The sequence below is a fragment of the Streptomyces sp. NPDC049541 genome, assembly GCF_044465725.1.
GTDB lineage: Bacteria > Actinomycetota > Actinomycetes > Streptomycetales > Streptomycetaceae > Streptomyces.
This window is the reverse complement of record NZ_JBITLY010000002.1, coordinates 55,892-517,264: the sequence shown is the minus strand read 5'-3', so window position 1 is coordinate 517,264 and position 461,373 is coordinate 55,892. Positions and strand designations below refer to the sequence as shown.

Sequence of the window (461,373 nt, the reverse complement as noted above, 5' to 3'; positions counted from 1 at the left end):
GGTGGAGTTCTGGGACCGGGTCTCGATCACCGAGCAGGAGCGGATGTTCGGCCGCGCCCGGGACACCGGCGCACCCCTGGACGGACGCCACGAGACCGACGCCCCCGACTACCCGCAGGATCCCCAGGGCGATGTGATCCCCCTGGACAGCCACATCAGGCGGGCCAATCCGCGCACCAGTGCCACCGACGACCAGCGCATCCTGCGCCGGGGTTACAACTACGACCGCGGTACGGACAGCAACGGCAACCTCGACATGGGCCTGCTGTTCTGCTGCTACCAGCAGGACCTCGCCCGTCAGTTCGAGACGGTGCAGAAGCGGCTGGCCGGGGAGCCGCTGGTCGACTACATCAACCCGTTCGGCGGCGGCTACTTCTTCGCCCTGCCCGGCGTCCGGGACGGCTCCGACTGGCTGGGACGCGCGCTGCTGACCTGATCCCGCCCTGCCGATGTCGGTCAAGGGCATGCCAAAAGTCAATGAGCATTTCCTGACCGAACATTCGCTGACGCGTCATTGCCACTCCCCCGCCCCGCCGCCACCATTGCCCAGGATCCAGCCGTAGATGTCATGGCCACGGATTGCGTGGCAGTGGATTCGGTGGAATTGCAGTGGAATTCCGTGCTCCCGGAAGGCGAGACAGCATGATCGGCACAGGTAGAACTCCAAGGGGGCGGCGCCGGTTGACGCGCGTAGGTGCCCTGCTCGGTGCGGCCGCCCTGGCGAGCGCGGGCGGTGCCGTCCCCGCCTCGGCGGCCTCCGGCGTTCAGGCCGCCTCGGGCGTGCACACCGCGACACCGATCAAGCACCTGGTGGTGATCTACGACGAGAACATCTCGTTCGACCACTACTTCGCCACGTATCCGAAGGCCGCGAACACCGACGGCACCAAGTTCAAGGCGGCGGCGCACACACCGAAGGCCGACAACCTCCTCAACGCCGGGCTGCTGAAGAACAACCCGAACCTCTACAAGCCCAAGCGGCTGGCCAGTTCGCAGGCCATGACCTGCGACCAGAACCATTCCTACGGCCCCGAGCAGTACGCGGCCGACGGCGGCAAGGCCGACAAGTACGTCGAGAACACCGAGGTCAACAAGTGCAGCGGGCTCTTCGGCGAGCCCGGCCTGGTGATGGACTACTACGACGGCAACACCGTCACGGCGCTGTGGAACTACGCCCAGCACTACGCGCTGAACGACAAGTCGTTCAGCTCGGTCTACGGTCCTTCCACCCCTGGTGCGCTCAACCTGATCTCCGGCCAGACGCACGGCGTGATCTCCGTCGACCCGGCCTCCGGCACCGAGAACCCGAAGCAGACCTCGAAGCCGGACCCGTACACGGTCCTCTCCCCCGACGCCAAGGGTGTCGGCACGCTGGTCAACGACCCGGACCCCGCCTTCGACGACTGCTCGGACAAGGACCACACGTCGACCAACGCACTGGCGGTCATGCAGGGCAAGAACATCGGTGACCTGCTCAACTCCAGGGGCGTGAGCTGGGGCTGGTTCCAGGGCGGCTTCCGGCCCAGCACCGCCTGGGACGGCAAGCAGGGCGACTACGCCAAGTGCGGCGGCACCACCCACGCCAACATCGGCGGTGCGGCCTCCGTGGACTACAGCCCGCACCACTCGCCGTTCGAGTACTACAAGTCGACGTCCAACCCGCACCACCTGGCCCCCAAGAGCATCGCCGAGATCGGACACAACGGCCGGGCCAACCACAACTACGACCTGACGGACTTCGACGCCGCCCTCCGGGCCGGCAACCTGCCCGCGGTCAGCTTCCTGAAGGCGGCCGAGTACCAGGACGGTCACGCCGGCTACTCGGACCCGATCGACGAGCAGCACTTCCTGGTCAAGGAGATCAACGCGCTGCAGCAGTCGCCGCAGTGGAAGTCCACCGCGGTCGTCGTCGCCTACGACGACTCCGACGGCTGGTACGACCACGTTGCCGCCAAGGTGCTGAACGGCTCCAAGGACTCCACGATGGGCTCCAACGGCAAGGCCCTGGACAGCCCGGCCTGCCAGTCCGGCCCCGCCGCGGCCGGCGGCTACGCGGACCGCTGCGGCCCCGGCACCCGTCAGCCGCTGCTGGTCATCTCCCCGTACAGCAGGGTCAACTCGGTCGATCACACCGCCACCGAGCAGGCGTCGATCACCAGGTTCATCGAGAACAACTGGCACACCGGCCGCATCGGTGACGCCTCCTTCGACCGGCGCTCCGGCACCCTGAGCGGCCTGTTCGACTTCAAGCACCCCAACAACAAGCAGGTGCTGCTGAACTCGGACGGCTCGGTCAAGTCCGTGAAGGGCATCCCGCACCACAGCGGCACGGTCACCGCCGTCTCCGCGCAGGGCGCCTACCCGCCCTACGTCCAGGACCTCAAGGCGCAGAACGTCGCCGACACCGGTTCGGCCTCCCCGGTGCTCCCGACAGCCCTGGCCGCGGGTCTGCTCACCGCGGGTGCCACGGGCACCGCGTTCGCCCTGCACCGCCGCAAGCGGCGCATCGGGCACGCCGCGAGCTAGGAGAGTCCGCACCGGACGGTCCGCTGGGCGCTCGCCCCGCGGACCGTCCGCGCGTTTCAGGACGTACGCCCCGGCTGGGTGACGGCGAGCAGGACGAGCGCCAGGGCCTGGACCGGCCAGGGTGACGATGATCAGCGCCGGGACCGAGCGGGAGTACGGGGCTCCCGCAAGGATGCCGCCGATCAGCGTGGCCGCGCCCATGAGGGCGGCGAACAGACCGTACGCGGTGGCGCGGCGACCGGTCGGCACGAGGTCGGCGACGGGTGGCCCGCAGGGTCGACTCCTGTACGCCCATGGCGACGCCCCGCAGCAGCGTGCCGGCCACGGTCAGGCCGACGGTTTCGGTGAAGGCGAGCAGCGGCACACCGGCCGCGGACGGGCAGTACGGCAGGCGTCCCGGCGCCGTACCGGTCGTAGGCCCTGCCGGTGGCCGGCGCGGCGAGCGCGTCGACGGCCATGGCGGCGGCGTACAGCACCGGCACCGCGGCGGTGGGCGGCAGCTGCCGCTCGACCAGGTGGTAGGAGAGCACACCGAAGGTCGCGAACCCGGCAGGCGTCGCCGCCGTGAAGGCGGGCGTACACCCAGAAGGTGCGCGGCAACCGCGCCCTGCCCGGCTGTTCCGCGGCCTCCGCGGGTTCCGGCTCGGGTTCGTGGCCCGCCGGTTCCGGCACCCGATGACGCAGCCACACCAGCAGGGCCAGTACGGCGGCGCCGGGGGGCGGCCAGGACGCCCAGCGCGGGCGCATAGCTCGATCTGGTCCATCGCCTCGTGGACGGCGAAGCCGCGACCGCACCCCGTGGCGTGCGACAGCAGCGTGTCCTTGGCCGGTGAACGCACCGCCTTGCCCACCCGTCCGACGATCACCAGCGCGCTCGCCGGCCAGAGCACCCCCGGCCAGACCGAGCACCAGCACGGAGGCCACCGTGAGCGTGTATCCAGTGATCGTCACCGCCCAGAAGCGGCGGGTGCGGTCGGTCAGCGGCCCGGAGGCCAGCCGCCGCACCAGCGCAGCGGCCTCGCCGACGCCGGTGACGGAACGGGCGCCCTCGTAGACGAAGTCGGCCAGCAGGCTGACCGTGCCGAACGTGACGACGAGCCGCCACGGCCGCATCCCCGGCCCGGCGGCCCGGCCGGCGTAGCCCCGCTGTCCCGCCCGGCCATGCCGTGGCGCTCCTCGCCCGCCGTGCGCCCTGCGCGAACGGGCGCACACCAGTGCGTACGGCGGTAACCGTACTCGGCCGGCCGGACGGTGCCGGGCCCTGCTGGTGCAGGCCGCCTCCCGCCCGGCTCGATGCGGGCGGTGCCCGCTAGTCCATCTGTTCGCCGTCCGGTGTCGGGATGCGGCCCGGCTCCTGCTCCTCCTCACCGGTCAGGAACGGCGAGATGAAGAACTTGTAGATGGCGGCACCGACCACGCCGCCGACCAGCGGCCCGACGATCGGCACCCAGAAGTAGATGTTGCCGTACTGGTCCCGCCAGGCGGTCCCGTACCCGGTGATGAAGCTGGCGAGCCGCGGCCCGAAGTCACGGGCCGGGTTGATGGCGTAGCCGGCGTCCGTGCCCCAGGCCATGCCGATGGCCACCACCAGGAGACCGATGATGAACGGGGCCAGGTTGGCGCCGGGCGGGGTGTTGAGCAGGTCGGTGACGGCGAAGATGACCAGCACCAGGATGGCGGTGCCGATCACCTGGTCGCGCAGGGCGCCGAGTTCGCTCACGGGCAGGGCGCCGTTGCCCGGAAGGGTGGAGAAGACGCCCTGTGTCTTGATCGTGTGGCCGGGGTCGGCCTTGGCGAGGACCTCGGTGTAGTTCCAGCGCACCAGCAGCGCGGCGACGAAAGCGCCCGCCGTCTGCGCCACGACGTAGGGCCCGACCTTCTTCCACTCGAAGCCCTTGAAGCAGGCCAGGGCCACGGTGACGGCGGGGTTGATGTGGGCGCCGCTGAGCCGGGCGGCGACGTAGACGCCCATGGTGACGCCGAGGCCCCAGGCCCAGGCGATGCTGTCGTGATCGCCGATCCCGGCGGCCACGACCTGGGCGACCACACCGCAGCCGAAGAGGATCAGGATCATGGTGCCCAGGAACTCCGCCGACAGTTCGCCGACCAGTCCCCTTCTGGAAGTCTGCTCCGCCATGAGGCACCGCCTTCCGCCAGAAATGGTTGTGTCCGCGAGGGTAGTTGTCCGACGCGAGGCGTCCAGGGGCCCAGCATCAACTGGAGTAACCGCCACCACTTCCACCCGGACGCAGCACCTGTGTGTGCTGCCCCGAGGGTGTCACTTACGACGATGGCACAGGGACCCGGAACCCGCAGCGCGACGACCCCCGGCGGCTCTGCCGGCAGGCGTCCTCGTCAGCTCGTCTTGCGCCCCCACAGGGGTCCGAAGCGGGCCCACTCCGTGTCCCACTGCGACATGCGGCGGCGTTCCAGGCGGCCGCACAGGACACGCCCGCCGACGAAGGGCACCGCAGCCGCGGCCATGCCCACCAGGGCGCCGATCAGGGCGGACCGCAGCTGGGCCTGGGCGGCGGTGGCGGGCCGGGAGACCAGGTGGCCCTGCAGGTCGGTCCACACGGTGACCGCCGTGCCGGCGCTGCTGCCGGGGCCGACCCGGACCTGACCGGTGTGCGTGGTGCCGTCCGGGGCGGTCCAGCGCACGTTTCCCCACACCCGGTCGCCGCTGAACGTGGCGGGGTGGTCGGAGGCCGAACCGGGCGCCTTCTCCGTCAGCCGCGCCGCGACCTGCCGCCACTCGACGCGCTCGCGGGCCAGACCGTCCTCGACGGACCTGGTGGTCGCCAGACCCGCGAGCACGCCGACCAGAACGGTGACCAGCCAGGTACCGAGAACGACCCACGCCTCCACCGCGTCGGCGCGACGCCTCAGCGGATTGCGCCGCCAGCGCCACAGCCACACCTTCGGACCACGGAACGCCATCGAAGGCATCCTCCTCATGAGCGCACGATCATCCGGAACCTCCCTCCCATACGGGCGAAGGCCGCCCGATGCTCAGGTCGACTCCACCGACTCGACGGTCGCATGCGTCACCCCGCTCGCGCAGGCGTCTTCGCAAACCGATCCGGTCATCGCCTCTTGATCCGCCGACACCGCTTTGACCTGCGGCGATGCCGATCCCAGAGGTGGCTGTCAGTGGTGGGGTGCAGACTGGCCGATGTCTGGGACAGAGACGTCACAGACACAGCGGAGGTGATTCGGCATGACCGAGGTACTGCTCGCCGTGGGCACGCGCAAAGGCCTGTTCATCGGGCGCCGGCGAGGTGGTGCATGGGAGTTCGACGAGACTCCCTACTTCAACGCGCAGGCCGTGTACTCGGTCGCGATCGACACCCGCGGCGACCGTCCGCGTCTGCTGGCCGGCGGCGACAGCGCCCACTGGGGCCCGTCCGTGTTCCACTCCGACGACCTGGGCCGCACCTGGACGGAACCGGCCGAGCCGGCCGTCAAGTTCCCCAAGGACACCGGGGCTTCGCTGGAGCGGGTGTGGCAGCTGCATCCGGCGGCCGCGGAACAGGACGTGGTGTACGCGGGCACGGAGCCGGCCGCCCTGTACCGTTCGGAGGACCGCGGGGAGACGTTCGAGCTGGTGCGCCCTTTGTGGGAGCACCCGACCCGCTCGAAGTGGGTGCCGGGCGGCGGTGGTGAGGGGCTGCACACCGTGCTCACCGACCAGCGCGACCCGCGGGCGGTGACGGTCGCCGTCTCGACGGCCGGGGTGTTCAGGACCACGGACGGCGGAGCGAGTTGGGCCCCGTCGAACTCCGGTGTCTCCGCGGTGTTCCTGCCGGATCCGAACCCGGAGTTCGGGCAGTGCGTGCACAAGGTCGCGCGGGACGCGGCCAACCCGGACCGGCTGTATCTGCAGAACCACTGGGGCGTGTACCGGAGCGACGACGCGGGCGGGCACTGGAGCGACATCGGCGAAGGGCTGCCGTCCACCTTCGGCTTCGCCGTGGCCGCCCACCCGCACCGCGGCGACACGGCGTACGTGTTCCCCATCAACGCGGACGCGGACCGGGTGCCCGCCGGCCATCGCTGCCGGGTGTTCCGCACGGCCGACGCGGGCAAGAGCTGGGAGCCGCTGTCGGCAGGCCTGCCGCAGGAGGACCACTACGGCACCGTGCTGCGCGACGCGCTGTGCACGGACGGCGCGGACCCTGCCGGGGTGTACTTCGGCAACCGCAACGGCGAGGTGTACGCGTCCGCCGACGACGGCGACAGCTGGCGGCAGTTGGCCCAGCATCTGCCGGATGTGCTGTGCGTGCGGGCCGCGGTGATCGGATGAGTGCTGCGGGGGGAGCGCACGGCCTTGGCCACCGGTTGATCCCTGCTGCCCGTACGGCAGTAGGGTGACGCCCGTGGCACCACGACCGTTGCAAGAAATCGTCGAAGCGGGCTGGGCGAAGGCCCTGGAACCGGTGGCCGGACGGATCGCCGAGATGGGGGACTTCCTGCGCGCGGAGATCTCCGCGGGGCGCACCTATCTTCCGGCCGGAGCGAATGTTCTGCGGGCCTTCCAGCAACCCTTCGACGAGGTACGGGTCCTGATCGTCGGCCAGGACCCGTATCCCACGCCGGGGCACGCCGTGGGGCTGTCGTTCTCGGTGGCGCCCGAGGTGCGCCCGCTGCCCGGCAGCCTCATCAACATCTACCGGGAGTTGACCACCGACCTGGGCCTGCCCCAGCCGTCCAACGGTGATCTGACGCCGTGGACGCAGCAGGGGGTGCTGCTGCTGAACAGGGCGCTCACCACCGCCCCGCGCAAGCCGGGCGCGCACCGCGGCAAGGGCTGGGAGGAGGTCACCGAGCAGGCCATTCGGGCCCTGGCCGGGCGCGGCAAGCCGCTGGTGTCCATCCTCTGGGGACGGGACGCCCGCAATCTGCGTCCGCTGCTCGGCAGCCTCCCCTCGGTGGAGTCCGCCCATCCGTCCCCGATGTCGGCCGACCGCGGCTTCTTCGGCTCGCGTCCCTTCAGCCGGGCCAACGACCTGCTGATCAGACAGGGCGGACAGCCGGTGGACTGGCGCCTGCCGTGAGCGGTGCGGGGGACGAGGCGCGGGCGGGCGCGACCGGAATCCTCGCGGTCGACTCGGGGGGTTCGGGACTGCGGGTCGTCGTCAGGCGCACGGACGGCGGTCCGCCGGCCCAGCGGGAGTCCCGGGAACCGGTGCGCACCGGAGCCCGGGGGATCGATCCGGGGCATCTCATGGCTCAACTCGTGCCGATGGTGCGGGAGTTGACCGCCGAGACCGGTGTCTCCGCACTGAGCGCGGCTGCGGTGGGCGCCGCCGGGCTCGCCTCCCTGGGCGATGCCCTGCGTGCCGAACTCCCTGGTGCGCTGGGGCGGGAGTTCCGCATCCGCTCCGTCGCCCTCGTCGCCGACGCCGTCACCGCCTATGTCGGCGCCCTCGGGCCATGCGCAGGCGCCGTGGTCGCGGCCGGGACGGGCCTGATCGCCGTCGGTACGGACCTGACGCGCTGGCGCCGCGCGGACGGCTGGGGGCATCTGCTGGGCGACTGCGGCAGCGGCGCCTGGATCGGGCGGGCCGGGCTGGAGGCGGCCCTGCGCGCGTTCGACGGAAGGCCCGGCGGTTCGACCGGACTGCTGGCCCGCGCCGAGGAGATGTTCGGTCCGATGCCGGGGCTGCCGGGCAGGCTCTACCCGCGCCAGGACCGGCCCGCCGTGCTCGCCTCCTTCGCACCCGAGGTGGCCGCCTGCGCCGGCGGCGACCCGGTTGCCGCGGGCATCCTGCGCGCTGCGGCCCGACACATGGCGGAGTCCGCGGCAGCGGTCTGTCCGCCCGCGGGAGACGCTCAAGTGGCCGTCACGGGCGGCCTGTTCAAGATGGGCGACCTCCTGCTCGGCCCCCTCGCGCAAGAGCTGTCGCAGCGGCTGCCGCACGCACCGCTGGTGCCGGCCGTGGGCGACCCGCTGGCCGGTGCGGTGCGTATCGCCGACGATCTCGCGGCGGGAACGCTCACTCTCCCGAGTGATGCAGCGATGCTGAGCGTGATGACCGGCGACGACGGCTGATCCCCGTACGCCCCTAGCTTCTGATCCGCATGTAACTCATCAGACAAAATGGGACAGAAACCGCTCACCTGCACCCTCCCCGAACAGGGGAGCCCAGGAAGCCAGTAACATGCGTCGCCATGAGCTCCCCCACTGGGCCCGCGTCCGGCCTGCCAGTACGAATGCCGCGACCTCGCCAGCCCGGGCGGCACCGCCGACCCGAGCCGCTGGCGGCTCCTGAGGGCGCGCCTGCGCTCGTCCTCGCGGTGCCGGGCGCTCCCGGCGCCGTCACGCGCAGCCTCGCCGAGGAGGTCGTGAGCATCGCCCGCTCCGAGCTGCCCGGCCTCGATGCGCGGATCGGGTACCTGGACGGGGACGAGGCGGAGTTCCCCACGCTGCAGGCCGTGCTCGCGCACGCCTCCGAGGAGCGTGCCGCCCGCTTCGAGCACGCCCGCGCCGCCGGCCTGGACGTCAAGGAGCCGGACGGCCCCGTCGCCGTCGTCGTGCCGCTGCTGGCCGGCCCCGACGGCGCCCTGCTGCGCCGGATCCGCCAGGCCGTGATGGACAGCCGCGTTGCGGCCGACCTCACCGACGTGCTGGGCCCGCACCCGCTGCTCGCCGAGGCGCTGCACGTGCGCCTGTCGGAGGCCGGGCTGGCCCGTGCGGACCGCGCCCGTCTGTTCACCGTGGCGACGGCGGCGGACGGCATCATCCTGGCCTCGGTGGGCGGTGACGAGGCCGTTCAGGCGGCCGGGATCACCGGCATGCTGCTCGCCGCACGTCTCGCCGTGCCGGTGATGGCGGCGGCGCTGGACCAGGACGGCTCGATCGCGGCTGTCGCCGAGCAGCTGCGCGGCTCGGGTTCGCAGCAGCTGGCGCTCGCGCCGTACCTGATAGGGCCGGAGATCGACCCGGGCCTGGTCGAGGAGGCTGCCAAGGAGGCGGGCTGCTCCGCCGCCGAGGCGCTCGGCCCGTACCCGGCGATCGGCAAGCTCGCGCTGGCCAAGTACACGACGGCCCTGGGCATCGCTCCGCCGCAGCCGCAGGGGGCGCCGGTGCGCTGAGGCGTGCGCGGCGCCGCTGCACACATACACGAAGGGCCCGCTCCATGCACCGGAGCGGGCCCTTCGGCGTGCGCCGGACTGCCAGGCGCTCCCGGGAGTAGCCGGTCTGCGTCACCGCCGCGGGGCGATATGCCGTCGATCGTCTGCGTCGCCGTCGTGGCCGGTCGCGCCCACGCGGCGGAGCCGCAGATCGATACAGCCCCGCGCCCCTTCGGGGCGCGGCCACACCGACCGACCTGCTTGCGCTCGCCGCATCGCCTCTGTTCTCAGCCGAACACCACGCAGGACGCCGCAGGGACCGCCAGGGAACCCTCGTAGCGTGGCAGGCCCGTGGCGGGGTCGAGGGCGAACCAGGTCACCTCGCCGGAGCGTTCGTTGGCGACGTAGAGGAATCCGTCCGACTCGGCGATCGCGCGGGGCCAGTGGCCGCCGCAGGGGACCGTGCCGATCAGGCGGAGCTCGTCGCCCTCGACGGCGAACGTGGACAGGACGTCCTCGCCGCGGGTGGCGGTCCACACGAAGCGGCCGTCGGGGGAGGCGACGATGCCGGACGGGTAGGCGTCGCCGGTCGGGGCGCCGGGGAGGACGTGCCGCTCGGTCAGCGGTTCCAGGGAACCGGTCACGGCGTCCCAGTGGCAGACGGTGAGCGTCGGCGTCAGTTCGTTGAGGACGTACGCGCGCGTGCCGTCCGGGTGGAAGGCCAGGTGGCGCGGCCCGGAGCCGGGCCGCAGGGCGATCTCCCGGTGCACTTCGAGATGGCCGCCGGTCAGCGTGCAGACTCGGACCGAGTCCGTGCCGAGGTCGACGCTGACGGCCCACCGCCCGCTCGGGTCGGGCTGCACCTGGTGCGCGTGCGGCCCCTGCTGGCGCAGGGTGTGCGGGCCCGAGCCCTTGTGCTGAAGGACATCGGAGGCGACGTCGGCGAGGGCGCCGTCGGAGCGGACGGGCACGGCAGTGACGCTGCCGGAGCCGTAGTTGGCGGTCAGGACGTGCCCGTCGAAGACGCTGAGGTGAGTGGGGGTGTTGCCGCCGACCGGGACCGGCGCGCCTGTCTTCTCCGGCCGGTCTGCCGTCACCCGGTACGCGGCCACCGCGCCCTCGGCGGTCTCGCTGACCGCGTAGAGGGTCCGCCCGTCGGGTGCCGGAGCCAGGTAGGAGGGGTCGGGCACGCCGTCCACGCTGCTCAGCACGGTCAGCGCACCGCGGTCCGGGGCTACGGCCACCGTCACGATCCCAGGACCTCCCGCCGCCGTGAACGACCCGATGAAGGCCCGCCGTCGCCGCCCGCCGCCGTCTGTCACCGCTGTCCCCTCTCGGTCCTGTGCCGTCGGGGCGACGTTAGCAGTCGATCACCGGCGGTCTAGACCATATGCGGGCCATTTGACCAGGCCGCAACCGAGACTCCTGCCCCGCCACGGGCCCGGTGTCGCAGGTGCGGCACGATCCGCCACCAGTCGGCGCCTACCCAGCGGCCTAGGGCTCCTCGTGGCCGAGGTGGTCGAGGAAGCGGCGGGACTCAGCCGCCGAGGCGGAGAGGGGGGTGATGCCGGCATTGCGCGGGTCGCCGGCGTAGCGGACGAGCTGTTCGTGAGATGACGGCGGGGGCTCACGCCCCCACGAGCGGCGAACCCGACGGTGTCCGCAGTGGTGTGGCCAGTTCCGCGAGGGCCCGTTCCAGGCCGTGCAGGTGGGCCAGCGCGGGTTCCGCCGCGGGGGCCTCGGCGGCGATGTCGAGGCGGGCGCGTTCGCCACCGGTGAGCGCCTCCACCGCCGCCTCCACGCGCCAGCAGGCGGCTGCCAGCCGGGCGTCGTGGGAGGCCTCCGGGTCGGCGGCGACGGCGACCAGGCCGCGGGTCTCGCGGGCGCAGTCGTCGAGCAGGTCCAGCACCCGGCGGGCGCGTCGTTTGCGGCCGAGCATCGGGTTGAGCGGGTGGACGAGGGGGGCGACGGCCAGTCGTACGCGGCCGAGGAGTTGCTCCAGTTCCGCGATCCTGCGCGCCGGGTCGGCGTCCGTGGAGCCGGCGAGGCGGGCGGCTGCCTCTGCCGTGCACGCGTGGACGCAGCGCAGGGCGCGCTGGATCCAGGCGTCGGTGATGGTGTGCGTGGTGACGGGCAGGACGAAGAGCACGGCGAGTACGGCGCCGAGCGCGCCGACGCCGGTCTCCGCGAGGCGCAGGGCGAGCAGGCCCGGGGTCAGCACGCCCAGCAGGCCGTAGAGGAGTTCGGCAAGGAGCGTGACCCAGAGCATCATCCAGGTGTACGACACCGCGGCCGTGTAGAAGATGCCGAAGACACAGCCGGCGAGCAGCGCCGCCGTGGGAAGGGCGGCTCCGTGCAGGGGGACCGCGATCAGCGGGCCGAGGCCGATGCCGATCACCGTGCCGAGGACCCGGCGGAAGCCGCGGACCAGGGTCTCGCCGCGCGAGGCGGTGTTGACGAAGATCCACCAGGTGGCGCCGACGGCCCAGTACCAGCGCTGCCCGGACACCAGCTGGCCCACGACCAGAGCGAAGCCCGCGCCCGCGGTGGCCTGGACGGCCTGGCGGGTGGTCACACGGGCCAGGCCAGTGCCGGCGGGAGGAGCGGGCACGGGTGCCGGGGGCAGCTTGCCCTCGTAGCACCACAGGCCGAAGCGGATCGCGGAGGCGCTGAGCACGGACAGCAGGACGGCGGCGTACAGCTCGGGCAGCCGGTCCGTGGTGGCGTGCAGGAACTGCGCCACGAAGAAGGTCATGAACGCGAAGACACCGAGGCTGTGCCCGCGCGGCCCGAAGCGGCGCGCGTACACGCCCGCGCCGATGACGGCGAGGAAGGTGAGGTCGCGAGCCACGGGATGGTCGTGCAGCTGGGCCGCGGCGGCGAGCACCGGCAGTCCGACGGCGGGCAGCAGCGCGGTGGTGACGGCCTGCCCGCGGACCGTGGCGTCCGTGACGGTGAACAGGGCGAGCAACGCGGCGAGCCCACCGGTGACGGCACCGACGAGGGAGAGCCCGGCCAGGGAGCAGACGACCACCGCGAGCGCGATGCCGAGGACGGCCCGCGCGGCGAAGCGCAACCGCATCCGGCCCGGATCCGGCGCCACGAACACCCTCTTCAGCACTGCTCCCCACCCCTCGACGTCACTGGCATGAAAAAGGCGCCGCGGGGTCCGCAGCGCCATCGACGCGAACATTGCAGCATCAAGGCGTCGGCTGGCTCAAGCGGCATCGAATAAGCTGGACCATTGGCACAGACATATCGGTCCGTCGGCGGCCAGGAGCGAGCCAACGGACCATGCACGAGGAGACCGGGCACCATGGCCGTCGACGAGCTCGACACCCGCATCCTGCGGCTGCTGATGGAGCAGCCGCGCACGAGCGTGCGCGAGTACGCCCGGATTCTGGGCGTCGCCCGCGGCACCCTGCAGGCCCGCCTCGACCGGCTGGAACGCGACGGCGTGATCACCGGAACGGGTCCGACCCTCTCCCCCGCCGCGCTCGGCCACCCGGTGCTCGCCTTCGTGCACATCGAGGTCACGCAGGGGCATCTGGACGACGTGGGTGAGGCGCTGGCCTCCGTGCCGGAGATCGTCGAGGCCTTCTCGATCACGGGCGGCGGCGATCTGCTGACCCGGGTCGTGGCGCGGGACAACGCCCATCTGGAGGACGTGATCCAGAAGCTGATCAGCCTGCCCGGCGTCGTCCGCACCCGCACCGAGGTGGCGCTGCGCGAGCGCGTCCCGCAGCGGCTGCTGCCACTGGTCGAGTCGATCGGCCGAGCGGCCCGCAAATGAGCCGCCCTGGTGCTGGGCGTACGGCAGTACGGGGCTACTCCTGACGTGGCCGGTCGGCTCCGAGCAGGTGCAGATACATGGCGGTGACGTCGCGTACGGCGTCCTCGTAGGTGCCGGGGTGGGTGGCGACGCGGCGGGCGAACTCGACGCACATGCCGCCCACCGCGCGTGCCAGTGCCAGGGGTTCGGCGGCCGGTGCGGCAAGGCCGGCTTCGGAGAGGCGGCGGATGTAGCGGGCGTGGCGGTGGACGGGCCGTTCGCGGATCTCGTCCCACAGTTGCGCCATGGTGGGGTCGGTGCGGGCCTGCTGCTCCAGCAGGCCCAGCAGCGGCTGGTGTCGGGCGTAGGCGGCGATGAAGGCGCCGATGGACGCCTCGGCGACGGCGTGCGGGTCGTCCGTGTCGACGCCCGGGACCTCCTGAGCGGCGAGGAACGCGTCCCGTACCCGTACCGCCAGGACGCGGAAGATCTCCTCCTTGGAGGCGAAGTACACGTAGAAGCCCGCCCGGGAGACCTCCGCCTCCGCCGTGATGTCGGCGACGGTGGCCGGGCCGAGGCCGAGCCGTTCGAAGACGGCCTCGGCGGCGTCCAGGAGCCGGGCACGGGCCGGTGCCTCGGTGCGGTCGCGGGCGGTGCGGACCGCCCAGGCCTTGCGTGTGCGTGCCACACCGTGAGCGTATTGACGTTGACGTCAATGTCAATGAGCATGGCGGAGCCGGTCGATGAGGACCGCCGAGGTCCGGGGAGGGCTCCCATGGGTACTGCCGCCGTGCTCGTCGCCAACCGCGGGGAGATCGCCGTACGCGTCCTGCGGGCCGCCTCGGAGGCCGGGCTGCGCTCGGTCGCGGTGTACGCCGAGGGCGACGACGCACACGCTCGACTGGCCGACGAGGCCGTCCCGTTGGGCGACTATCTCGACGGCGGCGCACTGCTCGCCGCCGCCCGCGGCACCGGCTGCGACTTCCTGCACCCCGGATACGGCTTTCTGAGCGAGGACGCGGACTTCGCCCGCCGCTGCGCCGACGCGGGGGTCACGTTCGTCGGACCCTCGCCCGAGGTGCTGGCGGTCTTCGGGGACAAGGCGCGGGCGCGGGCGTTCGCCGCCGCGTCGGGGGTTCCCGTGCTCGACGGGGCCGACGGCCCGGACGGGGCGCGGGAGCTGCTGGCCGCCGGGCCCGTGATGATCAAGGCGGTGGGCGGAGGCGGCGGACGCGGCATGCGGGTGGTGCGGCGGGCCGAGGAGCTGGACGAGGCCTGGGAGCGATGCGCCTCGGAGGCCCGACAGGGCTTCGGGCGGGGCGAGTTGTATGCGGAACGGCTGCTGGAGGGCGCCCGGCACATCGAAGTCCAGGTCGTCGGGGACACGGCCGGCGCCGTCACACATCTGTGGGACCGGGACTGCAGTGCGCAGCGCCGCCACCAGAAGGTGATCGAGATCGCGCCCGCGCCCGACCTCTCCGAGGACACCAGGGAGCAGATTCTCGGCGCCGCACTGCGGATGGCCCGCGCCGCGCGCTGCTCGAGCCTGGTCACCTTTGAATTCATGCTCGGGGGCGGGGAGTTCTGGTTCATCGAGGCCAATCCGCGGCTTCAGGTGGAGCACACGGTCACCGAGGAGGTGACGGGGGTGGACCTGGTCGCCGTGCAGCTGCGCCTGGCGGCCGGGGCCACGCTGGAGGAGCTGGGGCTCACGGGGCCGCCGGCCGCGCCGGGCGGGTTCGCCGTGCAGGCGCGGGTCACGGCCGAGGGGGCGGGGCGGATCACGCGGTTCGACCTGCCCTCGGGGCCCGGTGTGCGCGTTGACACGGCGATCCGCGTCGGGGCCGAAGTCGGGGTCCGTTACGACCCGTTGCTCGCCAAGGTGGTCGCGCATGTCCCGGCGGGCGATGCGGAGGCGGCTTGTGCGCGGGCGCGGCGGGCGCTGGGCGAGTTCGCGGTGGAGGGGGTACGGACGGGGATCCCGCTGCTGCGGGAGGTGCTGGCGCTGTCGCGGTTCTGGGCGCACACGGGGGTGGTGGCGGAGCTTGCGCAGGCCCACGTCGTTCCCGAGGAGGCGCCGGGCGACGGCACGGTCGTCGCGCCGCTCAGCGGCACTGTGGTTTCCGTCGACGTCTCCCCCGGTGAACCGGTGCGGGCAGGGCAGCAGTTGCTGGTGCTGGAGGCGATGAAGATGGAGCACGTGGTGCGGGCTCCCGGGGCCGGCGTGGTACGGCTGGTGCACGCGCGCGTGGGTGAAACGGTCGGCGCGGGCTCCCCGTTGGCCGGCCTGGACGACCTCACCGGCGCACAGGGCGAGGGGCCAGCGGCGGAGCCGGTTGATCCGGATGCCGTGCGTGCGGACCTCGCCGAGGTCGTACGGCGGCACTCCTTCGGTCTCGACGAGAACCGGCCGGAGGCGGTCGCGGGGCGGCATGCCCTGGGCAGGCGCACCGCCCGCGAGAACATCGAGGACCTGTGCGACACGGGCACCTTCACCGAGTTCGGCGCCCTCGCGATCGCCGCCCAGCGCGCCCGCCGCTCTCTGGAGGACCTGATCCGGTCGACGCCGGCCGACGGCATGGTCACCGGCACCGGGCGGGTCAACGGCCTGCCGTGCGTGGCGATGTCGTACGACTACACGGTTCTCGCCGGCACCCAGGGGCTGCAGAACCATCGCAAGACGGATCGGATGCTGGAGCTCGCCGAGGAGCGGCGGCTGCCCGTGGTGCTGTTCGCGGAGGGCGGCGGCGGGCGGCCCGGGGACACCGACACCACGGCCGTGGCGGGCCTCGACGTGACCACCTTCCAGCGCATGGGGCGGCTCAGCGGGCTGGTGCCGCTGGTCGGCATCGTCTCGGGGCGGTGTTTCGCCGGTAACGCGGCGCTGCTGGGCTGCTGCGACGTCGTGATCGCCACGCCCGACGCGACGATCGGGATGGGCGGGCCCGCCATGATCGAGGGCGGCGGGCTCGGCGTGTTCCGGCCGGAGGAGGTGGGGCCGCTGTCGGTGCAGGTGCCGAACGGTGTGGTGGACCTCGCGGTCGCCGACGAGGCGGAGGCCGTGCGGGTGGCGCGGCGCTATCTGTCGTACTTCCAAGGGGTGCAGGGCAGTTGGGAGGCGCCGGATCAGCGGCTGCTGCGGCAGGTGGTGCCGGAGAACCGGCGGCGGGCCTACGACGTGCGGGCGGCCGTCACCGGGCTCGCGGACACGGACTCGGTGCTGGAGCTGCGGCCCGAGTTCGGCGTGGGTGTGCTGACCTGTCTCGTACGGATCGAGGGGCGGCCGCTGGGGCTCCTGGCCAGCAACCCGGCGCATCTGGGCGGGGCGATCGACCGGGACGCGGCGGACAAGGCGGCACGGTTCCTGCAGTTGTGCGACGCGTTCGGGCTGCCGGTGGTCTCGCTGTGCGACACACCGGGGTTCATGGTCGGCCCGGACGCCGAACGGACCGCCACCGTACGGCACTTCGCGCGGCTGTTCGTGACGGGTGCCAATCTGCGGGTGCCGCTGGTGAGTCTGGTGCTGCGCAAGGCGTACGGGCTCGGGGCGATGGCCATGATGGGCGGCTCGACGCGGGTGCCGCTGGCCACGGCGGCCTGGCCGAGCGGCGAGTTCGGCGGGATGGGTCTTGAGGGTGCCGTGCGGCTCGGCTACCGCAGGGAGCTGGCCGCGATCGCCGACCCGGCCGAGCGTACGCGTGTCTTCGAGGAGCGGGTCGCCGAGTTGTACGAACGCGGGAAGGCGGTCAACGCGGCGGCCGCGCTGGAGATCGACGCGGTGATCGACCCGGCCGGGTCGCGGGCCTGGATCCTTGCGGCGCTGGAGCGGTGCCCTGTCCCGGAGGCGGGGCACCGCCCGTTCGTCGACACCTGGTGATCCGGGCCCGGTTCAGCTGGGCCGGATGTTCTGGTTCAGGCGGAACACGTTGTCCGGGTCGCGGTCGGCCTTGATACGGGCCAGGCGGTCGTAGTTTCCGCGGTAGCCGGCGCGGACGCGGTCCTGGCCCTCGTCCATCATCATGTTCACGTAGGCGCCGCCCGCCGAGTACGGGTGCAGGGCCTCGAAGTAGTCGACGGTCCAGCGCCTGACGAGGTCCGCGTTGGCGGGGTCGGGGTCGACTCCGGCGTAGACGGTGGACCACTGGGCGCCTCGGTAGGCCCATGGGGTCTCGTCGGGGCCGACGTCGTGGGCGGCGCCGTCGATCGGGTACAGGTGCATGGTCGACTGGACCGTCGGCACCTCGGCACCGAACTTGGCGTGGAGTTCGACGGCCTCGTCGGGGATCTCGTCGACGAAGTCGGCCCGCCAGTACCACTGGTGGCCGGGCGGGTAGAGCGCGTCGAACATGGACTGCAGGTCGGGGTGGGGCATCGGTCCGACGGCGTGCAGCATCGGCGTCGGCAGGGCGTCCAGCAGCGGGGCCATCTCACGTGCGGCGGCCTCGGGGTCGTCGCCCGCGTAGCACCAGACGACGCCGGCCGTCTTGCGCAGGTGGAGGTCCTCGGGGAACGGCGGGGCGGGTGGGACGGTGCCGTACAGGAAGAAGGCGTTGAGGTCGCGTGGTGCGTTCGGGAGGAAGTCCCGGTAGGCGGAGAGGACTTCGGGGCTGATCTCGACGGGCCAGAAGGTCGGGCCGCCGACGACGGTGCCGACCTCGTGCAGCCGGAACAGGAAGGAGGTGACGACGCCGAAGTTGCCGCCGCCCCCGCGGACGGCCCAGAACAGGTCGGTGTTCTCGTCGGCGCTCGCACGCGCCTGCCGGCCGTCGGCCAGGACGATGTCGGCGGCGAGGAGGTTGTCGATGGTCAGGCCGCACTTGCGGGTCAGATGGCCGAGTCCGCCGCCGAGCGTGAGCCCGCCGACGCCGGTGGTGGAGACGATGCCGCTGGGCGTGGCGAGGCCGTGCGGGTGGGTGGCGCGGTCCACCTCGCCCCAGACGCAGCCGCCGCCGACCCGGACGGTGCGGGCCGCGGGGTCCACCTGGATGTCCTTCATGAGGGACAGGTCGGCCACCACTCCTGCGTCGACGGTGCCCAGGCCGGCACCGTGGTGGCCGCCGCCGCGGACGGCGAGGGGCAGGTCGTGCGTGCGGGCGAAGCCGATCACGCGGGCCACGGCGTTCGCGTCGGCGCAGCGTGCGACGAGGGCCGGGCGCCGGTCGATCATCGCGTTGTAGACGGTGCGGGCCTGTTCGTAGCCGGAGTCCTCGGGTCCGATCAACTCGCCGGTGAAGTCGGCCAGTTCCCTGCGTGCCGCCTGGATGGGTGTGCTGGACATGCGGATATCCCCCGTTTTTTCGGAGTCGGGTCGATCCGCACGTTCTACTCGGGTTGCGCCCGCCCGGGCATCCGCGGGCATCACCCAGCTCGGGCCCGCGGGATACCTACGTTTCGCCCTCGGTGAGCAGTCCGAGCTCCGCGGCGCGGGCGGCGGCGTGCCGCCGGGTGGGGGCGCCCAGTTTGTCGAGGACCGCCCGGACGTGGTTGTCGACGGTGCGGACGGAGACGACGAGCCGGGCGGCGATCTCGGAGTTGGTCAGGCCCTCGGCGAGCAGCCGGATGACCTGCAGCTGGCGTTCGGTGAGGCCGGCCGGGTTGCCGCGGGTGGCGGCGAGCGGGCCGCGCGGGATGCGGGGCACGCCGAGGCCGCGCAGTTCGGTGCGGACCAGCCGGGCCAGCGGCTCGGCGCCCAGCGCGTCGAGCCGGGCGAGGGCGGTGAGCTTGTCGGCGGGCTCCGGGCTCTCGGCGAGCGCGGCGGCGTATTCGTAGGGGCAGCCCGCCGTGTGCCACAGGGCCGCGGCACGCCGCCACTGCCCGCGGGACTGCAGCGCATACGGATGTCCCGAGTCGTCCGCCGGGACCGGGTGTCCGGCCTTGGTGAGCCAGTAGCCGAGTTCGGCGCCGTAGGGGACACCGGCCAGATGGCGGGCCTGGGCGTACACGGGGGCGACGGCCTCGACGACGGCGGCGTGATCGCCGCGCAGCCAGGCGGCCTCGGCGAGCGCGGCGGCGACGGGCCCGGTGCGCTGGAGTTCCCGCGTGCGTACGGCGATCTCCTGGGCCTCGGTGAGGAGTTCATCGGCGCCGGGACGGCCGCAGCGGGTGCGCACCCGGGCCAGGACGGTCAGGGCCGGGCAGCGCGCGGGCAGGAAGTCGTGGATGCCGAACTCCGCATGCCGCTCGGCCTCGTCCCAGTCGGCGGCGGCCAGCCGGCGTATGGCCAGCTCTACATGGAGATAGGTGAGGAAGCCGAGATGTTCGGCCCGGTCGGCCAGGTCCATGGCCGGGGGCAGGAAACGGTCCGCCTCCGCGTACTGCAGGTGGTCGAGCAGGGTCCAGATGAGATTGGCGTAGGCGCGGCAGGCGTGCTCGACCTCCCCGGCGTCCAGGGCGACCTCGAGGCTCTCCTCCAGCTGGCGGCGCCCGCCGGGGTCTCCGCCGCGCCAGCGGGCCGTGCCCATGTTGTTGAGGGCGTGCGAGAGGATCGCAGCGTCCTGGGTCTTCTGCGCTAGCACGATGGCCCGTTCGGCGTGTTCGACGGCCTCGGGATAGCGATCGGACAGCATCCGCAGCTGGGCGATGTTGCTGACCGCAAGGGCCAGCAGCCGGTCGTCGCCCGCGTGTTCCAGGACGGCGACGGCCTCACGGGCGGCCTCCTGCGCCTCGTCGGCGTCCCCGGCCCACCAGTGGATACGGGAGAGCCAGCGCAGGTCGGCGCCGAGGGCGAAGGTGTCGCCGAGGGAGCGGCGCAGGGCGACCGCCTCGCGCTGGGCGGTCACGGCGGCGGCCGAGTCGGCGATGGTGTAGCTCTCCACAGCATGGCGTTCGAGCAGGTCGGCGAGGTCGGGCGGAGGGTAGCGGTGCCGTTGCTGCAGGACGAGGCGCAGTTGGGCGGCGGCCTCGCGGTGCGCGCCGGCTCCCGCGGCGTCGCGGGCGGCGTCGGGTCCGTAGCGGGCGATGGCGTCCTGGTCGCCGGCCTGGGCGGCGTGGTGGACGATGCGGGCGGCGTCGGAACCTGGCCGGGCCACCAGGGCCGCGAGGACGTTGCGGTCGAGGTCGATGCGCCGGGCGGTGGGCACGGAGTCGGCGACCGCCCGCCGGATCAGCTCGTGCCGGAAGGCCACCCGGTCCGGGCTCACGGCCAGCAGCCCGCGCTGCTCGGCCGCCGCAAGGACGGTCACCCCGCCTTTGAGCAGCGCGTCGACCAGTGGGCGTTCGACCGCCGAGGGGACGACGGCGAGCTGCTCCAGTGCGTCGACGACGGCGGGTTCCAGTCCGCGCAGCCGGGCGAGCACGGCGTCGACGACGGTCGGGGGCACTCCCCCGGTGCCGCCGGAGGCGAGGACCTCGGCGACGAAGAAGGGGTTCCCGGAGGTGACTTCGTAGACCTGGGCCGGGTCGAGCCGGCCGGCCGCGCTGAGCGTGCGGACGGCGTCGAGTGACAGCCTGGCCAGGGGCAGGCGGTGCACGCGGGGTGCGCGGGAGACCTGGCCGAGGAGGTGGCGCAGGGGGTGTCCGCGGCTCAGCTCGTCGTCGCGGTAGGTGAGGACGAGCAGGGCGGGCAGCCGCTCCATGCGCCGGACGAGGAAACGCAGGGCGTCCAGGGAGGCCTCGTCGGCCCAGTGCACGTCCTCGACGACGAGTACCGCAGGGTGCGGGGTCACGGCCAGCTCTCCGTGCAGGGCCTCGTAGACGCGGTGGCGGTCGCCGCCCTCGGTGACCGCGCGGGCGAGTTCGGCGCCGACGCTGCCGACGAGGTCGCGGAACGGCCCGAGGGGGCGCCGGGTGGCGAGGTCGTCGCACTGTCCGACTAGCACGCGGGCCTGCCCTGGGAGCCGGTCGGGCATGGCTCTGACCAGGCTGGACTTGCCTATTCCGGCCTCACCGAAGACGAGCAGCACCGAACCGGCCCCGTCGGCCGCCTCCCGTGCGGCCGTGGCCAGCCGTGCCAGCTCGGGCTCGCGCTCGAGGATCCCCCGGTCCACGCGGCCGATTCTGCCACCGGAGCGGGACGGGATGACGGGCCCTGCCGGTCATGTGTTGCCGGTAGAGTCAGGTCCGGCCGCGACTGGCGAGGGTGGACGACCACCGGGGAGCGGCCGTGGTTCAGCGTGAGCGTCGACCGCCTGGGCGCCTCCGTCAGTGATGTTCCCGCTGAGGAGGCCATGACGTGGATCTGCGGTACGGAATGAACCCGCAGCAGCAGGCGGATGCCACTCCGGTGCGGCCCGGCCGGTGGCCGGTTCGGGTGGTGCATGGAAGCCCGTCGTACATCAACCTGCTCGACGCCCTGAACGGCTGGCAGCTGGTACGGGAGGCGAGCCGCTCCCTCGGCCGGCCGGCGGCCGCTTCCTTCAAGCACGTCTCACCCGCCGGTGCGGCCGTGGCCGGGCCCGTCGACGAGGTGACGGCACGGCTCCACGGTGTCGACCAGGCCGAGGTCGGTGCCCTGACCAGTGCGTATCTGCGCGCGCGGGACGCGGACCCGAAGTCGTCCTACGGGGACTTCGCCGCCGTGTCGCACCCGGTCGACGAGGAGCTCGCCGAACTGCTGGCCCCCGTCGTGTGCGACGGCATCGTCGCGCCCGGCTATGCGCCGGGCACCGTCGGCGGACTCGGCAGGAAGAAGAACGGCCGCTTCCTCGTCCTGGAGGCGGATCCGGCCTTTGTGCCGCCGGAGCGGGAGACGCGCGAGGTCTTCGGTCTGCGGCTGAGTCAGCAGCGGGACGAAGTGCCGTGTGCGGAAACGCTGTTGGAGAACGTCGTGTGCGGCACACTTCCCGCGACGGCCGTGGAAGACCTTCTGCTGGGCCTGGTGGTGCTGCGCCACACGCAGTCGAACTCGGTGTGCTTCGTGCGTGACGGGGCGACACTGGGCATCGGCGCGGGACAGCAGTCCCGTGTCGACTGCACACGGCTTGCGGGGGCGAAGGCCGACACCTGGTGGCTGCGGCGCCATCCGGTGGTGCGCGCGCTCGCCTTCCGGCCGGGCGTCCGGCGCCAGGACCGGGTCAACTGGCAGATCCGCTTCATCGAGGGTGACCTCACGGCGGACGAGAGGGCCAGGTTGTCCGCCGCACTGTCGCAGCCGGTGCCGGAGTTCACGGCCGGCAGCCGCGCCGAGTGGACGGCACGCCTGAAAGGGGTCGCGTTCGTCTCGGACGGTGCTCTGCCGTTCCGCGACAACGTCGACCACGCACAGCGGCACGGTGTCGACCACATCGCCGAGCCGGGCGGATCGATCCGCTCCGCGGAGGTCGAGGACGCCTGCCGCGAGCACGGGATCGCCCTGGTCCGGACCGGCCTCAGGCTCTTCCACCACTGAGCGACGCCTTGCCGGCCCCTCCCCCCGACCAGAAAGCGCATCAGCATGCCAACCCTTCATGACCTGTTGTCCGCCAACCCCTACCCCGGCCGCGGAGTCCTGTGCGCCCGCACCCGCTCCGGGGCCGTGCTGGGCGGCTACTTCCTCACCGGCCGCAGCCCGGCCTCACGCGAGCGCGCGCTCCGGCTGATCGACGACGACCTCGTGGTGGGGCCGCTCATCCCCAAAGTGCGCGATCCCCTGCGTCACTACGCCGCCGCCACGACCACGCGAGACTGGCTGGTGCTGGGCAACGGAGAGCAGGTGTCCCAGGCCGCGGAACGGCTCAGGGCGGGAGCCTCGCCGACCGAGGCGGTCAGCGGCTTCGAGTACGAACCCGACCCCCCGATCCGCACCTCCCGCCTCACGGCGCTGATCAGCCGCGACGGCGGACGCACCACCGTCTTCGGGGCCGCCCGTCCCAGCCGCGCCGCACGCCCGACCAGCAACGTGATGACCCTCGCCGTACAGGATCTGCAACCGGGCGAGGCGGTCCTGCTGACCACCTACGACTCCGACGGCGAACAGGTCTTGGTTGCCGCTCCTTTCACCGAGGTCACGGTCGACGCCGGGAACGGGCCGGGCCTGTTGGACGAGATCTGGTGGGCGCTCGACGAACGGTTCAGGATCGCTGCCGCCGTCGTCGACCCTGTTCGAGGAGCTGGATCCGCCCTCACGAAGGCGTGAGCGGAAGGTCGTCCGTGTAGGCGTTGACCGGCGGGGAGACGCGCTCGGCGCGGTGGACGTCGAGGGCCGCCGTCGCGGACTTCGTGCCGAGCGTGCCCTTGGGGTGCCAGGTCCCGGTGACGGCCACCCAGGTGTTGGCCGGCAGTGCGGCGGTCCCGTACATGCGGACCTTGACCGACTGGGAGTCCGCCGCGCAGCAGGTGAAGATGATCCGGGTGAGATACCAGCCGCCGCCCTGCCCCGTCGGGGTGACGAATCCGGTCATCTGGATGCTGCGGCCCCTGACGGCCTGCTCCCGGTCCTGCTGGACCCGGGCGATGAAGTCGGTGAGGGTCATCGGCAGCGGACCGGTCGCGGGCAGTGGATCGAACCGCTGCGCCTTCGGCACGGCCTTGTTGCTCGCGTGCGAGGCCGTGTACGCACCGAGGGCGGGCGGGGCGTAGAGGAGCAGGCTGAGCGCGGGCAGGAAGAGCAGCCAGGCGATGCGGGGTGCGGTGGAGTGGTCGTGGCCGTGTGCATGCGCGTCGGCTTCGGTGGCCGCGCGGTCCAGCGCTGCTGCCGCCAGGCCCAGCAGCAGGAGCAGTACCCCGGAGGCGATCAGCGGAGGGCGCAGGCCTTCCTTGACGTAGCGCAGACAGAGGTCGCTGAACAGGGAGGCGTGCAGCAGCCCCAGGCCGGTGAGGACCAGCAGCAGGATTTGGGCGTGGCGCTTCACAGCAGTGCTCCTCCGATCAGGACCCCGGCGGCCACGGCCACCACCGTGGTCGCGGTCGAGAAGCGCAAGGCGAAGGACCGGCCGAACGTGCCCGCCTGAAGGGCGATCAGCTTCAGGTCGACCATCGGGCCGACCACCATGAACACCAGCCGGGCGGTGGGCGAGAAGCCGGTGAGCGAGGCGGCGACGAACGCGTCGGCCTCCGAGCAGACGGCGAGCAGGACGGCGAGCGCGGCCAGGAAGAGCACCGACAGCCAGGGCGAGCCGGAGAAGGTGTCGAGGACCGAGCGCGGCACGGCCACGTTGAAGGTGGCCGCGGCCATGGCGCCCAGCACCAGGAAGCCGCCGGCGTGCAGGAAGTCGTGCTGGAAGCCGAGGCGGAACTCCCGCAGACGACTGTGTCCCGACCGGTGGCCGCTGTGGCGGACTGCCGGCCGCAGCCACTCCTCGCGTCCCAGCCAGAGCCACAGCCAGCCCATCGCGGCCGCGGTGACCAGGGAGGCCAGCAGTCGGGCCGCGACCATGGCGGGGTTTCCCGGGAAGGCGACGGCCGTGGCGGTGAGCACGATCGGGTTGATCGCGGGCGCGGAGAGGAGGAAGGCGAAGGCCGCGGACGGGGTGACACCACGGCGGATCAGGCTGTTCGCGACCGGCACCGAGGCGCACTCGCAGCCCGGCAGGACGACCCCCGCGACGCCGGCCACCGGGACGGCGAGTGCGGGCCTGCGGGGCAGGATCCGGGTGAACAGGTCGGCCGGTACGAACGCATTGATCGCCCCCGACAGGACCGTGCCCAGCAGCAGGAAGGGCAGCGCCTGGACGGTGATGGCCAGACAGACCGTGCGCCAGGCCGCGACGGCGGGCCGGCTCAGCCACCCGACGCCGGTGAGCGAGAGGACCGCCACCGAGCCGGCTGCGATGAGGACGACGAGGGGCAGGGGGCGTCCGGTGACGCGGCGCCCCTGATGGCCGGCCGGCGCGACGAGCGCCGCTTCTTCCGCCACACCAACCAGTTCATCCGTTTTATTCATATTTACTCCGGATGTCGGATTCGTGGCGAAGATAAGCCAGGATCACTCCCCTCACGGTGCGCACACGCCGCCGCGGGCGGATGAATGAACGGGACCGGGAACATACTTGACCTTGCGGGGGGACTGCCCCGCGGTGCCCGATTCGAGAGGGGCGGCGTCCGGATGAGCGGCGGCGACACGGCACGGGGAAAGATCGAAGTGCGGCTCAAGTGGGACCCCAGCCTCTGGGACCGGCCGCCCCACCATCTGGACATCATGGCGACGACCTACTCGGCGGACGCCCCGCACGGACGGCCGGTGTACGTCGTGCACACCGAGAGCCGCTCGCCGGACGGCACCATCAACATGAGCCGTCACAGCGAGACCGGCCTGGGCCTCGGCTTCGTCGAGGTGATGGTCCTGGAGCTCGATCGCCTGGCGCCCTCCTTCACGCGGGTGGTCGTGGGTGTGGCGATCCATCAGAGCGGCGGCCCCAAGTTCTTCGGCGACATATCGAACACGGGTGTGCTGGTCGTCGACGGACACAGGGAGCTGCTCAAGGACGACTTCGGGCAGGTCGCCGACGCCACCGCGGCGACGGTCGCCGAGTTCACCCGGGATGCCTCCGGTGCCTGGGAGTTCCACCCGATGGTCCGCGGTTTCGACAGCGACCCGGCAGTGTTCACGGTGGAGATGGGCGGTGCCCGACAGCCCTGACCGGCATCCGACGCGTCGCGACCGCGCTCATCCGACCGCGACGTGATCGTCCGGACGCGGGCGCTCGGCCCCCGCCCCCGGCGTCTCCGGCCGGTGTACCGGAACGAGGGGCCGGGCGGGCGCCCGTCTGCGGCCGCGTTCGTGGAACAGGGCCAGGACGATCGCGGTGCCGACCGCTATCAGATGCTCACGGCCGGCCAGATTGGGGACGGCGATCGACTCCCACACCATCGACCCGCCGGTGAGGGCGAACACGATGGGAGCGCGCTGGACGATGGCGACGTAGGTGAAGAGGCCCACGACGGCCGCGGACGGGCCGGTGTCCAGCACCTGCCCGACCTCGCGCGGCAGTCCCAGGCCGCCCCAGCCCGGGCCGAGCGCGATCATCACCCGCACCATGAGGGTGCCGGCGAGGGTGGTCGCGTACGAGATGACGAGCGTTCTGGCCCGGCCGAGGATCAGTTCGGCGAGGGCGAACGCGAGGAACAGGCTCGTGATCCCCGCCCACACGGGCAGGTCCAGGGCCGGGACATAAAGTGACACCGGCGTCCGCAGCAGGGCCAGCCACAGAGGCAGGTCGCCCTTGACGCCGCCGAGCAGCCGCACCAGTACCGCACCGGCCGGCCGCTGCGCCAGCGCGTGGAAGAAGATGACACCGAAGGCGGCCAGGAACGCCAGGAACAGTGCGGGCAGCCCACGGCGTCTGAGTTGCCGCACCGGATCGACGACGATCCCCTGCCACTCGCCTCGCAGCGTGCGCACGACGAACGCCGCCACCCGCCACAGCGCGCCGCGCGGCCGCCGGTACTCACGGTCGACCGGATCGCCCCACAGTCCGTGGGCTCGCAGCCGATCCGCGGCGCCGCCCGCGCACCGCACCCCCTTGCGTAGCAAAACTCCCCCGCCTCCCGTCCATCGCCCCACCGGATGGTCGGAACGGGGCGAGGCCACCCCGTGGGAGGCTAGGCCCGGCGGCGGGGCTTCCTTCGCTTGGCGCCCTTGGAGACGTCGGATCCGGTCCTCGGGTTGCGCCCCGCCGACTTCCCAGCCGTTTTTCCGGTCACCTTCGCCGCGGCGGACTTGCGCCGGGCGCCGGTCGTGTCGCCCGCCCTGCCCTTCGTTTCCGGTGTCGCCGTCTTACGCCCGCGGGAGCTGTTGACCGTGCGCCCGCGGACGATTCCGATGAAATCCTCGACCAGGTCCGTGGTGGCCTCCTCGGGCCACGCCAGGGCGACGCTCGACTCGGGCCCGTCCACCAGCGGCCGGTATGTGAGGTCCTTGCGGTGGTACAGACGGGCCAGGGACTGGGGGACGACCAGGAGGCCGACGCCCGCAGCGACCAGTTCCACGGCGTCCTCGGTGGTGGCGGGGCGCTCGAAGGCGGGCTCTCCCGGCGGCCGGTCCCAGTCGAAGACGTCGTCGAGGGGGTGGAAGAGGACCTCGTCCGCGAGGTCCGCCACGGTCACCTCGTCCGCCGCCGTGATCACATGGTCCTTGGGGACGACGACGACCGTCGTCTCGGTGTAGAGGGGGATCGCGCTGAAGAACGTACGGTCGACCGGCAGCCGTACGAGCCCCGCGTCGGCCCCGCCGGCGCGCAGCACGTCGGATGCCTCGGCAGCCGGTACGGCGAGGAGGTTGAGCGGGATGTCGGGCAGGCGCTCGTTCCAGATCCGCACCCACTTGGCGGGCGTCGCTCCCGGGACGTACGCAAGCCGGAACGCCTGGGATTCTTCCGAGCCTGTCACCAGGCCAGGCTACCGGCCGTGGTCGGAGGGCTCGAACATGCTCGATACCCTGGACGGCATGAAGTCGCACCAGAGCACCCAGACGATGAAGCCCGCGACCGCGGCGAAGAAGCTGGGTGTGTACCTCGATGCCACCCCCGCCGAGTTCCGGGAGGGTGTCGTCTCACGAGCCGAGCTCGACCGGCTCCAGTCCGAGCCGCCCGAGTGGCTGCGCGAGCTGCGGGCGAACGGTCCGCACCCCCGTCCGGTGGTCGCGGCGAAGCTGGGCGTCTCCATCGCGGGTCTCGCCCGCGGCGGGATCACCGAGGCGCTCACCACCGAGCAGATCGAGGCCTTGAAGCAGGAACAGCCCGAGTGGCTGCAGAAGGAGCGCGCCACCCAGGCCGAGGTCCGCAAGGAGACGGCGCGCATCAAGAAGCGCAACGCCGAGCGTGAGGCTCGCAGCGAGGGCCCGCGGGCCTGACGGGGACCGTTCGCGACGGACGGTTGCCGTCCGGATCCACTCCGTGCACAACGCACGGATCTGACGGCGCGTCACGACGAAGGTCACAAAAGCGTATCGGACATTCCGGCCTTCAACCTTCACACGAGCCGCACAAGTTGGCTAGCGTGGCTCCAGGCCGCACGAGTTCCTCCGGCGAACCCCGCCGGGACGCGCGGCCTCCGCCGAATCCGGTGCGCCCTCGTGGCAGCCGGAACCGGGGACCCAACCGAACGACGGGGTGAATCGGCCCAACTGCCCGCCAGGCAGGGGCCGTAGGGCATGCCTTCCGGAACCGACCGCCCGAACCCGACAGCTAACTCGGTAGGCGGAGTACGGAAGGAGTACGGCTCCCATGGCGCCGGATCGACCATCGCGCACCGGAGGCTTCGGCCTTCCCGGTATGCGCAATTCCGCTCTCGCGACCGCGGCCCTCACCTCGGTGGCCCTGTTCTCGCAGACCGCCGACGCCGCACCGACCACCGGTGACGAGGGCCCCAGCCGTGAAGCCGTCCGGGAGCGCGTGAGCAGCCTCTACGACCAGGCCGAGTCCGACACCGGGAACTACAACTTCACCCGGGCTCAGCTGCTGGGAGCGCGGCCGCCCGCCGCCCCGCCCCGCGAGCGCGGCCGCTCGGATCCGGCACTGGACTCGGTGTCCCGGCGGTGGTTCGACGGAGCGCGTGCCTCGCTGGGGCCGACGGTTCCCGCGGCGCTGCCGGCCGACCGCAGGCCGGCTCGCCAGGCCGAGCCCCGGCGCCCGGCGGACAGCCGCAGCACCGCCGTGGAGCCGGCGGCGACCGCCCGGCCCGTGGCCGAACTGCCCTCCGCGGAGTCCCGCCGTCCGGTCGCCGAGCTGACCGCCGGCCCCACGGCCACGCTCCCCGCCGTCCCGCAGCCCCGCCAGGAGGCCGCCCCCGCGCTGCCCGCGGCGGCCCCCGAGTCCAGGCAGACCTCCCTGCGCAAGTCCAAGGAGCGGAACCAGCGCAAGATCGCGGCGGCCAGCGAGCTGCTGTACCGGTACACCGCCCGGCAGACCTCCGCGCCACGCCCGGCCGTTGAGACCGTGCCGGCCCAGCTGCCCTGGCAGGACCAGGCTCAGCAGACCCGCCCGGCGGCCGAGGAGGCGTGGCGCATGCAGCCCTCCGTCCTCGACACGGGCCTGCCCCCGGCCGGGGACCGGCTCATGCAGCCCTCCGTCCTCGACACGGGCGTACCCGCGGTCGAGCCGTGGCGCATGCAGCCTTCCGCGCCGGACACGGGTGCACCCGCGACGCAGGAGTGGCGCACGCAGCCTTCCCTGCCGGACACCGGCGTACCCGCGGTGGAGGAATGGCGCGCCCAGCCGTCCATGCCCGACACCGGCATACCCCAGGCCGGGGGTTGGACCGTGCAGGCGTCCGTCCTCGACACGGGTGTGCCCGCCGCCGGTACGCCCACCGCCACCAAGGCCGACAGGGCCATCGACTTCGCCCGTGCACAGATCGGCAGGCCGTGTCTGTGGGGTGCGGTCGGGCCGGAGTCGTACGACAACGCCGGGCTCACCCAGGCCGCCTGGCGGGCCGCCGGGGTCACCCTGCCACGGACCACGTACGAGCAGGCGGGCGCCGGCACGGTGATTCCCCTGTCAGAGAGCCGCCCCGGCGACCTGATCTTCTTCAACGACAACTTCAGCCATGTCGGCCTCTGCACCGGCAACGGCTTGATGATTCACGCGCCTGGCCCGGGCGCCGTCATACGCGAGGACCCGGTCCACTACGCAGGCGAAGCCGCGGTGCGTATCGCCGTACGCCCTGCGTGAGATCAGGAACGCCGGCAGAGGCGTGACACCGACAGCGCGATGAACCACGGGGCCGCCGACGGAAGCCGGCGGCCCCGGCGCTCGTCGGGGATGCGCAGCCGCGACGACACCGGGTACTTGCGGCGGATCCACCCGGAGTACGAGCTCAGGCTGCCTCGGTGGTGAAGGATGGCCCCGTGAGCAACGAGAACATGCAGCGCCTGGCCGGGAAGGTCGTGGTCGTCACCGGGGCCGCCCGGGGCCAGGGGGCCGCCGAGGCGGAGGCGTTGATCCGGGCCGGCGCACGGGTGGTCGCCACCGACGTGCGGCCCGAGGGCGACGTACGCCGCCTGGACGTCAGCAGCGAGAGCGACTGGGCGGCGCTGGCCGGCGAGTTGAAGGAGTCGTACGGCGAGATCCACGGACTGGTCAACAACGCGGGCGTCATCCGGCGCGAGCGGCTGGGTGAGGTGCGACCCGAGGACTTCGCGCAGGTCCAGGCGGTGAACACGACCGGACCACTGCTCGGCATCCAGCACCTGGCCCCGCTGATGCCGCCCGGCTCGTCGATCGTCAACGTCGGCTCGTCCGCCGCGCTCACCGGCTACTACCCGGTGGCGTACACGGCCAGCAAATGGGCCCTGCGCGGGGTGTCGAAGATCGCCGCCATGGAGCTGGGACCGCGGGGCATCCGCGTGAACACCGTCCATCCCGGCTATATCGAGACCGAGATGACGGCCGCCGCCACTCCCGCCTTCCGGGAGGCGACCATCCGCGAGACCCCCCTCGGCCGTAGCGGAAGCGTCGACGACATCGCACCGCTCGTGGTCTTCCTGCTGTCCGACGAGTCGTCGTTCATCACCGGGGCGGAGATCCCGGTGGACGGGGGCCTCACCGCGCACGGTGGCGTCAAGTCGATCTCGGATGCGATGCGTACGAACCCGCCCGTTCCGGAGTGAGCCGTGCCGGGGCCGCCGGTCCCCCGCGCCGGCGGCCCCGGCACGGCGTGGGGGTCCAGGCGTCCCCCCGGCGCCGGGGCTCCCCCTGCTGCGGCTGCCGTGGCGCCGACGTGCTGGAGTATCCGAGAATGTTGTTGTTTCTCGAGGGTGCTCGCATGCAGTCTCGGGCAGTGGACGGCGTCGCCGGTATGGGTACAACTGCGTACGCGGCGGACGAGCGGAGAAGAGGTGGCACAGGTGCCGGGCGGGGCCCACGAACGCATGCTGTCGGTGGCCGTCGCCGCCCTCAACGAGCGTGAGCCGGAGCGGCTGTGGCCGCTGCTGGCGTCCGCCCTGCCCGGCCTGTGCGGCGGCGAGACGCTGATCTACAAGCTCGACGACTGGAACGAGGCCCAGGGCACGGTCGGCCTGCCCTCCGAGGTGGCCGTCGAGTTCGAGAGGCTCGGGGAGGAGGACCTGGGCCTGCTGCGGGCGGGGTTTCCGTTCGCGGACCACTATGCGGGCGGGCCGGACCGGACTCCCCTCACGGCACGCGCGGCGGCCGGCGCCGCATGGTCCGTGAGCCCGACCGCGCGGCTGATCGGCGACATCATGGACGCGGACCACGTACTGGCCGTACCGCTGCCCGAGACGACGACGCCGATCACCGGATGCATGATCTACCGCTCGGGTACGGACTTCACCGACGATCACGTCCGCGTGGCCCGGCAGCTGCAGCCGCTGCTGGCGGCCGTCGAGCAGCAACGGCAGCTCCTGGAGCGCTGGAAGCGGACGGCCGCCCCGGACACCGCCGACGGACCGGCCGCGGACTGTCCTCTCACACCGCGGGAGACGACCGTCCTGCTCCTGCTCTCGGACGCCCTGACGGCGGCCGCGATCGGCCGACGGCTCGGCATCTCGGACCGTACGGTCCACAAGCACATCGAGAAGATCTACCGCAAACTCGGCACCCGCGACCGCATCAGCACGGTCCTGAGGGCCCAGCAGCTGGGGCTGATCCCCATGCCGTGACCCGTGGCGGCCGGTCAGGTCCGGCGCGCGCGGTACAGGTCGCGCAGCAGGGCGATCTCGGCCCCGTGGTGCAGGACTTCCTGGTTGACCCACCACACGATGTCGACGAAAGGGTCTTCCGGGTCGCTGCCGTGCGGATACGTACAGTGGCCGACCTTGTCGAGCGCCGCGTCGCCGCTGCTCAGCAGAGCCCCCCGCCAGGACGTGACACCGGCGTCGAAGGCGGCGACGGCCGCTGCCACGTCCCCGCTGACGAGGTAGTCGTCCCGGGTGAGGCTGTGGGTGCCTGCCGTGTGATCGGCGCGGAGGGTGAGCATCTCGCTGAGGTGGCTCAGCCGCCAGGCGATGGTGGTGAAGGGCGGCGGCCAGGGGTGCGGGTAGGACGCCGCGTCACGTCCCCAGTCCCCGTCCGCGGCGCCGGCCAGCAGGGTGGCGCGAGGCCCGGGCCCGACCGCCCGTCGCCGCACCGACCAGCAGTCCGCCACGGGCTCCCAGAGGTACTCCTCGTCGGTCATGGGGCCGACCTCGGTCTCCGAGCCGTCGCCGCTGTCCATCACCGGCCCGGTCAGCCTGGCGGCCAGACGCTCACAGGCGAAGTCGAACTGCTCGAGCAACGGACCCAGACGAGATGCGGTCACCGACACTCCCATGGCGGACTCGTGGACGTACGGCGCAGTCATGAACCGACCGGCCAGCCTGGCACAACCGGCGAACAGCCGCCTCTCCTTTTCTGAGGCCGGGACTCCGGGGACAGTTGCCAGTACACGGCCGTGGACCTCGCGGGCCATCAGTGGACGGTCTCGGTCGGCTGAGGAGTGTCAGCCCGGCGGGGGTCCCATCCCGCCCTTGAGCCGTTCCAGGTCGGAGGGGCGGACCTGGATGACGAGCAGGGCGATCAGGGCGGCGAGGACAGCGAAGATCGCTGCCATGATGAAGGCCGCCGAGATCCCGGACGTGAGCACGTGGTCGGACCAGGGGCTCGGGAGCTGCCCGGTGTGCTTGAAGCGCAGGCGTTCGGCCGGGGTGGCCCGCGCCAGGAAGCGCGGGATCTGCTTGTGGGCCTCGTTGGTGCTGGCCGTGCCGAACATGGTGACCAGGATGGACAGACCGAGAGAACCGCCCACCTGCTGCGTGGCGTTGAGCAGCCCGGAGGCCGCTCCGGTCTCCTCGACGGAGACGTTCGACAGTGCCATGAGGGTGAGCGAGACGAACTCCATGCCCATGCCCAGGCTGAAGACGAGGATCGGGCCGAGAATGCTGCCCGCATAGGTGGAGTGGACGTCGGTCAGGGTCAGCCAGGCCAGGCCGGCCGCCGCGAGGATCGCTCCCACCACCATGAACGGCTTGGGGCCGAAGGTGGGCAGGAACCGCGAGGCCAGCCCGGCACCGAAGGCGATGACCGCACTGACCGGAAGGAAGGCGAACCCGGTGGCCAGTGGGCTGAAGCCCAGCACGTTCTGCACGAAGAGCGTGAGGAAGAAGAACATGCCGAAGATCGCGGCGGCGAGGCTGAGCATGATGCCGTAGGTGCCGGCGCGATTGCGGTCGGCGAACATGTGCAGCGGTGTGATCGGCTGACTGGAACGCCGCTCGATCAGGATGAACGCCGTGAGGACGACGACGGCCGCACAGAACGAGGCCAGCGTGAGCGCGTCCCGCCAGCCGTCCTGCGCCGCTCTGATGAAGCCGTACACCAGCAGCACCATGCCCAGCGTGGACGTCAGCGCGCCGGCGAGATCGAAGTGGCCCGGGTGGCGTTCGGACTCCTTGATCCAGCGTGGCGTGGCGAGGGCAATGAGCACCGCGATGGGGACGTTCACGAAGAGCACCCAGCGCCAGTTCAGCCACTCGACGATGACCCCGCCCGCGAGCAGCCCGATGGCACCGCCGCCCGCCGAGACCCCGGCGAACACCCCGAAGGCCCGGTTGCGTTCCGGGCCCTCGCGGAAGGTCGTGCTGATCAGGGCGAGGGCCGTCGGGGACGCGATGGCACCGCCGACACCCTGGAGTGCGCGTGCGGCGAGGAGCTGGCCGGAGTTCTGGGCGAGCCCGCCCAGCAGGGAGGCGAGCGCGAACAGCAGCACCCCGAAGACGAACATGCGCCGCCTGCCGAGGATGTCGCCGGTGCGGCCGCCGAGCAGCAGCAGGCCGCCGAAGGTCAGGGTGTAGGCGTTGACCACCCAGGACAGGCTGGTGGTGGAGAAGTCCAGCGCGGTCTGGATGTGCGGCAGCGCGATGTTCACGATGGTGATGTCCAGGACCACCATCAGCTGGCAGGACGCGATGACCAGCAGCGCCATGCCGTTTCCGCCGCCGCCCGGTTCGCGGGTGGCGGCCTGTGATGCGGAGGTCGGCTGGGGGCTGCTGCTCATGGCGTGTCGCACTCGGCGTCAGTGAACGGTTCCGTCCACTGGGGCGTCTACCGTTCGACCGTACGCCCCTGTCGTGACCGTCACCACTTGATTGACTCGGTGACGGTTTACACCGGTTCACCAGGAGTCGAGCGACTCACGGGCGGGTTTTGTGGGTCATGGCGAACTCGTCGGCCTCCGGCAGGTCGAACTCCCCGTGGTCGCTGCCCAGCCCCTGCGCCACCAGTGCGGCCGCGGCGCTGCCCAGCACGGCGGCCTCGCGCGGGGTGCGGCCGAGGCCGATGCCCCGCAGGAAACCGGCCGAGAACGCGTCGCCGCAGCCGGTGGTGTCGACGACGTCGACCTCGAAGGCGGGGACCCTTTCCGTGCCCTCCGCGGTCACCAGGAGCGCGCCGTCGCCGCCGCGGGTGACGGCGACGAGACCGGCCCCGGCGGCGAGGAGTTTCTTCGCGCCGGTCACGAGGTCCTGCTCCTCGCTGAAGCCGAGGACCTGGTCGTCGTTGGGGAGCAGATGGTCGACGTGCGGGAGCAGCGGTTCGATCTGGTCGAAGGTGCCCAGCTCGCCGGGGGCGAGGAGGTCCACCGAGGTGACCACGCCGTGCTCCTTGGCGTGCGCCAGGATGCGCGCGGCGACGTCGGCGCCGATCAGCTCGGGGCCGCCCAGGTGGAGGTGGGTCGCCTCGGCCACCGCGTCCCAGGGCACGTCGTCGAGGCCGTAGGTGATGTTGGCGCCGAGCAGATGGAGTGAGGGGCGGTCGCCGTTCGGGCGGATGGGCAGGACACTCGCGGAGGTCGAGGTGTCGGTGCGGCGTACGAGCAGCCCGGTGTCGATGCCCGCCCTGTCGAGGAGTTGCACGAGCATGTCGCCGGTCGGGTCGTTGCCGATCGCACCGGCGGTGCGGACCTCGGCGCCCAGCTTGGCGAGCGTGAGGGCGGTGCCGCCGGCCGTACCGGCGGCGGTCATCCGGATGTCGTCGACGAGGGTCGCGCCCTGGCCCTCGGGTATCTCCTCCACCGGCCGTACCAGTACGTCCAGCACGTGCACGCCCATCGTGACGACCTTCATCGCTCTTCCTCCTGCGCGGGTGGTACGGGGTGGGTGGTGCCGTAGTTGCGGGCGATGGCAGCCTCGATGACCGCGAGCTGCTGCTGTTCGTCGAGGACGCGCGGTGGTCCGAGCGCGGCCGCGTGCTGGTAGACACCGCAGGCCCACTCCAGCAGCAGGGCGTGCTCGACAGCCTTGTCGAGGGTGGGCGCGTGGGTGAGTGCACCGTGGTTGGCCATCAGGGCGGCGCTGCGGCCCTCCAGCGCGGCGAGCACCGACCCGGCCAGCTCGGGGGTGCCGAAGGTGGCGTACGGCGCGACCCGGACGGTGCCGCCGAGAGCCAGCAACTGGTAGTGGACACAGGGCAGTTCGTCGAGGACCAGGGAGAGGGCGGTGGCCATCGGGGCGTGGGTGTGGACGACCGCGCCGGACCCATAGCGCCGGTAGACGCCGAGGTGGAGGTCGAGTTCCGAGGTGGGCTCCAGGGTTCCGGACACGATCCTGCCGTCCAGGTCGACCACCGTCACCTGGTCCGCGGTGAGTCGGGCGAGCACCGCCCCCGTCGCGGTGATCGCGACCTGCTCCCCCACCCGCACGCTCACGTTCCCGGCCGTACCGATGAGCAGGCCCTCGGCCCCCAGCCGGCGGCAGGCGTCCGCCACGGCGGCCCGCTCCCGCCCGAGCGCCGCGCTTGAGTCGGTCATGTGCGGGACCGTAACCTAAACATGAAACAAAGTCACGTTCAGGTTCGGAGGTTGTTCGTGGGTGAGCCGACCACGCAGGTCAGCGGGGCCGCTTCCCTGCGCCGTACCCCTCAACAGGCGCGCAGCAAGGCACGGTTGGCGCGGGTCCTGGAGGCCGCCGAGCGTGTCCTGATCGGTGAGGGGGTCGAGGAGCTGACGACAACCCGGGTCGCCGCGGAGGCCAAGGTGTCGGTCGGCTCGCTGTATCAGTACCTGCCCGACCGCGACGCGATCATCGACGCCCTGGCGGCCGGATACTTCGCGAAACTGGAGGCCGCCATGGACGGCCTCGCGCAGGCCGCGGCGGCGGAGCGCTGGGAGGACCCGGTGGGCGTGCTGATCGACGCGTTCGCCGCGATCTACCGCACCGAGCACGGCTTCCGGGCCCTGTGGTTCGGCAGCGGCCTGACCGAGCGGACCCGCGCCGCGGACCGCGCGCACAAATCCCGTATGGCCGACGGAATCCGCCGCGTCCTGCTCGCGCTCGACCTGGCCCACGACCACGAGACGCTCGCCCGCGCCTGCCACGCCGCGGTCCTCACGGCCGACGCGCTGGCGCAGGAGGCGTTCCGGCGGGACGCCGAGGGGGACGCGGAACTCCTCGACGAGGCCAAGGTCATGCTGCGCGGCTATCTGGCGGACGTCACCGCGCGCCCTCGGCCCCGATGACCGCGTGGGACTGTGCCCGCCAACCGGCCCCTAGAGGAAGCTGACGTTCTGGGCCAGGGCGAGTCGGCCGGAGTAGTTGATGGTGTTGGTGGCCGGGCGCATGTACGCGCGCCAGGCGTCGGAGCCCGACTCGCGGCCACCGCCCGTCTCCTTCTCCCCGCCGAACGCGCCGCCGATCTCGGCGCCGGAGGTGCCGATGTTGACGTTGGCGATGCCGCAGTCGGAGCCCTCGGCGGAGAGGAAAAGCTCTGCTTCCTGCTGGTCGCGGGTGAAGATGCTGGAGGACAGGCCCTGCGGGACGTCGTTGTGCAGGGCGATGGCCTCCTCCAGCGTGTCGTAGGTCAGGACGTAGAGGATCGGCGCGAAGGTCTCCTCCCGTACGACGTCGGTCTGTTCGTCGACGCGGACGATGACCGGTTCGACGTAGGCGGCGCGGGGCGCGGCGTCGGCCAGGCGGCGCTCACCGCCGGCCAGGAGCTTGCCGCCCTGGGCCTGGGCGCGGGTGACGGCGTCCTGCATGCCGTCGAGGGCCCTGGTGGAGATGAGCGGTCCGACGAGGGTGTCCTCGTCGAAGGGGTTCCCGATGGGGAGCCTGGCGTAGGCGGCCGTGAGCCGTGCGACGAGCGTGTCGGCGATGTCGCGGTGCACGATCAGGCGGCGCAGCGTCGTACAGCGCTGTCCCGCGGTGCCGGCCGCGGCGAAGACGATGCCCTGCACGGCGAGGTCGAGGTCGGCCGAGGGAGCGACGATCGCCGCGTTGTTGCCGCCGAGCTCCAGCAGGCTGCGGCCGAAGCGGGCAGCGACACGGGGGCCGACCTCGCGGCCCATGCGGGTGGAGCCGGTGGCGCTGACGAGGGCGACGCGCGGGTCGTCGACGAGCCGTTCGCCGACGGTGCGGTCGCCGAGCAGGAGGCGGTGTACGTCCGCGGGCGCGCCGGTGTCCTCGGCGGCCTGGGCCAGCAGCCGGTCGCAGGCGAGGGAGATCAGCGGGGTGAGCTCGGACGGCTTCCAGATCACCGTGTCGCCGCAGGCCAGGGCCACGGCGGTGTTCCAGGACCACACGGCGGCCGGGAAGTTGAACGCGGAGATCACGCCGACGACACCCAGCGGGTGCCAGGTCTCGGCCAGGCGGTGGCCGGGGCGCTCGGAGGCGATCGTGCGGCCGTAGAGCTGGCGGGAGAGGCCGACGGCGAAGTCGCAGATGTCGATCATCTCCTGGACCTCGCCGAGCGCCTCGGAGCGGATCTTGCCTGCCTCGATGGTGATGAGGTCCGCCAGGTCGCTCTTGTGCGCGCGCAGCAACTCGCCCAGTCGGCGCACCAGTTCACCGCGGCGCGGAGCCGGGGTGGTTCGCCAGGCGAGGAAGGCCTCCCGGGTGGCCTTGACGGCCTCCTCGGTGTCGGCGGCGGTGGCGGCCGTGAGGCCGAAGAGGTCCTCGCCGGTGATCGGCGTACGTGCCGGGAAGTCGGCGCCTTCGGGGACGGCGACGCCGATGCGCTCCAGGCTCGTACGGGCGCGGGTGCGCAGGTCCTCGGTGCTGGGCAGGGTCGTGCTCGTCATGGTGCTTCCTCCGGGTTCGGCAGGCGGGAAAAGGGGCGGTCGGGGCCGACAGGCACGCACCGCACGGGCTTCGGCAGGTTCACACCACGTGGGCTTCCGGGCGGATCTCGGCCCCCGAGCGGAAGCGGTCGGCGCTGAGCGGGGAGATGTCGACGAAGGGTTCACGGTCGAGGTGGAGGTCGCGCAGGACCTCTCCGACGGCGGGCGCCTGGAGGAAGCCATGCCCCGAAAACCCGGTGGCGTAGAGGAAGTTGACGAGTTCGCCGGAGCGTCCGATGAGAGCGTTGTGGTCGGGGGTGACCTCGTAGAGGCCGGCCCAGCCGCCGACCGTCCTCATGCCGGCCAGTTCGGGGGCCCGCGTGCGTACGGCGTCCCGGAACAGTTCGAGCCACTCCGGGGTCCAGGTGGTGTCGAAGCCGTCGGGCTGGCGGGGGTCGGCGAGGCCGAACAGCAGGCCGTCGTCGCTGTTGTGGAAGTAGGCCGACGAGGCGAAGTCGATGGTGAAGGGGATGCGCGGCGGCGCAGGCACGAGCGGTTCGGTGAAGGCGAGTTGGCGGCGCACCGGCCGGACCGGGAGGTCGATGCCGACCATGTCGCCGATCAGACCGGACCAGGCGCCCGCCGTACAGATGACGGTGTTGCAGTCGATGCTGCCGTGGTCGGTGTGGACCGCGGTGACGCGCTCCCCCGCGGTGTCGATGCCGGTCACGGTGGTGCGGGTGGCGAAGGTGGCGCCGGCCCGGGCGGCGGCGTCGGCGTATCCCTTCACGACCAGCACGGGGCGGGCATGGCCGTCGGCGGGCGAGTAGGCGGCGGCCACCAGCCCCTCGGTGCTGACGTAGGGGCAGAGGCGTCGGGCCTCGTCCGGGGTGATCATGCGGGTGGGGACGCCGAGGGCGTTCTGGGTCCTGACGCCGGCTTCGAAGTCCGTGGTCTGTTGGTCGGTGGTGAGCAGGAAGAGGTAGCCGACGGTGTCCAGGCGGATGTCGGCGCCGGGGCGGTGCGGGAAGTCCGCGTAGGCGCGCAGGCTCCGGCTGCCCAGCTCGATGTTGAGCGGGTCGGAGAACTGGGCGCGCACGCCACCGATCGGCTTGCCCGAGCTGCCGCACGCCAGGTCGCCGCGCTCGAGGACGACGATGTCGGTCACCCCTGCTTCGGCGAGGTGGAAGGCGGCGCTGGCACCCATCACGCCCCCGCCGATGATCACGACGTCGGCTGACGGCGGAACGGAGCGGAAGGCGGATGTGGAGGACAAGGGGCCGTCCCTTCCGGAGGCCGCGCCGGGCCGGGGCATCGGGCTTTCTGGCCGTCATCGTGACGCACCCCGACCTTTGACGTCCATGAACAGTTACTGCGCCCGATCTATTAGTGTTCCTATATGGACTGGACGAGCTCCCAGCTGCGTTCGCTCGTGGAGCTGACCAGGCGCGGAACGATCACCGCGGTGGCTCGGGCGCTGGGGTACACGCCCGGCGGGGTCTCGCAGCAGATCGCCGCGCTGGAGAAGGCCACCGGCATGGAGCTGCTGCAGCGGGTGGGGCGGCGGGTGGAGCTGACCGACGCCGGGATGACGCTGGCCCGGCATGCCGAGCGGATCCTGTCCACGGAGGCCGAGGCGGTCGAGGCGCTGGAGCGCAGCCGGGGCGAGGTCTCCGGGGTGCTGGTGGTGGGGCTGTTCGCCACGGCCGCCGCCGAGATCCTGCCGCCGGCGCTGCTGCGGGTGCGCGAGGCGCATCCCGGGCTCGCCGTGCACAGCTGCGACATGGACGTGGACGAGGTGTACGACGCCGTCGCCTCCGGTGCGGTGGACCTGGCGCTCGGCCTGGACTACCCGGACGTGCCCATCCCGCGCGATCCGGCGCTGCGGGTGATGCAGCTGGACCGGGAGCGGTTCTCCCTGGCGGTGCCCACCGGGTGGCTGGCGGGCCGCGAGGAGATCGCCCTCGCCGAGACGCAGAACCTGGGCTGGATCCTGCCGTCCCCCGACAGCTACTACGGCCGGGCCGTGCGCACCGTCTGCCGGCGGGCCGGCATCGAACCCGACGTCCAGCACGAGGTGACCGACACGGCGGCCACGCTGGCGCTGGTCGAGGCGGGCATCGGGATCAGCACGGTGACGGAGCTGATGCTCAGGCTGCGCGCCTCCCGCTTCGATGTGGTGCGGCTGCGTGAGAGGGTCGAGCGGCACATCGTCGTGGTGTTCCGCTCCGCCGCCGAGCACCGCCCGACGGTGGCCGCACTGGTCGACGTGCTGCGGGTGGTGGCGGGGACGCGGCGCGGTGCGACGACGTAGCACGGGCAGCAGCGACGGCGCGTGCCGGGGCCGGCGTCGGATGATCTTCTGGCCCTTGTGGGTGCGCCTGTCCGGCCCGCATCGTGGCAGGAACCGGTCGGAGTTGACCGGTGGGCGAGGAGGGGCTCGAGCCGTGATCACCGTTCTGGAGGGTGCGCCGCCCATGGAGGCGGCCATCGGCGCGCTGCGTGCAAGCCTGCTCGGCGGGCTCGATCCGGAGGCCGGTCCGCCGCGTTCGGGCGTCCCGTTGCCACACGGTGAGCTGCTGCTCATGCCCGCGCACTGGGGCTCGTACGCAGGAGTCAAGGTGGTGACCGTGGCACCGGACAACCCGGCGCGCGAACTGCCGCGGATCCAGGGCAACTACCTGCTCCTGGACAGCGAGACCCTCACCCCGCTGGCCCTGCTGGACGGCATCGCGCTCACCGACGTACGGACCGCCGCGGTGTCCGCCCTCGCCGCCGACGTGCTCGCCGAGCCGGACGCGAGCCGACTGGTGCTGTTCGGGACGGGGCCGCAGGCACGGTCGCATGTCGAGGCCCTGCGGTGCGTCCGGCCGGTCCGGGACGTCGTGGTCATCGGTCGCGACGCCGAGCGCACCCGCGCGTTCGCCGACGACATCAAGGCGCGAGTCGGCAGTGCGGACGATGTCGCGGACGCGGACGTCGTGGCCTGCTGCACCACCGCGCGCACCCCGCTGTTCGACGGCTCGCTGCTGCCGCCGCACGCGACCGTGGTGGCCGTCGGATCGCACGAGCCGGACGCCCGGGAGGTCGACGAGACCGCTGTCGGGCGTTCGACGGTGGTGGTGGAGGCGGTCTCGGCGGCGCTGCGTGAGGCGGGCGACATCGTGCTGGCCGTGCAGGCAGGGACGCTCGATCCCGGCACGCTGGTCGGTCTGGCCGATCTCGTTCGGGGCACGGCTCAACTCCCTTCCGACCGCCCGCGGTTCTTCAAGAGCGTGGGCATGGCCTGGCAGGACCTGGTGGTCGCGGCGGCCCACTTCGAGGCGGGGCGGGCCTGACGGCGACGGTCCGGTGCCGTGGCCCGCGGAGACTGCGGCGAAGTCACCGGTGACACCGGGCGCAGAGCGAGCGCGCGAGGCGGGCGGTCGGCGCCGGTGCGAGCTCGGCGTCGCGGGCAGCGAGGCCGCCCGGCGCTTCACGGAGTCGGCGCCACCGTTGTCGCGCACCCACCGCGAACGGCGCCCTGTCCGACCCGAACGGTCTCGACGTCGAGGACCTCCTGGCCGCGACCGAGCAGCGCGGCACCCCCTCTCGCCGCCCGCGCCGTCCGGTGCTGAACTCACTGTGGGCTGCGAGGTGCTGAGGCCTGCCGCATCGCGGGACGCCATCGACGGCACCACGGCGCACGAGATCAAGGCGAGCTCACCGTGGAGGGCGCCGAGCTGCCTACTGCTCCGGCGGCCCAGGCGTCCTCGCCGTCTTCTCCGTCTTCGCCGTCTTCTCCGTCTTCGCCGTCTTCGAGGCGATTTCCCCGCCCGCCGCGGACCGCGCCCCGGCCCAGGAGCGCGTCCGTACGGCGATGCGGAGCGAAAGGCACCTGTCCAGGACAGGACTCAGCTCCCTACAGGGCGTAGATCTGCCCGGTCTGCGCGCCCTCGACGGACCGGACGTACGCCTGCGTGACGTCGGCGAGATCGACCGGTGGCATGCCCGGGAAGTAGTCGCCGTACTTGGCGAGGCTCTCGGTGAAGACCGTCGGGCTGATCGCGTTGATGCGCTGCGGGGCGATCTCGATGGCGGCGGCCCGGACGAACGCCTCCAGCGCCCCGTTGGCCATGGAGGCCGCGCTGCCCGTGGGGATGGGCTCGCGGGCCAGCACGCCGGTGATGAGGGTGAAGGAGCCGCGCTCGGCGATCCTGGGGATGCCCTGGCGCACCAGGTCGATCTGGCTGAGCACCTTGCCGTGGAAGGCGGCCAGATAGTCCTCGGGGGTCAGCTCGGTGACCGGCTTGTACGGCACGTGTCCGGCGGCGCTGACCACGGCGTCCACCCGTCCGGCACGGTCGTAGACCTCGGTGACCTGCGCGGGGTCGGTGATGTCGTGACGCAGATCGCCGCCGCTGCGTCCCACGGTGAGGACTTCGTGGCCGCGGGCGTCGAGTGTCTTGTGGAGGGCCGCGCCGAGCGTGCCGGTGGCGCCGATGAGCAGAATCTTCATGCCTGCGACGTTAGGCCCGGCTCCCCGCGGGAGGGAAATAGCTTCTGGGGAGCACTTATGCTTCAGAGTTATGAATGTGGAGCTACGGCATCTGCGGGCGCTCACCGCGATCGGCGACGAGGGCACCATCACCGGCGCGGCGGCCGTGCTCCACATCAGCCAGCCCGCGCTCTCGCGCACCCTTGAGCAACTGGAGAGCCGGGTCGGCGTGCGGCTGGTGGCACGCACCACCCGTACCCTTTCCCTCACGGACGCCGGTCAACAGCTGTACGGCAGAGCTCATGTGATCCTTCGTCAGCTGGACGACGCGCTGACGGAGGCCGCGGCCGGGGTGCGGCCGCTGCGGATCGGTTTCGCATGGGCGGCGCTCGGCGACCTGACCGTGCCGCTGCTGCGCACCTGGCGGGAGGCGCATCCCGCAACCCCGGTGCAGGTGTACCGGCGCGACGATCCGGAGGTGGCGCTGCGCCGCGGGGAGATCGACGCGGCACTGGTGCGCACCGCGCCCGCGCCCGGCGCCGGGCTGGAGGTCCGGTCGCTGTACCGGGAGCGGCGCATGGCCGCCGTACCCGACGGCGACCCGCTGGCCACGCGTCCGTCGGTGCGGCTGACGGATCTCGCCGACCGGGCAGTGGTGCTGTGCGCGACCGCCGCGACCACCGCCGAGCTGTGGCCCGAGGGGCGGCGGCCCCGGACGTTCGAGGTGGCCAACGTCGACGAGTGGCTCACCGTGATCGCAACCGGGGAGGCGGTCGGCGTCACCGCGGAGGCCACCGAGCAGAGCCATCCGCACCCAGGGGTCCGCTATCTCCCCCTGGCGGACGTACCGCCCGTGACGGTCCGCATGGCCTGGCCGCGCACGCCGACACACCCGGCAACGCTCGCCCTTCTCGGCCATGTGCAGTCCATGACTTCGGAGCTGTGCATGACCTGTACATGACCTGTGTGTCGTGCGATGTTTGCCCAGCGAGGTCCGACGTTCGTCTGGGCTTCACGCAGTACCGGCCTGAGGCTCCTATGGTTGCGGCGCCGCCTCCCCCCGCACGTGCCCGTCACTTCTGTCCGGAGGACAGTCATGACCGCCGTAAAGGCTTCCAAGCGCACCAGACGCCCCCTCACCGCACTCGCCGGGGCCGTCGCCCTCACCGCCACGTCGATCGGCGTGTGGGCCGCGACGACCTCGGCGGCCCAGGCAGCCGCTCTCCCCGCCCCCGACCACGTGGTGGTCGTGGTGATGGAGAACCACGCCTACTCGCAGGTGATCGGAAGCTCCAGCGCCCCGTACATCAACAACACCCTCAAGGCGGGTGGCGCCAACCTCACCCAGTCATACGGCCTCACGCACCCCAGTGAGCCGAACTACTACATGCTCTTCTCGGGCTCCAACCAGGGCCGCACCGACGACAGTTGTGTGAGCGTCGGGTCCATCTCCGCGCCGAACCTCGCCTCCGAGCTGATAGCGGCGGGCAAGACCTGGAAGAGCTACAACGAGTCGCTGCCCAGCCAGGGTTCGACGACATGCAGCAGCGGCAACTACGCGCAGAAGCACAACCCGTGGTTCGGCTTCTCCAACGTGCCGACGAACACCGCGATGACCTTCGCGCAGTTCCCGACCGACTACACGACCCTGCCGAAGGTGTCCTTCGTCGTGCCGAACCTGTGCAGCGACATGCACGACTGCTCGGTCTCCACGGGCGACACCTGGATCAAGAACAACCTGGGCGCGTACGCCACTTGGGCGCAGACGCACAACAGCATCCTCGCCGTCACCTTCGACGAGGACAACAAGCTCTCCGGCAACCGCATCCCCACCCTCTTCTACGGGCAGCACGTGGCTCCCGGCAGCTCCGACTCGACCACGTACAACCACTACAACGTCCTGCGCACCCTGGAGGACCTGGCCGGTCTGAGCGCCCACGCGGGCAACGCCGCCTCGGCGTCCGACATCACCGGCATCTGGAACTGACGCCCGTGTATCTCGCGGACTCCCGCAGCACCAAGGCCGCCGTCGCCCCGGACACCCGTCCGGGGCGGCGGCCGGCCGCTGTCCCCGGTACCGTGCTGGCCCTGGGTGCGGTCAGCCTGATCACCGACGTCTCCTCGGAGATGGTCACCGCCGTGCTGCCGCTCTACGTGGTCGCCGGCCTCGGCCTGTCCCCGCTCGGCTTCGGTCTCCTCGACGGCATCAACAACGGCGTGGGGGCGCTGGTCCGGCTGGCCGGCGGTCATCTCGCCGACCGCGGCGGCCGCCGGCACAAGGTCGTGGCGGGCCTCGGCTACGGCCTGTCGGCGCTGTGCAAGCCGCTGCTGCTGCTCGCCCACACCCTCCCCGTCATCAGCGCCGTGCTCGCGGCCGACCGCACCGGCAAGGGGCTGCGCACCGCCCCACGGGACGCGATGATCTCGCTGGCCACCGAACCCGAGCACCGGGGGCGGGCGTTCGGGGTGCACCGTGCGATGGACACCACCGGGGCACTGCTCGGCCCGCTGGTCGCCTTCGCCGTGCTGCGGGCCACCGTGGACGGCTACGACGCGGTCTTCACGGTCAGCGGCTGCGTCGCGGCGCTCGGGGTGCTGGTGCTGGTGCTCTTCGTGCCCGGCCGCATCACTCCCGCCGGTGCCGCGCCACCGCCCGTATCGGCCCGGCCTGCCCTGCGCGATTCGCTGGGCCTGCTGCGCCGCCCGGAGCTGCGCCGACTCACTCTCTGCGCGGCCCTGCTGGGTCTCACCACCGTCAGCGACTCCTTCCTGTATCTGCTGCTGCAGCGCGAGGGCGACCTGTCCGCCGACCTGTTCCCGCTGCTGCCCCTGGGCACCGCTGCCGTCTTCCTGCTGCTCGCCGTCCCGCTCGGCGCGCTCGCCGACCGCCTCGACCGCCGCCGGCTGTTCCTGGCCGGTCACGGCGTCCTGCTGCTCGGCTACGGCCTGGTGCTCTCGCCCTGGCACGGCGTTCCCGCCGTGGTCGCGGTCCTCGTCCTGCACGGCACCTTCTACGCGGCCACCGACGGGGTCCTCGCGGCCGCCACCGCAGGAGCCGTGCCGGCACAGCATCAGGGCGCCGGGCAGGCACTGGTGGGCACCGGCCAGGCGCTGGCCCGGTTCGCCTGCTCGCTCGCCTTCGGCGCGGCCTGGAGCCTGTGGGGCGGTCGCACCGCGCTGGCCGTCACCGCCGCAGCGCTCGCCGTCAGCGCCGTAGTGGCCTCGTTCGTGCTCCGCCAGGCCGCCGACGTGTCCCCCGCCGAGGTGTCCGCATGACCCGAGCCACCCGTCTGGTGATCCTGCTGGCCGCCGTCCTGCTGCTCGGCGGGGTCGGCACCGGGGCGGTACTGTACGCCGCCCACCGCTCGGGCATGCGCGACGAACAGCAGGCGAACGGTCCGACCGTGCACAGCGGCACCGTCTCGCTCCGGCCGACGGCCGGACGCCGGCTGCTGGTGCGCAACCTGGCGTGGGGCCCGCACCGTGACGAGATCGCCACCGTGCCCGCCGACGATCCGCAGGGGCCGCGCACCGCCTCGGGCGTCAAGTGCCTGCGCTTCCACGCGGCGGCGGGCACCGGCATCTGCCTGCAGGCCGTGCAGGGCACGCTCAGGGACACCTACCGGGCGGTGGTCCTCGACGCGCACCTGCACGAGTTGCACCGCTTCCCGGCCGCAGGCATCCCCACCCGAGCCCGTGTCTCGCCCTCCGGCCACCTGGTGGCCTGGACGGTCTTCGTCAGCGGAGACTCCTACGCCGGTACGAACTTCTCCACCCGCACGGCCGTCGTCGACACCCGCACGTGGGAGATCGACGACAACCTGGAGACCTTCCACATCGTCAAGGACGGCCGGACCTACCGAGCCGCCGACACCAACATCTGGGGCGTCACCTTCGCCGACGACAACCGCTTCTACGCCACACTGGCGACCGGCGGCAAGACCTACCTCGTACGAGGAGACGTCGCGGCGCGCACCCTCACCACCCTGCACCGCAACGTCGAATGCCCCTCCCTCTCCCCCGACGGCACCCGCGTCGCCTACAAGAAACGCGTCAAGGGAGCCTCCCCCGACGCCCCTTGGCGGCTGTACGTCCTGAACCTGCGCACCATGAAGGAGACCGCGACCGCCGAGCGGCGCAACATCGACGACCAGGCCCTGTGGACCGACGACTCCACCCTCGTCTACGCCCTCCCCGGCGACTACGGCTCGGACCTGTGGACCGTCCCGTCCGACGGCACCGGCACGGCCCGCCGGCTGATGACCTCGGCGGTGGCTCCCGCCTACCTGGGCTGACGGGTCCTCCCAGGTCCCGTATCCACGGGCGCACAGTTGAACATGTTCAATTCATCGGCGATGATACGTGTGGCCATCGAGGGTGCCGCAGAGAGGACCACGGTCATGACGAGCTCGCTTCTCACGCCACGAGGCCGTACTCGCGCCGGCACGACGAACGCTGGAACGGCTTCCGGGAGCACCGCCCCGACGCGGATCCTCGACTGGCGGCACCCGCAGGTCACTTCCCTGCTTCGGCAGATCGACACGACGGCCGACACGGGGACGGCCGCGGGACCCGACCGCCGGACAGCGGACCTGCGCCGGGCCCACCGGGTCATTGCCGCGACCGTGCGGCCGGTGTACTCGGTGCAGGACGAGCGGCCCGTGTCCGAGGTGCTGCGCCGTGGCCGTGGTTCGTGCAGCCAGCGGCTGGCCGTGCTGGAGGCGGTGGCGCGGGCGTCCGGGGTGGCCACGCGGGTGCGCGGGCTGCTGGTCGACGGGGCGTTCTGGTATCCGCGCTTCCCGCGGCTGCGCCGGATCGTCCCGGACCAGGTTCTCCTGGCATGGCCGGAATTCCGCCTCGACGCGGGGCCGCCCGCCCACGCCGCCGGTCCCTGGCTGCCGGTCTCGGAACTCTACGGCAGTCTTGACGAGTTGAGCGACGGCCGGGGTGGCGGCTTCACCAACGCCGGTGCGGAGACGCTGTTCGAGGCGCTGTCCAGGACGGCGGTCGACTGGGACGGGGTGACGCTCTGCCCGGCCGACGGTGCCTCGTGCGATCTCTCGGCCCATGTCCTGGCGGACCTGGGCCACTTCGACTCGCGCGACCAACTCTTCGCCCGGCACGGCCAGACCCTGTGCCGGACGGCGAGAGTGCTGGCCGAGCCGGTCCTGGGCCGTCGTCGCGCGGAGGGCGCCTGAGAGCACCGTCAGCGGATCACTGAGTCCAGGGCGGCCTCGAAGGTCGGGTGCTCGAAGGTGAAGCCCGAGTCGAGAAGGCGGCCGGGCACCACCCGCTGGCTCATCAGGATGCCGTCGGCGAACTCCCCGAGCACCAGCCGCAGGGCGAAGCCGGGCACGGGCAGCACCATGGGGCGGTGCAGGGCCCTGCCGATGGCAGCGGTGATGTCCCGGTTGGTCGCGGGGTGCGGGGTGGTCATGTTGACCGGGCCGCTGACCGATTCGGCGTCGATGAGGTGGTGCAGGGCGCGGACCGTGTCGGGCAGGGAGATGTAGCTCCAGTACTGGCGGCCGTGACCCAGCCGCCCGCCGAGCCCCGCCCGGGCCGGCGGCAGCAGGCGGCCCAGGGCCCCGCCCGCGCCGGACACGACGATGCCGAAGCGGGTGGTGACGACCCGCGTCCCGGCCGCCCGGGCGCCGTCGGCGGCGGCTTCCCACTCCTGGCAGACGCCGGCCAGGAAGTCCTGGCCCGGCCTGCCGGACTCGTCCACCTCGGCCTGCCCGGTCTCGCCGTAGTAGCCGACGGCGGACCCCGACACGAACACCCGCGGCGGCTTCCCGCAGCCACGGATCGCCTCAGCGAGGGCGCCGGTGCCGCGCACCCGGCTCTCGCGGATCTCCTTCTTGTACGCGGCGGTCCACCGGCGGTCGCCGACTCCTGCGCCGGCCAGCCCGACCACCGCGTCCGCGCCGTCGAGCACCGCCGGATCGACCCCGTCCGCGTCCGCCCGCGGGTCCCACCGTGCCTCGACGCTTCCGTCGGCCCTGGTCTGCGGCTCACGCCGGACCAACCGGGTCACACGGTGACCGTCGGCCAGCAGCGACGCGGCGAGTGCACCGCCGATCAATCCTGAGGAACCGCTGATGACGACGTGCATGAGAACCGGCCTCGATCCGGGAGCGGACAACCGAACGATAAGTTTGACTCTTCAAACATACACCCGCCCGTGCGCCCCCCTCGCGCTGGTTCCCGGCTCCGCTGCTCAGGGGCTGAGGAACTCCGACAGCCCGCCCAGCAGCCGGTCGACGTCCTCCGCGCTGTTGTAGGGCGCGAGGCCCATGCGGAGGCCGCCGGTGTCACCGAGGCCGAGCCGGCGGGAGGCCTCGATGGCGTAGAAGGATCCCGAGGGGGCGTGGACGCCGCGCTCGGCGAGGAAGCGGTAGGCGTCCGTGGTGGAGCGGTCCTCGAACGTCAGCAGCAGGGTGGGCGTGCGGTCGGCCGCCCTGGAGTGGACCGTGATGCCTTCGAGCGAGGACAGTCCCTTGTCGAGCTGTGTGCGCAGGCTGTGCTCGTGTGCCTCGAGCGCCGCGAACGCGGCGGCCAGGCGCTGTCGGCGGGTTCCCGTGGCGCTCGGGTCGAGCCGGGTGAGGAAGTCGACCGCGGCGGTGGTGCCGGCGAGGAACTCATAGGGCAGCGTGCCCAGTTCGAAGCGCTCGGGAACCGCGTCGGTGGAGGGCAGGAGCTTGTCCGGTCGCAGGGTCTCCAGCAGCTCCGGCCGGGCGGCGAGGACTCCGTGGTGCGGGCCCAGGAACTTGTACGGGGAGCAGACGAAGAAGTCCGCGCCGAGCGCCTCCAGGTCGACCAGGGTGTGGGCGGCGTAGTGGACGCCGTCGACGTAGCTGAGCGCTCCCGCCTCGTGCGCCAGGCGGGAGATCTCGGCGATCGCGGGACGGGTGCCGATCAGGTTGGAGGCGGCGGTGACGGCGACCAGCCGGGTGCGACCGGTGAGGACGGCGCGGATGTCGTCGAGCGTCAACTCCCCGGTGGCGGGGTCGAAGTCGGCCCAGCGCACGGTGGCGCCGGCCGCCGCCGCGGCCTGGACCCAGGGGCGGATGTTGGCGTCGTGGTCGAGGCGGGTGACGACCACCTCGTCCCCGGGCTGCCAGGTCTTGGCGAGGGTGCGGGAGAACTCGTAGGTGAGCTGGGTGGCGCTGCGGCCGAAGACGATCCCCGACGGATCCGCTCCGAGCAGGTCGGCCACGGCCCTGCGGGCCCCGGTGACGATGGCGTCGGCGTTGCGCTCCCCCTGCGCCACCTGGCCCCGGTTCGACAGGGGGTTGGACAGCGCGTCCGCGATGGCCTGGATGACGGGCTGCGGGGTCTGGGTGCCGCCCGGGCCGTCGAAGTGCGCCGTTCCGGCCGCCAGGGCGGGGAACTGGGAGCGGATGGCGGTGATGTCGTACGTCACGGGAAGCTCCTGCCGGTACCGGGCCTGGGCACAAGATCCTCCGCGATCGTCGGCGCCCTGGCAACACGCGGGTCAGCCGCCTGTGCGCGGCACACGGGACAGACCCAGCGCCGCCGTCCCCACGGCGGGGGCCGGCTGGGCGGGGCTGAAGCGGCTGCGGGGTACGGCCATCGACAGGGCGGCGACCGTGGTGCGGGCCGCGAGACCAAAAATCCTTGGCGGTTCGAGTACGGCGACGGTTACGATCCCCGCGATGACTACTCACTCTGCTGTCAGATTGGGGGTCCCGTCCGCGCAAGGTGAGTGCTGATGCCCACTCACACCGCGAACGGGGACTCCTCCCTCTCCTTCTGGCTGCGCGTGCGCGAGTTCGCCGTGCCGCCCTCCATGATCGAGACCGCGACCGCCAGGCGCCGCGTCGGCGACTGGGCCGGAGCGTGCGCTGCCGCAGGCGTCGATGTCGACCTGAGTCTGCGCTCCGCGGCCCGCACTCACGGCCGGGCGCTCGCGGACCAAGTCCGTGCGGATCTACGGCAGTTGGCTCCGGACCTGCTGCGCTGGCACATGCCGAGGATCGCTCCCGACGGGCTGCTGCGCCCGGGGCTGACCATCTCCCTGGCCCGCTACGACGCCGCCGAGCGCGACGGACCGGATCCGGTGCACCTCGTGGTCCGCACTCCGCCGGCCTGGGCGGACGCCGGGCAGCGGATCAGCCTCGGGCTGTGGGACGGATCCCACGCCGAGGCCGCCTCCCGCCGTCATCCGCATCCTCGTCCCAGCCGGCGCTTCCGTCTGGACCTGCACCGGCATCTGTGGGATGCGAGCCGGGCCGGGGAGCTGCGGAGCAGGTCCGGTGCCGATCGACCGGCCGGCCCCGAACACCTCGTACTGGGACCGGAGTTGCGGCAGACGGTGCCGCACTGGCAGCGCTGTGCCCTCGGCCGGTGGGCAGCCGAGGCGGGGATCGTGCTTCGCGCCGAACGGCCGGAAGCAGCCACCGGGGCCGTTCTCGTGCGGCTCGGGGGCCGACATCGACTGGTCCTGGACGTGAACCTCGACGGCGGGTTGTCAGCGACGCGGTTCGCGGACCGTGGCAGGACCACACGTGCGGACGGCCGCGCGCTTCCGGTCCTCCCTGACGCGGGGACCTGGGTGCCGCCCGACCTGGAGCTGCTGCGCACCGGTTCGATCGGGGCCGATCGGCTGCACCCGCTGGTCGCCGCCGCGCTCGTACCGGACCACTCGCCCGGTCCGGCAGGCGGTGCGGACCCGCCTGGGCATCCCCGTCTTGTGGAATGCCGTGGTTCCCGGCACCGGATCGGTCTGGTCGACGGAGTGCTGGTACCGCTGGACCACGACCCTGCCGAGGTCCGGCGGGAGGAGCTGCTGGTCGCGCTGACCGGCACTCCCCTGCCCTGCCTGCGGGCGATCGATGAGGCGCACCGCCGTCCGGACTGTCTCACGGGAGTCCGTGAACGCCTGGACCACGGTGACATCGCCGGCGCGCTGGCCGTCGTGGAGGGCCTGCTCGGTCCCGACGCGGTGCTGCGTGACGGCCCGTTGCGGGACGAACTCGAGGCGGCCGCGGAGCGGCGGATCACCTACGGCCTGTTCAGGGCGGGCCTGATCGGGCCCGGGGACCCGCCTGCTCGCTCCCACCCCCGAGAAAACCGCCGTCGCCCCCTTGCCCGCCGCATGCGCCTGCGCCGAGCGACCTTCTACTGACCCGCGCCCCCTGTTCCCGCGCCTGCTCCGTCGGCTCATCACGAACCCAAAAGGTGATCAAACATGTCTGCATCCGTTCCGTTCGCTTCCCCTTCTCAACTCGACGTCGCCGACGAACTGCTGACCCTGCTGCGCGACGCCACCACCGAACCCCGTCCCGACATGCAGCTCGAAGCCCTGACGCTGACCGTGGCCGCCGATCTGCCCGTGCTGCTGTGGGGTGAGCCGGGGATCGGCAAGACCGCGGCCCTCACCCAGCTCGCCGAGGCCCTCGACCTGCCGCTGACCACGGTGATCGCCAGCGTGCACGAGCCGTCCGACTTCTCTGGGCTGCCCGTCCTCGGGGACGATCCCGCGGAGCAGGGGGTCCCGATGGCCCCGCCGGACTGGGCGGTACGCCTGGTGCGGGCCGGGCGTGGGCTGCTGTTCCTGGACGAGCTGTCCACCGCGCCGCCCGCCGTGCAGGCCGCGCTGCTGCGCCTGGTGCTGGAGCGGCGGATCGGCGCCCTCCAACTGCCCCCCGGGGTCCGGATCGTGGCCGCCGCCAATCCGCGGTCCTCGGCGGCCGACGGCTGGGAGCTGAGCCCGCCGCTGGCCAACCGTTTCGTGCACCTGCAGTGGACCCACGATCACGAGGTCGTCGTACGCGGCCTCGGCGGGACCTGGCCGCGGGCCACGCTGCCGCGGCTCTCAGCGGAGAAGCTGTCGGAGGCGGTGGACTTCGCCCGCCGTGCGGTGTGCGGGCTGCTCACGGCACGGCCCAAACTCGTGCACCAGCTTCCCGGCAACGAGATGCGGCGGGGCGGCGCCTGGCCGTCGCCCCGGAGCTGGGAGATGACGCTGCGCCTGATCGCCTTCGCGACCGCGGCCGGCTCCTCCCGCGACGTGCTCTCGCTGCTGGTCCGGGGCACGGTGGGCGACGGCCCGGGCCTCGAACTGCTGGCGAGCCTGGACCGGTTGGACCTGCCGGACCCCGAGGTGCTCCTGGCCGACCCCGCGAACGCGGAGCTGCCCGAGCGGGGTGATCTGCGCCAGGCCGTGCTCGACGGCGTGGTGACGGCGGTCCGCGGCCGCCCCGAGAAGTCCCGCTGGGACGCGGCCTGGACGCTCCTGGTCCGCGCGCTGGAGACCGGAGCGCCGGACCTGGTGGTGGTGCCCGCGACCACGCTCGCCACGCTGCGCCGCGAGGACTGGGACGTACCGGCGGCGATCGAGAAGCTCGCCGGAGCGGTCTCCGTGTCCCGGCGCGCGGACCGGGCCGCTCTCGCGTCGAAGGCCGGCCGATGAATACGGACGCGCCCGGGGCGCTGGACCGCGACAAGCTCTTCGCCGCCCGCCTGCATGCCGCCCGGGCCCGCCCCTACCTGGCGACCGCGCTGTTCGCCCTGCACACCGTGGAGTCACGGCAGGTGCCGACGATGGGCGTCGACCGGCACTGGCGGTGCTATGTCTCGCCGGGGTTCGTGGACCGGATGCCGGTGGAGGACCTGGCGGCCGTATGGGTGCACGAGGTGTCGCATCTGCTGCGCGACCACCACGGGCGCAGTGACCGGGTCGCCCGGGAGCGGGGGCTGACCGGCCCCGGCGAACGCCTGCGGATGAACATCGCGGCGGACTGCGAGATCAACGACGACATCTACGGCGACGGGCTGGTCTCGCCCCTGGGTGCGGTGCGGCCGGCGGCCTTGGGGCTGTCCGAGGGGCAGCTGATGGAGGACTACCTGCGCCAGTTCACGCTCGGCGCGCGCACGCAGGGCATGGCCTGGCTGGACTGCGGCAGCGGCGCCGACGGGCTGGCACGGGAGTGGGAGCTGGGTCCGGACGGCGCGCACGGCCTGAGCGCACAGGAACAGGACGCCGTGCGGTTCCGGGTGGCGGAGGGACTCAAGGGCCGTCCGGGAAGCGCCCCGGAGGGGTGGCGGCGGTGGGCGGAGAAGGCGTTCCATCCGCCGCAGCCCTGGCGGGAGCTGCTGGGCGCGGCGGTCCGCTCGGCGGCCTCTGGGTCGGGCGCGGGCGAGGACTACAGCTACGGCCGGCCCGCGCGGCGCTCGGCGTCACTGCGCGGTGTCGTACTGCCGAGCCTGCGGCGCAGCCCGCCGCGGGTCTCGGTGATCATCGACACGTCCGGGTCGGTCAGTGACGCCGAACTGGGCAGCGCGCTCCTGGAGGTGGCAGCGATCTCCCGTGCCGTGGGCGGCCGCCGTGACCTGGTGACCGTGGTGCCGTGCGACGCGGCGGCCCGGATCGCGCACCCGCTGTGCAGGGCCGAGGGCATCCCGCTGCTGGGCGGCGGCGGCACGGATCTGCGCACGGGCTTCGCCAGGGCGCTGCGCACGCGCCCCGACGTCGTAGTGGTGCTGACCGACGGTCAGACCCCCTGGCCCGACTCGCGGCCGGCGTGCCGGACGGTGGTGGGCCTGTTTCCCCGGCACGGCGCGAGCTGGGACGAGGAGGATCCCGACCATGTGCCGGACGCGCCGCCCGCCTGGGCCCGGGTGGTCGACATCGGGTAGCGGAGCGGCACGAGATGGAGATCTTCTCTGTGCTGCGGCAAACCGGACCAATCGATTTCGCTACAAGTTCCGAAATTATTCGTGATGGCTCGGCCACGCCGCCGCAACACCGCGTTCGTAGCTTCGCTTGCAGCCAATAATGCTGGTTCTTCGCGAAATCCCCCAGGAGCCCCCGAGTGTCCAACCCCTCCAGACGCGGTGCCCTGAAACTGACCGCCGGCCTGGCGCTGCTCGGCGCCTCGGCCCTGACCGGCTGCGGCCGCGGCACTCAGACCGCGGCCGCCAAGACCTCCGCCACGCCCGTCGGCAACGGCCCGGCCACCGGAATCCTGAACGTGTGGGCCGCACAGGGCGACGCCGACGTCCTGAACAAGGTCATCAAGCCGTTCGAGGCCGCGAACCCCAAGCTCAGCGTGAAGTTCACGCTGATCCCGAACGCCGAGTACTACACCAAGCTCCAGTCGGCGATCGCGGCGGGCAAGGGACCGGACGTCGCGCAGTTCTTCCCGGAGTCGCAGGCCCAGTTCCTTGACCCGTCGATCCTGCGGGCCGTACCGGACGGTCTCGTCGACCCGGACAGCTTCTTCAAAAGCCTGTGGGACGCCGGTGTCACCGGGGGCGTGGCCTACACGGTGCCCTGGTACGCGTACACCTACGCGCTCGTCTACCGCTCCGACCTCGCGAAGAAGGCCGGTGTCGAAGCGCCGACGACGTGGGACGGGATGGTGCCCTTCCTCAAGGCGCTCCAGAAAGCGGGTGCCGGACACGGGCTCGGGGCCGACATCGGCTGGGACGTCTTCAACGGCCAGGACGTCGCGATGTACGCCTGGCAGGCGGGCGGCTCCCTGCTGTCGGGCGGCAAGTGGACGCTCGACACACCGGCGATGGTCGACGCGCTGAAGTACAACGCGTCGTTCTTCACCTCCGGGACGGCTGACACCAGCGGGCCGACCTTCCTCGACGCGCAGCCGTACTTCGTCTCCGGCAGGACGGCGACGATGATCACGGGCCCGTGGGTGATCGGCCAGCTCGACACCGCCGCGAAGAAGGACGGCTGGACGGCGTCCCACGTCGCCACCGCGCCGCTGCCGGCCGGTTCGTCGAGCGGTGTCTCCTTCTCCGCGGGCGGCAGTTGGGGGGTGCTCGCCGACAGCGGGAACGCGGACGCGGCCTGGAAGTTCGTCCGGTACCTCGCCGAGCCGAGCACTCAGATCGCGCAGTACAAGGCGTACAGTTCGCTGCCGGCCGTCGTCTCCGCCTGGGGCGACCGGGCCATCAAGGGGCAGCCGCTGCTCGGCGCCTTCCTCACCCAGCTCAAGAACACGCGGGCGTTCCCGCAGGTGACCACCTGGCAGCAGGTCGCCACCCGTCTCGGCAAGGAGACGGAGGCCGTCGCCAAGGGCACGCAGAGCGCCGCGAAAGCCGCCGCGAACGTGCAGGCGTACGCCGAGAGCCTCGGCACGGGAGCGAAGTGAGGACCCGTCGGACGGCCGTCGCCTGGCTGTTCCTCGCGCCGTTCACGGTGGTGTTCCTGCTCCTGACGGCGATCCCGACCGTCTCGGCGCTCGGTTTCAGCCTCACCGATCTGCGGGGCGCCGACCTGCGGCATCCGCTCGCCGTGAACTTCACCGGGCTGGACAACTACCTGCGCCTGTTCCAGGACGACAGCTTCCTGCGGGACATCTTCAACACGGCGGTCTTCGTGGCCGTCGGTGTGCCGTTGACCATGGGCATCGGATTCACGCTGGCCCTGGCGCTGAACTCCGGCATCCGGCGGCTGCGTGGCGCCTTGCGTACCGTCTTCTTCGCGCCGGTCGTCACGAACATCGTCGCGGTCGCCCTGATCTGGCGGTACGCCTTCAACGAGAACGGCACCGTCAACAAGGTGCTCGGCGCCGTCGGCCTCGCCGGACCGAACTGGCTGGACGACACACACCTCGCCATGCCCGTGGTGATCGCACTCGGCGTATGGCGCAACTTCGGCACCGCGATGGTGCTGTTCCTCGCCGGTCTGCAGGCCGTCCCGCAGGACGTGTACGAGGCCGCCTCGCTCGACGGGGCGGGGAAATGGCGGCAGTTGAGGCACATCACGCTGCCGATGCTGATGCCGACCACCTTGATGGTCTCCGTATTGCTGACCGTCTTCTATCTCCAGGTGTTCGACGAGCCGTATCTGCTCACCGACGGCGGCCCGCTCGGCTCCACCGAGTCGGTGGCGTTGTACACCTACCACCAGTTCGGGGTGGGCGAGTTGGGCGTGTCCTCGGCCGCGTCCTTCGTGATGCTCGTCCTCGTCGCGCTGGTGAGTGTCGTCCAGTTCCGACTGCTGAGGCCCCGCTCATGACCGCTGTCGCCACGCTGCACAAGGCCGAACCGGCCAGCGAGCGGATCACCGTACGCCGCCGCTCCCTCTCCCAGCCCGTCCTGTACGGCGCTTTGTTGCTGTGCGCGCTGCTCACGCTGCTGCCGTTCGTGTGGGTGCTCGGCGGCTCGCTGCGCAGCCTCGACGAGATCCGCTCCGACCCCGGTGCCTGGCTGCCGCACCACGTCACCTTCGACAACTTCGTCCGGCTGTTCCGGACGCAGGGTTTCGGCCGGTTCCTGGTCAACAGCGTCGTCGTGGCGGTGATGGTCGTGGTCGGCAATGCGGTGGCCGCGTCGGCGGCCGGATACGCCCTCGCCAAGCTGGAGTTCGCGGGCAGGCGGCTGGCGTTCGGCGCGGTCATGGCGGCGATGATGGTGCCGGTCACCACGGTGTTCATCACCCAGTTCGTCATCACCGTCGACATGGGTCTTGCGGACACCCTGACCGGAATCGCACTGCCCTCGGTGGCGCTTCCGCTGTCGGTGTTCATCATGCGGCAGTACGCGCTGTCGATCCCCGACGAGCTGCTGGAGGCTGCCCGGATCGACGGGGCCGGCGAGTTCAGGATCTTCTTCCGGATCTTCCTGCCGCTGGCCGGGCCGGCGGTCGCGACGATCACGATCATGTCGTTCCTGACGTCGTGGAACAACTTCATCTGGCCGCTCATCGTGGCCCAGAGCATGTCGAGTTACACGCTCCCGGTGGGGCTCGCCGCCACCAGTCAGGCAGCGGCCCATGTCACCGACTACGGTCTGATGCTCGCCGGCGCGATCGTCGTGATGCTGCCGGTGCTGGTGCTCTTCCTGTTCCTGCAGCGGTACTTCGTGCAGGGCGTCGCCGGGACGGGGATGCGCTGACGGTGACGACCACAGACAGGGTGCAGGCCCCCGCGGGCACGATCGTCGGCCGCCGTGACGGCCGGGTGAGGCGCTTCCTCGGCATCCCGTACGCCGAACCGCCCGTCGGGGAAAGGCGGTTCGTGGCACCGATCCGCCGCGGCCGGTTCCCGCGGCCGTACGACGCGACAGGGCACGGCGCCACGGCTCAGGTCGTGCCGCTGTTCGACACGACCACGATCCCGGAACCGTCCGTGCCGGGCGACGACGTGCTGAACCTGAGCGTCGTCGCCCCGGTCGACGGGGAGGACTGCCCGGTCCTGGTGTGGGTCCACGGCGGCGGCTTCCTGGCGGGCAGCCCGGCGAGCCCCTGGTACGACGGCCGTTCCTTCGCACGCGACGGCGTGGTCACGGTGACGGTCGGACACCGCCTGGGCGTCGAGGGGTTCGCCCCGCTGGACGACGTACCGGCCAATCGAGGGTTGCGCGATCTGCTGCTCGCTCTCGACTGGGTGCGGGACAACATCGCCGCGTTCGGCGGCGATCCGGGCCGGGTCACCCTCGCCGGACAGTCGGCCGGGGGCGCGGCGGTGCTGGCGCTGCTGTCGTCACCGGCGACGGCAGGCCGTTTCCAGCGGGCGGTCAGCCTGTCCGGGGGGTTCTTCGAGGTGGCCGAGGACACCGCCCGTGGCTTCCTCGAACGGCTCGGGGACCGGCTCGCCGTGCCCCCGACGCGGGACGGGTTCGCCCGCTGCACCAGGGGTCGACTGCAGTGGCACGTACGGGAGTTGCGGGCGGACGAGGCACTCGTACTCGGCCCGTACGTCGGCGACGACGTCCTGCCGGTACCGGTCGCCGACGGACTCGCGGCGCACGGACACGCCGTGCCCCTGCTGCTCGGCGCGACGGGCGACGAGTTCGACGGCCCCGCCACACTCGAAGGCGCCCGCACCGCGGGCACCCGCCGCACCGACACCCTCTTCCGCGCCGCCTGCCCACGCACGGCCGCAGCCCGCCGGCACTCCCCGGCCGGCACCTGGCTGTACTCCTTCGAATGGCCCTCCCCGGCCACCTCAGGCGCCACGCACTGCATCGACATCCCGTTCTTCTACGACGTCCTCGACGCACCCGGGGTCACGGAGGCGCTCGGCGCCGACCCGCCCGCGGCACTGGCCGCGTCGATGCACGCCGACCTGGTCGGCTTCGTCCGCGGCGAGGAGCCGGCCTGGGCGAGGGCGACCGGCACGCTCGGGGACCCGGCGCGCACGTACGGTCGGCCCGGCGCCCCCTTCGCGGCCGACACCACCGGGGTGTTCGATCCCGTCGTGGGCGGGGCGGTGGAGGCGTGCTGATGTCCGGGATGAACCAGAGCGCGGTCCGACGGGTCAACACCTCCGTCGTCCTGCGGGCGTTGGCGGTGTCCGCCGGGCCGACGACGCTGACCGCGCTGTCCGAGCAGACCGGCCTGTCCCGCCGCACGATCGAGCTCATCCTGGACTCGCTCGTCGAGGCGGGCTGGGTCAGCGAGTTGGACCGGGTGCCGACCGTCGGCTGTGCCGGGCGTCCGGCCCGCCGCTACGAACTGCGGGCCGAGCACGCCCTGTTGGCGGCCGTGCAGATCACCACCGGGGACGTGTCGGCGGTCGTGGCCGACGTGCGCGGCCGTATCGTCGGCCGCGCGCACCGGCCGCTGCGCGCCTACCTGGATCCGCGGCTCACGCTCGACGACGCTGCGGCCCTGGTGCTGACGGCGCTCGACGACGCGGGCGGGTCGCCGGAGCGGCTGCGTGCCGGGGCGGTCGCGAGCGGCGGCGCGATCGACGACGAGGGAGTGGTCCGGCGGCTGGTGCACACGACGCGCTGGCAGGGAGTGCACCTGCCCGAGGAGCTCGGGCGGCGCATCCGGGTTCCGTGGTTCGCGGACAACGACACCAACCTGGGTGCGCTCGGGGAGCGTTGGCGGGGCGTGGCCGGCGGTCACGACACCGTCGTATGGGCGATTCTCGGCAACCGGACCGGTCTCGGCATCCTCATCCGGGGCGCGGTGCACCGCGGTCTCGACGGTGCCGCGGGCGAGATCGTCGAGGCGGCGTCGATACCGAAGAGATCGGTCGAGGAGCGTCCGGTGGCCTGGCTCACCTCACCGGAACCGACGCAGCGACGTGTCGCACTCGACCTGTTCGACGCGGCCCGGGCCGGCGACGGGAAGGCGCTCGCCGAGGTCGGGGAGCTCGTGGAGAGCATCGCGTCGATCCTCACCACCCTGTCGTGGACGGTCGCGCCCTCGCTGATCGTGCTCGGCGGCGGTCTGGAGGACGCGGCCGATGTGCTGCTGCCCCGGGTGCGGGACGCGCTGCGCGCCGCCCGCACCCCCGCGGTCGAGTTGCGCGCCACCGGTCTGGGCCGCGACGCCGCGCTCGTCGGCGCCGTCAAGCTGGCGCTCGACCGTATGGACACCGAGCTGTTCGGCCCGCTCGTCACCGCCGAGTGATCTCCCCCATTCCCCCACGCCATCAGATCCACCATGGAGTCTCACTGTGACCCGTACACCCCGTGCCGACGTCCTCATCGTGGGCAGCGGCATCATGGGATCCGTCGTGGCCCGGCTGCTGCGCGAGACCGACCCGGCGCTGGAGATCACCATGGTCGACGGCGGCAGCCCGATCGGCGAGGCGCCCGGCCTGCATCTGCACGACCTCGACGACCCGGCCTTGTGGACCCGTTACAACGAGCAGGTCGCCACCGGAATCCAGGGCATGTACACGGGCGCCGAGGTGGTGCGGGAGGTCGCGGACAGCCTCCCCGGTCTGCCGCCGGGCATGTACCACGCGCTCGCCCTCGGTGCGGACGCCGAGGCGATGCCTCAGGTCGCGCTGGCGTGGAACGCGGGGGGCATGGGAGTGCACTGGACCGCAGCGACGCCGTGGCCGGCCGGGGACGAGGTCTTCGACTTCGGCGACCCGGCACGCTGGGCGGCGGACCTGGCGACCGCGCGCCGGGTGCTCGCGGTCACGCCCGCCGCGATCGGGCCGACCGGGGTCGGCCGGCTGGTCCTCGACGTACTGCGGCGCCGCTACGACGGCGTCGGACCGGGCGAGCGGCGCCCGCAGCCGATGCCCATGGCGGTCGCCGCGAGGGCCTCGGGGCCCATGCCGCGCACGGCGCCGGGGACTGTCTTCCCCGCGATCGCGACGGGCAAGGACCCCGCGTTCACGCTGGTGACCGGGACGCTCGTGACACGGCTGCTCGTGTCCGACGACGGCCGGGTCGCCGGTGCCCGGCTGCGGCGTGTCGCCGACGGCGCCACCTCGGAACTCCGCGCCGCCGCCGTGGTGGTGTGCGCCGACGCACTGCGCACACCCCAGCTGCTGTTCGCCTCGGGCATCAGACCGGCGGCGCTGGGCCGGCACCTCAACGAGCACGCGTTCATCACCGCCCGGGTGCTGCTCGACCTCGACCGGTTCGGCCTCGACCTGGGCGCGCTGCCGCTGCCCCGTCCCGGCGAGTTCAGCACCGACTCGCTGTGGCTGCCGCAGAACGGAGCGGCACAGCCGTTCCACGGCCAGATCATGAACCGCACCTACGTCGACGAGGACGGCCGCCCTCTCGCGCACTCCGTGGGCCTCTCGCTGTACGCCCCGGTCGAGTCGCGGCCCGAGAACCGCCTCGTCTTCTCGACGACCGGGACCGACCTCGCCGGAATGCCGCGGATCGGCATCGAGTTCGCCTACTCCGACGCCGACCGTGCACTGATCCGGCGGGGACTGGCCGAAGTCCGTTCGCTGGCCGAGGAGTTCGGCCCCTTCGACCCCGCGACCGAGAGCGCGCTGCTGCCGCCCGGCTCGTCGCTGCACCTGACCGGCACCGTCCGGGCCTGCGTCGCCGACGACGGCACCGGCGTGTGCGACCCGGACGGCAGGGTGTGGGGCCACGACAATCTGTATCTCGCCGGCAACGGCGTGATCCCCACCGCGATGGCCGCCAACGTCACCCTGACCGGCGCGGTGACCGCCGTACGGGCCGCGCGTGCCGTCGCCGCACACATCAGAACAACTGCCGTACGTCCTACGTCACTTGAAGAGGAAGGCCGATCGTGATCGACATCGCCAGGGAATACCGCGTGGCACTGCCGGCGTGGATCGACGACGAGCTGGCCGACGTGCCGGCCGTGATCCCTGACCGCGAGGACCGGATGCGTCTGGTGCACCGTCTCGCCGACCGCAACTGGCGCGAGGGCAACGGCGGCCCGTTCGCGGCGCTCGTCGCCGAGCAGGACACCGGCCGGATCGTCTCCGTCGGCGTGAACGTCGTCCTCCTCTCGGGTGTCTCCAGCGCCCACGCCGAGGTCCTCGCGCTCGGCCTGGCGCAGAAGGCGACCGGCGGCTGGGACCTCGGCGCAGAGGGGCTGCCGGCGCACGAGCTGGTCGTCAACTGGCGTCCCTGCGTGCAGTGTTACGGCGCCACCATGTGGTCCGGGGTGCGCGGACTCGTGGTCGCCGGCGAGGGCCCGGAGCTGGAGGAGATCACCACGTTCGACGAGGGCCCGCTCGGCTCGGACTGGGCCGAGCAGTTCGAGGCGCGCGGTATCAAGGTCACGGGGGACGTGCTGCGGGACGAGGCCCTCGCCGTGTTCCGCGGCTACCGGGAGGCCGTCGACTCCGACGACGTCACCGTCTACAACGCCCGCGGCGGTGACGAGTGACACCGCGGTTCGCGACCGACGTCGTCACCTTCTACCACCCGGCCTTCTGGGGACTGGACTCCGCCGACGCCCTGCGGGACTGGGCCCACGACAACCCCGAGGCCTTCTGGGTACGGGTGATGGACGTGCTGACCGAGACAGGCGTCACGGGTGTCGAGCTGACCTTCGCGCCCGGCGGCATCGACTCGGTGCTGCGGGCCTTCGGCAGCGCGGCCTCCTTCCGCCGTGAACTCGCCGCCCGCGGCCTGTCCGTGGTCAGTGCCTTCGTCGCCGACGCGGAGGCCCCCGACTGGCGGCACTCCCACGATCTGCCCGCGATCGTCGCCGACGCCGAGCGGCGCGCTGCCTTCCTCGCCGAAGCGGGCGCGGAGATCCTGGTGACCGGGCTGCCCATGCGGACGACGTTCGGGACACGCCCGCCCTTCTTCGTCGACGCCGCCTACATGACGCGGATGGCCGACGTCGCGCACGCGGTCGGCGAGGCCGTCTCCCGGCACGGCGTGAAGCTCGCCCTCCACACGGAGTCGCACAGCACGCTCTGGTACGAGCGGGACATCGACCTGTTCATGGCACTGACCGACCCGCGCTATGTGTGGCTGTGCCCCGACTCCTGCCACATCGCGCTCGGCGGGGGCGACCCCGTCGCGGTGGCGCGCCGCCACGCGCCGCGCATCGCCCTGGCACACTGGAAGGACGCGGTCGGACCGATCGACGTCCACCTCACCATCGACGAAACGATCTACGCCCAGCAGCAGCCGTACATGACCGCACCAGGCACGGGCATCGTCGACTGGCGGGGCTGGGCCGACGCGATGTCCCGTACCCCGGGTGCCGGCATCGTGCTCATCGAGCTGGACGAGGCGGCCGATCCCGTTGCCGCACTGCGGGCGGGGACGGCGGCCGCTGCCGCGGCCCGGGACTGATCGGCCCGTTCAGCGGATCTACCCTTGCGGCGTGACCAGCTTCGATCCGCCGGACCAGGCGGGCAGCGCGCCCCGGCCGCAGTCGCTGATGCTGACCTTCTTCGGCATTCACGCCCTGGGCCGGGACGTCGCCGTGTCGGCGAGCGGTCTGATCGACGTGTTCGGGCAGGCCGGGATCACCGAGGACGCCGTACGGTCGACGCTGACCCGCATGGTCAAGCGCGGCCTGCTGGAACGCCACCGGCGCGGGCGTAAGACGTACTTCGGCCCGACGCCCCGCGCCAGCCGCGTGCTGCAGGACGGCCACGACCGGATCTGGCGCACCGGTGCGGTCAACCGCACCTGGGACGGCACCTGGACCCTGGTCGGCTTCTCCCTCCCGGAGGCGTGGCGGCGCGAGCGGCACGACCTGCGTTCCCGGCTGCTGTGGAGCGGTTTCGGGCCGCTGCAGAACGGCCTGTGGGTGGCGCCCGGCACGGTGGACGTGCCCGAGATCGTCGCCGGGCTGGACCTCGACCCGTGTCTGCGCGTCTTCCAGGGCGCGACGGCCGTCGCCCCGACCGACGCCCGGACGGTCCTGCACACGGCGTTCGACGTGGAGTCCGTCGCCAAGGGATACGAGGCGTTCCTGGCCCGCTGGAGCACGGACGCCGACGCGCCGGCGGACGCCCTCGTACGGCAGCTGCTGCTGCACACCGACTGGCTGGACCAGGTCCGCCAGGATCCGCATCTGCCCGCCGAGCACCTGCCCGAGGACTGGCCCGCGGCCCGCGCGGAGGAGCGGTTCCACGAGCTGGCGCGCCGCTGCGAGGAGCCGGCCCGTCAGGCGGCCGCGAGCACGCTCGACGTGATCCGGGTGGCCGTTCCGTAACACCGCCCGGACCTCCGGTGGCACCCGCCGGGCACAGCCATGCCCATCGTTACTGGGCAATCTATTGACCGCCGTCGAAAAACTGCCCTACATTCATCGCGTTCCTGGCGTCCCCCCATCGCTCGAAGCCGCCCAGCCGCTCAAAGGGGAGCACTCGTGTCCACCGAAACGCGCACTCAAACCGGCGCCACCGCCGCCTCGCAACCATCCGGCGGTCTGCCCGTCGGCACCCTGATCGCCGGCTGCTTCGCGGTCTGTCTGGCACAGATCGCCCTGGCCATGCCGGCCACGCTGAACGGGCTCTTCCAGGAGGACCTGCATCCCGTCGGTTCGCAGCTGACCTGGATCTCGGACGCCTTCCTGCTGCCCGTGTCCGTACTGGAGCTGACCTTCGGCGTCCTCGGCGACCTCTTCGGCCGCAAGCGGCTGCTGGTCGGCGGCGGTGCGCTGCTGGTGGCCGGCGAGGCGCTGGCCGCCGCCAGCACCGGCATCCACATGCTCTGGGTGGGCCAGGCCATCGCCGGTCTGGGTGCGGCGGCGCTGTTCCCGACCTCGCTCGCGATGATCGCCGCGGGCACCCACTCGGCCAAGGACCGTGCCCGCACCATCACGATCTGGGCGGCGGCCCTGTCCAGCGGCGGGTTCGTCGCCCCCGTCCTGGGCGGCATCACCGGCAACTACGGCTCCTGGCGGTGGGCGTTCATCGTCGTCACGGGCCTCGCCCTGATCAGCACCGTGCTCAGCCAGCTGCTGGCACACAACTCCAGCGCCCCGGAAGGCCGTTCACTCGACCTGGCCGGCCAGATCACCATCGGCATCGGCATGTTCGCCCTGCTCTACGCGGTGATCCAGGGCCCGGCGGACGGCTGGACCGCGACGCCGGTGGTGATCGCGTACGTGGTCGCCGCGGTGTTCATCGGCCTGTTCGTCGTGGCCGAAAGCCGGGCCGCCTCCCCGCTCCTCCGGCTCGACCTGTTCAAGAACCGGGCGTTCGCGGTGGCGTCGTTCGTCGCCGTGGTCGGCATGTTCAGCTACCTCGGCACCGCCTACGCGACCAGCATCCGGCTCGGCCCGATCCAGCACCAGAGCCCGCTGCGCGGCTCGTTCGCGTTCATTCTCCTCAACGCCTGGACGCTGCTGCTGATGCCGCTGATCTCCCGGCTCCTGGAGAAGGTCAGCCCGCGCTGGGTGCTCGGCGCCGGTCTCGGGCTGATGGCGACGGGAGACTTCATCGCCGCCACCCTCTCGGTCCACGACCGTGCCCTGACCTCTCTCATCCTCCCCATCGGCCTGGTCGGCATCGGCTTCGCGCTCACGGTCTCCTCGATCACGGCGACGGCCGTCAACACGGTGGAGGTCCACTACGCGGGCATGGCCAGCGCATCGACCAGCCTGCTGCGCGACTTCGGCTTCACCCTCGGCCCGGCGGTCATCGGCGCGATCGCGCTGAGCCGTGCGGCGGACGAGTTCACCTCGAAGCTGGCCGCCTCGCACCTGTCCGCCGAGGTCAAGGCCGCCGCCGGGCAGGTGGCGGCGGAGGGCGGACCGCTCGCCTCCAACTCCGTTCCGCCGTCCTCCCCGCCGGGCGGCGCGGTCCCCCTCGCCCTGGAAGCCCTCGGCAACGGGTACGCCGTCGGCTATGTGATCTGCGGTCTCTCGGCCCTGGCCTGCTGCCTCCTCAGTGTGATCGCGCTGCGCGGGAAGGCGGACAAGGATGCGACCGTGGGCATCGCGGAGGAGGCGCCCGCGGCCGCCTGACCCCCGCGACACCCCGTGCGAGAGGGCGCCGGCCAATCGGACCGGCGCCCTTCGTCACCGCACTGTCACAGAAGATCCACACGTGTCACAGCTGATCCACAGGCGAAACCCCCGGTGAGGCAGTCATGTCTCCATGGCCGGGCGCCGGCGAAGGACCGGCCCCGCACCATCCGAACTCGGGGGACTCCATGCAGTACATGAACGGCATCCGCAAGGCCGCGCCGGCGATCGCCGCACTTGTGGCCGCCCTGTCGGTGACCGCGTGTCAGGCCGACGGCTCCAAGGCGACGGCCGAGACGGCGTCGAAGGCGCCGAGCAGCGCGCCGTCCGCTCCCACCACCACCCCGGGCACGACGACCCAGGAAACCTCCCACGCGCCGACCTCCAAGGCTCCGACCGCGAAGGCATCCCCCATATCCGGGTCCGGTTCCACGGGTACGGCCGTGAAGACGTGCGCGGTGACCGCCCTGAAGGTGACGGCGCACCAGGCCGCCGACCGCCCGGAGGGCACCGGAACCGGAGCGGCGGTGGTCGAGTTCACCAATGTCTCCGCCAAGCCGTGCATCCTGCAGGGCCACCCCACCGTGGCCGGCGCGGGCAACGGTTCCCCGGAGCACAACGTCCCGCTGAAGGTGACGCCGTCCGGCTCCGCCGCTCCGGTCAAGCTGGCACCGGGCGCCAAGGCCCGGCTGAAGCTGACCTTCGTCCAGGTGCAGGGCGAGGCGGACGGCTACTGCAAGTCCGGCGCGACGCCGGTCGCCTACCCGACGCTGGTGGTCGGCCTGCCGGGCTCCGGGGCACACCAGGTCGCCCTGGACGACGGCGTCTTCGCGGAGTGCGACAACACGGTCACCGCCACGGCCGTGACAGCCGCGTAGTCCTGAGCCCACAGGACATTTTCATCATGGACACCGAAGGCGTTCTCCTTCTCCTCGATTCGGTCCGCCTGCCCTGATTTATTGGCTGGTCGGTCACGGCATCCGTGACCGGCCGGCCCGCACGACCAGCTCACCACGGAGAAGGACCAGACTGTGATATCCAACCCGAGCGGAAACGATCATCTACCGGTGTACGAGAGCCTGCTGCGTGAGCGCGGTGACGTCGTGGCCGAAGCCCGTGTGGCCGCGGAGCAGATGCAGGACCAGGCACCGCAGCCGTCGAGCAGCCACGACTGGGATCCGTCGGACTTCAACCCGCAGTGAGGGCAGGGGCCCCGCCACAGAGGCAAGGGGCTCCTCCTTTGCGCCACCCCGCCGGAATGTTCGATCACCCGGCCCTTTGCCCCGTAGGCTCAACGTCATTGACCTGCAAGGGGATTGACGGCTGCCGTGCCGAGCACGCGCCGGAGGGGCAGGAACATGACGCACGACGGGCTGATCCGGCCGCTGCCGGAACTGCTGAAAGCGCACGCCGGGGAGGCACCGTCACGTGTGGCGTTCGCCGACGACGTACGCGCCGTCACCTACGCGGAGTTGGAGGAGCGCACCGGACGACTTGCCGCGTACCTCGCCCGGACCGGGCTACGGCGGGGCGAGCGGGTCGCGATCTGCCTGGGCAACTGTGTCGAGACCGTGGAGAGTGTGCTGGCCGTCGTCAGGGCCGGTGCGGTCGGGGTACCGCTCAATCCCCGGTCCTCCGACGCGGAACTCGCCCATTTCCTCGAGGACAGCGGCGCCTCGGTCCTCGTCACCGACCCCGGGCACCTGGCCCGGCTGCACCGCCCGGCCCCCGGAAGGCGCCGTCCCCGCATCCTGCTGACCGGCCCGGGACCGCTCCCCGAGGACGCCCCGGACGGCACGGTCCTCTTCGACGCCATCGCCGCCGATCCCTCGCCCACCGGGCCGCCCCGGGACGATCTCGGCCTGGACGAACCCGCCTGGATGCTCTACACGTCCGGCACCACCCACCGCCCCAAGGGCGTGCTGTCCACGCAGCGCGCAGCCCTGTGGTCGGCGGCGGCCTGTTACGCCCCGCTGTTCGGGCTCTCCTGCACCGACCGGCTGCTGTGGCCGCTGCCGCTGTTCCACAGCTTCGGGCACTCCCTTGCCGTCCTGGGTGTCACCGCGGTCGGCGCGAGCACCCGGATCACCGCCGAACTCCTCCCGCCCGACGGCCTGTTGCGGGAGCTGCGCGCACCGCGCGAAGACCTGGGCGGCCCCTACACCGTCCTGGCCGGGGTGCCCGCCACGTACCACCAGCTGCTGGCCTCCGCCCAGGGACAGCCCTCCCCGGCCCCGCCGGGACTGCGGACCTGCATCGTGGCGGGCGCCCCGAGCGCACCCGCGCTGCGCCGGGCGGTGGAGGACCTGCTGGGGGCTCCGCTCCTCGACGCGTACGGCAGCACGGAGACCTGCGGCATGATCGCGGTGAACCGTCCGGACGGGCCGCGGGTCGACGGGTCCTGCGGTCCGCCGGTGCCGGGCATGGAGGTGCGTGTCGTCGATCCCGGCTCCGGCAACGATGTCGCGGACGGCGACGAGGGCGAGCTCTGGGTGCGCGGTCCGAGCCTGATGAGCGGCTACCACAACCGTCCCGAGGAGACCGAGGCCGCGCTGCGGGACGGCTGGTACCGCACCGGGGACCTCGGCCGGCGCGTCGCTCACGGTCATCTCACCCTCACCGGCCGGGTCAGCGAGCTGATCATCCGCGGTGGGGAGAACATCCACCCCACGGAGATCGAACAGGCCCTGCTGCGCTGTCCCGGTGTGCGGGACGCGGTCGTGGTGGGCGTCCCGCACGACGTTCTCGGCGAGGTCCCGGTGGCCTACGTCGTCCCGGGACCGGAGGGGTTCGAGCCACGGCAGGTCCTGGAAGCGTGCCGTTCGCGGCTGGCCGCGTACAAACTGCCCGTCGAGATCCGCGAGATCGCGGCGGTACCGCGCACGGCGTCCGGCAAGATCGCCCGCCATGCGGTCGTGACGGGAGCGGCCCGTCCGGCCCCGTCCTCCCTCACGGCCGCCACGGGAGCGCTGCGACAGCGGCTGCTGTCCCTGCCGCCCGAGGGGCGGGAGCGCGCGCTGCGCGAGGCGGTGCTCGCGGAGACCGCCGCGGTCTGCGACGGCGGGCTCTACGAACGGCTCGACGCCGACGGCCCGTTCACGGACCTCGGCCTGACCTCCGTGGGCGCCGTCACGCTCGTCGACCGGCTCGGCGAGGCGACCGGACTGCGGCTGCCCTCGACGCTGGTCTTCGACCACCCCACACCGGCCGCGCTGGCCCGGCACCTGCACCACATCCTCTTCACCCCGGCGGCCGCGGCCCAGGAGCCCTCCGCCGCGGACGCGAGCACGGACGATCCGGTGGTGATCGTCGCGATGGGCTGCCGGCTGCCCGGTGACGTCGAATCGCCCGAGGACCTGTGGCGCCTGGTGGCGGAGGGCAGGGACGCGACCTCCGACTTCCCGACCGACCGGGGCTGGGACCTGGCTGCCCTCTACGATCCCGACCCGGAACGAATCGGCACCTCATACACCCGGCGGGGCGGATTCCTGCACCGGGCCGCGGAGTTCGACGCGGGACTGTTCGGCATCTCGCCGCGCGAGGCACTGGCCATGGACCCGCAGCAGCGGCTGCTGCTGGAGACCTCGTGGGAGGTCTGGGAGCGGGCGGGCATCGACCCGGCCACGATCCGCGAGAGCGACACCGGCGTGTTCGTGGGCGTGATGCACGGCGACTACTCCGCCCGCTTCACCACCCACGAACTGGAGGCCCACCTGGGCCTGGGCTCGGCCGGCAGCGTGGCCTCGGGCCGCATCTCGTACGTCTACGGCCTGCGCGGGCCCTCGATCACCGTCGACACCGCCTGCTCCTCCTCGCTGGTGGCGCTGCACTGGGCGGCGAAGGCGCTGCGCTCCGGGGAGTGTTCCCTTGCGCTGGCGGGCGGGGTCACGGTGATGGCGACGCCCAAGCCGTTCACGGCGTTCAGCCGCCAGCGCGGTCTGGCGCCCGACGGCCGCTGCAAGTCGTTCTCGGCCGCGGCGGACGGCACCGCCTGGGCCGAGGGCGCGGGCCTGGTGCTGCTGGAGCGCCTGTCCGACGCCCGCCGCCACGGCCACCCGGTGCTGGCCGTGCTGCGCGGCTCCGCGGTCAACTCCGACGGCGCGTCCAACGGGCTGACGGCCCCCAACGGCCAGGCCCAACAGCGGCTGATCGCCCAAGCATTGGCCGATGCCGGGCTCCGTGCGCAGGACGTGGACGCGGTGGAGGCGCACGGCACGGGCACCACGCTCGGCGATCCTCTGGAGGCGCGGGCGCTGCTGGCCACCTACGGTCAGGGGCGGCCCGAGGACCGGCCACCGCTGTGGCTCGGCTCGGTCAAATCCAACCTCGGCCACACCCAGGCGGCCGCCGGAGTCGCCGGAGTCATCAAGATGGTGCAGGCCCTGCACCACGAGGAACTCCCCCGGACCCTGCACGCGCAGGCTCCCACACCGCACGCCGACTGGTCCGCCGGACGGGTGCAGTTGCTGACCGAGGCCCGCCCGTGGCCGGCGACGGACGCCGGGCCGCGCCGGGCCGGTGTGTCGGCCTTCGGCATCGGAGGCACCAATGCGCATGTGATCCTGGAGGAGCCTGGGGAGCAAGCTGGAGTGCCCCAGAAGGGCGCGGGGCTGTATCGACATGCGGCTCCGCCGCGGGAGCGCTTGGTGCCCTGGCTGCTCTCCGGCGCCGACGAGACGGCCCTGCGGGCCCAGGCCCGTAAGCTCGCCGACCACCTGACGGCCCGCCCCGACCTGTCAGCGGCGGACATCGGCTTCTCCCTGGCCGTGTCCCGGTCCGCGCTCGCCCACCGGGCGATGGTGCCGGCCGACGACCCGGCGCACATGCTGACAGCCCTGGAGGCACTCGCCTCGGGCGGCGACGGCCGCGGTTCGATGCGGGCCGTCGCCGACCCGGGCCTGCGCACGGCCTTCCTGTTCACCGGGCAGGGAGCCCAACGCGTCCGGATGGGCGCCGAGTTGCGCGCCGCGTTCCCCGTCTTCGCCTCCGCTTTCGACGAGGTCTGCCGGGAGCTCGACGGCCGTCTCGAACTGCCGCTGGGCCAGGTGCTGTCCGCCGAGCGCGGTTCACCCGAGGCCGCCCTGCTCGACCGTACGGACTTCACGCAGGCCGGTCTGTTCGCCTTCGAGGTGGCGCTGTTCCGGCTCCTGGAGTCCTGGGGCGTGCGGGCCGACTTCCTGACCGGCCACTCCGTGGGGGAACTGGCGGCGGCCCATGTCGCCGGAGTACTGGAGCTGCCCGACGCGGCCGAACTGGTCGCGGCCCGCGGCCGCTTGATGCAGGCCCTGCCCACCGGCGGCGCGATGATGTCCCTGCATGCGACGGAGGAAGAGGTCCTCGCCGCGCTCGAGCACGCCGGCGACCGGGTGGCGATCGCCTCCCTCAACGGGCCGCGCTCGGTGGTGATCTCCGGCGTACGGGAGACGGTGCTCGCCGTCGCGGCCGGGTTCGAGGCGCGCGGCCGCAGGACCGTCCGCCTGCGGGTCGCCCACGCCTTCCACTCGCCGTTGGTGGAGCCGATGCTCGACGACTTCCGCCGGGTCGCCGAGGGCCTGGTCTTCCGGCCGCCACGGATGCCCGTGGTCTCGGCGGTGACGGGCCGCCCGGCCGAGGCCGCGGAGCTGTGTTCCCCGGAGTACTGGGTACGGCACGCCCGCCGGCCGGTGCGGTTCGCCGACGCCCTGCACTGGCTCGGGGACCACGGCGTCTCGGCGTTCCTGGAGATCGGCCCCGGCCCCGCGCTCACGGCGGCGGTCGAGGAATGCCTGACCGGCCCGGACGACGACGGGCCCGTGTGCATCACCGCCACCCGCGGCGGCGAACACGAGCCGCAGACCCTCCTGACCGCCGTCGCCCGCCTCCATGTGCACGGGGCGCAGGTCGACTGGCCCGCGGTGTTCGCGGACAGCGGGGCCAGGAGGGTGGACCTGCCGACGTACGCCTTCCAGCGGCGCCGCTACTGGCTGGACGCGCCGCGCACCCCGACCCCGGTGGCGGACACCCGCGAACACCCGCTGCTGGGACCGGCGTTCACCGTGCCGGACACCGACCGCACGGTGTTCTCCGGACGGCTCTCCCCGGCCACGCACCCATGGCTCAGCGACCATGTGATCGCCGGGGCGGTCCTCGTCCCCGCGACGGCGTTTGTGGAACTGGCCGTACAGGCGGGCCACGAGGTCGGCTGCGGCGCCCTCGACGAACTCGTCGTCGTGGCCCCGCTCGTCCTCACCCCGGACGCCGGGGTGCGCGTCCACCTCGTCGCAGGAAAGCCGGACGAGTCCGGCCGACGGCCGTTCGACGTCTACGCCCACCCCGACGGGGACGAAGAGCCCGCCTGGACCCGACACGCCACCGGTCTGCTCGGCCCGGCCCCCGGCCAGACTCCGCCCCCGGACCCGGAGCTCACGGCATGGCCCCCGCAAGGAGCCGTCGAGATCGACCTCGCGGACGCCTACGAAGGTCTCGCCGAGGGCGGCCTCGCGTACGGGCCGGCCTTCCGGGGCGTACGGTCGGCGTGGCGGCGCGGGGATGTTCTCTTCGCGGAAGTGCAGCTGCCCGAAGGGGAGTTGACGGACGCCGAGCGCTTCGGCATTCATCCAGCGCTGCTGGACGCGGCGCTGCACGCACCGTTGCTGACAGGATCCGCGACGGAGGCCCTCCGGGTGCCGTTCGCGTGGACCGGTGTGCGGCTGTACGCGGTGGGGGCGTCAGAGGTACGCGTACGGGTCGTCCCGAACGGAGCGGACTCGCTCTCGGTGACCATCACCGACCCGGCGGGTCGCCCGGTGGCGCGTGTGGATTCCCTCGTCACCCGGGAGCTACCCGTCCCGACAGCCGGACCCGACGTGGTGCGGCAGGGCTTGTGGCGCCCCGACTGGACGCCCGCGGAACCGTCCGGCGGTGAACGGGCCATCACCACACGCTGGGCGCTCCTGGGCCCGGACGAGCTGGACCTGTGCGGGTTGCTCCCGGACGTCGTGGCCGCCGCCGTGGCCGAACCGGACACCCTCGTGATCACGGCCGTCGGGGCGACGGAGCCGGACCCGCTGCCCGCCGTTCACACGCTGACGGCCAGAGTGCTGCGCGCGCTGCAGGACTGGCAGGACGACCCGCGCACGGCGGGCTCGCGCCTGGTGGTGCTGACGCGCAACGCCACCGCGCCGGACCCGGACCTGGCCGGTGCCGCCGTGTGGGGGCTGGTGCGCACGGCCCAGTCCGAGGTACCCGGGCGTGTCGTCCTCGTCGACGTGGACGGACGCCCCGAGTCACTACGGCTCCTGCCGGCAGCCGTGGCCACCGGACAGCCCCAACTGTCCATCAGTTCCGGCCAGGTGAACGTGCCGCGACTGGTTCGTGCCGAGGACACCGCAGCCGCGGACGCCTGTCTCGGGGCGGGCACCGTCCTGATCACCGGCGGCACCGGCGCTCTGGGCGCGGAGCTCGCCCGCCATCTCATCACCTCGTACGGCGTACGACACCTGCTGCTCACCGGGCGCCGCGGCCCGCAGGCGCCGGGCGCCGGGGAACTGCGCACGGCGCTGGAGGAGTTGGGCGCCGGGGTGCGGATCGTGGCCTGCGACGCCGCCGACCGTGCCGCGCTGGCCGAGGTGATCGGCAGCTGTGTGCCCGCGCCGACCGCCGTGGTGCATGCCGCCGGGGTGCTGGACGACGGGGTGCTGACCGCGCTGACCCCCGAGCGGATGGCCGCGGTGCTGCGGCCGAAGGCGGATGCGGCCTGGCATCTGCACGAACTGACGCGCGACCTGGACCTGTCGGCGTTCGTCCTGTTCTCATCGGTTTCCGGTCTGCTGGGGCGCGCGGGCCAGGGCAACTACGCGGCGGCCAACTCCTTCCTGGACGCCCTGGCAGCCCACCGCACTCGGCTCGGCCTGCCGGCCGTGTCCTTGGCGTGGGGGCCGTGGGAGGCCGCAGGAGGTATGGCCGGGGCACAGCGGCGGGAAGGCGATGCGCTCCGGCCGCTGTCCACGGCGCAGGGGCTGGCCCTGTTCGACGCGGCGCTCCGCGACGGCGGGCCCGTGCTGGCGCCGGTTCTGCTGGACCGGGCGGGCCTGCGCTCCGCCGAAGGGCCGCTGCCGCCGCTGCTGCGCGGGCTGGTGCGCCCTCGTACGGCTGCTGCCGAGAAGGCCCGGTCTCCCGAGCAGGCGTGGGAGCCGGGAGCCTGGCGCCAGGTGCTGGCCGGGCTTCCCGCCGAGCAACGGGAGAGCAGGCTCACGGAGTTGATGAACGCCGACGTCGCCGCGGTGCTCGGCTACCCGGACGCCGAGGCGCTCCCGGCCGGCAGGTCATTCGCCGAGCTGGGCTTCGACTCGCTGATGGCGGTGCAGGTCCGCAACCGGCTGAGCATGGCGCTGCGGCTGCGCCTTTCGGCCGCCGTGGTGTTCGAGCACCCGACGGCTCAGGGGCTGGCCCGGCACATCCTCGGCCTGCTGGAGGACGACCTGCCTGCGGCGGCGGGCACCGCGGGTCCGCGGCCCGCGCAGACGCTGTCCTCGCTCTACCGGCGGGTCTGCGAGGCGGGTCAGGTAGTCGCCGCGATGCAGATGCTGGTCACGTCGTCCTGGGCGGTTCCGACGTTCGACGCGAGCGAGAGTCGTCGGCACGCGATCCCGCCGGTGCCGCGCGCCACCGGTGCCGGCGGCCCGGTGCTCGTGTTCTTCACCGGCACCCATCCGACGTTCGGCGCGCCGGGCGGGGAGTTCGCTCGCTTCCACGGTTGCTTCCAGGGGGAGTCGGACGTCCTCGAGTTCCCGCATCCGGGCATCGGTGCGGGCGATGCGGTGCCGGCCGACCGGGAGACCCTGGCCCTCACCCACGCCGAGTCGGTGCTGCGGCACGTGGGCGACAGGCCTTTCGTGGTCGTCGGCGTCAGCACCGGGGGCGCCGTGGCACACGCCGTGACCCGGCGGCTCGAAGCGCTGGGGGCCGCCCCCCTCGGGCAGGTGCTGCTGGACACGTATCTCGTCAACGACGGCAACAGCGACAAGGACTGGCTGCTGGCGCTGCCCGCGGTGATCGCGCCGCGGTTGGACGGCACCGAGTTCGCCGGGGACGAGGACGCGGGCGTTGCCGCCCTGGGGGCGTACACCCGTATGTTCCTCGGCTGGGATCCGGAACCTGTCGACGCTCCCACCCTGCTGGTGCGGGCGACGGGGCCCACGCCGGAGATGGCGGCGAGCGCGGGCCCGGACGAGTGGCGGACGTCCTGGCCGCTGCCGCACACCGAGGTCGACGTCCCGGGCGACCACTTCTCGTTCATGCAGGAACACGCCCCGACCACCGTGGCGGCCCTCCGCGCATGGCTCGACTCCCTAGGAGAGGCACAGTGACCGTTGCCCAACACCCCACTGAACGCGGGACGGTTGAGGAGTTCGACGTGATCGTCGTGGGCGGTGGTCCGGCCGGGTCCACCGCCGCCACCGCTGTCGCCCTGCGCGGGCATCGCGTCCTGCTCCTGGAACAACAGTCGTTCCCCCGCTACCAGATCGGGGAGTCGCTGCTGCCGTCCACCGTGCACGGTGTGTGCCGCATCCTGGGCGTCGAGGACCAGGTCGCGCGGGCGGGCTTCAAGCTGAAGCGCGGCGGGACGTTCCGGTGGGGCCGCAACCGGGATCCATGGCAGTTCTCCTTCGCCCTGTCTCCCCGGCTGGCCGACCCGACCTCGTTCGCCTACCAGGTGGAGCGGTCCCGGTTCGACGCGATCCTGCTGGACAACGCCCGCCGGGTCGGCGTCGAGGTACGGGAGAACTGCCGCGTCAAAGGCGTGCTCGGCGACGAGGAGCGGGTGCGGGGCGTCAGCTGGAGCGGCCCCGGCGGCGAACACCGCGAGGCCCGGGCCCGCTATGTCGTGGACGCGTCCGGCAACGGCAGCCGCATCCACACCGAGGTCGGCGGCAGCCGCACGTACTCCGACTTCTTCCGCAACATCGCGGTGTTCGGCTACTTCGCCGGCGGCAAACGGCTCCCGAAGCCCAACGACGGCAACATCTTCTGCGCCGCCTTCGACGAGGGCTGGATCTGGTACATCCCGCTCCGCGACGACCTCACCAGCGTGGGGGCGGTGGTGAGCCGGGAGAACGCCACCGGGATACAGCGGGACCCGGCCGCGGCCTGGCGCCGGCTGATCCACTCCTGCTCCGAGGTCCGCGACCTCCTCCAGGGGGTTCCACGGGCCACCGAGGTGCCCTACGACCAGGTCCGCGTCCGCAAGGACTGGTCGTACTGGAAGTCCCGGCTGTGGCGGCCCGGCATGGTGCTGGCCGGGGACGCGGCGTGCTTCGTCGACCCGGTGCTCTCCTCCGGCGTGCACCTCGCCACGTACGGTGCCCTGCTCGCGGCCCGCTCCATCAACGCGGGCCTCGGCGGGACGTTGGACGAGGGGCGTCTGTTCGACGAGTTCGAGGCCCGCTACCGGCACGAGTACCGCCTGTTCTACGAGTTCCTGGTCTCCTTCTACGACATGCACCAGGACGAGCGCTCCTACTTCTGGAAGGCCCGCAAGGTCACCAACGTGGGCGCGACGGAACTGGAGGCGTTCGTGGAACTGGTGGGCGGTCTGGCCTCCGGCGACGCCGGCTTCGGCGGGCTCGGGCAGGCGGAAGCCCGGCTGACGACGGCCTCCTCGGAACTCGGCACGGCGGTGGGCCGGCTGCCCGACTCCGACGGCCTGCGCAACCCGCTCTTCGAGTCCGCCGCCATCCGCGAGGTGTTCCAGGAGGGTGCGGTTCTGCAGGAACGAGGCGTGTTCGGCGGGCCGTTGGAGGAGGAGACACCGGTGCGGCCGGACGGGCTGGTGGCTTCGGAGGACGGGCTCACCTGGGTGGATCCTGCTCGGCCACGGCCCTGAGGCGCCGCGGTGCGCTGCGATGACGGCCGCAACCGCCGCTCAGCGAGAGCTGTCCCACTGCACATGCAGGGCAGGCGGCTTGCGGAAGACCAGGCCCTGCGGGGCGGCGGGGCGGTCCGGGGCGAGGCGGAGGGCGGGGAGTCGTTCGAGCAGGCACTGGAGGGCGATGCGGGTCTCCAGGCGGGCCAGGTGGGCGGCGATGCAGTGGTGCGGGCCGTGGGCGAAGGCCAGTTGGAGGCGGGCGTTCTCCCGGCGGACGTCGAAGCGGTCGGGCTCGGGGAAGACGGCAGGGTCGCGGTTGGCGCCGGCCAGGGAGACGGTGACCAGATCGCCCCGGCGGATGGTGGCGGGGCCCAGTTCTGTGTCACACACCGCGTAGCGGTCCACGACGGCCGCGCCCGGTTCCAGGCGCAGCGACTCCTCGATCGCACCGTCCAGCAGCTCGAAGTCGGCGAGCACGAGGGCCAGTTGGTCGGGGTGGCTCAGCAGATGCAGCAGCGCATTGGTGATCATCGCCTCGGTGGTCTCGATGCCCCCGAACATCAGGACCGCGGCATTGGACGCCACCTCGGGCAGCGTCAGCCGCCCGGCGGCGGAGACCAGCAGCGAGGAACTGCCCCCGTCGGCAACGGTGTTCTCCACGGCGGCCCGCAGCTCCGTGTACGCGGCGGTTCCGTCGGGTCCCGCCGCGTGTCCGGCGGTGATGTCCGAGACGGCGCGCACGATGGAGTCGTACCAGGAGAGCACCGTGTCCGTGCCGGCCCCGGCCAGCCCGAGTGCCTCGGTCACGACGGCGACCGCGAGCGGTCCGGCGAAGGCACGTCTCAGTTCGGCGGCGCCCGCCGGCTCCAGAGCGCTGATGAGCCGGCCGGTCTCCTGCTCGATGAACGAGGCGAAGCCGTCGCGCACCTGCCGTGGACGGAAGGGGGCGTTGAACGGCTCACGGTGGCGGGTGTGCTGCTCCCCGTCCAGCGACAGCATGCTCGGCCCGACGACCTGCGCGGTGGAGAACCGGGGGTCGTCGACGGTGAAGGTCGCGGCGTCCCGCATCACGTGCAGCGCCAGGTCACGGCGGGTCACCAGCCAGCCACCCAGCTCCGGCACCCAGGACACGGGCTCGTACGCCCGCAGCAGCGCCAGTCGGGCATGGGGGTCCCGGGCGAGTTCGTCGAGCGTGGTGGCGGCACCCAGCGGGAAGGAGTCGCTGACGCTCATCGTGCGGAACCGTTGCGCATGCCGGGAAACACACACCCTTTCGGGGGGCTCGAATACTCCTGCGGTCGTGATTATCCACCTCCCGGACTGTGCGTTTCGCACAGAGGAGCCGGGTGAATCCCACGCTCGTCAGATGACAGACGCACGATGTCCCCGCCTGCGTCTTCTGCCATCGTGGGAGGTGAGAGGCACCAGGGAGGCGGACTGAACCCTTGGAGACTCCGTGGACAAGCGGTACGAGGTCTACTGCCTCACAGACCCCCACTTCTACGACGCACCGCATCAAGGCCGGACGCGTGGCCGCTTCCGGCAGGCCGGCCGCCGGCTCCCCGATTCGTGGACACGTGAAGAACTCGGCGACTGGGTGGTGTGCCGTCCGACCGGCGGCACGTTCCCCCGGCAGGGCTGGAAGATCCATGTCTCGGCCTGTCCGGACAACGCACAGTCGATCCTCGACGAGGTGTGGGACTACTGCGTCCCGCGCCGCATCGCGTTCAAGTTCCTGCCCGGCATGGACGCCCTCTTCCTCGCGAACGCGAAGTACGCGCACCGCGGCTCCAGCGGCAAGTTCATCACCGTCTACCCCGTGGACGAGGCCGAGTGCGAGCGCATCCTCACCGAGCTGGGCGGCCTCCTCGACGGCCGGACGGGCCCGTACATCCTCAGCGATCTGCGTTGGGGGGACGGTCCGCTCTACGTCAGGTACGGGGGCTTCGCCGACCGGTACTGCGTGTCCGACGACGGCGTGGTGGAGCAGGCCGTGGAGGATCCCTCCGGCCGTCTGGTACCCGATGTGCGCGGCCCCACCTTCCGGGTGCCCGAGTGGGTGCAGTTGCCCGGCTTCCTCGAACCGCACCTCGCCGAGAGCCGGCGCACCACCGTCGCCGACCTGCCCTACCGGATCGAGAAGGCGCTGCACTTCTCCAACGGCGGAGGACTGTACTCGGGGGTCGATACGCGGACACAGGAGCGCGTCGTCCTGAAAGAGGGACGGCCGCACGCGGGCCTCACGCCGGACGGCGCGGACGCCGTCACCCGGCTGCAACGCGAGCGAGAAGCCCTGGAACGGCTGGCCGGCCTGCCGTTCGTCCCCGCGCTCCGTGACCACTTCGAGCTGGGCGGCCACCACTTCCTCGTCGAGGAGTTCGTCGAGGCCACGGTTCTGTACCACGAGTTCGTGAAGCGCAGTCCGCTTGCCGCGCTGGCCCCGAACGCGGCCGCCTTCGCCGACTACACCGACTGGGCGCTCGACGTCCTCGGGCAGGTGGAGGACGCGGTCGCCGCGGTCCATGAGCGGGGCGTCGTCATGGGCGACGTGCACACGGACAACATCCTGGTCCGTCCCGACGGCAGGGTGGTGCTGATCGACTTCGAGGGCGCGTCGGACGTGACTCAGGCGCGGCGCCAGGTCCTCGCCGCGCCGGGCTTCATCGCCCCGCGCGGCGCCACCGGCTTCGACATCGACCGGTATGCGCTGGCCTGCCTGCGGCTCTTCCTGTTCCTGCCGCTGACCAGCCTGATCGAACTGGACGTCGGCAAGGCGGGACAGCTCGCCCGGGAGGCCGCTCGGCTGTTCCCGGTCCCCCGCCGGTTCCTCGACGAGGCCGTACGCACCGTCACCGGCGACAGCGGCATCGACTCCGGGGCGAGCGACGAGCCCCGGCTGGAGCCCGACCGACCAGGCTGGCTGCGCGCCCGGGACTCGATCGCCTCCGCGATCCTGGCCGCCGCCACACCGGACCGCCACGACCGGCTCTTCCCGGGCGACATCGAGCAGTTCCTGCTCCCGGGCAGCGGTCTCGGCATAGCTCACGGCGCGGCAGGCGTACTGTACGCACTGGACGTGACGGGCGCCGGACGCCGCCGCGACCATGAGGACTGGCTGATCCGGCACGCACTCGCCCCGGCACCCGGCACCCGTATCGGCCTCTACGACGGCCTGCACGGCGTCGCGTACGTCCTCGAACACCTAGGACACCACGAGGAGGCCGTCAAAGTCCTCGACATGTGTCTGAGCGAACGGTGGGAGCCCCTGCCCCTCGACCTCAAGGGCGGCCTGTCCGGCATCGGACTCAACTTGCTGCACTTCGCGGCCACCACCGGCGACGCAACCTGCCGTGATACCGCATGCCGGGCGGCGGAAATCGTCGCCGACCGCCTGGGCCCGGCCGACGGCGTAGCCGAGACCAGCGGCGGTGCCCACCCGAGGGCGGGGCTGATGTTCGGGTCGTCCGGGCCCGCGCTGCTGTTCCTGCGCCTGTACGAGCGCAGCAAGGACCCGGCCCTTCTCGACCTGGCCGCCACCGCGCTGCGCCAGGACTTGCGCCGCTGCGTCGTGCGCGAGGAGGGTTCGATGGAGGTGAACGAGGTCTCCCGCACCATGCCCTATCTCGCGGACGGCAGCGTGGGCATCGGAATGGTGCTCGAGGACTATCTGGCCCACCGCGCGGAGGAGGAGTTCCTGGATGCCGCCGCGGCGATCCGCAAGGCGGCCAGGGCGTCCTTCTACATCGAGCCCGGGCTCTTCGACGGCCTCGCCGGGATGATCCTTCACCTCAGCCGCCCGCACCCGCCCGGCACGGCCGCCACACGGGACCCCCAGATCGCCGACCACGTACGCCACCTGGCCCGCCACGCCTGTCTCCTGAACGGTCAACTGGCCTTCCCCGGCGAGCAGTTGCTGCGGCTGTCCATGGACCTGGCGACCGGGGGCGCAGGCGTCCTGCTCGCCCTCGGTGCCGCCTTCCACTCCCGGCCGGCCGGACTGCCGTTCCTGACACCTGGCCTGCCCGCTCATGGCTTCCCCGTCCCCACACCAGTACAAGAGAGGAGGTGAGGACGTGATGTCGCTCCTCGAATTGCAGGGTCTCATCATCGAGACGGAATCCGGCTACCGCCCGCCGCCGGGCAGCCGGGCAAGCAAGGGCTGCTTCAGCCTGCTCAGCGCGTTGGGCTGCGGCTGACCCGACCACAACGGCGGGGGCACTTCGGGTGTCCCCGCCCCTTTCGCTGGAACCATCCGATGTCCGGAGACGGGAGCGGCCGGTGGACCGACGTGCGGCGGACCGACTGCTGCTGACGGTGGTCCGGCGGGGCGGCACCTGGGGCGGCGTCCTGGCCGCCACTTCTCTTGTGCTCGCCGGGGTCTACCTCGTCCTGCCCGCCCTCATGGGCCGCACCGTCGACGCCGTACTCGGGCGCGGTGACGCCGCCCTGTGGCTGACCCTGTCCGCCCTCGCCGTCACGCTCCTCGTGGTGTGCGACGCCGCGGACGACTATGCGGGCGCCGTCGCCAACTCGCGCTCCACGGCATGGCTGCGGCACACCCTGCTGGGGCACGTCCTCGACATGGGCGCCCGTGCCACCCGCCGCCACACTCCCGGCGATCTGGTGACGCGCCTGGTGAGCAACACCGCCCGGACCGGCAGTGCACCTTCGGGCCTGGTGTGGGCGGTGACCGAAGTGCTGCCGCCGGTCGGGGCGGTGGTGGCCCTGGCCCTGATCGACCCCTGGCTGTGCCTGACGTTCCTCGCCGGGCTGCCGCTGGTCGTCCTGGTGGTGCGCGCCTTCGTCCGTGACGTCTCCGACGTCAACGACCGCTACTTCGCCACCCAGGGCCGTATCGCCGCCCGGCTCGTCGACGCCCTCACCGGCATCCGCTCCATCACCGCCGCCGGGACCACGGCCCGGGAGGCCGAGCGGATCCTGCGGCCGCTGCCGGAGCTGCACCGCCACGGCATGGGGATGTGGCGGGCGTACGCCCGGGTCTCCGCGCGGGACGCGGCGCTCGTCCCCCTGCTGGAGGTGGCCGTGCTGGCGGTGGCCGGCCTGGAACTCGCCCGGGGCCGCATCACACCGGGTCAGACGCTCGCCGCGAGCGAGTACGTGCTGCTCGCCACGGGGGTGAGTTCGCTGGTGGCCTCGGCGCACCGGCTCGCCTTCGCGCGCGCCACGGCGGGGCGGGTCGCCGAGGTGCTGGCGGAACCCGCGGCGGTGTACGGCGACGCGCCACTGCCGGGCGGGGGCGGCGGCCGGCTGGAGTTCCGCCGGGTGACCGTCCGCACGCCGGAGGGCGGCACGGTGCTGGACGAGGTCGACCTGGCCCCGCCGCCCGGCCTGCTGACGGCCGTCGTGGGGCGTTCGGGATCCGGCAAGTCGCTGCTCGCCGCGCTGGCCGGACGGCTGGCCGACCCGGACGAGGGCGAGGTGCTGCTCGACGGGGTGCTTTTGCGTGAGGTGGACCGCGCGGCGCTGCGGCGGGCCGTGGCGTACGGCTTCGACCGGCCGGTGCTGCTGGGCGAGACGTACGCCGACGCGATCGCCTTCGGGGCCCGCGCCCCCGCCCAGGCCGAGGTGCTGGCGGGGGCGATCGCCGCGCACGCCGACGCCTTCCTCCAGACCCTGCCCGACGGGTACGCCACCCGGCCGGCCACCGCCCCGCTGTCCGGCGGGGAGACCCAACGGGTCGGCCTCGCACGCGCGTTCGTCCAGGCCGGCCCGGCCGGCCGGGTCCTGGTGCTCGACGACGTGACGGCCGGCCTCGACACCGTCACCGAGCACCACATCGGCAAGGTGCTCACCGGGTCCGGGCGGTTCGCCCGCCGTACCCGGCTCGTGGTGACCCACCGGGCGTCCACCGCGGCCCGCGCGGACCACGTCGTCTGGCTGGAGGCGGGCCGCGTCCGCGGCCAGGGCACCCACAGGGCGCTCTGGGCGGACCCGGAGTACCGAGCCGTGTTCCGGCCGGCCGACGGGGGGCCGCGATGAACCGGGCGGCCCACGACCTGCTTCGCTCCGCCCTCCGCGCCCGGCGCCCGGAGTTCGCACGGCTCACCGCCTGGTCGCTGGTCCAGGCGGTGCCCACGCTGCTGTCCGGCTGGCTGGTCGCCCGGGCCGTCGACGACGGCTTCCTCGCGGGCCGCAGCGCCGAGGGGCTCGGCTGGCTGGCGCTGCTGGCCTGCACCGTCCTGCTCGGCGCCTGGGGCACCCGGCAGGCGACACTCCGACTCGCCGATGTCATCGAACCGTTCCGCGACGACCTGGTCACCCTCGTCACCACGGGCACGCTGCAGCGCTCCGCCCGCCTCACGGGGCCGGCCGACACGGCGGGCGTCGCGCGGCTGACCGAGCAGGTCGAGATCGCCCGTGAGTCGTACGGGGCGATCGTGATGTTCGTGCAGACCTTCTCGGTCACCGCGGTGAGCGTGCTGCTGGGGCTGGTCGTACTCGATCCCGCCCTCCTGCTGTTCGTGCTGCCGCCCCTCGCGGCCGGGCTCGCGCTGTTCCTGCTGGCCCTGCGCGCGATGGCCGCCCGGCAACGGGCTGTCGTGCTGGCCGACGAGGCCATCGCCGAGCAGGTGGGCGCGGTGGCCGACGGACTGCGGGACGTCACGGCCTGCGGTGCCGAGGACGTCGTACGCGCCCGGGTCGGCGCCCGCATCGACGCGGCGGCGGACGCGGCCCGCGCCCTGGCCCGGCTCACCGCCGTGCGCACCGCCGCCTTGGGCGTTGGCGGCTGGCTCCCGATCGTGCTGATCCTCGCCGGAACCCCCTGGCTGGTCCGCGGCGGCATGACGACCGGCGCCGTCCTGGGCGCCCTGACCTACGTCTCCCAGTCCCTGCAACCGGCCCTACGGGGCTTCGTCCAGGGCCTGGGCGGCAGCGGCCTGTGGCTCCTGGTCACCCTCACCCGAATCCTGGAAGCCTCCACCCCGACGGCAACAGCACCCTCTTCCGGTCCTACCGACACCGAGCAGGGCAACACCCCGCCCACTACCAGCGCTTCAGGCAGCCGCAGCCCCACCGACGCCTCCCCAAGGCCGCTCAGGGCCGCCGGGCTCTCCTCCAGGACCGTGGTGGGCGGGCCCGAAGGGCCGCAGCCCCTCGACGGCCGGGTCGAGTTGTGCGGGGTCACCTTTGGATACGCCCGTTCCGCCGAGCCGGTCGTCCGGGATCTCGACCTTGTCCTCGCGCCTGGCACGCATCTGGCCGTCGTGGGGCCCAGCGGGGCGGGCAAGTCGACGCTGGCCTCCCTGATCGCCGGGGTGCTCGAACCGCGGGCCGGCCTGATCCGGCTGGGGGGTGTGCCGGTGCGGGAGCTGGATCGGGGACGGCTGTCCCGGTGCCGTGTGCTGATCCCGCAGGAGGCCTATGTGTTCGCCGGCACGCTGCGCGAGAATCTCGCCTATCTCGAGCCCGCGGCCACCGGGTCCGAGCTGGACGCGGCGGTCGGTGCCATCGGTGCGCAGGCCCTGGTCCGGCGTCTCGGCGGCTATGGCGCGACCGTGGATCCTGCCGCGCTCTCGGCGGGTGAGCGGCAGCTGATCGCCCTGGTCCGGGCCCTGCTGCCGCCGGCCCGGCTGGTCCTGCTGGACGAGGCCACCTGCCATCTCGACCCGGCGGCGGAGGCGGTCGCCGAACGGGCCTTCGCCGGCCGCCCGGCCACGCTGGTCGTCTGCGCCCACCGGATCAGTTCCGCGCTCCGCGCCGACCTCGTCCTCGTCATGGACGGCTCGCACTGCCGCCTCGGCACGCACGACCGGCTGATGGCCGACTGCGCCCTCTACCGCGACCTGATCGGCCACTGGGACGAGCGAGAGGATGAGGCGCGACCGGCCGGCGCCGGCGAACTCACCCGCCGTAAAGCGATGTGAGCCGGTCGGTCCGCCGTGAACCCGGTTACAGCCAGCCCGACTGCCTGGCGATGCGGATCGCGTCGATGCGGTTGCGTGCACCGGTCTTCCTGGAGACCGCGTTCAGATGGTTGCGGACCGTGCCCACCGACAGCGACAGCCGCTCGGCGATCTCACGCGTCGGAGTGCCGTCCGCCGCCAGCCGCAGCACCTCGAGCTCCCTGGGCGTCAGCGGGCTCCGGGCCGAGGAGAGCGCCAGCAGCGCCAGCTCCGGGTCGATGAACCGCCCGCCCGCCGCCACCTTGCGTACGCCCTCCGTCAGAAAGTTGCTGGGGCTGTTCCTGCCGATGAGTCCCGCGACGGGCTGGGCCAGCGCCTGGCGCAGATATTCGGGCGTGGCCGTACCGGCCACCAGCAGGATCCGGCACTCGGGAAGCCGCTCGCTGAGCTCCTGGGAGGTACCGAGCGCCCCGTCCTCGACGGCATCGCCGTCACAGTCGATGACGACGACATCGGGCCGGTAGGACAGCGCCCGCGTGAGGGCCTGTCCGCACCCCCGTGCCGCTGCGACCACCTCGATGTCCTCCTCACGTGTCAGCAGAGCAGCCAGTGCCCCGCGCACCAGATCGGTCTCCTCGACGAGAAGAACACGGATCAACATCGCTCCCGCCCGGCCCGCAGCGGCCTGCTCACGCGACACGCCCCGGACACTCCGCAGGCGCCGTAGGAAGTATCTCCGGTTATCGCCCTATTTGATGGGCGCCGCCCCGCCCTGGGCCCACGCCGGGCGCAGGCTGCCCGCAGGACACGCCGCCGAATGGCCCATTCGGCAGGTAAACGGTCTATCTGGTCATAGCGTTCGCTACATGAAGAAATACCGCATTACGTACATGATGTGCACCGCCGTGGTGGTCGGGACCGGGCTGGGTGCCGCTCCGCCGGCCGCCCGTCATGCGTTCCATGTGGTCATGCCGGGCCAGTCGATCCAGAAGGCGGTGGACGCCTCGAAGCCCGGAGACACCGTTCTCGTGGCGCCCGGCACGTTCCACGAGAGCATCAAGGTGACCACGCCCGGGCTCACCCTGCGTGGCATGGGGAGAGCCACAGTGATCCAGCCGAGCCGGAAGAAGGCCGCCAACAGCTGTGCCGAGGGCGGCAACGGCATCTGCGTCCTGGGCACGAAGGACCGTGACGTCAAGGGCGTCACCATCGCCTCGCTGACCGTCACGGGCTTTGCCAGGACCGGGGTGTTCGCCATGGCGACCGACGGGCTGACCGTGCGGAACGTGACCACGGCGCGCAACGGCGTGTGGGGCATCGCCCAGGAGCGCTCGGTCCGCTCGCTGATCCAGGACAACAGCGCGCTGAACAACGGCGACGCGGGTGTCTTCCTCGCCAACACGATCAATGAGGAGGCGGGCGCCACGGACACCGGAGGAACACTGATCGACCACAACCGGCTGGAGGGCAACCGGATCGGCCTGACGGTCCGACGCCTGCGCAACCTCACCGTCGCCCGCAACCGCGCGACCGCCAACTGCGTGGCGGTGTTCGTCGTCGGCGACGAGAACAAGCCGAAGGCCGGCGCGCTGACCGTGCGCGACAACCTCCTCGTACGCAACAACAAGTCGTGCCCGAAGACGACACGGCTGGACGCCCTGCAGGGCTCCGGCATCGTCCTGACCGGCGCCGAGGACACCCTGGTGACCCGGAACGTGGTCAGGGACAACGTGGGCAACTCGCCGCTGTCGGGCGGCATCGTCCTGTTCAAGAGCTTTGTGGGCGTCACCAGCGACCGCAACCGGATCACCGACAACGTGGCCGAGGGCAACTCCCCGGCGGACCTCATCAACACCGACCACGGCACGGGCAACACCTTCGAACACAACTCCTGCCGGGCCTCCCAGCCCGCGGGAATGTGCTGACCGCAGGTCATGGCCCGCCTGCGGGCCCAGAAGGAAGGAAGCGGCACATGACGACCGCACAGACAGCCCCACCGCCGTCCATGCGGCTGAGGGAGCTAGCGTTCGCGGCGGCATGTGCCGCCGCCCTCCGGGCGGCCGCCCGGCTGGGAGTCCCCGACGCCCTCGGTGATCACCCCATGACCGCGGAGGACCTGGCGGCCGCCGTGAAGGCCGAGGCCCGGCCGCTACGACGGCTGCTGCGCACCCTTTCCTGCTACGGCGTCTTCGCCGAACTGCCGGACGGGACCTTCGCCCACACCGATGTCTCCCGGCTGCTGCGCGAGGACGATCCGAACAGTCTGCGGGCCATCTCACTGTGGTGCACCGAGCCATGGACCTGGGACGCCTGGCCGAGGCTCGACGAGGCGGTGCGCACCGGGCGCAATGTCATCGAGGACCTGTACGGCAAGGAGTTCTTCCCTTACCTGAACGAGGACGCCCCGGAGTCCGCCGACGTCTTCAACCGGGCGATGACGACGTCCAGCGTGCAGTCGGCGCGGGACGTCGCCGACTTCCTCGACCTTTCCGGGAGTTCGTCGGTCGCCGATCTCGGCGGCGGGCAGGGCCATGTGCTGGCGAGCCTGCTGGACAAGTACCCCTCGCTGCACGGCACTCTGCTCGACCTTCCGCGGGTGGTGGACAACGCACTGCCGAGGCTGCGGCCGGGCGGCGACCTCGCGGACCGCGCCTGCGTGGTGCCAGGCGACGTGAGGGTGTCCGTGCCGGTCGCGGCGGACGTCTACATCATCAAGAACATCCTGGAGTGGGACGACGACAGCACCGCACGGACGCTGCGCAACGTCCGTGCCGCGGGTGGCCCGGGGGCCCGGGTCGTGGTCATCGAGAACCTCGTCGACGACTCGCCCTCGATGCGGTTCAGCACCGCGATGGACCTGCTGCTGCTCCTCAACGTCGGCGGGGCGAAGCACACCACCGACAGCATGGTCGGGCGGCTGACCGAGGCGGGGCTGGTCATCGACGACATCCGCCCGGTCAACCCCTATCTGCACGCCTTCGACTGTCACGTCCCGGGCTGAACGGCGCCCTGAAGACCACCCCGGTCGCCGGGCCCGCAGCGTCGCGGGCCCGGCGACCGGTGAGTTCGCGGCGGGTTCAGCCGGCCGAGTCACGCTCCCAGAGGTAGAAGCGCTGCGCCATGGCGTCCTTCGGGGAGCGCCAGGTCTGGGGGTCGTACGCGCTGACGTACGCGGACAACCGCTCGCTGACGTACCGGAACTCGGGGTGTTCGGTCACCTTGGCGATGGCGGGGCCGGGTTCCCGCTCGGACTCGATGAGGTGCATGTACACGTCGCCGAACTGGAAGAGGCTGCGCCGGACCACCCCGACGAGGTGCGGCAGCTCTCCCCGGTCGGACTCCGCGAACACCTTGGCGATGTCCGGGGCCGAGCCCGGGGCCATGCGGGCGACGATCAGTGCTTGGTGCATGGGGGCTGGTTCTCCGTCCGGTTCAGTCGGTCAGACCCGGGGTGGCACCGCGCTCGGCGGCGACCTTCTCGATGCGGTCCCGGATCAGCCCCATCTGGACCTTGGAGTTCCGGTTGATGTTGTCGGTCATCCAGGCGTCGTCGACCGGTGCTTCCGGTTTCATCGCGAAGTCCTGCGTCCACACCATGCGGGTGCCGCCCGGCACTTCCTCGTACCGCCAGAGGATGTTCATGTGGTCGAAGGGTCCCGTCTCGACCCGGCGGGCCCTGACGGTGAGCGTGTCGCGGTCCGGTTCGCGTTCGGAGACCCAGCTCCACACGGTGCCGTTCTCGTCGGGGTGCATGGTCAGCCGGAAGGTGGTCTTGCGCCCCTCCCGGGCCAGGACTTCGACGGAGGCGTACTCGGTGAACAGCCGCGGCCAGTTCTCCAGGTCGTTGGTCATCTCCCAGACCAGGTCCAGCGGCGCCGCGATGGTGATCTCGTTCTGCGTGTGTCCGGTCATGTCACGCTCCTGTCATGAGGGCACTGTTGACGAGGTCGAGGAACTGCCGGGGGGTCTTGGAGCGTTCGGCGTCGGCCGGCATCGGTGTGCCGTAGCGGTTCTCCAGTTCGCCCACGATGCCCAGCAGGCCCAGCGAGTCGACGCCCAGGGTGTCGAAACCGGGGTTGTGCAGCCCGAGTTCCTCGGGGGTGACGGTGACACCGGCGGACTTCTTCATGAGTTCGGCCAGCTCTTCGACGGTTATTCGGTCGGACATTGCGGTTCTCCTCTACTGCTCCGCGGCACCTCAGGACGAGGCGCCGGTGGCGCCGTGCCGCAGCACCAGCGCCGAGTTCGACCCCATGAGGCCCCGGCTGAGGACCAGCGCCGTGCGCGGCCGGGCGGCACGGCCCCGGCCGGTCACGAGGTCGAGTTCGTGGCAGATGTCGTAGACGTTGGGGGTGGGCGGGATCAGCCCGTGCTCCATCGCGAGCACCGCCGCCGCCACGTCGAGCACCGCCGCCGCGCCGTACCCGCGGCCGATGCCGGTCTTGGGTGCGGTGACGGGCACACGGGTGCCGTGCGCGCCGAGCGCGTCGACGATCGCGAGGGCCTCGGCGCGGTCCGCCTCCGGCACGCCCAGGGCGTCGGCGAAGACGACGTCGATCTCCTCGGGGGCGCAGCCCGCTTCGGCCAGGGCGCCCCGCACGGCATGGGCGAGGCCTTCCCGGGACTGCTCCCAGCGGGAGGCGCCGGTGAAGGTGGCCGCGTGTCCGGCGAGCACCGCCTGCACGCGCGCGCCCCGCGCCAGGGCCGTCTCCTCGTCCTCCACGACGAACATGGCGCCGCCCTCGGCGGGGACGAATCCGCAGGCCGCGGAGGTGAAGGGGCGGTAGGCGCGGGCCGGGTCGGCCTCGGTGCTGAGCTCCGGGTAGCCGAGCTGGCAGACGACGGAGTACGGGGCGAGCGGCGCCTCGGTCGATCCGGCCACGATCACCTCGGTGCCGCGCCGCACCGCCCGCGCCGCGTGTGCGAGGGCGTCCAGGCCGCCGGCCTCGTCGCCGGCGACGACCGAGCAGGGGCCCTTGAACCCGTGGCGGATCGAGATCTGGCCGGTGCTGGCGGCGTAGAACCAGGCGATGGACTGGTAGGGGCCGACGAACCGGCTGCCCTTTCCCCACAGCTGCTGAAGCTCCCGCTGCCCGAACTCGCCGCCGCCGGAACCGGCCGCGGTGACCACGCCGACGGAGAACGGGGAGCCGTCGGTCGCGGGCTTCCCGAGCCGGGCGTCGTCCAGCGCGAGGTCGGCCGCGGCCATGGCGAAGTGGGTGAACCGGTCGGTCTGGACGAGGAAGCGTTCCTCGACGGCGGTGGACGGGTCGAAGTCACGGACCTCGCCCGCCACCCGCAGCGGCAGGTGCGTGCAGCCCTCGCGGGTGACCCGGTCGAGGACGCTGATGCCCTCCTTGACGGACTTCCAGAAGGTTTCGGTGCTTGATCCGTTGGGCGCGACGACGCCGATTCCGGTGATGGCCGCCCGCCGTATGTGCGGTTCGCTCATCGTGTCTTCTCCCTCGGCCGGGTCAGGACCACCGCGGACTGGAAGCCGCCGAACCCGCTGCCCACCGAGAGCACACTGTCCAGTTTCCGCTCGCGTGCGATGCGCGGGACGTAGTCCAGGTCGCACTCGGGGTCCGGGGTCTCGTAGTTGGCGGTCGGCGGTACGACCTGGTGGGCCAGCGCCAGGACGCAGGCGACGAGTTCGATGGCGCCGATCGCGCCGAGGGAGTGGCCCACCATGGACTTGATGGAGCTCATCGGGGTGTCGTAGGCGTGCGGGCCCAGGGCCCGTTTCACCGCCGCGGTCTCGTGGCGGTCGTTCTGCTGGGTGCCGGAGCCGTGCGCGTTCACGTAGTCGATCGCCGTGGGGTCCAGCCGGGCGTGGTCGAGGGCGGCCTCGATGGCCTTCGCCATCTCCACGCCCTCACGGGTCAGTCCGGTCATGTGGTAGGCGTTGCCGAAGGTGGCGTAGCCGGCGAGTTCGCAGTACACGTGCGCGCCGCGGGCCCGGGCGTGGTCGAGTTCCTCCAGGACGAGCACCGCGCCGCCCTCGCCCATGACGAACCCGTCGCGGTCGGCGTCGAAGGGGCGCGAGGCGTGCGCGGGGTCGTCGTTGTTCGGGGACGTGGCCTTGATCGCGTCGAAGCAGGCCATGGTGATCGGGGAGATCGGCGAGTCCGAGGCGCCTGCGATGCAGACGTCGGCGCGGCCCTCCTCGACGGTGTGGAAGGCGTATCCGACGGCGTCGAGCCCCGAGGTGCAGCCCGTGGAGACGGTCTGCACCGGGCCGCGCGCCCCGAACCGCTCGGCCACCGTGGAGGCCAGGGTGCTGGGCGCGAACGCGCGGTGCAGATACGGGCCGGCCTGTTGCGGGTCCACGTCCCAGCGCTGCCCGTGACGGCTGACCAGTACGTAGTCGTGCTCCAGCCGGGTGGTGCCGCCGACCGCGGTGCCCAGCGAGACCCCCGTCCGCCAGGGGTTCTCCCGCTCGGGCTCGAGGCCGGCGTCGCGTATCGCCTCCGCCGCGGCGGCCAGGGCGAACTGTATGTAGCGGTCGCACCGTGCGGTCTGCTCCGCGTCGAGGCCGTGCGCCGCCGGGTCGAAGTCGCACTCGGCGGCTATCCGGGAGCGCAGGCCCGCCGGGTCGAAGAAGGTGATGCCCCGCGTCGCCGTCCGCCCGGCGGCCAGGAGGTCCCAGAACGCCGGTATGCCGGTGCCGCCGGGTGCGACGACGCCTATGCCGGTGACCGCCACCCGGCGTGTCATGACGGGACCTCCGCGGCGTCGCTCTCCTCGGTGTCGACGTGGCCGAGCGGCGGGCTCGGGGCCAGCGGGCCGAGGTGGAAGACGATGCGGGCCTCGACGTTGCCCACGTTGCGGAAGCGGTGCCGCATGTGCATGGGGATCATGAGGCCCTGTTCGGGCCGCAGCGGCTGGGGGACGCCGTCGAGGTCCACCTCCAGGTCCCCGCACACGACGTACACGAACTCCTCGGAGTACGGGTGGTAGTGCTCCCCGATGCGCTCGCCGGGCTGCACGATGGCGACGCCCATGAAACCGCTGGTGGCGCCGACCGTGGCGGGCGTGAGCATGGCGCGCAGGTCGCCTCCGCGCCGACGGTTGGGCTCGACCTCGCTGAGATCCACGATTCTGGGACGGGATGTGATCACGGCGTTCCTCCGATCAGGTCCTGCATCGACGTGGGGCGGTGGCCGCCACGGCCGGCTGAGGGCGGCTCAGGCCTCGGGCGAGCGACGGTCGGTGACGAGGTCCATGCGGGCGAGCCCGATGCAGCGTTCGAGTTCGCCGTGCCGGGGCGCGGACGCGTCGATGCGGAAGGTCGTCAGCTCGGCCAGCTGACCGGGGTCCTGGAGGCCGAGGACGAGAGCAGGGTCGGCGGCCGCCAGTCCGCCGCGTACGTCGATCAGCCGTACGACGACGTCGTCGCGCTGGAAGATGGTGCTGCGCAGGATCGGGCTGCGCGGGTCGTCCGCCGCGCTCTCGTCCTGCCGGGCCAGCGCCTCGGCCAGGCGCATGCCGCAGCCGGGCCGGACCGGATAGGACAGGGCGTGCCGCTCCTCCTGCGGGTCCTGCTGCGCCAGCGTCACATGGTGGACGGCGGGCAGCGCGGCCCGGGTGAAGAAGACACGGGCGGACTCGGGGTCGTCGAGGTCCCGGTCCTGCTCCAGGTACGGGTTGATGGCCTCCTCGACGGCGCGCACCTCGGGCTGCCGGGCGACATGGCGCAGTGCGGCGAGCAGGTCACCGCGCACCTCGATGGCCCGTACCACCCGGTTGCCGTGCAGGAACAGCGAGGTGCGGCACAGCCGGGTGGAGTCGTCGACCTTCGGCTCGGGGGAGGCGTAGTCGGCGAGGATCTTCGCCACCTTTTCCTCGCTGCCCGGTGTGACGGTGAAGGTGAGGGCGTGCCGGATCAGGCCGTCGCCGATCCTGGGCGCCGCCTGGAGCCGGCGCTTGCCGTGCTCGGCGTCGGGGGCCGGGCTGCCGGTCTCGCGGACGATGTGGAAGCGCAGCGACCTGGTGTCGCGGACACAGCTGTGCAGCGGCTCCACCATCCGCACGTGTTCCTCGCTGTTGACCCAGGCGAGGAACGGCGGGGCGCTCTCCCACTCGCTGGTGATGAGCCACTGCGAGGGGTTCTCGATGGACTGGCACAGCTGGTCGCTGACATGTCCGGGGACGGAGGCGACCTGGTTGCACAGGAGCTCGTACGCCTCCAGGAACTGCTGCTGGGCTCCGTCGTAGACGTCCACCAGCAGGACGACCCGGAGTCTGGAGCCGTCGAACACGGACTGGGAGACCCGGGGCGACACCTGTCGGGCCGGCGGACCGGAAACACGTTCGGACGTGGTCGTCATCCTGCGCACATCTCCTTCGCGGGGCGGAAGCGACGTCGGCCGCGTTCGGCGGCGTCGGCGTTCCTCGATCGTGTGCCCGTGGCCCGCAGCGCGCGACTCGTATGGCCTACGCGGGTGATGCTCAGACGAGGTGGGCGAAGACCACCAGGTTGTCCGTGTAGTCCATGACCGACCGGTCGTAGTTGCCCGCGCAGGTGATCAGCCGCACCTGGGCCTGGGGGGTGTCGTCGTACACGCGGTCGCTGGGGAAGTCGTCCTTCTCGAAGGTCTCCACGCTGTCGACCCGGAAGGTCGCCGTGCGCCCGTCGGCGCGCTGGACGTAGAAGACGTCGCCCTTGGTCAGCTGGCCGAGGTTGGCGAAGACGGCCGCGGACGTCTTGGTGTCGACGTGCCCGGCGATGACCGCGGTCCCCGTCTCTCCGGGGGAGGCTCCCTTGGTGTGCCAGCCGACGAGGTTGGTGTCGTTGGCGGGGGGAGGCTGCAGCTGTCCGTTGGGGCCGAGGGACAGGCCCGTGAAGGGGGCGTCGACCCAGATCTTGGGGATCCGCAGGCGCACGGGCCGCGACCGGGGCAGGTGCTTGCCCACCGGCTGCCCGGGGGACATCGTCGCCGCGGCGGAGTGCCGGACGGACGCGGCGGACTGCGAGTGGGAGGCGTCAGTCGAGGTGTCCTGGCCGCTGATCATGCTCGCTGCGAGCACCAGGCAGGCGGCGGCGCAGATCATCATCACGCCCGCGCGCGGCATTCCAGGTTCGGTGGGCGCCGGTTGGTCGTCGGAGGGGGGAGAGGGAGGAACTGCCATGGGAGAGCACCTCATTCGGGCACGACGGCGGGGGCGCTGAGCAGGCCGGGCGCGACGCTGCGGTGCGGCAGCGCCCTGAAGGGGCGCGGGGCCGCAGACAGTCGACGGCCCGCGCGGCCCTTCCAGCGCGGCCCCCAGCGGAGCGCTACGCCGCGGCCGCCGCACGGGGCTCGGGTGACGGCCGCGGCTGCGCTATGGCACCGGGCACGGGTCAGGCCGCGCCCACGGCCGACTTCTTGCGGCGCGCCGCATACAGCCCGGTGGCGACAACCCCCAGCACGGCCAGCCCGCCCGCGGTCGCGGTCGGCGCCGCGAGCGCCCCGCCGCCGGTGTGCATGCCGCCGTGGGGCTTCTCGTGGTCGCCGCCGCCCCAGGAGTCACTGCCGCGGCCGCCGCCGTCCTCGTCACGGCCCCCGCGGTCGTGATCGCTGCCCCACGAGTCGTCCCGGTAGGAGTCCGGGTCCGTCTTGGGGTCCCGCGAGCCGCCCCAGCCGTCGTCGTTCACCGCGGTCAGCGCACCACCACCGGCGTGCACGCCACCGCGCGGCTCCTCGTGCCTGGACTCCCTGCCGTGCTCCTTCCCGTGTTCCTTGCCGTGCTCCTTGCCGTGTTCCTTCCCGTGCTCCTTGCCGTGCGAAGAACCGTCGTGATTCCCGTCGCCACCACTTGCGAACGCGCCGGGTGCCCCGATGGCGAGGACGGCGGAAGCCGCCGCTGTGGCCAGAAAAATGCGAGCAGAACGCATAGGAACGTCCTTCCGCCAAGGCCCGGCAGCTGGTACGTCATCAGCTGACTTGACCGGACCCCGACGTGAACCACCGTCAGTCAGTCGTCACCTCACCACCAGTCGGGACGATCACCTGGGTGACAGGACCAAGGGGTGAGACAGGGGTTCCACCGCGAGTGATCAGGTCAGGGACAGCACGGTTCTCAGGACCTTCCGCAGTACCGGTTCGGCGGCCTCCTCCGGGCCGGGCGACCGCCATGCGACGAACCCGTCGGGCCGCACGAGCACGGCTCCCCCGGCCGTGATGCCATGCCGCTCCGTCCACTCGGCACCCCCTTCCGGTACGAGTTCGGCCCCGGGTCCGCTGCCCACGCGATACGCCCGGATGGGCACCGACAGCTCCTCGGCGAGGCGGCCGGCGGCCCGGTGCCATCCGCTCGGGTCGCCGGCGTCGCTGAGCAGGACCAGGGACCGTTCGTAGAGGTCGAGGGTGGAGATCCGTTCGGCTCCGTGCCGCACCCACAGATGGGGCGCCCTGCTGCCGGGCTCGCCGGTCAGCTCCAGGTTCTCCGGAACGACCGCGGCCGCCGGGCCGGTGCCGACGACGGCGCCCTGCCGGTAGCGGTAGCCGAGGGCGACGTTGAGGATGCCGCGCCGGGGTCCGCCGCCGGCGTCGGGCGGCGGGGTGAACCCGGGGTGGCTGTGCTCGGCCGACCGGTCGGCGGCCCGGGCGCTGGTCGCCTCCGCCACCGGGCGGCGCTCGGCGTCGTAGGAGTCCAGCAGGCCCTCCCCGGCCCAGCCGCCGAGCACCGCTGCCAGCTTCCAGGCGAGGTTGTGCGCGTCCTGGATGCCGGTGTTGGACCCGAAGGCCCCGGTGGGCGACATCTCGTGGGCCGAGTCCCCGGCCAGGAAGACCCGCCCTGAGCGGTAGCTGCGGGCGACGCGCTGGGCGGCGTGCCAGGGGGCGCGGCCGGTGATCTCCACGTCGAGGTCCGGGACGCCGACCGCGCGGCGGATGTGCTCGATGCACCGCTGGTCGGTGAACTCCTCCAGCGTTTCGCCGTGTTCGGGGTGCCAGGGGGCGTGGAAGACCCAGTGCTCGCGGTTGTCCACCGGGAGCAGGGCGCCGTCGGCGTCCGGGGCGGTGAGGTAGCAGACGATGAAACGGCGGTCGCCGACGACGTCCGCGAGGCGGCGGGAGCGGAAGGTGATGCTGACGTTGTGGAACAGGTCGCCGGGGCCGCTGTGGCCGATGCCGAGCTGCTCGCGGACGGGGCTGCGGGGGCCGTCCGCGGCGACGAGGTAGTCCGCGCGGACGGTGGTGTGCTCGCCCGTCTCCCGGCTCTTGACCACCGCGGTGACACCGGTGGGGTCGCTCTCGAACGACATCAGTTCGGTGGCGAAGCGCAGGTCGCCGCCGAGCGCCCGGGCCTGTTCGAGCAGGACCGGCTCCAGGTCGTTCTGGCTGCACAGACACCAGGCGCCGGGGCTGAAGCGGGCCACTCCGCCGCCGGGGTCGATCTCCCGGAACAGCCACTCCCCCGCGTCGCCGACCAGGGTGGGGGTCTGCAGGATGCCGTGGTTGTCGGCCAGGGTGGCGGCGGCCTCATGGATCGCCGGCTCGATTCCCGCGACCCGGAACAGTTCCATGGTGCGGATGTTGTTGCCGCGGCCGCGCGGGTGGATGGAGGTGCCGGTGTGACGCTCCACCAGCAGATGGCGCACGCCCAGCCGCCCGAGGAACAACGAGGTCGACAGGCCGACCAGGGAGCCCCCGACGATCAGCACCGGGACCCTGTGGGTGTGCCCTCCGGCCAGATCGGCTCGTTCGTTCTTCACTCTCGCCTCCCGCGCATGGAGCCCCGCCGTCCGGCCGGGGATCCTCATGCATGCCCCGGGAGACGGACGTCACCTCAGGCTTGGCCCGGCTGTCACCCGGTGGGCAGGCCAACGGGTGCGGAAGGCGGGGAGTGAGTACGACGAGCGGCGATCGGGCAAGGACGACACGCCGGATCGGGCCGATGACCGATGGCTCGAACGAGCGAATTGTGTGGTGAGCGCTGCAGGTGAGCCCGCACATGATCCACCGGGTGTTCGGCCGGGCTGCTCTTCCCCTAGGGGGTCTCGGCCGTTGCGGTGGTCGGGACGTGCGTACCGGTGCTGCCGAACCGGATGCCCTTGGCCTCCTTGCCGACGGCGCTCAGGACGATCACCACCGCCAGGGCGGGCACCACGGTCCACGACAGCGCCGCCGGATAGCCGTGCCGCTCGGCGATGGCCTCCTGGATGGGGAGGTTGAGGGCGGCGATCAGGTTCCCCAACTGGTAGGTGACACCCGGGTAGAAGCCCCGGACGGCGTCCGGGCTCATCTCGGTCAGATGTGCGGGAATGACACCCCAGGCGCCCTGTACGCACACCTGCATCAGGAAGGAGGAGAGCATCAGCCAGCCCACGGCGGTGGACAGCACGAAGAAGGGCACCACGGCCAGGCCCGCGGCGGCCGCGACCATGATGGTGCGACGGCGGCCCAGCCTCTCGGAGTAGGCGCCGAGCACCATGCCTCCGATGATGGCGCCGATGTTGTAGACCACGGCGATGGCGATCGCGGTGTCCGGGGACAGGCCGAGGCCCTTCTTGACGAAGGTCGGATAGACGTCCTGGGTGCCGTGCGACATCCAGTTGAAAGCGGTCATGAGCGCGACCAGATAGACGAAGCGCTGGAGCACCGCCGGGTTCTTGAACACCTGGTGGGCGGGGGTGCGGTTGAGCGCCACGCTCTTCTCCCACACCTCGCTCTCCTCCACCCGGGTACGCACCCACAGGGCGACCAGGGCGGGCACCAGGCTGAAGGCGAACAACCCCCGCCAGCCGAAGGCGGGTTCGATGCCGAAGAACGCCACGGCGGCGAGCAGATACCCCAGTGAGTAACCGCTCTGCAGCAGCCCCGACCAGAAACCGCGCCGCTCGGCCGGGATCTTCTCCATGGCCAGCGCCGCGCCCAGGCCCCACTCGCCGCCCATGCCGATGCCGTAGAGCAGACGCAGCACCAGCAGCACGGCGTAGTTGGGCGCGAAGGCGCAGGCGAACCCGACGACCGAGTAGAAGCAGACGTCGACCATCAGCGGGAGCCGTCGGCCCTTGCGGTCCGCCCACATGCCGAAGAGCAGGGCACCCACCGGACGCATCACCAGGGTGGCGGTGGTGAGGAAGGCCATGTCGGTGAGGGAGACATGGAAGTCGTCGGCGATCTCGCTGTAGACGAGGACCACCAGGAAGTAGTCGAAGGCGTCCATCGCCCAGCCCAGGTAGGCGGCGACAAAAGCATTGCGCTGATCCTTGGTGAAACCCGATGCCTGCTCGCGGACGGTCTTCAGCATGCCTGCCCTTCCCACGGCTTCGCAGGTGAGGCTAGGTCCGGGTGGCGCAGCGGGCAACGCAAGCACAGGCAAAGCGCAAACCACAATTCCCCAAAAGCGCCAGGCAGTTCACAGGGGACCGCCGGGCGTCAGCAGGTCTGGTGTACGTAGCCGCTGTCACCCTTGGGCACGACCGACGCGTCACGGCGGACGATGCTCAGGGTGCCGCCCCAGTCGGTGCACGCTTTCGCCATGCCCTTCGCCGTGTACTCGACCACCAGCACGTTGTTGCCGTATGCCTCTGCGAACTCTCCGCATTCGTTCCACTCGGCGCACTCCTCGGCCACGGCGAAGTCCAGGCCCACGGACGCACGGTCGGACAGCAGCTCGGCGGCGTTCTTCTGGGCGATGGCCAGGCCCTTGTCATGGGCGTGGGCGGACAGCAGCTTCATCAGGGCCTCGGCCTGGCCGGCCCTGAGGTACTTCGGGAAGCGCGTGAAGACGTCGTAGTTGTCGGGCTCCACGGCCTTGTACCCCTTGGCCGCGCACTCGTCGATCCAGCTGTTCAGCTTGGCGGCGATCCGTTGCCGTTTGGCGGCCGTGCGGATGTCCAGGATCGCCTCACCCCAGTCCTTGTCGTAGAGGACGTCGGCCTTGGCGTCGCGCAGCAGCAGGTCGGAGTCCCAGTCGCGCTCCTCGTCCTTCTGTGCCTGGAAGGCGTTGATGTTGCAGATGTTGTAGACACCCGGCGCGGGCTCGCTGTCGTGGTCACGGCTCACGACCCGAGCACCGGCCGCCAGGGGGTACGCACCGCCGATCTGGTAGTCCCACTGCACATGCTTCGGCGGCAGCGTCACCGTTGCGGCTCCAGGCGAGGCGGACGCGGATCCGGTCGGCGACGGGGAGGCGTCGTCGTGGTGCGATCCGAATCTCACCGCGGCAATCACTCCGGTGAGCGCCAGGGCAGCGGCGATGCCGAGGAGGACGCGCCGCCGCCGGGGCCCGTGGCCGGTCCGGGTTCCGACCGCTTCCGTCCTGCCCGCGTCCGCGGCCGGGCCCGGAGCGAAGGGGTGGGTGTGGGAGGTCCGGCGGTCGGCTTCCGCGGAGCCGGGCACTGCGGGTGCGACCGGCACGCCGGAGGCAACTGCCGGCCGGTCGGAATCCGGCAACTCCCGGAACATACGGCGGAGTTCGTCGAGGTCCGGCCGGGCGGCCGGGTTCTTGTCCAGGCAGCGCTCGGCGATGCTCCGGAGCGGTTCGGCGACGCCGTCGAGGTTCGGCGCCTCGTACATCACCTGATAGCCCGTCAAGTACGGGCTGCTGCCGACGAACGGGCGGTTGCCGGTGGCCGCGTACACCAGCACCGAGCCCAGCGAGAAGACGTCCGAGGCCCCGGTGACCTCGCGCGGCGCGGCGAACTGCTCCGGAGACATGAAGGGCGGGGTGCCGATCAGCCGACCGGTCATGGTGAGGGCCTCGTTGTCGACGGCGTACGAGATGCCGAAGTCGATGACGCGGGGGCCGTCCTCGGCCATCAGGACGTTGCTCGGCTTCAGATCGCGGTGCACCATGCCCACCCGGTGGATGTCCCGCAAGGCCTCGACCAGCCCCAGCGCCAGCACGCGCAACGCGCGTCCGCGCAGCGGTCCGTCCTTGGCCACGGTGTCCGACAGCGTGCGGCCAGGGACGTAGAGCGTCGCCATCCACGGCTGTTCGGCGTCCGGATCGGCGTCCACCACCGGCGCGGTGAACGCGCCGCTCACCCGGCGGGCCGCCGCGACCTCCTGCCGGAAGCGCGTCCGGAACTCCTCGTCCTGCGCGTAGGGCGCGTGCACGACCTTGACCGCGACCTGCCGTCCCGACTCCGAACGCCCCAGATAGACGATCCCCATGCCGCCGCTACCGAGCCGGTCGACCAGCGCGTAGCCGCCGATGGACTCCGGATCGCCGAGGCTCAGCGACATCGCGGGTCACCTTTCCCCTGTGCCGTGCTTCGAAAAGCTGTTCACCTGCATTCGAAGATCAGACTAGTACTGAGACGTGTGAGTCCGGTGCGCAACCTCGATGCAGGGGAGCAGCGACCTCGCGATCCGCCGCGGAAGCGCGCCAGGGCTCCTGGAATGCTGGACGAACTACGGCCGGACATCGTGTCCCGGCAGGACACATGGCATCGCAAGGCGCCGGCCAGGCCGAGGAGTTGGCCGCGCGGCTCGCTCTGCACGCGGACTTCGGCCGAAGTCGCCCACCGCAGCCGCCACCCGCCACGGACGCCGTCGAGTTCGGCCCGGGGCCGGGAACGCCGGGCGGCGCCGCGGTCGGCTTACCAGTCGGGACAGGCCGTCACCACATGGCCCCTGCCCGTCATCATCGCCGCCCGGCTCAGCTCGCCTCGGCGATGCCTGAGCGTGCAGCCGCCCGGGACGGCCCGGGGCACGTCTTCACCACCCGGCCCCCTCGGTCAGCCCTCGACGGCGCTGCCCCGGTTCAACGGACCCCAGGAGCCCTGCTGCCGTATGACGATCGTGTCGGCCTCGGTGATCACCTGCGGACTGATCCATCCCAGCGGGCGCACATCCGTCACCAGCGGCTCGTTGTCGGGCCCGCGACCGGCCTCCTTGGCCGCCAGCACCCAGGGGCGGATACGGGCGCCCTTGACCCGCGGCAGGTGGGAGTAGTCGTACAGGCGGCGGGCGACCCAGATGTGCGTCGGCCGATCGCCCCACCAGTCCTCGATGTCGAGCGGGTTCGCGGACAGCCCGGGCAGCGGCACGCCGGTGAGGTCGTCCGTGCTGGACGAGGCGGCCAGGTCCGCCTCGGGCCCCACTGACCAGCGGATGTACAGTCCCCGCTGGACAGCGACCAGAGCGGCCAGCTCGTGCAGGGACGAGAACGTGGACATTCCAGAGCGGCCGGTTGCCGGCGAGGGATGTGCCATGCCGACCAAGTGCCCCGTACGGGATGGTTCACCCGTATTGCCCGGTCACTCTGGAACACCAAGTCACACGGGTCACGCTGCCACGGTCAGCGCGGTGGCCGTCGCGATCGCCGTGTCGGCGCGGGCATGGATGACCAGTCGGATGTCGTCCTCCGCGTCGGCCCCGGCGGCCAGGAGGCGTCGTACGGGGGCGCTGCGCGTGGCCACGGACATCACCAGATCGAGGCTGCTGCACAGCCACCCACTGGGTGCGGGCGGGGCACGAGGTGACCATCGGGGGACGGGACGCACATAAGGCGGAGCGGCTGGCGGCGCGCATCGGAGGCGGCGTGAAGCCGGGCAGTCTGCGTTCGGCCGCCGAGTCAGGTCAGGTGGTATTGGCCGCGCTGCCCTTCGGGGCGGGAACGGCCGTGGTACGGGAACTGCGCACGTCCCTGGAGGGCAAGGCACTGCTCGACTGCTCCAACCCGGTCGGGCCGGGCTTCCGGCTGCTGACGGAAGGAGGCCCGTCAGCCGCGCGGCAACTGGCTGCGGCGGCACCGGGAGCCCAGGTGATCAAGGCTTTCAACCTCTGTCACGAGGACGTGTGGCGCATGCGGCCACCCGTCTTCGACGGGCGGCCACTGGCCGTGCCGGTCTGCGGGGACGACGAGAGTGCCCTCGCGCGGGTACGCGAGTTGGTACGGGACGTGCGTTGCGAACCCGTGGCCGGCGGGGGTCTCGAACGGGCGGGACTCCTGGAAGCGACCGCCGCGCTGTTCATCGCCCTGTGGGCCGGCGAGGGGGCGGATGCGCAAGCGATCGCACCTCCGTTGGCCTACGCGGCCGGACCGGGCCACCAGGAGACGGAAGGCGGCACGGAGGCTTTCCGTCAGGAGTTCAAGGGTTGTGTGGAGTTCAAGGGTGCTGACCCGGCCAACTCCTCGAGCCGGTTGTGCAGGTGCTCGACGTGGTGTTCGGACTCCGGCTTCATCAGGACGCTGCGGAGGATCCGGGCGCCGTCGGCGTCTGCTGTGATCTTGGGGTGGCGGGCGGCGAACGCCTCGTGGCCAGCCTTCAGGGTGCTGACGTACACGGGATCGGGGGCCGCCATGCCGTCCCCCAGGATGCGTGCGGAGGCCGCGTCGATGCCGCTGAGGGTCGCGGGATCGACCGCGGGGAAGTAGGTGACGATGTCCAACTGGGGCTGCTGATAGAGCTCCAGGAAGTCTGAGGTCTCGATCAGGTCCGCCCACTTCAGGGCCGCTCGGCGGCCGGCCGCCAGGACCTGGCCGAGACCTTCCGGGGTGGGCGGCAGGAGCTGGAAGGTCAGCCAGAGGGCCGCCGCGGAGGCGCCGGCGCGGGAGCATTCCAGACTGATCTCGCCGAGGTGCAGCTCGGCGGAGGTGAAGTAGGTGTACGGCGAGTCGTGGAGGTAGAAGCGGCCCACGTCCGGGTCGCGGAAGAGGACGGCTCCGCAGCCGTAGGGCTGCAGGCCGTGCTTGTGGGGGTCGACCACCACCGAGTCGGCCCCTGCGACGGCCCGCCAGGGCTCGGGCGGCAGCCCCTCGATGCCACCTGCTCCGGCCAGGATCGTGAAGAAGCCGCCGTACGCGGCGTCGACGTGGACGCGGACGCCGTACCGCTCAGCCAGGGGCAGGATCTCGTGGACGGGGTCGACGGCGCCCAGGCCGGTGCTGCCGGTGGTGAGGACGACGGTGCCCACCTGCCCGGTGCGCAGTACGTCCTGCAGCGCTTCGAGGTCCATCCGTCCCTGGCTGTCGGTGCGGACGGGGTGGCTCGTCATGCCCAGGACGTGACACATGCGGCCATGGGTGTAGTGGGCGTCGGCACTGTGGGCGATGCCACGGCCGGGGTGCAGCTCGCGGGCGACGAAGAGGGCTTCGAGGTTGGCGATCGTGCCACTGGTGGTGAGGTGGCCGAGATGGGTGCTGTAACCGAACATCGCGGCGAGCTGCGCGACGACCTCCCGTTCCATCGCGGCGGTGGCGGGGCCGCCGTCCAGGGCGTGGTTGTTGGGGTTGATCAGCATGGCGGTGAGGTAGCCGACCACCGCTGCGGGGTGCGGGGGCTTGAGCATCTGCCCCGCGTAGTGGGGGTGGAAGAAGGGGTAGTTGTCCTTCAGTCTCTCGGTGAACCCCGCGAAGACGGACGCGAAGCGGTCGTCGTCCACCTGGAGGGACGGGTGGGGTTCGTGGGGACCGAAGGTGTCGGCCCAGTCCTGTATCGCGTGGGTGGCTCGGCCGAGCCAGTACTGCAGGTCCATATGGATCTCCCTCTCGCTCGCGGTGTGATCCCGCCCCAGGAATTTAGCTGAGCAGTCAGCAATTGACTAGTCAGCGATTGAGGCTACAGTAGGTGAGGAGACAGTAAAGTCGGCGGTGATGAATCCGACGCCGCACCCCAGCGACGAAGTCGCCGCCCGCGCCGCCAACAGCCGGCTCGTGCGGGACTTCGGCCTGCTGATCAGATCTGCCACCCGCCTGGAACAGCGCATCGACAGCGCGCTGCGGCAGGAGTGCGGGATCAGCCACACCATGCTGGAGGTGCTGATACGCCTGTGCCGCCGCCCCGGCGAAGAGGTCTCCCAGCGGCAGCTGGCCGACGACCTCACGCTCACCAGCAGCGGCACCACCCGTCTGATCGACCGCATGGAGGACGCCGGCCTGGTCCGCCGCGTACCGTCCGCCGAGGACCGGCGGGTGGCCCTGGTGGAACCGACCCCCGACGGACGTACGGCGTTCCTGCGGGCGGCGGCCGTCCACGCGCAGGTGGTGGAGAAGTACTTCGTCAGGCCGCTGACGGCCGACGACTACACCCAGCTGACCGGAGCACTGGGCGAGATCGACAAGGCACTTCGCAACGACACCCGGTGAGACGACCCTCCAGGCAGGCTCCGGACGCCCCGCCGGCCTGGAACGGGGTTCGTGTCCGCCGAACTCCGTGAGACAACCCGAGCTTCGCCGCATTGCACACATGCCCCGGCGCCGGTGCCGCGGTCTTCCCGTCATGGGCGGACCGCGGCGGCAGGAACTGCAGCGAGGTGCACAGCGCGTGGGGCCGCGTCGGACTGTCGAGCGGCTTGCCCGACGTCCTCTCCGGACTCCCGATCAGGAGTCGTAGCGCTTGGTCACCTCGATCGTCGTCCCCGCGAGCGCCGCCCCCACCAGCATCTCGGCCCACTCGCCAAGCAGCAGCGGCTTCTCCTCCACAGACTTCAGCAAGTGGTGGCACCATTCCAGCCAGTACCGGCTGGTAATCGATCATATTCGGTCGGAAAGCGGGGGTGGCTGTAAAGGACTGGTGACAGTGTGTCGAACGCTGTTCGGTCCTCACTAGGGTCCCGGAGCCATGGCACCCGTCTTCGAGCACGCGGACAAACTCTTCGCGCTGCTGCACAGCCTTGTCCGCCGGCCCAAGAAGGGGGAGTTCCCCGAGGCGACCGAGGGCCAGGACGGCCTGCCCGTCGTCATGCTGGTGGGCTACGAGGCGAGTGAACTCGCCGAGCTGGCCGACACCATCGACAAGAGGTCCTGCAAAGAGGCCCAACCGCCGCGTATCCCGCACAAGTTGATCGACGTGTCCGGGGTGCTCGCGACGATGAACAGGGAGCGCCCCGATCTGGAGGGCGACTGGCGGCGAGCCGAGCTGTACCGCCGGGTGCTGGTCGAACTGGCCATGGAGTTCGCCTCGCCCAGCAACAGCCCGGACGCCCGCGTCCAGTTCCGCCGCTTCGGGCTCGTCAACTGGCTGTTGGAGACCAACAACACGGCCGATCCGCTGCGGGGGCAGCCCGACCACGAGCTGCTGATGCGGCTGCAGACCCGGGAGCTCCAGCGCCGGGGCTTCTTCCGGGTACTGCGCAACCCGACCACCGAAGTCGCCCTGGAGGGCCGGGCGCCGTGGTGGGCCTGGATCCTGGGCCTGCATGTGCTGCCGGTGCTGTGGTTCAGGGCCTGGCGGGCGGTGGGCCCGGAGTACCGCTGGCTGCTGCGCCAGCCCTACATGGCGCCCCGTGACCCCGGCACGTTCGCGGGCTTCGCCCTGCGCCTGACCCAGCCGCGCTTCGAGCACGAGAACCCCGAGCAGGTCGGCAAGCTGCTCGTCAACGCCTTCCTGGAGGACCTGAGGGTGGCCTACCGGCGCCGCATCTGGCGGCGGCGGGCCTGGCGTCGTACGACCTACTGCGTGGCCTTGCTGAAGGGGGTCAGGGAGGACAACTTCGGTCAGCAGCTGATCCGTTCGCTGATCGAGGTGCGCATCGAGACCGGCGACTTCGACCCGCTGCTGGTCATCGGCACCAGCCGGACCCATGACTACGCGGGGCCTCAGTGGGGGCAGCTGGAGGACGACCTGGTGATGAACTGGGGGGCGCAGTTCGTCGCGGCCAGGCGTGGGCGCAGTGCCGAGGACTGGTATCTGCCCGTGCGGATACCTGCCACGCTGGACCCGGGGACCGACGCCTACACCCGGCACTCCAAGAACCTGCTGCCGAAACTGCAGTTCAGGCCCGAGCCATCCCCGCGCTGGGCCCGTCGCCGAGTCACCGCGCTGGCCGTGGTCCTGGCGGTTGCGCTGGTGGCCGGTGCGGTCGGCTGGCGGCTCGACCCGGCACGGGAGGAGCGGTGGGAGCAGCAGCACTGCAAGTTGCCCCGGACCGATCCGGATGCCGCCACCGTGGAGACACGGGGGGCCGAGTGCGTCGGCGTCGCCCCGCACGGCTTCGCCTTCGGCTCCCAGGACGAGAGCCTGCAGAAGACGCTCAAGAAGATCGACGAGCAGAACAGGGCGGCCGAGGAGATACATCGCGACGCCCCCGACAGGCCGATCGTCACGCTGGTCCACCTCTCGGCGCTGCTCAGCAGCCCTGGCACGGGCAAGGCGGCCGGGCTGCTGTCGTATGCGCGGGAGGCGCTTCAGGGGGTGGCCAGCGCGCAGAAGCGGCAGCTGAACAGGACCGGCAGCGACGATCCGCTGCTGCGAGTCCTCCCGGCGAGCGCGGGCCTGAACATGCAGTACGGGCCCGAAGTGGTCGGCATGATCGCGAAGATGATGCGCACCGACCCGACCATCGTCGGTGTCACCGGCCTCGACCAGAGCCGCAAGGCGACCATCACCACCATCCACCGGCTCACCCGGATCGGCCTGCCGATGGTGGCCACCACGCTGTCCGCGGACACGCTTCCCGAGGCCTCGCCGCTGTACTACCAGGTCTCCCCGCAGAACCGCCGGGAGGCCGCGGTCGCCGCCGCCTACAGCAAGCACCTGGTTGCGGACAGCGGCGGCAGGCTGAAGCCCAGGGTGCGTGTCATCTACTCCGCCGACCCGACCGACGAGTACAGCAGCAACCTGCGGGCCGACGCCGCAACGTCCTTCCACGACGCGGGCTTCGACGTCGAGCAGCAGGCCTACAAGCCCGCCTCCCCGTCCTCCGGAACTCCCAACGCCCCCGAAGTCAGCGAGGTCGGCGCGGGCACCTGTCACTACCCGGGCCTTGTCTTCTTCGCCGGGCGCTCCGAGGACTTCGACACCGTCCTGTCCGCCGCCAACGACTCCTGCGGCAGATCCGACCCGCCCACCCTCCTCGCCGGCGACGACATCGCGCGGCTTGCAGCCAACCCGGACCGGCGAGGCGCCTACCCGCGCATCCCGTACGACTTCCTGGACTTCACCCAGGGCGTCGGGTCCTGCGACGAGCCAAGCGACCTCTACACCATCATGCAAACGCTGTTCCCGGACGAGTGCAACCGTGTGGAGAACTCCTCTCTCGACGGCCACGCCGCGCTTGCCTTCGACGCGGTCAACCTCTACCTCAAGGCCGTCACCACGCTTCCGGGCTCCCCGAACCGGATGCCGATCACACCCGGTGCGGTGTGGAAGGCGCTGGGCAGCATCCACGGGGACAGCGCATTCGACGGGGAGAGCGGGAGCATCGACTTCGGCGGGGTGGTGGACCGCCAGGTGCCGCTCGACAAGCTGATCTCCGTGCAGCGGGTGCAGGGGCCGAAGAGACCGAAGCAGATGGGGTTCTGCGGGGTGGCGGGCAGACAGCACCAGAACACCTGGTGTCCGGAGTCAGAAGCGGTCCAGGCGCAGGCGGACGCGCTGACGGCGGGGTGAGCACAAGCGGAGCCGTGGGCCTCCCATATCCATGGCGTCCACGGAGTGGACTTCCCGCCCGGGAACAACTGAAGGCCGGACACGATGTCGTCGTGGACCTCGGCTTTTGGACCCCGGATCGAGCCAGCTGGCGAGCCATCGCCACCAACGCCGGCGCCACCCCTGTACTGGTCTGGCAAGCGAAACGGCTTCCACGCGAACGATCCGATTCGACCTACTCGTCAGAGAGCGACCTTCAGCAGTACCGGACCAGGTTCATCCCCTGAGGCAGGCGAACCGCACCTCCTTCCTCTACCAGGGCGACGCTGGAGATGTGATCGCAGCCATGGAAGCTTCTCGCCCCTGAGACGCTATCGGCGCGCGCCGCCCGCGTCCGTACGTCGAGGACTGCTGGAACGCGGGCGAGCGGAGCCGGGGCGTCGGTCGCCGTCAGACCTCACACGCGCCCGCCACCTGGGGCACGGCGTACCGGCAGCGTTGGCCCGATACGGCCTGGAGGGAATTGCCACCAACCCCGCTTGACTGACACCCATGCCATGTGGCGGCCACGCCCAGGGCGGTTTTGCTCAGCCCAGGAAGCTCAGCCGGACTTCGCGGTTGGGATTGTCCCTATTGGTGTCCACCAGGCACACCGACTGCCAAGTTCCCAACTCCAGCCGCCCGCCCACCACAGGCAGCGTCGCGTGCGGCGGTACGAGTGCCGGGAGGACGTGGTCGCGGCCGTGGCCGGGGCTGCCGTGGCGGTGCTGCCAGCGGTCGTCGGCGGGGAGGAGGGTGTGCAGGGTGGCGAGGAGGTCGTCGTCGCTGCCGGAGCCCGTTTCGAGGATCGCGATTCCGGCGGTTGCATGGGGGACGAAGACGTTGAGGAGGCCGTCTCGGCCGGCGGCCGCCTCCCGCAGGAAGGCCTCGCAGTCTCGGGTCAGGTCGACGACCCGCTCCGTCGAACCGGTGGCGACGTTCAGGACTCGGGTGGTGAAGGCATCTGACATGACCCCATCCTGACCCATTCGCCAGGTTTCACTGGTCAACGGCGGTTCGCTGGTTGATATGGGTGGTCCAGTCCGCGAGACGCCATTGACCGTGCACGGACGACCTGGCTACTTTCGCCGCATGTTGCGTTCAGCCATGCTCACCACGCGCGGTCACATCGACCTGCTGCGGGTGGCCTCCGCCGCGTGTCGCCGCGGCTGCTGACGCCTTCTCCCCTTTCCACACCCTCCTTGCCTGTACTCCGCCGTACCCGCACGCTCCGCGTGACGTGGCGGCACTGAGGCGCGCACCCCCTCCCTCACCGGACGCTCTCCTCCCATGGAGCACCCATGAGCATCAGCCATGCCCCGCCCGGCTCCTCTGAACCTGATATTTCCCCTGTATCCGCATCGAAGCGGGCAGATGTCGACTCCCACGACCCGGCATCCCCCGAGCTCACCCCCATCGTCCCCGTCTCCTCCCGCCGCACCCGCATCCCGCGCTGGCTGCGCCGCACCGCGGGCCCCCTCCTGCTGCTGGCCCTCTGGCAACTGCTCAGCGCCACCGGCGTGTTGGCGTCGGACGTCCTGGCCTCGCCCGGCCGGATCGCCCGGGTCGCCGGGGATCTGACCGGTGACGGTTCGCTGGCTTCCGCCATGGGCACCTCGCTGCAGCGCGTGGCGTTCGGGCTGCTCCTCGGCATCGTCATCGGCACCGGACTCGCCCTGGTCTCGGGCCTGTTCAGGATCGGCGAGGATCTGGTGGACGCGCCGGTGCAGATGCTGCGGACCGTGCCGTTCGTGGGGCTGATCCCGCTGTTCATCATCTGGTTCGGCATAGGTGAGGCCCCGAAGGTCGCCATCATCACACTCGGTGTGACCTTCCCGCTCTACTTGAATGTGTACGCCGGAATCCGCGGCGTGGACGCCCAGTTGATCGAGGCCGGGGAGTCGCTCGGCCTCTCCCGTTGGGGGCTCGTACGGCATGTCGTGCTGCCGGGGGCCCTGCCCGGCGCGCTGACCGGGCTGCGCTACTCCCTCGGCATCGCCTGGCTGGCGCTGGTCTTCGCGGAGCAGGTCAACGCCGACTCCGGCATCGGATTCCTGATGGTGCAGGCACGGGACTTCCTGCGCACCGACGTGATCGTGGTCTGCCTGATCGTCTACGCCTTCCTCGGCCTGCTGGCCGACTTCATCGTCCGCTCCCTCGAAAGGCTGCTGCTGCAATGGCGACCGACGTTCACCGGCCGGTGACCCCGCGGACCGCGGTACGGGTCGAGGGGCTGACCCGCTCCTTCGACGGCCGTGCCGTCATCGACGACCTCCAACTCGACGTGCGGCCGGGTGAGTTCGTCGCCCTGCTCGGTCGCAGCGGCTGCGGCAAGTCCACCCTGCTGCGCATCCTGGCGGGCCTCGACCGCGAGATCGAGGGCACGGTCCTGGTGCCGCGCCGCAAGGCCGTCGCCTTCCAGGCGCCGCGGCTGATGCCGTGGAAGAAGGTGTGGCGCAACGTGCTGCTCGGCCTGCCCGGAAAGCCCGCACGGGCCGTCGCCGAACAGGCCCTGGACGAGGTGGGGCTCGGCCACCGCTCCGACGCCTGGCCCAAGACCCTCTCCGGCGGCGAGGCCCAGCGCGCCTCCCTCGCCCGGGCGTTGGTCCGCGAGCCCGATCTGCTGCTGCTCGACGAGCCGTTCGGTGCGCTCGACGCGCTCACCCGCATCAAGGCGCAGCGCCTGGTGGGCGAGTTGTGGCAGCGCCGGGGCTGCGCGGTGCTGCTGGTCACCCACGACGTCGAGGAGGCGGTCCTGCTCGCCGACCGTGTCCTGGTGATGGACGACGGCGTCATCGCGCACGAGCAGGAGATCGATCTCGACCGGCCGCGCGACATCACCGATCCCCGGTTCGCCGAGCTGCGCGCCGGACTGCTGGAACGGCTCGGCGTCCACACCGCCGCCGAAGCCGCCTGAACTACCCCTCTCCCAGCCTCAGTTGAACAGAACGGATCCACCCATGCGACGACGTCTCGTCCCTGCCGCACTGCTCCTCCCCTTCGCTCTCCTGCTCACCGCCTGCGGCGGGAACTCGTCCGCGAGTACGGGAACCGGCACCGACGGCAAGGGGTCGCTCACCCTCAACGTCGGCGACCAGAAGGGCGGCTCCGAGGCCATCCTGCGGGCCGCCGGAGAGCTGAAGAACCTCGACTACAAGATCAAGTGGTCCACCTTCACCTCCGGCCCGCCGCTGCTGGAGGCCGTCAACGCCAAGGCCGTCGACATCGGCGGCGTGGGCAACACCCCGCCGGTGTTCGCCGCCGGCGCGGGCTCGAAGATCGCGGTCGTGGCCGCCTTCCACGGCACCTCCAAGGGCGACGCCATCCTCGTACCGAACGACTCGAAGCTGTCGAAGCCGGAGGACCTCAAGGGCAAGTCGGTCGCCGTGGCGCAGGGTTCCTCCGCCAACTACCAGTTGGTCGCCTCCCTCAAGGCGGCCGGGCTGAGCCTGAGCGACGTCAAGGTGAAGTATCTGCAGCCGGCCGACGCGCTGGCCGCGTTCACCTCCGGCAAGGTGGACGCATGGGCGGTGTGGGACCCGTACACCTCGCAGATCCTGCAGGGCAAGCAGGGCCGCGTCCTCACCACCGGCGAGGGCATCACCAACGGCCTGACCTTCCAGGTGGCGGCGCCGAGCGCGCTGCAGGACACGAAGAAGGCCGCTGCCATCAAGGACTATCTGGAGCGGCTGCGGCGGGCCACGGCGTGGGTCTACGGCCACCAGGAGGAGTGGGCGAAGGTCTGGGCGAAGGACACCGGTCTGCCGTACGAGGTGGCGCTGGCCTCGGTGCGGCGCACCAACGCCACCCGGGTCTCGGTCGCCGTCGACAAGCCGCTCATCACCTCCGAGCAGCAGATCGCGGACACCTTCACCGACTTGAAGCTCATCCCGAAGAAGGTCGACTTCGGCGCCTTCGTGGACACCCGCTACAACGGCAAGCTGCCGGCCTCGACCACGCCCGCCCGGGCGTCCCAGGGCTGAGCACCTCGCACTGTTCGGCACATCACGGCTCCACCGCGGGAAGATCCACGACCTCCGCACAGTTAGTAGAAACGTGAACAACACGCGCGAGGTCGAGGTAGTCGTCGTGGGCGCTGGGCAGGCGGGTCTGTCCAGCGCCTATCACCTGCGGCGCACCGGTTTCGAGCCGGGGCGTGACTTCGTGGTGCTCGACCACTCCCCCGGGCCGGGCGGCGCCTGGCAGTTCCGGTGGCCCTCGCTGACCTACGGCAAGGTGCACGGCATGCATGCGCTGCCGGGCATGGAGCTGACCGACGCCGATCCGGCGCGGGCCTCGTCCGAGGTGATCGCCGAGTACTTCGCCGCGTACGAGCGCACCTTCGATCTGCGGGTCCGGCGGCCCGTCGATGTGCGTGCCGTGCGGGAGGGAGTGGGCGGGCGGTTGCTCGTCGAGACCTCGGACGGCGACTGGTCCACGCGGGCGCTGATCAACGCGACCGGCACCTGGGACCGGCCGTTCTGGCCGCGCTACCCCGGTCAGGAGAGCTTCCGGGGGCGGCAGGTGCACACGGCGCAGTACCCCGGGCCCGAGGCGTTCGCCGGGCAGCGGGTGGTCGTGGTGGGCGGGGGCGCCTCGGGTACGCAGCATCTGCTGGAGATCGCCCCGTACGCGGCTGCCACCACATGGGTGACCAGGCGGCCGCCGGTCTTCCGTGAGGGCCCCTTCACCGAGGACGTGGGGCGGGCGGCCGTCGCGCTCGTCGAGGAGCGGGTGCGGCAGGGGCTGCCGCCGAAGAGTGTCGTCTCGGTCACCGGGCTGCCGCTGAACGACGCGGTCCGGCAGGGCATCGCGGACGGGGTTCTCGACCGTCGGCCCATGTTCGACCGGATCACCCCGGACGGGGTGGAGTGGAACGACGGACAGCGAGTGGAGGCCGACGTCATCCTCTGGGCCACCGGGTTCCGGGCGGCCATCGACCATCTGCGGCCGCTGCGGCTGCGCGAGCCGGGCGGCGGGATCCGCGTCGAGGGCACGCGCGCGGTCACCGATCCGCGGGTCCATCTCGTCGGCTACGGACCCTCGGCCAGCACCATCGGCGCCAACCGGGCGGGCCGGGCCGCCGTACGGGACATCCGGCGGCTGCCGGCCGGGCAGCCGACCGAGCCCGTCGCCGCCTGACGGCCGCCCCGCGGGCTACTTCGTGGCCTGCGGAGCGGAGCTGTTCTGCGCGGCCTGCGGGACGGAGCTGTTCTGCGCGGTCTGCGGGGCGGAACCACGCTGTGTGGCCTGCGGAGCGGAGCTGCTCTGCGCGGCCTGCGGGGCGGAGCTGCTCTGGGTGGCCTGCGGAGCGGAGCTGCTCTGGGTGGCCTGTGGGGCGGAGCCGTTCTGCCGGGCGTTGAACTCCGCCACATTGCGCTGGTGCTCGGCGAAGTCGGCGGTGAAACGGGTGTCGCCCGGCTTGACCGTGACGAAGTACAGCCAGTCGCCTGCGGGCGGATTGACCGCGGCGCGCATCGCCTCCTCGCCCGGGTTGTCGATCGGGGTGGGCGGCAGGCCCATGCGCTGGTAGGAGTTGTAGGGACTGGCGAGCTTCGTGTCGTCGGCGCTGGTCTTCAGCGTGGCGCGCTTGAGGGCGTAGTTGAGGGTGGAGTCCATCTGCAGCGGCATCCCGCGCTCCAGCCGGTTGAAGACGACCCGCGCCACCTTGCCCATGTCGGCCTTCGAGGCGGCCTCGGCCTGCACGATGCTCGCGACGGTGACCGCCTGGTAGACGTTCATGGCGTTGCGCTGAGCGCCGGCCGCGATCGGGGCGCCGTTGAACTTCTTGTTGGCGGTGTTGACCATGAACGACAGCAGGGACTCGGGCGTCGTCTTCTTCGTGACGGGATAGGTCGCGGGGAAGAGATAGCCCTCCGGGTTGCCCGCCGCGTCCGTCGGCAGCTTCAGATGGGCCTTGGGGAGTGCCTTCTCGGTGCTGCCGGCGGGCAGGTGCAGGGCCTTGTCCACGGCGCCGTAGACCTGACTCGCACGCCAGCCCTCCGGGATCACCAGCGAGGCGGGCTCGGCCTCCTGCACGCCGTGCCGCACCGTCACCAGCGGCACCACCACCGCGGCGCCGGCCACCACGACTCCGGTCGCGAGGAGGATGAGGACGAGTCGGCCCCGGCGCGTCAGTCGGATCGTGCCCCGTGGCGGAATGTTCTGTTGCATGCGGGCACGGTAACCCGCATATCACCATAAACCCGACAGATCTTCAGCCTGTCGGTTCCAGTTGGGCATCCCGGCGTACGAGGGCCGCGTACCGCCCGTCCTGATCCAGCAGCTCCTCGTGTGTGCCCCGTTCGGCGACGCGGCCGGAGTCGAGGACCACGATCTGGTCGGCGCCGCGGATGGTGGACAGGCGGTGCGCGATGGTGAGCGTGGTGCGGTTGGCCGAGAGGGCGTCGATGGCCTCCTGGACGGCTGCCTCGGTGCGGTTGTCCAGGGCGCTGGTCGCCTCGTCGAGGATCAGCACCGGCGGGTCGCGCAGGATGGTGCGGGCTAGCGCCAGGCGCTGCTTCTCGCCACCGGAGAAGCGGTGGCCGCGCTCGCCGACGACGGTGTCGTACCCGTCGGGCAGCGAGGCTATGTGGTCGTGGATCTGGGCCGCCCTGGCCGCCGTGTGCAGTTCCTCGTCGGTCGCGTCCGGCTTGGCGAAGCGCAGGTTCTCGGCGACCGAGGCGTGGAAGAGATACGTCTCCTGGGAGACCACGCCGACCGCACGCGCGAGGGTGTCGAAGTCGAGGTCGCGGACGTCGACGCCGTCGAGGGTGACGCGGCCGCCGGTGACGTCGTAGAGCCGCGGGACGAGATAGCCGAGGGTCGATTTTCCTGCGCCGGTGGGGCCGACGACCGCGAGACTGCTGCCGGCGGGGACGGTGACGTCGATGCCGTCGAGGGTGGGGCCCCGCTGGTTGTCGTTGCTGTCGTAGCGGAACGAAACGTCCTCGAAGCGGACCTCGCCCTTGACCCGGTCGAGGTGGACCGGGTCCTCCCGCTCGGTGATGTCGATCGGCAGGTCGAGGTATTCGAAGATGCGCTGGAAGAGCGCGAGCGAGCTCTGGATCTGCACGCCGGTCGACAGCAGGCTGACCGCCGGGCGGAACAGGCCCTGCTGGAGCGAGACGAAGGCGACGATGGTGCCGATGGAGATGCCGGGGCCGCCCGTCTGGAGGGCGATGCCCGCGGTCCAGTAGATGACGGCCGGCATGGCGGCCATGACGATCGTGATGACGGCCATGCGCCAGCGCCCGGCCATGTTGGACCTCACCTCGAGGTCGACGAGTCCCTCGGACTCCTCCTCGAAGGACCTGGTCAGCGAGTCGGAGCGGCCCATGGTGCGGCCCAGCAGGATGCCGCTGACGGAGAGCGACTCGGTGACCGTGGCGGCCATGGCGGCCATCTGCTTCTGGCGCTCGGTGGTGATCTTCTTGCGCTCCCTGCCGACACGCCGGCTGATCCACACGAAGACCGGGAGCAGCAGCAGCGAGACGACGGTCAGCCGCCAGTCGAGGGCGATCATCGCGACGATCGTGGCGACCACGCTGGTCAGGTTGGAGACCAGGGAGGTGGCGGTGGAGGTGACGGTGGCCTGCATGCCGCCGATGTCGTTGGCTATGCGGGACTGGACCTCGCCGGTACGTGTGCGGGTGAAGAACGCGAGCGACATGCGCTGCAGCCGGCCGTAGACGGCGGTGCGCAGGTCGTGCATGACGCGCTGGCCGACCGTCGTGGAGATCAGCGTCTGCAGCACGCCGAAGACGCTGGTGAGTACGGCGCTGAGGATCATGCCGAGCGCGAGCAGGCTGAGCAGGCCGGTGCGGCCCTGGGGGATCGCGACGTCGAGGGTCGCCTTCAGCAGGAAGGGCGTGGCGACGGAGACCAGCGAGGCGGCGCCGACCAGCAGGCCGACCACGGCCAGACGGGCGCGGTAGGGGCGGAAGAGTCGCAGGATGCGGCGCACCTGCCGGGGCTGCTCCTTGGCATCGGCCGGCGGTGTCCAACGGGGTTCTCGATCGGGGTGCAATGGACTCCTAGGGAGTGAGGTGGCGAAGACGGGCGGAGCCTAGCTCATTGTTACCTATGCTCACAATGAATGAGATCCTGATATTGTTCCCGTATGGCCACCCCCGATTCCGACAGCCTGCTCGCCGAGCAGCTGCTGCGGTTCACCCGCCGTGTGCACCGCATCCAGAAGCGGCACATCGAGCAGTGCGGCCTGGGCGTCACCCCGGCCCAGTCCCGGCTGCTGCGCACCCTGGCGCACTGGAGCTCACCACCGCGGATGGCCGACCTGGCCGAGCGCCTCGAGGTGGTACCGCGGGCGGTGACCACCCTGGTCGACGGGCTGGAGGCGAGCGGCAAGGTGCGCCGGGTGCCGGATCCGACGAACCGCCGGGTGATCCGGATCGAGCTCACGGACGACGGCCGTAAGGCGCTGAGCCAATTGCGCGGCGCACGTCGCTCGGCCGCCGAGGAGATCCTCGCCCCGCTGAGCGACGACGAGCGCGAGGTGCTGGGCACCTTGTTGGACACCTTGGTGGACGGAGATCCGGAGAGGCGCTGCAGGTAGGGGGCAAAACGGTTCGTGGGCGGCTGCGGGTGGTGGCTGGTTGCGCGGTTCCCCGCGCCCCTGAAGGGGCGCGGGGAACCGCGCGAGCAACCCCACTCACCCGCAGCCGCCCACGAAACAAAGCCCCGAGCTACTGGGCGACCGGCACCGCAGCCTCCGGCACATCCTCCGCTTCGGCTACGGCCTCGCCGTCCAGCACCCTCTTCGCCTGCTCCACGTCCAGCGCGCCTTCCCAGCGGGAGACGGCGAACACGGCGACGCAGTTGCCGAGCAGGTTCGTCACCACCCGCATCGAGTCCATGATCCGGTCCACGCCCAGCAGCAGCGCCACCGCTCCGGCGGGGATGGCCCCCAGCGAGGAGGCGGTCGCGGACAGGGCGAGGAAGGCGGAGCCGGGGATGCCCGCCATGCCCTTGCTGGTCAGCATCAGCACCAGGACGACGGTGATCTGCTGGCTCAGGCTGAGGTCGACGCCCACGGCCTGGGCGATGAACAGCGTGCCGATGGAGAGGTAGAGCGAGGCGCCGTCGAGGTTGAAGGAGTAGCCGGTGGGCAGGACCAGGCCCACCGCGTCGTCGCGGGCGCCGGCCCTTCGCAGCTTCTGCATCACCCGCGGCATGACGGACTCGGTGGACGCGGTGCCGAGCGCAAGGAGCATCTCCTCGCGGATGTAGCGCAGGAACTTCCACAGGCTCAGCCCGGTGACCATGCGCAGGGCGACCGCCAGCAGCGCGACGAACAGGACCGCGGCGACATAGCACAGGATGATCAGCTTGGCGTAGGTCTCGATCACCCCGAGTCCGTACTGGCCGATCAGGACGGCCATCGCGCCGAACACCGCGATCGGGGCCAGCCGCATCACGAAGCCGACGATCGCGAAGATGATCTCCTGGGCCTGCTCGACGGCGGGCAGCACCTGGGGCACCTTGGTGTGGCCGAGGTGCAGCAGCGCGGCGCCCACCAGGCAGGCCAGGATGAGGACTTGGAGCAGGGAGTTCTCGGCGAAGGCGCCGATGAAACTGGTGGGCAGCGCGTTGACGATGAACTCGGTCGTCGAGGGCAGCGCACCGCCGCCCGTCTTCGCGTCGACGGCCTTGGTGCTCAGCGTGGACGGGTCGACATGCATGCCCGAGCCGGGCTGGACAACGTTGGCGGCGATCAGGCCGATGATCAGCGCCGCGGTGCTGGCGACCTCGAACCAGATCAGGGCCTTGAGCCCGATCCGGCCGAAGGCCTTGAGGTCACCGGCCTTGGCGATGCCGACGACGACCACGCAGAACACCAGCGGCGAGATGATCGTCTTGATGAGCCGGGTGAAACCGTCGCCGAGCGGCTGGAGATCCGCGGCGAAGCCGGGCCACAGCTTCCCGACGACGATTCCGAGGACGAGCGCGCAGAGGACCTGCACGAACAGAGAGGTACGCAGTATGCGTGCGACGCGTCGCGGGGCGGACGGGACGGACGGCGGCACGGGCACTCCTAGTGGGGACGTCAACTCACAGAAGCCGGGGAGACTTCTGCGATACGGAAAGCGGCTTCCGTGACGATCACTTTCGCGCTCCGGATGATCCAACCCGCAACCTCCGTGTTGCCGACATGTAAATCACGCACCGTGTGACGCATCGCACACAACTGGCCTCAGCAGCCGTCCCGTTCCTCCGTGAGCACCCCCTGGACGGTCGTCAGCGAGCGGTCGTAGCAGCCCGCCGAGCCGTACAGCCGATAGCGCTCGCTCGTCGTGCCGACCGCATGCCGCTGATCGCGCGGGACGCCCGTCGTGTAGGTGGCGTCGCCGTTGACCGTGTCGTCCAGCCGCGACCAGCCCGTGCGCCGCCCGCCGCGCGACTCGACGACGGCGGCACGGTCGCCGAGCGTCAGCACGGTGCGCAGCCGTGCGTCGTCGCCGATCGTGGTCGAGCCGTTCATCGTGTACGTGCGGTGGGTGAGCGTCGTGCGGGCCGGTCCGCGCCCGTCGACGGTGACCGACTGGTCGTCGCTCCAGGTGGCGTCGAGGCCGTCCATGTTCTCTCCGTCGGTCCACCGGTGCGTGGAGGTGTTGGCGAGCGTGCGGCTGACCGTGGTGGTCACGCGCCCGTGCGAGGTGTCGACGTAGCCGGAGACGGTCAGCCGGTGACCGGCCTTCGTGTCCACCGACTCCGGTGAACCGGCCGTGTACGTCGAGGAGTTCGCGAGGTCGCCCGCCCGGTCCACGGTGAGCTTCCCGGGCACGTGCGTCCGCCCGGCGTCCTGCCACACCAGTACGTCGACCGGCGCACTCCAGCCGCTCTGCCCCTCGGGCACGCCCACCACCGAGACGTCGACCTTGTGCGGGCGGCCGTCGTTGAGCAGCCCCGCGAAGGGTGTCAGGTCGTATTCGATCGGCTTGACGTCGAAGGCGCGCGGTGCCGGAATGACGTACCAGAGGAAGGGGTTGGACCAGCCCCCGGTCCACACGTGCGGGAACGGTGCGGCGATTCCGGCCAGTCGGCCGTCGACCTTGATCTGCACCTCGCGGTACGGGCCGCCGTCGGCCTGGCAGGAATACGGCGCCTTGCCGGGCACCGCCAGATACCAGAACTCCTCGCAGCCGCCGCCGGATCCGGTGGCGTACACCTCGGCGAGGATGCGTTCGCTGTTGCGCGGGGTGGTGAGGGTGTTGCCGTCGCCGAGAGTGAGGACCTTGTCGGCGGGTGCCGCGGCCGGTTCGCCCGGGTAGAAGGTGAGCGTGACCTTGACGTCGAGTACGCCGGTGTAGGTGTCGTCGACGACGTTCCCGATGAGCATCTCGACGTCCTGGCCGCTGCGGAAGGTGTCGCTGTAGCGCGTGACGTCCTTCTCGACGGACCATGCGATGCCGTCGGGCGAGGGCTCGGGGGTGGAGGTGCGCAGGATCTCGACCCCGCCGACGTGCAGATAGCCGAGCCGGTCGAACTGCCGCCCCTTGACCTTGCCGTCAAGGCGCAGCACCACCTTGCTCCAGCGGTCGCCACAGCCCTTGGGCGGTGTGTACGTTCCCCTGTAGGGGGTGAAGTCCTTGAACTGCGCCTCGGCGAGCGTGACTTGGCAGGACTTGCCGGCCGGTCTGTCGACGGGCGGAGCCGCCGTCACCGGGTCGTGCCAGTCGGTGCCGAACTCGGCGGGCGCGTCGGCGGCGCCGGCCGGCCCCGCCCCGAGGAGGGTGCTCGCGAGGAGGGTCGCTCCGGCGAGCATGGACATGACGATCCGTCTCTTCATGGCCCGTGTTCTACGGGGAGTTGACGCCTCGTGGCAATGAGGCCTCCGACAGAAGTGCTAGGCCTTCAGGTCCGCCCTGTCCCCCATCACCACCACGGGATGCCGATCCGGGTCGAGCGTGCGCAGCAGGTACTCCATCGCTGCCCTGGACAGGCTGATGCAGGCCGACGTACCGCTGCCGTGGTCCATGTGCAGCCAGATGCTGCCGCCCTTCGCGTCGCCCTCGGGGCGGGTCGGGTCGTTGGGCGCGGTGCCCTTGACGCGGTTGTAGTCGATGGCGATGACGTAGTCGAAGTCGTGCCAGTGCGAGGCGGCCCACTCGCGCGGGGCCGCGAAGGACGCGTCGCGCGTGTACGGGAGCCGGGCGCCGGGGTCGGGCAGGACACCGCCCGCGTCGGTGAGGGTGAACACGCCGACGGGACTGCGCCGGTCGCCCTCGTGGTGGTCGGCGGTCCAGCCCTTCTTGCCGTTGTGCGCCGGCCAGCCACGGGTCCGCTGCCAGCTCGAACCGTGCTTCGTGTACAGCACGACCGTGGAGTCCGCGGAGTCCCTGCCCGTCCCGTAGACCGCCACGACCTGACGGGAGTTCGCTGGAATCCGCTGTCTCATGCGCTCGCCGATGCCGGGGATGCGGGTGCCCTGGGCGGCACGCGTGCGCGTGGCGGCCGTGTTGCCAGCGGCCCCTGTCCGTGCGGTACTGCTGTCCTGCACACCGCCGCAGGCGGTCAAGGCCGTCAACAGGGTTCCCAGGGCCGCCGCCGTAAGCGGTGCACCGATCTTTCGCATCGCCCCATTTTGTACGCCGCCACGGAAAACCGTTTGCTTCCGACCACGCTGCGACGCGAACCTGTCACGGTTTGCTGCCGCCGTTCGCGGCTCCCCCCACCCCTGACACGAGCCACTGGGACGTCAGTCGTCATGCAGATTCAAGACCTTCCGTATCCCGACCCGGGTGTGCCGGACGCACGCTCCGGTCCCCGATTCCTGTGGTGGCTGGGCCGCAATCAACTGGGCGGTCAGTTCAAGTCACTGGCCTGGGGCCTGCTGCACTTCGCGTCGGTCTCCGCGCTGCCGTTCTGCGTCGGCATGGCCATCCAGGCCGTCGTCGAACGCTCGGGCGCCGGGCTGGGCCTGGCGGGCGCCCTGTTGGCGCTGGCGGGCCTCGGCACCGCGCTCGGCGACACGTTCCTGCACCGGGCCGCGGTCACCAACTGGATCACGGCCGCCGCCCGCGTCCAGCAGTTGCTCGCCCGCAAGGCGGCGATGCTGGGTTCGGCGCTGACGCGGCGCGTCGCGGCCGGCGAGGTGGTGGCCGTCTCCACCGGTGACGTCGAGAAGATCGGCTGGTTCGTGGAGGCCGTCTCCCGGTTCACCGCGGCGGCCCTCACCGTCGTGCTGGTCTGCGTCGCCCTGGTCGTCTACCAGCCGGCGCTCGGCGTGGTCGTCGCCGCGGGTCTGCCCCTGCTGGCGGTCGCGGTGCTGCCGCTGCTGCCGCGGGCGACGCGACGGGCCGACTTCCAGCGCGAGAAGGCGGGTCGGGCCACCGAACTGGCCTCGGACACCGTCGCCGGACTGCGTGTGCTGCGCGGCATCGGCGGCGAGGAGCTGTTCCTCGACCGCTACCGCCGAGCCTCCCAGGAGGTCCGGCACGCGGCCGTGCGCAGCGCCCGTATGTGGTCCCTGATCTCCGCGATCCAGGTGCTGCTGCCGGGCCTGCTGATGGTCGTGGTCGTCTGGTACGGCGTCCACCTGGCCGGGCAGGGCCGCATCACCGTCGGCGAACTGGTCACCGTCTACAGCTCGGTGATGGTCCTGACGTACCCCTTGCGGCACTTCGAAGAGATCGCGATGGCCTACTCCTTCTCGCGGCCCTCCGCCAAGCGGGCGGCGCGGGTGCTGTCGCTGGAACGGGCCACGGACACCGAGGGCTCACGCACGGCCGACATCCCCTCGGGGGACCTGTACGACCCGGCGACCGGTCTGCTCGCCCCCGCGGGCCGGCTGACGGCGGTGGTGTGCGGCGACCCGGACGCGGCGGGCCTGCTCGCCGAACGGCTGGGCGGACACCCCGCCCAGCAGGGCACCTCCGTCCTGCTGGGCGGCGTGCCCCTCGACGAGCTGCCGCTGAAGACCGCGCGTGAAGCGGTCCTCGTCCAGGACAAGGACCCGGTGCTGCTGTCCGGTTCGCTGCGCGAGCTGCTGGACGTGCCCGCCTCGGACCATGTCGGCGCACGCGAGGCGCTGGCGGCCGCGCAGTGCGGGGACGTCCTGGAGGCGCTCGCCCAGGGGTCGTTGGACGCCGCGGACCCGATGGACACGCGGATCACCGAACGCGGGCGGTCGCTGTCCGGCGGGCAGCGACAGCGGCTCGCGCTGGCCCGCTCGCTGATCACGGACCCGGAGGTGCTCGTCCTGGACGAGCCGACCTCGGCGGTCGACTCGCACACCGAGGCACGGATCGCTGAGGGGTTGCGCGCGCTTCGGGAGGGGCGCACGACAGTGGTGTTCACCTCCTCGCCGCTACTGCTGGACCACGCGGACCGGGTCGTACTGGTCCACGAGGGCGAGGTCGCCGCCGTCGGCGTGCACCGCGAACTGCTGCACTCCGAGCCCCGCTACCGGGCCGTGGTGACCCGGGAGACCGAGGAGGAGGCCGCCCTGAGCGGCGTGCTCGGAGACGGCGGCGTTCTGAAGGAACTGGAAGAGATCGAGGAGACAGCATGATCGGCGTAGCGCCACCGGCGTACGACCCGGCGGCTCCGACGACGGCGCACACGCTGCCCGTCGGCGCCCCCGCGACCGTACGCGCCTATGTGGCCGAGCTGTTCCGCCGGCACCGCCGTGCCTTCCTGGTCCTGATCGCCGTCAACACCGCGGCCGTGCTCGCCTCGATGACGGGCCCATGGCTGCTGGGCGACCTGGTCCAGCGGGTGTCGGACGGTGCACGGGAGCTTCATCTGCCGCTCACCGTCTCCCTGTTCGTGCTCGCGCTGCTCGTCCAGGCCGTTTTCGTACGGCAGGTGCGGCTGCGCGGAGCGATGCTCGGCGAGCGGATGCTGGCCGATCTGCGCGAGGACTTCCTCGTACGGTCGGTCGGGCTGCCGCCGGGCGTCCTGGAACGGGCCGGCACGGGCGACCTGCTGTCCCGGATCACCACGGACATCGACCGGCTCGCCAACGCGATGCGTGAGGCGGTGCCGCAGCTGGCGATCGGCGTGGTGTGGGCGGTGCTGCTGCTCGGCGGTCTCGTCGTGACGGTGCCGCCGCTGGCGCCTGCCGTGCTGGTCGCGGTGCCACTGCTGGTGGCCGGCTGCCGCTGGTACTTCAAGCGGGCGCCGTCCGGCTACCGCTCGGAGGCCGCCGGATACGCGGCCGTGGCCGCCGCTCTGGCGGAGACGGTCGACGCCGGGCGCACCGTGGAGGCCCACCGCCTCGGCGAGCGCCGGATCGAACTGTCCGAGCGCCGAGTGAAGGAATGGACCGCTTGGGAGAACTACACGCTCTGGCTGCGGTCCGTGCTCTTCCCCGTCATCAACCTCACCCATGTGACCGTGCTCGCCTCGGTGTTGATGATCGGCGGCGTGTTCGTCCTGCAGGGCTGGATCGGGGTGGGCCAGCTGACGACGGGTGCGCTGATCGCGCAGATGCTCGTCGACCCGGTGAACCTGATCCTGCGCTGGTACGACGAGCTGCAAGTGGCCCAGGTGTCGCTGGCCCGGCTGGTCGGCGTGCGGGACATCGAGCCCGATGCCGGTGAGGACTCGCTGGCCCCCGACGGGCGCGACGTGCACGCGGACCGGGTGCACTTCGGCTACCGCGAGGGCGTGGACGTGCTGCGCAAGGTGTCCCTCCAGGTCGCGCCCGGCACCCGGCTGGCGCTGGTCGGCCCCTCGGGCGCGGGCAAGTCGACGCTGGGCAGGCTGCTCGCCGGTATCTACGCGCCGCGGGAGGGCCGCATCACCCTCGGCGGCGCCGAGCTGTCCCGGATGCCCGCCGAACGCGTCCGCTCCCATGTGGCCCTCGTCAACCAGGAACACCACGTCTTCGTGGGCTCCCTGCGCGACAACCTGCTGCTGGCCCGGACGAGCGCGGTGGACGCCGAGCTGTGGGCGGCGCTGGGCGCGGTCGACGCCGAGGGGTGGGCGCGTGCGCTGGACGACGGTCTGGACACCGAGGTCGGCTCGGGCGGGCTGGCGCTCACCCCGGCGCAGGCCCAGCAGATCGCGCTGGCCCGGCTGGTGCTGGCGGACCCGCACACGCTGGTTCTGGACGAGGCGACCTCGCTGCTTGACCCGCGTGCGGCACGGCACCTGGAGCGCTCCCTCGCCCGCGTTCTCGACGGCCGCACGGTGGTCGCCATCGCCCACCGGCTGCACACCGCACACGACGCCGATGTGATCGCCGTGGTCGAGGACGGCCGCATCAGCGAGCTCGGCAGCCACGACGAGCTGGTCGCGGCGCAGGGCGCGTATGCGGCGCTGTGGCGGTCCTGGCACGGGTGAGCCTTCCCGGCCCGGTCGGGGGGTGCCGCAGGGCGGCCCCCGACCGGGTCAGTACCCGTATCCACCACCACCGCTGCTGTTCGACGCCGGAACCGCCTTCTTGATCGCGGTGCCCTTGGCGTTCAGGACGTACCAGACCTTGTCGATGCCCTGGCCCTTCAGATCGCCGGCCTTCCGGTCCTTGGCGTAGTAGTACAACGGGTGCCCGGCGTAGGTGACCTGGACCTTTCCCGAGCCCTTCGTGTGGCCGACGAGGTTCGCCTCGACGCCTGCGCCGGCATGCGGCTTGCCCTCCATGTGCGGCCACAGCTTCATGCACGCGGCGTCACAGTTCATCGAATTGGTGTTCTTGCCGTCCTCGGTGAACAGATACAGCGTGCGCCCGCGGCCGTCGACGAGGATGTCACCGACCGGTGAGTGGCTCGCCTTGATGACCGAGGTGTCCGTGGTGGCCGCTGCCGGGCGGGCACTGTGGACGCTGCCGCCCCCGCCGCCGCAGCCGGCGAGCGCCAGACCCGCGAGTGCGATGCCCGCCACGGTGATCCTGCTTCGCCTCATGATCTCTCCGTCCCTTCATGACAGAGGTTGTACGGGCGAGCGATGGGGTCGGATTGAGGTGGATTGCGGTCAATCCGTTCGGTGCTTCCGTGCGTACATTTGAACGTGGAGCTGTTCCCGCGTGCCGACCGGGTCGACGACGCCTCGCTCGTCGCCGGATTCGCGCTGGGCGACGAGCAGGCGGCGGTCGCCTTCGTGCGCCGCTTCCAGGACGCGGTGTACGGGCTGGCGCTGTCGGTGACCCGTGATCCGGTCCTCGCCGAGGACGTGAGCCAGGAGGTGTTCGTACGGGCCTGGCGGGCCGCTGGGAACTACGACCCCCGGCGGGCCTCGGCACTCACCTGGCTGCTGACCATCACCCGCAACGCCGCGATCGACGCCGTGCGGGCGCGGCGCTCCACCCCCGTCCTCGCCGAAACCCTGGAACGGCTCCTGGATGTGACCCTGCGGGCCGAGAACGACTGCGCCGACACGGAACGGCTGGCCCTGACCGCCCTGGAGAGCGAGCGGGCCCTCGACCGGCTGCGGGCCCTGCCGCTCGAGCAGGCCCGGGCGGTCGCGCTCGCCGTGCTCGGCGGCTGCACCGCCGCCGAGGTGGGCCGGCACGAGCACATCCCCCTGGGCACCGCCAAGACCCGCATCCGCACCGGCCTGCGCAGGCTGCGCGACATGCTGAAGGAGGGAAGCCGCGATGGAGCACCCTGACGAGGACGACCTGACCGCCCTGGCCCTCGGCGCCCTCCCCGGCACACCGGCGCAGCTGCTGCGCCACCTCACCGTCTGCGCCACCTGCCGCAGGGCCTACGACGACCTGTCGGCGGCCGTCGACGCGGTGCTGCCCGCGGCTCCTGCGGTCGCGGTCCCGCCGGGCTTCGATGCCCGGGTCCTCGACCGCCTGGCACTGCCCCGCCCCTCCCCCGCCCGCCGGCGCCGCCGCACCCCGCTGCTGCTCGCCGCGGCCGCCGCGGCCGGGCTGTGCCTGGGCACGGCCGGCACCGCGCTCCTGCACCACGAGTCGGCCCCGGCCCAGGTGACCGCGAGCGACCACGGAGGCCTGCTGCTCACCGGCTCGGGGGCGCGGGTGGGCACCGTCGAACCGAGCCGGGCCGGGACCGAGCACGTCCTGGTCATGCAGATCACGGCCGGCCGACCCGGCGCCCACTACACCTGCCGGCTCCTCCTCAAGGACGGCTCCACCCGCGACGCCGGCCAGTGGTGGATGCCGTCCTCCGGCCGGGCCACCTGGATCGCCTACGGGTCGGCCCCCGCCGTCGACCGCGTCGATCTGGTGACGGACGACGGCCACGTCTGGTCGTCTGCGGTGCTGCGCGGCTGACGCCGGCCCCGCCCCCTCTGCACACGGACCTGCCCCGCGGGACCGCTGCCCCCCTGCGCCGCGTACCTCCTGCTGCCGTGCCGTTGCGCAGTCCCGAAAAGGGGTGGAAGGCTGGATATTGGCACCGGCTCGGGGAGCGCCCTGGGACCGCTGGTTCCTCCCGGGCGCAGCCTGTGCTCCGCGTCATGGCGCACCGACGCCCCGCGCGGTGAGCAACGGGCCCGTCCCCACCACCTGGAGGTACCCGTGAACAGCGCCGACGGATGGGGAGACGACGTCTACCAGCCCGACGGATCCGAGATCCAGGAGGACTCCGGGCTGCTCGACGCGGAGGACACCCTGGTCGACGACGGCGTCGACGACCCCCTCGACCGGGGCTGGTCCCCTCCGGACCGGCCATGGGCGGTGGAACGCCCCGATGTGACGGCGGCGGAGCGGCAGCACGGGGAGACCCTGGACCAGCGGCTCGCCGAGGAGCTGCCGGACCTCGTGATGCCCGACACCGACGGCATCGGCGACTGCGCGGGCACCGACGGCGAACTCCTGGACAACGAGGTCGGCGCCGTACGCTCCGGCCGTCTCGTGGCACCGGACGAGGGCGCGCACGAGGACGAGGAGAGCGCCCTGGTCGCCCGGGACGTCGGCATCGACGGCGCGGCGGCCTCCGCCGAGGAGGCGGCCATGCACATCGTCGACGAGGACGCCCTGTCCGGCTGACCAGCCGCCGACCCGCCAAGGAGCACCGCATGCAGCAGGACAAGCACCCCGACTACCACCAGGTCGTCTTCCGCGACCGCGCCGCAGGCTACGCCTTCCTGACGCGGTCCACCGCGACCAGCGACCAGACCATCGAGTGGGACGACGGCGAGACCTATCCGGTGGTGGACGTGGAGATCTCCTCCGAGAGCCACCCGTTCTACACCGGCAAGGCACGGACCGTGGACACGGAGGGACGCATCGCCCAGTTCGAGCGGCGCTACGGCGGCGGGAAGGACGCCTGAGGTCCGCGCGGACATTCATGACGCCGGGCGGTCACATCCGCCCTTCGGGATCCGTCAGTACGACGGAAGCATCTCGAAGATTCCGGAAGGAAACGTCATGACCACGCAGCCGCGCCTGTCCAACCCCGTCAAGCTCGTGCCCGAGTTCGGTCCGGTCGCCGGGGCGCTGTTCAAGGCCACCGGCAACGGCTCGGTACCGCAGACCACCATCAGCCTGGTGCAGCTGCGCGCCGGCCAGCTGGTCGGCAACACGTATCTGACCGTGATGCACAGCGGCAACCTGCGCAAGGCCGGCGAGTCCGAGGAGCGGATCACGGGTGTGGCGACCTGGATGGACGCCCCCTGTTTCACGGATGCCGAGCGGGTTGCGCTGGCGCTGGTGGAGGCCGTTCTCACGCCGAATCCGCACGGGGAGCGGGTCTCGGACGACCTGTATGCCGAGGCGGCCAAGCACTATGACGAGACGGCGCTCACCACGCTGACGATCGCCATCGGCCAGGTCTGCTTCTTCATCCCGCTGGCTGTGATCGGCAGGCCGCTGCCGGGGGTCTCCCCCGCGCAGCAGTGGAGGGACTGACTCCGAGCGCTCGCGGAGGTGGGGCGACGGCGGGCACGCCCCACTCCTGCGGGCCGGTTTCCTCAGATGAAGTTCAGCGCCGCCGCGCAGCCCACCCCGCCCAGCAGCATGAACACCGGCATCAGCACCTTGAGCTCGACCCAGCTGCCGGCCCGGAAACGCATGACCTTCGGCGGGCCGACCGGGTACCAGCGCTTGCGGCCCACCGGTATCGGCCACAGGATCGGGCAGCCGGAGACCGTCAGGGCGTCCCCGATGTCGTGGACGATCGCGCCCAGCACGATCGGCAGCCCCAGCCACAGGTACTGCTGACCGGGCTGGGTGAACAGCCAGTCCGAGCCATTGCCCGGCTTGTCGAGGATGCCGGCGAGGATCCAGGCGCTGGTCGCGGCCAGCAGCCACACCAGCACGTCGGCGCTGGAGCCCCGGGTCGCCCGCCACAGCAGGCCCTCGATGGCCAGCACCACGTGGACGAAGAGAATGGCCAGCACCGCCCAGCGGCCACCGGTGATGGCGGCGACCGACGAACCCGCACCGATCAGGACCGCCCACAGCCAGGTGTGGGTGAGCGTGCGGTGCCCGCCGGAGCGGCGCGGGTCGCCCTGCTTCTTCGTCGCCTTGTAGACGGCGTAGGACAACTTGTCGACGATCTCGCACAGGCCGCGCGAGAGAGGGCCGAAGGCCCTGGAGATGGTGGCGGCCTTGTGGTCCAGGTCCGGGGCGAGAGCGGCTCCGGCGCAGATCAGAGCGCCGACCAGAAGAACCGGCCAGGGCATCGGGTGCCCGGCCGCCGCGGCCGCCGCACCGACGCCGAGCCAGGCGGCGGCGCCCGACAGTGAGTGTGCTGGTCCCATCATGGCCGTTGCCCGCCCCATTCCTCTTGTGCCGCTGTCCAGTTGACCGGGTGCGCTGACGCTCCGTCGGTGACACAGCGTACTGGTCGTGATCTTCCTGCCGGCAACCGATTCCCCTCTGGGGGAGGACGCCAGGCAAGATGGGTGCGTGACCCTCATCGATCAGCTGCCGCCGACCGCCGACCCCGACGCCCTCTACGAAGCCTTCGAGTCGTGGGCCCAGGAGCGAGGTCTCACCCTCTATCCCCATCAGGAGGAGGCGCTGATCGAGGTGGTCTCCGGTGCGAACGTGATCGTTTCGACGCCCACCGGCTCCGGCAAGAGCATGATCGCCGCGGGGGCGCACTTCGCCGCGCTGGCCCGGGACGAGGTCACGTTCTACACCGCTCCGATCAAGGCGCTCGTCTCGGAGAAGTTCTTCGAACTGTGCAAGATCTTCGGCACCGAGAACGTCGGCATGCTCACCGGCGACGCGTCCGTCAACTCGGACGCGCCCGTCATCTGCTGCACCGCCGAGGTCCTCGCCTCGATCGCGCTGCGCGACGGCAAGGACGCGGACGTCGGCCAGGTCGTCATGGACGAGTTCCACTTCTATGCGGAGGGGGACCGCGGCTGGGCCTGGCAGATCCCGATCCTGGAGCTGCCCCAGGCACAGTTCGTCCTGATGTCGGCCACGCTCGGCGACGTCTCGATGTTCGAGAAGGACCTCACCCGGCGCACCGGCCGCCCCACGTCGGTGGTCCGCTCGGCGACCCGCCCGGTCCCGCTGTCCTACGAATACCGGCTCACCCCGCTCACGGAGACGCTGACGGAGCTGCTGGAGACTCGGCAGGCTCCGGTCTACATCGTGCACTTCACACAGGCGCAGGCCGTGGAGCGGGCTCAGGCCCTGATGAGCATCAACATGTGCTCGAAGGAGGAGAAGGAGCAGATCGCCGAGCTGATCGGCAACTTCCGCTTCACCACCAAGTTCGGCCGCAACCTCTCGCGGTACGTGCGGCACGGCATCGGCGTCCACCACGCCGGCATGCTGCCCAAGTACCGGCGCCTGGTGGAGAAGCTCGCACAAGCCGGTCTGCTGAAGGTGATCTGCGGTACCGACACGCTCGGTGTCGGCGTCAACGTGCCCATCCGCACGGTGCTGTTCACGGCGCTGACCAAGTACGACGGCAACCGTGTGCGCACGCTGCGCGCCCGTGAGTTCCACCAGATCGCCGGCCGTGCCGGACGGGCCGGTTTCGACACCGCGGGCTTTGTCGTCGCGCAGGCCCCCGAGCATGTCGTGGAGAACGAGAAGGCGCTCGCCAAGGCGGGCGACGACCCGAAGAAGCGCCGCAAGGTCGTCCGCAAGAAGGCGCCGGAGGGCTTCGTCGGGTGGACGGAGAACACCTTCGAGAAGCTCATCGCCTCCGATCCGGAGCCGCTGACCTCCCGGTTCCGGGTGACGCACACGATGCTGCTGTCGGTGATCGCCCGTCCGGGCAACGCCTTCGAGGCGATGCGGCATCTGCTGGAGGACAACCACGAGCCGCGCAAGCAGCAACTGCGGCACATCCGGCGGGCCATCGCCATCTACCGCTCGCTGCTGGACGGCGGCATCGTCGAGAAGCTCGACGAGCCGGACGCCACCGGCCGCATCGTCCGCCTCACCGTGGACCTGCAGCAGGACTTCGCGCTCAACCAGCCGCTGTCCACGTTCGCCCTCGCCGCTTTTGAACTCCTCGACCCGGACTCGCCGTCCTACGCCCTGGACATGGTGTCCGTCGTCGAGTCGACGCTGGACGATCCGCGGCAGATCCTCGTCGCCCAGCAGAACAAGGCCAAGGGTGAGGCCGTGGCCGCGATGAAGGCGGACGGCGTCGAGTACGAGGAGCGCATGGAGCGCCTCCAGGACATCAGCTATCCCAAGCCCCTGGAGGAACTGCTCTTCCACGCCTACAACACCTACCGCAAGAGCCACCCCTGGGTGGGCGACCATCCGCTGTCGCCGAAGTCCGTGATCCGGGACATGTACGAACGGGCCATGTCCTTCACGGAGTTGGTGTCCTTCTACGAGCTGGCCCGCACCGAGGGCATCGTGCTGCGCTACCTCGCCAGCGCCTACAAGGCCCTCGACCACAACATCCCCGACGATCTCAAGTCCGAGGACCTGCAGGACCTCATCGAGTGGCTCGGCGAGATGGTCCGCCAGGTCGACTCCAGCCTGCTGGACGAGTGGGAGCAGCTCGCCAACCCGGAGGAGATGACCGCCGAGGAGGCCCAGGAGAAGGCCGACGAGGTCAAGCCGGTCACCTCCAATGCCCGCGCCTTCCGGGTCCTGGTCCGCAACGCCATGTTCCGCCGCGTCGAGCTCGCCGCTCTCGACCAGGTCGAGGAGCTGGGCGAGCTGGATGCCGACTCCGGTTGGGACGCCGACGCATGGGGCGAGGCGATGGACGAGTACTGGGACGAGTACGAGGACCTGGGTACCGGCCCGGACGCCCGCGGCCCCAAGCTGCTGCTCATCGAGGAGGAGCCGGAGCACGGGCTGTGGCGCGTTCGCCAGATCTTCGCCGACCCGAACGGCGATCATGACTGGGGCATCAGCGCGGAGGTCGACCTCGCGGCCTCCGACGCCGAGGGCCGTGCGGTCGTCCGTGTCACCGACGTCGGACAGCTGTGAGCCAGGTCGTGAGCCAAGGAGAATCCCACGCATGACGAACCCGGCCGAGAGACTGGTCGACCTGCTCGACCTGGAGCAGATCGAGGTCAACATCTTCCGTGGCCGGAGCCCGCAGGAGTCCCTGCAGCGGGTCTTCGGCGGCCAGGTGGCGGGCCAGGCACTGGTCGCGGCCGCCCGCACCACGGACGGCGAGCGTCCGGTGCACTCGTTGCACGCGTATTTCCTGCGCCCGGGCCGGCCCGGTGTGCCGATCGTGTACCAGGTCGAACGGGTGCGGGACGGCAGGTCGTTCACCACCCGCCGGGTCACCGCGGTGCAGCAGGGCCGCACGATCTTCAATCTCACCGCCTCCTTTCACAAGCCTGAGGAAGGGTCCTTCGAGCACCAGCTGCCGCCGGCCCGCAAGGTCCCGGACCCGGAGTCCCTGCCGACGGTCGTGCAGGAGATCCAGGAGCATCACGGTGCGCTGCCCGAACAGTTGGAGCGCATGGCGCGCCGTCAGCCCTTCGACATCCGCTACGTGGACCGTCTGCGCTGGACCCCGGAGGAGATCAAGGACGCCGAGCCGCGCAGCGCGGTGTGGATGCGCGCGGTCGGGCCGCTGGGCGACGACCCGGTCGTGCACACCTGCGCGCTGACCTACGCCAGCGACATGACCCTCCTGGACGCCGTCCGCATCCCGGTCGAACCCCTGTGGGGTCCGCGGAGCTTCGACATCGCCTCGCTGGATCACGCCATGTGGTTCCACCGTCCGTTCCGCGCGGACGAGTGGTTCCTCTACGACCAGGAGTCGCCGATCGCGACGGGCGGCCGCGGCCTGGCACGCGGGCGGATCTACGACGCCGAGGGCCGGCTGCTGGTGTCGGTGGTCCAGGAAGGTCTGTTCCGGGCGCTGTAGCTCACACGGTTCTGCGGCGCAGCCAGCCCAGCAGACCGTGTGAGCGTCCCGGTTCCTCGGGAACGGGCGCGTCTTGCTCCGCGGCGGGTGGCCGACTGGCGCCCCGGGCATCCCGGCGTCGAGGTCGTGTCGAGGGCATGGGCGGGTCCTGAGCTGCGGCCGGCGACGCCACGGGCGGGTCCTGTGCCACAACCGACGACGGCACGGGCGAGTCGTGTGCCACAGGCGTGCAAGGCCTGCGCGCGTCGTGTGCCACAGCCCTCCACGGCACAGGCCGGTCCTCTGCCACAGCCATGGAAGGCACAGGCGCGCTGTGTGCCGCAGCCGCCGACGGCACAGGCGGCCCCTGCGCCATGGCCCCCGACGGCACGGGCGACTCGTGTGCCGTCGCCGGCAGTGCGGAGCGTTCCTGGTCCCCTGCTACCGCCGGCCTCGGCCGGGCAGTCGGGCGGGGCGCCGGCTGAAGGGCGCGTGCATGGCTGACTGCCTGTGCGAGATCGGCCCGCAACCAGTCGATCTCGTCCGGGTCCTCCGCCATGGTGAGGCTCTCGGCCAGGTGCGCGGCGGGCGAACCCGGTGCGCCGTGCACCTGTGGCCTGGGCCGGAACCGGTTCAAGTGGACGCGCTCGTAGGGGTCCTGGACGATTTCCGCGATCTGGACGGCGTCGAGGAGGGAGGCCACGGCCGCGGCACACGCCCAGGGATGGTTGTCGGCCCGCCGCAGCAGGAATCCGAGGTGTCGCGAGCGCCAGTTGCGGGGTCGCAGATCAAGCCCCTCCATCAGCTGCTCCCGCGCGCCGGAGGGCGTTCGCCCCTGCAACAGCGGCGCGTTGTTCTCCTCGGCCGCGAACTGCCGTAGCTCTTCGGTCAGATAGAGCCAGACCACGGCCCGGTACCGATTGAGATAGAACCTGACGGGCTTGACCACGCCGAGCCGGGCCAGGCGCGTGAACTTGCCGGGCGTCACCTGCAGAAGGGCCGCTCCCTCCTTCGTGCCCACCGTTGCGACGCGTTGCCTCAGGGACTCAGGGAAGCCGTCCTCTGCGTGCAGTCGGTCGATCTCGGTGTGGGGGACACGCCGGCCCCCGCCCCCTTCGTCGGGCACGGTGCGGATGCATCCGAGGTCCACGGCGAGCTCGAACTCGCCTCGCCTGAGCCCCAGTTCGCGTGCCGCGCGGCTCGGTGTGCAGGAGGTGCTGTGCGGTTGTGTGACGGTGTTGCCTGACATGGCCCATCTCCCCCGTGGAGTCCGTGGCCCGCGCCGTTCGCGCGGCCTCGGAAAAAACCGTAGCCGCTTCGGCGGATCTCGTGGCGAGCCTGTGGATAACTCCACGGGAGAGGAGAACGTGCAGGTCAGGCCTCTGTGGTCGGGGTCCGCTCGGGCTGCCTGGCCTCCACGCCGAGGTGTTCGCCGACTCGGTTGACGAGCAGGGTCATCTCGTAGGCGATCTGGCCTATGTCCGCCTCCGCACCGCTGAGCACGCACAGACAGCTGCTGGCGCCGGCAGCGGTCACGAACAGCACCGCGTCGTCGAACTCGACCATCGTCTGGCGCACTCTGCCCGCGCCGAAGTGGCGTCCCGAGCCCTTGGCCAGGCTGTGCAGTCCGGACGAGACGGCGGCAAGATGCTCGGCGTCCTCGCGCCGCAGCCCTGTACTCGCTCCCGTCACCAGGCCGTCGTTGGACAGGACCAGTGCGTGCCGTACGTGTTCGACGCGCTCGGTCAGGTCGTCCAACAGCCAGCCAAGTCCCTGGTTCTGCACCATGATCCGGTCTCCCCGCGTGATGACTCCCCCTGGCCGGAGGATCTCCACGCCAGCCTTCACCACGACCGCGGCGCGGGCAAGGAGGATAGGGGCATGGCGCAGAAGATGACCGACAAGGAATGGCGGGACTTCGTCTCGCACGGCACCCGCACCGGAAAGCTGGCGACCGTCCGGGCCGACGGCAGTCCGCACGTGACCCCGATCTGGTTCGTGCTCGACGGAGACGACGTGGTGTTCAACACCGCGAGCACGAGCGTGAAGGGACGCAATGTCGTGCGTGACGGCCGGGTCGCGCTGTGCGTGGACGACGACCGGCCGCCCTTCGACTTCGTCGTCCTGCAGGGCCGGGCCCGGGTTTCGGAGGACCTCGACGAGCTCAGGCAGTGGGCCGCCCGCGTCGGGGCGCGCTACATGGGCGAGGAGCGTGCCGAGGAGTTCGGGGCCCGCAACGGGGTGCCGGGGGAACTCCTCGTCCGGGTCACGATCGACAAGGTACTGGCGGAGAAGGCGGTCGCGAGCTGAGTGGGGCGCCCGCCCGGGGGCGTCCGTCAGCCGACCGAGTCGAGGAGCCGGGCGGTGTGCATCCGCCCGGCGTACTCGACGAGCCGGATGAGCACTTCCTTGCCCGAGTCGCGGTCCCGGGCGTCGCACAGCACCACCGGTGTCCCCCGGTCGAGATCGAGGGCGCGTGAGACGTCCTGGGCGCCGTAGGTGCGGGCGCCCGTGAAACAGTTGACGGCGACCACGAACGGGATGTGCCGGTGCTCGAAGTAGTCCACCGCCGGGAAGCAGTCCTCCAGGCGCCGGGTGTCGGCGAGGACCACGGCGCCCAGGGCTCCTTGCGACAGTTCGTCCCACAGGAACCAGAAGCGGTCCTGGCCCGGTGTGCCGAAGAGGTACAGGGACAGGCCGGACCTGATGGTGATGCGTCCGAAGTCCATGGCGACGGTCGTGGTGACCTTCTGGTCCACGCCGTCGGTGTCGTCCACCAACTGGCCTGCCTCGCTGAGCAGTTCCTCGGTGCGCAGCGGCCTGATCTCGCTGACCGCGCCCACCAGGGTGGTCTTGCCCACGCCGAATCCGCCGGCGACCAGGATCTTCAACGCCAGCGCGGCCGTCTCGCCGTCCTGCGCGTCGGAGTGCTCGGAGACCATCGATCACTTCTCTCGGGAGTACCGGGTTGCCCCGTACGGGACCGGGTGGTGGTGAACTGACATCTACAAGGCCCGTAGCCCTGCGATCACCTCGCGCAGAATCCGTTCGTCAGGAAGCTGCGCGGGCGGTACGGGACGGCTTACGGTGACGCAGCCGAGTTCCAACAGGTCGCCCAGGAGCACCCGGACCACGCCCACGGGCAGGTCGGCGCCCGCGGCGAGTTCGGCGACCGACTGGGTCTCGGTGCGGCACAGGTCGATCAGGGCCCGGTGTTCCGGTCCGAGCCCGGTGTCTTCGTCGACGCCGGGTGCGCCCGAGGCCAGGGTGACCAGGGCGATCAGGTCGAAGCGGACCCCGGTGGGGCCGGGCCTGGTGCGGCCGCCCGTCATGGCGTACGGGCGGACGAGGGGCCCGGCCTCGCCGTCGTACCACTGGCTGCCCGGCTCGGGAGGGATGCCGGTGCTGTCCGCGTTCATGTGCGCGCGCCACCCTCGCGTCTCATCGGGCGGCCGGCGGCCGCGCAGTGACACGGGCCGGCGTGTACAGGTGCTCGCCGACGCGTTTGACCAGCCGTGCCATCTCATAGGCGACCAGGCCCACGTCGGCGCTGACGGCGGTGAGTACGGCGAGGCAGGAGCCGTCGCCCGCGGCGGCCACGAACAGGAAGCCGTCGTCCATCTCCACCATGGTCTGGCGCACCCCGCCGGCGCCGAAGTGCCGTCCCGCGCCCTTGGCCAGGCTGTGGAAGCCGGAGGCCACGGCGGCCAGGTGTTCCGCGTCCTCGCGACGCAGGTCGGACGAGGCGCCCACGGCGAGTCCGTCGTTGGAGAGCACCACCGCGTGCCGTACTTCGCTCACGCGCAGCACCAAGTCGTCCAGCAGCCAGTCGAGTTCCCCGGATCGCCGGTCGGCCCCGGTGCTCGGGTCCTGGATCATGCGCGGTCTCCTTCGCTGCTGTCGCTGCGCGGTGTGGGGTCCGGTCCCACGCCGCGGCCTGGTTGCCTGCCGCCGCCGCGTTTCCAGCCCTCGCGGTAGGCAGCCATGCGGTCCCGCACGATCTCGGGCGTACGCCGGTCGTCGTGGGCGGAGGCCTGCGGGTGAGCGGGCTCCTCGGGGCGCTGTTCGCGCAGTTGGGGGGCGAGACTTGCCTGGCGTACGCGGCGGGGCAGGTCGTCGGACTCTTCGGTGTCCTCCGGGGGACGGTGCAGGCGCAAGGCGGTGACTCCGGGGGGTGGGGTGTCGGACGTCGTGTCCACCGCGGCCGGTGCGTGGGCGACCAGCGCGGGCCGCTCGGTCGTCGCCGGGACGGAGTCCTGGTGCGGGGCGCCGCCGGGCACGCGCGCGTACTCGCGTTCCGCCGCCCGCTGTGGATCCGCCGCCTTGCCGGGGGAACGTTCCGCCGCGCCGCCGTGCAGCAGGGCGGTGGGCAGCAGGACGACCGCCGTGGTACCACCGTAGGGAGAGGTGCGCAGGTGCACCCTGATGCCGTGGCGGGCCGCGAGCCTGCTGACCACGAAGAGACCGAGCCGGTCGCTGTCGAAGAGGTCGAGCGCCTCGGACTGTTCGATGCGGCGGTTGGCCTCGGTGAGGGTCTCCGCACCCATGCCCAGGCCGCGGTCCTCGACCTCGATCACATAGCCGTTGCCGACGGGTTCGCCGCTGATGCGCACGCGCGTGTGGGGCGGCGAGAACTGGGCCGCGTTCTCGACGACCTCGGCCAGGAGGTGGGTGAGGTCGGCGACGGCCGAGCCGATGACGGCCGCCTCGGGGAGCTGCCGCACCTCCACGCGCGCGTAGTCCTCGACTTCGGACACGGCCGCGCGCACCACGTTGGTCAGCGAGACCGGCATGCGCCAGGCCCGGCCGGGTGCCGCTCCGGAGAGGATGATCAGGCTCTCGGCGTGGCGCCGCATGCGGGTGGTGAGGTGGTCGAGGCGGAAGAGGTCGCTGAGCTCGTTCGGGTCGTCGGAGCGGCGCTCCATGCTGTCGAGAAGGCTCAGTTGGCGGTGGACGAGGACCTGGCTGCGGCGGGCGAGGTTGACGAAGACCCCGGAGATGCCGCTGGCGAGTTCGGCGCGCTCCACGGCGGCCCTGAGGGCGGCGCGGTGGACCGTGGTGAGGGCCTCGGCGACCTGTCCGGTCTCGTCCTCGGCGGGCGGTCCCGGTGGGGCCGCGGCCTGGATGTCGATCTCCTCGCCGGCCCGCAGCTTCCGCATGGCCTCGGGGAGGTTGCGGCGGGCGATCTCCAGGGCGCTGTTGCGCAGGCTGACCAGCTCGACGACGAGGCCGCGTCCGATGCGGACGGAGATGACGAGCGAGGCGGCCACCGCGGCGAGGCCGAGGAGCACGGCGGCGCCGGCCGGGGTGAGCAGGCCGCGGGTGAACGGGTCGGCGCGGTGCGCGACACTGCTCCCGGCGTCCTGCTCGATGGTCCGCATGCCGCCCTGCACGCGCGCGTGCGCAGTGTTCCAGGCGGCTTCGGGTGCGGCGGCGATCGCGCGTCCGCCCGGGGCGGCGGTGAGGATACGGTCCTCCGTGCGGCCCAGGGCGGCGTAGTCACTGCCCCCGGCGAGGGTGCGCCAGGCGGTGCTCTCGGGGCCGCTCAGGTCGGCGACGGCTGCCTCGGTGAGCGTGCGGCGGGTGTCGACGGCGCCGGTGAACAGCCGTAGCCGCTCGCCGCTGAGTCCACGGGTCAGGCGGGCGCCCGAGAGCACCGCGTCCTCCTGGGCCAACGCCTCGCCCGCGCGGGAGAATTCGAGCAGCACGCGCGCGTCGGAGCCCAGATCGGCGTCCTGGATGCCGGTGAGCGCGCCGCCCACCGCGAAGGCGCTGTCGATGGTCTTGGTGTACTGCCCGTACGTCATGGCCCAGTCGGCGCGGCGGTCGAGCACCGCGGTGCGCAAGGACCGCAGTTGTTCGGCGCCGGCGACGAAGGCCTTGAGCCGCCGGGACACGCCGGAGGGCAGTTCCTGGCTGTCGGCCACGGTGTTGTGGCCTCCGAGCCGGAGCCCTGCCACGGCCCGGTCGGTGCGGTCCGCGAGCCTCTCGTAGTCGTCGATCCGTCCGGCCGAGGGTGCGGTCGCGGCGCGCACCGCGGCGGAGCGCTCGGCCTGCAGTGCGGCGACTGCCGTGGCGACCGGGGTGCGGATCTGGGAGTCGACGCGCTGCAACTGCCGTAGCCGGGCGACGTCCTGGGCGGTGCTGACGGTGGCGTAGGCCCACAGGGCCAGCAGCGAGACGACCGGAACCATCAGCAGGCACACGATCTTGGCGCGGACGGTGCGCGGTCGTATCCGCCAGCGGCTCCCGGGCGCGGGTGCATCGGCCGGGGCCGCGCCCGTGGGCTCGTCCGGGACCTCGTCGGCGGGCGGGCCGGCGTGGGCGCGACGGCCGCGTACGGGAGGCGGGGGCGGCGCCTGTGGGCTGGGGTTGGGGGTCCTACGGGGTGTACGCATGGCCTCCTCGCTCGGGAGTGGTACGGGGGCGGGCCGGGCCGTCGCTAGCGGGCGACGGCGCTCTCGACCGGCCGCTGGGCCGAGGCGGATGCCTCGCGCTCCCCGGTCGTCGGCGACAGCGCGACGAAGGCCGAGGTCAGGAACAGGTAGGAGCCGAGGCCGACGGCGAGGGGGAAGATGAACTGCATCGCCGTGGCCCCGGGCAGCGTGTGGCCGGACGGTGTGACATGGACGCGTACCGCGAACATCGCGGTGTAGTGCATGCTGGTCACCGCGGCGCCCATGATCAGGGAGGCCACGGTGACGGCGATGGGGGACTTGATGTTGAGCCCCGCCCACAGGGCCGCTGTCGCCGCAACCACGGCGATCAGGACGGAGAGTGCGACGAGCGCCGGGTCGTAGCTGACGTGCCCGTGCAGCCGCACGGCGGCCATGCCCAGATAGTGCATGCTCGCGACGCCGACCCCGGTGGTGAGTCCGCCGAGGAAGAGCGCGCGGGTGCGGTCACGGCTGTAGCCGACGGCGAAGACGCCGGCCCAGACCACGATCATGGCGACGAGCAGGCTCACGATGGTGAGCGGCACGTCGTAGCGGATGTCGGTGCCGCTGACGCCGAAGCCGAGCATGGCCACGAAGTGCATGGTCCAGATGCCGGTGCCGATGGCGGAGGCCGCGGTGATCAGCCAGTTGCGGCGCGAGCGCCCGGTGGCGCCCAGCGCACGGACCGTGCACCGCAGTCCCAGCGCGGCGCCTATACAGGCCATCACATACGACAGCACGGGGGTAAGCCAGCCGAAGGTGGCGTGGTCCAGGTGTCCCATGGCCCCGGGACGCTAGTCCTGGCAGGGGCGCACGAAGGGCGCGCATTTCGAAAGCTGTTGGAATATGACGCAGAGAGGTACCTGAACGATCGCGCCCCGCTCGAACGTGTGCACAGCGGCGCTCATCCGTTTCGGTGAGGGATCATGCGGAACATGAGCGACGACCACACACATGTCCAGGAATTCTTCGGCGCCCGCGCCGCCGACTGGGACAGCCGGTTCCCCGACGACGGCCCCGCCTATGCCGCCGCGGTCGCCGAAATGGGGCTGCGCGAGGGCGACCGGGTGCTCGACGCAGGCTGCGGCACGGGACGGGCCCTGACGCCGCTGCGGGCCGCCGTGGGGACTTCCGGAGTGGTCGTCGGGGCCGATCTGACCCCCGCCATGCTCCAGGCCGCCGTACGGGCAGGAAGGGGCCGCGACGGGCAGTTGCTGCTCGCCGACGTCGCCGCACTGCCGCTGCGGTCCGAGGCGCTGGACGCCGTGTTCGCCGCCGGGTTGATCGCACATCTGCCCCAGCCGTCCGAGAACCTCCGGGAGCTGGCGCGCGTGGTCCGCCCCGGTGGCACGCTGGCGCTGTTCCACCCCATCGGCCGGGCGGCACTGGCGGCACGCCAAGGCCGCCGGATCACTCCGGACGACCTGCGCGCGGAGCCCAACCTCCGTCCGCTGCTGGCGGGTTCGGGCTGGCGGATGACCTCGTACGTCGACGAGGACGCCCGCTTTCTGGCGCTGGCCGAGCGGGAGCGCTGAGTCTCAGCGGCGGCCCGCGACGGCCGCTGCGAAGGCGTCGGGGTTGTCGAACATGACGTTGTGGCCCGCACCGGCCACCGTCACCACCCGCACCCCCGCCGCCTCCAGGGACTGCCTGCCCGCGAGTTCACCGCTCAGTTCGCCCTGCAGGTAGACGCGCTCGATCGGCAGTTGTTCGAGGATGCCGCGCATGACGGGCTCGGAGCCGCGCCGCAGGCCGACGGCCGAGCGGTGCAGGGCGCGCGGATCCGCCAGCCGCATGGTCGCCGCCCACAGGGGGCCGACCTCTTCCAGCACGCGCGCGTGGGTGCCGTCGACGAACGCGTCCTCCTCGTGGGCGGCGATGCCGCTGCTGCCCGCGGTGGGCGGCGGGAAGGCGTCGAGGTTGGCCTCCGTGAGGACCAGCCGGGAGACCAGGTCGGGCCGCCGGTGGGCGAGCACGATCGCGACGGCACCGCCCATGCTGTGCGCCACCAGTTCGGCTTGCGTCAGACCGCTCGCGTCCAGGGCGGCGGCGAGTGCGTCGGCGTGCTCCCGGAGGGTGTAGCCGAAGTGTTCCGGTCGGTCGCTGATGCCGTGCCCGGGCAGGTCGACGAACAGGCTGCGCCGGCCGGCGAGCTCGGGGCGGGCCGCGATGTGCGCGTGGTACACGGCCGACATCGCGCCCAAGCCGTGCACAAACACGCGTGCGGGCTCCTCGCCGGGCGTCTCCGTCCAGCGGATGCAGCTTCCCTTGCCGTCGAACTCGGCCTGCTTCATTGCGTCCTCCTTCATGCACCACGGTCACTCTCGACTCGCCAAGAAGATACATCGTCACCGAGGTATAGTGAAGTCGATGTATGCAGTTGGCGATGTACAGCGCCCGTACGCGAGAATGCGGGCATGCTGGAGCTCGCCATCCTCGGATTCCTCTACGACGCCCCGCTGCACGGCTACGAGCTGCGCAAACGCATCACCGCGCTGACGGGCCATGTGAAACCCGTCGCCGAGAGCACGCTGTACCCGGCGATCAAACGCATGGAGAAGGCGGGTCTGCTGGCGCGCGCCACGGAACCCGGCGCCGTGGCCGCCCCGCGTCATGTCCTGACACTCACCGAGGACGGCCGAGGTGAGTTGCGCCGGCGGCTGGCCGAACCCGACCGGCGCGACATCACCGACGAGAACCGTTGGTTCACCGTGCTCGCCTTCCTGCGCCACCTCGACGACCCGGCGGCACAGGCGGACGTGCTCCGGCGCAGGCTGGCCTTCCTGGAGGAACCGGCGAGCTTCTTCTACGAGGGTGACCGGCCGCTGCGCGCCGAGGAACTGGACGATCCCTTCCGCCGCGGGCTGCTGACCATCGCGCGGGCCACGTCCCGGGCCGAACTCACCTGGCTGCGGGAGACGATCCGGTCACTCGACGGCTGATCCGTTCGCACGCCGCAAGGGACATCCTCGGAGGCCGGGAACCGGACGGGTGCCCAGTTCGTTCAGCTCGTAGCCGTCGGGGTAGCTCTTGACCTCCCAGTTCTGCCGCGCGTAGTGGGGCGTGCGCCGGGGCGGAAGGAGCCGCACGACGCGTCCGCGCGCCCGTACCGCGCGGCGCACCAGGGCGCGGGTGGCAGCGTTCGGGGGCGGGTAGCGGAAGGCGCTCAGGAGGTGGTCGTCGAGCAGGCCGAGGATCGACGTGCGCAGGAGGGGGGCGAGCGGGCGCGGGTACCAGGAGGCCATCAGCGCGAGGGTGGCGTCGGAGACGCGGCGCGCGTCCTCGTCCCAGCCGAAGTGGGCCTCTTCGTAGCTGTCGAGGCAGGCCTCGTACTCCTCGTAGGACTCGGGAATGTCCCTGATGCCCATGTACCGGCCCAGGGTGCGGTAGTGGACAGCGGAGGCGACGGTCTCATGGCGCGACAGCCGGCGCCATCCGTATGCGTCGATCCAGCGCTTGGGCATCACGACGAAGGTGCACAGCACGTAGCGCATGTCGTCGTTGGCGATGTCGTAGCTGCGGTGCATCTGGTTGATGCGGCGGATCGCCGTGTCGGCCTGTGGGCTGCCGAAGCCGTGCTCCACGACGGCGTCGAGGAGCAGGGTGGTGTCGTCGTAGCGCTTCTGGGTCCGCCGGGTGAGTTCCGACGTCTCGGCGAGCAGCCGCCCGATGCTGGGTACGGCGTAGGTGCGGTACAGGGCCAGTTCGAGGGACCGGGTGAAGTCCCAGGGGAACTCGTAGGCCGCGCTGAGCCGGTAGATCTCGGAGGCGTCCTTGTGGGGGTCCATCCGCCGGATCTGTTCGAGCCGCTGGAAGCGCTTCACCGTCGCGTCCCCCTTCTGCCGCAGCAGGTCCAACTCTACGTTGAACAGCAGGAGATGAACGATCGGCCAGGGCAACCACGCAGGGGGAAGGTGGTCAGCATGTTGGGCAGGGTGCGCAAGTCCTGTGCGAGATTCCTCAACGCCGTTCGCGCGGACATCGGCAACGGCCGGGACAAACGTACACACAATCTTTTCGAAGCCGCGGCCGCGTATGTCTCGGCGTGCGCGGAGGACGACCAGGACCGGATCGAGGAGGCGGCGGGCTGGGTGTCCCCGGAGGCGCTGTCCTTCGGGGTCAGCGAGCTGGCGTGCCGGGCTGTCATCGCGCTTGCGCGGGAGCGTGACGAGTCGCCGGGGACGGTGGCCCGCGCGCTTCTGGGCCTCCCGGCGGCCTGACGCGTCGGTCAGGTCTGGTCGATTCGCCCCGTCCAGCCGGAAAACTGCAGCTCCGGGTGCGCTTGTGAGTCGTGACAAGCGGCTTCCGCTCGCACTAGGGTGCGCGCGATCGGATGTATCGATGGGGAGGCTGGGATGGCCGGGACGGACGAGGACGCCGTCGCCGCCGCGGACGATGCGCTTTATGTGCTCACGGCGGTGCTTCTGACGCCGGCGAAGTTCCCGAGCGTGCTGGGCGACGACTATCCGGAAGCCTGCGCGGCGCTCGGCCTCGCGCCGCTCGCCGACGGATACGGCCTGGTGCTCGGCCAGGACGGTGACGGCGCCCGGTGGACGGTCGTGGTCGACGACGTGTCGCTGGTCGCCGTCGCGATCGCGTCCTGGGACTGCGGGATGGAGTACGACCTGTCGCCGGACGAGCGCTCGGTCGTCGCCGCGCTGCCGGGCTGGCCCCTGGCGGTCGCGGTGGCGGCTCCCGGTGTGCCCGCGCCGCACGATCCCGACCCCGAGGTGGCGGACGGCCCGCCGTTGACGCCGCCTGACACCAGCAGGTGGGGGCCGGCTCAGCGGCGCCTGGGCGCCGACGAGATAGCGCTGCAGTGGGCGGTGTGGCGGGAGCAGATCGACGACTCCGCCTTCCCGAGTGCGGACCGGGCCTCCGAGGACGCGGAGAAGGAGGAGGCTCCGGCCGCGGCAAGCGGTCAGCCGGGGCACGGCGGGGTCCGGCGGGTGCTCGCCGAGGCCCGCGCGTACGTGGACACTCCGCCGCCCCTCGGCCGCGTCCGGTCGTCCTTCGCCCCGGGCGACGCGCGGACCCTGCGTGCCGACGGTCCGGGCTGGTCGCTCGTCGCCCGCACCGACGACATCGCGTTCGTACTGCTCGACGCGGAGCCCGGCGAGGTGCTGCCGGTCGGTCGCGGACCGGAGCTGCCGGGTCTGCTGGAGGCGCTCGACAAGATGGCCGTGCGGCCCATCTGAGTCAGCGGACCGGCGCCCCGCACGCTGGTGCGGTGGGGCGCGGGGCCCGTTTTTTCGGGCTACTGCCTGGCGCGTTGGCGTGGGTGCCTCACACGGCAGGGCAACCCGGTCCTTCGGCTGTGCGGACGAGTTCCGCAGTGTCGGCCGGGCGAGACGCAGTCGGGGCGGACTCGGTGACGGCACGGGCGCGGTCGTCGGCGCGCACGGTGAGGCGGGCGCCGGGCCGCATTGCATCGATCTCCTTCCCTCGTACGGCACTTCACCCACGGCCCCTGTACTGAGCCGCCATGTGGCGGGCGCGTTCCATGTGGTTCCAGCCCATGGATGCGATGGAGGCCTGACCGCACGATGGGGCAGCCGTCGGCGCCCGCTCCCCAGTGGGCGTCGTTCCCTGCCGACCTGCCCCGGAGGTCCGTCATGCGTCCGTCCCGCGGTGTTCCGCTCGCTGCCGCCGCTCTGGTGGCAGCGGCCCTCACCTGGCCGGCTCCTGCCCGGGCCACGGCCGTGGGCGGGGACCACTGTGCCCACCAGGAGCGGGTGCACGTACCGGGCGCCGCCTTCCAGCAGAACGCCTGTCTGCCCGACCTGACCACGACCGGGCTCGCCGGCACTCCGTACACCGACATGGCTGATCAGGCGGGGCTGACGGCCAAGGCGACCCGGACCCCGTCCGGGGTGCCGGGGGTGCAGATCGACGGCTACTTCCCGGACTCCTCGCACTTCAACACCACCCACGGCTGGCGGCACGACGCGCAGTTCGTGATCCGGTTGCCCGACCACTGGAACGGCGGCCTGGTGGTCACCGGCGCCCCTGGCACACGCAGGCAGTACTCGACGGACACGGCAATCTCCGACCAGGTGATCGCCCAGGGGTACGCGTACGCGGCGACCGACAAGGGCAACAGCGGTGCCGACTTCTACCGCGACGGTTCCCGGCCCGGTGACGCGGTCGCCGAGTGGAACATGCGGACCAGTCAGCTCACCCGGGCCGCCAAGCGGGCGGTGGCCCAGCGGTACGGGCACGCCCCGCGCCGCACATACATGACCGGCATCTCCAACGGCGGCTATCTCACTCGCTGGCAGCTGGAGAACCACCCGGAGCTGTACGACGGCGGCGTGGACTGGGAGGGCGCGCTGTGGACCGCGCAGGGCCCGAGCCTGCTCACCTCGCTGCCGACGGCGGTGGCACGGATGCTGGGCTCGGCGCGGGACGAGGACCTGTACGCGGTGGGCTTCGCGCGCGGCTCGGAGTTTCTGTGGCCGTATCACGAGAAGGCGTACTGGGGCGTCACGCAGAAGATCTACCGCGCCGAGTTCGACCCGGCGTACGACCCCGGCTGCCCCGGCCCGTCCGCCGGCGGCACCGCTGAGCAGATCCTGTCGCCCTGCCCCTCCGACGCCGTGTACGACTATGCGTCGCGGCCCGCGTCCGTCCGTCGCGCCGTGGCCCGCGTGGCGCTCACGGGGCGCATCGGACGGCCGCTGATCACGCTGCACGGCGACCTGGACGCGCTGCTGCCCAAGGCCGCCGACTCGGACGTGTACGCGCGCATGGTGGCCGCGCGTGGACGGGGTGCGCTGCACCGCTACTACACGATCCAGGCCGGCACGCACGTCGACGGGTTGTACGACACCTATCCGGACCGGCTGCGGCCGATCCTGCCCTGCTATCGCTCGGCGTTCGACGCGCTGGTCTCCTGGGTGGAGACGGGCGCACAGCCGCCCGCGGACCACACCGTCGCACGGCCCGCGGACGGCGATGTGGTCGACTCCTGCGCGCTGGCCGACCGGGCCGATCCCGTGCGGTAGTGCTTCAGCGGCCGAGCTCCTTGCGGGTGATGCGGCGCAGCCTGCGCCGCTGCGAGGGGTCCAGCGTGAGGTATGCGGCGGTCGGGATTCCGAGGACGATCAGGACCACCGCCCAGAAGGGCAGCCAGATCCACAGGAAGAGCCCGAGCGCCACACCTCCTATGGCGATCTTCGCGTTGTTCGACATGTATGTCGCCTCCTTCGCGGCCTGTGCCGCTCTCTGTCCTGAAAACGGGCCCACGCCTCCCGCGGTTCCGGACCGCGACCCTGAGACGTCCCTGAGGTGCGACCCCGACTCGTCCCTGAGAACACTCTGCGTCATTCCGCCCTGAGGGGCTCCCCCACCGCATGCAGGTGACTCAGGGCCTGCCGGTAGGAGTCGACGAGTCCGGTCTCCGCATAGGGGATACCCAACTCCCGGCAGTGGGCGCGCACCAGGGGCTGGGCGAGCCGGAGATGGGGGCGGGGCATGCTGGGGAAGAGGTGGTGCTCGATCTGGTAGTTGAGGCCGCCGAGGAACCAGTCGGTCAGGATGTCGCCGCGGATGTTGCGCGAGGTGAGCACCTGCCGGTGCAGATGGCCCCATCGCTCGCCGTTCGGGTCGGGCATCTGCATGCCCTTGTGGTTGGGGGCGAAGGCCAGCCCCAGGTGCAGGCCGAACAGTGCCTGATGCAGGGCGGCGAACGCGAGGGCCTTGCCCGGGGAGAGCGAGGTGAGCAGCAGGGTGGCGTAGGCGGCCACGTGGGTCACCAGCAGCAGGCCTTCAACGGCGCGCTCCCTGGGTGTCTGCCGGCGCAGGTCCTGGAAGCCGTGGATCTTCAGGGCGACGCCTTCGAGGAGGGTCAGCGGGAAGAAGAGCCAGGCCTGGTTGCGCGTCAGCCAGCGGCGGAAGCCCGAGCGCTCCTTGGCCTGTGCGCCGGTGAAGACGAGGACGTCGGCGACGACGTCCGGGTCCTTGTCGATGTGGTTGGGGTTGGCATGGTGGCGGTTGTGCTTTTCGTTCCACCCGGCGTAGCTCATGCCCAGGAGCAGGTTGCCGTGGATCAGGCCGATGACCCGGGCCGCCGACTTGCCGGCGGTTATCTGGGAGTGGCCCGCGTCGTGGCCGATGAAGGCCGTGCGGGCGCCGAACACGGCGAGCAGCGGTGCCAGGAGCAGCGACCACCAGGAATCGCCGGTCAGGACGATGCCCGTCACGATGCCGGCGAGGGCGAGGGCGTTGGTGGCGATGGTGACCGCGTACCAGGTGCGACGCCGTTGCAGGAGCCCCTGACCCCGGACCGTGCGCAGAAGGGGCGCGAACTCGCTTCCGGCGGGCGGTGCGTCGCGCGCTGCCCGAAGGGGTTCGGCTACGGCTGTGGTGGGATCGGGCATGTCCGGTCTCCGGCTCTCTCGGGCAACGGGCTGACCTGAGGAAACGTACGAAGCGACGACCTGTTGCGGCCATGACGCCACCACCCGTGTACGGGCGGGGGTCAGCCGGTGGTGCGCCGGGGGGCTGACGACACCCCGGAGACCGGACCGCCGGACGGGGGTCCGGCCGTGTCCCGCCGGCCCGCCGAATGCTGTACCCTCGGCGACCCTGACCCCAGTAGTCAAATTTGAGGAATGCGGCTTCGCTGTGCAGAGGATCCCTGCGGCACCACCGTCCGAGATCTGCGAACTGGCCCGCTGCTGCGTCGTTTTCGTGCCCGGTGACCCGGCCCGCACCGGCCGGGTCGCCTTCTGGCGGCCCGACGGCAGCGCCCCTCCGCCTCATGCCGCCGGGTCCGCCCAGGGTCTGGGCGTCGCACTGCCGGGCGGCGACGGCGTCGAGCTGGTCCAGGTTCCCGCCGTATTGCTGCCGGTGCGTGCGGCGCTTTCGGTCCTCACGCGCGCGCGTACCGATGCGCACGCGCACCGGGGAGCCGTCTTCTGGGGCGCGGCCGCCGTGCTGGCCCTCCAACTCCTCGCACGGGGGCTGCTGTTGCCCGGTCTGTCCCCTGGCGATCACGACGCCTGGCGCGTCGGGCCCCTGGCCCCCGACGACGTCGACCGCATCGGGGAGCTGGCCGCCGCGATGCCGCCCGAGGCGCACGCCATGCCTGTGGGCGGTTCCGGGCCGCTGCGGCTGCCCACCCCGGAGGGGCTGCTGCGCGCCTTCCTGGACGCGGTGGCCGACACGCTGCCGCGCTCCCCCGCGGCCTGCCTGGTGACGGGCGGACCCGCCTACGCGGCGCAGGCACCGCAGCACCTGCCCGGGCAGCGGGCGTGGGCCGCCGATGTCGCCGCGGGCCACGACGCGGGCGTACGGCTCTCGCTGCGGATCAAGGTGCCCGGCCTTGCCGAGCGGACGCAGGAGGATGCTGCGGGGCCGTTCCGGGCCGTGCTGCAGGTGCACAGCGTCAGTGATCCGACGCTGGTGGCGGACGCTTTTGAGGTGTGGCAAGCATCCGGAGACGGGGGCCGGGGTTTCGGTCCGCGCGCGCGGATGGACGCCCTGCTCGCGCTGCGCCGGGCGGCTCGCTCCTGGCCGCCGCTGACGCCCCTGCTGTCGGCGAGCGTGCCGTACGCCGTCGAACTCGCCGACGAGGAGGTCACCGAACTGCTCGGACCTGGCGCCCGGGACCTCGCCGCCGCCGGAGTCGACGTGCACTGGCCGAAGGAACTGGCCCGGACGCTGACCGCACGCGCGGTCATCGGCCCGCCGGACGAGGAGCCGGCGGGCGGCCGGGGCGCCTCGGACACGCCGTCGTTCCTGTCCGCCGACGCTCTGCTCGCCTTCAACTGGCGGTTCGCCCTGGGCGACGAGCAGCTCACGCGCGAGGAGCTGGACCGGCTCGCCGAAGCCAACCGACCCGTCGTGCGTCTGCGCGGCCAATGGGTCCTCGTCGACCCCCAGGAGGCACACCGTGCCCGCGCCCAGCAGGACCGCAAGATCACCCCGATCGACGCGCTGGGAGCCGCGCTGACCGGCTCGACGGAGGTCGACGGCCGCCGGGTCGACGTACAGCCCACGGGGTGGCTGGCGGCCCTGCGGGAGCGGCTCGCGGCCCCGGAGGCGCAGGAGCCGGTCGCGCAGCCCTCCGCTCTCGCGGCCACCCTGCGGGACTACCAGCGCCGGGGTCTCGGTTGGCTGGCCCGGATGACGTCCCTGGGGCTGGGCTGCTGTCTGGCCGACGACATGGGACTCGGCAAGACGATCACGCTGATCGCGCTGCATTTGCACCGGCAGAGCGAGGCGTCGACGGCCGGTCCCACCCTCGTGGTGTGCCCGACGTCGCTGATGGGCAACTGGCAGCGCGAGATCGAGAGGTTCGCGCCCGGCACGCCCGTGCGCCGCTTCCACGGGGCGCGGCGCAGCCTGGGCGCGGTGGCCGACGGGGAGTTCGTGCTCACCACGTACGGGACGATGCGCCTGGACGCGCGTCGGCTCGGTGAGACGGCGTGGGGCCTGGTCGTGGCGGACGAGGCGCAGCATGTGAAGAACCCGTACTCGGCGACCGCACGGGAGCTGCGTTCCATCGGTGCACGCGCACGCGTGGCACTCACCGGGACCCCGGTGGAGAACAACCTCTCCGAGCTGTGGGCGATCCTCGACTGGACGACCCCCGGGCTGCTGGGCCGGCTCGGCACCTTCCGCTCACGGTACGCGCAGGCCGTCGAGGGCGGCCGGGACCCGGCCGCCGCGGAGCGGCTCGCCCGTCTCGTAGGGCCGTTCCTGCTGCGTCGCCGCAAGTCGGATCCGGGGATCGCGCCGGAGCTGCCGCCGAAGACCGAGACCGACCGTGCGGTGTCCCTGACCACGGAACAGACGGGGCTGTACGAGGCGTTGGTACGCGAGACGCTCGCGGAGATCTCCGCGGCCGACAGCATGGAGCGGCGCGGTCTGATCGTGAAGCTACTGACGGGGCTGAAGCAGATCTGCAACCACCCGGCGCAGTTCCTCAAGGAGGAGCGGCCGCGGATCGCCGGCCGTTCGGGGAAGCTGGAGCTGCTGGACGAGCTGCTCGACACCATCCTCTCCGAGGGGGCGAGCGTTCTGGTCTTCACGCAGTACGTGCGCATGGCGCGCCTCATCGAACGGCACCTGACAGCCCGTGGCGTCACCTCGCAGTTCCTGCACGGCGGGACGCCCGTCGCCGAACGCGAGACGATGGTGCGGCGCTTCCAGGACGGCGAAGTCCCCGTCTTCCTGCTGTCGTTGAAGGCCGCCGGCACCGGGCTGAACCTGACGCGGGCCGAACACGTCGTGCACTACGACCGCTGGTGGAATCCCGCCGTCGAGGCGCAGGCCACCGACCGTGCGTACCGCATCGGCCAGACCCGGCCCGTGCAGGTCCACAAGCTGATCGCGGAGGGGACCGTCGAGGACCGCATCGCCGACATGCTCAGCCGCAAGCGGGAGCTCGCCGACGCGGTGCTGGGTTCCGACGAGACAACGCTCACAGAGCTGACGGACGCGGAGCTGGCCGATCTGGTGGAACTGCGAGGGAGCACCCGATGAAACGGCACGACCAGGACATGGAGCGTACGTTCGCCGCGCTGCCGCCCGCGCACGGTCGGGGGTTCGCGGAAACTTGGTGGGGCCAGGCCTGGCTCAAAGCCCTTGAGGACACGGCGCTCGACTCCCAGCAGCTCAAGGCGGGCCGCAGACTGGCGCGCGCGGGCGGTGTGGGCGCGGTGTCCGTACGCCCGGGACGTGTCACGGCAGTGGTCCGGGGCCGCGATGGCATGCCTCACCGGGCCGACGTCCTGCTGGAGGAGCTGGACGGCGACCAGTGGGACCGGTTCCTGGACATGACGGTCGAGCGGGCCGGACACGTCGCGGCACTGCTGGACCGCGAGATGCCACCGCATCTGGTCGAGGACGCGTCAGCCACCAGCATCGAACTGCTGCCGGGCATGGGCGAGCTGGAGCCGGAGTGCGACTGCGGCGCCTGGGACCACTGCGGGCACACGGCGGCCCTGTGCTACCAGGTGGCGCGACTGCTGGACCAGGATCCCTTCGTGCTGCTGCTGATCCGCGGCCGGAGCGAACGCGCCCTGCTGGACGACCTCCAGACCCGCACCACCACACCCACGGAGGAGTCGGCCGAACCGGAGGGGGTGGATGCCGCCGAGGCGTACCGGACCGGCGGCATCCTGCCGCCCCTGCCCACCCCGCCGGAGCTGCCCACGGAACCCGGTGCACCGCCGTCCCTGGACACCGAGGCCCCGCCCGGCCCGGGCGTGGATCCGGCCGCCCTGGAGCATCTGGCCGCGCGAACCGCCGCAGAGGCACACCGTCTGCTCGCCGAGGCGCTCCGTTCCCGGGCCGAACCGCACGCCCCGGAAGAGGAGTTGACGCTCGCACAGGATGCGGTCCGTCTGGCCGCGGGAACCGACGAGAGGGCTGTGGTGGACCGGCTGGCCGAGGGGTCCGGACGCGACCGGCAGGGGCTGGAGCGCGCCACGCGCGCGTGGCGCCTCGGAGGGGCAGCCGCGCTGTCCGTGCTGGAGGAGGAGTGGACCGTCTCGGGCGAGGCTCTCGCACGCGCGCGTGCCGCCCTGGAGTCGGCCTGGGACGAGGACGAGCGACCGTCGCTGCGGGCGAGCGGCAACCGGTGGACGGTCGTCGGCGCTCCGGCCCAACTGCGCCTGGGGCGGGACGGGCGCTGGTGGCCGTATCGCAGGGAGCGGGGCCGCTGGGTGCCCGCCGGTGTGGCTTGCCGGGATCCGGCGACTGCCCTGGCCTCGGTGGAGTCGGACACCGGGGAGAAGCCTGCCTGAGAGGCGCCGGGCGGAGTCCCGCCGACCGGGCTCACTCCGGCTGAGCGGGGCGCCGTGCCCAGAACAGGGCGTGCCCGCCGTCTGCCTCGGGCACGAACTCCTCCCGTTCCACCGTCAGCCCGGCCCGGGTGATCCAGGCGCGGTTGGTGGCGGCGTCCGCGTGGCTCCACCACATCGGGGCCCCGCCGCCGAGCCAGTTGTCCTCACTTCCGGTCCAGGCACGGTGTCCGGTGGTGGCCACGAACCAGCCGCCGGGACGCAGCCACCCGGCGATGCGCCGCAGCAGCGGCGGCTGCTCGGCCAGCGGGATGTGAATGAGGGCGTACAGGGAGACGACCGCGTCGAAGGAGGCGGGGGCGAAGACGGCGGCCGTGGCGTCAGCGCGGATGAACTCCGCCTGCGGCACCCGCTCCCGGGCCCTGCGGACCTGCACCTCGCTGATGTCCACTCCGGTGACCCTGTGCCCCGCGGCCGCCAGAGTCCGCGCGACCGGCACCCCGCTTCCGCATCCGACGTCCAGCACTGCGCTGCCGGCCGGGACCCGCCGACACAGATCGCCCAGCAGAGCCTCGTACTTGGTGTCGCCGCCGTAGGCGTCGTCGTAGCGCTGGGAGACGGCGTCGTAGCCGCGCCGGACGACGTCCTTGGGGTCTTCGATGTCCACGCTGCGAGAACGTAGCCAGCGCCCTGCGGACTTCGCGAGCGGATTTCTCCCGTGGAAGGTGCGCCGCAACCCGACGCCCCGTGTTCACCCGACCGTCGGGGCCCGTTCGCTGCCGTGCCCAACTCTGGCCGCTGTCAATGAACTTGTCCCCAGGAGGCCCGATGTCCCCGCACGCCACCGGTCGGCTCCGCGTCCGACGCTCTGTCGCCATGGGTGTTCCACTTGCCGTGATCGCAGCCCTCGTGGCGGCCGGTCCGGACGCGAGTGCGTCGGACGACGATGCGCATGTCGTCCGTACCGCGACGCTCGGGGACATTCCGCTGGGTGCCTTCAGCAACGCTCTGCTGCCCGGGACGGTGGACGACGACCGGGGAATCGACCTCGGCGGTATCGGCAGCGACATCTACCCGGCAGGCCGCAAGGGAGAGTTCTGGACGGTCACCGACCGCGGGCCCAACGGCCAGGTCAAGGTGGCGGGTAAGAAACGCCGCACGTTCCCGGTACCGGGCTTCGATCCGGCGATCGTGAAGATCCGGGTGGTCGGCGACACCGTGAAGGTGCTGGACGCGATTGCGATCACCACCGCTTCCGGGAAGGGCGTCACAGGGCTGCCGAACCAGGCGGGTCGCGACGAGGCGCCGTACTCCTACGACGCCGAGTCGCCGCTGTCGTACAACCCGGACGGGCTGGACACGGAGGGCATCGTGCGGGCCGACGACGGGAGTTTCTGGCTCGTCGACGAATACGGCCCGAGCCTGGTCCATGTCTCCACGCGGGGGAAGGTGCTCACCCGCTACGTGCCAAAGGGGCTGAACCTCACCGGCACCGACTATCCGGTGGTGGAGGCGCTGCCCGCGATCCTGCTGCACCGGAAGATCAACCGCGGCTTCGAGGGGCTGGCCCAACTGCCCGGCGGCGATCTGGTGATGGCTCTGCAGAGCCCGTTGTCCCTGCCGGACACGACTGCGGGTGAGGCGTCGCGCACCACGCGTCTGCTGCGTTTCTCGCCGCAGGAGAAGGCCGTCACCGCCGAGTACGCCTACCGCTTCGACCCGGTGAACGTGGTGGACCCGAGCGAGGACGACACCTCCGAGCTGAAGATCTCGTCGGTGGTCGCCGTGGGCGGCAACCGGCTGCTGGTGGAGGAGCGCACCGACAAGGCCGCCCGGTTGCAGCTGGTGAAGCTGGAGCGAGGCGCGAACATCCTCGGCGGTGCGTACGACGACGACTCGACGTCTCCGTCTCTGGAGCAGCTCGACGACCCGGCGGCCTCCGGCGTTCCGGTGCTCGACAAGCGGCTGGTCGTCGATCTGGGCACGGTTGCCGGGGTGCCCGGGAAGATCGAGGGCGTCGCGCGCGTGGGTCACGACACGCTCGCCCTGATCAATGACAACGACTTCGGCATGACGGACGGCGCGGGCGCGTTCGACGCGCAGGGACGGCTGGTGGACGGCGGCATCGAGACGACGGTGCAGTATCTGCGGCTGCACCGGCTTTAGCCTTGCGTTTGACCTGCGGCGGGCTGAACCCTGCCGACCGGCGGCCGGGCCCACGCCGCCCGGCCGCCGGCTGTGCGCGCCTACGGGGCCATCTCGTACGCGCCGGACAGCGCCTCGACCCGCTGCCAGACCCGCTCCGTGCGTGCCTCGTCGACGACCGGCCGCCGGATCGAACCGAGCGCCCACTCCTGCTGCTGTTCGGTCGCCGAGCCCTTCCCGTGCAGGTCGACGGCGTGCGCGGAGAAGTCCCGTACGAGAACCGCGAAGAGTTCGTCGAGCACGTCCTCGTCGAGGCCGGTCAGGGCGGCCTGCTCCAGGACGAGCTGTCCGTGCACGACGAGGGCGAAGAGCTGACCGACCGCGAGGAGGAGGTCGAGGTCCCCGCTCTGCTCCGCGTCGGGCGCGGCCGTGGCGACGAAATCGCACAGTGCGTCGGCCTGTTCGCGGAAACGGGACACGTTCGGCAGATGAGCGTACGTGTCGAAGGCGGGCCGCCAGTCGTGGAAGCGCACCGAACCGAGACCACGGGCCGGGCCCTGCCGGAAGAGGAAGTCGTCGTCGGCCGCGTCGAGGCGGGTCGGTACGGCGGGGTGGCCGACCGGGTCGAGGAGGTGGCTGCGCAGGAACTTCAGGATCAGCGCCAGATTGACGTGGACGGTGCCCTCCAGCTTCGGAAGGCCGCGGATCTCCACGGCCGCCTGGGCGAAGTAGTTGTCCTTCTCGAAGCCCTTCGCGGCGATGACGTCCCACATCAGGTCGATGACCTTCTCGCCCTCCGTGGTCACCTTCATCTTCGTCATCGGGTTGAAGAGGAGGTAACGGCGGTCGTCAGGACCGGCGGAGCGGAAGTAGTCGACAGCCCGGTCGCTGAACAGCTTCATGCCGACGAGCCTCACGTACGCGTCGGTCAGCTCGCGCCGCACATGCGGGAAAGCGGTGACGGGGCGACCGTAGAGGATGCGGTTGTGGGCGTGGGTGACGGCCTCGTACATCGCGTGCTCGCAGATGCCGATCGAGGCGGTGCACAGATTGAACTTGCCGACGTTGACGGTGTTGAGCGCGGTGTCGAAGGCGGCGCGGCCGGTGTGCAGGACGTCCTCGGCCGCCACGGGGTAGTCCTCCAGGCGGAACTCGCTGACGAACTTCGAGGAGTCGACGACGTTCTTGACCAGGTGATAGGCCGGGTGACGGCTGTCGGCGGCGAAGAACACATAGCCGTCAGGGCCCTCGACGTCGGTACGGCGGCCGAAGACGGAGACGAGTCCGGCGACGTTGCCGTTGCCGATGTAGTACTTGGAGCCGGTGGCGCGGAAGCCGCCGTTGCCGTCGGGCTCGAGCAGCATGTCGGTGGAGTAGATGTCGGCGCCGTGGACCTTCTCGGACAGGCCGAACGCGAACACCTCTCCCTGGGCGAGGAGTTCGGCGGCGCGGGCCCGGGCGGCGGCGTTGTCGCTCTGCCAGACCGGGCCGAGGCCGAGGATCGTGACCTGCCAGGCGTACCAGTAGTCCAGGCCGTAGAAGCCGAGGATCTCGTTGAGCGCGGCGATCCGGGCGGTGTCCCACCGCTTGTCGGATTCCCCCTCCCCCGCGGCGGACGACGGCGTCAGGAACGTGGCGAACAGGTTCTCCTTCGCTGCGAATGCGAGGAAATCACCGAGCCAGGCGCGGGTCCGGTAGTCCTCGATCAGCCGCCTCTTCCCGCGCTCCTCGAACCAGTCGACGGTGGCACGCAGCAGGCGCCGCGTCTCGGGGTCGAAGTGCGCGGGGTCGTAGGTGCGCGGGTTGAACAGCAGCTGGTCGGCCATGGGGTGACGCCTTTCGGCTGGTGGACGGGCGGGAAACGGGAGTCGGACGGCTGGACGGCTCTGAGACGGCTGGACGGCTCTGATCGGATCGGGAGGAGCGGGGGATCGGGAAGGAGCGGCGACGGTCAGTGGCCGGGACCGAACCGGGCCAGCGTGGCGAGCACGTCGTCCAGCCAGTCGATCATCATCCGCTCGTACGCGATGCCACCGCGCAGGACGACGTGCTGGAGCTCCCGCTCCGCGTCGAGCGGCGCACCGGGACCGGCCGTGCCTGCCTGGGGCGTGAAGTCGCGCGCCTCTCCTGCGAGATAGTGCGCCAGCCGGTCCCGGTGCGCCTGGCGGTGTCGCTCCACCTCGCGGATCAGGGCGGTCGGATCGTCGAAGGCGGCGCCGCGGATCTTCACGGCCAGGTCGTGGCGGACAGTCTCCGGTTCGATCGGATCCTGCAGCCAGGAGGACAGCGCGGCCCGGCCGAGATCGGCGACGGAGTACTCCTTCTTGTCCGGCCGGCCCTGCTGCGGGACCTCCCGGACGTCGATCCAGCCGTCGGTCTCCATGCGCTTGAGCACGCGATAGATCTGTTGGTGGGTCGCGGTCCAGAAGTAGCCGATGGACCGCTCGAAGCGCCGGGCCAGCTCGTAGCCGGATCCTGGCTTCTCCAGGAGCGACACCAAGATCGCGTGTTCGAGCGCCATGCCGCCGATCCTGCTATGCAACTCGTTGCATAGCAATCGTGTCCGCTCGGATGCGACGCGGCTCACGCCGACAACATGCCCAAGGTCACACGCCTCAAGGACAGCTGCCTCAGGGGCAGACGTACGTGAAGCTCGCCTTCGCCTCCATCGGGGTCGGCTGGTGCGTGATCCTCAGACGGGCGGTCCCCCGGAAGCGGCCGGAGCCGCGGACCGTCCAGCGCAGGTGCACCCTGACCCGCCGCTCACCGCGACCGGCGGTGCGGACCAGCTCGCCCGAGTCCTGACCGTCCGCGCGCAGCCACCGGTAGGTGACGGGGCCGCCGTGCCCGTCGGTGGTGACGACACCGGCCAGGTCGGCCGTCTGACCGCAGTGCAACGGCCCGGCGGGGGCCTGGACTCGGACGGAGACGACCTCGGGAGCGGGGGCCGGGCGCAGCAGCAGCCAGAGCAGTACGGCGGCGATCGCGACGACGGCGGTGCTGACGATCCAGCCCCGTCGTCCGCGCCGCGAGCGCGGGGAGGCGGGAACCGCTGCCTCGGTCCGCCAACGGGCCCGCAGGACGTCCTGCTCCTCCGCCGGGACTCCGGGCCCGAACCGGAACAGGATCCCGCCCGAGTCCTCCCCCGCCTCCAGCGGAGGCAGGACGAAACGGTTGCGCTTGCCGAGGACGGTTGCCTGGGTGTCCGCGGCATGGGAACGGTGACCGCGGCCGACCGTGGTGGGCTGGTCGGCGGCGGCTGAAGGGTGAGGGCCGGGGGCGGTCAGGGAGGCGCGAGGGTCCGGGACTGTGGCGGTGTGGGCGTGGTCCGCCGTGGGCGGTGGGCCGACGGTGACTGAAGGGCGGGACGAAGGGGCGGGGGCGGCAGGGCCCGGTGCGGATTCGGTTGTGTTCGGCGCCGGGTGAGGGCCCGTCGGTGGAGCCGGGCGGCCGGGGGCCACGGCGCCGGACGGTGCCGGTACCTTCGGCGGCGCGAACTCCGGGGTCGACACGGCCACCACCGCCTGGAGCGCCGTGCGGCGCAGGAAGTCCGCCGGGAGCGCCGCGCGTCCGGCGACCAGCGCGTCCCGGGCCGCCGCCAACCCCTGCGACTCGGCGGTTGCGGCACAGTGGGCGAACAGGTCGGCCGCGGGGGATTCGGGCTGCGTCCAGGCCTCGCCGAGGGTGCGAGCCAAAGCGGCCCAGGCAGCGGTGGCGGCTGCTGCCCGGCGGTCGGGGTGCGGCGCATCGCCCAGCACCGCGCCCAGTTCCGCCTCGGCCAGCAGCGCGACACCGTCCGGAGCGATCACGACGGTGTCGGGGCCGAGTAGGCCGTGGGGCTGGCCTGCCGCGTGCAGGGCGAGAAGGGTCTGCGCGGTCTCGTTGAGGATGCTGGCCGCGCTGCCCGCGTCCGGGTGGGGGCCGCCTGCCGACGACAGGACATCGGCCAGAGTGGGGGCCGGTGGCCGGGCCGTGAGCAGCCACACCTCACCGGCCTCGGCCACGAGGTCGACCGTGCCCAGCAGCCCGGGCAGCCTGAGCTTCGCCGTGGCGAGCACCGCTGCCGCCAGGCGTTCGCGCGTGCCCTCGGGCGCCAGCAGGGCGCGGTCGACGCGCAGTGCGCCGAGTGTGCGCTCGCCGGACCGGGCGGGGAGCAGGGCGTGCCAGGTGCCGTGGCGGGCATCCTGTGACCAGCCGGACAGGGGCCGTCCGGCCACTGCGGTGGCTGTCGTCATGTCGATCCGTTCTGGTCGCGGCGGGGAGTGGCTCTGAGGTCTTTCGGGTCTCTCGGGGGCCCGGTCAGCACGGAGGTGCGTCGAGGGAGGCCGTCTGGGGACCGTTCGCTGCTGCCGGGTCGCTGCTGAGCGAGACCTTCCAGGTCCCCCGGCACGGGTGATTGGAGAAGTCGGCCTCGAAGGTCAGGTCGTAGTGCGTGCTTCCGGAGAGGGTCCGGGACTGGGAGCCGTACGGGTCGGCGGGTGTGTCGACGTAGTAGTTCGCGGTGACGGTCAGCGAACCGGTGCCTGTCGTCTCGACCGTCACCGCCGCGATGAGCGTGCCGGGATTCTGTCCACGCTGCCAGGAGCCGATGGTGAGGGTGACCGGACCGGGGGTGGCCGGGCCGGGAGACCCGGTGGTCGGCGTCACGGCCGGTGCGGTCGTCTCCGTGGACGGCGTGGGCGAGGTCGACGGGCTGTCCGAGGGGGTGGTGGTGGGTGAGGTGTCGACCGTGGGCGGGGCGCTGCCCGTCGAGGTGGAGGGGGAGGGGGGAGCTGTGGGCGCTGTGGGCGAGTTGACCGGTGCTGGGGTCGAACTCGCCACCGTCGTCGACGTCTCGTGCGGGCGGCCCGTCGCGTACGTCGCTCCGCCCGCGACGGCGACCAGCGCGGCCGCCCCACCGGTCACCACCTTCCATCCCCCGCGCTTCAGTCGGTCCAGCAGGGTCAGCGCGCTGGCCGAGCCCTCGAGGGTCGCGGTCGTGGTGAACGGGAACAGCAGGGCGAGCAGCGCGGCGAGTTCGGCCAGTCGACGGCGGCCGCGCTCCTCCCAGCCGGCGCCGTAGCCCTCCGCGGCGGACCGTTCCAGGTCGGCCAGGAACGTCTCGACGCCCGGCCGGTCCGCCGGGTCCTTCGCCAGGCCCGAGCGCAGCAGCGCACGCACGGGCGCGGGTACGTCGTCCAGCGGGGCCGGCGCGCGCAGGTGCTGCAGGCGCAGAGCCGTCACGTCGTCGCCGGGGAACGGCCGTCGACCGGTCAGGCACTCGAAGAACACCACGGATGCGGCGTAGACGTCGGCCGCCGGGCCGGCCGGCTCGCCGTTCCACTGCTCCGGCGCCATATAGGCGGGCGTGCCCTCGACGTCGGTCTCCCGGCCGCTGCGCACCGCGATGCCGAAGTCGGCGAGCGCACTGGTGCCGTCGGCGCGGACCAGGACGTTCTCCGGTTTGTAGTCGCGGTGCACGACCCCGGCCGTGTGGGCCGCGCCGAGCCCCAGCAGAGAGCCCTTGAGCAGGACGAGCGCGGCCTCGGGGCCGGTCGCGCCGTGCCGGCGCAACAGCTGGCGCAGGCTGACGCCGTCCACGGCCTCCATCACGATCGCGGCGCCGGCGCGTGCCTCGACGTACTCGTACAGCCGCACCACACACGGGTGCCGGAGCTCGCCGAGCAGTCGGGCCTCGGCGCGGAAGCGGGCCAGGAACTCCCGGTCCGCGCGCAGGCGTTCGCTCAGGTACTTGACGGCGACGGGGACGCCGGTCGCGGTGTGCCGGGCGAGGACGACCCGGCCGCCGGCTCCCTCACCGAGCGTCCGGACGGCCGCGTATCCGGGCACGGTCCAGCCGCCCTCGGTGTGCGTGTCCTGGGTCATGCGGTCCTCTCCACCGGCGCGGGGAACCCGGCCTGCTGCGGTACGTCCTTCGCGTCCCGCCGGCGCCGTACCCGGCGCAGCAGCCAGCGCGCGGGCGCGGACCACACCGGGAAGGCGACCAGGGCGACCACGGCCGCCTCGATCACCGTGGTCCACGGCTCGGGCAGGCGGCCGTCCAGCAGGTCCCCGATGCGGGAGCGCCAGGCCAGCAGGGCGAGGCCGAGGAAGCCGTAGGTACCCACGACGACCGCGAGGCCGTAGGCGGCGAGGCCGGCCTGACGGGGGCCGGGCCGGTTGCCCGTGCGCAGATCCCGCCACAGGCCCGTGCGGAAGTAGGCGCTCGCCTCCTCGCGCAGCCGGGGCACCCGCAGGGCGTCGGTCAGCGCCTGGTAACCGTCCAGCGGCATCAGCGGGTTGAAGTTGTAGAGGGTGTTCAGATAGAGGCCGAAGGCCAGGTGGTAGAGGACGGCCGAGACCGCTCCCGCGGGCAGCAGGGCCGCGCCCGTGGCACACCAGCCGGCCAGCGCCGCTGTGGACAGGGGCCCGGAAAGGGCCACCACTACCCGTGACCACCGCGTGCCGAACCACATGTCGCTGGTGTCCACGAACGCGAACGGCATGCCCATCATCAGCAGGAACCCACCGCGTCTGACCTTACGGCCGTACGACTTCACGGCCAGCGCGTGCGTGAGCTCGTGCACCAGCAGCGCGCTCACGTATCCGGCCGCCAGCAGGACCGGGCCCCACACGCCCGCTCCGCCGAAGTCCAGCAGACGGTTCCGGCCCTGCGCGGCGAAGAACGCGACGAGGCCGCCGGCCACCGAAAGCCAGGCGAGCAGTACCCCGGTCCGGGTGAACAGCCGCCAGCCGAAGGCCTGGTAGAGCCGGGTCACCAGCCGGTCGAGGCCGGGGACGGACACCTCCAGCTTCAACAGTGCCCGGTACACGGCGCGCGCCACCCGCCGCCAGCCCTTCGGCCGCTCCTCCTCCGGCCGCCCGGGCAGGCCGCGCAGCAGCCCGGCGTCCGCGAACGCGGCCAGCGCGGACTCGATGCGGGGCAGGGCGATTTCGCCGTAGCGGTCTGCGTAGGCGAAGAGCAGGTCCCGTACGGTGTTCTCGCCGTCGACGGCATGCCAGAGGAAGACCTGGCGCTCGTCGAGTTCCAGATAGCGGCCGGTGCGGGTGCTGCTGAGCACCCAGCGGGGTGCGCCGCGTTCGGTGGGTATCTGCTTGAGGGCCCAGCCGGAGCGGCGGCGGGGACGCGCGGTGAGCGGGCCGTGCGCCTCGGGGGCCTCCTCCTGCCCGGCCTGTCCGGCGGTGGGCAGATCGGTCAGCTGGGTGCCGACGACCATGGTGCGCGAGCCGATCCGGGTGTGGCGAGGCTGCTCGAACACCAGGCGTACGTCGCCCACGGACAACTCGGTGCCGTCGGCGAGGCCGGCCGCACCGCCGTGCAGGTCGACGCCGCCGACGGCGGTGCCGTTGAAGGAGTCCAGGTCCTCGATCCGGAAGCCCTCAGCAGTGCGGACGATGCGGGCGTGGCGACGCGAGACGCTGGTGTCGGAGAGGACCACGTCGTTGTCCTCGCCCCGGCCCAGCGTGGTGACCGGGCCGGTCAGCGCGACGAGCAGCGTGGGGTCGTCGAGGCCGCGCAGTTGGGGTGCGGCGAACGAGGTCGGTGCGGCACCCCGGCGTGGGGTGCCGCAGTGCAGGCAGTACGGGAAGTCGCGCCGCACGTGGACGCGGCATACACGGCAGAGCATGCGGTGGCTCAGCCTGCGCCGGAACCGCTGACGAACGTACCGCCGTTGAAGCCTTCGTCGCCTTCCGCGGCGGGGCCGGAATCCGGCAGGTGCGTGGCGGCGTTTCCGAGTCCTGAGGCGGGCAGACCACCCTGGAGGATGATGTGGTCACTGTGGTCGCCGCCGCCCGAGGCGGGCAGGCCACCTTGGACGATGATGTGGTCACTGTGGTCGCCGCCGCCCGAGGTGGGCAGGCCGCCCTGGACGATGATCCGGTTGCCACCGCCGGGCTCACCGCCACCGCCGGGACGCCGACCGACGTTCTCCTGGCTGCCTCCGCCGTTTCCGTCGCCCCCACCGTCACCACCTCCGTGACCACCACCGCCACTGGGGCGGTTGGAGTTCTCCGAGTCGCCGCCGCCCTCACCACCGCCGCCACCCTCGCCACCACCGCCGTGACCACCACCGCCACTGGGGCGGTTGGAGTTCTCCGAGTCGCCGCCGCCCTCACCACCGCCCCCACCCTCGCCACCACCGCCGTGACCACCGCCACCGCTGGGACGATTGCTGTTCTCCGAGTCGCCGCCGCCCTCACCACCGCCCCCACCGCCGCCGCCTTCGCCTTCGCCGCCATCACGGTCGTAGATGCCACCGTGACCGAAGTGACCGGCGTCCCCGCCGCCTTCCCCGCCGACACCGCCGAAGCCGCCATGACCGCCGAGGTCGCCGAACCCGCCGGAACCGGCACCGCCGTCACCGAGGCCGCCTTCGCCGAACCCGCCGTCGGCACCACCGAACGCGCCGTCCGCACCGCCACCGAACCCGCCGAACCCGCCGTCGGCCCCGCCGAACCCGCCGTCCGCACCGCCACCGAACCCGCCGAACCCGCCGTCGGCACCACCGAACCCCCCGTCGCCGCCGGCGCCGAAATCACCGAAGTCCCCCTCGCTGCCGCCGGCATGCTCGCCGAACCCGCCGAACCCGCCGAAGTCGCCGAAGTCGCCGAACTGGTTCAGCTCGCCGGCCGCTTCGGCCGGGGACCGGTCGAGCAGGGGGCCGCCGAGCAGGCTGTGGGCGCCGGTGGCGGCGGCGCCCAGGCCGGCTGCGTCCTCCTGGCCCGCGGCGGGACCTGACAGGTCGTAGCCCTGCTCGAGCCGGGCACCGGCAGCATGGTCGCCGGAGACCTGCTCCTCCGGGACGGCGTGGGTCGTGGAGGCCTCGTGCGTCACCGCGGCCTGGTGGTCCACCGGGCCCGCGTGCTCAGCGTTGATGTCGTGATGCGCCAGCGCGTGCGCCGCGCTTCCGAAGAACAGCGACGACTTGGACAGCCGTGGGTCCAGAGCGGCCGGGCCACCGTCGGTGGCGGACTCCACGCGGAGGGAGCGGAGTTCGGCGACCTGGACGGGCGACAAGCCGAGTCTTCGGGCCACCTCACCGGTGTCGCCGTCGAGTTCCGCGCGGAAGGCCGGGTCGACGGCCAGGCGGGTCAGGGCAGCACGATATGCGTCGTTGGTCATGGTTCGGTCTCCGTCGGTCTGCGAGCGTTGATGCCGATGGCGACGGAGCCGAGGATCCCCCCTGGTCGGCGGCAACTGCCATTTCCGGCCATCCCCGCCGATACCTGCAGGAGACGTTATAGAGCCTTGGCATGGACGGCGCAAGTGCAGCGACCAGGGCAGTTGGAGGTGTCGGACAGCCCCACTGCGTCGGTCGTTCACCACTCAGATATGGCCACCGACCCGCCGACCGGCCGACGAAATGACGAACGGTCGGAGCAGGTCCATGGCGGAGGCCGCCGCAGCGTCACATCTTCTGGCAGGCCGTGGCTTTGAAGTCCGCCATGGGGACGGTGACTGCGGATTCGTCGCCGTTGTCGGAGATGCCGGCATAGCGGACCTGGCCCGGAGTGAGCCGGTCCCGGTCGGCCGGGGTGAAGGAGATGCTGCTCGCTGACCACGAGTTGTCCTTGGTCCAGCCGTACAGCGCGTAGGTGGTCCTGGCGGTGAGTGGAGCGAGGGATGTGGTGGTGGTCCAGCCGGCGGCGGGAGTATCGAGGGTCCAGGTGGCGAGGCCCGGTGCCAGGGGGTGGTCGGCGGTCCATGAGCCCACCGTCACCTGCTTGTTGACGTCGTCGCTGTCCACGGAGAGGGTCGCGCCGTCGATCTGATGTCCGCAGACCATCATGACGCCCAGCAGATGGCCGTCGGCGGTCACGGAGATACCGGCGACGGCGTCGGGAGGAACGGTGCATCCCGAGCTTGCGGCCAGGGCCGCGCCGAACGCGACGGCGCCCACGAAGCGCCTCAGCACCTGACGTGAAGTGGTCGACCACATGCTCAACCCCCGCCCCAGGGAACGTCTGAAGCCCCCTGCCTGCGATGGTAGAGAGCGAGCGATGCCTGGCTGCAGCCGCGCCATTCACTCGTTGCGGGCTCGTTGTCGCCTTGTAGTCGCTCGCGCCGACTCAGCCCGGCCACGGCTCGATGCCCCGGGACCTTCTCTCATCGGTCGGCGTACCGAGCACGCCGGCGGGGTCGCCGGGCACAGAGGGCTCCTACCGCCCGGGGCGCGGCATCCGTACGACCGCCGCCCCTGCGGTCAGGTCCACCGTCGTCCTGTTCGGCGGGGCGCCGTCATCCTCGTTGTCCGGCATGACCAGCGACGACTGCCGTTCCTTCAGCTCGTGCTGCTTGCCCGGGGAAAGGCTCGCATGCAGTTGTTCGAATCCGGTCGCTGATATCTGCCCCTGACGTGCACTGTTCCGCCACGGCAGCACTCCGGCCCGTCCCGCGCGCATCAGCAGCTGGTCGACGAAGGCCAGCAGGGTCAGCACGACGACGAGCCCGGGCAGGGTCATGAAGAAGACGAATTGCATGTTCCCAGTATCCGGGCCGAGTCTGTAGGCCGTCACCCCCTGAACTTACCTTCGCCGCTTGGCCGTTGGCATCGCGTGCTGTCTTCTCACCGTGCGGAACTCATGTCACGGCAGGTCGAGGCCCCCCAGGGAGGGGATCAGCGACCGGAGGTCGCTCGGGACACTGCTCGGCAGTCCGCTGGGCAGCTTCGACGGGAGCCCGCTGGGCAGTTTGCTCGGCAGTTCCGTCGGGATGCTCAAGGACGGCGACGAGGAGCGGCCGGAGCTCGCGCTGGTGTCGTCGGGTGATTTCTTGTCGGGCGAGTCGTCGTGGCCGGAGGCCATCAGGACGACGACGACCACCGCAGCGACCGCGGCGAGGGCGACCAGGAGGAGGAAGAGCGGGTTGCGCCGTCGCCCGGGCGGCGGAGGGGGCGGCTGCCCGTCGCCGTAGGCGGGAGGTGGTCCGAACCCGCCGCCGGGTGGCGGGGCGTCACCCGGCGGTCCGGGCGGTCGAGGCGGTACCGGCGGTGTGGCCATACCGTCCAGAGTCGCCGCGCATCGGGCAGGCGGCGACCCCCGCACGGAAGTTGATACGGCCCCATGCCGTGGACCGTACGGTTCCGGGGCATTCCGCGCGGGGATCGCTCGGGCACACGCGCGTGCGTGTACGGATCAAGCACGCACGCGCACGCATACGCGTGCCGTTCAGCCGCGAGCCCCCAGCAGGTGGTCCATGGCCAGCTGGTCGAGGTGCTCGAAGGCCATCCCGCGCGCCGCGGTCGCCTCCACGTCGAAGTCCTCGAAGGCGCTGCGGTCGGCGAGCAGGGCGTCGAGCCCGTCGGCGGCGGTCGGCTGGGCGAGCTGGTCCAGACGCGAGGCACGCAGGGCCTCCTGGACCTCCGGGTCGGCTCGGAAGGCGACCGCGCGCTCCTTGAGGATCAGGTAGTTGCGCATGCAGCCGGCGGCCGAGGCCCACACGCCGTCGAGGTCCTCGGTCCGCGGCGGCTTGAAGTCGAAGTGCTTCGGGCCCGCGTAACCGGCGCTCTCCAGGAGGTCGACCAGCCAGAACGCGGCGCGCAGGTCACCGGCCCCGAAGCGCAGGTCCTGGTCGTACTTGATACCGGACTGGCCGTTGAGGTCGATGTGGAAGAGCTTGCCCGCCCACAGGGCCTGCGCGATGCCGTGCGGGAAGTTCAGCCCGGCCATCTGCTCGTGGCCGACCTCGGGGTTGACGCCGTACAGCTCCGGGCGCTCCAGGCGCTCGATGAAGGCGAGGGCGTGGCCGACGGTGGGCAGCAGGATGTCGCCGCGGGGCTCGTTCGGCTTGGGCTCGATGGCGAACTTCAGGTCGTAGCCCTGGGAGGTGACGTACTCGCCGAGAAGGTCGAAGGCCTCCTTCATGCGGTCGAGGGCGACGCGTACGTCCTTGGCGGCGCCGGACTCGGCGCCCTCACGGCCGCCCCAGGCGACGTACGTCTTCGCGCCGAGTTCGACCGCGAGGTCGATGTTGCGGATGGTCTTGCGCAGGGCGTAGCGGCGCACCTCGCGGTCGTTCGCGGTGAACGCGCCGTCCTTGAAGACGGGGTGGGTGAAGAGGTTGGTGGTGGCCATCGGCACGGTCATGCCGGTCGTGTCGAGGGCCTGGCGGAAGCGCTTGATGTGCGACTCGCGCTCGGTGTCGGAGGACCCGAAGGGGATCAGGTCGTCGTCGTGGAAGGTGACGCCGTAGGCGCCGAGCTCACTCAGGCGTTGCACCGTCTCGACCGGGTCCAGGGCACGCCGCGTGGCGTCGCCGAACGGGTCCCTTCCCTGCCAGCCGACGGTCCACAGGCCGAAGGTGAACCTGTCCTCGGGGGTGGGCTGGTAGCTCATGCCGCGGCTCCTTGCTCGTTTGCGACCGTTGCCTTGCGACTATTTCGTCATGGCGGTTTACAAATTAGTATGCGGACGCATCCCTGGGAAGGGACAAGATGTCCCCGAAGGGGTGAGGTTCCGGGTCGCCAGGGCCCGGGAACCCTCGAATCAGCAGGTCAGAGCCGCAGAGCCGCGGAAAAAGGGAGAGTCCGATGTCAGCAGCCGAGGGTCCGCTCGTCGTCGGCGTGGACACGTCCACCCAGTCCACCAAGGCGCTCGTCGTCGACGCGGCCACCGGTCAGGTCGTGGCGAGCGGCCAGGCACCGCACACCGTCTCCTCCGGGGCCGGCCGCGAGAGCGACCCGCGCCAGTGGTGGGACGCCCTGTGCCAGGCCCTCGACCAGTGCGGCGACGCGGCGCACGAGGCCGCCGCGGTGTCGATCGGCGGGCAGCAGCACGGCCTGGTCACACTGGACGAGCGGGGCGAGCCGGTCCGCCCGGCGCTGCTGTGGAACGACGTGCGCTCGGCGCCGCAGGCCCGCCGCCTGGTCGAGGAGCTGGGCGGCCCGAAGGCCTGGGCGGAGCGCACCGGAAGTGTGCCCGGACCGTCCTTCACGGTCACGAAGTGGGCGTGGCTGGCCGAGAACGAGCCGGAGGCGGTCCGCGCGACCAGGGCGGTGCGCCTGCCCCACGACTACCTCACCGAGCGGCTGACCGGGCAGGGCACGACCGACCGCGGTGATGTCTCCGGCACCGGCTGGTGGGCTTCGGGGACGGAGGCCTACGACGAGGAGACCCTCGCGCACGTGGGGCTCGACCCCGCGCTGCTGCCCCGGGTGGTCCGGCCCGGCGAGGTGGCGGGCACCGTACGCGACAACCACGACCTGCCGTTCTCCAAGGGCACCCTGGTCGCTCCGGGCACGGGTGACAACGCCGCCGCGGCGCTGGGCCTCGGGCTGCGTCCAGGTACCCCGGTGCTCAGCCTGGGCACCTCGGGCACGGTGTACGCGGTCTCCAAGCGGCGCCCGGCCGACCCGACCGGCACGGTGGCGGGCTTCGCCGACGCCCATGGCGACTGGCTGCCGCTGGCCTGCACCCTGAACTGCACGCTCGCCGTGGACCGCGTGGCGGCGCTGCTGGGTCTGGACCGCGAGGCCGTCGAGCCGACCACCGCCGTCACGCTCCTGCCCTATCTGGACGGCGAGCGCACCCCCAACCTGCCCGGCGCCTCCGGTCTGCTGCACGGACTGCGGCACGACACCACCGGCGGCCAGTTCCTGCAGGCCGCCTACGACGGGGCCGTGCACTCCCTGCTCGGCGCGCTGGACCTGGTCCTCGACGAGGACGCGGACCGATCGGTCCCGCTGCTGCTGATCGGGGGCGGCGCCCGGGGCACGGCCTGGCAGCAGACCGTACGGCGCCTGTCGGGCCGCCCGGTCCAGGTGCCCCAGGCCAAGGAGCTGGTCGCGCTGGGCGCCGCGGCGCAGGCGGCGGGCCTGCTGACCGGGGAGGATCCGGCCGCGGTCGCCCGGCGCTGGAACACCGCCGCGGGCCCGGTGCTTGAGGCCGTGGAGCGGGACGAGGCGACGCTGGCGAGGATCGCCGGGGTACTCTCCGACGCGGCCCCGCTGCTGGAGCGGAGCACCGACAGCTGAGGACGGGGGCATGACCGCACCACTGCACGAGGCCCACCCGGCCGGCCCGGGGCGGGTGCTGCCCGACACCCAGCAGGGCATGCGCCGCCGCAATCTGGCCCGGGTGATGCACACCGTCAGCGCCGAGGGACCGCTCTCCCGTGCCGCCGTGGCCTCTCGCATCGGGCTGACCCGGGCAGCGGTGTCCACCCTCGTCGACGAGCTCATACGCACCGGCCTGCTCGAGGAGCTGGGCCCCGAGCGGCCCGGACGGGTGGGCCGCCCCGGCTCGGCGCTCGCCGTCAGCGGGCACGGCCCCGCCGGCATCGGCGCCGAGATCGGTGTGGACCACCTCGCGGTCTGCGCGGTCGACCTGCGCGGACAGGTACGCGCGCGTGCCGTGCGGCACGGTGCGAACCGCGGCCGCGCACCCCAGCCGGTGATCGAGGAACTCACCGGGCTGGTACGCCGGGTGGTCGCCGAGGCGGACGGCGAGGGGCTGTGGCCTGCAGGGCTCGCGGTGGCCGTGCCGGGCCTGGTGGCCCGCGACGCCCGCACCGTCGTACGCGCCCCGAACCTGGACTGGCACGACACCGACATCGGCGCGCTGCTGCCCGCCGACATCCCGCTGACCGTCGACAACGAGGCGAACTTCGGCGCCCTCGCCGAACTCTGGCTCGGTGAGAGCACCCCGCACGACTTCCTGCATGTGTCGGCGGAGATCGGTATCGGCGCGGCGGTCGTCGTGGCCGGGGGGCTGCTGCGGGGAACACGTGGTTTCGCGGGCGAGTTGGGACATGTGCCGGTGCAGCCGGAGGGGCCCGCGTGCGCGTGCGGCGGGCGGGGCTGTCTGGAGCAGTACGCCGGTGAGGAGGCGGTGCTGCGTGCGGCGGGCCTGGAGCCGGGCGAGGACCGTGTCGGGCTGCTGGCGGGCCGGGCCGCCGACGGCGACGAGGCCGTACGGGGTGCGCTGTGCGACGCGGGTCGGGCGCTCGGTATCGCGCTGACCGGGGCGGTCAATCTGCTGGACCCCGAGAGCGTGGTGCTGGGCGGCGCCCTGGCCGGGCTCGCGCCGTGGCTCCTGCCCTCGCTGGAGGCCGAGTTGGACCGGCGCACCGCGGGCCCGGCCTGTCCGGTGTCCGTGTCGCGGCTGGGCCCCGAGGGGCCACTACTCGGGGCGGCCCACTCGGTGGTGCGGGCGGTACTGGACGACCCTGCGGCGGTGGCCGAACGGGCCTGATCCCGGCACCCGCGGCGGCGGGCCGAACGGGCCTGATCCCCGCCACGCGGGCGGTGGCCGAACGGATCCAATACCGACACCCGCAGCCGCGGGCCGAACGGATCCGATACCGACTCCCGCGGCGGTGGGATGAACGGGCCTGACCCCAGCACCCGCGGCGGCGGGCCGAACGGGCCTGACCTCAGCACCCAGCGGGCGGTGAGTTGAACGGGCCCGATCCCGGCACCCGCGGCGGCGGGCCGAACGGGCCTGACCCCAGCACCCAGCGGGCGGTGGGTCGAACGGGCCCGATCCCCGCCACGCGGGCGGTGGCCGAACGGATCCGATCCCGACACCCGCAGCCGCGGGCCGAACGGGCCTGACCCCAGCACCCGCGGGCGGTGGGTTGAACGGGCCCGATCCCGACACCCGCGGCGGCGGCCGAACCAGCCCGATCCCGACACCCGCGGCCGCGGCCGAACAAATCTGATCCCCGCCCCCGCGTCGTAGTTCCGGATCAGCGCCCGGAGGCCGCCCTAGGCTTTCCCCGGCACCGGCACGACCCGAGGAGCGCAACCATGTTCGACCCCGCGGCTGAGCACCCGTACCCCGACAGCCACCAGCCGGACGCACCGCCGGCAGCGCACCCGCTGCTCGCGCCCGTGCTCGGTCTCCTGGGCACGTGGCGGGGCCGGGGCGAGGGCGGCTACCCGACGCTCGACGGGGACTTCGCCTATGGTCAGGAGGTCGTCTTCAGCCATGACGGGCGCCCCTTCCTCCGCTACGAGGCCCGGGCCTGGCTCCTTGATGCCGAGGACGTGCCGCTGCGTCCGGCGGCCCGGGAGAGCGGCTGGTGGCGGCTCCAACCCGAGGGACGAGTGGAGGCGCTGATCACCCAGCCCACGGGGATTGCGGAGATCGCCGTCGGCCAGGCGGGCAAGGGCACGGTCGACCTCTCCACCCACAACGTGGCACTCACCCCCACCGCCAAGGAGGTCACCGCCACCCGCCGCCGCTACACCCTCGCCGACGGCGCCACCCTCACCTTCGCCTTCGACCTCGCGGCGGTCGGCCGGCCGTTGCAGCACCATCTTTCGGCAAGCCTGCGGCGTACGCAGTAGTTCGCTTCAGCCGTCGGCTTCACCCGTACGGGTGGCCGGGTTTTCCACATTCGCGCCGCCGTCCACCGAAACACGCTGCGCTCTTCTGCCCAACTCGCAAGCGCCGTACCGTGATTCACGCGAGGCACTCCCGCCTGGTCGGGCGGCGTCGGGCAAGGCGGCGTGGATTGAGGGGGATTCACATGGCGGGGGATGTGGCGGCGGACGCAGGTCTCAGACGTGACGCGATCGGGCTGCGCGAGGTGCTGTTCCAGAGCATCACGGCCATGGCGCCGGCGGCAGCCGTCGCCGCGTCCATTCCGTCGGGTGCGGCCTTCGCCGGCGGGAGTCTGCCGCTGGCCGTGCTGATCGCGCTGGTGGCGTGTCTGTTCACCGCGTCCTGCGTGGCAGAGCTGGCGCGCGAGCTCCCGGCGGCGGGCTCGGTGTCGACGTATGCGGCGCAGGGACTGCATCCGGCGGTCGGCTTCCTCGTCGGCTGGGGCTATGTGTTCGTGGAAGCGCTGGTGCCGCCGCTGCTGCTGCTTCAGCTCGGCTTCACCACGGCGGGCACACTGCACCAGGAGTGGTCCTCGTATCCGGCGGACCTGTGGTGGCCCTGGGCGCTGGCAGGTGCGGCGATCATCGCGGCCGCCGGGTACTTCGGGGTGCGTGCCTCGGCCCGCTTCGGCACCGTCCTGGGTGTCTTCGAGGTTCTGGTCTTCCTGGTGTTCGCCGTCTGGCTGATCGGCAGGGCGGGAGCGCACAACACCCTTTCGGTCTTCGGCACTTCGCACACGGCCGAGGGCTATCAAGGGGTCAGCGGGGTCTTCGCCGGGTCGGTGTACACGGTGCTTGCCTTCGCCGGGTTCGAGGCCGCGGCGCCGCTCGCCGAGGAGACCCGCAATCCGCGCCGCACCATGCACCGGGCAGTGCTCGGTGCGGCGCTCGGGATCGGCCTGTTCTACGTGGTCACGACCTACGCCATGACGGTGTACTTCGGACCGGACCGGTTCGCGAAGTTCGGGGCCTCCGGCGCCGCGTCCTGGGAGGGTGTGGCACGGGCGTCGTTCGGCCCGTTCTGGGTGCTGGTGTTCCTGGCCGTGGTGAACTCGACGATCGCCAACGCCAACGCGTGCGCCAACGTCTCCACCCGGACCGCCTACGCCCTGGCCCGCATCCGCGTCCTGCCCCGCCTTCTCGCCGTGCTCCACCCCAGACACCGCTCCCCCGTCGTCGGAATCGCCGTGCAGAGCGTGGTGGCGGTCGGCGCCGTGCTGGGGCTCGGCTTCGGCTACGACCCGGTGACGGCCTTCCTGCTGCTCGCCACGGTGATCGTCACGGTTGTGATCGGCGTCTACATCGTCGTCAACCTCGCCTGCGCAGGCTATTTCCTGCGCCGCAGACGGGAGTTGCTCAAACCGGTACGGCATCTCCTGCTGCCGCTGCTCGGCATTGTGGCGTTCGTGCCCGCGCTGCTGACCGCGGCGGGCCTGCCTGCCTTCGACTTCGTCACCGAGCTGACCGCACCGGTGTCCTACGCCGGACCGATCGTCGCCGTGTGGATGGCTGCCGGCATCGTGGTGCTGCTGGTGCTGATGCGTCGCCATCCCGAGCGGATGTCCGAGACCGCCCGCGTCCACCTCGATGACCCCTCCCCCACCGATCCTGCGCAGAACGGAGCAGCACGACAATGAGCGACCCCCGCATCCTGACCGTCCGGCCCGAGCCGGGCGAGTACGCCTGGACGTTCGGCGGCGCACCGCCCGTGGCGCGCATCGCGCCCGGCACCGTCCTCGACCTGTACACCGAGGACTGCTTCGCCGGGCGGGTGCGCTCAGAGAAGGACCTGGTGTCCGAGGTCTGCGAGTTCCCCTTCCTCAATCCGCAGACCGGGCCGTTCTACGTCGAGGGCGCCCAACCGGGCGACACCATCGCCGTGCACTTCGTGTCCGTCGAACCGGCCCGCGACTGGGCCGCGTCCACCACGGTCCCGCTGTTCGGCGCGCTCACCTCCACGCACACCACGGCCACACTCCAGCCGCCGCTGCCCGAGGCGGTGTGGATCTGGCAGCTCGACCGCGCCCGCCGCACGGCGCTGTTCCGGGCGCACGACAGTGACATCGAGGCCGAGCTGCCCATGGACCCGATGCACGGCACCGTGGGCGTGGCCCCCGCCAACCTCGAGGTCCGTTCGGCCCTGGTGCCCGACGCGCACGGCGGCAACATGGACACGCCCGAGATGAGAGCCGGCGTCACCTGCTACCTCGGGGTGAATGTGGAGGGCGCGCTGCTCAGCCTCGGCGACGGGCATGCCCGGCAGGGCGAGGGCGAGACCTGCGGGGTCGCCGTCGAGTGTGCGATGAACACCGTGGTGATCGTGGAACTGCTCAAGGGGCTCGCCACGCCCTGGCCGCGCATCGAGTCGGACACGCACATCATCTCGACGGGCTCGGCACGCCCGCTGGAGGACGCGTTCCGGATATCACAGCTCGACCTGGTGCAGTGGCTGGTGCGCGACTACGGCTTCAGTGAGCTGGACGCCTACCAGTTCGCGACCCAGGCGGTCGAGTCGCCGCTGGCCAATGTGTGCGACACCAACTACACCTGCGTGGCCAAGATCCGCAAACAGTGGCTGCCCGCGCGCGAGACTCATCGCGGCGTGCACGCGCAGCTGCGCGAGATCGCGACGACTGTGCGGGGCTGAGCCTCCCCCACTGACCGAAAGGCACGGCTCCATGGAAAGGGCAGAACCGAACACTTCCAGAAGGTGGTTCCTGAAGGGCGCCGCCCTGGCCGCCGTCCCGTACGCGTTACTTCCCGACGCGCGGGCCGGGGCGCAGGACCAGGCCGTCGACTATCCGGGCGCGGAGTGGCAGCCGGCGAGCAGGTCCAACTACACGGCCTCGGACCGTCCCGTGTCCTATCCCCTCGACTGTGTGATCATCCATGTCACTCAGGAGACGTACGGCAAGACGCTCGCCATCTTCCAGAACCCGGAGAAGAAGGTGACCGCGCACTACCTGGTGCGCTCGGCGGACGGGCATGTGGCGCAGTGCGTGCGGGAGGCCGACATCGCCTGGCACGCGGGCGACTGGGACTACAACACGCGCAGCATCGGCATCGAACACGAGGGCTGGGTGGACCGGCCCGCATATTTCACCGACGCCCTGTACGAACAGTCGGCCAGACTCACCGCGGCGATCTGCACCAAGTACGGCATCCCGAAGGACCGGGACCACATCATCGGACACTACGAGGTGCCGGGGACGGACCACACCGACCCCGGACGCCACTGGGACTGGAGACGCTACATGAAGCTCGTCGCCGTCGGCTGACTACGGCGGGGACGGCTGGGCCCGGTGGGCCGTTGACCTGGTGGGCGGGTCGTCATACGGGTGGCCTGGTCGTAACGGTTGTCGGCGCGCGCACCGGGAGTGACGATGTCCTCAGCCGCATCACCTCTCGGGGAGGCCGAGTTGACCGATCCGTGGGTGGCCCTGGAGCCGGGGGCCGACCCTGCCGAGCACGCGCGGATGCTGCGTCGCGCGCACGAGACGTTCACCGAGGCGGGCACGGTGACGCGTCCGGTGCGTTCGGTGGTGGCCGAGTCGTGGCGGCGCTCCGCCCGGGCCGGTGTGGGGCCCGACGGCACGGCGAGCGTGGAGCTGGTGGACGGAGACCTCGGCGCCTACCGGGCCGAGCATCCGCTGGCTCGGGTGATGCCGCTGTTCCGTGAGCTGATGGGGACGTTCGCGGCCGACGGGGAGCATCTGCTCGCGGTGTGCGACGCCAACGGCAGGCTGCTGTGGGTCGAGGGTCATCCGGCCACCCGGCGGAAGGCTGGGCGGATGAACTTCGTGCCGGGTGCCCGCTGGGCGGAGACGGCGATGGGCACCAACGCTCCGGGGACGGCGGTCGCCGTCGACCGGCCGGTGCAGGTCTTCGCGGCCGAGCACTTCATCCGGCGGGTGCAGCCGTGGACGTGCGCGGCCGCGCCGGTGCACGATCCGCGCACCGGGCGGGTGCTCGGCGCCGTGGACATCACCGGCGGTGACGGTCTCGCGCATCCGCACAGCCTGGGCTTCGTGCAGGCGGTTGCGCGCGCCGCCGAGTCACAGCTGGCGCTGCTCACCCCGGAGCGGCCCGCCGCCGACACGCCGGAGCTGACGGCACTGGGCCGGGACGAGGCGCAGCTTCTCACCGGCGGGCGCAGGATCAGGCTCAGCCGCCGGCACAGCGAGATCCTCGTCCTGCTGGCCCGTCACCCGGAGGGGCTGACCGGCGACGAACTGCTGTGCGCGTTGTACGAGGACGAGTCGGTGACGCCGGTGACGCTGCGCGCCGAACTGGCACGGCTGCGCAGGGTGCTGAGTCCGGGGCTGCTGGCCTCGCGGCCGTACCGGCTGACCGTGCCCGTCGAGTGCGACGTGGCCGTCGTCGAGCGGCGGCTGGAGACCGGAGCGGTCACGGCGGCCGCGACGGCGTACGCGGGTCCGCTGCTGCCCGGCTCCCAGGCCCCTGCGGTGGTACGGCTCAGGCACCGACTCGCCGACGCCCTGCGTACGGCACTGATCGCCCGCCGCGACCCCGACCTGCTGGCCGACTGGGCGCATGCGCCGTGGGGCGAGGACGACCTCGACGTGTGGCGGGCACTCGCCGCGCTCCGGCCGACAGCGCCGGTCCGGGCCCGACTGACCGCACTGGAGGACGAGTTGACCGCCCCGGGCACCTGGCCGGCAACCATCGGTCGCCGGGGCACCATGCCGAGGTAGCCCTGCCGCCGCACGACACTGACCCCCGCACCCAGCAGCCATCCACCCCCCAAGCACCCTCAAGGACCAGCCGGCCACACCGGCCACCCGGCCGACCGCCAGGGCACCACGAGGACGTAGCCCTGCCGCCGTACGACACTCCCCCCGTGCCCAGCAGCGACCCAAGCCCGGCAAACACGCTCAAGGACGAGCCAGACACACCGGCCACCCTGCCCGCAACCACCGGCCGCCAGGGCCCCACACCGCCGCAGCCCTACAGCCGCACGACATTGCCCCCCGCACCCAGCAGCCACCCCAGCCCCCAAAACACGCTCAAGGGCGAGCCGACCGCACCGGTCGCCTGGCACAGGGCCATCGGCTGCCGGGGAGCCGTTCCGGCGTACCCCACGCTCGGATCCTCGGGGCGCTCGCGGCAACGTAGTTGCAACGTCGTCGTCCCTAGCCTCCTGACGGAGCTGCCCAATGGCGGGCAGCGCTTCGAGGGAGGCAGAGCAGCATGACCCGTTACACGGCGCCCGGCACCGAGGGCGCGATCGTCTCCTACCAGGCGCGCTACGACCACTTCATCGGGGGCGAGTACGTGCCGCCGGCCCGCGGACAGTACTTCGAGAACCCGTCGCCGGTGAACGGTCAGCCGTTCACGGAGATCGCTCGCGGCACGGCGGAGGACGTGGAGCGGGCGCTGGACGCGGCGCACGCGGCCGCCCCCGGGTGGGGCCGCACGTCGGTGACCGAGCGCTCCGCCGTCCTGCTGAGGATCGCCGACCGGATGGAGGCGAACCTCGAGAAGCTCGCGGTCGCCGAGAGCTGGGAGAACGGCAAGCCGGTGCGTGAGACGCTGGCCGCCGACATCCCCCTCGCCATCGACCACTTCCGCTACTTCGCGGGCGCGATCCGTGCGCAGGAGGGCTCGCTCGGCGAGGTCGACGACGACACCGTGGCGTACCACTTCCACGAGCCGCTCGGCGTCGTCGCGCAGATCATCCCCTGGAACTTCCCGATCCTGATGGCGGTGTGGAAGCTCGCCCCGGCCCTCGCCGCGGGCAACGCGGTCGTCATCAAGCCCGCCGAGCAGACCCCGGCCTCCATCCACTACTGGATGAGCCTGATCGCCGACCTACTACCGCCGGGTGTCGTCAACATCGTCAACGGATTCGGTGTGGAGGCGGGCAAACCGCTCGCGTCCAGCCCGCGGGTGGCGAAAGTGGCGTTCACCGGTGAGACCACGACCGGGCGGCTGATCATGCAGTACGCCTCGGAGAACATCAAGCCGGTCACCCTGGAGCTCGGCGGCAAGTCGCCCAACATCTTCTTCGACGACGTCTGGGCGCACAACGACGACTTCCGCGACAAGGCCCTCGAGGGCTTCACCATGTTCGCGCTCAACCAGGGCGAGGTGTGCACCTGCCCGTCCCGGGCGCTCGTGCAGCGCGGCAACTACGCCGAGTTCCTCGAGGCCGCGGTCGCCCGCACCGAACTGATCAAGCCCGGGCACCCCCTCGACACCGACACGATGATCGGCGCCCAGGCCTCCAACGACCAGCTGGAGAAGATCCTCTCCTACCTCGACATCGGCCGCCAGGAAGGCGCCCGGGTCCTCACCGGCGGTGAACGCATCGAACACGATGGCGAGTTGAAGGGCGGTTACTACGTCCAGCCCACCATCTTCGAGGGCGACAACCGCATGCGGATCTTCCAGGAGGAGATCTTCGGCCCGGTGGTCTCCGTGACGTCCTTCGACGACTTCGACGACGCCATCAAGATCGCCAACGACACGCTGTACGGCCTCGGTGCGGGCGTGTGGACACGGGACATCAACACCGCGTACCGGGCGGGCCGGGCGATCCAGGCGGGCCGCGTCTGGACGAACTGCTACCACGCCTATCCGGCGCACGCGGCGTTCGGCGGCTACAAGCAGTCCGGGATCGGGCGCGAGACGCACAAGATGATGCTGGAGCACTACCAGCAGACCAAGAACCTCCTGGTTTCCTACAGCCCGAAGAAACTCGGGTTCTTCTAGAGCCTGAAGCCGGTTGCCTGGAGGCGTCGTTGCGCTCCAGGCAACCCGACACAGGAACTGTGGCGGCGTCTCGTGGGTTACGGATGCCGGCCGCGGCCGGTGGGGCTTGGCGTGGGGGCCGGGGTGGGTGAGGTGCTGCCGCCGACAGCGCCGCCGATCAGCCCGCCGTCGCCCGCACCGCCGGTCGAGCCGCCGCCGGTGGTGGTTCCGTTTGTGTCGGTCGGGGTCGGGCTGGGGCAGTCCTTCTTCCGCCCGTGGCATGGTCCGGCGGTGGGGCTCGGTGCGGTCGGGGTGGCCGACGGCGTGCTCGCGGTGACGGAGGGGGCCGGCGAGGGGGCGCCGTATTCGTCGCTGCCCTGGCCGAGTTGGGGTGCGGGCGGGAACTGCTGGACGGGCAGGCCGTTCAGGGCGGCGGTCATGTAGCCGGTCCAGATCTCGGTGGGCATGTCGGCGCCGAAGACCTTGGAGTAGCCGCCGACGCCCTGCATCGACTGCAGACCGGCGTTCTTCGGATCCTCCTTGAACATGCTGACCGCCGTGACCAGTTGCGGGGTGTAGCCGATGAACCAGGCAGACTTGTAGTCGTCGGTGGTGCCGGTCTTGCCGGCCGCCGGGCGACCCAGGGCCTGGGCGTTGGTGCCCGTGCCGTGTTCGACCACGTCCTGCAGCACGTCGGTGACGGTGGCGGCGGTCGAGGCGGGCATGGCCGTCGTCCCCTGGGGCGCCTCGAAGCCGGGCAGCTGCCGGCCGTCGGCGATGACCTTGGTCACCGAGTACGGCTCGTGCTGGACACCGCCGTCGTCGAAGGTGGCGTACGCGTCGGCCATGCGGATCGCCGAGGGGGTGGAGGTGCCGATGTAGAAGCCGGGGGTGTCGTACTGCAGACTGCCGCGCAGCAGGCCCGCCTTGAGGGCTTCGTTCTCCACGTTGTCGTAGCCGACGTACTCGCCGAGCTGGACGTACGGGGTGTTGACCGACTGCTCCATGGCCTTGCGCAGGGTGATGTAACCCCACTTCGTGGAAACGTCGTTGCGCTGGTGCAGGAGCCCCGTCGGGTCGCCCGGGTTCGGCATTTCCTGGCCCTGCTGGTTCTTGATGGTGATGCCGTCGTCGCCGTTGAACTTGGAGTCCGGGGTGATCGGTGAAGGCGAGTGGCCCGGGGAGAGTACGGCGCCGTGGTCAAGGGCGGCGGCCAGGTCGAACGGCTTGAAGGTGGAGCCGACCGGTACCCCCTTGGCGTCGGCATTGTCGGTCCAGTGGCCCTTGTTCCAGCCCGCTCCGCCGTACAGCGCCACGACCGCACCGCTCGACGGGTCGACCGACGCCGCACCGACCTGGACGTCCTTGTCGGCCGAGCGGTGCTTGGGGTCGAGGTGCTTCTTCTGCATCGCCGCGACCGACGCCGCCAACGCCTTGACCTTCTTCTTGTCGAAGGTGGTGTAGATCTGGTAGCCGCCGTGACCGAGTTGCTGGTCGGTGAGGGACGTATGGGCCTCGACGTACTTCTGCGCCGTCTGCACCAGGTAGCCGGTCTGCCCTGACATCCCCGCCGACGGCGTGTAGGGCTTGGGCGTGGGGAATCCGGCGGCCAGGTACTGCCGTTCCTGCGCATCGGTGATCTTGTGGATCTTGGCCATGCGCTGCAGGACGTACGTCCAGCGCGCCGTGGCTTGGGCCTTGGCCTGCGGGTCGGTGTCGGCGAGCATCATCACGCTCGGCTCGTTGACCGTGGCGGTGAGGAACGCGCCCTGGCTGACGGCGAGTTGGGAGGCGTGGACGTGATAGTAGGTGTTGGCCGCGGCCTCAATACCGTAAGCGCCCCGCCCGTAGTAGCAGCTGTTGAGATAGCCCTGCAGGATCTGCTGCTTGGACATCTGGCCGCCGATCTTGAGGGAGATCATGATCTCCCTCAACTTGCGGGTGACCGACTGGCTCTGGTCGAGGTAGGTGTTCTTCACGAACTGCTGGGTGATGGTGGACCCCGACTGCACCTCGCCGCCCATGGCCATGTGGTAGACGGCGCGCAGCATGCCCTGCGTGTCGATGCCGGGGTCGGAGTAGAAGGTGGCGTTCTCCGCGGCCAGAAAGTCCCACTGCACCGCCTTGGGCACCTGGGCCAGGTCGACGTTCTGCCGGTTGGTCGAGCCTTGCGTGGCCATCACCGAGCCGTCGGACCAGTAGTAGGTGTTGCTCTGCTGCTGGGTGCTGGGATTCGCGCTCGGAATCGTCGTCGTGGCGTAGGCGTACGAGAACAGGCCCAGCAAGCCCCCGAAGAAGAGCAGGAAGGTGCCGAGCACCTGCTTCCACGAGGGCAGCCACCGCCGCACGCCCCGCTTGCCCGCACGTGGGTAGTCGATGAGGCGGCGGCCGGAAGTCGCCGCATTCGTGCGCCGCGCGGCTGCCCGTCCGGAACGCCCGGCAGCTGTACGGGGCCTGTCCGCCGCTCGGCGGCCCCGCCCGCCTCCCGCCCGGGCAGCCCTGCGCGCCTCGGCACGGCCGCCGTACGGTACACCGTCCGAGCCGGACGGCCCGGTCCTCCCCGACGGTCGGCGCCGGTGTTCACTCATCCTCGCCACTCCTCAGCCAGGCACAGACCCACCCGCCGCTGCGAAGCCGACCGGCCCCGCCATGACAGGCAAAGGGCCTGGCCTGGGGCCCACTGATGCACTCGCCGTTACTACAAGTTGTAAGAGTAAGCGGTGCAGAGCATACGACGGCAACCGGCTCCGCCAAAGCTCGCGTGGCCGCCGCGGGCGACCACCGGGTCCTGCATGCGGTCACCATGCGGGCGAGGCCGGTGCCCTGCGGACCGGCACACCGCGTCACTCCGAAGGAATGCGGAACTCGAATTCGGGACGGTCCCACGGCACGGCGGGCGGGTTCGCGAACACGGTCCCGGTCCGCACCGCACCGACACGGTGGTAGAAGTCCTCCGCGGGACCATGCGACACGACCTTGAGACGGTCGAGCCCGGCCGCACGGGCCTCGGACTGCATGTGCGCCACGAGCAGCCGTCCGATACCCCGTCCTTGCGCTTCGTCGGCGACGAACAGCAGGTCGAGCTCCGGTGGATCGAGGACGAGCGAGTAGAACCCGAGGACCCGGCCTCCCTGCTCGTCGGCGCCGACGGCCACAAAAGTGCGGTGGGCCTCGATGTAATCAGGACCGACCCGGTAGCCCGCGACTGCGGCTGCGTACTTGCCCTCGTAGGCGCCTGAGCCACGCACGAGCCGTGTGAGCCGTTTGGCATCCCGCGCGACAGCCCTCCGTATCGTGATCGGCTGGCTGATCGGGGAAGTGCGTGAACCCATCGGGAGAGTATGTCGCACCGGGGAGTGCCTTGGTGCGGCGGGTCGGCTGCTCGGGCAGGCGTTCCCGCACCGCTCCCGGCAACCGCTTGACCGGGCCCCGATCGGCCAGGTCACTGCCGTCGAACCGGCCGCCCGCGCCCAGCTTCACTCGACGGGGTGGATGCCGGCCGCTCGCGAAGCCCAACTCAGCCGCCGCGCCGCACCCGGGCCGCCTTACGGGCCTCGGCGAGCTTGCGGGCCTCGCTGCTCTTGCGGGACGACGACCTGCCCCCGGAACCGCTCTTGGCGTCCTTGGTGCTGCCCAGGCCACCGAACGGGATGTTGTGGTTCTTGGGGCGCGGTACGGCCGGCCCGCCGTCGAGAGGCTTTCCGGAGGGGGCCTTGGCGCCGGTGATCCGGCTCAGCTCCGCCTCGCCGGACCGCACCTTGGTGATTTTGGGGGCGACGTCGGCGTCCGCCATGACCTGGCTCGTCTCGCGGCGCTGTCCCGAAAGGACGAGTGTCACGACGGTGCCGGAGCGTCCGGCCCGGGCCGTGCGGCCCGCCCGGTGCAGATAGTCCTTCGGGTCGGTCGCCGGGTCGACGTTGACCACGAGGTCGAGGTCGTCGACGTGCAGGCCGCGCGCGGCGACGTTCGTCGATACCAGCGCGGTGACCTGCCCGTTCTTGAACTGGGACAGGGTCCGGGTGCGCTGCGGCTGGGACTTCCCGCTGTGCAGGGCGGCGGCGGCCACGCCGCTGGCCCGCAGATGCCGCGTGAGCTGATCGACGCCGTGCTTGGTGTCCAGGAACAACAGGACGCGGCCGTCCCGGGCGGCGATTTCCGTGGTCACGGCGTATCGGTCCGGGCCGTGCACGACGAAGACATGGTGCTCGATCGCGGAGACGGCGCTGGACGAGGGGTCCACCGCGTGCACGGCGGGGTCGCGCAGGTAGCGCTGCACCAGCTGGTCGACGTCGCCGTCGAGGGTGGCGGAGAACAGCATCCGCTGCCCGTCGGGACGCACCTGGTCCAGGATGCCGGTGACCTGCGGCAGGAACCCCATGTCACACATCTGGTCGGCTTCGTCCAGGACCGCGATGCGCACCCGTCCCACTCGGCAGTCCTTGCGCTCGATGAGGTCGTGCAGCCGACCGGGCGTGGCGACGACGATCTCGGCGCCGTCCCGCAGCATGGCGGCCTGCCGTCCGATGGACACGCCGCCCACCACGGTCGCGAGCCGCAGCCGCAGCGCCTCCGCGTACGGGGTGAGCGCCTCACCGACCTGCTGGGCCAGTTCCCTGGTGGGCACCAGAACGAGCGCCAGCGGCTCTTTCGGCTGCGCGCGCCGCCCGGCCGTCCGGGCGAGCATCCCCAGACCGAAGGCGAGCGTCTTGCCGGATCCTGTGCGGCCCCGGCCCAGGACGTCCCGTCCCGCGAGCGCATTCGGCAGCGCCGCCGCCTGGATGGGGAAGGGCACGGTCACGCCCTGCTCGTCGAGCGCCCGCAGAACCTCGGCCGACAACCCCAACTGGGCGAAGGACGCGGCCGTGGGAACCGCCGAAGTGGCGCCCGACGCCTCGGACACAGCATCCTGCTGCCGGGCACCGACACGTGTTGATTCGCTCACAGAGAGCCTTCCTCCGAAGGGACCGTACCGAGGAAGGCGCGGCAGGGACGCGGCCGCCGACCACAGACACTCAACGGAGCGCCGACACAGCGACACAGCAAAAGCGCAACGTTAGCACGGGGCATACTGTCCGGGCTTTCCGTGCCGCGACACTCAGCCCAGGAACGACAGCCGGACCTGCAGATCCGGACCGGGAGCGGACCGGCTTGGCCCCGCCGGTCACCCGAACAGGCGCCGCTGGATCTCCCGCCGGTAGTCCTCCAGCGTCCGGTCGAGGTGGACCGCCGTGGCCTCGGCCGCCTCGTCGGGACGGCCGTCGCGGATGGCCCGATAGATCGCCTCGTGCTCCTCGACCGCGAGCCGGGTGCCCGTGCTGAAGGTGTCGTGGATACCGAGGGCGCTGGACTGCCGCTGCAGACGCCGCGCGTCACGCACGGCACTGACCAGGAACGTGTTGTGCGACGCGGCCGCGACGGCCCCGTGGAAGTCGTCGTCGCCCTGGTTGAAGACGTCCACCTGATCGTGCTCGAACCCGTGGCGGCACTGTTGCATGGCGATCTCGATGGTGCGCAGTTCGGCCGGCGTGGCACGGGTGGCCGCCAGACTGCTCGCGGACATCTCCTGGACCCTGCGGAACTCGAACAGCATGAGGACGTGGTCGAGGTCGACGGGACGGAAGAACCCTCCCCACCGGCTGGTGAGGAGCATCCCCTCGTCGTCCGCGACGAACAGCCCGCGCCCCTTGTGGGCCCGCACCCGGCCCAGCGCGGAGAGGATCTTCACGGCCTCCCGCACCACCGCCCTGCTGGTGTTCAGCGTCTGGGCCAGGTCGTTCTCGGTGGGGAGCCGGTCGCCCGCCTCCAGGCGCGATTCGGCGATGAACTCGAGGATCTGCTCCGCCACGATCTCGTAACCGGGGCGGTAGTCGCGCTGTTCGCCCGCACCGTTCGCCGCCGGTGGCGCGGCAGGGGCGGCCTGCTCCGGCAAGGCCGCTCCGGTCACGGGCGTGTCGTTCATCGATTCTGCCTCCAGGGTGACTACCGAGACCGCGTTCGTTCGCTGCGCAGCCAGCGGCATCATACCCCAGTACGGCATGAGTCGTACTCATTTTTCACGAGGCAGCACCACACCCGTACCGCACCTGCCGCGGATTGCGGCAAAATCTTCCTTTACGGCACTCCATCGCCCTCGCTCACTCGAAGTGCCATCGCCAATAAGGCGACTAATGGCATCGACGATGGAGTCACGTAGCCGCCCATCCGCAGAGTGACTTGTACTCAACTGAAGGTCGAGACGGTCTAGGGGATCTTCCGGAGGGATTCGCTCGAGCGTAGATGTTCCCGCAGCCACTGCTCGGTGTTGCTCACGTGCAGCAGTGCGGCGGCCTGGCTGAGGGCGGCGTCGCGGGTGAACAGGGCGTTGAAGATCGCTTCGTGCTCGGCGAGGGTGCGGCCCGCGGCCTTGTCGTCGACCAGCCCGCGCCATATGCGGGCGCGCAGGGTGCGGCCGGAGATCCCTTCCAGGAGGGTCAGGAGGGTCTCGTTGCCCGTGGCGGAGACGACGGCGCGGTGGAAGGCGGCGTCGTGGGCGTTGAGCTGCTCGACGTCGTCGCGGGCGTCCCGCATCGCGTCCAAGTGCCGCTTGACTTCGGCCAGTTGGTCGTCGGAGATCCGGGTGGCGGCAAGTGCCGTGGCGAGCGGTTCAAGGAGCCGCCGTACCTCCATGAGGTCCTGGAGGGCGACCGAGTCTCCCTGCAGCAGTTCCACCGCGCCGCCGAGCCCCTCCAGGAGCAGGCTCGGCTGCAGGCTGGTCACGTACGTGCCGTCGCCGCGCCGGACCTCCAGGACGCGGGCGACGGCCAGTGCCTTGACCGCTTCGCGGGCGAGGTTGCGGGACAGCCCCAGCTGGGCGGCCAGGTCCGGCTCCGGCGGGAGCTTCGACCCCGGCGGCAGCGCGCCGGTGCGGATCAGTTCCCGGATCTGCTCGATGGCCTTGTCCGTCAGCGACACTGCGCATCCCTCCCGCCATCGCGCCCCGCGAGCACGTCCGACCTGATCAGCCCCTGAGTGCGGAGTTCGTCCCAGAGGGCGTCCGGGACGCGCTGATCATGGAGTTGCACGTTTCGTCCGACCTGTTTCGCAGTCCGCATGCCGAGGGTGACGTTGATGATACTGGGATGCGTGTGGGGGAAGGCGATCGCGGCGGCGGGCAGGGTGGTGCCGTGTGCCTCGCAGACCTGGGCGATCGCCTGGGCGCGCGCGACCAGGTCGGTCGGGGCGTCCTGGTAGTCGTATTTCATGCCCTCGGCGGGGCGGTCCTGGGAGAGCAGGCCGGAGTTGAAGACGCCGACCGCGACGACGCTCTTGCCGTGGGCCTGGGCGGCGGGCAGGACGTCGTCGAGGGCGGACTGGTCCAGGAGTGTGTAGCGTCCGGCGAGCATGACCACGTCGGCGGCGGTCTCGCGCAGGAAGCGGGCGAGCAGGGCGGACTGGTTCATGCCGGCGCCGATCGCTGCGATCACGCCCTGGTCGCGCAGTTCGGCGAGGGTGGGCATGGCTTCGTCGGCGGCCTGGTGCCAGTGGTCGTCGGGGTCGTGGAGGTAGACGATGTCGAGGCGGTCCAGGCCGGTGCGTTCCAAGGTGTCCTCGATGGAGCGCAGGACGCCGTCGCGGCTGAAGTCCCATTGCCGGCGCAGGTCGTCCCGTACGACGAAGCCCTCCGTGTCGACGCCGCGCGGATGTTCGTTGGGGACCAGGAGGCGGCCCACCTTGGAGGAGATGACGTACTCCTCGCGGGGGCGGTCGCGCAGGGCGGCGCCGAGGCGGCGTTCGGAGAGGCCGAGGCCGTAGTGCGGTGCGGTGTCGAAGTAGCGGATGCCGGCGTCCCAGGCCGTGTTGACGGCGGCCGTCGCGTCGTCGGCCGGGGTGACGCGGTAGAGGTTGCCGATCACCGAGGCGCCGAAGCCGAGGTCGGTGAGCTCGACGGGGGTGTGAGGGATCTTCCGGCGGTGCAAGAGATGCTCCTGAGAGGGTTGTTCAGCGTCTGACGTGGGCCGAGCCGCCGGCGATGAGCGCCTCGACCTCCGCCAGGGTGGCCATCGAGACATCGCCGGGTGTGGTCATGACCAGGGCGCCGTGCGCGGTGCCGTAGGCCAAGGCCTGCTCGAGGCAGGCGCCGGTGAGCAGGCCGTGGATCAGTCCGGCGGCGAAGGCGTCGCCGGAGCCGATGCGGTCCAGGACGTGCAGGCCGGGCATCCGCGGGCCGGTGACGAAGCCCGTTTCGGCGGACCAGGCCGCCGAGGACCAGTCGTTCACGCCCGCCGAGGGCACCTCGCGCAGGGTGGTCGCGAGCACCTGGGCGCCGGGCAGCAGGTCGGCCACTACGGCGAGGGCGTCCGGCACCTGGTCGGCGGCGAACCTCACGGCGCCCGGATGTTCGCCCGCGAGGCCGAGGGCGCCGACCACGACATCGGCATGCCGGGCCAGGCGCAGGTCGGTCTCGCGGGCCCGTTCGGCTCCGCCGCGGCCGGTCCAGAGGCTGGGGCGGTAGTTGGGGTCGTAGGAGACGGTGACGCCGTGCCGGCGGGCGGCCGCCATGGCTTCGTCGGCGACGTCGAGCGTGGTGTCGGACAGACCCGCGAAGATGCCGCCGGTGTGGAACCAGCGCACCCCCGTCGAGAACACCGCATCCCAGTCGATGTCGCCCTTGCGCAGTTGAGAGACGGCGGTGTGGGCGCGGTCGCTGACGCCGAGCGCGCCGCGGATGCCGTAGCCGCGTTCGACGAAGTTGAGGCCGTTGCGGGCACTGCGGCCGATGCCGTCGTCGGGCACCCAGCGGATCAGCGAGGTGTCGACGCCGCCCTGCAGGATCAGGTCCTCCACCAGCCGGCCCACCGCATTGTCGGCGAGCGCGGTGACGACGGCGGTGCGCAGGCCGAAGCAGCGGCGCAGGCCGCGGACGACGTTGTACTCGCCGCCGCCTTCCCAGACCTGGAAGGTGCGGGCGGTGCGGATGCGTCCCTCCCCGGGGTCGAGGCGCAGCATGACCTCGCCGAGAGCCACCACGTCGCTCACGTCCTGCTCCTTTCGGCCGCGTCGGCGGTCAGCCGGCGGATCTCCGCGTAGTCGCCGCGGCTGAGGTGGTCGGGGGTGGCCATCCAGCTGCCGCCGACGGCGAGGACCGCCGGGTCGGCGAGGTAGGCGGCCATCCGGGAGGCGTCGATCCCGCCGGTCGGCACGAACCGCACCCCGGGAAACGGGGCCGCCAGCGCCCGCAGGGTCCGCAGGCCGCCGAGCGGTTCGGCGGGGAAGAGCTTGACGGTGTCCAGGCCCGCCTTCAGGGCGCGCATCAACTCGGTGGCGGTGGCGATGCCGGGGATCACGGGCGCCCCCAGCTCCCGGCATCGGGCGACGACTTCGTCGTCGAAGCCGGGCGAGACGACGAAGCGGGCCCCGGCCGCCACGGCCCGCTCCGCCTGCTCGGCCGTGAGGACCGTGCCGGCACCGACCGTGAGGCCGCCGTGGGCGGCCATCGCCTTGAGCACCTGCTCGGCGTCCGGGGTGCGGAGAGTGACCTCCGCGCAGCGGGCGCCGCCCGCCGCGAGCGCCTCGGCCAGGGGGCCGGCGCTCGCGGTGGACGGTACGGTCAGCACCGGCACGATCCGCGTCTCGGCGAGCATGTCGGTGAGGTCGCCGTTCATCGGCCCAGCCATCCGCCGTCCACGGGCAGCACCACACCGTGGACGTAGGCGGCGGCCTCGGAGGCGAGGAAGACGGTGGCTCCCGCGAGGTCCTCGGCGGTGCCCCAGCGGCCGGCCGGGATGCGCTCCAGGATGGCCCTGCTGCGGTCGGGGTCGTCCTGTAGGGCCTGGGTGTTGTCGGTGGCGATGTAGCCCGGCGCGATGGCGTTGACGTTCACCCCGTGCGGGGCCCACTCGTTGGCCAGCGCCTTGGTCAGGCCCGCGATGCCGTGCTTGGCGGCGGTGTAGCCGGGCACCGTGATGCCACCCTGGAAACTGAGCAGCGACGCCGTGAAGATGATTTTCCCCCGACCGCGGGCGACCATCGCCGCGCCGACCGCGCGGGTCAGCGCGAACTGCGCGTTCAGGTTGACCTGGAGCACCAAATCCCAGTCCGCGTCCGTGTGGTCGGCGGCCGGGGCGCGGCGGATCGTGCCCGCGTTGTTGACCAGGATGTCCACCGGGCGTTCCCGCCCGGCCAGGTCCGCGCCCAGCGCCCGTACCGCGGCGGGGTCGGCGAAGTCGGTGCGGACCGCCTCGAAACTGCGGCCCGCCGCATGGATGTCCTTCTCCACCGCGCTGCCGGATGCCTCCAGGGTGGCGCTGACGCCGATGATGTCGGCGCCGGCCTCGGCGAGTGCGCGGGCCATGGCCCGGCCGATCCCGCGCCGGGCCCCGGTGACCACAGCGAGCTTGCCGGTGAGGTCGAAGGCGCTCATACCGCGGTCTCCTGGGTGTCGTCGGTGCAGTCCACGAGGATCTTCATCACGTCGCCGCCGCCCTCCAGGGCCTCGAAGGCGGCCGGTGCCTGGGTGAGCGGCACGACCTTGCTGATCAGCCGGTCGGCCGGGACGGTGCCGTCGGCGACCAGGGCGACCGCCTTCTCGAAATCGGAGCGGTCATACAACCGGGCCCCGATGAGGGTGAGTTCACGCCAGAAGAAGCGGTGCAGGTTCACCTCACGCGGCCGCGGATGGATCGCGACCAGACACAAACGGCCGCGCACCCCCAGCACCTCGACCGCGGTGTCCACGCCGCCCGCGGCACCGGAGACCTCGAAGGCGACGTCCGCGCCCGCGTCCCCGGTCCACTGCCGCACCAGCTCGGGCAGGTCCTCGGCGGCCGGGTCCCAGGTCGCCAGGCCCAGCTTCTGGGCGAGCAGCCGCCGGTGGGCGTTCAGCTCCACCACCCGGACGTCTCCTCCGGCGGCCTGCGCGACCAGGGCGATCAGGACGCCGACCGGGCCGCCCCCGACCACCACGACCTTCTCGCCCTCGCCCACGTCGGCGCGGCCGACGTCGTGCACGGCGACCGCGGTGGGCTCCACGAGCGCGGCCCGGTCCAGGGGGAGGGAGTCGGGCAGCCGTATCAGGGTGGCGGCGGGCACGGTCCAGCGCTGCTGCATCGCACCGGGGGAGTCGATGCCGATGAAGTCCAGGTGCTGGCAGATGTGCTGATGCCCGCAGCGGCAGGCCGGGCAGGTGTCGTCCCAGCGCAGCGGCATCACGGTCACCGCGTCACCGGGCGCCCAGCCCTCCACGCCCGGGCCGACCCGGGTGACGCGGCCGGACATCTCGTGTCCCAGGACGGCGGGCGGGGCCACCCGGGCGTCCATGTCGCCGTGGAAGATGTGCAGATCGGTACCGCAGATACCGACGTAGGCGGGGGCCAGCTCCACCTCACCGGGGCCCGGCGGCGCAGTGGCAGCGGGCGCGGTGTCCAGGGTGCGGGCGGACAGGTAGCGGACGGCGAGTGTCATCGTGTCGTCAGGGTCCCTTCAGCGCGGACGCCGATGGTCAGCAGCAGGTTGGCGTAGGTGCGGGTGTCGGCGGTGACGATCGCCAGTGCCAGGTCGGGTGAGCGGGCGGCGTCGTAGAACTCGAAGCGGCCGAGCGTCTCGACCGGCACGGGCGCCAGCTTCGAGCGGTACCCGGCGATGGCGGGCGGCTCCGGTTCGCCCTCGGGCGGCACCATCACGTGGGCCGTCTCGACGGGCAGGGCGCGCAGCAGGACGTCGAGCACGGTGGTGACGTCCAGCAGGCCGGGGGCGAGGTTGAGGTGGACGGTTCTGGCGCGCTCGCCGGTGGCGGTGCTCGCCGGGTAGTGGCCGTCGGCAAGCAGCACGCGGGCGCCGTGGCCGGCTCCGGCCAGGGATTCGAGGATGCCGGGGTGCAGCAGTTCGGTCAGGAGCACGGTGTCTCCGCGTTCGTCGGAGCAGGGGTGAGGGTCAGGTGGTAGAAGGCGGTCGCGGTGCCGGCGAGCACCGCGTGGGCCTCGGTGGTGGAGCAGTCGTCCAGGAGTTCCTCGACGGTGGCGGCCCAGCGGTTCCAGCCGCCGGCGAGGACGCAGACGGGCCAGTCGGAGCCGAACATCAGCCGGTCGGGGCCGAAGGCGGAGAGCAGGACGTCCCACACCGGGCGAATGTCGTCGACCGTCCACTTCTCGTGGTCGGCCTCCGTGGCCAGTCCCGACACCTTGCAGTGGACCTGGGGATGCCGGGCCAGCAGCCGCACCTGGCGTGCCCAGTCGGTCAGTTCATGCCGCGCGACGGAGGGCTTGCCCGCGTGGTCCAGGACGAGCGGCAGCTCCGGCAGCCGTTCCGCGAGGCGGATCGCCTGCGGGAGCTGGTGGCTGCGGACCAGTACGTCGTAGCCGAGCCCGCGCTCCGCGACCGCCCGCAGCCCCCGCTCGACCTCCGGGCGTTGGAGCCACCGCGGGTCGGATTCGCCCTGTACGACGTGCCGTAGGGCGCGCAGGTACCGGCCTGCGGGACCGGCCCGCAGCTCGTCGAGTTCGTCGCCGATCGCGGGAGACGTCAGGTCCGCCCAGCCGACCACGGCGCCGATCAGTGGGTCGCTGTCGGCCAGGGCGAGGAGGTCGCGGGTCTCGGGCACGGAGGCGATGCACTGGACGACCACCGTGCTCGTCAGTCGCCGTCCGGCGATCGGCCGGGTCGCGGCCGAGCGCAGGGCGTGCGAGCTGAAGGTGCGACGGATCGGCTCGTGCCCGGGCTCGTCCAGCCAGGGCTGCGGCCGGACGTCCAGGTCCCAGACGTGGTGGTGGGCGTCGACGAGGGGCTGGGCCTCAGACACGAGCAGTCCACACGGGGCCGTCGGGGTAGGCGTACTCCTTGAGGGACGCCTGGTGCATCTGCGCGCTCAGCCCGGGCAGTGTCGGCGCCCGGTAGTGGCCGTCGACGATGCGCACCGGGTCGACGAAGTGCTCGTGCAGGTGGTCGACGTACTCGATCACGCGGTCCTCGGTGGTGCCGGAGACGGCGACGTAGTCGAACATCGACAGGTGCTGCACCATCTCGCACAGGCCCACCCCGCCCGCGTGCGGGCAGACGGGCACGCCGAACTTCGCGGCGAGCAGCAGGATGGCGATGTTCTCGCCCACGCCGCCGACCCGCGCGGAGTCGATCTGCACGATGTCGACCGCGCCGGCCTGGAGGAGCTGCTTGAAGACGACCCGGTTGGCGATGTGCTCGCCCGTGGCAACCTTGATGGGGGCGAGCGCCTTGCGGACCGCGGCATGGCCGAGGATGTCGTCCGGGGAGGTGGGTTCCTCGATCCAGTACGGGTCGTACGGGGCCAGGGCGCGCATCCAGTCGATGGCGGGCTGGACGTCCCATCTCTGGTTGGCGTCGACGGCGATGCGGATGTCCGGGCCGACGGTCTCGCGGGCGGTGCGCATGCGCCGTATGTCGTCCTGAAGGTCCGCGCCGACCTTCAGCTTGATCTGGGTGAAGCCGTCGGCGACCGCCTCCCGGGCGAGGCGGGCCAGCTTCTCGTCGGAGTAGCCGAGCCAGCCGGGCGTGGTGGTGTAGGCGGGGTAGCCCCGGTCGAGCAGGTGGCCGATGCGCTGTTCGCGGCCCGGCTCGGCGCGGCGCAGGATCTCCAGGGCCTCCTCGGGTGTGAGGGCGTCGGAGAGCCAGCGGAAGTCGACCTGCGCGACCAGTTCCTCCGGTGTCATCTCGCCGAGGAATCGCCATACGGGCTTGCCGGCGCGCTTGGCGGCCAGGTCCCAGGCGGCGTTGACGACCGCGCCGGTCGCCATGTGGATGGCGCCCTTCTCCGGGCCCAGCCAGCGCAGTTGGGGGTCGTGGACGAGGGAGCGGGAGAACGCGCCGAGGTCGCCGCAGACCTCCTCGACGGACAGGCCGACCACGTGCGGGGCGAGGGCCGCGATGGCGGCGGCCTGGACATCGTTGCCGCGGCCGGTGGTGAAGGCCAGCGCGTGGCCCTCCAGGCCGTCGGAGGCGTCGGTGCGCAGGACGACATAGGCGGCGGAGTAGTCGGGTTCGGGGTTCATCGCGTCCGACCCGTCCAGGTGCTCGGACGTCGGGAAACGCACGTCCAGCACGTCCAGGGCGGTGATACGGGCAGAGGCCGGGGAAGCGGACGGGGCGGATGACATGGCGGCAACTCCTGTGAGAGCAGGGGCGAGACGGCCCCTTGCGACGAGATGGCGGTGGGGCGGAGGGTGCCGGGCGGCCGGGAGGGCCGCCCGGTTCACTCCTGGACCTTGCCGCCGGTGATGCGTGAGATGGCGAGGGCGACCAGGATGATCAGGCCGTTGAGAGCGCCGATCCACTGCGCGGGGACACCCGCCAGCGTGAGCACGTTCTGGATCATGAAGAGCAGCAGGATGCCGCAGAACGCGCCGAACATGGTGCCCTTGCCGCCGTTGAGGCTGATCCCGCCGATGACGGCGGCGGCGAACACGGTGAAGATGTAGCCGTTGCCCTGCGCGGAGGCGACCGAGGCCAGTCGTCCGGAGAGCATCAGCCCGGCGAGGGCGGCGAGCAGGCTGCCGGTGACGATGACGATCCACAGCACCCGGTCGGTGCGGATACCGGCCGCCTTGGCCGCGTCGACGTTGCCGCCGATGGCGTAGAGGGAGCGGCCGAAGCTGGTCCAGCCGAGCACCACGATCGCGACCGCGAACAGCAGCAGGCAGACCCAGATCGACGCGGGCATCCCGAACCATTCGGTGGTGCCGAGGTAGAGCATCGACGGCGGCAGCTGGAAGAAGGTCTGGCCGCCGGAGATGCCGGTGAGGACACCGCGCAGCACGATCAGCATGCCGAGGGTGACGATGAAGCCGTTGAGGCCGAAGCGGATGATCAGCAGGGCGTTGATCACGCCGATCAGCAGACCGGTGGCGAGCGTGACAGGGATGGCCCAGGCGCCGGGGAGGAGGCCCAGTCCGTGGCCCGCGCCGGCCGGTACGACCAGCCAGGCCGCGACGCCGGGTGCGAGCCCCATGGTGGACTCGAGCGACAGGTCCATCTTCTTGACGATCAGGATCATCGTCTGGGCGAGGACCAGCAGGGCCATCTCGGACATGGTCTGCAGGACGTTGATGAGGTTGTCGGCCTGCAGGAACACCGGGTTGACGATCTGTCCGACGATCGCGATGACGACGATGGCCGGGACGAGCGCGAGGTCGCGCAGCCGGGCCAGCGGTATCCGGCCGCCGAGCAGCGCGGTCCGCTTCGCCGCGGGCTCCGGGGCGCCCGCCGCGGCGGTGTCCGCGAGGACGGTTTCAGGCATGGAGGTCCACTCCTTCCATCGCGGCCACGAGGTCGTGGTCGTGCCAGCCGCGGGCGATCTCTGAGGTCACACGGCCCTGGAACATCACCAGGACCCGGTCGCACATGCGCAGGTCGTCCAGTTCGTCGGAGGCGATGAGCACTCCGGTGCCGGTCTGCGCGGTCTCCTCGACCTTGCCGAGGAGGAATTCCTTGGAGCGCACGTCCACGCCCGCGGTCGGGTTGATCAGGACCAGCAGCCGGGGGTCGTCGGCCAGGGCGCGGGCCATGACGACCTTCTGCTGGTTGCCGCCGGAGAGCGCCGACACGGGCAGGTCGGGTCCGGGAGTCTTGATCGCCAGCTTCTCGATCATGCCCTCGGCGAGCCGGTCCCGGCGGGTGCGGCTCAGGAACCCGTTCGGACCGAGCCGCTTCGGCACGGACAGCGTGGCGTTGTCAGCGATCGACATGTCGGGCACGAAGCCCTGATGGTGGCGGTCCTGCGGGACGAACCCGGCGCCTGCGGCGAGCGCCGCGGGCACGCTGCCCGGCCGTGGCCGCTTCCCTGCGATCTCCACCTCCCCCGCCGCTGCCGCCCGCAGTCCTACGACGGTCTCGGCGACCTCGGTGCGACCGCTGCCGGCGGCCCCTGCGAGGCCGACGATCTCGCCGGCCCCGATCCGGAAGCTGACGTCGTCGTACCCCTCGCCCCGCAGTGCGCGCACGTTCAGTGCGGGCGTGGCGCCGGCGTCGAGGGTGGCGGCCCGTTCCGCGCGCCGGTCGGCGGCCGCCTCGCCGGTCATGGCGGCGACGAGCTCGGCGCGGGGCAGGTCCGCGACCGGGGCGGTGACGATGTGCCGGGCGTCGCGGAACACGGTCACCATGTCGCAGATCTCGTAGACCTCCTGGAGGTGGTGGCTGATGAACAGGAAGGTGACGCCCTGGCGTTGCAGGTCGCGGATGCGGTCGAAGAGCCGGTTGATGGCCGCGCCGTCGAGCTGGGCGGTCGGCTCGTCGAGGATGATGAACCGGGCCCCGAAGGACAGCGCGCGGGCGATCTCCACGAACTGCCGCTGCTCGACGCTCAGTTCGGCGGCCGGGCTCTGCGGGTCGACCTCCACCGACCAGGCCGACAGCAGCTCCTGTGCGCGGCGGCGGGTGGCCTGCCAGCTGATGAGACGGCTCGATCCGTGGTCGTGCCGGTTCAGGAAGAGGTTCTCGGCGACGGTCAGCGTGGGGATGATCGTCGACTTCTGGTAGACGCAGGCCACGCGCCGGCGCCAGGCGTCACGGTCCCCGAGCTTGGGGGCCGGTTCGCCGCCGAAGGTCACCGTTCCCTCGTCGGGGGCCTGAAGGCCGGTGAGGACCGACACCAGGGTCGATTTGCCTGCTCCGTTGCGGCCGACGAGCGCATGGGTCTCGCCGGGCCTGATGGTGATCCGGGCGCCGTTCAGGGCCACCGTCGGACCGAATCGTTTGACGATGCCCGTCGCCTCGACGACGGGCGGGGCTGCGGGGGCCCGCCCGTCGTCCGCCGGGGCGGGCGCGGGGGTCACTGCTCGCTCCCCGTCGCTCATCTCAACCGCCTTGTTCTCGTGGGCCGTTGTGTTCCGGGGGAGGATCAGCCGAGGTTGTTGCCCCACAGCGACTTGTCATCGCTCTTGACGCTGGGCACGCCGCCGTAGGTGGCGCCGTCGGCGGTGACGAGCGGGGCGGAGAGCTGGTCCTCGAGCACGCCGTCGCGGACCTTGATGATGGTGCTGTCGTGGTCGGTCTTGCCGGGCTTGAACGTCTTTCCGTCGATCGCGGCCTTCAGGTAGTACAGGGCGTACTTGGCGTACAGGTCGGCCGGCTGGGAGACGGTGGCGTCGATCTTGCCCGCAGCGATGTCCTTGAGCTCCTCGGGGATGCCGTCGTTGGACACGATGAAGACGTGCTTCTTGTCCTTCGGGTCCACCAACAGGCCCTTCTGCTTGAGCACCTGGAGCGTGCCGGCCAGGGCGAAGCTGGACTCCATGTAGACGCCCTTGATGTCCGGGTTGGCGGTCAGGTCGGTCTGCAGCTTCTGCGCGGCGACCGCGCCGTCCCAGTTGGTGGCCTCACCGAGCACCTTGATGCCGGGGTAGTTCTTCTTCATGCAGTCGTTGAACGCCTCGGTGCGGTCGCGGCCGTTGATGGAGTCCAGACCGCCCTCGAGCATCACGACCTTGCCCTTGCCGCCCAGCTTGGTGCCCAGGTACTGGCAGGCCTTCTCGCCGTAGGCGCGGTTGTCGGCGCGCACGACCATGAACACCTTGCCGCTGTCGGGGCGGGTGTCGACGGTGACGACGGGGATCTTCTTCGCCTCCAGCTGCGCGAGGGTGGGTGCGATGGCGGCGGTGTCCTGCGGGGCCATCGCGATGCCCTTGACGCCCTGGCTGATGAAAGTCTGTGCGTTGGCGGTGAGCTTGGCGACGTCGTTCTGCGAGTTGGTGGTCTTCAGGTCCAGCCCCAGCTCCTTGCCGTACTGGGGCGTGTACTTGATGTAGGAGTTCCAGAAGTCGGTGTCGGAGCGCGGGTAGTCGACGCCGACCAGCGGCTTGTCGCCCGACGACGCCGAGGTGGTGGAGCCGCTGCTGCACGCACTGAGCAGAGCCAGTGCGGACACGGCGGAGACGGCTGAACAGAGGGCGGTTCTGAGTCTCATCGATGCTTCCTCGCGCTCGTCCCTGGGCGGGAGATGTTTCGCCTCGACGACATCTGCGTATCGCCGTGCGGTAGAGATGGGATGTTTATAGGCGTGGGTTCGATGCGCTGTCTAGACCCTCGTCGAACTCGAATTGAAATACCAGGTCAAAGCCGTCTCGCTGATACAGCTGGCGCTGCCGAGACCGAAGATGCATCCCATCAATCCATGGCACCGGGCCAGCGCGTTTGACCGCCAGGCTTCGACAGACATGCCATGTTTGAGTGATAACAAAACGCCCTGAACTGTACGCAATCCTATGTAACCGCCTTGCCGTGCAGCGCTTTTCATCCCTGCACGCTGGTTGACATCCCAGGGAGACATGGCGGACCTTCATCCGTAACAAGCGGCCCGCTGCACTCCCCTGTCCCCTTCTGAACCAGGGATGTTCCATGTCCAGTTCGCTCAGCAGACGCCACTTCCTGGCCGGCGCCACGTGCGTGGCCGCTGCCGCCGTCGCCGGAGGTGTGTTCGGCGCCGGTACGGCCCAGGCGGCGCCCAGCACGTACACGCCCGACTGGAACTCGGTCGACCAGCACCCGCCTGCGCCGGAGTGGTTCCAGGACGCGAAGTTCGGGATCTACTTCCACTGGGGCGTCTTCAGCGTCCCCGCGTACGAAAGCGAGTGGTACCCGCGCAACATGTACAACGCGGGCAGCAACGCCAACCAGCACCACATCGCGACCTACGGCCAGCCGTCGGCATGGCCCTACCACAACTTCATCAACGGGGCGAAGGACCTGGCGGGCAACTTCGTGAAGTTCGCGCCGAAGCTGAAGTCGGCCGGCGGGAACTTCGACCCTGACGAGTGGGCGCAACTGTTCGTCGACGCGGGCGCCAGGTTCGCCGGCCCGGTCGCCGAGCACCATGACGGCTTCTCCATGTGGGACAGCCAGGTCAACGAGTGGAACTCGGTGAACAAGGGCCCGGGGCTGAACCTGCTGCAGCTCTTCTCCACGGCCATCCGCGCCAAGGGCCTCAAGCTGCTGGTCGCCATGCACCACGCGTACAACTTCAACGGCTACTACGAGTACGCGCCCGCCCAGACGGACCCGAGCCTGAAGAAGCTCTACGGACAGCTGGGCTCGGCCGCCGAGAACCAGCTCTGGTACGACAAGCTCAAGGAGGTCATCGACCGCGCCCAGCCGGACATCCTGTGGCAGGACTTCAAGCTGGACGCCATCGACGAGACCCAGCGCCTGAACTTCCTGTCGTACTACTACAACCAGGCCAACAGCTGGGGCCGCGAGGTCGTCGCCACCTACAAGGACGGCCTGAACAGCAAGGGCGAGGTCTTCGACTACGAGCGCGGCGGCCCGGCCGACATCACCACCCCGTACTGGCTGACCGACGACAGCATCTCCAGCTCCAGCTGGTGCTACACCCAGGGCATCGGCTACTACAGCATCCAGCAGATGCTGCACTCGTTCATCGACCGGGTCAGCAAGAACGGCAACATGCTGCTGAACATCGCGCCGATGGCCGACGGCACCATCCCCCAGGCGCAGAAGGACGTCCTGCTCGGCATAGGCGACCATCTGAAGCGTTTCGGCGAGTCGATCTACTCGACGCGCGCGTGGAGCGTGTACGGCGAGGGCCCGACGAAGATGGGCGGCGGCGCCTTCACCAATCCGACGGCCGGCACGGCGCAGGACATCCGCTTCACCCGCAACAAGGACAACAACGTCCTGTACGCCACCGTCCTGGGCTGGCCGGGCAGTTCGCTGACGATCAAGACACTCGGCTCGGGCAGCATCAACCTGTCGTCACTGACCTCGGTGAAACTTCTCGGCTCCACCGCCGGCACCTACATCGACCTGCCGACGCCGGTCCAGAGCGCCTCCGGCCTCACGGTCACCCTGCCCTCCTCGGCGCCCTACAGCGCCAACGCCTATGTCCTGAAGCTCTCCTTCTCCGGCACCATCCCGGCCGTGACGCCGCTCGCCGGGGCCGTCGCCTTCACCGACGTCAACTACACCGGCAGCTCCGCCACGTTCGCCCTCGGCGACTACACCGCGGCCGACCTGACCGCGGCGGGAGTGGGCGCGCGCAGCATCTCCTCCCTCCGTCCGGCCCAGGGCTACCAGGTGATCGGCTACTCCGGTGACAACTTCACCGGCACCTCCTGGACCTTCACCGCCGACAACCCCGATCTGCGAGTCACCGGCAACAACGACCAGATCACCTCGCTGAGGGTCCAGTTCAACCCGGCGTCGTACTTCCGGATCACCAACGTCACCGACGGACTCGCCCTGGACAGCGGCGGCAACGTGGCCTCCGGGTCCAACCTCAAGCAGTGGAGCTGGGACGGCAGTTCCAACCTCCAGTGGCAGGCGGTGGCGGTCGCGGACGGCTACTACAAGCTGGTCAACCGCACCAACGGCATGGTCGCCGACGGCTGGGGCGCCACCGCGGACGGCTCCGCGGCCCGACAGGCCGCCTGGAACGGCGGCACCAACCAGCAGTGGAAGATCACCAACCGGGGCGGCGGCAGCTACTCGATCGCCAACCGCACCACCGGCCTGGTCCTCGACGGCGGTGGCAACGTGGCCTCTGGCTCCGTCACCAAGCAGTGGACGTACGGCAGCAGTACGAACCTGCTGTGGACCTTCACGGCCCTCTGATCCTGGGGGCCTGCGAGCTGCGGCGGCGTACCTCTGGTGCGCCGCCGCAGCCGCCGTCCGGCCGGAAGACCGGAACGGCCAGTGCCACGCCGAGAAAAAGGTCGGCAACCTTTTCGCGGTCGGCGGCAACTGAGCAGTGCACCATCGTTCCCTCCTCCGAACGGACAGGTATGAAGACAGCGAGGCAGGCCGCGCGGGAGCGCAGGCACAGACGCCGACTCCTGCTGGGCACCACATTGGCGCTGGCCGCCGCGGGCGTTCTCGCCTACATGGTCATGGGGGCTTTCCCCGGCGGCGCGGTGAATGCGGGGTCTGCCGCGGGCACCCCCTCCGCCACCACCCAGGTGAGAGCCGTCGGCTCGGCGGAGCCGAGCGCCGCGGCCACGTCGGCGTCCCCGACCACGCCCGGCACGTCGACCCCGAAGGCCACAGCGATCACACCGTCAGCGCGTCCGTCGGCCAAGGACACCCCGCGCTCCGGGCGGACGGCGTCCACCACGGCAGTACCGGCAGGGCGGATTCGGCCCCACACCACCTACACGGGGGTTGCCACCGCCTACGCGGCCGGTGACGGAAACGGCGCCTGTCTGTTCGGACCCAGCGACGACCTCATGATCGCCGCCATGAACACCACCGACTACGAGACGTCCAGGGCGTGCGGTGCGTATGTGCTCGTCCACGCGGCCAACGGTGCCTCCGTCACCGTACGGATCACCAACGAATGCCCCCTGCCCTGCGCACCCGGGCAACTCGACCTCAGCCAGCAGGCCTTCGCCAAGCTGGCCGACCTCAAGGTCGGCCGGCTGCCGATCACCTGGCAGCTGGTGAGCCCCAGCACGGTCGGCACGATGTCGATCAGGTACAAGACCGGGTCCAGCCCGTACTGGTGCGCCATCCAGGTGATCGGCCACCGGAACCCGGTGGCGCGGCTGGAGGTCCGCACCTCGGGCGGCTGGCGGCAGTTGCCACGCACCGACTACAACTACTTCATCTCCGCCAACGGCGCCGGATGCGGCGGCTCGATCAGAATCACGGACCTGTACGGGGAGCAACTGACCGTCAGCGGGATCGCCCTGCGGCCGGACGTCGTGCAACCGACCCGGGTCCAGTTCGCGCGCCACTGATCTCCGCGACCGCCCCAACTTTCGCTGGGCATTACGAAATCCAAGGCGCCACGGTCGTTAGGCAGACGATCGAGCACGTCAATCCCTCCGTCGAAGCAGCTTTACCTCCCAGCTAACTGGCGGGTGAAGCCTTCGAAACTTTCGCAGTAGACGACGAATCATGCGAGAGGGATTGACGCGCCTTGGCGCCTCCCTATCATCCACAATGCTCAGCAAGTCGACTAGCGTTCGAAATTCCGCACAGGCCCAGACCCTGTAGATGTCATGAACACATCAACACGAGGGAGAAGAATGAACACGCTGAAGCGACTCGGCCGTCGCCGAGTCCCCCTTTTAGGCCTGCTCGCCGTGGCCGCCCTGGTGGTACCCGGGACGGCGTCCGGCGCGTCCGGCCCCACGATCCAGGCCTCCACACTGGGCGCCCAGGCGGCCCAGTCCGGACGGTACTTCGGGACCGCCGTGGCCGCCGGGCGGCTCGGCGACAGCACGTACGGCAGGATCCTGGACCGCGAGTTCAACGCGATCACGCCCGAGAACGAGATGAAGTGGGACACCACCGAACCGTCCCGCGGCAACTTCAACTTCGGGCCCGGCGACCAGATCGTCAGCCACGCCACCGCGCACGGTCAGCGGATGCGCGGCCACACCCTGGTCTGGCACTCCCAACTGCCCGGCTGGGTCGGCTCCATCAGGGACGCGAACACCCTGCGCAGTGTGATGAACAACCACATCACCACCGTCATGAACCACTACAAGGGCAAGATCTACGCCTGGGACGTGGTCAACGAGGCCTTCGCCGACGGCGGCAGCGGGCAGCACCGCAGCTCGGTCTTCCAGGACGTGCTCGGCGACGGCTTCATCGAGCAGGCCTTCCGCACCGCACGGTCGGCCGACCCGGCGGCCAAGCTCTGCTACAACGACTACAACATCGAGAACTGGTCGGACGCCAAGACCCAGGGCGTCTACCGCATGGTCCGCGACTTCAAGTCCCGCGGTGTGCCCATCGACTGCGTCGGGTTCCAGTCCCACTTCGGCACCGGGGGCCCGCCGGCCAGTTTCCAGACCACGCTGTCGAACTTCGCCGCTCTCGGTGTGGACGTCCAGATCACCGAGCTGGACATCGCGCAGGCCTCGCCGACGGCGTACGCGAACACCGTCCGGGCTTGCCTGAACGTGCCGCGCTGCAACGGCATCACGGTGTGGGGCATCCGCGACAGCGACTCCTGGCGCAGCGGGGACAACCCCCTGCTGTTCGACCGCAACGGCAACAAGAAGCCGGCATACAACGCGACGCTGTCGGCGATGGGCGGCACGCCCGCCGCCACCCGCAGTGCCGCCGACGCCGCCGCCCTGCCCAGCCGTTACTCGTGGAGCTCCAGCGGCCCGCTGATCGCGCCCAAACCGGACGCCACGCACAACATCGCCGGGATCAAGGATCCGACGGTCGTCTACTACAACGGCAAGTACCACGTGTTCGCCAGCGTGGCCAACTCCTCCGGATACAACCTGGTGTACCTGAACTTCAGTGACTGGTCCCAGGCCGGTTCGGCCACGCACCACTATCTGGACCGCACCGCCATCGGCACCGGATACCGGGCCGCGCCGCAGGTGTTCTACTACGCGCCGCAGCGCCTGTGGTACCTCGTCTACCAGACCGGCAACGCCTCGTACTCCACCAACTCCGACATCAGCAATCCCAACGGGTGGAGCGCGCCGCGCAACTTCTACCCGTCGATGCCGGACATCATCCGGCAGAACATCGGGGGCGGCTACTGGGTCGACATGTGGGTGATCTGCGACAGCGCCAACTGCTATCTGTTCTCCTCCGACGACAACGGGCACCTCTACCGTTCGCAGACGACCGTCGGCCAGTTCCCGAACGGCTTCACCAACACCGTCATCGCGGCCCAGGACTCCAACAAGTACGCCCTGTTCGAAGCGAGCAACGTGTACAAGGTGCAGGGCAGCAACCAGTACCTCCTGCTCGTCGAGGCCGTCGGCTCGGACGGCCGCCGCTACTTCCGCTCCTGGACCGCGAGCAGCCTCGCCGGCTCGTGGTCACCGCTGGCCGCGTCCGAGAGCAACCCGTTCGCCAGGGCGAGCAACGTGACGTTCCCCTCCGGTACCTGGAGTCGGGACATCAGTCACGGCGAGATGATCCGCGCGGGCTACGACCAGACGCTCACGATCCCGTCCTGCAAGCTGCAGTACCTGTACCAGGGCAAGGACCCCAACGCCGGAGGTGACTACAACAGCCTGCCGTGGCGGCTGGGCCTGCTCACCCAGACCAATTCCACCTGCTGACCCTGTGGGCCCCGCCACTCGTGCGGGGCCCCTCTGCGTGGGCACAGGGCAGGCACTATGGGGCGTATGGAGCACGCCGGCGGTGAAGGGCCGAGACCGGGCGTCCCGGGGCCGGAGTCCCGTGCGGCCGCCGGGCTGCAGGTCGGTGTTCTCGGTGGGCTGACCGTGACGCGTGGCGGACGGGCCCTGAGCCTCGGCGGGCCCCGGCCGCGTGCGCTGTTCGTGCTGCTGGTGCTGGCACGGGGCGCCGTGGTCACCCGTGACCGGCTGGTCGACGCCGTGTGGGGCGAGGAGCCGCCGCCGAGCGCGGTCGGCGCTCTGCAGGCATATGTCTCGCGGCTGCGGCGCGAGCTGGAACCGGCCCGCACGACCGGTTCCCGCAGCAGCGTCCTCGTACGGGAGGGCTCCGGTTACGCGATCCGTCTCGCTCCCCACGAGGTCGACGCCTGGCGGTTCGAAGCGCTGCTCGAACAGGCCGGTCGGCCCGCGACTTCGGCGACCGAGAAGGTCGGCCTGCTCACCGAGGCGCTCGCCCTCTGGAGGGGCCCGGTCTTCGCGGGGTTCGAGGACGCGCCCTGGGCACGGGCGGAGGCGGCGCGCCTCGCGGAGCTGCGTGAGGTGATACGGGAGCGACTGCTGGCAGCCCGCCTGGAGCGCGGGGAGCATGGCGAGGTGTTGCTCGACGAGGCCGAGGACCTCGTCGCCGAACAACCCCTGCGCGAGGAACGCTGGTCCCTGCTGGCCCTCGCCTGCTACCGAGCCCGTGGCCAGGCCGAGGCCCTGGCCGTACTGCGTCGCGCCCGCCGCACGCTTGCCGACCGGTTGGGCATCGATCCGGGTCCCGCCCTGCGCGGCGTCGAGTCCGAGGTTCTGTCCCAAGCACCGCGCCTCGTCCTGCCGGCACCGGCTACCGCGTCGGCGCACGCACATACGGCCGACCAACTCGTCGAGCGGGAGCATGAGTTGGCCGAGCTGCGGGAGTATCTGTCGGACGCGGTCGCGGGCCGCGGCGGACTGGTGTGTGTGCAGGGTCCCGCCGGTATCGGCCGGAGCGCACTGCTGGCGGAGGCGGCCCGGTGGGGCCGGGAGTCGGGCGTACGGGTACACGGTGCGCACGCTCCCTCGCCCACCCGCCCCGGTGAACCCCACGACGTCGTACGCCAGTTGCTCGGCCCGGAAGCCACCGAGCAGGACGGTCTGCTTGCCGACGGTGCGGACGGCTTCGACGTTCTGCACGCGCTGTACCGGCTCACCGAGCGCCTGGTCACCGCCGACGAGCCGGCGCGGCGGCCCCTGCTCCTGCTCGTGGACGACCTACAGGCGTGCGACACGGCGTCCCTGCGCTTCCTCGCCCATCTGCTGCCGCGCATCCAGACGCTGCCGATACTCGTGGTCACCGCCCTGCGCACCGGGGACCTTCCTGCCCTGGACGAGAACGAGCAGGTCCTGGCCGACATCGTGCAGGACCCGACGGTGGTGCACATCCGGCCGGAGCCGCTCGGCGCGGCAGGTGTCGAGCGTCTCGTACGGCAACGGCTCGGCGCCCCGGTGCATGAGGACGTCGTCCAGGCCTGCCACCGGGTGTCGGCGGGGCTGCCGCTGCTGCTGACCCACGTGCTCGGGACGTTGGAGACGGCGGGAGAGGGGACGGATCCGCACCTCGTGGAGGAGGCCGGCATCCGTGCCGTCTCCGACCTCCTGCTCCCCCGGCTGGACCGGCTGCCGTCCGCCACCGCGGACGTCGTCCGGGCGATCGCGGTCCTCGGCGGCGGGGCCTCGCTGCCGGCGGTCGCCGCCTTCGCGAGGCGGTCCGAGCAGGACGTGGCCGGGGCGACGGCGGCCCTGGTACGGGCCGAAGTGGTCCGTGACCAGTACCCGTTGGACTTCGTCCATCCCCTGACCGGCGAGGCCGTGCTGCGGAGGGTGTCCCAGCGGGAGCGCCCCGCGCTGCATGAGAGGGCGGCACGGGTGCTCGACCGTGCCGGGGCGGCTCCGGAGCGGACCGCCGCGCATCTGCTCCTGGTCCCCTACCGCGGCGACCCCTGGGTGGTCGGCGTCCTGCGCACCGCCGCGGCACGCGCGCGTGCCCGCGGCGCCAACGACGCCGCCGCCACCCTGCTCACGCGGGCGCTGCTCGAACCGCCCGCGCGGGAGGTCCGGCCCGAAGTGCTGCTGGAGCTCGGCCGGGCGGAAGCCCTCGTGGACGGGCCGGCGGCGGCCCGGCATCTGCGGGAGGCGTACGAGGCGTCACCGCCGGCCGCGGGCGCCGCTCGTCTGCTCGCGCAGACACTGATCTACACCGGCAGGCCCGGTGAGGCGGCCGAGTTCGCGGCGCGGGCGGCGGCGCAGTTGCCGCCCGCCGGACGAGCCGCTGCGGACGGCACCGCAGACGACTGGCAGGGGCTGGTGGCTCTGGCCCGGTTCGGCGCCTTCGCGCACGGGCTCTGCACCGCGGGCGCCGACGGTCAGCTGCCACCTCCCCTGGGCGAGGGGCCCGGGGCCCGTATGCTCGCCGCCGAGACGGCGAGGGAGGCCACCGTATGGGGACTCGACCGCACCGCGGCCGTCGCCTCCGCCCGCTTCGCGCTCACCGAACGGGTACTGCTGCACCGCGGCGAGATCCTCTCCTGGTGCACCGCGGGCGTGGTGCTGCAACTGGCCGGCGAGGACGTCAGGCGGTTGTGGGACGAGACGCTGACGTACGCCGGGCAGCGGGGGTCGCTGGTCGGGACGCTCTCGGCACATCTGTGGCAGGGGTTCACCCGGTGGCGGCACGGTGAGTTGGACCAGGCACGCCGGTCGTTGGAGGCCGCGCTCGAGCAGTTCGGCGCGTGGGGGGTCACGCCCGGCGCCCCGCACTGCCGGGCGTTCCTGACGGGCGTGCTGCTCGACCTCGGCGACATCTCCGCGGCCCGTGCCTGTATGGAGCGGATGCGGCAGCGGAGCGCGGGTGCCGAAGGGGCACGGTTGCGCGGGGAGAGCGAGGCTCGCGTGCTGATCGCCGAGGGCCGGTACGCGCGGGCGCTGGCCGTACTGGACGGCGTACGGCATCTCCAGCCCGAGGTGGTGAACCCGGTGTGGTGGGACGGGGAGTTGCTGCGGGTGCGGGCGTTGACCGGGCTGGGTGAGCGGGACCGGGCCGAACGGCTCGCGCGGGAGCAGTTGTCGTCGGCCCGCCGGTGGGGTGCGCCCGGGACGGTCGCCCGGGTGCTGCGGCTGCTCGGTGAGGTGCGCGGGCCCGACGGCGCGACCGAACTCCGGGAGGCGCTCGCCCTCGCGGGCGACGGCCCGGCTCGCCTGGAACACATGCGTGCCCTTCAGGCCCTGCATGCCGTGGCCTGCGGGGACACCGTCGAGGACGGCGTCGTACGCCGGCTCCCCCCTGTGTGACCGGCGTACGACAGGCCGTCGGGAGGAGAATCCGACGCCCGACTTGCGATCGGCTTGCAAGCGGTTCGCAAGACCGGTGGTGCATCGTCCATGCCCCGGGGGAAGCACCCGCATCACGAGGCAGACGCACCGCAAGAGCACGAACGGGGGCGGTCCGGGGGACGGGCCGGATGCACAGGACATGAGCGAAGCGATACACGGTGGGGGCCCGTGGGCGGTCCCCGGCTACACGCAGATCAAGGAGCTGGGCTCGGGGGCCAGCGGCCGGGTGGTCCTGGCCACGCACGACACCACCGGCACCCATGTGGCGATCAAGTACCTCGCCGAGCAGCTCTGTGACGACCCGGCCTTCCGTGAGGTCTTCCGCGCCGAGGCCCGGCTGCTGGGCGAGCTCCGCTCCCCGCATGTCGTGGCGCTGTACGAGTACGTGGAGAGTCCGCGCGGTGCCGCCATCGTCATGGAGCTCGTGGACGGGGTGCCACTGCGCAAGCTGCTGCGCGAGCACGGCGCCACGACCGCCGAGGCCGCGCTCGTCGTGCTCAAGGGGTCGCTGCTCGGCCTCGCGGCGGCCCACGCGGAAGGTGTCGTGCACCGCGACTACAAACCGGACAACGTCCTGGTCGCCGCCGACGGTTCCTCCAAGCTGGTGGACTTCGGCATCGCCGTGCCGAGCGGGGTGGCCACCAATGCCTCGGGCACCCCGACCTATATGGCCCCCGAGCAGTGGACCGGCGGTGCGGCCGGGCCTGCCACCGACGTGTACGCGGCGACCGCGACCTTCTTCGAGTGCCTGACCGGGATGAAGCCGTACCCGGGCCGGACGCTGGCCGAGCTCGCCGTCCAGCACATCGAGGCACCGATCCCGGCCGAGCTGGCTCCCGAGCCGGTGCGTCCGCTGATCCGCAGGGGCCTGGCCAAGACGCCCGAGGAGCGTCCGGAGAGCGCGGCGGCGTTCGTCGAGGAGCTCGAGGCGGTCGCGGTGGGCGCGTACGGAGAGGAGTGGGAGGAGAACGGCCGACGCGAACTCGCCGCCCTGGCTGCCCTGTTCTTCCTTCTCTTCCCGCTCTCGGACGGTACGGCCTCGGGCACGACCGCCCTGGCCACGACCACCCTCGGGTCGGGCGCCCGTAAGCTGCCCGGCAGAAGGGGGAAGGTCCTGGCCGGGCTGGCGGCGGGGGTCGTGCTGGTGGTGGGCGGGGTAGCGGTGACGGCCATGGCCACGGGTGGCGGCGGTGGGCACCGCACCACGAACGGCGCCGTGTCCGGTGACTCCGCCGACGGGACCGGTCCGAGCGGGCCGGCCGACTCCCCCGCCGGCAGCCCCTCGGCATCGGACAGCTCCGCGTCGCCGTCCGGGAGCGACTCTCCGTCCCCGTCGGCGTCCGGGAAGGACGGCGCCTCACCCAGCGCGGGCGGAACGGCCGATGGCCCGGGCGGCGGGGCGTCGGGCGCAGGTGGGACGACGTCCACGACGGGCGGCGGTACGAGCAGCACGGGGACCACCGGCGGCGGTACGACCACGAGCGGCGGTGACTCCACCAGCGGCGGCGGGACCACGACGAGCGGTGGTCCCACGAGCGGGAGCGGCACCCCCACACCCCCGCCCACCCTCGACGTCACCTCGGCGCAGATCAACGCGGTGGGCCCCACCTCGGCCACCTGCACCATCGTGGCCTCGGTGAGTGTGACGACGGACGGTGCCGCCGACGGCACGCTCTACCTCAGCTGGTACGCCAGTGACTCGGCCGGCGCCGTCGGCACCGTCGTCGCCACCGACCCGGTCGCGCTGCCCAAGGGGAAGACGCAGATCTCGGGCCGCTACACCCACGCCTTCCCGGTGCCCACCCGCTCCGACTACCTCGGCGTCCGGATCACCACCGATCCCGCCGCCGACTCCGGCAACGGTTCCTTCCAGTCCACTGCGGCTCCCGTCGATTGCGACCCGCCCCGATGAGCACACCCTCCGAGGACCCCCGACTGCGGTTCGCCCGCACCGACCCGGCGTCCCAGCCCGGCGACCCCGATCTCACCGCCACCCTCCCGCCGACGGATCCGGCCGCGACCCTGCACCTTCCGCCCTCGGAAGGTGCCGAGGACGAGACCCGCTTCGGGCCCGGCGTGCCCGGTGCGACGGGCACGGCCGACAACCGCGCGACGGGAATCTGGCGGGGCACGGTCACCCCGCAGGTCCCGTCCGGCGTGACGGCCCGCCGCCCCCGGCCGTGGTGGCGACGCGAGCTGCGGTACCTGCTGGTGGTGATCGCCGTCGTCGTGGCCGTCGTACTGGCCGTGCGCTCCTGTACGGCCGCCGGAGGACCGCTGAACGTGCTGGACGCCACGGTGACGGCGCCCGAGGTCGGCCACTGCGCGAAGACGGTCGTGGTCACCGGAGTCCTCAAGACGGACGGCCATGCGGGCACCATTGACTACCGCTGGAGGCGCAGCGACGGCACGGCGTCGGCCGTCCTCCACCAGGAGGTCGGCAGGAACGTCACCAGCTCAAAGGTCGTGCTGCGCTGGAGCTTCGACGGCCGCGGCACCATGAAGGCCACCGCCACCCTCGAAGTGCTCTCGCCGGACCGGCTGACGGCCTCGACCAGCTTCACCTACGCCTGTTAGGCCGTGTTGAGCGAGACCCATGGCCCCGCACTCCCGCGCGATGCGCCGCCCCCGGCTCAGCAAGGAGCCGGCCTCGTCCTGCGGGGCGTGTGCGGCGAGCGCATGCAGTGCGCGGGCGTACTCCAGGCGGGCCGGGCCGTCCTCCAAGAGGGCGACGGCTTCACGCAGTTGGGGCTCGCCCTCGGGCCCGCGCAAGTGTCCGACGACCCGCAGCACCCGCCCCAGCGTGCTGGGCGCTCCCCACCCGCGGGCGACCGTCAGCTGCTCCTCGGCCAAGGCCAGCGCCTCGGCCCGGCGGCCGAGGCCCGCGAGCGCGCGCACCCGCAGCAACGACCACGGCCACCAGGCCGGGTTGGCCACCGCGGGCTGGAGGTGCGCCACGCCGTCGAGGGCGGCCAGCGCTTCCTCGTAGCGGCCTTCCGCGTTCAGCACGCCTGCTTCGCTCTCCCCCAGCAGCCGCTGCCCCTCCGTTCCCCGGATCCAGCCGCGCATCCGCTCCAGACAGGCCCGGGCCCCCGCGGTGTCACCGAGGTCCAGCAGGACGGCGGTCAGGAAGGTGCGGCCCTGCGGGGCCCCGGGCGCGAGACCCCAGATCTCCGACTGTCCGACCGCGGTCTCCAGCGACCGCCGTGCCGCGTTCAGGTCCCCGTGGTGCCACTGGGTGAAGCCGCGCCACAGATGGGTGGCGAGCACGGAGAACAGTGAGCCGCGCTCGACGGCACGGGCCACCGCCGCGTCCCACAGCTCGCCGACCTCCTCGTCGGCGAGATGCAGCACGATGGCGGCGGTGTACCAGAGCATCTCCTCCCCGGCGGCCTGGAGGACTCCGTCGGCGAGGGCGAAGCGGGCCAGTTCGACGGCCCGGTCCCGGTCGCCGCCGTCCGAGGCGGCCTCGCGGGCGAGGTTGGCGGCGAGCATCCGGGCGCCGGGGCCCTCGCCCTCGACGACGGGGTCCTCGACGGTGCGCCACAGCCGCTGGTCCAGTCCGTGCATGAAGCCGCTGATGCGCTCCAGCGCCAGCAGCCCCTGCCGTTCGTCGCTCAGCTCGGCGGGCAGTTCCGCCGCCGCCTGGCGGGCGAACTCGGTGGCCTGGCCATGGCCGCCGGCGAAGACCAGGGTCCGGGCGAGCAGCAGGGCGGCGACCGCTCTGCGCTGCGGGTCGGCGAGGGTGTCGTAGGCCTGGCGCAGATGGTCCACGGCGGCCGGGCCGTTGCCGGGCATCTCGGCACGTCCGAGTTCGAGGAGCACCTCCGGGCGGCGTTCGGGGGCGGGTGGCTCGTCGAGAACACGGGTGAGGTAGGTGGCGGCGGCGTCGGGGGCGCCCCGGCCGGCGGCCTCACGGGCGGCCGCGCAGAGGATGTCCACCACGGCCGGGTCGCCCCGGTGCGGGGCGAGCAGCAGCTGGGCCGCCGTGCGCTCCGGCGGTGCGCCTGCGGCGGACAGCGCACGGGCCGCCCGCTCATGCCTCAACTGCCGTTCGCCGGGAGGCAGTTCGCGGTAGACAGCGTCCCCGACGAGGGGGTGGACAAAGGCGTGGGGCCGGCCGTGGCGCAGGATGTCGGCCTGCACGAGCGGCACGATCGCCCGTGCCGCCTCCGTCTCCGGGCACTCCATGAGCGCGGCGACCTCGGCGAGCGTCGCCGCTCCGTCTCCCAGCACGGCGACGGCCTGCGCGGCGGCCCGTGCTCCTTCGGGCAGCCGCGCGATCCGGCCGAGGACCAGCCCGGACACCGCGCGCGCCCCGGTCTCGGCGACCTCCCCGCTGTGCGCGGCATCGGGCCGTGTCCCGCGCGCCTGCAGCGCCCGCAGCAACTGCCGCAGCAGCAGCGGGTTTCCGGCCGTGACGCGATGGCAGGCCGCCGTGAACTCCTCCTGTGGCTCCTCACCCAGCGTCTGCCGTACGAGCCCTGCCACCCCGCTCGCCGTCAACGGAGCGGGCCTGATCCGCGTCACCGAGGGATCCGTCGTCAGCGTCGCCGGCAGCTCCTCGCCCTGCTGCTCCCCCGTCCGCAGTGTGAGGGCGATGAGCACCGGCAGTCCTTCGAGCCGGCCCGCCAGATACGCCAGGAACCGCAGCGAACCGCTGTCGCACCACTGCACGTCGTCCACGGTCAGCACCAGCGGCCCACAGGCTCGCACCAGCTTCCGGGTCAGCTCGCACAGGCCGTTGAGCACGGCGAAACTCTGCGGCTGCTGCCCCCGCGCCCCTCCGAAGACCGCGCCCGCCGCGACGGCGGCCCCCGCGAGGAGGGTCTCCTCACCGCGGCTCACCACCCGCTCGAACAGCTGGCGTACGACCCCGAAGCCGTACTCCTTCTCCCGCTGGCTGCCCCTGGCGGTGAGGGTCAGGACCCGTTGCCCGGCGGCCAGTTCGGAGATCTCGCCGAGCAGGCGGCTCTTGCCGATGCCGGCCGGGCCCTCGATGAGCACGACGCCCGGTCTGCCGTCCATCGCCGCGCCCAGGCTGTGGCGCAGCTCGGCGATCTGGAGATCCCGCTCCACGAGTACGTCAGGGCGTGCGGCGGGGCGGGGGACGAATCCCGAAGGGGCGTCCAGCGCGGGAGACTGGGCCAGGATCCTGGCTTCCAGGTCGCCCAGAGCCGTCCCAGGAGCGCAGGCCCCGGCCGGCAGCAGCTTCCTCCCGCGGCGCAGGGTCTCCAGGGCGTCGGCCTGGCGGTGGGAACGGTAGAGGGCGAGGGCGAGAAGGCGGCGGCGTTCCTCTCGGAGCGGGTCCTCGGCGACCAGGGATTCGAGTGCGGGGACGAGAACGGCGTCCTCGCCGCGGGCGAGACGGGCGGCGAGCAGGCGCTCGCGGGCCAACTCGCGCAGTTCGGTGAGACGCACCACCTCCGGGCGGGCCCAGGGCTCGGCGGCGTACTCCGCGTAGGCGGAACCACGCCACAGCGCGAGCCCGGATTCCAGGACGGACACCGCCTCCGAGGGTCGGCCCTGGTCGCAGTGCACGGCGGCGGACCGCAGCGCCGCCTCGAACCGCCAGGCGTCCACGGCGTCCTCCGGCAGCCGCACGGCATAACCCGCCCCCTCGCTGACGATGACCCCGGCGCGCGCCCTCGCCTCCCGCTCGGGTTCGAGGCAGCGCCTGAGGTGGGAGACATGGGCGTGCAGCGAGGCGGCGGCACGGGGCGGCGGCGTGCCACCCCAGACCCGTTCGACCAGCCGGTCACGGGAGACGACCGAGCCGCGGGCGACGATCAGCAGGGCGAGCACGGCACGCTGCCGCCGCCCGCCCAGCTCCAGCGGCCGGCCCCGGAACCCGGCACCGACCTCGCCGAGCACCGTCATGCGCAGTTCGTGCAGCGACACGTGGGGCATCAAACCAGAACTTCGCCACACTGCTCCACAGCAGTCTCACAACAAAGACACTTCTCCTGGCGGTGCCCGCCGTGCCCTCAGTGGAGCACTTCCCAGGGCAGCGACGGCCCACCGCGCTGCTCGACGAGTCGCCAGACCTCTTCGGGGGTCTCGCGGGTGAGGGCGACGGCTGCCAGGGAGGCGCAGGTGTCGTGGCGCAGGCGGCGGATGCGGGACCGGACCTCGTCGAGGGCTGCGGGGCCGACCGAGAGGCTGTCGCAGCCGAGGCCGATGAGGAGGGGGGTCACCAGGGGGTGTGCGGCGGCGTCGCCGCAGACGGAGACCTGGCGGCCGTGGCGGTGGGCGGCGGCGACGACGCGGGCGATGGCGTCGAGTACGACGGGGTGTGCCGCCATGGCGGGGCCGGTGGCGGGGTCTCGCCGGTCCAGGCCCAGGATCTGGCAGGTGAGGTCGTTGCTGCCGATGGAGAAGAAGGCGGCTTCGCGCGCGAGGTCGTCGGCGGCGGCGACCGCCTCGGGCAGTTCCACCATGATGCCCAGGGGCGGCGCCGGGACGCCTGCTTCGGTGGCGGCGGCCTCGAGGAGGCGTCGGCAGGCGCGGAGTTCGTCGACGCTCGCGACCATGGGGATCATGATGCGCAGATCGGTGCCGGCTCCGGCGCCGAGGAGGCTGCGGAACTGGTCGGCGAAGGCCTCCGGCCGGCCGAGCATGAGGGGCAGCCCGCGCCCGAGCCGGCCGTCCTCGCGGCTCTCGGCGAGGAACGGCGGCAGTTTGTCGTCGGCGAAGTCGAGCGTGCGCGCCGTGACGACCTGCCCGGCCAGGGCACGCAGGACGGGGATGAGGGTCGCCGCGTGCTGGGCGCGGGTGGGCCAGGCGCGATGGTTGAGGAAGGGGAGTTCGGTGCGGAGCAGGCCGACACCTTCGGCGCCCGTGGCCAGGGCGGCGCGGGCCTCGGCCGCGGTGGCCACGTTCGCCCGCAGCACGATGCGGTGACCGTCGAGTGTCTCGGCGGGCAGGTCACGCTCCTCGGCGAGGGCGAGCCTGCGGGTCCGGGCGGCCTCCATCGCCCTCAGCGCCCTGGTCCGTTCCTCGTCGTCGGGGTGGGCGACGGCGCTGGCCTGGTCGGCGTCGAGCAGGATCTCCAGGCCGTCCGGCAGTTCGAGCAGCCGCGGGTCCACGGCCAGCAGGAAGGGAACGCCCAGCGAGCGGGCGACGATGGCGGCATGCGAGTTCGGGCCGCCGGTCACGGAGAGGGCGGCTGTCACCGTCCGGCCGGGTTCCAGCAGATCGGCGGCGCCGATCTCCTGGGCCACCAGGACGAGGGGCTGGTCCGGGGCGGGATCCGTGTCGCCGTGCAGGTGCGCGAGGACGCGGCGGCCGACCTGCCGTACGTCCGCGGCGCGTTCGGCGAGGGTGGGGTCGTCCAGGGCGGCGATGGTTGCGGCGTAGGCGTCGACGGCCTGCCGGACGGCGACCGGTACCGGCCGGCCGTCTTTCGCCCCCTTGACCGCCTGGTCGCGCAGATCCCGGTCCTGGGCGATGTAGCTGTTGACCTCCATGATGTCGGCCTGCTCGTCCTTGCCCTGTGCGCGCAGCGAGGTCGACAGTTCGAGCAGGCGGGCGGCGACGGTGTCGAAGGCTTCCGTGATCTGCTGCGTGGGGTCGCCGCCGGCGCGGTGGGGCAACGCCCCTCTCGTGAAGGGCCGGTCGGTGCGGTGCAGGACGCCGAGGGCCGTGCCGGGTGCGGCGGCCTGCCCGGTGAAGGTGTGGCGGTCGGTCACCGGGCCCCCAGTGTCTCGGCGAGGGCGCGGAAGACCAGGGCGGTGGAGGTGGCGCCCGGGTCCTGGTGGCCGATGCTGCGGGCGCCGAGATAGGAGGCGCGGCCCTTGCGGGCCTGCATCGGGGCGGTGGCGCGCATGCCCTGCTCGGCGGCATCGGCGGCGGCCGCGGCCGCGGCGCCCAAGTCGGCCCCGACGTCGGCCTGTTGCCGGAAGGCCGCCAGTGCGGGGGCGTAGGCGTCGATCATGGTCTTGTCCCCCGGGGCGGCCGCTCCGAGCTTCTCGATGCTCGCGAGACCGGCGGCCAGTGCGGCGGCGAGCTGCTGCGGGTCGGCGGTGGCGGTGTCCAGGGCCTTGCCGATGGCGCGGAAGGCACCGCCGTACAGCGGTCCGGAGGCGCCGCCGACGGTGGAGATGAGGGTGGTGCCGGTCTTGACCAGTACGGCCCCCACGGTGTCCGGCTCGTAGTCGGCCAGGGCCTTGACGGCGGCGGAGAAGCCGCGGTGCATGTTGGTGCCGTGGTCGGCGTCGCCGATGGCCGAGTCGAGTTGGGTGAGGTGGTCCTTGTGCTGGTCCACGGCGGCTGCGATGGCCTGCACCCAGGTGCGGGCGAGGTCGGTGTCCACGGGGTCTCCGATCGGGTTCGGTACGGGGTGGGCGGGTGGTGTGGTGAGCCGGGGGCGGGGGCGGCGGCGCGCGGGGTGCGGTCCGGGCGGGGCGGCCGCGGGAAGGCACCGGCCCGGCCCGCGCGGATGGCGCGCCCCGCCCCCGGCTCGGTTCAGACGCCCCAGCGCAGAGCCGGGGTGTTCACGGGTGCGTCCCACAGGGACAGCATGTCGCCATCGGCCTTGCACACGGTGAGGGAAACACCCGCCATGTCCAGGCTGGTCACGTAGTTGCCGACGAGGTTGCGGGCGATGACCACGCCCTTGTCCGCGAGTGCGGCGGCGACCTCGTTGAAGACCACGTACAACTCGATGAGCGGGGTGCCGCCGAGTCCGTTGACCATGACGATGGTCTCGTCGCCGGCGTCGAGAGGCTGGTCACCGAGGACGGCGTCCAGGGCGGTGGCCACGATCTCCTTCGCCGGGCGGAGCTTCTCGCGGCGCCGGCCGGGTTCACCGTGGATGCCGACGCCGACCTCCATCTCGTCCTCGGGCAGCTCGAAGCCGGGCTTGCCGGAGGCGGGCGTGGTGCATGCGGTCAGTGCCACGGCGAAGGACCGGGAGGCGGCGTTGACCCGCTTGGCCATCTCCGCGACGGCGGCGAGGTCTGCGCCCTGCTCGGCGAGGGCCCCGGCGATCTTCTCGACGAAGACGGTGGCACCGGTGCCCCGGCGGCCGGCCGTATAGGTGGAGTCCTGGACGGCGACGTCGTCGTCGACCAGCACGGTCTCCACGGTGATGCCTTCCTCGACGGCGAGTTCGGCGGCCATCTGGAAGTTGAGGACGTCGCCCGTGTAGTTCTTCACGATGAACACCACGCCCGCGCCGCCGTCGACGGCCTGGGCCGCGGTGAGCATCTGGCCGGGCACGGGAGAGGTGAACACCTCACCGGCGCAGGCCGCGTCCAGCATGCCCCGACCCACGAACCCGCCGTGCAGGGGTTCGTGCCCCGAGCCGCCACCGGAGACGAGGGCGACCTTGCCCGGCTTGGTACCCGAGGCTCGGGCGATCACCCTGTTCTCCGCGTCGACCCTCAGTGCGGGGTGCGCGGCGGCGATCCCGGACAGCGCGTCGGCCAGTACTGCTTCAGGTGCGTTGATCAGCTTCTTCATGACAGGGCTCCTTCGGCGGCTGCGACGGGCTCGGGGGTCGGCTCGGCGGCGGTGGTGACACCCCGGCGGGCGTTCAGGGCGACGTAGAGGAAACCGGCGGCGACCGCTCCCACGACCTCGGCGATCAGGTAGACGGGCAGCTGGTTCCAGTGGACCGTGCCGTTGAACAACTGGCCGACCAGCATGGGCCCGATCGTGCGGGCAGGGTTGATGGACGCGCTGGTGGCGGGCGCGACCACCATGATGACGGCGAACACGGCGAGGCCGATGGCGAGTCCGGCGAACCCGCCGGCCGAACGGCGGTCGATCGCGCCGAAGACGACGAAGGCGAGGACGGCCGTGCCGAGCGCTTCGGCGAAGAAGGCCTGGCCGACACTGACTTGAGGGCCGTAGGAGGCGATGCCCAGGCCGACGGTCACGGCCTTGTGGCCGAGCACCCCGATGATCGCGAGGGCTCCCAGTACGGCGCCTGCGATCTGGGCGGCTATATAACCGGGGACATCCCGCCACGGCATCTTCCCCGTCGCGGCGAGCGCGAGGGTGATGGCCGGGTTGATCTGACAGCCGGAGATATGGCCGATCGCGTAGATCATCGCGATGACGACCGTGGCGAACGCCAGCGAGATCATGCCGAGGTCGGCGAAGGTGAACGGGGCCTTGCCGTTGACGATGAGGGTTGCGGGAACCGAGCCGACGCCGATGAACACCAGCATCGCGGTGCCCAGAACCTCGGCCAGCAGCTTCTGTGGGTAGGTGTTTTCTTCCATGAAAGGCGCCCAGCGCCCAACGGCGGCTCGGGCGTCTCACCTCCTCCGCGGGGAGCGGGCTGTGAAGGGAGGGGGAAGCCGGGCGGCTCTTCAGCCTCCGACTGCAGATTGTTCACTATGGATGAACGTTGTTCCGGAAATTAAGCCCGCGTTTCCAGCCTGTCAAGAGGTGCGACAGCCCTGGTGCTCATTGACGGGCAGACCGATACGAAGAAGGCCCCACGGCGGTGCGCCATGGGGCCCGGATCAGGCGAGGGTCAGCTCAACGTGGTGCGTGCGGCCGCACCCCGCGGGGCGCCCAGGTCGCGGGAGAGGTTGCGGGCGGTCTCCCGGACGGCGACCGCAAGCTCCTGACGTGCCGATTCGGCCAGAATCCGCTCGACGGGTCCGACGATGCCGAGAGAGCCGACCACCTCGCCGGAGCGGTCGAAGACGGGAGAGGCGATACCGGCGTCGCCGATGGCGGACTCCTGGTCCTCGACCGCATAGCCCGTCCTGAGGACCTCCTTCAGCTGCCCGGCCAGCTCCTCCGGGGCCGTGATGCTGGCACCGGTGAGCACCGCCCGCTCACCCGCGAGCAGCCGCTCACGCTCGCCGGCCGACAGGAAGGCCACGATCGCCTTGCCCAGGGCACACGTGCTCCACGGGATGCTGGCCCCCACCTCGAGGATCTGCACGGCGCCCTCGGGCCGGAAGGCATGGTGCACCACCAGGACGTGGTCGCCGGTGAGCACGGCCACCCAGACCGCCTCGTTCGTCCGGTTCGCGAGCTGGTCCGCCCAGGTCAGCGAGCGGGTGCGCAGCTCCTGGGTGTCCAGGTAGGCGTTGCCCAGCTGCACCAGTTCCGGGCCGAGCTGATACTTCGAGCTGTCCCGGTCCTGCACCACGAGACCCTCGGCCTCCAGCGTGCGCAGCAGCGCGTGCACGGTCGGCTTGGCCACGCCCAGGCGGTCGGCCAGCTCGGTCACCCCGAGCCGCGGACCGGTGGACGCGAGCTCCCGCAGTATCTGCACCGCCCGCTGCACGGCCTGCACCATCGAAAAATTCTCCTCGGTTCACTATTGCTGAACGCTGTTCCGACATCTACGTTAGCTGTTCATGAGCGCATCTGTCGGCATCGTACTCGTGTCCCACAGCGCCGAGCTCGCCGCGGGCCTTCGCCTGCTGGTGGAGCAGATCGGCTCCGACACGGTCCCCCTCGCCACCGCGGGAGGCACCGACGACGGCCGGATCGGCACCAGTTACGACCTCGTCCTCGACGCCATCCGCTGCGTCGACCGCGGTCAGGGCGTCGTCGTCCTGCCCGACCTCGGCAGCTCCGTGCTGACCGCCCGCACCGTCCTGGAAGACCATCCCCACCCCGACGTGCTGATCGTCGACGCCCCCTTCGTCGAAGGAGCCGTCGCAGCCGTCGTCACCGCCGCATCCGGCGCCGACCTGAAGACCGTCGCCGACGCCGCCAAGGAGGCCCGTCATGTCCACAAGCTCTGAGCCCACGACCACGACGATCCCGTCCAGGCACGGGGCGGCCGTGGTGCTGCCCGCCAACCTCCACGCCCGCCCCGCGGGTCAACTCGCCCGTGCCGCGGCCACCTTCACCAGTGCCATACGGCTGGAGTACGGCGACCGGACGGTCAACCCGACCGGCGTGCTCGCCGTCATGGGCCTGGGCGCCACCCTCGGAACCACCGTGACCGTCCGCGCCGAAGGCCCCGACGCCGAACAGGCCGTCACGGCCTTGGCGCAGATCCTCGCCACCGCCGAGTGACCCGACGCCACCGGCGCCGCGAACCGGCTGCCGCGACCGGTGACACGAGGAGCAGAGACCAGTGGAGGCGACCGAGGTGAGGCACGGGGACCACGGGTTCTTCGGTCCGGGTTCGGTGGTGTGGAAGGTCTGGAGCCATCCGACGGCGCCGACGGTCGGGTTCCAGCGGGCCGTGGTGGTGGAGGAACTCGACCGCCGCTGGTGGCCGCCGTCCACGCGACCCAGGGCATCTACCGGCGCTCCCGCACCCGTTACGTCCGCACTCTGCGCTACTTCGCGATGGTGGCCTTGGCCGGTTCCCGAGAGGTGAGCAAGGCCGCGGACGTCCTGGTCAAGGTCCACACTCCAAGGCGATCGGCGAACTGCCCTACGGCGGCGGCACCTACGACGCCAACGCCCCTGCCTCGCAGCTGTGGATCCAGCTCACCGGCCGGCACTCGGTCCTCTACGCGTACGAGAGGTACGGCCCCGGCAAGCTCACCGCGCAGGAGGAGCAGGAGTACTGGGAGGCCCGCGCGGTCGCCGCGGAACTGCAGACCTGCTCCCCCGACGACATCCCCCGCAGCCGGGCAGGCGTCCGGGCGTACTTCGAGCGCATGCGTCCGCGGCTGTCCGCCAGCCCGATCGCCCGGCAGGCCATGAACCACCTGCTCAGGAGTGAGCTCGTGCTGCCGCCGATGCCATGGTGGGCGAAGCCGGCGAGCCTGGCCGTCGCGAGGGCACAGCGGATCGCCACGATCGCCACCATGCCGCGCTGGATGCGCGAGCCGGCCGGGATCCGGCAGTCACGTCTGCTCGACGTGCTCATCGTGCCCGTCATGAGAACGGCCTTCGCGCTCGCGCACCTCAGCCCCAGGGCCGAACTGCGCCTGCTCGGTCTGATCTCGCCCTCCACGGTCCCGGTGGTCGCGCCGATCAAGCTCGGCATCCCGCCCCGCAAGGCAGAAGTGCTGACGCCCGCGGAGGCCCGCGCCCGCTACGGCTACGCCAAGCCCGCCGAGGCCCACCTCGAGTTCCGGGCCCGGCAGGCCGCCCGCGTCTTCGACGACGGCAAGGCACCCCGCGACCAAGGGCTCATCGAGTCCCAGGAGATCCTCGGACCACTGTCGTAACGCCGTCCTCAAATGTACTGCGCCAGCTGAACATTTGGGTAAGTGACCGAATAGGGAACCATATTCAGGACATCGCGTTGGAGGTGTAACGCGGCGACGTCGGCAAGGCGCTGAAGAACTGAGGCGTGGGAAAACCTCGGACTGAATTCAGACGCCCCGGGCGACCGTGCCACCACGACAACTCGTCAGATCGGAATTTCTCGTGAGCAACACAGACCCGGTTTCCGGATACCAGATGTACAACCAGCCCCCGGGGCCGGACCGCTCCGCGCAACGTCAGGCCGCCGGCCGACGGGCGGCACTGACGATCTGCACGATCGCCGACACGGCGGCAGGCCTGCTGGTCCTGTGGATTCTGCTGTTCCTGCTCGACGCGAACCGGGCGAACGTTTTCGTCAAGTTCGTGCACGGAATGGCGGACTGGCTGGCCGGATGGTCACAGGACATTTTCACGATGGACACCGAGGGTCTACGCGTCATCCTCAATCACGGTCTTCCGGCGGTTCTGTATTTGCTGATCGGTCACGGAATCGCCGCACGGCTCAACCGGGCCTGACCTCCTCGTCCCGCAGCCGGCCCGCCAGGGACGTCAGCGGCTCGGTCTCCTCCGTGCGGCCCAGTGCGGTCAGGTGGGAGATCGCCGCGTCGAGGCGGGTGAGGGCGGGGGCCGGGCGTTGCAGGTAGAGGCCCTCGACGGCAGCCGCGAGGCGGATGCACTCGGCCCACTCGCCGGCGCGGTCGTCGTCCGTTCCCGGTTCGCCGAGCAGCGCCAAAGCCTTGTCCAGGGCGACCAGGGCGTCCTCGTACTCGCCGGCGTAGGCGTTGACCCTTCCGTGTTCGTAGGCCAGGGCGGTGTCCAGGGAGCGGCCGTGGGCCTCGTATCCGGCGGTGCGGGCCTCGTCGGCGATCCGGCCGGCGTCGGCGAGGAAGGCGCGGGCACCGGCCAGGCCGTCGGGGCCCTGCTGCTGGGCCTGGAGGCGGGCGAGTTCGCGCAGGCAGTTGCTGAGCTGCTCGTGGCGCGGGGCCCGGGCGTGGGCGGCGAGTGCCTGGTCCGCGGCCTCGCGGGCCCGGCCGAACTCGCCGGCTTCACCCAGGAGTACGGCCGTCTCCGCGGCGATCATGGCATGGCTTCCCGGGTCGTCGTCCCAGCCGGCCGACTCGGCGGCGAGGGCGACGAACTCCGCCGTGGCGGCCTTGAGGTCCTCCCCCTCGTGCAGCGCGCGGGCCCGGGTCAGGCGCAGCTGGGCGACGAGCCGGTCGTCCACCTCTCCGGCGGCGATGTCCGGTTCGGCCAGCAGGGAGTCGAGCAGGGCGATGCAGTCCTCCACGCGGCCCAGGTCGAGGCTGAGCCGGGCCGCGTTGCTGTAGGCGCAGAGCGCGTCCGTGCGGCTGCCGTGGCGCAGCTCCAGCTCCGCGGAGCGCGTCAGGTGCCGCAGGGCCTCGTCGGGGCGGCCCAGGTGCATACAGGCCTCGGCCAGATCACCGTGGAGACGGGTGGTGTCGACGGCGTCGGCCGGCCAGTCGGCGGCGAGTCGCAGCCCCTCGCTGAGGTCCGCGTGGGCGGCCTCGGCGTCCCGCAGGCCGAGCTGGAGGCGGCCGCGCAGGCCGAGCGTGCGGGGCAGGTGCCAGGCGGGGCCATGTGCCTTCAGCCGGTCCAGGAGGGCGTCGACCTCGGTGACCGCGGCGGGCAGGTCGCCGGAGATGGCGTACGTGCTGGCCCGCAGTTGCAGGGCGCCGGAGACCTGCCCGACGATGTCGTGCCGGGTGGCGAAGGCGTGCAGCAGGTCCACCTCGGCGAGCACCGGTGCGACGTGCTCGTCGCTCCGTGACGTCTGCAGGCGCAGGGCGAGCGCGGTTGCCCGCAGTCGCAGCAGGCGGGCCTCCTGGTACGGCGCCAGTCCGGACGTCTCCTCGTGCAGACGGACCATGGACGCGTGGGCGGCGGTCAGCGCGGCGGCCTTCGCCTCGGTCTCGTCGACAGCCTCCCCAGCCGCCTCCGTCTCCGCGGGGATCTCCGCGGTGGCCAGCAGAGCGCAGGCGCGGGCCAGCGTCGCCTCTCCCGGCTGTCCGACGGCGTCGTACAGGGCCGCGGCCTCCTCGTGGAGCTCGGCGGCCGCGGCGAACTCGTCCTTGTGGCCCGCCCGGTTCGCCTCGTCGGCCAGCAGGTCGGCGCGCAGTCGTGCCAGCGGGCCCACGGCCGGGTCTTCGGGGTGGGTGTAGTCGCGGGCGGCGACGAGCGTGCGCAGCCGCGCCCAGCAGGCCTGTGCGTCCGGATGTCCCTGCTCGTCCAACTTCCTTGCCTGGACGATGAGTTCGGGCAGCGATTCGGGAACGGCGGCGGCCGTACGGGCGGCGGGCGCGGCGACGGGGGCGGCCGGGGCCGTGTCGTCGAGGCTGCGGGGCCGCAGGGTCAGTTCCAGCGCGTCCAGGAGCGGCGCGCGGTCGAGGCGGGCGCGGCGGCGGTCGAAGTGAGCCGTGGTGCCGTTGCGCGCGTCGAAGCGGGCGGCGAGGTCGTCGGCGCGGCCGCGCACCTCGGCGCGCAGGCCGGCCACCGTCCAGGTGCGGCCCGCGTAGCCGGCGGCGGGCTGTTCGCCGTGGCCGAGGAGCTCGACGCGCTGGAGGAGGACCTCCACGCCGGTGAGGAAGCCGAGCTGGTCCAGCGGCGAGTCGACCTCGTCGAACAGGTTCCGGTTCTCGGCGAGCAGTTCCAGTCCGCGGGCCTCGTTGCCGGTCAGCGCACAGAACTCCAGGTGCCGGCCGACCTCTTCGGACATCGAGGGGTTGCGGCGACAGCTGCGGTAGCCGGCGAGGTGCAGTTCGCGGGCCCTGTCGGCGCGGCCGGTGCGCAGCAGGGGCAACAGTGCGTACGAGGCGGAGCGGGCCGGTTCCTCCTGGCAGGACGCCTTCCCGGCCAGGACCGGCTCCCAGGCGCGCAGCGCCCGCTCGTCGTCGCCCGCCCTGAGGTGGTGCCGGGCACGCTGGCAGATCTCGCAGGCCTCGCAGTCGCTGAGCCTGGTGCGGGTGCGGCCCGCCCACAGCTCGTAGGCGAGGCTGGTGTCCTCGCCCACGTGAGCGGCGAGCTGGTACGCCTGTCCGTAGTACGGCTGGAGGCCGAGGTCGGCCTTCTCGTACCGGTCGCGCATCTCGGTCAGCCACTGGCGCAGGCTGGGCAGCGGTACCTCGGGCAGCTGACGCAGGGCGTGGGCCACCCACTTGAACCGCCAGAACAGCTGGTGGCGCAGGCGGTCGTCGAAGAGGTCGGGCTGCTCGTCGAAGAGGGTGAGCAGACGGGCGAAGGCGACGGGCGACTTACGGGGTTCGGAGCCGTAGGTGTACGCCTCCTGCAGTTCGAGGAGTGCGTGGACCAGCGGGAGCGGCTCCGCGAACTGCTCGGCCGCTTCGACGAGTTCCTCGGCGGTGACGGTGCGGGTGCGGCCGTAGGGGCGCCGGTCGTTCTCCTGGAGCGCCAGGTACAGCTCGTCGGTGTTCTGGGGTGCGGTCGGCATCGTCAGCTGTCCTTGCGGAGGGCGTGGGCGAGGAGGTCGAGGAAGGAACGGTTGATGAGGCTCGACTCGGCGGGCCTGAGCGGGCGCCTCGACAGCATCGCGGCCTGTCCGTAGAGGGCTTCGGCGCTGGTGCGGGCCAGTTCGGGCTCGTCGATGGTGACAGCGGTGCGCACCAGTGGATTGAGCTGGTTGAGGATCAGCTGGGCCCGCGGGGCCTCCTGGCGCAGGGCGCCGAGGATGTCACCCCAGATGCCGCCCTGCTGCTCGCGGGCGAGCTGGGAGCGGGTGCGCTCGTGCCGGGCCTCCCGGCTGTCGAGGAGGAGGGCGGGGGCGGAGGCGGGCTGGAAGGTGCGCAGCGCCACGTCGCAGTCGAAGACGGCGAGGGCGTCACGGGCCTGGGCGAGATAGGCCGCGGCAGCCAGTTCCGTCTCCCGGTCGACGGGGTCGAGGTGGGCGGTCAGGGTCGCCGGGTCGAGGTCGGCGACGCTGACCTCGGGCCTGATCTCCGGCAGCCGGTGGACCAGTTCACGGTCGTAGGTGTAGCCGCCGTTGACGACACCGAGCCCGGCGGCCGAGGCGATCGCCGCGACCTGCCGGAACTCCTCCACACTGGACGTCACGAGCACGGTGCGGTGGCTGCGCGCGAACTCGTCCAGCGTGGCGTGCCCGTCGGTGGTCTCGAACGGCAGCCAGAGCAGCAGCATCCGCAGGATCTCGTCGTCGTGCACCGCGAGCGACTTCACGGCCAGGTGGTGGGCCTGCAGGAAGCGGCCGAGCAGGTCCGGGTCGCTGGCGGCGGCGCGGGCGATCCAGGCGCGCAGCCGCTCGGCGAGGGCGTCACGGACCGCGGCGAGGGTGTCGTCCTCGTACAGGGACTCGCGGGATGCCGTCGGGCGCAGGCTCTCGGCGTCGACGACGCAGCGGACGAAGAACGCCCACTCGGGCAGGATCTCCTCGGCCTGCTCGGACAGCAGCATGCCCTTGACGTGCACCCGGTGGCCGTGGCGGCGCCCGGCCGGCACCGCCTCGGGCAGGATGCACGCGATGCCCTTGAGGCCCACGGCCGGCAGGTCCAGCTCGATGGTGTCCAGCGGCTTGAACCCGAAGACCTCCTCGCCGTACGCCGCCAGCGCACGCGAGCGGGCTCCCGGTGTGGGGTAGGTGCGCGACCAGGGCGCGGCCTCGGGGTTGACGGGTGCGCCCGGGCCGCCCGTGCCGTCGTCGAAGGTGACCGGGTGGCGCAGCAGCGAGCCGAAGTGCCGGGCCAGGGCGTGCACCTGGGCCGGGCGGGTCCACTCGCCCGCGTCGGCGCGCGGGGTCAGGGTGACGGTGGTGCCGGGCCGGGGGCGGGCCGAGGCGGGCAGGGTGCGGACGGTGTAGCTGCCGTCGCCGCGTCCCCGCCACTCCACGGCGGGCGCGTCGGGGGTGCGGGCGGAGCGGCTCAGGACGTGGATCTCGTCCGCGACCAGGAAGCAGGAGAGCAGACCGATGCCGAACTGGCCGATGAAGTCCGCACGTTGCTCGGCAATGCGCTCCGCGCGCTTGCTGCTGCGGCCGATGGTGGCGAGGAAGGTGTGCACGTCGGCCTCGGTGAGACCGACGCCGTCGTCCTCGACGCGTACCACGGAACCGTCGGCGTACAGGCGGATGCCGAAGGCGTCGGTAGGGGCGCCCGGTGCGAGGCCGTGCCGCGCGGTCAGCGCGTCCACCGCGTTCTGCAGGAGTTCCCGCAGGTAGACGCGGGGGCTGGAGTAGAGGTGGTGGGAAAGGAGGTCGACGAGGCCGCGCAGGTCCACCTGGAAGGTGCGGTCGGCGCCGGCCGGGTCGACGGTGGTGTCGGGCAGAGTCATCAGGCAGTCCGGGGTGTGGTGAGCGAGCGGCGGGCGGGGTGGAGGTCAGGCGTTGCGCCGGGCGCGGGCGTACATCTCTTCCGGCTTCGCCATGTACTTCCAGGGCCACGGGGTGTACGCGCCCTCCAGCTCGCGGAAGACGCGCGGCAGCGCGATGCGCTCCGAGGCCAGCGACAGGGCCATGGCGAAGATGTTGAAGTCCTCCTGCCAGCCCGGGCGTCGCTCGTAGCCGGGGTGCAGGATGCTGTGCTCGGCCGCCTCCAGCAGCTCGTCCTGGATCTCCGGAGTGACGAGGCAGTTCTGGTCGTCGGACTCGACCCAGTCCTCGATGTGCGCCATCGCGATGACACAGCCGATGCGGTGGCCCTCGGGCGCGCCGGCGAACGCCTCACGGGCGAACGCCAGGGCCTCGCCCGCTTCGCCGCTCCACCGGGGCTGGAGCTGCGACACCCACTCGATGTGGGTCTCCAGGTCCAACGGGTCGCGGCGCAGGGCGGCGTCGAGCCGGGTCTCGTTGACGGCACGGTCCAGTGACATCCCGCGGCCTGAGGTGAGCAGGCGGCGCCACGGCGTGAGCCAGTCAGGCCGCAGCTCGGCGGCCTCCAGCAGCTGTTCCTCGGCGATGTGCAGCCGCTCGTGGAAGACCCGCCACTGCTCCTGGCTCACGTTCACGGCACGGGCGGAGGTGCGCGCCTCCCAGCCCCAGATGATGTGGCGCGCTCCGGATATCAGCAGGGCCGTCGCCCGGTGCTCCTTGTCCTGCTCGACGGCCCGGCCGATCCAGTCCTGCACACCGGCCAAGTCGGCCAGTTCGCCCAGGACTTGGTGGTCGCGGCCGAGATCGAAGGGGACCAGCGCCGCCTTGACCGCCTCCCAGTCGGCCGTCTTCGCGGCCTCCACCAGGGCCAGCACCCGCGCGTCGCCCAGCGCGTGCAGCGTGTACATCCCGTTCTTCTGCCGGCGCGGAACGGGAAGGGCGTGCGGATCCGCCACCGGTCTCTCCGCACCCCTGCCGAACAGCCTCCCCAACATGCCGCACCCTCCCCTGGGCCCCGCGTGATCGTCCGGTGCAGCATAAACGGCCCCACTGACACCGCTTCCACAGGGTTTTCACGGGCACTTCACGGTGCGGGGCGGCGGGCCCGGTGACGGGCGGCCTACGGCGGCATCCAGCCGAACTCCGCGCGCGTCTGTCTCAACGCCGCAACCAGGCACCGTATTCGTCAGTCGTCCCCCATGATGACGCTCAGCGCTCTTCGCCCTCGGCCAACCCCCCACTGTTCCGCGAATGAGGCCGCATGCTCCGTATCCATTTCACCACCCAGGACTTACAGAACATCCGAGTCTCACGTCGACCCGACCCCCTGTGGGAACTCGTCTGCGCCGCCTGCCGGTTGGTCACGCACCAGGGGCCGCTCGAGTTCGGGTCATGGCGTCGCTCCGTCCGCGAACGGCTGGCCACGGACCCGGTGGCCGGCCGTGCCCTGCACACGCTGCAGACCCTCGTCCCGCCCTTCGGGTACATCCCCGACTTCCTCACCCCGACCGTCCCCGAAGGCGGTCTGTCCGCGGCACTGCAGGAGATACAGGCCACTCCTCCCGGCCGGCTGCGGCACGAACTGGGCAGGCTCGCTGCCGCGCGGCCCCTGCCCGGCTGGACCACGGCGCTCGGCCGGCCCGGAGACCGCGGCCTGCGATCTGTGGCGAAAGCCCTGGAAGTCTCCGCCACGACCCTGCTCGAACCGCGCTGGGCCCACGCCCGCAGAGCCATCCGTGACGAGGTCGACCTGCGTTCTCGTGTCCTCCTCGACGGCGGCGTGCTGGCCCTGCTGGAGAGCCTGCGACCGCTCGCCCGGTGGCGGGCACCCGTCCTGGAAGTGGAGTATCCCACCCATCGCGACCTGCATCTGGAGGGCCGCGGGCTGCTGCTGCTCCCGTCCTACTTCTGCTGGCGCAGGCCCACCGCCCTTGCCGATCCCGCCCTCGGCCCGGTCCTGGTCTACCCGGTCAGCGCACGGCCGCTCGACTCGATCACCCTCAACGACAACGGACTCGACCGTCTACTGGGCCGCACCAGGGCCTCGGTCCTCACCGAGGTGGCCCGCAGCGGCCCCCGCACCACCTCCGAAGTGGCGACGGCTGTCGGCATCGCCCTGCCCAGCGCCAGCTACCAGCTCGCCGTCCTCCGGGACGGAGGACTGGTGGCGAGCAGACGGGAGGGGCAGTACGTACGGCACTCGGTGACGCTCATCGGCCACCGGCTCCTCGACGGAGAGGAGGGACGGTTGCAGCAGACGGGTCGGTCGAACCGGCCATGATTCGACCACCTTCGAAATGCTTCCCGGCCACCCGGCGCACGGGCGAACATCCTCGGCGGGGCGTGGCCGCGAAGCACCGCGGAGACGCCCGCACGGCACCACTCGACCCAACGGGGGAATCATGGAACTGCTGCGCAATCACCGTACCCGTCGCGCCGCGACCGCGGGCGTCACGCTTCTGCTGGCGGGCGTCCTCGGGACCGCCGGAGCCACCGCCTCCGACGCCCGGACCGCGGCACCCCAGACCCAGCAGATCGCCTCGTCCGTCCTCGGCAGCGACTACAAGATCACGCTCACCGCGCTGCGATCGGCTCAGGACGAGTACGCCGCCTCGGTGCGGCTGCAGGTCTACACGCACGACAGCGGCAAGTGGAAGGAGTCCGACCGGGTCACGGTGGGCGAGGTCGACGGATGGTCCTGGTACCCGTTGACCGGCAGCCATGCCGTCTGCGAGTTCTCGACCGCGAGCACGGAGCCCGCGCCGCTCGCCGTCAGCCTGGTGATCACCCCGTCCATCGGCTGCTCCCAGCCGGCGCACTACGTCGTCAAGCAGGGCAGGGTCTACGCCGGCTGAACCGCGCCGGCTCCAGTACCGCAACGATGTCACCTGCCTACGGGATGCTCATGAACAAGACCTCGCCCCGTGCCGTCCGGCTCGCAGGCTCCGTGGCCTGCGCGTTCGTCCTGGTCAGCGCCCTGACGAGTGCTGCCGCCGCGCAGCCCTCCGGCAGTGCCGCAGCCGGCCGCGCCGTTGCGTCCGACTGCGACGTCGACGCCCTGACCAACCACTGGTGGTGCCGGAACAAGCCGGGGATCCGCGTGCAGTGGGCCGGGCAGACCGTCGGCTACCTCAATTCCGACACCAACTGGTTCACCTGCCGGTACGAGGGTGATCCCACGGGCGGCGGCGGTCCGCACCCCAACCGCTGGATCTACACGCTCGCCGACACCCCTCACCTCAGTCATGGCGGCTGGGGCTTCGTGAAGGACAGCGACGTCATCGACGAGACCGATCCGCTGCCGCGCTGCTGAAGCGGTCCCCTACGCAGGCCCTGCGGGCGGCGGTTCCGGTTCCGTGAGGACGCAGTCACGCAGGGCCGTAGCGGAGCCCGGGAACTGAAATTGATCTCTTACGGCGGTCAGCCGCCCGTCGACTCCCGGATCACCAGGGAGAAGCCGACGACGACGTCCTGCTGCGGGACCGGGGGGTCGGTCTGTTCGATGCGCCGGATCAGGAGGTCGACCGCCCGCTCGGCCATGCGGTCGTGGTCCGGATCGACGCTGGAGAGCGAGGGGATGCAGAAATCGCTCTGCGGGACGTTGTCGAAGCCGATCACCTTCACCTGGTCGGGTACGCGACACCCCACGTCGGCCAGGCCCCGCAGCACGCCCATGGCGAGGGAGTCGGTCACGCAGAACACGCCGTCGAAGTCGAGCCCGCTCCGCGCCATCTCGCGGGCCCGTTCGGCGCCTTCGCGCATGCTGAGCCGGTCGACCTGCTGCACCAGGGCGGGGTCCGCGGGCAGGCCCGCGTCCTCCAGGGCCTTGCGGTAGCCGGCGATGCGCAGGCTGGAGGTGTCCACTTCCTCGACCGCCCCGCACACGAAAGCGATGCGCCGGCAGCCCCGCTCGATCAGATGCCGGGTGGCGGCGCGCGACGCGTCGAAGTCGGGCATGGCGACGTGGTCCACGGGGCCGCCGAAGATCCGGTCCCCGAGGATGACCACCGGGTGGTCCACCCTGAGGCGATCGGCATCGCCCTGCCGCATGCCCGCGGCACTCAGGATGAGCCCGTCGTAGAGCCGGTTGCGGGAGAGGGACAGGGCGTCCAGCTCGTTTTCGCGGGAGGCGGTCTGCTCGATGCTCACCCTGAGTCCGCGCCGCTCGGCCGCGGCGATGACGGTGGCGGCCAGCAGCCCGTGGTAGGCGGTGTTCACCTCCGGAACGGCGAGGCCGATGGTTCCGGTACGGCCCTTGCGCAGATTGCGGGCCGCGACGTTGACCCGGTAGTCGAGCCGGGCCATGGCCTCGAGCACCTTCTCGCGCGTCGCGGCGCGGACGTTCGGATGATCGTTGATGACGTTCGAGACGGTCATCGGTGAGACCCCGGCCGCCTTCGCCACGTCCTGGATCGTCGTCACCCTCACCTCTGGTCTGCTCGGAGTCGTTGTGTCAGGCGAGCGGGGCGCTGACCGTGACGAACGAGTGCGGCGGCAGTGTGAGAGCGAGCCCCTGGCCGGTGGCCTTGAGACCGTCGAAGGGGCGCGGGGCGACGGTCTGAGGCGTGCCGGGCGTGTTGTGGTCCTGCGGCCGGTCGGCCGTCAGTATGCGGGCGTTCGGCTCGCCGACGGCACCGCCGCGCAGGTCGAGCGTCACCTCCGCGGATTCCTCCGCGTCCAGGTTGGACAGCGAGATCAGCAACGCGCCGTCCTTGACGCTGGCCGAGGCGGACAGGGTCTCCAGCTCCGTGTCGCCGACCGTGCGCCGCAGACCGTCGCCGCGCAGATGGACGGTGAGTGAAGTGGCGTCCTGGTGGCCCTTGTTCATCTCGAACACGTGGTAGGTCGGGGTCAGCACCAGCGCGTCGCCGTCGGTGAGGAGCATGGCCTGCAGGACGTTGACCGTCTGCGCGATGTTGGCCATGTACAGCCGGGCGGCGTGCCGGTGGAAGATGTCGAAGTGGGTGGCGGCCACCAGCGCGTCGCGCAGGGTGTTCTGCTGGAACAGGAAGCCCGGGTTGGTGCCCGGCTCGACGTCCCACCAGGTGCCCCACTCGTCCAGGACCAGCCCGACCGTGCGGCCCGGGTCGTAGACGTCCATGACGGTGGAGTGGCCGGTCAGGATGCGGTCGATGCGGCGGGCCGCGACCAGGGTGCGGTAGTAGTCGTCGGTGTCGAAGACGGTCGCGCTGCCCTTCGCCTCCCACGGGCCGGCCAGCGTGTAGTAGTGCACGGACAGGCCCTGGAAGAAGTTCTTCGGGGTGGCCTCGCAGCCGAAGCAGCTGATCTGCTGCATCAGCGTCTCGGTCCACTTGTAGTCGGCGTCCGAGGCACCCGACGCGATGCGGTAGAGCCTGTTGTCGCCGTGGTCACGGCAGTAGGTGGCGTACTGGCGGGCCAGGTCGGCGGAGTACTCGGCGCGCATGTTGCCGCCGCAGCCCCAGGTCTCGTTGCCGATGCCCCAGAACTTCACCCGCCAGGGCTCCTCGCGGCCATTGGCCTTGCGCAGCCGCACCATGGGGCTGTCGCCCTCGCGGGTGAGGTACTCGACCCACTCGCTCATCTCGCGCACGGTGCCGGAGCCGACGTTGCCGCTGATGTACGGCTCGGCGCCGAGCAGCTCGCACAGCGCCATGAACTCATGGGTGCCGAAGTGGTTGTTCTCCTCGACGTCACCCCAGTGCGTGTTGACCATGCTCGGCCGCTGCTCGCGCGGGCCGATGCCGTCACGCCAGTGGTACTCGTCGGCGAAACAACCGCCGGGCCAGCGCAGGTTGGGGATGTCCAGGGCACGCAGCGCCTGGACGACGTCGAGGCGGATACCGCCCTCGTTGGGTATCGGCGAGTCCTCCCCGACCCAGAAACCGCCGTAGATGCAGCGGCCGAGATGCTCGGCGAAGTGACCGTAGAGGTGACGGCTGATCCTCGGGCCCTCGATGTCGAGGTTGATGACCGCGGTGGCGTTGGGCACGGACGTACTCCTGTGTCAGGTCGAGGACGTGGGCTGGACTCTGCACGGCAACCGCTTTCTTGTAGCGATACAAACCTACCTTCTGGGTCCCTGCCTTCGCCATGCCCCGCAACGCTCAGGGGTGCGTGATGGTGCGGTCGTGGTCGGCGGCGTATGCGTCGAAGATCTCCGTCGTGGTGCCGTCCAGGTGCAGGAAGCGCTGGTCGAGAATGGTGGCGAGGTCGTCAAGGGCGCCCGCGAGCAGGTCCCCGGTCAGTCGCACGTCCGGTCGCCGGGCCGCTTGTCCCTGCCGGGCAAGGGCGACGGCATAGCCGAGGACGGCCGCCAGGGAGGAGTGGTCCTCGCCGTCGTGGAAGTAGTAGGCCTCGGCGTACTGGGTGAAGTCGATGCGGACTCGTACGACCTCGGTGGCGAGGCCGTCCAGCAGCGCCGCTCCGGCCACGCTGTCGATGTGCTCCGTCGTCGGAGCCGAGCGGTGCAGCAGCGCCAGCCGGATGGCCAGAACCCGTCTGCGGGTGAGCGCGGGGTAGATCTCCAGGACCCAGGAGACCGTGGCCGTCAGGAGGGCGAAGCCGACGAGGGCCTCCAAGGGCGAGGCCAGGCGGAGCCAGCCCTCGCCGGGCGTGATGTCCCCCAGGCCGAGGGTGGCGACGGTGACCAGGGACAGGTACACCGAGTCGAGCAGTGCGGGCTGCTGTGCCGCTCTGGAACCAGGGGTGAGCGTGAACGCGCCCGGCATATGGGGCCAGTAGATGATCGCCCAGCCCAGGATGATGATGACGGCCCAGAGCCCCACCACCGTCACCATGGCCAGCGGCCCGACGAGGCCGACCATGCGGGGACGGAGCCGGGAGCGGCGGGCCAGCCGCCACATGCTCGTCATGACGAGTCGGCTGATGCCTCCGTGGCGGGTGGGGTGCCAGAGCGTGTGGAACAGATCCCGTAGGACAGCCAGGACCAGTCCGACGCCGACCAGCGAGACCAGCCACTCCATCCACGTCTCCCACGGGCCTGTTCCGTGACGCGCCTCGACCACCCCGGGCGCCGGGGGGCCTTGCACTTCCCGCCCGATTTTGCCCCGTTTCCTGCTGCTATGCCAAGGGTGACAGGAGCCGATGTGTCCGCCTCGCTGCATGCGGCCGGCTCGCTGCCCGTGGCGGCCGCGAGCAGGGGGTCGTCCCCTTCGACGGGCTCTCCGCCGGCCTGCCGAGGGATTCAGCTGGTGAGGATGGCGAGTTGCTGCGTCGCTCGGGTCATGGCGACATAGCGGTCTACCGCTCCTTCGATGCCCGTGCCGTACGCCTCCGTGCCGTACGCCTCCGGGTCGACGAGGACGACCAGGTCGAACTCGAGCCCCTTCGACAGCTCCGGGGTCAGCGACCGGACCCGGGATGTCGCCGGGAATGCGGGATCACCGATGACACAGGCGATCCCCTCGGCATGCTCGGCAAGCCAGGTGTCCAGGATCGCGTCCAGCTCCGCCACAGCGCCGTGTACGACGGGGATGCCGCTGCTGCGGATGGAGGTCGGCACGTTGGCGTCCGGGAGTACGGCCCGGATGACCGGCTCGGCTTCCGTCATGACCTCTTGCGGTGTGCGGTAGTTGATGCTCAGGGAGGCCACCTCGACCCGGTCGAGCCCGATCCGTCCGAGCCGCTCCTGCCATGTCTCCGTGAATCCGTGCCGCGCCTGGGCGCGGTCACCGACGATGGTGAAGCTGCGGGACGGGCAGCGCAGCAGCAGCATCTGCCACTCCGCGTCGGTGAGTTCCTGGGCCTCGTCCACGACGATGTGCGCGAACGGGCCGGCCAGCAGATCCGGTTCGACGACGGTCAGTTCGGCTTCGTCGACCAGGCTGACCTTGGCGTCCTGGCCGCGCAACATCCTCACCAGTCCTTCGCCGTCGTCACCGTCGGCGCCGGAATCGGCCGCCGCGTCGATGAGGTTGTCCACGACCTGCGCCATGCGCTCGCGCTGGGCGGCGAGGACGGCCGCGTGCCGGCGCTTGCGCAGAGCGGTCTCCGGGTCGCCGAGCCGCTGCCGGGCGGCGTCCAGCAGCGGCAGGTCGGACACCGTCCAGGCCTGGGCATCCGCCCGTTGCAGCCTGTGGACGTCCTCGCGGCTCAGCCAGGGCGCGCACATCCGCAGATAGGCCGGCACCGACCAGAGGTCTGAGACCAGGTCGGCCGCTTCGAGCAGCGGCCATGCCCGGTTGAGGGTCCCGACGAGCTCCTTGTCCTGGCGCAGCGCCCTGCGGAACTGCTCCGGCGGCAGGTCGTCGCCGCCGTACCGGTCCTCCAGGATCGTGACCAGCTTGTCCCAGATCTGCTCGCGTGCCTCGTTGTGCGGGGTGCCGGGTTCCGGTGCGTCGAACGCCTCGGCCCAGTCGTCGGCGGTCAGCGGGATGTCGGTCCAGTCGACGGTGACCGTCATCGCGCCGGTGGGCGGCTCCTCGTAGAACCGGACGGCTTTCTCGATCGCCTTCACCATCTCCGCGGACGACTTCAGCCGGGCCACCTCGGGGTCGGTCTCGACGCCCGCGTCGGCTCCCTCGTCGACGAGGTCCCGCAGGATGCAGGTCTGCACGCCCTCCTCGCCGAGGCTCGGCAGGACGTCGGCGACATAGTCCAGGTAGGGCCGGTGCGGACCGACGAACAGCACGCCGCCCCGACGGTGACCGAGACGGGGGTCGGAGTAGAGGAGGTGGGCGGAGCGGTGCAGGGCGACGACGGTCTTTCCGGTGCCGGGGCCGCCGTCGACGACGAGAGCGCCGCGGGATCCCGCCCGGATGATGGCGTCCTGGTCGGCCTGGATGGTGGCGAGCACGTCCCGCATGCGGGCCGAACGGTTGCTGCCCAGGCTGGCGATGAACGCGGACTGGTCGTCGAGCGCGGCGCGCCCTTCCAGCCCGTCGGCGGTGAACACCTCGTCCCAGTAGTCGCTGATCCGGCCGCGGGTCCAGCGATAGCGTCGGCGGCTGGCGAGGCCCATCGGGTTGGCGTGCGTCGCCGCGAAGAACGGCTCGGCCGCGGGAGAGCGCCAGTCGAGCAGCAGGCGACGGCCTGTGCTGTCGGTCAGTCCGAGTCGTCCGATGTAGACGGGCTCGGGGTCGTCCGCGCTGACGATGTGCCCGAGACACAGGTCCAGGCCGAAGCGGCGCAGGGCGCGCAGTCGGCCGGTCAGCCGGTGCACCTCCGTGTCCCGGTCCATCGCCTGCCGGCCGAGGCCGCCGGGTCCCTTGAGCTCGGTCTCGAGGCGGGCGGACAGTTCGGCGATCGTCTGCTCGAGGTTCTCCGCGATCGCGGCGAAGTGCTGCTCGTCGCCGGCGATCAGGGCCGGGGCGGCCTTGTGGGCGAGTCGGTCGGGAAGGTCGAACGCACGGGTGGTCAGAGGGGCCGTGTCACCGGACAGAACATGCACGTCGAGAACTCCCATTTCCGCAGCTTGTGGCCTCGGCGTGCGATTGTGCGGCACGACCGGGGCCTTGCCGCAAGCCCCCCGGTGCGCTATAGGTTGAGAGTGGCAAGGAGTGACCGATCTCCTTGCCTTATTTTTTGAGCTGTTTTTTGAGCGAGGTGCTCAGGGGTTTTTGAGGGCGGTGCTCAGGCCAGTTCGCCGCGCAGGATGCTGTAACGCACTCCGTCACGCCACTGTCCGTCGCGGAAGGCGATGCTGCGCAGAACGCCCTCGCGGGTGAACCCGACCTTTTCCAGGGCTCGTTGTTCGGCGATGTTGCCGGCTTCGGTGTCCGCCTCGATGCGCACGACCGTGGTGTGCGCGAAGAGGTAGTGGACCAACTGCCGTTGCGCCTCGGTTCCCACGCCCTGTCCGCGGGCCTCCGGGAGCAGGTTGATGCCCATGTTCCAGTAGGTGGTGGTCCGGGTGGGCCTGACCTGGCGCCAGGCGACGAACCCCAGCCGCTCCGCGCCGCGCACCACCATCAGATTCCCTCCGTCGTCGCCGAGCAGGCCGTTCTCCGCCCACTGGCGCCGCCAGCGCCCGGTGTCCGACCAGCCCCACCACTGGAACGGCACAACGGTCTGCGGATCCATGAGGAAACGTTCCATGACGGGCAGGTCGGGCTCGGCCACCGGACGCAGCGCAACACCGTCGATGCTCATGTGCGCCACCCTACGGCGCGACTCGGCGGTTGTCGGTGCTCCATGGAGAGCGTCAACTTCCTTGCTCCGCCCAGCCGGTGAGGGAAACGACCTCGCGTGCGATGTCCCCGACGGTGCGTCCGTCCGTCATGACACGCACCGCCTCCGCGGGGGCCCGCCGGTCCAGGAGCCGGGCCTTGCGGGCGCTGCCCTCGAGCTCCCTTTGCAGCTCCGAGCCGAGTTCCCGCCGTAGGAGCCGCTCTCTGGCGGTGGCATCGGAGGCGGTGAGCAGGACCCGTACGGCCCGCACCTCCGCTCCCATGGCGCGCTCGAACATGCCCGCCGCCTCGGGGAGCACACTCACCGTGTTCGTGTAGCTCAGACGGCGATATCCGCGCCGGGCGAAGTTCGCCCACACCGCGGTCAGATTGCTCTCGGTGATCTCCGTGCGGTGCGGATCGCCGTCCGGGGCCGGTGCACCTGTCCCATGAAGTCACCGTCGATGATCGCGTGAGCGACGCCCGCCGCCCGCAGCAGCGCCGACACCTCCCACCCGACCGTGGTCTTGCCGACCCCGGCCCATCCTCCGATGAGCAGCACCTCCGGGTGATCCATGGGACACAGCGTGCCAGTTCGCGGTCGGCTCGTGCCATCCGACATCCCTCGGTCTTCAGGGCTCTCCGGTCATTCGGCCAGGTCCAGCCCCGTCATCAGTTCTGCGAAGGCGCGGGCCGCGGTGGGTGAGGTGAGGAGGCGGTCCAGGCGGGCGCGGGCCAGGTTGCGGTGGAAGGGGCCGGCGTCGGTGGCGTCGCCCGCGTCGTGGAGGGTGCGGGTGAGCCAGTGCGAGAACTCCTGGTCGTTCCAGACCCGGCGCAGGCAGCGCTGCGAGTAGCTCCGCAGGGCTGTGTCGTCGTGGTCTTGGGCCGAGTCCCGGACGGCTCGGGCGAAGACGTCGGCGTCGTGGAGGGCGAGGTTCATGCCCTTGCCGCCCATCGGCGAGACGATGTGGGCGGCGTCGCCGACCAGGTAGAGGCGGCCGTACTGCATGGGGTCGTGGACGAGACTGCGGAGGCGGAAGGTCTCGCGGTCGGTGATCGGGCCGGCGGTGAGGGCGGGGTCGGCGAGGCGGGTGCGCAAAGCGTCCCAGATGCGGGTGTCGGGCCAGGCGTCGGGGTGGTCGTCCGGCGGGCACTGGAGGTAGTAGCGGCTGGTCTGCGGGCCACGCGGGAAGTGGGCGGCGAAGCCGTGCGGGCTGACGGCGAGGAGCGGGTGGGCCGGGGGCGGGGCGTCGGCCAGGACGGTGAGCCAGCCGATGCCGTGGTCCTCGGAGTACGCGGTGAGGGCGCCGGCGGGGACCGCGGTGCGGCTGATGCCGTGGTCGCCGTCGCAGCCGGCGACGAAGGCGCAGGTGATGTGGCGGAGGGTGCCGTCGGCGGTGCGGTAGCGGACGGTCGGGCGGTCGCCGGTCAGGTCGTGCAGGGAGACGTCGGCGGCCTCGAAGCGCAGATCGCCGCCGTCGTCGAGGTATGCGGCGGTCAGCTTCTGGACCAGAACCTGCTGGGGGCAGAGGCGGGCCCGGGGGCCTTCGGAGCCGTCGATGTCGGACACCAGGTGGCTCTCGCCGTCCACCCGGAGCTCCAGGATGCCGTCGTACGGGGTCCCACCGAGGACGCGGTCGGCCAGCCCCCAGGAGTCGAACATCCGCACCGCGCGGGTTTCGACGATGCCGGCCCGGTGGCGCTGCGCCACGTACTCGCGGCTGCGGCGTTCCAGGACGATGCAGTCGATTCCGCTGTGCCGCAGCAGATTGGCGACCGTCAGCCCGGCCGGGCCCGCGCCGATCACGACGACGGTCGTGGATTCCGGCGAGTCCGTCAACTCCCCTGCATTTTCGGTCACTTGGCCACCTCCGCTGTCAGACTAGCGGAGTGGTTCCGTTCTCCGGGGGCCGTGCCGCTCGGAGATCGCAGCCTCACAGGGGCAGAGGCTGTGCCGCCCCCCGCGCCCGCACCCCGTTCCCCAGCGCATAGAGCTCATCAGCCCGTCGAATTCACCGCGGCTGTTCCGTGAACCCGTCCCTGACGTTGTCGAAGACCGGGCGGTAGGTGCTCCACTTGGCCTCCGGGGCCGACAGATAGATGTCGTACTCCCGGCCGCCCGCGGTGCCGTAGCCGAGGTCGATGGCGCGGAAGACCCGGGCCCGGCCCTGGAAGGTGAACTCCCACACGGCCGCCGGCTTGTCCCGGAAGGTCGTCTCCTGCATGCGCAGCCTGCGGTAGACGGAGTAGTTGGCCTTGGTGTTCGCCTCGATGTCCTTGAAGTGGCCGACGGGGTTGGAGCCCGCGGGGTCCACCATGCCGATGGTGATGCCGGCCAGTCCGGTCGGGTCGGTGTAGGTGACCTCGTCGTCGCTCGACTGCTTCTTCGGCTGCCAGCCGTCCGGCACGGGGAAGGAGACGCCGAGCCGGTCGGCGTGGACCAGGTGGTAGCCGTCGGGGACGGGCGAGGGGGAGTCGGACGCGGTGGGCGTGGTCAGTCCGCCCGCTCCGTCCCGGTCGGCCCGCTGCGACGACATGTACAGCGTGACAGCGGTGGTGGCCACGGCCAGGACCGCCAGGACCGGCACGAGGACACGGCCTCTACGGCGGGGACGGCGACGCCGTGCGCTCCTCCCGGTCTGCGTCGGTGGTGCCGGCGGCACCGCGGAGGTGGGGTGCGGGGTCGAGTCCTCGCCCGCCGGGCCGACGACGGGGGACCGCTCGGTCGGCGGGCCGGTGGACCAGGCGGCCCGCAGCGCCCGTTCCGTCTGCTCCGCCGTCGGCCGGTCCTCGGGGTCCTTCGACAGCAGGGCCTCGATGAGCGGTTCCAGCGGACCGGCCTTGCGCATCGGCTCCAGCGGGTCCACGGCGATGGCGTACGCGGTCTCCATGGGCGTGTCGCGGCGGTACGGCGGACGGCCCTCCACCGCCTGGTACAGCGACGCACCCAGCGACCACAGGTCCGAGGCCGGGCCGGGCTTGTGGCCGCGGATCCGCTCGGGGGCCATGAAGTCGATGGAGCCGATCATCTCCCCGGTCTGCGTGAGCGTCGAGGACCCGGCGGTCTGCGCGATACCGAAGTCGGTCAGGACGATCCGGCCACCGGGACCGAGCAGGACGTTTCCGGGCTTGATGTCGCGGTGCAGCACGCCGGCCGCGTGCGCGGCTCGTACGGCGGAGATCACACCGAGGCCGATGCCTGCCGCCTCCTCGGGCGGCAGCGTCCGGCCGCCGTCGAGGGTGTCGGCGAGGGTACCGGCGGGGACGTACTCCATGACGATGCACGGCTGCCCGTCGTCGTCGACGACGTCATGGACGACGACCACATTGGGGTGCACGACCCGGGCGGCGCTGCGCGCCTCGCGGCGGACACGCTCGTACAGCGTGGTGATCTCCGCGTCGGACAGGTGCGGCGGTGTGTGGAGCCGTTTGAGCGCGACCTGACGGGTGAGCTCCTCGTCCTCGGCGCGCCATACGGTGCCCATGCCGCCGCGACCGATGCGCTCGACCAGCCGGTAGCGCCCGGCGACGAGCCGCCCTTCGTCCGACACTGCTTCGCCCTCCGCCTGCTCTGCCCCCTTTTCGTCACTCAGCAATGCACATTAACCGACGCTTTCGCACTACAGGTGTGCAGTTCGTGTCGATCGCGTCATAGGCCCCCTCAGCCGGCAAGGCGACACGCGCGGATCACCACCGTGTACACCTCCGCTGCCGCGGGCGTGGCGGGCCGCGGCCTTGCCCATGCGGGCGGAAAGCCCCGGAGTGTCGGCGAAGCGGCGCAGTGTCCGCGCGTAGTCGGCGGGATCGTGGCCCGGTACGAGTACGCCGCTCGCCCCGTCCCGTACCGTCACGGGCAGACCGCTGGGTCGTGTCGGTGCGGCCACGCCCGACGGCCTGGGGCGGGCCGTGGTGCAGGCGGCGCGGGCGCAGCAGCAGTGGGCGGCGCTGCCGTACGTCGAGCGGGCACAGGTCCTGCGACGTGCCGGTGCCCAGCGCGCAGCCGAGGCCGATCATGGTGGTCTGGCGGTGGGTGAGCGAGCGTACGAGCTCGCCCGGGGGCCCTCGGTCCCGGCCTGCGACGGCCGCCTGCCCAACGGGAGGGGGCCGCGTTGCCGGTCTGCACCAGTGGCCGGAATCCGGAACACGATCGTCATGGCCCATCATCCTCTACCGGGCAACGGCCGCGGGCACGCTGTTCTCGCCGTGCCTGCCCCGACATGCTGAGCGGCGTCCGCTGCCTGGCCCCCGGCCGGCGGACGGCCCACACTGCTGGTGGGAGTTGTTGGCCGAGAGGTTGTCGTTGCCGCCCTGGGCGTTGAGGTAGCCGTTGGTTGAAGTGCTTCATCCGCCGCATGGAGGCTGTCGAGGCAGGTGCCTCCGCGCGACCGTGCCCGGAACGAGCGACCAATCTTGCCAACTGGGCACCCGCGATGACACCTGCGGCGTCGTCCCGGACCTTGCTGGTGACATCGCCATGGATGTCAGGTTCTGCCCCTCCCGGGGACTCTCGCGCGTCAGGCAGCAGTGCTCGCGGTCTTCGGCCGGCCGAGGTTCACCAGGCCCATGGCCCGGTCGATCGTGATCTCGATGACCACGCGCTCCGGATCCGGAGCCGGAGTCCGTCCGTACCGGTCGGCGTAGCGGGTCACGGCGTCGTTCACCGCGCGTCCCGCCCCGGCGAAGCCCGCGTGGCCGGCTGCCAGGTCGACGGTGGCCGCTGTACCACCCTGAAAGGCACGGCCGAAGTGCTGATGGACGCGGAAGTCTGCGCTGAAAGAAACGAACGCGCTGGTCAGAGCCAGTCCCCTCAGCACTCGATGACGTTGACGGCAAGCCCGCCCCGTGCCGTCTCCTTGTACTTGACCTTCATGTCGGCGCCGGTCTCCTTCATGGTCTTGATGACCTTGTCGAGGGAGACGTGGTGGCGGCCGTCGCCGCGCAGTGCCATCCGGGCGGCCGTGACCGCCTTGACCGCGGCCATGCCGTTGCGTTCGATGCAGGGGATCTGGACCAGGCCGCCGACCGGGTCGCAGGTGAGGCCGAGGTTGTGTTCCATGCCGATCTCGGCGGCGTTCTCGACCTGTTCCGGGCTGCCGCCCAGCACCTCGGCGAGGCCGCCCGCGGCCATCGAGCAGGCGGAGCCGACCTCGCCCTGGCAGCCGACCTCGGCGCCGGAGATGGAGGCGTTCTCCTTGAAGAGCATGCCGATGGCGCCTGCCGCGAGCAGGAAGCGGACGATGCCGTCCTCGTCGGCGCCGGGCACGAAGTTGATGTAGTAGTGCAGCACGGCCGGGATGATGCCCGCCGCCCCGTTCGTGGGGGCGGTGACGACCCGGCCGCCCGCCGCGTTCTCCTCGTTCACCGCCATCGCGTAGAGCGTGACCCACTCCATCGCACGGGCCAACGGATCGCCCTCGCTGCGCAGTTGGCGGGCCGCGGCGGCAGCCCGGCGCCGTACCTTCAGACCGCCCGGGAGGATGCCTTCCAAGGCCAGGCCGCGCGACACACAGCCCTCCATGACCCGCCAGATGTCGAGGAGCCCGGAGCGGATCTCGTCCTCGGTGCGCCAGGCCTTCTCGTTCTCCATCATCAGCGCGGAGATCGACAGGCCGGTCTCCCGGGCCAGTCGGAGCAGCTCGTCGCCGGTGCTGAAGGGGTGGGCGAGCCCCGTGTCGTCGAGCTTGATCCGGTCCGCTCCGACGGCGTCCTCGTCGACGACGAAGCCGCCGCCGACCGAGTAGTACGTCTTCTCCAGCAGCGGCACGCCGTCGGCGTCGTACGCGAAGAGGATCATCCCGTTGGCGTGGTACGGCAGCGAGCGCCGGCGGTGCAGGACCAGCTGCGTCGAGACGTCGAAGCCGATCTCGTGGGCCGGGCCGATCTGGGCGCCGAGGAGACGGAGGCGCCCGGTGGAGCGGATGCGCTCGACGTCGAGTTCGGCCTGGGCGACGTCGACCGTGTGCGGCTCGTTGCCCTCCAGGCCGAGCAGCACCGCCTTGGGGGTGCCGTGGCCGTGGCCGGTCGCCCCCAGGGAGCCGAACAGCTCCGCCCTTACCGCGGTGGTCTGGGCGAGCAGGCCGTCCTGCTTCAGCCGGGCGGCGAACATCACGGCGGCGCGCATCGGGCCGACGGTGTGCGAACTGGACGGGCCGATGCCGATGGAGAACAGGTCGAAGACGCTGATTGCCACGCCATACTCCGGGGGATTGGCGGGACGTGCCGAGGCGGATCACGGGCACGGCCCTGCGGGCTGGTTGTCGGTGCCGGGGAGCAAGCGGGGACTGGCGCCGGTCGCGACGACGACTCCCTCGCTGCGCAGCCTGCGTCCCCCGGCGAGGGTGACGGAGCGGTCCGCGGGGTCGAGGCCTACGGCGCGCTCGCCGAGCAGCCAGGTGACCTGGAGGGCCTCGTACTCGTCGGCGTCGCCGAGCGCGAGCGCCTCGGCGTCGATGTCTCCCTTGAGGAAGTCCTTGGACAGCGGCGTGCGGTCGTAGGGGGTGTGGCGCTCCTCCCCCACGACGACGATCTCGCAGGCCTGCCAGCGAGGCGCCGACGACGGTGATGCTCATGGGGAACCTCCGGATTGAGGGCGCCTGACCGTGTCTCGAATTACACAACAAAGCTCGCTATACGCAACATGCTTGAGGTGAGGCCGGGCGCTTGTCAATAGACGGGCGGCATCAGTGCGCAATAGTGCTGGAAGAGGGAGGGCGGGTCAGCGCACGTTCAACGGGCACAGCACCGTCGTCTTCCGCTGACGGCCGCCACGAATGCGTATAGTTGCGCCATGAGCAACTACACGGCAGACGGCGAAACAGCTGCTCCTGCGGTGAACGGTGTGCAGTCCGTCGACCGTGCCGTCAGCGTCCTGGAGATCCTCGCCCAGCGCGGCGAGGCGGGCGTCAGCGAGGTGGCCGGCGAGATCGACGTCCACAAGTCGACCGCGTTCCGCCTGCTCGGCGCGCTGGAGGCACGCGGTCTGGTGGAGCAGACGGCCGAGCGGGGCAAGTACCGGCTCGGCTTCGGGATCGTGCGGCTGGCCGGTGCGGTCACCGGCCGGCTCGACATCACCCAGCAGGGCCGGGCGGTGTGCGAGCGGCTCGCCGACGAGATCGGCGAGACCGTCAACATCGCGGTCCTGCAGGAGCATTACGCCGTCAACCTCCACCAGGTACGCGGTCCGGGCGCGGTCGGCACGCACAACTGGGTCGGACAGCTCACCCCGCTGCACGCCACGTCCAGCGGGAAGATCCTGCTGGCACACCTGTCTCCCGAGGAACGCGCCGACGTGCTCGCGGCATCCGGGCTGCGGAAGCTCACGCCCCACACGCTGACGGTCAGTGCGAAGCTGGAGAAGGACCTCACCGCGGCGCGGGAGCGCGGGTACGCGGTGACGCTGGAGGAACTCGAGATCGGGCTGCACGCCATGGCGGCGCCGATCCGCTCCCGTGACGGCGAGGTCATCGCGGCGCTGAGTGCGTCCGGGCCTGCGTACCGGTTCACCGAGGAGCGGATGCGTGAGGTGGCGCCGGTGCTGCTCAAGGGGGCCGAGGAGATCAGTCATCGGATGGGGTATCTGGGCTAGGCGCTGCGCCGCCTGGTCGCTGTCGGGCAGGTGTCTCCGCGCCCCAGCGGGTCGTCACCCGTACCGCGTCGAGTGTCGACCACCCTTGTCAACGAGTAGGCCCCGCCGCCCCGTCAGGGAATCTCCTGCTCCGCCCAGATGATCTTTCCGTCGGGGGTGTACCGGGCGCCCCAGCGGTCGGTCAGCTGGGCGACCAGGAAGAGCCCGCGGCCGCCCTCGTCGGTGCTGCGGGCGTGCCGCAGCCGGGGGGCCGTGCTGCTGGCGTCGGCGACCTCGCAGGTCAGGTGGGAGTCGCGGATGAGCCGTAGCCGGATGGGGGGTTCGGCGTAGCGGATCGCGTTGGTGACCAGCTCGCTCACGACGAGTTCCGTCGTCATGGCCAGGTCCTCCAGCCCCCAGGCCGCGACCTGGCGGGTGGCGCGGGCGCGGACGTCGGCGACGGCGGCCGGGTCCACCGGCACCTGCCACGAGGCGACGTGGTCGGCGCCGAGAGCATGGGTGCGCGCCAGGAGGAGGGCGATGTCGTCGGGCTGCGGCACGGGCACGAGTTGCCGTACCGCGGAAGTGCACAGCGTGGCGAGGTCGAGGTCGGAGCGGGCCAGCAGCTCGCCCAGCCGGGACATGCCCAGCTCCATGTCGCCGTCGGCGCCCTCGATGAGGCCGTCGGTGTAGAGGCCGATCAGGCTGTTCTCGGCGAGTTCGATCTCGGTGGCCTCGAACGCCATCCCGCCGAGTCCGAGCGGCGGCCCGGCCGGCGGCTCCGGGAAGGACACCTGCCCGTCGGGTGCCACGACGACCGGCGGCGGGTGTCCGGCACGGGCCATCGTGCACCGCCGGGTGACCGGGTCGTAGACCGCGTACAGGCAGGTCGCCCCGAGGAAGGCGGTCGTGCTGCGGTGGGCCGCCGCCTCGTCGTCGGTCCGCTCGGCGCTCAGCCGCAGCACCAGGTCGTCGAGGTGGGCGAGCAGTTCGTCGGGCGGCAGCTCCATGTCCGCGAGGGTCTGCACCGCCGTGCGCAGCCGGCCCATGGTCGCCGCGGCGGTGATGCCGTGCCCCACCACGTCTCCGACGACGAGGCCGACCCGGCCCCCGGACAGCTGGATCACGTCGAACCAGTCACCGCCCACACCGTCCGTCGGATCCGCCGGCAGATAGGCCGAGGCCACCTCCACCGCGGTTCCGCCGGTCAGGGCCTGCGGCAGCAGACTGCGCTGCAGGGTGACGGCCGCGGTGTGTTCCCGGGTGTAGCGGCGGGCGTTGTCGACGCACAGCGCCGCCCGCGCCACCAGCTCCCGGGCCAGCAGGACGTCGTCGGGCTGGAACTGGACGGGATTGAGCGACCGCATGAACGTGGTCAGGCCCAGGATGGTGTTCCGTGCCCGCATCGGCACGGCGATGAAGGAGTGCAGCCCGAACTCCTTTATCTTTGCTGCTCGTTCGGGCTGTTCGGTGATCCATCGCTCGTCGGTCGGATCGAGCACGGGCAGCAGGATCGGCTCGCCGTCGACGAGCAGGTTCACGTCGTGCGCGGGAGGCAGGAAGCCCGCCCGGTCCCCGACCCGCACCACGGCCTCCGGGCAGCCCTCGCGCACCGAGCTCATTCCGGCGCGACGCATCACCGGTCCGACGGAGGCCGGCCCGGCGTCGGTGAGCCATGCGCCGTGGCCTTCGGTGCTGAGCACGGGCTCCAGCAGATCCACGACGACGAAGTCGGCGAAGCGGGGTACGGCGAAGTCGGCGAGTTCCTGAGCCGTCCGCATCACGTCCAGGGTGGTGCCGACGCACGCCCCCGCCTCGTTGACCAGCGTCAGCAGCCGGCGGGCGGTCCAGCGTTCGGTGACGTCCTGGACCATGTAGCAGACCCCGGTGACGGACTCGTCGGCGTCCACCAGCGGGAAGAAGGACGTCGAGTAGGCGTGCTGGCGGTGCGGGTCGGCCCAGCTCCAGCCCAGGTACTCGTAGTCGGTGACCGGGACTCCGGTGTCCAGGACCTTGCGCATCAGCCCCTCGATGGCGGCCCCTTGCAGCCCGGGCAGCAGTTCGCTCAGCCGGCGTCCCAGCCGCTGCTCGCGGGGCACTCCACCGAAGCGTTCCAGGGTGTCGTTGAGCCAGACGTAGCGCAGTTCCTGGTCCATCACGGCCATGCCGATGGGCGAACGGGTCAGGAACCCGTCGAGGACGGACTGGCCGACCGACCACTGCTGCCGCCGCTCCCGCGCCGACAGCAGGAAGCACTCGTCCGCGCCGATCCGGAAGGACGCGGAGACCCGCAGGTCGACGTCGATGCTCCGGCCGTCCTGGTGCCGGGCGGAGATGAGGCCGCTCCAGCCCATTCCCGCGCGGCACCGCTGGGCCACGGCGGCCACCCGGGCCGGGTCGGCGGGCATCGCCACCAGGCGCGCGGCGGAGCCGCCGACCACCTCGGACGCGGGGCGGCCGAGCAGTGCTTCGGCGCCCCGGGTCCAGCCGAGCACGACGCCCGCCGCGGACACGACCGCCGCCGCGTCGGTGGACGCGTCGAGGAGTTCGCGCGGCCCTGAGGGCGTCGGCCCGTCGGATGTTTCTCGCGCAGGGTCCATGGGTGCCATCCGGGTGCCGTCCTCGTACAGGACCATGTTCCTGCTTGTCCGCCCGATCCGCACGGCCCTGGCGGACTCTCCTGCGCCGCCCTCAGCGCTTCCGCCCTTCCCGGACCGGAGGGAGCATGGAAGTGCCGCTGGCCGGAACCCGGGTGGCGGTACTGCACCATTCCGGGGAGCGACCCCGGACTCCCGGCAGACAAGCAGGTCAGCAGGGGCGGACGTCGCGAGACTCCGCCGAACGGTGGAGGTGGTGGCGGGATGACAGCCGAATCCTTCCGGTCCGACAGGGATGCGGACGATTTCGAGTCGCCCCCGCCGACCGGTCTGCTGGACGTCCTGAGCGTGGCCGCGATGGTCGTCGACACCGAAGGACGCATCGTGTTCTGGACCCCGCAGGCCGAGGAGCTGTTCGGATACAGCGCACAGGAGGCGCTCGGCAAGTACGCGGCGCGGCTGTTCATCCACCCCGAGCATCTGAAGTCGGTGGTCAAGCTGTTCACCGAGGTGCTGGAGACCGGGCGGAGCTGGGCGGGCGCCTTCCCCCATCCGGCACAAGGACGGCAGCACCCGCTTGATGGAGTTCCGCAACATGCGGCTCCAGGACGACCTCGGGGACATGTACGCCCTCGGTATCGCCGCCGACCACAATCTGCTGCAGCGCGTCGAAACCGACCTGGCCCTGTGCGAGCGGCTGATCAACCAGTCCCCGATCGGCCTCGCCCTGCTCGACCCCGATCTGCGGTACCTGCTGGTCAACCCGGCGCTGGAGCGCATCGACGGCATCCCCGCCGAGGACCATGTGGGACGGCGTCTGAGGGAGACGCTGCCGCTGCCGGACGTGGGCACCATCGAGAGCGCGCTGCTGCAGGTGCTCACCACCGGGACCCCGCTGCTCGACCAGTACCACGTGGGCCGCCCGCCGACCGACCCCGACCACGAGCACGCCTGGTCGCTGTCCTTCTACCGGCTGGAGGACCCGGGCGGGCGGGTGCTGGGTGCGGCCGCCTCGGTCGTCGACGTCACCGAACGGCACCGGGCGGCCGCCGAGGCCGACCGGGCCCGCCGCCGGCTGGCCCTCATCGCCGACGCCTCGGTGCGGGTGGGCACCACGCTGGAGGTGGAGGAGACCGCCCGCGAGCTGGCCGAGATCGCCGTGCCGCAGCTCGCCGACGTGGTCGCCGTGGACGTCCTCGACGCCGCGCTGGCCTGCCGCCGCTCACGCAGACCCGACGACGGCCCGGAACTCTTCCGTGCCCTCGCGCTCAAGGCGGCCCAGCCGACGGTGGCGCTGCGCGCGGCCGACCCTCCCGGCGGCCTCGCGGCCTATGAGGGGGACCGCCTGGTCACCCTGTGCGTGCACACCGGCCGGCCGGTCCTGGTACGGCACGTCGGCGAACGGGATCTGCCGCGCATCGCCCGGGACGCCGAGGCAGGCTCGCTGCTGGCCCGGGCCGGCGTCCACTCCTACCTGGCCGTACCGCTGATCGCCCACGGCGAGATACTGGGGGCCCTGGACCTCAAGCGCACCACCAACCCGCTCCCCTTCGACGAGGACGACGTCGTCCTCGCGAGCGAGCTGGCCGGGCGCGCCGCAGTGGCCATCGACAACGCCCGCTGGTTCCAGAGCGTGCGCAACACCGCCCTCACCCTCCAGCGCAGCCTGCTGCCCGACCACCCGCCGCAGCACTCGGGGCTGGAACTCGCCTCCCGCTACCAGCCCGCCCAGGCCACCAGCGAGGTCGGCGGCGACTGGTACGACGTCATCCCCCTCAGCGACGACCGGACCGCGCTGGTCGTCGGCGACGTCATGGGCAACGGCATCGACGCCGCCGCCACCATGGGCCGGCTGCGCACCGCCACCTGCGCCTACGCGGACCTCGACCTCGCCCCCGACGCCGTGCTCCAGCACCTCGACAAGATCACCTGCGATCTGGAGCACTACATCGTCACCTGTCTATACGGGGTGTACGACCCGCGCACGCGGCGGTGCCAGTTCGCCAACGCCGGCCATATGCCGCCCGCCCTGGCCGGCCCCGGCCGCGCCCCCGAGCTGCTCGACCTGCCCTCCGGCGCGCCGCTCGGCGTCGGCGGCATCGCCTTCGAGACCACCACCGCCCGGCTCGACCCCGGCGACCTGCTGGTCCTGTACACCGACGGCCTGGTCGAGACCCGCCACCACCCCATCGACGACCGCCTCGACGTCCTGCTCGGCTTCCTCGACGAACCCCACCGCTCCCTGGAGGAAACCTGCGACCTCCTGCTCTACGGCCTGCGCCACCCCGACGACCACGACGACGTCGCCCTGCTCGTCGCCCGGGCCCTCTAGGCGGGCACGGCGGGGAACCGGGGTGACGGAAGAGGCGTTCTCCATCCTGACGGGTGAAAGGAAACGGGGGCGACAAGATGAGTGACAAGGCACGGAAGCTGTTCGAGGCACTCGATCTCGACAACAGCGGAACGCTGACCCGCGAAGAGGTGATCATCGCCCTGCGGACCAAGGGCCCGACCCTGGCCGCGTCGGGAGATCTGCCGTTCTGGGCCCTGGGGGACGCCGAGGCCTCCTCCGCCCTCTTCGACGCCGCCGACCAGAACGGCGACGCCGTACTGACCCTGGAGGAGTTCGCGGCCCTGGTGGACCGCCGCTTCGGCTGGCGGTGACGCGGCCGAGGTCAGTTGCCCTGGCGGCGGGCCCGCTTGAGCTCGCGGTCGACGGCCCAGGCGTCGCCGACCGGGCCGAGGTGGCCGAGTTTGTCGGGGTTGAGCACCGCGCGGACGGTCTGGATCCGGCCGTCGAGGACATCGAGGACCATGGTCTGCAGGATCCTGCCTTCGCGGTCGCGGAAGATCGCGCCGGGCCGGCCGTTGATCTCGTGCGGTTCGAACGTCACATCGATGCGGATCAGCCAGGGGAAGACCGCGCCGAGCAGCCGGGCCACGTTCTCCGCGCCCGTGACCGCCCTGGCCAGCTGCGGGGCCTTGCCGCCGCCGTCCCCGACCAGCTGCACATCGGCGGCCAGCAGGCTCTGCAGCCCGTCCACGTCACCGTCCTTCAGCGCGTCGAAGAACCGCGTCGCCAGCTCCTCGCGGTCCTCACGGTCCGCCGCGAACCGGGGCCGGCCGTCCTGCATGTGCCGCCGAGCCCGTACCAGCAGCTGCCGGCATGCCGCCTCCGAACGCCCCACCGCCGTCGCGATGTCGTCGAACCCGAAGGCGAACACCTCGCGCAGCACGAACACCGCCCGCTCCAGCGGGCTGAGCCGTTCCAGCAGCACCAGCGCCGCCATCGACACCGAGTCGGCCAGCTCCACCGACCGCGCCGGATCCTGGTACGGGTCGCTGAGCAGCGGCTCGGGGAACCACGGCCCGGGATACTCCTCCCGCCGCACCCGCGCGGAACGCAGCACATCGATCGAGATCCGGGTCACCACGGCCGAGAGATACGCCTTGGTCGAGGTGGGCCGGGTCGCCGAGCCGTCGAACCGCAGCCACGTCTCCTGCACCGCGTCCTCGGCCTCACTCACGCTGCCCAGAATCCGGTAGGCGATCGAGAACAGCAGCGGCCGCAGCTCCTCGAACTCCTCGACCACGCTCACACCGGTCCCCTTCCCCCGTGAGGTGCTCCCCCGTAGCGCGTCCACGGTGTGCTCCTCTGCCGTCGTCACTGACCACACCCTCTGAGACGGGGCGGCCCGACCGCCTGTGACATGGCCGAATGTGACCTGCGTCTCCCGGCCGCGGAAGCGCCTTCAGGGGCCGATTCACACCCTGCCGGGGGTGGGCCGAACCCTGCTGCGAGTCCTCGGCCGCCGGGCCGCCACCCACCCGAACACCACCACCGAGCACGCCGCGGCGAACGCGCACCAGGTCGAGACGAACTCCAGCCGCCACAGCACCCAGCACACCACCGCGCCCACCCCGGCCAGCACGCCGAGCGCCACCAGCCAGTGGTCACCGGACAGCAGCAGCGCGCCGACCGTGGCCAGCAGATAGCCCGCGATGAGCACGCCCGCATACGGCAGCCCCATGACGTAGCCGACGGTGTGCCCGCGGATCTCGGCCCGCACGGGCCGGGTGGCGACGGCGTACGCCAGCACGCCCGCGGTCGCGAGGCCGGAGACCAGAGGAATCGCCAGCCGGGCCGCGGCATCCCGCGGAACGGCGCTCAGCACGGCCAGCGGTGCCCACACCGCCAGCAGGGGAAGGGCGATCACGGCCCAGACGACGGTGGCCCATCCGGTGCCGCCCCCGACCTGCCACACCCGCGCCTCGACCAGCTGATGGACACCGAGCAGCACCGGTAGCGCGGCAAGGGGGAGATCGCCGATCCGGTGCACGCGCGTCACGCAGGCCACACCGACGCAGGTGATCCCGGCACCCGCCACGAGATCAGCCGTCGCACTCCAGCACATGGCACCCACCTTGGCGGCGACCGCTCGTCAATTCCAGCGGTGCCTGCGACGACCCGGGTGTCTCAGCCACGTACTGTTGAGGTACGCCTCCAGCTCGGCGGCGCCGGTCAGCATCGCCCGCCGGCGGGTAGACAGCCGCCCCGTCGGAGCTGGTGGGCCGACCGGGCGTCCCGCACATCGGACTCGTCGTGGACGCGGTACTCGGTCAGCGGGTCGCGACGGGGCGCACCAGCCCAGCGCCCAGAGCCGACGTCGCAACCGCCGGCCTCGCCGCCCGCTGTCTGGACGGCCGCCTGCCGCATTCGCTTCTATCGTGGGAGCACACTGATGGTTGGCGCCAAGGCAGGCAGCACATGAGGAAACCGCAACCGATCGACTACGCGGCGGTCTTCCAGGCCCTGCCCGGCATGGTGGCGCTGCTGACGCCCGAGCTGGTGTACGTCGACGTCAACGACGACTTCGCGCAGCTCGCCGGGCGCTCCCGGGAGCAGCTCCTCGGCCGCTACATCTTCGACGTCTTTCCGGAGAACCCCAACGATCCGGCCGCCGCCGGCATGCGGGAGACCAGGGAGTCGATGCTGCGCGTGGTGGCCACCGGCGAGCGGGACACCATGGCGGTGCTCCGCTACGACATCGAGGACGCCCAGCGGCCCGGCCACTGGCAGGAGCACTTCTGGAGCCCGGTCAACGCCCCCGTCCTCGGCCCGGACGGCAAGGTGGTACTGGTCGTGCACCGGGTGGAGGAGGTCACCGAGCTGCTGCGTGCCCGCGGCAGCCTGACCGACAGCGACCGGGCGAGCGTGCTGGAGGCCGAGCTCTACACCCGCGCCCGGGAACTGCAGGAGGTCAACGAGCGGCTGCGCAGGGCCCACGCCCATGAGCGCGAGATCGCCCTGGCCCTGCAGACGGCGATGATGCCCACCCCGAGGCATCTCGGTCCTCATCAGGCGGCCGTGCGCTACCGGCCCGCCATCGGTGACCTGAACGTGTGCGGTGACTGGTACGACCTGGTGGACCTGCCGGGCGACCGGATGGCCGTCGCGGTGGGCGATGTCGTCGGCCACGGTCTGGCGGCCGCCTGCGCCATGGGGCAGCTGCACAGCGCGCTGAGCGCGGCCACCCGGGTCGCCGACGGGCCGGCGCAGGCGCTGGAGGCCCTCGACATGTACGCCTGCTCCGTCGACGGGGCCGAGTCCGCCACGGTGGCGACGACCTTCATCGACTGGGGCGGGCACAGCATCACCTACAGCTGCGCCGGCCATCCGCCGCCAGCCGTACTGCACCCGGACGGCACCGTGTCCTTCCTCGACCAGGCCACCGACCCGCCGATCGACGCGCGCCCCGGCCGCGTCGCCCGCCCCCAGGCCCGTGTCTCCTTCGTGGAGGGCGACACGCTGGTGCTGTACACCGACGGTCTGATCGAGCGCCGCAGTGAGGACATCGACACCAGCCTGCGCCGCCTCGCCGACTGCCTGGCCCGCCACCGCAGGACCGCTCCCGAGGCCCTGGCCGACGCCCTGCTGGCCGACCTCCTTCCCGCCACGGGCAACACCGACGACACCGCGCTGGTCGTCGTCAGCCTGTAGCCGACGAGCCCGACCTCCCGAAGCGTCCCCACCAGGACGGCCGCTTGCGCACTGCCTCCGGCCGGCGCTCACCCCTGCCGTCGTACTGCACATGGCACCCCAGGCGTCCCCCAAAGCGCGAAAGACCCTCGCCTTTGACATCGTTCCGGGCCTTTGCGGCAAGGCCGCCTACGGATTCGCCTCAGTCTCCCCCGTACTCAGCAGGAGGTACACCGCATGGTCGGCAGACATGCAGCGGGCAGGCACCGCGCCGCCCTGGCCACACTCGGCACCCTCGTCCTCACCGGGATCCCGGCGGTCGCGTCGGCGGCTCCGCCGCCCGCACCCGGGCCGCTGCCCGCCGGGGCCCGGTCACTGGGCGCCGACAAGCCCTCCGCGCAGATCCTCGGCGCGATGCAGCGCGACCTGCATCTGACGCGGGCGCAGGCGGCCACCCGGCTGGTCAACGAGGAGGAGGCGGGCACCCGCGCGGGCCGGCTGCACAACGCCCTGGGCGGGCACTTCGCCGGAGCCTGGGTGAGCGGGAAGACCTCCGCCGAACTCACCGTCGCGACCACCCATGCCGAGGACGTGCCCGCCATCAAGGCACAGGGCGCCAAGGCGGTGGTCGTCAAGGCACCGCTCAGCGCCCTCGACGCCGTCAAGGCGAAGCTGGACGCGGCCGCCGTCCGGGTGAAGACGCACGACACCCCGGTCTGGTACGTGGACGTGCCGGCGAACCGGGTCGTCGTCGAGGCGACGAGGCCGTCGGCGGCTGCCGCCTTCCTCAAGGCCGCCGGGGTGGAGGACCGCGGTGTGGCGGTCCGGCAGACCAAGGAGCGGCCGCGGCTGATGGCGGACCTCGTCGGCGGCGAGGCCTACTACATCAACAACGCCGCCCGCTGCTCCATCGGCTTCTCCGTCACCAAGAGCCAGCAGCAGGGCTTCGTCAGCGCCGGCCACTGCGGCAAGGCCGGCGACAAGACCACCGGCTACAACAAGGCCGACCAGGGCACCTTCCAGGCGTCCACGTTCCCCGGCAAGGACATGTCCTGGGTGGCCGTCAACAGCAACTGGACCGCCACGGCCGACGTCAAGGGGTCGGGCGGCAGGAACACGCAGGTCGCCGGCTCGGTCCAGGGCCTCGTCGGGGCGTCGGTCTGCCGCTCCGGCTCCACCAGCGGATGGCACTGCGGCACGATCGAGCAGCACAACGCGTCGGTCGACTACGCCCAGGGCACCGTCGACGGGCTGACCCGGACCACGGTGTGCAGCGAACCGGGTGACTCCGGCGGCCCGTTCCTCTCCGGCGCCCAGGCGCAGGGTGTCACCTCCGGCGGCTCCGGGGACTGCACGGCCGGCGGGACCACCTTCTTCCAGCCGGTCAACCCGATCCTCAGCGCCTACGGCCTCACCCTGAAGACCGCGTCCGTGCAGACCGGCCCGCCCGCACCGCAGGGCTCCGCCACGGCGAGCGCATGGTCCGTCGGCCATGTCTACGAGGTCGGCGCCACGGTGACCATCGCGGGCGTGCGCTACCAGTGCCTGCAGACCCACCAGGCACAGGGCGCCTGGTCGCCGGAGGGCACGCCGGCCCTGTGGCAGCGGATGTAGCGGCCGCAGGGGACTGCGGTGCGGGGGCGCAGCCCCCGCACCGCCCGCCCAGCCGACGAGTTCCCCGGCCCTGGTCGCCCTGCCCGGCAGCCGGCCTTCAGAGGTATTCGGTCGCGGCGTCCAGCAGCCAGTCCGTCAGGTAGCCGGCGAAGGACGAACGGACCAGGACCCAGAATCCGGCGCCGGGTTCGTCCCGGGCGACCAGGACGACCTGGGTGCGCCCCAGCGTCGTCTGGGCGCAGCGGCCGGTGCCGAAGGCGCGCGGGTGCAGGTCCAGTGCGCAGCCGTGGGCCAGCAGGTCACGGGCGCCGGGGCCGGACACGAGGAGGGTGGTGCGCTGGGCGGAGACGTCGGTGACGGAGACGGGTTCCTCTCCCACGGCCGCCCGGATCCGCTTCTCCAGGTCCCGCTCGCTGCCCGGCGGGCCCACCACCAGCCATTCGTCCGGACCGAGCCACAGCGCGGTCGACTCCCCCGCACGGATGGCCGTGCCGGGTTCGAGCGGCAGCTGCAGGCCCAGTGCGAGCCCGACCGCGTCGGCCGCTCCCCCCTTGGCGTCCAGGCGGACGTTCACCTGGGCCAGGAAGGGGAGTTCGGCCAGCCGGATCGCACCCCGGGAGGTGCGGGTCGCGGCGGCCAGGCGGTCGGCGTAGGGCGCCAGGGGGCTGCGGGGCGGGGCGGTGAGTGCGGTGTCAGCCATCGCGGCGGGCTCCCTCGGGGTCGTAGAGGACGGGGCTGGCGACGGTCACGGGGACCAGGCGGTCGCCCACGGGTGCGTACAGCCGCTCGCCGATGCGCTCCCGGCCGCCCTTGATCAGGGCCAGTGCGAAGGTCCGGCCGAGGGCGGCGCTGCGGTAGCTGGAGGTGACGTGGCCCAGCATCGGGACGGGCGGCGCGGGCAGCTCGCTGTCGGCGACCAGCTGGGTGCCCTCCGGGAGGAAGGTGCCGGGGTCCTCCGGGAGCAGGCCGACCAGCTGCTTGCGGTCGGGGCGGACGGTGTCGGCGCGGGCGAAGGAGCGCTTGCCGATGAAGTCGGGCTTCTTCTTCGACACCGCCCAGCTCATCCCGAGGTCCTGCGGGGTGACGGTGCCGTCGGTGTCCTGCCCGATGATCGGGTAGCCCTTCTCGGCGCGCAGGACGTGCATGGTCTCGGTGCCGTACGGGGTGATGCCGTACGGGGCACCGGCCTCGTACAGCGCCTCCCACAGGGCGAGGGCCTGCCACGGCGACACGTTGATCTCGTAGGCGAGTTCACCGGAGAAGCTGATCCGGCACACGCGCGCCTCGATGCCCGCGACGGTCGTCTCCCGCCAGGCCATGAACGGGAAGTCGTCGTTGGAGACGGCCAGTCGGGGCGCGAGCGAGGCGAGGACGTCACGGGACTTCGGGCCGACCAGGGCGACGGTGGCCCACTGCTCGGTGACCGAGGTGCAGTGGACCTTCAGCTCCGGCCACTCGGTCTGCAGCCACTCCTCCATCCAGTCCAGTACGGTCGCCGCGTTGCCGGTGGTCGTGGTGACCAGGAAGCGGTCCGGGGCGAGCCGGATGACCGTGCCGTCGTCGAAGACCATGCCGTCCGGCTTGCACATCACGCCGTAGCGGATCATGCCGACCTTCAGGGTGCTCATCATGTTGGTGTAGAGCAGGTCGAGGAAGACGCCGGCGTCCGGGCCCTGCACGTCGATCTTGCCGAGGGTGGAGGCGTCCATGAAGCCCACGCTCTCGCGGGTGGCCGCGCACTCGCGCAGCACGGCCGTCTCCATGTCCTCGCCGTCCTGCGGGTAGTACCAGGGGCGCTTCCACTGGCCGACGTTCTCGAACAGCGCGCCGTGTTCGACGTGCCATCCGTGCAGTGCGGTGGTACGGACCGGGTCGCTCAGCACGCCCCGGTCCCGGCCGGCCAGGGCCGCGAAGGAGACGGGCGTGTAGGGCGGCCGGAAGGTGGTCGTGCCGAGCGCGGAGATGTCCACGCCGAGCAGGTCGGCGACCACGCCGCTCGCCAGGACGCCGGAGGTCTTGCCCTGGTCGTTGGCGGTGCCGGCGGTGGTGTAGCGCTTGGTGTGCTCGACCGAGCGCATACCGGCGCCGGTCGCGCGGGCCAGGTCGTCGACGGTGACGTCGCGCTGGAGGTCGACGAAGCGGGGGGCGCCCTCGCGGCCGGGCACGGTGAAGACCTGCATGGGCGGCGTGCCCTGCGGCTGGGCGGGCACGGCCGGGAGCGCCGGGGCGTGAGGGGTGTAGCCCTCGGCCTGGATCGCGCGGGCACCGGCGGCGGCTCCCTGGGCGAGCACGGCGGCCAGGTCGAAGGTGCCGTTCGCGCTGCCCGCGACCTCGACGGCCTGCCGGACGACGTCGGGCACGAAGGTGCCGAGCGCCTCGTCGTAGCGGAGCTTGCCGCCCGCCTGGCTGAACAGGTGTGCCACCGGGTTCCAGCCGCCGGAGACCAGCAGCAGGTCCGCGGCGAACTCCCGCTGCGCCACGGTCTGTCCGTACGGCGCCACGCTCACGGCGGTCAGCCGCGCCTCGCCCTCCGTGCCGGTCACCGCGTGTCCGGCGAGCACCTCGATGCCCGCAGCTCGGGCGCGGTCCGCCCACTCGCCGGGTGCGGGGCGGGTGTCGACGATCGCCGCGATCTGCACGCCCGCCGCGGCGAGGTCCAGTGCGGCGGCGTAGGCGCTGTCGTTGGTGGTGAACACGACCGCGTGACGGCCGGGCAGGACGCCGTGGCGGTGCAGGTGGGTGCGGGCCGAGGCGGCCAGCATGACGCCGGGGCGGTCGTTGTCCGCGAAGGCCAGCGAGCGCTCGTGTGCGCCGGTGGCGAGGACGACGCGGCGGGCGCGGATGCGGTGGACGCGTTCGCGGGACATGTTCGCCGGGGCCGCGGCGCCGAGGTGGTTGGTGCGGCGCTCCACTGCGAGGAGGTGGTTGTCGTCGTAGTAGCCGAAGACGGTGGTACGGCGCAGCACGCGGACCTCGGGGGCGGACTCCAGCCGGGCAACCGACTCGGCTGCCCAGTCGAGGAGTTCGCCGGTGCCGAGGAGGCTGCCGCCGAGTTCGGGGCGGTCGTCGGCGAGGATGATGCGGGCGCCGCTGCTCGCCGCGGCCGCTGCCGCCGCGAGACCGGCCGGGCCGGCGCCGACGATCAGCAGGTCGCAGTGGGCGTGTACGGCGTCGTAGCGGGCGGGGTCCGGGCGGGTGGCCAGGCGGCCCTGGCCGGGGAGGCTGGTGGCGACCAGGCCGTCGTAGAGCTCGACGGTCGTCGCCGGGAGCATGGGCTCGGGGAAGGGTTCCTCGATCTGGATGACGGCGTTGGGTTCTTCCACGCCGGCGGAGAAGATGCCTCGGGGACGGCCCAGCTTGATGCTGGTCGCTGCGGTGATCACTCCGTTGGCGAGCAGGGCCGAGGCGAGGGTGTCACCGCGGAAGCCCTGGTACTCGGTACCGTCGAAAGTGAACGTGAGGGGTTCGGCGCGGTTGATGCGACCGCCGGTCGCGAGGCGGAAGCCCGTTGCCGTGGACGTCACTGGGGGCTCCGCCCCCAGACCCCCGTTCGGCCCTGAAGGGGCCTCGTCCTCAAACGCCGGCCGGGCTGGTGGTGCCGGTGGGGGCTCGACAGTGGCCGGACGCGAGGCTGGAGTGACCGGACGGGGCTCGACGGTGGCCGGGCGTGCCTCCCCCGCCCGGTACACCGCCAGGATCTCGTTCGTCGACGTGTCCCGTACCGCGTTGAACCAGCGGCGGCAGCCGGCCGAGTGGCTCCAGCGTTCGGCGAAGGGGCCCTTCGGGTTGTCGCGGAAGAACAGGTACTTGGCCCACTCCTCGTCGGTCAGCGCCGACGGGTCCTGCGGGTACGCCACATGCGCCTGGCCGCCGTAGTGGAACTCGGCTTCGTCGCGGGGCCCGCACCACGGGCATGGGATCAACAGCATGGTTCGGGCTCCCTAGTGGGCCACCGCGGCAGCGCCGTGCTCGTCGACGAGCGCGCCGGTGGTGAAACGGTCGAGCGAGAAGGGGGCGTTGAGGGGGTGGGGGGTGCCGTGGGCGATGGTGTGGGCGTAGACCCAGCCGACGCCGGGCGTGGCCTTGAAGCCGCCCGTTCCCCAGCCGCAGTTGAGGTAGAGGTTGTCGACGGGGCTGAGGCCGACGATCGGCGAGGCGTCGGGGCTGACGTCGACGATGCCGCCCCAGGTGCGCAGGACGTGTGCGCGGGCGAAGACCGGGAAGAGCTCCAGGGCCGCGGCCATCTGGTCCTCGATGATGTGGAAGGCGCCGCGCTGGGTGTAGGAGTTGTACGCGTCGATGCCCGCACCCATCACCAGCTCGCCCTTGTGCGCCTGGCTGACGTACACATGGACGGCGTTGGACATCACCACGGTGGGGTGGACCGGTTCCAGGAGTTCCGAGACCAGGGCCTGAAGCGGGTGGCTCTGGACCGGGAGGTCGATGCCGGCCATGGCGGCGAGGACCGAGGTGTGGCCGGCGGAGCAGAGGGCGACCTTGCCGGCCGCGATCGGGCCCAGGTTGGTCTGGACTCCGACCACCCGGCCGCCGACCACGTCCAGACCGGTGACCTCGCAGTTCTGGATGATGTCGATACCGGCCGCGTCCGCGGAGCGGGCGAAGCCCCAGGCGACGTAGTCGTGCTTGGCGATGCCGGCGCGTGGCTGGTAGGTGCCGCCGAGGACCGGGTAGCGCACGTCGGGTGAGATGTTGACGATCGGGCAGACCTCTTCGACCTGCTCCGCGTCCAGCCACTCGGCGTCGACGCCGTTGAGGCGGTTGGCCTCGACACGGCGGACGCTGTCGCGGACGTCCTGGAGGCTGTGGGCGAGGTTGAGGACGCCTCGCTGGGAGAAGAGGATCGGGTAGTCCAGCTCCTCGTCCAGGCCCTCCCACAGTTTGAGGGCGTGCTCGTAGATGCCGGCGCTCTCGTCCCACAGGTAGTTGGAGCGGATGATCGTGGTGTTGCGGGCCATGTTGCCGCCCGCGAGCCAGCCCTTCTCCAGTACGGCGACGTTGGTGATGCCGTGGTTCTTGGCCAGGTAGTGGGCGGTGGCCAGGCCGTGGCCGCCGCCGCCCACGATCACGACGTCGTACGACCGCTTCGGCTCGGGGTTGCGCCAGAGGAAGTCCGGGTGGTCGGGGAGGTCGGCGCCGGGGGTGGTGGGGCTCATCGGGCGTCTCCTGAGGTACCGGAAAGGTGCGGGTAGAGCGGGTGCTTGGCGGCCAGGGCCTCGGTACGGGCGCGCAGGGCCGCGAGGTCGGGCTCCGGCTGGAGGGCCAGCGCGATCACGTCGGCGACCTCCGCGAAGTCCTCCTCCGTGAAGCCGCGGGTGGCCAGCGCCGGGGTGCCGATGCGCAGGCCGGAGGTGACCATCGGCGGGCGCGGGTCGAAGGGGACGGCGTTGCGGTTGACGGTGATGCCGATCTCGTGGAGCAGGTCCTCGGCCTGACGGCCGTCCAGCGGCGATTCCCGCAGGTCCACCAGGACCAGGTGGACGTCCGTGCCTCCGGTCAGGACCTTCACCCCGGCCGCCGCCGCATCCGGCTGCGTCAGACGCTCGGCCAGGACGCGGGAGCCGGCCAGGGTGCGGGCCTGGCGCTCGGCGAACTCCGGGGACGCGGCGACCTTGAAGGACACCGCCTTCGCGGCGATGACGTGTTCGAGGGGGCCGCCCTGCATGCCGGGGAAGACCGCCGAGTTGATCTTCTTGGCGAGGTCGGCCTCGTTGGTGAGGATGACTCCGCCGCGCGGGCCGCCGAGCGTCTTGTGGGTGGTCGTGGTGGTGACATGCGCGTGCGGGACCGGGTTCGGGTGGAGCCCCGCCGCCACCAGGCCTGCGAAGTGCGCCATGTCGACCATCAGCAGAGCGCCGACCTCGTCGGCGATGCGGCGGAAGGCCGCGAAGTCCAGCTGCCTGGGGTAGGCCGACCAGCCCGCGATGATCATCTTGGGACGGTGTTCCTTGGCCAGCTGCTCGACCTCGTCCATGTCGACCAGGTTGTCGGCCTCGGACACGTGGTAGGGCACCACGTTCAGCATCTTGCCGCTGTAGTTGATGCGCATGCCGTGGGTGAGGTGGCCGCCGTGCGCGAGGTCCAGGCCGAGGATGGTGTCGCCGGGCTGGAGCAGCGCGAAGAAGACCGCCGTGTTGGCCTGGGCGCCGGAGTGCGGCTGCACGTTGGCGTAGCCGGCGCCGAAGAGGGACTTGATGCGCTCGATCGCCAGCCGCTCGGTGACGTCGACGTGTTCACAGCCACCGTAGTAGCGGCGGCCGGGGTAGCCCTCGGCGTACTTGTTGGTCGCGACCGAGCCCTGCGCCTCCATCACGGCGGTGGGGGCGAAGTTCTCGGAGGCGATCATCTCGAGGGTGGACTGCTGGCGGTGCAGTTCGGCGGCGAGCGCTTCGTGGACCTCGGGGTCCAGCTCCGCCAGGGGGGTGTTCAGCGCGTTCATACGGCGTTCGCGTTCCTCTCGGCGGCCTCGACGACGTTGGCGAGCAACATCGCGCGGGTCATGGGGCCCACGCCCCCGGGCATCGGCGCGAGCCAGCCGGCGACCTCGGCGGACTCCGGGTGGATGTCGCCGACCAGCCCGTTCTCAGTGCGGGTGATGCCGACGTCCAGGACGGCCGCGCCGGGGCGCAGCATGTCCTTGGTGATCAGTCCGGGCGAGCCGGCGGCCGCGATGACGATGTCCGCCTCGCGCACATGCCAGGACAGGCCCTTGGTGCCGGTGTGGCAGAGCGTGACGGTGGCGTTCTCGGAGCGGCGGGTCAGGAGGAGCCCGATGGGCCGTCCGACGGTGATCCCGCGTCCGATCACGCACACCCGGGCGCCCGCGAGGGGCACCTCGTAGCGGCGGAGCAGTTCGACGATGCCGCGCGGGGTGCAGGGCAGCGGCGCCTCGGTGCCCAGGACGAGCCGGCCGAGGTTGACCGGGTGCAGTCCGTCGGCGTCCTTGGCCGGGTCCATGCGGGCCAGCACCGCGTTGGCGTCCAGGTGCGCCGGAAGCGGGAGCTGGACGATGTAGCCGGTGCAGGCCGGGTCGGCGTTGAGTTCGTCGATGACGTCCTCGACCTGCTGCTGGGTCGCGTCCGCGGGCAGATCACGCCGGATGGACGCGATCCCGACCTGAGCACAGTCCCGGTGCTTGCCGCCGACGTAGGCATGACTGCCGGGGTCGTCACCGACCAGCACGGTACCGAGCCCGGGCGGCCGCCCACCGGTGGCGGTCAACTTGGCGACGCGCTCGGCGAGTTCACGACGGATGTCGGCGGCGGTCGCCTTCCCGTCAAGCACTTGGGCAGTCACCGACGGCACTCCTTCCAACTGGGCGGAAGTGGAGCGCCCCAAAGGGGCGCGGGGCTGTATCGATCAGCGGCTCCGCCGCGTGGCGCGACCAGCCACGACACACCCGCAGCCGATCGACTCAGCTCAGCCACGAAGACGGGACATCGTCGGATCGAACAGGGGCTCCTCTGCGACGACCGCTTCGATGCGCTGATCGAAGTAGCCGATGTGCAACGTGCTGCCGGGCACGGCAACCTCGGCCGGCAGCCACGCATAGGCAATGCCCTTGCCGATCGTGTAGCCGTACGCCGCGCTGGTGACATACCCGACCGGACGGTCACCGTCGTACACCGGCTCCTTGCCCATCACGACCGACCGCGGGTCGTCGATGGTGAGGCAGGTCAACCTGCGCCGCACGTCGTCCTTGCGGCGCTCAAGCGCCGCCTTGCCGACGAAGTCCCCCTTGTCGACCTTCACGGCGAAGCCGACCCCGGCCTCGTACGGGTCGTGCTCGTAGGTCATGTCGGTGCCGAAGGACCGATACCCCTTCTCCAGGCGGAGGCTGTTGAAGGCGCCGCGGCCGGCGATGATGCCGCCGAGGGGCTTCGCCGCCTGCCACAGGGTGTCCCAGAGCTTCTGGCCCTGGTCGGCGGTGGTGTACAGCTCCCAGCCGAGTTCACCGACGTACGACAGGCGCATCGCGGTCACCGGCACCGAGCCGATGTAGGCACGCTTGGCGCGGAAGTACTTCAGGCCGTCGTTGGAGAAGTCCTCGTCCGTCAGCGGCTGCAGGACCTTGCGGGCCAGCGGGCCCCACAGGCCGATGCAGCAGGTGCCGGGGGTGATGTCGCGGACCTGGACGGTGCCGTCGGCGGGCAGGTGGCGGGTGAACCAGTCGAGGTCCAGGTTGCCGTTGGCGCCGACCTGGAAGAGGTCGCGGGCCAGGCGGGCGACGGTGACGTCGCTGCGGATGCCGCCGTCGTGGTCGAGCAGGAGGGTGTACGTCACCGAGCCGACGGACTTGGCGACCTTGCCGGTGACCAGCTTCTCCAGGAAGTCGGCGGCGCCGGGGCCGCTGACCTCGAGGCGCTTGAGGGCCGTCATGTCGTACATCGCGACGGTCTCGCGGGTGACCTGCGCCTCCGCGCCGACGATGGGCGACCAGAACTGCGCCGCCCAGTCGTTGGGCGTGGGGATGTTGCGGCCCGCGACGAGGGAGGCGTTGGCCTCGTACCACTGCGGACGCTCCCAGCCGTTGGCCTCCAGGAAGAAGGCGCCGTGCTCCTGCTGGCGGGCGTGGAAGGGGCTGGTGCGGATCGGGCGCGGCTTCCCGGACGGCTGGAGGGGGTGGAGGATGTCGTAGACCTCGACGAAGTTCTGGCAGTCGCGGGCCAGGACGTACTCCGGGGACAGCTGGTGCGGCTCGAAGCGGTTGACGTCGCACTCGTGCAGGTCGAAGGAGGAGCAGTAGCCGTCGACCAGCCACTCGGCCATGGCCCGGCCGACGCCCGCGGAGTGGGTGACCCAGACAGCCTCGGCGACCCAGAAGCCCCTGACGTCGCTCGACTCGCCGAGCAGCGGGAAGTTGTCGGTGGTGAAGGAGAAGAGGCCGTTGATGCCCTCCTCGATCTTCGCCTCCTGGGTGGCGGGCAGAAGCGACTGGGTCTCCGTCCAGGCCGGCTCGAAGTCCTCCTCGGTGAACTTCAGGACCGAGGGCATGTCGGCGGCCTCGTCGACGGAGAGGATCTCGTCGGCGGTGATGGGCATCGGGCGGTGGCCGTAGTAGCCGATGCCGATGCCGTCGAAGCGGTCGCGGTAGTAGAGGTCGGCGTCCTGGTGGCGCAGGATCGGGCGGACCGCCTCCTCGGTCTGGCCGGCGAGCGCGGGCACGGGCCCGGTCCAGGCGAGCTGGTGGGCGAGCGGGGTCAGCGGGAGGTTCATGCCCACCATGCGGGCGATCTTCGGGCCCCAGATGCCGGCGCAGCACACGACGATGTCGGCCGCGATCTCGCCCTGGTCGGTGAGGACGCCGGTGACGCGGCCGTCGGCCTGCTGGACGTCCAGGACCTCGTGGCGGGCCAGGAAGGTCACGCCGCGCTCGGTGGCGCGGCGGATCTGTGCCTCTACCGCGAGGACCGCCTTGGCCAGGCCGTCGGTGGGGACGAGGAGGCCGCCGAGGACCTTGTCCCGGTTGACCAGGGGGTGCTGCTCGACGCACTCGTCGGCGCTCAGCAGCCGGGCCTCGATGCCCCAGGCGGTGATCCAGCCGTGGCGGCGGTGCAGCTCCGCGAGGCGCTCCGGGGTGGTCGCCACTTCGAGGCCGCCGACCTGGAGGAAGCAGGGCTTGCCGTCGACGTCGAGGGAGCAGAACTTCTCGACCGTGTAGCGGGCCAGCTCGGTCATGGTCTTGGAGGAGTTGGTCTGGAAGACCAGGCCCGGCGCGTGTGAGCTGGAGCCTCCCGTGGCGGGCAGCGGGCCCTGGTCGACCACGGTCACTTCGGTCCAGCCTCGCGCGGAGATCTCGTCAGCGAGGGCCGCTCCCACGACGCCTGCTCCGATGATCACCACTCGGGGTCCCGCCATCGCCGCACCTCCGAAATTCAGAACCGCCCAGTTGCTTTCTGCGCAACGTGATTCAGGTTGCGCAACTCAGCGTGCCTGTCGCGGGAAGGGGTGTCAAGGGGTCCGTGACGTCGGAAAACGGGCCGGAACACCGGCCGGACACGGCAATGCCCGGCGGGCGGCGCGCATCCGCGCGCACCGCCCGCCGGGCATGTTCGACCGGCCCTCGACCTCGGGCTACTTCAGCCAGGCAGCGACTTTGTCGGGGTTGGCGTCGACCCACTTCTTCGCGGCCGCGTCGTCGGACATCTTGTCCACGGCGATCCACTTGGCCACTTCGTTCTGGTCGTCGTTCGTCCAGTTGAAGTTCTTCACCAGGTTGTAGGCGGGGCTGCCCGACTTGGCGAACTTCGTGCTGACGATCTTGTCCAGGTCGTAGTCGGGGTAGTCGCAGGCGACCTTCGCCGCGTCGGCGTCGCAGCCCGTCGTGTACTTCGGCAGGTTCACCCTGACGAGCTTGACCTCGTCGAAGAACCACTGCGGTGAGTAGAAGTAGCCGATGAACGGCTTCTTGTTCTTCTCCGCCTGCCGGAAGGACTGGATCAGCGAGGTCTCGCTGCCTCCCTGCACCACCTTGAAGTTCAGCTTGAGGTTCTTCACCAGCGCCTCGTCGTTGGTGACGTACGACGGGTCGCCGTCCAGCAACTGACCCTTGCTGCCCGACTCCGAGGTCTTGAAGAGCGACGCGTACTTGTTGAGGTTCTTCCAGTCAGTGATGTCCGGGTACTTCTTCACCATCCACGGCGGTACGAACCAGCCGATGACGCCCTTGTTGCCGGTCGAGCCGGCCTCCACCGCCGTCTTCTGGCCGGTGATGTACTTCTTCTTCAGCTCCGCGTGGCCCCAGTTCTCCAGGACGGCGTCGATCTCGCCCGTGCCGAAGCCCTGCCAGGCGACCTGCTCCTTGAGGTTCTTCTTGACGACCGTACAGCCGAGCTTCTTCTCGGCGACGTACGCGACGACCGCCGCGTCGGCCTCGTAACCCACCCAGGGGTTGACCGCGAGGTTGAAGGTGCCGCACTTGCCGGAGCCGCCCGAGCTGTTCGAACCCGAGGAGGTGTCGCCGACCTTCGCACCGCCGCACGCGGTGAGGGTGAGGCCGAGGACGGCCAGGCCGGCCGCCCCGGCTTGCCAGTGTCTTGCCATGGTGTCGTGCTCCTTTAAGCGCTCGCGCGTCGCGCCGCTGCCTGAGTGATCCGGTCGAACATGACTCCGAGCAGTACGATGGCGAGTCCCGCCGCCAGCCCCTTGCCGTACAACTCGACCTGCGAGAATCCGGCCACGACGTCGTAGCCGAGGGCGCCCGCGCCTACCAGGCCGCCCACAACAACCATCGACAGCACGTAGATCAGACCCTGGTTGGTAGCGAGCGTCAGGGCACTGCGTGACATCGGCAGTTGAACCTTGGTGATGATCTGCCAGGTGTTGCACCCGGCGGAGGTGGCCGCCTCCACGGTGGTCTCGGGCACCGCCCGGATACCGTCCGCGATGATCTTCATGGCGACCGGTGCCCCGTACACGATCGCGGCGACGATGGCCGTGAAGCGGGTGGCGCCGAACAGCGCCAGGAACGGGACGAGATAGACGAACGGCGGCATGACCTGGGCCGCGTCCAGGGTGGGCCGGATCAGCCGGTCCACCACCATGCTGCGGCCCATCCAGACCCCGAAGACGACTCCGAGGATCATCACGAGCACCGTCGCGACGACCGTCGACGCCAGTGTGGACATGGCGTCCGACCACACGCCGGTGCCGACCAGCAGACCCACGCACACGCCCGCGCTGACCCCGGCCTTCCAGCCGCCCAGCACCGCGCCCAGCCCGACCAGCGCCGCACCGACGAGCCACCACGGGGAGTCGGTGAGCAGCGTCTGGAAGGGGTTGAGCAGGCCGTTGGTGAGGGCGTCGCGGATGGCGTTGGTCAGGCCCGACAGGTGGTCCTGCGCCCAATTGGTCGCAGTGTCCGCCGCGCTCGAGATATGGCTGCCGATGGTGCCGTCGCCGGGGAAGTCGGCCGCCCACAGGTAGGTGTGCGACAGGTAGACCAGGACCGCCGTGACCGCGGCGCCGGCGCCCAGCAGGGGTTTCCGCCACCGCACGAACCGGTTCTTGGATCGCCGCGCGTTCTCCTCGCGCGTGCTGGCCGCGGTCGTGACCCGGTCCAGGACGATCGCCAGGACGACGATCGCGAGACCGGCGTTGAATGCCGTGCCGACGTCGAGCGACTGCAGCGCCTGGACGACGGTCTCACCGAGGCCGGGCGCGTTGATCAACGCCGCGATGGTCACCATCGCCAGGGCAGCCATGATCGTCTGGTTGACGCCCATCACCACGGTCCGCTTGGACATCGGCAGCAGCACCTTCAGCAGCGACTGGCGGCGGGTGGCTCCCAGGGAGTCGGCCGCCTCGACCGTCGTCTTGGAGACGTTGCGGATGGCGTGCGCGGTGATGCGGATCGTCGGCGGGGCCGCGTAGATCACGGTGGCGATGGTGGCGGAGGCGCCGCCGATGAGGAAGAACAGGGTCAGCGGTGCCAGGTAGACGAAGGTCGGCATCGTCTGCATGAAGTCGAGGAAGGGCGTGACGATCCGGTTGAACCGGTCCGACAGCCCCGCCCACACCCCGAGCGGGATCGCGAACAGCAGCGCCACGAACACCGCGGAGAGGGTGAGCGCGAGAGTGTCCATGCTCTCCTGCCACAGCCCCTGCAGCCCGAAGAAGGTGAACCCGGCCACGGCCAGCAGCGCGACCCGCCAGTTGCCCACGGCCCAGGAGACGTAGCCGGCGATGCCGACGACCCCGAGCCAGCCGATCTCGGGGACCGGGCGGGCCCCGGACGGCTGGGAGATCAGGTGCTGGATGAAGGTCACCAGGTTGTCGATGACCAGCCGGATCTCGTTGAAGAAGTACAGGAAGAGCGGGTTGGAGTTGCGGTTGGCGCCGATGGAGTCGTTGAAGTCGTTGATCCAGCGGTGCAGATCGGTCAGGTCGGCCGCCGCCAGCGCCAGCGTCTGCTTGCCGCGCAGTACGGCGAAGAGCACCAGCCAGACGACCACGATCGCGCCGACCATCATGGGCCGGCTGATCCTGCGCGCCCCCTTGACGGGAGCGACTGGCTCCGCCGCCTCCGTCTTCTCGGGTTTCTCGATGGCGACGGTCATCACGCGCCGCCTTCCTGCCCGGCGACCACCGCGAGGATCTCCTCGTCGCCGACGATGCCGAGCAGCTTGCCGTCCTCGACGACCTTGACGGGCTTGTCGGCCGCGAGGACCGCCCGGGTGGCCTCCTTCACGACGACGTCCGGGCCCAGTTCGGGGCCGTCCAGCTCGTCGCCGTCCTCCGGCGCCCGCATGATCCAGCGCAGGGTGAGGACGTCGCCGCGCGGCACGTCCTTCACGAACTCGCGGACGTAGTCGTCGGCGGGGGCGCCGACCAGCTCGTCGCCGGTGCCGCACTGGACCATCTTGCCGTCACGCATGATCAGGATGCGGTCGCCCAGCTTCAGCGCCTCGGAGAGGTCGTGGGTGATGAACACCATGGTCTTGCCGACCTCGTGGTGCAGACGGATGACCTCGTTCTGCATGTCACGGCGGATCAACGGGTCGAGCGCAGAGAACGGCTCGTCGAAGAAGAGGACGTCCGGGTCTCCGGCGAGGGCGCGGGCGAGGCCCACGCGCTGCTGCATACCGCCGGAGAGCTGGTCGGGGTAGGAGTTCTCGTAGCCGGCCAGGCCGACCAGCTCGACGACCTCCATGGCCCGCTTGGTGCGCTCCGCCTTGCTCATGCCGCGGATCTCCAGGCCGAAGGCCACGTTGTCCACGACCCGGCGGTGCGGCAGCAGCCCGAAGTGCTGGAAGACCATGGAGAACTTGCGGCGGCGCAGGTCGCGCAGCCGGGCCGCGTCCGCCTCACGGATGTCCTGGCCCTCGAAGACGACCTCGCCCGAGGTGGGTTCGATCAGCCGGGTCAGACATCGCACGAGGGTGGACTTCCCGGAGCCGGACAGTCCCATGACCACGAACACCTCGCCCTTGCGGACGTCGAAGTTCACGTCACGGACCGCGGCGGTACAGCCGGTGCGGTCCATCAGCTCGCGGCGGGAGAGACCGCACAGCTCCTCCGATTCCGGTACCCGGTCGGCCTTCGGCCCGAACACCTTCCACAGATTGCGCACGGATATGACGGGCGTGCCGTCCGAGTCCTGGGGGGTGCCACGCCGCTGCGGCACCTCTGTCTGTGTGGGGGTCACGATCGACCTCATTTCGGCGTTCAGCCGCGGAACCAGCGCTGCGGCCGGGGTTGGATGTTCTGCCAGATGTGCTTGGGCTCTCGGTACTCGTCAAGGCCGGTCGGCCCCAGCTCCCGGCCTGTGCCCGAGTGCCCGAAGCCACCCCATTCCGCTTGCGGCACATAGGGGTGGTAGTCGTTGATCCAGACCGTGCCGTGGCGCAGCCGCCGGGCGACCCGCTGGGCCTTGCCGGCGTCCTGGGTCCAGACGGCGCCGGCGAGGCCGTACTCGGTGTCGTTGGCGATGCGTACGGCATCGTCCTCGTCGGTGAAGCGTTCGATGGTCAGCACGGGTCCGAAGGACTCCTCGTGCACCACCCGCATGTCCTGTGTGCACCCGTCGAGCACGGTCGGCGGGTAGTAGTGGCCGTTCGCCAGGGCCGGGTCGTCGGGCCGCTGACCGCCGCAACGCAGTACGGCGCCCTCGGCGATGCCCGCGGCGACGTACGCCTCGACCTTCGCCAGGTGCTGGGCGGAGATCAGCGCCCCGGTCTCGGCGTCGGGGTCGAAGGGGCCGCCCAGGCGGATCAGCCGGGCGCGGCGGACCACCTCGTCGACGAAGCGGTCGTGCAGCGAGTCCTCGACGATCAGCCGGGCGCCCGCCGAGCAGACCTGCCCGGAGTGCAGGAAGACGGCCGTGAGAGCCATGTCCACGGCCGTCTCGAAGTCGGCGTCGGCGAAGACGACGTTGGGGTTCTTGCCGCCGAGCTCCAGCGCCACCTTCTTCACGGTGGCGGCCGCGGTGGCCATGATCCGCTTGCCGGTCTCCAGGCCTCCGGTGAAGGAGACCATGTCGACGCGCGGGTCCTCGGACAGGGGTGCGCCGACCTCCGGGCCGGTGCCCAGGACGAGGTTGGCGGCGCCGGCCGGGAGGCCGGCCTCCTCCAGTGCCTTCATCAGCAGGATGGAGGTGGAGGGGGTGAGCTCGCTGGGCTTCAGGACGATCGTGTTGCCGGCGAGCAGCGCCGGGGCGACCTTCCAACTGGCCTGCAGCAGCGGGTAGTTCCAGGGGGTGATCAGTCCGCACACGCCGACCGGCTCGTACACGACGCGGCTGACGGCGTCCTCGCGGCCGGTGTCGATCACCCGTCCGGCGTCGGTGCCGCCGATCCCGCCGTAGAAGCGGAAGCAGGAGACGACGTCGGCGATGTCGTACTCGCTCTCCACCAGCCGCTTGCCGGTGTCCAGCGACTCGGCGCGGGCGAACTCCTTGGCGTCGCGCTCGAGGATGTCGGCGGTGCGCAGCAGCAGGGCGCCGCGCTCGCGCTCGGGGGTGCGGGGCCAGGGGCCCTCGTCGAAGGCCCGGCGGGCGGCGGCGATCGCGGCCTCCGTGTCGGCACGGGTCCCTTCCGCTACGGTCGCCGAGAGGGTGCCGTCGGCGGGGCAGCGGATTTCACGGCGCCCGCCGGCCACCGGCTCGCGCCACTCTCCGTCCACATACAGATCTGCCACGCGCCAAGCCTTTCAACGGAAATTCGTTGCGCATCGTGCATTCAATTGCTTGTGGTGGAACACCCTGACGAATGTCCAGACAGACGTCAAGAGGTTGGCGGATGACGATTTCGCACGGGGCCCAATGCCCCTTCCACTCTTGACCAAGGGGCTCACCGGCCCGACCATGTTGCGTATCGCTCACCTTGTTGTGCAATACGCACCGACGGAGGCCGCACATGTCCCCTCGCCCGCAACCCGGCCGTGAGTTCGTCCTCACTCTCTCGTGTCCCGACAGCGCGGGACTGGTCCATGCCGTGAGCGGCTTCCTCGTCAGGAACTCCGGCAACATCCTGGAAAGCCAGCAGTTCGATGATCGACTCCAGGGCCGCTTCTTCATGAGGGTCCACTTCGACGTTTCCGATCCAAACGCGGATCTGGAAACTCTGCGTTACCGGTTCGGTCCCGTCGCCGAGGCCTACCGCATCTCCTGGAAGCTGTGGGACGCCTCGACCCCGACCCGGACACTGATCATGGTGTCCAAGTTCGGCCACTGCCTCAACGACCTGCTCTTCCGCCGCCGCACCGGCGCCCTCAACATCGAGATCCCCGCGATCGTCTCCAACCACCGGGACTTCGAGGGCCTGGCGGAGACCTACGGCATCCCCTTCCACCACGTCCCGGTGACCAAGGAGACCAAGCCGGAGGCGGAGGCGCGGCTGCTGGAGCTGGTGCGCGAGCTGGACATCGACCTCGTGGTGCTCGCCCGCTACATGCAGGTCCTCTCCGACGACCTGTGCAAGCAACTGGAGGGCCGCGCGATCAACATCCACCACTCCTTCCTGCCCAGCTTCAAGGGCGCACGCCCGTACGTCCAGGCCTACGACCGCGGAGTGAAGCTGGTCGGCGCGACGGCGCACTACGTCACCTCGGACCTGGACGAGGGCCAGATCATCGAGCAGGACGTGGTCCGCGTGGACCACTCCCTCGACCCCGGCGAGCTGGTCACGGTCGGCCGGGACGTGGAGGCCCAGGTGCTGGCCCACGCGGTGAAGTGGCACAGCGAGAGCCGCGTGATGGTGGACGGCAACCGCACGGTGGTCTTCCGCTGAGTCGTATACGACAGTGGGCGGGCTGGAGATCCAGCCCGCCCACTGTCGTATACGACTCAGCCGCGCCCGCTTCCGGAACGCCGGACCCAGCGCCGCAGCCGCGCGAGGCACTTCGCCTTCGCCTCCCGCAGCGACGCCGGCTCGCCCGCACTGCTCATGAACGCCGTGACCGGCGTCCACCGGCTGCGGCCCGCGGCCGTCTGCCAGCGGACCGCCGGAAAGTCCGTGACCGCCCGGATCCGCTGCCGCGGTATCACCCGGGTCCAGAGCGGGCCCCGCACCACCAGCCGGTCCGCCTCACAGCGCACGCCGATCCGATAGCCGCGGACGGTGAGCATCACGCTGAGCGCGAGGACCGCCCCGGCAGCGCTCCACGACAGCGCATCCGCGCTCCCGGCGCCGAAGACGAACGCGCCCGCCGCGGGCACGACCCACGGCGCCGCGCAGGCCACCCGGGCCAGTCTCGGCGGCAGTATCTCCACGGCGCCTCAGCCTACGAGTCGGTCCAGCAGCGCGCGGCGCCAGGCTTCCGTCTCGGCGATCTGGTTGAAAGTGAACACGTGCAGGCCCGCCACACCCGCCGAGGGCGCCGTGAGGGCTGCCTCGCTGCGTTGCAACAGGCGGTCAGGTGAATAGCCCCCGGGGGCAGCGAACCGCAGGAACCACGACGCGTGCTTCGTCAGGAACCGCGTCGACTCCCCCACCCCGATCTTCGTCGCCATCGCCAGCAGCTTGGTCCGCTGCACGGGCCCGGCCACGCCCACGTACACCGGCAGGGTGACGTCCCGCCGCCGTATCCGGGCGATCCACTCCCCCAGCACGCGCGGGTCGAAGCAGAGGTTGCTGACGATGTACGTGGCGTGGGCGCGCTTGTCCCACATCGCCTGGATGGTGAGGTCGTCGTGGATGAGGGGATGACTCTCGGGGTAACCGGTGATGCCCACCTGGGCGAACGGCTCGCCCAGCTCGGTGAGCCTGCGCAGCACCGGCAGGGCCCCGTCGTAGGCCCCGGCCGGCGGGTCCGCGTCCCCCGCCGGCACGAAGACGTCGTCCACGCCCGCCTCGCGGAGGCGGTCGACGACCTCCTTCAGATGCACCTCGTCCCGCAGCAGCCGTGCGGGCACGTGCGGCACGACGCGGTAACCGTGCGCCGCGAGCCGGCCCGTCAGTTCGAGGGTCGGCTCCAGGCCCTTGACCGGCGACGCCGTGACCGTGACCACGACGTCGCGCGGGACATGGGCGAGGACCTTGTCCTCGGTGGCCTTCGCGGGCAGCACCTCGTAGCGGACGCCGTCCAGCAGCGCCCTCAGCCCGGTGGCGTCCAAGGCTGCTACCCGGCCTGCTTCTGGGCGTCGCGGTGGCGGTAGTACGCGGCCTTCGACGGCGCCAGGGGCTCCTTGCCGAGGATCAGGTCGGCTGCCTTCTCGGCGACCATCATCACCGGGGCGTAGATGTTGCCGTTGGTGACGTACGGCATCACCGACGCGTCGACGACCCGCAGGCCCTCCACGCCGTGCACCCGCATGCTGGTGGGGTCGACGACGGACATCTCGTCGGTGCCCATCTTGCAGGTGCAGGACGGGTGCAGGGCGGTCTCGCCGTCCTTGGCGACCCAGTCGAGGATCTCCTGGTCCGTCTCCACCGACGGGCCGGGCGAGATCTCGCCGCCGTTGAAGGGCGCGAGCGCGGGCTGGTTGAGGAGCTTGCGTGCGACGCGGATCGCCTCGACCCACTCCCGGCGGTCCTGCTCGGTGGAGAGGTAGTTGAAGCGCAGCGCCGGGTGTTCGCGCGGGTCCTTGCTCTTGATCTTCACCGAGCCGATGGCGTCGGAGTACATGGGCCCGACGTGGACCTGGTAGCCATGGCCGCCCGCGGGCACGGAGCCGTCGTAGCGGACCGCGATGGGCAGGAAGTGGAACATCAGGTTGGGGTAGTCCACGTCCTCGTTGCTGCGGCAGAAGCCGCCCGCCTCGAAGTGGTTCGTGGCCGCGGGGCCCTTGCGGAACAGCCACTGAAGGCCGATGAAGGGGGCCCGCCACTTGGCCAGATACGGCTGCATGGAGACGGGCTGCTTGCAGGCGTACTGGATGTACACCTCGAGGTGGTCCTGCATGTTCTCGCCGACGCCCGGCAGGTGGTGCACGACGTCGATGCCGAGCGCGCGCAGCTCGTCCGCGTTGCCGACGCCGGACAGCTGCAGCAGCTGCGGGGAGTTGATCGCGCCGCCGCACAGGATGACTTCCTTGGCGCGCACCTGCTTCAGGGCACCCTTGCCGCGCTGGTACTCGACGCCGACGGCCTTCTTGCCCTCGAAGAGGACGCGGGTGACCAGGGCGCGGGTGGTGACGGTGAGGTTGGGCCGCTTCCTGGCGGGCTTGAGGTACGCCTTCGAGGCCGAGAGACGGCGTCCGCGGTGGACGTTGCGGTCGAACTTGGCGAAGCCCTCCTGCCGGTAGCCGTTGACATCGTCGGTGGGGGCGTAGCCGGCTTCCTGGGTGGCCTTGAGGAAGGCCCCGAAGAGGGGGTTGTCGGCGGGGCCGCGCTCCAGGACGAGGGGGCCGTCGTGGCCGCGGAACTCGTCGTCCGGGTCGGCCGCCAGGCAGTTCTCCATCCGCCGGAAGTAGGGCAGACAGTGGGCGTAGTCCCAGGTCTCCATGCCGGGGTCGGCCGCCCAGCGCTCGTAGTCCATGGGGTTGCCGCGCTGGAAGATCATGCCGTTGATGCTGCTGGAGCCGCCGAGCACCTTGCCGCGGGCGTGGTAGATGCGCCGGCCGCCCATGTGGGGCTCGGGCTCGGACTCGTACTTCCAGTCGTAGAAGCGGCTGCCGATCGGGTACGTCAGTGCCGCGGGCATGTGGATGAAGACGTCCCAGGGGTAGTCGGAGCGGCCTGCCTCCAGGACCAGCACCTTGTTCGCCGGATCAGCCGAGAGTCTGTTCGCCAGTGCACTGCCGGCCGAACCGCCGCCGACGATGACGAAGTCGTATTGGGGAGCCATGGTGCCTCGTCTCGCTCGCGCCGTAGATACGCGAGGCATGCTAGTACCAGTAGCGCTATACGCACTAGGTTGCGAGCCACGCAACTTACGGGTTGTTGATTACGCCACGGTTACTTGCAGTCGTGTTGTTTACTGCGCGTATAGTTTCGGAGTGAGCAACCACAGCCAAGACACCGGAACGACAAATTCGCAGGCCGGCGGAGTGCAGTCGGTCGACCGAGCCATCAGCGTCCTGGAGATCCTCGCGCAGCGCGGCGAGGCGGGCGTCAGTGAGGTGGCCGCCGAGATCGATGTTCACAAGTCCACCGCCTTCCGCCTTCTCGGCGCCCTGGAGGCGCGCGGTCTGGTGGAGCAGGCGGGCGAGCGCGGCAAGTACCGGCTCGGCTTCGGCATCGTACGCCTGGCCGGCGCGGTGACGGGACGCATCGACATCACCCAGCAGGGCCGCCCGGTCTGCGAGCGGCTCGCCGAGGAGATCGGTGAGACGGTGAACATCGCGGTGCTGCAGGAGCACTACGCGATCAACCTGTACCAGGTGCGCGGCCCCGGGGCGGTCACCGCGCACAACTGGGTCGGCCAGCTGACCCCGCTGCACGCGACGTCGAGCGGCAAGGTCCTGCTCGCACACCTGCCCGCCAAGGAGCGCGCCGCGCTGCTGGCCGAGGCGGGCATGAAGAAGGTGACCCCGCACACCATCACCTCGAAGGCCAAGCTGGAGAAGCAGCTCGCGGAGGCGCGGGAGGCCGGCTACGCCTGGACCATGGAGGAGCTGGAGATCGGTCTGCACGCCATGGCCGCCCCGGTCCTGGACCGGGACGGCGGGGTCATCGCGGCGGTCACCGCCTCCGGGCCCTCGTACCGCTTCACGGAGGAGCGGATGCGCGAGCTCGCGCCCGTGCTGATCAAGGGTGCGGAGGAGATCAGTCACCGCATGGGCTACCTGGGCTGAGTCATCCCTGGGAGAGGCCCAGGCGCTCGTTCACCCAGTCGTGGAAGGCCCCGATGTGGTGCTCGCTGGGCACCAGCACGCCGCCCTTGGCGTACATCCGGGAGCTCATGCCCGGCTGTGTGCGCTCGCAGGCGTCGAAGTCCTGGCGGTTGACGCGGTCGAAGAGCTCCACGGACCGGCTGACGTCCTTGCCGCTCTCGACGACGTGCGGGAGGTAGAGCCAGTCGCACTCGACGATCGTGCGGTCGACGGCCACCGGGTACATCCGGTGGAAGATCACATGGTCGGGGACGAGGTTGATGAAGACCTGCGGCTTGACCGTGATCGCGTAGTAGCGGCGGTCCTGGTCCTCGGCGACCCCCGGGATGCGGTCCAGGCCCTCGGAGCCGTCGACGGTGAAGCCCTGCACCTCCGCACCGAACTCGGCGCCGTGCCCGACGTAGTACTGGGCGGCGTAGCCGTCGGCGAACTCCGGGAGCACCTCGGTGAGTTCGGGGTGGATCGTGGCGCAGTGGTAGCACTCCATGAAGTTCTCGATGATGAGCTTCCAGTTCGCCTTCACGTCGTAGACGATTCGCTTGCCCACGGAGAGGCTGCCGATGTCGTAGTGCTCGATCGACTCCACGTCGCCGAGTCGGGCGACGACCTCGCCGATGACGTCCTCCTCGAAGGCGGGCGGGTTCTCCGCCAGGCACACCCAGACATAGCCGAGCCATTCCCGCACGGCCACGCTCACCAGGCCGTACTCGGTGCGGCCGACGTCGGGCATCTTGGTGAGGTTGGGGGCCGCGACCAGCTTGCCGTCCAGGCCGTAGGTCCAGGCGTGGTACGGGCACTGGAAGGCCCGCTTGACCTCGCCGGTCTCCTCGGTGCACAGCTTGGCGCCGCGGTGCCGGCACACGTTGAAGTACGCGCGGATCGAGTTGTCCCGGGCGCGGGTGACGAGGATGCTCTCGCGGCCCACGTCGACGGTGCGGAAGGCGCCGGGCTTGGCCAGTTCGGAGGAGCGTGCGACGCAGAACCACATGGTCTCGAATATGCGCTCCTGCTCCTGGGCGAAGATCGCCGGATCCGTGTAGGAGGAGCCGGGAAGGGTGGCGATCAGGCTGTCCGGCAGGCTGGTCGAGGTCACGGTGCACTCCTCGGGAACGTCGGGTTGGGGGCGCCCCGAAGGGGCGCGGGGCTGTATTGACATGCGGCTTCGCCGCGGGGCGCGACCAGCCACAACGGCGCCGCGGACGAAAGACGACCCATCTCGTTGCTCACCGCGGAGCACCGAGCTGCTTGCGCCAGCGGGTGAACAGCCGCGGCTGGTTCATCCCGAGCACGGCGACCGGCTGTCCGGCACGCCGGTAGACGGCCAGGACGTTGCGGTCGTCCGCGGCGCCCTCCTCGACCGTCACACTGTCGGCGCCGGCCGCATGACCGGCGAACTGGATCTTCACGCCGTACTGGTCGGACCAGAAGTACGGCGGCCGGGGCACACCCGGCTCCACCGCGCCGCCCGCCAGCAGCGTGGCGACGGCGGCGTCGGGGCGCTCGCGCGCACCGGTCCAGTGCTCCACGCGGCGATGGGCGCCCGCGCGGGGGTCGTACCAGTTGGCGCAGTCGCCGACCGCGACGACACCGGCGAGGCTGGTGCGGCCGTCGGCGCCGCACTTCACCCCGTTGTCGAGGGCGACCCCGGAGCCTTCCAGCCACTCGACGCAGGGGCGGGCACCCACACCGACGACGACGATGTCGGCGGGCACGCTGCGACCGTCCTCCAGCAGGACGGCGTCGACCTGACGCTCACCGCTGAGCCCCTTGACCCCCACGCCGCACAACAGCCGTACACCGTGGTCGGCGTGGAGCGCGGAGACGATGGCGCCCATGGTCTCGCCGAGCGGGCCCGCGAGCGGCGTCGGGGCCGCCTCGATCACCGTCACGTCGAGCCCGAGGGCGTACGCCGTGGAGGCGACCTCGGCGCCGATGAAGCCGCCGCCGATCACCACGAGGCGTCCACCGCGGGCCAGTTCGTCCCGCAGCGCGCGGGCGTCGTCCAGGGTGCGCAGGGTGTGCACTCCGGAAAGGCCCTCCGCTCCCGGCAGGGTGCGCGCGGCGGCGCCGGTCGCGATGACGATGCCGTCGGCGCGGAGTTCCCTGCCGTCGGCGAGCCGCACGGCGCGGCGGTCGCGGTCGAGGCCGCTCGCGCGGGCGCCGAGCAGCCACTCGGCCTGCAGGTCCTCGTCGTCCGTCTCCAGCACCAGGTCGGCCTCGCCGATCGTGCCCGCCAGGAACTCCTTGGACAGCGGGGGCCTGTCGTACGGGCGGTGGGTCTCGTCGCCGATGACGACGAGCCGTCCGTCGTACCCCTGCTTGCGCAGTGAGCGCGCCGCCGACAGGCCGGCCAGTGAGGCACCGACCACGGCGACCGTCCTCACGCGGGACCTCCGGCGAGGCGGGAGGCGATGCAGGGCGGCAGGTTGGGGGCGTCGGTCGAGACCTGGAGGTAGATCATGCCGTCCTCGACGACCACCTCGTGCGTCCGCACCGGCAGCTTGGCCGGCGGGGCGTCGACGGCGCCGGTGCGCAGGTCGAACTTGGAAGCGTGCAGCGGGCATTCCACCTCGCAGCCCTCCAGCCAGCCGTCGGCGAGCGAGGCGTCCTGGTGGGTGCAGGTGTCGTCGATGGCGAAGACCTCGCCGTCATCGGTATGGAACACCGAGACCGGCGGATCGATGTCGAGCCGGAAGGCCTCACCTCGCGGGAGGTCCGCGAGTCGGCACACGGGAATCATCATGACACCTCGGTGCGTATAACGAAACGGATTGCGGTAAGCGCAACATCAGTCTGAGGTCGCCCTGAACCCTTGTCAAGGAGTTCAGGGGCCTCGATACCCCCTGCCGAGTGTTGCATTTCATGCAACACCAAGCGCCATAAGCAACGCCTTGGGGACAGGGGTCGGCACCGGGATCAGTGCCTTCGAGCAGGTCAGCAGGTCAGTGACCGCGCGCGATCCAGTCCTGCAGATGCGGGGCCTCCGCACCGATGGTGGTCGTGTCCCCATGACCGGTGTGCACCACGGTCTCGCCGGGCAGGGACAGCAGCCGTTCCCGGATGGACTCGATGATGGTCGGGAAGTGGCTGTACGACCTTCCCGTGGCCCCCGGTCCGCCCGCGAAGAGCGTGTCACCGCTGAAGAGTGCGCCGAGCGCAGGCGCGTACAGGCAGACCGCACCGGGGGCGTGGCCGGGCGTGTGCAGCACGGTCAGGTCGACGCCCGCCACCGTCAGGACCTGGCCGTCGGCCAGTTCCGCGTCGGGTGCCCGCTCCGGGTGCGTCTGCTTCCACAGCGGCAGGTCGTCGGGATGGAGGAGGACCGGGCCGCCGGTGCGCGCCGCGAGGTCGGGCGCGGCGTCGATGTGGTCGTTGTGGGCGTGGGTGCACACGATCGCCCGCAGGGCCCTGCCGCCGACGGCCTCGGCGATGGCCTCGGCGTCGTGGGCCGCGTCGATGACGATGACCTCGTGGTCGTCACCGACGATCCACACGTTGTTGTCGACGTCCCAGGTGCCGCCGTCCAGCGAGAACGTGCCCGAGGTGACGAGGTGTTCGATGCGGGCGGCCATCAGAGCACCACCACCGAGCGCAGGACGTCGCCGCCGTGCATCCGCTCGAAGGCCTTCTCGACCTCGTCCAGGGCGATGGTCTCGGTGACGAAGGCGTCCAGGTTCAGCCGGCCCTGCAGATAGAGGTCGATGAGCATCGGGAAGTCACGGGAGGGCAGGCAGTCGCCGTACCAGGACGACTTCAGCGATCCGCCGCGCCCGAAGACGTCCAGGAGGGGCAGTTCGAGCTTCATCTCGGGGGTCGGCACACCGACCAGGACGACCGTGCCGGCGAGGTCGCGTGCGTAGAAGGCCTGCTGGTACGTCTCCGGGCGGCCGACCGCCTCGATGACGACGTCGGCGCCGAAGCCGCCGGTCAGCTCGCGGATCGCCTCGACGGGGTCGGTCTCCTTGGAGTTGACGGTGTGGGTCGCGCCCAGCTTGCGGGCGGTCTCCAGCTTCCGGTCGTCCAGGTCGACGGCGATGATCTTCGCCGCGCCGGCCAGGTTCGATCCGACGATCGCGGCGTCGCCGACGCCGCCGCAGCCGATGACCGCCACGCTGTCGCCGCGGCCGACCTTGCCGGTGTTGATCGCGGCGCCGATGCCCGCCATCACGCCACAGCCGAGCAGGCCGGCGGCGGCCGCCGACGCGGAACGGTCGACCTTGGTGCACTGCCCCGCCGCGACCAGCGTCTTCTCCGCGAACGCGCCGATGCCCAGCGCCGGGGACAGCTCGGTGCCGTCCTCCAGGGTCATCTTCTGCTGGGCGTTGTGGGTGTTGAAGCAGTACCAGGGGCGTCCGCGCAGACAGGCCCGGCACTGACCGCACACGGCACGCCAGTTGAGGATCACGAAGTCACCGGGGGCGACATCGGTGACGCCCTCCCCCACCGACTCCACCACGCCCGCGGCCTCGTGGCCCAGCAGGAAGGGGAAGTCGTCGTTGATGCCGCCCTCGCGGTAGTGCAGATCGGTGTGACAGACCCCGCAGGCCTCGATCTTCACGAGTGCCTCGCCCGGTCCGGGGTCGGGCACGATGATCGTCTCCAGGCTGACGGGGGCGCCCTTGCCCCGCGCGACGACTCCACGGACCTGGTGCGTCATGGCCACTCCTCGGCTGGTACGAGACTGAGTCAGATGTTGCTCAATACGGCACACATCTCATGTGTCGCAACACAGCATCGTGGAGCGCAGACCCCGGGTCAAGGCTCTCGGAGGCGCGCGGCCGACATCGGCGATCCCAACCATTGACGGGCGTTTCCGCCCCTCTTGCCGTAGCCAACGCACCCAGCAGGGTCGACGTCCACCACCACATCGTTCCGCCGCTGCATCGCGACGCTCTCGCCGAGGCGGGCATCACCGAGGCCGGCGCGACCTGCCCGACTGGAGCCCGGAGGGTGCGCTGGAGGCGATGGACCTCCTGGGCACCGCCATGGCCATCGTGTCCGTGTACACCCCAGGCACCGGCTTCCTCACCAGCCCGGAAGCGGCCGCCGCGCCGGCCCGGCAGCTCAACGCCTTCTCCGCCTCCCTCGCCGCCGACCACCCCGGGCGCTTCGGGTACTTCGCCGCCCTGCCCATGCCGGACGCCGCCGCCTCTGCGGCCGAGGCCAGGCGGGCCCTGGACGAACTGGGCGCCGACGCCTGGACGACCTGCGGGGCTTCTCCTTCGCCACCGCGCTGTCCTCCGGCCCGGCCGCCCTCACACGCTGCCCGCCTTCGCCCGACCCGGCCACGTCCTCTTCTGCAGCGACCGGCCCTTCGCCCCGACCGCGGCCGGGCAGTCCTTCGCGAATGACCTGGACACCGGCGTGGAGCGAGCCGCGGCGCGGCTCTTCTTCAGGCTCGTCCAGTCGGGCACCCGGTAGACCGGAGCGTCAGCGGCCCAACCGCCGCCGTACCCGACGAACCTGTCCGTTGTCCGCGACCGAGTCGAGGAGCCGGCGCCCGGTGCCGGGCTCGTATGCCGGGCCCTCCAGGCGGAGCAGGGCGCCGTCGCGGACGACGGCGTGGGCGACCGGGGTGTCCGTCTTCGGGAAGGTGACCGGGTGGCGGCCGGCCGGTAGGGCGAGACGGGTGGGCAGGCGCAGTTCGGCCGTTGCGCCGTCGGGGGCGGGGATCAGCTCGGCGTCCAGGGTCAAGGAGGAGACCGTGACCTTGATGCGGGCCGGGGCTCCGCCTTCCTCCGCCGCCACGTACGGCAGTGGCAGGGAACGTCTGCCACGTCCGGTGTTCGCCGCGGCGGCACCGGCCGTGTCGGGGCCGAGCCTGCGCTGGCGCTGGTCCACGTCGAGGGCGAGCTGGCCGGCGGCTGTCCAGTACGGGAGCGCGAGGCGGCCGCCGGTCAGTGCCGGGCCCGTGGCCGGGGCGCCAGGGGTGCCGTCACCGGTGACGCGGACCATCCGGTCGATGCCGAGGAGCTGGACGTACGCCCACACGTCGTGCACCCCGCGCTCCAGCGGACGGCCGCCGGCCAGGCGCTCGGGGTCGAGGAGCAGCCGCCCGGAGGCGACCAGCCGTGAGCGGCCCTCGCCGAGCGGCTCCAGGCGCACCTCCAGATCGCCCTCGGGGTACCACCAGTCGTCACGGTCGCGGTCCTTGACCACCAGTTCCGCGTACGCCAGCCGGAACGGGTCGCGTACCTCCCAGCCGTCCTCCGTGCCGGGCACGCCGGCCAGCAGCTCGGGGTCCAGCCATCGCTTGCCGTCCCGCTCGACGAGGGTCAGGGGTTCGCCGTCGCCACGCAGCAGGTCGAGGGTGACGTCGGCAACCAGCCGACCGCCCTCCCAGCGCAGCGCGCCGACCTGGCTGCGGGCCTTCACCTCGCGGACCCGCTCCGCGAGGGCCGACGCTCCGTCGAAGTCGCCGCGCTCCAGGAACTCGGCGCGGAGCCGGGACACGGCGGGCAGGCCTTCGCGTACGGCTGCCGGGAACTCCGTCAGCGCCAGTTCGCGGGCCGCCTCGAAGCGCTGCCTCTGCTCGGCCGGGTCCTCGCGGAGGATCTCGGGCTCGCGGGTGCGGGAGAGGATCTCTACGTGGTAGAGGCGGTGCAGGAGCCGGTTCTGCAGAGCGTCGATGTCGTCGGAGGCCTCGGTGCCGTCCTTGATCTGGCGGACGATGGTGCGGCAGTTGGCCCAGAAGCCGTGCCGGGGGCTGAACCGGTGCTGGGTGTTGTTACCGCCGTCGTCCCGCTTCATCCAGTAGTAGCAGGGGTAGTCGGCGAGGATCGAGATCCGCTCGGCCTTGAGGTAGGCGGCGCTGACGAAGAGCAGGTCCTCCAGGATCCAGGGGCCCTCGGGGAAGCGCAGACCGTGCTCCTCGACGAAGGCGCGCCGGAACATCTTGTGCGGCGACATGCTCTGCATGAGCTCGTCGTTCTCGATGGTGCAGGCGTCCACCGTGTGCCGGAACAGCCGTCGGGGCCGGACCATGGTGGTGGACATCTTGCCGAGCACCACGTCGGACTCGTTGCGCTTGGCGAACTCGTAGAGCCGCTCCAGTGCCTCGGGGCCGAGGGTGTCGTCGTGGTCGACGAACTGGATGTACTCGCCCCGGGCGTGGCTCATGCCCAGGTTGCGCGGTGCACCCGGCCAGCCCGAGTTGGGGCGGGTGTGCACCTGCACGTTCGGGTGCTGTGCCGCGATCTTCTCCAGACGGGCCAGGGTGTCGTCCGTCGAACCGTCGTCGACGTAGATGACCTCGTACTCGTCGGCGGGCAGGGACTGCCCCAGCAGCGACGGCGCGCACTCGTCGACGTACTTCCCGGTGTTGTACACGGGCACGACGACGCTGACCTTGACTCTCGGCATCCCACAGACCTTACCCGCCCCCTGTTCGGACGGCACGGGGGCCGGGGTCGATGCCGTCGGTATCGACCCCGGCCCCACCGCGGGGTGTCCGGCTCAGCCGATCTCGACGAGCAGGTCGCCGCCCTCCACCTGCTGGATCTTGTTGATGGCCAGCCGGCCGACGGTACCCGCCTTGGGGGCGGTGATCGCGGCCTCCATCTTCATCGCCTCGATGGTGGCCACCGTCGCACCGGCGTCCACCTCGTCGCCCTCGGCGACCGCGAGGGTGACCACGCCGGCGAACGGGGCCGCGACATGGCCCGGGTTGGTGCGGTCGGCCTTCTCCGTCACCGGGACGTCGGAGGCGGCCGCCTTGTCGCGCACCTGGATCGGGCGGAGCTGGCCGTTCAGGGTGGACATCACGGTGCGCATGCCGCGCTCGTCGGCCTCGCCGACCGCCTCCAGCTCGATCAGCAGCCGGACGCCGGGTTCGAGGTCGACGGCGTACTCCTTGCCCGGGCGCAGCCCGTAGAAGAAGTCCTTGCTGTCCAGCACGCTGGTGTCGCCGTAGGCCTGACGGTGGGTCTCGAAATCGCGCGTCGGGCCGGGGAACAGCAGCCGGTTGAGGGTGGCGCGGGGCTCCTTCGCGAGGCCCTCGCGGTCCTCCGTGCTCAGCTCCTGCACGGGCCTGGGCTCGGCGCGGCCCTCGAGTGCCTTGGTGCGGAAGGGCTCCGGCCAGCCACCGGGCGGGGTGCCCAGCTCGCCGCGCAGGAAGCCGATGACGGAGTCCGGGATGTCGTACCGGTTCGGGGCCGCCTCGAAGTCGGCCGGGTCCACGCCGGCGCCCACCAGGTGCAGGGCGAGGTCGCCGACCACCTTCGAGGACGGGGTGACCTTCACCAGACGGCCGAGCATCCGGTCGGCGGCTGCGTACAGGTCCTCGATCTCCTCGAAGCGGTCGCCGAGGCCGAGCGCGACGGCCTGGGTGCGCAGGTTGGAGAGCTGTCCGCCGGGGATCTCGTGGTGGTAGACGCGGCCGGTCGGGGAGGCGAGGCCCGCCTCGAAGGGGGCGTAGACCCTGCGGACGCTCTCCCAGTACGGCTCCAGGTCGCCGACCGCCTGGAGATCGAGGCCGGTGGGGCGGTCGGAGTGGTCGGTGGCGGCGACGATCGCCGACAGCGACGGCTGGGACGTCGTGCCCGCCATCGACGCCACCGCGCCGTCCACCGCGTCCGCGCCCGCCTGGATCGCGGCGAGGTAGGTGCCGAGCTGGCCGCCCGCCGTGTCGTGGGTGTGCAGGTGGACCGGGAGGTCGAACTCCCGCCGCAGCGCGGACACCAGCTTGGCGGCGGCCGGGGCGCGCAGCAGTCCCGCCATGTCCTTGACGGCCAGGACGTGGGCACCCGCCTCGACGATCTGCTCCGCGAGGCGCAGGTAGTAGTCCAGCGTGTACAGGCGCTCGTTCGGGTCGGACAGGTCCGAGGTGTAGCAGAGGGCGACCTCGGCGATCGCCGTGCCCGTCTCGCGTACGGCGTCGATGGCGGGGCGCATCTGGCCGACGTCGTTGAGGGCGTCGAAGATACGGAAGATGTCGATGCCGGTGGCGGCGGCCTCCTGCACGAAGGTGTCGGTCACCTCGGTCGGGTACGGGGTGTAGCCGACGGTGTTGCGGCCGCGCAGCAGCATCTGCAGACAGATGTTGGGGACGGCCTCCCGAAGAGCGGCCAGGCGCTCCCAGGGGTCCTCGGCGAGGAAGCGCAGCGCGACGTCGTACGTCGCTCCGCCCCAGCACTCCAGGGACAGCAGTTCCGGCAGGGTCCGCGCGACCACCGGGGCGACCGCCAGGAGGTCCTTGGTGCGGACGCGGGTGGCGAGCAGCGACTGGTGGGCGTCGCGGAAGGTGGTGTCGGTGACGCCGATGGTGGGCGACTCACGCAGCGCGCGGGCGAACCCCTCCGGGCCGAGCTCGACCAGCCGCTGACGCGAGCCGGCGGGCGGCTCCCCGGCAGGCAGCGCCGGCAGCTTGCTGACGGGCTCGATCAGCTCGGGACGTTCGCCGTTCGGCTTGTTCACGGTCACGTCGGCGAGGTACGTGAGCAGCTTGGTACCCCGGTCGGCGGAGGAGCGGGAGGTGAGCAGGTGCGGGCGCTGCTCGATGAACGAGGTCGTCACCCGCCCGGCCTGGAAGTCCGGGTCGTCGAGGACCGCCTGCAGGAACGGGATGTTGGTGGCGACACCGCGGATGCGGAACTCGGCCACGGCGCGCCGGGCCCGCCCGATCGCGGCCCTGAAGTCCCGGCCCCGGCAGGTCAGCTTGACCAGCATCGAGTCGAAGTGGGCGCTGATCTCCGTACCGGCGTGGGTGGTTCCGCCGTCCAGGCGGATGCCCGAGCCGCCGGGCGAGCGGTAGGCGCTGATGCGGCCGGTGTCCGGGCGGAAGCCGTTGGCCGGGTCCTCGGTGGTGATACGGCACTGCAGGGCCGCGCCGTGCAGCTTCACCGTCTCCTGGGAGAGGCCCAGGTCGGCGAGGGTCTCGCCGGAGGCGATGCGCAGCTGGGACTGGACGAGGTCGACGTCGGTGACCTCCTCGGTGACCGTGTGCTCGACCTGGATGCGCGGGTTCATCTCGATGAAGACGTGGTTGCCGTCGCGGTCCAGGAGGAACTCGACGGTGCCCGCGTTGCGGTAGCCGATCTCGCGGGCGAAGCGGACCGCGTCGGCGCAGATGCGGTCGCGCAGCTCCGGGTCGAGGTTGGGCGCCGGGGCCAGTTCGATGACCTTCTGGTGGCGGCGCTGGACGGAACAGTCCCGCTCGTAGAGGTGGATGACGTTGCCCTGGCCGTCGGCGAGGATCTGCACCTCGATGTGGCGGGGGTCGACGACGGCCTTCTCCAAGAAGACGGTGGAGTCGCCGAACGCGGAGGCCGCCTCGCGGGACGCCGCCTCGATGGACTCGCGCAGCTGGGCCGGGTCCTCGACCCGGCGCATACCGCGGCCGCCGCCGCCCGCGACCGCCTTCACGAACACCGGGAAGCCGATCTCCTCGGCGGCGCGGACGAGTTCGTCGACGTCGGTGGAGGGCTGGGAGGAGCCGAGCACCGGGACACCGGCCGCGCGGGCGGCGGCCACCGCGCGGGCCTTGTTGCCGGTCAGCTCCAGGGTCTGCGCGCTGGGCCCGACGAAGGTGATGCCCGCTTCCTCGCAGGCCTTGGCCAGCTCGGGGTTCTCGGACAGGAAGCCGTAGCCGGGGTAGACGGCGTCGGCGCCCGCCTGGCGCGCCGCACGGACGATCTCCTCGACGGACAGATACGCGCGGACGGGGTGGCCCGGCTGGCCGATCTCGTACGCCTCGTCGGCCTTGAGCCGGTGCAGCGAATTTCGGTCCTCGTGCGGGAAGACGGCGACGGTCCTCGCGCCCAGCTCGTAGCCTGCGCGGAACGCCCTGATCGCGATCTCACCACGGTTGGCTACCAGCACCTTGCGGAACATCGCCGCTCCCTTCAGCCTGCGGATGACGTCCCCCATGGTGTCGGTGACATGCCCTTCTGGCCATGTGAGCCGGGCCACTCACTCCGCGTGTCGTCGTGCGGACCGAAGAATCGTCAGGAATGCAGGTCGGCTGCCGCCTTTTTGATGGCCTCTCGGATACGGGAGTAGGTGCCGCAGCGGCAGACGTTCTCGATGCCGTCGATGTCGGCGTCGGTCGGCTCGGGCGTCTTCTTCAGCAGGGCCGCGGCGGCCATGATCTGGCCGGGCTGGCAGAAGCCGCACTGTGAGACGTCGCAGTCGATCCAGGCCTGCTGCACGGGATGCAGGGTCTCGCCGTCGGCCAGGCCCTCGATGGTGGTGACCTTGCGGTCCGCGCAGTCCTTGACCTTGACGACGCAGGGCTGGAACTCCTCCCCGTCGAGATGGCTGGTGCAGGCGCGGCACACGCCGACGCCGCAGCCGTACTTGGGTCCCGTGACGTGCAACAGGTCGCGCAGCACCCACAGCAGCGGCATGTCGGCGGGGGCCTCGACGGTGACCGGCTTGCCGTTGAGGGTGAAGGAGTAGGAGGGCATCGATACCTTCTCGGAGGCTGGTCCGGCGGCGGTCAGAAGTTGAGCGGGAAGCGGCGGGGCTTGGTGCCGGTCGCGCGGGCGTAGGCGTTGGCGACGGCTCCGGAGGCGGCCGGGACCCCGAGTTCGCCGGCGCCGCCGGGCTCCCCCTCCGACGGCATGATGTGCGCCTCGAAGTGCAGCGGGGCATGGCGTTGGCGGGCCCACCGGAAGTCGGCGAAGCTGCCCTCGCGCACGGCGCCGCGGTCGATGTGCAGGCCGGCCTGCAGCACGGTGGAGATCCCGTCGACGGCGGTGCCCATGAGCTGGGCCTGAAGGCCACGCGGATTGACGGCGGTGCCGACGTCGGCCGCCATCACCACCTTGGTCACCCGGGGATGCTTCGGGTCGGTGGCGTCGATCTCGGCGAGACAGGCCACGCAGGAGCCGTACTCCTCGTGGACCGCCACGCCCTGCGCATGCCCGTCCGGCATGGCCCGCCCCCAGCTCCCGGCGGCGGCAACCTTGTCGAGGACCGCTCTGACGGCCTTGCTGCGCAGTGTCGTCCGGCGGAAGGCGACGGGATCCCTGCCGAGGCTCCTGGCGATCTCGTCGACGACGATCTCCTCGGCGGTGCGCACCATCCCGGAGTCCACCGACCGCCAGGCGCCCAGCGGGATCGCCAGTTCGATGCCGCCCGCGTCTGCGGAGACGCGCCCGAAGTTGTACAGCCCCGAGTCGCTGGGCCGCGGCCCGGCCGTCTGCACGCGTCCCGGCCGTACGAAGGCCGCCTGGTTCGCGGTTCCCTTGTTGCCGGACGACTCGCCCACCCCGGCCATCGCATGGCTGAAGGCGACCACCCTGCCGTCGGCGTGGCTGGCTCGGAAGCGGTGGTGGGTGGCGGGGCGCATCCGGCCGTGGCGGGTGTCGTCGTTACGGCTCCACATCAGCTTGACCGGCCGCTTGGCCGCCTTCGAGATCAGCGCCGCCTCGATGGCCGCGTCGAAGTTCAGCCGCCGTCCGAACGAGCCGCCGCCGCGCAGCACATGCACGGTGACCGCGGATGCCGGCAGTCCGGTCGCCGAGGCGATGCTGTCCCGGGCGTCCGTCGGCGTCTGCGAGGAGAACCAGATCTCGGCCTTGTGGGCGCGCACGTCTGCGATCGCGGTCAGCACCTCCATCGGGGCGTGGCTGACGAAGGCGAACTCGAACTCGGCCTCGACCTGCGTCGATCCACGCGGCGCAGGCCCCAGGCGCGGGACCGCGGCCTTCAGCCGGGAACGGATCTGCGCGTCGGACAGTGCGGCCAGCGGGCCCGGCGCCCACTTGATCTTCAGGGCGTCACGGGCCTGGAAGGCGTGGTGGAAGGACTCGGCGACCACGGCGACCCCGCCGGGGACCCTGACGACGGCGTGCACACCGTGCAGGGCGCGGGCCGCCCGGTCGTCGACCGAGACGAGCCTCCCGCCGAGCGTCGGCGGCCTGGCCACCACGGTCGGCTTCGCCCCGGCCACGGACAGGTCCCCGGTGTACTGCGCCTTGCCGGTGACGATGTCCCGGGCGTCGATACGGCTCGTGGGCCGGCCGATCAGCTGGTGCCGGGAGGCCGGTTTGGGCTGGGCGGACACGGCCGTACGGCGGATCCGGGCGGCGCTCGCGCTCAGCGAGCCGAAGGTGGCGGTGCGGCCGTCCGGTGCGATCACCATGGTGTTCCCGGTGCGCAGGCTCCAGGCGGGCAGATGCCAGCGTCTGGCGGCGGCGGTGACCAGCCTGGCCCGGGCGGTGGCCGCGAGTCGGCGGGCCGGGCCGTACAGGGAGACGACCGAGTTCGAGCCGCCGGTGTACTGGTTGCCCTTGGTCCGGGCGTCCGCAAGGGGGATGTCGACGTCGGCGAGGCGGGCGTCCAGTTCCTCGGCGATCATCATGGCGACGGCGGTCGTGATGCCCTGGCCGACCTCGACCCGCGGCAGCCGTACGACGATCCTGTTGGCGTGGGTGACCTCCAGGACGAGCATCTCGGCGTCGGCGCCGGTCACCAGGACGTCGGACGGTTCGGGAGCCGGCTCGGAGCCCTGCGCCGGGGAGGTGTCGCAGGCGAGCGGAGCGGCGATGGTGAGCGTGGCCGCGGACAGGGAGTACACCATGAACCGGCGGCGGGACACCGTGTGCCGTGGGGCGCCCGTGTCCTGGGTCTGGCCGGTGGGTGCGGCGGAGGACTCGATGCCGTCCAACAGACACTCCTCGCGGGTCGTCCGACTGATGGGTCAACAGGTAGGAGGGGCCGGTCGGACCGTGGGTTGCCTGAGAGCCGTCACACCGCCGTGAGGTTCCGGCCTGTCGCGCGCGGCCTGGCTGCCCCGGCGCCCGCTCCTCCGTAGGCTCTGCTTGCTGCAGAGGAACCGTGAGGTGGACGCCCCGTCCCCACAACCTACGGAGAACCATGGCCGACGCCAGCCCCCGGGCCCGTGCCGTCACACTGCTGGGCCGCCCCAAGCTGTGGCTCATGCCGACCGTCCTGACCGGACTGCTCGCCTTCCTGCTGGCCTTGCTCTACATGGGCGGCATCGTCAACCCGCAGCGCGATCTGCACCATCTGCCCATCGCCCTGGTCAACGCCGACACCGGCAAACCGCCGGCCGGGCAGCGGCAGAACGCGGGCACGCAGATCGCCGCGGCCATCACCGCCGACACGTCGAACGACAAGGCCAAGTGGCGGACGCGGAGCCTCGCCCAGGCCAAGGACGACCTCGACTCCGGCAAGGTCTACGGCGCCCTGGTCATCCCCTCCGACTTCACCGCGACCGTCACCGCCCTGACCACGCCCGGTGCCACCGCCCGGCCGACGATGACGGTGCTCACCAACCCCGGCAAGGGCAGCCTGGGTTCGTCCCTCGCCAGTCAGATCACCACGGCGGCGGCGCACCAGGCCTCGCAGACCATCGGCAGACAACTGACCGCGGCCGTGGGAACGCGGGCGAACTCCACGACCAGGCTGCTGCTGGCCGACCCGGTGAACGTCGTCACCCAGGTCGGCCACCCGATCGGCAGCCACAGCGGGCTCGGGCTGAGCGCCTTCTACTACACGCTGCTGCTCGTGCTGGCCGGCTTCCTCGGCGGCAACGTCATCAGCAACGCCGTGGACACCGCCCTCGGCTACGCCGACAACGAGATCGGCCCCTGGCACACCCGCCGCCCCACCGTCCCGATCAACCGCACCCAGACGCTGCTGCTGAAGATGGCGATGACCGCGGGCATCACCGTCATCAGCGTCTCCCTGGTCATGCTCGCCACCATCAGCCTCCTGGGCATGGACGCCACCCACATCCCGCTGCTGTGGATCTACTCCTACTGCGCCTCCCTCGCGGTCGGCCTGGGCGTGCAGGCCATCAACGCGGCCTTCGGCGGCATCGGCCAACTGGTGTCCATGTTCGTGTTCATCGTCCTGGGCCTGCCGTCCTCGGGCGCCACCGTCCCCCTCCAGGCCGTCCCCGGCTTCTACCGCTTCTTGTCCCACTTCGAGCCCATGCGCCAGCTCAGCGACGGCGTCCGCGCCATCCTGTACTTCGAGGCCCGCGGGGACGCCGGCCTGACCCGCTCCTGGATCATGATCGCGATCGGCGCGGCCGTGGGCCTGCTCTTCGGCTTCGCGATGACGCGCTACTACGACCGCAGGGGCCTCCAACGGCTGACGCCTCAGCCGGTCCCTGCCCGTACCTGACACCGGCGAGGTGTTGGTGGCATCTCAGTCTGTCCCGGGCCGCCGTAATCGTCTTGCCGCGGTGGGGTGCGCCGACCATGCTGGTCCGATGCCAGGGCAGCGGAAGCGAAAACGCCGACAACAGGAAGAGCGGCGGCGCGCCGCTGAACAGCTCGTTCCCGAGGCCGGCCACTGGAAGCCCGTCTTCGAGACGCAGGACGAGTCCGAGTTGCGGTCGCATCTCCGGCATCTTGAGGCGCAGGACCGGCCGATCGACGGGTCGACGGTACGCGTGGACATGTTCTGCGGACGGCTGAGGCATCCGACCACCTACCGGCTCAGTGTGTTCGTGCCGGCTTGCCGCCCCGGGTGAGGGGTGAGGGCGCGTGCAACCCTCTCGCAACCTCCGCCGTGCTGCCCTGGCCCCATGCATGAGGAGACCCCGCGCGTCGAGCTCACCCCCGCCGCCGCCGACCTGCTGCGCCGGCTGCGGGCCACACACGGCCCGTTGATGTTCCATCAGTCGGGCGGCTGCTGCGACGGCAGCGCGCCCATGTGCTACCCGGAGGGTGAGTTCCGCACCGGCGGCTCGGACGTGCTGCTCGCTGAGCTGCGGGTCGACGGGGTGCCGGAGCCGGTGACGTTCTGGATGTCGCGCAGCCAGTACGAGGTCTGGAGCCACACCCGGCTGATCGTGGACGTCGTAGCAGGCCGCGGCAGCGGTTTCTCGCTGGAAGCACCCGAGGGGGTGCGTTTTCTCACCCGTTCTCGCGTAGTCGGCGCATAGCCGTCCCGCGGACCACCACGATCTGATGCACTGCCCCTGAGACCTGAGACAGTTGACGATCCCTCAGGGGGAACTGTGACGCGTCATCAGAAGCGTTTCGCAGCAGGCAGATCCGAGGCAACGGTTCGGACGTCGGTCAGATCGGCACTGGCGTTTCTCACGGCATTCGGCGCGCTGGCCGGTGCGGCCCTGGTGGGGGCGGCACCGGCCAGTGCCGTGGAGAGCGGCACCGCACTCGCGCCGGGAGTCACCTACAAGCAGTTCGACGTCCAGGGAGCCAAGGGTGTGGCCCACGCGCATCTGCTCACCGTGGACCTGCGCAACAAGCACGTACGCCTCGGCCTGCTGTATCCGGGAGCCGTGGCCGCACGGGCCGCCGTCTCCAGGATGGCCGACGCGCAGGGAGCCGTCGCAGGCATCAACGGCGACTTCTTCAACATCTCCGAGTCCCAGCACCCGGGTGTCGAGGTGACGGGCTCGACCGACGGTCCGGCGATCGCGAACGGGCATGTGCTCAAGGCGTCGGTGCCGGACGGCCAGCGTTTCGGGCCGGCCCTGCCGCCCGGGACCACCACCCGGGACGTTTTCGGCGTGGGCGTGGACCGCAGGGCCCGGCTGGACCGTCTGACCCTCACCGGGTCGGTCCGCACCCCGGCGGGACGGCTGCGGCTGGGCGGGTTCAACCAGTTCGCGCTGCCGGAGAATTCGGTCGGCGCCTTCACCTCCGACTGGGGTGGCGTCTCCCGGGTCCGCGCCACCTGCGGCACGGACACCGACCGGGCGGCCGCCTGCAGCACGGACACCTACGAGGTGACGGTCCGCAGGGGCCGGGTCGTCGCCACCTCCGGCACTCCCGGCAAGGGCGCCATCGCCACGGGGACCACGGTGCTCGTGGGCCGGGAGGCGGGCGCGCAGCGGCTGCGGAAGTTCTTCAAGGGTGAGCCGGTGACGGTGACGCACCGGCTGGTCTCCACCACCACCCGCAAGGCGTACAGTTTCGCGCTCGGCGGCTACCCCGTCCTGAAGGGCGGCCAGCCCCTGGCGGGCCTGGACGACGCGACCGGGGCCGTGCGTACGGCCGTCGGCATCACGGGCGGCGGGAAGCGGCTGCTGCTGTTCGCCCTGGACGGTGCGCGCGCCTACCGCAAGGGCCTGACGATCGCCGAAGTGGCCGATACCATGCGGGCGTTGGGCTCGACCGACGCCTTCAGTCTGGACGGCGGCGGATCGACGACGCTGGTCGCCCGCGCGCCCGGGGAGTCCACCGTCTCCGTACGCAATCACCCGTCCGGCGACGCGGAACGTCCGGTCCCGAACGGCATCGGGGTGTTCTCCACGTCATGAACGGCGTCAGCGGCCTCCGCCCGTGAACCTCAGGGCCGGAGGCTGCTGACGATGCCCGCCGTCGCCGACACGCCGCTGTGAATGGTGGGCGCGATGTTCGTGCCGGCCAGGTAGAAGCCCAGCAGCGTGCACACCAGGGCGTGGGAGATCTTCAGTCCGCCGTTGCGGGTGAAGATCACCGCCAGGACCAGCAGCAGCACCACCACTGAAATGGAAATCGCCATTGTCAAACTCCTCCGCTGCGCCGCCACTTCCGGTTCGCGGCGTTCGGCCGCAAGTGTGGCGTAGCGGAGGGTTCGTCCGTGCGGCTGACCTGTCCGCCGAACGTGTGGTGTCTACGCCACCCGGTGGGTGTCCAGGAACGCCTCGAGCCCGGCGAGGTCGTCGGTGTTGAAGTAGTCGACACCGGCGGCGAGCAGTTCCGCCCACAGGGCGTCGCGGGCGGGACCGGCCAGGTCGGGGGTGTTCCAGAAGCGCACCTTCTGCCCGCGCGCGTGCGCCTGGCCGATGATGCCGCGCAGCTTCTGCCGCTCGGCGTCGGGGAACGTGCCCTCTCCGAGCCAGGTGAAGTTGAGCTGCCAGTTGTCGCTGATCAGCGGGATGAAGGAGGCGGGCGACGGGGTGCCGAGGTCGGTGAGCCGGCCGTCGTAGAAGGCCCGCCGTACGGTCTGGGCCTCCATGGGGACACGGGCGGCACGGTCGCCGGAGATCACGTTGGTGACCGCGCCGGGGTGCACACGGCCGTGGGCGTACGTCGTGAACAGGTGCTGGTAGCGCCGGAGATGGCGGTCGAGTTCGAGGTACGTCGACGAGCCCTCGGTCTTGATGTCGATGAGCAGCTGGAGCGGCCTGCGGTAGCCCCGGTACACGGAACCGTGGTTGGCCTTCACGATCGCGGCCAGCGGGTCGAGGTAGAGGGATTCGAGGGTTCGCTTCGGGTCGAGGTCGTCCGGGGTGTGGCCGATGAGAAGTTGGTCGCCGACGAGGAAGATGTCGGCCTCGACGCTGCCGAAGCGGTGGTCGAGGGCGTCGAAGAGGGGGCGCGGATGCTCGTAGTCGTTGTGGGCGTGAGCGTTCCACAACGGGGGGCGGTGCTTGTGATCACCGGCGAACGCGCTGCCGGCGGGCGGGGCGAGCGCTGCCGCGAGCGTGGCGCCGAACGCGGTGAGGGCGCTGCGGCGGGTGACGAGGGCCATGTTCTGCCTCCCTGTGGGGCGGGTCGGAACCACAGGGAGTATCGGGCGGAAACGGCCTCAATGGACCTGCACAGGCCAGGAGTTGGCCGGACTGCCGTTGTCCGTTCACTCCTTCCGCACGGCGGCATGGTGAAGCCCGCCCCAGGTGGGGCGGGCTTCACCGGGTGACGGTCAGGGGGCGTCAGGGTGCCTGGAGGTCGACGAGTTCGGCCACGGCGGACCGGTGGGCGCCGGCCGTGCCGTAGGCGATCGAGTCGGCCTTGGCCCGCTTGAGGTTCAGATGGATCGGGTGCTCCCAGGTCATGCCGATGCCGGCGTGCAACTGGAGCGCCTCCTCGGCGGCGTGCACCGCAACAGGCGCCGCGTAGGCCTGCGCCACGGCCACCGCCACCTCGACATCCTCTCCGGTGGCGAGCGCGTCTGCCGCGTTGCGGGCGGCGGCGCGGAGGTTGACGACCTCCAGCCACAACTGGGCGAGGCGGTGCTTGAGCGCCTGGAAGCCGCCGACGGGCCGGTTGAACTGCTTGCGCTCCTTCAGATAGCGCACGGTCTCCGTCAACGCCCAGTCGGCGAGCCCGAACTGCTCGGAGGCGAGCAGCCCGGCCGCGGACCGCAGGGCACGGCGTACGGCGGGTTCGGCGTCACCGAGCCTGCGCGCCCGCGCCCCGTTCAGGGTGACGGTCGCGAGCGGCCGGGTGAGGTCGAAGGACACCTGCGGGGTGACGGTGGCCTCGGAGGCGTCCACCGCGTACAGCCCGCCGTCCTCGGCCGGTACGAGCAGCACGTCCGCGGCAGCCGCGTCCGCGATGCCGGTCAGCTCCCCGTGCAGGGTGCCGTTCTCCAGTCGTACGGCGGGAAAGGCGGTGCCGGGGGCGCGGTGCAGGGCGACCGCGAGCGCGCCGATGGCCCGCCCGGAGGCCAGCCGCTCGAGCAACTCCTCGTCCCCGCACTCCAGCAGGGCCTCGGTGGCGACGACGGCGCTGGAGAGGTAGGGCACGGGAGCGACCGCGCGCCCCAGCTCCTCCAGTACGACGGCGACTTCGCGGTGCGTGGCGCCCTGGCCGCCCTGCGCCTCGGGCACCAGAAGGCCCGCCAGGCCCATGCCGTCGGCGAGGGCCTTCCAGGCGGCGAGGTCGTGCGGGGCGTCGGACTCGGTGCGTGCGATGACGCCGGGGGCGTCGCAGTGGTCGGCGAGGAGGTCCCGTACGGCCGACCGGAGGGCCTCTTCCTCCTCCGAGTAGAGAAGATCGGGCTGTGCGCTCATCGGGCGAGGTCCTTCCATGCGACGTCCTTGTCGGTGCGCGGCTCGGACGGGAGGCCCAGGACGCGTTCGGCGACGATGTTCAGCAGGACCTCGCTGGTCCCGCCCTCGATGCTGTTGCCCTTGGCGCGGAGGTAGCGGTAGCCGGCCTCGCGGCCGGTGAAGTCCACCAGTTCGGGGCGGCGCATGGTCCAGTCGTCGTACAACAGGCCTTCCTCACCGAGGAGTTCGACCTCCAGACCGCTGATCTCCTGGTTGAGGCGGGCGAAGGCGAGCTTCATGCCGGCGCCCTCGGGGCCGGGCTGACCGGCGACGAGCTGCTGACGCAGGCGTTCGGCGGTGAGCCGGGCGACCTCGGACTCCACCCACAGCTTCAGCAGCCGCTGGTGCAGGTCGTGGGTGCGCAGCTCGGGGCGTTCGCGCCAGGTCCTGGCGACCGGGGCGATCATGCCGCCCTCGCGGGGCAGCCGCATGCCGCCGATCGCGACGCGCTCGTTGTTCAGGGTGGTCTGCGCGACCCGCCAGCCGTCGCCGATCTCGCCGAGGCGGCGGGAGTCGGGGATGCGGACGTCGGTGAGGAACACCTCGTTGAACTCGGCCTCACCGGTGATCTGCCGCAGCGGACGCACGTCGACGCCGCGGTCGGTCATGTCGCAGAGGAAGTACGTGATGCCCGCGTGCTTGGGCACGTTCGGGTCGGTGCGGGCGATGAGGATGGCCCAGCGGGCGTTGTGCGCGCCGGACGTCCACACCTTCTGCCCGTTGACCACCCACTCGTCGCCCTCCCGTACGGCCCGGGTGCCGAGGGCTGCGAGGTCGGAGCCGGCGCCGGGCTCGCTGAACAGCTGGCACCACACCTCCTCGCCGATCCACAGCGGCCGCAGATAGCGCTGCTTCTGCTCCTCGGTGCCGTACTTGAGGATCGTCGGGGCGGCCATGCCGAGCCCGATGCCGTTGCGGCGGGCGTCGTTGTCGGGCGCGCCGGCGGCCTCCAGCTCGGCGTCCACGACGGCCTGCAGGGAGCGGGGCACGCCCAGTCCGCCGAGGCCCTGCGGGTAGTGCACCCAGGCCAGACCCGCGTCGAAGCGGGCCTTGAGGAAGTCCAGGCGGTCGGTGGTCGCCGGCGGATGGGCGGCCAGCAACTCCTGTGTGCGGCTGCGCAGTTCGGCTGCGTCGGTCATGCGGCGGCTCCGTTCTCCAGGGACGGCAGGACGGCCACCCGGCCGGTGGTCACGCCGTCGGCGACGCGCTGCACGGCGGCCGCAGCCCCGGCCAGCGGGACGCGCTCGCTGACCAGCGGCTTGATGGCGCCCCGGGCGGCCAGCTCGGTGAGCTGCTCGTGGCAGTGCGCGATCAGCTTCGGGTTCTTGGTGCCGTACAGGCCCCAGTGCAGTCCGAGGATCGAGTAGTTCTTCACCAGGGCGTGGTTGAGGCCCGGGCTGGGGATGACGCCGCTGGCGAAGCCGACGACCACGATCCGGCCCTCGAAGGCGACGACCTTCGTGGACTGGGTGTAGGCCTCGCCGCCGACGGGGTCGTAGATGACGTCGGCGCCGCGGCCGCCCGTGGCCTCCTTGACGGCGGCGATGACGTCCTCGCTCTTGCGGTCGATGACGACGTCGCAGCCCGACTCCCTGGCCGCGGCCACCTTGTCGGCGCCGCCGACGACCCCGATGACCCGCGCCCCGGCCGCCTTGCCGAGCTGCACGGCCGCGCTGCCGACCCCTCCTGCGGCAGCGTGGACGAGCAGCGTCTCGCCTGCTTCCAGGTGAGCCCGACGGTGCAGACCGAACCAGCCGGTCTGATAGCCGATGTGCAGGGCGGCCGCCTCGGCGTCGTCGAGCGAGTCGGGCGCGGGCAGGAGGGTGGCGGCGTCCGCTAGGGCGTACTCGGCGAAACCGCCGTGCGGCAGGGCGGGGTTGGCGATGACCCGCCGGCCGTCCTCGGTCTCCCCGCAGATCTCCACGCCCGGCGTGAACGGCAGCGGCGGGCGCACCTGGTAGTGGCCCCGGCACATCAGGACGTCCGGGAAGTTGATGTTCGCGGCACACACCTTCAGCAGCACCTGGCCGTCACCGGGCGTGGGCCGCTCCACCTCCTCGAGCCGCATCACCTCGCTCGGCTCGCCGTTCTCGTGCACTTGCCATGCCTGCATGCGGTGCCTCCAGGGGACTGCTCTGTCTGACCGGGGTCCATCGCATACTAAGCGGTCGCTTGCCCATGAGGAAACACTTCCACGGACAAGACTCCCGGCGGCCGGTTCACTCGGGCAGCACGCCGCGACCGTCACGGACCTCGAAGACCAGCTGGGTCTCCGTCTGCCGCACCATCGGATGGACGGTCACGTGCTCCAGGATCAGGTCCCGCAGCTCTTCCGGACTGGCCACGGCCACATGCAGAAGGAAGTCGTCGTCCCCGCCGACGTGCCACACCGTCAGGGCTCCCGGCACCTTGACCAGCCGGTCGTAGAGGGTGCGGACGTGTTCGCGGCTGTGGCTGCCGAGGCGGACCTTGATGATGGCGTGGATGGGGTGGCCGAGTGCGCCGAGGTCGAGCCGGGCGTTGATGCTCGTGATGACACCGGACTCCCGCAGCGCACGGACCCGGTAGGCGCAGGTCGACTCCGCCACGCCCACCCGGGCCGCGAGCGCCGCGTTGGTCATCCGGCCGTCCTCCACGAGCGCGACCAGGATGGCCAGATCGGTGCCGTCGAGCCCCGCGGCGGCGGGTTGTGTTTTCTTCAGTTGCTGGCCTGCCATGGGCCCTCCTCTTGCCGAATCTGCACCAATATCGGCCACGAGCAATGGCTCCCACAATGACTCTTGCGATGAGTTGTGGATCGCCTCACTCTCTGGGCATGACCTCGTCGTATCTGCAACCCGACTCCCTGGCCGTCCACGCCGGCCGTGAGGACCTGACAGAACTCGGCGTTCACGCGCTGCCCATCGACCTGTCGTCGACCAACCCGCTGCCGGACATCGAGGCCGGCGGACTGTCGTACGAGGCCATGGCGGGCGGAGGCACGCCGAACGCGGACGGCGGAGCCGTCTATGCGCGGCTCTGGAACCCGACCGTGGCGCGGTTCGAGTCGGCGCTGGCCCAGCTGGAGCACGCCCGGGCCGCCGTGGCGTTCTCCTCGGGCATGGCGGCGATGACCGCGGCGATCCTGGCGACCGTGCAGGAGACCGGCCGCCGCCATGTCCTGGCCGTACGTCCCCTCTACGGCGGGACGGACCATCTGCTGGCCTCGGGCCTCCTCGGCACGGAGGTGAGTTACTGCCCGGCGCCGGACGTCGCGGCCGCCATCCGTCCCGACACGGCGCTGATCGTGCTGGAGACGCCCGCCAATCCGACCCTCGAACTGGCCGACATCCGTGCCGTGGTCGAGGCCGCCCAGGGCGTTCCGGTCCTCGTCGACAACACGTTCGCGACGCCGGTCCTGCAGAATCCCGTCGACCTCGGTGCCGCGATGGTGCTGCACAGCGCGACCAAGTACCTGGGCGGGCACGGTGACGTGATCGCCGGTGTCATCGCCTGCGGCGAGGAGCAGGCAGCCGCGCTGCGCCGGGTCCGCGCGGTCACCGGCGGTCTGCTGCACCCCCTGGGCGCGTATCTCCTGCACCGGGGGCTGGCCACGCTCCCGGTTCGGGTACGGGCCCAGCAGGCGAACGCCCAGCGCATCGCCGCATGGCTGACGACCCACCCGAGCGTCGACCGCGTCCACTACCCCGGGCTCGACGGAGACCCGCAGGGGCTGCTCGGCCGACAGCTGAAGGGCACGGGCGCGATGATCTCCGTCGACCTCCGCGGCGGCTACGAACAGGCCGCGCACGCCACCTCGACGGTCAGCCTCTTCACCCACGCGGTGTCCCTGGGCGGCGTCGACTCACTGATCCAGCACCCGGCCTCCCTGACACACCGGCCCGTCGCCCCTCAGGCCCGCCCGGCCGCCGGCCTCGTCAGGCTCTCCATCGGCCTTGAGGACCCGGATGACCTGATGGCCGACCTCGACCGGGCTCTCACCACGCCCCGGCCGATTCCCGTGGCGGCGGGCATGTCCCACGCATGGACGGCCGACACGGCGTGACCTGGAGGTGGGACGGCAGGGCGGCCGAGAAGGGGCGTGTCGCTCAGTGCGACTCGCGGCTCACCTCCGAGCCGCTGGAGCCGACGAGGAAGTCCAGGTCGGCGCCCGTGTCGGCTTGCAGGACGTGGTCGACGTAGAGGCGTTCCCAGCCGCGGCGGGGGTTGGCGAAGCCCGTGAGGGTCTCCTTGTCGGGGGTTCGGCGGGCGAGTTCGTCAGCGGGTACCTCGACGTCGATGCGGCGGGCTTCGACGTCGAGGGAGATGACGTCCCCGGTGCGCACCAGCGCGAGGGGGCCGCCGGCCGCGGCTTCCGGGGCGACGTGCAGGACGACGGTGCCGTACGCCGTGCCGCTCATGCGGCCGTCGCAGACGCGGACCATGTCGCGGACGCCCTGTTCGAGGAGCTTCTTCGGGAGCGGCATGTTGGAGACCTCGGGCATGCCGGGGTAGCCCTTGGGGCCGCATCCGCGCAGGACCAGCACGCTGTCGGCGTCGACGTCGAGGTCCGGGTCGTCGATCCGGGCGTGGAAGTCCTCGATCGAGTCGAAGACGACCGCCCGGCCGCGGTGGCGCAGCAGGTGCGGGGAGGCGGCGGCCGGTTTGACGAGGGCGCCGTCGGGGGCGAGGTTGCCGCGCAGGACGGCGATTCCGCCCTCGGCGACGAGCGGTTCGGCGCGCGGGCGGATGACCTCCGTGTCCCAGATCGGGGCGTCGTCGAGGAAGTCGACCAAGGGGCTGCCCGTGACGGTCAGGGCCTCGGGGTCGAGCAGGTCGCGGACCTCGCGCAGGACCGCGAGGAGGCCGCCGGCGCGGTGGAGGTCCTCCATGAGGAAACGGCCGGCCGGCTGGAGGTCGACCAGGACCGGCACGCGGGAGCCGATGCGGTCGAAGTCGTCGAGGGACAGGTCGACGCCGAGGCGGCCCGCGACGGCGAGGAGGTGGACGACCGCGTTGGTGGAGCCGCCGACGGCGGCGAGCGCGACGATCGCGTTGTGGAAGGAGGCCTTGGTGAGGAAGGTTCCGGGCCTCCGGTCGTCGCCCACCATGTCCACCGCCAGCCGGCCGGTGCGGTGCGCGGCCTTCAGAAGCCGGCTGTCGGGGGCGGGAGTTCCGGCCGTACCCGGCACGACCGTGCCCAGGGCCTCGGCCACCAGCGCCATCGTCGAGGCCGTGCCCATGGTGTTGCAGTGGCCGCGGCTGCGGATCATCGAGGACTCGGAGCGGGTGAACTCCTCCTGGGAGAGGGTGCCGCCGCGGACCTCCTCGGACAGCCGCCACACATCGGTGCCGCAGCCCAGGGGCGTGCCGCGGAAGGTGCCGGTGAGCATGGGTCCGCCGGGTACGACGACGGCGGGCAGGTCCACCGAGGCGGCGGCCATCAGCAGCGAAGGGATCGTCTTGTCGCAGCCGCCGAGCAGGACGACGCCGTCGACGGGGTTGGCCCGCAGCATCTCCTCGGTGGCCATCGCGGCCATGTTGCGCCACAGCATGGCCGTGGGACGGACGTTCGTCTCGCCGAGCGACACCACGGGCAGGTCCAGGGGGATCCCGCCCGCCTCGTACACGCCGTTGCGCACGGACGCCGCGACCTCGTTCAGGTGGGCGTTGCAGGGGGTCAGATCGGATGCGGTGTTGGCGATGGCGATCTGCGGGCGGCCCGTGAAGGCGTCGTCCGGGGCGCCCCGCCGCATCCAGGCCCGGTGGATATAGGCGTTGCGGTCCTGGCCCTCGTACCACTGCGCGCTGCGGAGCGTCACCATGGCCTCTTCCACTAGTCGGTACGGCGCTCTAGAGTCCGGAACATCATGAAGCGTACGCAGACGTACGAGGGTGCGACAGACCCCGGCACGGACGGCTCGACCGGCGCCGACGGTGGCCGGCTCGTGGGATCGGACCGGGTGCTCGCCGTCCTCAAGGAGCTTGCCCGGTATCCCGAGGGCGTGGGACTCGAGGAGTTGACCCGGGTGATCGGCAGTCCCAAGCCGACCGTGCACCGGGCGCTCGCGGCCCTGCGCCGGGCGGGGTTCGCCGGGCAGGACGCCCGCGGCCACTACGCGCTCGGGGACGAGTTCCTGCGGATGGCCTTCGCCCACCACGAGGCCCGGCCCGACCATGTCCGCGTCCGCCCGGTCCTCGAGACGCTGGCGCAGCGGTTCGGGGAGACCGCGCACTACGCGGTCCTCGACGGCCGTGAGGTCGTCTACCGCGCCAAGGTGGATCCGCCCAGTGGTGCCGTCCGGCTCACCTCGATGGTGGGCGGCCGCAACCCCGCGCACGCCACGGGGGTCGGAAAGCTGCTGCTGGCAGGCCAGTTGGAGACCCTGGCGGAGGTCGAGGCTTGGATCGGCGGCGCTGCCCTGGCGCGCCGCACCCCGCGGACGTTGTGCACCGCCGGCACCCTGCACCGCGAGCTGCAGACGATACGTGAGCGGGGCTACTCCCTCGACGACCAGGAGAACGAGCCGGGCGTCAACTGCCTCGCCCTGCCCGTGTACGCGACCTCGCCGAGGACGCCGTCCGGAGCCGTCAGCGTCAGTGCGCTGACCTACCGGACACCGCTGAGCACCCTGGTGGAGGCGGCCGACGAGATCCGTGCCCTGCTCGGTCCCCTCGGCGAGCCCCACCTCTGAAGCCCCGCCGGGCCGCCCGCCCACCCCGCCGACCCCCCTGGAGACTGAGCTCGTGTACCTCATGCGCATCGGTGCCGCCGGCGCCGAAAAGCCCGTCGCCCGCATCGACGACGACACCTACGTGGACCTCTCGGACGTCGTCACCGACTTCGACGAGGCGTTCTTCGGCGCGGGCGGCCTGGACCGCATCCGCCCCGTCGTGACGGAGCGTGCGGCGGCCGGGCAGGTGTCCCGCTTCGCCGGGGAGCGCGTCGGCGCGCCCGTCGCCCGCCCGCACCAGATCCTGTGCATCGGCCTCAACTACCGCGACCACGCGGCCGAGAGCGGTATGGCCGTGCCCGACGAACCGATCCTGTTCACCAAGTCCCCCAACACCCTGGTCGGCCCCCACGACGATGTGCGGATCCCGCGCGGGTCCACCAAGACGGACTGGGAGGTGGAGCTCGGCATCGTCATCGGAAGGCGCACCCGCTACCTGGACTCGGTGGACGAGGCGCGCGAGGCCATCGCCGGCTATGTGGTCGTCAACGACGTCAGCGAGCGCGCCTTCCAGCTGGAGCGGGGCGGGCAGTGGGCCAAGGGCAAGTCCGCGGAGACCTTCAACCCCGCGGGCCCGTGGCTGGCCACCACCGACGAGATCGAGGACGTCCTCGCGCTCGACATGTGGCTGGACGTCAACGGGGTGCGCCGGCAGACCGGCAACACCAAGACGATGATCTTCGACCCGTACTTCATCGTGCACCACCTCAGCCAGTTCCTCGTCCTGGAGCCGGGCGACCTGATCAACACGGGCACTCCGCCCGGCGTCGGCATGGGCCTCACCCCGCCCGTGTATCTCCAGCCGGGCGACGTGATGGAGCTAGGCATCCAGCAGCTCGGCACCCAGCGTCAGCACGTCCTCGGGCCCCGGTGACCGGTCGCCCCATGCGCGCCTTCGTCCTGACCGGCCCCGGCGAGTACGCCGTACAAGAGGTCGCGGCACCGGTGGCGGGCCCCGGCGAAGTCGTCGTCGACGTCGAACGGGTCGGCGTCTGCGGCACCGACGTGGAGTTCTTCACCGGAGCGATGGCCTACCTCCACCAGGGCCACGCCGCCTACCCGATGCGGCTCGGTCATGAGTGGGCGGGGCGGGTGGCCGCGGTCGGCGACGGTGTCGACCCGGGCTGGCTCGGGCGCCGCGTCATGGGCGACACCATGCTCGGCTGCGGCGCGTGCCGCCGTTGTCTGCGCGGCCACCAGCACGTGTGCGAGAAGCGGCAGGAGGTCGGCATACGCGGGCACCGGCCCGGCGCCCTGGCCGAGCAACTCGCCGTCCCCGCCTCCTCGTTGCACGCCCTGCCCGACTCCGTCGACGCCGTGCTCGGGGCGCTGGTGGAGCCGGGCGGCAATGCCCTGCGGGCCGCCGAGGCCGCAGCGCCGCACCCCGGGGACCGAGTCCTGGTGCTGGGACCGGGGACCATCGGACTGCTGGCCGCGATGTTCCTCCGTACGACCGGTGCGGAGGTCCATCTCATGGGCAACACCGGCAGCTCCCTCGCCTTCGCCCGCGCACTCGGCTTCGAACACGTCTGGGCCGAGGACGCGCTGCCGGACCTGTCCTTCGACGCGGTCGTCGACGCCTCGAACGCCGCCCATCTGCCGCAAAGGGCACTGGAGTCGGTCGAGCCGTCCGGCCGGGTCGTGTACATCGGGCTGGCCGGCGAACCCAGCAGGATCGACACCCGCACGCTCGCCCTCAAGGACGTCACCGCGGTGGGCATCCTCTCCGCCTCCCCCGGCCTTGACGCCACGATCCGCGCCTACGCCGCCGGATCGGTCGACCCCAGGCCCCTCGTCGCCGCCACCGTGGGCCTCGACACGGCGGGCCCCGTGCTCGCCGGCGAGCGCCCGCACGGCGCCGGGCCCGGCCCCAAGATCCATGTGGATCCCCGCTCGGACTGAGGCGTGAAACCCGGACAAGAGCCCTGTCAGGGCCCAAGTGGGCCGATACGCTGGAGAACGGCCATGGACCGGGGGCGGGGCTGGGGGCGGGGGCATGGATCCACGGATGCAGCTGTCGGTGGGCGGTTACGTCTGCGAGCGTGAGCTGGGCCGGGGCGGGCAGGGGGTGGTGTGGCTCGCCCGGGACCGGGCCGGGCGGCAGGTGGTGGTGAAGTTCCTGCTGCCGGGCAAGGAGTACGACGAGGTCGCGCTCGCCCGCGTACGGCGGGAGTTCGGTGCGGCGAGCCGGGTCGGCGAGCTGGCCACGGCGCGGGTCCTCGATGCCGACCTGTCCGGGCGCCATCCGTACATCGTGAGCGAGTTCGTGCCGGGGCCCACGCTCCACCAGCATGTGGCCGCGGGCGGCCCGCTGTCCTCCGGGCGGCTGCAGTCGGTGGCGCTGGCCGTCGCGCACGCGCTGGCGCAGGTGCACCGGGTGGGTGTCGTGCACCGGGACATCAAGCCGTCCAACATCCTGCTCTCCCCGGACGGACCGCGGATCATCGACTTCGGTATCGCCCGCGACGACGGGCTGCTCGAGTCGGCGCTCACCACACCGGGCAGTGTGCTCGGCTCGCCCGCGTACATGTCGCCCGAGCAGGTCAGGTCGATGCGGGTCAGCGGCGCCACCGATGTGTTCTCCCTCGGCGGCACGCTGTACTTCGCCGCCACCGGGCGGCATCCCTTCGAGGGGGAGAGCGGCTACGAGGTGCTCGTCGCGGTGTGCGAGCGCGACCCGGATCTCGCGGCGGTGCCGGAGCCGGTCCGTTCGGTCGTCGCCGACTGTCTGCGCAAGGACCCGGCGGAGCGGCCCACCGCGGCCCAGCTCGTCACCCGGCTCGCGGGGGCGGAGGAGGGCATGCAGTCGCAGTCGGGGACGCCTCAGCCGCCGCCACCGTCCGGACCCGCGAAGGGCGGCTCCCGCCTCGGCACGAGCGCCAGGCAGCTACGGCTGTGGGGGTTCGCGGCGGGCAGCGCCGCGGCGGCGGTGCTTCTTGCCGTCGTGCTGAGCACCACCTCCTCGGGGGGAGCCCAGGGCTCGGGCTCCCCGTCCTCGTCGGGGAGGCCGAGCAGCTCCGCGGGCGCCCACCCCCTCTCGTACACCGACGACCTGACCGATTCGGGCGACTGGTCGCACAAGGACCCCACCCTGGCGAGGATCACGCACCAGGGCGGGACCATGCTGGTGGACCCCAGGACCGAGCTGGAGGTGTGGCCGCAGGCACCCTTCGAGCCGTCGTCGTTCGCGGTACGGCTGAGCACCCAGACGGAGTGGTACGGGGGCGAGGGCGGGGTCGGGCTGTGGTGCGACGGCTCGGGGGACTACCGGAAGGGCTCCCGCTGGGCGACCTATCTGACGACGGGCCAGGAGGCCCTGATCGTAAGGGAGTTCCGGTTCAAGGGGGCTTTCCAGCATGACCGGGTCGTCGAGGTCGACCTCGCGGATGTGGGGCTGAAGGTGGCGAGCCGGCAGCAGGTCGACATGTCGATGACCTGTTCCCCGGCCGGTGCGGGCCGGATCAGAGTCGAGCTCGGCGTGGACGGCACCCCGGTGGCCTCGTACACGGGGGCCGCCTTCGACGCCCGCGGCTGCGGGCTGGCCGCCTTCCACTACAGCGCGACCGACCCGCAGGGCACCGCCTTCCACGCGGGATTCGAGCGCTTCACCGCCTCCGAGCCGGCGGGAGGCTGACGGCCGGCACGAGCGGTGCCGCCACCGAGCGGCTGATTCCTCGGGCCGCGCGGCGTGTCCGGGCCGGCGGGGCGTCCGGCTCGGAGCAGGGTGGGCGGCACTGTCGTAGCGGAGGAGGAACCGTGAAGCGTCGTGTCGCCGCCGTCCTGGCCGTCGCCCTCGCCGGGCTGATGCTTGTTGCGGTACCAGCCACAGCTCGGGACGGCCGTGGCGACGTCGAGAGCAACGACTGGAACATCCCGCTCACCAACATCGGCATCCTGTAGAGGCGACGGACAGAGGCTGGCGGATGCGTGCCGAACCCTTGACGCCCTCTCTATGACTGCGTAGACATGACTGCGTAGACATGACAGCGCAGGCTCGATCGCCGGGAGGGACCATGACGCCAGGCACCGGGCGGGGCGCAGGCTCCGCCGCGCCGCGCAGCGTGGACGTCGCCCGGCTCGCGGGGGTCTCGCAGAAGACGGTCTCCCGGGTCTTCAACGACGAACCGTACGTCTCGGCCGAGGTACGCAGGCGGGTGCTCGACGCCGCCGAGCAGCTCGGCTACCGGCTCAACAACGCCGCCCGCGCGCTGGCCTCCGGGCGCACCCGCTCGATCGGCGTGGTGACGCTGGGCACGGCGCTGTACGGACCCGCCTCGCTGCTCATGGGTGTCGAGCGGGCCGTCCGGGACACCGGTTACGCCCTTCGCGTGGTCAACACGATGGAGGGCGACCCGGCGGGCGTCGCGGGCGCCATGGACTCGCTCCTCGATCAGGGCGTCGACGGCATCGTCATCTCGGAGCCGATCGACGAGCAGGCCGACGTCGGAGCACCCGCCCTGCGCCTCGACGTTCCGGTCCTCGTCATCGGCGCACCGCTGCCCGTCACCGCGCCCACGGTGCTGACCGCGGGCAACGGCGCAGACCTGATGGCCCGGTCCGCCACCGAACACCTGCTGGACCTCGGCCATATGACGGTCCATCACCTCGCCGGTCCGCAGCGGTGGTACGCCGCCCGGGACCGGCGGGAGGGATGGCAGGCGGCCCTGACCGCGCAGGACCGGGAGGTGCCTGCGGTCGTCGCGGGCGACTGGTCGGCCGCCTCCGGCTACCGGGCGGGACGGGAACTGGCCGAGGACGCCGGCGTCACCGCTGTCTTCGCGGCCAACGACGACATGGCGATCGGACTGATCCACGCGCTGACGGAGGCCGGCCGGCGGGTGCCGGAGGACGTCAGCGTGGTCGGCTTCGACGACATCCCGGTCGCCGCCCATGTGACCCCGCCCCTGACCACGGTGCGGCAACCGTTCGACGCCGTGGCCCAGGAAGGGCTCAAGCGCCTCGTGCATGCCATCGAGAACCCGAAGGCAGAGCCCTTGCCGCCGAGTGGCCCGCCGGTCGACCTCGTCGTCCGTGCCTCGACCGCACCGCCACCGTCGAGCCGGAAGACCCCGGCCCGCGGACGGCGCAGCGCCTCCCCTGCCGCCAGGACATCCCGTCCGCCGCTTGCGAACGGAGGCCCGTCCACCCGCCGCTGACCCCTCCGGTCCCGGACAGCATTCCTCCCTGATGCTCCGGCGGTACTGGCAGAGCCGTCTGGCCACCGGCGGCCGTCAAACAGTGGCCCAACCCCCCTCTTTCTTCGGAGACTTCGGAGGTTTCCTTCATGGCGGCCCTGCCTGCCCGCGTCCTGTTCGGTGCCGCGTACTACCACGAGTACCAGCCGTACGAACGCCTCACGACGGACCTCGATCTGATGGTCGACGCGCACGTCAGCGTCATCCGCGTCGGCGAGTCGGTCTGGTCGACCTGGGAGCCGGAGAACGGCCGCTTCGACCTGGACTGGCTGCGACCGGTGCTGGACGGCGCCCACGAGCGCGGCATCTCCGTCGTCCTCGGCACCCCGACCTATGCGGTGCCGCCGTGGCTGGCCCGCCAGTACCCGGAGATCACCGGCGAGCGGCACACCGGCGAGCGCATCGCCTGGGGCGCCCGGCAGGAGGTGGACTTCACCCACCCGGCCTTCCGCTTCCACGCCGAGCGCGTGATCCGCCGTGTCGTCGCCCGCTATGCCGACCACCCGGCGGTGATCGGCTTCCAGGTCGACAACGAGCCGGGCCTGGAGCTCTTCCACAACCACGGCGTCTTCCAGCGCTTCGTCGACCATCTGCGCGAGAGGTACGGCGACGTGGAGACCCTCAACCGCGAGTGGGGCCTGGTGTACTGGTCGCACCGGCTGTCCACCTGGGCGGATCTCTGGACCCCGGACGGCAACGCGCAGCCGCAGTACGACGTGGCCTGGCGCGCGTTCCAGGCCCGCCAGGTCACCGAGTTCATCGGCTGGCAGGCCGACATCGTCCATGAGTACGCCCGCCCCGACCACTTCGTCACCACCTGCCTCTCCTACACCCGCCCCGCAGTGGAGGACGACGAGCTCACCGACCGCCTCGACATCGCCTCCGGCAACCCGTACTACGACATGCAGGACGGCCTGCTGCTGCCCGACCCCACGCCCGACGGCCATGAGCAGAGCTGGAAGACCACCGGCGTGTGGGCGCTGTACCAGACCGCCGACTGGATGTTCTCCTCCCGGCAGGAGCCGTTCCTGGTCACCGAGACCAACGCCGGCTCCATCGGCTTCCCCTGGGACAACCGGCCCGCCTACGACGGCCAGTGGCGCCAGGCCGCCTGGGCCCTGGTCGCGCGCGGCGCCCGCATGATCGAGTACTGGCACTGGCACACCCTGCACTTCGGCGCCGAGACCTACTGGGGCGGCATCCTCCCGCACACCGGCCGGCCCGGCCGGACCTACGCCGAACTCGCCCGCCTGGGCGGGGAGTTCGAGACCGCGGGCGCGCTCGTCGCCGGGCTCGAACCGGACGCCGACATCACCATGGTGCACTCGACGCCGAGCAAGTGGCTGATGCAGAAGTACCCGCCGCTGGCCGGGCCCGACGGCCAACCGGACCCGGCCGCCTACCACCGCGTCTTCGATCCCTTCTACCGCGGCGCCTTCGACGCCGGCCGTCAGGTCCGCATCGTCCACGCCCGCCAGCTGCACGACCCGAGCGGCGAACGGGAGGGCTTGACTCCGCTGGAGGCCGTCCGACGTCACCCCGTCCTCGTCGTCCCGGCGCTCCACCTCGCCCACGACGAGACGCTCGACTGGCTCGCGGACTACGCCCGTGCGGGCGGCCACCTGGTCCTCGGCCCGCGCACCGGTTACGCCGACCACGAGGCGCGCGCCCGCCCCGAACCGGCCCCCGGGCGCCTCACCGGCGCCGCGGGCGTCAGCTACGACGAATTCAGCAACCTGGTGCGGGACATACCCGTGCGGTCCGCACCGGACAGCCCGCTCCAGCTTCCCGCGGGCGCCACGGCGACGAAGTGGGCGGACGGCCTGACCGTCGCCGACGCCGATGTGCTGGTCGCCTACGACCACCCGCACTTCGGCCGCTGGCCCGCGGTCACCACCCGCCGCCACGGCGCCGGCCAGGTCACATACGTCGGCACGGTGCCCGGTCGGGACCTGGCCCGGGCGCTGGCCGAGTGGCTGACGCCGTCGGCCCGCCACGGCTGGCGGGAGCCACCGGCCTCGGTCACCGCGACGACCGGCACCTCACCGGACGGACGCCACGTCCACATCGTCCACAACTGGAGCTGGGAGCCCGCGAGCGTGTCTGCACCGGTGAACCTCTCCGACGTCCTGGACGGCACAACGGTCCCCGCGGGCACGGCACTTGAGCTCGGCCCATGGGACGTACGGGTCCTCGTCGCCACCGACACCGATCCGACCCGTTCGTGAGCCCCCTGGGAGGGGCCATGCAGAGAGGAAGAGCCGCCAGAGCAGCACTGGGCACTTTCACCACGGTGTCCGCGCTGCTCGCGCTCCCCTGGCGAGCGCGCGGGCGTACGACCCGACGGGCGGCATCCTGTACCGGCTCGGGAACGAGCCGTGCCTGACGGGGCGGGGTGCTTCGGACTACGACTACCCGCTCGCCCTGGGCAGATTGGGCGACGGGCTGCTCCTGTCCCGGGGCGATCAGGTCGTGTCTCTGCACGGCCACCCGCGGCTGCTCGACACGGCGGCCGGCTGCATCGTCGCGGACTGGTCCGAGGTCCGCGTCCTTGCCAAGCCCACCTGCTTCGGCGGCCGCCGCGTGCCCACCCCCGTCGCCGCCCTCCACTCCGACGGCACCCGGCTCGCCCTCGCGCAGCCGGCGAGCATCGCGCTGATCCGGCTGCCGTGAGCCGGTCGACCGTGTGGACCCTGAACCGCGTGGCGTTGGCGTATCCGCCACCGTCATGACCGCTTCGGCCGGGCCCGCACATGCATCCGCTCCCCCTGCGGCCCGAACAGGCTCAGGAACTCCACCGGTCCCTCCCCCGTCGACCCGAACCAGTGCGGCACGCGGGTGTCGAACTCGGCCGCCTCGCCCGCTGCCATGACGACGTCGTGCTCGCCCAGCACCACCCGCAGCCGACCGGACAGCACGTACAGCCACTCGTAGCCCTCATGGGTGCGCGGTTCGGGCTCCTCGGTGCCCTGCGGTACCAGCACCTTGAAGGCCTGGAGGCCGCCGGGTTGGCGGGTGAGCGGCCAGAAGGTGCGGCCGTGGAGCACCAGGGGCTTGCCGCGTACCCGCGGGTCCCCCGCCGGCGGCGCGCCGACCAGCTCGTCCAGCGGCACCTGGTGCGCCCGCGCGATCGGCAGCAGCAGCTCCAGGCTGGGCCTGCGCAGTCCGGACTCCAGCCGGGACAGCGTGCTGACCGAGATCCCGGTCGCCGCCGACAGCCCGGCGAGCGTGGCACCCCGCTCCTTGCGGATGCGCCGCAGCCGGGGGCCGACCTCCGCGAGGACCTCGTCCGTGTCGTCGTCGTTCATGGACGACATTGCAGTTTCGGCAAACGGGTTTGTCAATGCGGCAGCGGTGGGGCGACCGTCGGGCGTGGAGGTGGTCACCCATGACCGAGAAGCACAGCGAGCAGTACGAAGTGATCGTCGTCGGAGGGGGTCCGGCCGGACTCTCCGCCGCGCTGGTCCTGGGCCGGGCCCGGCGCCGCACGCTCGTCGTCGACGCGGGCGAACCGCGCAACGCGCCCGCCGCCCATATGCACGGCTATCTGTCGCGGGACGGCATGCCACCCGCCGAGTTCCTGGCGATCGGCCGGGAGGAGATCGCACGGTACGGCGTGGAACTGGTCCGCGATCGGGCCGTGGACGTCACGAGGGGCGAGGAATTCGCGGTCGCCCTCGCGAGCGGCCGGACCGTGCACGGACGGCGGCTGGTGATCGCCACGGGCCTGCGGGACGAGCTGCCGGCCGTGCCCGGCGTGGCCGAGCGCTTCGGCCGGGATGTGCTGCACTGCCCGTACTGCCACGGCTGGGAGGTCCGCGACCGGGCCTTCGGCGTACTGGCAACGACCCCGCTGAGCGTCCACCAGGCGCTGATGGTGTCCCAGTGGTCGAAGGACGTGACGCTCTTCCTGCACACCGTGGCCGAGCAGGAGCTCTCGGACGACGACCTGCGCAGGCTGGCGGCGGCCGGGGTGAAGGTGGTGCCCGGCGAGGTCGCGGAGCTGGTGGTGGAGGACGACCGGCTCACCGGCGTACGTCTGACGGACGGTACGACGCATGCACGCGAGGCCGTCTTCACCGCGCCCCGGGCGGTCCCGCAGACCGGCTTGCTGGAGCGGCTGGGAGCCGAACTCCAGGAGACCCCCTTCGGCGCGTACCCCGTGGTCGACCCGACCGGGCTCACCTCCGTGCCGGGCGTCTGGGCGGTCGGCAACGCGATGGCCTTCGCCGAGCAGGTCGTGAACGCGGCGGCGGGCGGCTACCGGGCGGGGGCCTTCATCAACGGTGAGCTGCTGATGACCGACCTCGACGCGGCCGTACCGGCATAGAACCACCGGTGTCCGGGTGTGGAGCGCCCGCCTCCGTTGGAGGATGGCTGCATGCTGCTCGCCCGCCTGGCCCAAGTCTCCCAGGAGGTCGCCGCCACCTCGGCGCGGTCCCGGAAGATCGCTCTGCTCGCCGAGCTGTTCCGGGACGCCGAGGCGGACGACGTGCCGATCGTGATCCCGTACCTGGCGGGACGGCTGCCGCAGGGGCGGCTCGGCGTCGGCTGGAAGGTGCTCAGCCGCCCGGTCGCCCCGGCCGCCGAACCCACGCTCACCGTGCGGCAGGTGGACGCCCTCCTCGGCGAGCTGGGCAAGGTCTCGGGCACCGGCTCGCAGGCCGAACGGGCCCGGCTCGTCGGGGCGTTGATGGGGGCGGCCACCGAGGACGAGCAGCGGTTCCTGCTCGGACTGCTGACCGGTGAGGTGCGGCAGGGCGCCCTGGACGCCGTCGCCGTCGAGGGCCTGGCGCAGGCCACCGGGGCGCCGTCCGCGGACGTCCGCCGGGCGGTGATGCTCGCGGGCTCCCTGCAGACGGTGGCGCAGGCGCTGCTCGCCGAGGGCCCGGCGGCCCTGGACCGCTTCCGGCTCACCGTCGGCCGCCCGGTCCTGCCGATGCTGGCGCACAGCGCCTCCTCGGTGGCCGAGGCGGTCGACAAGCTGGGTGCGTGCGCGGTCGAGGAGAAGCTGGACGGCATCCGGGTGCAGGTCCACCGGGACGGCGACAGCGTACGGATCTACACCCGCACCCTCGACGACATCACCGCCCGGCTGCCCGAACTCACCGCCGCAGCACTGGAGTTGAAGGTCCGCCGGTTCATCCTGGACGGCGAGGTGATCTCCTTCGACCAGGACGGGCGGCCCCGGTCCTTCCAGGAGACGGCCGGGCGCGTCGGCTCGCGCGTGGACGTGGCGACGGCCGCCGAGACCGTCCCCGTCTCCCCCGTGTTCTTCGACGCGCTGTCCGTGGACGACCGCGACCTGCTCGACCTGCCCTTCGCCGAGCGGCACGCCGAACTGGCCCGGCTGGTCCCCGAGCCGATGCGGGTGCGGCGCGCCCTGGTCTCGGGGCCGCAGGACGTGGGCGCGGCCGAGGACTTCCTCGCCCAGACCCTGGAGCGCGGCCACGAGGGCGTGGTCGTCAAGGCCCTCGACGCCGCCTACAGCGCGGGCCGGCGCGGCGCGTCCTGGCTGAAGGTCAAGCCCGTGCACACCCTCGACCTGGTAGTGCTGGCCGCGGAGTGGGGCCACGGCCGGCGCACCGGCAAGCTCTCCAACCTCCACCTCGGGGCCCGCAACCCGGACGGCTCCTTCGCCATGCTCGGCAAGACCTTCAAGGGCATGACCGACGCGATGCTCACCTGGCAGACCGAACGCCTCCAGGAGCTCGCCACGGGCACCGACGGCTATGTGGTGACCGTGCGACCCGAACTCGTCGTCGAGATCGCCTACGACGGCCTGCAGCGGTCCACCCGCTACCCGGCCGGCGTCACCCTCCGCTTCGCCCGCGTGGTGCGCTACCGCGAGGACAAACGCCCGGAGGAGGCGGACACGGTCGAGACGCTGCTCGCGGCACACCCGGAGGTCCAGCCATGAGCGGCAGGCACAGCGCCGGCCTGCTGTTGTTCCGGCACACCGGTGGCGGCCTGGAGGTCCTGCTCGGCCACATGGGCGGCCCCTTCTTCGCCAAGCGGGACGCCGGGGCGTGGACCGTCCCGAAGGGCGAGTACGAGCCCGAGGAGGAGACCGCCTGGGAGGCGGCCCGGCGCGAGTTCCAGGAGGAGCTGGGTCTCGAGCCACCCCACGGGGAGGCGGTGGCGCTGGGCGAGGTCCGGCAGACGGGCGGCAAGACCGTCACGGCCTGGGCCGTCGAGGCCGACCTGGACCCGGCGACGATCGTCCCCGGCACCTTCCGGATGGAGTGGCCGCCGAGGTCCGGGCAGCTCGGGGAGTTCCCCGAGCTGGACCGGGTGGAGTGGTTCGGGCTGGACCGCGCCCGGGATCTGATCGTCAAGGCGCAGTCCGCGTTTCTCGACCGGCTGGCGGAGCACTCGGAGGACTCCGAGCAATCGGACTAACCGCACAGCCGCCCACGCGTTGCGGTCACCGGCAGCGCGCGGGAAGGTCGAACCAAGCCCGCCCCCAGGAGGTCAGCCATGCCCATCGCGACGGTGAACCCGGCGAACGGCGAGACGCTCAAGACATACGAGGCCATGGGCGAGGAGGAGCTCGAGCGCCGGCTCCAGCTCGCCGAGGCGACGTTCCGCACGTACCGGACGACGCCCTTCGCCGAACGCGCCCGCCTCATGCACAGGGCCGCCGGTCTCCTCGACGACATCCAGCAGGACATCGGCCGCGTCATGACCACCGAGATGGGCAAGCCGATCAAGCAGGCGCGCGCGGAGGCCGCCAAGTGCGCCAAGGCGATGCGCTGGTACGCCGACCACGCCGAGGAACTCCTCGCGGACGAGGAGCCGTCGGAGTTCGACGTGAAGGACTCGGGCGCCTCCCGCGTCCGGGTCCGCTACCGGCCGCTCGGTCCCGTCCTCGCGGTGATGCCGTGGAACTTCCCGGTGTGGCAGGTGATCCGGTTCGCGGCGCCCGCGCTGATGGCGGGCAATGTCGGCCTGCTCAAGCACGCCTCGAACGTCCCGCAGACCGCCCTGTTCCTGGAGGACCTCTTCCACCAGGCGGGCTACCCGGAGGGATGCTTCCAGACCCTGCTGATCGGCTCCGGCGCCGTCGACGACATCCTGCGCGACGAACGCGTCAAGGCGGCCACCCTCACCGGCAGCGAACCCGCCGGACGGGCGGTCGCCTCCACCGCCGGGGACATGGTCAAGAAGACGGTCCTCGAGCTGGGCGGCAGCGACCCGTACGTCGTCATGCCCTCCGCCGACCTCGACCGGGCCGCACAGATCGCGGTCACCGCGCGCGTGCAGAACAACGGGCAGTCGTGCATCGCCGCCAAACGGTTCATCGTGCACACGGACGTCTACGACGCCTTCGCCGAACGCTTCGTCGAGGGCATGAAGGCGCTGAAGGTCGGCGACCCCATGGAGGAGGACACCGACGTCGGGCCGCTCTCCAGCGAGCAGGGACGCGACGACCTGGAGGAGCTGGTCGAGGACGCACGGCGCAGCGGTGCGGAGGTGCTGTGCGGCGGCCACCGTCTGCGCCGGCCCGAGCTGCCCGGCTGGTACTACCCGCCGACCGTACTGACCGGGATCACCCGTGAGATGCGCATCCACCGCGAGGAGGCCTTCGGACCCGTCGCCACGCTGTATCGCGCCTCCGACCTCGACGAGGCCGTGCTCATCGCCAACGATTCGCCGTTCGGCCTGAGTTCGAACGTGTGGACGCGGGACGAGACGGAGGTGGACCGTTTCGTACGGGACCTGGAGGCGGGTGCCGTGTACGTCAACGGGATGACCGCCTCCCACCCGGCGTTCCCGTTCGGCGGTGTCAAGCGGTCCGGTTACGGGCGTGAGCTGTCCGGGCACGGAATCCGGGAGTTCTGCAACATCACGACGGTTTGGCACGGTGCGTGAGTGCTGCGCGGCTAACATCCCGGTTGTGAACCGCGAAGTGACTCTGCCTCTGATCGTCGATGACCGCGGTGTCTTGCAGGTGGCTGCGGCCGATGTGAGCAAGTTGTTGCGGACGGTGGGTGGACGATGGCTGCACCTTGTGGAGGCCGGGGAGGGCGGGCTCGATGAGGACACGGTCGCGGCGCTGACGATTGAGCTTGCGAAGCTCGCCGATCGTATCGATGTGGCGTGTATTGCTCACAGCAGCGGGACTGCGCCGTAGGGGGTATCACTCGGCCAGTTGCAGCAGCGTCGACCAGAACATCGACTCGTAGCTCTGCAGCAGGCGGCCGTACTCGTGTGCACGGTCCTCGTTCAGGAGGCCCGCGTCCAGGCCTGCCTGGACCGCTGCCGTTGCCCTCTCGTCCAACTCCGGGGCCGGCTGGGCGAAGAAGTCGAAGAAGGCGCAGGCGTCGTCACTGAAGCCGTAGTGGGCGCGCAGGGACTGGGCGATGGTGGCGCAATAGCCGCCCCATGCGGAGAAGTTCGCGGTGATGGCGAGGACCGCGTCGGTCGGGGAGGCGTTGAGGGCGAGCCAGGCGACGTATGACGGGTAGGCCTGGCAGCCGGGCAGCGGCTGGTAGGCGAGCGTCCTTGCCTCGTCGATGCCGCATGCCCGCGCGAACGGCCGCAGCCGTTCGGCTGCCAGCGCCTCGCCGTCGGCGAGCATCTCGAAGAACGCGGCGACCTCCGGTTCCTCCGTGGCGCGTTGCGCCAGATGGAGGAACGCGCGGCGGTCCGCCGGGATCACCCGGTGCTGTTCCAGGGCCAGCGTGGCGAGTGTGTCGCGGGAGGCCTCGCCCCGGGCGACGAGGGGCACGAGCGGGTTGGCCTGCGGGTCCGGGGCGAGCTTCGCGGTGGTCGTCTCCAGCAGTTCCGTGGCCGTACGCGTCATGGCGTCCTCCATGGGATCGGATGCGGGGCTCCTGCTTCGACCTTGGCACGGGGTCCCCGATACGGAGTAGTCCGGCGCGAGATCGTCGCCTCGTCGGGTGATCGTGGGTGAACCACCCCCAGAGGTGAACCCTTTTCGACCCGGGGGCCGAAAGCCTTCCGGACGGCGAAAGCAGGACGGTTCATGGCGACTTTGTGCAGACCCTCGGTGTCCGTCCCAGAGCATGTGATCACGATGGAGGAGACGCTGGAGCTCGCACGCTCCCGCCACGCCGACCATCCACAACTGCCGCTGGCCCTCCGGCTGATCGCGAACACCGGCGTTCGCACCCGGCACATCGTGCAGCCCATCGAAGAGACGCTGAAGCATCCCGGTTTCGAGGAGCGCAACAAGGTCTACCAGGCCGAGGCGAAGGCCCGGGTCCCCGCCGTCATACAGCGGGCCCTCGACGACGCGGAGCTGCTGACCAAGGACATCGACGTGATCATCTACGTGTCGTGCACGGGCTTCATGATGCCCTCGCTCACGGCCTGGCTGATCAACGAGATGGGCTTCGACAGCACCACCCGTCAGATACCCATAGCCCAGCTCGGTTGTGCGGCCGGCGGAGCCGCGATCAACCGGGCGCACGACTTCTGTTCCGCCTATCCCGACGCCAATGCGCTGATCGTGGCCTGCGAGTTCTGCTCGCTCTGCTACCAGCCCACCGACCTTGGCGTCGGATCCCTGCTCTCCAACGGCCTGTTCGGCGACGGGATCGCCGCCGCGGTGGTGCGCGGGCAGGGCGGCGAGGGCATCGAGCTGGTGCGCAACGGCTCGTACCTGATCCCCAAGACCGAGGAGTGGATCATGTACGACGTCCGGGCCACAGGATTCCACTTCCTGCTGGACAAGCGGGTTCCGGGCACGATGGAGCCGCTCGCGCCGGCGCTGCAGGAGCTGGCAGGTCTGCACGGCTGGGACGCCTCCGACCTGGACTTCTACATCATTCACGCCGGCGGCCCGCGCATTCTCGACGACCTCAGCAAGTTTCTGCAGGTCGATCCGCACGCGTTCCGGTTCAGCCGGGCCACGCTCACCGAGTACGGCAACATCGCCAGCGCCGTCGTCCTCGACGCGCTGCGCCGGATGTTCGACGAGGGCGGGCCGAAGCACCGGGCGCGTGGCCTGCTGGCCGGTTTCGGGCCCGGCATCACCGCGGAGATGGCGCTGGGCCACTGGCACAGTCCCCACGACAGGACGGCATGAGTACGGCATGACTGAAGAGACCCTCACCGAGACCCTCCCCCCGATCCGGCACTGGCCGGCCCTCGACCTGACCGGCGTCGACTTCGATCCGGTGCTGGCCGAGCTGATGCGTGAGGGCCCCGTCACCCGCATCCAGCTGCCCAACGGCGAGGGCTGGGCCTGGCTGGTCACGCGCTACGACGACGTGCGCATGGTGACCAACGACCCCCGCTTCAGCCGTGAGGCGGTGATGGACCAGCCGGTCACCCGGCTCGCCCCGCACTTCATCCCGCAGCGCGGCGCGGTCGGCTTCCTCGATCCGCCGGACCACACCAGGCTGCGCCGCTCGGTGGCCGCCGCGTTCACCGCCAAGGGCGTGGAGCGGGTGCGCGAGCGGTCGCGGCGGCTGCTGGACGAACTGGTCGACGAGCTGCTGCAGGACGGCCCGCCGGCGGACCTCACCGCGACCGTCCTCACCCCCTTCCCCATCGCGGTGATCTGCGAGCTGATGGGCGTCCCGGCCGCCGACCGGCACGGCATGCACACCTGGACCCAGCTGATCCTGTCCTCCTCGCACGGCGCGAAGGTCAGCGAGAAGGCCAAGAACGAGATGGGCGCCTACTTCGCCGACCTCATCGGGCTCCGGGAGGGCAGCTCCGGCGAGGACGTGACGTCCCTGCTCGGTGCCGCCGTCGGCCGCGAGGAGATCACCCTCGAGGAGGCCGTGGGCCTTGCCGTGCTCCTGCAGATCGGCGGCGAGGCGGTCACCAACAACAGCGGTCAGATGTTCTACCTCCTGCTGACCCGCCCCGACCTGGCCGCGCGCCTGCGCGCGGAGCCGGAGATCCGCCCCCAGGCCATCGACGAGCTGCTGCGTTACATCCCGCACCGCAACGCGGTCGGACTCTCGCGCATCGCGATGCAGGACGTGGAGATCAGAGGGGTACGGATCCGCGCGGGCGACCCGGTCTACGTCTCCTACCTGGCCGCCAACCGCGACCCGGACGTCTTCCCGGACCCGGAGACGATCGACTTCACCCGCGCCCCGAACCCCCACGTGTCGTTCGGCTTCGGCCCGCACTACTGCCCGGGCGGCATGCTGGCCCGGCTGGAGTCGCAGCTGCTCGTCGACGCGCTGCTGGACCGGGTGCCGGGCCTGAGGCTCGCCGTACCGCCCGGCCAGGTGCCGTTCAAGAAGGGGGCGTTGATCCGCGGTCCCGAAGCACTGCCGGTCACCTGGTGAGCAGCCGGTGACGGCGACGGAGGGACTGCTGGTACCGCCGGGCCACGGCCGGGTCGTGGAGACGCCGGCCCAGCGCGTGACGTTCAAGGTGACCGGCACGCACTCGCGCACGGCCTCCACCTTCGAGGTGGAGGTACCGCCCGGCTTCGACGTCGGCGCCCATGTGCACACGCGAAGCGAGGAGTTGTTCTACGTGCTCGAAGGCGAACTGGACGTCCTCGCCTTCGAGCCGCGGGTCCGGACCCCGGACAACTGGCAGCGCTGGGAGTCGAGTTCGGGGAACCGCGTGGTACGGGCCACCCCGGGCACGGTCATCGTCGTACCGCCGGGGTGCCCGCACGCGTTCGCCAACCCGACGGACACCCCGGCGAAGATGTTCTTCCAGGCGTCTCCGCCGCCCGATCACGAGCGGTACTTCGAGGAACTGCTGGAGATCCTCGGGACCGGAGGACCGCCGGATCACGAGGCCATCGAAGAACTGCGCAGCCGCTACGACATCGAGCAGCTGACGCCCCTGCGACATCGCTGAGCGTCCCCGCACTCCGGTCCGTCGCCACGCCCCGCCCGTCGCGCACGGGCGGGGTTTCGTGCGTGCGCCCTTGTCGGAGCCCTGGCCTCCGCGGATGCTGCCGTCCTCAACCAGGGGTGGACTTCGGGGGGTTGCTGTGAAGTGTCCGTCTGACGGCAGTGTGAACATCGAGAAGGTGTCACACCGCTGGAGGTCGCTGGCGGGAGACGCGGAGGCGAAGGAAGAGCTCGCACCGCCGGATGTGGTGGAGGCAAGGTACTTCGCCGTGCTGGCGGTGATCGCGGCGGGAATCTGGGTGATGGTGTCGGGCGGCGTCCTGCTCGGGCTGCTGGTGGCGGCGGGCGGTCTGGTGTGGGGGGTGATCATGTCACGGGAGCTGGCCGAAACGGTGGTGGCCCGCAACCGCTGGGCTCATGAGGTGATCTGCCTTACCTGCCTGCACAGGTGGGTGCCGTAGCCGCACATGTCACGGGCCCCCGGCCGATCTCGGCCGGGGGCCCGTGGACAGCACCGGCAGCGCTACCGGATCGGCATCCCGGACAGCGTGCGCGCGATCACGAGCCGCTGGATCTCACTCGTACCCTCGAAGATCGTGTAGATCGCGGCGTCCCGGTGCATCCGCTCGACCGGGTACTCCCGCGTATAACCATTCCCGCCAAGAATCTGCACCGCCTGCGCGGTCACCTTCTTCGCGGTCTCGCTGGCGAACAGCTTCGACATGGACCCCTCGGCAGCGGTGAACTGCTTGCCGTTGACGGCCATCCACGAGGCACGCCACACCAGCAGACGAGCAGCGTCGATCGAGGTACGCATGTCCGCGAGCTGGAAGGCGACACCCTGGTTGTCGATGATCGGCCGCCCGAACTGCTCGCGCGTCTTGGCGTAGTCGAGAGCGACCTCGTACGCGGCCCGGGCGGTACCGACCGCCATCGCACCGACCGCCGGACGCGAGGCTTCGAACGTGGCCATGGCGGCGTTCTTCACGCGCTCGCCGTTGCCCGCCTTCGCCCGCTCCCGGGCCCGGGCGAGGCGCTCGTCGAGCTTCTCCTTGCCGCCGAGCAGGCAGGAGCCGGGCACCCGGACGTTCTCCAGGACGACCTCGGCGGTGTGCGACGCGCGGATGCCGTGCTTCTTGAACTTCTGCCCCTGGGACAGGCCCGGCGTGTTCGGCGGGACGATGAAGGAGGCGTGGCCCTTGGAGCCGAGCTCCGGGTCGACGACCGCGACCACGACATGGACGTTGGCGATACCGCCGTTGGTCGCCCAGGTCTTGGTGCCGTTGAGCACCCACTCGTCCTTGGCCTCGTCGTACACGGCACGCGTACGCATGGAGGCCACGTCCGAACCGGCGTCGGGCTCGGAGGAGCAGAACGCGGCGACCTTGACATCGTCCACATCGCCGTACATCTGCGGGATCCAGGTGCCGATCTGTTCCTCGGTTCCGTTGGCGAGAACGCCCACGGCGGCGAGCCCGGTGCCTACGATCGACAGGGCGATGCCCGCGTCGCCCCAGAACAGCTCCTCCATGGCCATCGGAATGCCCAGGCCGGTGGGGTCGAAGTACTGCTGGGCGTAGAAGTCGAGGGAGTAGATGCCAACCTTCGCGGCCTCCTGGATGACCGGCCAGGGAGTCTCCTCACGCTCGTCCCATTCGGCGGCCGCAGGGCGGATGACGTCGGCGGCGAAGCCGTGCAGCCAGTCCCGGACCTCCTTCTGTTCGTCGTTGAGCTCCATGGTGAACTCGGCCATGTCCCCTCCAGCGGCGGTGGTGCTCTTGCATGTTACTAGCGGTAACTCCAGTGTGTTACTCGCGGGTAGGGAAAGTCAACTCCTGCTGACGGCAGGGACGGGTCGGCAGCCCGTTCGATGCAGGGGCCATGTTGAGTGTTAGTTTGCGCCAGGCGTCACCGAATAAGCACGGGTGGGGAGAGCTCATGGACACCACGCAGCGGACCGAGCAGCAGCGGTCCGCCGACCGACGTCGGCGCGAGTTGCTGGAGGCCGCGGACAGAGTGGTGCTGCGCGACGGACCGCAGGCCTCGATGAACGCCATAGCCGCGGAGGCCGGCATCACCAAGCCGATCCTGTACCGGCACTTCGGCGACAAGAGCGGACTGTACGCCGCACTGGCCAAGCGGCACACCGACGCGCTGCTGAACTCGCTCCGCGCGGCGCTGGACGCCCCGGCGGACCGACGGGAGCGGGTCGAGGCCACCCTCGACACCTACCTCGCGGCGATCGAGGCACGTCCGCAGGTGTACCGGTTCCTGATGCATCCGGCGGAGGGCAGCCCCGGCGGGGAGCAGGGCTTCGACGTCGGCAAGCATTCGATTCCGCTGCTCCGTCGGATGGGCGAGGAGTTGGCGCAGGTCATCGAGGACCGGCTGGATCTCGGGCCCGGAGGGCAGCAGCTGGCTCGGGTGTGGGGGCACGGGATAGTCGGCATGATGCATGCCGCCGGGGACTGGTGGCTGGGGGAACGGCCTTGTTCTCGGGGGGAGTTGGTGCGGAGCCTTGCCGATCTGCTGTGGGGGCGGCTGGCTGCGGCCGGCGACAGGATAGGCGGGCCGGGGTTCTGAGAGTTGCGTTTCGGCTGCGGGTGAGTGGGGGCTTGTCGCGCCCACGCGGCGGAGCCGCAGATCGACACAACCCCCGCGCCCCTGACTGCCCGTGAGCTCACCGGCGCCAAGTTGCTCGCGTCACCTGGCGCATCAGGCGGCGGTGGCGCCGGCCCGTCAGGTGGTCCGCGTACACCGTTCCTTCCAAGTGGTCGCACTCGTGCTGCAGGCACCTGGCGAAGAAACCCGTCCCGTGGACGGTGACCGGCTCTCCCGTCACCGTGAACCCCTCGACCACCGCATGGTCGTAGCGCTCTGTCCCCGCCTCCAGACCCGGCAGGGACAGACAGCCCTCCGGGCCGCGTACGACCACGCCGTCCTTCTCGACGAGTCGGGGGTTCACCACGTGCCCGACGTGGCGGACGTCCTCGTCGTCGGGGCAGTCGTACACGAAGACGCGCAAAGGTTCGCCGATCTGGTTCGCTGCCAGGCCGACGCCCTGCGCCGCGTACATCGTCGCGAACAGGTTCTCCACGAGAGCGGCTAGTCCGGGCCCGAAGTCAGCGACCTCCTCGCACGGAGTGTGCAGGACCGGGTCCCCGAGCAGGGTGAGGGGCCGGACACGCCCTCGGGCGCCCGGAATGGAGCTGTTTCGCATGGCCGTCAGGGTACGGCGGTTCGGGACTGTGAATGGATCTCGATAGGCTGAGGTCCACACCACGTTGCCGTCAGGCAGAGGCGCGGCGCGTACGCAAGGAGGATCGAGAACTCATGGCAGGCAACTCGGACCCGCTCACGCCGCGGGCCAAGCTGGCCGTGACCGCGGGCAAGGCGGTCGCGGCGGCATCGCGCGCCGCGGGGCGCGGGAGCGGTTCGGTGATCGGTGGCCGGGTGGCGCTCAAGCTCGACCCGGACCTCCTCGCGCGGCTCGCCCAGAACCTGGACGTCACCCTGGTCTCGGCCACCAACGGCAAGACCACCACCACCCGGCTGATCGCCGAGGCGCTGCGCGCCGCGGGCCCGGTCGTCTCCAACGCGCTCGGCGCCAACATGCCGGCCGGTATCACCTCGGCCCTCGCGGGCAGCTCGGACGCCCGGTTCGGGGTCATCGAGGTCGACGAGAAGTACCTCGCCGGGGTCGCCCGGGACACCGACCCGAAGTGCATCGCGCTGCTGAACCTCTCCCGCGACCAGCTCGACCGCGCCGCGGAGACCCGCATGCTCGCGGAGAACTGGCGCGAGGGCCTTGCCGGGTCGAAGGCGGTCATCGTCGCCAACGCCGACGACCCGCTGGTCGTGTGGGCCGCGTCCTCCTCCCCCAATGTGATCTGGGTCGCCGCCGGGCAGATGTGGAAGGACGACGCCTGGTCCTGCCCGTCCTGCGGTGGTGTGATGCAGCGCCCGGGCGACGACTGGTTCTGCGGTGAGTGCGGTTTCCGCCGGCCCACGCCGAGCTGGGCGCTCTCCGGGGACCACGTCCTCGACCCGCACGGGTCCGCGTGGCCCATCCATCTGCAGCTGCCCGGGCGGGCGAACAAGGCGAACGCGGCCAGCTCCGCCGCCGTGGCCGCCGTCTTCGGTGTGCCGCCGCAGGTCGCCCTGGAACGCATGTACCAGGTGCAGGCCGTCGCCGGACGCTACGACGTGGTGCAGTTCCAGCAGCGCGACCTGAGGCTGCTGCTGGCGAAGAACCCTGCGGGCTGGCTCGAAACGTTCAGCCTGATCGATCCTCCGCCCACCCCGGTGATCCTCTCCGTGAACGCGCGCAGCGCCGACGGCACCGACACCTCCTGGCTGTGGGACGTCGACTACACGCGCCTGTCCGGCCACCCGATCTGCGTGATCGGCGACCGGAAGCTGGACCTCGCGGTACGTCTGGAGGTCGCGAACCAGCACTTCCAGGTCTGCGACGACCTCGACCAGGCGGTCCAGATGAGCCCGCCGGGGCGGATCGAGGTCATCGCCAACTACACCGCCTTCCAGGACCTGCGCCGCCGCGTCGGCAACTGACACAGGGGACTTTTGTGAGCGACAACCAACTGCGGGTCGTCTGGATCTACCCCGACCTGCTCAGCACGTACGGCGACCAGGGCAACGTCCTCGTCGTGGAGCGCCGGGCCCGGCAGCGCGGCCTCGACGTGGCACGCCTGGACGTGCGCAGCGACCAGGCGATCCCGACCTCCGGGGACATCTACCTGATCGGCGGCGGCGAGGACCGCCCGCAGCGGCTCGCGGCCGAGCGGCTGCGCCGCGACGGCGGACTGCACCGGGCCGTGGAGAACGGCGCGATCGTCTTCTCCGTCTGCGCCGGCTACCAGATCCTCGGCCACGAGTTCATCAACGACCTCGGCCAGCGCGAACCCGGCCTCGGGCTCCTTGACGTGGTCTCGGTACGGGGTGAGGGCGACCGCTGCGTCGGAGACGTGCTCGCGGACATCGACCCGCGGCTCGGGCTGCCCCCGCTGACCGGCTTCGAGAACCACCAGGGCGTCACCCACCTGGGCCCGACGGCCCGCCCGTTCGCCAAGGTCAAGCTGGGCAACGGCAACGGCACGGGGGACGGCACGGAGGGCGCGTTCAACGACACCGTCTTCGGTACGTACATGCACGGACCGGTGCTGGCGCGGAACCCGCTGATCGCCGACCTGCTGCTGAAGCTGGCGCTCGATGTGAACGCGCTGCCCCCGACCGACGACCGCTGGTACGAGGCCCTGCGCAACGAGCGCATCGCGGCAGCCCAGCAGCCTGCCTGACACCTGGCCGCAAGGTCGGCTCGACCAGCCCGTCTGACGCCCCGTCCGCACAGGTGAGCGGGGTCGTCCAGCAGGCGGACGCACGGTGCGATCCCGCCCCCTTCTGCCGCTAGGGTGGCGGGGTTCGTGCCGGACGACGTGGTCCGGTCCCGGCCCACGTTGAGAAGGTTCTTTCGGGCTATGCGCATTGGTGTCCTCACGTCCGGCGGCGACTGCCCCGGCCTGAACGCCGTCATCCGGTCCGTCGTGCACCGCGCCGTCGTCGACCACGGCGACGAGGTCATCGGCTTCCGGGACGGCTGGAAAGGTCTCCTGGAGTGCGACTACCTCAAGCTCGACCTCGACGCGGTGGGTGGCATCCTGGCCCGCGGCGGCACCATTCTCGGCTCCTCCCGGGTCCAGCCCTCGCATCTGCGCGACGGGGTGGAGCGGGCCAAGGGCCATGTCGAGGAGCTCGGCCTCGACGCGATCATTCCCATCGGCGGTGAGGGCACGCTGAAGGCGGCCCGGCTGATGTACGACAGCGGGCTGCCGATCGTCGGCGTCCCGAAGACCATCGACAACGACATCGCGGTCACGGACGTCACCTTCGGCTTCGACACGGCCGTCGGCGTCGCGACCGAGGCCCTGGACCGGCTCAAGACCACCGCCGAGTCCCACCAGCGCGTCCTGGTCGTGGAGGTCATGGGACGGCACACCGGCTGGATCGCACTGCACTCCGGCATGGCGGCCGGCGCGCACGCCATCGTCGTCCCCGAACGGCCCTTCGACATCGAGGAGTTGGCCAGGCGGGTCGGCGAGCGGTTCGAGGCCGGCAAGCGCTTCGCGATCGTCGTGGCGGCGGAGGGCGCCAAGCCGAAGGCCGGGTCCATGGAGTTCGACGAGGGCGGCAAGGACATCTACGGCCACGAGCGCTTCGCCGGGATCGCCCGTCAGCTCTCCATCGAGCTGGAGGAGCGCCTCGGCAAGGAGGCCCGGCCGGTCATCCTGGGGCACGTCCAGCGCGGCGGCACGCCGACGGCGTACGACCGTGTGCTCGCCACCCGCTTCGGCTGGCACGCGGTGGAGGCGGTGCACCGGGGTGAGTTCGGCAAGATGACCGCGCTGCGGGGGACCGACATCGTGATGGTCCCTCTGGCGGAGGCCGTCGAGACGCTGAAGACGGTTCCCGCCGAGCGGTACGACGAAGCGGAGTGCGTGCTTTAGCCGTGCGGCGGGTGCGGATCGTGTGTGGCTGGCCGCGCCCACGCGGCGGAGCCGCACATCGATACAGCCCCGCGCCCCTCAGCAGGTTGCAGCCGACCCCGGTCACGGACGTGGCCGGGGTCGGTCATACCCTGGTTCGGACAACTAGCACAACCCCCACGAATCAGGAGCCGTTGGATGGATCACAGCGGGCACGGCATGACCATGGATCTGCCGCCGTTCACGCTGGGGCGGGGTCTTCAGTGGTCGGCGGACCCGTTCTTCCTCGTGGCCTGCGTGGTGGGGCTCGGACTGTACGCGTACGGGGTGGTGCGGCTGCGGCGGCGCGGTGACACGTGGTCGGCGGCGCGGACGGTGTCGTTCGTCCTCGGTGTGCTGACCATCGGGCTCGTGATGTGCACGAACCTCAACGACTACGGCATGGTCATGTTCAGCGTGCACATGGTGCAGCACATGGTCATCAGCATGCTGTCGCCGATCCTGATCCTGCTCGGCGCGCCCGTCACGCTCGCCCTGCGCGCACTGCCGACGGCGGGCAACGGCCGCAAGGGGCCGCGCGAGCTGCTGCTGATGCTGCTGCACAGCCGGTACATGCGGATCATCACGCATCCCGCGTTCACCATTCCGCTGTTCATCGCGAGCCTGTACGCGCTGTACTTCACACCGATCTTCGACTTCCTGATGGGCTCCAAGGCGGGGCACATCGCGATGATGGTGCACTTCCTCGCCGTGGGCGTCGTGTTCTTCTGGCCGATCATCGGGGTGGACCCCGGGCCGCAGCGGCCGGGTTATCTGATGCGGATGCTGGAGCTGTTCGCGGGCATGCCGTTCCACGCGTTCTTCGGCATCGCGCTGATGATGGCGTCGACGCCGATGGTGGAGACGTTCAAGAACCCGCCCGCCTCGCTCGGCATCGAGGCGCTCTCCGACCAGACCGCGGCCGGCGGTATCGCCTGGGCGTTCAGCGAGATCCCCTCCGTGCTGGTGCTGATCGCCCTGCTGTTCCAGTGGTACGGCTCCGAGCAGCGGCAGGCCAGGCGCAAGGACCGGGCCGCCGACCGTGACGGCGACAAGGAACTCGAGGCATACAACGCCTATTTGGCCTCATTGAACGCACGCGGGCATTGAGGGCCTCGCCATTCGGAAGAATTCAGTAGCATGAAGTGCATTGGGGGAACCGCCGGGGGGAGCGGTGATGACACTTCGCGCATTTATGCAAGGGGCCGGGAAATCGGCGATTCGCAGGCTCGCCGTCCTGCTCGTTTTCGTACTGGCGCTCAGCGGCTGTGATCGAAGTACGCCGCTGCTCGTGGTGAAGGCGGTGGCCGCGGGAGTTCCCTCTCTCGCGCCTTTCTTCGACGAGGGCAGCGGACTGGGCCGCGACGCCGCGATCAGGCCACAGGCGGTGCAGGGGAGTCTGCAGCAGGGTGACACGCCCGGTCTGTACGGGGGCACGCGGCAGCCGACCATCTGCGACATCAAGCAGCTCAAGGAATTCCTCACGGACCCCGGGAATCATCAGAAGGCACAGGCGTGGGCGACCGCGCTGGGCATCACCACGGATGAGATCCCGGGATACCTGGACCGGCTCACTCCAGTTCTCCTGCGTCACGACACGCTCGTGCAGAATCACGACTACAAGAAGGGAAAGGCTGTTCCCTTCGACTCCCTGCTGCAGGCGGGAATCGCCGTACTCGCCGATGAACAGGGACTTCCGGCTGTGAAGTGCTCGTGCGGAAATCCGCTGCGTCCCTTCACGGGTGACACGAACAGGATTTCGGTCAAGTTCGGGGACGGGAACAAGAAGTGGCCGGGATATCAGCGTTCCTCCGTGGTGGCCGTGCAGCCGGCGCCCCGGAAAATGCAGCGGCTCGTTCTGGTCGACGTCGGCGATCCCGCCCGCGGCATCGACCGGCCGGTCGGCACCACGGGGGCACAGGACAAGACCTTCGACACGCGCAGGGAACGGGCCGTGCCCCGGCTCACCGGGACGACGTTCGGGGACGCGAGCCGACTGCTGGCCGACGCGGGGCTCGCGGTCGGGTACGACGGAACGGCGCGACCGCCCGCCGACGCACGGGTGACGGCGTCTGACCCGCCGGCCGGGAGCAGGCTGGGGTTCGGGGCGTACGTGACGCTGAGCGTGGCCGGGGCGACGTCCCACGAGGCGACCGCTCCCCCACCGCCCTCGACGTCCGGGCCGTCCACCGCGCCGCCGTCCTCGCCGTCGTCGTCCCGGTCGTCACCAGGGTCCCCGTCATCGCCGTCGTCGCCGTCGGGCAGCGCTCCCGGGTCGTCGTCCCCCGCACCGTCGTCGAGTGCGCCGCCCGGTTCCAAGGCGCCCCCGTCGAGTGCGCCGCCCAGTTCGCCGCCGCCGGGGACCGGTTCGCCCGCGACGACCGCCGCCCCGGTCACCAGCAGCGCCCCACCGCCCAGCAAGCCGGCGACGAGCAGCGCGCCCGCGCCGAGCGCTCCGGTCACCACGAGCGCTCCGGCCACCGGCGGGCCGGTGAGCAGCGCGCCTGCCACGAGTGAGCCCGCGAGCTCCGGGCCCGCCTCGACCGCGATCACGTAGCGCCTCCGCAGAACCCGGGAGTCACCGGATGTATTCAGGATCACCTACGTCGGGAGTGGGCCGGGTCATCGCCGGCCGTTATCTGCTGCTGAACCGGCTGGGCAGCGGGGGCATGGGCCATGTGTGGCTCGCCCACGACCAGAGACTCGCCTGCGAGGTCGCGCTCAAGGAGATCGTGTTCCGGGACCCGGACCCGACCGGGGACGAGCGGGAGGCCCGGGTCGCGCGGGCGCGCGCGGAGGCCCGGCACGCGGCGGGGCTGCGCGGCCATCCGCATGTGGTGACGGTGCACGACGTGCTGGAGCACGAGGGGCTGCCCTGGATCGTCATGGAGTACGTGGCGGGCGCCGTCGACCTCAAGGAGCTGGTCGAGACGCGCGGCCCACTCGCGCCCGCGGAGTGCGCCCGTATCGGGCTGGCCGTGCTGGACGCGCTGACCGCCGGGCACGAGCGGGGCGTCATGCACCGGGACGTGAAACCGGCGAACATCCTGCTCGCCCCGGACCGCTCAGGGGCACCGTACGGGCGCATCCTGCTCACCGACTACGGCATCTCGGTGCAGCCGGACGCCGACGAGACGCGGTACACGCTGGCGTCCGTGCTGGTGGGGACGTCGGGCTATCTGGCGCCGGAACGGGCCACGGGCGGGCCGCCGACCCCGGCCGCCGACCTGTTCTCGCTGGGCTGCACGCTCTACCACGGCGTCGAGGGCCACGGCCCCTTCGAGCGCGAGTCGCATCTCGCCGAGGTCACCGCGGTGGTCATGGAGGAGCCGCGTCCGGCCGTGCGCGCCGGTGCGCTGGGCCCCGTACTGCAGGCGCTGCTGGTGAAGGATCCGGGGCGGCGGCCGTCCGCGCCGGAGGCCGAGGCGGCGCTGTCGCGGATCGTCACACCGCAGGCCGAGGCGTATGCCCGTACGCAGACCGACCCGGGTTCGCAGCCGCCGTGGACCGGGGTGGCAGGTGCCCCCGTGTCCCGTCCCGCCCACCGTCGCCGTGAGCTCCCTCGGGCGCTGCGGGCCGCCCTCGCCGTCTCGCTAGGTCTGCTACTGGCCCTCGGCGGGGTCTGGTACGCCATGGCGCACCAGAAGAGCGGCGGTGACGGGGCGGCCTCGCCGTACGGTTCGGCCGTGGGGCTTCCCGCGCCGCTCAAGGACGGGGAGTGCGTGCTCGCGGACTGGCCGGGCGACCGTTTCCAGGGGGTGCCGCGGCTGACGCCGGATCCGTCCTGCCGGGACCAGGCCCCCGACGGGCAGGTGATGGCGTTTGTGCCGGCCGGGTCCGCCGACGAGGCGCGCAAGCTGGGGCCGGCCCGGTGCGAGGAGCGGACGCAGGAGATCCGGGAGCGGCTGGCGGACGTCCGCAGCCTCGCCGTCGTACCGACCGGCTCAGGGTTCGAGGCCGCGGGACGGCGTACCGCCTGTGTGGTGCTGGGCGCGCACGGGCCGGTGTACGGGCCGCTCGGCGATCGGCGCAAGGTCGGCTCGGACTTCACCGACACGGCGAACATGCAGCGCCGTGACTGCCTGCAGACCCGTTCCAACCGGGACGCCCGGCTGGTGTCCTGCAGTGGCCCGCACGACGAGCAGGTGCTCGGTTTCACCCGGCTGGGCGAGGACGTCACGCTCACCGAGGCCCGTACGCGGTCGGACGCGGCCTGCGCGAAGGACGTGCCGCCGCGGGACTACGGCTTCGACCCGTCGGTGTACACCGCCGGTTCCTGGAGCAGCCAGGGCGCCTGGAAGTCGGGCACGCATTTCGTCGTCTGCACCGTACGGAAGCAGAACGGGGGCACCATGGAGGGGGACGAATCCTGAGGAGGGTGTTGCGATGCCCGGTTCTACGGACGGTTCTACGAAGGCGATGGGGGCGATCACGGTCGGCGGCCTGGTCGTGGTGACCGCCTACACGGTGGCCCTCGGCTCCAACGGCTGGCTGTGGTTCGGCTGGGTCGTGCTGGGTCTGCTCACCCTCGGGATGGTCGCCTCCCGCAGCACGTGACGCATCCGCGGCACGTGCCGTTCATTCCTCGCTCAGCCGCCCGGCCGAGTGCACCCCCGGCTGGTATTTCGGCAGCCGGGCGGTGATCTTCATGCCCGCTCCCACAGCGGTCTCGATGACGAGCCCGTAGTCGTCGCCATAGACCTGGCGCAGGCGGTCGTCGACGTTGGACAGTCCGATACCGCTTGAGGGGCTGACCTCGCCGGCGAGGATGCGGCGCAGCAGGCCGGGGTCCATACCTGCGCCGTCGTCCTCGATGACGACCAGGGCCTCGGCGCCGGCGTCCTGCGCGGTGATGCTGATGTGGCTCTTGCCTACGGGCGCCGTTTTCCCCTCCAGGCCGTGCTTGACGGCGTTCTCGACGAGCGGCTGCAGGCACAGGAAGGGCAGGGCGACCGGGAGGACCTCGGGGGCGATCTGCAGGGTGACGGAGAGGCGGTCGCCGAAGCGTGCCCGCACCAGCGCCAGGTAGTGGTCGATGGCGTGCAGTTCGTCGGCGAGGGTGGTGAAGTCGCCGTGCCTGCGGAACGAGTAGCGGGTGAAGTCGGCGAACTCCAGGAGGAGTTCGCGGGCACGCTCGGGGTCGGTGCGGACGAAGCTGGCTATCACCGCGAGCGAGTTGAAGATGAAGTGCGGGGAGATCTGGGCCCTGAGCGCCTTGATCTCGGCCTCGATCAGACGGGTGCGGGACTGGTCGAGATCGGCCAGTTCCAGCTGGACGCTCACCCAGCGGGCGACCTCCCCGGCGGCCCGGACCAGGACGGCGGACTCGCGGGGCGCGCAGGCGACAAGCGCGCCGTGCACGCGGTCGTCGACGGTGAGGGGGGCGACGACCGCCCAGCGCACCCGGCAGTCCGGGTCGGGGCACTTGAGGCGGAAGGCCTCGCCGCGGCCGGTCTCCAGCGGTCCGGCGAGGCGTTCCATGATCTCGCCTCGGTGGTGGCCGCCGACGCCGTCCCAGACCAGGACCTCCTTCTGGTCCGTCAGACACAGGGCGTCCGTGCCGAGGAGGGTGCGCAGCCGACGCGCGGACTTGCGGGCCGTCTCCTCCGTCAGCCCGGCCCGTAGCGGGGGTGCGGCCAGGGAGGCGGTGTGCAGGGTCTGGAAGGTGGCGTGCTCGACCGGGGTGCCGAGGCCGCCGAGGCTCTCGGGGCGTGCCGTGCGCCGGCCGAGCCAGAACCCGGCGGCCAGCAGCGGCAGGACGGCCACGCACAGCCCGGCGAGGAATCCGCTCATGCCTTCACCTCCGCGCGCAGTTCCTCCGGCAGATGGAACCGCGCCAGGATCGCCTCGGTCCCGCCCGGCACACGGCCCGGGGTGGCCAAGGACACCAGCACCATGGTGAGGAAGCCCAGCGGAACCGACCAGAGGGCGGGCCAGGCCAGTAAGGCGTGCAGCGAGCCCGTGCCCGGGAAGCCGGCCATCGTCGCGGCCACCGCCAGGAACGCCGAACCGCCGCCGATCAGCATCCCGGCGGCCGCGCCCGGCGGGGTCAGCCTGCGCCACCAGATGCCGAGGACGAGCAGCGGGCAGAAGGACGACGCGGACACCGCGAAGGCCAGCCCGACGGCGTCGGCGACGGGAAGCCCGCCGACGATGACGCTGGCGGCGAGCGGCACCGCCATGGAGAGCACCGTGCCGAGCCTGAAGTGCCGTACGCCGCGTGTCGGCAGGACGTCCTGGGTGAGCACTCCCGCGACGGCCACGGTCAGCCCGGAGGCCGTGGACAGGAACGCGGCGAAGGCGCCGCCCGCCACCAGCGCACCCAGCAGGTCGCCGCCGACGCCGCCGATCATGCGGTCGGGCAGCAGCAGGACGGCGGCGTCCGCATCGCCGGTGAGGGTGAGTTCGGGGGTGTAGAGGCGGCCCAGGGCGCCGTACAGGGGCGGCAGGAGGTAGAAGGCGCCGATCAGTCCGAGCACGGCGACAGTGGTGCGGCGGGCGGCGACGCCGTGCGGGCTGGTGTAGAAGCGGACGACGACGTGCGGCAGGCCCATGGTGCCGAGGAAGGTGGCGAGGATCAGCCCGTACGTGGCGTACAGCGGGCGTTCCTCGCGGCTCGAGGCCAGCGAGGTGGACATGCCGCCGTTGGTGCCGCGGTCAGCGGTCGGGACGGTGGTGCCCCTGGCGAAGGTCAGCCGGGTGCCGCGCTCGATGTGGTGGGTGCCGGAGGGGAGTCGGATCCGTGCGCCGTCGTGGGTGCGGCCGTCGACCGTGCCGGTCACGGTGACGGTCAGCGGCCGGTGCAGCTTCAGGTCGAGGCTGTCGTCGACGCGTACGACGCGCTGCTCGCGGAAGGTCGCCGGCTCCTCGAAGGCGTGGCGGGGCGCGCCGTCACCCTGCCAGGCGAGGACCAGGAAAAGGCCGGGCACCAGCAGGGCGGTGAGCTTGAGCCAGTACTGGAAGGCCTGCACGAAGGTGATGCTGCGCATCCCGCCGGCAGCGACGGTGGCGACCACGACGACGGCCACGATCAGCCCGCCGAGCGAGCCGGGGGCGCCCGTCAGCACCGTCAGCGTCAGCCCCGCGCCCTGGAGTTGGGGCAGCAGATACAGCCAGCCGACGCCGACGACGAACCCCCCGGCCAGCCGCCGTACCGCCTGCGAGGCCAGCCGGGCCTCGGCGAAGTCGGGCAGTGTGTAGGCGCCGGAGCGGCGCAGCGGGGCGGCGACGAACAGCAGCAGGACCAGATAGCCGGCGGTGTAGCCGACCGGGTACCAGAGCATGTCGGGGCCCTGGACCAGGACCAGTCCCGCGATGCCCAGGAAGGAGGCGGCGGAGAGGTACTCGCCGCTGATGGCGGCCGCGTTGAGGCGGGGGCCGACGGTGCGGGAGGCGACGTAGAAGTCGGAGGTGGTACGGGAGATGCGCAGGCCGAAGGCGCCGACCAGGACGGTCGCCACGACCACCAGGGCCACCGCGGGGACGGCGTAGTTCGAGTTCATCGGTCTTCGACGAGGCGCACGAAGTCCCGTTCGTTGCGCTCGGCGCGCCGGACGTACCACAGGGCGAGCAGGACCATGGGGGCGTAGAGGCAGAAGCCGAGGATCAGCCACTGCAGGCGGCGGGCGTCCGGTGTGGCGGCGAAGACCAGGGGAAGCGGGCCGATCAGCAGACCGAGGAACGCGAACACCGCGAGGGCGGCGCGTAGTTGGGTGCGCATGAGGGAGCGGACGTAGGTGTGGCCGAGGGTGGTCTGCTCGTCGATCTCGGTGCGCGGGCGGTAGTAGCCGGAGGCATGGGGGTACCGCCCGCGCGAGCGGAGCCGAGCGTGGGGGAGGGTGCGGCGCGGTGGGCCGGTGACGACGACGCGGCGCTCCGCGGGGTCCTGGTGGGGCACGGCTACGGCCTCCTCATCAGCAGGTCCCGCAGTTCGCGGGCATGGCGGCGGCTGACCTGCAGTTCCTCGGTGCCGACCAGGACGCTCACCGTGCCCGCGTCCAGGCGCAGTTCGCCCACGTGGCGCAGGGCGACCAGGTGGCGGCGGTGGATGCGGACGAAGCCGCGGGAGCGCCAGCGTTCCTCCAGGGTGGACAGCGGGATCCGTACGAGGTGGCTGCCCCTGTCGGTGTGCAGACGGGCGTAGTCGCCCTGGGCCTCGACGTGGGTGATGTCGTCGACGGCGACGAAGCGGGTCACACCGCCGAGTTCGACCGGGATCTGGTCGGGGTCGGGCTCGTGCACGGGGATGCGCGGGGGGTTGCCGGTGAGTTCGGCGGCGCGGCGGACGGCCTCCGCGAGGCGTTCCTTGCGGACGGGCTTGAGGACGTAGTCGACGGCCTTGAGGTCGAAGGCCTGTACGGCGAAGTCCTCGTGGGCGGTGACGAACACGACCAGCGGCGGATCGGCGAAGCCGGTCAGCAGCCGGGCCAGGTCGAGTCCGTCGAGCCCTGGCATGTGGATGTCGAGGAAGACGACGTCGATGGCCTCGGGGCCGCCCGGACCGGACTGGAGCGCCCGGTTGATGCGGCGCAGCGCCTCGGTCGCGTCCCCTGCGCCCTCCGCGCTGCCGATGCGCGGGTCCGCGTTCAGCAGATACAGCAGTTCCTCCAGCGAGGGGCGTTCGTCGTCGACGGCGAGGGCGCGCAGCATGAACCCGGAGTGTAGGTGGAATCCGCGCCTGTGGACATGTGCGGTGGCGCGGACGTTCGTGCTGGATACAGTGCCGACATGAACAGCAGGCCGGCGCCCTTCGACGAGCTCGACCGGAAGATCATCACCGCGTTGATGGCGAACGCCAGGACCAGCTTCGCCGAGATCGGTGCGGCCGTCGGGCTGTCGTCGACGGCGGTCAAGCGGCGGGTGGACCGGCTGCGCGAGACGGGCGTGATCACCGGGTTCACGGCCACGGTGCAGCCTGCGGCGCTCGGCTGGCGCACGGAGGCGTACGTCGAGGTGTACTGCGAGGGCGCGGCCCCGCCCCGGCGGCTCGCGGAGGTGGTCCGCAACCATCCGGAGATCACGGCGGCGATGACGGTGACCGGTGGCGCGGACGCGCTGCTGCACGTACGGGCGCGGGACGTGGAGCACTTCGAGGAGGTGCTGGAACGCATCCGCGTGGAGCCCTTCATCCGCAAGACGATCAGCGTGATGGTGCTGTCCCATCTGCTCCCGGAGAGCCCGGAGGCGGGCGCCACCCAACCGGCTCCCGAATGCTGAGTCATTCCGGGGGATGACCCCCGGGCCCCCAGCAGAAAAGCAGGTCAGCAGCGGCGGCCGGAGCGAACACAGGGACGCAAGCCGAATAAACGCCCGAACACGCAGCATCGCTGCGCAGAACCGACCGAAGACGCAGCATTCCTGCGCGGACACGCAATTCTCCTTCCTTGTGGCGCTGCTCCGTCACTTCCTACCTTGGTGTCAACCCACCCTCGACACCGCAGGAAGCGGAGGAACCCCTCTGTGTCCGAATCCCGTGTGCCGCGCCGGCGGCGCTTCCTCGTCTGCGAACCCAGACATTTCGCCGTGCAGTACGCGATCAACCCCTGGATGCAACCCGACGTCCGCGTCGACGTGGACCTGGCCCAGGAGCAGTGGCAGACGCTGATCGGCGCCTACCGGGCCCATGGCCACACCGTCGACACCCTGGAGCCGGCCCCCGGTCTCCCGGACATGGTCTTCGCCGCGAACTCGGCGGTCGTCGTGGACGGCCGTGTCTTCGGCTCCCTCTTCCACGCGCCCGAGCGGCGCCCGGAGTCCACCCACTACGACACCTGGTTCAAGGCGGCCGGCTTCGACGTCCACCGACCCGAGGCCGTCTGCGAGGGCGAGGGCGACCTGGTCTGGACGGGCCGCTACGTCCTGGCCGGCACCGGGTTCCGTACGACCCGCGAGGCGCACCGCGAGGTGCAGGAGTTCTTCGGCCACCCGGTGATCAGCCTGACGCTGGTGGACCCGCGCTTCTACCACCTGGACACCGCGCTGTTCGTCCTGGACGACGACAACATCTCCTACTACCCGGAGGCGTTCTCCCCGGGCAGCCGCGAGGTCCTGGCCCGGCTGTATCCGGACGCGGTGCTCGCCACCCTGGACGACGCGCTGGCCTTCGGCCTCAACTCCGTCTCCGACGGCCGCAACGTCTTCATCGCGCCCCAGGCCGAGTCCCTCGCCGGCGCTCTCGCCGACCGCGGTTATGTCCCCGTACCCGTCGACCTGTCCGAGTTCCGCAAGGCAGGCGGCGGCATCAAGTGCTGCACCCAGGAGATCCGTTCATGACCGCTCCCGTGACCACGCGTTCGTCCGCCGACCTCATCCGCGCCGAGGAACCGGTCCTGGCGCACAACTACCACCCGCTGCCCGTGGTCGTCGCCCGCGCCGAGGGCACCTGGGTGGAGGACGTCGAGGGCCGCCGCTACCTCGACATGCTGGCCGGCTACTCGGCCCTCAACTTCGGCCACCGTCACCCGGCGCTCGTCCAGGCGGCCCACGACCAGCTGGACCGCCTCACGCTCACTTCGCGCGCCTTCCACAACGACAGGCTCGCCGAGTTCGCCGAGCGGCTGGCCGGGCTGACCGGCCTGGACATGGTGCTGCCGATGAACACGGGCGCCGAGGCCGTCGAGTCCGGCATCAAGGTGGCCCGCAAGTGGGCGTACGAGGTCAAGGGCGTCCCCGCCGACCGGGCGACGATCGTGGTGGCGGCGGAGAACTTCCACGGCCGTACGACGACGATCGTCAGCTTCTCCACGGACGAGACCGCACGGGCGGGCTTCGGCCCCTTCACGCCGGGCTTCCGGATCGTGCCGTACAACGACCTGGCGGCGCTGGAGGCGGCGGTCGACGAGACGACGGCCGCGGTGCTGATCGAGCCCATCCAGGGCGAGGCGGGGGTCGTCATCCCCGACGAGGGCTATCTGAGCGGGGTGCGCGAGCTGACCCGCCGCAAAGGCTGTCTGTTCATCGCGGACGAGATCCAGTCAGGCCTCGGCCGCACCGGCCGCACGCTCGCCGTCGAGCACGAGGGTGTCGCCCCGGACGTCCTGCTGCTGGGCAAGGCGCTGGGCGGCGGCATCGTCCCGGTCTCCGCGGTGGTCGCCCGCCGGGACGTGCTCGGCGTACTGCGTCCGGGTGAGCACGGCTCGACGTTCGGCGGCAACCCGCTCGCGGCAGCGGTCGGCACGGCCGTCGTGGACCTGCTGGAGACGGGCGAGTACCAGCGCCGGGCGGCCGAGCTGGGCGTGGTGTTGCGCGGGGGGCTGGCCGCCCTGCTCGGCAAGGGTGTCGCCGGCTTCCGCGCCCGCGGCCTGTGGGCGGGTGTCGACATCGACCCGGCCATCGGCACCGGCCGCGAGATCAGCGAACGCCTCCAGCGCGAGGGGGTCCTGGTCAAGGACACCCATGGCTCCACCATCCGGCTGGCGCCGCCGCTGACGATCACCGGCGAGGAGCTGGAGTCCGCGCTCGGGGCGCTGGAGAAGGTCCTGGGTTCCTGACCGGGGCGGGGAGCGGCCGGACCCCGCTCCCCGTTTTCTCTGCGTCCTCACCGGTTGCCCGGAGGGTGAAGATGGGGACAAGAGGTGGTAGACCACTCTCAGCGACAGAGAGGTCGGCCGTGGGCACTGACGAGGAGCAGGACCTTGCCCGGCAGCGGTTCGACGTGGCCGATGCCGCGCCTCTGCTGCTTGACGCCCAGGGCGTGGTGACCAGCTGGACCCGGGACGCCCGGCGGCTGCTGGACTACACCGCCTCCGAGGTGGTCGGCACCCCGGTGACCGGCCTGCTGGCCGCGGAGGATGCCGCACGGGTGCCCGAGGTGGCCGAGCGGTGCCGCCGGGAAGGCGGCTGGGCCGGGCTGCTGACCGCCCGGCACAAGGACGGGCACCAGGTCCGGGTGATGGTCCGGATCACCCCGGCGGTGGGGCCGGGCGGTGGGGCGCAGTGGCTGGTGCTGCTCTCCGACATGGCCGGGGCACGCGGCTGGGACATGAGCCGTGCGGTGCTGGAGCAGATGGTGACCGGCTCCCCCGTCGGCATAGCGGTCGTGGACGCGGATCTGCGGTGCGTCTGGTCGAACGCGGCCCTGGAGCGGTTCGGCGGCGGCTCCCCCGCGGAGCGGCTGGGACGACGGCTGGCGGAGATCCAGCCGGGCATCGACTCCGAGGGCATCGAGGCACAGATGCAGCGCGTGCTGGAGACCGGGCAGCCGGTGGTCGGCTACGAGCACGTCGGCCATGTGCGATCCGCGCCGCTCCGGGAGACGGCACACATGATGTCGTTCACCCGCCTCGAGGACGACCACGGCCATCCGATGGGCGTCTACTACACGGTCGTCGACATCACCGAGCGGCACCGCGCCCGGCAGCGGCTGGCCCTGCTCGACCGGGCCGGCGAGCAGATCGGCCGCAGCCTGGACATCGTGCGGACCGCACAGGAACTGGCCGACGTGGCCGTGCCGGGCTGCGCCGACTTCGTCTGCGTCGACCTGCTGGAGTGGGTGCTGCGCGGCGCGGAGCCCCCGGCCGGACCGCTCAGCCCCACGGAGGCGGTGCCGCTGCGGCGGGCCGGGCACCAGTCGGTGAACCCGGGCGTCCCCGAAGCCGTCGTGGAGATCGGCGCGGTGGCCGCCTATCTGCCCGTATCGCCCCCGATCCGCTCCCTGGCCACCGGCCTGTCCTGGCGCGAGGAGCGGCTCGACCCGCTGGCCCGGGAGTGGGCCACCGACCTGCCCGGCGACCGGACGGCCACGTTCCTTGAGTTGGGGCTGCACACGGTGATGGTCGTGCCGGTCCGCGCCCGGGGCGTCACCCTCGGCGTCACCACGTTCTTCCGGCGCCGGCGTCAGGAGCCCTTCGACGAGGACGACCTCAGCCTGGCCGAGGACCTGGTCTCCCGGGCCGCGGTCTGCGTGGACAACGCCCGCCGCTACGCCCGCGAACGCAATGCCGCGCTGGTGCTGCAGCGCAGCCTGCTCCCGCGCCGGCTGCCCGAACAGGACGCCGTGGAAGTGGCCGCCTGCTACCGGCCGGCCGACGAGCTGACCGGCCTGGGCGGCGACTGGTACGACCTCATCCCGCTGTCCGGCGCCCGCGTGGCGCTCGTCGTGGGTGAGGTGCCGGGGCACGGCATCGACGCGGCCGCGGCCATGGGGCGCCTGCGAACCGCCGTACGCACCCTGGCGGCGCTGGATCTGCCGCCCGAGGAGGTCCTTGCGCACCTGGACGACCTGGCCGCACTGACCGGGCGCGAGGAGGGCGGCGACCCGGACGCTCCGGAGGACGTCGACGTGCAGGTCGCGGGGTCCGGCTGTGTCTACGTCATGTACGACCCCGTCGACGGACAGTGCACGATGGCCGCGGCCGGCCACCCCGCGCCCGCCGTCGTGCTGCCCGACGGCACCGTCAGCTTCGTGGACCTGCCGCAGGGACCACCGCTCGGCGTGGGCGGGCGGCCCTTCGAGGCGGTGGAGCTGGTGCTCGCCGAGGGCAGCACGCTCGCCCTGCACACCGACGGGCTGCTGGCCCGCGAGGGCGACGACCGGCCGGCCGGCGCGGACCGCGACCGACTGCGCCGGGCCCTGGAACGGATGGCGACCCCGCTCGACCTGCGCTGCCGGGCCGTGGTCGACGCGCTGATCCCGGACCGCCCGGACGACGACGTGGCCCTGCTGATGGCCCGCACCAGGCTGCTGGGCGCCGACCAGGTCGCCGACTGGGACCTGCCCGCCGACCCGGCCGTCGTCGCCGACGCCCGCAAGGAAGCCGCCCGGCAGCTGACCGAGTGGGGCCTGGAGGAGCTGGCCTTCACCACGGAACTCGTGGTCAGCGAGCTGGTCACCAACGCCATCCGGCACGCCGAAGGCCCCATCCGGCTCCGCCTGATCAGGGAACGCGCCCTGATCTGCGAGGTCTCCGACGGCGGCGCCACCGCCCCCCATCTGCGCCATCCGCGCACCACCGACGAGGGCGGCCGCGGGCTGCTGCTGGTCTCGCAGTTCACCCAGCGCTGGGGCACCCGCTTCGTCCCCGAGGGGAAGGTCATCTGGGCCGAGCAGTCCCTGACGGATCCCCCGGCCTGACACACCGGTACCGCACATACGCCGCATCACGTGGGAAAATGACGTGAACCCGGCGGTGAGGCGGCAGCCATGAACGATGGGGCGATCGACTACGCGGGAGTGTTCCAGTGCCTCCCGGGGATGGTGGCGCTGCTGACGCCCGAGCTGGTGTTCGCGGACGCCAACGAGGAGTTCCTGCGGGTGGCCGGGCGCACCCGCGAGCAGGTCGTCGGGCGCTATCTGTTCGACGTCTTCCCCGACAACCCGAACGACTCCACGGCCTCCGGCATGCGCAATCTCGAGGCCTCGCTGCAGCGGGTCCTGGAGACCGGTGAGCGCGACGCCATGGCTCTGCAGCGCTACGACGTCGAGAACCCCGACCGGCCCGGTGAGTGGGAGGAGCGCTACTGGAGCCCGGTCAACGCGCCGGTGCTCGGCCCGGACGGCAAGGTGATGCTGCTGGTGCACCGCGTCGAGGAGGTCACCGAGCTGATCAAGGCCAGGGGCAGTCCGCGGAGCAGCCGGGCCCGGGTGCTCGAGGCCGAGCTGTACACCCGCGCCCGCGAACTGCAGGACCTCAACGAGCGGCTCCGGCAGGCCCACGCCCGCGAGCGCGAGGTGGCCATCGCACTGCAGGAGGCGATGCTGCCCGCCCGCCGGCAGGCCCGCCACCAGCACGCCGCCGTGCGCTACCGGCCCGCCGTCGGCTCGCTCAACGTGTGCGGCGACTGGTACGACCTGGTCGACCTGGTGGGCGGCCATCGCATCGGCGTGGCGGTGGGCGACGTGGTCGGGCACGGTCTCGCGGCCGCCGGGGTCATGGGCCAGCTGCGCAGCGCGCTGAGCGCCGCCTCCCGGGTCGCCGAGGGTCCGGCCGAGGCGCTGAACGTCCTGGGGCGGTATGCGCACGTGGTCGACGGCGCCGAGTCCGCCACCGCCGTCACGACGTTCATCGACTTCGACGAGCACACCATCACCTACAGCAGCGCCGGGCACCCCCCGCCGGTCCTCGTGCACGCCGACGGCCGTATCGAGTTCCTCGACCAGGCCACCGACCCGCCGCTCGACGCCCGGCCCGACCCGATGCCGAGACCCCAGGCCTGCACGCGGTACGCCGAGGGCGCCACCCTCGTCCTCTACACCGACGGCCTGATCGAACGCAGACGCGAGGACATCGACACCGGCCTGGCCCGCCTCGCCGACGCGCTCGCCCGCCACCGCACCGAGGACCCCGAACAGCTGGCCGACGCGGTCCTGCTGGAGCTGCTGCCGCCGGGAGGTGCGACCGATGACACCGCCCTGGTCATCGTGCGGTTGTGAGAGGAGGCAGACGCGGCGGCGCGCCGCAAGAACCGGGCGTCCGCCAGCAGTTGAACGCGATCGCGCCATGATGTGTCATCAGGTTGCTGTCTACCAGTCGGTAACTGGAGGCTGGTGCGGCAGTTGTCCCCACGCGCGCGACGCGGCGTCCGCCGTGTTCCGGCGAACTGCGCCTGCACATAGACTGGCGACCCCACGACACGCCGGTTGACCTGCTGGAACGCGGCGGCCCAGGCGATCCGCCGGAGTGAGGAGCGACCTTTTGTTCTACTACGTGCTCAAATACGTGTTGTTGGGACCTCTGCTGAGACTGGTCTTCCGGCCTCGCATCGAAGGCCTCGAACACGTACCGGCCGAAGGTCCGGCGATCGTCGCCGGCAACCATCTGTCCTTCTCGGACCACTTCCTGATGCCGGCCATCCTCAAGCGCCGCATCACCTTCCTCGCGAAGAAGGAGTACTTCACCGGTCCCGGCATCAAGGGCCGCCTCACCGCGGCCTTCTTCCGCAGCGCAGGGCAGATCCCGGTCGACCGCACCGGCAAGGAAGCGGGCCAGGCCGCCATCCGCGAGGGCCTCGGCGTACTGAGCAAGAACGAACTGCTCGGCATCTACCCGGAGGGCACCCGCTCGCACGACGGCCGCCTGTACAAGGGCAAGGTCGGGGTGGCGGTGATGGCCCTTCGGGCCCAGGTGCCCGTGATCCCCTGCGCGATGATCGGCACCTTCGAGGCGCAGCCGCCCGGCAAGGTCATCCCGAACATCCACCCCGTCGTCATCCGCTTCGGCAAGCCCCTCGACTTCTCCCGCTATGCCGGCATGGAGAACGAGAAGGCGATCCTGCGCGCCATCACCGACGAGATCATGTACGCCATCCTGTCGCTGTCCGAGCAGGAGTACGTGGACGAGTACGCTGCCGTCGTCAAGGCGCAGCAGGCGGAGGCGGCGGGCGCCGCGGACAAGGAGCGCCGCTTCCCGCGGATGCCGCTGGGCTAGGACGGGCTGAGCACGCGGAAGGGGCGGCCGGAGTGTTCCGGCCGCCCCTCACGTCGTACCGCTGCCGGTTACGGCTTGGGCGTGGCGTGCGGGGTGCAGGTCACGTCCGCGGTGTCCAGCTTGCCGCTCAGGAGGTAGTCGTCCACCCTCTGGTTGATGCACGGGTTGACCAGGCCGGTCACACCGTGCGAGCCCGCGTCCTTCTCGGTGATCAGACGGGAGCCCTTGAAGCGGTTGTGCAGTTCGACGGCGCCGTCGTAGGGGGTGGCGGCGTCATGCGTGGACTGCACGATCATGACCGGCGGCAGGCCCTTGTGAGTCCTGACGTTCACCGGGGTCTGCTGCTTGACCGGCCAGGTGGCGCACGGCAGGTTCATCCAGGCGTTGGCCCAGGTCATGAACGGGTAGTTCTTGTTGAGCTCGGTGTTGTCCTTGTCCCACTTCTTCCAGCTGGTGGGCCACTTGGCGTCGGTGCACTCGACGGCCGTGTAGACGGCGTTGCCGTTCTCCGCGGTGATGTTGCCCGCGGTGTCGGACATGTCGGGGGCGGCCGCGTCGACCAGCGCCTGGGTGTCGCCGGCGAAGTACTTGCTGAACGCCGTGGCGACCGGCACCCACGAGGAGTCGTAGTACGGGGCGCTCTGGAAGAAGGAGATCAGCTCGGCCGGGCCGACGACCCCGCCGAGCGGGCTCTTCTTGGCGGTGGCGCGCAGCTCGAGCCACTTCGCCTGGACCGCGTCACGCGTGGTGCCGAGGTGGAAGGCGGCGTCGTTGGCGGCGACCCAGTCCTCCCAGTCCTTCCAGCGGCCCTCGAAGGCGACGTCCTGGTCCAGGTTGGCCTGGTACCAGATCTTCTCCCGCGACGGGTTGACGACGCTGTCCACGATCATTCGGCGCAGATGGCCCGGGAACATGGTGCCGTAGACGGCGCCGATGTAGGTGCCGTAGGAGACGCCCAGGTAGTTGAGCTTCTTCTCACCGAGCGCGGCACGGATCACGTCCAGGTCGCGCACCGTGTTGGGCGTGGTCATCTGCGAGAGCATCGCCTTGCCGGTGCGCTCGGCGCAGCCCTTGGCGTACTCGGCGGCCAGCTTGCGCTGGGCCTGCTTGTCGGCCTCGGAGTCCGGCACCGGGTCGGCCTTGGGCGCCTTCACGAACTCCTGCGGGTCGATGCAGGAGATCGGCGCGGAGTGGCCGACACCGCGCGGGTCGAAGCCCACGAAGTCGTACGCCTTGGCCACGTTGGCCCACACCGGGTTCTTGGTCGTGACCCGGCGTGGGAAGCGCATGCCGGAAGCGCCGGGGCCGCCCGGGTTGTAGACGAGCGCGCCCTGGCGCTCCTCCTTCGTCCCCGTGTTGCCGATGCGGTCGACGGCCAGCTTGATCTGCTTGCCGTACGGGTGCGCGTAGTCGACCGGGACGCTGACGTACCCGCACTGGATGGGCTTCTCAAAACCCCAGTCGGCGGGGCAGTCCTGCCAGTCGATCCCGGCCTTGGCGGCCCGCTCGGCCGCGATGGCGGCACCGCGGGCCTCGCGGTCCTGCCCTGACCGCGGGCCGGCGGTCGCGCTCGCACTCGGCGCCGCGACGGCACCGGCTATGAGCGTCGCCGCGGCGAGCACACCGGCCGAGCCGAGCGCGGCGGCCCGCTTATTTCGCCTCATATCCCTCAAGTGGGACCTCCCCCAACGTCATTGCGAATGTCAGGGGCGATCCTTTCGGCTGTGAACATGCCGAGAACAGGGGTCGTTGACCTTCTTTACCAATCCGATAAACGGTGACGCTGTCCCGCTCAGCGGAACCTCACGCCACGGCGGCCAGCGCCTCGTCCAGCACCCGCCGCAGCCGCAGGGCGTCGTCCGCCACGGCGCCGACGAGCACGGCGGGCCCGGCGAGCGGCATCACCACGGCACCCTCCCCCAGCACCCGGGCCGCCACGGGCTCCACCCCGAACTCGGGCCGTACGACGACCAGTTGTCCCACGGCCCGGTGTCCGCTTAGCACGGCCGGGCCGTCCCAGCCGCCCGGCGCTCCGGGCCCGCAGGCCAGCTCCTGGTCGAGGATCACCCGCCCCTCGACGCGTACCGTAAGACGACTGGTCAGCCGCCCGGGTTGCTCGCCGGCCCGTCCGAGCACCTGTTCCTCGCGCAGCACGAGCCGGGCGGTGCCGCCGAGCTCGACCCGCGTCCTGACATGCAGGTCGCTCCCGTGCGCGGAGATCAACTGCTCGGGCAGCCAGTCGAGTTCGCCGCCGTCGGCGACGTCGAGCCGTACGTCGTAGCGGGCCTCGCCCTTGGCCTGACCGGGCAGCGCGATGGTGGCGGCGGCCGACCCGACCCGCAGCCGTGCCCCGCAGCCCACCTCGGCCTCGACGGCGAACTCGTCCCCGCCGAGCGGCCCGCTCATCGCCCCGACGAGCATGACCCGCGCCTCGGCACCACTGCTCCGAGTCCGCCGCAGCGCGAGCGGCCCCTCCCCCTGCAGCACGGGCAGGGCCGTGCCGCCTCTTCCGTCCTCCCGGGCGACGATCCGAGCGGTGGCCCGCACCCCGCTCACGGTCACGCCGTCCACGCGGCGAGCTGCGCCCGCACCCACCCGGCGACGTCCCTCACCCCGGCCTCGCTCCTGAGCGACTGGAAGACGACGGGCAGTTCGGCCCGCTGCGCCTTGGCGTCGGCGGCCATCCGCCCGAGGTCGGAACCGACGTACGGCGCGAGGTCGGTCTTGTTGACGACGAGCAGATCGGCCGTGGTCACCCCCGGCCCGCCCTTGCGCGGAATGTCGTCACCACCGGCCACGTCGATGACGAAGATCTGGGCGTCGACGAGTCCCTTGGAGAAGGTGGCGGTGAGATTGTCCCCACCGGACTCGACCAGGATCAGATCCAGCGGCCCGACCTCGTCCTCCAGGTCCTCCACCGCCTCCAGATTGGCGGAGATGTCGTCCCGGATCGCGGTGTGCGGACAGGCCCCCGTCTCCACGGCGGTGATCCGCTCGGGCGGCAACACGGCTTCCCGAAGCAGGAACTCGGCGTCCTCGCGGGTGTAGATGTCATTGGTGACGACGGCGAGGGACAGCTCGTCGCGCAGGGCCCGGCACAACGCCGCCACGGTGGCGGTCTTGCCCGACCCGACGGGCCCACCGAGCCCGATCCGCAGGGCCCGCCGCGACCCGTCCGGACGACGAGCGTCGGCGCTGACGGCGGCAGGCCCGTGGTGGCTGTGATCCAGATGCATGACTACGGCTCCAATACTTCAGCACGGCGCATCCCAGCCCGTCCGGCGTTTGAGGACGAGGCCGTTCAGGCCGAAAAGGGGGGTCTGGGGGCAGAGCCCCCAGGTTCGGGAACGGGAAGGGGCGGCGGGGGCGAAAGAAACTACGAGGCGAACAACCGCACAGCCCAGCCGGCATGCACCTCCGCGGAAATCTCCAGCAACGGCGCGGAAGCCGCAGGCACCGCATCGACCCCCTCGTCGACAACCGCCCGCGCCGCCTCCACCGCCCGATCCGCAACAAGATCGACCTCCGGCGCCAGCCGAGCCAGCACCCCCGTCGCATCGAACGGATCAAGACTCAACAACCGCACCGTCGAACTGGCCGGCCCACTGACACTCTCGTACGCCGCACAGTAGGCCGCATCCACGGCCTCCAAGCCCGCCGCCCGAGCGGCCACCCCGAGCACCACCGGCTGATGCGCCCCCTTGGGGAACTCCCGCGCCAGTGCGTCGAGTTCAGCCGAGGGCCAGGCGGCCCGAGTGGCACGCATCAACTGCCGCCCCAGCTTCCGCCCGGCGACCCGCAACGCGGGCGACGGCGTCCGCGCATCCGCGGCCGCGTCCAGAGCCACAGGATCCACGCCGAGCACGGCGGCGGCCGCCAACGAGGCCGCAACCAGCCCCGCCGTGTGCAACCGCCCCCGGCAGAAGGACTCCAGGCTCGCGGCCCCACTGATCCGCCCGGCCTTCACGGCCGCCTCGGCCCCGCCGGAGTGCGCATGCCCTCCGGCGGGAAAGCGCCCGTCGGCCAGGACGAGAAGAGCTGCCCTGGACATCAGAAGAGGAAGTACCGCTGGGCCATGGGCAGTTCGGCAGCGGGCGTCGCCTCGACCAGTTCCCCGTCGATGTGCACGGCGAAGCTGTCGGGATCGATCTGCACCCGGGGCCGCGCGTCGTTCTCCCGCATGTCGGCCTTGGTGACCCCACGCGTCGACTCGATCGCGACGAACCGCTTCCCGAGCGAGAGCCGCTCCGGCAGCCCGTCCTCGATGGCGAGCGGCGCCACGAAGTTGAAGGAGTTCGAGGCGGGCGCCCGCCCGATCGCCCCGTACATCGGCCGCGGCAGGATCGGCTGCGGCGTCGGGATGGACGCGTTGGCGTCGCCCATCTGCGCGTAGGCGATCTGCCCGCCCTTGACGACCAGGTGCGGCTTGACCCCGAAGAACGCGGGCTCCCACAGCACGAGGTCGGCGAGCTTTCCGGTCTCCACCGAGCCGACCTCCCGGGCCAGTCCCTGCGCGAGCGCGGGATTGATCGTGTACTTGGCCACGTACCGCCGCACCCGCCGGTTGTCCGCGCGGCCGTCGCCCGGCAGCGCTCCTCGCCGCCGCTTCATCACATGCGCCGTCTGCCAGGTCCGCATGATGACCTCGCCGACGCGCCCCATGGCCTGGGCGTCGGACGAGATGATCGAGATGGCGCCCAGGTCGTGCAGGATGTCCTCGGCCCCGATGGTGGACGGCCGGATCCGCGACTCGGCGAACGCCAGGTCCTCGGGCACCGCCGGGTTGAGGTGGTGACACACCATCAGCATGTCGAGGTGTTCCTCGGCGGTGTTCACGGTGAACGGCCGCGTGGGGTTCGTGGAACTCGGCAGCACATGCGGCTCGGAGACGACGGTCATGATGTCCGGCGCGTGCCCGCCGCCCGCACCCTCGGTGTGGTAGGCGTGGATGCCGCGCCCACCGATCGCGGCGAGCGTGTCGCCCACGAACCCGGCCTCGTTCAGCGTGTCCGTGTGGATGGCGACCTGGATGCCTGTCTGGTCCGCCACGGTCAGCGAGGCGTCGATGACGGCGGGCGTCGAGCCCCAGTCCTCATGGAGTTTGAGCCCCAGTGCGCCGCCGCGGATCTGCGACAGCATCGCCTCCTGCGAGACGGTGTTGCCCTTGCCGAGGAAGCCGATGTTGAGCGGGTACTGCTCCATCGCCTCCAGCATCCGCGCGAGATGCCAGGGGCCGGGCGTGACCGTGGTCGCCTTGGAGCCCTCGGCCGGTCCGGTGCCGCCGCCCACCAGCGTGGTGATGCCGGCGGACAGCGCCTCGTCGGCGATCTGCGGACAGATGAAGTGGACGTGCGCGTCGATGGCGCCGGCGGTCAGGATCCGCCCGTTGCCCGCGATGACCTCGGTCTCGGGGCCGATGACCAGGTCGGGGTGGACGCCGTCCATGGTGTCGGGGTTGCCGGCCTTGCCGATCCCGGTGATCCGGCCGTCACGGATGCCGACGTCCGCCTTGACGATCCCCCAGTGGTCGATGATCACCGCACCCGTGATGACGGTGTCCGGGGTGCCCTCCGCACGCGTGGCACGGGACTGGCCCATGGACTCCCGGATGACCTTGCCGCCGCCGAAGACGGCCTCGTCACCGGCGAGTCCGGGGCCGCCGGAACGATCCTCCTCGATCTCGACGATCAGATCGGTGTCGGCGAGCCGGATGCGGTCGCCGGTGGTGGGGCCGAACAGGTCGGCGTACGCGGCACGCGAGATCTCAGGCATCGAGGGCACCTCCGGTCTCCCCGCGCAGCCCGGGCACCACACGGGCGCCGGCCAGCGGGACGAGTTCGACGTCGACGGGGATCCCGGGCTCGAAGCGCACGGCCGTACCCGCGGCGATGTTGAGCCGCTTGCCGCGGGCGGCGGCGCGGTCGAAGTCCAGGCCGGGGTTGGCCTCGGCGAAGTGGTAGTGGGAGCCGACCTGGACGGGCCGGTCGGCGGCGTTGAGCACGGTCAGCCGGGTGACCTCGCGGCCGTCGTTGTACACAACGGGCTCGTCCGCGAACAGGATCTCGCCGGGAATCATCGAGGCCCCCTCAGACGATCGGGTCGTGGACGGTGACGAGCTTGGTGCCGTCGGGGAAGGTCGCCTCGACCTGGACGTCGTGGATCATCTCGGGGATGCCCTCCATGACGTCGTCCCTGGTCAGGAGCTTGCGCCCGGAGGCCATGAGCTCGGCGACCGTACGGCCGTCACGGGCGCCTTCGAGGATGTGCGAGGTGATGAGGGCGACCGCCTCGGGGTGGTTGAGCTTGAGCCCGCGGGCCCGGCGCTTCTCGGCGACGTCGGCCGCCACATGGATGAGCAGCCTCTCTTGCTCGTGCGGGGTCAGTTGCACGTCCCACCTCACAGTCCTCGCCCGGACCGTGCGGGGTCCGGTTGCCGCAGCCACGGGGCAAAGTCCCTGGTGGCGTGGATCGGCAGGCTAGTTGGACCGAGTTTCAAGCAAGTTAACCGAGCTGTGATCCTGCACGCTCATCAACGCACGTAGACCATCGCGCAGGACGTCGCCGGAAGCGGGCCCGAACAGGGCCTGCTGCGCGAGGAAGCCCATGACGGCCGCCATCATCGTGCGGGCCACGTCGTCCGGGGACACGTCCGACCGCATCATCCCGGCTTCCTGGTACGACTCGACGATCCGCCCCCAGGTCTCCCGCACCGCGCCGTAGCCCTCACGCAGCAGGACCGCGAGTTCCTCGTTGCGGAGGGTCTCCGCCCACACCTGGACGACGAGCCCCGGAAAGGCGGGCCGCCCGTCCACGGTCAGTGACTCCTTGGCCGCGAGCACACGGCCGAGCACCGAGGACACCAGGCGGTCCGGAAGCGGGGGCGGGCTGGTGCGGGCCTCCTCCTCGAAGGCCTTGTGGACCTGGCCGAGCACTTCCGCGACGATCGCGGCGATCAGCTCCTCCTTGCCGCTGAAGTAGCGGTAGACGGCGCCCGCGGAGAGGTCGACCTCCTTCAGGACGTCCTGCATGGACGTGGCGTGGAAGCCGTTGCGTGCGAAGCACAGTGCGGCGCCGTCGAGGATCTGCCGGCGGCGGGCGTCGAGGTGTTCCTGGGATACACGGGCCATGGTCCCAAAGTAAAACGAACGTTCCTTCTTGACAAGTGGCCCCGGATGGCAGGACGGTGGCGGCACACCTAAAACGAACGATCCTTCTTTTTAACTCCGTCCGGAGAGGAAGCCATGTCCGCCACGTCCACCACCCCCGCAAGGACACGAACCCGCGGCCCGATCGCGGTCCTCGTCCTTGTCCCGCTGCTCGCCGCCCTGGCACTGTGGGCCTTCGCCTGGCCCGCCGCGCGTACCGCACCCCGCGACCTGCCGCTCGGCGTGGCCGGCCCCACGGCCGCGACGGCCCAGGTGGAGAGGCAACTGGAGCAGAACAAGGGCGCGTTCGAGATCCACCGCTACGCCGACGAGGCCGCCGCCCGGGACGCCATCGAGGACCGGACCGTATACGGCGCGGTCGTCGTCACGCCCCAGGGCCCCGAGCTGCTCACCGCCTCGGCCGCGAGCCCGACCGTCGCCCAGCTGCTGCGGCAGGCGGTGGCCGGGCACGCGGCCGCCGAGGGCACACAGATCCGTACGGTCGACGTCGTGGCCGCCCCGGCGAACGACCCTCGCGGTGCGGCCCTCAGCGCCAGCGTGCTGCCGCTGGCCCTGGCCGGGATCGCGGCCGGCTCGGTGGTGACCATGACGGGACTGCGCGGTCCGCGCGCCGTGGCCGCGCTGATCGGGGCCGCATCGCTGGTCGGCGCGGCCGCGGCCGGTATCGCGCACAGCTGGCTCGGGGTGCTCACCGGCGACTGGTGGGCGGAGGCCGGCGTACTGGGCCTGGCGACGCTGGCCGTGAGCGCCGCGGTCGCAGGGCTCGGCGCGCTGTTCGGACAGGCGGGCATCGGGATCGCCGCGGGCACCGTGATGCTGTTCGGCAACCCCTTCTCGGGCGCACCCTCGGCCCCGCAGCTGCTGCCCGAGCCGGTCGGCACGATCGGCCAGTGGCTGCCGCCGGGCGCGGGGACGACCCTGCTCCGCTCGGTGTCGTTCTTCGACGGCGCGGCAGCGACCGGCCCCGCCCTGACCCTCACCTGGTGGGCTCTCGTGGGCCTGGGCGCCGTACTGCTCGGCCATGCCCTCAAGGTGCGGACGAAGACCGCCGCGCCCGCCGCAGAGCGGAACCTCGCCCCCGTCGGCTGACCCTCCGTAGCACCGAGCGACCGTGCACCCCCGCTGCAGCGGACGGGGGCGCACGGTCTTTGCGTCGCCTAGGAGGCGCCGGTCCCGCGGTGGTGCGCCGCGATACCGAAGCGCTGCTGTTCGCGGGGAGCGGACGCCACCTCCCGGACCGTGGAGACCGCGCTGATCACCTGTTCCTCGGCGGGCTCCGGGACTTCCTGCAGCTCCTCCAGTCGCTCCAGGTCAGCGGCGGAGACCAGGGCGACGAGGGGCTTTCCGTGCCGTGTCACGACGACGCGCTCACCGCCGTACACCACCCGGTTGATCAGATCGGCGAGCTCAGCCCTGGCTTGCGTCACCGGAATCTCGTAGGCCATACCCCCATCATAACGTCATGTACGTCCTGTACATTTTTTACAGACGCAGAAGGAGGGGTACCGATGACCCGACCGTCCGCCCGTTACGTCCTGCCCGAGTTCACCGAGCGCACCAGCTCCGGCACCAAGACGATGGATCCGTACTCCAAGCTGCTGGAGGAGCGGATCGTCTTTCTCGGGACGCCGATCGACGACACCTCGGCGAACGATGTGATGGCCCAGTTCATGCACCTCGAGTACCAGGCCCCGGACCAGGACATCTCGCTCTACATCAACTCCCCCGGCGGCTCGTTCACCGCGATGTCGGCGATCTACGACACCATGCAGTACGTCGGCTGCGACGTGGAGACGATCTGCCTGGGGCAGGCCGGCTCGTCCGCCGCGGTGCTGCTCGGGGCGGGCACGCCGGGCAAGCGGTTCGCGCTGCCGGGCGCGCGCGTGGTGATCCATCAGCCGCTCCTGGCCGAGCCCGTCGAGGGGCAGGCCGGCGATCTGGCCATCCAGGCCGCTGAGTTGGGCCGGATGCGATCCCGGCTGGAGGAGATGCTCGTACGGCACACGGGACGCAGCCCGGAGCAAGTCGCGGCGGACATCGAGCGGGACAAGATCCTGAGCGCCCAAGAAGCCGTGGAATACGGCCTGGTGGACCGGATCATCCCCAGCCGCAAGGCCACCCTCGCCCCGCCCACCGGGCGGTGAGCGGCCGGTGCTCCCACCCGAACTTCCACCGCTGCCCGCCCTCACCCGCGCCGAGGGCGAGTTGATCGACCGTTACCTCGACGTGGTCGACCTGCTCGGCCGCATCAATCCGGCGCAGCACGGCGACACGTACCGCGGGCTGCGGGCCGCGCAGGCGCTGGTGAGCAAGGCGGCCCAGCTGCGCGACGCCCTGGCGCTGATGCACCAGCGGGGCGAGACGGAACTGCACGCCCCGACGCTGGGGCGCGCTCTGCGGGTGCTCGACGGGGAGCGGCGCACCGCCCGGGTCACGGTGCCGCCCGAGTCCGGCAGTTGACGCATGTACGGCCGGTCCGGACCTTCCGTTCTGTCGGCGGAGCGTCCGGACCGGAGGTCAAACGGACCAAAAGAGGTACCCCCATTCGGCGTAGTCGCGGCTCCTTTTTCGCGACCGTCAGGGTTGCGCAAGGCGCCCGCCCCGAGACCGGCTTCTGGTGCTCCGGTGCTGGTCCGAGCCTCCCCGGGGGCCTCAACGCGCCCTCGAACACAGGGGTGTCCACCCGAACGGGTGAGTGGTGAGTAACGACACAAACCCCCGGTTCCATTGGGATTTTCGGACTTGTATGGGTGAAGATCCCTGTCTGACGACAAGCCCCCGCCGCAGCGGCGGGGCGATCCGGGCGGACGCCGAGTCCTGCCGCCGCCCGGATGACCGGTCGACAGGAGTGGATCGGCAGGAGTGGAGGACCCAAGCAAGACGGGTCGCCGGAACGGTCACGCCATGACCGGGTCGAGCAGCCCTTGGGGTGAAGCCGCGTCAGCGGCCGGGCAACTTCGCCAGCCCGAATCCGACAGGTCATCCTTCACAGGCGGCTGACGAAGGGTTGCGCATGACTGCGCTCAATCGTGTCCCGTCGCTGATGGTCCGGGCCGGTACGGCCTCGGCCCTCACCATCGCCGCAGTGGGCGGCTCCATCGTGGTCCCGGGTGTCGCCTCCGACGCCTCGGCAGCCACCATGGCGACGAAGGCACTCCAGATCGCGGCTTCCAAAAAGGGTTCCCCGTACAAGTGGGGCGCCTCGGGGCCGCGCCGGTTCGACTGCTCAGGGCTCACGCTGTACTCGTTCAAGAAGGCGGGCAAGACCCTGCCCCGTACGGCGGCCCAGCAGTACAACAAGACGAAGCACATCTCCGCGAAGAGCCGCAAGGCCGGAGACCTGGTGTTCTTCCACTCGGGCTCCAACGTCTACCACGTCGGCATCTACGCCGGGAAGGGGAAGATCTGGCACGCCCCGAAGACCGGGGACGTCGTCAAGCTGCAGAAGATCTGGACGTCCAGCGTGTGGTACGGCCGGGTCAGCTGACTCTCCCGCGGGGGCGACGGCAACCTGACACGCCGCCGCCCCCGCGGGGCATCAAGCGGCACCGGAGCGCTCCCGGGCGCAGTTGCCGGGCACGGTTGAGCGACTACGGCTCCTGCTGCCCCGCTGCCGTCACCGGCTGGGCCGGTACGGTCCACGGGAGTTCGATGGTGACCGTCTTGCCGCCCTCGCGCGTGGGGCGGACATGCAGTCGGCCACCGCATTCCGCAGCCAGCCAGCGGATGATCACCATCCCCCGGCCGTTGTCCTGCTGCACCGCGGCGGGCAGGCGCTTGGGGAAACGGGGATGGCTGTCGGTGACACCGATGCGGAGCTGCTCGTCACGGTGGAGTTCGATGTCCACCGTGAAGGTGGGTGACTGACCGAAGGTGTGCTGTACCGAGTTGGTGGCGAGTTCGGAGACGACGAGGCGGATGGTCTCGGCGGCCTCCGTGTCCGCCGGCAGTCCCCACTCGGCCAGCGTGGTGACCACGAAGCCGCGGGCCGCGGAGACCGAGGCGGGATCGCTCGGCAGAGTGACGGATGCTTCCAAATGGTCTGCCATGGCGAGGTCGTCCCTTTCCCACGGGACCGGAGTCCGACACGGAGCGGATGGTTCGAGTACGGTCCCGGACTGGTGCTTCGTCGCCAGACTGCCATTACCGCGCCCGTCACGGGTGGCGATCCACCAAGATATGCATATATCTGTCCCTCAAAGCGGTGAACTCTGCGACGGGAGACCGTATTTGGGTGGCACGGAAGGAGTAAGGAGAAGCGCATGCAACACGGTCCCGCGGTGCGCCGCCGGAAACTGGGCGCCGAACTGCGTGCGTTGCGCACGAGCGCGGGGCTCACCAGTGGTGAGGCCGCCCGGCTCGTGGGCTGGCACCAGTCGAAGGTGAGCCGGATCGAGACCGGCGCCAGCGGGGTGAAACCGGCCGATGTGCGGTTACTCCTGGACGCCTACGCCGTGGCGGACGGCCAACTCCGTGAATTGCTCCTGGTGTTGGCGGGCTCCGACGAGGGAGGCGGCCGGCATCACTGGTGGCACGCCTATCGCGGGGTACTGCCGCCGACCTACCGCGATTTCATCAGTCTGGAGTCCCAGGCGAGCGCGATGAGCACGCTGGAGACGTCCGTCGTGCCCGGCCTGCTCCAGACGCCCGCCTATGCACGTGCGGTGACCCGGGCGGCGGTCGGCGGGCTGGACGACGAACGGCTGGACGCCCTGGTCGAGGTGCGGCTGGCCAGGCAGGACGTACTGCGTTCGGATCCGCCGCTGGAGCTGAGCGCGGTACTGGACGAGGCGGTGCTGCGCCGGGAGATCGGCGGCCCCGACGTCATGAAGCAGCAGCTCGAGCGGCTCCTGGAGGCGGCGCGGCTGCCTCAAGTGCGGCTTCAGGTACTGCCGTTCGCTGCCGGGGCACATGTCGGCGTCACTGGACCTTTCGTAATCTTCTCATTTTCGAGCACTTCCGATCTGGACGTGGTTGTTCTCGACCACTTGACGAGTAGCCTCTACCTCGAACGGAAAGAAGACCTCCGGGCCTACACCGAGGCCTTCAACGCCCTTCAGATCCACGCCCTTTCGCCCGAGGACTCGTTGGATTACATCGCCGGGATAGGTGCCGGCGCGTAAGGAGGCACCATGTCAGCACTGCCTCGGAACGTACCTTCCAGTACCGATCTGCATGACGTGCAGTGGCTGCGCAGCAGCTACAGCACGGGTGCGAACAACTGCGTCGAGACGGCACGGCCGCTCTCCGGCCCCTGGGCCGGGCTGCTCGCCGTGCGCGACTCCAAGGACCCGGCCGGGCCCGCCCTGCTCCTCTCCCCCGAGAGCTGGACGGACTTCACGGCCGCATTCAGGTCCTGACCGTCCCGATCGGCCTGGTCAGTTCCGATCAGTTCCACATCGTGCGGCACACGGCCGTGTCACGCCGACTCATGGTCGCGTCTCGCCGATCACACGTACAGCGCGTTCGATCTGCGCCTCGGAGAGGTCCGCGCGGGCGGTCAGCCTGAGCCTTGAGACGCCGTCGGGCACGGAAGGAGGACGGAAGCAGCCCACGGCGAGGCCTGCCGTACGACAGTCGGCCGCCCACTGCACGGCCCCCTCCGGGGACGGAGCCCGCACGGAGACCACCGCGGCGTCCGGTCGTACCGCCTCGTGACCCGCGGCGGTCAGGCGTGCGTGCAGTTCGGCGGCGACGGCACGCGCGCGTGCCGCACGCTCCGGCTCGCGGCGCAGCAGTCGCAGTGCCGCCAGGGCCGCGCCCGCGGCGGCGGGCGCGAGGCCCGTGTCGAAGATGAAGGTGCGGGCCGCGTTGACGAGGTGGTCGATGACCCGGGCGGGGCCGAGGACGACTCCGCCCTGGCTGCCGAGCGACTTGGACAGCGTGGCGGTCACGACCACGTCGTCGGCGCCCGCGAGGCCCGCCGCGTACGGGGCGCCGCGGCCGCCGTCGCCGAGGACGCCGAGGCCGTGCGCGTCGTCGACCAGCAGTCCCGCGCCGCGCTCCCGGCAGACGGCGGCCAGCTCGGCCAGCGGGGCCGCGTCGCCGTCGACCGAGAAGACCGTGTCGGAGACGACGACGGCGGTCGCCGCACTGTCCTCGTGTGTCTGCAGCGCCTTGCGCACCGCCTCCGGGTCGGCGTGTCCGACGACCTGGGTGGTGCCCCGGGCCAGCCGGCAGCCGTCGATGAGGGAGGCGTGGTTGCCCGCGTCGGAGACGATCAGCGAACCGTGCGGGGCCAGCGCGGTGACCGCGGCGAGGTTGGCCGCGTAGCCGGAGGAGAAGACGAGTGCCGCCTCGAAGCCGCAGAAGTCGGCGAGCTCGTGCTCCAGCTCGGTGTGGAGTTCCGTCGTACCGGTGACCAGTCGAGAGCCGGTCGAGCCGCCGCCCCAGGTCCGCGCGGCCTCCGCCGCACCCTCGGCAATGGCCGGATGGTGGGTCAGGCCCAGGTAGTCGTTGCTCGCGAGGTCCAGCAGCGGGGAGTCGGCCGGCCGCGGGCGCAGGGTCCGTACGAGTCCGGCGCGGCGCCGCAGCCGCGCCTGTTCGTCGATCCAGCCGAACGCCATGACTCCTCCGGGGCTTTTGTAGGCAGTGGACAGACACTAGCCGGACCGGTCGCACCCCATGGTGTGGCAATACACACACGACGAAGTGTCCCTGTTGTTCATTCTCTCCTTGGCCGGGAGCGCTTCCGTAAGACAGGATCGGCTCTCATGGACCTGCTGAACACGCTGGTGGACAAGGGGCTTCGGCGCGAGCTGCCGACCCGCGAGGAAGCTCTGGCCGTCCTCGCCACTTCCGACGACGACGTGCTCGATGTGGTGGCCGCGGCCGGAAAGGTGCGCCGGCACTGGTTCGGCCGACGGGTGAAACTCAACTACCTCGTCAACCTGAAGTCCGGACTGTGTCCGGAGGACTGCTCGTACTGCTCCCAGCGGCTCGGTTCCAAGGCCGACATCCTGAAGTACACCTGGATCAAGCCGGACGAGGCCTCGCAGGCCGCGGCGGCCGGTCTTGCGGGTGGCGCCAAGCGGGTGTGCCTGGTGGCGTCCGGGCGCGGGCCGACCGACCGGGACGTGGACCGGGTCGCCGGCACCATCAAGGCGATCAAGGAGCAGAACGAGGGCGTCGAGGTGTGCGCCTGTCTCGGTCTGCTCTCCGAGGGCCAGGCCGAGCGGCTGCGCGAGGCGGGCGCGGACGCCTACAACCACAACCTGAACACGTCCGAGGCGACGTACGGGGACATCACGACCACGCACACGTACGCCGACCGGGTGGACACCGTGAACAAGGCGCACGCGGCCGGTCTGTCCGCCTGCTCCGGTCTGATCGCGGGCATGGGCGAGAGCGACGAGGACCTGGTGGACGTGGTCTTCTCGCTGCGCGAGCTGGACCCGGACTCGGTGCCGGTGAACTTCCTGATCCCGATGGAGGGCACCCCGCTCGCCAAGGAGTGGCACCTCACCCCGCAGCGCTGCCTGCGGATCCTGGCGATGGTGCGGTTCGTGTGCCCGGACGTCGAGGTGCGCATCGCCGGCGGCCGCGAGGTGCATCTGCGCACCATGCAGCCCCTGGCCCTGAACCTGGCCAACTCGATCTTCCTCGGCGACTACCTGACCAGCGAGGGCCAGGCCGGCAAGGCCGACCTGGAGATGATCGCGGACGCCGGCTTCGAGGTGGAGGGCGCCGGCGAGGTGACGCTGCCGGAGCACCGGGTCACGTCGGGCGGCGGCTGTGGTTCGCACGCCGGGGCGGGCTGCGGCTCCCACCAGGACGGCGGGTGCGGTTCGCACGCGGACGGCGGCGTCTGCGGTACGGCTGCCCCGGCGCCCGCGGCCGAGCCCCGCACCGACCTGGTCGCCATGCGCCACCGCGGCGTCGGCACGGACCTCGCGCCCAATGCCTGACCTGCCCGTCTCCGAACTTCTGGAGCTCGACCGGCGGCACGTCTGGCATCCGTACGGGCCCATGCCCGGCCGCGTCGAACCGCTCGTCGTCGAATCGGCGAGCGGGGTACGGCTGCGGCTCGCGGACGGCTCGGGCGAACTGGTCGACGGCATGTCGTCCTGGTGGTCGGCCATCCACGGCTACAACCACCCGGTGCTCAACGAGGCCGCGCGCGAGCAGCTCGGCCGGATGAGCCATGTGATGTTCGGCGGGCTCACCCACGAGCCCGCCGTCCGGCTCGCAAAGCACCTTGTCGGCATGTCGCCCGACGGTCTGGAGCATGTCTTCCTCGCCGACTCCGGGTCGGTGTCGGTCGAGGTCGCGGCCAAGATGTGCCTTCAGTACTGGCGTTCACTGGGCCGCCCCGGCAAACAGCGGCTGCTGACCTGGCGCGGCGGCTATCACGGCGACACCTGGCAGCCCATGTCGGTGTGCGACCCCGAGGGCGGGATGCACGAGCTGTGGAGCGGGGTGCTGCCGCGCCAGGTGTTCGTGGACGCGCCCCCGGCCGAGTACGAGGAGTCGTACGCGGAGCGGTTGCGCTCGGCGATCGAGCGGCACGCCGACGAACTGGCCGCCGTGATCGTCGAGCCCGTGGTCCAGGGCGCGGGCGGGATGCGCTTCCACTCCCCCGCGTATCTGCGGGTGCTGCGGGAGGCGTGCGACGCGCATGACGTGCTGCTGGTCTTCGACGAGATCGCGACCGGGTTCGGCCGCACGGGCGCCCTGTTCGCGGCCGACCACGCGGCCGTGACGCCGGACGTGATGTGTGTGGGCAAGGCGCTGACCGGCGGCTATCTGACGATGGCGGCGACCCTGTGCACGTCCCGCGTGGCCGACGGCATCTCACAGGGCGAGGTGCCCGTCCTGGCCCACGGCCCGACCTTCATGGGCAACCCCCTGGCCGCTTCCGTCGCCTGCGCCTCGATCGAGCTGCTGCTCGGCCAGGACTGGCTCGGCGAGGTCAAACGGATCGAGACGGGACTGCGGGACGGGCTGGCACCGGCCCTCGACCTCCCGGGCGTGCAGGACGTACGGGTCCTCGGCGCCATCGGGGTCGTGCAGCTGGACCACGCCGTCGACATGAAGGCGGCGACGGACGCGGCCGTGCGCGAGGGCGTGTGGCTGCGGCCGTTCCGCGACCTGATCTACACGATGCCGCCGTACGTCACCGGGGACGCCGACGTGGCACGGATCGCGCGCGCGGTGTGCGCGGCGGCGCGGGAGGGATGAGAACGGCATGACGATCCTGGTGATCACGGGTACCGGTACGGAGGTCGGCAAGACGGTCACGACCGCCGCGGTCGCCGCCTGCGCGCTCGCGGCCGGCCGGTCGGTGGCCGTGCTGAAGGCCGCGCAGACGGGCGTGGGGCCGGACGAGCCCGGGGACGCCGCCGAGGCCGCCCGGCTCGCGGGTGGCGTGACGACGGCCGAAATCGCCCGCTATCCCGAGCCGTTGGCGCCGGCGACGGCGGCCCGGCGGGCGGGGATGACCCCGGTGCGTCCGCAGGACGTCGCGGAGGCCGCCGCCAAGCTGGCCGCCGAGCACGACCTGGTGCTGGTGGAGGGGGCGGGCGGGCTGCTCGTCCGCTTCGACCAGGAGGGCGGGACGCTGGCGGACGCGGCGGAGCTGCTGAGGGCGCCGGTGCTGGTGGTGGCGTCGGCGGGCCTGGGGACGCTGAACACGACGGAGCTGACGGCACGTGAACTCCGGTCCCGCCGGCTCGGCCTGGCCGGGATCGTGATCGGCAGCTGGCCCCACTCCCCCGACCTTGCCTCCCGCTGCAACGTGGCGGACCTGCCGGAGGTGGCGGGCGCGCCGCTGCTGGGCGCTTTGCCCGCCGGGGCGGGCTCACTGCCGGCCGCCGGCTTCCGTACGAGTGCGCCGAGTTGGCTGGCACCGCGGCTGGACGGGACCTGGGACGCGGAGGCGTTCCGTGGCCGGGAGGCGCCGTAGAGCCGCTGCCCCGCTGACTCAGCCGGAGCGCTCGTCCGCCTCGACGAGCCGCGCGAGGTTCGCCAGGGCCATGCGCGTGCCGGTCTCGTTGTCGGCGGCCGGCACGGCATCGGGGATCCCCTCGTGCACGATGAGGACGTCGGTGCCGCCGTCCGCGGCGGTGAGCGTGGTGGTCATCGTCATCGTGCCCCGCAGCGCGGGGTCCGCGGTCTCGAACTCGAGCACCTCGACGACCTGCTCGTCCGGTACGAGCTTCGCGAAATGGCCGTGGTAGGTGTCGGTGTGCGCGGCCGACTTGCCGGTGCCGACCGGCGCGTCGTAGGTGAGCGAGACGCGGAAGCGCCCGCCTTCGCGTGCGTCGAATTCGTGCACGTGGCTGCTCATACCGTCCGGCACGCGCCATTCGGCGATCGCGTCCGCGTCCAGCAGAGCCCGGTAGACCGCCGAAGGCGGGGCTTGCACATGCCGTGAGACCTGCGCCGAGTACATGGGGCCAACATAGTCGTCGGCCCGTGCTCACGCCTCGATCAGGGCAGCTGCCGCGCGATCCCGGGTCGGACCGGTGCCCGCCGCCTGATTGCCGGTCGGCCGTTGGTGCTGTCGTCGGTCAGTGCCCGGATCAGCCCGTGGTCGGGGGAGAGTCGGCAGGCGGGGTCCGTGCGGGCTGCGTCGGCCGTCAGGGCGTAGGCCTGGCAGCGGCAGCCGCCGTGGTCCTCCTCCCGGCGGGGACAGCTGCGGCAGGGGTCGGCCATCCAGTCGGTGCCGCGGTAGCGGTTGAAGGCCGGGGAGTGGTCCCAGATCCAGGCCAGCGGATGGTCCCGGACGTTCGGCGGGTCCAGGTCCGGCAGCGAGGCCGCGGCCGGGCAGGGCAGGACGGTGCCGTCCGGGGTGATGGTGAGCGAGACCGCGCCCCAGCCGCCCATGCACGGCTTGGCCGCACCGTCGAAGTAGTCGGGGACGACCCAGACCAGCTCGGGGCCGTCCGGCGTGAGCCGCTCCCGCCACCGCTCGACGGCGTCCCTGGCCCGGGTGAGCTGCTCGGGCGTGGCGAGCAGGGCGGCGCGGTTGAGCAGCCCCCAGCCGTAGAACTGCGCGTTGGCCAGTTCGATGCGGTCCACGCCCCAGGACAGGCCCAGTTCGACGACGGCGTCGATCGCGTCGAGGTTCTCGTGGTGCAGGACGACGTTGAGGCCCAGGGGCAGGCCCGCGGCCCGTACGAGTGCGGCGGCCCGTTCCTTCTCGCCGAAGGAACGACGTCCGGCGATCCGGTCCGAGGCGCGCGGATCGGCGTGCTGCACCGACAGCTGGACGCTGCGCAGCCCGGCGGCGGTGAGCGCGCCGAGCCGCTCCCGGTCCAGGCCCACACCGCTGGTGACCAGCTGGGTGTAGATCCCGGCGGCCTCGGCCGCGGCGACGATCTGCTCCAGGTCCCGGCGCAGCAGCGGCTCACCGCCCGAGAGATGGGTGTGGACCACGCCGAACCCGCCGGCCTGGTGCATCACGTCCGCCCACTGCCCTGTGGTCAGCTCACGCGAACGCCGGGTCAGCTCCAGCGGGTTGGAGCAGTACCCGCAGTGCAGCGGGCAGGCGTGGGTGAGTTCGGCCAGCACCGCCCAGGGCCGGGCCGGCGCGGGCGCCCGAGGGGCGGGGGCGGTCGGATCGGTGAGGGTCATCGCAGCCAGCCCTCCTTGCGGAGCCGTTCGAGGAAGGGAGGGACGTCGGTGGCCACGGGGGCGGCCGGGAAGCGTTCGGACAGTTCGTCGACGATGTCGCGCACGCTCCGGGCGCCGTCGCACAGGGCGACGACCGCGCCGGCCCGGCCCTGCAGCACGACGACACGTTCGGGAAGGAGCAGCAGGTCCGTGTCCCGGGTGCGGTCGTGCCGCAGGAGAACGGCGGGTGCCGGCGCGGGCCGCCAGTCGGTCACCGACGCCGGACTCACCCCTGCTCCCGGCGGCCCGCCTGGTCCACGGCGTCCAGCAGCGACCACAGGACGTCGCACTTGAAGCGCAGTGCCGCCAGGGCCCGCTCCTGGTCCTCCCGGCTGCGGGCCCAGCCGAGCACCAGGTCGAGGGCCTCGCGGCTGTCGCGCCTGCCCTGGGAGACCCGGGTGCGGAAGTAGGCGAGGCCCTGGGGTTCGATCCACCGGTAGTGGCGTTGGAAGGCCTCGATGCGGGTGCGCATCAGATCCGGGGCGGACAGTTCCGTCAGTGACGCCGCGACGGCTTCGAGGGGCGTGCGCAGCCGGCAGAAGTTGACGTATCCGTCGACCGCAAGGCGTACGCCCGGCAGTACGCCGTCGCCGGCGAGCAGCGTCTCACGGGGCAGGCCGGCCGCCTCACCGAGCCGCAGCCACCGGTCGAGACCGCCCTCGCGGTCCTGCTGGCCGTCGTGGTCCTGGATGCGGCGCAACCACATCCGGCGCAGCACCGGGGTGTCCAGCTTGGCCGTGATCAGGGCGTCCTTGACAGGGATGTGGCGCTGGTAGTGGAAGCGGTTGACAATCCAGCGGCGCAGTTCGTCCTGGCTGAGATCGCCGCTGTGCATACGGAGGTTGAAGGGGTGGCTGTCGTGGTACCGCTCCTCCCCCACCGCGCGCAGCCGTGCCTCGAACTCGGCGGGACGCCAGGGGTCCGCGAGCGGGTCGGGTGCCGTGTTCCGTGCGGTCGTGTTCAGTGCTGTCGTGCTCATGGGTCGATCACCATCCCGTCGTACGCCACCTCGAGGCCCAGCCGTGCGAGCCGCTTGTGCTGGGGCGCGGCCGGGTCGACGAGGGGGTTGGTGTTGTTGAGGTGGGTGTAGAGGCAGCGGGCGGAGAGGCGTGCCAGGCGTTCGGCGGTTCCGTCCGGTCCCTCGATGGGCAGATGGCCCATGCCGGTGGCGGTGCGTTCGGAGATTCCCGTGCGGCGGGGCTCCTCGTCGTCCCAGAAGGTGCCGTCCACGATGACGCAGTCGGCCTCGGCGGCGGCCTGCTGGAAGCGGTCCGGCCAGGCGGCCAGGGCGGGTGCGTAGAGCGCGGTGGCGCCGGAGGCCGGGTCGTACAGGCGCAGCGCCACGACCCATGCGTCGTCGTCCGGGGCGTCGGCGGCGTACCGCGGGCGCTTGCCCGACACCGGGATGCCGCTGATCTGCAGGCCAGAGGCGTCGCGGTCCAGCGGTTCGGCGCCGCGCGGCGGCAGCTCCCGCCAGGTGAGGGAGGTGTACGGAGCCAGTACGTCGCCCAGGTGCAGACGGTCCAGGAGCGCCCGCCGGACCGGGGCCGTCGAGATCACCTCGAGGGCGTCCGCCTCGCGCAGCCGTGCGATGCCCAGGGTGTGGTCGAGTTCGGCGTCGGTCAGGACCAGCCCGGCGAGCGGCGTCTGCCGGGGGCCCGGCCCCGGGTGGAGTTCGGGCCGGGACTCGATCTGGTCGCCGATGTCGGGTGTCGCGTTGACGATGTACCAGCGGCCGTCGTCGGTCCGTACGGCGAGGGAGGCATGGCGGCGGCGTCGGCCCGGGTGGGCGCGTGCCCCGGAGCATCCGGGGCACGCGCAGTTCCACTGGGGGATGCCGCCGCCGGCGGCGGTGCCGAGTACCAGCAGTTGCATGGCGTCGGTTAGCGGGAGCTGAGCGAGTAGGCGGTGACCTCGAGCGCGGTGTCGACGACCTCGTAGGCGGGCGTCTGCCAGCCGGCCCCGTCCGTTTCGCGCGAGGCGATCTGCTCGACCGGCTTGAGTTGCTCCGTGGCTTCGTTCATGGTGATACGTCCTCTCCGGTGGGATTTCTGGGGTGCAGGGAGGGTCACTTGAGGGAGACGCGGAGGATTCTGTCCTTGCCGTATCCGAGGTCACTGGTGCCCACCCACAGTTCGTCAGCGCCGGGCACCTTGGCAATGGCGCGCAGACGGCCGAACCGGCCGGGGTAGAAGTCGACCGGCGTGCCGGTGAACTCGCTGTCCCCGTCGATCGGGATGCGCCACAGCCGCTTGCCGCGCAGCGACGTCACGTAGATCACGTTGTCCACGATGGCGAGTTGGGCGGGCACGCCCCACTCGGGGTGGAAGACGACCCTCGGGGTGGTCATGCCCTTGACGTCGCAGGCGCCCTCACAGGCGGGGAAGCCGTAATTGGCGCCCGGTTTGATCAGGTTGATCTCGTCCCAGGTCTGGTCGCCGACCTCCGTCTCCCACAGGCGGCCGTTGCGGTCCCAGGCCAGGCCCTCCGGGTTGCGGTGGCCGTAGCTGTAGACGCGGGTGCCGAACGGGTTGCCGGGGGCCGCCGCACCGGTCCTGGTGATGCGGAGGATCTTTCCGTTGAGCGACTTCTTGTCCTGCGCGAGCTTCGGCTGGTAGGCGTCGCCGGTGGTGACGTAGAGGTAGCCGTCGGGACCGAAGGCGATCTGGCCGCCGTTGTGGTTGCCGACCCGCTTGATTCCGCCGAGCACCACCTTGTAGTTCGACAGCGAACTGCCGTCGTAGTCCATGCTCACGACCTGGGTCCGGGTCTTCGAGGTGTGCACGAAGAACACCTGCTTGTCGGTCGTGCCGTTCCAGCTCGGGGACGGGGCGACACCCAACAGACCGCCGGGGCCGTCGTCATAGGGTTCGGGGACGGTGTTCGGCACTTCGCCGACCCGTGTCTTACGCCCGTCCCGGTCGAGGCGGTAGACTTGGGCGGTGAGCCGCTCGGTCACCAGCGCCGAGCTTCCGTCCGGCATGAACTTGATCTCCCAGGGCGTCTGCCATCCCGTGGAGAGCGTGCTGACCTCGTCCGTCGGGGCACCGCCGTCCGCGGCGGCAGCCGTGAGCGCGGAGGTGGCCGGCGCCGCGGCGGCGGGCGCCGACTGCGGGAGCCCGGCCGCGAGCAGTGCGGCCGCAGCGGCGAGCGAACCCAGAACGATCCGGGATGGACGCCGCACTGAGCGGCCTGGGTCTGTCATGTCGACGCCCTTCGTCGTTCCTCGAGTGAACCGTCGTGACGCGGCGTGTCCACACGCTCGCGAAGGGCAGCGTATTTCCCGGACATAGCTACAGCCTGTATTGAAATCATGACAATTGGCATCACGTACGCCATTCGAGTGAGCCTTCGACTCTCGCGCCACGGGTGCGGCGAAGGGCACGACCGCGCCGCGGGCTGACTGCCGAGGAGCGGTCCCATTGGCGGGCCGGTCGAGCAAATGACCTACAGTCCAGGGGACTTGACGATCAGCTGGAAGGAGCGCAATGCCTCCCCTTCGCCCAACTCGCCGTGTCCTGCTGGCCGGTGGCCTGGGAGCAGTTGTCGCCGGAGCCGTGGTGTCCCCTGCCGTCGCTTCGCCGACGGCCGGTTCGCTGCCTCTCCACCTCGCCGGGCCGACCGGGCCCGCGCCGGTGGCTGCTGTGGAGTTGCATCTGATCGACCCGTCGAGATCCGACCCGTGGTCGGAGCCGGGGCAGCCGCGCGAGCTGATGGTGACCGTGACCTATCCGGCGGCCGAGGTGCACGGCCGCACGATGCTGCCGTGGCTGCCGACAGGCGCCGAGCGTGCGCTGAAGGCGCGTTACGGGGGCGCCCTGGACGGCTTCACCCTGCCCGCGACGCACACGGCGGACTCGGCGCCGGCCAGGGGCGGCCACCGTCCCGTGCTCCTCTATTCGCCCGGCTATGCCGCGGACCGCACCTTCAACACCCTCGTCGTCGAGGATCTCGTGTCGTGGGGGTACACCGTCGTCACGGTCGACCACCCCTACGACTCGGGGGAGGTGGAGTTCCCCGACGGCCGTGTCGTCCTCTCCCGGCCCGACGGCGACGACGACGCCCGGCGCAGAGCGGTCGCGGTGCGCGCAGACGATCTGCGTTTCGTGCTGGACTGCCTGGCCGAGCTGAACCGGGGCGGCAACCCCGACGCTCAGCGGCGGCCCGTACCACGCGGCCTGCGCGGCAGCCTCGACCTCACCCGCACCGGGGCCTTCGGGCACTCCCGCGGCGGGGCGGCGGCAGCGGCCGTCATGGACCTGGACCCGCGGGTGCGGGCCGGTGCCGACCTGGACGGCGCCTTGTTCGGGCCGGTGGTCCGGCGCGGTCTCGACCGGCCGTTCCTCCTGATGGACACGGCGGTCCACGACGGCCTGAACGAGGACGCGTCCTGGGCCGCCTTCTGGGAGAACCTGCGCGGCTGGCGGCGCTGTCTGCGCCTCGCCGACGCCGAACACCTCTCCTTCACCGACCTCGTGGCACTCGCCCCGCAGTTGGGCGGAGCGCTGCCCCTGCCGGTCGGCACGATCCCCGCCGACAGGGCGGTGGCGGGCGTACGGGCCACCGTGCGGGCCTTCTTCGACACCCATCTGCGCCGCCACCCCGACACGTCGCATGTGCTCACGGGCGCCTCACCGCGCTACCCGGAGATCCGCTACGTCGCCGGTTGAGCGGCTCGGCGGCCGAGTCGCCGGTGACCGCCGCGAACATGGCGAGGGCGGGGATGCGCGGGGCCCGTACGGGGGAGAATCGCGGTAGGCCCGTCCTGCCGAGGAGGTCCTCATGCCGCTACGGTCCCCCGGCGCCGCCAAGCCGGCGCGGGATCCCGTGCACCATCCGCTGTTCGCCCGCTACTACGCCCGGATCAGCGTGACCGCCGAGACCCGGCTGGGCATGGGCGGCGTCCGCGACCGGCTCCTGTCCGGACTGTCCGGGCGGGTGATCGAGATCGGCGCCGGCAACGGACTGAACTTCGCGCACTACCCGAGGGCCGTCTCGGAGGTCGTGGCGATCGAACCGGAGCGCCGGCTGCGGCAGTTGGCCCTGGACGCGACCCTCCGCTGCGAGGTGCCGGTGGATGTCGCTCCGGGTGCCGCCGAGGCACTGCCCGTCAAGAGCGAGGCCTTCGACGCGGTGGTGATCTCGCTGGTGCTGTGCAGTGTGCGGGACGTGCCGCGGGCGCTCGGCGAGATACGGCGGGTGCTGCGGCCCGGCGGCGTGGTGCGGTTCTTCGAGCACGGCCGCGGCGGCGGACCGGCGATGACCTTCACCCAGCGCGCCCTGGACCGCACCCTGTGGCCGCCCCTCAACGGCGGCTGCCATCTGGCCCGCGACCCGGTCGCCGCGCTGCGCGAGGCCGGGTTCGAACTCGGCCCCTACCGGCGGATGCTGATGCCGGAGAAGGGGCCGAGGCTGCCCACCTCGTACTGCGTGCTTGGCACGGCGTGGCGGCCGGAGACCGGCGGGGCGGCCACCTGAGACACCCCGCTCACATGGTCCAGCCGCGCAGCTCCGCCGCGATGTCGTACACCGTGGCGTTGCCCCGCTTGACCAGGCGGGCCAGGTCGCGCACCTGCACCGGCGACGTGGTGACCCTGAGGCCGCTGGCGACGAGGTAGGCGTAGGCGACGGCCGAGGCGAAGAGGGCGTTCGAGCGCTCCAGGGCAGGTACGTGGATGAGGAGTTGGAGCAGAGCCGCCGCGCGTGCGTGCGGGTTGTCGTAGACGGGGACGTCGAATATCTCGGCCTCGTGGCGCGCGACGGCCGCGACGAGGGCCCCCCAGTCGGTGACCTGGGGGTCTCCGGGCGTCTTCTGTTCGGCAAGCATGAGAAGCCAGGCGAGATCGATGCTGAGGTTGCTCAAGGGATCAGCGGCGAGCTTCGCGCGTGCTGTCGTCCTCGCCGGCGAACTCCTCGGCGAAGACCGCCTCGTACTGCTTCATGAAGTCGGCAGCGGCCTCGACGAACGTCTGGCCGACCTCCCCGGTGTCCTGTTTCACGAGTTCCTCGATGTAACGGTTGACGCTCATGCCGCGAGCCAGAGCACGCTCGCGGGCGGCACGGGCCGTGCCCTCGTCCACTCTCACGTTCAGCTGGGTCTTCGCCATACTGTGAAGCTAGCGCTGAAGTGCTAGCACGGCAAGAGACCGTCCAGCGGGCGGACGTCATCCAGAGGGTGGAGAGTGTCCCTTACACCCATACCGGTGGCACGACCTGCGGTGGAGACCGCCTCGGCCCCATGGGGGATACCGGGTGTGCGGCCGGTCACACTAGCTTTGCACCCATGAGTGCCCGGCCACCGAGGAGGCAGCGTTGTCCACATCTGCTGCGCGGGACGCGGCCCGCGCCCGCGGTCTGACCAAGGCGTACGGCTCCGGCGAGACGACCGTGCTGGCCCTGGACTCGGTGGACGTGGACATCGCGCGCGGCCGCTTCACCGCGGTGATGGGGCCGTCGGGCTCCGGGAAGTCCACGCTGATGCACTGCCTGGCGGGGCTCGATTCGGTGTCGGCAGGCCAGGTGTGGCTCGGCGACACGGAGATCACGGGGCTGAAGGACCGCGAGCTGACCCGGCTGCGCCGGGACCGGATCGGGTTCATGTTCCAGTCCTTCAACCTCATCCCGACGCTGAACGCGGCCGAGAACATCACCCTGCCCATGGACATCGCGGGCAAGAAGCCCGACGAGAAGTGGCTGGACCAGGTCATCGACACCCTCGGGCTGCGGGACCGGCTCAAGCACCGGCCCTCGCAGCTGTCCGGCGGCCAGCAGCAGCGGGTGGCGTGCGCGCGGGCGCTGGCCTCCCGGCCGGAGCTGATCTTCGCGGACGAGCCGACCGGCAACCTCGACTCACGGGCCGGGCTCGAGGTGCTCGCCTTCCTGCGCGAGGCCGTCGACACCCTCGGCCAGACCGTCGTCATGGTCACCCACGACCCGGGCGCCGCCGCCCACTCCGACCTGGTGCTCTTCCTCGCGGACGGACGGATCGTCGACGAGATGGAGCGCCCGACGGCGGAGGCGGTGCTCGAACGCATGCGCCTCTTCACCGGGGGAAGCCCCCAGACCCCGGGGTCCGACGTGATCGGCAGCCTCCTCGACGAGAGCGCCGCTCCCGCCGAGGAGGACTGACACCGTGCTCAAGGCGACGCTCCGCAGCTTCCTCGCCCACAAGGGGCGGCTGCTGCTCTCCGCGCTGGCGATCATCCTGTCCATGGCGTTCGTCGCGGGCAGTCTGATCTTCTCCGACACGGTCACCCGCACCTTCGACCGGCTCTTCCACTCCACCTCCGCCGATGTGACCGTGGAGCCGAAGCAGGACCTCAAGTCCCGGGTGCCGACCGGCGCGGCCGAGACGGTGCCCGCCTCGCTCGCGGCGCGGGTCGCGAAGGTCGACGGGGTCGCCTCGTCCCACGCGGACGTCAGCGTCCAGAACATCACCGTCGTCGACAGCAGGAACAAGTCGGTCGGCCCCACCACCGGGGCGCCCACCATCGCCTCCGACTGGTACCTCACCGACCGCAGCCCCGTGAAACTGACCTCGGGTCACGCCCCGCAGGGCGGCGGCGAGGCGCTCCTGGACGCCGACACCGCCGACAAGAAGCATGTGAAGATCGGCGACACCCTGACCGTGCTCGCCCAGCCGGGCACCTTCAGGGTCAGGGTCGTCGGTATCGCCACCTTCACCACGACCAACCCGGGCGCGGCCCTGGTCTTCCTCGACCCGAAGACGGCGGCGGCCCAACTGCTCGGCTCGCCGGACAAGGCCACCAGCATCCAGGCGAACGCGGCGAAAGGCGTGAGCGACGCCCAGCTCAAGAGCCGTGTCGCGGCCGTGGTCGACACCGCCGCCTACGACGTGAAGACCGCCGACGAGCAGGCCAAGTCGGCCGCTTCGGACCTCGGCGGCTTCCTCGACGTCATCAAGTACGTGATGCTCGGCTTCGCCGGGATCGCCGTCCTGGTGGGCATCTTCCTGATCGTCAACACCTTCTCCATGCTGATCGCCCAGCGCACCCGGGAGCTGGGCCTGCTGAGGGCCCTCGGCGCCGACCGGCGGCAGGTGCGGCGCTCCGTGCTCACCGAGGCGCTCCTGCTCGGCCTGGTCGGCTCGACGCTGGGCCTGGCGGCCGGCATCGGGCTGGCGGCCGGGCTGATCAAGCTGATGAGCGTGTTCGGGATGAACCTCAAGACCACGGAGATGGTCGTCGGATGGGGCACCCCCGTGGCGGCGTACGTCGTGGGCGTCGGCGTCACGTTCGTGGCCGCGTATCTGCCGGCCCGGCGCGCGGCAGCCGTTTCCCCGATGGCCGCGCTCGCGGACGCCGAGATCGCCGGGATCGGCAAGCCGCTCAGGACGCGGGCGATCGTCGGCTCGGTCGTGGGAGCGCTCGGCGCGGTGGCCCTGGTCGGCTGCGCCACGGCGACGAAGACCGCCTCGTCGGCCTCGCTGCTGGGACTCGGCGTGGTGCTGACCCTGATCGCGACGGTGATCGCGGGCCCGCTGCTGGTCCGTCCGGTCATCCGGGTCCTGGGCGGGGCCTTCCCGGCCCTGTTCGGCTCGATCGGCCGTATGAGCCAGCGCAACGCCCTGCGCAACCCCCGCCGTACCGGCGCCACCGCGGCCGCCCTCATGGTGGGTCTCGCGCTGGTCGGCGGCATGTCCGTGGCCAGCGCCTCCATGTCGAAGTCCTTCGACCAGCAGATCGACAAGACACTGGGCGCCGACTTCATCGTCCAGAACACCAACTTCGTGCCCTTCAACAAGGAGGTCACCGACAAGGTCCGCGCCACACCGGGCGTCGGCCTCGTCGTACGGCAGCGGTTCGCACCCGTGGCCGTACGTCTCCCGGACGGCAAGCGCATCGAGACCACCGCCGCGGGCTACGACGACAAGGTCGACGACGTCGCACACGTGACGTACGCGGCCGGGAACACGGCGGCGGCGCTGGCGGGCGGCAGCATCGGCATGGACGTCAAGTTCGCGAGGAAGCACGGCGTCAGGCTGGGCAGCACCATCCCCGTCGAGTTCCCGGCCGGCCTGAGGACCGAGCTGAAGGTCGGGGCCCTCACCGACCAGGACCAGGCCGAGGGCTTCGGCATGCAGGGCGGGCTGTTCTTCGGGATCGCGACGGTCGAGAAGTACGTGCCCGGCGGGCAGGACTCCGCGCTGTACGTCAACAAGGCCTCCGGCACGAGCGCCGACCAGCTGCGCAGGAACCTGGAGCACACACTCAAGCCGTATCCGCAGGTCCAGGCCCGTGACCAGGCCGACTACAAGAAGCTGGTGCACGACCAGATCGCCGTGCTGCTCTACCTCGTGTACGCGCTGCTGGGGCTGGCGATCATCATCGCGGTGCTGGGCGTGGTCAACACCCTCGCCCTGTCGGTGGTGGAGCGGACCCGGGAGATCGGGCTGCTGCGGGCCATCGGGCTCGCCCGGCGGCAGTTGCGCCGGATGATCCGGCTGGAGTCGGTGGTGATCGCGGTGTTCGGGGCGGTGCTCGGGCTCGCGCTCGGTCTGGTGTGGGGCGTGTGCACCCAGCAGGTGCTGGCACTGCAGGGCATGAAGGCGCTCGCGATCCCGTGGACCACGATCGTCGCGGTGGTGATCGGCTCCGCGGTGGTGGGCATCGTGGCGGCCCTGCTGCCCGCGTTGCGTGCCTCCCGCATGAATGTGCTGGCGGCCATCGCGCACGAGTGACGGAATCGCGGCAGAGGCTCAAGTCCCTTACAGGTGAGGAGAGTTCATGCCCGGTCCGTTCCGTTCGGTGTCAACCTGCTCGACTCCGCGCCCGCCGAGGAGTGGCAGGCCAGGTGCCGCCGCGCCGAGGAACTCGGCTACGACGTCATCCAGGTCCCCGACCGCCTCGGGATGATCGCCCCGTTCCGGGCGCTGGTCGCCGCGGCCGCGGTCACCGAACGGCCGCGCTGACCGGCGGCCGCCTGGAACTCGGCCTGGGCACGGGCCCACGGGCCGAACACGACCGGGCGGGGCTGCCCTTCGGCTCTCCGCGGGAGCGCGTGGACCAGCTGCAGCGCACCATCGAGGAGTTGGACCGGCTGCTCGGCTCCGACGGACTCCCCCACGCGCAGGGGGTTCCGCTGATGATCGGCGGCGACGGCGACCGGATGCCGAGGCTCACCGCCGAGCACGCGGACATCGCTGCGGTCACAGGTGCGCGCCTGGTTCCGGGCAGCACCACGGGACAGCTGCTGCCGGTCGGGGCCGGGGAACTCGAGGAGAGCGTGGCGTGCTACCGGCGGCTGGCCGCGGGCCGCAAGGAACCGGCCGAACTGAACCTGCTCATCCAGCAGGTGACCGTGACCGACGATCGCGCCGACGCGGTGCGGCCGCTGGTGGAACGGGTACCGGGAGCGACCGTGGAGGGGGCACTGGAGCTGGCGATCCTGCTGGTCGGCACCGTGGACCAGATCGTCGCCCAGGTGCCGGCGCAGCGCGAGCGGTACGGCTTCACGTATCTGACGGTTCTGGAGCCGTACATGGAGGCGTTCGCGCCGGTCGTCGCGGAGCTGGGCGGGCACTGACCTGAAAACGCCCATGCCGGATGCACAGCCATCCTCCGCCAACTGCCCATATGATCAGCCCGGGTTCGCGCGTGCCGCGCGCGGGGGAGGGGTGGGGATGAGAGAGCTGGAGCTGCTGGGTCTGGCCGTGGTGCCCTTTGCCACCTATTACGGCGTGGCCCGGCAACGCCGCTGGCGCATCCTGGTGTCGGCGTTGTACTCCCTGGTCGGCGTGCTGCTTTACGTCAACGACGACATGCACGGCTGGCGCATGGCGTGGTATCTCGCCGACCTGGTCGCGATGCTGCTGATACTGCGCTTCCTGAACAGCCCCGAGCGGGTGGACCGGCTGGTGGAGAGAATCTGGGCGCTGACACCGCCCGAGGAGTCCGACAGAACCGGGGTGGAGCAGGAGCTGCACCGTCTGTCCCACGAACCTCGGCTGCACTGGATGTGCCTGGAACTCGACACCGGTGGCGATCTGTTGGTCACCACGAACCTGAACGGCCGGTCGGCGCGGCGCCGGTTCCGTGTGGCGGAAGAATGCCCCCATTGCCTCCTGGAAGGGCTTCTCGCGTCATTCGTCGCCGTCGAGCCGGTCGAAGAAATCGAGTTCTACCGCACGGGAACTTCTCAGGGCGAGGGATACGCCGCGTACGTCTACTTCGACAGGTCCACGGCAGGCGTACGCATCGACGTCGCTCAGACCACCCGTATGGTGGCCCTGCCGGCCGGCGACTGTTCCGTTCACGCCCTGTGAGCCGCGCAGCGCCACGGCGACCGGTTTCCGGGCGCCCGTGTCAACTGCCGCCGAGAGTCCGGTGCCGGTGCGCGAGGTGCCGCAACCGGGCGACCTCGACCTGCTCCCGCAGTCGGGCCTCGACACGCTCTCGGGCGGCCGGGTCCTGGCTCTCCTCCCACCACGCCTCGCCCGTCTCGACCCGCCGCTCCTCCGCTGCGTTCGGGGGTGCCCCCAGACGAAGACGTTGGCAGCGGCAAGGGCGGTAGCGGGGGCGGTCGGGATGGTCCGTGCCCGGATCCCATCGGGCGAGGAGGAGGGCGACGTCCGTCGCGTCGTGGTGCTCGGCCAGACCTCGCACGCGATCGGCGTACCTCAGCACCTCCAACTCCCGGTACAGCGCGCAGCACCGGCACCAGGGCACCAGTTCCCCGTTGGCGCGGACCAGGTCCGCGATGGCGTCGGCCAGCGGCCGGGGCAGATGGCCGTGCGCAGCGAGGTGGGCCAGTTGCAGGAGGTCCCTGACGGGATGGGGTGCTTCCCAGGCCGCTGAGATGTGTCCGGCAGCCAGGACCGTGTCGTCGGCGTCGCGGCGGGCCAAGAGGCGAACGTCGAACAGAGCCCGCACCTCCCCCGCGGCCCCGGCATCCCGTTCCGACGGATCCATGTCCCACCAGAGGTGATACTCCGAGGCGTCGTCGGCAGCTGACCCGGCTTCGAGCGGCAGATGGAGAACGTGTGACGACTCCGCACGCACGCGTGGGGTCATGTCCTCCCACCGGCCACCGGGCGGCAGAGCCGAAGAAGGTGGCAACCGGCGGCGCAGTGAGGTGATGCGAGCGCGGAACAGTCGCAGCCGCAGAACGGTCTCGGACGCGGGGGCGAGGTCGGCCGGGGGCCGCACGACGATCACGGCGTGCCCTGCGAGGACACCGGCCGGCTGCTCCATCTCAAATCGCAGGTCCAGCACCCGGGCTCCACTGTCGAACATCACGGGCACCCCCTCCTCGGTCGCAACGCGCCATCGGAACACCTGGTACGCCCGTGTTCCCTCCGGGCGAAGCTACGGGTCGGACGCCCGGGTCGGCAACGCCGCGACAGCCCCTGGGCGCCGAGGGCAGTCAGACGGCGGGCGCGCCCTCACGGCTGACGCTCCTCCTGATCCACTGCCTATACCGGCCCAGTCAGCAATCCCAAGGACCAGGGCGTCGGAATGTCGACTCCCCGGCACAGAATCCGATCGCCAGAGAGGCGAACCATCTGCTTGGCTCACCGCATGACTGACCTTCACATCCGGTGTGCCACCCTCTCGGACATCGCTGCCGTGCTGCAGTTCTGGCGCGAAGCGGCGGAAGGAACGAGCATCAGTGACGACCACGACGGAGTGACCCGGCTCATCACACGGGACCCCGAAGCCCTGCTCCTCGCCGAGTACGACGGCCTCCTCACCGGAACGGTGATAGCCGGCTTCGACGGATGGCGCTGCTCCGCCTACCGACTGGCCGTACACCCCGACCACCGCAGGCAAGGCATCGCCACCGCCCTGCTGCAGGCGGCAGAGCAACGCTTCGCCGCCCTGGGCGGACGGCGCGTCGACGCCATGGTGCTGGAAGCCAACGAAAGGGCCCACCACACCTGGGCTGCGGCCGGCTATCAGCGCGAGGACCACTGGCGGCGCTGGGTCAGGCCGCTGTAGGCGGTGTTCTTGAGGGGGCAAGGCTTCGCCGGCCGAAGGAACGGTTCGTACGGCTCGGAGACCGGCGCGGGGGCGCGGTGGTTGCTGGTGCGCGACGAGACCGGGCGGCATGCCGGGCGGGCGGCCGGGTACACGCCCGAGGAACACGGGTGACGGTGGGTGAAGCACCTCACACGCTGATCACCTTTGCCGATCCTTTACTATTGGAGGACCGTGTCCGGACCCTTTCCGGCCCTCCGATGAAAGGTGTGAGCGTCCGCCCATGGGCGAGCCTCCCAGTAGTGCGCGCAGTACACGACATCGCGCGTTCCTCCCGCCCCTGTCCGACGATGGGACGGAGGTGACCCGATGACCGAAGTGCTCCTCCTGCTGGTGGCGATCCTGCTGTCGCTCGCCTGCGGCGCCTTCGTCGCGGCCGAGTTCTCGCTGACCACGGTCGAGCGGGCCGAGCTCGAACGGGCCGCGGAGCGCGGCGAGCGCGGCGCGGCGGGCGCCCTCAAGGCCGTCCGGAGCCTGACCTTCCAGCTCTCCGGCGCGCAGCTCGGCATCACCGTCACCAACCTGGTCGTCGGCATGCTCGCCGAACCGTCGATCGCCAAGCTGATCGCGGGCCCGCTGGAGGCCCTCGGCATCTCGCGCTCGGCGTCGACCTCGCTCGCCCTGGTGCTGGGCACGGCCCTGTCGACCGTCTTCCTGATGGTCGTCGGCGAACTGGTGCCCAAGAACTGGGCCATCTCCTCCCCGCTGGCCGTCGCCAAGCGGGTCGGCAATGCGCAGCGCCTGTTCAGCGCGGTCTTCCGCCCCTTCATCAGCCACCTCAACAACACGGCGAACCACGCGGTGCGCCGCCTCGGCCTGGAGCCCACCGAGGAGCTGGCCTCGGCGCGCGGCCCCAAGGAGCTGGCCGCGCTGGCCCGGCACTCCGCCAAGGAGGGCGCCCTGGAGGCGGACACCGCGGAGCTGTTCGTACGGACCCTGAACCTCGCCGACCTGACCGCGGAGAACGTGATGACGCCCCGCGTCCAGGTCATCGCCCTCGAGGTCCAGGCCACCTGCGAGGACGTGGCGAACGCGACCCGGGCGACCGGGCTGTCCCGCTTCCCGGTCTACCGCGGCAGCCTGGACTCGGTCGTGGGCACCGCGCACATCAAGGACGTCCTGGCGATACCCGCCCACCGCCGCACCCACACCCGGGTCTCCGAACTGATGCGCGAGCCGCTCCTGGTCCCCGAGACCCTCACCGTCGACCGGCTGCTGGACCGGTTGTCCGGCAAGCGCACCATGGCCGTCGTCATCGACGAGTACGGCGGCACGGCGGGCGTGGCCACCCTGGAGGACATCGTCGAGGAGGTCGTCGGCGAGGTGCGGGACGAGCACGACCCGCACGAGACGCCCGACCTGGCCCCCGCGGGCAGCGACGACACGGGCCGCGCCCTGTACTCGGCCGACGGCTCGGCCCGGGTGGACCAGCTCGTGCGCGTCGGCCTCAGGGCGCCGGAGGGGCCGTACGAGACGCTGGCCGGCCTCGTGGCGACGGAGCTCGGGCACATCCCTTCCGTGGGCGACTTCGTCGAGGTCGGCGGATGGCGGCTCGACGTGGTGGACGCCTCGGGGCGCAGGGCCGCGCGGGTGCTGATGCACGCGCCGTTCGATGACCAGGCGGACGGTACGACGAACCGGGAGGCCACGAAGTGACCGCCGTACAGCTGCTGATCGGCCTTGCGACCCTCGTCGTCAACGCCTTCTTCGTGGGCGCCGAGTTCGCGCTGATCTCCGTACGGCGTGCGCAGATCGAGCAGCAGGTGGAAGGGGACGCCGAGGGCGACCGGCGGGCCAAGAGCGTGCTGTGGGGCCTGGAACACGTGTCCGCGCTGATGGCGGCCGCGCAGCTCGGCATCACGCTGTGCACGCTGGTCCTGGGTGTGGTCGCGGAACCGGCCATCGCGCATCTGCTGGAGCCGGTGTTCCACGCCGTGGGCGTGCCCGAGTCCGCGGGACACGCGGTGTCCTTCGTGGTCGCGCTGACCCTGGCGACGTATCTGCACATGCTGCTCGGCGAGATGGTGCCGAAGAACATCGCGCTCGCCGAGCCGGTGCGCAGCGCGCTGCTGCTCGGGCCGCCACTGGTCGCCCTGGCGCGGGCGCTGCGCCCGGTGATCTTCGCGATCAACGCCTTCGCCAACACCCTGCTGAAGCTGTTGCGGGTGGAGGCCAAGGACGAGGTCGCGGCCACCTTCTCGGACGCCGAGCTGGCCCGGATCGTGCGGGACTCGGGAGAGGCGGGCCTGATCGACGACCGCGCGCTGGAGCGGCTGCACGACGCGCTGGAGCTGGGCCGCCGTCCGGTGCGCGATGTGGTGCTCCCGCTGGAACGTGTCGTCTACGCGCGCGTGGGCGTCACCCCGGAGGAGCTGGAGCGGCTGTCGGCCCAGTCGGGCTTCTCCCGCTTCCCGGTGGTGGACGAGGGCCGTCGCATCGTCGGCTATCTGCACGTGAAGGACGCGTTGGACGCCTCTCCGCGGGATGTGCCGTTCCGGGTGCGGGACATGCGGCCCATCGCGCGCGTACGGGAGGGCACACCGCTGGACGACGTGCTGACCGCGATGCGGGGCAGCCGCACACATCTGGCGGCCGTGCTCGGCAGGGACGGCCGGCTGGCCGGTCTCGTGACCATGGAGGACGTGCTGCAGGAGCTGTTCGGGCAGCGGGCCTGAGCCGTCCGCCCCAGCGAGCAGGGCCGACCGACCGACGGGTATGGAGCCGGGATACCATCTCTTCCGCCATGCAGAAGAACCCCATACACACCAGCCTGGTCGCGGTCGGCGACTCCTTCACCGAGGGAATGTCGGACCTGCTGCCGGACGGCTCCTACCGGGGCTGGGCCGATCTCCTCGCCGGGCGGATGGCCGCCGTCACCCCCGGCTTCCGGTACGCCAACCTCGCGGTGCGCGGCAAGCTGATCGGGCAGATCGTCGACGAGCAGGTCGACGTGGCGGCCGCCCTGCAGCCCGATGTGATCACGCTGGTGGGCGGCCTCAACGACACCCTGCGGCCCAAGTGCGACATGGGGCGGGTACGGGGCCTGCTCACCGAGGCCGTGGAGCGGCTGGCCCCCGCCTGCAAGCAGCTCGTGCTGATGCGCAGCCCGGGCCGCCAGGGGCCGGTCCTGGACCGTTTCCGGCCGCGCATGGAGGAACTGTTCGCCACGGTCGACGAGCTCGCGGCGCAGCACGGTGCGGTGGTCGTCGACCTGTACGGGGCTCCCTCGCTGTCCGATCCGCGCATGTGGGACGTCGACCGGCTGCATCTGACGGCGGAGGGGCACCGCCGAGTCGCCGAGGCCGTCTGGCAGACGCTCGGCTACGACCCCGAGGACGCCGAGTGGCACACGCCCATGGCGGCGACCCCGCCTCCGGGCTGGGCCGCACGACGGGTGGCGGACGTCCGCTTCGCCCGGCAGCACCTGCTCCCGTGGATCGGCCGCCGCCTCACGGGCCGCTCCTCGGGCGACGGCCGCCCGGCCAAGCGCCCGGAACTCCTGCCGTACGAGGGCCCGGCGGCGTAAGAAGCCGGGAGCTCCTTTCAGCCCGTCCGGCGTTTGAGGACGAGGCCGTTCAGGCCGAAAGCGGGGGTCTGGGGGCGGCAGCCCCCAGGGACGGGACGGGTAGGGGCGGCGGGGGCGAGAACATTCGTAGATTCCACCGAACGCACCCGCGGCGCTGGCCTGCACGAATCGCCAGTAGAATCCGTACACGTGACTTCCGCTCCCGCCAAGCCCCGCATCCCGAACGTCCTCGCCGGACGCTACGCCTCCGCCGAGCTCGCCACGCTCTGGTCCCCCGAGCAGAAGGTGAAGCTGGAGCGGCAGCTCTGGCTCGCCGTGCTCAAGGCCCAGAAGGACCTCGGCATCGAGGTGCCGGACGCGGCGATCGCCGACTACGAGCGCGTCCTCGACACCGTCGACCTGGCCTCGATCGCCGAGCGCGAGAAGGTCACCCGGCACGACGTGAAGGCCCGGATCGAGGAGTTCAACGACCTCGCGGGGCACGAGCACGTGCACAAGGGCATGACCTCCCGCGACCTCACCGAGAACGTGGAGCAGCTGCAGATCCGCCTCTCGCTGGAGCTGATGCGCGACCGCACGGTGGCGGTCCTGGCACGGCTCGGCAAGCTGGCGGGCGAGTACGGCGAACTGGTCATGGCCGGCCGCTCCCACAATGTGGCGGCGCAGGCCACCACCCTCGGCAAGCGCTTCGCGACCGCCGCCGACGAACTGCTCGTCGCGTACGGCCGGGTCGAGGAGCTCCTGGGCCGCTATCCGCTGCGCGGCATCAAGGGCCCGGTCGGCACGGCGCAGGACATGCTCGACCTGCTCGGCGGCGACGCGGGCAAGCTGGCCGACCTGGAGAACCGGATCGCCCGGCACCTGGGCTTCTCGCAGGCGTTCACCTCGGTCGGCCAGGTCTACCCGCGCTCGCTGGACTACGAGGTCGTGACCGCCCTGGTGCAGCTGGCGGCGGCCCCCTCCTCGCTCGCCAAGACGATCCGGCTGATGGCAGGGCACGAGCTGGTGACCGAGGGCTTCAAGCCGGGCCAGGTCGGCTCCTCGGCGATGCCGCACAAGATGAACACCCGCTCCTGCGAGCGCGTCAACGGTCTGATGGTCATCCTGCGCGGCTACGCGTCGATGACCGGCGAGCTGGCCGGAGACCAGTGGAACGAGGGCGACGTGTCCTGCTCGGTGGTGCGCCGGGTCGCGCTGCCGGACGCGTTCTTCGCGCTGGACGGCCTGCTGGAGACGTTCCTGACGGTGCTGGACGAGTTCGGTGCGTTCCCGGCGGTCGTGGCCCGTGAGCTGGACCGCTACCTTCCGTTCCTGGCCACGACCAAGGTGCTGATGGGTGCGGTGCGCGCGGGAGTGGGCCGCGAGCTGGCGCACGAGGCCATCAAGGAGAACGCCGTCGCCTCCGCCCTCGCGATGCGCGAGCAGGGTGCCGAGCGCAACGAGCTCCTGGACAAGCTGGCCGCCGACGAGCGCATCCCGCTCGACCGCGCCCAGCTGGACGCACTGATGGCCGACAAGCTGTCCTTCACGGGCGCCGCCGCCGACCAGGTCGCCGTGGTCGTCGGCCGGATCGAGGAGATCGTCAAGCAGCACCCGGAGGCCGCGGGCTACACGCCGGGGGCGATCCTCTGACCCGCTTCACCGCGGCGGAACTGGAGGCCGCCCGCGACCGTCTCGTCCCTGACGTGGTCGCGGACGGCCTTTCTGTGCTCTTTTGCGGCATCAATCCTGGCTTGATGACGGCGGCTACGGGACATCACTTCGCCCGCCCCGGCAACCGCTTCTGGCCGGTGCTGCATCGGTCGGGCTTCACGCCCCGGCTCTTGAAGCCGTCGGAGCAGGGCGAGTTGCTGTCGTACGGTCTCGGCATCACGAACGTCGTGGCCAGGGCGACGGCGCGGGCCGACGAGCTCGGTCCGGAGGAGTACCGCGAGGGCGGACGGCTGCTGGCGCTGAAGGTGGCACGGCTGCGGCCGCGCTGGCTGGCGGTGGTGGGCGTCACGGCGTACCGGGCGGCGTTCGACGACCGCAGGGCCCAAGTGGGGCCGCAGGAGCGGACGCTCGGTCAGACACGGGTGTGGGTGCTGCCCAATCCGAGCGGGCTGAATGCGCACTGGACGGTGGAGACGATGGCCGAGGAGTTCGCGAGGCTACGGGTCAGGGCGGGGCTATCTCAGTGACCATGAGGAGGAGTTCGGGCTCCTCCTCGGGGTCGCGGTCGGCGACGGCCAGGTTGACCCAGCGTCCCGTGCCGGTCGCCTCCCAGGTACGCAGGTCGTCCGCCCGGGTGCTGAGCACGTCCCAGGGTTCCGGTATGTGCTCTCCCCGGCGGCGCCGCTCCTGGAGCGTCACGCCGCCCCAACGGAGGGCCTTCCCCCATCTCTCGTCGTACCGCTGCATCAGCGCGACCTCGTAGGCGTACACATCGTCCGCAGTCGGCCAGGGGCCCGTCCCTAACGGGGTGATGTAGTAGCCGGGTCCGCCCGCGGCGATCCGCGGCCCGCTGTGGTCCGTCGGAAAGTCCTCGGTGCACAGCAGGTCGGTCAGGGCCAGGTCCTTCGCGATGTCCATGTGATCCAGTAAAGCGGCCGGCACTGACAATTGGTGAGGTGTCAGACGTCCCGGCGCCGCCCCGGGCCGGTAGGAACGCCGGCGCCGCAGACGAAAGACAGCCCACCGCGGCACTGCCAAGCGGCCCAACCCGGCGGAGCGACCCGGTACGATCCGGCCAACACGCGCACGAGCTGGGAGGACGGGACGTTGGGGCGGCTGACCGGCGGGGATCCCTCGCTGCTGCGAAGGATCAACTCCGCGGTGGTCCTGCACGCGCTGCGTGCCACGGACGCGGCGACACTGACGGAGATCACCCGGGTGACCGGGCTGTCCCGGCCGACCGTCGAGGGCGTCGTCGAGGGCCTCATCGAGGCGGGTTACGTCGTCGAGAAGGCGGCCGACGAGAGCCTGGTGCGACGCCAGGGGCGGCCGGCGCGGCGCTTCCGGTTCCGGGCGGAGGCGGGGCATCTGCTGGGCCTGGACATCGGCTCCCACCGGGTCGCCGCGCTCCTCGCCGATCTGGACGGCCGGGTGCTCGGCTCGGTCGCCAAGGACGTCGACGAGACGGCCCCGGCGGACGAGCGCCTGGAGCGGCTGCGCACCGCGGTGGCCGAACTGCTGCGCCGGGCCGGGGTCGCGCGCGGCTCGCTGCGCGCCGTGGGGGTCGCCACACCCGGCATCGTCGAGGCCGACGGCACGGTGCGGCTGTGCGCGGCGCTGCCCGAGTGGACGGGGTTGCGCCTCGGCGAACGGCTGAGCAGGTCGTTCAAGTGCCCGGTGCTGGTCGAGAACGACGCCAATGCCGCGGCCGTCGCCGAGCACTGGAAGGGCGCGGCCACCGAGTCGGACGACGTGGTGTTCGTGCTGGCAGGGCTGAGCCCTGGCGCCGGTTCGCTGATCGGCGGGCAGCTGCACCGGGGGTACGGCGGGGCGGCCGGCGAGATCGGCGCACTGCATCTGCTGGGCCGCGAGGTGACGCCCGAGACGCTGCTGTCCACCACGGACGAGCCGCTGCACCCGCTCGACGAACAGGCCGTCGCCGAGGTCTTCGCACAGGCCCGCGAGGGCGACCAGCGGGCCCGCGCGGCCGTCGACCGCTTCATCCAGCGGCTCGTGCACGACGTGGCCGCCCTGGTCCTCGCGCTCGACCCGGAACTCGTCGTCATCGGCGGCTGGGCGGCCGGTCTGGACGGCGTCCTTGCGCCCCTGCGCCGGGAGTTGGCCCGCTACTGTCTGCGCCCGCCGAAGGTGGCCCTGTCGCTGCTGGGCGAGGCGGCGGTGGCGACGGGGGCGCTGCGGCTCGCCCTGGACCACGTGGAGGAGCAGCTGTTCGCGGTCGAGGGCACGGCGACGGCGCGGCGCTGAGCGGGCGGCGCCGCAACGTGCTGTGCCCCGGAGCGGTTCCGGGGCACGGCAGGTCCGCAGAGGACGGGGCTCAGGAGGCCTGGCGCTCGGGCCCCTGGTGGATCTCCACGCCGCCCGAGTCACCGAAGGTCAGCCGGCAGGTGTCCGCACGGTAGGTGGCGACGGAGAGCGCCGCGGTGCGGCCGTCGGCGAGGAACCGGGTGGTGACCACGAGGACGGGCGCCCCAGGGAGGCGGTCCAGCTCCTTGGCGTCGTCCGCGCGTGCGGAACCGAGCTCGACGGCGCTCTCGCGGCCCTCCAGCTCGAGGCGCTGCAGTTCGCGCAGCACGGCACGCGCGCGTGCCGGTCCGGACGGCGCGTCTATGGCCGAGAGGTCCGGCACCGAGGACGCCGGGACGTACAGCAACTCCGCGGCCACGGGCTGGCCGTGGGAGACGCGCGAGCGGCGCACCGTGTAGACGGTCTCCTCCGGGCCCGTCCCCAGTGCGGCGGCGACCGCCGCGGGCGGGGCCGCGGCTGTGCAGTCGACGGCCTGCCAGACGTCCTCGGAGGCCCCCGGCCAGGCGTGCTGCTCGGTGCCGACCGCGACGCCCACGCGCGGCGGGGCGACAGTCGTCCCGACGCCGCGGCGGCGCTGCAGCCTGCCTTCCAGTTCGAGCTGCTCCAGGGCCTGCCGAAGCGTGGCGCGCGCGACGCCGAAGCGGGCCGCCAGGTCGCGTTCGTTGGGCAGGATCTCGCCCACGGAGAACTCGGAGTCCAATGCCTCACTGAGCACGGTCTTGAGATGCCAGTACTTCGGTTCCGGCACCGATTCCAACTGCGTGGTCCCCACCCTGTCCTCCGCAATCGCCGTGGTCCGGCGGCGTTTTAGCGCCCTTGTTTATTAAAGGTTGTTGCACTTATCTGCGACCATAGGGCGGCCCAAACCCTTGGTCAAGACCAATCCTGGATCCCATGGGCGGGACACAGGGGCCTCGTCGCGCAGGGTTCACACGGTGTTCGTACGCGACCGTCCTCGTCGCCTACGCGGAGGGCAGCGAGAGCAGCTTGTCCGGGTTGCGGATGATGTAGAGCGACTGGATGCGCCCCTCGAAGACGTCCACCTGGAAGACGCTGTCCGGCTTGCCCGCGGACAGCACGACGACCGCGAGGCCGCCGTTGAGTTCCATGAACCTGAAGGACTGGTCCGGCACGCCCTTCCGGGCGGCCCCGACGAGGAAGCGGCCCACCTTGTCGGCGCTCTGAAGGACCCGCAGCGGCGCCCTGGACTTGCCGCCGCTGTCGCCCACCAGTCGCACGTCGGGCGCCAGCAGTGCCATGAGACCTTCCAGGTCCCCCTCAGCGGCGGCGGCGAGGAACCGTTCGGTCAGCTCACGCCGCCGGGCGGGGTCGACCTCGTAGCGCGGCCGCCGCTCCTCCACATGCTTGCGGGCCCGCCCGGCGAGCTGGCGGACCGCCGCCTCACCACGGTCGAGCATCACGGCGATGTCGGCGTACGGGTAGCCGAACGCCTCGCGGAGCACGAACACCGCCCGCTCCAGCGGCGACAGCGACTCCAGGACCACGAGGACGGCCAGCGAGACGGAGTCGGCGAGCACGGCCCGCTCGGCGGTGTCCGGGACGGTGTCCCCGAAGTCGGTCACATAGGGCTCGGGCAGCCACGGGCCGACGTATGTCTCGCCCCGCGCCTTGATCTGGCGCAGCCGGTCGACGGCGAGGCGGGTGGTGATGCGCACCAGGTAGCCGCGCGGTTCGCGCACCTCGCTGCGGTCGGCGCCGGACCAGCGCAGCCAGGCCTCCTGGACCACGTCCTCCGCGTCGGCCACCCGCCCCAGCATGCGGTAGGCGACCCCCAGCAGGACGGGGCGGTGCTCTTCGAAGACGTCGGTCTCGGTGTCGGTGGTCACCGTCCCATCCCATGCGACGCATCCGGACATGTCCAGGAGAAATCCGCGTGTCCCGGGAGCAGAATGACCAGCGGGCCGCCGGCGGTCGGCGGCGGATGTGCGGAGGTGGCGATGCGGTACGCGGTTCTGGGCACGGGTGACGTGGGCCGCACGCTCGGCGGCAGGCTGGCACAGCTGGGCCACGAGGTGACGCTGGGCTCGCGCACGAAGGACAATCCCGCGGCCCTGGAGTGGGCGGGGAGCGCGGGCGCCGGGGCGCGGGCCGGCACCTTCGCGGAGGCGGCCTCGTCCGCCGAGGTGGTGGTGGTCGCCGTCGGCGGGCGGGTGGCGCTCGCCGCGCTGGAGGCGGCCGGGGCGGCGCATCTGGACGGGAAGGTCCTCGTCGACGTCTCCAACCCGCTGGCCTTCGAGGACGGCGAGGTGCGACTGTCTCCCGTGGAGTCGGACAGCGTGGGCGAGCAGATCCAGCGCGCCTTCCCGCACGCGCGCGTGGTGAAGACGCTCAACACGGTCAACTGCAAGGTGATGGTGGATCCCGCGCTGGTGCCGGGCGAGCACCAGGTGTTCGTGTGCGGTGAGGACGCGGAGGCCAAGGAGCAGGTCCGGGGCATGCTCGGGGAGTTCGGGTGGCCGCCGCACCGGGTGCTCGACCTGGGCGGCATCCGGTCGGCCCGCAGCGTGGAGATGCTGCTGCCGCTGTGGCTCGATCTCTTCCGGCATCTCGGGCATGCGGAGTTCAACCTGGAGGTGCGCAGGGGTCATTGAAAGCGGTGCGGCCCGGTGATCGGCCACCACCGGGGGCTACCCGTCGGTAGCAATTGCTGACAAGCTGTCTACACGGCGTCCGCCGGCGAGCCCAGACGAGGAGCACCCCCATGTCCGCCACCGTCTCCTTCAAGGTCCCCTCTCCAGGGGGCCCGCAGCCCGTGACCGTCTCCTACGCGCGCGTGGGCAGCGGCGAACCTCTGCTCCTGCTGCACGGCATCGGTCACCACCGGCAGGCCTGGGACCCGGTGGTGGACATCCTGGCGACCGAGCGCGATGTGATCGCGGTGGATCTGCCCGGCTTCGGCGCCTCCCCGGCCCTGCCGGACGGGCTCGCCTACGACCTGCCCACGACCACGGCCGTCTTCGGCGCGTTCTGCGAGGCGCTGGAACTCGACCGTCCGCATGTGGCGGGCAACTCGCTCGGCGGTCTGCTCGCCCTGGAGCTCGGCCGCGGGCAGCTCGCGCGGTCCGTGACCGCTCTTTCCCCGGCCGGCTTCTGGTCCGAGGCCGAGCGGCGCTACGCCTTCGGCGTGCTGCTCGCCATGCGGCACATCTCCCGGCGGCTGCCGCTGCCCCTGGTGGAGCGGCTGTCCCGCTCGGCGGCCGGCCGCACCATGCTGACGAGCACCATCTACGCCCGCCCGGGCCGCCGCTCACCCGAGGCCGTGGTCGCCGAGACGCTGGCCCTGGCGCAGGCGACGGGCTTCGACGCGACCCTACGGGCCGGCGGCACCGTGCGGTTCACCGACGACATCCCCACCGTCCCGGTCACCGTGGCCTGGGGCACCAGGGACATGCTGCTCGTACGCCGTCAGGGGGTGCGCGCCAAGCAGATCGTCCCCCGGGCCCGGCTGGTGCGGCTGCCCGGCTGCGGGCACTGCCCCATGAACGACGACCCGGCGCTGGTCGCCCGCGTCATCCTCGACGGCAGCCGCCGACCCGGCACGCCTCAGGCTCAACGCGCCTGATCCAAGGGCGACCCCGGCGCCGACCAGCGCACTGCCGACGGCCTGGGCGGCCCCGTACGAGCCCGTTCCGACAAGCGGGGCCGTGCAGGCGGCGGCGACCGGGATGAGGCCGGAGAACAGCGTGGCGCGCTCGGCGCCGAGCCGCTGCATGCCCTTGTACCAGCAGACGAAGCCGACGACGGTGACGACCGCCGCCTGCCACAGCAGCGCGGCGGTCTCGCCGGCGTCGGGGCGCCGCAGCCACGCCGTACCGTCCGCGAGCAGTCCGGCCGCCGCGGACTCGACCGCCGCCAGACCGCACACCGTGGCGGACAGCAGCCGGGGGCCCAGGGGCCGCAGAACGGGCACGGCGAGTACGGCGAAACCGACCTCGCCGACCAGCGCGCAGGCCGAGAAGGCGATCCCCGTGCCGTCCGTACGCCCCCACCCCTGAACCATGAGGGCACCGCAGGCGACCAGCAACGCCCCGTGCAGGACCCGGCGTTGGGGACGGCGACCGTCCAGGAGCGGGACGACGACGGCCACCACCACGGGAGCGCAGCCCACGAGGACGCCGGGCACCGCCGGTTCCGCGGAGCGCTCGGCCGCGATGACGGCCAGGTTGAAGCCGACCATCCCGACGGCGGCGAGCAGGGCGAGGCGGGCCCACTGGCGGGGCGCGAGCAGCCGCAGCCGCGCCGACGCTCCCGCCCCGGTCAGCGGGAGCAGCAGCAGACAGGCGAGGCCGTAGCGCAGGAACTGGCCGCCCGCGTACGGGTAGTGGCCAAGGACGCTGTTCGCGGTGAAGGACCCGCCGACCAGGGCACAGGCGAGGGCGGCGAGGAGGGCTCCACGGGCGGTGGTGGCGTTCATGGCAGCGACGCTAGGCAGCGCCGCGGTCCGGTTTAAGGTCCATTCCCATGACGCCATCGGAGACCAATCGGGCCGGCACTCCCGCCTGGGAGCTGCTCCTGCCGGCCGCCTCCGCGCCCGCACGCACGCGTGGACGTTCGCTGCAGGCGGCGCTGCGTGAGGCGGTGCGCACGGGGAGGCTCGCACCGGGGACCCGGCTGCCGTCGAGCCGGGATCTCGCCGCCGATCTCGGGGTGTCGCGAGGGCTGATCACCGAGGCGTACGAGCAGTTGACGGCGGAGGGCTATCTGCGCAGCGGGCGGGGCGCGGGCACCTGGGTGGGAGGCGCGGTGCGCTCCGCGCCGCCCCGAGCGCGTGACCTCGCCCCGCGCTCCCCCGGTGCGCGCGCCGACTTCGTGCCCGGCACACCGGATCTGTCGCTGTTCCCGCGCGCCGCCTGGGCCGCGGCGCAGCGCGCCGTCCTGGCCGAACTGCCCCACCAGGACCTCGGCTACCCCGACCCGCGCGGACTGCCCCGGCTGCGTACGGCCCTGGCGGAGCTGCTGGCGCGCCGCCGGGGTGTGGTCGCGGATCCGGAGCGGATCGTGGTCCTCTCCGGGGTGGCCCAGGCGACGACGCTGCTCGGATTCGTGCTCCACGCGCGCGGGTTGCGCACGGTCGGCGTCGAGGATCCCGGCAGCCCTGAGCACGACGCGCTGTACGCCTCGGCCGGTGTCACCACCGTGCCCGTGCCCCTGGACGGGGAGGGGATCGACGTCGGAGCGCTGCGGGCGTCGGGCGTGCGGGCCGTCGTGACGACGCCCTCCCATCAGTTCCCCACCGGGATCGCCTACTCCGCGCGCCGCCGCACCGAACTGCTCGACTGGGCGCGGTCCGTGGACGGACTCGTCCTGGAGGACGACTACGACGGCGACTTCCGATACGACCGTGCCCCCGTGGGGGCGCTGCAGGGGCTGGACCCGGAACACGTGGCCTACACGGGCTCGGTCAGCAAGTCACTCGCCCCGGGCCTGCGGCTGGGCTGGCTGCTGGTGCCCGAGGCGTTGGCCGAGGAGGTCGTCGAGCGCAAGCGCACGATGGACCTCGGCCACCCCACCCTCGACCAGGCGCTGTTCGCCCGCTTCGTGGAGCGCGGCGACTACGACCGCCAACTGCGCCGTTGCCAGCGGGCGTACCGCGAACGGCGTGATGCGCTCGTGGCCGCGCTGCAGGAGCACTTCCCGGGCGCACAGGTCGCCGGGATCGCGGCGGGACTGCACGTCATCGCCCGGCTGCCGGAACGGTACGGACCCCTGGAGCGGTTCCTCGCTCGGGTGACGGCGGCCGGAGTGGCCGTACGCGGGCTGGCGGACTACACGCACGGGCCCGTCGAGACCGGGGACGTACAACTGGTTCTGGGGTACGCGCATCAGCCACCCGCGCGAATCCGGGACGGCATACGGCTGATGGCCCGGGCCACCGCCGTATGACCACCGGCTGACCGGCAGATGGCCCCACCCTTGCGGCGACGGGGTCACTGATACCGCACACCGGTTCCCTTGCCCCAGTGGCCAGTTGTTCACCCGTGGTTTGCGTGTGCGCTGCGGCGCACGAGTAGTTGTGGCACCGCACACTGGCCGGATCCCGTCCTGGAGGCCCCCTATGTCCCTTTCGCTCCCTGGCCGTCGCAGCGTCCTGCGCGGCTCCCTCGCCGCGTCGGCGGCCCTGACCCTGCCCAGCACGCTCGGCGCGGCACCGGCGTTCGCCCTCTCCGGCCGGCCCAGCGCGAACTGGGGGGTGCAGGCGGGCGACGTGACCTGCGGGTCGGGCCTGGTGTGGGTGCGTTCCGACCGGCCGGCCAGGATGATCGTCGAGACGTCCGCGACCGAGTCCTTCCGCAACCCGCACAGATGGCACGGTCCGCTGCTCGGCGCCGACTCGGACTTCACCGGCACCACCCGGCTGCACGGGCTACCGTCCGGCGAGCAGATCCACTACCGCGTGCTGCTGGCCGACCCGGACGATCCGCGCCGCACCGGCGAGCCGGTGACCGGCACGTTCCGTACCGCCCCGGCGAAGCGCCGCCAGGGCGTGAAGTTCGTGTGGTCCGGCGACCTGGCCGGACAGGGCTGGGGCATCAACGAGTCGATCGGCGGCTACCGCATCTTCGACGCGATGGCGAAGGTGGACCCGGACTTCTTCCTGTGCAGCGGCGACAACATCTACGCCGACGGGGTCATCTCCGCGACGCAGGCGCTGCCCGACGGCACCCTGTACCGGAACATCACCACGGAGGAGAAATCGCACGTCGCGACCACCCTGGACGACTACCGGGGCAACTTCCGCTACAACCTGCTCGACCGGGCGCTGCGCCGGTTCAACGCCCAGGTGCCGAACATCATCCAGTGGGACGACCACGAGGTCCGCAACAACTGGTACCCGGGCGAGGTCATCGGCACGGGCACGCCGTACCCGGCCGGCACCCGGCTCGACGACCTGGCGCTGCGCTCCCGGCGGGCGTTCTCCGAGTACTTCCCGATCTCGACGATCAGCGGACGCCCGGACGGGCGGATCTACCGCAAGGTCAGCCACGGCCCGCTGCTGGACGTGTTCGTGCTGGACATGCGCACCTACCGCAACGCCAACTCGCCGGACGACCGGGCCACGGACCCGGTGGGCATCCTCGGCCGCGAGCAGTTGGAGTGGCTCAAGCGGGAACTCGCCAGGTCCCGCGCGGTGTGGAAGGTGATCGCCAACGACATGCCGCTCGGCCTTGTCGTGCCCGACCCGGTCGAGGGCAAGCCGAACTTCGAGGCGGTCGCGCAGGGCGACCCGGGCGCCCCGCTGGGCCGTGAGCTGCAGATCGCCGAACTGCTGCGGTTCATCAAGCACCGGCGGATCACCGGCACCGTGTGGCTGACGGCGGACGTGCACCACACCTCCGCGCAGCACTACGACCCGTCACGGGCGGCGTTCAAGGACTTCGAGCCGTTCTGGGAGTTCGTGTCCGGCCCGCTCAACGCCGGCGCCTTCCCGGCCAACGCACTCGACGGCACCTTCGGTCCCGACCGGGTGTTCGTCAAGGCGCCGACGACCGCGAACGTCTCGCCGGCCCAGGGCTACCAGTTCTTCGGCGAGGTCGACATCGACGGGGACAGCGGCGAGTTGACGGTGCGGCTGCGCGAGTACGACGGCACCGTGCTCTTCACGCAGGTGCTGCAGCCGGGCCGGGTCGGCCAGTAACTCCCGTACGCTTTCCCGTGGGCCGCGCACCGGCGTCATCCCCCGGTGCGCGGTGCCACTCCGTACGCGTGTTCGTAGCCACTAATGGGACATAACGACACTTTACCCATCAGTCACAAAGCGTTCGTGATCACGCAACACCTTTCCTTCACAGTGGTTGCATGAGTCGAGAAATGTCTGATGTGACCCGTGCCAGGCACGGCCGTCCCGTGCACCACTGGCGGCGCGACGTCGTCGAACTCGCCGCCCTGTTCACGTCCGTCGCCGTGGCCGAGGGCGTGGCGAACCTGGTCGGGCACGGGCCCGACGGTCCGGCGCTGCTGGTGATCTCGGCGATCGCCCTGGCCGCCACGGCGACCTTCCACACCTGGTGGACACGCCGCCACGGTCATGCACCTCCGGCCGGCGATACCGACGCCCGGTCGCTGCCGCAGGGGCAGCAGGCCGGGCCGTCCGACGAGCCGTCGACGACGCCGGAGACCGAGCCCGGGCAGAGCGCGCTGTGGCGGATGCGGACGACGGTGAAGGACGAACCGGGGTCGCTGGCCGCGCTGTGCACGGCGCTGGCCGGGCGGCAGGTCGACATCCTGAGCCTGCAGACGCATCCGCTGGCCGAGGGCACGGTGGACGAGTTCCTGCTGCGGGCCCCCGGCGGGCTCATGGCCTTCGAGCTCACCAAGGTGGTCTCGCTGGCCGGGGGCGCCGACACGTGGATCGAGCGGGCCGACGCCCACGATCTGGTGGACGCCCCCACCCGGGTCCTGGGCCTGGCCGCCCGCACCGCCCTGGACGCGGCCGAACTGCCGCTCGCACTCAGGCAGTTGCTGGGTCGGTGCACCATCCGCCAGCTGCCCGCCACGCCGGTCGGCGGCGGCCGGGGTCCTGGAGCGGTGCCCGTGGAGGGTGCGCTGGAGGACACCGTGATGCGGCTGCGGGCGCCGGAGGGCGGAGTGATCACCGTGGAGCGGCCGTATCTGCCGTTCACCCCGACCGAGTTCGCCCGGGCGCGGGCGCTGGTGGAGCTGGACGCCCGGCTCGGTCCGCGGGTGCCGCACAGCGAGCACGTGCTGACGCTGCCCGAGGGCAACGAGATCACCGTACGGCGGGCCGACGCACGTGACCTGGAGGCCGCGAAGGCGATGCACGAGCGGTGCTCGGCGCGGACGCTCGGCATGCGCTACCACGGGCCGGTCGGCGACGCGGACCGCTATCTGAGCCACCTGCTCAGCCCGCGCTTCGGCCGCACCCTCGCGGTGCAGACCGCGTCGGGACGCCTCGTCGGCCTCGGCCATCTGCTGTGGGACGGGGACGAGACCGAGGTCGCGCTGCTCATCGAGGACAAGTGGCAGCGCCGCGGCGTCGGCGGTGAACTGCTGGAGCGGCTGGTGGCGATGGCGTCCGAGGCGGGCTGCGAGAGCGTCTACGCCGTGACCCAGGCCTCCAACACCGGCATGGTCGCGGCGATGCGGGGCCTCGGGCTCCCCCTCGACTACCAGATCGAGGAGGGCACCCTGGTCATCACGGCCCGCCTGCAGACGGGCCGGGACGGTTCGCGGCTGCCGTACGAGGTGGCGCAGGAGCAGGTCGGCGAGCGGCTCGCACGGGACTAGCTCCCGGCACAGGACATCCAGGGACGGCCCGGCGGAGACGCCGGGCCGTCTCGCGTACGAAGGTTGTCTCGGAGCGCGTCCTACGCCCTCGGCTCAATCCGGATGACGTGCGGCGGCCCCTCGTATGAGGATGGACCGCATGTCACAGACCACGAAACCGTTGCCCCGCGAGGTCGCCGACGCATACGTCGACGAGCTCATCGCCCTCGACCCGGTGACCGGAACGTACCTCGGTGTGAAGGAGAGTTCGAGCAGGCTGCCCGACCTCTCGCCCGCGGGCCAGGAGGCCCTCGCGGAACTGGCACGGCGGACCCTGGCGCGGCTCGACGAGGCCGAGCGGCAGCCCGGCGCGGACAGTGACATCGAGCGGCGCTGCGGCCGGCTGCTGCGTGAGCGGCTGAATGCCGAACTGGCTGTGCACGAGGCCGAGGAGGGGCTGCGCCGCGTCGGGAACATGGCGACGCCCGCGCACTCGGTGCGCGAGGTGTTCACCGTGACGCCGAACCAGTCCGAGGAGGACTGGGCGGCGATCGCCGAGCGGCTGCGTGCCGTGCCGGCCGCGTACGCCGGTTACCGCGAGTCCCTCTCCCTCGGTCTGGAGCGCAAGCTGTACGCGTCTCCGCGTCCGACGGCCACGTTCGTCGGGCAGCTCACCGAATGGTCGGACACGGACGGCAAGGGCCGCGGCTGGTTCGAGGACTTCGTCTCGGCGGGCCCCGAGTCACTGCGCGCGGAGCTGGACGAGGCGGCCCGCAAGGCGACCGCGGCCGTCGTGGAGCTGCGCGACTGGATGCGCGACGTGTACGCGCCGGCGATCGAGAGCGCGCCGAACACGGTGGGCCGGGAGCGCTACGGGCGCTGGACGCGCTACTTCAACGGCACGGACCTCGACCTGGACGAGGCGTACGCGTACGGCTGGGCCGAGTTCCACCGGTTGCTCGGCGAGATGAAGCAGGAGGCGGAGAAGATCCTGCCCGGCGCCGAGACGCCCTGGGTGGCGCTCGCGCACCTCGACGAGCACGGCAAGCACATCGACGGGGTCGACGAGGTCCGCGACTGGCTGCAGGGCCTGATGGACCAGGCGATCGACGAACTGGACGGCACGCACTTCGAACTCGCCGAGCGGGTACGGAAGGTGGAGTCCTGCATCGCCCCGCCCGGCGGCGCGGCAGCCCCGTACTACACACCGCCCACGGAGGACTTCTCCCGCCCGGGCCGCACCTGGCTGCCGACGATGGGGCAGACCCGCTTCCCGGTCTACGACCTCGTCTCGACCTGGTACCACGAGGGCGTCCCCGGTCATCACCTGCAGCTCGCGCAGTGGGCGCACGTCGCCGCGGACCTCTCCCGCTACCAGGCCACCATCGGCGGGGTCAGCGCCAACGTCGAGGGCTGGGCGCTGTACGCGGAGCGGCTGATGGACGAGCTCGGCTACCTCACGGACGCGGAGCAGCGGCTCGGCTACCTCGACGCGCAGATGATGCGGGCGGCCCGGGTCATCGTCGACATCGGCATGCACCTGGAGCTGGAGATCCCCGCGGACTCCCCGTTCCACCCCGGCGAACGCTGGACCCCCGAGCTGGCCCAGGAGTTCTTCGGCGCCCACAGCAGCCGGCCGGCGGACTTCGTGGAGAGCGAGCTGACCCGCTACCTGACCATCCCCGGCCAGGCCATCGGCTACAAGCTCGGCGAGCGGGCCTGGCTGCAGGGCCGGGCGAAGGCGCGTGAGCGGCACGGCGACGCGTTCGACCTCAAGGCCTGGCACATGGCGGCGCTCTCGCAGGGCTCGCTCGGCCTGGACGACCTGGTGGACGAGCTCGCCCAGCTCTGACGGCTCGGCGGCTCAGCGGCGGAAGCCGCCCTCCGAGTCGATCACCTGGCCGGTGATCCAGTCCGCCTCGTCCGTGGCGAGCCACGCGATGAGGCGGGCGGGATCGTCGGGCATCCCCCAACGCCCGGACGGGAAGCGGGAGGCGATCGCCTCATACGTCTCACCGGTCGCGTAGTCCGTGTCCACCGGACCGGGGTTGACGGTGTTCACCGTGATCGCCTGCTCGGCGAGCGTCGTCGACAGGGAGCGGGTGATTGAGGCGAGGGCGCCCTTCTGGAGGGCGTAGGCGATCTCGCCGGGCATGCCGCCCGCGATGTCCTGGCCGGAGGTCATCATCACGACGCGTCCGCCCGGGGTGCGGGGCGGCAGTGCGGCGCGGTGCCGGGCGTAGGCCTGGACGAGGAGCAGTACCGAGCGGGTGTCGACCGCCCAGTGCGCGTCCAGCATCGCGGCGTCGATGGTGTCGAGGGTGCCGTCGCTGCCGCTGAGGGCGTGGTTGGCGACGAGGATGTCGAGCCGTCCGCCCAGCGCGGAGGCGGCCGTGGCGATGAGTGCGGCGGGCGCGGCCGGGTCGGCGAGGTCGCCGGGTCCCTCGACGATCCGGGCCGCGGGATCGCCGAGTGCCGTGCGCACGGAGGCGACCACGTCCTCGATGCGGTCGGCGCCCCAGGGCATGGCGGTGTCGTGCGGGACGTGGTGGTGCAGATAGACGCTCGCTCCGTACGCGGCGAGCCGCCGGGCCACGGCATGTCCGATGCCGGCACGTCTGCCGGCCCCGGTCACCAGAGCGGTACGGCCGCGCAGCGGCAGCGGCTCACGACGCAGGTCTTCAGGGGCGGGGTGCGGCAGTCGGGGCATGGACGACCATGATGGGCAACGCCTCGACCCGGCGCACGCGATTATCCGCGCTCGACCGTCGGTGCCCGTTCGGGCTCGGCTATTCCTGCTCGATGCGCCGCAGTTGGACGAGGCCCAGCCAGGTCTCCGGTCCCGGCTGGACATGGGCCGCGCGCACGGCGTACCGCCCCGGTTCCAGCACGACCCGCAGGCAGTCGGTCCGCTCCGTTTCGGATCCGGGCCATGCCGAGTCGAACAGCACGACCGTGCCGGGCACTTCCCAGCGCACCTCGTGTCCCCAGTGCGCCGTGGCGAGGGCCGCGGGGACCTGGGCCAGGAGTTCGGCCTCGGAGTTCGCCGCCCACCACCGTACGAAGGTGGCGTGCTCGGGCAGGAAGGTGGTGGAGGCGGGTTCGTCGCCCAGGACCAGGGCGGCCGAGTCACCGACCGGGAGCAGCCCGACGAATCCGTCGACCTCGCAGGCCCGGTCGTAGTCGGAGGCGTTCTCCTCGCCGTCGGCGCCCGACCAGAACGGCAGCACCGTCTCCGGCACCGCAATGAGCGGCCCGCCGCCCGACTCGACCCATTCCAGCGCACCGGGTTCCGCGTATCGCACCATGGCGCGAACCGTACACGGCCGCGGAACCGATGAATCCGCCGTCCCCCGTCCCTCCCCGTACACGGTCCGGTTCAGCAGCCGCAGTCCTCCGCGTCCGCCGGCGCCGTCAGCGGGTCGGCGGGGCGCCGCTCGCGGCCCTGCCAGGTCTCGTACTCGAAGCCCTCGCGCGCCCAGTACTCGAAGCCGCCGAGCATCTCCTTGACCTGGTAGCCGAGTTCGGCGAGGGCCAGCGCGGCGCGGGTGGCGCCGTTGCAGCCGGGGCCCCAGCAGTACGTGACCACCGGAACCGCCTTGTCAAGGAGCTGTTCGGCCTGCTCGGGGATGAGCGCGGTCGGCAGGTGGACCGCGCCGGGGAGGTGGCCCTGGTCCCAGGACTCGGTGGAACGGGAGTCCAGGACGACGAACCCGGGGTGGCCGTCGGAGGCGAGGGCGGCGGCGACGTCCGACACATCGGCGTGGAAGACGAGGCTCGCGCGGAAGTAGGCGGCGGCCTGGGCCGGGGCCGCCGGGGCCACGCGCAGGACAGGGTTGACGGCGGTCGCGGTGCTGCTCATGGTCTGGCCTGCTTTCTCCGAGGTTGTCGCTGTGCCAGAAATCTACGGGCGCGGATGATCTCCCAGAAGGGGCATTCACCGGCCCACACCTTGCCCGGCCGTGGATTCCCCTGCTATTTCTGCGTCATGACCGCGATTTCCCCGGACGCCACCGACTGGCGCATTCTCGACGTCCTCCAGCGCGAGGGCCGGGCCAGCTTCGCCGAGCTGGCACGCGCCGTCTCCATGTCGCCGAGCGCGGTCACCGAACGGGTGCGCCGCCTCGAGGAGGCGGGCGTCATTCGGGGGTACGCGGCCGTGGTGGACCCCGAGCGGCTGGGGCTGCCGATCCTCGCGTTCGTACGGCTGCGCTATCCGAACGGCAACTACAAGCCTTTTCACGACCTGGTCGCCGTGACGCCCGAGATCCTCGAGGCCCACCATGTGACGGGCGACGACTGCTTCGTCATCAAGGTCGCCGCCCGCTCGATGCGTCATCTGGAGGAGGTGTCGGGCAAGATCGGCGCGCTCGGCTCGGTGACCACGAGCGTCGTCTACTCGTCCCCGCTGCCCCGACGGCCCCTCGGTCACTGACCTCGCTGGCGGACCGCCGAACCCGATCTCCCCTTGACGACCTCCAGTTGTGCGTGGACACGGCGTCTCAGGTCGGCGACATGGCTGACGATGCCGACGCTGCGGTCGCGCTCGCGCAGCGAGTCGAGGACGTCGAGGACCTCGTCGAGGGTCTGGTCGTCGAGGCTGCCGAAGCCCTCGTCGATGAAGAGCGTGTCCAGGCGGACTCCGCCGGCCTCGTCGGTGACGACGTCCGCGAGGCCGAGGGCGAGCGCCAGGGAGGCGAAGAACGTCTCGCCGCCCGACAGCGTCGCCGTGTCCCGCTCGCGTCCGGTCCATGCGTCGACGACATGTAGTCCGAGACCGCTGCGACCGCGTCCGGTCCGGTCGTCGGAGTGCACGAGGGTGTAGCGGCCGGAGGACATGCGCTGCAGCCGCACGGTCGCGGCGGCGGCCACCTGCTCCAGGCGCGCCGCCAGCACATACGACTCCAGGCGCATCTTCCGCTCGTTGTCCGCGGAGGTGCCGGCGGCGAGGGAGGCCAGGCGGGCCACCCGCTCGTGCTCCTCCCGGAGCGGTGCGAGTCGCCGTACCCCCGCGGCGGACCGGGCGGAGAGCCGGTCGAGTTCGGTACAGCGACGGGCGGCCGCGTCCCGTGCGGAGGCGGCGTCCCGCAGCCGCTGAGCCGCGACGGCGGCGGCCCGTTCCGCCGAGGCGAGGTCGGCGACCGGCTGCTGGGCTGCGGCCGCGGTGTCCGCCTCGGCGAGAACGGCGCGCACGGCGGCCTCCTCGGACTGCCAGGCGTCCAGACGGCGTTGCAGCTCGCGGTGGGCGGCATCGTCCAGCAGTGCGGCGGCCGCGGCCTGCGGGGTGTCGAAACCGGCGCGGAAAGCGGCGTCGGCGAGCCGGGCGTCGGCGTCCTTGAGCCGCTGGGCGGTGTCCTCGGCCACCCGCGCGGTCTCGGCGCACTCGGTGAGCAGCGCGACCTGCCGCTCCAGCTGCGCCGCCCGCGCGGCCACGCTCTGAGCCGTGCCGCGCGCCTGCGCCAACTCCCCTTCCAGGTCACTTCGTTCGCGATCGAGCCGCTCGCGGTGGCCCACCCGCGAGGCGGCTCGGACCGCGGCCTCCTGCCGGACCGCGGTCCGCCGCTCGTGCTCCTGCTCGGCCCGCCGCAGCTGCTCGCTCGCCGGGTGCAGGTCGCAGGCGGCACCGCGCACCTGCGCGTACAACCGCTCCAGCTCCTCGACCTCTTCGGCGAGGCGGACCGTGGGCGTGTCGCCCGCCTCGGCCGTCGCGGCGGCCAGCGCCTCTCGGACGACGCCGAGGCGCCGCTCGTCCTCGGCACGCTGCTCGTCGGCGCGCTGGTACGCGGCGAGGGCACGCTCCTCGGCCTCGCGGTCGACGTGCCCGGCGACCTTGCGCGCGGGGGCGGGGTGCTCGGTGGCTCCGCAGACGGCGCACGGCTCGCCGTCGGTGAGGCTCGCGGCCAGCTCGGCCGCGATGCCGTTCAGGCGCTGTTCCTTGAGGTCGAGCCAGTGGGCGCGGGCCTCGGCGGCGCGCTCGCGGGCGGCGAGCACGCGCGCGTGGGCCTCGTCCGTGTCGCGGGCGAGCTGGTCGCGCTGGCGGGCCGCGCCGAGCCTGCGCTGTGCGGGCTCGCGCTGCACACCGAGCTGCTCGGCCCTGGTGGCGGCCTCCTGCGCGGACTCGATACGGGCCTGAAGGCCTGCGCGGGTCGCCTCCCAGTCCGCGAGCCAGGCCTCGGCCTCCTGCAGCACGTCCTCGTCGGCGCGCTCCTGCCGGTCCAGACCGGCACGCTCCGCGACGAGTTCGGCCAGTCGCTGTTCGGCGCGCCGGGCGGACTCCAGTCCGCCGAGCTCTTCGGCGCTCCGGCGGGCGGCGGCGGCCAGCCCGGCGGCACCGGCGTCGGCGAGAGCACCGGGCGGGTCGAGGACCGCGTCCCGCGGCAGCGCAGAACCGGACCCCTCGCCGGGTGCGGGCTTGTCCTGGCTGGTCGCACGGCTCCCCGCGCCAGTGTCGCGGTCGTCGGGGAGAGCACCGGGCGACTCCGCGCGTGGGGTGGCGTCCCCTGCGAGTCCGGTCGCACCGGCCCCGGTGTCAGCATCCCGCGGCAACGCAGAACCGGACCCCTCGCCGGGTGCGGGCTTGTCCTGGCTGGTCGCGCGGCTCCCCGCGCCAGTGTCGCGGTCGGCGTCCTGCCACCCCGCGAGCCCCGTCGCGTCGCCCTCGCCAAGGGCATCTCGCGGCCACGCGCTCCCCGCCGCACCCGCGTCGGAGGTGCCCGTCCGGAAATCCACCTGCCCCGCAGCGAGAGCATCCCGCAGCAGTGCACGGGCGCGTGCCTCCGCCTGTGCGGCGCGTCGGTGTTCCGCCTCCGCGGCCTCCCGGAGTTCCAGTGCGGGCGCCACCGCCTCGGCCTTGCGGGCCCGCTCCATGCGTGCCTGTGCCTCCCTGTGGGCGGCGGACCGCTCCTCCAGCCGTGCGGCCCGCTCGCGCGCCTCGGCGAACCGCTGCTGCAGCCGGGCCACTTCGCGTACGTCGCTCAGAGCGCGCTCGGCGGCCGCCTGCGCCGACTCCACGGCCCTGAGGCGGCAGTGGGCGATGGTCAGCTGTTCCCGCGCGGTGCTGCGGGCGACGGCCGCGGCGCTGAGGACGGCTTCCGCCAACCCCGGCTCCCCCGGCTCCAGTTGAGGCAGTTCCATCGCGCCGTCCGCCGCCTGCTGCATGCGGTGTGCGTCGGCCAGCAGTGCGGCGTCCCCCTCGCGCACCTGCGCCTCGGCCGCGCGACGGCGCTCCGCCAGCCGCTTCTCGACCTCGGCGAAGCGGTGGGTGTCGAAGAGGCGGCCCAGCAGCTTGCCGCGCGCCTCGGCGTCGGCGCGCAGGAACCGCGCGAAGTCGCCCTGGGGCAACAGCACGACCTGGCAGAACTGCTCGCGGCTCATGCCGAGCAGCTGGGTGATCTCCTCGCCGATCTCCTGGTGCGAGCGGCTGAGGTCCTTCCAGGCACCGGCCGTCGCGTCGTACTCGCGCAGCGAGCTCTGGGCCTTCTCCAGGGTCGTGCCCGAGCCGCGCTTCTTGGAGCGCTCCCAGGGCGGCTGCCGGCTGACCTCCAACCGGCGTCCGGCCACGGTCAGTTCGAGGGTCACCCCGGTGCGCGTACCGGATGCCGCGTGGTCGCTGCGCAGGGCCAGGCCCTGACTGCTCTGGCGGGCGCCGGGCACGGAGCCGTACAGCGCGTAGCAGACCGCGTCCAGGACGGACGTCTTGCCCGCTCCCGTCGGCCCGTGCAGCAGGAAGAGCCCGGCGGCCGACAACTCGTCGAAGTCGACGCTCTGGGAGCCGCCGAACGGCCCGAACGCCGTGATGTCCAGCCGGTGCAGCCTCATCGCGCCACCTCCCGCACGGCCTCGTCGGCACGCACCGCGTCGAACGCGTCCCGCAGCACGGCCTGTTCGCGCTCGTCGGGTCCGGCGCCCCGCACATGGGCGACGAAGTCCTCGGCGATCTCCTGGTCGCTGCGGCCCGCGAGCCGGCTGGCGTACGACACGTCCGGGTCGTCCGGTGCCCGCTCGGGGTCGAAGACGAGGCTCAGGGTGTTCGGGAAGCGCTCGGTGAGCCGGGCCATGGGATCGGCCGGGCGGACCGGGTCGGTGAGGGTGGCCTCGACCCACGCCTCCTCGTGCCGGGCGAGCCCGGGATCGGCGAGCAGTTCCTCCAGGGTGCCCCGGATCCTGGCCAGGGCGCGCGGCACGGGGCAGTCGACGCGCTCGGCGGTGACGGAGCCGTCGGCGTCGAGGTCGACGAGCCACATGGTCTTGCGATGGCCGCTCTCCGAGAAGGAGTACGGCAGCGGGGAGCCGGAGTAGCGCACCCGCTCGGTGATCGTCTGGCAGCCGTGCAGATGGCCGAGTGCCGCGTAGTCCACACCGTCGAAGACCCCGGCGGGCACGGCGGCGACCCCGCCGACCGTGATGTCCCGCTCGCTGTCGCTGATCTCGCCGCCGGCGACGAAGGCGTGCGCGAGGACGACGGAGCGGGTGCCCCGCGCGCGTGTGGCGAGATCGGCGCGGACCCGTTCCATGGCGGCGGCGAGCACCGCCTCGTGTCCCGCTTTCTCCACGCCGAACTCGTCCTTGACCAGGGCCGGTTCGAGATACGGCAGCCCGTAGAAGGCCACGTCCCCGTGGGCGTCGGACAGCACCACCGGTGTTCCGCACGCCGACGGCTCGGTCCGCAGATGGATGCCGGCCCGCCCGATGAGACCGGCGCCGACACCGAGGCGGCGGGCCGAGTCGTGGTTCCCGGAGATCATCACCGTGGGCACACCGAGGTCGGCGAGGCGGTGCAGCGCGTCGTCGTACAACTCGACCGCGGCCAGTGGCGGCACCGCCCTGTCGTACACGTCCCCCGACACGACCACCGCGTCCACACCGCGCTCACGCACGGTCGTGACGAGGTGACCGATGAACTCGGCCTGGGCCCCGAGCATGTTCACGCGATGGAACGCCCGGCCCAGATGCCAGTCGGAAGTGTGCAGCAATTTCATGAAATCGCTCTGACCTGCACGTTTGCCCCCCACTGCACCTCAAAAACCAGCACGAACCAGCACGGGGCTCGCCGTTGACACCCGCCACGCTAACGCATGCCGCCCACCAGTCCGGTACCGCGAGCCGGGCGGCGGAAGGGAACGGTGGCGGAAGTCCCGGCTGTGGCGGCCCGGCACGGTACTGGCCGGGGACGCGGCGTGCTTCGTCGACCCGGTGCTCTCCTCCGGCGTGCACCTCGCCACGTACGGTGCCCTGCTCGCGGCCCGCTCCATCAACGCGGGCCTCGGCGGGACGTTGGACGAGGGGCGTCTGTTCGACGAGTTCGAGGCCCGCTACCGGCACGAGTACCGCCTGTTCTACGAGTTCCTGGTCTCCTTCTACGACATGCACCAGGACGAGCGTTCCTACTTCTGGAAGGCCCGCAAGGTCACCAACGTGGGCGCGACGGAACTGGAGGCGTTCGTGGAACTGGTGGGCGGTCTGGCCTCCGGCGACGCCGGCTTCGGCGGGCTCGGGCAGGCGGAAGCCCGGCTGACGACGGCCTCCTCGGAACTCGGCACGGCGGTGGGCCGGCTGCCCGACGCCGACGGCCTGCGCAACCCGCTCTTCGAGTCCGCCACCATCCGCGAGGTGTTCCAGGAGGGTGCGGTTCTGCAGGAACGAGGCGTGTTCGGCGGGCCGTTGGAGGAGGAGAGACCGGTGCGGCCGGACGGGCTGGTGGCTTCGGAGGACGGGCTCACCTGGGTGGATCCTGATCGGCCACGGCCCTGAGGCTCGCCACCGTCCCCCGGACCGTCGGGTGACGGTACAGCTCCCGCAGCCGCAGCGACGGCAGGCCGCGGGCGCGCAGGGCGGCACCGATACGGACGGCGAACAGGGAGTTGCCGCCGAGCTCGAAGAAGTCGTCGTCCGGGCCCACGGGCATGCCCAGCACGTCGCTCCAGATCTCCGTCAGGCTTGCGGTGAGGTCGTCGACGGCGGGTGCCTCCGGAGCCGTGTCACGCTTCGGCGGGCGTGCGGCGGCGGGTGCGGGGAGCTGGGCCGCATCGAGTTTGCCGTTGGCCGTCAGCGGGAGTGCGTCCAGCGCGGTGACGGTGGCGGGGAGCATGTACTCGGGCAGGATTCCGGCGGCCCGCTCGCGTACTCCGGCGGGGTCGCCGCCGGGCGTCAGGGTCACGTAGGCGTCGATCCTGGCCGTGGCGGCGCCCGCCGTCTCGTCGCGGCGGACCAGGACGGCCGCGGTGCGCACGTCGGGGTCCTCCAGCAGTACGGAGCGGATCTCGTCGAGCTCGATCCGGAAGCCGCGGATCTTCACCTGGCTGTCGATCCGCCCGAGGTGTTCGAGCCGCCCGTCGGGGCGCAGCCGTCCGAGGTCGCCACTGCGGTACATGGTGCCGCCGGTGCGCGGGTCCGGTACGAAGCGCTGTGCGGTCAGCTCCTTCTGGCCCAGGTAGCCGATCGCCACGCCGGCACCGCCGACGCATATCTCGCCCGCCACGCCCGGCGGCAGCAGCCGTCCGGCCGGGTCCACCACGTACAGGTGCCAGCCGGGCAGGGCTGCCCCGACGGAGCGGGTGGCGAGGAGCGCCAGTCTGCGGGTGAGGGTCTGCTCGGTGACATGGACGGTGGTCTCCGTGATGCCGAACATGTTCACCACCCGGCAGGACCGCTCGGGGTGCCGGTCGAACCAGGGCAGCAGCATCCGCGCGTCCAGCGGCTCACCGCCGAAGACGACGAGCCGGACGGACACGTCGGTGTGGTCGACGTCGAGGAGCTGGGCGAAGGCCGACGGGGTCTGGCTGAGCACGGTGACCTTCTCGGCGACGAGCAGGTCGCGGAAGAAGTCCGGTTCACGGGAGACGAAGTACGGCACCACGACCAGCCGCCCACCGGTCAGCAGGCAGCCCCAGATCTCCCACACGGAGAAGTCGAAGGCGCTGGAGTGGAACCAGGTCCACACGTCCGCCTCCGAGAGCCCGTACTCGTCGCGGGTCGCGTCGACCAGGGCGATCACGTTGCGGTGCGGTACGACGACGCCCTTGGCACGGCCGGTGGAACCTGAGGTGTAGATGACGTAGGCGGCGTCGTCGGGCGAGGGGGGCGTCGGGCTCGTGTTCTCCTGTGGCCACGGCCACCCGGTGCCCGGCGCGTGCAGCAGTTCGTCCGGGGTCACCTGCACACAGTCCGCCACGGCCGGGAACTGAGGGAGCCGGGTGATCACCACGCCCAGACCCGCGTCCCGTGCCGTGTGCGCGAGCCGCTCCGCCGGGTAGGCGGGGTCGACGGGCACGTAGGTGGCGCCGGCCGTCAGCACGGCGAGCAGGGTGACGACAAGTTCGGCGGAACGTTCCAGACACACGCCCACCCGATCGCCTGCGCCCACTCCGCGTGCGCGCAGGCCGGACGCCAACCGGGCTGCCCGCTCGTCGAGTTCGCGGTAGGTCAGGCCGGTGTCGCCGTCGGTCACGGCGATGCGGTCCGGCGCCGCCGCCACGATCCGGGCGAGCGCCGCGGGCACGCTCACCGGGCTGGTGGTCAGCGCGCGGGGCGGGCGGCCGAGCGCCGCCGTGCGGGCACACTCCGCCTCGTCGAGGAGCTCGACGTCGTCCGGCTTGGTCTGCGGGCGGTGCAGGACCTGCTGGTGTACGTGCACGAGGTGCCGTACGAACTGGGCGGCGATCTCCGCGGAGAAGTGACTGCTCAGGTGGTCGCAGCGCAGCCGCAGACCGCCCGAGTCCCGGAGGATCGAGACGGTGAGCGGGAACGGGGGCGCGAGGCAGGGTACGTACTCGGTCTCGCCCTCTGCGGGCAGTTCGGTGGCGTCGAAGAGCAGACCTGTCAGCGCAGGGCCGGTCGTGGAGGAGGGCTTCGACTCGCCGAGCGTGGCGGCCGGTTCGACGGTGAAGCTGCCCCGGTCGGTGCCGATGACCGGCGGGGAGTCGGGATCGTAGCGGCGCAGGGTGACGGCGAGTGCCGTGAGCCAGCTTGCCTCGTCGCCGCCATGGTCCAGGGCGAGGACATGGGGGGTGGTGGGGCGGTCGTCGCCGAGCCCCCAGGCGGGCGCGGGCACGGCGGGAGATGTCTCGGGAGCCGGGGGTGCGTCGTTCGGCGCCACGGGATGCCCGGCTGCCAGCCGGTTGAGGGCTGTGCGGTCCCAGCGCCCGCGCGGGGCGACGACGATCAGGTCACAGAGGCCGTCGGCGTAGCGCAGGAGGACGGTGCGCGGATCGCGGGCGGGCCGGGCGAGTTCGGTGTCGCGTCGGCGCTCTGCAAGGGGGTCCGTCGCTGGTACGGAGATGTCCTCGATCCACAGCCCCGGTCGGGAGGCGGGGTCCGGTGAGTGGCCGGGCCGGACGCGCAGCGCATGGCAGTGGGTCGCGTGGAGGAGGGGGTCGGACAGCAGCGCGGACACGGGCCGTACTCCTTGTTGTTCTCGTGGTTTCCGTTGGCCGGGACGGGGGTCTCAGCGGATGCTGAACCCGCCGTCCACGGTCAGGACCGACCCGGTGATCTGCCGGGACTCGTCCGAGGCGAGGAAGACGATCGCGGCGGCGACGTCCTCGGGTTCGATCAGCGCGTTCATGGGCTGTGCCTCGACGAAGGTCTTCTCATGCTCGTGGACGGGCACCTCCAGGGCCCTGGCGATCTCGGCGAGCATCCTGCCCTCGGCCCACGCGTCGTCGCGAACGGACCCCGGGCAGACCGCGTTCACGCGCACCTTCGTCGGCGCGAAGTCGAGCGCGGCGGCTTTGGTGAGGCCGACGACGGCGTGCTTGGCGGCGACGTAGCCGGCGAAATGGCGGTAGCCGACGAGTCCGGCGGTGGAGGCGACGTTGACGATGCTGCCGGCGCGCCGGGCGCTCATCGCCCCGCCGACCTCGCGGATCACCCGCCAGGCGCCGGAGAGGTCCACGTCGATCATCAGGGACCACTCGTCCTCGTCGATCTCGTGCACCGGTTTGCCGGAGGGGGCGGCGATGCCCGCGTTGTTGATGGCGACGTCGATCCGGCCGAACCGGTCCTCGGCGCGGGTCACTGCCTGCCCTATGCCGTGGGTGTCGCGGATGTCGGCAACCGCGGTGAGGACGGCGGCGCCGGCTTCGCGGCACAACGCGGCGGTGTGCTCCAACTGCCCCGGGGTGCCCAGCGGGTAGGGCACGCCCGGTAGGTCGGCACAGATGTCCAGCAGGGTGAGGTCGGCGCCCTCGGCCGCACAGGCGACCGCGGCCGCTCTGCCGAGTCCGCGGGCGGCGCCGGTGACGAGGACCGACTTGCCGTGCAGACGCATCGGGTACTCCCTTGAGGTCGTGAAGGGGCGAGGGGGTGAGGCGGGCGGCTAGGCCAGTTTCGAGGCGATCAGGCGGACCAGGGCGGGCGCCGACTCGGTCAGATACATGTGGCCGCCGGGGACCTCCACGTGCTCGAAGTCGCAGCCGGACGCCTTGTTCCAGGACGCGGCCTCGTCGTGGGTGACCAGTGTGTCGTCCTCGCCGCGGATGACCGTGAGGGGCGCGTCCAGCGGAAGGGAGGTGCTCGGTACGTAGGTCTCGTGCATCTCGACGTCGGCGCGCAGGGTGGGCAGGAGCATCTCGCGCATCTCCGGGTCGTCGAGGGCGGGGTGGCTGTAGCCCGCGAACTCGCCGACGCGGGCGAGGAAATCGTCGTCGGACAGGCCGGTGGCCCGCTGTTGACGGCCCTGGCCGGGATGCGGCGAGCCGCTGACGAACACTCGGACGAGCTCGATGCCGGGCTCGGTCACCAGGCGGTGTGCGAGTTCGTAGGCGAGCACGGCGCCGAGGCTGTGCCCGAACAGTGCCACCTTGTGGTCGCCGCTGCCGAGCCGTTCCAGCAGCTGGGGAAGGAGTGCGTCGGCGGCCTTGTGCACGTCCCGGTAGGGCTCCTCGTCGATCAGCCTTTCCCGGCCCGGCAGTTGGAGCGGCACGATCTCCAGTGCGTCCCCGGCCAGGTCGGCCCAGGGGCGGTAGAACGAGGCGCCCGCTCCGGCATACGGAAGGCACACCAGCTTGGTCGCGTCCCCCATTGCCTTGATCAGGCTGTGGGGACGCATGTCGGTCCAGTGCTCGTTGACGTAGTCCACGCAGGACTGACGGCTCGCACGACCATGGACGACGGTCCAGCCGGCGGGGACCTCGGCGAAGGCGGGCCACAGGGAGTGCTGGCCCTCGTCGTTCACCAGGACCAGGTGCTCGATGCTGTCGTCGTCGAAGGGGTTGGTGGTCATGACGGTTCTTTCTGTGGTGGGCGGTTGCGGCCGAGGTGTGCGGCGCGTTCGGGCTACTTCCGGAGCCGGCTGTCCAGCACCGGGCCGATGCGGTCCAGTGACGTGGGCCGGGTCATCTCTCCGTGTGTGCAGGGGATGTCGTGGTTGTCGACCCGGCCTTCGATGTACGGCTGCCAGGAGCGGTGCCGGCCCGGCACCGCGTCCGGGTCCTGTGCGGCGGTGAAGAAGAGCAGGTCACCCCGGTAGGGCCCGGGGGCGAACTCACCCAGCAGACGGCGGTTGTTGGCCGTCACGTCGACCAGGGCCGCAAGTTCGGCGTCGTCGAGGCTGCCGGGCATGTCGGGTACGCGGCGCACCAGCTCCGCGAACCGGCTGTCGGTCAGCGGCGCCGTGTCGTCCTCCGGCACCGGCCGGCCGAGGATGGTGAGGAGGCTGCGCAGCAGCGCCGGGCGGTCCGACAGGGCGGGGGCCTGTCGGATCCAGGCCCCGGGGAAGGAGTCGAGCAGCGCGAGGAGTGCGACCTGTTCCCCGGCCTCCTGGAGGCCGACGGCGACGTCGTAGGCGACGAGGCCGCCCATGGAGTAGCCGAGGAGGTGGTAGGGGCCGTGCGGCTGTATGTCGCGGATGAGGGCGGTGTGCTCGGCGACCGCCTCGGCCAGGCTGCCGGCCCTGTCCTGGCCCGGGATCAGGCCACGGGACTGCAGGCCGTACAGCGGGCGGCCGGCGTCGATGTGGCGGGCCAGACCGGCGAAGCCCCAGGACAGGCCGGAGGCCGGAGGAAGGCAGAACAGGGGTTCGTGCTCGCCTCGGGTGCGCAGCGGGAGCAGGGGTCCCACGGGGGCCGTACCCGAGCCGCCGGAGTGGCGGGGCCCTGCGGGGCGGGCCGGCTCGGCGGGGTGGTCGGCTTCGGCCCCGTGTCGGGCCAGTGCCGCCACGGTCGGTGTGTGGAAGAGGGCGCGCAGGGGCAGTTCCACGCCGAGTTCGGCTCGGATCCGTGCGGTCAGTCGGGGGGCCAGCAGGGAGTGGCCGCCGAGGTCGAGGAAGCTGTCGTGGACGCCGATCCGGTCCGGGGCGAGGCCGAGGACCTCGGCGAAGATTCCGCGGAGGGTCTCCTCCCGCTCGGTACGCGGGGCCGTCTTCGCGGCGAGCGGTGCGTCGGGTGCGGGCAGCGCCTTGCGGTCCAGCTTGCCGCTGGCGGTGTGCGGGAGCGTTTCGAGAACGACGAAGGACGAGGGGATCATGTGGGCGGGCAGGGTGCGGGCGAGGTGGTCGCGAAGGCCGTCGGCATCGGTTGCCGGTGTTTCCCGCTCGGCGGGTACGACGTAGGCGACCAGTTGCTTCTCGCCCCGCCCGGCCTCCCTCACCGTGGCCGCCGCCTCGGCGACGGCCGGGTGTGCGGCGAGTACGGCTTCGATCTCGCCCAGTTCGATCCGGAAGCCGCGGAGCTTCACCTGCTGGTCGGCCCGGCCCAGGAAGCGCAGCTGCCCGTCAAAGCCGCGCACCGCCAGGTCGCCCGTGCGGTACATGCGCTCCCCGGGTCCACCGAAGGGGTCGGCGACGAACCTCTCGGCCGTCAGCCCCTGCCTGCCGAGGTAGCCGCGGGCGGGGCCGCCGCCCGCCACGTACACCTCGCCGACGGCCCCGTCGGGTACGGGATGCAGCGCATGGTCGAGGAGGTGGACGAGGTTGCGGGCGAGGGGGCGGCCGATGGGTGGCGCGGTCTTGTCGTACGGGTCGGCGTCGGACTGCCAGGCGGTGGTGTAGATGGTCGCCTCGGTGGGCCCGTAGAAGTTGACGAGCCGTGCCCCGGGGAAGGCGGTCTCGATGCCGGCCCGGAGCTGTTCGGGGATCGGTTCGCCGCCAAGAGCCACCGTGTGAGGTGTAACGGCAGGCCGCTCGGCGAGCACGCTGGCCATGACCGTGGGTACGCCGCTGATGAGACCGACGTCCCGTGGAGTGCGATCGGTGAGTGCGAGGAGGTTCTCGACGATCTCGATACGGCCGCCGCACAGCAACGGCGAGAAGATCTCGAACACCGACACGTCGAAGTTGAGCGAGGTCGAGAACAGCACCTTGGCCAGCCGCTCGGGACCGAACTCCGCATGGGTCCACTCGACGAACTCGACGGCATTGCGGTGCGTGGCCAGAACACCCTTGGGGCGGCCGGTGGAGCCGGAGGTGTAGGTGATGTATGCGAGATGGTCCGGCGTCAAACTCCTTGAACAAGAGTGAATTTGACGATGTGTCACCTCACTTCCGGGGTTGAGCAGCGGTGTGCCCTGCGGCAGCGCCCCCGCCGTCTTCTCGGTGGCGAGGACGACGACCGGGCAGGCGTCGGCGACGATGTACGCCAGGCGGTCGGCCGGGTAGGCCGGGTCGAGCGGCAGATAGGCGGCACCGGACTTCAGTACGGCCAGTACGGCGACGACCAGTTCCGCTGTGCGGGGCAGCGCTATGCCCACGACCCGCTCCGGGCCGGCTCCGAGGGCGGTCAGGCGACCGGCCAACTGCTCGGCCCGGGCATCGAGTTCGCGGTAGGTGAGACGGGTGCCGCGATCCAGGACGGCTTCGGCGTTCGGGGTGGCCGCGACCTGGGCCGACCAGAGGTCGGTCAGGGTGCGGGTCGAGGGCGGCGTAGACAGGGTTCGCCGCGGGAGTTCCTGAGGCGCCAGGAGCCCCAGACGGCCCTGCGGGAGTTCCGGGTCGGCCGCCATGGCTTCGAGGACGCGCACCAGGCGGGCGAGCGTGGCGTCGGCCCAGTCGGCGTCGAAGAGTCCCGGGTGGTAGGCCAGCCGGAAGCGGGGGCGGGGGCCGGGAAGCGCCACGAGGGTCACGGGGTAGTGCGTGGCGTCGCGACCGCTGGAGCCGACGAGGCAAAGCCCGCCGCCGTCGTTGTCGGGTCGGTTGCCTGCCGCCTCCGGATCCACCGGATAGTTCTCGAAGACGACGAGGCTGTCGAAGAGCTCCGGGACGCCCACGGCCCGCTGGATGTCGGCCAGGCCGAGATGGTGGTGGTCGAGAACGCGCACGTAGCCGTCCTGGACCTGGCGGAGCAGGGCGGCCAGGCTCTCCTCGGGCCGCAGCCGGACCCGCGTCGGGATGGTGTTGATGAACAGGCCGACCATCGACTCGACGCCGGAGAGTTCCGGCGGCCGCCCGGAGACGGTGGCGCCGAAGACGACGTCGTCGCGGCCGGTCAGGCGGCCGAGCAGGATCGCCCAGGCGCTCTGGACGAGGGTGTTCACGGTCACGCCGAGGCTCCGGGCGCATGCCGTGAGGGCGGCTCCGCTCTCCGCCGACAGCTCGGTCCGGGCCTGTGCGGGCTCGGTGACGCCCGGCACGGTGGCCGGGGCCAGTCGGGTCGGTTCCGTCACGTCGGCCAGCGCATCCCGCCAGGCGGCCTCGGCGAGGTTGCGGTCCCTGCAGTTCAGCCACTCCAGGAAGGTGCGGTACGGCGGGGCGGGCGCGAGCGCGGCCGGGTCGCCATCGGCTGCGTACAGAGCGAGCAGTTCCCGTAGGAGCACGGAGACCGACCAGCCGTCGAGCAGGATGTGGTGGTGGGTGACGAGCAGCCGGTGGCGGCTCTCGCCGGTACGGACCAGGGTGCAGCGAAGGAGTGGAGGGGTGGCGGGGTCGAAGCCGAGGGCCCGGTCCTCGTCGAGCAGTTCGGTCCACGCCTCCTCGGTGTCGATGCTTGGACCGGTCAGATCGGCTTCCGTCCACGGCAGCGTCGCCCGGTGTGGGACGACCTGCACCGGCTGACCGCCACGGCGCCGCCGGAAGGCCGCGCGCAGGTTGGGGTGGCGGTCCAGCAGTGCCTGAGCGGCCGCGCGCAGGCGTTCGGCGTCCACCGGGCCTTCGAGTTCGAAGACCAGCTGTACGACGTACACGTCGAGGGCGTCCCGTTCGTGCTCGTACAGGGCATGGAAGAGCAGGCCCTCCTGGAGCGGGGTCAGGGGCAGTACGTCGACCGGCCCGGGCTGCGTCATTTCGCCTCGTCTCGCTGTGTTCTGGAGCTGGTGGGTCTTCTCGGAAGGTCGGCTGGGCGGGGCGGGGGCCGTATCCATGTGCGGCTCCGCCGCGTGGGCGCGGCCAGCCGCGACGGCTCGGCACACGAACACCGCCCCATCGCGGACCCTCCCGCGGAGCACTCAGTCGAGGCCCGCTGTCAGCTCGTCCAACTCGTCCCGGGACAGACCCGCGACCGACAGACCGGCCCCGTCGCCGGCCCGGGACACGAGTGCGGTGAGCGCGGTGAACCAGGCCTCCGCCAGCCCCCGTGCCTCAGGTTCGGTCAGCACGCCCTCGGGCCACGCCCAGTCGGCCACCAGCCGCGGTCCGGTGGCCGTGTCGTGGACGACCGCGTTGATTTCGAGGGCGTGGGCGGCGGCAAGGCCGGGGTCGCAGCCGGTGCCGAGTGCCGACGACTCGGGGGCGAAGGCCCATGGCTCCGTGCCGGTGGTGCCGGGGCCGGTGAACCGGCCGAGGTAGTTGAAGCCGATCGCCGGTGTGGTCGCCTTGGCCAACTCGGATGCCGTGTCGGGGTTGAGATGGCGCAGCAGGCCGTGTCCCACGCCGTGGTCGGGCAGTTCGCCCAGCCGCTCCGCGACCCGGCCGGCTGCGAGGTCGGCGGCGGGTCCGCCGCGCAGGGCGTCGGCCACGTCCACGCCCTGCAGATCCAGATGGACCGGGAAGAGGGAGGTGAACCAGCCGACGGTGCCTGACGGTTCGAGCCCGGGGGTCAGTTCCTCGCGGCCGTGCCCCTCGACGTCGACGACGACGTGCGGGGACCCCTGCCGATCGGCGACGGCCAGCGCGAGGCCGGTGAGCAGGACGTCCTGGACACCGAGGCGGAAGGCGGCCGGGACGCTGGTCAGCAGCGGTCCCGTGGTCCCGGGCGGCAGGGTGAGCCGCAGCGAGCGCGTGGTGGCGGCGGTGTCCCGGTCGGGGTCGAGCGGGCGCCGGCCGAGCGGGGTGCGCGGGGCGTCGGCGATACGGCGCCACAGCTCGGCCTCGGCGACTCGCGACGGAGTGCGCGCCTGCTCGCCCAGCGTCAGGGACCAGCGGCGGAACGATGTGCCCACGGGCGGCAGTTGAGGGCGGCGCCCAGCGGTGATGGCGTCCCAGGCGGCTTTCAGATCGGGTACGAGGATGCGCCAGGACACGCCATCGACCGCCAGGTGATGGACGACCAGCAGCAGCCGCCCCGCCCGGTCCGGTCCGGCGTCGAACCACACGGCCCGGACCATCGCCCCGGCCATCGGATCGAGCAGTGTCACCGCCCGCTCGAACTCCTCGGCCACGCACGTGCGGAGCCCGTCCGAGCCGGATACGTCGGAGACATCCCGCCGGTCGAGCAGGTCCGCGGCGAGGATGCGGCCGACCGGGCCGACGTCGAGTTCCGGAGCCGGGGTGAGCCGGGAGCGCAGCATGTCGTGGTGGTCGAGCACCGCCTGCAGGGCATCGGTCAGCTGCGGCAGACCGGCGTCCGCCGGGACCGTCAGCAGGACGGACTGGCTGAACCTCCCGATGGGGCCGCCGCGTTCGAGCAGCCATCGCATGATGGGGGTGAGCGGGACCGGGCCCACTCCGTCGGCAGCGTGGACGCCGGCCGAGCCGTCGACGCCACCGCCGACCGGCCCACGGGCCACCGCCGCCAGTTCCTTCACCGTCTGGTGCTTGAAGACGTCCCGGGCGCTGATCACGACTCCGGCCTCGGCTGCCCGGCTCACCAGCCGGATCGAGGTGATGCTGTCACCGCCGAGGGCGAAGAAGTCCTCGTCGAGCGGGACTTCGGGCAGCTTGAGCAGCTCGCCGAAGAGCCCGGCGAGGATGCGCTCGGCCGCGGTCGCCGGTTCCTGTCCCCCACCGGCACCGGGCGCGGCCGGTGCCTCTCGGACGTCCACGGAGGCCGTATTCGCCCGACCGCGCCGCTGCCATTCGTCGTCCTCCGGGAGATCCACGTCCTGCACGCACAGGGCGGGATCGGCGGCGACGGCGGCCAGGAAGCGGACGAGCCGCCGTGTGAGCAGTTGGACCGTGGCCGGGTCGAACAGGTCGGTGCTGTACTCGGCGATGCCGTCGATACCGGCCGGGGTGCCGTCGTCGTGGGGGCGCTCGCTGAGGTACAGACAGAGGTCGAAGCGGGCCGCTCCGGTCTCGACGGGCTCGCGTACCACGCCCAGACCGGGCAGGGACAGCGGGACGTCCGAGGTATGAGCGGTGAAGGCCAGCATCACCTGGAACAGCGGATGGCGGGCGAGGGTTCGCTGCGGGCTGAGGGCATCCACGAGGAGATCGAACGGCACGTCCTGGTGGGCGTAGGCGGCGAGGTCGAAGTCCCGGACACGGGCCAGGAGTTCACGGAAGGTGGGGTTTCCCGAGGTGTCCGTGCGCAGCGTGAGGCTGTTGACGAAGAAGCCGACCAGGTCGTCCAGCCTGGAGTCGGCGCGTCCGGCGACCGGCGTGCCCATGGTGATGTCGGTGCCCGAACCGACCCCGGTCAGCGTCGCGGCGAGGCCCGCCTGGAGCACCATGAACAGGGTGACCCGGGAGGCGGAGGCGAGGTCGGCGAGTGCCGCGTGCAGCTCCGCGTCGAGGGTGAGTTCGGCGCGGTCGCCGTGTCCGCTGGGCTCTGGGGGCCTGGGACGGTCGGTGGGGAGCGGCAGCTCCTCGGGGGCGCCCGCCAACGCATCGCGCCAGAAAGCGGTCTGACGTTCCAGCAGGCTGGGTGCGCCGTCCGTCGACGCGCCGAGCAGGTCGCGCTGCCAGTGGGCGAAGTCGGCGTACTGGACGGGCAGGGGCCGCCACTGCGGGGCACGTCCGCAGGTCCGGGCGGCGTACGCGGTCTCCAGGTCGCGCATCAAGGGCGCCATGGACCAGCCGTCGACGGCGATGTGGTGGGCGAGCAGCAGCAGGACGTGCGTGTCGTCGCCGAGGGTGAACAGGGTCGCGCGCAGCGGGGTTTCGGCGGAGAGGTCGAAGCGGTGCCCGGCGGCTTCGGTGAGCAGCGCGGGCAGTTCCGCCTCGGTGACAGGTACGAGGGTGAGGTCCGGGCGTCCCGCCTCCGGGTCCAGGATTTGCTGGTAGGGGATGCCCTGGAAGTCGGGGTGGAGGGTGCGCAGCGGTTCGTGGCGGGTCACGACGTCGGCGATCGCCGCCTGAAGCGCCTCGCGGTCGAGGGGGCCGGTGAGGCGCAGGGCCCAGGGGACGGTGTAGGTGTTGCTGCCGTCGAGGCGGCTCAGGAACCACAGTCGCTGCTGGGCGTACGACAGCGGAATCGGAGCGTGCCCGCGTTCCCGCGCCGTGAGTTCGGGACGCCGGGCGCCGCCCTCGCCTTCGCCGATCCGCACGGCCAGTCCGGCGGGAGTCGCCGCCTCGAAGACCGCCCGCACGGGCAGCGCGCTGCCCAGTACGCCCCTGATGCGGTCCGTGAGTCGCATGGCGAGCAGGGAGTCGCCGCCGAGGTCGAAGAAGCCGTCGTCCGCACCGACCCGGCGCGGGTCCAGGCCGAGGACGTCGGCGAAGAGCCCGCACAGGATCTCCTCCTGCGGGGTGCGCGGGGCGCGGCCGCCGCTCGACACGGAGGGTGCCGGAAGGGCGGCGCGGTCCAGCTTCCCGTTGGCGGTCAGTGGCAGCCGGTCGAGGACGACCACGGCTGAGGGGACCATGTGATCCGGCAGCATCCGCGCCGCGTGGCGGCGCAGGGCGTCCGCGTCGAGGTCTCCTCCGACGGCGTAGCCCACCAGCCGTCCGTCCCTGACGAAGACGATCGCCTGCGCCACGTCGGGGTGGTCCGCGAGTGCCGCCTCCACCTCGCCGAGTTCGATGCGGAAGCCCCGGATCTTGACCTGGTCGTCCGCGCGGCCCTGGTACTCCAGCTCCCCGTCGGCCGACTGCCGCACCAAGTCGCCCGTGCGGTACATGCGTTCACCGGCAGCCGCGAACGGGTCGGCCACGAAGCGCCCCGCCGTCAGCCCCGGCCGCCCCAGATAGCCGCGCGCCAGGCCCGCACCCGCCACGTACAGTTCGCCTGTCGCACCCGGCGGGACCAGCCGCAGGCCAGCGTCCAGGACGTATGCGCGCAGGTCGGGGATGGTCTGCCCGATGCCACTGGCCTGCGGCCGGTCGCCCGCCGCGGCCTCGGTCAGCGGCAGGCCCGTGACATGGACCGTCGTCTCGGTGATGCCGTACATGTTGACCAGTACGGCCGCGTCCTGCGGGTGCCGGGTGTACCACTCGGCGACCCGCGCGAAGTCGAGCGCCTCACCGCCGAAGACCACGTACCGCAGGGCCAGTTCGCGCCCGACTGCGGGCAGGGCGGCGTCCACGCGCAGGAGTTCGCCGAATGCGGAGGGCGTCTGGTTCAGCACGGTGACGCGCTCGCGCACCAGCAGCCGCAGGAACTCCTCCGGGTCACGGCTCGCCGCGTGCGGGACGACCACGAGCGTGCCGCCGTGCAACAGCGCGCCCCACAGTTCCCACACCGAGAAGTCGAACGCATAGGAGTGGAACAGCGTCCACACGTCGTCCGGGCCGAAGCCGAACCAGTGTCGGGTGGCCGAGAAGAGCCGTACGACGTTGCGGTGCGGGACCGCGACGCCCTTGGGGCGGCCGGTCGAGCCCGAGGTGTAGATGACGTAGGCGAGGTGGTCGCCGGTCAGGCACGGCGCCTCGGGCGCCGTGGCGGGATACGCCGACGCCTCGTCCGGGGTGACCACGGGGATCTCGCACGGGGGCAGGGCCGCTGACACGCCCGGCACCGTGAGCAACAGCACCGGATCGGCGTCGGCCAGCATGAACTCCAGCCGGTCCGCGGGGTACTCCGGGTCCATCGGCAGGTATGCGGCGCCGGTCTTCAGGACCGCCAGCACGGCCACCACCAGCTCCGGCGAACGCGGCAGCGCGAGAGCCACCAGGCGTTCCGGGGCCGCCCCACGGGCCGCCAGCAGGTGCGCCAGGCGGTTGGCCCGCGCGTCCAGTTCGGCATAGGTGAGGCGGGTGCCCTCGTGCAGCACGGCCGTGGCGTCGGGGGTACGGGCCGCCTGGTCCGCGAACAGCTCGGGCAGGGTCGCCGAGGACGGCGCGGCAGGGCCGGCAGCCCCGCCCAGCAACCGCTGCCGCTCCCCCGGCAGCAGGACCTCGACCTCGCGCACGCGCCGCGCCGGACCGGCCACGAAGGCCTCCAGTACGGCGGCGAACCGGTCCAGGAGCTGCCGGGCGCCGGTCTCGTCGTACAGGTCGGGCCGGTAGGACAGACGCAGCGCGAGGCGGCGGGCGGGCAGGACTGCGAGGGTGAGCGGGTAGTGGGTGGCGTCGCGGCCGGTGAGCTGGGTGACCTTGGAGGCCCCGGAGCCGTTCGTGGCCGGGTGGTTCTCGAAGGCCAGCAGGGTGTCGAAGAGTTCCCCGCTGCTGCCTGCGGAGCGCCGGATGTCGGCGAGTCCGAGGTGCTGGTGCGGGAGCAGGGCCGCCTGCCGTTGGTGGAGCGCGGTGAGGAGGTCCATGACGCTGCCGTCCTCGTCCCAACGGACGCGGGTGGGAACGGTGTTGATGCAGAAGCCCACCATGGAGGCGATGTTGGGCAGTTCGGGCGGGCGCACGGTCACCGTCTGGCCGAAGATTGTGTCGGTGCGGCCGGTCAGGCGGCCGAGCAGTACACCCCAGGCGCCCTGGACGAGCGTGTTGAGGGTGATCCCGAGCGAGCGGGCGGTGGCCTCGGCGGAGCCGGTCAGTTGCTCAGGGAGTTCGACGACGAGTTCGCGGGGCAGCACGGCGGTGGTGGCGCCGGTTGCGCCCGGCGCGAGCAGGGTGGGCTCGCCCGCATCCGACAGGGCGTCGCGCCAGGCCGCCTCGGCGGCGGTGCGGTCCTGCCGCTCCAGCCAGGCGAGGTAGTCCCGGTAGGCGGGCGCCGACGGCAGGGCGGTGGGGTGCTCGCCCGCGTGCAGGGCGGTGAACTCGCGTACCAGCAGCTGCTTCGACCAGCCGTCCAGCAGGATGTGGTGATTGGTGACGAGCAGGCGGTAACGCTCCGCGGACCACTTGACCAGCAGGTAGCGCAGGAGCGGCGGCTTGCCGAGGTCGAAGCGGCGAGCGCGTTCCTCGTCCAGCAGCCGTGCCCACTCCTTGTCGCGCTCGCTCTCGCCAAGGGCCGTCAAGTCGGCCTCGGCCCACGGAAGTTCGACGTCCGCGGGCACGATCTGCAGGGGCCGTCCGGCATCCCGGCGGCGGAAACAGGCACGCAGGTTGGGGTGCCGGTCGAGCAGGGCCTGTCCGGCGGCGCGCACGGCGGCGGGGTCGACGGGACCCTCCAGCTCAAGGATCTGCTGGGTCGCATAGACGTCGGGGGACTGCTCGTCGTCGTACAGGGCGTGGAAGAGCAGACCCTCCTGCAACGGCGACAGCGGCAGGATGTCGGCGATTCCGGAACCGGACCGAGTCACCTGGGTTACCTCCACTCATTGCCGAACTCGGCTTCGAGTTCGTCGATCTCTGCTTGGGACAGCGACACCAGGGGCAGGTCGGACGGGGTGTGCCCGCCCGCCGCGCCGGTGCCGCCCTCGGCCTGCGCGGTCAGTTCTGTCAGCCAGCGGTCCGCGAGGGCGTGTACGTCGCGTTCGGACCAGATGCCGGGGGCCCAGGACCAGGTGGTGTCGAGCCGGCCGTCCTCGGTGGTCACGGCGGTGATCTCCAGGCCGTGGGCAACGGGCATGGCGGGGTCGTGCACGGCGCCCAGGTTGCGCAGCGGTTCCGGCGCGAGGGCCCAGTCGCCGCCGGTCGAAGGGGCCGTCCGGCCCAGGTAGTTGAAACCGATCTCCGGCGCCGGAAGGGCAGCGAGGAGCGGCCCGTTCGAGGGGTCGAGATGGCGCAGCAGGCCGTGTCCGATGCCGTGGTCCGGAACGGACCGCAGCTGTTCCTTGACGGTCTTGAGGACCTGGGCCGGATCTGCGAGGTCGACTCCCGTGAGGTCGAGCCGGGCGGGCACGACGCTGGTGAACCAGCCGACCGTCCGTGAGAGGTCCACTGCGTCGGCGATCTCTTCGCGGCCGTGTCGCTCGACGTCCAGGAGCAGGGCCGGGTGGCCGTCTTTGGCGTGCCGCCAGTGCACGAATGCGGCGGTCAGCGCGGCGAGCAGGACGTCGTCGGGGCCGGCGTGGAAGGCGGCGGGCACAGTGGTGAGCAGCGCGTCGGTGGCCTCGGCCGGGAGCTGCCGGGTGAGGTGGCGCATCTCGCCGACGACGTCCCGCTGAGGATCGGGCCGACGGGTGCCCAGCAGAGGGCCGGGGTCCCGCAGCACGTGGCGCCACGTGTCCAGTTCGGCCGTCCGTTCCGAGGCGCGGGCCTCCCGCTCCAGCAGGCGGGCCCAGTGCCGGAAGGAGGTGCCCTGCTCGGGCAGGTTCTCCTCGCGCCAGGCCGCGGCCAGGTCGGAGCACAGGATGCGCCAGGACACTCCGTCCACGGCGAGGTGATGGATCGTCAGCAGGAGCCGCCCGGGACGGTCGAGGCCGGCATCGCACCACACTGCCCGCAGCAACATGCCTCGCTCCGGGGCGAGTCGTGACGCCGACTTGTTCAGCACCTGTGCGAAGTCGGCCGGTTCGGCGATGCGTTCCAGCACCGTGGCCGCGTCGACGGTCCCGGGGGGCGGAATCTCGGCCGCCCGTCCGTCGGACGTCAGACGCATCCGTAGGACGTGGTGGTGGTCGAGCAGGGTCTGCAGCGCGACGGTCATGCGCTTCTCGTCCGCGCCCGCCGGGGTGACGAGCAGCACCGACTGGCTGAACGCCCCGATGGGGCCGCCGCGTTCACCAAGCCGGTGCATGGCCGGGGTGAGGGGAAGCGTGCCGATCGGTGCGTCCTGCTCCGGGTGCGGGCCGGGCGCCGGACGATCGGCCGCCGCGGCGGCGAGACCGGCGACCGTGCGGTGCTCGAACACGTCCCGCGGGGTCAGCCGCAACCCCTCGGCCAGCGCGCGGCTCACCAGGTGGATGGAGGTGATGCTGTCGCCGCCCAGGTCGAAGAATCCGTCGTCGACACCGATGGCATCGGCGGGGGCTCCGAGGACCTCGGCGAACAAGTCCCTGAGTGTCTCCTCCTGGGGGGTGCGCGGCGCCCGTCCCGTCGCCGTCTCCCGGGTGGCGGCCGGTGCGGGCAGGGCGGTGCGGTCCAGTTTGCCGTTGGGGGTCATCGGCAGCGCGTCGAGCGCCACGAGCGTCTCGGGGACCATGTGGGCAGGCAGGTGACGGGCGGCATGCGCGAGGACGGCGGGGCAGTCGACCTCGGTGGCCCCGACGACGTATCCGACCAGGCGGCGCACGCCGGACCGGTCTTCGCGCACCAGCACCGCGGCCTGGGCGACGGCCGGATGGGCGGTGAGCACGCCCTCGACCTCGCCGGGCTCGATCCGCAGTCCGCGGATCTTGAGCTGGCCGTCGGCCCGCCCGCGCAGTTCCAGGGTGCCGTCGGCCCGCCACACGGCCAGATCACCGGTCCGGTACATGCGCCCGCCGGCCGGATCGAAGGGGTCGGCGGCGAACCGCCCGGCGGTCAGACCGGGCCGCCTCCAGTAGCCGCGGGCCACGTGATCGCCGGAGACGTACAACTCGCCCTCGACACCGACCGGTACCGGGTTCAGCCGGGCATCGAGCACATACGCCCGGGTGTTCCACATGGGGCGGCCGATGGGCACCGGCCCGGTCGGCAGTTCGTCGCCCGGCTCGATGCGGTGGTCGGTGCAGCCGACGGTGAGTTCGGTCGGGCCGTAGTGGTTGATCAGGCGTACGTCGGGGTGCTCGCGGCGCCAGGTGCGCAGGGCCTCGCCGACCAGTGCCTCGCCGCCGAGCATGAACTCCTCGGTGGGCGAGAGGTCGTGCGGCAGGGCGGGCAGCAACGGAAGGTGGCTGGGCGTCGCCTTGAGGAAGCTGTAGCCGCCGCTCGCCGGGGCCGCGCCGGCGTCGTGGAAGCCGGCGATGTGCACGCGGCCTCCGGCGGCGAGCGCCCCGTGCAGCGTGGTCACCGTGGCGTCGAAGGACATCGTCGCGTGCAGCAGCGAGGTGCCGCGCAGACTCGGGTAGGTCTCGACACAACGGGCCACATAGGTGGTGAGGTTGCGGTGCTCGACGACGACGCCCTTGGGGCGGCCGGTGGTACCGGAGGTGTAGATCAAGTAGGCGGGATCGGCGGGCCGGGCCTCGGGGAGAGGCGTGTCCGGATCGTCCGGGGCCGCATCGGGATCCACGACCGCACAGCCGACGCCGCAGTCGGCGGGGAGCCGGTCCCGGACGATCAGACACACCGGATCGGCGTCCGCGAGCAGATAGGCGGTGCGCTCGGCCGGATGTTCCGGGTCCAGCGGCAGATACGCGGCGCCCGCCTTGAGGACGGCGAGCACGGCGACCGCGAGGTCGACCGACCGGGGCAGCGAGAACGCGACGATCTGCCCCGGACCGGCTCCCTGCGAGGTGAGGACGCGCGCCAAACGATCGGCTCGCACGTCAAGTTGACGGTACGTCAGCGAGTTGAGGTCGTCCTCGACGGCGACCGTGTCCGGCGCCTCGGCGGCGCGCGCCTGGAAGAGCCGGGGAAAGGTGGTGTCCGGCACGTCGCGTGCCGTGTCGTTGAACTCGGTCAGGAGCCGGCGGCGTTCGCGGTCGTCGAGGATGTCATGGCTGCCGATGGCGCGGTCGGGGTGGCGGACCGCGCCCCGCAGCAGCCGCTCAAGGCGGGCGGCCAGGTCCTCGGCCGTGCGGCGGTCGAAGAGGTCGGCGCTGTACTGGAGGGTGCCCTCGATCCCGTGCGGGGAGCCGTCGGGGGCGCGGTGCTCGCCCAGGTTGAAGGTCAGGTCGATCTTGGTGGCGCCGGTCTCCACGGGCAGCGTGCGGGTGTGCAGTCCGGGGAGGTCGAGGCGGGGTCCGGCGGTGGGCCGGAAGGCGAGCATCACCTGGAACAGCGGGTGCCGGGCGAGCGAGCGGGGCGGGTTGAGGGCCTCCACGAGCTGCTCGAAGGGCAGCTCCTGGTGGGCGTAGGCCGCCAGGTCGGTCTCCCGGACCCGAGCCAGCAGTTCGCGGAAGCTGGGGTCGCCCGAGGTGTCGGTGCGCAGCACAAGGGTGTTGACGAAGCACCCGACGACGTCGTCGAGCGCCTCGTCGGCGCGGCCGGCGACCGGCGTGCCCAACGGGATGTCGGTGCCCGCGCCCAGCCGGGTCAAGAGGGCGGCAAGAGCCGCCTGCACCACCATGAACACCGTCGTGCCGGTCTCACCGGCCAGTGCCCGCAGTCGCCGGTGCAGATCCGCGTCCAGCCGGACGGGGATGTCGCCGCCCCGGTGGGTGGCGCGGGCCAGGCGCTGGCGGTCGGCGGGGAGCGGGAGTTCGTCGGGAAGCCCGGCGAGCGCCTGGCGCCAGTGGTCGAGTTGACGGTCCTGTTCCTCGCCGAGCAGCTCGTGCTGCCAGAGACAGTAGTCGGCGTACTGGACGGGCAGGGGCGCCCAGTCCGGGTCCCGGCCCGCCAGCCGGGCGCGATAGGCGGTTGTCAGGTCGAGCAGCAGTGGGTCGAGGGACCAGCCGTCGGCGGCGATGTGGTGCAGGACGAGGAGCAGGACGTGGTCTTCGGGACCGAGGACGAGGAGGCGCGCGCGGAACGGGACGCCCGCCGAGATCTCGAACCCCTCCCCCGCCAACTGGGCCAGCCGCCGCGGCAGTTCGGACTCGGTCACCTGGTCGGCCTGCAGATCCGGCACATACGGCTCCAGCAGCCGCTGGCACGGCAGGCCGTCGGCGTCCGGGTAGACGGTGCGCAGGATCTCGTGCCGGGCGACGAGGTCGGCGAGGGCCCCGCGCAGGGCATCCACGTCGAGGCCGGCACCGGTCAGCCGTACGGCAAGGGGGATGTTGTAGGCCGCGCTCGGGCCCTCCAGCCGATGCAGGAACCACAGCCGCCGCTGGGCGGACGACAGCGGGGCCTCACCGAGGACTGTGCGCGCAGCCGGCCGCAGGGCGGGACGTACGGCCGCCCCGGCTCCTGCCGGCAACCGGGCGAGCCCGGCCGGAGTGGGCGTCTGGAAGACGTCGCGCAGGGTCAGTTCGACGCCGAGGGTTGCCCGGATGCGCCCGATGAGCCGAAGGGCGAGCAGGGAATGCCCGCCGAGCGCGAAGAAGCTGTCGCGGGGGCCGACGTCCGGGAGGCCGAGCAAGTCGGCGAAGAGGGCGCACAGGACCTCTTCGTGGGGCGTGCGAGGCGCGTGGGCCTGCGCGGCGGCAGCGGTGGGCGGGGCGGGCAGCGCGACCCGGTCGAGTTTGCCGTTGGGGGTCAGCGGCAGCCGGTCGAGGACGACGACGGCCGAGGGGACCATGAAGTCGGGCAGCCGGGCGGCGAGGTGGTCGCGCAGGGCTTCGGGGGTGGGCACGGCACGGTGGGAGGGCTGGGCGCCGAGGTCGGCCGCCGGGGCCCCGGGGATGAGGGCAGCAGCTTCTGCGGGCGAACCTCCGAGGGTGGCCACGATGTCGCCGGGAGCCGAGACATCAGGGTTCGATACGACGCCCTCGACCCGGGGAGCCTCCAACCTTGATACGGCACGCGCAGCCCCCGCAACCGGCCCTTCGACAACCGACACGCCCGAAGCCGGCGCGGCGCCCTCACCCCCCTGCTCCCACACCACATCCGCCGCACGCCCGGCCGCGCACACCGAAGAGGCACCTTCAGCTCGCCGGGCACCCGGCGCGGACTCGGCAGCCTTGGGGGACTGGACGGCCGAGGCCGACGTTGCGGCTGCAGCGTCGGCGGGCAGCGGTTCGGCCGTCGTCGGGGCCTTGTCCCCGGTACAGACCGCGTACGCGACCAGCCGTCGGTCGCCCGGCCGGTCCTCGCGGACCACGGCCACCGCCTGGGTGACCGCGGGGTGGGTGGCGAGAGTCGTCTCGATCTCGGCCGGTTCGATGCGGAAGCCGCGGAGTTTGACCTGGCCGTCGGTGCGGCCGTGGTACTCCAGCTCACCGTCGGCCGTCACGCGCGCGTGGTCGCCCGTGCGGTACATGCGGGACCCGGGCGGGCCGTACGGGTCGGCGGTGAAGCGTTCGGCGGTGGCGCCAGGGCGGCCGAGGTAGCCGCGGGCCACGCCTGGGCCCGCGATGTACAACTCCCCCACCGTGCCCGGTGGGAGTGGCTGCAGGGCCCCGTCGAGGACGTAGGCGCGCATGCCGTCCAGGGGGCGGCCGATGGGCAGCGGGTCGGGTACGTGCTCGGCCGCCGTGCAGGGGCGGGTGGTGGCGAAGGTGGTCGTCTCGGTCGGGCCGTAGCCGTCGGTGACGGTCAGCCCGGGGCAGGCCGCCAGGACCCGGCGGACCGCCGGTGCGGGCACGGCCTCTCCGCCGGTCCAGACCTGGCGCAGCCCCGCGAAGCAGCCCGGGTTCTCCTCGGCGGCGAGGCGGAACAGCCCGGCGGTGAGCCACAGAGCCGTCAGGCCGTGGCGCTGCGTCAGGCGGGCGACCTTGGCGGCGTCCACGTCCTGCTCCGGCCCGGCGACCACGGCGGTGCCGCCGTTCAGCAGCGGTACCCACATCTCGTAGGTGGAGGCGTCGAACGCCGTCGGCGAGTGCACCAGCACGCGCGCGTGCGCGCCGTCGGCGAACGCCGAGTCCGCGGCCAGGGTGGTGACGTCGCGGTGGGTGACGGCGACCCCCTTGGGGGTGCCCGTGGAGCCGGAGGTGTAGCTGACGTAGGCGAGCTGGGCCGAGTGCAGGAGCACCGCGGGGTCCGTGTCCGGTTCGGCGGCGAGCGTCGGGTCCTCGGGTCCGACCGTGGTCACCCCGTGGTACGGCTCGGTCGGCTCGGTGTCGGTCAGCAGGACCTGCGCGCCGGTCTCGGCCAGGATCTGCCGGGTGCGGGCGGCCGGTGCGCGCGGGTCGAGGCCGACGTATGCGGCGCCCGCCTTGAGCACCGCCAGGAGCGCGGCGAGGAGCCGGTCGGAGCGGTCCAGCAGGACCGCCACGCGGTCCTCCGGGCGGACACCGAGGGCGATCAGCCGGTGTGCCAGCCGGTTGGCACGGGCGTTCACCTGCCGGTAGGTGGTGATGCGTTCGCCCTGGATGACCGCCGTGGCGTCCGGGCCGGCCGCGACCCGGGCCGCGAAGAGTTCCGGCACGGTCGTCGCCGCTCCCGCGGGCGCGGCGGCGCCGGCGAGCCGGGCGTCCGCCCGCTCCTCGGGCAACGTCGCCTCGACCCGGCCGACCGGCGTGCCGGAGGTGAGGACGGCTTGGGCGAAGTGCTCCACGAAGCGGGCGAAGCGCCGGTGATGGGCGGTGAGTTCGGTGTCCGTGTAGTGGTCGGGGCCCGCGTCGAGGTCGATGCGGATGCCGTCGCCGTCCGCGCGGTCGTACACGTTGACGGCGAGGTCCTCGACGGGCCCCGTGGACAGGTTGTGTCGGGTGGTGGCGTGACCGGCGAACCGCAGCTCCGGGCCGAACGCCATGATGTTGACGACGGGCCCGAAGAAGCGCGGCCCGTCCTGCGGCCCATCCTGGTCCCGGCGCAGGTCCTCACCGCGGTACCGCTGGTGCGCCAGCAGGTCGCGGGTGGCGGACGCCGTCCGGCGTACGAGGTCTTCGGCGACGCTGTCGGGCCGTACGGACAGCCGCAGCGGAAGCACGTTGGACGCCATGCCCGGCGTGGCGAGTTCGGTCCCGCTCTCGCGGGCGGTGACGGCGAGGCCCAGGACGATGTCCCGGGCTCCGGTGAGCCGGTGCAGATAGGCGGCGGTCGCCGCGAGCAGGACGCGCGACCAGCGGGTGCCTGTCTGTTCGGCGGCCGCGTGCACCAAGTTCCCCGCCGTCTGCGGGAGATGGCCGGTACGGCGCAAGAAGCGCCCGGCGACGTGTGGCGGGCGGGCGGACAGGCTCACCGGGTCGGGGCGGTCGCCGAGCGCGGACGTCCAGAACTCCCGGTCCGCCGCGTGCCGTTGGCCGGTGCGGTAGGCCTCGTCCGCGGCGACCAGTGGGGCCAGGGGTGCGGGCGGCGGGGTGTGCGGTGTGCCCGCGACGAGGGCGCTGTAGGCGTCGGCGACCCGGCGCGCGAGGAGGGAGCAGCTGTAGCCGTCGACGGCGATGTGGTGGTAGCGCTGGTACCAGATCCAGCGGGTGGCCGTGAGGTGCAGCAGGGCGTACCGGAAGAGCGGTGACCGGCCGAGGTCGAACGGTGTGGCGAAGTCGGCGGCCATCCAGGCCTCGGCGGCCGACCGGGGGTCGGGTTCGCCCGTGAGGTCGATGACGGGCAGGTCCCAGGCGGGGTCGGGGTCGACGAGCCCGAGGACGGTGTCACCCTCGGCCGTGAACCGGACCCGCAGTGTCTCGGTGGCCGCCACCACCTGCTGGATCGCCGTCCGGAAGCGATCGGGGTCGACAGGGCCGTGGATCTCGGTGTACTCGCCGACGTTGTAGGCCGGCCCGGCGGGATCGAGCCGCTGCCCGAACCACATGGAGCGCTGGGCGGCGGACAGGTCCAGAGCGTGGGGGACGGTCATCGGGCGGCCTCCGTGGCCGCCGCAAGACCGGTCAGCTGCCGGGCCACGAGCTCGGCCACGTGCCGCGGGCCCTCGTCGCGTCCCGGCCAGGGCACCCGCAGCCAGGGCTCGGCGGGAGTCAGCGGCAGGTCGCGGGACTGTCGGGCCCGGCCGCCTCCGGTGATGTTGAGAAGGACGAGTTCGTCACGGCGGATGCGGCCGTCCCGTACGGCCTCGGCCAGGGCGGCCAGGGCCACTCCGGCGCCCGGCTCGATGTCGATGCCCTCGACCTCCTCGAAGAGCGCCATGGCCGCGAGGGCTGCGACGTTGTCGGTGCACAGGACGTCGCCGCCGCTCTCGGTGAGCACGTCACGCACGCCGCCGCGGACGGTGAACGGCGGGCGCCTGTTGGTCAGTTCGCGTGCCAGCGGCTCGAGCTCGCGATCGCTGTCGCCGTCCCGGTCCGGGTGCGCGGGGGCCGCGCCGGTACATCGCCAGGCCTCGTACAGCGGCGCGAACGGCGCGTTCTGACACATCAGCAGGCGGGGCAGTGTCTCCCCGTCGGCGCGCAGCCTGCGGGCGGCCTCGTGGGCGCCGATGGCTCCGGTGCCGCTGCCGACGGCCTGCACATAGGTCTCCGGCAGCCGCCCGAGGGCTTCGGCGGCGGCCAGCATGACGGTGCCCAGGCCGTCGCGGCGGCCGACGTTGCGTGCGCCGCCCTCGGCGTGGTGGCCGGGCAGGGCGGACAGCAGGTCGGCGCAGGCGATGGTGTCGCTGTAGGTGGCGGCGCCGTCCAGGACGACAAGGCGGACGCAGGGGTCGAGGGGTGCCGGGAAGCGCATCCGCTCCAGGGCCGGTGCGGGCACGACGAGCAGGCAGGGCACCTGGTGGCGGGTGGCGGCCCAGGCGAAGGCGGCGGCGGTGTTGCCCGCGGAGGGGATCACCAGCACGGGCGGCTCGGCGGGCAGTCGGCCGAGCACCGTGTAGGCCTCGAGGTCCTTGAACGTACAGGTCGGCAGGGCCGCCCCGCGTTCGGGCCAGTACCCGTTGAAGGCGACCCACAGCCGGTCGAGGCCGATACGGCGCCCGAGCCGCTCGGCGCGGTGGACGACCGGACCGGCAACGCCGGGGAAGGTGCGCGCCACCGGCAGCAGCGGGGCGTGCCGGAACAGGCCGCTGCTTTCGCCGACGCGGATTCCGCTTGTGTGGTGGTCGCTGTCGTACTCGGTGCGCAGGAATGCCGGTTCGTGCCGGCGGGAGCAGTCGAGGCGGAGACCATCGTCCTCGTAACGGTTTCCGCAGGAGGAACAGACAACGGTGTAGTGACGTGTTCCCGGGCGTACTCCGGACATCTTCGCTTGCCTTCCGCAGTGCCGCGTCTCGTTGATCAATTGGAACCGGCGCTTCAGGAAGGGCGGGCGACGCATGAATTACCTTTTGGCGACGCCTGGTTGACCACAGGAAGCGCTTACCCTCCTCTTAAGCGGAACGGCGGACTGTTCAGTTCCACTTCATCCGCCCTTATCTGCCGGGCAGTTGAGAAAGCGCATACCCGTGGAGATCATCCGAAGCACGAAAGCCGTTCGGAAAGGGTGTGGCGGATACATGGGCAACAAGCCGACGGGGCCGCGAGCGGGGAATGAGGCGGAGGCCTCGCACTGGCTTCCCTCCCCGGTTCCGGTTTCCCTTCTGCCCTCGGATGGCGGAACGGCGAGCGTGTCGTACTCCGAGCCTCCGGCCGAGGCGCTGCTGACGGCGTACCGGAAGATGGTCGTCGGGCGCCGCTTCGACGAGCAGGCGACCGCGCTCGCCCGGCAGGGCAGACTCGCGGTCCATCCCTCCAGCCTCGGCCAGGAGGCCTGCCAGGTGGGTGCCGCGCTCGCCCTGCGTGCCACCGACTGGCTGTTCCCCACCTACCGGGACTGTGTCGCGCTGGTCAGCCGCGGGATCGATCCCGTCGAAGCGCTGACGCTGCTGCGCGGGGACGCGCACTGCGGCTACGACCCGGTGCGGCACCGCACGGCACCGCAGTGCACCCCGCTGGCAACCCACGCCGTGCACGCCACGGGGCTGGCCCACGGCGAGCGGCTCAAGGGGGCGGACACGGTCGCCCTCGCGCTCGTGGGCGACGGCGCCACCAGCGAGGGCGACTTCCACGAAGCCCTCAATCTGGCGGGCGTGCTGAAGGCTCCGGTGGTGTTCCTGGTGCAGAACAACGGGTACGCCATCTCGGTCCCGCTGGCCGAGCAGTGCGCGGCACCGAGCCTGGCGTACAAGGGGGTCGGCTACGGCATCCGGTCGGAACAGGTGGACGGCAACGATGCCGCGGCCCTGCTCGCCGTGCTGACCACGGCGGTCGAGGACGCCCGGGCGGGCCGTGGGCCCTGGTTGGTCGAGGCGCACACCTACCGGATGGCCCCCCACACCAGCGCCGACGATCCCTCCCGGTACCGCACGACTGCGGAGGCCGACGGCTGGCGGGAACGTGACCCGATCGCCCGGCTGGAGTCGGCGCTGCGCGCGCGGGGCCTGCTGACCGACGAGGGGGTGAAGAGCGTGGCCGCCGAGGCGGAGGGATACGCCACCGACGTACGCGAACGGCTCGGGGAAGAACCGGAGTTGGACCCAGCAGCTCTCTTCGACCACGTCCTCTCGTTGCCTACCCCCCACATGGCCGATCAACAAGCCCTCCTGCGGGCCGAGTTGGAGAACTGCTGACATGACCGCGGTCGACACTGGGATGGCCCAGGCACTCAACGCCGCCCTGCGGGACGCACTGGGCGCGGACGAACGGGTCGTCGTCTTCGGCGAGGACGTCGGGCGCCTCGGCGGCGTCTTCCGGGTCACCGACGGGCTGCGGGACGCCTTCGGCGACGGCCGCTGCTTCGACACACCCGTCAGCGAGGCCGGTATCGCGGGCCTCGCGGTCGGCATGGCGATGGCGGGCTGGCGGCCGGTGGTGGAGATGCAGTTCGACGCGTTCGCGTACCCGGCGTTCGAACAGATCACCTCCCACATGGCGAAGATGCGCAACCGCACCCGCGGCGCCGTCGCACTGCCTTTGGTCGTCCGGATCCCCTACGGCGGCGGCATCGGCGGTGTCGAGCACCACAGCGACTCCAGCGAGGCGTACTACGCGCACACGGCCGGCCTGAAGGTCGTCACCCCGGCGACGGCGGCGGACGCGTACTCCCTGCTGCGCGAGGCGATCGACGACCCGGACCCGGTGATCTTCCTGGAGCCGAAGCGCCGCTACTGGACCAAGGAGCCCCTCCAACTCCCTCTCCGGACGGGGTCGTTCGGCACCGCCGCCGTACGCCGCGCCGGAGCCGATGCCACGCTCGTGGCCTACGGCCCCTCGGTCTCCGTAGCCCTGGAAGCGGCCGACCTGGCCGCCGCGGAAGGCCTGGACGTCGAGGTGCTGGACCTGCGCACCCTCGTGCCCCTCGACGACGATGCGCTGACCGCGTCGGTGCGGCGGACCGGCCGGTGCCTGGTGGTACACGAGGCGCAGGGTTTCGCCGGGGTCGGCGCCGAGATCGCGGCGCGGGTGCAGGAGCGGTGTTTCGACGCGCTGCGGGCTCCGGTGCTGCGGGTCACCGGATTCGACATCCCGTATCCGCCGCCGTTGCTGGAGGACGCCCATCTGCCCGGCGTGCGCCGGGTGCTCGACGGCCTGTACCGCCTGCTGCCCGCCTCCTCGCGACGGGCCCGGCACACCCTTGCCGCCACCGGCGCCCCCGCGGCCGGCCGTACGTTCCTCCTGCCCGACCTGGGTGAGGGGCTGGCCGAGGCGGAGGTGCTGGAGTGGAGGGTCGCCGTGGGCGATCCCGTCGAGCACGATCAGGCCGTTGCGGAGGTCGAGACGGCCAAGTCCGCGGTGACGCTGCCGAGTCCGTTCGCGGGGACCGTCACGGCCCTGCACTGCGGGGCGGGTGACGTCGTCGAGGTGGGAGCGCCGCTGCTGACCGTGCAGGAGTCGGCAGAGGCGTCCGGTTCGGGCGCCGTCCTGACCGGTTACGGCACGTCGGGCCGATCTGGTCGTCAGCCGTCACCCTGCCCGGCGATCACGACCGGGACGGCCGACGCCGTAGACGCGTCGAACCATCCGGCCCGTGCGACGGCGTCCGCCACCCGGATCCCGCTGGGACCCTCCGCCGACAAGTTCGTCCGCGGGCACCGCGACACTCCTGCCGTGACCATCTGGGCGGACACCGACGCCGGCAGCCTGCTCGCCGCCCGCACCACCCTCGGTACGGGCCTGATGGCCCTGCTCGCCTGGGCCTGCCTCGACGCGCTGGCCGCGTTCCCGGAGCTCAACTCCCGGGTCGATGCCGACCGTCAGGAACTCGTCCGCCATCCGCAGGTGCATCTCGGCTTCGCCGCACAGACCGACCACGGCCTGGTCGTCCCCGTGGTCCGGAACGCCGACCGCCTCTCGCTCGACGGCCTGGCCGCCGAACTACGGCGGCTGACCGGCCTCGCCCGACGCGGTGCACTGCCCGCCGAGCACCGCACCGGCGGCACGTTCACCCTCAACAACTACGGCGGCTTCGACGTCGACGGCGCCACCCCGATCCTCAACCACCCCCAGGCGGCGATGATCGGCGTGGGCCGCATCACCGACCGCCCCTGGGTGCAGAACGGCCGCGTCGAGGTCCGCAAAGTCGTCAACGTGTCCCTGACCTTCGACCACCGCGTCTGCGACGGAGGCACGGCGGCCGGCTTCCTGCGGCACGTCGTCGCCGGCCTCAACGGTCCCGCCTGAGCGTCAAGGGCGCGGCCGGAAGAGGCTGGTCCGACTGCGGGATCTGGTTGTCGGCGACGGAGAAGGTGCCCCGGTCGGCTAGCTCCCGGGCGGCGCTCAGCAGATGGCGGTACATCGCGCGGGCGATGCTGCCGCCGACGTGACCCGCCGTACGCCGAGTTCACGCAGGTGGTCCAGTGACAGCGTGCCGCCGTTCAGGCCCATCACCACGTTGAGCGGGCCGTCGAGTTCGCGCACCAGGGTGCCGATGGTCTCGGCATCGGCGGCACCCGGCACGAACACGCAGTCCGTCCCGGCCGCCAGGTACGCATTGGCCCGCCGGACGCACTCGTCGAGCGTGCCCCCGACCAGCAGCGCGTCGGTCCTGCCAACCAGGACGAAGGGCTCGCCGGTTCCACGGCGGCGCGGGCGGAACGGATGCGGTCGGCCGCACAAGCGGCGCAACACGGTGGAGAGGTGCTTCAGCCGCTTGAAGCAGTGGCGAGGTCGGTTACTCCCGTATCGCCCGTCATAACCCGTCCCGTACCGGTCCGTTACGCCCTTTTCATACCGGTCTTCAGGTGTCCCCGTAGGCCTCCCCGCCCAGTTCGAACCCGGCCGTCCCGGCGGTCGCGTCGGCTAGCCAGGCCCGGAAGGCGTCCACGTCGGAGTCCGGCAGGCCGACCTCGATGGTGACCGCCTCGCCGTAGCGCACGTCGCGCACCTCGCGGCCCGTCGCGTGCAGGTCGTTCTGGACCTTGCCGGCGCGCTGGTGGTCGACGGTCAGCGTGGCCAGCCGGAACCTGCGGCGGGTGAGGGTTCCGAGGGTGTCCAGGGCCTCACCCACCGCGCCGCCGTACGCCCTGATGAGTCCGCCCGCGCCGAGCTTGACGCCCCCGTAGTAGCGGGTGACGACGGCGACGACGTACCGCATGTCGCGGCGCAGCAGCATCTGCAGCATGGGGACGCCCGCGGTGCCGCCCGGTTCGCCGTCGTCGCTCGCCTTCTGGACGGAGGCGTCGGCGCCGATGACGTAGGCCCAGCAGTTGTGGGTGGCGTCCGCGTGCTCCTTGCGCACGGCGGCGATGAAGTCCTGGGCCTCCTGCTCGGTGGCGGCCGGTGCCAGGGCGCACAGGAAGCGGGAGCGGTTGACCTCGGTCTCGTGCACGCCCGCGTGGGCGACCGTGCGGTACTCGTCCTGCATCCGGCCAGCCTATGCGGCGCGGGTGCGCCCGCCCGCGACGGAGGGGCGGGCCGATGGCTGCCCTGGTGAGCAGCCGGCCGGCTCCGCCCTACTTGCCCTCGTCCTTCTTCCTGCCCCGCGGGACGAGCATGCTCGTCAGCAGTGCCGTGCCCGGGGCGAGCGCCTCCCAGGCGGGCCCGCGCCAGGCCAGCACCGCGATCGCCGAGGTCGGGAACTTCAGCCGCACCTCGTCCAGGGCGTCGTCGAGGCTGTCGCCCGCCAGGTCCAGGACGAGTTCCTCAAGACCGGGGTTGTGCCCGACCAGGAGCAGCGTCTCCACCTCGGCGGGCACCTCGTGCACGGCGGTCAGCAGGTCGGACACGTCGGCGGCGTACAGCCGCGGGTCATGGCGAACCGGCGGGGGTGTACCCCACTGGGCGGAGGCCAGTTCCCAGGTCTGCCGGGCGCGCAGGGCGGTGGAGCACAGGGCGAGGTCCGGCAGGCAGTCGACCTCGGCGAGGGCGCGTCCTGCGGCCGGCGCGTCCCGGCGGCCGCGCGCCGCGAGCGGGCGTTCGTAGTCGGGGACGCCCTCGGGCCAGGCCGACTTGGCGTGCCGCAGCACCACCAGGCGGCGCAGTGGGCCCGCTCCGGCACGCGCGATCACGCCGGCGACCCGAGGTCGCGGGTGAGCTCCACGCCGAGCAGCCGGTCCGCGTAGGCGTACGTCTCGAACCGGGCGCCGTCCGGCAGCTCCGGCTCGGTCTCCACCCAGGTCAGCACGTCGAGCACGGAGGGGATGTCCAAGTCGTCCTCCCAGGCGGTGCGCAGGCGGGCGCGCGCCTCGTCGGGAATCGGCCGCGACGGCTGTCGCGCCCAGACGGCGACCGCCCGGCGCCAGCGCGCAAGGGTTGCACGGGCCTCGTCCAGGGCGGCCGCGTCGAGCCGCAGGGGTGTGCTCCGGCTCCGGGAGAGCAGGGCAAGGCGCAGGGCGGCCGGGTCTGCGCCCCGCGTGGTTTCGGGTGCCTCCGAGTGGACGGGGGCGACGGCGACCTGGACGCCGTCGGGTGTCGCGCCGCCCTCCCCCACGACGTGCAGGACCTGGGCCTCGCCCAGTCCCGGACCGACGTCCCGCCGGTCCTCGAAGGGCCGGATGCCGAGCGCGGCCGCCTCGGACCGCAGCTCCGCCTGGCCCCGTTCAGCGGTCAGCACTCCCCACACCGGGGTGCCGCCGAGTTCCAGGACCCGCACGAGGAGGTCGGCGACGAGCAGCACGCGCAGGGCGCCGGTGTGGAAATCCGGCACATGGGCTTCCACCCGGGTCAGCCCCCGGCGGACCGGGGCGGCGTCGACGGACTCGCCGGTTCGGGCGTCGGTGATGCGCAGCACGGGCTGAGCGTAGGCGGGCGGACGGCCGCGCGCAGGCATCCGGCGCGAATTCCGCCCACGGCGGCGGATTTCCACCACGCGCGCGTACCGCCGCCCCGACACGGAGGTGAGGTACGCGCGCGTGCAGCCTTCAAGCCGCGGCGGAAGCCGGGGAATCATCGCGAACTCCCGGCCGTTGTCGGGCAGAAGGGCGTGTCCACGAGGCGCAGGGAGGCTGCGGTGTACGGCGACGAGGCAACGATCCGTAGGATCCTCACCGGGTCCGGCGACACCTGGGCCGTGGTGGGCCTCTCGTCGAACCGAGGCCGCGCCGCCTACGGCGTCGCCCAGGTGCTGCAGCGCTTCGGCAAGCGCATCGTGCCCGTCCACCCCAAGGCGGAGACGGTGCACGGTGAGCAGGGGTACGCCTCTCTCGCCGACATCCCCTTCGACGTGGACGTCGTCGACGTCTTCGTCAACAGCCACCTCGCCGGACCGGTCGCCGACGAGGCGGTCGCCAAGGGCGCCCGGGCCGTCTGGTTCCAGCTCGGCGTGATCGACGAGGCGGCGTACGACCGCACGCGGGCGGCGGGCCTCGACATGGTGATGGACCGCTGCCCCGCCATCGAGATACCGCTGCTCGGCTGAATCAGCCGGGACTCATCCGGCCCCGTATGAGCCGCTGTCAGACAGCAAGCGCTCCCAGGCGGCCGCCATTTCACTGCGGATTCTGTGGGCGGTCCCACGGGTGACAGCGGTTTCCACTCCGTACAGAGCCCCTGAAGGGCTGTCCAGGAAGCTCCCGACGGTTGGTCAAAACTTCACCATGTGTCTTCTGCCCGACCCCTGATGTTTCCTAATCTGCGACGTCGCACGCACTGAAAACAAGTATTCAAATCGTGAGAGGTCGCTGAAAATATGGTGAGCGTCGAGCAGACCTCCGTGGAGGAGGCCAGGGGTCCCGGTGGCCTCAGGCGTGACGTCGGGCTGATCGGTCTGATGTGGGCCTCCGTCGGTTCCATCATCGGCTCGGGATGGCTCTACGGAGCCCATGACGCAGTCATCCAGGCCGGCCCGGCGGCGATCATCTCGTGGGTGATCGGCGCGGTCGCGATCGTGCTGCTGGCGCTGGTCCACGCCGAGCTGGGCGGCATGTTCCCGGTGGCGGGCGGTACGGCCCGTTACCCGCACTACGCGTTCGGCGGACTGGCCGGCATGTCGTTCGGCTGGTTCTCCTGGCTCCAGGCCGCGACCGTCGCCCCGATCGAGGTCGAGGCGATGATCGGTTACGCCGGTCACTGGTCCTGGGCACAGGGCCTTCAGCACGCCGACAAGACCCTGACCGCCAGCGGTCTGCTGGTGGCGGTCGTACTCATGGCCGTCTTCGTCGGGGTGAACTTCTTCGGCGTACGGGCGCTGGCGCACACCAACAGCGCGGCGACCTGGTGGAAGATCGCGGTCCCACTGGGTGCGATCTTCATCATGGCGGCGACCCACTTCCACCCCGCCAACTTCCACTCCGAGGGCTTCGCGCCGCTCGGCGCCAAGGGCGTGCTCGCCGCGATCAGCACCAGCGGCATCATCTTCGCGCTGCTCGGCTTCGAACAGGCCATCCAGCTGGCGGGCGAGAGCCGCAACCCCAAGCGGGACCTGCCGCGTGCCACGCTCGGCTCGGTCGCGATCGGCGCCGTCATCTACGTCCTGCTCCAGGTCGTGTTCATCGGCGCGCTGCCGCACAGCAGCTTCGCGCACGGCTGGGCCCACCTCGCGTTCAAGGGCGACACCGGCCCGTGGGCCGGTGTGGCGACGCTGGCGGGTCTCGGCTGGCTGGCCTTCGTCCTCTACGTCGACGCGATCATCTCCCCCGGCGGTACCGGCCTGATCTACACCACCGCCACCTCCCGCGTCTCCTACGGCCTGGCGAAGAACGGCTACGCGCCGAAGATCTTCACCAAGACCGACGCGCGCGGTGTGCCGTGGTTCGGCCTCATCATGTCCTTCGTCACCGGCGTGATCTGCTTCCTGCCGTTCCCCAGCTGGCACAAGCTGGTCGGCTTCATCACCTCGGCGAGCGTCCTGATGTACGCGGGCGCACCGCTGGCGTACGGCGTCTTCGCCGACAAGCTGCCGCACCTGGAGCGTCCGTACCGGCTGCCCGGCGGCAAGGTGATCTCGCCGGTGTCGTTCGTGGTGGCCAACCTGATCATCTACTGGTCCGGCTGGGACACCCTGTGGCGGCTCGGTCTGGCGATCGTCCTCGGCTACCTGCTCCTGGGCGGCTATGCCTGGTGGGCCAACTCCACCGACCAGCCCGACGCGCCCCGGATGGACTTCAAGGCCGCCCAGTGGCTGCCGGTCTATCTGCTGGGCATGGGCGTGATCTCCGCCGAGGGCGGCTTCGGCGGCTCGGGCAACATCGGACTGTGGTGGGACATCCTGGTCATCGCCGTCTTCTCCCTGGTGATCTACTACTGGGCCCGGGCGACCTCCTCGAAGCGCGAGGACATCGAGCGCAGCATCGACGAAGTCGTCGTCACCGACGCCCCCGCGCACTGACCGAGCGCCCGTCGCTCGACCCGGCCCGTCGGCCGCGGCTCCCCTGCCGTGGCTGACGGGCCACCGTCATAATGCTCCGGTGACTTCCCTCCCCCACCCCAACTCCCCCTCCCCGCACCGTTTTCCGGTGGTGATCGTGGGCGCCGGGCCCGCCGGTCTCACCCTCGGGAACATCCTGCGGGCCGCGTCGGTCGACTGCCTGGTCCTGGAGGCCGAGACGCGCGAGTTCATCGAGCAGCGGCCGCGGGCCGGTGTGCTCGAGGAGTGGGCGGTGCGCGGGCTCCAGGAACGAGGCCTCGCGGACCAGCTGCTGGAGCACGCGCAGCAGCACACGCAGTGCGAGTTCCGCGTCGAGGGGCGACGGCTCCGGTTCTCCTACACCGATCTGACCGGGCATCACCACTTCGTCTATCCGCAGCCGTTGCTGGTGACGGACCTGGTGCGCGAGTACGCCGACGTGCGCGGCGGCGCCATCCGCTTCGGGGTGCGGGACGTGCAGCTGCACGGCCTGGACACGGACCGACCGGCGGTGTCGTACCTCGACCCCGAAACCGGTCGACGTGCCCTCGTGCACTGCGATTTCGTGGCGGGCTGCGACGGAGCACGCGGGGTGACCCGGACCGTGCTTCCGCAACAGGCCCGTGTCGCCCGGCACGACTACGGCATCGGCTGGCTGGCGCTGCTGGCTCAGGCGCCGCCGTCCAGCGACTGCGTGGTGTTCGGCATCCATCCGAACGGCTTCGCCGGGCACATGGCCCGCAGCCCCGAGGTCACCCGCTACTACCTTCAGTGCCCGCCGGGCGACGATCCGGAGAACTGGCCGGAGGACCGCGTCTGGGCGGAACTGCAGGAGCGGCTCGGCGCGGCCGACCGGCCGCCGCTCACGGAGGGCAGGCTGATCGAGAAGCACGTCCTCGACATGCACAACTACGTGGTCGAACCCATGGCGTTCGGCCGTCTCTTCCTGGCCGGGGACGCGGCCCATCTCACCGCGCCCATCGCGGCCAAGGGCATGAACCTCGCCCTGCACGACGCCTTCCTGCTCGGCGACGGGCTCGTCGCCCACCTCACCAAGGGCGACACCGACGGCCTCGACAGTTACTCGGCGGCCTGCCTGGGACGGGTGTGGGACTACCAGGAGTTCTCACAGTGGCTGTCGGAGGTGTACCACGGCGCGTCGTCGGGCGACGCCTACCGCACGGGCACGACGCTGGCCCGGCTGCGCCGCCTCTTCGAATCCCCCGCTGCCGCGACGGCGTTCGCGGAGCAGTACCTCGGCCAGGGCTCCGCGTCCTGAACCCCGTGCCCCTCAGTCGTGCAGCGGGCGGTCGCTGAGGCGATGGTCCGCCACCTTCAGCGCCTCGTCCACGAGCCGCCGCAGATGGCCGTCCCGCAGTGAGTAGACGACTCTGCGGCCCTCCTTGCGCGTGTTCACGAGGCCGGCCAGCCGCAGCCGCGCCAGGTGCTGGCTGACTGCGGGCCGGGCCGCCCCGCTCACCTCCGTGAGGGTCGTGACGTCGGCCTCGCCGCCGGTCAGGGCATGCAGCAGCGCGAGGCGGGTGCGGTCGCCCAGCAGGGCGAGGAGTTCGGCGGCGAGTGCGAACTGTTCCTCGCCCGGGGTGCGCGGGTGCGCATCCTTCGCAGTTGATAGGTGCATGCGTGCGCTCATACGCACATAATGGCCCCGTGGGCGTCCCGCGTCCACCACCGCGCACCGGAAGGGGCCCCACGTGAGCGAACGGCACCACCACAACGAGCACCACCACGAGCACCCGCATCACCACCACCCCACGGGTCTTCGCCACCGCCTCGGCCACCTCTTCACCCCGCACTCCCACGAGACCGCGGACAAGCTCGACTCCGCACTGGAGTCCTCGGCCCGCGGCGTGCGCGCGCTCTGGGTCTCGCTGGCCGTCCTCGGGGTGACGGCCGCGGCACAGGCGGTGGTCGTGGTCCTGTCCGGTTCGGTGGCCCTGCTCGGCGACACGGTGCACAACGCCGCCGACGCGCTGACCGCCGTACCGCTCGGGATCGCGTTCGTGCTGGGTCGACGGGCGGCCACACGCCGCTTCACCTACGGCTACGGCCGGGCCGAGGACCTCGCGGGAATCGCGATCGTGCTGACGATCACCGCGTCAGCCGCGTTCGCGGCCTGGGCGGCGGTGGAGCGGTTGCTCGATCCGCGTCCCGTGGCGCACATACCGGCGGTGGCGGTGGCCGCGCTGGTCGGCTTCGCCGGGAACGAGTGGGTGGCCCGCCACCGGATCCGGGTGGGCCGGGAGATCGGCTCGGCCGCGCTGGTAGCCGACGGACTCCACGCCCGCACGGACGGGTTCACGTCACTGGCCGTACTGCTGGGTGCCGGCGGTTCGGCCCTGGGCTGGCAACTCGCCGACCCGCTCGTGGGATTGGCGATCACCGCGGCGATCACGCTGGTGCTGCGGGACGCCGCACGGGAGGTGTTCCGGCGGGTGATGGACGCCGTCGACCCGGAGTTGGTGGACCGGGCCGAGCGGGCGCTGCGCGAGGTGCCGGGCGTGCGGGCGGTCGGTGAGCTACGGCTGCGCTGGATCGGGCACCGGCTGCGCGCCGAGGTGGCGGTGGTGGTGGACGGCGAGGCGACTGTACGTGCGGCGCACGGAATCGCGGTCCAGGCCGAACACGCCCTGCTGCACGCCGTACCGAGGCTGACGGCGGCCCTGGTCCACGCCGATCCGGCACCGACACCGGGCGAGGAGGACCCCCACTCGGCCCTGGCGCATCACGCAACGCACTAGGCGACCTCAGCAGATTGCTGTGCGGTCCTGGAGCGCCCCCGAAGGGGCGCGGGGCTGTATCGATATGCGGCTCCGCGGCGTGGGCGCGACCAGCCACGACGAAGCCGCAGACAAAAGAGGGCACACCCCGCGGGGCGCGCCGCGCCGTCAGACGCCGAGCCCCTCCACCACCACCGCCCCCGGCAGTTCCGCGAAGGCCTTCCCCGGCACCAGCAGCTTGCCCCGGCGCCGCCCGCTGCCGACCAGCACGTAGGAGAGTTCGGCGACAGCCGAGTCCACGAGCACCGGCCAGCCGTCCGGGAGGCCGATCGGGGTGATGCCTCCGTACTCCATCCCGGTCTCCCCCGTCGCGATGTCCATGGGCGCGAACGAGGCCTTGCGGGCGCCGAGTTGGCGCCGGACGACGCCGTTGACGTCGACCCGCGAGGTGGAGGGCACGAGGCACGCGGCGCGTGTCGTCTCGCCGCCCCGCCTGCCGGCCACCACCACGCAGTTCGCCGACTGCTCGAGCAGTTCCTGCCCGTAGTGCTCCACGAAGACGGCGGTGTCGGCCCACTGCGGGTCGGTGTCGACGTAGACGATCTGGTCGGCGGGGACGCTGCCGCTCCAGTGGCGTACGGCGTCGGCGACCGGGCGGGTCAGGTGGTCGAGGGCGTCGGGGGCGGGGATCGCGAGGTCGAAGTGTCCGATGGGTGGGCGCATGGGCGCACGGTAACAGGGAGTCCGGGGCCGCCTCAGTGCACGGGCGGGACGGAGACCGCCAGCACCAGCTCCACCGGTACATCGCCCTGATTGCCGTAGCTGTGCGGGGCGTTGGCCTCGAAGGTGACGCTCGCGCCGGCCGGGACGCGGTACTCGGCGCCCTCCACCGTGAGGGTCAGCTCACCGGCCGTCACATGGGCGATCTCCACCGTGCCGGCCGGGTGCGGGTCCGAGGCGCTGCTGTCGCCCGGCATCAGCCGCCAGTCCCACATCTCCAGCGGCCCCGGCGCCTCGGTGCCGGCGAGCAGGCGACTGTAGCTTCCCGCGTCGGTGTGCCACAGCCGTACCACCTGATCGGCCGGGACGACCCGCACCTTGGGGCCCTGCTCGTAGTCGAGCAGAGTGGTCACGCTGACTCCGAGCGCGTCGCCGATCTTGACGACCGTGCCGATGCTCGGGTTGGTGCGGGCCTGCTCGATCTGGATCAGCATGCCGCGGCTGACACCGGCGCGGGCAGCGAGCGTCTCCAGGGTGAAGCCGCGCTCACCCCGCCAGCGTTTGACGTTGCGGGCCAGGGACTGGGTCAGCAGATCGAGGTCCGACACGTTCCGTCCATATCCATATACTGCGAGACCAATATTCTGGATGACAGGGTTCACTGTACTGAACTACGGTGTTGTGCACCCGATCGTTCACCGAACTGTACTGCGAGGCGACCCGTGACAGCATTCTTCGCCCTGGCCACCAGCCTGCTGTGGGGCCTTGCCGACTTCGGCGGCGGACTGCTGACCCGGCGCACGCCGGCGCTCACGGTGGTCGTCGTCTCGCAGGGGATCGCCGCGGCCGTGCTCGGGTCGATCGTGCTGGCCACGGGCGGCTTCAGCGAGGCGGGTCCCCGGCTGTGGTTCGCCTTCGCCGCGGGGCTGGTGGGTCCGGTCGCCCTGTTCTCCTTCTACAAGGCCCTCGCGCTGGGTCCGATGGGCGTCGTCTCCCCGCTCGCGACCCTGAGCGTGGCCGTCCCGGTGGGCGTGGGCCTCCTCCTCGGCGAACGCCCCGGCCTGATGCAGGTCGCGGGCATCGCGGTCGCGGTCACCGGCGTCGTCCTCGCGGGCGGACCACAGCTCAAGGGTGCCCCGGTGCAGCGCCAGGCCATCCTGCTCACCCTCGTCGCGGCCCTCGGCTTCGGCACGGTGTTCGCGCTGATCACCGAGGCGTCCACCACCGTCACCGGCCTCTTCCTCGCCCTCTTCGTGCAGCGCCTGACCAATGTGGCCGCGGGCGGCATCGCGCTCTACGCCTCCGTGAAACGAGGAGGCGAGGCCCTCCCGGTCGGCGGCTTCCCCTGGGCGTCCCTCCCGGCGCTCGGCTTCGTCGGCCTCGCGGACGTCGCGGCGAACGGCACGTACTCGGTCGCCGCGCAGCACGGCCCGATCACCGTGGCCGCCGTCCTGGCCTCGCTCTACCCGGTGGTGACCGCACTCGCCGCGCGCGGCTTCCTCAGGGAGCGCCTGCGCGCCATCCAGGCGGCGGGCGCGGGCCTCGCCCTGGTGGGCACCCTGCTCCTGGCGACGGGCTAGGCCCGGCCTACGACTCCGGTTCCAGCTCGGCCAGCCTCGCCACCGTCTCCTCGTCCAGCTCCGCGAGGGCTCGTAGCTGGTCGGGGGTGACCCCGTCGGGGATCGGCACCGGCGCGGGCGTCCTGAGCGGCGGCTGCCAGCCGTCGGTGGTGGTCCAGCGGCGTACGACACGGGCGGGCGCCCCCGCCACCACGGCATGGTCGGGCACGTCACCGCGGACCACGGCACCGGCGGCCACCACCACGTTCCGCCCGATCCGTGCGCCCGGCAGGATCACCGCACCGGTGCCGATCCAGCAGCCCGGCCCGATCTCCACCGGCTCCATGCGCGGCCACTGCTTGCCGATGGGCTCGTGCGGGTCGTCGTAGGAGTGGTTCGTGGACGTCACGTAGACATACGGCCCGAAGTAGCAGTCGCTGCCGATGGTCACCGTGGTGTCGGCGATGACATGGCTGCCGCGGCCCAGCACGACACCGTCGCCGATGCGCAGGATCGGGTCCGGGCCGAGGTCGAGGTCGGGCATCAGGCCCGCGGTGAGGGTGACCTGCTCGCCGACGATGCAGTGGGAGCCGATGTGGATCCAGGCTTCGCCGAAGACGGTGCCGAGCGGGAAGGCGAGCCGGGTGGCTTCACCGATCGAGCCGAAGCGGAAGCGGCCGGGGCGCTCGGCCGTCACCGAGCCCGTGCGCTGGACCCAGGACCAGCCCGAATGGACGGCGCGCTGCGCGAGGCTCCGCCGCCAGGATGAGAACGTGTTCTTGCTCTTCGGCACGGAGTCACCGTACTGAGCGTGCGGCGCCCTTATGAGACCGAGGGCTTGTGATCTTCGCCCCACCGGGGTGGCGTACCGTGCGGTGGTACCGACAACAGGGAGAGGCAATGGGGCACAAAGCGTTGATCACGGGAATCGGCGGCAGGGAACCGAAGATCGACGGCGAGGCCTTTGTCGCGCCGACGGCGTCCGTGATCGGGGACGTGACGCTCGAGGCCGGGGCGAGCGTCTGGTACGGGGCCGTGCTGCGGGGGGACGTCGAGCGGATCTCGGTCGGCGCTCAGGCCAATATCCAGGACAACAGCACGCTTCATGCCGATCCGGGGTTTCCCGTCAGCATCGGCGAGCGGGTGTCCGTGGGGCACAACGCGGTGGTGCACGGGGCGACCGTCGGGGACGACTGTCTGATCGGCATGGGGGCGACCGTGCTGAACGGGGCCGTGATCGGGGCCGGGTCGCTGGTCGCCGCGCAGGCGCTGGTGCCGCAGGGGATGCAGGTGCCGCCGGGGTCGCTGGTGGCGGGGGTGCCGGCGAAGGTGAAGCGGGAGCTGAGTGCGGAGGAGCGTGAGGGGGTCACGCTGAACGGCACCTTGTATGCGGAGCTCGCCAAGTCGCACGCGGAGATCCACCAGGCATAGTGCGGGCGGTGGGCGCTGGTCGCGGCGGCCCTTCAGTCCCCGGCGGGTACGGGTTCCGGCTCCTGATGAGCCGCCTGCGCCTTCTTGGCCTTGCGCCTGATGATCAGCATCGACGTGAGACCGATCAGCACCGCGACCACCAGGCCCAGATACGAGAACCTCTTCAGCCAGTCCTCGGCGACCACGCCCACGTAGTAGATGACCGCCGTCGTGCCGCCCGCCCAGCAGATCCCGCCGAGGACGTTGGCGGTCAGGAACTTCCAGTACGGCATGTGGAGGACGCCCGCGAGGGGTCCGGCGAAGATGCGCAGGAGGGCGACGAAGCGGCCGAAGAAGACCGCCCACATGCCCCACTTCTCGAAGGACTTCTCGGCGGTGGCGACATGGCCCTCGCTGAAGTGCCGGGGGAACTTCCTGCCGAGCCAGGCGAGCAGAGGCCGGCCGCCCTTGCGGCCGATGGCGTACCCGATGGAGTCACCGACGACGGCTCCGGCGGTGGCGCACGCGCCGAGCACGATCGGGTTGATGCCGGAGTGCTGGGAGGACAGCAGGGCGGCCGAGACCAGGACGATCTCGCCCGGCAGCGGGATGCCCAGGCTCTCCAGACCGATGACCAGTGCCACCACGGCGTAGACGGCTGCCGCGGGCACCGTGTCGAGCCACTCCTGGACGTGCAACGCCGGTTCCTCCCGATTCGTAACCCTTTGGTTCCTGTGTTCCCGGCGTGCGCCGCACGGGGGCGCACGCCGGGAAGCCTACCGGGTCAGCCTGCCGGGGCGCTGTCCCACAGATCGCACTGGTGTTCCTGATGGACAGTGGTGCTCAGGGTGTTTCCGCCCTTGGACGCGGTCTTCAGGGAGAGGACCACGCCCGGGCCGGTGGGCATCGGAGGCTGCCCCGCGGCCCGCGGCACACCGTCCCGTACGAAGGATCCCCAGTACTGGACCATCTGCCGCGACAACGCCTTCTGCTCGGCGTTCAGCGGGCTCTCCAGTCCGAAGTGCTTGAAGAGGTACTGGATCTCGTTGACGTGTGTCGCACCGAAGTCGAAGTCCGTGTGCAGGTTGCGCAGGGAGGCGAAGGGCGGAGAGGTGCGGTCCGCGAACTCGTACGAGTAGACCGGACCGCGGGTGGCGAGCAGGCCGTCGAGTCGCAGCGCCGGGCAGCTGAACAGGACGTCGCCCAGTGCGGTGGCGAAGCCGATGGTCGGCGTCGGGTAGGCCGACATCGGATAGCGCTGCAGTGCCTGCTCGCCGAAGTCGTTCCGCATGACCTGCGGGTACTGCTCGGCGGTGAGCGGTGTGCCGTTCAGGTCGAAGCTGGAGAAGGCGAACAGCCGGGCCTCGTCCTTGTTCGCGCCGTTGATCACGGGCACCCGCGCCGCGGTCCCCTGCGCGACGGCCTGTTCGGGCTGTACGGGCAGGAAGGCGCCCCCGACCACCGGGTTCCAGTCGAAGTCGCCTTGTGCCTCCAGTACCTCGCGGGCGGACTTGGCGCGCAGACACGCCAGGGTGGTGCAGCCGAGCTTCTTGGCGAAGTCGGCTCCCTGGGCCACCGCGTCCTGGTGCGTACGGGCGGCGCAGTCGCCGTAGGCACCGCTCTCGATGATCGCGCCGCGGAACAGGCCCCTGGCCGTGGGTGAGGCCAGCTGGGTGCAGACCGAGCGGCCGCCCGCCGACTCGCCCGCGATGGTGACTCGGCCCGGGTCGCCACCGAAGCGGCCGATGTTGGCCCGCACCCAGCGCAGCGCGGCCTGCTGGTCGAGCATGCCGAAGTTGCCGGAGACCCCGTCGTGCGTCTCGCCGTCGAGACCGGAGGTGGCGAGGAATCCCATCGCGCCGAGGCGGTAGTTGACGGTCACGACGACCGTCCCGGTCTGCCGTGCGAAGGTGTCCGGGACGACGTCCTGGCCGGCGCCGGCGGTCAGTCCGCCGCCGTGGAACCAGACCAGGACCGACCGTCCGGCGGAGTCTTCGGGGACGTACACATTGAGGTCGAGACAGTCCTCGGTGTACGAGGGCCGGTCGTAGTCGGGATCCCAACTCGATGTCTGGACACACTTGTTGCCGAAGTCCTGCGCGGAACGCACCCCTTTCCAGGGACGTACGGCGTGCGGCTCGCGCCACCGGAGCCTGCCGACCGGCGGCTCGGCGTACGGGATGCCGAGGAACTGCCGTCCCTCGGCGGTGGTTTCGCCGCGCACCAGACCCGCTTCGGTGCGGACCACCGGGCCGCCGCCCGACGGTGCGGCCTGCGCCGCCGGGACGGGTGCGACGAGGGCCGCCGCGAGGGCTGCCAGGCCGATGACGATGCGCCGTATCACGTGCCCACCTCCACGTTCACGTTTGTACGCAACCGGAGATCACGCGAGGACGCCCCGACCCACACGGTGCGCCGGCCGGTCCCGAGCACCCAATCGTGACGCTTCGCGTCCCATGAGGACAATGTGCGCGCGGTGACTTCCACGGCGATCCGCCGCCGCTCACCCGCCCGCAGGGTCAGCCGCCGGTAACCGCCCAACACCCGTACCGCCTGGTCGAGTCGGAGGTCCGGAGACGGCCCGACGTACACCTGCGGCACGGCCACGCCCTCGCGCCGGCCGGTGTTGCGGACGGTGAAGGAGACCTCGATGCCGCCTCGGGTCCGGCGGGCCCGCAGGTCCTCGTACGAGAAGGAGGTGTACGACAGCCCGTGCCCGAAGGGGAACAGGGGCCGCACTCCTTCGGCGTCGTACCAGCGGTAGCCGACGTGGATGCCTTCGGAGTACTCCTCGGTGCCGTCCACGCCCGGGTAGCGGCGCGGGTCCCCGGCGACCGGGTGGTGCTCGTCGTCGACCGGGAAGGACTGGGTGAGGCGGCCTCCGGGGTCGCACTCGCCGTACAGGACGGCGGCGGTGGCGGCCGCGCCCTCCTGGCCCGGGTAGTACATCTGGAGCACGGCGCCGGTGCGCCGCAGCCAGGGCATCGAGGTCGAGGACGAGGTGTTGAGGACGACCGTGGTGCGCGGGTTGGCCGCGGTGACGGCCTCGATCAGCTGCCGCTGGTGGCCCGGGAGGGCGATCGTGGTGCGGTCCTGGCCCTCGGTGGCGTCCTCGTAGGCGAAGAGGACGACGTCACGGGCGGCGCGGGCGGCCCTGACGGCCTCGGCGACGTCCTGTGCGCGGGTCGCACCGGTGCTGCGCCGCAGCCGGAACAGCAGACCGTCGGCTCCTCCCTGCGCGGTGATCTTCAGGGTGTGGGCGCCCTTGGCGAGGGTGAGGGTCCTGCGGCGCACGGACAGCCCGTCGGGGGCTGCCGAGACCAGTCCGCCCGTGAAGAACTCGCCGTATCCGGAGGCCTGCGGGAACAGTTCCGTGCCGTCGAGGAGGACCTTGGGGCGGGCCGTGGGCGCGGAGGAGAAGTGCAGGACGAAGGTCCACTCGTCGTCCTCGGGGACGGTGAGCGTCCCGTCGTACGTCCAGACCTTGCCTGCGTCGACGCCCTGCCCCTCGCTGTTGAATGCGGGGCTCAGCGCCGACGGCGGGACCGGCTTGCCGTACAGATCCTCGCCGAGGGCGTAAGTGGCCTTCCCCGCCCGGGACTTGATGGCGTCCAGGGGGCTGTCGGCGTGGTCCGGCACGACGTGTGCGCTGCCGCCGCCGCTGACGAAGGGCAGGGTGCCGGTCGGGCCGATCACCGCGACGGTGCCGCCGCGGGCCAGGGGCAGCGTGTGCTGCTCGTTGCGCAGGAGGGTCGCACCGGCCTTGGCGACCTCCAGGGCCACGGCGGCGCCGGCCGGGGCGTCGCGGTCGGGGCGCGGCGGGGCACTGCCGTCGAGGAGGCCGAAGCGGTCCATGACGCTGAGGATGCGGCGTACGGAACGGTCGACGTAGCGCTCGGGGACGCTGCCGCTCTGCACGGCCGACTTGAGCGCCGTACCGAAGTGGGTGCCGTCGGGCATCTCCATGTCGAGGCCGGCGGTGATCGCCGCGACGGTGCTGTGCGCGGCGAACCAGTCGGTCATCCCCCAGCCGTCGAATCCCCACCGGTCGCGCAGGATGTCCGTGAGCAGGGTCTTGTTCTCGCAGGAGAACGTGCCGTTCACCTTGTTGTAGGCGCCCATCACCGCGCCGACGCCGGCGCCGACGGCCGCCTCGAAGCCGCGTAGTTCGATCTCGTGCATGGTCTGCTCGTCGACGCGCACGTCGATCGACATGCGGTCCTTCTCCTGGTTGTTCAGCGCGTAGTGCTTGACGGTGGCGATGAGGCCCTCGCCCTGGATGCCCCTGATCTCGGCGGCGACCATGCCGGAGGCGAGCAGCGGGTCCTCGCTGAAGGTCTCGAAGTTGCGGCCCGCGTACGGGGTGCGGATGAGGTTGACCATCGGGGAGAGCAGGACGTCCTGGCCGAGGGCGCGGCCCTCGCGTCCGATGACCTGTCCGTAGCGGCGGGCCAGCTCCGGGTCGAAGGCGGAGGCCAGCAGGACGGGGGCGGGCAGCGCGGTGGCGTGCCGGGTGACGCGGACGCCGGCGGGGCCGTCGGCGAGGCGCAGCGGAGGGATCCCGAGGCGCGGGACGGCGGGGACGTAGCCCGCCTGGCCGAGCGACTTCGCGTCCGTGGCGCCGTGCAGGAGGGAGATCTTCTCGTCGAGGGTGAGCTTGCCGATCAGGCCTTCGACGCGGGCGCCGGCCCCCGCCTCGGGTCTGTCCAGTGCGTGCGCGGGGAACGTGAGTCCGCTGGTGGCCGCCGTGGCGACGGCGATCGCGCCGCCCAGCAGACGCAGTGCGGATCTCCGCGAGACAGTGTCGGTCATGGGCCGTCACTCCTTCGGTGTGCGGGCACGACGTTGTGAACCGCAGGCGCGCCCGGCGGCCCGGACTGCGTTCGGCATCTGAACGCAGTCTGCTGCAGGACCGACCCGGCACCCCGTAGGGCACCGTGGGCGCGGCGGGAAAACTATGACCGCTACTGACTCGTGTCAATGAAGCGAACAAGAATCACTCTGATGTCGCCAAGAAACGAAGCTGGGGCCGCTCCGAAGGGCGGCCCCAGATGAGGTGTATGTCGCTGTATCTCCTGCATCTGCGTTGATCAGCGCAGGACGGTCCCGAGCTTTGCGGCGCTGCCCACGACGGCGGTGACCGTGCCCAGCGCGTCGGCCGGGAGGGTGCGCACCCGGTCAAGGGGCGCGGGCGGGCCGGAAGGCTCGGTTTCGCTGCCGACCTGGGTGAACCGCTCCTCGTACTGCCCGTCGTAGGGCTCGCTCCCGGGCTTCCGCTCCGGGGCCGGTGAGCCGGGCGGCTTGGTCACGCCGCCGGGAGAGTCCTGGCCCGTGGGGCGACCGCCGTCCTGCGTTCCGCCGTGCTTGTCCGTGCGGCCCGTGTCACCGAGGCCGGCTTCAAGCGTCCACCGCTGCCCCCCGGAACCGTCCCGTGCGGTGACGAGGACGTCCGTCCGCCTGCCCGGTGCCACGAGCAGTCCCTTGCCGCCGCGCAGCAGGAGCTCCCCGCGGACCGTGAGGTCGTAGCGCACCTCGCCCGCGTGCGCCGCGCAGTCGGCCAGGGTCACCGAGTCCCTGTCGGCATCCGAGTCGAGACACAGGGCGGGGTCGGCGCCGCTGCGCAGCAGGCCGTCGTCCCGGTACGACCACTGCTGCGATCCGGCCGCGGAGCAGGCCGCGAGCACGGCCGTGGCACCGGGCCTGGGCCTGCCGCCCTCGACGTCGAGGCAGAGTCCGGCCTTCGGGTTGCGGAGCCTGCCGCGTCCGACCTCGACGGACTGCTCCGCGGACGCGGGCGAGGGGGAGCGCACCGACGAGGTGCCGGCCGCGGGGGGCGAGGGATGCAGGGTGCTGCTGCTGGGCGCTCCCCAGGTGACGCCGGAGCCTGGGACAGCGTTGTCGTCGGACCAGCCCTTGCTGACAAGCACCGTGGCGAGCAGGACGAGCGTCGTCAGACCGACCCCCACGACGACGGCCTTGGTGTGCTTGCGCGACGGGTCGGGCCGGTGCCGCCCGCCGCCGGAACGCGCTGCGCCGCGCCCCGGCGTGAACGCCAGGTCCCCGCCGCGGCCGGGGCGGGAGTCGAGATACCGCCGGGCGCCCCAGCCGAGCACGGTCTCCGCGAGCAGCACCTCCAGGCCGTCCTCGAAATGACTGAGCTGTTCGGCCGCGTGACGGCAGTACCGGCACTCCATCAGATGCTGCTGGACATCCGGGAGCAGGGCACCACCGCGGCGGATCGGGACGTCGAGGAGGCGGTTGTAGAAGCGGCATTCCTTACCGGGTGCGAGTTCCCGGTGGGCGCGCACACAGCCCACCCGGAATTGCTCACGCGCCTGCTCCAGAGCGGCCGAAGCGGTAGGCGCATCCACCCCCAACAGACCAGCCGGTACGGTTATGGGTTCGGCCTCGACCTCCGCGTGCCACAGCAGGCATTGCGAGGCTCCCGGAAGGGCCCGGAACGCCCGTTCGGCGATGTGCCGCCTTTCGGGCGTCGCGGACCGCGCGGCACGCAGTCCGCGCCCGCCGGTCGGTTTGCGGAGTTCCGGCAGAAGAGCGGAAATACCGTCATCCGAGGCCCACTCCCTGACGGTGTCCCGTACGGCCATGAGGAGTTGGGGCCGCAGGGCGCCGCCGCCCGGCCGGCCCAGCACCCGGTGGAACGCGGCGGCCGCGGCCATGGATGCCGGACTCTCCCCGGAGGCAAGACATATGACTGCGTAGTCGTACGTGGCCCGCCAGTGCCTGGCCAGCAGCAGCGCACCCGCACGGGCACCCTCGGCATCCGGGCCCAGCTGCGCGATGAGGTTGCGATCGGACTCCGCAGAGCCCGATCCGGGACGGGGCGGGTACGGCGGTCGTGGGGGGTTGGGGGATTGCACTGAACCATTTCCTTCCAAGCCGCAGGACGGTAGGCGGATTTCGCGTCCATCGGAAAGCAGGCGCCTCTTTGGTGCATACCTATGTCGGGTCAGGTTCTGGGACCGCTACAGGGCCGCTCACTTTTGCACAATTAGCGCACAGGAAACAAGGAGTTCGAGTGACGAAAGTTCAAAACGCAGCAACTTCAGATAAGTTACCGGCGGTATCCGCACCCTTATTCGAAACCACCGTAGGCGGCTGTCGAGTTGTGTGCACCCCGCGGGCACTCGGTACACGAAACCTCCACTGCCGGGCGGATGCACAGCGGGATCCCACGTTTCTCTCTGCGGGCTCTCATCCGAGCCCGCCAGCATGGGCCGCATGATCGTCCCCCACGCCACTTCCCCCCGTGCGGTCACCAAGGCCGTGATCCCCGCCGCCGGCCTCGGCACGCGTTTCCTGCCCGCGACCAAGGCGACCCCGAAGGAGATGCTGCCGGTCGTCGACAAGCCGGCCATCCAGTACGTCGTCGAGGAGGCCGCCGCGGCCGGGCTCCACGACGTCCTCGTGGTCACCGGACGCCACAAGCGCGCCATCGAGGACCACTTCGACAACGCCTTCGAACTGGAACAGGCCCTTGCGGCCAAGGGCGACGCGGCACGTCTGGACGCCGTGCGCGACCCCGCCCGCCTGGCCGACATCCACCACATCCGCCAGGGCGAGCCGCTCGGACTCGGCCATGCCGTCCTGTGCGCCCGCCGCCACGTCGGCGACCAGCCCTTCGCCGTCCTGCTCGGCGACGACCTGATCGACCCGCGCGAGACCCTCCTCAGCCGCATGCTCGACGTGCGGGACCGGCACGCGGGCAGTGTCATCGCCCTCATGGAGGTCCGGCCGGAGCAGATCCACCTCTACGGCTGCGCCGCCGTCGAGCCGACCGGCGAGGACGGCGTGGTCCGCGTCACCGGCCTGGTCGAGAAGCCGTCCCGCCAGGACGCACCCAGCGGCTACGCGGTCATCGGCCGCTACGTCCTCGACCCGGCCGTCTTCGGCATCCTGGAGCGCACCCCGCCCGGCCGCGGCGGCGAGATCCAGCTCACCGACGCCCTTCAGGAACTGGCCGCGGGCGGCACGGTGCACGGCGTCGTCTTCGACGGTCTGCGCTACGACACCGGCGACAAGGCCGACTATCTGCGCACCGTGGTCCGCCTCGCCTGCGACCGCGACGATCTCGGCCCCGAATTCACCGCCTGGCTCAAGGAGTTCGTCGCCGGGCTGGAGACAGGCACCCGCCCCGGACGCCGTCCGCTGGCGGCCTGAGACCGCGCTCCCTCGGGGCCAGTGGCCTCAGCGGACTCGCCGCGGGGTCACCGACCCGAAAGAGCGCCGGGCCCGGAGGCGAGACACCTCCGGGCCCAGTGCCCAGACAGTTCTCAGCCGTTGGGACGCAACGTCCACACCACGGTCATCTCGCCGGTGACGGCACCATCCGCGCGCCGGATCTCGATCGACACCGGGAACTCGGGCCGCTCCCCGGCATCCAGCTCCGCGACGACATCCGCCACCGGGCGGCCGAGGGTCGCGGTGGCGGTGACGGCTCCCATCGCCAGCTTCTTGTATGCGATCTCGGCGCGCACCGCGAGCGGCACGGCCCGTGCGAGCTGCTCCCCGAAGGCGGCCAGCACGATCGACCCGCTCGCGGTCTCGCCGAGGGTGAACATCGCGCCGGCGTGCGGCCCGCCGACGTGGTTGTGGTACTCGCCCTGGTCCGGCAGGGTCACCACGGCCTTCTCGGGCGTGGTCTCCAGGAACTGGATGTTCAGGGTCCGGGCCATCGGCACCGTCGCGGCGAGCATCTCACCGATCGACATCTGGTCTGCGCTCATGACCGGCATGTTACCCACGAGTAGTCTTCGCTGGCCAGAGGGCTGTTCCGGCGGCGGGGGCGCCGAGCGCCCTGGACGGTTCAGCCGATTCCGAACGCCCCGTGGGGCGGCTCGGGTGACGGCACGGCGTCCTCGTCCCGCACCGGGCGCGCACCGGCGACGAAGGCGCGGATCCCGGGCCCGTACTCGACCCGTGCCGGAAAGGCGTCGGCTGCCGTGAGCCGGGCCAGGGCGGCCGTGTCGACGGGGTGGTGCGCGGCGACGAGTACGGCGTTGCCGAAGCGCCGCCCGCGCAGGACGGCAGGTTCGGCGATCATCGCCAGCTCCTCGAACTCCGTTGCGAAGGTGGCGAGTTGGGAACGGAGAAAGGCGAAGGGCGCGGCGTCGGCGAGGTTGGCCAGATAGACGCCGGTGTCGCGCAGCACCCGGGCGGCCTCGCGGGCGTAGGAGACGGAGGTGAGGTGTGCCGGGACGCGAGAGCCGCCGAAGACATCGGCGACGATCACGTCCGCCGAGTCAGAGGGGGCCGCCTCCAGCCAGGTGCGGGCGTCGGCGGTGTGCAGGGTGACGGCCGAGCCGTCCGGGAGCGGCAGGTGCTCCAGGACCAGTTCCAGCAGGGCGCGGTCCGCCTCGACGACGTGCTGTCGCGAGCCGGGCCGGGTGGCGGCCAGGTACCGGGGCAGGGTGAGCGCGCCCCCGCCGAGGTGCAGCACGTCCAGTGGGCTGCCCGGTTCGGCGACGGTGTCCAGGACGTGCCCGAGCCGTCGCGCGTACTCGAACTCCAGGTGTGCCGGCTCGTCCAGGTCCACGTACGACTGCGGCGCCCCGTCGACCGTCAGCAGCCAGGCCCGCTTCCGGTCGACGTCGGGCATCAGCTTGGCGGTGCCGTGATCGACGTCTCGGGTCACGGGTATCGGCTCGTCCACGGGTCCATTGTCGCCGGTACGGGCACGCGCCGGTGCGCAGACGCCCTGCAGGGGTGCGGGGCCGCATCGATGTGCGACCCCGCCGCGGGGGCGCGACCGGCCACCACCGGCCGGCCGCTCCCCACCCCTCTCAGCGCCTACGGTCCGACGTGCGCACCGCCGTCAGCCGACACGGGTCACCGTGCCCGCGCCGACCGTGCGGCCGCCCTCGCGGATCGCGAAGCCGAGCCCCGGCTCCAGCGGTACGTCACGGCCGAGCTCGACCGTCATGGTCACGGTCTCGCCGGGCCGGGCGACGGCCGTCTCGCCGAGGTCGACGTCGCCGACCACGTCCGCGGTGCGGATGTAGAACTGCGGCCGGTAGCCGCTCGACACCGGGGTCGAGCGTCCGCCCTCGCGCGTCGACAGGACGTACACACGCGCGGAGAAGCGGCGGTTCGGCGCCACGCTGCCGGGCGCCGCCACGACGTGTCCGCGCCGGACCGCGTCCCGCGGGACCCCGCGCAGCAGCAGCGCCACGTTGTCACCGGCCTGCGCCTCCTCCATGGGCTTGCCGAAGGTCTCCAGGCCGGTGACCACGCTCTCCAGCCCGGCGCCGAGCACTTCGACCCGGTCGCCCAGGCGGACGACACCGCGCTCGACCGCGCCCGTCACCACCGTCCCACGGCCGGTGATGGTGAGGACGTTCTCGACGGGCATGAGGAACGGCGCGTCCAAGTACCGCTCGGGCATGGGCACATATGTGTCCACGGCGTCGAGCAGCGCCTCGATGGACGCCGTCCACCGCGGGTCGCCCTCCAGGGCCTTCAGCCCCGAGACCCGTACGACGGGCACGGCGTCGCCGCCGTAGCCCTGCGCGGTGAGCAGTTCACGGACCTCCAGTTCCACGAGGTCGGTGAGCTCCTCGTCGCCCGCGTCGGCCTTGTTGAGGGCGACGACGATGTGGTCGACGCCCACCTGCCGGGCGAGCAGGACGTGCTCGGCGGTCTGCGGCATGATCCCGTCGAGCGCGGAGACAACGAGGATCGCCCCGTCGAGCTGCGCGGCGCCGGTGACCATGTTCTTGACGTAGTCGGCGTGGCCCGGCATGTCCACGTGCGCGTAGTGGCGGGTGTCGGTCTCGTACTCGACATGCGCGATGTTGATGGTGATGCCGCGGGCGGCCTCCTCCGGGGCGCGGTCGATGCGGTCGAACGGCACGAAGGTGCCGGTGCCGCGCTCGGCCAGCACCTTGGTGATGGCGGCGGTCAGCGTGGTCTTGCCGTGGTCGACGTGGCCCATGGTGCCGATGTTCAGATGTGGTTTGGTGCGCACGTATGCCGTCTTGGGCATGGCGATACCTCGAAGCCTCTTCGTAGGAAGGATCAAGAGATGGGGACCCCGAGGACTCGCCGACCCTCCCCCTGCGGGGTCCGCCGGACGATCCGGAGAGGGTCAGCTTCGGGCGCCGTCGACTGCGGCGACGAGAGCGGGAACGGCAGCCTTCGGGGCATCCGCGACTGCGGATGCTGCGAGGTGGAAGGCGTACCGGAACATGAGGTCGATCATTGCCGACGCTCTGCCCGGCGTCGAATGATTTTTCAGGTCATGGGAGTTCGGGCACCGAAACGGCTCGGGCCCCGATGTTCTTCAGTGCCTCCCGGACCGACAGCGGCGCGAACCGGCCGCGTTCCCGGGCCAGGAAGGCCCGTACGGCCTCCGGGTCGGTCTTGGCGTACTCGCGCAGGCACCAGCCGATGGCCTTGCGGATGAAGAAGTCGGGGTGCCCGGACTGGCGCAGGCAGTAGGCGAAGAGCCGCTCGGTGTCGGTGCGTTCCTTGTAGCGCAGCTGGTGGAGCAGGGCGGTACGGGCGACCCACAGGTCGTCGTCCGCGATCCAGGTGTCCATGTCCGCCGTGAGCCGCGGGTCGGCCGCGACCAGCGCACCCACGACATGCGCCGCGAGCGCGTCGACGGTGTCCCACCAGGAGACGGTGGCGACGAGGTGCCGGGCCACCGGCAGGAAACCGGAGGTGCACACGCGTGCGTGGCGGCGCAGACAGTCGACGGCGAAGTACTGGTACTCGCGCTCGGGCAACTGCCGGCAGCGCAGGGCGATCGCCGCGCAGTCGTCTTCGTCGGGGCGCGGCAGGCCCGCCACGACGGTGCGGGACAGGGGCCGGCGCACGGGCGTCGAAAGGCCGAGGAAGGGGGCCACGTCCTTCATGTACGCGCCCATCGCCTCGGCGCGCTCCGGGTCTGCCGCGGCGGCGTAGGTGGCGGTGAGCCGCTCCAGCACGGTGTCGGCGAGTGTGCTGAACGGCACATGCGGTGTGACCTCACCTGTGACGCTCATGGGACGAACCATACGGCGATCACACACATTTGTCGGTTAGTGTCACCGGATGCTCGATGCCACCACCCGCTCTGGGGGCACCGCCACGGCCTCTCCCCGGGCCGCCGCCACGGAGCTCGCCGTCGCCGCACCCGTACCACCGCCGGGCCTCGGCGCGCGCTGCACGCGCGTGCTGCTCTCGCCGTGGTCGCGGCTGTCCCTGCTCGTCGTCCTGCTCGCGAGTGCCGCCGGTGCCGTGCTGCTCTTCCAGCCGCAGCGGATGCTGGCGAACGGCTGGCCGCCGCAGCTCGGCGGGGCAGCGGCGGCCATGGTGTTCGCGGCGGCGTACGGGCTGTGCACCGTGGCGTTCGTGCCGCGGCCGCTGCTGAACCTCGGGGCGGGCGCGCTCTTCGGCTCCCAACTGGGGACCGGGACGGCCCTTGCCGGTACGGTGCTCGGCGCCGGGGTCGCCTTCGGGCTGGGCCGGATGCTGGGCCAGGACGCGCTGCGACCGCTGCTGCGGGGCCGGCTGCTGAAAGCCGCGGACGGGCAGCTCAGCCGGCACGGGTTCCGCTCGATGATGGCGGCCCGGCTGTTCCCCGGAGTGCCGTTCTGGGCCGCGAACTACTGCGCCGCCGTCTCCCGCATGGGCTGGGTGCCCTTCGTGCTCGCGACGGCGCTCGGCTCGGTGCCGAACACCGCCGCGTACGCCGTCGCCGGTGCCCGCGCCTCCGCGCCGACGTCCCCCGCCTTCCTGATCGCCATGGCCTGCATCGCCGTACCGGCTCTGGTGGGCGCGGTGGTGGCCTGGCGCAAGCGGCACCAGCTGCGCGGACGCTGACGGCCCGCTACACGCCTTCCAGGACCATCGCGTTGGCGAGTCCGCCCGCCTCGCACATCGTCTGCAGGGCGTAGCGTGCGCCACGCGCGCGCATGGCGTGCACGAGGGTGGTCGTCAGACGGGTGCCACTGGCCCCGAGCGGGTGGCCGATCGCGATCGCCCCGCCGTGCACGTTGACCTTGGCGAGGTCGGCGCCGGTCTCCTGCTGCCAGGCCAGGACGACGCTGGAGAACGCCTCGTTGACCTCGAACAGGTCGATGTCGTCGAGGGTCAGGCCGGCCCTGTGCAGCACCTTCTCGGTCGCCGGTATGACGCCCGTGAGCATCAGCAGCGGGTCGGAGCCGGTGACGGCGAAGCTGTGCAGCCGGGCGAGCGGGCGCAGGCCGAGGCGGGCCGCGGTCTCGCTGGAGGTGATCAGCACGGCGGAGGCGCCGTCGTTGACGGGGCTGGCGTTGCCCGCGGTGACGTTCCACTCGATCTGCGGGAAGCGCTCGGCGAAGACCGGGTCGTGGTAGGCGGGCTTGAGGCCGGCGAGGATCTCGGTGGTGCTGGACGGCCGTACGCACTCGTCGCGTGTGACGCCCTCCAGGGGCGCGACCTCGGCGTCGAAGAGCCCGTCGGCCCAGGACTCGGCGGCCTTGCGGTGCGAGGAGACCGCGAAGGCGTCCATCTGGTCGCGGGTGATCGACCACTTGGCGGCGATCAGCTCGGCGCTGATGCCCTGCGGGACCAGGCCCTCCGGGTAGCGCTCGGCGACGCCCGGGCCGAAGGGGTCCTTGCCGGGCGGCACGTTCGACCACATCGGCACCCGGCTCATCGACTCCACTCCACAGGCGACGACGAGGTCGTAGGCGCCCGAGATGACGCCCTGCGCGGCGAAGTGCACGGCCTGCTGGGAGGAGCCGCACTGGCGGTCCACGGTGGTCGCCGGGACGGTCTCCGGGAAGCCCGCCGACAGCACGGCGTAGCGGGTGGTGTTCATGGCCTGCTCGCCGACCTGGTCGACGGTGCCGCCGATGACGTCGTCGATCAGTGCCGGGTCGACGCCGGAGCGGTCGACGAGGGTGCGCAGGGTGTGGGCGAGGAGTTCGACGGGGTGGACGTGTGCGAGGGAGCCGCCCGGCTTGCCCTTGCCGATCGGGGTGCGTACGGCTTCGACGATGACTGCGTCACGCATGTGCATGCCTCCACGGCGGATGGACGGGAACTACTCGTGAGTAGGAAATCCAAACTCACCATAGCTCCGAAGGTTGGAAAAACAAACCCTCCCCTAGACTGGGCGTCATGGCCGCCATCAAAGACCCGCGCCCCTGCTCCATCGCCGACACCCTGGCGCTGGTGGGCGAGAAGTACTCCCTGCTCGTCGTACGCGAGGTGTGTCTGGGCAACGGGCGCTTCGACCAGCTGGTGCGCAACATCGGCGCCCCGCGCGACGTCCTGGCCGCCCGGCTGCGCCGCCTGGTGGACGCCGGGATCCTGACGAGGCGCGCCTACAGCGAGCGGCCGCAGCGCTTCGAGTACCGGCCCACCCAGGCAGGGCTCGAACTGGAGCCGGTCCTCATGACCCTCAAGGAGTGGGGCGACCGCCACGTCCGGGGCGGGGTCGACCTGCCCATGGCGGTCGAGCACATCTGCGGCAACGAACTCGTCCCGGTCGTCACCTGCCGGGCCTGCGGCGATCCGGTGCACCACGAGGACCTCACCGCCCACCCGCAGGCCGAGGGGTGGACGGTGAAGGGGCCGACGGCGGCCTGACCCGGAGAAACCGGGATCAGCAGGCGCCCTCTGCCCCACGGCTGCCGATCGTGCGGCAAACCCGGCTCACGAGAGCCCGGGAGCGATCTATGATCCGAGGCGCCCGTCCCCTCCGCTGCGCCGCCACAGTGCGGGCTGCCCACGAGAAGCAGGTCCCCCCAGTGAACAGCCCAGCCGGCACCGACAGCCCTGTCATGAGCGCACCATGGCTCCTCGCCCGCTTCGCGCAGGCGGCGATCGCCGCGGCAGCCGTCGCGGACGTCTTCCGGGCACTGGCCCTCAGAGCTCATGATCTGCACCCCACGAACGCGTCGCTGAACGAGTCGGGTTTCCGATCGATGGTGTTCGTGAACCTCATGACCGCGGCGGCCGTGGTCTTCCTGGTGTGGTTCAGCCGCTGCCGGCGAAACGCACGGGTACTTTCTCCGGGGGCCGCCTCGCAACCCGGCGTGTGGGCCGTCGTGGCCTGGCTGATACCGGTGGTCAACCTGTGGGTTCCGCGCGGACTCGTCCTGGAGGTCCACCGTGCGAGCAGCCTCGGGACGACGGACAAGGACCGCGACGAGGTCCTGGTGAACGTCTGGTGGGCGGCATGGGCAGGGCACACCGTGATCGCCATGGCATCCCAGTTCGGGGGCGGGACCTCGATGCCCCTCCTGGTGGTCACGGAGGCGCTCAACCTGGCCGCGGCCGTGCTCGCGATGTTCGTGATCCAGCGCATCACGGGACTGCAGAGCGCAGCACTGCGCACCGCATCACCGACTCCTGTTGCAGCGCCCTGAGTCGGAACAGCGCGGCCTAGTCGGCCCGGTACACGTCCAACCGCCCGCACATCCCGAACTTCCCCCGTGCCGAGGGCAGCTCGGCCCTGACGACGGCCTCCGCGAGATGGCCGACGTCGCCCCTTTCCAGGCGGTCGAGCTGATCCCCCGTGGCTGCGGCGGCCGCCTCCGCGCCCTGCCGCCAGCGTTCGCGCCACTCGGCGAGCCGGGGGCGTACCAGTGCCGCGGCGGCGCGGTGGAAGGCGGCCAGTGGCTCGGGGCCGTCCGCCTCGCGCAGGGCCCGGTAGCCCTCCAGGGCGAGGTCTCTCCGGGCGCGGGCGAACCGCTCCTGCTCCTCCTCCGGCACATCCGTCGGAATCCTGGTCGCGGCGGCGTACGTCTCCGCGTCGCTCAGGTACCGCGGCGGCAGCGTCAGGACCGCGTCGCCCGCCTCCGGCAGACCGCTGTTCTGCATCAGCACCGTGATGCGCAGATCGTCCTCGTTGACCAGGCGGTGGATGGTGCCCGGTGTGAACCAGGCGACCGTGCCGGGCACGAGGGGCGTGACCTCGTACCCGGACGACGTCAGGGTCTGCACCGCACCCCGGCCGCCGGTGACGACGTACGCCTCCGAACAGGTCAGGTGCATATGGGGAGTTCCGCCGCAGACACCGTCGACGGCCGGCCAGTCGTAGACGGACAGATGCGAGACGGCGACCGAGCCCGGCAGTCCCGTGAACTCCCCTGTGCTCACCACGGATGCGCCTCCAGGTACTTGGTGATCTCCCCCCGCTCCCACGATCCGTCGGCCACCACGATCCGGTAGCGGCGGGTGAGGGTGTCGCCGGGAGCGAGTTCGAGTTCGTCGTAGAACGCCCAGGACGGGGCGACGGCGGCGAACGGCTCGTTGCGTACGAACCAGTGGGCGGGGTGGGTGCCCCGCTCGCCCAGGTGGTCGTTCTCGGGAGCGTGGGCGAAGACGAGGGTCGCGTGGCCGTCGCTGCCGTCGTGTTCGCCCGAGAAGGCGAGCCACGGCGCCTGCTCGCCCATCAGGCCGGGGCCCTCGGCGTCGGGGCCGATGATCCGGCCGTCACGGAAGGCGCGCGGCCCGCGCCAGAACAGGCCGGTGTAGCCGGCCATCTCTCGCCCCGCGGTGGTCGGGCTGCCGAAGCACAGCGGCTCGTCGCGGCGGTTGGTGACGGCGCTGGTCCAGGTCAGCGCCCAGGAGCCGGACTCCGCGTCCACGTCGTGGATCTCGATACGACGCTCCTCGTCGGCCCACAGCTCCCCGCTGTACGGGTGCCAGGTCAGCCGTTCCGCGATCACTGCGCGGTCGTCGTGCACCGCCACCTCGTCGAAGGCCACGTGCGCCATCGAGCCGACGCGTTCGGGCAGTTCGAGGTAGCCCTCGCCGTGGACGTAGGAGTTGCCGCCCCAGAGGTTGGCGCCCGACAGGTGCGAGGCCGTCAGCTGCAGGCCCTTGTGCCAGCGGTGGTCGTTGGGCCGGTAGTCGGTGACGACGTCGCCCGCCAGGGTGCGCAGCGGGTGGATGTACGGCTTCGGGGACTCCCAGGCCGCTTCCGGGGCGTACACATAGCTCAACAGCTCGACGCCACCGGCCCGTTCGCTGACCGTGATGCGGTCGCCGTGGGCGTGCACGACCCGCAGCCCGGTCATGCGGACACCTCCTCGGCCGCCACGGGAGCAGCGGGTGCCCAGCCGGGCGCACCGCCGTGCATCGCCGCGTGGAACGGGTCGCCGGGGCCGATCTCGCCGGCCCTGACCGTGGTGTCCGTGAAGGCCGCCTTGTAGATCGCGGCGATCAGCTCCAGGCTGGTGCGCCCGTCGGCGCCGCTGCTGCGCGGGCGCTCCCCCGCGCGCATGCTCGCGACCAGCTCCCGCAGCTGCTCCAGGTGCGAGCTGGGCACGTCCGCGCCGAAGTCCTGCCAGGCGGCGGCCTCCTCGCCGGGCACGCCGGGGGCCGGGGTGATGCGCCAGTTCGCGTTGGAGTGGCCGTAGAGGTGGGTGAGCTCGACCGTGGCGCGCTCGCAGTCGATGCGGATGCGGCTGACCTCGTCGGGGCTCAGCACGCTGTTGACGACCGTCGCCAGCGCCCCGTTCTCGAAGCGGATCAGGGCGGTGGAGACGTCCTCGGTCTCCACGTCGTGGACCAGGCGCCCGGCCATCGCCCGCACCTCGCTCCACGGGCCGAGCAGGTCCAGCAGGAGGTCCATCTGGTGGATGCCGTGGCCCATGGCGGGACCGCCGCCCTCGGTCGCCCAGCGGCCGCGCCAGGGCACGGCGTAGTAGGCGGTGTCGCGGTACCAGGTGGTCTGGCAGTGCGCGACCAGCGGCCGGCCCATGGCCTGCTCGGCGAGCAGCCGGCGTACGTGCCGGGACGCGGAGCCGAACCGGTGCTGGAAGACGATCGACGCGTACGGGCCGCCGTCCTTGCCCTCCTCGGCCTCCACCGCGTCGTAGTCGGCGAGGGTCGGCACCGGCGGCTTCTCGCACCACACCCACGCCCCGGCGCGCAGCGCGGCGACGGTCTGCTCGCGGTGCAGCGTCGGCGGGGTGCAGATGCTCACCAGGTCGGGGCGCTGCTCGCGCAGCATCTGCTCCAGGTCGGTGTAGGCGTGCGGGATCCCGGTCGCCCGGCAGAACTCCTCGACCGCGGTGGCATCGATGTCGACGGCGGCGACGACCTCCGTCTCGCCCTCCTCGGCGAGCCTGGCCAGCGCGGGCAGGTGCGAGCCCCGCCCGATGGCGCCGGTGCCGATGACGGCGGCCCGGATGCGCCGGCCGGCGAGCGGGGCGGCGGGGGCCCGGGAGGTCCCGGGATGGGTCTCGGACGTGGACATGGACCTGATCAGCACTCCTCCGGGATACGAAAAGCTACGAGGAGGAGCAGCGTCAGCAAGCGCTTTCTCCTCCCAGAAACGTAAGCTCCGCCCCCACACCTGGTCAACCACCCGCCCCCCAGGGCCGCCGACTGCCCCGAAACCCCTGTGCCGGGCCTGTCGGCGCCGGAGGTTAGGCTGCCCTGCACACCCGTGATCACGACGCCCGCCGGCGTGACCTCCCGTCGCGCCTGCCACGATCAGCACTTGGACGCCGTATCCCCATGTCTTGGTTTGAATCCCTCATCCTCGGACTCGTCCAGGGGCTGACCGAGTTCCTCCCCGTCTCCTCCAGCGCGCATCTGCGGCTGACCGCCGCCTTCTCCGGCTGGAAGGACCCCGGCGCGGCCTTCACGGCGATCACGCAGATCGGCACGGAGGCCGCCGTGCTGATCTACTTCCGCAGGGACATCGGGCGGATCGTCGCGGCCTGGGCGCGCTCGCTGGTGAACAAGGGGATGCGCCGCGACCACGACGCGCAGATGGGCTGGCTGGTGATCGTCGGCTCGATCCCGATCGGCGTGCTCGGGCTGCTGTTCAAGGACCAGATCGAGGGCCCGTTCCGCGATCTGCGGATCACCGCGACGATGCTGATCGTCGTCGGTGTGGTGATCGGCATCGCCGACCGGCTCGCGGCACGCGACGAGACGGGCGGCCGGCACCGGGCGCCCAAGCAGCGCAAGAAGCTCGAGAACCTGGGCGTGAAGGACGGCCTCGTCTACGGCCTGTGCCAGTCGGCGGCCCTCATCCCGGGTGTCTCCCGCTCCGGAGCCACCATCAGCGGCGGCCTGTTCATGGGCTACCGGCGCGAGGCCGCGGCCCGCTACTCCTTCCTGCTCGCCATTCCCGCAGTGCTGGCCTCCGGTCTGTTCGAGACCAAGGACGCGCTGGAGAGCGGCCATGTCGCCTGGGGCCCCACGCTGTTCGCGACGGTGATCGCCTTCGCGTCCGGGTACGCCGTCATCGCCTGGTTCATGAAGTTCATCTCGACCAAGAGCTTCATGCCCTTCGTCTGGTACCGCATCGCGCTGGGCATCGTCATCATCGCCCTGGTCACCGCGGGCGTACTGAGCCCGCACGCGGCGGAGTCGGCGGGCTGACCACGGCCCGCCGTGCCGGCGGCAGTGCGGACCTCAACGCTCCGCCTCGACACGGAAGTTGCAGCTCCGGGCGGTGCCGCGAAAATCCGTGACCAACGACATACGTCATGGGTAGCCGACCGGTAGCGCAGTGTCAGTGCTTGCCCCTAGGCTTGTGCGCATGTCCCCCCATTCCTCAACCCCTGGTTCCGTGCGCTCCGCCGCCGAGGTCAACGAGCAGATCCGTGCGCTGTGGATGCGCGCGGGCGGCTCCCTGTCGGCCCAGGAGCGCGCGGAGTACGAGCTGTTGGTGATCGAGTGGGCGGCGGCGATCCAGAGCGACGTCATCGAGGCGGCCTGACGCGGGAGGCGTCCTCCTCCGGGCCTCACCGGGCCGGGGCGGCGTACTGCCTGACGAGTTCGTACGACCGCAGGCGCGCGGCCGTCGCGTGGACCGGTGTGACCAGCATGAGTTCGTCCGCGCGGGTCACCTCCACCAGGCCCGCCAACTGCTTCGCGACGAAGCCCGGTTAACCGCGGGCCTGTTGGCGCGGAAGCCGGCCAGTGCCCGCTCTTCCTCCACGGTGAACGAATGGGCGGCCGCCTCCTCGGGAGTGGGGAAGGGGATGTCGCCCCGCCCCTTGAGCAGACCGGCCCTGACGACATCCATCGGGCCCGCCAGCCGGGCCGCCTCCTGCTGCGTCTCGGCGCACACCGCTTCCACGCAGACCAGCACCCGGGGGCGCTCGCACCAGCGGGACGGCGAGAAATGCGCCCGGTAGTGATCGAGTGCGGCGAGGGTGTTGTCCGGGCGAATGTGGTGGGCGAAGGCGATCGGCAGTCCGAGTTCCGCGGCGAGCGCCGCACCGGCCGTACTCGAGGCAAGCAGCCACGGCTCCGGGAGCGGGCCGAGCGCGACCTCGTCCAGCAGGAACCGCAGGGGCGCCGCCACGTCGTCCCGGTACTCGTCGTCCGTCGTCGGCCCGGCCCCGCGCCGCAGGGCCCGCGCCGTCGGCTCGTCGAGGGTGCCCGGGCCGCGGCCGATGCCCAGGTCGATCCGGCCGGAGTGCAGTGCGGCGAGCGTGCCGAACTGCTCCGCCAGCATGAGCGAGCCGTGGTCCGGGGCCAGCACTCCCCCGGAACCGAGGCGTATGGACGAGGTCAGCGCGGCCGCGTGCGCGGTCAGCACCACGGGCGGGAACGCCCCGATGGCCGGGGAGTGGTGGTGCTCGGCACACCAGAGACGCAGGTAGCCGAGGTCTTCGATGCGCCGGGCGAACGCGCCGGTGTCCCGTAACGTGTCCGCGGCCCGGGCGCCGGACTGGATCATCGCCACTTGGAGCGCGCCGACAGGAACGGTGATCATTCGGTCAGTACAGGAATCGCCGGTCGGCACCCGGACGTGCCGGACGTGGAACGGCGGGCGCGGGCAAGGAAGTTGGACGGCGCCGGCAACGAAACGTGTGTCGTCGCCGCACACCCCTTGGCCCGGCACGTCCCATGCCCAACACTGAGCCGATGACGCAGCGCGTGGAGCTCGCGACCGTGATGGACCGGCTGGCCGTCGACGAAGTCGTCACCGACTACGCGGCGGCCGTGGACGACGGTGACTGGACGGCCTACTTGGGGCTGTTCACGCCCGACGGGCGCGCGGACTACCGCTCGGCCGGCGGCATCGAGGGGGGTGCCGGGCAGGTCGCCGCGTGGCTTGCCGAGAGCATGCTGCTGTTTCCGATGCGGCAGCATCTGATCGTCAACCGACGGGTGTGGTTCGGGATGCTGGAGCAGGACATCGGCGACACCGCACGCGTACGGGCGGACTACGTCAATCCGATGCGGTTCGCGGCGGACGGGGAAGGAGCGGCCGTTCCCGACTTCGTGTGCGGCGGCCGGTACGCCTTCGGGCTGCTGCGGACGTACGAGGGCTGGCGGCTGCGCGAGGTCGTCGTGGAGGAGAAGTGGCGGCGCCTTCCCGAGCCGCGGGTGGCGCCCGCGGCCGAGTGATCCGGGGCCGTCTGTCCACGGTCGCCGAAAGAACGCACACTGGAGCCACCACCGGGTAGGGAGGAGCCGTATGAAGACCTTCGGTCAATGGCTCGCTTCCCCGTGGCGGCGCTCGACGATCGCCGCCCTGGCGGGGGCCCTGCCCGTGTTCGCGTTCCCCGCCCCTTCGCTGTGGTGGTTCGCCTACGTCGCCCTGGTTCCCTGGATCGTGCTGGTCCGCTCCGCGCCCACCGGTAAACGGGCCGCCTGCGACGGCTGGTGCGGCGGGTTCGGCTACATGGTGGCCGTGCACCACTGGCTGCTGCCGAGCCTGAACGTGTTCATCTTCCTCATCGCCGCGCTGCTGGGCGCGCTGTGGGCGCCGTGGGGCTGGCTGGTGCGGCGCTTGTTGGGCGGGGAGCCCGGGACCGGGACCGGCGTGGCAGCTCTCTTCGTGCTGCCGTCGGCCTGGCTGATGGTCGAACTCGTGCGTTCCTGGCAGGGGCTGGGTGGCCCGTGGGGCGTGCTCGGCTCCAGCCAGTGGCAGGTGGAACCCGCGCTGCGGCTCGCCTCGGTCGGCGGGGTGTGGCTGCTCAGCTTCCTGGTGGTGGCCGTCAATGTCGCCGTCGCAGGCCTGGTGTGGCCACGGGTCGGGGGTGTGCCACCTGCCACCGTGGTCTGGGTTCCGGCCATGGCGGGCCTGGTCGCGACGGCCGCCGCGACCTCGGCGGCCTGGGTGTGGTCACCGCGTCCGGACGTCGACGGCCGGACGCGGATCGCCGTGGTGCAGCCGGGCGTCATCGACGGCCCCGACAAGCGCTTCGACCGCGAGGAACAGCTCACCCGCCGGCTCGCCGGGCAGCACCCGGACCTGATCGTCTGGGGCGAGAGCAGCGTCGGATTCGACCTCGGGCAACGCCCCGACCTGGCGAACCGCATCGCGGCCCTGTCCCGCGAGACGGGGTCCGACATCCTGGTCAACGTGGACGCCCGGCGCTCCGACAAACCCGGCATCTACAAGAGTTCGGTGCTCGTCGGACCGGACGGTCTGACCGGCGACCGCTACGACAAGATGCGGCTCGTGCCCTTCGGCGAGTACATCCCCTTCCGTTCGGTGCTGGGCTGGGCGACCTCCGTCGGCAAGGCGGCGGGAGAGGACCGCAGGCGCGGCTCGGAACAGGTCCTGATGAACGTCGGACACGGGCTGCGCATCGGCCCGATGGTCTGCTTCGAGTCGGCGTTCCCCGACATGAGCCGCCATCTCACGCAGGACGGCGCCGAGGTGCTGATAGCCCAGTCGGCGACGTCGACGTTCCAACAGAGCTGGGCGCCCGAGCAGCACGCCTCGCTGGCCGCACTGCGGGCCGCGGAGACCGGGCGGCCGATGGTGCACGCGACGCTGACAGGGGTGTCGGCCGTGTACGGGGCGAGCGGGCAGCGGCTCGGGTCCTGGATGGGGACGAGCTCCAGCGCGGCAGCGGTATATGACGTTCCGCTGGCCCACGGCACCACCCCGTACGTCCGCTACGGCGACTGGCCGGTGCACGGCGCCCTGCTGATCCTCGCCGTCTGGTGCGCGGCCGAGGGCGCGCGGGCGGTCCGGCTCAGGCGGCCCGGTCCTCAACCGCACGTACCACCCGCTCGCACAGTTCGTGAGTCGCCAGTGCGTCCCGGGCGCTGAGCACCTTCCCCGCCCGTACGGCGTCGAGGAAGGCCAGCACCGCCTGTTCGATGCCGCGCTGCCGGGCCACCGGCACCCAGTCGCCGCGCCGCCGCACGGTCGGCTGGCCCTTGTGGTCGATCACCTCGGCGAGGTTGAGGACCTGCCGCTTGGTGTCCTGTCCGGACACCTCGAGGATCTCCTCCGCCGAACCGCTGAGCCGGTTCATCACGCCCAGCGCGGTGAATCCGTCCCCGGCCAGCTGCAGCACCACATGGTGCAGCAGACCGCCCTCCACGCGCGCGCGTACCGTCACGTCGTCGACGGGCCCCGGTACCAGGAAGCGCAGCGTGTCCACGACGTGGATGAAGTCGTCGAGGATCATCGGGCGCGGCTCCTCCGGCAGCCCGATGCGGTTCTTCTGCATGAGGATCAGCTCGCGCGGGTGCTCGGCGCACTGTGTGTACCCGGGCGCGAAGCGCCGGTTGAAGCCGACCGCGAGCGAGACCTCGCGCTCCTCGGCGAGCGCCACCAGCCGCTCGGACTCGGCGAGTTCGTAGGCGAGGGGCTTGTCGACGTAGGTGGGCACGCCCGCCTCCAGCAACCGGGTCACGATCTCCGGGTGGGTGAGGGTGGGCGCGTGCACGAAGGCGGCGTCGAGGTCCTGGGCGAGCAACGCGTCCAGAGTGGCGTGCCGGTGGTCCACCGGCAGATGCAGGCTGTCGCCGACCCGGTCGAGCGTGGCGGGCGTACGCGTGTGCAGCTGCAGTTCGATCCCGGGCAGGCAGGCGAGCACCGGAAGGTAGGCCTTCTGCGCGATGTCACCGAGTCCGATGCAGCCGACCTTCACGGGGTGGTCTCCTCTGGCGAGTGTCTGCCGGGTCCTGCCGGAAGCATACGGCTGCCGCGGCGGCCACCGTCCGGCGAGGGAAACGAAGCTGCGCAGGAGGAGCGCCGGCCGCGCCTTGGCAGTGCGGCGGTGGCGGTGGCGGTGCTGCGTACGTGCGCGGCGGTCGTCGAGCAGGGCGACCCGGGCAGCGGCTGGGCGAGATGGTGCGTGCCGTGGCGCAGGGCGTCCTCGGGTCCGGTGGCGGCGCGGACCGAGCGCGGCGCCCACCTCGGCGGAGTGATCCCGTCCGCGGCACGACCGGGCCGCCGAAAACCCGTGGTGTGTTCGGTTGCCGTGGGGAAAGGATGCGGTCATGACGACCGAGCGCCGCGAACCCCCGACCACCGCCGACGAACGCACCATGCTGGACGGCTGGCTGGACTACCACCGCCAGACTCTGGCCTGGAAGTGCGAGGGCCTGACCGACGAGCAGCTGAAGACGGCCGCCGTGGAGCCCTCCGCACTGTCCCTGATGGGGCTGGTGCGGCACATGGCCGAGGTGGAGCGCTCCTGGTACCGACGGGTCCTCGCGGACGAGGACGCGGGCCCGATCTACTTCACCGACGAGGACCCGGACGGCGACTTCCATCTCACCGAGGCCGACACCTGGGCGGAGGCCTACGCCACCTGGCAGGCCGAGATCGAGGCCGCCCGGCGCAACGCGGCCCGCTTCGCCCTGGACGACATCTCCAAGGGCAGGCACCGGCGCACCGGCGAGCGCTTCAACCTGCGCTGGATCCACACCCACATGATCGAGGAGTACGCCCGGCACAACGGCCATGCCGACCTGCTCCGCGAACGCCTCGACGGCAGCACGGGCGACTGACGTCACCCGGAGCGCGCCCCCGGCCCCCGTACGGGGCGGGAGATCACCCGCGCGGGGCATCCTTCGCCCGGACGCCGCCCCCGGGGCCGCCCGACCCGACATCGTTGCGCGGGTGCATCGAACGACGACCACCGCAACGCTCCTGGTCACCGTGGCCGTCTCGGCCCTCGCCGGCTGTGTGACGATCGAGCGCCCGCCCGTGTCCGGCCCGCCGCCCGCAGCGTCCCCGCCGTCGGCGCCGTACCCGGACGACCAGGGGACTCCGCAGATCGTGGAGGCGCCGGCCCGTGAGGCGCTGGAGCGGACCGCTCCGTCCGGGCGGCCGGAGCGCAAGGCTCCCGAGCGGCAGGAGCGGCCGGCCGCGCAGCCGCCTCACCCGCACCCGCGGCCCCGTCCCGGGCCGCCGCACCCGGAGCCCGGGCACCACGGGCGGCCGCGCGTCGAGATCCCCGACGTGCCCAGGCCGCTCCCGAAGCAGACGGACGTGTGCGCCCTCGGCCGGACGTACGGGGGCTGGCGGCCCGACAGCCCGGAGGCGGTCATCTGCAGACAGGCGTACGGGCGTTGAGGCGGCCGTAGCCGCCGCGGACACGCTCTACGGCCGCTGCCGTGGCGGCCCCCACCGGCCGTCGCCGTCCGGGCCCCGCTCCCCCAGTCGCAGCTCCAGCCGCCCGATCGCCGCCCGCACCCCGTCCCCGTAGCTGTCGTCCGCCAGCGCCTCGGCCGCGCTGCGGGCCTGGCGCAGATGGGTGCGGGCGGCGCCGCTGCGGTCGAGCTTCACATAGTCGGCCGCCAGGTTCAGATGCAGCGAGGGGTAGAGGGCGCGCACCGCCAGGGTTCCCTCGTGTTCCGCGAGGCGGTCGTCCGTGAGTTCCTCGGCCGCGGTCAAGGCCCGAAGGTCCCATGCCAGTTCGTCCGCGGGGTCGTCCTGGGTGTCGGCCATGTAGTGGGCCAGCGTGCAGCGGTGCAGCGCGTCGCCGTGCTCGCCGATCTCCGCCCACAGCTGGAGGAAGCGGTGCCGGGCCTCCTCGCGGTCGCCCGCGTGATGCAGCATGACGACCTGCCCGATCCGCGTCATCACGGCGTCCGGCGCCGCCTGCTCCTGTCCGTTGGCCACCGCGTCCTCCGCACACACTCGCCGGCTGGTCGGCTGTCCCGACCGACGCTAATCGCCGCCCGCGGCAATCCCGGTCAGGCGGCACCGGGCCGATTCGGTGCGGAACCGGCCCGGCGGGGTGGTCAGCCCAGATTCGGGATGGCCCAGTCGATGGGCTGGTGCCCCTGGAGGGCCACGGCCTCGTTGATCTGCGTGAAGGGGCGGGAGCCGAAGAACTTCTTCGCCGACAGCGGGGAGGGGTGGGCGCCCTTGACCACCACGTGCCGGGTCTCGTCGATCAGCGGGAGCTTCTTCTGCGCGTAGTTGCCCCACAGCACGAAGACCGCCGGGTCGGGCCGGTCGGCCACTGCACGGATCACGGCGTCGGTGAACCTCTCCCAGCCGCGGCCCTTGTGCGAGTTGGCCTCGCCGCCGCGCACCGTGAGCACCGCGTTGAGCAGCAGCACGCCCTGCTGGGCCCAGGGCATCAGATAGCCGTTGTCCGGGACCGGCAGGCCGAGCTCCTCCTTCATCTCCTTGTAGATGTTGCGCAGCGACGGCGGGGTTCTGACGCCCGGACGGACCGAGAAGCACAGGCCGTGGCCCTGTCCTTCGCCGTGGTACGGGTCCTGGCCGAGGATCAGGACCTTCACCTGGTCGTACGGTGTGGCGTCCAGCGCGGCGAAGACCTCCTCGCGCGGCGGGTACACGGGACCCTTCGCCCGCTCCTCCTCGACGAACTCCGTGAGCTCCTTGAAGTAGGGCTGCTGCAGTTCGTCGCCCAGGACCCCGCGCCAGGACTCGGGCAGCATGGCGATGTCGGTCACGTCAACTTCCTTACGATGTGCGGTAAACCGGGTGCGGTCGCTTCCAGGATCAGAACCTACAGGCGACCACTGACAACGGCCCCGCGCTCCCCGAAAGCCACCGCCTACCAGCTGGTCTTTCGGGACAGCTCCCCCATCAGCATGATCGTCGACGGGTCCAGCGCCTGCTCCGCCCCGGAGATGTCCTCGCTCGCGGCCACGTACTGCTTGCCCTGCCACAGCGGCAGCAGCCGCGCGTCGCGGACCAGGATCTGCTGGGCCTGCTCGAAGTCGGAGACCACGTTCGCGCGGTCGCTCTCGCTGCGGGAGCGGGGCAGCAGCTTCCCGGTGATCTCGGGCGCCGGATAGGGCGTGCCGAGCGCGTTCTGGTTGCCGACGAACGGCGCGATGAAGTTGTCGGGGTCCGGGAAGTCGGGGAACCAGCCGCGCCCGAACACCGGGTACTCGCCGTTCTGGTAGCCCTTCACATAGGTGTTCCAGGGGCGGCTCTTCAGGGTGATCGTGAACAGGCCGGAGTCCTCCAGCTGCTGCTTGATCTCCGCGAACTCCAGCTTGGTGGAGGAGCCGTAGCGGTCGGTGGTGTACCAGAGCGTGAGCGGGACGCGCTGCGTGATACCGGCGTCGGCGAGGATCTTGCGGGCCTTGGAGGTGCTGGGGCTGCCGAAGTCGTCGAAGAAGTCGGTGGTGTGCCCGGTCAGGCCCTTGGGGATCATGGAGTACAGCGGCTCGACGGTGTCCTTGTAGACCTTGTGCGCGATCGCGCCGCGGTCCACGAGCTGGGCGATCGCCTTGCGGACGGCGAGCTTGCCCGCCCAGGGGTCCTTCGGGTTGAACACCAGGTAGTTGATCTCGATGCCGGAGCCCTCGATGAGCTGGAGGCTCCCGCTCGCGTCATGACGTTGCAGGTCGACGATGTCGTTCGAGTTGAGGCCGCGGAAGGCGACGTCGAGCTGCTTGTCCTTCAGCGCGGTGACCATGGTGGACGAGTCCTGGAAGTAGCGGATGGTCACCGCGTCGTTCTT

General features: G+C 71.6%; 385 protein-coding genes, 11 pseudogenes and 3 riboswitches (2 of these 399 only partly in view). Of the genes and pseudogenes, 189 read left to right on the top strand and 207 right to left on the bottom strand.

Annotation, left to right across the window (positions count from 1 at the left end; all coding sequences use genetic code 11):
• The 3 genes from efeB to ACIBW9_RS09445 form a co-directional block, all read left to right on the top strand.
• Nucleotides 1-436, top strand: partial view of an iron uptake transporter deferrochelatase/peroxidase subunit gene (gene efeB, locus ACIBW9_RS09455; protein WP_398952938.1) — the 3' portion only. It extends 788 nt beyond the left edge of the window; the window shows 436 of its 1,224 coding nt (coding positions 789-1,224); the start codon falls outside the window, past its left edge; it ends in the stop codon at nt 434-436.
• A gap of 206 nt (nt 437-642) precedes the next feature.
• Nucleotides 643-2,526 (top strand): phospholipase C, encoded by a 1,884-nt coding sequence (locus tag ACIBW9_RS09450; RefSeq protein WP_398952936.1) that lies wholly within the window; start codon nt 643-645, stop codon nt 2,524-2,526.
• 925 nt (nt 2,527-3,451) lie between these two features.
• On the top strand, nt 3,452-3,580 hold the full coding sequence (locus tag ACIBW9_RS09445) for a hypothetical protein (protein ID WP_398952934.1): 129 nt from the start codon (nt 3,452-3,454) through the stop codon (nt 3,578-3,580).
• Between the two features lie 255 nt (nt 3,581-3,835).
• Here ACIBW9_RS09445 and ACIBW9_RS09440 read toward each other — a convergent pair whose 3' ends face one another.
• Together ACIBW9_RS09440 and ACIBW9_RS09435 are read right to left on the bottom strand one after the other, a co-directional pair.
• A complete protein-coding gene (locus ACIBW9_RS09440; RefSeq protein WP_398952932.1) occupies nt 3,836-4,663 on the bottom strand; it encodes an MIP/aquaporin family protein in 828 nt (275 codons plus the stop codon).
• 218 nt (nt 4,664-4,881) lie between these two features.
• Complete coding sequence (locus tag ACIBW9_RS09435; RefSeq protein ID WP_398952930.1) at nt 4,882-5,466, bottom strand: hypothetical protein; 585 nt, start codon at nt 5,464-5,466, stop codon at nt 4,882-4,884.
• A 280-nt stretch (nt 5,467-5,746) separates the two neighbouring features.
• On the opposite strand from ACIBW9_RS09435, the gene ACIBW9_RS09430 reads away from it, so the two are divergent.
• From ACIBW9_RS09430 to ACIBW9_RS09415, 4 genes are all read left to right on the top strand, one after another.
• Nucleotides 5,747-6,832 (top strand): WD40/YVTN/BNR-like repeat-containing protein, encoded by a 1,086-nt coding sequence (locus tag ACIBW9_RS09430; RefSeq protein WP_398952928.1) that lies wholly within the window; start codon nt 5,747-5,749, stop codon nt 6,830-6,832.
• A gap of 73 nt (nt 6,833-6,905) precedes the next feature.
• On the top strand, nt 6,906-7,583 hold the full coding sequence (locus ACIBW9_RS09425) for a uracil-DNA glycosylase (RefSeq protein WP_398952926.1): 678 nt from the start codon (nt 6,906-6,908) through the stop codon (nt 7,581-7,583).
• A complete protein-coding gene (locus tag ACIBW9_RS09420) occupies nt 7,580-8,581 on the top strand; it encodes an N-acetylglucosamine kinase (protein ID WP_398952924.1) in 1,002 nt (333 codons plus the stop codon). Before ACIBW9_RS09425 ends, ACIBW9_RS09420 begins: the two co-directional genes overlap by 4 nt.
• 119 nt (nt 8,582-8,700) lie before the next feature.
• Nucleotides 8,701-9,624, top strand: a complete 924-nt coding sequence (locus tag ACIBW9_RS09415) for a sirohydrochlorin chelatase (RefSeq protein ID WP_398952922.1) — start codon at nt 8,701-8,703, stop codon at nt 9,622-9,624.
• Between the two features lie 266 nt (nt 9,625-9,890).
• Here ACIBW9_RS09415 and ACIBW9_RS09410 read toward each other — a convergent pair whose 3' ends face one another.
• Both ACIBW9_RS09410 and ACIBW9_RS09405 read right to left on the bottom strand, forming a co-directional pair.
• A complete protein-coding gene (locus tag ACIBW9_RS09410) occupies nt 9,891-10,925 on the bottom strand; it encodes a lactonase family protein (RefSeq protein WP_398952921.1) in 1,035 nt (344 codons plus the stop codon).
• A 305-nt stretch (nt 10,926-11,230) separates the two neighbouring features.
• Entirely contained in the window at nt 11,231-12,724 is a 1,494-nt protein-coding gene (locus ACIBW9_RS09405) for an FUSC family protein (RefSeq protein ID WP_398952919.1), read from the bottom strand.
• Nucleotides 12,725-12,919: 195 nt separating this feature from the next.
• Here ACIBW9_RS09405 and ACIBW9_RS09400 point away from each other — a divergent pair, with 195 nt between their 5' ends.
• On the top strand, nt 12,920-13,396 hold the full coding sequence (locus tag ACIBW9_RS09400) for an Lrp/AsnC family transcriptional regulator (protein WP_030931193.1): 477 nt from the start codon (nt 12,920-12,922) through the stop codon (nt 13,394-13,396).
• A 34-nt stretch (nt 13,397-13,430) separates the two neighbouring features.
• Here the strand turns inward: ACIBW9_RS09400 and ACIBW9_RS09395 are convergent, their stop codons facing one another.
• Nucleotides 13,431-14,063, bottom strand: coding sequence for a TetR/AcrR family transcriptional regulator (locus ACIBW9_RS09395; RefSeq protein WP_398952916.1), 633 nt, complete (start codon nt 14,061-14,063; stop codon nt 13,431-13,433).
• 87 nt (nt 14,064-14,150) lie between these two features.
• On the opposite strand from ACIBW9_RS09395, the gene ACIBW9_RS09390 reads away from it, so the two are divergent.
• Entirely contained in the window at nt 14,151-17,252 is a 3,102-nt protein-coding gene (locus tag ACIBW9_RS09390; RefSeq protein WP_398952915.1) for a carboxyl transferase domain-containing protein, read from the top strand.
• A gap of 12 nt (nt 17,253-17,264) precedes the next feature.
• On the opposite strand, the gene ACIBW9_RS09385 is transcribed toward ACIBW9_RS09390, so the two are convergent.
• Nucleotides 17,265-18,653, bottom strand: coding sequence for an FAD-binding oxidoreductase (locus ACIBW9_RS09385; RefSeq protein ID WP_398952913.1), 1,389 nt, complete (start codon nt 18,651-18,653; stop codon nt 17,265-17,267).
• A gap of 106 nt (nt 18,654-18,759) precedes the next feature.
• The gene (locus ACIBW9_RS09380; protein WP_398952911.1) at nt 18,760-21,360 is read right to left on the bottom strand and encodes an ATP-binding protein; all 2,601 of its coding nucleotides are present in this window, start codon (nt 21,358-21,360) and stop codon (nt 18,760-18,762) included.
• Nucleotides 21,361-21,429: 69 nt separating this feature from the next.
• A riboswitch (ZMP/ZTP riboswitch) is annotated at nt 21,430-21,514 on the top strand.
• A gap of 31 nt (nt 21,515-21,545) precedes the next feature.
• Here ACIBW9_RS09380 and ACIBW9_RS09375 point away from each other — a divergent pair.
• Both ACIBW9_RS09375 and ACIBW9_RS09370 read left to right on the top strand, forming a co-directional pair.
• Nucleotides 21,546-22,700 carry a phosphoribosylaminoimidazolecarboxamide formyltransferase gene (locus ACIBW9_RS09375; RefSeq protein WP_398952909.1) on the top strand — a complete coding sequence of 385 codons (1,155 nt, stop codon included), beginning with the start codon at nt 21,546-21,548 and terminating at the stop codon, nt 22,698-22,700.
• 45 nt (nt 22,701-22,745) lie between these two features.
• Nucleotides 22,746-23,426: an IMP cyclohydrolase gene (locus ACIBW9_RS09370; protein ID WP_398952907.1), complete on the top strand. Its 681-nt coding sequence runs from the start codon at nt 22,746-22,748 to the stop codon at nt 23,424-23,426.
• On the opposite strand, the gene ACIBW9_RS09365 is transcribed toward ACIBW9_RS09370, so the two are convergent.
• Together ACIBW9_RS09365 and ACIBW9_RS09360 are read right to left on the bottom strand one after the other, a co-directional pair.
• Nucleotides 23,413-24,141: a TIGR03943 family putative permease subunit gene (locus ACIBW9_RS09365; protein ID WP_398952905.1), complete on the bottom strand. Its 729-nt coding sequence runs from the start codon at nt 24,139-24,141 to the stop codon at nt 23,413-23,415. The two genes, ACIBW9_RS09370 and ACIBW9_RS09365, sit on opposite strands and share 14 nt — an antisense overlap.
• Nucleotides 24,138-25,172, bottom strand: a complete 1,035-nt coding sequence (locus ACIBW9_RS09360) for a permease (RefSeq protein WP_398952903.1) — start codon at nt 25,170-25,172, stop codon at nt 24,138-24,140. The genes ACIBW9_RS09365 and ACIBW9_RS09360 overlap by 4 nt, the downstream gene beginning before the upstream one ends.
• A 162-nt stretch (nt 25,173-25,334) precedes the next feature.
• Between ACIBW9_RS09360 and ACIBW9_RS09355 the strand changes: the two genes are divergently transcribed.
• Nucleotides 25,335-25,868 carry a TerD family protein gene (locus ACIBW9_RS09355; protein WP_398952901.1) on the top strand — a complete coding sequence of 178 codons (534 nt, stop codon included), beginning with the start codon at nt 25,335-25,337 and terminating at the stop codon, nt 25,866-25,868.
• Nucleotides 25,869-25,895: 27 nt separating this feature from the next.
• On the opposite strand, the gene ACIBW9_RS09350 is transcribed toward ACIBW9_RS09355, so the two are convergent.
• Together ACIBW9_RS09350 and ACIBW9_RS09345 are read right to left on the bottom strand one after the other, a co-directional pair.
• Nucleotides 25,896-26,654, bottom strand: a complete 759-nt coding sequence (locus ACIBW9_RS09350) for a hypothetical protein (RefSeq protein ID WP_398953953.1) — start codon at nt 26,652-26,654, stop codon at nt 25,896-25,898.
• A gap of 176 nt (nt 26,655-26,830) precedes the next feature.
• On the bottom strand, nt 26,831-27,616 hold the full coding sequence (locus ACIBW9_RS09345) for a LysR family substrate-binding domain-containing protein (RefSeq protein WP_398952899.1): 786 nt from the start codon (nt 27,614-27,616) through the stop codon (nt 26,831-26,833).
• Between the two features lie 58 nt (nt 27,617-27,674).
• Here ACIBW9_RS09345 and ACIBW9_RS09340 point away from each other — a divergent pair, with 58 nt between their 5' ends.
• The 4 genes from ACIBW9_RS09340 (at nt 27,675) to ACIBW9_RS09325 (ending at nt 31,847) form a co-directional block, all read left to right on the top strand.
• Nucleotides 27,675-28,079, top strand: a complete 405-nt coding sequence (locus ACIBW9_RS09340; protein WP_398952897.1) for a DUF5997 family protein — start codon at nt 27,675-27,677, stop codon at nt 28,077-28,079.
• 191 nt (nt 28,080-28,270) lie between these two features.
• Nucleotides 28,271-28,444, top strand: a riboswitch (cyclic di-AMP (ydaO/yuaA leader).
• Between the two features lie 56 nt (nt 28,445-28,500).
• Complete coding sequence (locus ACIBW9_RS09335; RefSeq protein WP_398952895.1) at nt 28,501-29,898, top strand: NlpC/P60 family protein; 1,398 nt, start codon at nt 28,501-28,503, stop codon at nt 29,896-29,898.
• A 191-nt stretch (nt 29,899-30,089) separates the two neighbouring features.
• Nucleotides 30,090-30,836, top strand: coding sequence for an SDR family NAD(P)-dependent oxidoreductase (locus ACIBW9_RS09330; protein WP_398953951.1), 747 nt, complete (start codon nt 30,090-30,092; stop codon nt 30,834-30,836).
• Nucleotides 30,837-31,064: 228 nt separating this feature from the next.
• Nucleotides 31,065-31,847, top strand: coding sequence for a response regulator transcription factor (locus ACIBW9_RS09325; RefSeq protein ID WP_398952893.1), 783 nt, complete (start codon nt 31,065-31,067; stop codon nt 31,845-31,847).
• A 14-nt stretch (nt 31,848-31,861) separates the two neighbouring features.
• On the opposite strand, the gene ACIBW9_RS09320 is transcribed toward ACIBW9_RS09325, so the two are convergent.
• The 4 genes from ACIBW9_RS09320 to ACIBW9_RS09305 all read right to left on the bottom strand — a co-directional run bounded on the left by ACIBW9_RS09320 (nt 31,862) and on the right by ACIBW9_RS09305 (nt 35,968).
• The gene (locus tag ACIBW9_RS09320; RefSeq protein ID WP_398953949.1) at nt 31,862-32,497 is read right to left on the bottom strand and encodes a DinB family protein; all 636 of its coding nucleotides are present in this window, start codon (nt 32,495-32,497) and stop codon (nt 31,862-31,864) included.
• A gap of 168 nt (nt 32,498-32,665) precedes the next feature.
• Nucleotides 32,666-34,219, bottom strand: coding sequence for an MFS transporter (locus ACIBW9_RS09315; protein ID WP_398952891.1), 1,554 nt, complete (start codon nt 34,217-34,219; stop codon nt 32,666-32,668).
• A gap of 136 nt (nt 34,220-34,355) precedes the next feature.
• Complete coding sequence (locus tag ACIBW9_RS09310; protein WP_398952889.1) at nt 34,356-35,285, bottom strand: carbohydrate kinase family protein; 930 nt, start codon at nt 35,283-35,285, stop codon at nt 34,356-34,358.
• Nucleotides 35,282-35,968 (bottom strand): class II aldolase/adducin family protein, encoded by a 687-nt coding sequence (locus ACIBW9_RS09305; RefSeq protein WP_398952887.1) that lies wholly within the window; start codon nt 35,966-35,968, stop codon nt 35,282-35,284. Before ACIBW9_RS09305 ends, ACIBW9_RS09310 begins: the two co-directional genes overlap by 4 nt.
• A 57-nt stretch (nt 35,969-36,025) precedes the next feature.
• Between ACIBW9_RS09305 and ACIBW9_RS09300 the strand changes: the two genes are divergently transcribed.
• Nucleotides 36,026-36,676 (top strand): TetR family transcriptional regulator, encoded by a 651-nt coding sequence (locus tag ACIBW9_RS09300; RefSeq protein WP_398952885.1) that lies wholly within the window; start codon nt 36,026-36,028, stop codon nt 36,674-36,676.
• Nucleotides 36,677-36,706: 30 nt separating this feature from the next.
• On the opposite strand, the gene ACIBW9_RS09295 is transcribed toward ACIBW9_RS09300, so the two are convergent.
• Entirely contained in the window at nt 36,707-38,236 is a 1,530-nt protein-coding gene (locus ACIBW9_RS09295) for an aldehyde dehydrogenase family protein (RefSeq protein WP_398952883.1), read from the bottom strand.
• Between the two features lie 79 nt (nt 38,237-38,315).
• Complete coding sequence (locus tag ACIBW9_RS09290) at nt 38,316-39,530, bottom strand: NAD(P)/FAD-dependent oxidoreductase (protein ID WP_398952881.1); 1,215 nt, start codon at nt 39,528-39,530, stop codon at nt 38,316-38,318.
• Nucleotides 39,531-39,614: 84 nt separating this feature from the next.
• On the opposite strand from ACIBW9_RS09290, the gene ACIBW9_RS09285 reads away from it, so the two are divergent.
• Nucleotides 39,615-40,529 carry a LysR substrate-binding domain-containing protein gene (locus ACIBW9_RS09285; RefSeq protein WP_398952879.1) on the top strand — a complete coding sequence of 305 codons (915 nt, stop codon included), beginning with the start codon at nt 39,615-39,617 and terminating at the stop codon, nt 40,527-40,529.
• A 133-nt stretch (nt 40,530-40,662) separates the two neighbouring features.
• On the top strand, nt 40,663-41,553 hold the full coding sequence (locus ACIBW9_RS09280; protein WP_398952877.1) for an ornithine cyclodeaminase family protein: 891 nt from the start codon (nt 40,663-40,665) through the stop codon (nt 41,551-41,553).
• 563 nt (nt 41,554-42,116) lie between these two features.
• On the opposite strand, the gene ACIBW9_RS09275 is transcribed toward ACIBW9_RS09280, so the two are convergent.
• On the bottom strand, nt 42,117-42,713 hold the full coding sequence (locus ACIBW9_RS09275; RefSeq protein ID WP_398952875.1) for a short chain dehydrogenase: 597 nt from the start codon (nt 42,711-42,713) through the stop codon (nt 42,117-42,119).
• A gap of 70 nt (nt 42,714-42,783) precedes the next feature.
• Here ACIBW9_RS09275 and ACIBW9_RS09270 point away from each other — a divergent pair, with 70 nt between their 5' ends.
• The 5 genes from ACIBW9_RS09270 to ACIBW9_RS09250 all read left to right on the top strand — a co-directional run bounded on the left by ACIBW9_RS09270 (nt 42,784) and on the right by ACIBW9_RS09250 (nt 47,890).
• Nucleotides 42,784-43,653: a LysR family transcriptional regulator gene (locus ACIBW9_RS09270; RefSeq protein WP_398952873.1), complete on the top strand. Its 870-nt coding sequence runs from the start codon at nt 42,784-42,786 to the stop codon at nt 43,651-43,653.
• A 135-nt stretch (nt 43,654-43,788) separates the two neighbouring features.
• Nucleotides 43,789-44,679, top strand: a complete 891-nt coding sequence (locus ACIBW9_RS09265) for an alkaline phosphatase family protein (protein WP_398952870.1) — start codon at nt 43,789-43,791, stop codon at nt 44,677-44,679.
• Between the two features lie 5 nt (nt 44,680-44,684).
• Complete coding sequence (locus ACIBW9_RS09260; RefSeq protein WP_398952868.1) at nt 44,685-45,968, top strand: MFS transporter; 1,284 nt, start codon at nt 44,685-44,687, stop codon at nt 45,966-45,968.
• Nucleotides 45,965-46,987, top strand: coding sequence for a TolB family protein (locus ACIBW9_RS09255; RefSeq protein WP_398952866.1), 1,023 nt, complete (start codon nt 45,965-45,967; stop codon nt 46,985-46,987). The genes ACIBW9_RS09260 and ACIBW9_RS09255 overlap by 4 nt, the downstream gene beginning before the upstream one ends.
• A 105-nt stretch (nt 46,988-47,092) precedes the next feature.
• Nucleotides 47,093-47,890 (top strand): transglutaminase domain-containing protein, encoded by a 798-nt coding sequence (locus ACIBW9_RS09250; protein ID WP_398952864.1) that lies wholly within the window; start codon nt 47,093-47,095, stop codon nt 47,888-47,890.
• Between the two features lie 8 nt (nt 47,891-47,898).
• On the opposite strand, the gene ACIBW9_RS09245 is transcribed toward ACIBW9_RS09250, so the two are convergent.
• Both ACIBW9_RS09245 and ACIBW9_RS09240 read right to left on the bottom strand, forming a co-directional pair.
• Entirely contained in the window at nt 47,899-48,807 is a 909-nt protein-coding gene (locus ACIBW9_RS09245; protein ID WP_398952862.1) for a TIGR01777 family oxidoreductase, read from the bottom strand.
• 105 nt (nt 48,808-48,912) lie between these two features.
• Nucleotides 48,913-50,118: a cysteine desulfurase-like protein gene (locus tag ACIBW9_RS09240; protein ID WP_398952860.1), complete on the bottom strand. Its 1,206-nt coding sequence runs from the start codon at nt 50,116-50,118 to the stop codon at nt 48,913-48,915.
• A gap of 309 nt (nt 50,119-50,427) precedes the next feature.
• Here ACIBW9_RS09240 and ACIBW9_RS09235 point away from each other — a divergent pair, with 309 nt between their 5' ends.
• The 17 genes from ACIBW9_RS09235 (at nt 50,428) to ACIBW9_RS09155 (ending at nt 76,675) form a co-directional block, all read left to right on the top strand.
• Nucleotides 50,428-51,843: a hypothetical protein gene (locus tag ACIBW9_RS09235; RefSeq protein ID WP_398952858.1), complete on the top strand. Its 1,416-nt coding sequence runs from the start codon at nt 50,428-50,430 to the stop codon at nt 51,841-51,843.
• A 63-nt stretch (nt 51,844-51,906) separates the two neighbouring features.
• Nucleotides 51,907-53,130, top strand: a complete 1,224-nt coding sequence (locus ACIBW9_RS09230) for an AAA family ATPase (RefSeq protein WP_398952856.1) — start codon at nt 51,907-51,909, stop codon at nt 53,128-53,130.
• Complete coding sequence (locus tag ACIBW9_RS09225) at nt 53,127-54,356, top strand: VWA-like domain-containing protein (protein ID WP_398952854.1); 1,230 nt, start codon at nt 53,127-53,129, stop codon at nt 54,354-54,356. The genes ACIBW9_RS09230 and ACIBW9_RS09225 overlap by 4 nt, the downstream gene beginning before the upstream one ends.
• A gap of 176 nt (nt 54,357-54,532) precedes the next feature.
• Nucleotides 54,533-55,831 (top strand): extracellular solute-binding protein, encoded by a 1,299-nt coding sequence (locus ACIBW9_RS09220; protein ID WP_398952852.1) that lies wholly within the window; start codon nt 54,533-54,535, stop codon nt 55,829-55,831.
• A complete protein-coding gene (locus tag ACIBW9_RS09215) occupies nt 55,828-56,700 on the top strand; it encodes a carbohydrate ABC transporter permease (RefSeq protein WP_398952850.1) in 873 nt (290 codons plus the stop codon). The genes ACIBW9_RS09220 and ACIBW9_RS09215 overlap by 4 nt, the downstream gene beginning before the upstream one ends.
• The gene (locus ACIBW9_RS09210) at nt 56,697-57,578 is read left to right on the top strand and encodes a carbohydrate ABC transporter permease (protein WP_398952848.1); all 882 of its coding nucleotides are present in this window, start codon (nt 56,697-56,699) and stop codon (nt 57,576-57,578) included. Before ACIBW9_RS09215 ends, ACIBW9_RS09210 begins: the two co-directional genes overlap by 4 nt.
• A 2-nt stretch (nt 57,579-57,580) precedes the next feature.
• Nucleotides 57,581-58,909, top strand: a complete 1,329-nt coding sequence (locus ACIBW9_RS09205) for a carboxylesterase family protein (protein WP_398952846.1) — start codon at nt 57,581-57,583, stop codon at nt 58,907-58,909.
• 8 nt (nt 58,910-58,917) lie between these two features.
• Nucleotides 58,918-60,048 carry an ROK family protein gene (locus ACIBW9_RS09200; protein WP_398953947.1) on the top strand — a complete coding sequence of 377 codons (1,131 nt, stop codon included), beginning with the start codon at nt 58,918-58,920 and terminating at the stop codon, nt 60,046-60,048.
• A 46-nt stretch (nt 60,049-60,094) separates the two neighbouring features.
• Complete coding sequence (locus tag ACIBW9_RS09195; protein ID WP_398952844.1) at nt 60,095-61,654, top strand: GMC oxidoreductase; 1,560 nt, start codon at nt 60,095-60,097, stop codon at nt 61,652-61,654.
• Nucleotides 61,651-62,259 (top strand): nucleoside deaminase, encoded by a 609-nt coding sequence (locus ACIBW9_RS09190; protein ID WP_398952842.1) that lies wholly within the window; start codon nt 61,651-61,653, stop codon nt 62,257-62,259. The genes ACIBW9_RS09195 and ACIBW9_RS09190 overlap by 4 nt, the downstream gene beginning before the upstream one ends.
• Nucleotides 62,256-63,182: a sugar phosphate isomerase/epimerase family protein gene (locus tag ACIBW9_RS09185; RefSeq protein ID WP_398952840.1), complete on the top strand. Its 927-nt coding sequence runs from the start codon at nt 62,256-62,258 to the stop codon at nt 63,180-63,182. Before ACIBW9_RS09190 ends, ACIBW9_RS09185 begins: the two co-directional genes overlap by 4 nt.
• 31 nt (nt 63,183-63,213) lie before the next feature.
• The gene (locus tag ACIBW9_RS09180; protein ID WP_398952838.1) at nt 63,214-64,053 is read left to right on the top strand and encodes a PaaX family transcriptional regulator C-terminal domain-containing protein; all 840 of its coding nucleotides are present in this window, start codon (nt 63,214-63,216) and stop codon (nt 64,051-64,053) included.
• Nucleotides 64,054-64,209: 156 nt separating this feature from the next.
• Entirely contained in the window at nt 64,210-65,811 is a 1,602-nt protein-coding gene (locus ACIBW9_RS09175) for an MFS transporter (RefSeq protein WP_398952837.1), read from the top strand.
• A 125-nt stretch (nt 65,812-65,936) separates the two neighbouring features.
• A complete protein-coding gene (locus tag ACIBW9_RS09170; RefSeq protein WP_398952836.1) occupies nt 65,937-66,689 on the top strand; it encodes a DUF4232 domain-containing protein in 753 nt (250 codons plus the stop codon).
• 189 nt (nt 66,690-66,878) lie between these two features.
• On the top strand, nt 66,879-67,013 hold the full coding sequence (locus ACIBW9_RS09165; protein ID WP_398952834.1) for a hypothetical protein: 135 nt from the start codon (nt 66,879-66,881) through the stop codon (nt 67,011-67,013).
• Between the two features lie 156 nt (nt 67,014-67,169).
• Nucleotides 67,170-75,158, top strand: a complete 7,989-nt coding sequence (locus tag ACIBW9_RS09160) for a type I polyketide synthase (RefSeq protein ID WP_398952832.1) — start codon at nt 67,170-67,172, stop codon at nt 75,156-75,158.
• Entirely contained in the window at nt 75,155-76,675 is a 1,521-nt protein-coding gene (locus ACIBW9_RS09155) for a tryptophan 7-halogenase (protein WP_398952830.1), read from the top strand. Before ACIBW9_RS09160 ends, ACIBW9_RS09155 begins: the two co-directional genes overlap by 4 nt.
• A gap of 39 nt (nt 76,676-76,714) precedes the next feature.
• Here the strand turns inward: ACIBW9_RS09155 and ACIBW9_RS09150 are convergent, their stop codons facing one another.
• Complete coding sequence (locus ACIBW9_RS09150) at nt 76,715-77,890, bottom strand: cytochrome P450 (RefSeq protein ID WP_398952828.1); 1,176 nt, start codon at nt 77,888-77,890, stop codon at nt 76,715-76,717.
• A gap of 223 nt (nt 77,891-78,113) precedes the next feature.
• Here ACIBW9_RS09150 and lanKC point away from each other — a divergent pair, with 223 nt between their 5' ends.
• The 4 genes from lanKC to ACIBW9_RS09130 all read left to right on the top strand — a co-directional run bounded on the left by lanKC (nt 78,114) and on the right by ACIBW9_RS09130 (nt 84,543).
• Nucleotides 78,114-80,726, top strand: a complete 2,613-nt coding sequence (gene lanKC, locus ACIBW9_RS09145; RefSeq protein WP_398952826.1) for a class III lanthionine synthetase LanKC — start codon at nt 78,114-78,116, stop codon at nt 80,724-80,726.
• Between the two features lie 7 nt (nt 80,727-80,733).
• Nucleotides 80,734-80,853 carry a SapB/AmfS family lanthipeptide gene (locus tag ACIBW9_RS09140; RefSeq protein WP_398952824.1) on the top strand — a complete coding sequence of 40 codons (120 nt, stop codon included), beginning with the start codon at nt 80,734-80,736 and terminating at the stop codon, nt 80,851-80,853.
• Nucleotides 80,854-80,935: 82 nt separating this feature from the next.
• Nucleotides 80,936-82,657, top strand: a complete 1,722-nt coding sequence (locus ACIBW9_RS09135) for an ABC transporter ATP-binding protein (RefSeq protein ID WP_398952822.1) — start codon at nt 80,936-80,938, stop codon at nt 82,655-82,657.
• Nucleotides 82,654-84,543: an ATP-binding cassette domain-containing protein gene (locus ACIBW9_RS09130; protein WP_398952820.1), complete on the top strand. Its 1,890-nt coding sequence runs from the start codon at nt 82,654-82,656 to the stop codon at nt 84,541-84,543. The genes ACIBW9_RS09135 and ACIBW9_RS09130 overlap by 4 nt, the downstream gene beginning before the upstream one ends.
• A 25-nt stretch (nt 84,544-84,568) precedes the next feature.
• Here ACIBW9_RS09130 and ACIBW9_RS09125 read toward each other — a convergent pair whose 3' ends face one another.
• Nucleotides 84,569-85,183, bottom strand: coding sequence for a response regulator transcription factor (locus ACIBW9_RS09125; RefSeq protein ID WP_398952818.1), 615 nt, complete (start codon nt 85,181-85,183; stop codon nt 84,569-84,571).
• Between the two features lie 205 nt (nt 85,184-85,388).
• On the opposite strand from ACIBW9_RS09125, the gene ACIBW9_RS09120 reads away from it, so the two are divergent.
• Complete coding sequence (locus ACIBW9_RS09120) at nt 85,389-86,447, top strand: nitrous oxide reductase family maturation protein NosD (RefSeq protein ID WP_398952816.1); 1,059 nt, start codon at nt 85,389-85,391, stop codon at nt 86,445-86,447.
• 47 nt (nt 86,448-86,494) lie between these two features.
• The gene (locus tag ACIBW9_RS09115) at nt 86,495-87,523 is read left to right on the top strand and encodes a methyltransferase (protein ID WP_398952814.1); all 1,029 of its coding nucleotides are present in this window, start codon (nt 86,495-86,497) and stop codon (nt 87,521-87,523) included.
• A gap of 76 nt (nt 87,524-87,599) precedes the next feature.
• Here ACIBW9_RS09115 and ACIBW9_RS09110 read toward each other — a convergent pair whose 3' ends face one another.
• The 14 genes from ACIBW9_RS09110 to ACIBW9_RS09045 form a co-directional block, all read right to left on the bottom strand.
• Nucleotides 87,600-87,932, bottom strand: coding sequence for a TcmI family type II polyketide cyclase (locus ACIBW9_RS09110; RefSeq protein ID WP_398952812.1), 333 nt, complete (start codon nt 87,930-87,932; stop codon nt 87,600-87,602).
• A 22-nt stretch (nt 87,933-87,954) separates the two neighbouring features.
• A complete protein-coding gene (locus ACIBW9_RS09105; RefSeq protein WP_398952811.1) occupies nt 87,955-88,434 on the bottom strand; it encodes an SRPBCC family protein in 480 nt (159 codons plus the stop codon).
• 1 nt (nt 88,435) lies between these two features.
• A complete protein-coding gene (locus ACIBW9_RS09100) occupies nt 88,436-88,690 on the bottom strand; it encodes an acyl carrier protein (protein WP_344398922.1) in 255 nt (84 codons plus the stop codon).
• A 30-nt stretch (nt 88,691-88,720) separates the two neighbouring features.
• Nucleotides 88,721-89,974, bottom strand: coding sequence for a beta-ketoacyl synthase N-terminal-like domain-containing protein (locus ACIBW9_RS09095; RefSeq protein ID WP_398952808.1), 1,254 nt, complete (start codon nt 89,972-89,974; stop codon nt 88,721-88,723).
• Nucleotides 89,971-91,239, bottom strand: a complete 1,269-nt coding sequence (locus ACIBW9_RS09090) for a beta-ketoacyl-[acyl-carrier-protein] synthase family protein (RefSeq protein ID WP_398952806.1) — start codon at nt 91,237-91,239, stop codon at nt 89,971-89,973. The genes ACIBW9_RS09095 and ACIBW9_RS09090 overlap by 4 nt, the downstream gene beginning before the upstream one ends.
• Nucleotides 91,236-91,643: a cupin domain-containing protein gene (locus tag ACIBW9_RS09085; RefSeq protein WP_398952805.1), complete on the bottom strand. Its 408-nt coding sequence runs from the start codon at nt 91,641-91,643 to the stop codon at nt 91,236-91,238. Before ACIBW9_RS09085 ends, ACIBW9_RS09090 begins: the two co-directional genes overlap by 4 nt.
• A 66-nt stretch (nt 91,644-91,709) precedes the next feature.
• Nucleotides 91,710-92,852, bottom strand: a complete 1,143-nt coding sequence (locus ACIBW9_RS09080) for a SchA/CurD-like domain-containing protein (protein ID WP_398952803.1) — start codon at nt 92,850-92,852, stop codon at nt 91,710-91,712.
• A gap of 121 nt (nt 92,853-92,973) precedes the next feature.
• Complete coding sequence (locus tag ACIBW9_RS09075) at nt 92,974-93,654, bottom strand: class F sortase (RefSeq protein WP_398952801.1); 681 nt, start codon at nt 93,652-93,654, stop codon at nt 92,974-92,976.
• A 211-nt stretch (nt 93,655-93,865) separates the two neighbouring features.
• Nucleotides 93,866-94,399, bottom strand: a complete 534-nt coding sequence (locus tag ACIBW9_RS09070; protein WP_398952799.1) for a hypothetical protein — start codon at nt 94,397-94,399, stop codon at nt 93,866-93,868.
• 162 nt (nt 94,400-94,561) lie between these two features.
• Nucleotides 94,562-96,268: an FAD-dependent oxidoreductase gene (locus ACIBW9_RS09065; RefSeq protein ID WP_398952797.1), complete on the bottom strand. Its 1,707-nt coding sequence runs from the start codon at nt 96,266-96,268 to the stop codon at nt 94,562-94,564.
• Between the two features lie 227 nt (nt 96,269-96,495).
• On the bottom strand, nt 96,496-97,758 hold the full coding sequence (locus ACIBW9_RS09060) for an MFS transporter (RefSeq protein WP_398952795.1): 1,263 nt from the start codon (nt 97,756-97,758) through the stop codon (nt 96,496-96,498).
• A gap of 128 nt (nt 97,759-97,886) precedes the next feature.
• Nucleotides 97,887-99,701: an endo alpha-1,4 polygalactosaminidase gene (locus tag ACIBW9_RS09055; RefSeq protein WP_398952793.1), complete on the bottom strand. Its 1,815-nt coding sequence runs from the start codon at nt 99,699-99,701 to the stop codon at nt 97,887-97,889.
• A 494-nt stretch (nt 99,702-100,195) separates the two neighbouring features.
• Complete coding sequence (locus tag ACIBW9_RS09050) at nt 100,196-100,636, bottom strand: DUF6098 family protein (RefSeq protein WP_398952791.1); 441 nt, start codon at nt 100,634-100,636, stop codon at nt 100,196-100,198.
• 108 nt (nt 100,637-100,744) lie between these two features.
• Nucleotides 100,745-100,879, bottom strand: a complete 135-nt coding sequence (locus tag ACIBW9_RS09045; RefSeq protein ID WP_398952789.1) for a hypothetical protein — start codon at nt 100,877-100,879, stop codon at nt 100,745-100,747.
• A gap of 41 nt (nt 100,880-100,920) precedes the next feature.
• Here ACIBW9_RS09045 and ACIBW9_RS09040 point away from each other — a divergent pair.
• A pseudogene (locus ACIBW9_RS09040) lies at nt 100,921-101,508 on the top strand (NADPH-dependent F420 reductase); the annotation flags it as partial.
• 35 nt (nt 101,509-101,543) lie between these two features.
• Here ACIBW9_RS09040 and ACIBW9_RS09035 read toward each other — a convergent pair.
• Nucleotides 101,544-102,938 carry a pyridoxal phosphate-dependent decarboxylase family protein gene (locus ACIBW9_RS09035; RefSeq protein WP_398952787.1) on the bottom strand — a complete coding sequence of 465 codons (1,395 nt, stop codon included), beginning with the start codon at nt 102,936-102,938 and terminating at the stop codon, nt 101,544-101,546.
• A gap of 118 nt (nt 102,939-103,056) precedes the next feature.
• On the opposite strand from ACIBW9_RS09035, the gene ACIBW9_RS09030 reads away from it, so the two are divergent.
• On the top strand, nt 103,057-103,548 hold the full coding sequence (locus ACIBW9_RS09030) for a MarR family winged helix-turn-helix transcriptional regulator (RefSeq protein ID WP_398952785.1): 492 nt from the start codon (nt 103,057-103,059) through the stop codon (nt 103,546-103,548).
• A 475-nt stretch (nt 103,549-104,023) separates the two neighbouring features.
• Nucleotides 104,024-106,792: an ABC transporter substrate-binding protein gene (locus tag ACIBW9_RS09025; RefSeq protein WP_398952783.1), complete on the top strand. Its 2,769-nt coding sequence runs from the start codon at nt 104,024-104,026 to the stop codon at nt 106,790-106,792.
• 566 nt (nt 106,793-107,358) lie between these two features.
• Here the strand turns inward: ACIBW9_RS09025 and ACIBW9_RS09020 are convergent.
• Nucleotides 107,359-107,781 (bottom strand): secondary thiamine-phosphate synthase enzyme YjbQ, encoded by a 423-nt coding sequence (locus ACIBW9_RS09020; RefSeq protein ID WP_398952781.1) that lies wholly within the window; start codon nt 107,779-107,781, stop codon nt 107,359-107,361.
• Between the two features lie 58 nt (nt 107,782-107,839).
• Here ACIBW9_RS09020 and ACIBW9_RS09015 point away from each other — a divergent pair, with 58 nt between their 5' ends.
• The 5 genes from ACIBW9_RS09015 (at nt 107,840) to ACIBW9_RS08995 (ending at nt 111,952) form a co-directional block, all read left to right on the top strand.
• Complete coding sequence (locus tag ACIBW9_RS09015; RefSeq protein WP_398952779.1) at nt 107,840-107,986, top strand: putative leader peptide; 147 nt, start codon at nt 107,840-107,842, stop codon at nt 107,984-107,986.
• A gap of 125 nt (nt 107,987-108,111) precedes the next feature.
• Nucleotides 108,112-109,014: an ABC transporter permease gene (locus ACIBW9_RS09010; RefSeq protein WP_398952777.1), complete on the top strand. Its 903-nt coding sequence runs from the start codon at nt 108,112-108,114 to the stop codon at nt 109,012-109,014.
• Complete coding sequence (locus ACIBW9_RS09005; RefSeq protein ID WP_398952775.1) at nt 108,987-109,727, top strand: ABC transporter ATP-binding protein; 741 nt, start codon at nt 108,987-108,989, stop codon at nt 109,725-109,727. Before ACIBW9_RS09010 ends, ACIBW9_RS09005 begins: the two co-directional genes overlap by 28 nt.
• 43 nt (nt 109,728-109,770) lie before the next feature.
• Nucleotides 109,771-110,793 carry an ABC transporter substrate-binding protein gene (locus ACIBW9_RS09000; RefSeq protein WP_398952773.1) on the top strand — a complete coding sequence of 341 codons (1,023 nt, stop codon included), beginning with the start codon at nt 109,771-109,773 and terminating at the stop codon, nt 110,791-110,793.
• A gap of 73 nt (nt 110,794-110,866) precedes the next feature.
• Complete coding sequence (locus tag ACIBW9_RS08995; RefSeq protein ID WP_398952771.1) at nt 110,867-111,952, top strand: NAD(P)-binding domain-containing protein; 1,086 nt, start codon at nt 110,867-110,869, stop codon at nt 111,950-111,952.
• A 15-nt stretch (nt 111,953-111,967) separates the two neighbouring features.
• Here ACIBW9_RS08995 and mltG read toward each other — a convergent pair whose 3' ends face one another.
• Nucleotides 111,968-112,984, bottom strand: coding sequence for an endolytic transglycosylase MltG (mltG, locus tag ACIBW9_RS08990; RefSeq protein ID WP_398952769.1), 1,017 nt, complete (start codon nt 112,982-112,984; stop codon nt 111,968-111,970).
• A gap of 43 nt (nt 112,985-113,027) precedes the next feature.
• A complete protein-coding gene (locus tag ACIBW9_RS08985) occupies nt 113,028-114,839 on the bottom strand; it encodes an ABC transporter ATP-binding protein (protein WP_398952767.1) in 1,812 nt (603 codons plus the stop codon).
• Nucleotides 114,840-114,932: 93 nt separating this feature from the next.
• On the opposite strand from ACIBW9_RS08985, the gene ACIBW9_RS08980 reads away from it, so the two are divergent.
• Nucleotides 114,933-115,385: a MarR family winged helix-turn-helix transcriptional regulator gene (locus ACIBW9_RS08980; RefSeq protein ID WP_398952765.1), complete on the top strand. Its 453-nt coding sequence runs from the start codon at nt 114,933-114,935 to the stop codon at nt 115,383-115,385.
• A 130-nt stretch (nt 115,386-115,515) separates the two neighbouring features.
• Here the strand turns inward: ACIBW9_RS08980 and ACIBW9_RS08975 are convergent, their stop codons facing one another.
• The 3 genes from ACIBW9_RS08975 to ACIBW9_RS08965 form a co-directional block, all read right to left on the bottom strand.
• On the bottom strand, nt 115,516-116,856 hold the full coding sequence (locus ACIBW9_RS08975; RefSeq protein WP_398952763.1) for a cation:dicarboxylate symporter family transporter: 1,341 nt from the start codon (nt 116,854-116,856) through the stop codon (nt 115,516-115,518).
• 167 nt (nt 116,857-117,023) lie between these two features.
• Entirely contained in the window at nt 117,024-118,619 is a 1,596-nt protein-coding gene (locus ACIBW9_RS08970) for a peptide-N4-asparagine amidase (RefSeq protein ID WP_398952761.1), read from the bottom strand.
• Nucleotides 118,620-118,676: 57 nt separating this feature from the next.
• On the bottom strand, nt 118,677-119,405 hold the full coding sequence (locus ACIBW9_RS08965; protein WP_398952759.1) for a L,D-transpeptidase family protein: 729 nt from the start codon (nt 119,403-119,405) through the stop codon (nt 118,677-118,679).
• Nucleotides 119,406-119,537: 132 nt separating this feature from the next.
• Between ACIBW9_RS08965 and ACIBW9_RS08960 the strand changes: the two genes are divergently transcribed.
• Both ACIBW9_RS08960 and ACIBW9_RS08955 read left to right on the top strand, forming a co-directional pair.
• Nucleotides 119,538-121,343, top strand: a complete 1,806-nt coding sequence (locus ACIBW9_RS08960; protein ID WP_398952757.1) for an ABC transporter transmembrane domain-containing protein — start codon at nt 119,538-119,540, stop codon at nt 121,341-121,343.
• Complete coding sequence (locus tag ACIBW9_RS08955) at nt 121,340-123,121, top strand: ABC transporter ATP-binding protein (protein ID WP_398952755.1); 1,782 nt, start codon at nt 121,340-121,342, stop codon at nt 123,119-123,121. Before ACIBW9_RS08960 ends, ACIBW9_RS08955 begins: the two co-directional genes overlap by 4 nt.
• Nucleotides 123,122-123,169: 48 nt before the next feature.
• Here ACIBW9_RS08955 and ACIBW9_RS08950 read toward each other — a convergent pair whose 3' ends face one another.
• A complete protein-coding gene (locus ACIBW9_RS08950; protein WP_398952753.1) occupies nt 123,170-123,679 on the bottom strand; it encodes a hypothetical protein in 510 nt (169 codons plus the stop codon).
• A 105-nt stretch (nt 123,680-123,784) separates the two neighbouring features.
• Between ACIBW9_RS08950 and ACIBW9_RS08945 the strand changes: the two genes are divergently transcribed.
• The 5 genes from ACIBW9_RS08945 (at nt 123,785) to ACIBW9_RS08925 (ending at nt 126,593) form a co-directional block, all read left to right on the top strand.
• Nucleotides 123,785-124,384 carry an RNA polymerase sigma factor gene (locus ACIBW9_RS08945; RefSeq protein ID WP_398952751.1) on the top strand — a complete coding sequence of 200 codons (600 nt, stop codon included), beginning with the start codon at nt 123,785-123,787 and terminating at the stop codon, nt 124,382-124,384.
• Nucleotides 124,371-125,015, top strand: a complete 645-nt coding sequence (locus ACIBW9_RS08940; protein WP_398952749.1) for a hypothetical protein — start codon at nt 124,371-124,373, stop codon at nt 125,013-125,015. The genes ACIBW9_RS08945 and ACIBW9_RS08940 overlap by 14 nt, the downstream gene beginning before the upstream one ends.
• A gap of 246 nt (nt 125,016-125,261) precedes the next feature.
• On the top strand, nt 125,262-125,732 hold the full coding sequence (locus tag ACIBW9_RS08935) for a DUF5709 domain-containing protein (RefSeq protein WP_398952747.1): 471 nt from the start codon (nt 125,262-125,264) through the stop codon (nt 125,730-125,732).
• Between the two features lie 29 nt (nt 125,733-125,761).
• Nucleotides 125,762-126,016 (top strand): type B 50S ribosomal protein L31, encoded by a 255-nt coding sequence (locus ACIBW9_RS08930; RefSeq protein WP_115914243.1) that lies wholly within the window; start codon nt 125,762-125,764, stop codon nt 126,014-126,016.
• Nucleotides 126,017-126,113: 97 nt separating this feature from the next.
• Nucleotides 126,114-126,593, top strand: a complete 480-nt coding sequence (locus ACIBW9_RS08925; RefSeq protein ID WP_398952745.1) for a carboxymuconolactone decarboxylase family protein — start codon at nt 126,114-126,116, stop codon at nt 126,591-126,593.
• 62 nt (nt 126,594-126,655) lie between these two features.
• On the opposite strand, the gene ACIBW9_RS08920 is transcribed toward ACIBW9_RS08925, so the two are convergent.
• Nucleotides 126,656-127,450, bottom strand: coding sequence for a metal-dependent hydrolase (locus tag ACIBW9_RS08920; RefSeq protein WP_398952743.1), 795 nt, complete (start codon nt 127,448-127,450; stop codon nt 126,656-126,658).
• Nucleotides 127,451-127,595: 145 nt separating this feature from the next.
• Between ACIBW9_RS08920 and ACIBW9_RS08915 the strand changes: the two genes are divergently transcribed.
• Complete coding sequence (locus tag ACIBW9_RS08915; protein WP_398952741.1) at nt 127,596-130,109, top strand: DUF3516 domain-containing protein; 2,514 nt, start codon at nt 127,596-127,598, stop codon at nt 130,107-130,109.
• A gap of 31 nt (nt 130,110-130,140) precedes the next feature.
• Entirely contained in the window at nt 130,141-131,007 is an 867-nt protein-coding gene (locus tag ACIBW9_RS08910; protein WP_398952739.1) for an acyl-CoA thioesterase, read from the top strand.
• Between the two features lie 370 nt (nt 131,008-131,377).
• On the opposite strand, the pseudogene ACIBW9_RS08905 reads toward ACIBW9_RS08910, so the two are convergent.
• Nucleotides 131,378-132,235 (bottom strand): annotated as a pseudogene (locus ACIBW9_RS08905) (DUF6397 family protein); the annotation flags it as partial.
• Between the two features lie 125 nt (nt 132,236-132,360).
• On the bottom strand, nt 132,361-132,774 hold the full coding sequence (locus ACIBW9_RS08900) for a roadblock/LC7 domain-containing protein (protein WP_344398966.1): 414 nt from the start codon (nt 132,772-132,774) through the stop codon (nt 132,361-132,363).
• Nucleotides 132,775-132,867: 93 nt separating this feature from the next.
• Between ACIBW9_RS08900 and ACIBW9_RS08895 the strand changes: the two genes are divergently transcribed.
• Nucleotides 132,868-133,296 (top strand): PPOX class F420-dependent oxidoreductase, encoded by a 429-nt coding sequence (locus ACIBW9_RS08895; protein ID WP_398952737.1) that lies wholly within the window; start codon nt 132,868-132,870, stop codon nt 133,294-133,296.
• Between the two features lie 26 nt (nt 133,297-133,322).
• Here ACIBW9_RS08895 and ACIBW9_RS08890 read toward each other — a convergent pair whose 3' ends face one another.
• The 5 genes from ACIBW9_RS08890 to ACIBW9_RS08870 form a co-directional block, all read right to left on the bottom strand.
• Nucleotides 133,323-133,928, bottom strand: a complete 606-nt coding sequence (locus ACIBW9_RS08890; RefSeq protein ID WP_115914234.1) for an ATP/GTP-binding protein — start codon at nt 133,926-133,928, stop codon at nt 133,323-133,325.
• Nucleotides 133,929-133,991: 63 nt separating this feature from the next.
• A complete protein-coding gene (locus tag ACIBW9_RS08885; RefSeq protein ID WP_398952735.1) occupies nt 133,992-134,405 on the bottom strand; it encodes a DUF742 domain-containing protein in 414 nt (137 codons plus the stop codon).
• A 22-nt stretch (nt 134,406-134,427) separates the two neighbouring features.
• Nucleotides 134,428-134,865, bottom strand: coding sequence for a roadblock/LC7 domain-containing protein (locus ACIBW9_RS08880; protein ID WP_398952733.1), 438 nt, complete (start codon nt 134,863-134,865; stop codon nt 134,428-134,430).
• Nucleotides 134,862-137,384, bottom strand: a complete 2,523-nt coding sequence (locus tag ACIBW9_RS08875) for a nitrate- and nitrite sensing domain-containing protein (RefSeq protein ID WP_398952731.1) — start codon at nt 137,382-137,384, stop codon at nt 134,862-134,864. The genes ACIBW9_RS08880 and ACIBW9_RS08875 overlap by 4 nt, the downstream gene beginning before the upstream one ends.
• Nucleotides 137,385-137,428: 44 nt before the next feature.
• Complete coding sequence (locus ACIBW9_RS08870) at nt 137,429-138,205, bottom strand: MHYT domain-containing protein (RefSeq protein ID WP_344398970.1); 777 nt, start codon at nt 138,203-138,205, stop codon at nt 137,429-137,431.
• Between the two features lie 153 nt (nt 138,206-138,358).
• Here ACIBW9_RS08870 and ACIBW9_RS08865 point away from each other — a divergent pair, with 153 nt between their 5' ends.
• The gene (locus tag ACIBW9_RS08865) at nt 138,359-138,958 is read left to right on the top strand and encodes a class I SAM-dependent methyltransferase (RefSeq protein WP_398952728.1); all 600 of its coding nucleotides are present in this window, start codon (nt 138,359-138,361) and stop codon (nt 138,956-138,958) included.
• Nucleotides 138,959-138,961: 3 nt separating this feature from the next.
• Here ACIBW9_RS08865 and ACIBW9_RS08860 read toward each other — a convergent pair whose 3' ends face one another.
• Nucleotides 138,962-139,717, bottom strand: coding sequence for an alpha/beta fold hydrolase (locus tag ACIBW9_RS08860; RefSeq protein WP_398952726.1), 756 nt, complete (start codon nt 139,715-139,717; stop codon nt 138,962-138,964).
• A 123-nt stretch (nt 139,718-139,840) separates the two neighbouring features.
• Between ACIBW9_RS08860 and ACIBW9_RS08855 the strand changes: the two genes are divergently transcribed.
• A complete protein-coding gene (locus ACIBW9_RS08855; RefSeq protein ID WP_398952724.1) occupies nt 139,841-140,365 on the top strand; it encodes a PadR family transcriptional regulator in 525 nt (174 codons plus the stop codon).
• On the opposite strand, the gene ACIBW9_RS08850 is transcribed toward ACIBW9_RS08855, so the two are convergent.
• The gene (locus ACIBW9_RS08850) at nt 140,351-141,247 is read right to left on the bottom strand and encodes an oxygenase MpaB family protein (RefSeq protein WP_398953945.1); all 897 of its coding nucleotides are present in this window, start codon (nt 141,245-141,247) and stop codon (nt 140,351-140,353) included. The genes ACIBW9_RS08855 and ACIBW9_RS08850 overlap by 15 nt on opposite strands.
• A 99-nt stretch (nt 141,248-141,346) precedes the next feature.
• On the opposite strand from ACIBW9_RS08850, the gene ACIBW9_RS08845 reads away from it, so the two are divergent.
• From ACIBW9_RS08845 to ACIBW9_RS08835, 3 genes are all read left to right on the top strand, one after another.
• On the top strand, nt 141,347-141,643 hold the full coding sequence (locus ACIBW9_RS08845) for a hypothetical protein (protein ID WP_398952722.1): 297 nt from the start codon (nt 141,347-141,349) through the stop codon (nt 141,641-141,643).
• A 135-nt stretch (nt 141,644-141,778) separates the two neighbouring features.
• Nucleotides 141,779-142,621, top strand: coding sequence for a hypothetical protein (locus ACIBW9_RS08840; protein WP_398952720.1), 843 nt, complete (start codon nt 141,779-141,781; stop codon nt 142,619-142,621).
• 417 nt (nt 142,622-143,038) lie between these two features.
• Nucleotides 143,039-144,430 (top strand): tannase/feruloyl esterase family alpha/beta hydrolase, encoded by a 1,392-nt coding sequence (locus ACIBW9_RS08835; RefSeq protein ID WP_398952718.1) that lies wholly within the window; start codon nt 143,039-143,041, stop codon nt 144,428-144,430.
• Between the two features lie 4 nt (nt 144,431-144,434).
• Here ACIBW9_RS08835 and ACIBW9_RS08830 read toward each other — a convergent pair whose 3' ends face one another.
• Both ACIBW9_RS08830 and ACIBW9_RS08825 read right to left on the bottom strand, forming a co-directional pair.
• Nucleotides 144,435-144,617, bottom strand: coding sequence for a hypothetical protein (locus tag ACIBW9_RS08830; RefSeq protein ID WP_030931554.1), 183 nt, complete (start codon nt 144,615-144,617; stop codon nt 144,435-144,437).
• 131 nt (nt 144,618-144,748) lie between these two features.
• Nucleotides 144,749-145,804, bottom strand: a complete 1,056-nt coding sequence (locus ACIBW9_RS08825) for a fatty acid desaturase family protein (RefSeq protein WP_398952716.1) — start codon at nt 145,802-145,804, stop codon at nt 144,749-144,751.
• Nucleotides 145,805-146,051: 247 nt separating this feature from the next.
• Between ACIBW9_RS08825 and ACIBW9_RS08820 the strand changes: the two genes are divergently transcribed.
• Both ACIBW9_RS08820 and ACIBW9_RS08815 read left to right on the top strand, forming a co-directional pair.
• Entirely contained in the window at nt 146,052-148,916 is a 2,865-nt protein-coding gene (locus ACIBW9_RS08820; RefSeq protein WP_398952714.1) for a DEAD/DEAH box helicase, read from the top strand.
• On the top strand, nt 148,913-150,181 hold the full coding sequence (locus ACIBW9_RS08815; protein ID WP_398952712.1) for an SWF or SNF family helicase: 1,269 nt from the start codon (nt 148,913-148,915) through the stop codon (nt 150,179-150,181). Before ACIBW9_RS08820 ends, ACIBW9_RS08815 begins: the two co-directional genes overlap by 4 nt.
• Nucleotides 150,182-150,212: 31 nt before the next feature.
• Here ACIBW9_RS08815 and ACIBW9_RS08810 read toward each other — a convergent pair whose 3' ends face one another.
• Nucleotides 150,213-150,845, bottom strand: coding sequence for a class I SAM-dependent methyltransferase (locus tag ACIBW9_RS08810; protein WP_398952710.1), 633 nt, complete (start codon nt 150,843-150,845; stop codon nt 150,213-150,215).
• Nucleotides 150,846-151,006: 161 nt separating this feature from the next.
• On the opposite strand from ACIBW9_RS08810, the gene ACIBW9_RS08805 reads away from it, so the two are divergent.
• Nucleotides 151,007-152,344 (top strand): esterase-like activity of phytase family protein, encoded by a 1,338-nt coding sequence (locus ACIBW9_RS08805; RefSeq protein ID WP_398952708.1) that lies wholly within the window; start codon nt 151,007-151,009, stop codon nt 152,342-152,344.
• Nucleotides 152,345-152,424: 80 nt separating this feature from the next.
• Here the strand turns inward: ACIBW9_RS08805 and ACIBW9_RS08800 are convergent, their stop codons facing one another.
• The 10 genes from ACIBW9_RS08800 to xylA all read right to left on the bottom strand — a co-directional run bounded on the left by ACIBW9_RS08800 (nt 152,425) and on the right by xylA (nt 164,659).
• On the bottom strand, nt 152,425-154,149 hold the full coding sequence (locus ACIBW9_RS08800; protein WP_398952706.1) for an acyl-CoA dehydrogenase family protein: 1,725 nt from the start codon (nt 154,147-154,149) through the stop codon (nt 152,425-152,427).
• 125 nt (nt 154,150-154,274) lie between these two features.
• Entirely contained in the window at nt 154,275-154,844 is a 570-nt protein-coding gene (locus ACIBW9_RS08795) for a PadR family transcriptional regulator (protein WP_398952704.1), read from the bottom strand.
• Between the two features lie 109 nt (nt 154,845-154,953).
• Entirely contained in the window at nt 154,954-156,558 is a 1,605-nt protein-coding gene (locus tag ACIBW9_RS08790) for a hypothetical protein (protein ID WP_398952702.1), read from the bottom strand.
• Nucleotides 156,559-156,622: 64 nt separating this feature from the next.
• A complete protein-coding gene (locus ACIBW9_RS08785; RefSeq protein WP_398952700.1) occupies nt 156,623-158,188 on the bottom strand; it encodes a serine/threonine-protein kinase in 1,566 nt (521 codons plus the stop codon).
• On the bottom strand, nt 158,185-159,924 hold the full coding sequence (locus ACIBW9_RS08780) for an FHA domain-containing protein (protein ID WP_398952698.1): 1,740 nt from the start codon (nt 159,922-159,924) through the stop codon (nt 158,185-158,187). Before ACIBW9_RS08780 ends, ACIBW9_RS08785 begins: the two co-directional genes overlap by 4 nt.
• Before the next feature lie 35 nt (nt 159,925-159,959).
• Complete coding sequence (locus ACIBW9_RS08775; protein ID WP_398952696.1) at nt 159,960-161,447, bottom strand: hypothetical protein; 1,488 nt, start codon at nt 161,445-161,447, stop codon at nt 159,960-159,962.
• Nucleotides 161,448-161,733: 286 nt separating this feature from the next.
• The gene (locus tag ACIBW9_RS08770; RefSeq protein WP_398952694.1) at nt 161,734-162,264 is read right to left on the bottom strand and encodes a hypothetical protein; all 531 of its coding nucleotides are present in this window, start codon (nt 162,262-162,264) and stop codon (nt 161,734-161,736) included.
• A 220-nt stretch (nt 162,265-162,484) separates the two neighbouring features.
• Nucleotides 162,485-162,805 (bottom strand): DUF6191 domain-containing protein, encoded by a 321-nt coding sequence (locus ACIBW9_RS08765; RefSeq protein ID WP_398952692.1) that lies wholly within the window; start codon nt 162,803-162,805, stop codon nt 162,485-162,487.
• A gap of 105 nt (nt 162,806-162,910) precedes the next feature.
• Nucleotides 162,911-163,324, bottom strand: coding sequence for a hypothetical protein (locus ACIBW9_RS08760; RefSeq protein ID WP_398952690.1), 414 nt, complete (start codon nt 163,322-163,324; stop codon nt 162,911-162,913).
• 168 nt (nt 163,325-163,492) lie between these two features.
• The gene (gene xylA, locus ACIBW9_RS08755) at nt 163,493-164,659 is read right to left on the bottom strand and encodes a xylose isomerase (protein WP_398952688.1); all 1,167 of its coding nucleotides are present in this window, start codon (nt 164,657-164,659) and stop codon (nt 163,493-163,495) included.
• A gap of 194 nt (nt 164,660-164,853) precedes the next feature.
• Here xylA and xylB point away from each other — a divergent pair, with 194 nt between their 5' ends.
• The 8 genes from xylB (at nt 164,854) to ACIBW9_RS08715 (ending at nt 175,386) form a co-directional block, all read left to right on the top strand.
• Complete coding sequence (gene xylB, locus ACIBW9_RS08750; protein ID WP_398952686.1) at nt 164,854-166,296, top strand: xylulokinase; 1,443 nt, start codon at nt 164,854-164,856, stop codon at nt 166,294-166,296.
• A gap of 10 nt (nt 166,297-166,306) precedes the next feature.
• Nucleotides 166,307-167,515, top strand: coding sequence for an ROK family protein (locus ACIBW9_RS08745; protein ID WP_398952684.1), 1,209 nt, complete (start codon nt 166,307-166,309; stop codon nt 167,513-167,515).
• A 557-nt stretch (nt 167,516-168,072) separates the two neighbouring features.
• A complete protein-coding gene (locus ACIBW9_RS08740) occupies nt 168,073-168,615 on the top strand; it encodes an FABP family protein (RefSeq protein WP_398952682.1) in 543 nt (180 codons plus the stop codon).
• 182 nt (nt 168,616-168,797) lie between these two features.
• Entirely contained in the window at nt 168,798-170,288 is a 1,491-nt protein-coding gene (locus ACIBW9_RS08735; RefSeq protein WP_398952680.1) for an APC family permease, read from the top strand.
• A complete protein-coding gene (locus ACIBW9_RS08730) occupies nt 170,285-171,298 on the top strand; it encodes an acetamidase/formamidase family protein (RefSeq protein WP_398952678.1) in 1,014 nt (337 codons plus the stop codon). Before ACIBW9_RS08735 ends, ACIBW9_RS08730 begins: the two co-directional genes overlap by 4 nt.
• Nucleotides 171,299-171,329: 31 nt before the next feature.
• Nucleotides 171,330-171,929, top strand: a complete 600-nt coding sequence (locus tag ACIBW9_RS08725; protein ID WP_398952676.1) for an N-acetylmuramoyl-L-alanine amidase — start codon at nt 171,330-171,332, stop codon at nt 171,927-171,929.
• A gap of 105 nt (nt 171,930-172,034) precedes the next feature.
• Nucleotides 172,035-173,366: a GAF domain-containing protein gene (locus ACIBW9_RS08720; protein ID WP_398952674.1), complete on the top strand. Its 1,332-nt coding sequence runs from the start codon at nt 172,035-172,037 to the stop codon at nt 173,364-173,366.
• 496 nt (nt 173,367-173,862) lie between these two features.
• Entirely contained in the window at nt 173,863-175,386 is a 1,524-nt protein-coding gene (locus tag ACIBW9_RS08715) for an aldehyde dehydrogenase family protein (protein WP_398952672.1), read from the top strand.
• 77 nt (nt 175,387-175,463) lie between these two features.
• Here ACIBW9_RS08715 and ACIBW9_RS08710 read toward each other — a convergent pair whose 3' ends face one another.
• From ACIBW9_RS08710 to ACIBW9_RS08635, 16 genes are all read right to left on the bottom strand, one after another.
• Nucleotides 175,464-177,713: a transglycosylase domain-containing protein gene (locus tag ACIBW9_RS08710; protein ID WP_398952670.1), complete on the bottom strand. Its 2,250-nt coding sequence runs from the start codon at nt 177,711-177,713 to the stop codon at nt 175,464-175,466.
• A 495-nt stretch (nt 177,714-178,208) separates the two neighbouring features.
• On the bottom strand, nt 178,209-178,697 hold the full coding sequence (locus tag ACIBW9_RS08705; protein ID WP_398952668.1) for a GNAT family N-acetyltransferase: 489 nt from the start codon (nt 178,695-178,697) through the stop codon (nt 178,209-178,211).
• 185 nt (nt 178,698-178,882) lie between these two features.
• Nucleotides 178,883-180,265: a DEAD/DEAH box helicase gene (locus ACIBW9_RS08700; protein ID WP_398953943.1), complete on the bottom strand. Its 1,383-nt coding sequence runs from the start codon at nt 180,263-180,265 to the stop codon at nt 178,883-178,885.
• Between the two features lie 261 nt (nt 180,266-180,526).
• Nucleotides 180,527-181,324: a FadR/GntR family transcriptional regulator gene (locus tag ACIBW9_RS08695; RefSeq protein ID WP_398952666.1), complete on the bottom strand. Its 798-nt coding sequence runs from the start codon at nt 181,322-181,324 to the stop codon at nt 180,527-180,529.
• Nucleotides 181,325-181,605: 281 nt separating this feature from the next.
• Entirely contained in the window at nt 181,606-182,316 is a 711-nt protein-coding gene (locus ACIBW9_RS08690) for a FadR/GntR family transcriptional regulator (protein ID WP_398952664.1), read from the bottom strand.
• Entirely contained in the window at nt 182,307-183,320 is a 1,014-nt protein-coding gene (locus ACIBW9_RS08685) for an aldo/keto reductase (RefSeq protein WP_398952662.1), read from the bottom strand. The genes ACIBW9_RS08690 and ACIBW9_RS08685 overlap by 10 nt, the downstream gene beginning before the upstream one ends.
• 22 nt (nt 183,321-183,342) lie before the next feature.
• Nucleotides 183,343-184,380, bottom strand: coding sequence for a PfkB family carbohydrate kinase (locus ACIBW9_RS08680; protein WP_398952660.1), 1,038 nt, complete (start codon nt 184,378-184,380; stop codon nt 183,343-183,345).
• Nucleotides 184,377-185,018, bottom strand: a complete 642-nt coding sequence (locus tag ACIBW9_RS08675; protein WP_398952658.1) for a bifunctional 4-hydroxy-2-oxoglutarate aldolase/2-dehydro-3-deoxy-phosphogluconate aldolase — start codon at nt 185,016-185,018, stop codon at nt 184,377-184,379. The genes ACIBW9_RS08680 and ACIBW9_RS08675 overlap by 4 nt, the downstream gene beginning before the upstream one ends.
• Entirely contained in the window at nt 185,003-185,764 is a 762-nt protein-coding gene (locus ACIBW9_RS08670) for an SDR family oxidoreductase (RefSeq protein ID WP_398952656.1), read from the bottom strand. The genes ACIBW9_RS08675 and ACIBW9_RS08670 overlap by 16 nt, the downstream gene beginning before the upstream one ends.
• Nucleotides 185,761-186,804 (bottom strand): zinc-binding dehydrogenase, encoded by a 1,044-nt coding sequence (locus ACIBW9_RS08665; protein ID WP_398952654.1) that lies wholly within the window; start codon nt 186,802-186,804, stop codon nt 185,761-185,763. The genes ACIBW9_RS08670 and ACIBW9_RS08665 overlap by 4 nt, the downstream gene beginning before the upstream one ends.
• The gene (locus ACIBW9_RS08660; protein ID WP_398952652.1) at nt 186,801-187,238 is read right to left on the bottom strand and encodes an RbsD/FucU domain-containing protein; all 438 of its coding nucleotides are present in this window, start codon (nt 187,236-187,238) and stop codon (nt 186,801-186,803) included. The genes ACIBW9_RS08665 and ACIBW9_RS08660 overlap by 4 nt, the downstream gene beginning before the upstream one ends.
• Complete coding sequence (locus ACIBW9_RS08655; protein ID WP_398952650.1) at nt 187,229-188,137, bottom strand: amidohydrolase family protein; 909 nt, start codon at nt 188,135-188,137, stop codon at nt 187,229-187,231. The genes ACIBW9_RS08660 and ACIBW9_RS08655 overlap by 10 nt, the downstream gene beginning before the upstream one ends.
• Complete coding sequence (locus ACIBW9_RS08650) at nt 188,130-189,464, bottom strand: L-fuconate dehydratase (protein ID WP_398952648.1); 1,335 nt, start codon at nt 189,462-189,464, stop codon at nt 188,130-188,132. The genes ACIBW9_RS08655 and ACIBW9_RS08650 overlap by 8 nt, the downstream gene beginning before the upstream one ends.
• A 95-nt stretch (nt 189,465-189,559) precedes the next feature.
• Nucleotides 189,560-190,603: an ABC transporter permease gene (locus ACIBW9_RS08645; protein WP_389088327.1), complete on the bottom strand. Its 1,044-nt coding sequence runs from the start codon at nt 190,601-190,603 to the stop codon at nt 189,560-189,562.
• Entirely contained in the window at nt 190,596-192,158 is a 1,563-nt protein-coding gene (locus ACIBW9_RS08640) for a sugar ABC transporter ATP-binding protein (RefSeq protein ID WP_398952646.1), read from the bottom strand. The genes ACIBW9_RS08645 and ACIBW9_RS08640 overlap by 8 nt, the downstream gene beginning before the upstream one ends.
• A 44-nt stretch (nt 192,159-192,202) precedes the next feature.
• Entirely contained in the window at nt 192,203-193,267 is a 1,065-nt protein-coding gene (locus ACIBW9_RS08635; protein ID WP_398952644.1) for a sugar ABC transporter substrate-binding protein, read from the bottom strand.
• Between the two features lie 431 nt (nt 193,268-193,698).
• Here ACIBW9_RS08635 and ACIBW9_RS08630 point away from each other — a divergent pair, with 431 nt between their 5' ends.
• From ACIBW9_RS08630 to ACIBW9_RS08605, 6 genes are all read left to right on the top strand, one after another.
• Nucleotides 193,699-195,930, top strand: a complete 2,232-nt coding sequence (locus ACIBW9_RS08630; RefSeq protein ID WP_398952642.1) for an alpha-L-fucosidase — start codon at nt 193,699-193,701, stop codon at nt 195,928-195,930.
• Nucleotides 195,931-196,100: 170 nt separating this feature from the next.
• Nucleotides 196,101-197,054 carry an expansin EXLX1 family cellulose-binding protein gene (locus tag ACIBW9_RS08625; protein WP_398952640.1) on the top strand — a complete coding sequence of 318 codons (954 nt, stop codon included), beginning with the start codon at nt 196,101-196,103 and terminating at the stop codon, nt 197,052-197,054.
• A 291-nt stretch (nt 197,055-197,345) separates the two neighbouring features.
• A complete protein-coding gene (locus ACIBW9_RS08620; protein WP_398952638.1) occupies nt 197,346-199,358 on the top strand; it encodes a non-reducing end alpha-L-arabinofuranosidase family hydrolase in 2,013 nt (670 codons plus the stop codon).
• Nucleotides 199,359-199,424: 66 nt separating this feature from the next.
• Nucleotides 199,425-202,748 (top strand): BTAD domain-containing putative transcriptional regulator, encoded by a 3,324-nt coding sequence (locus tag ACIBW9_RS08615; protein WP_398952636.1) that lies wholly within the window; start codon nt 199,425-199,427, stop codon nt 202,746-202,748.
• Between the two features lie 181 nt (nt 202,749-202,929).
• The gene (locus tag ACIBW9_RS08610; protein ID WP_398952634.1) at nt 202,930-204,702 is read left to right on the top strand and encodes a serine/threonine-protein kinase; all 1,773 of its coding nucleotides are present in this window, start codon (nt 202,930-202,932) and stop codon (nt 204,700-204,702) included.
• On the top strand, nt 204,699-205,367 hold the full coding sequence (locus tag ACIBW9_RS08605) for a hypothetical protein (RefSeq protein WP_398952632.1): 669 nt from the start codon (nt 204,699-204,701) through the stop codon (nt 205,365-205,367). Before ACIBW9_RS08610 ends, ACIBW9_RS08605 begins: the two co-directional genes overlap by 4 nt.
• Here the strand turns inward: ACIBW9_RS08605 and ACIBW9_RS08600 are convergent.
• From ACIBW9_RS08600 to ACIBW9_RS08575, 6 genes are all read right to left on the bottom strand, one after another.
• A complete protein-coding gene (locus tag ACIBW9_RS08600) occupies nt 205,248-208,691 on the bottom strand; it encodes a BTAD domain-containing putative transcriptional regulator (protein WP_398952630.1) in 3,444 nt (1,147 codons plus the stop codon). The two genes, ACIBW9_RS08605 and ACIBW9_RS08600, sit on opposite strands and share 120 nt — an antisense overlap.
• Nucleotides 208,692-208,777: 86 nt before the next feature.
• Entirely contained in the window at nt 208,778-210,481 is a 1,704-nt protein-coding gene (locus tag ACIBW9_RS08595; protein WP_398952628.1) for a phosphoenolpyruvate--protein phosphotransferase, read from the bottom strand.
• Nucleotides 210,478-211,104 (bottom strand): dihydroxyacetone kinase subunit DhaL, encoded by a 627-nt coding sequence (dhaL, locus tag ACIBW9_RS08590; protein ID WP_398952626.1) that lies wholly within the window; start codon nt 211,102-211,104, stop codon nt 210,478-210,480. The genes ACIBW9_RS08595 and dhaL overlap by 4 nt, the downstream gene beginning before the upstream one ends.
• A gap of 152 nt (nt 211,105-211,256) precedes the next feature.
• Nucleotides 211,257-212,255, bottom strand: coding sequence for a dihydroxyacetone kinase subunit DhaK (gene dhaK, locus ACIBW9_RS08585; protein ID WP_398952624.1), 999 nt, complete (start codon nt 212,253-212,255; stop codon nt 211,257-211,259).
• Nucleotides 212,252-213,022, bottom strand: coding sequence for an MIP/aquaporin family protein (locus tag ACIBW9_RS08580; RefSeq protein ID WP_398952622.1), 771 nt, complete (start codon nt 213,020-213,022; stop codon nt 212,252-212,254). The genes dhaK and ACIBW9_RS08580 overlap by 4 nt, the downstream gene beginning before the upstream one ends.
• Nucleotides 213,023-213,279: 257 nt before the next feature.
• Entirely contained in the window at nt 213,280-214,059 is a 780-nt protein-coding gene (locus ACIBW9_RS08575) for an IclR family transcriptional regulator (RefSeq protein WP_398952620.1), read from the bottom strand.
• A gap of 61 nt (nt 214,060-214,120) precedes the next feature.
• Here ACIBW9_RS08575 and dhaM point away from each other — a divergent pair, with 61 nt between their 5' ends.
• The 5 genes and pseudogenes from dhaM to ACIBW9_RS08550 all read left to right on the top strand — a co-directional run bounded on the left by dhaM (nt 214,121) and on the right by ACIBW9_RS08550 (nt 216,458).
• Nucleotides 214,121-214,513, top strand: coding sequence for a dihydroxyacetone kinase phosphoryl donor subunit DhaM (gene dhaM, locus ACIBW9_RS08570; RefSeq protein WP_398952618.1), 393 nt, complete (start codon nt 214,121-214,123; stop codon nt 214,511-214,513).
• Nucleotides 214,497-214,790, top strand: coding sequence for an HPr family phosphocarrier protein (locus ACIBW9_RS08565; protein WP_398952616.1), 294 nt, complete (start codon nt 214,497-214,499; stop codon nt 214,788-214,790). The genes dhaM and ACIBW9_RS08565 overlap by 17 nt, the downstream gene beginning before the upstream one ends.
• 137 nt (nt 214,791-214,927) lie before the next feature.
• Nucleotides 214,928-215,521, top strand: a pseudogene (locus ACIBW9_RS08560) (oxygenase MpaB family protein); the annotation flags it as partial.
• Between the two features lie 87 nt (nt 215,522-215,608).
• Nucleotides 215,609-215,902: a hypothetical protein gene (locus ACIBW9_RS08555; RefSeq protein ID WP_398952614.1), complete on the top strand. Its 294-nt coding sequence runs from the start codon at nt 215,609-215,611 to the stop codon at nt 215,900-215,902.
• Between the two features lie 202 nt (nt 215,903-216,104).
• Entirely contained in the window at nt 216,105-216,458 is a 354-nt protein-coding gene (locus tag ACIBW9_RS08550; RefSeq protein WP_398952612.1) for a hypothetical protein, read from the top strand.
• On the opposite strand, the gene ACIBW9_RS08545 is transcribed toward ACIBW9_RS08550, so the two are convergent.
• The 3 genes from ACIBW9_RS08545 to ACIBW9_RS08535 are packed head-to-tail and all read right to left on the bottom strand — an operon-like array spanning nt 216,445 to nt 222,290.
• Nucleotides 216,445-219,408: a hypothetical protein gene (locus ACIBW9_RS08545; RefSeq protein WP_398952610.1), complete on the bottom strand. Its 2,964-nt coding sequence runs from the start codon at nt 219,406-219,408 to the stop codon at nt 216,445-216,447. The two genes, ACIBW9_RS08550 and ACIBW9_RS08545, sit on opposite strands and share 14 nt — an antisense overlap.
• 2 nt (nt 219,409-219,410) lie before the next feature.
• Nucleotides 219,411-221,258: an HSP90 family protein gene (locus tag ACIBW9_RS08540; RefSeq protein WP_398952608.1), complete on the bottom strand. Its 1,848-nt coding sequence runs from the start codon at nt 221,256-221,258 to the stop codon at nt 219,411-219,413.
• Between the two features lie 45 nt (nt 221,259-221,303).
• Entirely contained in the window at nt 221,304-222,290 is a 987-nt protein-coding gene (locus tag ACIBW9_RS08535) for a hypothetical protein (protein WP_398952607.1), read from the bottom strand.
• A gap of 266 nt (nt 222,291-222,556) precedes the next feature.
• Here ACIBW9_RS08535 and ACIBW9_RS08530 point away from each other — a divergent pair, with 266 nt between their 5' ends.
• The 3 genes from ACIBW9_RS08530 to ACIBW9_RS08520 all read left to right on the top strand — a co-directional run bounded on the left by ACIBW9_RS08530 (nt 222,557) and on the right by ACIBW9_RS08520 (nt 224,608).
• Nucleotides 222,557-223,576 carry an ArsR/SmtB family transcription factor gene (locus ACIBW9_RS08530; RefSeq protein ID WP_398952605.1) on the top strand — a complete coding sequence of 340 codons (1,020 nt, stop codon included), beginning with the start codon at nt 222,557-222,559 and terminating at the stop codon, nt 223,574-223,576.
• 121 nt (nt 223,577-223,697) lie between these two features.
• Entirely contained in the window at nt 223,698-224,150 is a 453-nt protein-coding gene (locus ACIBW9_RS08525; protein ID WP_398952603.1) for a hypothetical protein, read from the top strand.
• Nucleotides 224,151-224,200: 50 nt separating this feature from the next.
• Nucleotides 224,201-224,608 (top strand): hypothetical protein, encoded by a 408-nt coding sequence (locus tag ACIBW9_RS08520; protein WP_398952601.1) that lies wholly within the window; start codon nt 224,201-224,203, stop codon nt 224,606-224,608.
• 107 nt (nt 224,609-224,715) lie between these two features.
• Here ACIBW9_RS08520 and ACIBW9_RS08515 read toward each other — a convergent pair whose 3' ends face one another.
• The 9 genes and pseudogenes from ACIBW9_RS08515 to ACIBW9_RS08475 all read right to left on the bottom strand — a co-directional run.
• Nucleotides 224,716-225,717 (bottom strand): LacI family DNA-binding transcriptional regulator, encoded by a 1,002-nt coding sequence (locus tag ACIBW9_RS08515; protein ID WP_398952599.1) that lies wholly within the window; start codon nt 225,715-225,717, stop codon nt 224,716-224,718.
• A 31-nt stretch (nt 225,718-225,748) separates the two neighbouring features.
• On the bottom strand, nt 225,749-227,266 hold the full coding sequence (locus tag ACIBW9_RS08510) for an alpha-N-arabinofuranosidase (protein WP_398952597.1): 1,518 nt from the start codon (nt 227,264-227,266) through the stop codon (nt 225,749-225,751).
• Nucleotides 227,267-227,381: 115 nt separating this feature from the next.
• Entirely contained in the window at nt 227,382-228,260 is an 879-nt protein-coding gene (locus tag ACIBW9_RS08505) for a potassium channel family protein (protein ID WP_398952595.1), read from the bottom strand.
• A 221-nt stretch (nt 228,261-228,481) separates the two neighbouring features.
• Nucleotides 228,482-230,701, bottom strand: a complete 2,220-nt coding sequence (helR, locus tag ACIBW9_RS08500; protein WP_398952593.1) for an RNA polymerase recycling motor ATPase HelR — start codon at nt 230,699-230,701, stop codon at nt 228,482-228,484.
• Nucleotides 230,702-230,868: 167 nt separating this feature from the next.
• Nucleotides 230,869-231,387 carry a GNAT family N-acetyltransferase gene (locus tag ACIBW9_RS08495; RefSeq protein WP_398952591.1) on the bottom strand — a complete coding sequence of 173 codons (519 nt, stop codon included), beginning with the start codon at nt 231,385-231,387 and terminating at the stop codon, nt 230,869-230,871.
• 52 nt (nt 231,388-231,439) lie between these two features.
• A pseudogene (locus tag ACIBW9_RS08490) lies at nt 231,440-231,981 on the bottom strand (hypothetical protein).
• A 69-nt stretch (nt 231,982-232,050) separates the two neighbouring features.
• Nucleotides 232,051-233,265 carry a 4-hydroxybenzoate 3-monooxygenase gene (locus tag ACIBW9_RS08485; RefSeq protein WP_398952589.1) on the bottom strand — a complete coding sequence of 405 codons (1,215 nt, stop codon included), beginning with the start codon at nt 233,263-233,265 and terminating at the stop codon, nt 232,051-232,053.
• A gap of 151 nt (nt 233,266-233,416) precedes the next feature.
• Nucleotides 233,417-234,955, bottom strand: a complete 1,539-nt coding sequence (locus ACIBW9_RS08480) for a serine/threonine-protein kinase (RefSeq protein WP_398952587.1) — start codon at nt 234,953-234,955, stop codon at nt 233,417-233,419.
• A gap of 153 nt (nt 234,956-235,108) precedes the next feature.
• Nucleotides 235,109-235,264, bottom strand: a pseudogene (locus ACIBW9_RS08475) (D-inositol-3-phosphate glycosyltransferase); the annotation flags it as partial.
• 46 nt (nt 235,265-235,310) lie between these two features.
• On the opposite strand from ACIBW9_RS08475, the gene ACIBW9_RS08470 reads away from it, so the two are divergent.
• A complete protein-coding gene (locus ACIBW9_RS08470) occupies nt 235,311-235,628 on the top strand; it encodes a hypothetical protein (RefSeq protein WP_398952585.1) in 318 nt (105 codons plus the stop codon).
• A gap of 290 nt (nt 235,629-235,918) precedes the next feature.
• Here the strand turns inward: ACIBW9_RS08470 and ACIBW9_RS08465 are convergent, their stop codons facing one another.
• The 3 genes and pseudogenes from ACIBW9_RS08465 to ACIBW9_RS08455 all read right to left on the bottom strand — a co-directional run.
• Nucleotides 235,919-236,065: a hypothetical protein gene (locus ACIBW9_RS08465; protein ID WP_398952583.1), complete on the bottom strand. Its 147-nt coding sequence runs from the start codon at nt 236,063-236,065 to the stop codon at nt 235,919-235,921.
• Nucleotides 236,066-236,211: 146 nt separating this feature from the next.
• The gene (locus ACIBW9_RS08460) at nt 236,212-237,594 is read right to left on the bottom strand and encodes an L-serine ammonia-lyase (protein WP_398952581.1); all 1,383 of its coding nucleotides are present in this window, start codon (nt 237,592-237,594) and stop codon (nt 236,212-236,214) included.
• A gap of 66 nt (nt 237,595-237,660) precedes the next feature.
• Nucleotides 237,661-237,973, bottom strand: a pseudogene (locus ACIBW9_RS08455) (FAD-dependent oxidoreductase); the annotation flags it as partial.
• A gap of 218 nt (nt 237,974-238,191) precedes the next feature.
• Between ACIBW9_RS08455 and ACIBW9_RS08450 the strand changes: the two are divergent.
• Nucleotides 238,192-238,989 carry an IclR family transcriptional regulator gene (locus ACIBW9_RS08450; protein ID WP_398952579.1) on the top strand — a complete coding sequence of 266 codons (798 nt, stop codon included), beginning with the start codon at nt 238,192-238,194 and terminating at the stop codon, nt 238,987-238,989.
• 113 nt (nt 238,990-239,102) lie between these two features.
• On the opposite strand, the gene ACIBW9_RS08445 is transcribed toward ACIBW9_RS08450, so the two are convergent.
• Nucleotides 239,103-241,577 carry a SpoIIE family protein phosphatase gene (locus tag ACIBW9_RS08445; RefSeq protein WP_398953941.1) on the bottom strand — a complete coding sequence of 825 codons (2,475 nt, stop codon included), beginning with the start codon at nt 241,575-241,577 and terminating at the stop codon, nt 239,103-239,105.
• A gap of 252 nt (nt 241,578-241,829) precedes the next feature.
• Between ACIBW9_RS08445 and ACIBW9_RS08440 the strand changes: the two are divergent.
• Together ACIBW9_RS08440 and ACIBW9_RS08435 are read left to right on the top strand one after the other, a co-directional pair.
• A pseudogene (locus tag ACIBW9_RS08440) lies at nt 241,830-243,897 on the top strand (SpoIIE family protein phosphatase).
• 77 nt (nt 243,898-243,974) lie between these two features.
• Nucleotides 243,975-244,229, top strand: a complete 255-nt coding sequence (locus tag ACIBW9_RS08435) for an EF-hand domain-containing protein (RefSeq protein WP_398952577.1) — start codon at nt 243,975-243,977, stop codon at nt 244,227-244,229.
• Nucleotides 244,230-244,240: 11 nt separating this feature from the next.
• Here the strand turns inward: ACIBW9_RS08435 and ACIBW9_RS08430 are convergent, their stop codons facing one another.
• Both ACIBW9_RS08430 and ACIBW9_RS08425 read right to left on the bottom strand, forming a co-directional pair.
• Nucleotides 244,241-245,164: an RNA polymerase sigma-70 factor gene (locus tag ACIBW9_RS08430; RefSeq protein ID WP_398953939.1), complete on the bottom strand. Its 924-nt coding sequence runs from the start codon at nt 245,162-245,164 to the stop codon at nt 244,241-244,243.
• Nucleotides 245,165-245,329: 165 nt separating this feature from the next.
• Nucleotides 245,330-245,980, bottom strand: coding sequence for a DUF6629 family protein (locus tag ACIBW9_RS08425; protein ID WP_398952575.1), 651 nt, complete (start codon nt 245,978-245,980; stop codon nt 245,330-245,332).
• Nucleotides 245,981-246,333: 353 nt separating this feature from the next.
• Between ACIBW9_RS08425 and ACIBW9_RS08420 the strand changes: the two genes are divergently transcribed.
• Both ACIBW9_RS08420 and ACIBW9_RS08415 read left to right on the top strand, forming a co-directional pair.
• The gene (locus ACIBW9_RS08420; protein WP_398952573.1) at nt 246,334-247,566 is read left to right on the top strand and encodes a PP2C family protein-serine/threonine phosphatase; all 1,233 of its coding nucleotides are present in this window, start codon (nt 246,334-246,336) and stop codon (nt 247,564-247,566) included.
• A gap of 216 nt (nt 247,567-247,782) precedes the next feature.
• The gene (locus ACIBW9_RS08415) at nt 247,783-249,159 is read left to right on the top strand and encodes an alpha-lytic protease prodomain-containing protein (protein WP_398952571.1); all 1,377 of its coding nucleotides are present in this window, start codon (nt 247,783-247,785) and stop codon (nt 249,157-249,159) included.
• Nucleotides 249,160-249,256: 97 nt separating this feature from the next.
• On the opposite strand, the gene ACIBW9_RS08410 is transcribed toward ACIBW9_RS08415, so the two are convergent.
• The 10 genes from ACIBW9_RS08410 to ACIBW9_RS08365 form a co-directional block, all read right to left on the bottom strand.
• Complete coding sequence (locus tag ACIBW9_RS08410; protein ID WP_398952569.1) at nt 249,257-249,859, bottom strand: sarcosine oxidase subunit gamma; 603 nt, start codon at nt 249,857-249,859, stop codon at nt 249,257-249,259.
• A complete protein-coding gene (locus ACIBW9_RS08405; RefSeq protein WP_398952567.1) occupies nt 249,852-253,088 on the bottom strand; it encodes a sarcosine oxidase subunit alpha family protein in 3,237 nt (1,078 codons plus the stop codon). The genes ACIBW9_RS08410 and ACIBW9_RS08405 overlap by 8 nt, the downstream gene beginning before the upstream one ends.
• 12 nt (nt 253,089-253,100) lie before the next feature.
• A complete protein-coding gene (locus ACIBW9_RS08400; RefSeq protein WP_398952565.1) occupies nt 253,101-254,333 on the bottom strand; it encodes a sarcosine oxidase subunit beta family protein in 1,233 nt (410 codons plus the stop codon).
• Nucleotides 254,330-255,616, bottom strand: a complete 1,287-nt coding sequence (gene glyA / locus ACIBW9_RS08395) for a serine hydroxymethyltransferase (protein ID WP_398952563.1) — start codon at nt 255,614-255,616, stop codon at nt 254,330-254,332. The genes ACIBW9_RS08400 and glyA overlap by 4 nt, the downstream gene beginning before the upstream one ends.
• Complete coding sequence (locus ACIBW9_RS08390) at nt 255,613-256,473, bottom strand: bifunctional methylenetetrahydrofolate dehydrogenase/methenyltetrahydrofolate cyclohydrolase (RefSeq protein WP_398952561.1); 861 nt, start codon at nt 256,471-256,473, stop codon at nt 255,613-255,615. Before ACIBW9_RS08390 ends, glyA begins: the two co-directional genes overlap by 4 nt.
• Before the next feature lie 123 nt (nt 256,474-256,596).
• The gene (locus ACIBW9_RS08385) at nt 256,597-259,035 is read right to left on the bottom strand and encodes an FAD-dependent oxidoreductase (protein ID WP_398952559.1); all 2,439 of its coding nucleotides are present in this window, start codon (nt 259,033-259,035) and stop codon (nt 256,597-256,599) included.
• 216 nt (nt 259,036-259,251) lie between these two features.
• A complete protein-coding gene (locus tag ACIBW9_RS08380) occupies nt 259,252-260,220 on the bottom strand; it encodes an ABC transporter substrate-binding protein (RefSeq protein ID WP_398952557.1) in 969 nt (322 codons plus the stop codon).
• Between the two features lie 14 nt (nt 260,221-260,234).
• Nucleotides 260,235-262,235, bottom strand: coding sequence for an ABC transporter permease (locus ACIBW9_RS08375; RefSeq protein ID WP_398952556.1), 2,001 nt, complete (start codon nt 262,233-262,235; stop codon nt 260,235-260,237).
• Complete coding sequence (locus tag ACIBW9_RS08370) at nt 262,235-263,323, bottom strand: glycine betaine/L-proline ABC transporter ATP-binding protein (protein ID WP_398952554.1); 1,089 nt, start codon at nt 263,321-263,323, stop codon at nt 262,235-262,237. Before ACIBW9_RS08370 ends, ACIBW9_RS08375 begins: the two co-directional genes overlap by 1 nt.
• Nucleotides 263,324-263,343: 20 nt before the next feature.
• Nucleotides 263,344-264,813 (bottom strand): aldehyde dehydrogenase family protein, encoded by a 1,470-nt coding sequence (locus ACIBW9_RS08365; protein ID WP_398952552.1) that lies wholly within the window; start codon nt 264,811-264,813, stop codon nt 263,344-263,346.
• A gap of 218 nt (nt 264,814-265,031) precedes the next feature.
• On the opposite strand from ACIBW9_RS08365, the gene purU reads away from it, so the two are divergent.
• A complete protein-coding gene (gene purU, locus ACIBW9_RS08360) occupies nt 265,032-265,904 on the top strand; it encodes a formyltetrahydrofolate deformylase (protein WP_389080997.1) in 873 nt (290 codons plus the stop codon).
• 56 nt (nt 265,905-265,960) lie between these two features.
• Here the strand turns inward: purU and ACIBW9_RS08355 are convergent, their stop codons facing one another.
• Genes ACIBW9_RS08355 through betA form a run of 3 tightly spaced genes read right to left on the bottom strand, consistent with a single transcriptional unit; the run spans nt 265,961 to nt 268,902 of the window.
• On the bottom strand, nt 265,961-266,386 hold the full coding sequence (locus ACIBW9_RS08355; RefSeq protein ID WP_398952549.1) for a hypothetical protein: 426 nt from the start codon (nt 266,384-266,386) through the stop codon (nt 265,961-265,963).
• Nucleotides 266,387-266,392: 6 nt separating this feature from the next.
• Nucleotides 266,393-267,229 carry a 5,10-methylenetetrahydrofolate reductase gene (locus tag ACIBW9_RS08350; protein WP_398952547.1) on the bottom strand — a complete coding sequence of 279 codons (837 nt, stop codon included), beginning with the start codon at nt 267,227-267,229 and terminating at the stop codon, nt 266,393-266,395.
• Nucleotides 267,230-267,234: 5 nt separating this feature from the next.
• Nucleotides 267,235-268,902: a choline dehydrogenase gene (gene betA, locus ACIBW9_RS08345; protein WP_398952545.1), complete on the bottom strand. Its 1,668-nt coding sequence runs from the start codon at nt 268,900-268,902 to the stop codon at nt 267,235-267,237.
• A gap of 202 nt (nt 268,903-269,104) precedes the next feature.
• Here betA and ACIBW9_RS08340 point away from each other — a divergent pair, with 202 nt between their 5' ends.
• A complete protein-coding gene (locus ACIBW9_RS08340; protein ID WP_398953937.1) occupies nt 269,105-269,851 on the top strand; it encodes an IclR family transcriptional regulator in 747 nt (248 codons plus the stop codon).
• Nucleotide 269,852: 1 nt separating this feature from the next.
• On the opposite strand, the gene ACIBW9_RS08335 is transcribed toward ACIBW9_RS08340, so the two are convergent.
• From ACIBW9_RS08335 to ACIBW9_RS08315, 5 genes are all read right to left on the bottom strand, one after another.
• Complete coding sequence (locus ACIBW9_RS08335) at nt 269,853-270,983, bottom strand: aromatic ring-hydroxylating dioxygenase subunit alpha (protein ID WP_398952543.1); 1,131 nt, start codon at nt 270,981-270,983, stop codon at nt 269,853-269,855.
• 130 nt (nt 270,984-271,113) lie between these two features.
• A complete protein-coding gene (locus tag ACIBW9_RS08330) occupies nt 271,114-272,274 on the bottom strand; it encodes an NAD(P)/FAD-dependent oxidoreductase (RefSeq protein ID WP_398952541.1) in 1,161 nt (386 codons plus the stop codon).
• Nucleotides 272,271-272,633: a bifunctional 3-phenylpropionate/cinnamic acid dioxygenase ferredoxin subunit gene (locus ACIBW9_RS08325; protein WP_398952539.1), complete on the bottom strand. Its 363-nt coding sequence runs from the start codon at nt 272,631-272,633 to the stop codon at nt 272,271-272,273. Before ACIBW9_RS08325 ends, ACIBW9_RS08330 begins: the two co-directional genes overlap by 4 nt.
• A 199-nt stretch (nt 272,634-272,832) precedes the next feature.
• Complete coding sequence (locus ACIBW9_RS08320) at nt 272,833-273,462, bottom strand: MBL fold metallo-hydrolase (RefSeq protein WP_398952537.1); 630 nt, start codon at nt 273,460-273,462, stop codon at nt 272,833-272,835.
• A complete protein-coding gene (locus ACIBW9_RS08315) occupies nt 273,462-274,547 on the bottom strand; it encodes an S-(hydroxymethyl)mycothiol dehydrogenase (protein ID WP_398952535.1) in 1,086 nt (361 codons plus the stop codon). The genes ACIBW9_RS08320 and ACIBW9_RS08315 overlap by 1 nt, the downstream gene beginning before the upstream one ends.
• A gap of 307 nt (nt 274,548-274,854) precedes the next feature.
• Between ACIBW9_RS08315 and ACIBW9_RS08310 the strand changes: the two genes are divergently transcribed.
• Complete coding sequence (locus tag ACIBW9_RS08310) at nt 274,855-275,241, top strand: amidohydrolase family protein (protein ID WP_398952533.1); 387 nt, start codon at nt 274,855-274,857, stop codon at nt 275,239-275,241.
• Nucleotides 275,242-275,320: 79 nt separating this feature from the next.
• Here ACIBW9_RS08310 and ACIBW9_RS08305 read toward each other — a convergent pair whose 3' ends face one another.
• The 4 genes from ACIBW9_RS08305 to ACIBW9_RS08290 form a co-directional block, all read right to left on the bottom strand.
• Nucleotides 275,321-277,252, bottom strand: coding sequence for a glycosyltransferase family 2 protein (locus ACIBW9_RS08305; RefSeq protein ID WP_398952531.1), 1,932 nt, complete (start codon nt 277,250-277,252; stop codon nt 275,321-275,323).
• Nucleotides 277,253-277,345: 93 nt separating this feature from the next.
• Complete coding sequence (locus ACIBW9_RS08300; RefSeq protein WP_398953935.1) at nt 277,346-280,720, bottom strand: pyruvate carboxylase; 3,375 nt, start codon at nt 280,718-280,720, stop codon at nt 277,346-277,348.
• Between the two features lie 113 nt (nt 280,721-280,833).
• Complete coding sequence (locus ACIBW9_RS08295; protein ID WP_398952530.1) at nt 280,834-281,295, bottom strand: (2Fe-2S)-binding protein; 462 nt, start codon at nt 281,293-281,295, stop codon at nt 280,834-280,836.
• A gap of 32 nt (nt 281,296-281,327) precedes the next feature.
• Nucleotides 281,328-283,415: a molybdopterin cofactor-binding domain-containing protein gene (locus tag ACIBW9_RS08290; RefSeq protein ID WP_398953933.1), complete on the bottom strand. Its 2,088-nt coding sequence runs from the start codon at nt 283,413-283,415 to the stop codon at nt 281,328-281,330.
• 296 nt (nt 283,416-283,711) lie between these two features.
• Here ACIBW9_RS08290 and ACIBW9_RS08285 point away from each other — a divergent pair, with 296 nt between their 5' ends.
• The 3 genes from ACIBW9_RS08285 (at nt 283,712) to ACIBW9_RS08275 (ending at nt 287,099) form a co-directional block, all read left to right on the top strand.
• Nucleotides 283,712-284,989: a YhgE/Pip domain-containing protein gene (locus ACIBW9_RS08285; RefSeq protein ID WP_398952528.1), complete on the top strand. Its 1,278-nt coding sequence runs from the start codon at nt 283,712-283,714 to the stop codon at nt 284,987-284,989.
• Nucleotides 284,990-285,395: 406 nt separating this feature from the next.
• Nucleotides 285,396-285,755 carry a DUF779 domain-containing protein gene (locus ACIBW9_RS08280; protein WP_398952526.1) on the top strand — a complete coding sequence of 120 codons (360 nt, stop codon included), beginning with the start codon at nt 285,396-285,398 and terminating at the stop codon, nt 285,753-285,755.
• A 192-nt stretch (nt 285,756-285,947) separates the two neighbouring features.
• Nucleotides 285,948-287,099 (top strand): phosphodiester glycosidase family protein, encoded by a 1,152-nt coding sequence (locus ACIBW9_RS08275; RefSeq protein ID WP_398952524.1) that lies wholly within the window; start codon nt 285,948-285,950, stop codon nt 287,097-287,099.
• A 29-nt stretch (nt 287,100-287,128) separates the two neighbouring features.
• Here the strand turns inward: ACIBW9_RS08275 and ACIBW9_RS08270 are convergent, their stop codons facing one another.
• The 6 genes from ACIBW9_RS08270 to ACIBW9_RS08245 form a co-directional block, all read right to left on the bottom strand.
• Nucleotides 287,129-287,323, bottom strand: coding sequence for a hypothetical protein (locus tag ACIBW9_RS08270; RefSeq protein WP_351479258.1), 195 nt, complete (start codon nt 287,321-287,323; stop codon nt 287,129-287,131).
• A 111-nt stretch (nt 287,324-287,434) separates the two neighbouring features.
• A complete protein-coding gene (locus ACIBW9_RS08265) occupies nt 287,435-288,295 on the bottom strand; it encodes a phosphatidylinositol-specific phospholipase C/glycerophosphodiester phosphodiesterase family protein (RefSeq protein WP_398952521.1) in 861 nt (286 codons plus the stop codon).
• A gap of 181 nt (nt 288,296-288,476) precedes the next feature.
• Complete coding sequence (locus tag ACIBW9_RS08260; RefSeq protein WP_398952519.1) at nt 288,477-289,559, bottom strand: acyl-CoA dehydrogenase family protein; 1,083 nt, start codon at nt 289,557-289,559, stop codon at nt 288,477-288,479.
• Nucleotides 289,556-290,737, bottom strand: a complete 1,182-nt coding sequence (locus ACIBW9_RS08255; RefSeq protein ID WP_398952517.1) for an acyl-CoA dehydrogenase family protein — start codon at nt 290,735-290,737, stop codon at nt 289,556-289,558. Before ACIBW9_RS08255 ends, ACIBW9_RS08260 begins: the two co-directional genes overlap by 4 nt.
• The gene (locus ACIBW9_RS08250) at nt 290,734-291,711 is read right to left on the bottom strand and encodes an NADPH:quinone oxidoreductase family protein (RefSeq protein ID WP_398952515.1); all 978 of its coding nucleotides are present in this window, start codon (nt 291,709-291,711) and stop codon (nt 290,734-290,736) included. The genes ACIBW9_RS08255 and ACIBW9_RS08250 overlap by 4 nt, the downstream gene beginning before the upstream one ends.
• 106 nt (nt 291,712-291,817) lie before the next feature.
• Nucleotides 291,818-292,315: an Lrp/AsnC family transcriptional regulator gene (locus ACIBW9_RS08245; protein ID WP_398952513.1), complete on the bottom strand. Its 498-nt coding sequence runs from the start codon at nt 292,313-292,315 to the stop codon at nt 291,818-291,820.
• Nucleotides 292,316-292,413: 98 nt separating this feature from the next.
• Here ACIBW9_RS08245 and ACIBW9_RS08240 point away from each other — a divergent pair, with 98 nt between their 5' ends.
• A complete protein-coding gene (locus ACIBW9_RS08240) occupies nt 292,414-293,643 on the top strand; it encodes a trans-sulfuration enzyme family protein (protein ID WP_398952511.1) in 1,230 nt (409 codons plus the stop codon).
• Nucleotides 293,644-293,686: 43 nt separating this feature from the next.
• Here the strand turns inward: ACIBW9_RS08240 and ACIBW9_RS08235 are convergent, their stop codons facing one another.
• On the bottom strand, nt 293,687-295,402 hold the full coding sequence (locus ACIBW9_RS08235; RefSeq protein WP_398952510.1) for an IlvD/Edd family dehydratase: 1,716 nt from the start codon (nt 295,400-295,402) through the stop codon (nt 293,687-293,689).
• Between the two features lie 45 nt (nt 295,403-295,447).
• On the opposite strand from ACIBW9_RS08235, the gene ACIBW9_RS08230 reads away from it, so the two are divergent.
• The 8 genes from ACIBW9_RS08230 to ACIBW9_RS08195 all read left to right on the top strand — a co-directional run bounded on the left by ACIBW9_RS08230 (nt 295,448) and on the right by ACIBW9_RS08195 (nt 304,179).
• The gene (locus ACIBW9_RS08230; RefSeq protein WP_398952508.1) at nt 295,448-296,272 is read left to right on the top strand and encodes an IclR family transcriptional regulator; all 825 of its coding nucleotides are present in this window, start codon (nt 295,448-295,450) and stop codon (nt 296,270-296,272) included.
• 52 nt (nt 296,273-296,324) lie between these two features.
• A complete protein-coding gene (locus tag ACIBW9_RS08225; protein ID WP_398952506.1) occupies nt 296,325-297,185 on the top strand; it encodes a fumarylacetoacetate hydrolase family protein in 861 nt (286 codons plus the stop codon).
• Between the two features lie 11 nt (nt 297,186-297,196).
• Nucleotides 297,197-298,213, top strand: coding sequence for a zinc-binding dehydrogenase (locus ACIBW9_RS08220; RefSeq protein ID WP_398952504.1), 1,017 nt, complete (start codon nt 297,197-297,199; stop codon nt 298,211-298,213).
• Between the two features lie 106 nt (nt 298,214-298,319).
• Nucleotides 298,320-299,945 (top strand): serine/threonine-protein kinase, encoded by a 1,626-nt coding sequence (locus ACIBW9_RS08215; protein ID WP_398952502.1) that lies wholly within the window; start codon nt 298,320-298,322, stop codon nt 299,943-299,945.
• 122 nt (nt 299,946-300,067) lie between these two features.
• The gene (locus ACIBW9_RS08210; protein WP_398952500.1) at nt 300,068-300,211 is read left to right on the top strand and encodes a hypothetical protein; all 144 of its coding nucleotides are present in this window, start codon (nt 300,068-300,070) and stop codon (nt 300,209-300,211) included.
• Between the two features lie 113 nt (nt 300,212-300,324).
• On the top strand, nt 300,325-301,467 hold the full coding sequence (locus ACIBW9_RS08205) for a LacI family DNA-binding transcriptional regulator (RefSeq protein WP_398952498.1): 1,143 nt from the start codon (nt 300,325-300,327) through the stop codon (nt 301,465-301,467).
• A 128-nt stretch (nt 301,468-301,595) separates the two neighbouring features.
• Entirely contained in the window at nt 301,596-303,734 is a 2,139-nt protein-coding gene (locus tag ACIBW9_RS08200) for a beta-galactosidase (RefSeq protein WP_398952496.1), read from the top strand.
• A 244-nt stretch (nt 303,735-303,978) separates the two neighbouring features.
• Nucleotides 303,979-304,179, top strand: coding sequence for a hypothetical protein (locus tag ACIBW9_RS08195; RefSeq protein ID WP_398952494.1), 201 nt, complete (start codon nt 303,979-303,981; stop codon nt 304,177-304,179).
• A gap of 53 nt (nt 304,180-304,232) precedes the next feature.
• Here the strand turns inward: ACIBW9_RS08195 and ACIBW9_RS08190 are convergent, their stop codons facing one another.
• Entirely contained in the window at nt 304,233-304,814 is a 582-nt protein-coding gene (locus ACIBW9_RS08190) for a helix-turn-helix domain-containing protein (protein WP_390698164.1), read from the bottom strand.
• Nucleotides 304,815-304,894: 80 nt separating this feature from the next.
• Between ACIBW9_RS08190 and ACIBW9_RS08185 the strand changes: the two genes are divergently transcribed.
• The 5 genes from ACIBW9_RS08185 (at nt 304,895) to ACIBW9_RS08165 (ending at nt 309,643) form a co-directional block, all read left to right on the top strand.
• Nucleotides 304,895-305,836, top strand: coding sequence for an NAD(P)/FAD-dependent oxidoreductase (locus ACIBW9_RS08185; RefSeq protein WP_398952491.1), 942 nt, complete (start codon nt 304,895-304,897; stop codon nt 305,834-305,836).
• A 51-nt stretch (nt 305,837-305,887) separates the two neighbouring features.
• Complete coding sequence (locus ACIBW9_RS08180) at nt 305,888-307,426, top strand: ATP-dependent DNA ligase (protein ID WP_398952489.1); 1,539 nt, start codon at nt 305,888-305,890, stop codon at nt 307,424-307,426.
• Complete coding sequence (locus tag ACIBW9_RS08175; RefSeq protein WP_398952487.1) at nt 307,423-307,908, top strand: NUDIX domain-containing protein; 486 nt, start codon at nt 307,423-307,425, stop codon at nt 307,906-307,908. The genes ACIBW9_RS08180 and ACIBW9_RS08175 overlap by 4 nt, the downstream gene beginning before the upstream one ends.
• 78 nt (nt 307,909-307,986) lie before the next feature.
• Complete coding sequence (locus ACIBW9_RS08170; RefSeq protein ID WP_398952485.1) at nt 307,987-309,381, top strand: NADP-dependent succinic semialdehyde dehydrogenase; 1,395 nt, start codon at nt 307,987-307,989, stop codon at nt 309,379-309,381.
• A 25-nt stretch (nt 309,382-309,406) separates the two neighbouring features.
• On the top strand, nt 309,407-309,643 hold the full coding sequence (locus tag ACIBW9_RS08165; RefSeq protein ID WP_389080913.1) for a DUF6213 family protein: 237 nt from the start codon (nt 309,407-309,409) through the stop codon (nt 309,641-309,643).
• A gap of 6 nt (nt 309,644-309,649) precedes the next feature.
• On the opposite strand, the gene ACIBW9_RS08160 is transcribed toward ACIBW9_RS08165, so the two are convergent.
• Complete coding sequence (locus tag ACIBW9_RS08160; protein ID WP_398952483.1) at nt 309,650-310,315, bottom strand: transcriptional regulator; 666 nt, start codon at nt 310,313-310,315, stop codon at nt 309,650-309,652.
• A 171-nt stretch (nt 310,316-310,486) separates the two neighbouring features.
• On the opposite strand from ACIBW9_RS08160, the pseudogene ACIBW9_RS08155 reads away from it, so the two are divergent.
• From ACIBW9_RS08155 to ACIBW9_RS08140, 4 genes and pseudogenes are all read left to right on the top strand, one after another.
• Nucleotides 310,487-311,563: pseudogene (locus ACIBW9_RS08155) on the top strand (type III polyketide synthase); the annotation flags it as partial.
• Between the two features lie 7 nt (nt 311,564-311,570).
• A complete protein-coding gene (locus ACIBW9_RS08150) occupies nt 311,571-312,785 on the top strand; it encodes a cytochrome P450 (protein WP_398952481.1) in 1,215 nt (404 codons plus the stop codon).
• A 7-nt stretch (nt 312,786-312,792) separates the two neighbouring features.
• Entirely contained in the window at nt 312,793-313,314 is a 522-nt protein-coding gene (locus tag ACIBW9_RS08145) for a cupin domain-containing protein (RefSeq protein ID WP_398952479.1), read from the top strand.
• 175 nt (nt 313,315-313,489) lie between these two features.
• The gene (locus ACIBW9_RS08140) at nt 313,490-313,771 is read left to right on the top strand and encodes a hypothetical protein (protein WP_398952477.1); all 282 of its coding nucleotides are present in this window, start codon (nt 313,490-313,492) and stop codon (nt 313,769-313,771) included.
• 62 nt (nt 313,772-313,833) lie between these two features.
• Here ACIBW9_RS08140 and ACIBW9_RS08135 read toward each other — a convergent pair whose 3' ends face one another.
• On the bottom strand, nt 313,834-315,063 hold the full coding sequence (locus tag ACIBW9_RS08135; RefSeq protein WP_398952475.1) for an acyl-CoA dehydrogenase family protein: 1,230 nt from the start codon (nt 315,061-315,063) through the stop codon (nt 313,834-313,836).
• 185 nt (nt 315,064-315,248) lie between these two features.
• On the opposite strand from ACIBW9_RS08135, the gene ACIBW9_RS08130 reads away from it, so the two are divergent.
• A complete protein-coding gene (locus tag ACIBW9_RS08130; protein ID WP_115914117.1) occupies nt 315,249-315,893 on the top strand; it encodes a TetR/AcrR family transcriptional regulator in 645 nt (214 codons plus the stop codon).
• Nucleotides 315,894-315,990: 97 nt separating this feature from the next.
• Here ACIBW9_RS08130 and def read toward each other — a convergent pair whose 3' ends face one another.
• Nucleotides 315,991-316,530 (bottom strand): peptide deformylase, encoded by a 540-nt coding sequence (gene def / locus ACIBW9_RS08125; protein WP_398952472.1) that lies wholly within the window; start codon nt 316,528-316,530, stop codon nt 315,991-315,993.
• 113 nt (nt 316,531-316,643) lie between these two features.
• On the opposite strand from def, the gene ACIBW9_RS08120 reads away from it, so the two are divergent.
• From ACIBW9_RS08120 to ACIBW9_RS08090, 7 genes are all read left to right on the top strand, one after another.
• Nucleotides 316,644-317,882 (top strand): MurT ligase domain-containing protein, encoded by a 1,239-nt coding sequence (locus ACIBW9_RS08120; protein WP_344399303.1) that lies wholly within the window; start codon nt 316,644-316,646, stop codon nt 317,880-317,882.
• A gap of 14 nt (nt 317,883-317,896) precedes the next feature.
• Nucleotides 317,897-318,625 (top strand): type 1 glutamine amidotransferase, encoded by a 729-nt coding sequence (locus tag ACIBW9_RS08115; RefSeq protein ID WP_398952470.1) that lies wholly within the window; start codon nt 317,897-317,899, stop codon nt 318,623-318,625.
• 180 nt (nt 318,626-318,805) lie between these two features.
• On the top strand, nt 318,806-319,831 hold the full coding sequence (locus tag ACIBW9_RS08110; RefSeq protein ID WP_398952468.1) for a 6-phosphofructokinase: 1,026 nt from the start codon (nt 318,806-318,808) through the stop codon (nt 319,829-319,831).
• 177 nt (nt 319,832-320,008) lie between these two features.
• Nucleotides 320,009-320,959, top strand: a complete 951-nt coding sequence (locus ACIBW9_RS08105) for a cytochrome c oxidase assembly protein (RefSeq protein WP_398952466.1) — start codon at nt 320,009-320,011, stop codon at nt 320,957-320,959.
• Between the two features lie 67 nt (nt 320,960-321,026).
• Nucleotides 321,027-322,406, top strand: coding sequence for a DUF6777 domain-containing protein (locus ACIBW9_RS08100; protein ID WP_398952464.1), 1,380 nt, complete (start codon nt 321,027-321,029; stop codon nt 322,404-322,406).
• Between the two features lie 28 nt (nt 322,407-322,434).
• Nucleotides 322,435-324,222: a protein kinase gene (locus tag ACIBW9_RS08095; RefSeq protein ID WP_398952462.1), complete on the top strand. Its 1,788-nt coding sequence runs from the start codon at nt 322,435-322,437 to the stop codon at nt 324,220-324,222.
• Between the two features lie 13 nt (nt 324,223-324,235).
• On the top strand, nt 324,236-324,406 hold the full coding sequence (locus ACIBW9_RS08090; protein ID WP_030928253.1) for a hypothetical protein: 171 nt from the start codon (nt 324,236-324,238) through the stop codon (nt 324,404-324,406).
• 21 nt (nt 324,407-324,427) lie between these two features.
• Here the strand turns inward: ACIBW9_RS08090 and ACIBW9_RS08085 are convergent, their stop codons facing one another.
• From ACIBW9_RS08085 to ACIBW9_RS08070, 4 genes are read right to left on the bottom strand one after another with little or no spacing between them, the layout of a single operon-like run.
• Entirely contained in the window at nt 324,428-325,642 is a 1,215-nt protein-coding gene (locus ACIBW9_RS08085) for a sensor histidine kinase (protein ID WP_398952460.1), read from the bottom strand.
• A complete protein-coding gene (locus ACIBW9_RS08080) occupies nt 325,639-327,351 on the bottom strand; it encodes a cation acetate symporter (RefSeq protein ID WP_398952458.1) in 1,713 nt (570 codons plus the stop codon). Before ACIBW9_RS08080 ends, ACIBW9_RS08085 begins: the two co-directional genes overlap by 4 nt.
• Entirely contained in the window at nt 327,348-327,746 is a 399-nt protein-coding gene (locus ACIBW9_RS08075) for a hypothetical protein (RefSeq protein WP_398952456.1), read from the bottom strand. The genes ACIBW9_RS08080 and ACIBW9_RS08075 overlap by 4 nt, the downstream gene beginning before the upstream one ends.
• Nucleotides 327,747-327,748: 2 nt before the next feature.
• Nucleotides 327,749-328,498, bottom strand: coding sequence for a LytR/AlgR family response regulator transcription factor (locus tag ACIBW9_RS08070; protein WP_398952454.1), 750 nt, complete (start codon nt 328,496-328,498; stop codon nt 327,749-327,751).
• A 78-nt stretch (nt 328,499-328,576) separates the two neighbouring features.
• On the opposite strand from ACIBW9_RS08070, the gene ACIBW9_RS08065 reads away from it, so the two are divergent.
• From ACIBW9_RS08065 to ACIBW9_RS08040, 6 genes are all read left to right on the top strand, one after another.
• Nucleotides 328,577-329,065, top strand: a complete 489-nt coding sequence (locus tag ACIBW9_RS08065; RefSeq protein WP_398952452.1) for an Lrp/AsnC family transcriptional regulator — start codon at nt 328,577-328,579, stop codon at nt 329,063-329,065.
• A gap of 243 nt (nt 329,066-329,308) precedes the next feature.
• A complete protein-coding gene (gene ddaH, locus ACIBW9_RS08060) occupies nt 329,309-330,121 on the top strand; it encodes a dimethylargininase (protein WP_398952450.1) in 813 nt (270 codons plus the stop codon).
• Complete coding sequence (gene rocD, locus ACIBW9_RS08055) at nt 330,118-331,338, top strand: ornithine--oxo-acid transaminase (RefSeq protein WP_398952448.1); 1,221 nt, start codon at nt 330,118-330,120, stop codon at nt 331,336-331,338. The genes ddaH and rocD overlap by 4 nt, the downstream gene beginning before the upstream one ends.
• A gap of 119 nt (nt 331,339-331,457) precedes the next feature.
• Entirely contained in the window at nt 331,458-333,920 is a 2,463-nt protein-coding gene (locus tag ACIBW9_RS08050; protein WP_398952446.1) for a SpoIIE family protein phosphatase, read from the top strand.
• Between the two features lie 69 nt (nt 333,921-333,989).
• Nucleotides 333,990-335,219, top strand: a complete 1,230-nt coding sequence (locus tag ACIBW9_RS08045; RefSeq protein ID WP_398952444.1) for a PP2C family protein-serine/threonine phosphatase — start codon at nt 333,990-333,992, stop codon at nt 335,217-335,219.
• A gap of 262 nt (nt 335,220-335,481) precedes the next feature.
• Nucleotides 335,482-336,213: a lysophospholipid acyltransferase family protein gene (locus ACIBW9_RS08040; RefSeq protein WP_398952442.1), complete on the top strand. Its 732-nt coding sequence runs from the start codon at nt 335,482-335,484 to the stop codon at nt 336,211-336,213.
• Between the two features lie 68 nt (nt 336,214-336,281).
• Here ACIBW9_RS08040 and ACIBW9_RS08035 read toward each other — a convergent pair whose 3' ends face one another.
• The 8 genes from ACIBW9_RS08035 to ACIBW9_RS08000 all read right to left on the bottom strand — a co-directional run bounded on the left by ACIBW9_RS08035 (nt 336,282) and on the right by ACIBW9_RS08000 (nt 343,340).
• Nucleotides 336,282-337,877: an alpha/beta hydrolase gene (locus ACIBW9_RS08035; protein WP_398952440.1), complete on the bottom strand. Its 1,596-nt coding sequence runs from the start codon at nt 337,875-337,877 to the stop codon at nt 336,282-336,284.
• 139 nt (nt 337,878-338,016) lie between these two features.
• Nucleotides 338,017-338,784 carry an urease accessory protein UreD gene (locus tag ACIBW9_RS08030; RefSeq protein ID WP_398952438.1) on the bottom strand — a complete coding sequence of 256 codons (768 nt, stop codon included), beginning with the start codon at nt 338,782-338,784 and terminating at the stop codon, nt 338,017-338,019.
• The gene (gene ureG / locus ACIBW9_RS08025; protein WP_398952436.1) at nt 338,772-339,449 is read right to left on the bottom strand and encodes an urease accessory protein UreG; all 678 of its coding nucleotides are present in this window, start codon (nt 339,447-339,449) and stop codon (nt 338,772-338,774) included. The genes ACIBW9_RS08030 and ureG overlap by 13 nt, the downstream gene beginning before the upstream one ends.
• A gap of 140 nt (nt 339,450-339,589) precedes the next feature.
• Complete coding sequence (locus tag ACIBW9_RS08020) at nt 339,590-340,264, bottom strand: urease accessory protein UreF (RefSeq protein WP_398952434.1); 675 nt, start codon at nt 340,262-340,264, stop codon at nt 339,590-339,592.
• Nucleotides 340,264-341,985, bottom strand: a complete 1,722-nt coding sequence (locus tag ACIBW9_RS08015) for an urease subunit alpha (RefSeq protein ID WP_398952432.1) — start codon at nt 341,983-341,985, stop codon at nt 340,264-340,266. The genes ACIBW9_RS08020 and ACIBW9_RS08015 overlap by 1 nt, the downstream gene beginning before the upstream one ends.
• Complete coding sequence (locus ACIBW9_RS08010) at nt 341,978-342,289, bottom strand: urease subunit beta (protein ID WP_398952430.1); 312 nt, start codon at nt 342,287-342,289, stop codon at nt 341,978-341,980. Before ACIBW9_RS08010 ends, ACIBW9_RS08015 begins: the two co-directional genes overlap by 8 nt.
• A gap of 10 nt (nt 342,290-342,299) precedes the next feature.
• On the bottom strand, nt 342,300-342,602 hold the full coding sequence (locus tag ACIBW9_RS08005) for an urease subunit gamma (RefSeq protein ID WP_010355509.1): 303 nt from the start codon (nt 342,600-342,602) through the stop codon (nt 342,300-342,302).
• A gap of 87 nt (nt 342,603-342,689) precedes the next feature.
• The gene (locus ACIBW9_RS08000) at nt 342,690-343,340 is read right to left on the bottom strand and encodes a TetR/AcrR family transcriptional regulator (RefSeq protein WP_398952427.1); all 651 of its coding nucleotides are present in this window, start codon (nt 343,338-343,340) and stop codon (nt 342,690-342,692) included.
• A 114-nt stretch (nt 343,341-343,454) separates the two neighbouring features.
• On the opposite strand from ACIBW9_RS08000, the gene ACIBW9_RS07995 reads away from it, so the two are divergent.
• Nucleotides 343,455-344,468 (top strand): ABC transporter permease, encoded by a 1,014-nt coding sequence (locus ACIBW9_RS07995; RefSeq protein WP_398952425.1) that lies wholly within the window; start codon nt 343,455-343,457, stop codon nt 344,466-344,468.
• A 68-nt stretch (nt 344,469-344,536) separates the two neighbouring features.
• On the opposite strand, the gene ACIBW9_RS07990 is transcribed toward ACIBW9_RS07995, so the two are convergent.
• Entirely contained in the window at nt 344,537-344,824 is a 288-nt protein-coding gene (locus ACIBW9_RS07990) for a type II toxin-antitoxin system Phd/YefM family antitoxin (protein ID WP_398952423.1), read from the bottom strand.
• A gap of 63 nt (nt 344,825-344,887) precedes the next feature.
• Between ACIBW9_RS07990 and ACIBW9_RS07985 the strand changes: the two genes are divergently transcribed.
• The 3 genes from ACIBW9_RS07985 to ACIBW9_RS07975 all read left to right on the top strand — a co-directional run bounded on the left by ACIBW9_RS07985 (nt 344,888) and on the right by ACIBW9_RS07975 (nt 346,866).
• A complete protein-coding gene (locus ACIBW9_RS07985; RefSeq protein ID WP_398952421.1) occupies nt 344,888-345,523 on the top strand; it encodes an ATP-dependent Clp protease proteolytic subunit in 636 nt (211 codons plus the stop codon).
• Between the two features lie 7 nt (nt 345,524-345,530).
• The gene (locus ACIBW9_RS07980; protein WP_398952419.1) at nt 345,531-345,839 is read left to right on the top strand and encodes a hypothetical protein; all 309 of its coding nucleotides are present in this window, start codon (nt 345,531-345,533) and stop codon (nt 345,837-345,839) included.
• A 338-nt stretch (nt 345,840-346,177) separates the two neighbouring features.
• Nucleotides 346,178-346,389, top strand: a riboswitch (cyclic di-AMP (ydaO/yuaA leader).
• 3 nt (nt 346,390-346,392) lie between these two features.
• On the top strand, nt 346,393-346,866 hold the full coding sequence (locus tag ACIBW9_RS07975; RefSeq protein WP_398952417.1) for a C40 family peptidase: 474 nt from the start codon (nt 346,393-346,395) through the stop codon (nt 346,864-346,866).
• A gap of 103 nt (nt 346,867-346,969) precedes the next feature.
• Here ACIBW9_RS07975 and ACIBW9_RS07970 read toward each other — a convergent pair whose 3' ends face one another.
• A complete protein-coding gene (locus tag ACIBW9_RS07970; RefSeq protein ID WP_398952415.1) occupies nt 346,970-347,428 on the bottom strand; it encodes an ATP-binding protein in 459 nt (152 codons plus the stop codon).
• A gap of 213 nt (nt 347,429-347,641) precedes the next feature.
• On the opposite strand from ACIBW9_RS07970, the gene ACIBW9_RS07965 reads away from it, so the two are divergent.
• Together ACIBW9_RS07965 and ACIBW9_RS07960 are read left to right on the top strand one after the other, a co-directional pair.
• The gene (locus tag ACIBW9_RS07965; protein ID WP_398952413.1) at nt 347,642-348,502 is read left to right on the top strand and encodes a helix-turn-helix domain-containing protein; all 861 of its coding nucleotides are present in this window, start codon (nt 347,642-347,644) and stop codon (nt 348,500-348,502) included.
• Nucleotides 348,503-348,511: 9 nt separating this feature from the next.
• A complete protein-coding gene (locus ACIBW9_RS07960) occupies nt 348,512-348,739 on the top strand; it encodes a DUF397 domain-containing protein (protein ID WP_398952411.1) in 228 nt (75 codons plus the stop codon).
• Between the two features lie 69 nt (nt 348,740-348,808).
• Here ACIBW9_RS07960 and ACIBW9_RS07955 read toward each other — a convergent pair whose 3' ends face one another.
• Nucleotides 348,809-349,945: an 8-amino-7-oxononanoate synthase gene (locus tag ACIBW9_RS07955; RefSeq protein ID WP_398952409.1), complete on the bottom strand. Its 1,137-nt coding sequence runs from the start codon at nt 349,943-349,945 to the stop codon at nt 348,809-348,811.
• Nucleotides 349,946-350,092: 147 nt separating this feature from the next.
• Between ACIBW9_RS07955 and bioB the strand changes: the two genes are divergently transcribed.
• Genes bioB through bioD form a run of 3 tightly spaced genes read left to right on the top strand, consistent with a single transcriptional unit; the run spans nt 350,093 to nt 353,283 of the window.
• Nucleotides 350,093-351,286, top strand: a complete 1,194-nt coding sequence (gene bioB / locus ACIBW9_RS07950; RefSeq protein ID WP_398952407.1) for a biotin synthase BioB — start codon at nt 350,093-350,095, stop codon at nt 351,284-351,286.
• Nucleotides 351,279-352,559: an adenosylmethionine--8-amino-7-oxononanoate transaminase gene (locus ACIBW9_RS07945; RefSeq protein ID WP_398952405.1), complete on the top strand. Its 1,281-nt coding sequence runs from the start codon at nt 351,279-351,281 to the stop codon at nt 352,557-352,559. The genes bioB and ACIBW9_RS07945 overlap by 8 nt, the downstream gene beginning before the upstream one ends.
• A 7-nt stretch (nt 352,560-352,566) precedes the next feature.
• Nucleotides 352,567-353,283 (top strand): dethiobiotin synthase, encoded by a 717-nt coding sequence (gene bioD, locus ACIBW9_RS07940; protein ID WP_398952402.1) that lies wholly within the window; start codon nt 352,567-352,569, stop codon nt 353,281-353,283.
• 18 nt (nt 353,284-353,301) lie between these two features.
• Here bioD and ACIBW9_RS07935 read toward each other — a convergent pair whose 3' ends face one another.
• Genes ACIBW9_RS07935 through ACIBW9_RS07905 form a run of 7 tightly spaced genes read right to left on the bottom strand, consistent with a single transcriptional unit; the run spans nt 353,302 to nt 358,200 of the window.
• A complete protein-coding gene (locus ACIBW9_RS07935) occupies nt 353,302-353,772 on the bottom strand; it encodes an SRPBCC domain-containing protein (protein WP_398952400.1) in 471 nt (156 codons plus the stop codon).
• A 38-nt stretch (nt 353,773-353,810) separates the two neighbouring features.
• The gene (pqqE, locus tag ACIBW9_RS07930; protein WP_398952398.1) at nt 353,811-354,956 is read right to left on the bottom strand and encodes a pyrroloquinoline quinone biosynthesis protein PqqE; all 1,146 of its coding nucleotides are present in this window, start codon (nt 354,954-354,956) and stop codon (nt 353,811-353,813) included.
• Nucleotides 354,953-355,225 (bottom strand): pyrroloquinoline quinone biosynthesis peptide chaperone PqqD, encoded by a 273-nt coding sequence (gene pqqD / locus ACIBW9_RS07925; RefSeq protein ID WP_398952396.1) that lies wholly within the window; start codon nt 355,223-355,225, stop codon nt 354,953-354,955. Before pqqD ends, pqqE begins: the two co-directional genes overlap by 4 nt.
• Nucleotides 355,222-355,974, bottom strand: coding sequence for a pyrroloquinoline-quinone synthase PqqC (gene pqqC / locus ACIBW9_RS07920; protein WP_398952394.1), 753 nt, complete (start codon nt 355,972-355,974; stop codon nt 355,222-355,224). Before pqqC ends, pqqD begins: the two co-directional genes overlap by 4 nt.
• Nucleotides 355,971-356,870, bottom strand: coding sequence for a pyrroloquinoline quinone biosynthesis protein PqqB (gene pqqB, locus ACIBW9_RS07915; RefSeq protein ID WP_398952392.1), 900 nt, complete (start codon nt 356,868-356,870; stop codon nt 355,971-355,973). The genes pqqC and pqqB overlap by 4 nt, the downstream gene beginning before the upstream one ends.
• An 8-nt stretch (nt 356,871-356,878) precedes the next feature.
• Nucleotides 356,879-357,019 (bottom strand): pyrroloquinoline quinone precursor peptide PqqA, encoded by a 141-nt coding sequence (gene pqqA, locus ACIBW9_RS07910; protein WP_398952390.1) that lies wholly within the window; start codon nt 357,017-357,019, stop codon nt 356,879-356,881.
• Between the two features lie 44 nt (nt 357,020-357,063).
• Entirely contained in the window at nt 357,064-358,200 is a 1,137-nt protein-coding gene (locus ACIBW9_RS07905) for a PQQ-dependent sugar dehydrogenase (protein WP_398952388.1), read from the bottom strand.
• A 283-nt stretch (nt 358,201-358,483) separates the two neighbouring features.
• Here ACIBW9_RS07905 and ACIBW9_RS07900 point away from each other — a divergent pair, with 283 nt between their 5' ends.
• Nucleotides 358,484-359,665 carry an alpha/beta hydrolase family protein gene (locus tag ACIBW9_RS07900; protein ID WP_398952386.1) on the top strand — a complete coding sequence of 394 codons (1,182 nt, stop codon included), beginning with the start codon at nt 358,484-358,486 and terminating at the stop codon, nt 359,663-359,665.
• A gap of 112 nt (nt 359,666-359,777) precedes the next feature.
• Complete coding sequence (locus ACIBW9_RS07895) at nt 359,778-360,473, top strand: class I SAM-dependent methyltransferase (RefSeq protein WP_398952384.1); 696 nt, start codon at nt 359,778-359,780, stop codon at nt 360,471-360,473.
• Nucleotides 360,474-360,483: 10 nt separating this feature from the next.
• Here the strand turns inward: ACIBW9_RS07895 and ACIBW9_RS07890 are convergent, their stop codons facing one another.
• The gene (locus ACIBW9_RS07890) at nt 360,484-360,858 is read right to left on the bottom strand and encodes a fic family toxin-antitoxin system, toxin component (RefSeq protein ID WP_389080801.1); all 375 of its coding nucleotides are present in this window, start codon (nt 360,856-360,858) and stop codon (nt 360,484-360,486) included.
• A gap of 4 nt (nt 360,859-360,862) precedes the next feature.
• Complete coding sequence (locus ACIBW9_RS07885) at nt 360,863-361,102, bottom strand: toxin-antitoxin system HicB family antitoxin (RefSeq protein WP_398952381.1); 240 nt, start codon at nt 361,100-361,102, stop codon at nt 360,863-360,865.
• A 205-nt stretch (nt 361,103-361,307) separates the two neighbouring features.
• Between ACIBW9_RS07885 and ACIBW9_RS07880 the strand changes: the two genes are divergently transcribed.
• The 5 genes from ACIBW9_RS07880 to ACIBW9_RS07860 all read left to right on the top strand — a co-directional run bounded on the left by ACIBW9_RS07880 (nt 361,308) and on the right by ACIBW9_RS07860 (nt 366,279).
• Entirely contained in the window at nt 361,308-362,123 is an 816-nt protein-coding gene (locus tag ACIBW9_RS07880) for an ABC transporter ATP-binding protein (protein ID WP_398952379.1), read from the top strand.
• Between the two features lie 4 nt (nt 362,124-362,127).
• Nucleotides 362,128-364,695: an ABC transporter permease gene (locus tag ACIBW9_RS07875; RefSeq protein WP_398952377.1), complete on the top strand. Its 2,568-nt coding sequence runs from the start codon at nt 362,128-362,130 to the stop codon at nt 364,693-364,695.
• Between the two features lie 33 nt (nt 364,696-364,728).
• Nucleotides 364,729-364,926, top strand: coding sequence for a hypothetical protein (locus ACIBW9_RS07870; RefSeq protein ID WP_398952375.1), 198 nt, complete (start codon nt 364,729-364,731; stop codon nt 364,924-364,926).
• Nucleotides 364,927-365,015: 89 nt separating this feature from the next.
• Nucleotides 365,016-365,540 (top strand): hypothetical protein, encoded by a 525-nt coding sequence (locus ACIBW9_RS07865; RefSeq protein ID WP_398952373.1) that lies wholly within the window; start codon nt 365,016-365,018, stop codon nt 365,538-365,540.
• 97 nt (nt 365,541-365,637) lie between these two features.
• Nucleotides 365,638-366,279 carry a hypothetical protein gene (locus ACIBW9_RS07860; protein WP_398952372.1) on the top strand — a complete coding sequence of 214 codons (642 nt, stop codon included), beginning with the start codon at nt 365,638-365,640 and terminating at the stop codon, nt 366,277-366,279.
• A 40-nt stretch (nt 366,280-366,319) separates the two neighbouring features.
• Here the strand turns inward: ACIBW9_RS07860 and ACIBW9_RS07855 are convergent, their stop codons facing one another.
• Nucleotides 366,320-367,249 carry a hypothetical protein gene (locus ACIBW9_RS07855; protein ID WP_398952370.1) on the bottom strand — a complete coding sequence of 310 codons (930 nt, stop codon included), beginning with the start codon at nt 367,247-367,249 and terminating at the stop codon, nt 366,320-366,322.
• 285 nt (nt 367,250-367,534) lie between these two features.
• Here ACIBW9_RS07855 and ACIBW9_RS07850 point away from each other — a divergent pair, with 285 nt between their 5' ends.
• The 6 genes from ACIBW9_RS07850 to mug all read left to right on the top strand — a co-directional run bounded on the left by ACIBW9_RS07850 (nt 367,535) and on the right by mug (nt 373,699).
• Nucleotides 367,535-367,954: a GNAT family N-acetyltransferase gene (locus ACIBW9_RS07850; protein WP_398952368.1), complete on the top strand. Its 420-nt coding sequence runs from the start codon at nt 367,535-367,537 to the stop codon at nt 367,952-367,954.
• A 348-nt stretch (nt 367,955-368,302) separates the two neighbouring features.
• On the top strand, nt 368,303-369,649 hold the full coding sequence (locus ACIBW9_RS07845) for a hemolysin family protein (protein WP_398952366.1): 1,347 nt from the start codon (nt 368,303-368,305) through the stop codon (nt 369,647-369,649).
• Complete coding sequence (locus ACIBW9_RS07840) at nt 369,646-370,668, top strand: hemolysin family protein (RefSeq protein WP_398952364.1); 1,023 nt, start codon at nt 369,646-369,648, stop codon at nt 370,666-370,668. Before ACIBW9_RS07845 ends, ACIBW9_RS07840 begins: the two co-directional genes overlap by 4 nt.
• Nucleotides 370,669-370,736: 68 nt before the next feature.
• A complete protein-coding gene (locus tag ACIBW9_RS07835; protein ID WP_398952362.1) occupies nt 370,737-371,519 on the top strand; it encodes an SGNH/GDSL hydrolase family protein in 783 nt (260 codons plus the stop codon).
• A 189-nt stretch (nt 371,520-371,708) separates the two neighbouring features.
• Nucleotides 371,709-373,151 carry an adenylosuccinate lyase gene (gene purB / locus ACIBW9_RS07830; protein ID WP_115914061.1) on the top strand — a complete coding sequence of 481 codons (1,443 nt, stop codon included), beginning with the start codon at nt 371,709-371,711 and terminating at the stop codon, nt 373,149-373,151.
• Complete coding sequence (gene mug / locus ACIBW9_RS07825) at nt 373,148-373,699, top strand: G/U mismatch-specific DNA glycosylase (RefSeq protein ID WP_398953931.1); 552 nt, start codon at nt 373,148-373,150, stop codon at nt 373,697-373,699. Before purB ends, mug begins: the two co-directional genes overlap by 4 nt.
• Here mug and ACIBW9_RS07820 read toward each other — a convergent pair.
• Entirely contained in the window at nt 373,677-374,090 is a 414-nt protein-coding gene (locus ACIBW9_RS07820; protein WP_398952359.1) for a hypothetical protein, read from the bottom strand. The genes mug and ACIBW9_RS07820 overlap by 23 nt on opposite strands.
• Nucleotides 374,091-374,279: 189 nt before the next feature.
• Here ACIBW9_RS07820 and ACIBW9_RS07815 point away from each other — a divergent pair, with 189 nt between their 5' ends.
• Nucleotides 374,280-375,437: an ROK family transcriptional regulator gene (locus tag ACIBW9_RS07815; RefSeq protein ID WP_398952357.1), complete on the top strand. Its 1,158-nt coding sequence runs from the start codon at nt 374,280-374,282 to the stop codon at nt 375,435-375,437.
• 70 nt (nt 375,438-375,507) lie between these two features.
• Here the strand turns inward: ACIBW9_RS07815 and ACIBW9_RS07810 are convergent, their stop codons facing one another.
• A complete protein-coding gene (locus ACIBW9_RS07810; protein WP_398952356.1) occupies nt 375,508-376,269 on the bottom strand; it encodes a GntR family transcriptional regulator in 762 nt (253 codons plus the stop codon).
• Nucleotides 376,270-376,459: 190 nt separating this feature from the next.
• Nucleotides 376,460-377,344, bottom strand: a complete 885-nt coding sequence (locus ACIBW9_RS07805) for an RNA polymerase sigma-70 factor (RefSeq protein WP_398952354.1) — start codon at nt 377,342-377,344, stop codon at nt 376,460-376,462.
• Nucleotides 377,345-377,455: 111 nt separating this feature from the next.
• Here ACIBW9_RS07805 and ACIBW9_RS07800 point away from each other — a divergent pair, with 111 nt between their 5' ends.
• Complete coding sequence (locus ACIBW9_RS07800; protein WP_398953930.1) at nt 377,456-378,109, top strand: NADPH-dependent F420 reductase; 654 nt, start codon at nt 377,456-377,458, stop codon at nt 378,107-378,109.
• 110 nt (nt 378,110-378,219) lie between these two features.
• Nucleotides 378,220-379,080 (top strand): alpha/beta fold hydrolase, encoded by an 861-nt coding sequence (locus ACIBW9_RS07795; protein WP_398952352.1) that lies wholly within the window; start codon nt 378,220-378,222, stop codon nt 379,078-379,080.
• Nucleotides 379,081-379,143: 63 nt separating this feature from the next.
• On the opposite strand, the pseudogene ACIBW9_RS07790 reads toward ACIBW9_RS07795, so the two are convergent.
• Nucleotides 379,144-379,932: pseudogene (locus ACIBW9_RS07790) on the bottom strand (EamA family transporter); the annotation flags it as partial.
• Between the two features lie 47 nt (nt 379,933-379,979).
• On the opposite strand from ACIBW9_RS07790, the gene ACIBW9_RS07785 reads away from it, so the two are divergent.
• The 4 genes from ACIBW9_RS07785 to ACIBW9_RS07770 all read left to right on the top strand — a co-directional run bounded on the left by ACIBW9_RS07785 (nt 379,980) and on the right by ACIBW9_RS07770 (nt 386,595).
• Nucleotides 379,980-381,401 (top strand): PLP-dependent aminotransferase family protein, encoded by a 1,422-nt coding sequence (locus tag ACIBW9_RS07785; protein WP_398952350.1) that lies wholly within the window; start codon nt 379,980-379,982, stop codon nt 381,399-381,401.
• 172 nt (nt 381,402-381,573) lie between these two features.
• A complete protein-coding gene (locus tag ACIBW9_RS07780) occupies nt 381,574-383,154 on the top strand; it encodes an alkaline phosphatase D family protein (RefSeq protein WP_398952348.1) in 1,581 nt (526 codons plus the stop codon).
• Between the two features lie 173 nt (nt 383,155-383,327).
• Nucleotides 383,328-384,764: a GNAT family N-acetyltransferase gene (locus ACIBW9_RS07775; protein ID WP_398952346.1), complete on the top strand. Its 1,437-nt coding sequence runs from the start codon at nt 383,328-383,330 to the stop codon at nt 384,762-384,764.
• A gap of 139 nt (nt 384,765-384,903) precedes the next feature.
• Nucleotides 384,904-386,595: a DUF885 domain-containing protein gene (locus ACIBW9_RS07770; protein ID WP_398952344.1), complete on the top strand. Its 1,692-nt coding sequence runs from the start codon at nt 384,904-384,906 to the stop codon at nt 386,593-386,595.
• Between the two features lie 12 nt (nt 386,596-386,607).
• Here the strand turns inward: ACIBW9_RS07770 and ACIBW9_RS07765 are convergent, their stop codons facing one another.
• From ACIBW9_RS07765 to ACIBW9_RS07755, 3 genes are all read right to left on the bottom strand, one after another.
• Complete coding sequence (locus ACIBW9_RS07765) at nt 386,608-387,453, bottom strand: SDR family oxidoreductase (protein ID WP_398952342.1); 846 nt, start codon at nt 387,451-387,453, stop codon at nt 386,608-386,610.
• A gap of 79 nt (nt 387,454-387,532) precedes the next feature.
• Nucleotides 387,533-388,051 (bottom strand): immunity 21 family protein, encoded by a 519-nt coding sequence (locus ACIBW9_RS07760; RefSeq protein WP_398952340.1) that lies wholly within the window; start codon nt 388,049-388,051, stop codon nt 387,533-387,535.
• Nucleotides 388,052-388,122: 71 nt separating this feature from the next.
• A complete protein-coding gene (locus ACIBW9_RS07755; RefSeq protein WP_398952339.1) occupies nt 388,123-388,605 on the bottom strand; it encodes a rhodanese-like domain-containing protein in 483 nt (160 codons plus the stop codon).
• Between the two features lie 126 nt (nt 388,606-388,731).
• Between ACIBW9_RS07755 and ACIBW9_RS07750 the strand changes: the two genes are divergently transcribed.
• Entirely contained in the window at nt 388,732-389,178 is a 447-nt protein-coding gene (locus tag ACIBW9_RS07750) for an Lrp/AsnC family transcriptional regulator (RefSeq protein ID WP_398952337.1), read from the top strand.
• Here ACIBW9_RS07750 and ACIBW9_RS07745 read toward each other — a convergent pair.
• Both ACIBW9_RS07745 and ACIBW9_RS07740 read right to left on the bottom strand, forming a co-directional pair.
• Nucleotides 389,172-392,561, bottom strand: a complete 3,390-nt coding sequence (locus ACIBW9_RS07745) for an AAA family ATPase (RefSeq protein ID WP_398952335.1) — start codon at nt 392,559-392,561, stop codon at nt 389,172-389,174. The genes ACIBW9_RS07750 and ACIBW9_RS07745 overlap by 7 nt on opposite strands.
• Complete coding sequence (locus tag ACIBW9_RS07740; protein ID WP_398952333.1) at nt 392,558-393,721, bottom strand: exonuclease SbcCD subunit D; 1,164 nt, start codon at nt 393,719-393,721, stop codon at nt 392,558-392,560. Before ACIBW9_RS07740 ends, ACIBW9_RS07745 begins: the two co-directional genes overlap by 4 nt.
• 22 nt (nt 393,722-393,743) lie before the next feature.
• Here ACIBW9_RS07740 and ACIBW9_RS07735 point away from each other — a divergent pair, with 22 nt between their 5' ends.
• The gene (locus tag ACIBW9_RS07735; RefSeq protein ID WP_398952331.1) at nt 393,744-394,493 is read left to right on the top strand and encodes a tryptophan 7-halogenase; all 750 of its coding nucleotides are present in this window, start codon (nt 393,744-393,746) and stop codon (nt 394,491-394,493) included.
• On the opposite strand, the gene ACIBW9_RS07730 is transcribed toward ACIBW9_RS07735, so the two are convergent.
• The 8 genes and pseudogenes from ACIBW9_RS07730 to ACIBW9_RS07695 all read right to left on the bottom strand — a co-directional run bounded on the left by ACIBW9_RS07730 (nt 394,459) and on the right by ACIBW9_RS07695 (nt 418,803).
• A complete protein-coding gene (locus ACIBW9_RS07730; RefSeq protein ID WP_398952329.1) occupies nt 394,459-397,134 on the bottom strand; it encodes an amino acid adenylation domain-containing protein in 2,676 nt (891 codons plus the stop codon). The two genes, ACIBW9_RS07735 and ACIBW9_RS07730, sit on opposite strands and share 35 nt — an antisense overlap.
• A 51-nt stretch (nt 397,135-397,185) precedes the next feature.
• A complete protein-coding gene (locus ACIBW9_RS07725; RefSeq protein WP_398952327.1) occupies nt 397,186-398,010 on the bottom strand; it encodes an SDR family oxidoreductase in 825 nt (274 codons plus the stop codon).
• 48 nt (nt 398,011-398,058) lie between these two features.
• Nucleotides 398,059-398,763: a thioesterase II family protein gene (locus ACIBW9_RS07720; RefSeq protein ID WP_398953928.1), complete on the bottom strand. Its 705-nt coding sequence runs from the start codon at nt 398,761-398,763 to the stop codon at nt 398,059-398,061.
• A gap of 51 nt (nt 398,764-398,814) precedes the next feature.
• Nucleotides 398,815-398,964, bottom strand: a pseudogene (locus ACIBW9_RS07715) (MbtH family protein); the annotation flags it as partial.
• A 53-nt stretch (nt 398,965-399,017) separates the two neighbouring features.
• The gene (locus ACIBW9_RS07710; RefSeq protein WP_398952325.1) at nt 399,018-402,953 is read right to left on the bottom strand and encodes an amino acid adenylation domain-containing protein; all 3,936 of its coding nucleotides are present in this window, start codon (nt 402,951-402,953) and stop codon (nt 399,018-399,020) included.
• A 162-nt stretch (nt 402,954-403,115) separates the two neighbouring features.
• Nucleotides 403,116-409,403: an amino acid adenylation domain-containing protein gene (locus tag ACIBW9_RS07705; protein ID WP_398952323.1), complete on the bottom strand. Its 6,288-nt coding sequence runs from the start codon at nt 409,401-409,403 to the stop codon at nt 403,116-403,118.
• 5 nt (nt 409,404-409,408) lie between these two features.
• Nucleotides 409,409-417,472, bottom strand: a complete 8,064-nt coding sequence (locus tag ACIBW9_RS07700) for an amino acid adenylation domain-containing protein (protein ID WP_398952321.1) — start codon at nt 417,470-417,472, stop codon at nt 409,409-409,411.
• Nucleotides 417,469-418,803, bottom strand: coding sequence for a cysteate synthase (locus ACIBW9_RS07695; protein ID WP_398952319.1), 1,335 nt, complete (start codon nt 418,801-418,803; stop codon nt 417,469-417,471). The genes ACIBW9_RS07700 and ACIBW9_RS07695 overlap by 4 nt, the downstream gene beginning before the upstream one ends.
• 253 nt (nt 418,804-419,056) lie before the next feature.
• On the opposite strand from ACIBW9_RS07695, the gene ACIBW9_RS07690 reads away from it, so the two are divergent.
• Together ACIBW9_RS07690 and ACIBW9_RS07685 are read left to right on the top strand one after the other, a co-directional pair.
• Nucleotides 419,057-420,169 (top strand): thiamine pyrophosphate-dependent dehydrogenase E1 component subunit alpha, encoded by a 1,113-nt coding sequence (locus ACIBW9_RS07690; RefSeq protein WP_398952317.1) that lies wholly within the window; start codon nt 419,057-419,059, stop codon nt 420,167-420,169.
• Between the two features lies 1 nt (nt 420,170).
• On the top strand, nt 420,171-422,219 hold the full coding sequence (locus tag ACIBW9_RS07685; RefSeq protein WP_398952315.1) for a 2-oxo acid dehydrogenase subunit E2: 2,049 nt from the start codon (nt 420,171-420,173) through the stop codon (nt 422,217-422,219).
• A gap of 96 nt (nt 422,220-422,315) precedes the next feature.
• On the opposite strand, the gene ACIBW9_RS07680 is transcribed toward ACIBW9_RS07685, so the two are convergent.
• The 4 genes from ACIBW9_RS07680 to ACIBW9_RS07665 all read right to left on the bottom strand — a co-directional run bounded on the left by ACIBW9_RS07680 (nt 422,316) and on the right by ACIBW9_RS07665 (nt 424,806).
• Entirely contained in the window at nt 422,316-422,666 is a 351-nt protein-coding gene (locus tag ACIBW9_RS07680; RefSeq protein ID WP_398952313.1) for an isocitrate lyase/phosphoenolpyruvate mutase family protein, read from the bottom strand.
• A gap of 109 nt (nt 422,667-422,775) precedes the next feature.
• Complete coding sequence (locus ACIBW9_RS07675; RefSeq protein ID WP_398952311.1) at nt 422,776-423,402, bottom strand: YigZ family protein; 627 nt, start codon at nt 423,400-423,402, stop codon at nt 422,776-422,778.
• 88 nt (nt 423,403-423,490) lie between these two features.
• Complete coding sequence (locus tag ACIBW9_RS07670) at nt 423,491-424,045, bottom strand: SixA phosphatase family protein (protein WP_398952309.1); 555 nt, start codon at nt 424,043-424,045, stop codon at nt 423,491-423,493.
• A complete protein-coding gene (locus ACIBW9_RS07665; protein WP_398952307.1) occupies nt 424,042-424,806 on the bottom strand; it encodes a hypothetical protein in 765 nt (254 codons plus the stop codon). The genes ACIBW9_RS07670 and ACIBW9_RS07665 overlap by 4 nt, the downstream gene beginning before the upstream one ends.
• A 180-nt stretch (nt 424,807-424,986) precedes the next feature.
• Here ACIBW9_RS07665 and ACIBW9_RS07660 point away from each other — a divergent pair, with 180 nt between their 5' ends.
• From ACIBW9_RS07660 to ACIBW9_RS07650, 3 genes are all read left to right on the top strand, one after another.
• Nucleotides 424,987-425,394 (top strand): CoA-binding protein, encoded by a 408-nt coding sequence (locus ACIBW9_RS07660; RefSeq protein WP_398952305.1) that lies wholly within the window; start codon nt 424,987-424,989, stop codon nt 425,392-425,394.
• A gap of 270 nt (nt 425,395-425,664) precedes the next feature.
• Entirely contained in the window at nt 425,665-427,302 is a 1,638-nt protein-coding gene (locus tag ACIBW9_RS07655) for an APC family permease (RefSeq protein ID WP_398952303.1), read from the top strand.
• Between the two features lie 79 nt (nt 427,303-427,381).
• The gene (locus ACIBW9_RS07650) at nt 427,382-428,599 is read left to right on the top strand and encodes a 4-hydroxybenzoate 3-monooxygenase (RefSeq protein WP_398952301.1); all 1,218 of its coding nucleotides are present in this window, start codon (nt 427,382-427,384) and stop codon (nt 428,597-428,599) included.
• Nucleotides 428,600-428,611: 12 nt separating this feature from the next.
• On the opposite strand, the gene ACIBW9_RS07645 is transcribed toward ACIBW9_RS07650, so the two are convergent.
• Nucleotides 428,612-428,971, bottom strand: a complete 360-nt coding sequence (locus ACIBW9_RS07645; protein ID WP_398952299.1) for an ArsR/SmtB family transcription factor — start codon at nt 428,969-428,971, stop codon at nt 428,612-428,614.
• Nucleotides 428,972-429,032: 61 nt separating this feature from the next.
• On the opposite strand from ACIBW9_RS07645, the gene ACIBW9_RS07640 reads away from it, so the two are divergent.
• The gene (locus ACIBW9_RS07640; protein WP_398952297.1) at nt 429,033-430,079 is read left to right on the top strand and encodes a cation diffusion facilitator family transporter; all 1,047 of its coding nucleotides are present in this window, start codon (nt 429,033-429,035) and stop codon (nt 430,077-430,079) included.
• Nucleotides 430,080-430,226: 147 nt separating this feature from the next.
• On the opposite strand, the gene ACIBW9_RS07635 is transcribed toward ACIBW9_RS07640, so the two are convergent.
• Both ACIBW9_RS07635 and ACIBW9_RS07630 read right to left on the bottom strand, forming a co-directional pair.
• Nucleotides 430,227-430,781, bottom strand: coding sequence for a YbaK/EbsC family protein (locus ACIBW9_RS07635; protein WP_398952295.1), 555 nt, complete (start codon nt 430,779-430,781; stop codon nt 430,227-430,229).
• Nucleotides 430,782-430,813: 32 nt separating this feature from the next.
• Entirely contained in the window at nt 430,814-431,386 is a 573-nt protein-coding gene (locus ACIBW9_RS07630; RefSeq protein WP_398952293.1) for a helix-turn-helix domain-containing protein, read from the bottom strand.
• A gap of 114 nt (nt 431,387-431,500) precedes the next feature.
• Here ACIBW9_RS07630 and ACIBW9_RS07625 point away from each other — a divergent pair, with 114 nt between their 5' ends.
• Nucleotides 431,501-432,358, top strand: a complete 858-nt coding sequence (locus ACIBW9_RS07625; protein WP_398952291.1) for a DMT family transporter — start codon at nt 431,501-431,503, stop codon at nt 432,356-432,358.
• A gap of 7 nt (nt 432,359-432,365) precedes the next feature.
• On the opposite strand, the gene ACIBW9_RS07620 is transcribed toward ACIBW9_RS07625, so the two are convergent.
• Nucleotides 432,366-433,130 (bottom strand): acyltransferase, encoded by a 765-nt coding sequence (locus ACIBW9_RS07620; RefSeq protein ID WP_398952289.1) that lies wholly within the window; start codon nt 433,128-433,130, stop codon nt 432,366-432,368.
• A 107-nt stretch (nt 433,131-433,237) separates the two neighbouring features.
• Between ACIBW9_RS07620 and ACIBW9_RS07615 the strand changes: the two genes are divergently transcribed.
• Complete coding sequence (locus ACIBW9_RS07615; RefSeq protein ID WP_398952287.1) at nt 433,238-433,768, top strand: gamma carbonic anhydrase family protein; 531 nt, start codon at nt 433,238-433,240, stop codon at nt 433,766-433,768.
• Between the two features lie 32 nt (nt 433,769-433,800).
• Here ACIBW9_RS07615 and ACIBW9_RS07610 read toward each other — a convergent pair whose 3' ends face one another.
• The 4 genes from ACIBW9_RS07610 to ACIBW9_RS07595 all read right to left on the bottom strand — a co-directional run bounded on the left by ACIBW9_RS07610 (nt 433,801) and on the right by ACIBW9_RS07595 (nt 440,427).
• Nucleotides 433,801-434,445, bottom strand: coding sequence for a DedA family protein (locus tag ACIBW9_RS07610; protein ID WP_398952285.1), 645 nt, complete (start codon nt 434,443-434,445; stop codon nt 433,801-433,803).
• 86 nt (nt 434,446-434,531) lie between these two features.
• Nucleotides 434,532-436,091: a carboxylesterase/lipase family protein gene (locus tag ACIBW9_RS07605; RefSeq protein WP_398952283.1), complete on the bottom strand. Its 1,560-nt coding sequence runs from the start codon at nt 436,089-436,091 to the stop codon at nt 434,532-434,534.
• Nucleotides 436,088-438,559 carry a beta-glucosidase gene (locus ACIBW9_RS07600; protein WP_398952281.1) on the bottom strand — a complete coding sequence of 824 codons (2,472 nt, stop codon included), beginning with the start codon at nt 438,557-438,559 and terminating at the stop codon, nt 436,088-436,090. Before ACIBW9_RS07600 ends, ACIBW9_RS07605 begins: the two co-directional genes overlap by 4 nt.
• Nucleotides 438,560-438,837: 278 nt before the next feature.
• Entirely contained in the window at nt 438,838-440,427 is a 1,590-nt protein-coding gene (locus tag ACIBW9_RS07595) for an RICIN domain-containing protein (protein WP_398952279.1), read from the bottom strand.
• 562 nt (nt 440,428-440,989) lie between these two features.
• Here ACIBW9_RS07595 and galU point away from each other — a divergent pair.
• Nucleotides 440,990-441,928 carry a UTP--glucose-1-phosphate uridylyltransferase GalU gene (gene galU / locus ACIBW9_RS07590; protein WP_398952278.1) on the top strand — a complete coding sequence of 313 codons (939 nt, stop codon included), beginning with the start codon at nt 440,990-440,992 and terminating at the stop codon, nt 441,926-441,928.
• A gap of 113 nt (nt 441,929-442,041) precedes the next feature.
• On the opposite strand, the gene ACIBW9_RS07585 is transcribed toward galU, so the two are convergent.
• From ACIBW9_RS07585 to ACIBW9_RS07570, 4 genes are all read right to left on the bottom strand, one after another.
• On the bottom strand, nt 442,042-442,494 hold the full coding sequence (locus ACIBW9_RS07585) for a DUF4442 domain-containing protein (protein ID WP_398952276.1): 453 nt from the start codon (nt 442,492-442,494) through the stop codon (nt 442,042-442,044).
• 80 nt (nt 442,495-442,574) lie between these two features.
• Nucleotides 442,575-443,420, bottom strand: a complete 846-nt coding sequence (locus tag ACIBW9_RS07580; protein ID WP_398952274.1) for a spermidine synthase — start codon at nt 443,418-443,420, stop codon at nt 442,575-442,577.
• A gap of 162 nt (nt 443,421-443,582) precedes the next feature.
• The gene (gene tuf / locus ACIBW9_RS07575; RefSeq protein ID WP_398952272.1) at nt 443,583-444,752 is read right to left on the bottom strand and encodes an elongation factor Tu; all 1,170 of its coding nucleotides are present in this window, start codon (nt 444,750-444,752) and stop codon (nt 443,583-443,585) included.
• A 253-nt stretch (nt 444,753-445,005) separates the two neighbouring features.
• Nucleotides 445,006-445,755, bottom strand: a complete 750-nt coding sequence (locus tag ACIBW9_RS07570) for a DNA alkylation repair protein (RefSeq protein ID WP_398952271.1) — start codon at nt 445,753-445,755, stop codon at nt 445,006-445,008.
• 49 nt (nt 445,756-445,804) lie between these two features.
• Between ACIBW9_RS07570 and ACIBW9_RS07565 the strand changes: the two genes are divergently transcribed.
• The gene (locus ACIBW9_RS07565) at nt 445,805-446,575 is read left to right on the top strand and encodes a TVP38/TMEM64 family protein (RefSeq protein WP_398952269.1); all 771 of its coding nucleotides are present in this window, start codon (nt 445,805-445,807) and stop codon (nt 446,573-446,575) included.
• Nucleotides 446,576-446,582: 7 nt separating this feature from the next.
• On the opposite strand, the gene ACIBW9_RS07560 is transcribed toward ACIBW9_RS07565, so the two are convergent.
• Nucleotides 446,583-447,752: a thiolase family protein gene (locus ACIBW9_RS07560; protein WP_398952267.1), complete on the bottom strand. Its 1,170-nt coding sequence runs from the start codon at nt 447,750-447,752 to the stop codon at nt 446,583-446,585.
• A gap of 107 nt (nt 447,753-447,859) precedes the next feature.
• Here ACIBW9_RS07560 and ACIBW9_RS07555 point away from each other — a divergent pair, with 107 nt between their 5' ends.
• Nucleotides 447,860-448,330 carry a winged helix-turn-helix transcriptional regulator gene (locus ACIBW9_RS07555; RefSeq protein WP_398952265.1) on the top strand — a complete coding sequence of 157 codons (471 nt, stop codon included), beginning with the start codon at nt 447,860-447,862 and terminating at the stop codon, nt 448,328-448,330.
• Nucleotides 448,331-448,524: 194 nt separating this feature from the next.
• Complete coding sequence (locus ACIBW9_RS07550) at nt 448,525-449,112, top strand: DUF4328 domain-containing protein (RefSeq protein ID WP_398952264.1); 588 nt, start codon at nt 448,525-448,527, stop codon at nt 449,110-449,112.
• Nucleotides 449,113-449,128: 16 nt separating this feature from the next.
• On the opposite strand, the gene ACIBW9_RS07545 is transcribed toward ACIBW9_RS07550, so the two are convergent.
• The 3 genes from ACIBW9_RS07545 to ACIBW9_RS07535 are packed head-to-tail and all read right to left on the bottom strand — an operon-like array spanning nt 449,129 to nt 451,952.
• Nucleotides 449,129-449,848 carry a cupin domain-containing protein gene (locus tag ACIBW9_RS07545; protein ID WP_398952262.1) on the bottom strand — a complete coding sequence of 240 codons (720 nt, stop codon included), beginning with the start codon at nt 449,846-449,848 and terminating at the stop codon, nt 449,129-449,131.
• Entirely contained in the window at nt 449,842-450,768 is a 927-nt protein-coding gene (locus tag ACIBW9_RS07540; RefSeq protein WP_398952260.1) for a PmoA family protein, read from the bottom strand. The genes ACIBW9_RS07545 and ACIBW9_RS07540 overlap by 7 nt, the downstream gene beginning before the upstream one ends.
• Nucleotides 450,765-451,952 carry a Gfo/Idh/MocA family protein gene (locus ACIBW9_RS07535; protein WP_398952258.1) on the bottom strand — a complete coding sequence of 396 codons (1,188 nt, stop codon included), beginning with the start codon at nt 451,950-451,952 and terminating at the stop codon, nt 450,765-450,767. The genes ACIBW9_RS07540 and ACIBW9_RS07535 overlap by 4 nt, the downstream gene beginning before the upstream one ends.
• 263 nt (nt 451,953-452,215) lie before the next feature.
• Here ACIBW9_RS07535 and ACIBW9_RS07530 point away from each other — a divergent pair, with 263 nt between their 5' ends.
• The gene (locus ACIBW9_RS07530; RefSeq protein WP_398952256.1) at nt 452,216-453,091 is read left to right on the top strand and encodes an undecaprenyl-diphosphate phosphatase; all 876 of its coding nucleotides are present in this window, start codon (nt 452,216-452,218) and stop codon (nt 453,089-453,091) included.
• Between the two features lie 160 nt (nt 453,092-453,251).
• Nucleotides 453,252-453,431 carry a hypothetical protein gene (locus ACIBW9_RS07525; RefSeq protein ID WP_030927711.1) on the top strand — a complete coding sequence of 60 codons (180 nt, stop codon included), beginning with the start codon at nt 453,252-453,254 and terminating at the stop codon, nt 453,429-453,431.
• A gap of 25 nt (nt 453,432-453,456) precedes the next feature.
• Here the strand turns inward: ACIBW9_RS07525 and ACIBW9_RS07520 are convergent.
• Nucleotides 453,457-454,436 (bottom strand): annotated as a pseudogene (locus ACIBW9_RS07520) (MsnO8 family LLM class oxidoreductase).
• Between the two features lie 152 nt (nt 454,437-454,588).
• On the opposite strand from ACIBW9_RS07520, the gene ACIBW9_RS07515 reads away from it, so the two are divergent.
• On the top strand, nt 454,589-455,074 hold the full coding sequence (locus tag ACIBW9_RS07515) for a nuclear transport factor 2 family protein (protein WP_398952254.1): 486 nt from the start codon (nt 454,589-454,591) through the stop codon (nt 455,072-455,074).
• 70 nt (nt 455,075-455,144) lie between these two features.
• Nucleotides 455,145-456,734 (top strand): apolipoprotein N-acyltransferase, encoded by a 1,590-nt coding sequence (gene lnt / locus ACIBW9_RS07510; protein ID WP_398952252.1) that lies wholly within the window; start codon nt 455,145-455,147, stop codon nt 456,732-456,734.
• On the opposite strand, the gene ACIBW9_RS07505 is transcribed toward lnt, so the two are convergent.
• Nucleotides 456,658-457,563: a Gfo/Idh/MocA family protein gene (locus tag ACIBW9_RS07505; RefSeq protein WP_398952250.1), complete on the bottom strand. Its 906-nt coding sequence runs from the start codon at nt 457,561-457,563 to the stop codon at nt 456,658-456,660. The two genes, lnt and ACIBW9_RS07505, sit on opposite strands and share 77 nt — an antisense overlap.
• A 352-nt stretch (nt 457,564-457,915) precedes the next feature.
• Between ACIBW9_RS07505 and ACIBW9_RS07500 the strand changes: the two genes are divergently transcribed.
• Entirely contained in the window at nt 457,916-458,428 is a 513-nt protein-coding gene (locus tag ACIBW9_RS07500; protein ID WP_398952249.1) for a DinB family protein, read from the top strand.
• A 112-nt stretch (nt 458,429-458,540) separates the two neighbouring features.
• Nucleotides 458,541-458,996: a hypothetical protein gene (locus ACIBW9_RS07495; RefSeq protein ID WP_398952247.1), complete on the top strand. Its 456-nt coding sequence runs from the start codon at nt 458,541-458,543 to the stop codon at nt 458,994-458,996.
• Nucleotides 458,997-459,023: 27 nt separating this feature from the next.
• On the opposite strand, the gene ACIBW9_RS07490 is transcribed toward ACIBW9_RS07495, so the two are convergent.
• From ACIBW9_RS07490 to ACIBW9_RS07480, 3 genes are all read right to left on the bottom strand, one after another.
• A complete protein-coding gene (locus ACIBW9_RS07490; protein WP_398952245.1) occupies nt 459,024-459,545 on the bottom strand; it encodes a hypothetical protein in 522 nt (173 codons plus the stop codon).
• 122 nt (nt 459,546-459,667) lie between these two features.
• Nucleotides 459,668-460,351 carry a uracil-DNA glycosylase gene (ung, locus tag ACIBW9_RS07485; protein ID WP_398952243.1) on the bottom strand — a complete coding sequence of 228 codons (684 nt, stop codon included), beginning with the start codon at nt 460,349-460,351 and terminating at the stop codon, nt 459,668-459,670.
• Nucleotides 460,352-460,455: 104 nt separating this feature from the next.
• Nucleotides 460,456-461,373 carry the 3' portion of an ABC transporter substrate-binding protein gene (locus tag ACIBW9_RS07480; RefSeq protein ID WP_398952241.1) on the bottom strand. 666 nt of this gene lie beyond the right edge of the window, so only the last 918 of its 1,584 coding nucleotides appear in the window; its start codon lies beyond the right edge, outside the window; it ends in the stop codon at nt 460,456-460,458.

Coding starts and splice junctions, on each gene's coding strand:
- ACIBW9_RS08305 (WP_398952531.1), bottom strand. CDS start 277,252: ATGCCGAGAGTCAAGGTCAGCGTCGTCGTGCCCGTGTACAACACCGGG.
- ACIBW9_RS08785 (WP_398952700.1), bottom strand. CDS start 158,188: ATGACCCAGGACACGCACACCGAGGGCGGCTGGACCGTGCCCGGATAC.
- ACIBW9_RS08435 (WP_398952577.1), top strand. CDS start 243,975: ATGAGTGACAAGGCACGGAAGCTGTTCGAGGCACTCGATCTCGACAAC.
- ACIBW9_RS08385 (WP_398952559.1), bottom strand. CDS start 259,035: ATGGCGGGACCCCGAGTGGTGATCATCGGAGCAGGCGTCGTGGGAGCG.
- ACIBW9_RS07550 (WP_398952264.1), top strand. CDS start 448,525: ATGAGCGCACCATGGCTCCTCGCCCGCTTCGCGCAGGCGGCGATCGCC.
- ACIBW9_RS09335 (WP_398952895.1), top strand. CDS start 28,501: ATGCGCAATTCCGCTCTCGCGACCGCGGCCCTCACCTCGGTGGCCCTG.
- ACIBW9_RS08245 (WP_398952513.1), bottom strand. CDS start 292,315: ATGGCAGGCCAGCAACTGAAGAAAACACAACCCGCCGCCGCGGGGCTC.
- ACIBW9_RS08185 (WP_398952491.1), top strand. CDS start 304,895: ATGACCGAGAAGCACAGCGAGCAGTACGAAGTGATCGTCGTCGGAGGG.
- ACIBW9_RS07785 (WP_398952350.1), top strand. CDS start 379,980: ATGACGCCATCGGAGACCAATCGGGCCGGCACTCCCGCCTGGGAGCTG.
- ACIBW9_RS08170 (WP_398952485.1), top strand. CDS start 307,987: ATGCCCATCGCGACGGTGAACCCGGCGAACGGCGAGACGCTCAAGACA.
- ACIBW9_RS09010 (WP_398952777.1), top strand. CDS start 108,112: ATGAGCATCAGCCATGCCCCGCCCGGCTCCTCTGAACCTGATATTTCC.
- ACIBW9_RS08045 (WP_398952444.1), top strand. CDS start 333,990: ATGAACGATGGGGCGATCGACTACGCGGGAGTGTTCCAGTGCCTCCCG.
- ACIBW9_RS08290 (WP_398953933.1), bottom strand. CDS start 283,415: ATGGTGTACTCCCTGTCCGCGGCCACGCTCACCATCGCCGCTCCGCTC.
- ACIBW9_RS07800 (WP_398953930.1), top strand. CDS start 377,456: ATGCGGTACGCGGTTCTGGGCACGGGTGACGTGGGCCGCACGCTCGGC.
- ACIBW9_RS08230 (WP_398952508.1), top strand. CDS start 295,448: ATGAAGCGTACGCAGACGTACGAGGGTGCGACAGACCCCGGCACGGAC.
- ACIBW9_RS08520 (WP_398952601.1), top strand. CDS start 224,201: ATGAACAAGACCTCGCCCCGTGCCGTCCGGCTCGCAGGCTCCGTGGCC.
- ACIBW9_RS07860 (WP_398952372.1), top strand. CDS start 365,638: ATGAGAGAGCTGGAGCTGCTGGGTCTGGCCGTGGTGCCCTTTGCCACC.
- ACIBW9_RS09080 (WP_398952803.1), bottom strand. CDS start 92,852: ATGACGACCACGTCCGAACGTGTTTCCGGTCCGCCGGCCCGACAGGTG.
- ACIBW9_RS09150 (WP_398952828.1), bottom strand. CDS start 77,890: ATGAGCGTCAGCGACTCCTTCCCGCTGGGTGCCGCCACCACGCTCGAC.
- dhaK (WP_398952624.1), bottom strand. CDS start 212,255: ATGAAGAAGCTGATCAACGCACCTGAAGCAGTACTGGCCGACGCGCTG.
- ACIBW9_RS09295 (WP_398952883.1), bottom strand. CDS start 38,236: ATGACGAGCACGACCCTGCCCAGCACCGAGGACCTGCGCACCCGCGCC.
- ACIBW9_RS07635 (WP_398952295.1), bottom strand. CDS start 430,781: ATGCGCCCACCCATCGGACACTTCGACCTCGCGATCCCCGCCCCCGAC.
- ACIBW9_RS08150 (WP_398952481.1), top strand. CDS start 311,571: ATGACTGAAGAGACCCTCACCGAGACCCTCCCCCCGATCCGGCACTGG.
- ACIBW9_RS07700 (WP_398952321.1), bottom strand. CDS start 417,472: ATGACCGTCCCCCACGCTCTGGACCTGTCCGCCGCCCAGCGCTCCATG.
- ACIBW9_RS08815 (WP_398952712.1), top strand. CDS start 148,913: ATGAAACGGCACGACCAGGACATGGAGCGTACGTTCGCCGCGCTGCCG.
- ACIBW9_RS08615 (WP_398952636.1), top strand. CDS start 199,425: ATGGAGCACGCCGGCGGTGAAGGGCCGAGACCGGGCGTCCCGGGGCCG.
- ACIBW9_RS08235 (WP_398952510.1), bottom strand. CDS start 295,402: ATGGTGACGCTCCGCAGCGCGCAGTGGTACGAGGGCCAGGACCGCAAC.
- ACIBW9_RS07560 (WP_398952267.1), bottom strand. CDS start 447,752: ATGCGTGACGCAGTCATCGTCGAAGCCGTACGCACCCCGATCGGCAAG.
- ACIBW9_RS09275 (WP_398952875.1), bottom strand. CDS start 42,713: ATGAAGATTCTGCTCATCGGCGCCACCGGCACGCTCGGCGCGGCCCTC.
- ACIBW9_RS09255 (WP_398952866.1), top strand. CDS start 45,965: ATGACCCGAGCCACCCGTCTGGTGATCCTGCTGGCCGCCGTCCTGCTG.
- ACIBW9_RS09170 (WP_398952836.1), top strand. CDS start 65,937: ATGTCTCCATGGCCGGGCGCCGGCGAAGGACCGGCCCCGCACCATCCG.
- ACIBW9_RS08840 (WP_398952720.1), top strand. CDS start 141,779: ATGGCCGGGACGGACGAGGACGCCGTCGCCGCCGCGGACGATGCGCTT.
- purU (WP_389080997.1), top strand. CDS start 265,032: ATGTCCCCTCGCCCGCAACCCGGCCGTGAGTTCGTCCTCACTCTCTCG.
- ACIBW9_RS08120 (WP_344399303.1), top strand. CDS start 316,644: ATGGCAGGCAACTCGGACCCGCTCACGCCGCGGGCCAAGCTGGCCGTG.
- ACIBW9_RS08855 (WP_398952724.1), top strand. CDS start 139,841: ATGCTGGAGCTCGCCATCCTCGGATTCCTCTACGACGCCCCGCTGCAC.
- ACIBW9_RS08565 (WP_398952616.1), top strand. CDS start 214,497: ATGTCCACAAGCTCTGAGCCCACGACCACGACGATCCCGTCCAGGCAC.
- ACIBW9_RS07850 (WP_398952368.1), top strand. CDS start 367,535: ATGACTGACCTTCACATCCGGTGTGCCACCCTCTCGGACATCGCTGCC.
- pqqE (WP_398952398.1), bottom strand. CDS start 354,956: ATGACCCTCACCGATCCGACCGCCCCCGCCCCTCGGGCGCCCGCGCCG.
- ACIBW9_RS08800 (WP_398952706.1), bottom strand. CDS start 154,149: ATGGCCGACCAGCTGCTGTTCAACCCGCGCACCTACGACCCCGCGCAC.
- ACIBW9_RS08080 (WP_398952458.1), bottom strand. CDS start 327,351: ATGAACTCGAACTACGCCGTCCCCGCGGTGGCCCTGGTGGTCGTGGCG.
- ACIBW9_RS08715 (WP_398952672.1), top strand. CDS start 173,863: ATGACCCGTTACACGGCGCCCGGCACCGAGGGCGCGATCGTCTCCTAC.
- ACIBW9_RS07970 (WP_398952415.1), bottom strand. CDS start 347,428: ATGGCAGACCATTTGGAAGCATCCGTCACTCTGCCGAGCGATCCCGCC.
- ACIBW9_RS07750 (WP_398952337.1), top strand. CDS start 388,732: ATGACCGCGATTTCCCCGGACGCCACCGACTGGCGCATTCTCGACGTC.
- ACIBW9_RS08270 (WP_351479258.1), bottom strand. CDS start 287,323: ATGGCGATTTCCATTTCAGTGGTGGTGCTGCTGCTGGTCCTGGCGGTG.
- ACIBW9_RS08765 (WP_398952692.1), bottom strand. CDS start 162,805: ATGCAATTCGTCTTCTTCATGACCCTGCCCGGGCTCGTCGTCGTGCTG.
- bioD (WP_398952402.1), top strand. CDS start 352,567: ATGACGATCCTGGTGATCACGGGTACCGGTACGGAGGTCGGCAAGACG.
- ACIBW9_RS07765 (WP_398952342.1), bottom strand. CDS start 387,453: ATGCCCCGACTGCCGCACCCCGCCCCTGAAGACCTGCGTCGTGAGCCG.
- pqqC (WP_398952394.1), bottom strand. CDS start 355,974: ATGAGCACGACAGCACTGAACACGACCGCACGGAACACGGCACCCGAC.
- ACIBW9_RS09450 (WP_398952936.1), top strand. CDS start 643: ATGATCGGCACAGGTAGAACTCCAAGGGGGCGGCGCCGGTTGACGCGC.
- ACIBW9_RS08310 (WP_398952533.1), top strand. CDS start 274,855: ATGGACCTCCTGGGCACCGCCATGGCCATCGTGTCCGTGTACACCCCA.
- lnt (WP_398952252.1), top strand. CDS start 455,145: ATGAAGACCTTCGGTCAATGGCTCGCTTCCCCGTGGCGGCGCTCGACG.
- ACIBW9_RS08410 (WP_398952569.1), bottom strand. CDS start 249,859: ATGGCTGACACCGCACTCACCGCCCCGCCCCGCAGCCCCCTGGCGCCC.
- ACIBW9_RS07820 (WP_398952359.1), bottom strand. CDS start 374,090: ATGGACATCGCGAAGGACCTGGCCCTGACCGACCTGCTGTGCACCGAG.
- ACIBW9_RS07645 (WP_398952299.1), bottom strand. CDS start 428,971: ATGAGCGCACGCATGCACCTATCAACTGCGAAGGATGCGCACCCGCGC.
- rocD (WP_398952448.1), top strand. CDS start 330,118: ATGACCGCTCCCGTGACCACGCGTTCGTCCGCCGACCTCATCCGCGCC.
- ACIBW9_RS07755 (WP_398952339.1), bottom strand. CDS start 388,605: ATGAGCAGCACCGCGACCGCCGTCAACCCTGTCCTGCGCGTGGCCCCG.
- ACIBW9_RS08135 (WP_398952475.1), bottom strand. CDS start 315,063: ATGGCCGAGTTCACCATGGAGCTCAACGACGAACAGAAGGAGGTCCGG.
- ACIBW9_RS08175 (WP_398952487.1), top strand. CDS start 307,423: ATGAGCGGCAGGCACAGCGCCGGCCTGCTGTTGTTCCGGCACACCGGT.
- ACIBW9_RS08760 (WP_398952690.1), bottom strand. CDS start 163,324: ATGGCCACACCGCCGGTACCGCCTCGACCGCCCGGACCGCCGGGTGAC.
- ACIBW9_RS07530 (WP_398952256.1), top strand. CDS start 452,216: ATGTCTTGGTTTGAATCCCTCATCCTCGGACTCGTCCAGGGGCTGACC.
- ACIBW9_RS08090 (WP_030928253.1), top strand. CDS start 324,236: ATGCCCGGTTCTACGGACGGTTCTACGAAGGCGATGGGGGCGATCACG.
- ACIBW9_RS09025 (WP_398952783.1), top strand. CDS start 104,024: ATGGCACCCGTCTTCGAGCACGCGGACAAACTCTTCGCGCTGCTGCAC.
- ACIBW9_RS08445 (WP_398953941.1), bottom strand. CDS start 241,577: ATGGCACCCATGGACCCTGCGCGAGAAACATCCGACGGGCCGACGCCC.
- ACIBW9_RS08380 (WP_398952557.1), bottom strand. CDS start 260,220: ATGGCAAGACACTGGCAAGCCGGGGCGGCCGGCCTGGCCGTCCTCGGC.
- ACIBW9_RS08860 (WP_398952726.1), bottom strand. CDS start 139,717: ATGAAGCAGGCCGAGTTCGACGGCAAGGGAAGCTGCATCCGCTGGACG.
- ACIBW9_RS08865 (WP_398952728.1), top strand. CDS start 138,359: ATGAGCGACGACCACACACATGTCCAGGAATTCTTCGGCGCCCGCGCC.
- ACIBW9_RS07775 (WP_398952346.1), top strand. CDS start 383,328: ATGTCTGATGTGACCCGTGCCAGGCACGGCCGTCCCGTGCACCACTGG.
- ACIBW9_RS07685 (WP_398952315.1), top strand. CDS start 420,171: ATGACCGCGGTCGACACTGGGATGGCCCAGGCACTCAACGCCGCCCTG.
- ACIBW9_RS09440 (WP_398952932.1), bottom strand. CDS start 4,663: ATGGCGGAGCAGACTTCCAGAAGGGGACTGGTCGGCGAACTGTCGGCG.
- ACIBW9_RS08085 (WP_398952460.1), bottom strand. CDS start 325,642: ATGAGCGGATTCCTCGCCGGGCTGTGCGTGGCCGTCCTGCCGCTGCTG.
- helR (WP_398952593.1), bottom strand. CDS start 230,701: ATGGGAGTTCTCGACGTGCATGTTCTGTCCGGTGACACGGCCCCTCTG.
- ACIBW9_RS07960 (WP_398952411.1), top strand. CDS start 348,512: ATGTCAGCACTGCCTCGGAACGTACCTTCCAGTACCGATCTGCATGAC.
- ACIBW9_RS07835 (WP_398952362.1), top strand. CDS start 370,737: ATGCAGAAGAACCCCATACACACCAGCCTGGTCGCGGTCGGCGACTCC.
- ACIBW9_RS09110 (WP_398952812.1), bottom strand. CDS start 87,932: ATGCACCAAGCACTGATCGTCGCCCGCATGGCCCCGGGCTCGGCCCCG.
- ACIBW9_RS09245 (WP_398952862.1), bottom strand. CDS start 48,807: ATGCACGTCGTCATCAGCGGTTCCTCAGGATTGATCGGCGGTGCACTC.
- ACIBW9_RS09070 (WP_398952799.1), bottom strand. CDS start 94,399: ATGCGTTCTGCTCGCATTTTTCTGGCCACAGCGGCGGCTTCCGCCGTC.
- ACIBW9_RS08675 (WP_398952658.1), bottom strand. CDS start 185,018: ATGGCTGGGCCGATGAACGGCGACCTCACCGACATGCTCGCCGAGACG.
- ACIBW9_RS09115 (WP_398952814.1), top strand. CDS start 86,495: ATGACGACCGCACAGACAGCCCCACCGCCGTCCATGCGGCTGAGGGAG.
- ACIBW9_RS08010 (WP_398952430.1), bottom strand. CDS start 342,289: ATGATTCCCGGCGAGATCCTGTTCGCGGACGAGCCCGTTGTGTACAAC.
- ACIBW9_RS08255 (WP_398952517.1), bottom strand. CDS start 290,737: ATGACCGACGCAGCCGAACTGCGCAGCCGCACACAGGAGTTGCTGGCC.
- ACIBW9_RS08635 (WP_398952644.1), bottom strand. CDS start 193,267: ATGAGACTCAGAACCGCCCTCTGTTCAGCCGTCTCCGCCGTGTCCGCA.
- ACIBW9_RS09305 (WP_398952887.1), bottom strand. CDS start 35,968: ATGACCGACTCAAGCGCGGCGCTCGGGCGGGAGCGGGCCGCCGTGGCG.
- ACIBW9_RS08400 (WP_398952565.1), bottom strand. CDS start 254,333: ATGAGCCCCACCACCCCCGGCGCCGACCTCCCCGACCACCCGGACTTC.
- ACIBW9_RS08960 (WP_398952757.1), top strand. CDS start 119,538: ATGCAGATTCAAGACCTTCCGTATCCCGACCCGGGTGTGCCGGACGCA.
- ACIBW9_RS08160 (WP_398952483.1), bottom strand. CDS start 310,315: ATGACGCGTACGGCCACGGAACTGCTGGAGACGACCACCGCGAAGCTC.
- ACIBW9_RS09385 (WP_398952913.1), bottom strand. CDS start 18,653: ATGTCCAGCACACCCATCCAGGCGGCACGCAGGGAACTGGCCGACTTC.
- ACIBW9_RS07675 (WP_398952311.1), bottom strand. CDS start 423,402: ATGCAGGACGAGTACCGCACGGTCGCCCACGCGGGCGTGCACGAGACC.
- ACIBW9_RS07955 (WP_398952409.1), bottom strand. CDS start 349,945: ATGGCGTTCGGCTGGATCGACGAACAGGCGCGGCTGCGGCGCCGCGCC.
- ACIBW9_RS08000 (WP_398952427.1), bottom strand. CDS start 343,340: ATGGCCCGTGTATCCCAGGAACACCTCGACGCCCGCCGCCGGCAGATC.
- ACIBW9_RS08705 (WP_398952668.1), bottom strand. CDS start 178,697: ATGGGTTCACGCACTTCCCCGATCAGCCAGCCGATCACGATACGGAGG.
- pqqB (WP_398952392.1), bottom strand. CDS start 356,870: ATGCAACTGCTGGTACTCGGCACCGCCGCCGGCGGCGGCATCCCCCAG.
- pqqA (WP_398952390.1), bottom strand. CDS start 357,019: ATGAACGAAGCCACGGAGCAACTCAAGCCGGTCGAGCAGATCGCCTCG.
- ACIBW9_RS08620 (WP_398952638.1), top strand. CDS start 197,346: ATGAACACGCTGAAGCGACTCGGCCGTCGCCGAGTCCCCCTTTTAGGC.
- ACIBW9_RS07895 (WP_398952384.1), top strand. CDS start 359,778: ATGCCGCTACGGTCCCCCGGCGCCGCCAAGCCGGCGCGGGATCCCGTG.
- ACIBW9_RS07690 (WP_398952317.1), top strand. CDS start 419,057: ATGGGCAACAAGCCGACGGGGCCGCGAGCGGGGAATGAGGCGGAGGCC.
- ACIBW9_RS09130 (WP_398952820.1), top strand. CDS start 82,654: ATGAACCGGGCGGCCCACGACCTGCTTCGCTCCGCCCTCCGCGCCCGG.
- ACIBW9_RS07585 (WP_398952276.1), bottom strand. CDS start 442,494: ATGAGCGCAGACCAGATGTCGATCGGTGAGATGCTCGCCGCGACGGTG.
- ACIBW9_RS09285 (WP_398952879.1), top strand. CDS start 39,615: ATGGACTGGACGAGCTCCCAGCTGCGTTCGCTCGTGGAGCTGACCAGG.
- ACIBW9_RS08240 (WP_398952511.1), top strand. CDS start 292,414: ATGACCTCGTCGTATCTGCAACCCGACTCCCTGGCCGTCCACGCCGGC.
- ACIBW9_RS08535 (WP_398952607.1), bottom strand. CDS start 222,290: ATGTTGGGGAGGCTGTTCGGCAGGGGTGCGGAGAGACCGGTGGCGGAT.
- ACIBW9_RS09265 (WP_398952870.1), top strand. CDS start 43,789: ATGACCGCCGTAAAGGCTTCCAAGCGCACCAGACGCCCCCTCACCGCA.
- ACIBW9_RS08900 (WP_344398966.1), bottom strand. CDS start 132,774: ATGGTGCAGAACCAGGGACTTGGCTGGCTGTTGGACGACCTGACCGAG.
- ACIBW9_RS09390 (WP_398952915.1), top strand. CDS start 14,151: ATGGGTACTGCCGCCGTGCTCGTCGCCAACCGCGGGGAGATCGCCGTA.
- xylA (WP_398952688.1), bottom strand. CDS start 164,659: ATGAGCTACCAGCCCACCCCCGAGGACAGGTTCACCTTCGGCCTGTGG.
- ACIBW9_RS07770 (WP_398952344.1), top strand. CDS start 384,904: ATGTCACAGACCACGAAACCGTTGCCCCGCGAGGTCGCCGACGCATAC.
- ACIBW9_RS08020 (WP_398952434.1), bottom strand. CDS start 340,264: ATGTCCAGGGCAGCTCTTCTCGTCCTGGCCGACGGGCGCTTTCCCGCC.
- ACIBW9_RS09075 (WP_398952801.1), bottom strand. CDS start 93,654: ATGGCAGTTCCTCCCTCTCCCCCCTCCGACGACCAACCGGCGCCCACC.
- dhaM (WP_398952618.1), top strand. CDS start 214,121: ATGAGCGCATCTGTCGGCATCGTACTCGTGTCCCACAGCGCCGAGCTC.
- ACIBW9_RS09060 (WP_398952795.1), bottom strand. CDS start 97,758: ATGCTGAAGACCGTCCGCGAGCAGGCATCGGGTTTCACCAAGGATCAG.
- ACIBW9_RS08540 (WP_398952608.1), bottom strand. CDS start 221,258: ATGACTCTGCCCGACACCACCGTCGACCCGGCCGGCGCCGACCGCACC.
- ACIBW9_RS08955 (WP_398952755.1), top strand. CDS start 121,340: ATGATCGGCGTAGCGCCACCGGCGTACGACCCGGCGGCTCCGACGACG.
- ACIBW9_RS09400 (WP_030931193.1), top strand. CDS start 12,920: ATGGCCGTCGACGAGCTCGACACCCGCATCCTGCGGCTGCTGATGGAG.
- ACIBW9_RS09230 (WP_398952856.1), top strand. CDS start 51,907: ATGTCTGCATCCGTTCCGTTCGCTTCCCCTTCTCAACTCGACGTCGCC.
- ACIBW9_RS07885 (WP_398952381.1), bottom strand. CDS start 361,102: ATGGCGAAGACCCAGCTGAACGTGAGAGTGGACGAGGGCACGGCCCGT.
- ACIBW9_RS07900 (WP_398952386.1), top strand. CDS start 358,484: ATGCCTCCCCTTCGCCCAACTCGCCGTGTCCTGCTGGCCGGTGGCCTG.
- ACIBW9_RS09000 (WP_398952773.1), top strand. CDS start 109,771: ATGCGACGACGTCTCGTCCCTGCCGCACTGCTCCTCCCCTTCGCTCTC.
- ACIBW9_RS08015 (WP_398952432.1), bottom strand. CDS start 341,985: ATGCCTGAGATCTCGCGTGCCGCGTACGCCGACCTGTTCGGCCCCACC.
- ACIBW9_RS07535 (WP_398952258.1), bottom strand. CDS start 451,952: ATGTCCACGTCCGAGACCCATCCCGGGACCTCCCGGGCCCCCGCCGCC.
- ACIBW9_RS07555 (WP_398952265.1), top strand. CDS start 447,860: ATGGCCGCCATCAAAGACCCGCGCCCCTGCTCCATCGCCGACACCCTG.
- ACIBW9_RS09065 (WP_398952797.1), bottom strand. CDS start 96,268: ATGAGGATCCCCGGCCGGACGGCGGGGCTCCATGCGCGGGAGGCGAGA.
- ACIBW9_RS08910 (WP_398952739.1), top strand. CDS start 130,141: ATGACGAACCCGGCCGAGAGACTGGTCGACCTGCTCGACCTGGAGCAG.
- ACIBW9_RS08830 (WP_030931554.1), bottom strand. CDS start 144,617: ATGTCGAACAACGCGAAGATCGCCATAGGAGGTGTGGCGCTCGGGCTC.
- ACIBW9_RS08280 (WP_398952526.1), top strand. CDS start 285,396: ATGCATGAGGAGACCCCGCGCGTCGAGCTCACCCCCGCCGCCGCCGAC.
- ACIBW9_RS08320 (WP_398952537.1), bottom strand. CDS start 273,462: ATGGCCGCCCGCATCGAACACCTCGTCACCTCGGGCACGTTCTCGCTG.
- ACIBW9_RS08110 (WP_398952468.1), top strand. CDS start 318,806: ATGCGCATTGGTGTCCTCACGTCCGGCGGCGACTGCCCCGGCCTGAAC.
- ACIBW9_RS09290 (WP_398952881.1), bottom strand. CDS start 39,530: ATGCCCCGGCCCGGCGCGGCCTCCGGAAGGGACGGCCCCTTGTCCTCC.
- ACIBW9_RS08625 (WP_398952640.1), top strand. CDS start 196,101: ATGAAGACAGCGAGGCAGGCCGCGCGGGAGCGCAGGCACAGACGCCGA.
- ACIBW9_RS09030 (WP_398952785.1), top strand. CDS start 103,057: ATGAATCCGACGCCGCACCCCAGCGACGAAGTCGCCGCCCGCGCCGCC.
- ACIBW9_RS07945 (WP_398952405.1), top strand. CDS start 351,279: ATGCCTGACCTGCCCGTCTCCGAACTTCTGGAGCTCGACCGGCGGCAC.
- ACIBW9_RS08880 (WP_398952733.1), bottom strand. CDS start 134,865: ATGATCCAGGACCCGAGCACCGGGGCCGACCGGCGATCCGGGGAACTC.
- ACIBW9_RS07985 (WP_398952421.1), top strand. CDS start 344,888: ATGACCCGACCGTCCGCCCGTTACGTCCTGCCCGAGTTCACCGAGCGC.
- ACIBW9_RS08980 (WP_398952765.1), top strand. CDS start 114,933: ATGGCCACCCCCGATTCCGACAGCCTGCTCGCCGAGCAGCTGCTGCGG.
- ACIBW9_RS07965 (WP_398952413.1), top strand. CDS start 347,642: ATGCAACACGGTCCCGCGGTGCGCCGCCGGAAACTGGGCGCCGAACTG.
- ACIBW9_RS08190 (WP_390698164.1), bottom strand. CDS start 304,814: ATGAACGACGACGACACGGACGAGGTCCTCGCGGAGGTCGGCCCCCGG.
- ACIBW9_RS07600 (WP_398952281.1), bottom strand. CDS start 438,559: ATGACCGACACTGTCTCGCGGAGATCCGCACTGCGTCTGCTGGGCGGC.
- ACIBW9_RS08575 (WP_398952620.1), bottom strand. CDS start 214,059: ATGGTGCAGGCCGTGCAGCGGGCGGTGCAGATACTGCGGGAGCTCGCG.
- ACIBW9_RS09435 (WP_398952930.1), bottom strand. CDS start 5,466: ATGGCGTTCCGTGGTCCGAAGGTGTGGCTGTGGCGCTGGCGGCGCAAT.
- ACIBW9_RS08795 (WP_398952704.1), bottom strand. CDS start 154,844: ATGGCGCTCGAACACGCGATCTTGGTGTCGCTCCTGGAGAAGCCAGGA.
- ACIBW9_RS08065 (WP_398952452.1), top strand. CDS start 328,577: ATGAACAGCAGGCCGGCGCCCTTCGACGAGCTCGACCGGAAGATCATC.
- ACIBW9_RS07695 (WP_398952319.1), bottom strand. CDS start 418,803: ATGTCCGGAGTACGCCCGGGAACACGTCACTACACCGTTGTCTGTTCC.
- ACIBW9_RS09250 (WP_398952864.1), top strand. CDS start 47,093: ATGACGAGCTCGCTTCTCACGCCACGAGGCCGTACTCGCGCCGGCACG.
- ACIBW9_RS08610 (WP_398952634.1), top strand. CDS start 202,930: ATGAGCGAAGCGATACACGGTGGGGGCCCGTGGGCGGTCCCCGGCTAC.
- ACIBW9_RS09100 (WP_344398922.1), bottom strand. CDS start 88,690: ATGTCCGACCGAATAACCGTCGAAGAGCTGGCCGAACTCATGAAGAAG.
- ACIBW9_RS08885 (WP_398952735.1), bottom strand. CDS start 134,405: ATGAACGCGGACAGCACCGGCATCCCTCCCGAGCCGGGCAGCCAGTGG.
- ACIBW9_RS07570 (WP_398952271.1), bottom strand. CDS start 445,755: ATGAGCGTCACAGGTGAGGTCACACCGCATGTGCCGTTCAGCACACTC.
- ACIBW9_RS08415 (WP_398952571.1), top strand. CDS start 247,783: ATGGTCGGCAGACATGCAGCGGGCAGGCACCGCGCCGCCCTGGCCACA.
- ACIBW9_RS08405 (WP_398952567.1), bottom strand. CDS start 253,088: ATGCTGTTGATCCCATGCCCGTGGTGCGGGCCCCGCGACGAAGCCGAG.
- ACIBW9_RS09370 (WP_398952907.1), top strand. CDS start 22,746: ATGCCAACCCTTCATGACCTGTTGTCCGCCAACCCCTACCCCGGCCGC.
- ACIBW9_RS08315 (WP_398952535.1), bottom strand. CDS start 274,547: ATGACGCACCAGGTCCGTGGAGTCGTCGCGCGGGGCAAGGGCGCCCCC.
- ACIBW9_RS08420 (WP_398952573.1), top strand. CDS start 246,334: ATGAGGAAACCGCAACCGATCGACTACGCGGCGGTCTTCCAGGCCCTG.
- ACIBW9_RS09225 (WP_398952854.1), top strand. CDS start 53,127: ATGAATACGGACGCGCCCGGGGCGCTGGACCGCGACAAGCTCTTCGCC.
- ACIBW9_RS08720 (WP_398952674.1), top strand. CDS start 172,035: ATGTCCTCAGCCGCATCACCTCTCGGGGAGGCCGAGTTGACCGATCCG.
- ACIBW9_RS09005 (WP_398952775.1), top strand. CDS start 108,987: ATGGCGACCGACGTTCACCGGCCGGTGACCCCGCGGACCGCGGTACGG.
- ACIBW9_RS07845 (WP_398952366.1), top strand. CDS start 368,303: ATGACCGAAGTGCTCCTCCTGCTGGTGGCGATCCTGCTGTCGCTCGCC.
- ACIBW9_RS07595 (WP_398952279.1), bottom strand. CDS start 440,427: ATGGCCGCGGCCGCCGCGTTCCACCGGGTGCTGGGCCGGCCGGGCGGC.
- ACIBW9_RS07615 (WP_398952287.1), top strand. CDS start 433,238: ATGGGGCACAAAGCGTTGATCACGGGAATCGGCGGCAGGGAACCGAAG.
- ACIBW9_RS08605 (WP_398952632.1), top strand. CDS start 204,699: ATGAGCACACCCTCCGAGGACCCCCGACTGCGGTTCGCCCGCACCGAC.
- ACIBW9_RS08260 (WP_398952519.1), bottom strand. CDS start 289,559: ATGAGCGCACAGCCCGATCTTCTCTACTCGGAGGAGGAAGAGGCCCTC.
- ACIBW9_RS07515 (WP_398952254.1), top strand. CDS start 454,589: ATGACGCAGCGCGTGGAGCTCGCGACCGTGATGGACCGGCTGGCCGTC.
- ACIBW9_RS08640 (WP_398952646.1), bottom strand. CDS start 192,158: ATGAGCGACGGGGAGCGAGCAGTGACCCCCGCGCCCGCCCCGGCGGAC.
- ACIBW9_RS08875 (WP_398952731.1), bottom strand. CDS start 137,384: ATGCGTACACCCCGTAGGACCCCCAACCCCAGCCCACAGGCGCCGCCC.
- ACIBW9_RS09355 (WP_398952901.1), top strand. CDS start 25,335: ATGAGCGGCGGCGACACGGCACGGGGAAAGATCGAAGTGCGGCTCAAG.
- ACIBW9_RS09210 (WP_398952848.1), top strand. CDS start 56,697: ATGACCGCTGTCGCCACGCTGCACAAGGCCGAACCGGCCAGCGAGCGG.
- ACIBW9_RS07525 (WP_030927711.1), top strand. CDS start 453,252: ATGTCCCCCCATTCCTCAACCCCTGGTTCCGTGCGCTCCGCCGCCGAG.
- ACIBW9_RS07745 (WP_398952335.1), bottom strand. CDS start 392,561: ATGAGGCTGCACCGGCTGGACATCACGGCGTTCGGGCCGTTCGGCGGC.
- ACIBW9_RS09125 (WP_398952818.1), bottom strand. CDS start 85,183: ATGTTGATCCGTGTTCTTCTCGTCGAGGAGACCGATCTGGTGCGCGGG.
- ACIBW9_RS08130 (WP_115914117.1), top strand. CDS start 315,249: ATGGACACCACGCAGCGGACCGAGCAGCAGCGGTCCGCCGACCGACGT.
- ACIBW9_RS09315 (WP_398952891.1), bottom strand. CDS start 34,219: ATGAGCAGCAGCCCCCAGCCGACCTCCGCATCACAGGCCGCCACCCGC.
- ACIBW9_RS08650 (WP_398952648.1), bottom strand. CDS start 189,464: ATGTCATCCGCCCCGTCCGCTTCCCCGGCCTCTGCCCGTATCACCGCC.
- ACIBW9_RS09120 (WP_398952816.1), top strand. CDS start 85,389: ATGAAGAAATACCGCATTACGTACATGATGTGCACCGCCGTGGTGGTC.
- ACIBW9_RS08555 (WP_398952614.1), top strand. CDS start 215,609: ATGAGAACGGCCTTCGCGCTCGCGCACCTCAGCCCCAGGGCCGAACTG.
- ACIBW9_RS09340 (WP_398952897.1), top strand. CDS start 27,675: ATGAAGTCGCACCAGAGCACCCAGACGATGAAGCCCGCGACCGCGGCG.
- ACIBW9_RS08740 (WP_398952682.1), top strand. CDS start 168,073: ATGTTCGACCCCGCGGCTGAGCACCCGTACCCCGACAGCCACCAGCCG.
- ACIBW9_RS08215 (WP_398952502.1), top strand. CDS start 298,320: ATGCAGCTGTCGGTGGGCGGTTACGTCTGCGAGCGTGAGCTGGGCCGG.
- ACIBW9_RS07500 (WP_398952249.1), top strand. CDS start 457,916: ATGACGACCGAGCGCCGCGAACCCCCGACCACCGCCGACGAACGCACC.
- ACIBW9_RS09310 (WP_398952889.1), bottom strand. CDS start 35,285: ATGAAGGTCGTCACGATGGGCGTGCACGTGCTGGACGTACTGGTACGG.
- ACIBW9_RS08265 (WP_398952521.1), bottom strand. CDS start 288,295: ATGGCCCTCGTCACCCGCCGCAGCGCCCTCACCGCGTTCGGCGCCACG.
- bioB (WP_398952407.1), top strand. CDS start 350,093: ATGGACCTGCTGAACACGCTGGTGGACAAGGGGCTTCGGCGCGAGCTG.
- ACIBW9_RS07710 (WP_398952325.1), bottom strand. CDS start 402,953: ATGACGCAGCCCGGGCCGGTCGACGTACTGCCCCTGACCCCGCTCCAG.
- ACIBW9_RS08695 (WP_398952666.1), bottom strand. CDS start 181,324: ATGAACGACACGCCCGTGACCGGAGCGGCCTTGCCGGAGCAGGCCGCC.
- ACIBW9_RS09105 (WP_398952811.1), bottom strand. CDS start 88,434: ATGACCGGACACACGCAGAACGAGATCACCATCGCGGCGCCGCTGGAC.
- ACIBW9_RS08670 (WP_398952656.1), bottom strand. CDS start 185,764: ATGAGCGCCTTCGACCTCACCGGCAAGCTCGCTGTGGTCACCGGGGCC.
- ACIBW9_RS07780 (WP_398952348.1), top strand. CDS start 381,574: ATGTCCCTTTCGCTCCCTGGCCGTCGCAGCGTCCTGCGCGGCTCCCTC.
- ACIBW9_RS09055 (WP_398952793.1), bottom strand. CDS start 99,701: ATGTCGCTGAGCCTCGGCGATCCGGAGTCCATCGGCGGCTACGCGCTG.
- ACIBW9_RS08295 (WP_398952530.1), bottom strand. CDS start 281,295: ATGCCCTCCTACTCCTTCACCCTCAACGGCAAGCCGGTCACCGTCGAG.
- ACIBW9_RS08940 (WP_398952749.1), top strand. CDS start 124,371: ATGGAGCACCCTGACGAGGACGACCTGACCGCCCTGGCCCTCGGCGCC.
- ACIBW9_RS08770 (WP_398952694.1), bottom strand. CDS start 162,264: ATGTGGTCGACCACTTCACGTCAGGTGCTGAGGCGCTTCGTGGGCGCC.
- ACIBW9_RS09235 (WP_398952858.1), top strand. CDS start 50,428: ATGCCCACTCACACCGCGAACGGGGACTCCTCCCTCTCCTTCTGGCTG.
- ACIBW9_RS08545 (WP_398952610.1), bottom strand. CDS start 219,408: ATGCCGACCGCACCCCAGAACACCGACGAGCTGTACCTGGCGCTCCAG.
- betA (WP_398952545.1), bottom strand. CDS start 268,902: ATGGCTCCCCAATACGACTTCGTCATCGTCGGCGGCGGTTCGGCCGGC.
- ACIBW9_RS09160 (WP_398952832.1), top strand. CDS start 67,170: ATGACGCACGACGGGCTGATCCGGCCGCTGCCGGAACTGCTGAAAGCG.
- def (WP_398952472.1), bottom strand. CDS start 316,530: ATGCGAAACAGCTCCATTCCGGGCGCCCGAGGGCGTGTCCGGCCCCTC.
- ACIBW9_RS08870 (WP_344398970.1), bottom strand. CDS start 138,205: ATGGGACACCTGGACCACGCCACCTTCGGCTGGCTTACCCCCGTGCTG.
- ACIBW9_RS09270 (WP_398952873.1), top strand. CDS start 42,784: ATGAATGTGGAGCTACGGCATCTGCGGGCGCTCACCGCGATCGGCGAC.
- ACIBW9_RS09360 (WP_398952903.1), bottom strand. CDS start 25,172: ATGAATAAAACGGATGAACTGGTTGGTGTGGCGGAAGAAGCGGCGCTC.
- ACIBW9_RS09035 (WP_398952787.1), bottom strand. CDS start 102,938: ATGGACCTGCAGTACTGGCTCGGCCGAGCCACCCACGCGATACAGGAC.
- glyA (WP_398952563.1), bottom strand. CDS start 255,616: ATGAACGCGCTGAACACCCCCCTGGCGGAGCTGGACCCCGAGGTCCAC.
- ACIBW9_RS08845 (WP_398952722.1), top strand. CDS start 141,347: ATGTTGGGCAGGGTGCGCAAGTCCTGTGCGAGATTCCTCAACGCCGTT.
- xylB (WP_398952686.1), top strand. CDS start 164,854: ATGTCAGCAGCCGAGGGTCCGCTCGTCGTCGGCGTGGACACGTCCACC.
- ACIBW9_RS09095 (WP_398952808.1), bottom strand. CDS start 89,974: ATGAGCGAACCGCACATACGGCGGGCGGCCATCACCGGAATCGGCGTC.
- ACIBW9_RS07665 (WP_398952307.1), bottom strand. CDS start 424,806: ATGCCTGCGCGCGGCCGTCCGCCCGCCTACGCTCAGCCCGTGCTGCGC.
- ACIBW9_RS08925 (WP_398952745.1), top strand. CDS start 126,114: ATGACCACGCAGCCGCGCCTGTCCAACCCCGTCAAGCTCGTGCCCGAG.
- ACIBW9_RS07975 (WP_398952417.1), top strand. CDS start 346,393: ATGACTGCGCTCAATCGTGTCCCGTCGCTGATGGTCCGGGCCGGTACG.
- ACIBW9_RS08835 (WP_398952718.1), top strand. CDS start 143,039: ATGCGTCCGTCCCGCGGTGTTCCGCTCGCTGCCGCCGCTCTGGTGGCA.
- ACIBW9_RS07760 (WP_398952340.1), bottom strand. CDS start 388,051: ATGGTGCGATACGCGGAACCCGGTGCGCTGGAATGGGTCGAGTCGGGC.
- ACIBW9_RS08790 (WP_398952702.1), bottom strand. CDS start 156,558: ATGACGACAGCCACCGCAGTGGCCGGACGGCCCCTGTCCGGCTGGTCA.
- ACIBW9_RS08495 (WP_398952591.1), bottom strand. CDS start 231,387: ATGAGCATCGACGGTGTTGCGCTGCGTCCGGTGGCCGAGCCCGACCTG.
- ACIBW9_RS08920 (WP_398952743.1), bottom strand. CDS start 127,450: ATGATGGGACCAGCACACTCACTGTCGGGCGCCGCCGCCTGGCTCGGC.
- ACIBW9_RS09430 (WP_398952928.1), top strand. CDS start 5,747: ATGACCGAGGTACTGCTCGCCGTGGGCACGCGCAAAGGCCTGTTCATC.
- ACIBW9_RS09200 (WP_398953947.1), top strand. CDS start 58,918: ATGAACCAGAGCGCGGTCCGACGGGTCAACACCTCCGTCGTCCTGCGG.
- ACIBW9_RS07935 (WP_398952400.1), bottom strand. CDS start 353,772: ATGTACTCGGCGCAGGTCTCACGGCATGTGCAAGCCCCGCCTTCGGCG.
- ACIBW9_RS08745 (WP_398952684.1), top strand. CDS start 166,307: ATGACCGCACCACTGCACGAGGCCCACCCGGCCGGCCCGGGGCGGGTG.
- ACIBW9_RS09330 (WP_398953951.1), top strand. CDS start 30,090: ATGCAGCGCCTGGCCGGGAAGGTCGTGGTCGTCACCGGGGCCGCCCGG.
- ACIBW9_RS08250 (WP_398952515.1), bottom strand. CDS start 291,711: ATGCAGGCATGGCAAGTGCACGAGAACGGCGAGCCGAGCGAGGTGATG.
- ACIBW9_RS08645 (WP_389088327.1), bottom strand. CDS start 190,603: ATGCCTGAAACCGTCCTCGCGGACACCGCCGCGGCGGGCGCCCCGGAG.
- ACIBW9_RS08375 (WP_398952556.1), bottom strand. CDS start 262,235: ATGACCGTCGCCATCGAGAAACCCGAGAAGACGGAGGCGGCGGAGCCA.
- ACIBW9_RS07655 (WP_398952303.1), top strand. CDS start 425,665: ATGGTGAGCGTCGAGCAGACCTCCGTGGAGGAGGCCAGGGGTCCCGGT.
- ACIBW9_RS08630 (WP_398952642.1), top strand. CDS start 193,699: ATGTCCAGTTCGCTCAGCAGACGCCACTTCCTGGCCGGCGCCACGTGC.
- galU (WP_398952278.1), top strand. CDS start 440,990: ATGATCGTCCCCCACGCCACTTCCCCCCGTGCGGTCACCAAGGCCGTG.
- ACIBW9_RS08070 (WP_398952454.1), bottom strand. CDS start 328,498: ATGCTGCGCGCCCTCGCCGTCGACGACGAACGCCCCTCGCTGGAGGAA.
- ACIBW9_RS08180 (WP_398952489.1), top strand. CDS start 305,888: ATGCTGCTCGCCCGCCTGGCCCAAGTCTCCCAGGAGGTCGCCGCCACC.
- ACIBW9_RS08805 (WP_398952708.1), top strand. CDS start 151,007: ATGTCCCCGCACGCCACCGGTCGGCTCCGCGTCCGACGCTCTGTCGCC.
- ACIBW9_RS07990 (WP_398952423.1), bottom strand. CDS start 344,824: ATGGCCTACGAGATTCCGGTGACGCAAGCCAGGGCTGAGCTCGCCGAT.
- ureG (WP_398952436.1), bottom strand. CDS start 339,449: ATGCATCTGGATCACAGCCACCACGGGCCTGCCGCCGTCAGCGCCGAC.
- mltG (WP_398952769.1), bottom strand. CDS start 112,984: ATGCAACAGAACATTCCGCCACGGGGCACGATCCGACTGACGCGCCGG.
- ACIBW9_RS08725 (WP_398952676.1), top strand. CDS start 171,330: ATGGAAAGGGCAGAACCGAACACTTCCAGAAGGTGGTTCCTGAAGGGC.
- ACIBW9_RS09015 (WP_398952779.1), top strand. CDS start 107,840: ATGGGTGGTCCAGTCCGCGAGACGCCATTGACCGTGCACGGACGACCT.
- ACIBW9_RS08580 (WP_398952622.1), bottom strand. CDS start 213,022: ATGGAAGAAAACACCTACCCACAGAAGCTGCTGGCCGAGGTTCTGGGC.
- ACIBW9_RS07740 (WP_398952333.1), bottom strand. CDS start 393,721: ATGAAATTGCTGCACACTTCCGACTGGCATCTGGGCCGGGCGTTCCAT.
- ACIBW9_RS08205 (WP_398952498.1), top strand. CDS start 300,325: ATGACGCCAGGCACCGGGCGGGGCGCAGGCTCCGCCGCGCCGCGCAGC.
- ACIBW9_RS09320 (WP_398953949.1), bottom strand. CDS start 32,497: ATGGGAGTGTCGGTGACCGCATCTCGTCTGGGTCCGTTGCTCGAGCAG.
- ACIBW9_RS08775 (WP_398952696.1), bottom strand. CDS start 161,447: ATGACCAACGACGCATATCGTGCTGCCCTGACCCGCCTGGCCGTCGAC.
- ACIBW9_RS07855 (WP_398952370.1), bottom strand. CDS start 367,249: ATGTTCGACAGTGGAGCCCGGGTGCTGGACCTGCGATTTGAGATGGAG.
- tuf (WP_398952272.1), bottom strand. CDS start 444,752: ATGCCCAAGACGGCATACGTGCGCACCAAACCACATCTGAACATCGGC.
- ACIBW9_RS08105 (WP_398952466.1), top strand. CDS start 320,009: ATGGATCACAGCGGGCACGGCATGACCATGGATCTGCCGCCGTTCACG.
- ACIBW9_RS07995 (WP_398952425.1), top strand. CDS start 343,455: ATGTCCGCCACGTCCACCACCCCCGCAAGGACACGAACCCGCGGCCCG.
- ACIBW9_RS08100 (WP_398952464.1), top strand. CDS start 321,027: ATGACACTTCGCGCATTTATGCAAGGGGCCGGGAAATCGGCGATTCGC.
- ACIBW9_RS08665 (WP_398952654.1), bottom strand. CDS start 186,804: ATGACACTCGCCGTCCGCTACCTGTCCGCCCGCACCCTGGACACCGCG.
- ACIBW9_RS08895 (WP_398952737.1), top strand. CDS start 132,868: ATGGCGCAGAAGATGACCGACAAGGAATGGCGGGACTTCGTCTCGCAC.
- ACIBW9_RS07905 (WP_398952388.1), bottom strand. CDS start 358,200: ATGACAGACCCAGGCCGCTCAGTGCGGCGTCCATCCCGGATCGTTCTG.
- ACIBW9_RS09020 (WP_398952781.1), bottom strand. CDS start 107,781: ATGTCAGATGCCTTCACCACCCGAGTCCTGAACGTCGCCACCGGTTCG.
- ACIBW9_RS09090 (WP_398952806.1), bottom strand. CDS start 91,239: ATGACACGCCGGGTGGCGGTCACCGGCATAGGCGTCGTCGCACCCGGC.
- ACIBW9_RS08735 (WP_398952680.1), top strand. CDS start 168,798: ATGGCGGGGGATGTGGCGGCGGACGCAGGTCTCAGACGTGACGCGATC.
- ACIBW9_RS09415 (WP_398952922.1), top strand. CDS start 8,701: ATGAGCTCCCCCACTGGGCCCGCGTCCGGCCTGCCAGTACGAATGCCG.
- ACIBW9_RS07565 (WP_398952269.1), top strand. CDS start 445,805: ATGCTCGATGCCACCACCCGCTCTGGGGGCACCGCCACGGCCTCTCCC.
- ACIBW9_RS08505 (WP_398952595.1), bottom strand. CDS start 228,260: ATGGAGTGGCTGGTCTCGCTGGTCGGCGTCGGACTGGTCCTGGCTGTC.
- ACIBW9_RS08825 (WP_398952716.1), bottom strand. CDS start 145,804: ATGCCCGATCCCACCACAGCCGTAGCCGAACCCCTTCGGGCAGCGCGC.
- ACIBW9_RS07540 (WP_398952260.1), bottom strand. CDS start 450,768: ATGACCGGGCTGCGGGTCGTGCACGCCCACGGCGACCGCATCACGGTC.
- ACIBW9_RS08285 (WP_398952528.1), top strand. CDS start 283,712: ATGGCCGACGCCAGCCCCCGGGCCCGTGCCGTCACACTGCTGGGCCGC.
- ACIBW9_RS08095 (WP_398952462.1), top strand. CDS start 322,435: ATGTATTCAGGATCACCTACGTCGGGAGTGGGCCGGGTCATCGCCGGC.
- ACIBW9_RS08425 (WP_398952575.1), bottom strand. CDS start 245,980: ATGTGCTGGAGTGCGACGGCTGATCTCGTGGCGGGTGCCGGGATCACC.
- ACIBW9_RS08220 (WP_398952504.1), top strand. CDS start 297,197: ATGCGCGCCTTCGTCCTGACCGGCCCCGGCGAGTACGCCGTACAAGAG.
- ACIBW9_RS09140 (WP_398952824.1), top strand. CDS start 80,734: ATGTCGCTCCTCGAATTGCAGGGTCTCATCATCGAGACGGAATCCGGC.
- ACIBW9_RS08965 (WP_398952759.1), bottom strand. CDS start 119,405: ATGCGAAAGATCGGTGCACCGCTTACGGCGGCGGCCCTGGGAACCCTG.
- ACIBW9_RS08970 (WP_398952761.1), bottom strand. CDS start 118,619: ATGAAGAGACGGATCGTCATGTCCATGCTCGCCGGAGCGACCCTCCTC.
- ACIBW9_RS08530 (WP_398952605.1), top strand. CDS start 222,557: ATGCTCCGTATCCATTTCACCACCCAGGACTTACAGAACATCCGAGTC.
- ACIBW9_RS08300 (WP_398953935.1), bottom strand. CDS start 280,720: ATGTTCCGCAAGGTGCTGGTAGCCAACCGTGGTGAGATCGCGATCAGG.
- ACIBW9_RS07725 (WP_398952327.1), bottom strand. CDS start 398,010: ATGCGTCTGCACGGCAAGTCGGTCCTCGTCACCGGCGCCGCCCGCGGA.
- ACIBW9_RS07720 (WP_398953928.1), bottom strand. CDS start 398,763: ATGGGGGACGCGACCAAGCTGGTGTGCCTTCCGTATGCCGGAGCGGGC.
- ACIBW9_RS08525 (WP_398952603.1), top strand. CDS start 223,698: ATGGAACTGCTGCGCAATCACCGTACCCGTCGCGCCGCGACCGCGGGC.
- ACIBW9_RS08890 (WP_115914234.1), bottom strand. CDS start 133,928: ATGGTCTCCGAGCACTCCGACGCGCAGGACGGCGAGACGGCCGCGCTG.
- ACIBW9_RS08200 (WP_398952496.1), top strand. CDS start 301,596: ATGGCGGCCCTGCCTGCCCGCGTCCTGTTCGGTGCCGCGTACTACCAC.
- ACIBW9_RS08950 (WP_398952753.1), bottom strand. CDS start 123,679: ATGAGGCGAAGCAGGATCACCGTGGCGGGCATCGCACTCGCGGGTCTG.
- ACIBW9_RS07795 (WP_398952352.1), top strand. CDS start 378,220: ATGTCCGCCACCGTCTCCTTCAAGGTCCCCTCTCCAGGGGGCCCGCAG.
- ACIBW9_RS08730 (WP_398952678.1), top strand. CDS start 170,285: ATGAGCGACCCCCGCATCCTGACCGTCCGGCCCGAGCCGGGCGAGTAC.
- ACIBW9_RS08450 (WP_398952579.1), top strand. CDS start 238,192: ATGAGCAACTACACGGCAGACGGCGAAACAGCTGCTCCTGCGGTGAAC.
- ACIBW9_RS08930 (WP_115914243.1), top strand. CDS start 125,762: ATGCAGCAGGACAAGCACCCCGACTACCACCAGGTCGTCTTCCGCGAC.
- ACIBW9_RS08325 (WP_398952539.1), bottom strand. CDS start 272,633: ATGATGATTCCCGTGTGCCGACTCGCGGACCTCCCGCGAGGTGAGGCC.
- ACIBW9_RS08035 (WP_398952440.1), bottom strand. CDS start 337,877: ATGAGGCGAAATAAGCGGGCCGCCGCGCTCGGCTCGGCCGGTGTGCTC.
- ACIBW9_RS09050 (WP_398952791.1), bottom strand. CDS start 100,636: ATGTCCACGTTCTCGTCCCTGCACGAGCTGGCCGCTCTGGTCGCTGTC.